Annotated in this window: 475 protein-coding genes, 28 tRNA genes, 3 pseudogenes and 1 other annotated feature (2 of these 507 cut by a window edge); of the genes and pseudogenes, 383 read left to right on the top strand and 123 right to left on the bottom strand. The window is 51.4% G+C overall.

All coding sequences use genetic code 11. The features are described from left to right. The 3 genes from NLML1_RS04315 to NLML1_RS04305 all read left to right on the top strand — a co-directional run. Positions 1-468, top strand: partial view of a sugar phosphate isomerase/epimerase family protein gene (locus NLML1_RS04315; protein WP_285441551.1) — the 3' portion only. The gene continues 351 nt to the left of window position 1, outside the view; only the last 468 of its 819 coding nucleotides appear in the window; the start codon falls outside the window, past its left edge; the stop codon is at positions 466-468. Between the two features lie 49 nt (positions 469-517). Beyond that, complete coding sequence (locus NLML1_RS04310) at positions 518-1,477, top strand: glycosyltransferase family protein (protein ID WP_285441550.1); 960 nt, start codon at positions 518-520, stop codon at positions 1,475-1,477. A 78-nt stretch (positions 1,478-1,555) separates the two neighbouring features. Beyond that, positions 1,556-2,599 (top strand): mannose-1-phosphate guanylyltransferase, encoded by a 1,044-nt coding sequence (locus NLML1_RS04305; protein WP_285441549.1) that lies wholly within the window; start codon positions 1,556-1,558, stop codon positions 2,597-2,599. Between the two features lie 77 nt (positions 2,600-2,676). On the opposite strand, the gene NLML1_RS04300 is transcribed toward NLML1_RS04305, so the two are convergent. The 4 genes from NLML1_RS04300 to NLML1_RS04285 are packed head-to-tail and all read right to left on the bottom strand — an operon-like array spanning position 2,677 to position 7,807. Then, positions 2,677-3,783 (bottom strand): glycosyltransferase family 4 protein, encoded by a 1,107-nt coding sequence (locus tag NLML1_RS04300; RefSeq protein ID WP_285441548.1) that lies wholly within the window; start codon positions 3,781-3,783, stop codon positions 2,677-2,679. Further along, entirely contained in the window at positions 3,767-4,912 is a 1,146-nt protein-coding gene (locus NLML1_RS04295; RefSeq protein ID WP_285441547.1) for a glycosyltransferase, read from the bottom strand. Before NLML1_RS04295 ends, NLML1_RS04300 begins: the two co-directional genes overlap by 17 nt. After that, the gene (locus NLML1_RS04290) at positions 4,912-6,336 is read right to left on the bottom strand and encodes an exopolysaccharide biosynthesis polyprenyl glycosylphosphotransferase (RefSeq protein WP_285441546.1); all 1,425 of its coding nucleotides are present in this window, start codon (positions 6,334-6,336) and stop codon (positions 4,912-4,914) included. Before NLML1_RS04290 ends, NLML1_RS04295 begins: the two co-directional genes overlap by 1 nt. After that, a complete protein-coding gene (locus NLML1_RS04285) occupies positions 6,320-7,807 on the bottom strand; it encodes an O-antigen ligase family protein (RefSeq protein WP_285441545.1) in 1,488 nt (495 codons plus the stop codon). Before NLML1_RS04285 ends, NLML1_RS04290 begins: the two co-directional genes overlap by 17 nt. Positions 7,808-7,852: 45 nt before the next feature. Between NLML1_RS04285 and NLML1_RS04280 the strand changes: the two genes are divergently transcribed. From NLML1_RS04280 to NLML1_RS04180, 21 genes are all read left to right on the top strand, one after another. Further along, entirely contained in the window at positions 7,853-8,185 is a 333-nt protein-coding gene (locus NLML1_RS04280) for a LexA family protein (protein ID WP_285441544.1), read from the top strand. 41 nt (positions 8,186-8,226) lie between these two features. Beyond that, a tRNA-Asn gene (locus NLML1_RS04275) sits at positions 8,227-8,301 on the top strand. A gap of 106 nt (positions 8,302-8,407) precedes the next feature. Next, a complete protein-coding gene (locus NLML1_RS04270; protein WP_285441543.1) occupies positions 8,408-8,548 on the top strand; it encodes a hypothetical protein in 141 nt (46 codons plus the stop codon). 251 nt (positions 8,549-8,799) lie between these two features. After that, the gene (locus NLML1_RS04265; protein WP_285441542.1) at positions 8,800-9,174 is read left to right on the top strand and encodes an ASCH domain-containing protein; all 375 of its coding nucleotides are present in this window, start codon (positions 8,800-8,802) and stop codon (positions 9,172-9,174) included. A 150-nt stretch (positions 9,175-9,324) separates the two neighbouring features. Then, on the top strand, positions 9,325-10,293 hold the full coding sequence (locus tag NLML1_RS04260) for a S66 family peptidase (protein ID WP_285441541.1): 969 nt from the start codon (positions 9,325-9,327) through the stop codon (positions 10,291-10,293). Positions 10,294-10,368: 75 nt separating this feature from the next. Further along, positions 10,369-11,043, top strand: a complete 675-nt coding sequence (locus NLML1_RS04255; RefSeq protein WP_285441540.1) for a response regulator transcription factor — start codon at positions 10,369-10,371, stop codon at positions 11,041-11,043. After that, positions 11,040-12,008: a sensor histidine kinase gene (locus NLML1_RS04250; protein WP_285441539.1), complete on the top strand. Its 969-nt coding sequence runs from the start codon at positions 11,040-11,042 to the stop codon at positions 12,006-12,008. The genes NLML1_RS04255 and NLML1_RS04250 overlap by 4 nt, the downstream gene beginning before the upstream one ends. A gap of 120 nt (positions 12,009-12,128) precedes the next feature. Next, on the top strand, positions 12,129-13,034 hold the full coding sequence (locus NLML1_RS04245) for an ABC transporter ATP-binding protein (protein ID WP_285441538.1): 906 nt from the start codon (positions 12,129-12,131) through the stop codon (positions 13,032-13,034). Further along, positions 13,031-13,810, top strand: a complete 780-nt coding sequence (locus NLML1_RS04240; protein ID WP_285441537.1) for an ABC transporter permease — start codon at positions 13,031-13,033, stop codon at positions 13,808-13,810. The genes NLML1_RS04245 and NLML1_RS04240 overlap by 4 nt, the downstream gene beginning before the upstream one ends. Positions 13,811-13,852: 42 nt before the next feature. Then, positions 13,853-14,392, top strand: a complete 540-nt coding sequence (locus NLML1_RS04235) for a kinase (RefSeq protein ID WP_285441536.1) — start codon at positions 13,853-13,855, stop codon at positions 14,390-14,392. A gap of 158 nt (positions 14,393-14,550) precedes the next feature. Continuing rightward, complete coding sequence (locus NLML1_RS04230; protein WP_285441535.1) at positions 14,551-16,686, top strand: ribonucleoside triphosphate reductase; 2,136 nt, start codon at positions 14,551-14,553, stop codon at positions 16,684-16,686. Further along, positions 16,634-17,377, top strand: a complete 744-nt coding sequence (locus NLML1_RS04225; protein WP_285441534.1) for an anaerobic ribonucleoside-triphosphate reductase activating protein — start codon at positions 16,634-16,636, stop codon at positions 17,375-17,377. Before NLML1_RS04230 ends, NLML1_RS04225 begins: the two co-directional genes overlap by 53 nt. Continuing rightward, on the top strand, positions 17,362-18,024 hold the full coding sequence (locus tag NLML1_RS04220) for a ferredoxin--NADP reductase (RefSeq protein WP_285441533.1): 663 nt from the start codon (positions 17,362-17,364) through the stop codon (positions 18,022-18,024). The genes NLML1_RS04225 and NLML1_RS04220 overlap by 16 nt, the downstream gene beginning before the upstream one ends. Beyond that, on the top strand, positions 18,021-20,441 hold the full coding sequence (locus NLML1_RS04215) for a Rad2 family DNA repair protein (RefSeq protein WP_285441532.1): 2,421 nt from the start codon (positions 18,021-18,023) through the stop codon (positions 20,439-20,441). Before NLML1_RS04220 ends, NLML1_RS04215 begins: the two co-directional genes overlap by 4 nt. A gap of 48 nt (positions 20,442-20,489) precedes the next feature. Further along, a complete protein-coding gene (locus tag NLML1_RS04210; protein WP_285441531.1) occupies positions 20,490-22,595 on the top strand; it encodes a DUF262 domain-containing protein in 2,106 nt (701 codons plus the stop codon). Positions 22,596-22,651: 56 nt separating this feature from the next. Then, positions 22,652-23,305: a RadC family protein gene (gene radC, locus NLML1_RS04205; RefSeq protein ID WP_285441530.1), complete on the top strand. Its 654-nt coding sequence runs from the start codon at positions 22,652-22,654 to the stop codon at positions 23,303-23,305. Between the two features lie 30 nt (positions 23,306-23,335). Continuing rightward, positions 23,336-24,829: a class I SAM-dependent DNA methyltransferase gene (locus tag NLML1_RS04200; RefSeq protein WP_285441529.1), complete on the top strand. Its 1,494-nt coding sequence runs from the start codon at positions 23,336-23,338 to the stop codon at positions 24,827-24,829. Next, positions 24,822-26,879 (top strand): ATP-binding protein, encoded by a 2,058-nt coding sequence (locus tag NLML1_RS04195; RefSeq protein ID WP_285441528.1) that lies wholly within the window; start codon positions 24,822-24,824, stop codon positions 26,877-26,879. The genes NLML1_RS04200 and NLML1_RS04195 overlap by 8 nt, the downstream gene beginning before the upstream one ends. Continuing rightward, positions 26,876-28,042, top strand: coding sequence for a restriction endonuclease subunit S (locus NLML1_RS04190; protein ID WP_285441527.1), 1,167 nt, complete (start codon positions 26,876-26,878; stop codon positions 28,040-28,042). Before NLML1_RS04195 ends, NLML1_RS04190 begins: the two co-directional genes overlap by 4 nt. Beyond that, positions 28,039-29,640 (top strand): TIGR04141 family sporadically distributed protein, encoded by a 1,602-nt coding sequence (locus tag NLML1_RS04185; RefSeq protein ID WP_285441526.1) that lies wholly within the window; start codon positions 28,039-28,041, stop codon positions 29,638-29,640. Before NLML1_RS04190 ends, NLML1_RS04185 begins: the two co-directional genes overlap by 4 nt. A 4-nt stretch (positions 29,641-29,644) precedes the next feature. Further along, a complete protein-coding gene (locus NLML1_RS04180) occupies positions 29,645-32,779 on the top strand; it encodes a type I restriction endonuclease subunit R (RefSeq protein ID WP_285441525.1) in 3,135 nt (1,044 codons plus the stop codon). A 1-nt stretch (position 32,780) separates the two neighbouring features. On the opposite strand, the gene NLML1_RS04175 is transcribed toward NLML1_RS04180, so the two are convergent. After that, positions 32,781-33,377 (bottom strand): helix-turn-helix domain-containing protein, encoded by a 597-nt coding sequence (locus tag NLML1_RS04175; RefSeq protein ID WP_285441524.1) that lies wholly within the window; start codon positions 33,375-33,377, stop codon positions 32,781-32,783. A gap of 157 nt (positions 33,378-33,534) precedes the next feature. On the opposite strand from NLML1_RS04175, the gene NLML1_RS04170 reads away from it, so the two are divergent. After that, complete coding sequence (locus tag NLML1_RS04170) at positions 33,535-33,759, top strand: DUF167 domain-containing protein (RefSeq protein WP_285441523.1); 225 nt, start codon at positions 33,535-33,537, stop codon at positions 33,757-33,759. Positions 33,760-33,801: 42 nt separating this feature from the next. On the opposite strand, the gene NLML1_RS04165 is transcribed toward NLML1_RS04170, so the two are convergent. The 3 genes from NLML1_RS04165 to NLML1_RS04155 are packed head-to-tail and all read right to left on the bottom strand — an operon-like array spanning position 33,802 to position 36,637. Further along, positions 33,802-35,316: a polysaccharide deacetylase family protein gene (locus NLML1_RS04165; protein ID WP_285441522.1), complete on the bottom strand. Its 1,515-nt coding sequence runs from the start codon at positions 35,314-35,316 to the stop codon at positions 33,802-33,804. Continuing rightward, entirely contained in the window at positions 35,316-36,032 is a 717-nt protein-coding gene (locus NLML1_RS04160; protein WP_285441521.1) for a DsbA family protein, read from the bottom strand. The genes NLML1_RS04165 and NLML1_RS04160 overlap by 1 nt, the downstream gene beginning before the upstream one ends. Further along, on the bottom strand, positions 36,029-36,637 hold the full coding sequence (locus NLML1_RS04155) for a hypothetical protein (protein WP_285441520.1): 609 nt from the start codon (positions 36,635-36,637) through the stop codon (positions 36,029-36,031). The genes NLML1_RS04160 and NLML1_RS04155 overlap by 4 nt, the downstream gene beginning before the upstream one ends. Before the next feature lie 201 nt (positions 36,638-36,838). On the opposite strand from NLML1_RS04155, the gene NLML1_RS04150 reads away from it, so the two are divergent. Genes NLML1_RS04150 through NLML1_RS04140 form a run of 3 tightly spaced genes read left to right on the top strand, consistent with a single transcriptional unit; the run spans position 36,839 to position 40,312 of the window. After that, positions 36,839-37,381, top strand: coding sequence for a PadR family transcriptional regulator (locus NLML1_RS04150; protein WP_285441519.1), 543 nt, complete (start codon positions 36,839-36,841; stop codon positions 37,379-37,381). Next, positions 37,362-38,090 (top strand): ABC transporter ATP-binding protein, encoded by a 729-nt coding sequence (locus NLML1_RS04145; RefSeq protein ID WP_171278032.1) that lies wholly within the window; start codon positions 37,362-37,364, stop codon positions 38,088-38,090. The genes NLML1_RS04150 and NLML1_RS04145 overlap by 20 nt, the downstream gene beginning before the upstream one ends. Beyond that, positions 38,087-40,312, top strand: a complete 2,226-nt coding sequence (locus NLML1_RS04140) for an FtsX-like permease family protein (protein WP_285441518.1) — start codon at positions 38,087-38,089, stop codon at positions 40,310-40,312. The genes NLML1_RS04145 and NLML1_RS04140 overlap by 4 nt, the downstream gene beginning before the upstream one ends. Positions 40,313-40,456: 144 nt before the next feature. Here NLML1_RS04140 and NLML1_RS04135 read toward each other — a convergent pair whose 3' ends face one another. Beyond that, on the bottom strand, positions 40,457-42,592 hold the full coding sequence (locus tag NLML1_RS04135) for an ATP-dependent Clp protease ATP-binding subunit (RefSeq protein WP_285441517.1): 2,136 nt from the start codon (positions 42,590-42,592) through the stop codon (positions 40,457-40,459). A 165-nt stretch (positions 42,593-42,757) separates the two neighbouring features. On the opposite strand from NLML1_RS04135, the gene NLML1_RS04130 reads away from it, so the two are divergent. Then, on the top strand, positions 42,758-43,240 hold the full coding sequence (locus NLML1_RS04130; protein WP_162323712.1) for an ASCH domain-containing protein: 483 nt from the start codon (positions 42,758-42,760) through the stop codon (positions 43,238-43,240). On the opposite strand, the gene NLML1_RS04125 is transcribed toward NLML1_RS04130, so the two are convergent. Next, the gene (locus NLML1_RS04125; RefSeq protein ID WP_285441516.1) at positions 43,179-43,952 is read right to left on the bottom strand and encodes a hypothetical protein; all 774 of its coding nucleotides are present in this window, start codon (positions 43,950-43,952) and stop codon (positions 43,179-43,181) included. The two genes, NLML1_RS04130 and NLML1_RS04125, sit on opposite strands and share 62 nt — an antisense overlap. Positions 43,953-43,969: 17 nt before the next feature. Here NLML1_RS04125 and galE point away from each other — a divergent pair, with 17 nt between their 5' ends. Continuing rightward, on the top strand, positions 43,970-44,983 hold the full coding sequence (gene galE / locus NLML1_RS04120; protein ID WP_285441515.1) for a UDP-glucose 4-epimerase GalE: 1,014 nt from the start codon (positions 43,970-43,972) through the stop codon (positions 44,981-44,983). A 68-nt stretch (positions 44,984-45,051) separates the two neighbouring features. Here galE and NLML1_RS04115 read toward each other — a convergent pair whose 3' ends face one another. Further along, positions 45,052-46,572: an LTA synthase family protein gene (locus tag NLML1_RS04115; RefSeq protein WP_285441514.1), complete on the bottom strand. Its 1,521-nt coding sequence runs from the start codon at positions 46,570-46,572 to the stop codon at positions 45,052-45,054. 84 nt (positions 46,573-46,656) lie between these two features. Here NLML1_RS04115 and NLML1_RS04110 point away from each other — a divergent pair, with 84 nt between their 5' ends. The 6 genes from NLML1_RS04110 to NLML1_RS04085 all read left to right on the top strand — a co-directional run bounded on the left by NLML1_RS04110 (position 46,657) and on the right by NLML1_RS04085 (position 50,393). Next, entirely contained in the window at positions 46,657-47,481 is an 825-nt protein-coding gene (locus NLML1_RS04110; protein ID WP_285441513.1) for a basic amino acid ABC transporter substrate-binding protein, read from the top strand. Beyond that, positions 47,478-48,140, top strand: coding sequence for an amino acid ABC transporter permease (locus NLML1_RS04105; protein ID WP_285441512.1), 663 nt, complete (start codon positions 47,478-47,480; stop codon positions 48,138-48,140). The genes NLML1_RS04110 and NLML1_RS04105 overlap by 4 nt, the downstream gene beginning before the upstream one ends. Beyond that, entirely contained in the window at positions 48,127-48,906 is a 780-nt protein-coding gene (locus NLML1_RS04100) for an amino acid ABC transporter ATP-binding protein (protein WP_285441511.1), read from the top strand. Before NLML1_RS04105 ends, NLML1_RS04100 begins: the two co-directional genes overlap by 14 nt. Positions 48,907-48,919: 13 nt before the next feature. Further along, complete coding sequence (locus NLML1_RS04095) at positions 48,920-49,531, top strand: hypothetical protein (protein WP_285441510.1); 612 nt, start codon at positions 48,920-48,922, stop codon at positions 49,529-49,531. 48 nt (positions 49,532-49,579) lie between these two features. Then, positions 49,580-49,906 carry a hypothetical protein gene (locus NLML1_RS04090; RefSeq protein WP_285441509.1) on the top strand — a complete coding sequence of 109 codons (327 nt, stop codon included), beginning with the start codon at positions 49,580-49,582 and terminating at the stop codon, positions 49,904-49,906. Between the two features lie 130 nt (positions 49,907-50,036). Beyond that, a complete protein-coding gene (locus NLML1_RS04085) occupies positions 50,037-50,393 on the top strand; it encodes a hypothetical protein (RefSeq protein WP_285441508.1) in 357 nt (118 codons plus the stop codon). 58 nt (positions 50,394-50,451) lie between these two features. On the opposite strand, the gene NLML1_RS04080 is transcribed toward NLML1_RS04085, so the two are convergent. The 4 genes from NLML1_RS04080 to NLML1_RS04065 form a co-directional block, all read right to left on the bottom strand. Further along, positions 50,452-50,919 (bottom strand): NUDIX domain-containing protein, encoded by a 468-nt coding sequence (locus tag NLML1_RS04080; protein ID WP_285441507.1) that lies wholly within the window; start codon positions 50,917-50,919, stop codon positions 50,452-50,454. Positions 50,920-50,986: 67 nt separating this feature from the next. Beyond that, positions 50,987-51,063 (bottom strand) — tRNA-Pro (locus NLML1_RS04075). A gap of 91 nt (positions 51,064-51,154) precedes the next feature. Beyond that, positions 51,155-51,616, bottom strand: a complete 462-nt coding sequence (locus tag NLML1_RS04070; RefSeq protein WP_285441506.1) for a YbhB/YbcL family Raf kinase inhibitor-like protein — start codon at positions 51,614-51,616, stop codon at positions 51,155-51,157. 38 nt (positions 51,617-51,654) lie between these two features. Beyond that, on the bottom strand, positions 51,655-52,392 hold the full coding sequence (locus NLML1_RS04065) for a hypothetical protein (protein ID WP_285441505.1): 738 nt from the start codon (positions 52,390-52,392) through the stop codon (positions 51,655-51,657). 89 nt (positions 52,393-52,481) lie between these two features. Here NLML1_RS04065 and NLML1_RS04060 point away from each other — a divergent pair, with 89 nt between their 5' ends. From NLML1_RS04060 to NLML1_RS04025, 8 genes are all read left to right on the top strand, one after another. Then, positions 52,482-53,099, top strand: a complete 618-nt coding sequence (locus NLML1_RS04060) for a TylF/MycF/NovP-related O-methyltransferase (RefSeq protein ID WP_285441504.1) — start codon at positions 52,482-52,484, stop codon at positions 53,097-53,099. A gap of 45 nt (positions 53,100-53,144) precedes the next feature. After that, positions 53,145-54,173, top strand: a complete 1,029-nt coding sequence (locus NLML1_RS04055; protein ID WP_285441503.1) for a VanZ family protein — start codon at positions 53,145-53,147, stop codon at positions 54,171-54,173. Positions 54,174-54,260: 87 nt separating this feature from the next. Continuing rightward, positions 54,261-55,496, top strand: a complete 1,236-nt coding sequence (arcA, locus tag NLML1_RS04050) for an arginine deiminase (protein ID WP_285441502.1) — start codon at positions 54,261-54,263, stop codon at positions 55,494-55,496. After that, positions 55,497-56,486 (top strand): ornithine carbamoyltransferase, encoded by a 990-nt coding sequence (argF, locus tag NLML1_RS04045; RefSeq protein WP_162454501.1) that lies wholly within the window; start codon positions 55,497-55,499, stop codon positions 56,484-56,486. 34 nt (positions 56,487-56,520) lie between these two features. Then, positions 56,521-58,074 carry a YfcC family protein gene (locus NLML1_RS04040; RefSeq protein ID WP_285441501.1) on the top strand — a complete coding sequence of 518 codons (1,554 nt, stop codon included), beginning with the start codon at positions 56,521-56,523 and terminating at the stop codon, positions 58,072-58,074. Then, positions 58,074-59,027, top strand: coding sequence for a carbamate kinase (arcC, locus tag NLML1_RS04035; protein ID WP_285441500.1), 954 nt, complete (start codon positions 58,074-58,076; stop codon positions 59,025-59,027). Before NLML1_RS04040 ends, arcC begins: the two co-directional genes overlap by 1 nt. Before the next feature lie 126 nt (positions 59,028-59,153). After that, positions 59,154-60,062 carry a magnesium transporter CorA family protein gene (locus NLML1_RS04030; protein ID WP_162454498.1) on the top strand — a complete coding sequence of 303 codons (909 nt, stop codon included), beginning with the start codon at positions 59,154-59,156 and terminating at the stop codon, positions 60,060-60,062. 60 nt (positions 60,063-60,122) lie between these two features. After that, positions 60,123-60,695: a hypothetical protein gene (locus NLML1_RS04025; protein ID WP_285441499.1), complete on the top strand. Its 573-nt coding sequence runs from the start codon at positions 60,123-60,125 to the stop codon at positions 60,693-60,695. Positions 60,696-60,744: 49 nt separating this feature from the next. On the opposite strand, the gene NLML1_RS04020 is transcribed toward NLML1_RS04025, so the two are convergent. Next, positions 60,745-61,401, bottom strand: coding sequence for a CHAP domain-containing protein (locus NLML1_RS04020; protein ID WP_285441498.1), 657 nt, complete (start codon positions 61,399-61,401; stop codon positions 60,745-60,747). Between the two features lie 156 nt (positions 61,402-61,557). On the opposite strand from NLML1_RS04020, the gene NLML1_RS04015 reads away from it, so the two are divergent. Together NLML1_RS04015 and NLML1_RS04010 are read left to right on the top strand one after the other, a co-directional pair. Then, positions 61,558-62,322 (top strand): ABC transporter ATP-binding protein, encoded by a 765-nt coding sequence (locus NLML1_RS04015; protein ID WP_285441497.1) that lies wholly within the window; start codon positions 61,558-61,560, stop codon positions 62,320-62,322. Between the two features lies 1 nt (position 62,323). Continuing rightward, the gene (locus NLML1_RS04010; protein WP_285441496.1) at positions 62,324-63,442 is read left to right on the top strand and encodes an ABC transporter permease; all 1,119 of its coding nucleotides are present in this window, start codon (positions 62,324-62,326) and stop codon (positions 63,440-63,442) included. 36 nt (positions 63,443-63,478) lie between these two features. On the opposite strand, the gene NLML1_RS04005 is transcribed toward NLML1_RS04010, so the two are convergent. Continuing rightward, the gene (locus NLML1_RS04005; RefSeq protein WP_285441495.1) at positions 63,479-64,003 is read right to left on the bottom strand and encodes a hypothetical protein; all 525 of its coding nucleotides are present in this window, start codon (positions 64,001-64,003) and stop codon (positions 63,479-63,481) included. 58 nt (positions 64,004-64,061) lie between these two features. On the opposite strand from NLML1_RS04005, the gene lysS reads away from it, so the two are divergent. The 3 genes from lysS to NLML1_RS03990 all read left to right on the top strand — a co-directional run bounded on the left by lysS (position 64,062) and on the right by NLML1_RS03990 (position 68,378). Further along, positions 64,062-65,588: a lysine--tRNA ligase gene (gene lysS, locus NLML1_RS04000; RefSeq protein WP_285441494.1), complete on the top strand. Its 1,527-nt coding sequence runs from the start codon at positions 64,062-64,064 to the stop codon at positions 65,586-65,588. A 179-nt stretch (positions 65,589-65,767) separates the two neighbouring features. Beyond that, positions 65,768-67,420 carry an MDR family MFS transporter gene (locus NLML1_RS03995; protein ID WP_285441493.1) on the top strand — a complete coding sequence of 551 codons (1,653 nt, stop codon included), beginning with the start codon at positions 65,768-65,770 and terminating at the stop codon, positions 67,418-67,420. A 37-nt stretch (positions 67,421-67,457) separates the two neighbouring features. Continuing rightward, positions 67,458-68,378 carry a magnesium transporter CorA family protein gene (locus NLML1_RS03990; RefSeq protein WP_285441492.1) on the top strand — a complete coding sequence of 307 codons (921 nt, stop codon included), beginning with the start codon at positions 67,458-67,460 and terminating at the stop codon, positions 68,376-68,378. Positions 68,379-68,741: 363 nt separating this feature from the next. Here NLML1_RS03990 and NLML1_RS03985 read toward each other — a convergent pair whose 3' ends face one another. After that, positions 68,742-69,443 (bottom strand): DsbA family protein, encoded by a 702-nt coding sequence (locus NLML1_RS03985; RefSeq protein WP_285441491.1) that lies wholly within the window; start codon positions 69,441-69,443, stop codon positions 68,742-68,744. Between the two features lie 55 nt (positions 69,444-69,498). On the opposite strand from NLML1_RS03985, the gene NLML1_RS03980 reads away from it, so the two are divergent. Further along, a complete protein-coding gene (locus tag NLML1_RS03980) occupies positions 69,499-70,524 on the top strand; it encodes a CBS domain-containing protein (protein WP_171279579.1) in 1,026 nt (341 codons plus the stop codon). 27 nt (positions 70,525-70,551) lie between these two features. Further along, a complete protein-coding gene (locus tag NLML1_RS03975) occupies positions 70,552-71,409 on the top strand; it encodes a PH domain-containing protein (protein WP_285441490.1) in 858 nt (285 codons plus the stop codon). Between the two features lie 16 nt (positions 71,410-71,425). Here the strand turns inward: NLML1_RS03975 and NLML1_RS03970 are convergent, their stop codons facing one another. Next, positions 71,426-71,818 (bottom strand): type II secretion system protein, encoded by a 393-nt coding sequence (locus tag NLML1_RS03970; protein WP_285441489.1) that lies wholly within the window; start codon positions 71,816-71,818, stop codon positions 71,426-71,428. 165 nt (positions 71,819-71,983) lie between these two features. Here NLML1_RS03970 and recA point away from each other — a divergent pair, with 165 nt between their 5' ends. Genes recA through NLML1_RS03955 form a run of 3 tightly spaced genes read left to right on the top strand, consistent with a single transcriptional unit; the run spans position 71,984 to position 74,205 of the window. Beyond that, complete coding sequence (recA, locus tag NLML1_RS03965) at positions 71,984-72,976, top strand: recombinase RecA (RefSeq protein WP_404979374.1); 993 nt, start codon at positions 71,984-71,986, stop codon at positions 72,974-72,976. Continuing rightward, positions 72,976-73,500 (top strand): 2'-5' RNA ligase family protein, encoded by a 525-nt coding sequence (locus NLML1_RS03960; RefSeq protein WP_285441487.1) that lies wholly within the window; start codon positions 72,976-72,978, stop codon positions 73,498-73,500. Before recA ends, NLML1_RS03960 begins: the two co-directional genes overlap by 1 nt. Before the next feature lie 45 nt (positions 73,501-73,545). Further along, complete coding sequence (locus NLML1_RS03955) at positions 73,546-74,205, top strand: regulatory protein RecX (RefSeq protein WP_285441486.1); 660 nt, start codon at positions 73,546-73,548, stop codon at positions 74,203-74,205. 15 nt (positions 74,206-74,220) lie between these two features. On the opposite strand, the gene NLML1_RS03950 is transcribed toward NLML1_RS03955, so the two are convergent. Further along, complete coding sequence (locus tag NLML1_RS03950; protein WP_285441485.1) at positions 74,221-75,486, bottom strand: Mur ligase domain-containing protein; 1,266 nt, start codon at positions 75,484-75,486, stop codon at positions 74,221-74,223. An 81-nt stretch (positions 75,487-75,567) separates the two neighbouring features. Here NLML1_RS03950 and NLML1_RS03945 point away from each other — a divergent pair, with 81 nt between their 5' ends. The 5 genes from NLML1_RS03945 (at position 75,568) to NLML1_RS03925 (ending at position 77,785) form a co-directional block, all read left to right on the top strand. Further along, entirely contained in the window at positions 75,568-76,230 is a 663-nt protein-coding gene (locus NLML1_RS03945) for a hypothetical protein (protein ID WP_285441484.1), read from the top strand. Between the two features lie 63 nt (positions 76,231-76,293). Continuing rightward, complete coding sequence (locus NLML1_RS03940; RefSeq protein WP_138077665.1) at positions 76,294-76,500, top strand: hypothetical protein; 207 nt, start codon at positions 76,294-76,296, stop codon at positions 76,498-76,500. A gap of 152 nt (positions 76,501-76,652) precedes the next feature. Continuing rightward, positions 76,653-77,018 carry a hypothetical protein gene (locus NLML1_RS03935; protein WP_285441483.1) on the top strand — a complete coding sequence of 122 codons (366 nt, stop codon included), beginning with the start codon at positions 76,653-76,655 and terminating at the stop codon, positions 77,016-77,018. Between the two features lie 66 nt (positions 77,019-77,084). Next, positions 77,085-77,160: transfer RNA gene (locus NLML1_RS03930), tRNA-Ile, on the top strand. Positions 77,161-77,314: 154 nt separating this feature from the next. Continuing rightward, on the top strand, positions 77,315-77,785 hold the full coding sequence (locus tag NLML1_RS03925) for a hypothetical protein (RefSeq protein WP_285441482.1): 471 nt from the start codon (positions 77,315-77,317) through the stop codon (positions 77,783-77,785). A 1-nt stretch (position 77,786) separates the two neighbouring features. On the opposite strand, the gene NLML1_RS03920 is transcribed toward NLML1_RS03925, so the two are convergent. After that, the gene (locus NLML1_RS03920) at positions 77,787-78,029 is read right to left on the bottom strand and encodes a hypothetical protein (RefSeq protein ID WP_285441481.1); all 243 of its coding nucleotides are present in this window, start codon (positions 78,027-78,029) and stop codon (positions 77,787-77,789) included. A 588-nt stretch (positions 78,030-78,617) separates the two neighbouring features. Here NLML1_RS03920 and NLML1_RS03915 point away from each other — a divergent pair. The 3 genes from NLML1_RS03915 to NLML1_RS03905 all read left to right on the top strand — a co-directional run bounded on the left by NLML1_RS03915 (position 78,618) and on the right by NLML1_RS03905 (position 79,701). Next, positions 78,618-79,058 (top strand): hypothetical protein, encoded by a 441-nt coding sequence (locus tag NLML1_RS03915; protein ID WP_171278779.1) that lies wholly within the window; start codon positions 78,618-78,620, stop codon positions 79,056-79,058. A gap of 28 nt (positions 79,059-79,086) precedes the next feature. Beyond that, a tRNA-Met gene (locus NLML1_RS03910) sits at positions 79,087-79,163 on the top strand. Positions 79,164-79,293: 130 nt separating this feature from the next. Then, entirely contained in the window at positions 79,294-79,701 is a 408-nt protein-coding gene (locus tag NLML1_RS03905) for a hypothetical protein (protein ID WP_285441480.1), read from the top strand. A 40-nt stretch (positions 79,702-79,741) separates the two neighbouring features. Here the strand turns inward: NLML1_RS03905 and NLML1_RS03900 are convergent, their stop codons facing one another. From NLML1_RS03900 to NLML1_RS03890, 3 genes are read right to left on the bottom strand one after another with little or no spacing between them, the layout of a single operon-like run. Next, positions 79,742-81,121, bottom strand: a complete 1,380-nt coding sequence (locus tag NLML1_RS03900) for a dihydrolipoyl dehydrogenase family protein (protein WP_285441479.1) — start codon at positions 81,119-81,121, stop codon at positions 79,742-79,744. 7 nt (positions 81,122-81,128) lie between these two features. Then, on the bottom strand, positions 81,129-81,428 hold the full coding sequence (locus NLML1_RS03895) for a hypothetical protein (protein WP_285441478.1): 300 nt from the start codon (positions 81,426-81,428) through the stop codon (positions 81,129-81,131). After that, the gene (locus tag NLML1_RS03890; protein ID WP_285441477.1) at positions 81,428-82,159 is read right to left on the bottom strand and encodes a hypothetical protein; all 732 of its coding nucleotides are present in this window, start codon (positions 82,157-82,159) and stop codon (positions 81,428-81,430) included. Before NLML1_RS03890 ends, NLML1_RS03895 begins: the two co-directional genes overlap by 1 nt. 164 nt (positions 82,160-82,323) lie before the next feature. On the opposite strand from NLML1_RS03890, the gene NLML1_RS03885 reads away from it, so the two are divergent. The 3 genes from NLML1_RS03885 to NLML1_RS03875 all read left to right on the top strand — a co-directional run bounded on the left by NLML1_RS03885 (position 82,324) and on the right by NLML1_RS03875 (position 83,137). Further along, positions 82,324-82,482 (top strand): hypothetical protein, encoded by a 159-nt coding sequence (locus NLML1_RS03885; protein WP_162420973.1) that lies wholly within the window; start codon positions 82,324-82,326, stop codon positions 82,480-82,482. A 117-nt stretch (positions 82,483-82,599) separates the two neighbouring features. Continuing rightward, a tRNA-Met gene (locus tag NLML1_RS03880) sits at positions 82,600-82,676 on the top strand. A 140-nt stretch (positions 82,677-82,816) separates the two neighbouring features. Beyond that, on the top strand, positions 82,817-83,137 hold the full coding sequence (locus NLML1_RS03875) for a hypothetical protein (protein ID WP_285441476.1): 321 nt from the start codon (positions 82,817-82,819) through the stop codon (positions 83,135-83,137). Positions 83,138-83,142: 5 nt separating this feature from the next. Here the strand turns inward: NLML1_RS03875 and NLML1_RS03870 are convergent, their stop codons facing one another. Then, the gene (locus NLML1_RS03870) at positions 83,143-83,649 is read right to left on the bottom strand and encodes a GDSL-type esterase/lipase family protein (protein ID WP_285441475.1); all 507 of its coding nucleotides are present in this window, start codon (positions 83,647-83,649) and stop codon (positions 83,143-83,145) included. Further along, a complete protein-coding gene (locus NLML1_RS03865; protein WP_285441474.1) occupies positions 83,612-83,788 on the bottom strand; it encodes an SGNH/GDSL hydrolase family protein in 177 nt (58 codons plus the stop codon). The genes NLML1_RS03870 and NLML1_RS03865 overlap by 38 nt, the downstream gene beginning before the upstream one ends. A 48-nt stretch (positions 83,789-83,836) precedes the next feature. On the opposite strand from NLML1_RS03865, the gene tilS reads away from it, so the two are divergent. The 22 genes from tilS to dnaK all read left to right on the top strand — a co-directional run bounded on the left by tilS (position 83,837) and on the right by dnaK (position 106,435). Next, complete coding sequence (tilS, locus tag NLML1_RS03860; RefSeq protein ID WP_285441473.1) at positions 83,837-84,682, top strand: tRNA lysidine(34) synthetase TilS; 846 nt, start codon at positions 83,837-83,839, stop codon at positions 84,680-84,682. A 27-nt stretch (positions 84,683-84,709) separates the two neighbouring features. Further along, positions 84,710-86,578 carry an ATP-dependent zinc metalloprotease FtsH gene (gene ftsH / locus NLML1_RS03855; RefSeq protein ID WP_285441472.1) on the top strand — a complete coding sequence of 623 codons (1,869 nt, stop codon included), beginning with the start codon at positions 84,710-84,712 and terminating at the stop codon, positions 86,576-86,578. Positions 86,579-86,584: 6 nt separating this feature from the next. Continuing rightward, a complete protein-coding gene (gene murJ, locus NLML1_RS03850) occupies positions 86,585-88,246 on the top strand; it encodes a murein biosynthesis integral membrane protein MurJ (RefSeq protein ID WP_285441471.1) in 1,662 nt (553 codons plus the stop codon). Next, positions 88,246-89,235, top strand: coding sequence for a GTP-binding protein (locus tag NLML1_RS03845; protein WP_285441470.1), 990 nt, complete (start codon positions 88,246-88,248; stop codon positions 89,233-89,235). Before murJ ends, NLML1_RS03845 begins: the two co-directional genes overlap by 1 nt. After that, a complete protein-coding gene (locus NLML1_RS03840) occupies positions 89,217-89,897 on the top strand; it encodes a YdcF family protein (RefSeq protein ID WP_285441469.1) in 681 nt (226 codons plus the stop codon). Before NLML1_RS03845 ends, NLML1_RS03840 begins: the two co-directional genes overlap by 19 nt. Positions 89,898-89,944: 47 nt before the next feature. Beyond that, positions 89,945-90,085, top strand: coding sequence for a hypothetical protein (locus tag NLML1_RS03835; protein ID WP_285441468.1), 141 nt, complete (start codon positions 89,945-89,947; stop codon positions 90,083-90,085). Positions 90,086-90,089: 4 nt separating this feature from the next. Then, a complete protein-coding gene (locus tag NLML1_RS03830; RefSeq protein ID WP_285441467.1) occupies positions 90,090-90,737 on the top strand; it encodes a hypothetical protein in 648 nt (215 codons plus the stop codon). 238 nt (positions 90,738-90,975) lie between these two features. Further along, entirely contained in the window at positions 90,976-91,848 is an 873-nt protein-coding gene (locus NLML1_RS03825; RefSeq protein WP_285441466.1) for a hypothetical protein, read from the top strand. Between the two features lie 536 nt (positions 91,849-92,384). Continuing rightward, on the top strand, positions 92,385-93,374 hold the full coding sequence (locus NLML1_RS03820) for an Acg family FMN-binding oxidoreductase (RefSeq protein ID WP_285441465.1): 990 nt from the start codon (positions 92,385-92,387) through the stop codon (positions 93,372-93,374). 178 nt (positions 93,375-93,552) lie between these two features. Continuing rightward, entirely contained in the window at positions 93,553-95,256 is a 1,704-nt protein-coding gene (locus NLML1_RS03815; RefSeq protein ID WP_285441464.1) for a helix-turn-helix domain-containing protein, read from the top strand. 46 nt (positions 95,257-95,302) lie between these two features. After that, positions 95,303-96,079 (top strand): hypothetical protein, encoded by a 777-nt coding sequence (locus NLML1_RS03810; RefSeq protein ID WP_285441463.1) that lies wholly within the window; start codon positions 95,303-95,305, stop codon positions 96,077-96,079. Between the two features lie 33 nt (positions 96,080-96,112). Beyond that, positions 96,113-97,717: a hypothetical protein gene (locus tag NLML1_RS03805; protein WP_285441462.1), complete on the top strand. Its 1,605-nt coding sequence runs from the start codon at positions 96,113-96,115 to the stop codon at positions 97,715-97,717. 50 nt (positions 97,718-97,767) lie between these two features. Beyond that, positions 97,768-98,730, top strand: coding sequence for an elongation factor 4 family protein (locus NLML1_RS03800; RefSeq protein WP_285441461.1), 963 nt, complete (start codon positions 97,768-97,770; stop codon positions 98,728-98,730). An 87-nt stretch (positions 98,731-98,817) separates the two neighbouring features. After that, positions 98,818-99,333, top strand: coding sequence for a ParB N-terminal domain-containing protein (locus tag NLML1_RS03795; RefSeq protein ID WP_285441460.1), 516 nt, complete (start codon positions 98,818-98,820; stop codon positions 99,331-99,333). Next, entirely contained in the window at positions 99,320-99,787 is a 468-nt protein-coding gene (locus NLML1_RS03790; protein ID WP_285441459.1) for a 5' nucleotidase, NT5C type, read from the top strand. The genes NLML1_RS03795 and NLML1_RS03790 overlap by 14 nt, the downstream gene beginning before the upstream one ends. Positions 99,788-99,930: 143 nt before the next feature. After that, a complete protein-coding gene (locus NLML1_RS03785) occupies positions 99,931-100,803 on the top strand; it encodes a hypothetical protein (RefSeq protein WP_285441458.1) in 873 nt (290 codons plus the stop codon). 52 nt (positions 100,804-100,855) lie between these two features. Next, the gene (locus NLML1_RS03780) at positions 100,856-101,575 is read left to right on the top strand and encodes a guanylate kinase (protein ID WP_162454458.1); all 720 of its coding nucleotides are present in this window, start codon (positions 100,856-100,858) and stop codon (positions 101,573-101,575) included. Beyond that, positions 101,576-102,976, top strand: a complete 1,401-nt coding sequence (locus NLML1_RS03775) for an LssY C-terminal domain-containing protein (RefSeq protein ID WP_285441457.1) — start codon at positions 101,576-101,578, stop codon at positions 102,974-102,976. It abuts the gene before it with no gap. 43 nt (positions 102,977-103,019) lie between these two features. Beyond that, positions 103,020-103,730, top strand: coding sequence for a hypothetical protein (locus NLML1_RS03770; protein WP_285441456.1), 711 nt, complete (start codon positions 103,020-103,022; stop codon positions 103,728-103,730). Further along, positions 103,730-103,879, top strand: a complete 150-nt coding sequence (locus NLML1_RS03765) for a hypothetical protein (protein ID WP_162454456.1) — start codon at positions 103,730-103,732, stop codon at positions 103,877-103,879. Before NLML1_RS03770 ends, NLML1_RS03765 begins: the two co-directional genes overlap by 1 nt. Beyond that, positions 103,876-104,400 carry a nucleotide exchange factor GrpE gene (locus NLML1_RS03760; RefSeq protein WP_285441455.1) on the top strand — a complete coding sequence of 175 codons (525 nt, stop codon included), beginning with the start codon at positions 103,876-103,878 and terminating at the stop codon, positions 104,398-104,400. Before NLML1_RS03765 ends, NLML1_RS03760 begins: the two co-directional genes overlap by 4 nt. Positions 104,401-104,542: 142 nt before the next feature. Then, positions 104,543-106,435 (top strand): molecular chaperone DnaK, encoded by a 1,893-nt coding sequence (gene dnaK / locus NLML1_RS03755; RefSeq protein ID WP_285441454.1) that lies wholly within the window; start codon positions 104,543-104,545, stop codon positions 106,433-106,435. Positions 106,436-106,480: 45 nt separating this feature from the next. Here dnaK and NLML1_RS03750 read toward each other — a convergent pair whose 3' ends face one another. Both NLML1_RS03750 and NLML1_RS03745 read right to left on the bottom strand, forming a co-directional pair. Then, positions 106,481-107,227, bottom strand: coding sequence for a hypothetical protein (locus NLML1_RS03750; protein ID WP_285441453.1), 747 nt, complete (start codon positions 107,225-107,227; stop codon positions 106,481-106,483). A gap of 92 nt (positions 107,228-107,319) precedes the next feature. After that, positions 107,320-107,862, bottom strand: a complete 543-nt coding sequence (locus NLML1_RS03745) for a class IV adenylate cyclase (protein WP_285441452.1) — start codon at positions 107,860-107,862, stop codon at positions 107,320-107,322. A gap of 82 nt (positions 107,863-107,944) precedes the next feature. Here NLML1_RS03745 and dnaJ point away from each other — a divergent pair, with 82 nt between their 5' ends. The 13 genes from dnaJ (at position 107,945) to NLML1_RS03680 (ending at position 118,418) form a co-directional block, all read left to right on the top strand. Beyond that, positions 107,945-109,060 carry a molecular chaperone DnaJ gene (gene dnaJ / locus NLML1_RS03740; RefSeq protein WP_285441451.1) on the top strand — a complete coding sequence of 372 codons (1,116 nt, stop codon included), beginning with the start codon at positions 107,945-107,947 and terminating at the stop codon, positions 109,058-109,060. Positions 109,061-109,101: 41 nt separating this feature from the next. After that, positions 109,102-110,604 carry a tyrosine/phenylalanine carboxypeptidase domain-containing protein gene (locus NLML1_RS03735; RefSeq protein WP_285441450.1) on the top strand — a complete coding sequence of 501 codons (1,503 nt, stop codon included), beginning with the start codon at positions 109,102-109,104 and terminating at the stop codon, positions 110,602-110,604. Positions 110,605-110,773: 169 nt separating this feature from the next. Continuing rightward, a complete protein-coding gene (locus NLML1_RS03730; RefSeq protein WP_285441449.1) occupies positions 110,774-111,061 on the top strand; it encodes a hypothetical protein in 288 nt (95 codons plus the stop codon). Between the two features lie 11 nt (positions 111,062-111,072). After that, positions 111,073-111,297, top strand: a complete 225-nt coding sequence (locus tag NLML1_RS03725; RefSeq protein WP_285441448.1) for a hypothetical protein — start codon at positions 111,073-111,075, stop codon at positions 111,295-111,297. A 340-nt stretch (positions 111,298-111,637) separates the two neighbouring features. Continuing rightward, positions 111,638-112,144 (top strand): putative ATP-dependent zinc protease, encoded by a 507-nt coding sequence (locus NLML1_RS03720; protein WP_285441447.1) that lies wholly within the window; start codon positions 111,638-111,640, stop codon positions 112,142-112,144. A gap of 2 nt (positions 112,145-112,146) precedes the next feature. Next, positions 112,147-113,064, top strand: coding sequence for a RimK family alpha-L-glutamate ligase (locus NLML1_RS03715; RefSeq protein ID WP_285441446.1), 918 nt, complete (start codon positions 112,147-112,149; stop codon positions 113,062-113,064). Between the two features lie 24 nt (positions 113,065-113,088). Continuing rightward, positions 113,089-113,577, top strand: a complete 489-nt coding sequence (locus tag NLML1_RS03710; protein ID WP_171279539.1) for a DUF192 domain-containing protein — start codon at positions 113,089-113,091, stop codon at positions 113,575-113,577. A gap of 5 nt (positions 113,578-113,582) precedes the next feature. Next, on the top strand, positions 113,583-114,065 hold the full coding sequence (locus NLML1_RS03705) for a hypothetical protein (RefSeq protein WP_285441445.1): 483 nt from the start codon (positions 113,583-113,585) through the stop codon (positions 114,063-114,065). Between the two features lie 69 nt (positions 114,066-114,134). Then, positions 114,135-114,211: transfer RNA gene (locus NLML1_RS03700), tRNA-Lys, on the top strand. A 98-nt stretch (positions 114,212-114,309) separates the two neighbouring features. Beyond that, on the top strand, positions 114,310-115,764 hold the full coding sequence (locus NLML1_RS03695; protein WP_285441444.1) for a ComEC/Rec2 family competence protein: 1,455 nt from the start codon (positions 114,310-114,312) through the stop codon (positions 115,762-115,764). Between the two features lie 160 nt (positions 115,765-115,924). Then, positions 115,925-116,728: a hypothetical protein gene (locus tag NLML1_RS03690; RefSeq protein ID WP_285441443.1), complete on the top strand. Its 804-nt coding sequence runs from the start codon at positions 115,925-115,927 to the stop codon at positions 116,726-116,728. Between the two features lie 34 nt (positions 116,729-116,762). Further along, the gene (locus tag NLML1_RS03685; protein ID WP_285441442.1) at positions 116,763-117,644 is read left to right on the top strand and encodes a hypothetical protein; all 882 of its coding nucleotides are present in this window, start codon (positions 116,763-116,765) and stop codon (positions 117,642-117,644) included. Between the two features lie 57 nt (positions 117,645-117,701). Further along, positions 117,702-118,418: a YebC/PmpR family DNA-binding transcriptional regulator gene (locus tag NLML1_RS03680; protein ID WP_285441441.1), complete on the top strand. Its 717-nt coding sequence runs from the start codon at positions 117,702-117,704 to the stop codon at positions 118,416-118,418. Between the two features lie 172 nt (positions 118,419-118,590). On the opposite strand, the gene NLML1_RS03675 is transcribed toward NLML1_RS03680, so the two are convergent. Beyond that, entirely contained in the window at positions 118,591-118,902 is a 312-nt protein-coding gene (locus tag NLML1_RS03675; protein ID WP_285441440.1) for a hypothetical protein, read from the bottom strand. Between NLML1_RS03675 and NLML1_RS03670 the strand changes: the two genes are divergently transcribed. The 4 genes from NLML1_RS03670 (at position 118,895) to ruvA (ending at position 123,996) form a co-directional block, all read left to right on the top strand. After that, entirely contained in the window at positions 118,895-120,430 is a 1,536-nt protein-coding gene (locus NLML1_RS03670) for a lamin tail domain-containing protein (RefSeq protein WP_285441439.1), read from the top strand. The two genes, NLML1_RS03675 and NLML1_RS03670, sit on opposite strands and share 8 nt — an antisense overlap. 74 nt (positions 120,431-120,504) lie before the next feature. After that, the gene (gene ruvC, locus NLML1_RS03665; RefSeq protein ID WP_285441438.1) at positions 120,505-120,987 is read left to right on the top strand and encodes a crossover junction endodeoxyribonuclease RuvC; all 483 of its coding nucleotides are present in this window, start codon (positions 120,505-120,507) and stop codon (positions 120,985-120,987) included. Between the two features lie 7 nt (positions 120,988-120,994). Next, a complete protein-coding gene (locus tag NLML1_RS03660; protein ID WP_285441437.1) occupies positions 120,995-123,421 on the top strand; it encodes a transglycosylase domain-containing protein in 2,427 nt (808 codons plus the stop codon). Then, positions 123,418-123,996, top strand: a complete 579-nt coding sequence (gene ruvA, locus NLML1_RS03655; RefSeq protein ID WP_285441436.1) for a Holliday junction branch migration protein RuvA — start codon at positions 123,418-123,420, stop codon at positions 123,994-123,996. The genes NLML1_RS03660 and ruvA overlap by 4 nt, the downstream gene beginning before the upstream one ends. A gap of 130 nt (positions 123,997-124,126) precedes the next feature. Here ruvA and NLML1_RS03650 read toward each other — a convergent pair whose 3' ends face one another. Then, complete coding sequence (locus NLML1_RS03650; RefSeq protein WP_285441435.1) at positions 124,127-125,368, bottom strand: hypothetical protein; 1,242 nt, start codon at positions 125,366-125,368, stop codon at positions 124,127-124,129. Positions 125,369-125,563: 195 nt separating this feature from the next. On the opposite strand from NLML1_RS03650, the gene NLML1_RS03645 reads away from it, so the two are divergent. From NLML1_RS03645 to aspS, 3 genes are read left to right on the top strand one after another with little or no spacing between them, the layout of a single operon-like run. Next, the gene (locus NLML1_RS03645; RefSeq protein WP_285441434.1) at positions 125,564-125,731 is read left to right on the top strand and encodes a hypothetical protein; all 168 of its coding nucleotides are present in this window, start codon (positions 125,564-125,566) and stop codon (positions 125,729-125,731) included. A gap of 31 nt (positions 125,732-125,762) precedes the next feature. After that, positions 125,763-126,764 carry a Holliday junction branch migration DNA helicase RuvB gene (ruvB, locus tag NLML1_RS03640; protein WP_285441433.1) on the top strand — a complete coding sequence of 334 codons (1,002 nt, stop codon included), beginning with the start codon at positions 125,763-125,765 and terminating at the stop codon, positions 126,762-126,764. An 8-nt stretch (positions 126,765-126,772) separates the two neighbouring features. After that, positions 126,773-128,551, top strand: a complete 1,779-nt coding sequence (aspS, locus tag NLML1_RS03635; protein WP_285441432.1) for an aspartate--tRNA ligase — start codon at positions 126,773-126,775, stop codon at positions 128,549-128,551. A gap of 29 nt (positions 128,552-128,580) precedes the next feature. Here aspS and NLML1_RS03630 read toward each other — a convergent pair whose 3' ends face one another. Further along, entirely contained in the window at positions 128,581-128,949 is a 369-nt protein-coding gene (locus NLML1_RS03630; protein ID WP_162454435.1) for a MerR family transcriptional regulator, read from the bottom strand. A gap of 64 nt (positions 128,950-129,013) precedes the next feature. Here NLML1_RS03630 and NLML1_RS03625 point away from each other — a divergent pair, with 64 nt between their 5' ends. Further along, positions 129,014-129,844, top strand: coding sequence for an oxidoreductase (locus NLML1_RS03625; protein WP_285441431.1), 831 nt, complete (start codon positions 129,014-129,016; stop codon positions 129,842-129,844). Positions 129,845-129,973: 129 nt separating this feature from the next. Here NLML1_RS03625 and NLML1_RS03620 read toward each other — a convergent pair whose 3' ends face one another. Beyond that, the gene (locus NLML1_RS03620) at positions 129,974-130,507 is read right to left on the bottom strand and encodes a VIT1/CCC1 transporter family protein (RefSeq protein ID WP_285441430.1); all 534 of its coding nucleotides are present in this window, start codon (positions 130,505-130,507) and stop codon (positions 129,974-129,976) included. Positions 130,508-130,549: 42 nt separating this feature from the next. Continuing rightward, entirely contained in the window at positions 130,550-131,416 is an 867-nt protein-coding gene (locus NLML1_RS03615; RefSeq protein WP_285441429.1) for a poly(ethylene terephthalate) hydrolase family protein, read from the bottom strand. A 248-nt stretch (positions 131,417-131,664) separates the two neighbouring features. Between NLML1_RS03615 and NLML1_RS03610 the strand changes: the two genes are divergently transcribed. The 5 genes from NLML1_RS03610 to NLML1_RS03590 all read left to right on the top strand — a co-directional run bounded on the left by NLML1_RS03610 (position 131,665) and on the right by NLML1_RS03590 (position 134,070). Then, positions 131,665-132,435 carry an HhH-GPD family protein gene (locus tag NLML1_RS03610; RefSeq protein ID WP_285441428.1) on the top strand — a complete coding sequence of 257 codons (771 nt, stop codon included), beginning with the start codon at positions 131,665-131,667 and terminating at the stop codon, positions 132,433-132,435. A 94-nt stretch (positions 132,436-132,529) separates the two neighbouring features. After that, a complete protein-coding gene (locus tag NLML1_RS03605) occupies positions 132,530-132,751 on the top strand; it encodes a hypothetical protein (RefSeq protein WP_138077563.1) in 222 nt (73 codons plus the stop codon). Positions 132,752-132,799: 48 nt separating this feature from the next. Then, positions 132,800-133,075 (top strand): YtxH domain-containing protein, encoded by a 276-nt coding sequence (locus NLML1_RS03600; RefSeq protein WP_285441427.1) that lies wholly within the window; start codon positions 132,800-132,802, stop codon positions 133,073-133,075. A gap of 43 nt (positions 133,076-133,118) precedes the next feature. Next, positions 133,119-133,661 (top strand): hypothetical protein, encoded by a 543-nt coding sequence (locus NLML1_RS03595; RefSeq protein ID WP_285441426.1) that lies wholly within the window; start codon positions 133,119-133,121, stop codon positions 133,659-133,661. Continuing rightward, complete coding sequence (locus NLML1_RS03590; RefSeq protein ID WP_285441425.1) at positions 133,654-134,070, top strand: hypothetical protein; 417 nt, start codon at positions 133,654-133,656, stop codon at positions 134,068-134,070. The genes NLML1_RS03595 and NLML1_RS03590 overlap by 8 nt, the downstream gene beginning before the upstream one ends. Positions 134,071-134,144: 74 nt before the next feature. Here the strand turns inward: NLML1_RS03590 and NLML1_RS03585 are convergent, their stop codons facing one another. Continuing rightward, a complete protein-coding gene (locus NLML1_RS03585; protein ID WP_285441424.1) occupies positions 134,145-135,047 on the bottom strand; it encodes a mechanosensitive ion channel family protein in 903 nt (300 codons plus the stop codon). Positions 135,048-135,068: 21 nt separating this feature from the next. Between NLML1_RS03585 and trmB the strand changes: the two genes are divergently transcribed. Then, entirely contained in the window at positions 135,069-135,737 is a 669-nt protein-coding gene (gene trmB, locus NLML1_RS03580; RefSeq protein ID WP_285441423.1) for a tRNA (guanosine(46)-N7)-methyltransferase TrmB, read from the top strand. Here trmB and NLML1_RS03575 read toward each other — a convergent pair. Further along, positions 135,721-137,046, bottom strand: coding sequence for an HD domain-containing protein (locus NLML1_RS03575; protein ID WP_285441422.1), 1,326 nt, complete (start codon positions 137,044-137,046; stop codon positions 135,721-135,723). The two genes, trmB and NLML1_RS03575, sit on opposite strands and share 17 nt — an antisense overlap. 91 nt (positions 137,047-137,137) lie before the next feature. Here NLML1_RS03575 and NLML1_RS03570 point away from each other — a divergent pair, with 91 nt between their 5' ends. From NLML1_RS03570 to NLML1_RS03495, 16 genes are all read left to right on the top strand, one after another. Beyond that, positions 137,138-137,812 carry an NUDIX hydrolase gene (locus tag NLML1_RS03570; protein WP_285441421.1) on the top strand — a complete coding sequence of 225 codons (675 nt, stop codon included), beginning with the start codon at positions 137,138-137,140 and terminating at the stop codon, positions 137,810-137,812. Between the two features lie 19 nt (positions 137,813-137,831). Then, complete coding sequence (locus NLML1_RS03565) at positions 137,832-138,173, top strand: nucleoside triphosphate pyrophosphohydrolase family protein (RefSeq protein ID WP_285441420.1); 342 nt, start codon at positions 137,832-137,834, stop codon at positions 138,171-138,173. A gap of 55 nt (positions 138,174-138,228) precedes the next feature. Next, positions 138,229-140,010 (top strand): GspE/PulE family protein, encoded by a 1,782-nt coding sequence (locus tag NLML1_RS03560; RefSeq protein WP_285441419.1) that lies wholly within the window; start codon positions 138,229-138,231, stop codon positions 140,008-140,010. Next, on the top strand, positions 140,011-141,237 hold the full coding sequence (locus tag NLML1_RS03555; protein ID WP_285441418.1) for a type II secretion system F family protein: 1,227 nt from the start codon (positions 140,011-140,013) through the stop codon (positions 141,235-141,237). A gap of 60 nt (positions 141,238-141,297) precedes the next feature. Next, entirely contained in the window at positions 141,298-142,347 is a 1,050-nt protein-coding gene (gene pilM, locus NLML1_RS03550) for a pilus assembly protein PilM (protein ID WP_138077537.1), read from the top strand. After that, complete coding sequence (locus NLML1_RS03545) at positions 142,340-142,900, top strand: PilN domain-containing protein (protein ID WP_162323594.1); 561 nt, start codon at positions 142,340-142,342, stop codon at positions 142,898-142,900. Before pilM ends, NLML1_RS03545 begins: the two co-directional genes overlap by 8 nt. Continuing rightward, positions 142,897-143,526 (top strand): hypothetical protein, encoded by a 630-nt coding sequence (locus NLML1_RS03540; protein ID WP_171277940.1) that lies wholly within the window; start codon positions 142,897-142,899, stop codon positions 143,524-143,526. The genes NLML1_RS03545 and NLML1_RS03540 overlap by 4 nt, the downstream gene beginning before the upstream one ends. Then, on the top strand, positions 143,523-143,810 hold the full coding sequence (locus tag NLML1_RS03535; protein WP_138077531.1) for a hypothetical protein: 288 nt from the start codon (positions 143,523-143,525) through the stop codon (positions 143,808-143,810). Before NLML1_RS03540 ends, NLML1_RS03535 begins: the two co-directional genes overlap by 4 nt. Before the next feature lie 27 nt (positions 143,811-143,837). After that, on the top strand, positions 143,838-144,422 hold the full coding sequence (locus tag NLML1_RS03530) for a PRC-barrel domain-containing protein (RefSeq protein ID WP_285441417.1): 585 nt from the start codon (positions 143,838-143,840) through the stop codon (positions 144,420-144,422). Continuing rightward, complete coding sequence (gene tsaE / locus NLML1_RS03525; protein WP_285441416.1) at positions 144,419-144,895, top strand: tRNA (adenosine(37)-N6)-threonylcarbamoyltransferase complex ATPase subunit type 1 TsaE; 477 nt, start codon at positions 144,419-144,421, stop codon at positions 144,893-144,895. Before NLML1_RS03530 ends, tsaE begins: the two co-directional genes overlap by 4 nt. After that, positions 144,892-145,266, top strand: a complete 375-nt coding sequence (locus NLML1_RS03520; RefSeq protein WP_285441415.1) for a tRNA threonylcarbamoyladenosine biosynthesis protein TsaB — start codon at positions 144,892-144,894, stop codon at positions 145,264-145,266. Before tsaE ends, NLML1_RS03520 begins: the two co-directional genes overlap by 4 nt. Before the next feature lie 155 nt (positions 145,267-145,421). Beyond that, the gene (gene rny / locus NLML1_RS03515) at positions 145,422-146,912 is read left to right on the top strand and encodes a ribonuclease Y (RefSeq protein WP_285441414.1); all 1,491 of its coding nucleotides are present in this window, start codon (positions 145,422-145,424) and stop codon (positions 146,910-146,912) included. Continuing rightward, a complete protein-coding gene (locus NLML1_RS03510) occupies positions 146,912-147,436 on the top strand; it encodes an NUDIX domain-containing protein (protein ID WP_285441413.1) in 525 nt (174 codons plus the stop codon). Before rny ends, NLML1_RS03510 begins: the two co-directional genes overlap by 1 nt. Before the next feature lie 20 nt (positions 147,437-147,456). Next, on the top strand, positions 147,457-148,095 hold the full coding sequence (locus tag NLML1_RS03505) for a 2,3-bisphosphoglycerate-dependent phosphoglycerate mutase (protein ID WP_285441412.1): 639 nt from the start codon (positions 147,457-147,459) through the stop codon (positions 148,093-148,095). 3 nt (positions 148,096-148,098) lie between these two features. Next, complete coding sequence (locus tag NLML1_RS03500) at positions 148,099-148,335, top strand: NUDIX domain-containing protein (protein ID WP_285441411.1); 237 nt, start codon at positions 148,099-148,101, stop codon at positions 148,333-148,335. 27 nt (positions 148,336-148,362) lie between these two features. After that, positions 148,363-148,632, top strand: coding sequence for an NUDIX hydrolase (locus NLML1_RS03495; RefSeq protein ID WP_285441410.1), 270 nt, complete (start codon positions 148,363-148,365; stop codon positions 148,630-148,632). On the opposite strand, the gene NLML1_RS03490 is transcribed toward NLML1_RS03495, so the two are convergent. Both NLML1_RS03490 and NLML1_RS03485 read right to left on the bottom strand, forming a co-directional pair. After that, the gene (locus NLML1_RS03490) at positions 148,571-149,185 is read right to left on the bottom strand and encodes a hypothetical protein (RefSeq protein ID WP_285441409.1); all 615 of its coding nucleotides are present in this window, start codon (positions 149,183-149,185) and stop codon (positions 148,571-148,573) included. The two genes, NLML1_RS03495 and NLML1_RS03490, sit on opposite strands and share 62 nt — an antisense overlap. A 50-nt stretch (positions 149,186-149,235) precedes the next feature. Then, on the bottom strand, positions 149,236-149,472 hold the full coding sequence (locus tag NLML1_RS03485; RefSeq protein ID WP_285441912.1) for a CPBP family glutamic-type intramembrane protease: 237 nt from the start codon (positions 149,470-149,472) through the stop codon (positions 149,236-149,238). Between the two features lie 326 nt (positions 149,473-149,798). Between NLML1_RS03485 and NLML1_RS03480 the strand changes: the two genes are divergently transcribed. Further along, positions 149,799-149,875, top strand: a tRNA-Pro gene (locus NLML1_RS03480). Positions 149,876-150,171: 296 nt separating this feature from the next. Then, on the top strand, positions 150,172-150,528 hold the full coding sequence (locus NLML1_RS03475; protein WP_285441408.1) for a hypothetical protein: 357 nt from the start codon (positions 150,172-150,174) through the stop codon (positions 150,526-150,528). 1,400 nt (positions 150,529-151,928) lie between these two features. On the opposite strand, the gene NLML1_RS03470 is transcribed toward NLML1_RS03475, so the two are convergent. Then, complete coding sequence (locus NLML1_RS03470; RefSeq protein WP_285441407.1) at positions 151,929-152,573, bottom strand: hypothetical protein; 645 nt, start codon at positions 152,571-152,573, stop codon at positions 151,929-151,931. 147 nt (positions 152,574-152,720) lie between these two features. Between NLML1_RS03470 and NLML1_RS03465 the strand changes: the two genes are divergently transcribed. After that, entirely contained in the window at positions 152,721-153,110 is a 390-nt protein-coding gene (locus tag NLML1_RS03465; protein ID WP_285441406.1) for a hypothetical protein, read from the top strand. 12 nt (positions 153,111-153,122) lie between these two features. On the opposite strand, the gene NLML1_RS03460 is transcribed toward NLML1_RS03465, so the two are convergent. Further along, on the bottom strand, positions 153,123-153,842 hold the full coding sequence (locus NLML1_RS03460) for a type 1 glutamine amidotransferase (RefSeq protein WP_285441405.1): 720 nt from the start codon (positions 153,840-153,842) through the stop codon (positions 153,123-153,125). Then, positions 153,839-155,104, bottom strand: a complete 1,266-nt coding sequence (locus NLML1_RS03455; protein WP_285441404.1) for a Mur ligase family protein — start codon at positions 155,102-155,104, stop codon at positions 153,839-153,841. The genes NLML1_RS03460 and NLML1_RS03455 overlap by 4 nt, the downstream gene beginning before the upstream one ends. 44 nt (positions 155,105-155,148) lie before the next feature. Here NLML1_RS03455 and NLML1_RS03450 point away from each other — a divergent pair, with 44 nt between their 5' ends. The 3 genes from NLML1_RS03450 to NLML1_RS03440 are packed head-to-tail and all read left to right on the top strand — an operon-like array spanning position 155,149 to position 159,420. Beyond that, entirely contained in the window at positions 155,149-155,529 is a 381-nt protein-coding gene (locus NLML1_RS03450) for a hypothetical protein (RefSeq protein ID WP_285441403.1), read from the top strand. Continuing rightward, positions 155,505-157,994 carry an AAA family ATPase gene (locus NLML1_RS03445; protein ID WP_285441402.1) on the top strand — a complete coding sequence of 830 codons (2,490 nt, stop codon included), beginning with the start codon at positions 155,505-155,507 and terminating at the stop codon, positions 157,992-157,994. The genes NLML1_RS03450 and NLML1_RS03445 overlap by 25 nt, the downstream gene beginning before the upstream one ends. A 37-nt stretch (positions 157,995-158,031) precedes the next feature. Next, positions 158,032-159,420 (top strand): hypothetical protein, encoded by a 1,389-nt coding sequence (locus NLML1_RS03440; protein ID WP_285441401.1) that lies wholly within the window; start codon positions 158,032-158,034, stop codon positions 159,418-159,420. Positions 159,421-159,425: 5 nt separating this feature from the next. Here NLML1_RS03440 and NLML1_RS03435 read toward each other — a convergent pair. Then, positions 159,426-159,502: transfer RNA gene (locus tag NLML1_RS03435), tRNA-Arg, on the bottom strand. Positions 159,503-159,552: 50 nt separating this feature from the next. Continuing rightward, positions 159,553-159,629: transfer RNA gene (locus NLML1_RS03430), tRNA-Arg, on the bottom strand. A gap of 47 nt (positions 159,630-159,676) precedes the next feature. Between NLML1_RS03430 and murB the strand changes: the two genes are divergently transcribed. From murB to NLML1_RS03405, 5 genes are all read left to right on the top strand, one after another. After that, positions 159,677-160,705, top strand: coding sequence for a UDP-N-acetylmuramate dehydrogenase (gene murB / locus NLML1_RS03425; protein WP_285441400.1), 1,029 nt, complete (start codon positions 159,677-159,679; stop codon positions 160,703-160,705). A gap of 47 nt (positions 160,706-160,752) precedes the next feature. Then, positions 160,753-161,340: a type II secretion system protein gene (locus tag NLML1_RS03420; RefSeq protein WP_285441399.1), complete on the top strand. Its 588-nt coding sequence runs from the start codon at positions 160,753-160,755 to the stop codon at positions 161,338-161,340. Next, positions 161,310-161,723: a type IV pilus modification PilV family protein gene (locus NLML1_RS03415; protein ID WP_162323576.1), complete on the top strand. Its 414-nt coding sequence runs from the start codon at positions 161,310-161,312 to the stop codon at positions 161,721-161,723. Before NLML1_RS03420 ends, NLML1_RS03415 begins: the two co-directional genes overlap by 31 nt. Continuing rightward, positions 161,701-162,366, top strand: coding sequence for a PulJ/GspJ family protein (locus NLML1_RS03410; RefSeq protein WP_285441398.1), 666 nt, complete (start codon positions 161,701-161,703; stop codon positions 162,364-162,366). Before NLML1_RS03415 ends, NLML1_RS03410 begins: the two co-directional genes overlap by 23 nt. 175 nt (positions 162,367-162,541) lie before the next feature. Then, a complete protein-coding gene (locus NLML1_RS03405) occupies positions 162,542-162,967 on the top strand; it encodes a type IV pilin protein (RefSeq protein WP_138077486.1) in 426 nt (141 codons plus the stop codon). 89 nt (positions 162,968-163,056) lie between these two features. Here NLML1_RS03405 and NLML1_RS03400 read toward each other — a convergent pair whose 3' ends face one another. Both NLML1_RS03400 and NLML1_RS03395 read right to left on the bottom strand, forming a co-directional pair. Further along, the gene (locus NLML1_RS03400) at positions 163,057-163,479 is read right to left on the bottom strand and encodes a type II secretion system protein (RefSeq protein WP_285441397.1); all 423 of its coding nucleotides are present in this window, start codon (positions 163,477-163,479) and stop codon (positions 163,057-163,059) included. A gap of 29 nt (positions 163,480-163,508) precedes the next feature. Further along, positions 163,509-164,780 carry a serine hydroxymethyltransferase gene (locus NLML1_RS03395; RefSeq protein WP_285441396.1) on the bottom strand — a complete coding sequence of 424 codons (1,272 nt, stop codon included), beginning with the start codon at positions 164,778-164,780 and terminating at the stop codon, positions 163,509-163,511. 67 nt (positions 164,781-164,847) lie between these two features. Between NLML1_RS03395 and NLML1_RS03390 the strand changes: the two genes are divergently transcribed. After that, positions 164,848-166,371, top strand: coding sequence for a helix-turn-helix domain-containing protein (locus tag NLML1_RS03390; protein ID WP_285441395.1), 1,524 nt, complete (start codon positions 164,848-164,850; stop codon positions 166,369-166,371). A 24-nt stretch (positions 166,372-166,395) separates the two neighbouring features. Here NLML1_RS03390 and NLML1_RS03385 read toward each other — a convergent pair whose 3' ends face one another. Then, the gene (locus NLML1_RS03385; RefSeq protein ID WP_285441394.1) at positions 166,396-168,165 is read right to left on the bottom strand and encodes a glycogen/starch/alpha-glucan phosphorylase; all 1,770 of its coding nucleotides are present in this window, start codon (positions 168,163-168,165) and stop codon (positions 166,396-166,398) included. Positions 168,166-168,199: 34 nt separating this feature from the next. Further along, positions 168,200-168,274 (bottom strand) — tRNA-Gly (locus NLML1_RS03380). 43 nt (positions 168,275-168,317) lie between these two features. Between NLML1_RS03380 and NLML1_RS03375 the strand changes: the two genes are divergently transcribed. Together NLML1_RS03375 and NLML1_RS03370 are read left to right on the top strand one after the other, a co-directional pair. Then, positions 168,318-168,394, top strand: a tRNA-Arg gene (locus NLML1_RS03375). Between the two features lie 22 nt (positions 168,395-168,416). Further along, positions 168,417-168,836: a hypothetical protein gene (locus tag NLML1_RS03370; protein WP_285441393.1), complete on the top strand. Its 420-nt coding sequence runs from the start codon at positions 168,417-168,419 to the stop codon at positions 168,834-168,836. A gap of 58 nt (positions 168,837-168,894) precedes the next feature. On the opposite strand, the gene NLML1_RS03365 is transcribed toward NLML1_RS03370, so the two are convergent. Then, positions 168,895-168,971: transfer RNA gene (locus tag NLML1_RS03365), tRNA-Lys, on the bottom strand. A 73-nt stretch (positions 168,972-169,044) separates the two neighbouring features. Continuing rightward, a tRNA-His gene (locus NLML1_RS03360) sits at positions 169,045-169,121 on the bottom strand. Positions 169,122-169,201: 80 nt separating this feature from the next. Between NLML1_RS03360 and NLML1_RS03355 the strand changes: the two genes are divergently transcribed. Beyond that, positions 169,202-170,011 (top strand): bifunctional 5,10-methylenetetrahydrofolate dehydrogenase/5,10-methenyltetrahydrofolate cyclohydrolase, encoded by an 810-nt coding sequence (locus NLML1_RS03355; protein ID WP_285441392.1) that lies wholly within the window; start codon positions 169,202-169,204, stop codon positions 170,009-170,011. A gap of 4 nt (positions 170,012-170,015) precedes the next feature. On the opposite strand, the gene NLML1_RS03350 is transcribed toward NLML1_RS03355, so the two are convergent. Continuing rightward, a complete protein-coding gene (locus tag NLML1_RS03350; RefSeq protein ID WP_162323568.1) occupies positions 170,016-170,387 on the bottom strand; it encodes a response regulator transcription factor in 372 nt (123 codons plus the stop codon). A 58-nt stretch (positions 170,388-170,445) separates the two neighbouring features. On the opposite strand from NLML1_RS03350, the gene NLML1_RS03345 reads away from it, so the two are divergent. Together NLML1_RS03345 and NLML1_RS03340 are read left to right on the top strand one after the other, a co-directional pair. Beyond that, a complete protein-coding gene (locus NLML1_RS03345; protein WP_285441391.1) occupies positions 170,446-171,600 on the top strand; it encodes a class I SAM-dependent methyltransferase in 1,155 nt (384 codons plus the stop codon). Positions 171,601-171,613: 13 nt separating this feature from the next. Further along, the gene (locus NLML1_RS03340) at positions 171,614-173,785 is read left to right on the top strand and encodes a sensor histidine kinase (RefSeq protein ID WP_285441390.1); all 2,172 of its coding nucleotides are present in this window, start codon (positions 171,614-171,616) and stop codon (positions 173,783-173,785) included. Positions 173,786-173,795: 10 nt separating this feature from the next. On the opposite strand, the gene NLML1_RS03335 is transcribed toward NLML1_RS03340, so the two are convergent. Then, positions 173,796-174,011 (bottom strand): hypothetical protein, encoded by a 216-nt coding sequence (locus NLML1_RS03335; protein WP_138077468.1) that lies wholly within the window; start codon positions 174,009-174,011, stop codon positions 173,796-173,798. Between the two features lie 66 nt (positions 174,012-174,077). Beyond that, entirely contained in the window at positions 174,078-175,325 is a 1,248-nt protein-coding gene (locus NLML1_RS03330; protein WP_285441389.1) for an LPXTG cell wall anchor domain-containing protein, read from the bottom strand. Positions 175,326-175,448: 123 nt separating this feature from the next. On the opposite strand from NLML1_RS03330, the gene NLML1_RS03325 reads away from it, so the two are divergent. The 11 genes and pseudogenes from NLML1_RS03325 to NLML1_RS03270 all read left to right on the top strand — a co-directional run bounded on the left by NLML1_RS03325 (position 175,449) and on the right by NLML1_RS03270 (position 184,981). After that, positions 175,449-175,523: transfer RNA gene (locus NLML1_RS03325), tRNA-Glu, on the top strand. Positions 175,524-175,669: 146 nt separating this feature from the next. Then, positions 175,670-176,467 carry a hypothetical protein gene (locus tag NLML1_RS03320; RefSeq protein ID WP_285441388.1) on the top strand — a complete coding sequence of 266 codons (798 nt, stop codon included), beginning with the start codon at positions 175,670-175,672 and terminating at the stop codon, positions 176,465-176,467. 402 nt (positions 176,468-176,869) lie between these two features. Continuing rightward, entirely contained in the window at positions 176,870-177,823 is a 954-nt protein-coding gene (locus NLML1_RS03315; protein WP_285441387.1) for a CHAP domain-containing protein, read from the top strand. A 64-nt stretch (positions 177,824-177,887) separates the two neighbouring features. After that, the gene (gene obgE / locus NLML1_RS03310) at positions 177,888-179,207 is read left to right on the top strand and encodes a GTPase ObgE (protein ID WP_285441386.1); all 1,320 of its coding nucleotides are present in this window, start codon (positions 177,888-177,890) and stop codon (positions 179,205-179,207) included. An 18-nt stretch (positions 179,208-179,225) separates the two neighbouring features. After that, complete coding sequence (gene sbcB, locus NLML1_RS03305) at positions 179,226-180,641, top strand: exodeoxyribonuclease I (protein WP_285441385.1); 1,416 nt, start codon at positions 179,226-179,228, stop codon at positions 180,639-180,641. A gap of 1 nt (position 180,642) precedes the next feature. Beyond that, complete coding sequence (locus NLML1_RS03300; RefSeq protein ID WP_285441384.1) at positions 180,643-181,587, top strand: ketopantoate reductase family protein; 945 nt, start codon at positions 180,643-180,645, stop codon at positions 181,585-181,587. 49 nt (positions 181,588-181,636) lie between these two features. Further along, a pseudogene (locus NLML1_RS03295) lies at positions 181,637-182,179 on the top strand (PadR family transcriptional regulator). Next, positions 182,160-182,877, top strand: a pseudogene (locus NLML1_RS04455) (ABC transporter ATP-binding protein). Before NLML1_RS03295 ends, NLML1_RS04455 begins: the two co-directional pseudogenes overlap by 20 nt. Next, positions 182,877-183,458: a hypothetical protein gene (locus NLML1_RS03280; protein ID WP_285441380.1), complete on the top strand. Its 582-nt coding sequence runs from the start codon at positions 182,877-182,879 to the stop codon at positions 183,456-183,458. The pseudogene NLML1_RS04455 and the gene NLML1_RS03280 overlap by 1 nt, the downstream one beginning before the upstream one ends. A 4-nt stretch (positions 183,459-183,462) precedes the next feature. Further along, on the top strand, positions 183,463-183,696 hold the full coding sequence (locus tag NLML1_RS03275; RefSeq protein WP_285441379.1) for an FtsX-like permease family protein: 234 nt from the start codon (positions 183,463-183,465) through the stop codon (positions 183,694-183,696). After that, the gene (locus tag NLML1_RS03270) at positions 183,668-184,981 is read left to right on the top strand and encodes an FtsX-like permease family protein (RefSeq protein WP_285441378.1); all 1,314 of its coding nucleotides are present in this window, start codon (positions 183,668-183,670) and stop codon (positions 184,979-184,981) included. Before NLML1_RS03275 ends, NLML1_RS03270 begins: the two co-directional genes overlap by 29 nt. A 58-nt stretch (positions 184,982-185,039) precedes the next feature. On the opposite strand, the gene NLML1_RS03265 is transcribed toward NLML1_RS03270, so the two are convergent. Then, complete coding sequence (locus tag NLML1_RS03265) at positions 185,040-185,459, bottom strand: hypothetical protein (RefSeq protein ID WP_285441377.1); 420 nt, start codon at positions 185,457-185,459, stop codon at positions 185,040-185,042. Between the two features lie 147 nt (positions 185,460-185,606). On the opposite strand from NLML1_RS03265, the gene uvrA reads away from it, so the two are divergent. Then, the gene (uvrA, locus tag NLML1_RS03260; RefSeq protein WP_285441376.1) at positions 185,607-188,441 is read left to right on the top strand and encodes an excinuclease ABC subunit UvrA; all 2,835 of its coding nucleotides are present in this window, start codon (positions 185,607-185,609) and stop codon (positions 188,439-188,441) included. A gap of 42 nt (positions 188,442-188,483) precedes the next feature. Here the strand turns inward: uvrA and NLML1_RS03255 are convergent, their stop codons facing one another. After that, positions 188,484-189,140 (bottom strand): DedA family protein, encoded by a 657-nt coding sequence (locus tag NLML1_RS03255; RefSeq protein WP_285441375.1) that lies wholly within the window; start codon positions 189,138-189,140, stop codon positions 188,484-188,486. A 41-nt stretch (positions 189,141-189,181) separates the two neighbouring features. Beyond that, positions 189,182-190,945 carry an ABC transporter ATP-binding protein gene (locus tag NLML1_RS03250; protein ID WP_285441374.1) on the bottom strand — a complete coding sequence of 588 codons (1,764 nt, stop codon included), beginning with the start codon at positions 190,943-190,945 and terminating at the stop codon, positions 189,182-189,184. 209 nt (positions 190,946-191,154) lie between these two features. On the opposite strand from NLML1_RS03250, the gene def reads away from it, so the two are divergent. The 4 genes from def (at position 191,155) to NLML1_RS03230 (ending at position 193,730) form a co-directional block, all read left to right on the top strand. Next, on the top strand, positions 191,155-191,733 hold the full coding sequence (def, locus tag NLML1_RS03245; protein ID WP_285441373.1) for a peptide deformylase: 579 nt from the start codon (positions 191,155-191,157) through the stop codon (positions 191,731-191,733). A gap of 132 nt (positions 191,734-191,865) precedes the next feature. Continuing rightward, a complete protein-coding gene (locus NLML1_RS03240; protein ID WP_171272116.1) occupies positions 191,866-192,576 on the top strand; it encodes an NUDIX hydrolase in 711 nt (236 codons plus the stop codon). Then, positions 192,563-192,979, top strand: coding sequence for a TIR domain-containing protein (locus NLML1_RS03235; protein ID WP_285441372.1), 417 nt, complete (start codon positions 192,563-192,565; stop codon positions 192,977-192,979). The genes NLML1_RS03240 and NLML1_RS03235 overlap by 14 nt, the downstream gene beginning before the upstream one ends. Positions 192,980-193,106: 127 nt before the next feature. Next, on the top strand, positions 193,107-193,730 hold the full coding sequence (locus tag NLML1_RS03230) for an HD domain-containing protein (RefSeq protein WP_285441371.1): 624 nt from the start codon (positions 193,107-193,109) through the stop codon (positions 193,728-193,730). Here NLML1_RS03230 and NLML1_RS03225 read toward each other — a convergent pair. Then, a complete protein-coding gene (locus tag NLML1_RS03225) occupies positions 193,711-194,163 on the bottom strand; it encodes a hypothetical protein (RefSeq protein ID WP_285441370.1) in 453 nt (150 codons plus the stop codon). The genes NLML1_RS03230 and NLML1_RS03225 overlap by 20 nt on opposite strands. 80 nt (positions 194,164-194,243) lie before the next feature. Between NLML1_RS03225 and NLML1_RS03220 the strand changes: the two genes are divergently transcribed. After that, positions 194,244-194,822 carry a uracil-DNA glycosylase family protein gene (locus NLML1_RS03220; protein WP_162323550.1) on the top strand — a complete coding sequence of 193 codons (579 nt, stop codon included), beginning with the start codon at positions 194,244-194,246 and terminating at the stop codon, positions 194,820-194,822. Positions 194,823-194,864: 42 nt separating this feature from the next. Here NLML1_RS03220 and NLML1_RS03215 read toward each other — a convergent pair whose 3' ends face one another. Further along, positions 194,865-196,829, bottom strand: a complete 1,965-nt coding sequence (locus NLML1_RS03215) for an alpha amylase C-terminal domain-containing protein (protein WP_285441369.1) — start codon at positions 196,827-196,829, stop codon at positions 194,865-194,867. 39 nt (positions 196,830-196,868) lie between these two features. Here NLML1_RS03215 and tgt point away from each other — a divergent pair, with 39 nt between their 5' ends. Beyond that, positions 196,869-198,071 carry a tRNA guanosine(34) transglycosylase Tgt gene (gene tgt / locus NLML1_RS03210; protein WP_285441368.1) on the top strand — a complete coding sequence of 401 codons (1,203 nt, stop codon included), beginning with the start codon at positions 196,869-196,871 and terminating at the stop codon, positions 198,069-198,071. Positions 198,072-198,081: 10 nt separating this feature from the next. Here tgt and glmS read toward each other — a convergent pair whose 3' ends face one another. Both glmS and NLML1_RS03200 read right to left on the bottom strand, forming a co-directional pair. Beyond that, positions 198,082-199,908 carry a glutamine--fructose-6-phosphate transaminase (isomerizing) gene (glmS, locus tag NLML1_RS03205; protein ID WP_285441367.1) on the bottom strand — a complete coding sequence of 609 codons (1,827 nt, stop codon included), beginning with the start codon at positions 199,906-199,908 and terminating at the stop codon, positions 198,082-198,084. Between the two features lie 135 nt (positions 199,909-200,043). Continuing rightward, on the bottom strand, positions 200,044-200,562 hold the full coding sequence (locus tag NLML1_RS03200) for a hypothetical protein (protein WP_285441366.1): 519 nt from the start codon (positions 200,560-200,562) through the stop codon (positions 200,044-200,046). 123 nt (positions 200,563-200,685) lie between these two features. On the opposite strand from NLML1_RS03200, the gene tuf reads away from it, so the two are divergent. The 6 genes from tuf to NLML1_RS03170 all read left to right on the top strand — a co-directional run bounded on the left by tuf (position 200,686) and on the right by NLML1_RS03170 (position 205,475). Beyond that, positions 200,686-201,870 carry an elongation factor Tu gene (tuf, locus tag NLML1_RS03195; protein ID WP_162323545.1) on the top strand — a complete coding sequence of 395 codons (1,185 nt, stop codon included), beginning with the start codon at positions 200,686-200,688 and terminating at the stop codon, positions 201,868-201,870. 133 nt (positions 201,871-202,003) lie between these two features. Continuing rightward, the gene (locus NLML1_RS03190; RefSeq protein WP_285441365.1) at positions 202,004-202,930 is read left to right on the top strand and encodes an L-lactate dehydrogenase; all 927 of its coding nucleotides are present in this window, start codon (positions 202,004-202,006) and stop codon (positions 202,928-202,930) included. Between the two features lie 42 nt (positions 202,931-202,972). Continuing rightward, positions 202,973-203,587, top strand: a complete 615-nt coding sequence (locus NLML1_RS03185; RefSeq protein WP_285441364.1) for a hypothetical protein — start codon at positions 202,973-202,975, stop codon at positions 203,585-203,587. A gap of 118 nt (positions 203,588-203,705) precedes the next feature. Then, entirely contained in the window at positions 203,706-204,023 is a 318-nt protein-coding gene (rpsJ, locus tag NLML1_RS03180; protein WP_138077373.1) for a 30S ribosomal protein S10, read from the top strand. Between the two features lie 130 nt (positions 204,024-204,153). Continuing rightward, on the top strand, positions 204,154-205,050 hold the full coding sequence (locus tag NLML1_RS03175; protein ID WP_285441363.1) for an FG-GAP repeat domain-containing protein: 897 nt from the start codon (positions 204,154-204,156) through the stop codon (positions 205,048-205,050). Between the two features lie 92 nt (positions 205,051-205,142). Beyond that, positions 205,143-205,475, top strand: coding sequence for a hypothetical protein (locus NLML1_RS03170; RefSeq protein WP_162420841.1), 333 nt, complete (start codon positions 205,143-205,145; stop codon positions 205,473-205,475). Here the strand turns inward: NLML1_RS03170 and NLML1_RS03165 are convergent. After that, on the bottom strand, positions 205,472-206,005 hold the full coding sequence (locus NLML1_RS03165; RefSeq protein WP_285441362.1) for a TrmH family RNA methyltransferase: 534 nt from the start codon (positions 206,003-206,005) through the stop codon (positions 205,472-205,474). The two genes, NLML1_RS03170 and NLML1_RS03165, sit on opposite strands and share 4 nt — an antisense overlap. A gap of 52 nt (positions 206,006-206,057) precedes the next feature. Here NLML1_RS03165 and NLML1_RS03160 point away from each other — a divergent pair, with 52 nt between their 5' ends. Further along, positions 206,058-207,680, top strand: a complete 1,623-nt coding sequence (locus tag NLML1_RS03160; protein WP_285441361.1) for a GspE/PulE family protein — start codon at positions 206,058-206,060, stop codon at positions 207,678-207,680. Between the two features lie 74 nt (positions 207,681-207,754). On the opposite strand, the gene NLML1_RS03155 is transcribed toward NLML1_RS03160, so the two are convergent. Beyond that, on the bottom strand, positions 207,755-208,888 hold the full coding sequence (locus tag NLML1_RS03155) for an NAD(P)-dependent malic enzyme (RefSeq protein ID WP_285441360.1): 1,134 nt from the start codon (positions 208,886-208,888) through the stop codon (positions 207,755-207,757). A gap of 176 nt (positions 208,889-209,064) precedes the next feature. Between NLML1_RS03155 and rplS the strand changes: the two genes are divergently transcribed. From rplS to NLML1_RS03140, 3 genes are all read left to right on the top strand, one after another. Continuing rightward, entirely contained in the window at positions 209,065-209,586 is a 522-nt protein-coding gene (rplS, locus tag NLML1_RS04450; RefSeq protein WP_162323537.1) for a 50S ribosomal protein L19, read from the top strand. Positions 209,587-209,651: 65 nt separating this feature from the next. Beyond that, positions 209,652-210,149: a hypothetical protein gene (locus NLML1_RS03145; protein WP_285441359.1), complete on the top strand. Its 498-nt coding sequence runs from the start codon at positions 209,652-209,654 to the stop codon at positions 210,147-210,149. After that, positions 210,133-211,260, top strand: a complete 1,128-nt coding sequence (locus NLML1_RS03140; protein WP_285441358.1) for a ribonuclease HII — start codon at positions 210,133-210,135, stop codon at positions 211,258-211,260. Before NLML1_RS03145 ends, NLML1_RS03140 begins: the two co-directional genes overlap by 17 nt. A gap of 23 nt (positions 211,261-211,283) precedes the next feature. Here the strand turns inward: NLML1_RS03140 and NLML1_RS03135 are convergent, their stop codons facing one another. Together NLML1_RS03135 and NLML1_RS03130 are read right to left on the bottom strand one after the other, a co-directional pair. Continuing rightward, a complete protein-coding gene (locus NLML1_RS03135; RefSeq protein WP_285441357.1) occupies positions 211,284-211,799 on the bottom strand; it encodes a hypothetical protein in 516 nt (171 codons plus the stop codon). A 130-nt stretch (positions 211,800-211,929) separates the two neighbouring features. After that, positions 211,930-214,446: a M1 family metallopeptidase gene (locus NLML1_RS03130; protein ID WP_285441356.1), complete on the bottom strand. Its 2,517-nt coding sequence runs from the start codon at positions 214,444-214,446 to the stop codon at positions 211,930-211,932. 20 nt (positions 214,447-214,466) lie between these two features. Here NLML1_RS03130 and NLML1_RS03125 point away from each other — a divergent pair, with 20 nt between their 5' ends. From NLML1_RS03125 to NLML1_RS03090, 8 genes are all read left to right on the top strand, one after another. Further along, positions 214,467-215,156 (top strand): HNH endonuclease family protein, encoded by a 690-nt coding sequence (locus tag NLML1_RS03125; protein ID WP_285441355.1) that lies wholly within the window; start codon positions 214,467-214,469, stop codon positions 215,154-215,156. A gap of 63 nt (positions 215,157-215,219) precedes the next feature. Then, positions 215,220-215,672 carry an RpiB/LacA/LacB family sugar-phosphate isomerase gene (locus NLML1_RS03120; RefSeq protein ID WP_285441354.1) on the top strand — a complete coding sequence of 151 codons (453 nt, stop codon included), beginning with the start codon at positions 215,220-215,222 and terminating at the stop codon, positions 215,670-215,672. Then, the gene (locus NLML1_RS03115; protein WP_285441353.1) at positions 215,669-216,319 is read left to right on the top strand and encodes a ribulose-phosphate 3-epimerase; all 651 of its coding nucleotides are present in this window, start codon (positions 215,669-215,671) and stop codon (positions 216,317-216,319) included. The genes NLML1_RS03120 and NLML1_RS03115 overlap by 4 nt, the downstream gene beginning before the upstream one ends. A gap of 6 nt (positions 216,320-216,325) precedes the next feature. Further along, a complete protein-coding gene (locus NLML1_RS03110; RefSeq protein ID WP_285441352.1) occupies positions 216,326-217,186 on the top strand; it encodes a transketolase in 861 nt (286 codons plus the stop codon). Then, a complete protein-coding gene (locus NLML1_RS03105) occupies positions 217,183-218,145 on the top strand; it encodes a transketolase family protein (protein ID WP_285441351.1) in 963 nt (320 codons plus the stop codon). Before NLML1_RS03110 ends, NLML1_RS03105 begins: the two co-directional genes overlap by 4 nt. A gap of 263 nt (positions 218,146-218,408) precedes the next feature. Beyond that, a complete protein-coding gene (locus tag NLML1_RS03100; RefSeq protein WP_285441350.1) occupies positions 218,409-219,320 on the top strand; it encodes a class II fructose-bisphosphate aldolase in 912 nt (303 codons plus the stop codon). Then, positions 219,320-220,282, top strand: a complete 963-nt coding sequence (locus tag NLML1_RS03095; RefSeq protein ID WP_285441349.1) for a carbohydrate kinase family protein — start codon at positions 219,320-219,322, stop codon at positions 220,280-220,282. Before NLML1_RS03100 ends, NLML1_RS03095 begins: the two co-directional genes overlap by 1 nt. Further along, a complete protein-coding gene (locus tag NLML1_RS03090; RefSeq protein WP_285441348.1) occupies positions 220,282-220,923 on the top strand; it encodes a hypothetical protein in 642 nt (213 codons plus the stop codon). Before NLML1_RS03095 ends, NLML1_RS03090 begins: the two co-directional genes overlap by 1 nt. 17 nt (positions 220,924-220,940) lie before the next feature. On the opposite strand, the gene NLML1_RS03085 is transcribed toward NLML1_RS03090, so the two are convergent. Continuing rightward, positions 220,941-221,627: an LOG family protein gene (locus NLML1_RS03085; protein WP_285441347.1), complete on the bottom strand. Its 687-nt coding sequence runs from the start codon at positions 221,625-221,627 to the stop codon at positions 220,941-220,943. An 87-nt stretch (positions 221,628-221,714) separates the two neighbouring features. On the opposite strand from NLML1_RS03085, the gene uvrB reads away from it, so the two are divergent. Genes uvrB through NLML1_RS03030 form a run of 11 tightly spaced genes read left to right on the top strand, consistent with a single transcriptional unit; the run spans position 221,715 to position 235,644 of the window. Continuing rightward, positions 221,715-223,685 carry an excinuclease ABC subunit UvrB gene (gene uvrB / locus NLML1_RS03080; protein ID WP_285441346.1) on the top strand — a complete coding sequence of 657 codons (1,971 nt, stop codon included), beginning with the start codon at positions 221,715-221,717 and terminating at the stop codon, positions 223,683-223,685. Between the two features lie 31 nt (positions 223,686-223,716). Then, positions 223,717-224,562 carry a hypothetical protein gene (locus NLML1_RS03075; RefSeq protein ID WP_285441345.1) on the top strand — a complete coding sequence of 282 codons (846 nt, stop codon included), beginning with the start codon at positions 223,717-223,719 and terminating at the stop codon, positions 224,560-224,562. Continuing rightward, positions 224,555-226,402, top strand: coding sequence for a hypothetical protein (locus NLML1_RS03070; RefSeq protein ID WP_285441344.1), 1,848 nt, complete (start codon positions 224,555-224,557; stop codon positions 226,400-226,402). The genes NLML1_RS03075 and NLML1_RS03070 overlap by 8 nt, the downstream gene beginning before the upstream one ends. Positions 226,403-226,434: 32 nt before the next feature. Further along, the gene (gene gatC, locus NLML1_RS03065; protein ID WP_285441343.1) at positions 226,435-226,722 is read left to right on the top strand and encodes an Asp-tRNA(Asn)/Glu-tRNA(Gln) amidotransferase subunit GatC; all 288 of its coding nucleotides are present in this window, start codon (positions 226,435-226,437) and stop codon (positions 226,720-226,722) included. After that, positions 226,722-228,092, top strand: a complete 1,371-nt coding sequence (gene gatA, locus NLML1_RS03060) for an Asp-tRNA(Asn)/Glu-tRNA(Gln) amidotransferase subunit GatA (protein ID WP_285441342.1) — start codon at positions 226,722-226,724, stop codon at positions 228,090-228,092. Before gatC ends, gatA begins: the two co-directional genes overlap by 1 nt. Then, positions 228,092-228,511, top strand: a complete 420-nt coding sequence (locus tag NLML1_RS03055) for a hypothetical protein (RefSeq protein ID WP_138077328.1) — start codon at positions 228,092-228,094, stop codon at positions 228,509-228,511. The genes gatA and NLML1_RS03055 overlap by 1 nt, the downstream gene beginning before the upstream one ends. Further along, positions 228,508-230,013: an Asp-tRNA(Asn)/Glu-tRNA(Gln) amidotransferase subunit GatB gene (gene gatB, locus NLML1_RS03050; protein ID WP_285441341.1), complete on the top strand. Its 1,506-nt coding sequence runs from the start codon at positions 228,508-228,510 to the stop codon at positions 230,011-230,013. Before NLML1_RS03055 ends, gatB begins: the two co-directional genes overlap by 4 nt. Continuing rightward, positions 230,010-230,582, top strand: a complete 573-nt coding sequence (locus tag NLML1_RS03045; RefSeq protein ID WP_171272086.1) for an NUDIX hydrolase — start codon at positions 230,010-230,012, stop codon at positions 230,580-230,582. The genes gatB and NLML1_RS03045 overlap by 4 nt, the downstream gene beginning before the upstream one ends. Further along, positions 230,579-231,487 carry a UTP--glucose-1-phosphate uridylyltransferase gene (locus tag NLML1_RS03040; protein ID WP_171277874.1) on the top strand — a complete coding sequence of 303 codons (909 nt, stop codon included), beginning with the start codon at positions 230,579-230,581 and terminating at the stop codon, positions 231,485-231,487. The genes NLML1_RS03045 and NLML1_RS03040 overlap by 4 nt, the downstream gene beginning before the upstream one ends. Beyond that, positions 231,477-231,818 carry a DUF5665 domain-containing protein gene (locus tag NLML1_RS03035; protein ID WP_285441340.1) on the top strand — a complete coding sequence of 114 codons (342 nt, stop codon included), beginning with the start codon at positions 231,477-231,479 and terminating at the stop codon, positions 231,816-231,818. Before NLML1_RS03040 ends, NLML1_RS03035 begins: the two co-directional genes overlap by 11 nt. 58 nt (positions 231,819-231,876) lie before the next feature. Next, on the top strand, positions 231,877-235,644 hold the full coding sequence (locus NLML1_RS03030) for a DNA polymerase III subunit alpha (RefSeq protein WP_285441339.1): 3,768 nt from the start codon (positions 231,877-231,879) through the stop codon (positions 235,642-235,644). Positions 235,645-235,659: 15 nt separating this feature from the next. Here NLML1_RS03030 and NLML1_RS03025 read toward each other — a convergent pair whose 3' ends face one another. After that, the gene (locus NLML1_RS03025) at positions 235,660-237,078 is read right to left on the bottom strand and encodes a threonine/serine exporter family protein (RefSeq protein WP_285441338.1); all 1,419 of its coding nucleotides are present in this window, start codon (positions 237,076-237,078) and stop codon (positions 235,660-235,662) included. Positions 237,079-237,156: 78 nt separating this feature from the next. Here NLML1_RS03025 and NLML1_RS03020 point away from each other — a divergent pair, with 78 nt between their 5' ends. The 11 genes from NLML1_RS03020 (at position 237,157) to NLML1_RS02970 (ending at position 244,180) form a co-directional block, all read left to right on the top strand. Beyond that, a complete protein-coding gene (locus NLML1_RS03020; protein ID WP_285441337.1) occupies positions 237,157-237,894 on the top strand; it encodes an HD domain-containing protein in 738 nt (245 codons plus the stop codon). A gap of 18 nt (positions 237,895-237,912) precedes the next feature. Then, a complete protein-coding gene (locus tag NLML1_RS03015; protein WP_285441336.1) occupies positions 237,913-238,716 on the top strand; it encodes a hypothetical protein in 804 nt (267 codons plus the stop codon). A gap of 21 nt (positions 238,717-238,737) precedes the next feature. Beyond that, positions 238,738-240,321 (top strand): helix-hairpin-helix domain-containing protein, encoded by a 1,584-nt coding sequence (locus NLML1_RS03010; RefSeq protein WP_285441335.1) that lies wholly within the window; start codon positions 238,738-238,740, stop codon positions 240,319-240,321. A gap of 2 nt (positions 240,322-240,323) precedes the next feature. Beyond that, positions 240,324-240,692: a prepilin-type N-terminal cleavage/methylation domain-containing protein gene (locus tag NLML1_RS03005; RefSeq protein ID WP_285441334.1), complete on the top strand. Its 369-nt coding sequence runs from the start codon at positions 240,324-240,326 to the stop codon at positions 240,690-240,692. 25 nt (positions 240,693-240,717) lie between these two features. Continuing rightward, positions 240,718-241,089, top strand: a complete 372-nt coding sequence (locus NLML1_RS03000) for a phage holin family protein (protein WP_285441333.1) — start codon at positions 240,718-240,720, stop codon at positions 241,087-241,089. Between the two features lie 9 nt (positions 241,090-241,098). Next, entirely contained in the window at positions 241,099-241,335 is a 237-nt protein-coding gene (gene secG / locus NLML1_RS02995; protein ID WP_138077303.1) for a preprotein translocase subunit SecG, read from the top strand. 9 nt (positions 241,336-241,344) lie between these two features. Continuing rightward, a complete protein-coding gene (locus NLML1_RS02990) occupies positions 241,345-243,138 on the top strand; it encodes a peptide ABC transporter substrate-binding protein (RefSeq protein ID WP_285441332.1) in 1,794 nt (597 codons plus the stop codon). A 24-nt stretch (positions 243,139-243,162) separates the two neighbouring features. Then, a tRNA-Leu gene (locus NLML1_RS02985) sits at positions 243,163-243,250 on the top strand. A 13-nt stretch (positions 243,251-243,263) separates the two neighbouring features. Further along, positions 243,264-243,337: transfer RNA gene (locus tag NLML1_RS02980), tRNA-Cys, on the top strand. 115 nt (positions 243,338-243,452) lie between these two features. After that, the gene (locus tag NLML1_RS02975; RefSeq protein WP_285441331.1) at positions 243,453-243,827 is read left to right on the top strand and encodes a hypothetical protein; all 375 of its coding nucleotides are present in this window, start codon (positions 243,453-243,455) and stop codon (positions 243,825-243,827) included. 267 nt (positions 243,828-244,094) lie between these two features. Next, positions 244,095-244,180, top strand: a tRNA-Leu gene (locus NLML1_RS02970). 72 nt (positions 244,181-244,252) lie between these two features. On the opposite strand, the gene NLML1_RS02965 is transcribed toward NLML1_RS02970, so the two are convergent. Genes NLML1_RS02965 through NLML1_RS02955 form a run of 3 tightly spaced genes read right to left on the bottom strand, consistent with a single transcriptional unit; the run spans position 244,253 to position 245,936 of the window. After that, positions 244,253-245,002 carry an ABC transporter permease gene (locus NLML1_RS02965; protein ID WP_285441330.1) on the bottom strand — a complete coding sequence of 250 codons (750 nt, stop codon included), beginning with the start codon at positions 245,000-245,002 and terminating at the stop codon, positions 244,253-244,255. After that, on the bottom strand, positions 244,999-245,724 hold the full coding sequence (locus tag NLML1_RS02960; RefSeq protein ID WP_285441329.1) for an ABC transporter ATP-binding protein: 726 nt from the start codon (positions 245,722-245,724) through the stop codon (positions 244,999-245,001). The genes NLML1_RS02965 and NLML1_RS02960 overlap by 4 nt, the downstream gene beginning before the upstream one ends. Beyond that, positions 245,721-245,936, bottom strand: a complete 216-nt coding sequence (locus NLML1_RS02955) for an AbrB/MazE/SpoVT family DNA-binding domain-containing protein (RefSeq protein WP_162323505.1) — start codon at positions 245,934-245,936, stop codon at positions 245,721-245,723. The genes NLML1_RS02960 and NLML1_RS02955 overlap by 4 nt, the downstream gene beginning before the upstream one ends. A gap of 158 nt (positions 245,937-246,094) precedes the next feature. Between NLML1_RS02955 and NLML1_RS02950 the strand changes: the two genes are divergently transcribed. The 7 genes from NLML1_RS02950 (at position 246,095) to NLML1_RS02920 (ending at position 252,562) form a co-directional block, all read left to right on the top strand. After that, positions 246,095-246,664, top strand: a complete 570-nt coding sequence (locus NLML1_RS02950) for a LemA family protein (protein ID WP_285441328.1) — start codon at positions 246,095-246,097, stop codon at positions 246,662-246,664. Positions 246,665-246,735: 71 nt separating this feature from the next. Next, entirely contained in the window at positions 246,736-247,611 is an 876-nt protein-coding gene (locus NLML1_RS02945; protein ID WP_285441327.1) for a M48 family metalloprotease, read from the top strand. A gap of 2 nt (positions 247,612-247,613) precedes the next feature. After that, complete coding sequence (locus NLML1_RS02940; protein ID WP_285441326.1) at positions 247,614-248,729, top strand: hypothetical protein; 1,116 nt, start codon at positions 247,614-247,616, stop codon at positions 248,727-248,729. Continuing rightward, positions 248,710-250,743, top strand: coding sequence for an NAD-dependent DNA ligase LigA (ligA, locus tag NLML1_RS02935; protein WP_285441325.1), 2,034 nt, complete (start codon positions 248,710-248,712; stop codon positions 250,741-250,743). The genes NLML1_RS02940 and ligA overlap by 20 nt, the downstream gene beginning before the upstream one ends. A gap of 12 nt (positions 250,744-250,755) precedes the next feature. Continuing rightward, positions 250,756-251,412 carry a DUF1653 domain-containing protein gene (locus NLML1_RS02930; RefSeq protein ID WP_285441324.1) on the top strand — a complete coding sequence of 219 codons (657 nt, stop codon included), beginning with the start codon at positions 250,756-250,758 and terminating at the stop codon, positions 251,410-251,412. Between the two features lie 5 nt (positions 251,413-251,417). Then, a complete protein-coding gene (locus tag NLML1_RS02925; protein ID WP_285441323.1) occupies positions 251,418-251,972 on the top strand; it encodes a non-canonical purine NTP pyrophosphatase in 555 nt (184 codons plus the stop codon). 20 nt (positions 251,973-251,992) lie between these two features. Further along, on the top strand, positions 251,993-252,562 hold the full coding sequence (locus NLML1_RS02920) for a non-canonical purine NTP pyrophosphatase (protein ID WP_285441322.1): 570 nt from the start codon (positions 251,993-251,995) through the stop codon (positions 252,560-252,562). 12 nt (positions 252,563-252,574) lie between these two features. Here NLML1_RS02920 and NLML1_RS02915 read toward each other — a convergent pair whose 3' ends face one another. Next, positions 252,575-253,417, bottom strand: coding sequence for a phosphate acyltransferase (locus NLML1_RS02915; protein ID WP_285441321.1), 843 nt, complete (start codon positions 253,415-253,417; stop codon positions 252,575-252,577). A gap of 20 nt (positions 253,418-253,437) precedes the next feature. Between NLML1_RS02915 and NLML1_RS02910 the strand changes: the two genes are divergently transcribed. The 4 genes from NLML1_RS02910 to leuS all read left to right on the top strand — a co-directional run bounded on the left by NLML1_RS02910 (position 253,438) and on the right by leuS (position 259,162). Beyond that, positions 253,438-253,875, top strand: coding sequence for a GNAT family N-acetyltransferase (locus tag NLML1_RS02910; protein WP_285441320.1), 438 nt, complete (start codon positions 253,438-253,440; stop codon positions 253,873-253,875). 192 nt (positions 253,876-254,067) lie between these two features. Next, positions 254,068-255,369 (top strand): Mur ligase family protein, encoded by a 1,302-nt coding sequence (locus tag NLML1_RS02905; protein ID WP_285441319.1) that lies wholly within the window; start codon positions 254,068-254,070, stop codon positions 255,367-255,369. A 30-nt stretch (positions 255,370-255,399) separates the two neighbouring features. Continuing rightward, a complete protein-coding gene (locus NLML1_RS02900) occupies positions 255,400-256,629 on the top strand; it encodes a hypothetical protein (RefSeq protein ID WP_285441318.1) in 1,230 nt (409 codons plus the stop codon). Positions 256,630-256,642: 13 nt separating this feature from the next. Beyond that, complete coding sequence (gene leuS / locus NLML1_RS02895) at positions 256,643-259,162, top strand: leucine--tRNA ligase (RefSeq protein ID WP_285441317.1); 2,520 nt, start codon at positions 256,643-256,645, stop codon at positions 259,160-259,162. Positions 259,163-259,176: 14 nt separating this feature from the next. On the opposite strand, the gene NLML1_RS02890 is transcribed toward leuS, so the two are convergent. After that, positions 259,177-259,632 (bottom strand): hypothetical protein, encoded by a 456-nt coding sequence (locus tag NLML1_RS02890; protein WP_285441316.1) that lies wholly within the window; start codon positions 259,630-259,632, stop codon positions 259,177-259,179. Positions 259,633-259,803: 171 nt separating this feature from the next. Here NLML1_RS02890 and NLML1_RS02885 point away from each other — a divergent pair, with 171 nt between their 5' ends. The 7 genes from NLML1_RS02885 to tpiA are packed head-to-tail and all read left to right on the top strand — an operon-like array spanning position 259,804 to position 265,131. After that, positions 259,804-259,953 (top strand): hypothetical protein, encoded by a 150-nt coding sequence (locus tag NLML1_RS02885; protein WP_162323492.1) that lies wholly within the window; start codon positions 259,804-259,806, stop codon positions 259,951-259,953. Positions 259,954-259,980: 27 nt separating this feature from the next. Continuing rightward, positions 259,981-260,436: a transcription antitermination factor NusB gene (gene nusB, locus NLML1_RS02880; RefSeq protein ID WP_285441315.1), complete on the top strand. Its 456-nt coding sequence runs from the start codon at positions 259,981-259,983 to the stop codon at positions 260,434-260,436. Further along, a complete protein-coding gene (locus tag NLML1_RS02875; protein ID WP_162323490.1) occupies positions 260,417-260,914 on the top strand; it encodes an NUDIX domain-containing protein in 498 nt (165 codons plus the stop codon). Before nusB ends, NLML1_RS02875 begins: the two co-directional genes overlap by 20 nt. Positions 260,915-260,923: 9 nt before the next feature. After that, positions 260,924-261,631: a ribonuclease III gene (gene rnc / locus NLML1_RS02870; RefSeq protein ID WP_285441314.1), complete on the top strand. Its 708-nt coding sequence runs from the start codon at positions 260,924-260,926 to the stop codon at positions 261,629-261,631. Positions 261,632-261,677: 46 nt separating this feature from the next. Next, positions 261,678-263,102, top strand: coding sequence for a pyruvate kinase (gene pyk / locus NLML1_RS02865; RefSeq protein ID WP_285441313.1), 1,425 nt, complete (start codon positions 261,678-261,680; stop codon positions 263,100-263,102). A 12-nt stretch (positions 263,103-263,114) separates the two neighbouring features. Beyond that, entirely contained in the window at positions 263,115-264,350 is a 1,236-nt protein-coding gene (locus NLML1_RS02860; protein WP_285441312.1) for a phosphoglycerate kinase, read from the top strand. Between the two features lie 19 nt (positions 264,351-264,369). Then, the gene (tpiA, locus tag NLML1_RS02855) at positions 264,370-265,131 is read left to right on the top strand and encodes a triose-phosphate isomerase (protein ID WP_285441311.1); all 762 of its coding nucleotides are present in this window, start codon (positions 264,370-264,372) and stop codon (positions 265,129-265,131) included. 247 nt (positions 265,132-265,378) lie between these two features. On the opposite strand, the gene NLML1_RS02850 is transcribed toward tpiA, so the two are convergent. Beyond that, positions 265,379-266,053: a hypothetical protein gene (locus tag NLML1_RS02850; protein WP_285441310.1), complete on the bottom strand. Its 675-nt coding sequence runs from the start codon at positions 266,051-266,053 to the stop codon at positions 265,379-265,381. A gap of 70 nt (positions 266,054-266,123) precedes the next feature. Here NLML1_RS02850 and NLML1_RS02845 point away from each other — a divergent pair, with 70 nt between their 5' ends. Genes NLML1_RS02845 through NLML1_RS02785 form a run of 13 tightly spaced genes read left to right on the top strand, consistent with a single transcriptional unit; the run spans position 266,124 to position 279,545 of the window. Further along, entirely contained in the window at positions 266,124-267,275 is a 1,152-nt protein-coding gene (locus NLML1_RS02845; RefSeq protein ID WP_285441309.1) for a hypothetical protein, read from the top strand. Beyond that, positions 267,275-269,374 carry an ATP-dependent helicase gene (locus NLML1_RS02840; protein ID WP_285441308.1) on the top strand — a complete coding sequence of 700 codons (2,100 nt, stop codon included), beginning with the start codon at positions 267,275-267,277 and terminating at the stop codon, positions 269,372-269,374. Before NLML1_RS02845 ends, NLML1_RS02840 begins: the two co-directional genes overlap by 1 nt. Positions 269,375-269,416: 42 nt before the next feature. Continuing rightward, positions 269,417-270,616 (top strand): resuscitation-promoting factor, encoded by a 1,200-nt coding sequence (locus NLML1_RS02835; RefSeq protein WP_285441307.1) that lies wholly within the window; start codon positions 269,417-269,419, stop codon positions 270,614-270,616. 57 nt (positions 270,617-270,673) lie between these two features. Continuing rightward, on the top strand, positions 270,674-271,732 hold the full coding sequence (locus NLML1_RS02830) for a resuscitation-promoting factor (RefSeq protein WP_285441306.1): 1,059 nt from the start codon (positions 270,674-270,676) through the stop codon (positions 271,730-271,732). Continuing rightward, on the top strand, positions 271,733-272,518 hold the full coding sequence (gene rsmA / locus NLML1_RS02825; RefSeq protein WP_285441305.1) for a 16S rRNA (adenine(1518)-N(6)/adenine(1519)-N(6))-dimethyltransferase RsmA: 786 nt from the start codon (positions 271,733-271,735) through the stop codon (positions 272,516-272,518). Further along, on the top strand, positions 272,518-273,258 hold the full coding sequence (locus NLML1_RS02820; protein WP_285441304.1) for a purine nucleoside phosphorylase YfiH/LACC1 family protein: 741 nt from the start codon (positions 272,518-272,520) through the stop codon (positions 273,256-273,258). Before rsmA ends, NLML1_RS02820 begins: the two co-directional genes overlap by 1 nt. 57 nt (positions 273,259-273,315) lie before the next feature. Further along, the gene (locus NLML1_RS02815) at positions 273,316-274,827 is read left to right on the top strand and encodes a methionine--tRNA ligase (RefSeq protein ID WP_285441303.1); all 1,512 of its coding nucleotides are present in this window, start codon (positions 273,316-273,318) and stop codon (positions 274,825-274,827) included. Between the two features lie 2 nt (positions 274,828-274,829). Then, entirely contained in the window at positions 274,830-275,648 is an 819-nt protein-coding gene (locus tag NLML1_RS02810; protein WP_285441302.1) for a TatD family hydrolase, read from the top strand. A 13-nt stretch (positions 275,649-275,661) separates the two neighbouring features. Next, positions 275,662-276,024: a hypothetical protein gene (locus NLML1_RS02805; RefSeq protein ID WP_285441301.1), complete on the top strand. Its 363-nt coding sequence runs from the start codon at positions 275,662-275,664 to the stop codon at positions 276,022-276,024. Positions 276,025-276,037: 13 nt separating this feature from the next. Further along, complete coding sequence (locus NLML1_RS02800; protein ID WP_285441300.1) at positions 276,038-276,541, top strand: hypothetical protein; 504 nt, start codon at positions 276,038-276,040, stop codon at positions 276,539-276,541. 33 nt (positions 276,542-276,574) lie between these two features. Beyond that, on the top strand, positions 276,575-277,729 hold the full coding sequence (locus NLML1_RS02795) for a cysteine desulfurase family protein (protein WP_285441299.1): 1,155 nt from the start codon (positions 276,575-276,577) through the stop codon (positions 277,727-277,729). After that, the gene (locus tag NLML1_RS02790; RefSeq protein ID WP_162454586.1) at positions 277,726-278,322 is read left to right on the top strand and encodes a YdcF family protein; all 597 of its coding nucleotides are present in this window, start codon (positions 277,726-277,728) and stop codon (positions 278,320-278,322) included. The genes NLML1_RS02795 and NLML1_RS02790 overlap by 4 nt, the downstream gene beginning before the upstream one ends. Then, positions 278,322-279,545, top strand: a complete 1,224-nt coding sequence (locus NLML1_RS02785) for an MnmA/TRMU family protein (protein WP_353961982.1) — start codon at positions 278,322-278,324, stop codon at positions 279,543-279,545. The genes NLML1_RS02790 and NLML1_RS02785 overlap by 1 nt, the downstream gene beginning before the upstream one ends. A 158-nt stretch (positions 279,546-279,703) precedes the next feature. Here NLML1_RS02785 and NLML1_RS02780 read toward each other — a convergent pair whose 3' ends face one another. After that, positions 279,704-280,417 (bottom strand): hypothetical protein, encoded by a 714-nt coding sequence (locus NLML1_RS02780; RefSeq protein ID WP_285441297.1) that lies wholly within the window; start codon positions 280,415-280,417, stop codon positions 279,704-279,706. A gap of 137 nt (positions 280,418-280,554) precedes the next feature. Here NLML1_RS02780 and rpsP point away from each other — a divergent pair, with 137 nt between their 5' ends. The 3 genes from rpsP (at position 280,555) to NLML1_RS02765 (ending at position 284,513) form a co-directional block, all read left to right on the top strand. Beyond that, positions 280,555-280,917 carry a 30S ribosomal protein S16 gene (gene rpsP, locus NLML1_RS02775; RefSeq protein ID WP_138077224.1) on the top strand — a complete coding sequence of 121 codons (363 nt, stop codon included), beginning with the start codon at positions 280,555-280,557 and terminating at the stop codon, positions 280,915-280,917. Between the two features lie 128 nt (positions 280,918-281,045). After that, the gene (locus NLML1_RS02770; RefSeq protein WP_285441296.1) at positions 281,046-282,566 is read left to right on the top strand and encodes a BspA family leucine-rich repeat surface protein; all 1,521 of its coding nucleotides are present in this window, start codon (positions 281,046-281,048) and stop codon (positions 282,564-282,566) included. A gap of 42 nt (positions 282,567-282,608) precedes the next feature. After that, entirely contained in the window at positions 282,609-284,513 is a 1,905-nt protein-coding gene (locus tag NLML1_RS02765) for an alanine--tRNA ligase (protein WP_285441295.1), read from the top strand. 42 nt (positions 284,514-284,555) lie between these two features. Here the strand turns inward: NLML1_RS02765 and NLML1_RS02760 are convergent, their stop codons facing one another. After that, entirely contained in the window at positions 284,556-285,398 is an 843-nt protein-coding gene (locus tag NLML1_RS02760; protein WP_285441294.1) for a hypothetical protein, read from the bottom strand. 78 nt (positions 285,399-285,476) lie between these two features. Between NLML1_RS02760 and NLML1_RS02755 the strand changes: the two genes are divergently transcribed. The 6 genes from NLML1_RS02755 to trmD all read left to right on the top strand — a co-directional run bounded on the left by NLML1_RS02755 (position 285,477) and on the right by trmD (position 291,094). Further along, entirely contained in the window at positions 285,477-286,739 is a 1,263-nt protein-coding gene (locus NLML1_RS02755) for a cell division FtsA domain-containing protein (RefSeq protein ID WP_162323469.1), read from the top strand. Further along, complete coding sequence (locus NLML1_RS02750; protein WP_285441293.1) at positions 286,740-288,353, top strand: baseplate J/gp47 family protein; 1,614 nt, start codon at positions 286,740-286,742, stop codon at positions 288,351-288,353. Beyond that, positions 288,343-288,747 (top strand): Holliday junction resolvase RuvX, encoded by a 405-nt coding sequence (gene ruvX / locus NLML1_RS02745; RefSeq protein WP_285441292.1) that lies wholly within the window; start codon positions 288,343-288,345, stop codon positions 288,745-288,747. The genes NLML1_RS02750 and ruvX overlap by 11 nt, the downstream gene beginning before the upstream one ends. 5 nt (positions 288,748-288,752) lie before the next feature. Next, positions 288,753-289,832: an endolytic transglycosylase MltG gene (gene mltG / locus NLML1_RS02740; RefSeq protein ID WP_285441291.1), complete on the top strand. Its 1,080-nt coding sequence runs from the start codon at positions 288,753-288,755 to the stop codon at positions 289,830-289,832. Between the two features lie 61 nt (positions 289,833-289,893). Continuing rightward, positions 289,894-290,286 (top strand): KH domain-containing protein, encoded by a 393-nt coding sequence (locus NLML1_RS02735; RefSeq protein ID WP_285441290.1) that lies wholly within the window; start codon positions 289,894-289,896, stop codon positions 290,284-290,286. Positions 290,287-290,434: 148 nt separating this feature from the next. Next, complete coding sequence (gene trmD / locus NLML1_RS02730; RefSeq protein ID WP_285441289.1) at positions 290,435-291,094, top strand: tRNA (guanosine(37)-N1)-methyltransferase TrmD; 660 nt, start codon at positions 290,435-290,437, stop codon at positions 291,092-291,094. Here the strand turns inward: trmD and NLML1_RS02725 are convergent. After that, positions 291,091-292,215 carry a hypothetical protein gene (locus NLML1_RS02725; RefSeq protein ID WP_285441288.1) on the bottom strand — a complete coding sequence of 375 codons (1,125 nt, stop codon included), beginning with the start codon at positions 292,213-292,215 and terminating at the stop codon, positions 291,091-291,093. The genes trmD and NLML1_RS02725 overlap by 4 nt on opposite strands. Positions 292,216-292,462: 247 nt before the next feature. Here NLML1_RS02725 and NLML1_RS02720 point away from each other — a divergent pair, with 247 nt between their 5' ends. After that, positions 292,463-292,963, top strand: coding sequence for a hypothetical protein (locus tag NLML1_RS02720; RefSeq protein WP_162323463.1), 501 nt, complete (start codon positions 292,463-292,465; stop codon positions 292,961-292,963). A gap of 21 nt (positions 292,964-292,984) precedes the next feature. Here the strand turns inward: NLML1_RS02720 and NLML1_RS02715 are convergent. Next, a tRNA-Gln gene (locus NLML1_RS02715) sits at positions 292,985-293,059 on the bottom strand. Between the two features lie 4 nt (positions 293,060-293,063). Here NLML1_RS02715 and NLML1_RS02710 point away from each other — a divergent pair. The 3 genes from NLML1_RS02710 to NLML1_RS02700 are packed head-to-tail and all read left to right on the top strand — an operon-like array spanning position 293,064 to position 295,264. Continuing rightward, on the top strand, positions 293,064-293,639 hold the full coding sequence (locus NLML1_RS02710; protein ID WP_285441287.1) for a phosphatase PAP2 family protein: 576 nt from the start codon (positions 293,064-293,066) through the stop codon (positions 293,637-293,639). A 41-nt stretch (positions 293,640-293,680) separates the two neighbouring features. After that, positions 293,681-294,175: a hypothetical protein gene (locus NLML1_RS02705; protein WP_285441286.1), complete on the top strand. Its 495-nt coding sequence runs from the start codon at positions 293,681-293,683 to the stop codon at positions 294,173-294,175. Positions 294,176-294,193: 18 nt separating this feature from the next. Next, positions 294,194-295,264, top strand: a complete 1,071-nt coding sequence (locus NLML1_RS02700; protein WP_285441285.1) for a DNA recombination protein RmuC — start codon at positions 294,194-294,196, stop codon at positions 295,262-295,264. 54 nt (positions 295,265-295,318) lie between these two features. On the opposite strand, the gene NLML1_RS02695 is transcribed toward NLML1_RS02700, so the two are convergent. Continuing rightward, entirely contained in the window at positions 295,319-296,314 is a 996-nt protein-coding gene (locus tag NLML1_RS02695; protein WP_162323459.1) for an aquaporin, read from the bottom strand. A 56-nt stretch (positions 296,315-296,370) separates the two neighbouring features. Here NLML1_RS02695 and NLML1_RS02690 point away from each other — a divergent pair, with 56 nt between their 5' ends. The 4 genes from NLML1_RS02690 to NLML1_RS02675 all read left to right on the top strand — a co-directional run bounded on the left by NLML1_RS02690 (position 296,371) and on the right by NLML1_RS02675 (position 299,070). Beyond that, positions 296,371-296,607: a hypothetical protein gene (locus NLML1_RS02690; protein WP_162323458.1), complete on the top strand. Its 237-nt coding sequence runs from the start codon at positions 296,371-296,373 to the stop codon at positions 296,605-296,607. A gap of 1 nt (position 296,608) precedes the next feature. Then, positions 296,609-297,652: a phenylalanine--tRNA ligase subunit alpha gene (gene pheS, locus NLML1_RS02685; RefSeq protein WP_285441284.1), complete on the top strand. Its 1,044-nt coding sequence runs from the start codon at positions 296,609-296,611 to the stop codon at positions 297,650-297,652. Between the two features lie 31 nt (positions 297,653-297,683). After that, the gene (locus NLML1_RS02680; RefSeq protein WP_285441283.1) at positions 297,684-298,610 is read left to right on the top strand and encodes a hypothetical protein; all 927 of its coding nucleotides are present in this window, start codon (positions 297,684-297,686) and stop codon (positions 298,608-298,610) included. 64 nt (positions 298,611-298,674) lie between these two features. Then, the gene (locus NLML1_RS02675) at positions 298,675-299,070 is read left to right on the top strand and encodes a hypothetical protein (protein WP_285441282.1); all 396 of its coding nucleotides are present in this window, start codon (positions 298,675-298,677) and stop codon (positions 299,068-299,070) included. Here NLML1_RS02675 and cyaB read toward each other — a convergent pair whose 3' ends face one another. Then, a complete protein-coding gene (gene cyaB / locus NLML1_RS02670) occupies positions 299,071-299,634 on the bottom strand; it encodes a class IV adenylate cyclase (RefSeq protein WP_285441281.1) in 564 nt (187 codons plus the stop codon). A 347-nt stretch (positions 299,635-299,981) separates the two neighbouring features. Between cyaB and NLML1_RS02665 the strand changes: the two genes are divergently transcribed. Then, positions 299,982-300,104 carry a hypothetical protein gene (locus tag NLML1_RS02665; RefSeq protein ID WP_285441280.1) on the top strand — a complete coding sequence of 41 codons (123 nt, stop codon included), beginning with the start codon at positions 299,982-299,984 and terminating at the stop codon, positions 300,102-300,104. A 418-nt stretch (positions 300,105-300,522) separates the two neighbouring features. On the opposite strand, the gene NLML1_RS02660 is transcribed toward NLML1_RS02665, so the two are convergent. Beyond that, on the bottom strand, positions 300,523-300,738 hold the full coding sequence (locus NLML1_RS02660; protein ID WP_162454273.1) for a hypothetical protein: 216 nt from the start codon (positions 300,736-300,738) through the stop codon (positions 300,523-300,525). A gap of 306 nt (positions 300,739-301,044) precedes the next feature. Between NLML1_RS02660 and NLML1_RS02655 the strand changes: the two genes are divergently transcribed. Genes NLML1_RS02655 through NLML1_RS02625 form a run of 7 tightly spaced genes read left to right on the top strand, consistent with a single transcriptional unit; the run spans position 301,045 to position 308,515 of the window. After that, positions 301,045-301,500 (top strand): HIT family protein, encoded by a 456-nt coding sequence (locus NLML1_RS02655; protein WP_171272016.1) that lies wholly within the window; start codon positions 301,045-301,047, stop codon positions 301,498-301,500. A 22-nt stretch (positions 301,501-301,522) separates the two neighbouring features. Further along, positions 301,523-302,029, top strand: coding sequence for a DNA-processing protein DprA (locus tag NLML1_RS02650; protein WP_285441279.1), 507 nt, complete (start codon positions 301,523-301,525; stop codon positions 302,027-302,029). Between the two features lie 18 nt (positions 302,030-302,047). Next, complete coding sequence (gene pheT / locus NLML1_RS02645) at positions 302,048-304,546, top strand: phenylalanine--tRNA ligase subunit beta (protein WP_285441278.1); 2,499 nt, start codon at positions 302,048-302,050, stop codon at positions 304,544-304,546. After that, entirely contained in the window at positions 304,546-306,345 is a 1,800-nt protein-coding gene (locus tag NLML1_RS02640) for an ABC transporter ATP-binding protein (RefSeq protein WP_285441277.1), read from the top strand. Before pheT ends, NLML1_RS02640 begins: the two co-directional genes overlap by 1 nt. A gap of 30 nt (positions 306,346-306,375) precedes the next feature. Continuing rightward, entirely contained in the window at positions 306,376-307,053 is a 678-nt protein-coding gene (locus NLML1_RS02635) for an FKBP-type peptidyl-prolyl cis-trans isomerase (protein WP_285441276.1), read from the top strand. Then, a complete protein-coding gene (locus tag NLML1_RS02630; RefSeq protein WP_285441275.1) occupies positions 307,046-307,978 on the top strand; it encodes an NAD(P)/FAD-dependent oxidoreductase in 933 nt (310 codons plus the stop codon). The genes NLML1_RS02635 and NLML1_RS02630 overlap by 8 nt, the downstream gene beginning before the upstream one ends. Before the next feature lie 3 nt (positions 307,979-307,981). Then, positions 307,982-308,515: an inorganic diphosphatase gene (locus NLML1_RS02625; protein WP_285441274.1), complete on the top strand. Its 534-nt coding sequence runs from the start codon at positions 307,982-307,984 to the stop codon at positions 308,513-308,515. Positions 308,516-308,781: 266 nt separating this feature from the next. Here the strand turns inward: NLML1_RS02625 and NLML1_RS02620 are convergent, their stop codons facing one another. After that, entirely contained in the window at positions 308,782-310,305 is a 1,524-nt protein-coding gene (locus NLML1_RS02620) for a RelA/SpoT family protein (RefSeq protein ID WP_285441273.1), read from the bottom strand. Positions 310,306-310,371: 66 nt separating this feature from the next. On the opposite strand from NLML1_RS02620, the gene gap reads away from it, so the two are divergent. Beyond that, entirely contained in the window at positions 310,372-311,400 is a 1,029-nt protein-coding gene (gene gap / locus NLML1_RS02615) for a type I glyceraldehyde-3-phosphate dehydrogenase (RefSeq protein WP_285441272.1), read from the top strand. A 71-nt stretch (positions 311,401-311,471) separates the two neighbouring features. Here gap and NLML1_RS02610 read toward each other — a convergent pair whose 3' ends face one another. Next, positions 311,472-311,804, bottom strand: coding sequence for a hypothetical protein (locus NLML1_RS02610; protein WP_285441271.1), 333 nt, complete (start codon positions 311,802-311,804; stop codon positions 311,472-311,474). A gap of 372 nt (positions 311,805-312,176) precedes the next feature. Between NLML1_RS02610 and nusA the strand changes: the two genes are divergently transcribed. From nusA to NLML1_RS02585, 5 genes are read left to right on the top strand one after another with little or no spacing between them, the layout of a single operon-like run. Beyond that, positions 312,177-313,298, top strand: a complete 1,122-nt coding sequence (nusA, locus tag NLML1_RS02605; protein WP_285441270.1) for a transcription termination factor NusA — start codon at positions 312,177-312,179, stop codon at positions 313,296-313,298. A gap of 40 nt (positions 313,299-313,338) precedes the next feature. Continuing rightward, complete coding sequence (locus tag NLML1_RS02600) at positions 313,339-315,807, top strand: ATP-dependent Clp protease ATP-binding subunit (protein WP_285441269.1); 2,469 nt, start codon at positions 313,339-313,341, stop codon at positions 315,805-315,807. Beyond that, complete coding sequence (locus tag NLML1_RS02595) at positions 315,791-316,768, top strand: hypothetical protein (protein ID WP_285441268.1); 978 nt, start codon at positions 315,791-315,793, stop codon at positions 316,766-316,768. The genes NLML1_RS02600 and NLML1_RS02595 overlap by 17 nt, the downstream gene beginning before the upstream one ends. Then, the gene (gene radA, locus NLML1_RS02590; RefSeq protein WP_285441267.1) at positions 316,768-318,117 is read left to right on the top strand and encodes a DNA repair protein RadA; all 1,350 of its coding nucleotides are present in this window, start codon (positions 316,768-316,770) and stop codon (positions 318,115-318,117) included. The genes NLML1_RS02595 and radA overlap by 1 nt, the downstream gene beginning before the upstream one ends. Before the next feature lie 25 nt (positions 318,118-318,142). Next, a complete protein-coding gene (locus NLML1_RS02585; protein ID WP_285441266.1) occupies positions 318,143-319,048 on the top strand; it encodes a PIN/TRAM domain-containing protein in 906 nt (301 codons plus the stop codon). A gap of 77 nt (positions 319,049-319,125) precedes the next feature. Here NLML1_RS02585 and NLML1_RS02580 read toward each other — a convergent pair whose 3' ends face one another. After that, positions 319,126-321,834 carry a transglycosylase domain-containing protein gene (locus NLML1_RS02580; RefSeq protein ID WP_285441265.1) on the bottom strand — a complete coding sequence of 903 codons (2,709 nt, stop codon included), beginning with the start codon at positions 321,832-321,834 and terminating at the stop codon, positions 319,126-319,128. Positions 321,835-321,907: 73 nt separating this feature from the next. Here NLML1_RS02580 and tyrS point away from each other — a divergent pair, with 73 nt between their 5' ends. From tyrS to NLML1_RS04465, 7 genes are all read left to right on the top strand, one after another. Next, a complete protein-coding gene (gene tyrS / locus NLML1_RS02575) occupies positions 321,908-323,137 on the top strand; it encodes a tyrosine--tRNA ligase (RefSeq protein ID WP_285441264.1) in 1,230 nt (409 codons plus the stop codon). Beyond that, positions 323,137-323,892, top strand: coding sequence for an HAD-IIB family hydrolase (locus NLML1_RS02570; protein WP_162454259.1), 756 nt, complete (start codon positions 323,137-323,139; stop codon positions 323,890-323,892). The genes tyrS and NLML1_RS02570 overlap by 1 nt, the downstream gene beginning before the upstream one ends. Further along, complete coding sequence (recG, locus tag NLML1_RS02565; protein WP_285441263.1) at positions 323,893-325,935, top strand: ATP-dependent DNA helicase RecG; 2,043 nt, start codon at positions 323,893-323,895, stop codon at positions 325,933-325,935. A 10-nt stretch (positions 325,936-325,945) separates the two neighbouring features. Next, positions 325,946-326,764 (top strand): hypothetical protein, encoded by an 819-nt coding sequence (locus NLML1_RS02560; RefSeq protein ID WP_285441262.1) that lies wholly within the window; start codon positions 325,946-325,948, stop codon positions 326,762-326,764. Then, positions 326,754-327,302, top strand: a complete 549-nt coding sequence (gene rsmD / locus NLML1_RS02555; protein ID WP_285441261.1) for a 16S rRNA (guanine(966)-N(2))-methyltransferase RsmD — start codon at positions 326,754-326,756, stop codon at positions 327,300-327,302. Before NLML1_RS02560 ends, rsmD begins: the two co-directional genes overlap by 11 nt. A 355-nt stretch (positions 327,303-327,657) precedes the next feature. Then, positions 327,658-328,134, top strand: a complete 477-nt coding sequence (locus NLML1_RS02550) for a DUF3761 domain-containing protein (RefSeq protein WP_285441260.1) — start codon at positions 327,658-327,660, stop codon at positions 328,132-328,134. Next, positions 328,127-328,477: an excalibur calcium-binding domain-containing protein gene (locus NLML1_RS04465; protein WP_404979369.1), complete on the top strand. Its 351-nt coding sequence runs from the start codon at positions 328,127-328,129 to the stop codon at positions 328,475-328,477. Before NLML1_RS02550 ends, NLML1_RS04465 begins: the two co-directional genes overlap by 8 nt. Before the next feature lie 111 nt (positions 328,478-328,588). Here the strand turns inward: NLML1_RS04465 and NLML1_RS02545 are convergent, their stop codons facing one another. The 4 genes from NLML1_RS02545 to NLML1_RS02530 form a co-directional block, all read right to left on the bottom strand. Next, positions 328,589-330,196, bottom strand: a complete 1,608-nt coding sequence (locus tag NLML1_RS02545) for an alpha-amylase family glycosyl hydrolase (protein WP_285441259.1) — start codon at positions 330,194-330,196, stop codon at positions 328,589-328,591. Positions 330,197-330,320: 124 nt separating this feature from the next. Further along, positions 330,321-330,396, bottom strand: a tRNA-Gly gene (locus NLML1_RS02540). 49 nt (positions 330,397-330,445) lie between these two features. Continuing rightward, a tRNA-Phe gene (locus NLML1_RS02535) sits at positions 330,446-330,521 on the bottom strand. Between the two features lie 49 nt (positions 330,522-330,570). Continuing rightward, a complete protein-coding gene (locus tag NLML1_RS02530) occupies positions 330,571-331,749 on the bottom strand; it encodes a glycoside hydrolase family 16 protein (RefSeq protein ID WP_285441258.1) in 1,179 nt (392 codons plus the stop codon). Positions 331,750-331,859: 110 nt separating this feature from the next. Here NLML1_RS02530 and NLML1_RS02525 point away from each other — a divergent pair. Further along, positions 331,860-331,934 (top strand) — tRNA-Gly (locus NLML1_RS02525). Between the two features lie 79 nt (positions 331,935-332,013). Beyond that, positions 332,014-333,216 (top strand): alpha/beta hydrolase family protein, encoded by a 1,203-nt coding sequence (locus tag NLML1_RS02520; RefSeq protein WP_285441257.1) that lies wholly within the window; start codon positions 332,014-332,016, stop codon positions 333,214-333,216. 62 nt (positions 333,217-333,278) lie between these two features. On the opposite strand, the gene NLML1_RS02515 is transcribed toward NLML1_RS02520, so the two are convergent. From NLML1_RS02515 to NLML1_RS02500, 4 genes are all read right to left on the bottom strand, one after another. Then, a complete protein-coding gene (locus NLML1_RS02515) occupies positions 333,279-333,542 on the bottom strand; it encodes a DUF4342 domain-containing protein (RefSeq protein WP_285441256.1) in 264 nt (87 codons plus the stop codon). Positions 333,543-333,769: 227 nt separating this feature from the next. Next, positions 333,770-334,612, bottom strand: a complete 843-nt coding sequence (locus tag NLML1_RS02510) for an alpha/beta fold hydrolase (protein ID WP_285441255.1) — start codon at positions 334,610-334,612, stop codon at positions 333,770-333,772. 24 nt (positions 334,613-334,636) lie between these two features. Further along, positions 334,637-335,380: a slipin family protein gene (locus NLML1_RS02505; RefSeq protein ID WP_285441254.1), complete on the bottom strand. Its 744-nt coding sequence runs from the start codon at positions 335,378-335,380 to the stop codon at positions 334,637-334,639. A gap of 24 nt (positions 335,381-335,404) precedes the next feature. Then, complete coding sequence (locus tag NLML1_RS02500; protein WP_285441253.1) at positions 335,405-336,439, bottom strand: D-alanine--D-alanine ligase family protein; 1,035 nt, start codon at positions 336,437-336,439, stop codon at positions 335,405-335,407. A gap of 188 nt (positions 336,440-336,627) precedes the next feature. Between NLML1_RS02500 and NLML1_RS02495 the strand changes: the two genes are divergently transcribed. Further along, positions 336,628-337,344, top strand: a complete 717-nt coding sequence (locus NLML1_RS02495) for a hypothetical protein (protein WP_285441252.1) — start codon at positions 336,628-336,630, stop codon at positions 337,342-337,344. Continuing rightward, entirely contained in the window at positions 337,344-338,519 is a 1,176-nt protein-coding gene (locus NLML1_RS02490) for a replication-associated recombination protein A (RefSeq protein WP_285441251.1), read from the top strand. Before NLML1_RS02495 ends, NLML1_RS02490 begins: the two co-directional genes overlap by 1 nt. A gap of 1 nt (position 338,520) precedes the next feature. Here the strand turns inward: NLML1_RS02490 and treF are convergent, their stop codons facing one another. The 3 genes from treF to NLML1_RS02475 all read right to left on the bottom strand — a co-directional run bounded on the left by treF (position 338,521) and on the right by NLML1_RS02475 (position 342,427). Next, positions 338,521-340,119 carry an alpha,alpha-trehalase TreF gene (treF, locus tag NLML1_RS02485; RefSeq protein ID WP_285441250.1) on the bottom strand — a complete coding sequence of 533 codons (1,599 nt, stop codon included), beginning with the start codon at positions 340,117-340,119 and terminating at the stop codon, positions 338,521-338,523. Positions 340,120-340,210: 91 nt separating this feature from the next. Further along, positions 340,211-342,034, bottom strand: coding sequence for a translational GTPase TypA (gene typA / locus NLML1_RS02480; RefSeq protein ID WP_285441249.1), 1,824 nt, complete (start codon positions 342,032-342,034; stop codon positions 340,211-340,213). Positions 342,035-342,187: 153 nt separating this feature from the next. Beyond that, entirely contained in the window at positions 342,188-342,427 is a 240-nt protein-coding gene (locus NLML1_RS02475; protein WP_285441248.1) for a hypothetical protein, read from the bottom strand. Between the two features lie 216 nt (positions 342,428-342,643). Here NLML1_RS02475 and NLML1_RS02470 point away from each other — a divergent pair, with 216 nt between their 5' ends. Then, positions 342,644-343,195, top strand: coding sequence for a hypothetical protein (locus NLML1_RS02470; protein ID WP_171278561.1), 552 nt, complete (start codon positions 342,644-342,646; stop codon positions 343,193-343,195). Positions 343,196-343,227: 32 nt separating this feature from the next. Here NLML1_RS02470 and orn read toward each other — a convergent pair whose 3' ends face one another. The 5 genes from orn to NLML1_RS02445 form a co-directional block, all read right to left on the bottom strand. Further along, complete coding sequence (gene orn / locus NLML1_RS02465) at positions 343,228-343,806, bottom strand: oligoribonuclease (RefSeq protein WP_285441247.1); 579 nt, start codon at positions 343,804-343,806, stop codon at positions 343,228-343,230. 139 nt (positions 343,807-343,945) lie between these two features. Beyond that, positions 343,946-344,386 (bottom strand): hypothetical protein, encoded by a 441-nt coding sequence (locus NLML1_RS02460; RefSeq protein ID WP_285441246.1) that lies wholly within the window; start codon positions 344,384-344,386, stop codon positions 343,946-343,948. 797 nt (positions 344,387-345,183) lie between these two features. Beyond that, positions 345,184-345,726 (bottom strand): hypothetical protein, encoded by a 543-nt coding sequence (locus NLML1_RS02455; protein ID WP_285441245.1) that lies wholly within the window; start codon positions 345,724-345,726, stop codon positions 345,184-345,186. Positions 345,727-345,738: 12 nt separating this feature from the next. Next, positions 345,739-345,815 (bottom strand) — tRNA-Val (locus NLML1_RS02450). Between the two features lie 14 nt (positions 345,816-345,829). Further along, a tRNA-Leu gene (locus tag NLML1_RS02445) sits at positions 345,830-345,914 on the bottom strand. 139 nt (positions 345,915-346,053) lie between these two features. Here NLML1_RS02445 and NLML1_RS02440 point away from each other — a divergent pair. The 8 genes from NLML1_RS02440 (at position 346,054) to NLML1_RS02405 (ending at position 354,932) form a co-directional block, all read left to right on the top strand. Continuing rightward, positions 346,054-347,658 carry an FAD-binding oxidoreductase gene (locus NLML1_RS02440; protein ID WP_285441244.1) on the top strand — a complete coding sequence of 535 codons (1,605 nt, stop codon included), beginning with the start codon at positions 346,054-346,056 and terminating at the stop codon, positions 347,656-347,658. 60 nt (positions 347,659-347,718) lie between these two features. Next, positions 347,719-347,805 (top strand) — tRNA-Leu (locus NLML1_RS02435). Between the two features lie 709 nt (positions 347,806-348,514). Continuing rightward, complete coding sequence (locus tag NLML1_RS02430) at positions 348,515-349,042, top strand: TrmH family RNA methyltransferase (RefSeq protein WP_285441243.1); 528 nt, start codon at positions 348,515-348,517, stop codon at positions 349,040-349,042. A gap of 59 nt (positions 349,043-349,101) precedes the next feature. After that, a complete protein-coding gene (hisS, locus tag NLML1_RS02425) occupies positions 349,102-350,439 on the top strand; it encodes a histidine--tRNA ligase (protein ID WP_285441242.1) in 1,338 nt (445 codons plus the stop codon). 26 nt (positions 350,440-350,465) lie between these two features. Next, positions 350,466-351,752: a trigger factor gene (tig, locus tag NLML1_RS02420; RefSeq protein ID WP_285441241.1), complete on the top strand. Its 1,287-nt coding sequence runs from the start codon at positions 350,466-350,468 to the stop codon at positions 351,750-351,752. A 98-nt stretch (positions 351,753-351,850) separates the two neighbouring features. Further along, positions 351,851-353,221, top strand: coding sequence for a twin-arginine translocation signal domain-containing protein (locus NLML1_RS02415; protein WP_285441240.1), 1,371 nt, complete (start codon positions 351,851-351,853; stop codon positions 353,219-353,221). Between the two features lie 51 nt (positions 353,222-353,272). Next, the gene (locus tag NLML1_RS02410) at positions 353,273-353,872 is read left to right on the top strand and encodes an ATP-dependent Clp protease proteolytic subunit (protein ID WP_162420711.1); all 600 of its coding nucleotides are present in this window, start codon (positions 353,273-353,275) and stop codon (positions 353,870-353,872) included. A gap of 121 nt (positions 353,873-353,993) precedes the next feature. Further along, on the top strand, positions 353,994-354,932 hold the full coding sequence (locus tag NLML1_RS02405; protein ID WP_285441239.1) for a thymidylate synthase: 939 nt from the start codon (positions 353,994-353,996) through the stop codon (positions 354,930-354,932). A 60-nt stretch (positions 354,933-354,992) separates the two neighbouring features. Here the strand turns inward: NLML1_RS02405 and NLML1_RS02400 are convergent, their stop codons facing one another. Continuing rightward, positions 354,993-355,490 (bottom strand): dihydrofolate reductase, encoded by a 498-nt coding sequence (locus tag NLML1_RS02400; RefSeq protein WP_285441238.1) that lies wholly within the window; start codon positions 355,488-355,490, stop codon positions 354,993-354,995. Between the two features lie 114 nt (positions 355,491-355,604). Between NLML1_RS02400 and dcd the strand changes: the two genes are divergently transcribed. The 11 genes from dcd (at position 355,605) to fusA (ending at position 369,993) form a co-directional block, all read left to right on the top strand. Continuing rightward, positions 355,605-356,324 carry a dCTP deaminase gene (gene dcd / locus NLML1_RS02395; RefSeq protein ID WP_285441237.1) on the top strand — a complete coding sequence of 240 codons (720 nt, stop codon included), beginning with the start codon at positions 355,605-355,607 and terminating at the stop codon, positions 356,322-356,324. Then, positions 356,321-356,968, top strand: a complete 648-nt coding sequence (tmk, locus tag NLML1_RS02390; RefSeq protein ID WP_285441236.1) for a dTMP kinase — start codon at positions 356,321-356,323, stop codon at positions 356,966-356,968. The genes dcd and tmk overlap by 4 nt, the downstream gene beginning before the upstream one ends. Positions 356,969-356,992: 24 nt before the next feature. Further along, positions 356,993-357,655, top strand: coding sequence for a hypothetical protein (locus tag NLML1_RS02385; RefSeq protein WP_285441235.1), 663 nt, complete (start codon positions 356,993-356,995; stop codon positions 357,653-357,655). A 189-nt stretch (positions 357,656-357,844) separates the two neighbouring features. Further along, entirely contained in the window at positions 357,845-361,198 is a 3,354-nt protein-coding gene (gene rpoB / locus NLML1_RS02380; protein WP_285441234.1) for a DNA-directed RNA polymerase subunit beta, read from the top strand. A 1-nt stretch (position 361,199) separates the two neighbouring features. Further along, entirely contained in the window at positions 361,200-365,048 is a 3,849-nt protein-coding gene (gene rpoC / locus NLML1_RS02375) for a DNA-directed RNA polymerase subunit beta' (RefSeq protein WP_285441233.1), read from the top strand. A gap of 216 nt (positions 365,049-365,264) precedes the next feature. Next, the gene (locus NLML1_RS02370) at positions 365,265-365,393 is read left to right on the top strand and encodes a hypothetical protein (protein WP_285441232.1); all 129 of its coding nucleotides are present in this window, start codon (positions 365,265-365,267) and stop codon (positions 365,391-365,393) included. Further along, positions 365,347-365,760 carry a 30S ribosomal protein S12 gene (gene rpsL / locus NLML1_RS02365; RefSeq protein ID WP_039327447.1) on the top strand — a complete coding sequence of 138 codons (414 nt, stop codon included), beginning with the start codon at positions 365,347-365,349 and terminating at the stop codon, positions 365,758-365,760. The genes NLML1_RS02370 and rpsL overlap by 47 nt, the downstream gene beginning before the upstream one ends. Before the next feature lie 2 nt (positions 365,761-365,762). Then, positions 365,763-366,242: a 30S ribosomal protein S7 gene (gene rpsG / locus NLML1_RS02360; RefSeq protein ID WP_285441231.1), complete on the top strand. Its 480-nt coding sequence runs from the start codon at positions 365,763-365,765 to the stop codon at positions 366,240-366,242. 80 nt (positions 366,243-366,322) lie between these two features. Further along, positions 366,323-366,817 (top strand): YajQ family cyclic di-GMP-binding protein, encoded by a 495-nt coding sequence (locus NLML1_RS02355; protein ID WP_285441230.1) that lies wholly within the window; start codon positions 366,323-366,325, stop codon positions 366,815-366,817. Positions 366,818-366,870: 53 nt separating this feature from the next. Continuing rightward, positions 366,871-367,782 (top strand): hypothetical protein, encoded by a 912-nt coding sequence (locus tag NLML1_RS02350; protein ID WP_285441229.1) that lies wholly within the window; start codon positions 366,871-366,873, stop codon positions 367,780-367,782. A 123-nt stretch (positions 367,783-367,905) separates the two neighbouring features. Further along, entirely contained in the window at positions 367,906-369,993 is a 2,088-nt protein-coding gene (gene fusA, locus NLML1_RS02345) for an elongation factor G (RefSeq protein ID WP_285441228.1), read from the top strand. A gap of 77 nt (positions 369,994-370,070) precedes the next feature. Here fusA and NLML1_RS02340 read toward each other — a convergent pair whose 3' ends face one another. Then, positions 370,071-370,316 carry a hypothetical protein gene (locus NLML1_RS02340; protein WP_285441227.1) on the bottom strand — a complete coding sequence of 82 codons (246 nt, stop codon included), beginning with the start codon at positions 370,314-370,316 and terminating at the stop codon, positions 370,071-370,073. A 272-nt stretch (positions 370,317-370,588) separates the two neighbouring features. Between NLML1_RS02340 and rplC the strand changes: the two genes are divergently transcribed. Genes rplC through rpsH form a run of 15 tightly spaced genes read left to right on the top strand, consistent with a single transcriptional unit; the run spans position 370,589 to position 377,212 of the window. After that, a complete protein-coding gene (rplC, locus tag NLML1_RS02335) occupies positions 370,589-371,203 on the top strand; it encodes a 50S ribosomal protein L3 (RefSeq protein WP_285441226.1) in 615 nt (204 codons plus the stop codon). Further along, complete coding sequence (gene rplD, locus NLML1_RS02330; protein WP_285441225.1) at positions 371,203-371,802, top strand: 50S ribosomal protein L4; 600 nt, start codon at positions 371,203-371,205, stop codon at positions 371,800-371,802. The genes rplC and rplD overlap by 1 nt, the downstream gene beginning before the upstream one ends. 1 nt (position 371,803) lies before the next feature. Beyond that, complete coding sequence (locus tag NLML1_RS02325; RefSeq protein ID WP_138078981.1) at positions 371,804-372,124, top strand: 50S ribosomal protein L23; 321 nt, start codon at positions 371,804-371,806, stop codon at positions 372,122-372,124. Continuing rightward, complete coding sequence (gene rplB, locus NLML1_RS02320; RefSeq protein ID WP_285441224.1) at positions 372,124-372,963, top strand: 50S ribosomal protein L2; 840 nt, start codon at positions 372,124-372,126, stop codon at positions 372,961-372,963. The genes NLML1_RS02325 and rplB overlap by 1 nt, the downstream gene beginning before the upstream one ends. Positions 372,964-372,969: 6 nt before the next feature. Continuing rightward, on the top strand, positions 372,970-373,236 hold the full coding sequence (gene rpsS, locus NLML1_RS02315) for a 30S ribosomal protein S19 (RefSeq protein ID WP_138076977.1): 267 nt from the start codon (positions 372,970-372,972) through the stop codon (positions 373,234-373,236). 2 nt (positions 373,237-373,238) lie between these two features. After that, a complete protein-coding gene (gene rplV, locus NLML1_RS02310; protein ID WP_285441223.1) occupies positions 373,239-373,685 on the top strand; it encodes a 50S ribosomal protein L22 in 447 nt (148 codons plus the stop codon). Further along, positions 373,686-374,321 carry a 30S ribosomal protein S3 gene (gene rpsC, locus NLML1_RS02305; protein WP_162323343.1) on the top strand — a complete coding sequence of 212 codons (636 nt, stop codon included), beginning with the start codon at positions 373,686-373,688 and terminating at the stop codon, positions 374,319-374,321. It begins immediately after the preceding gene. Further along, a complete protein-coding gene (gene rplP / locus NLML1_RS02300; RefSeq protein ID WP_138076972.1) occupies positions 374,322-374,735 on the top strand; it encodes a 50S ribosomal protein L16 in 414 nt (137 codons plus the stop codon). Then, positions 374,735-374,941, top strand: a complete 207-nt coding sequence (gene rpmC, locus NLML1_RS02295) for a 50S ribosomal protein L29 (protein ID WP_285441222.1) — start codon at positions 374,735-374,737, stop codon at positions 374,939-374,941. Before rplP ends, rpmC begins: the two co-directional genes overlap by 1 nt. Next, positions 374,941-375,252 carry a 30S ribosomal protein S17 gene (rpsQ, locus tag NLML1_RS02290; RefSeq protein ID WP_138076967.1) on the top strand — a complete coding sequence of 104 codons (312 nt, stop codon included), beginning with the start codon at positions 374,941-374,943 and terminating at the stop codon, positions 375,250-375,252. The genes rpmC and rpsQ overlap by 1 nt, the downstream gene beginning before the upstream one ends. Then, positions 375,249-375,617, top strand: a complete 369-nt coding sequence (rplN, locus tag NLML1_RS02285; protein ID WP_138078968.1) for a 50S ribosomal protein L14 — start codon at positions 375,249-375,251, stop codon at positions 375,615-375,617. The genes rpsQ and rplN overlap by 4 nt, the downstream gene beginning before the upstream one ends. Beyond that, on the top strand, positions 375,617-375,937 hold the full coding sequence (rplX, locus tag NLML1_RS02280; protein WP_039327403.1) for a 50S ribosomal protein L24: 321 nt from the start codon (positions 375,617-375,619) through the stop codon (positions 375,935-375,937). Before rplN ends, rplX begins: the two co-directional genes overlap by 1 nt. Continuing rightward, positions 375,937-376,521 carry a 50S ribosomal protein L5 gene (gene rplE, locus NLML1_RS02275; protein WP_162323338.1) on the top strand — a complete coding sequence of 195 codons (585 nt, stop codon included), beginning with the start codon at positions 375,937-375,939 and terminating at the stop codon, positions 376,519-376,521. Before rplX ends, rplE begins: the two co-directional genes overlap by 1 nt. Beyond that, a complete protein-coding gene (gene rpsN, locus NLML1_RS02270; RefSeq protein WP_039327398.1) occupies positions 376,521-376,790 on the top strand; it encodes a 30S ribosomal protein S14 in 270 nt (89 codons plus the stop codon). The genes rplE and rpsN overlap by 1 nt, the downstream gene beginning before the upstream one ends. A 26-nt stretch (positions 376,791-376,816) precedes the next feature. Continuing rightward, entirely contained in the window at positions 376,817-377,212 is a 396-nt protein-coding gene (rpsH, locus tag NLML1_RS02265; protein WP_285441221.1) for a 30S ribosomal protein S8, read from the top strand. Positions 377,213-377,300: 88 nt separating this feature from the next. Here rpsH and NLML1_RS02260 read toward each other — a convergent pair whose 3' ends face one another. Further along, positions 377,301-377,756, bottom strand: a complete 456-nt coding sequence (locus tag NLML1_RS02260) for a hypothetical protein (RefSeq protein ID WP_285441220.1) — start codon at positions 377,754-377,756, stop codon at positions 377,301-377,303. Positions 377,757-377,893: 137 nt separating this feature from the next. Between NLML1_RS02260 and NLML1_RS02255 the strand changes: the two genes are divergently transcribed. The 3 genes from NLML1_RS02255 (at position 377,894) to NLML1_RS02245 (ending at position 379,644) form a co-directional block, all read left to right on the top strand. Continuing rightward, entirely contained in the window at positions 377,894-378,391 is a 498-nt protein-coding gene (locus NLML1_RS02255; protein WP_285441219.1) for a hypothetical protein, read from the top strand. Further along, a complete protein-coding gene (locus NLML1_RS02250) occupies positions 378,381-378,989 on the top strand; it encodes a hypothetical protein (protein WP_285441218.1) in 609 nt (202 codons plus the stop codon). Before NLML1_RS02255 ends, NLML1_RS02250 begins: the two co-directional genes overlap by 11 nt. Before the next feature lie 106 nt (positions 378,990-379,095). Continuing rightward, a complete protein-coding gene (locus NLML1_RS02245) occupies positions 379,096-379,644 on the top strand; it encodes a hypothetical protein (protein WP_285441217.1) in 549 nt (182 codons plus the stop codon). Here the strand turns inward: NLML1_RS02245 and NLML1_RS02240 are convergent. Then, positions 379,616-380,155, bottom strand: a complete 540-nt coding sequence (locus NLML1_RS02240; protein WP_285441216.1) for a hypothetical protein — start codon at positions 380,153-380,155, stop codon at positions 379,616-379,618. The genes NLML1_RS02245 and NLML1_RS02240 overlap by 29 nt on opposite strands. A 202-nt stretch (positions 380,156-380,357) precedes the next feature. Between NLML1_RS02240 and NLML1_RS02235 the strand changes: the two genes are divergently transcribed. The 6 genes from NLML1_RS02235 to rplO all read left to right on the top strand — a co-directional run bounded on the left by NLML1_RS02235 (position 380,358) and on the right by rplO (position 383,131). Continuing rightward, the gene (locus NLML1_RS02235; protein WP_285441215.1) at positions 380,358-380,849 is read left to right on the top strand and encodes a hypothetical protein; all 492 of its coding nucleotides are present in this window, start codon (positions 380,358-380,360) and stop codon (positions 380,847-380,849) included. A gap of 113 nt (positions 380,850-380,962) precedes the next feature. Further along, positions 380,963-381,496, top strand: coding sequence for a 50S ribosomal protein L6 (gene rplF / locus NLML1_RS02230; protein ID WP_285441911.1), 534 nt, complete (start codon positions 380,963-380,965; stop codon positions 381,494-381,496). A gap of 2 nt (positions 381,497-381,498) precedes the next feature. After that, positions 381,499-381,849, top strand: a complete 351-nt coding sequence (gene rplR / locus NLML1_RS02225; RefSeq protein ID WP_285441214.1) for a 50S ribosomal protein L18 — start codon at positions 381,499-381,501, stop codon at positions 381,847-381,849. A 1-nt stretch (position 381,850) separates the two neighbouring features. Continuing rightward, positions 381,851-382,069 (top strand): hypothetical protein, encoded by a 219-nt coding sequence (locus NLML1_RS02220; RefSeq protein ID WP_285441213.1) that lies wholly within the window; start codon positions 381,851-381,853, stop codon positions 382,067-382,069. 1 nt (position 382,070) lies between these two features. Beyond that, positions 382,071-382,658, top strand: a complete 588-nt coding sequence (gene rpsE, locus NLML1_RS02215; RefSeq protein WP_285441212.1) for a 30S ribosomal protein S5 — start codon at positions 382,071-382,073, stop codon at positions 382,656-382,658. Continuing rightward, positions 382,658-383,131, top strand: coding sequence for a 50S ribosomal protein L15 (rplO, locus tag NLML1_RS02210; RefSeq protein WP_285441211.1), 474 nt, complete (start codon positions 382,658-382,660; stop codon positions 383,129-383,131). Before rpsE ends, rplO begins: the two co-directional genes overlap by 1 nt. A gap of 69 nt (positions 383,132-383,200) precedes the next feature. Here the strand turns inward: rplO and NLML1_RS02205 are convergent, their stop codons facing one another. Continuing rightward, positions 383,201-383,908: a hypothetical protein gene (locus NLML1_RS02205; RefSeq protein ID WP_285441210.1), complete on the bottom strand. Its 708-nt coding sequence runs from the start codon at positions 383,906-383,908 to the stop codon at positions 383,201-383,203. A 138-nt stretch (positions 383,909-384,046) separates the two neighbouring features. Between NLML1_RS02205 and secY the strand changes: the two genes are divergently transcribed. From secY to rpmG, 27 genes are all read left to right on the top strand, one after another. Beyond that, a complete protein-coding gene (gene secY / locus NLML1_RS02200) occupies positions 384,047-385,510 on the top strand; it encodes a preprotein translocase subunit SecY (RefSeq protein ID WP_285441209.1) in 1,464 nt (487 codons plus the stop codon). A gap of 38 nt (positions 385,511-385,548) precedes the next feature. Further along, positions 385,549-385,815 (top strand): translation initiation factor IF-1, encoded by a 267-nt coding sequence (gene infA, locus NLML1_RS02195; RefSeq protein ID WP_138076943.1) that lies wholly within the window; start codon positions 385,549-385,551, stop codon positions 385,813-385,815. 51 nt (positions 385,816-385,866) lie between these two features. Beyond that, positions 385,867-385,995 carry a 50S ribosomal protein L36 gene (gene rpmJ / locus NLML1_RS02190; protein ID WP_138076941.1) on the top strand — a complete coding sequence of 43 codons (129 nt, stop codon included), beginning with the start codon at positions 385,867-385,869 and terminating at the stop codon, positions 385,993-385,995. Positions 385,996-385,997: 2 nt separating this feature from the next. Further along, the gene (gene rpsM, locus NLML1_RS02185; protein ID WP_039327369.1) at positions 385,998-386,384 is read left to right on the top strand and encodes a 30S ribosomal protein S13; all 387 of its coding nucleotides are present in this window, start codon (positions 385,998-386,000) and stop codon (positions 386,382-386,384) included. A gap of 15 nt (positions 386,385-386,399) precedes the next feature. Next, positions 386,400-386,789, top strand: a complete 390-nt coding sequence (gene rpsK / locus NLML1_RS02180; RefSeq protein WP_138078946.1) for a 30S ribosomal protein S11 — start codon at positions 386,400-386,402, stop codon at positions 386,787-386,789. 2 nt (positions 386,790-386,791) lie between these two features. Next, positions 386,792-387,412: a 30S ribosomal protein S4 gene (gene rpsD / locus NLML1_RS02175; RefSeq protein ID WP_162323327.1), complete on the top strand. Its 621-nt coding sequence runs from the start codon at positions 386,792-386,794 to the stop codon at positions 387,410-387,412. 21 nt (positions 387,413-387,433) lie between these two features. After that, positions 387,434-388,351: a DNA-directed RNA polymerase subunit alpha gene (locus NLML1_RS02170; RefSeq protein ID WP_285441208.1), complete on the top strand. Its 918-nt coding sequence runs from the start codon at positions 387,434-387,436 to the stop codon at positions 388,349-388,351. A gap of 2 nt (positions 388,352-388,353) precedes the next feature. Continuing rightward, complete coding sequence (rplQ, locus tag NLML1_RS02165; protein ID WP_039327356.1) at positions 388,354-388,740, top strand: 50S ribosomal protein L17; 387 nt, start codon at positions 388,354-388,356, stop codon at positions 388,738-388,740. A 1-nt stretch (position 388,741) separates the two neighbouring features. Further along, positions 388,742-389,173 carry a 50S ribosomal protein L13 gene (gene rplM / locus NLML1_RS02160; protein WP_162420676.1) on the top strand — a complete coding sequence of 144 codons (432 nt, stop codon included), beginning with the start codon at positions 388,742-388,744 and terminating at the stop codon, positions 389,171-389,173. Position 389,174: 1 nt separating this feature from the next. Further along, positions 389,175-389,573: a 30S ribosomal protein S9 gene (gene rpsI, locus NLML1_RS02155; protein WP_039327349.1), complete on the top strand. Its 399-nt coding sequence runs from the start codon at positions 389,175-389,177 to the stop codon at positions 389,571-389,573. Positions 389,574-389,646: 73 nt separating this feature from the next. Then, a complete protein-coding gene (locus NLML1_RS02150) occupies positions 389,647-390,525 on the top strand; it encodes an alpha/beta fold hydrolase (RefSeq protein WP_285441906.1) in 879 nt (292 codons plus the stop codon). 214 nt (positions 390,526-390,739) lie between these two features. Beyond that, a complete protein-coding gene (locus tag NLML1_RS02145) occupies positions 390,740-391,510 on the top strand; it encodes a DNA glycosylase family protein (RefSeq protein ID WP_285441905.1) in 771 nt (256 codons plus the stop codon). Further along, entirely contained in the window at positions 391,507-392,982 is a 1,476-nt protein-coding gene (locus tag NLML1_RS02140) for a B12-binding domain-containing radical SAM protein (RefSeq protein ID WP_285441904.1), read from the top strand. The genes NLML1_RS02145 and NLML1_RS02140 overlap by 4 nt, the downstream gene beginning before the upstream one ends. A 245-nt stretch (positions 392,983-393,227) precedes the next feature. Further along, a complete protein-coding gene (trpS, locus tag NLML1_RS02135; RefSeq protein ID WP_285441903.1) occupies positions 393,228-394,388 on the top strand; it encodes a tryptophan--tRNA ligase in 1,161 nt (386 codons plus the stop codon). A gap of 93 nt (positions 394,389-394,481) precedes the next feature. Beyond that, complete coding sequence (locus NLML1_RS02130) at positions 394,482-395,663, top strand: RluA family pseudouridine synthase (protein ID WP_285441902.1); 1,182 nt, start codon at positions 394,482-394,484, stop codon at positions 395,661-395,663. Beyond that, positions 395,656-396,486, top strand: coding sequence for a DNA polymerase III subunit delta' (locus NLML1_RS02125; RefSeq protein WP_285441901.1), 831 nt, complete (start codon positions 395,656-395,658; stop codon positions 396,484-396,486). Before NLML1_RS02130 ends, NLML1_RS02125 begins: the two co-directional genes overlap by 8 nt. Before the next feature lie 9 nt (positions 396,487-396,495). Next, entirely contained in the window at positions 396,496-397,191 is a 696-nt protein-coding gene (locus NLML1_RS02120) for a tetratricopeptide repeat protein (RefSeq protein ID WP_285441900.1), read from the top strand. A 42-nt stretch (positions 397,192-397,233) separates the two neighbouring features. Beyond that, a tRNA-Thr gene (locus NLML1_RS02115) sits at positions 397,234-397,310 on the top strand. 63 nt (positions 397,311-397,373) lie between these two features. After that, positions 397,374-397,458: transfer RNA gene (locus NLML1_RS02110), tRNA-Tyr, on the top strand. Positions 397,459-397,547: 89 nt separating this feature from the next. Continuing rightward, the gene (locus NLML1_RS02105; RefSeq protein ID WP_285441899.1) at positions 397,548-397,931 is read left to right on the top strand and encodes a VOC family protein; all 384 of its coding nucleotides are present in this window, start codon (positions 397,548-397,550) and stop codon (positions 397,929-397,931) included. Between the two features lie 51 nt (positions 397,932-397,982). Beyond that, positions 397,983-398,282, top strand: a complete 300-nt coding sequence (locus NLML1_RS02100) for a hypothetical protein (protein WP_162323315.1) — start codon at positions 397,983-397,985, stop codon at positions 398,280-398,282. Positions 398,283-398,318: 36 nt separating this feature from the next. Beyond that, positions 398,319-398,894 (top strand): hypothetical protein, encoded by a 576-nt coding sequence (locus NLML1_RS02095; RefSeq protein ID WP_285441898.1) that lies wholly within the window; start codon positions 398,319-398,321, stop codon positions 398,892-398,894. 85 nt (positions 398,895-398,979) lie between these two features. Continuing rightward, positions 398,980-399,055: transfer RNA gene (locus tag NLML1_RS02090), tRNA-Thr, on the top strand. 29 nt (positions 399,056-399,084) lie between these two features. After that, a complete protein-coding gene (locus NLML1_RS02085) occupies positions 399,085-399,603 on the top strand; it encodes an NUDIX domain-containing protein (RefSeq protein WP_285441897.1) in 519 nt (172 codons plus the stop codon). Positions 399,604-399,617: 14 nt separating this feature from the next. Next, positions 399,618-400,316 carry a DNA alkylation repair protein gene (locus tag NLML1_RS02080; protein WP_285441896.1) on the top strand — a complete coding sequence of 233 codons (699 nt, stop codon included), beginning with the start codon at positions 399,618-399,620 and terminating at the stop codon, positions 400,314-400,316. Next, positions 400,313-400,984, top strand: a complete 672-nt coding sequence (locus NLML1_RS02075; protein ID WP_285441895.1) for an NAD(P)H-dependent oxidoreductase — start codon at positions 400,313-400,315, stop codon at positions 400,982-400,984. The genes NLML1_RS02080 and NLML1_RS02075 overlap by 4 nt, the downstream gene beginning before the upstream one ends. Positions 400,985-401,085: 101 nt before the next feature. Further along, entirely contained in the window at positions 401,086-401,304 is a 219-nt protein-coding gene (gene rpmG / locus NLML1_RS02070) for a 50S ribosomal protein L33 (RefSeq protein ID WP_162323310.1), read from the top strand. 97 nt (positions 401,305-401,401) lie between these two features. On the opposite strand, the gene NLML1_RS02065 is transcribed toward rpmG, so the two are convergent. From NLML1_RS02065 to NLML1_RS02050, 4 genes are all read right to left on the bottom strand, one after another. Beyond that, entirely contained in the window at positions 401,402-403,123 is a 1,722-nt protein-coding gene (locus tag NLML1_RS02065) for a glycoside hydrolase family 15 protein (RefSeq protein ID WP_285441894.1), read from the bottom strand. After that, positions 403,123-404,334 carry a glycoside hydrolase family 57 protein gene (locus NLML1_RS02060; RefSeq protein WP_285441893.1) on the bottom strand — a complete coding sequence of 404 codons (1,212 nt, stop codon included), beginning with the start codon at positions 404,332-404,334 and terminating at the stop codon, positions 403,123-403,125. Before NLML1_RS02060 ends, NLML1_RS02065 begins: the two co-directional genes overlap by 1 nt. Further along, positions 404,331-405,542 carry a glycosyltransferase family 4 protein gene (locus NLML1_RS02055; RefSeq protein WP_285441892.1) on the bottom strand — a complete coding sequence of 404 codons (1,212 nt, stop codon included), beginning with the start codon at positions 405,540-405,542 and terminating at the stop codon, positions 404,331-404,333. Before NLML1_RS02055 ends, NLML1_RS02060 begins: the two co-directional genes overlap by 4 nt. A gap of 162 nt (positions 405,543-405,704) precedes the next feature. Beyond that, positions 405,705-405,779: transfer RNA gene (locus NLML1_RS02050), tRNA-Trp, on the bottom strand. Between the two features lie 145 nt (positions 405,780-405,924). On the opposite strand from NLML1_RS02050, the gene NLML1_RS02045 reads away from it, so the two are divergent. The 6 genes from NLML1_RS02045 to nusG all read left to right on the top strand — a co-directional run bounded on the left by NLML1_RS02045 (position 405,925) and on the right by nusG (position 411,040). Beyond that, a complete protein-coding gene (locus tag NLML1_RS02045; protein WP_285441891.1) occupies positions 405,925-407,460 on the top strand; it encodes a DUF11 domain-containing protein in 1,536 nt (511 codons plus the stop codon). A 95-nt stretch (positions 407,461-407,555) separates the two neighbouring features. Then, positions 407,556-408,149, top strand: coding sequence for a P-loop nucleotide/nucleoside kinase family protein (locus NLML1_RS02040; protein ID WP_285441890.1), 594 nt, complete (start codon positions 407,556-407,558; stop codon positions 408,147-408,149). Positions 408,150-408,158: 9 nt separating this feature from the next. Continuing rightward, a complete protein-coding gene (locus tag NLML1_RS02035; RefSeq protein ID WP_285441889.1) occupies positions 408,159-408,857 on the top strand; it encodes a M48 family metallopeptidase in 699 nt (232 codons plus the stop codon). Positions 408,858-408,877: 20 nt separating this feature from the next. Next, positions 408,878-410,011, top strand: a complete 1,134-nt coding sequence (locus tag NLML1_RS02030) for a sensor histidine kinase (protein ID WP_285441888.1) — start codon at positions 408,878-408,880, stop codon at positions 410,009-410,011. A gap of 84 nt (positions 410,012-410,095) precedes the next feature. Beyond that, a complete protein-coding gene (gene secE, locus NLML1_RS02025; RefSeq protein WP_285441887.1) occupies positions 410,096-410,482 on the top strand; it encodes a preprotein translocase subunit SecE in 387 nt (128 codons plus the stop codon). A 12-nt stretch (positions 410,483-410,494) separates the two neighbouring features. Next, positions 410,495-411,040: a transcription termination/antitermination protein NusG gene (gene nusG, locus NLML1_RS02020; RefSeq protein ID WP_285441886.1), complete on the top strand. Its 546-nt coding sequence runs from the start codon at positions 410,495-410,497 to the stop codon at positions 411,038-411,040. 39 nt (positions 411,041-411,079) lie between these two features. Here nusG and NLML1_RS02015 read toward each other — a convergent pair whose 3' ends face one another. Beyond that, positions 411,080-411,649 (bottom strand): hypothetical protein, encoded by a 570-nt coding sequence (locus NLML1_RS02015; RefSeq protein ID WP_285441885.1) that lies wholly within the window; start codon positions 411,647-411,649, stop codon positions 411,080-411,082. 65 nt (positions 411,650-411,714) lie between these two features. On the opposite strand from NLML1_RS02015, the gene rplK reads away from it, so the two are divergent. Together rplK and NLML1_RS02005 are read left to right on the top strand one after the other, a co-directional pair. Continuing rightward, the gene (rplK, locus tag NLML1_RS02010) at positions 411,715-412,140 is read left to right on the top strand and encodes a 50S ribosomal protein L11 (RefSeq protein WP_285441884.1); all 426 of its coding nucleotides are present in this window, start codon (positions 411,715-411,717) and stop codon (positions 412,138-412,140) included. A 66-nt stretch (positions 412,141-412,206) separates the two neighbouring features. Then, positions 412,207-412,767 (top strand): L-threonylcarbamoyladenylate synthase, encoded by a 561-nt coding sequence (locus NLML1_RS02005; RefSeq protein WP_285441883.1) that lies wholly within the window; start codon positions 412,207-412,209, stop codon positions 412,765-412,767. Between the two features lie 51 nt (positions 412,768-412,818). Here NLML1_RS02005 and eno read toward each other — a convergent pair whose 3' ends face one another. Both eno and NLML1_RS01995 read right to left on the bottom strand, forming a co-directional pair. Then, positions 412,819-414,108, bottom strand: coding sequence for a phosphopyruvate hydratase (gene eno, locus NLML1_RS02000; protein WP_285441882.1), 1,290 nt, complete (start codon positions 414,106-414,108; stop codon positions 412,819-412,821). 42 nt (positions 414,109-414,150) lie between these two features. Then, positions 414,151-414,516, bottom strand: a complete 366-nt coding sequence (locus NLML1_RS01995) for a hypothetical protein (protein ID WP_285441881.1) — start codon at positions 414,514-414,516, stop codon at positions 414,151-414,153. 83 nt (positions 414,517-414,599) lie between these two features. Here NLML1_RS01995 and NLML1_RS01990 point away from each other — a divergent pair, with 83 nt between their 5' ends. The 17 genes and pseudogenes from NLML1_RS01990 to NLML1_RS01910 all read left to right on the top strand — a co-directional run bounded on the left by NLML1_RS01990 (position 414,600) and on the right by NLML1_RS01910 (position 430,751). Continuing rightward, on the top strand, positions 414,600-415,448 hold the full coding sequence (locus tag NLML1_RS01990) for a hypothetical protein (protein WP_285441880.1): 849 nt from the start codon (positions 414,600-414,602) through the stop codon (positions 415,446-415,448). Between the two features lie 449 nt (positions 415,449-415,897). Continuing rightward, on the top strand, positions 415,898-416,584 hold the full coding sequence (gene rplA / locus NLML1_RS01985) for a 50S ribosomal protein L1 (RefSeq protein ID WP_285441910.1): 687 nt from the start codon (positions 415,898-415,900) through the stop codon (positions 416,582-416,584). A gap of 83 nt (positions 416,585-416,667) precedes the next feature. Next, complete coding sequence (locus NLML1_RS01980) at positions 416,668-416,979, top strand: WhiB family transcriptional regulator (protein WP_285441879.1); 312 nt, start codon at positions 416,668-416,670, stop codon at positions 416,977-416,979. 42 nt (positions 416,980-417,021) lie between these two features. Then, positions 417,022-417,159 (top strand) — a sequence feature (ribosomal protein L10 leader region). Between the two features lie 93 nt (positions 417,160-417,252). Beyond that, positions 417,253-417,777: a 50S ribosomal protein L10 gene (gene rplJ, locus NLML1_RS01975; RefSeq protein WP_285441878.1), complete on the top strand. Its 525-nt coding sequence runs from the start codon at positions 417,253-417,255 to the stop codon at positions 417,775-417,777. A gap of 153 nt (positions 417,778-417,930) precedes the next feature. Continuing rightward, on the top strand, positions 417,931-418,308 hold the full coding sequence (rplL, locus tag NLML1_RS01970) for a 50S ribosomal protein L7/L12 (protein WP_285441877.1): 378 nt from the start codon (positions 417,931-417,933) through the stop codon (positions 418,306-418,308). Positions 418,309-418,544: 236 nt separating this feature from the next. Continuing rightward, positions 418,545-419,060 (top strand): hypothetical protein, encoded by a 516-nt coding sequence (locus tag NLML1_RS01965; RefSeq protein WP_285441876.1) that lies wholly within the window; start codon positions 418,545-418,547, stop codon positions 419,058-419,060. A gap of 63 nt (positions 419,061-419,123) precedes the next feature. Then, complete coding sequence (locus NLML1_RS01960) at positions 419,124-419,996, top strand: DUF2797 domain-containing protein (RefSeq protein WP_285441875.1); 873 nt, start codon at positions 419,124-419,126, stop codon at positions 419,994-419,996. Between the two features lie 82 nt (positions 419,997-420,078). Then, a complete protein-coding gene (gene dnaX / locus NLML1_RS01955) occupies positions 420,079-421,614 on the top strand; it encodes a DNA polymerase III subunit gamma/tau (protein WP_285441874.1) in 1,536 nt (511 codons plus the stop codon). Further along, positions 421,611-422,969, top strand: a complete 1,359-nt coding sequence (dnaB, locus tag NLML1_RS01950; RefSeq protein ID WP_285441873.1) for a replicative DNA helicase — start codon at positions 421,611-421,613, stop codon at positions 422,967-422,969. The genes dnaX and dnaB overlap by 4 nt, the downstream gene beginning before the upstream one ends. A gap of 22 nt (positions 422,970-422,991) precedes the next feature. Beyond that, positions 422,992-424,452 carry a glycosyltransferase family 39 protein gene (locus NLML1_RS01945; protein WP_285441872.1) on the top strand — a complete coding sequence of 487 codons (1,461 nt, stop codon included), beginning with the start codon at positions 422,992-422,994 and terminating at the stop codon, positions 424,450-424,452. A 31-nt stretch (positions 424,453-424,483) separates the two neighbouring features. Beyond that, positions 424,484-424,783: pseudogene (locus NLML1_RS01940) on the top strand (YbaB/EbfC family nucleoid-associated protein); the annotation flags it as partial. Next, entirely contained in the window at positions 424,783-425,400 is a 618-nt protein-coding gene (gene recR / locus NLML1_RS01935; RefSeq protein WP_285441871.1) for a recombination mediator RecR, read from the top strand. The pseudogene NLML1_RS01940 and the gene recR, both read left to right, overlap by 1 nt. Positions 425,401-425,437: 37 nt before the next feature. Beyond that, positions 425,438-426,319, top strand: a complete 882-nt coding sequence (locus NLML1_RS01930) for an ABC transporter ATP-binding protein (RefSeq protein ID WP_285441870.1) — start codon at positions 425,438-425,440, stop codon at positions 426,317-426,319. Then, positions 426,312-428,288, top strand: coding sequence for an ABC transporter permease (locus NLML1_RS01925; protein ID WP_285441869.1), 1,977 nt, complete (start codon positions 426,312-426,314; stop codon positions 428,286-428,288). The genes NLML1_RS01930 and NLML1_RS01925 overlap by 8 nt, the downstream gene beginning before the upstream one ends. A gap of 42 nt (positions 428,289-428,330) precedes the next feature. Next, positions 428,331-429,317: a DHH family phosphoesterase gene (locus NLML1_RS01920; RefSeq protein WP_285441868.1), complete on the top strand. Its 987-nt coding sequence runs from the start codon at positions 428,331-428,333 to the stop codon at positions 429,315-429,317. Positions 429,318-429,536: 219 nt separating this feature from the next. After that, on the top strand, positions 429,537-429,770 hold the full coding sequence (locus NLML1_RS01915; protein WP_138076846.1) for a hypothetical protein: 234 nt from the start codon (positions 429,537-429,539) through the stop codon (positions 429,768-429,770). 69 nt (positions 429,771-429,839) lie between these two features. Then, a complete protein-coding gene (locus NLML1_RS01910) occupies positions 429,840-430,751 on the top strand; it encodes a hypothetical protein (RefSeq protein WP_285441867.1) in 912 nt (303 codons plus the stop codon). 634 nt (positions 430,752-431,385) lie between these two features. Here NLML1_RS01910 and NLML1_RS01905 read toward each other — a convergent pair. Together NLML1_RS01905 and NLML1_RS01900 are read right to left on the bottom strand one after the other, a co-directional pair. Further along, positions 431,386-433,833, bottom strand: a complete 2,448-nt coding sequence (locus tag NLML1_RS01905) for an HAD-IC family P-type ATPase (RefSeq protein WP_285441866.1) — start codon at positions 433,831-433,833, stop codon at positions 431,386-431,388. Beyond that, on the bottom strand, positions 433,833-434,309 hold the full coding sequence (locus NLML1_RS01900) for a hypothetical protein (protein ID WP_285441865.1): 477 nt from the start codon (positions 434,307-434,309) through the stop codon (positions 433,833-433,835). Before NLML1_RS01900 ends, NLML1_RS01905 begins: the two co-directional genes overlap by 1 nt. Positions 434,310-434,364: 55 nt before the next feature. Between NLML1_RS01900 and NLML1_RS01895 the strand changes: the two genes are divergently transcribed. From NLML1_RS01895 to NLML1_RS01885, 3 genes are all read left to right on the top strand, one after another. Beyond that, positions 434,365-437,856, top strand: coding sequence for an ATP-dependent helicase (locus tag NLML1_RS01895; protein ID WP_285441864.1), 3,492 nt, complete (start codon positions 434,365-434,367; stop codon positions 437,854-437,856). Positions 437,857-438,868: 1,012 nt separating this feature from the next. Beyond that, positions 438,869-439,789 (top strand): Fic family protein, encoded by a 921-nt coding sequence (locus NLML1_RS01890; RefSeq protein WP_285441863.1) that lies wholly within the window; start codon positions 438,869-438,871, stop codon positions 439,787-439,789. A gap of 2 nt (positions 439,790-439,791) precedes the next feature. Next, complete coding sequence (locus tag NLML1_RS01885; RefSeq protein WP_285441862.1) at positions 439,792-440,883, top strand: tRNA dihydrouridine synthase; 1,092 nt, start codon at positions 439,792-439,794, stop codon at positions 440,881-440,883. A 75-nt stretch (positions 440,884-440,958) separates the two neighbouring features. Here NLML1_RS01885 and atpC read toward each other — a convergent pair whose 3' ends face one another. The 11 genes from atpC to NLML1_RS01830 are packed head-to-tail and all read right to left on the bottom strand — an operon-like array spanning position 440,959 to position 448,584. Next, positions 440,959-441,384 carry an ATP synthase F1 subunit epsilon gene (atpC, locus tag NLML1_RS01880; RefSeq protein WP_162323279.1) on the bottom strand — a complete coding sequence of 142 codons (426 nt, stop codon included), beginning with the start codon at positions 441,382-441,384 and terminating at the stop codon, positions 440,959-440,961. Between the two features lie 4 nt (positions 441,385-441,388). Further along, positions 441,389-442,807 carry a F0F1 ATP synthase subunit beta gene (gene atpD / locus NLML1_RS01875; protein WP_285441861.1) on the bottom strand — a complete coding sequence of 473 codons (1,419 nt, stop codon included), beginning with the start codon at positions 442,805-442,807 and terminating at the stop codon, positions 441,389-441,391. 51 nt (positions 442,808-442,858) lie between these two features. Beyond that, positions 442,859-443,305: an NUDIX hydrolase gene (locus NLML1_RS01870; RefSeq protein ID WP_285441860.1), complete on the bottom strand. Its 447-nt coding sequence runs from the start codon at positions 443,303-443,305 to the stop codon at positions 442,859-442,861. After that, the gene (locus NLML1_RS01865) at positions 443,298-443,855 is read right to left on the bottom strand and encodes a histidine phosphatase family protein (protein ID WP_285441859.1); all 558 of its coding nucleotides are present in this window, start codon (positions 443,853-443,855) and stop codon (positions 443,298-443,300) included. The genes NLML1_RS01870 and NLML1_RS01865 overlap by 8 nt, the downstream gene beginning before the upstream one ends. Then, on the bottom strand, positions 443,852-444,733 hold the full coding sequence (gene atpG / locus NLML1_RS01860; protein WP_285441858.1) for an ATP synthase F1 subunit gamma: 882 nt from the start codon (positions 444,731-444,733) through the stop codon (positions 443,852-443,854). The genes NLML1_RS01865 and atpG overlap by 4 nt, the downstream gene beginning before the upstream one ends. Before the next feature lie 3 nt (positions 444,734-444,736). Continuing rightward, complete coding sequence (gene atpA, locus NLML1_RS01855; protein WP_285441857.1) at positions 444,737-446,263, bottom strand: F0F1 ATP synthase subunit alpha; 1,527 nt, start codon at positions 446,261-446,263, stop codon at positions 444,737-444,739. Between the two features lie 8 nt (positions 446,264-446,271). Next, the gene (locus NLML1_RS01850; protein ID WP_285441856.1) at positions 446,272-446,670 is read right to left on the bottom strand and encodes a F0F1 ATP synthase subunit delta; all 399 of its coding nucleotides are present in this window, start codon (positions 446,668-446,670) and stop codon (positions 446,272-446,274) included. 2 nt (positions 446,671-446,672) lie between these two features. Beyond that, positions 446,673-447,221, bottom strand: coding sequence for a F0F1 ATP synthase subunit B (gene atpF / locus NLML1_RS01845; protein WP_285441855.1), 549 nt, complete (start codon positions 447,219-447,221; stop codon positions 446,673-446,675). Positions 447,222-447,236: 15 nt separating this feature from the next. After that, complete coding sequence (locus NLML1_RS01840; RefSeq protein ID WP_138076804.1) at positions 447,237-447,449, bottom strand: ATP synthase F0 subunit C; 213 nt, start codon at positions 447,447-447,449, stop codon at positions 447,237-447,239. A 32-nt stretch (positions 447,450-447,481) separates the two neighbouring features. Next, positions 447,482-448,315: a F0F1 ATP synthase subunit A gene (locus NLML1_RS01835; RefSeq protein ID WP_285441854.1), complete on the bottom strand. Its 834-nt coding sequence runs from the start codon at positions 448,313-448,315 to the stop codon at positions 447,482-447,484. Then, a complete protein-coding gene (locus NLML1_RS01830; protein WP_285441853.1) occupies positions 448,312-448,584 on the bottom strand; it encodes an AtpZ/AtpI family protein in 273 nt (90 codons plus the stop codon). The genes NLML1_RS01835 and NLML1_RS01830 overlap by 4 nt, the downstream gene beginning before the upstream one ends. A 39-nt stretch (positions 448,585-448,623) precedes the next feature. Between NLML1_RS01830 and NLML1_RS01825 the strand changes: the two genes are divergently transcribed. After that, positions 448,624-448,860 carry a hypothetical protein gene (locus NLML1_RS01825; RefSeq protein ID WP_285441852.1) on the top strand — a complete coding sequence of 79 codons (237 nt, stop codon included), beginning with the start codon at positions 448,624-448,626 and terminating at the stop codon, positions 448,858-448,860. Positions 448,861-448,922: 62 nt separating this feature from the next. Beyond that, positions 448,923-449,210: a glutaredoxin family protein gene (locus NLML1_RS01820; RefSeq protein WP_285441851.1), complete on the top strand. Its 288-nt coding sequence runs from the start codon at positions 448,923-448,925 to the stop codon at positions 449,208-449,210. Between the two features lie 75 nt (positions 449,211-449,285). Here the strand turns inward: NLML1_RS01820 and NLML1_RS01815 are convergent, their stop codons facing one another. Continuing rightward, positions 449,286-451,220: an ATP-binding cassette domain-containing protein gene (locus tag NLML1_RS01815; RefSeq protein ID WP_285441850.1), complete on the bottom strand. Its 1,935-nt coding sequence runs from the start codon at positions 451,218-451,220 to the stop codon at positions 449,286-449,288. Positions 451,221-451,291: 71 nt separating this feature from the next. Between NLML1_RS01815 and NLML1_RS01810 the strand changes: the two genes are divergently transcribed. The 4 genes from NLML1_RS01810 (at position 451,292) to smpB (ending at position 453,350) form a co-directional block, all read left to right on the top strand. Then, positions 451,292-451,849 carry a hypothetical protein gene (locus NLML1_RS01810; RefSeq protein ID WP_285441849.1) on the top strand — a complete coding sequence of 186 codons (558 nt, stop codon included), beginning with the start codon at positions 451,292-451,294 and terminating at the stop codon, positions 451,847-451,849. Between the two features lie 44 nt (positions 451,850-451,893). Beyond that, on the top strand, positions 451,894-452,343 hold the full coding sequence (locus NLML1_RS01805) for a hypothetical protein (RefSeq protein WP_285441848.1): 450 nt from the start codon (positions 451,894-451,896) through the stop codon (positions 452,341-452,343). 17 nt (positions 452,344-452,360) lie between these two features. Continuing rightward, a complete protein-coding gene (locus tag NLML1_RS01800) occupies positions 452,361-452,771 on the top strand; it encodes a hypothetical protein (protein WP_285441847.1) in 411 nt (136 codons plus the stop codon). Between the two features lie 99 nt (positions 452,772-452,870). After that, positions 452,871-453,350, top strand: a complete 480-nt coding sequence (smpB, locus tag NLML1_RS01795; protein ID WP_285441846.1) for an SsrA-binding protein SmpB — start codon at positions 452,871-452,873, stop codon at positions 453,348-453,350. Here the strand turns inward: smpB and NLML1_RS01790 are convergent. After that, positions 453,298-454,407: the 3' portion of a glycosyltransferase gene (locus NLML1_RS01790; RefSeq protein ID WP_285441845.1), read on the bottom strand. It continues 213 nt past the right edge of the window; the window shows 1,110 of its 1,323 coding nt (coding positions 214-1,323); its start codon lies off the right edge, out of view; it ends in the stop codon at positions 453,298-453,300. The genes smpB and NLML1_RS01790 overlap by 53 nt on opposite strands.

The raw sequence follows: 454,407 nt of genomic DNA, 5'->3' as shown, positions 1-454,407 counted from the left end.
GGTGCGATGTCAGTAGAAGAGGCGGACAGCATCGCAAGCCGCTTCTTTGCCGAGCTTGGTGATGTTGCCAAGCAGCATAATACCATGCTCTGTATCGAACCAAACGCCCCCCAATACAATTGTGACTACGTGACAACGGCGGATGAAGGTGCGCGGCTTGTTCGTACGATTAACTCGGAGGGGATCGGTCTGCATCTTGATACGGCGTGTATGGCGTTAGCTGGCGATGATATTGGCGAATCGATACGAAACAATGGCGATATCTTGAAGCATTTTCACGTTAGCGCTCCGATGCTTGATCGAGTTTATGATCGAGACGATGTTGATTATCGTGCTGCAGCTGATGCCTTGAAATATATTGGCTATGAGGGCGTGGTGTCAATCGAAATGCGCCCGGGCGAACAGGGTGAGAACGTGAAGCGTGTAGCAGACGCGGTATCGTTCGTACAGAGCGTTTTTGAAGGGTAGAGACCAGATTTGTTATTGACAAATTAAACTTTTGTGTTAAAATGAGAGCATGAGTCCAAGGAATAGCCCTCCTATAGAGGGAGCACCGGCTGTCGGAGTGACGGCGACGTTTTATCCTGATACTGACGATGTTCGCCTTGAGGCTGCGCTTAATACTGCAGAGGAGTGGTCCGAACAAGAATTGCCACTTGTCGTGATTGATGGGTCGCCAGATGATAAAGTCGCAGGTGCCTTCCGCGCGCGCGGGGCTTTTGTACGATCTGCTCGTCGGTTGGGAATTGCCAGTCAGCGACGGGAAGGTGCAAAATTTGTCATAGATCAAGGTGGAAATAAAATTATCACTCTCGAGCCAGAGAAGTCAATGGCACATCTTGCACTCAAGATTGCTGAGATGTTGAAGAAGTGTTCAGTTGTCGTTATCGGACGGACGGAGGCTTCGAAAGAATCAATGCCGCCATTCCAGCGGCGTACCGAAAAATTGATCGGCTGGTTATTTGAGTATATACTAGGGATGCCGGCGGATGCACTCGCTGGTCCACGGGGCTACAATCGTCAAGGGATGCAGCACCTATTAGATTATCCTTCAGATGCACCGGGAATGAACAACTGGCTATATATGTACTATACTGTTCTGGCGGCAATGGCTAATGGAGAGCGTGTCGGTGAAATTAAGGTCGACCTGATATATCCAAAGTCAATGGTTGAGCAGGAAACGGATAATCTTGATTTTGACCGAAAGCGCTACGAACAAGCTGAAATGCAGGCCCACATATTACTAGGAAGGGAGTCTGAGGCTCCTCAGGACTATGCAGCCGAGCTACAGCGCATCAAATTGCTGAACGAGCTTGATGATAAGAAGGCTGCTCTGCGCGATATGATACTAAAAGAACTTACATTAATGCCAAAAGATCCAACGATCGAGCGGATACAGGAGTTCTTTGATAGAGTAGAAGCTATAGCAATGTTATTTGGTTACAAGGTTGGTGTTGACGCTGACGGGTCTCGCTAGTGGCCCATTGTGATATGGGTGCGAGATCCTCTAAAGAATAGGTGGCGTTTGCACTCCTAACCCGGTATACTATATAGTATGATAGCTGTAATTATTGCTGGTGGTTCAGGCACTCGCCTCTGGCCACTCTCAACCTCCACTCAACCAAAACAACTTTTGGCGTTAACTAGTGAGCGCACTATGGTCCAACAAGCCTATGACCGGGCCAGAAAGCTCGGTGATACCATTTATGTGGTGACCGAGGCCAGCCACGCCGGGGCGCTACGGGCGCAGCTGCCGGAGCTGCCGGACGAGGCCTTTTTGATCGAGCCGGGACGGCGGGGGACGGCGCACTGTATCGTGTTGGCCCTGGATTATATCAATCGCCACCATGACCGGACTGAGCCGATTGCCTTTATTCATTCCGATCATAATGTACGTGACGTCCAGGGGTTTGCCCACTCGTTTGCTACAGCAGCGCGCATTTCTCGCGAGCGTGGTTGTATTACGCTTATTGGCATTGAGCCGACCTTCCCGTCAACTGGCTTTGGTTATATTCAGCGCGATGGGGTGATTGATGCTCAAGCGGGCGTCTATAATGTCGAGTCATTCAAGGAAAAGCCCAATTACGAGACAGCGAAGCGGTATGTTGAGTCGGGAAATTATTTGTGGAATTGTGGCTACTTTGTTGGCTCGGTCGAGGTGTTTATGCGTGAAATGCAGCAGAGCGCTCCAGATTTGTGGTCGAACTATCAGACGCTGGCGTCAATTGCTGACTTTGGTAGCGAGGCCTACAATCACGCGTACCTGGCGCTAGATAATCAAGTCATCGACATCGCCCTGATCGAAAAAGCTCATCAGCTGGCTATGGTATCGGCTAGCTTTGACTGGATGGACATCGGTAATTTTAAGGATCTACACGACGCGGTCGCCAAGGATGAGTCGGGTAATTACGCATACGGTGACAACATTCATGCCATTGACGTCGCTAGTACCTATATTCGCAACGAGCAGCCGGATAAGCCAGTAGCAGTCATCGGCCTTGATAATGTGGTGGTGGTCAACACACCAGACGGTGTGTTGGTGGCACGGCGGGATGTGGCCGCCAAGTGTGGCGACATCGCGAAGAAATTGCAAAAATAGCCCAGTAGCCGAGCCGCAGTCTAAAAAGTTATGGTTGCAGACGTAAGTGCCTCGTGTGAATGAGCCAGGATTGTCCTCTATGAGTTGGTGCTCTGGCGGCCGTACTGCTCATATACCGCCAACGTCTGCTCGGCCATTCGCTGCCACGAGAAAGTTTTGACGTGCTGCTTACCCTTCTTGATGAGCTCGTGGCGTCGTTTCTCGTCAGTCAAAATCTCATCAATTGCCCGCGCCATGTCCTCGACATTATATGGGTCGAAATAATGCGCCGCCTCGCCATGTGTTTCTGGTAGGCAAGTGGCGGTGCTTGAGGCGACCGGTGCGCCGTGTAGCATGGCTTCGAGACCCGGCAGGCCAAAGCCCTCGCTCAGCGACGGGAAGCAATACACAGCCGTATGCTCGTACATCCAGCGCAGTTGCTCGTCCGACACAAAACCGGTGAAGATGACATTTGTCATACCGCGTTCAGTAACATACGCTTCATGGCGAGCGTAGTTACCGTCCTTTTTTCCAGCCAACGCCAGCGTCAGCTCGGGGTGTTTTTGTTGCAATAATTCAAATGCGTCAATTAGTCGCCGCAAATTTTTATGCGGCGTCGGCCGGCCAACATACATGATGAACTTTTTGCCAACCAGCTCCTTGACCGGATCATTACCCTTTGGTAGCTCGTCAGCGGATTCAAGTGTCACGGTAATCTTGTCTGGACTGACCCCGGTAAAGTCCACCAAGTCACGCTTGACGAATTCAGAGATGGTGATAATATGAGCTGACTTTCTAGCAACTTTTTTGTTGACCCATTTATAAATTTGCTGCTTCACCCAAAAGACTACCGGGTTTTTGTCAGGGTTGTTGAACCGAACGGTGGTGAGGTCTTGCATGGTGGTGACGACTGGGCTGGCGTGATACCACACGGGCTGCTGAACCATTGCAAAATGGACGAGATCTGGGCGCAGCTCCTCCAGCTGTTTCTTAAAACCCCGCTGCTCGGCGAATGAAAACTCAGCAAATGGACAGGCGACTTTCTGAAAGCGCGGGTTATCGGCCTGCCAGCTATCCATGTCTTTTGGCTTGAGCAAGATAATATAGTCATTCCTGTTATCAATTTTTTGTAAATAGTGAATCAGCCGTTCGACGTAACGGCCGGTGCTCGTCCGCAATGTACGAGCATCAATGGCGATGCGCATGAGCACCCCTCCTTTCGTTGGTTATAATTTTCTTTATAGCGAGTGTAAAGGCATGTTCGGCAAATGGTTTAGCGGAAGCGGCGATGGCCCGCGGCGAGACCTGTTGACCAGGCAGTGTCTGTAGCGTTGCTACCAAGCTCTCAACTGTTTGTTCAGCAAAAAACCAGCCGTTCTTACCGGGGTTGATATAATCCAGCGCGCCACCGGCCTGGTACGCTACCACCGGTAGTCCGGCGGCCAAGGCTTCGACTGGTGCGACGCCAAAATCTTCGTGGGCGGTAAAGATAAATAAGTCGGCTTGTTGAATGGCGGCAGCCCGGGCCTCGTCACTGACGTAGCCAAGAAAGCGCGTCGAGTCACCCGCCAGCTTCTCCAGCCGCTCGCGATCAGGCCCATCGCCCATGATGTCCAGTGGCCAACCAAGCTGCTGACAGGCCTGAATTACCAAGTCCAGCCGCTTCATCGGCACCAGTCGCCCCCACACCAGGCAGCGCGGCCGGGTGGGTAGTGTGACGGAGCGTGGCCTGGTTTTTGCGAGCGCCATAAAGCTGGTTGTTTGTACCGGCGGAAAGACGACGATACTGTCTCGGTCATAGAATTGCTTGATATCAGCTTGAATGGCGGTGGAATTAGCCAAGAAAACATCAACCCGCTGCGCCGCCTGATAATCACGTCGCCGGAGGGGCCGGACTAGCAGCCGCAAGCCCAGTCGCGCCAGCCACCGCGGTCGAAAGCTCGGTCGACGCAGGTATTCCTGGTAGTGCCGCCAATAAAAATGCGTCGGCGTATGACAATAACAGATATGTCGTTGATCGGGGCGGGTGGTTCGGATAAACTTGGCCTCGCCGTTACCAGAGCTGGAAATGATAATATCAAATTGCCCGAGATCCAGCCGCGCAAACCACCGCTGCCTGAGTACCGGCAGCAGTCGCCTGAGCTGAGCGAATGGCCAATGCTGCAAATACCCGGTCACCACCTTGTTATCAAGCTTCTCTCGCCACGTTCTCGAGCAGTACGAGGTATAAATCGGGGCCTCAGGATAGAGCTGGTGGAGCGCCAAAACAACCTGCTCGGCGCCGCCGCCATACAACCAGTCATGAACGATCGCAATGGTCGGCTGGGTGCGCATCACGGCTCCTTCTTAAAGATGACCAGGCAGGTCTTGAGGAGGATGGTGATATCCAGCCACAAACTCCAGTTTTGTACATAATAAAGATCCAGTCGCCGCCGCTCTTCAAAGCCGATACTGCGCCGCCCCGACACAACCGCTAGGCCAGTCAGGCCAGACTTGACCGTCAGTAGCGTGTGCTTTTTCTCGTAATTGCTCAGCTCGTGCGGCACCAGCGCCCGCGGCCCAACGAGGCTAATATCGCCCTTGATAACGTTAAATAACTGCGGCAGCTCGTCGAGACTAAACCGGCGAATGAAACGACCGACCGGTGTGACGCGAAAGTCGTGGTTGAGCCGATCACCGTTTTGCCGATATTCGTCGATCAGCTCCGGTTTACCAATCATCGCGAACACCTCCTCGTCAGTTTTGCCGTCAAACTTGGCGTAGTGTGAACGAAATTTATACACCTTGAACGGGCGATTAAACTGGGTCAAGCGTCGCCGCTGCCGCCCATGCATCAGCACGGGGCCGCGCGGGTCGCCGAGCTTAACGGCGATTGCTACCAGCAGCATAATCGGCGAGGTAATGATAATACCAATGGTCGCACCGATGAGATCCATCAACCGTTTGACCACGCGTCCGTAGCCGGTAGCTAGCGGCGTTGGGTGAATGTACGCTAGCGGCACGGAATTGATAATCTCCACCGTATGGCGCGCCGTCATCAGGCCGTCGAGGGCTGGCGCTTGATAAAAATCAAGATAGTGCTGCTCCGCCAAGTTATAGTGCGCTTCGCTGCGAGCAGTGTCGGTCTGAATAATGGCGTCAATTTTATCGCGAGTCAAGGCCGATGCCAATGTCGAACGCCGCAAACCCTTGAGTCGCGGCGGGATAAGCTCATCTTTGGACACAATAGCACTGAGATGAAAGCCAGTTGACGGATAGGCGCTGATAAACTCTGCCAGCGTTCGCGTCGATTCGGCATTGCCGACCAGCGCCACACGCTTGATGCCGATGTTTTTGCGCAGCAGATGCAGCCGCACGATATTGGCAGCGCTACGCAGGATGAGCAAGATGACAAAGCTGATGATCAGCGCATAAATCACCACCATCTTGGCCGGAAAGAGCGGTGTGTTGCTAAAGAAGCTAAAGGAAATCATCATCATGATGCCGCAAACCGCCGCCATGCCCAGTCGCCAAAATTCACGCAGCGGATGAATGTAGTGCTCACGGTCGTATAGCCCAAAAAACGAGAACAAGACAACCCACAGCGGCAGCATCAGCACAATCGACGTGATAAACTCCAGCGCCCCAATTTGCACATGGAAGGGTCGCGTGTCGAGTGATACGCGCATGATGTATGCCGCCGTGAACGCACCAACTAGCGCCAGTACGTCCAGCCCGATCAACACCAATTTGAAGTAAAAATCAGAGTTCTTCTTCATGACCTTTGGGGTGATTATACAAGAAAATACCAATCCATGCAAGGCAGTGCACCGAGTTGATCAAGCTGCCAAAAAACCAAAAGTGGATGGCGATAGCCGTCGTTAATAGTAAGGCAAATTGCCCCCACGGTTTTAGTAGCCATCGGCCACTGCGCCATAGCGTGACGGCAAGCAGTGCTAGAAGCGGTATCATACCGACAACGCCAATATTACTCAGCAGCAAAACGTAGAAAATATACACCGTGTGATCGGTCGATACCGGTTGATGCAGCTGGTGTTGGATAAAGCTGCCGAGATTGCCAAGGCCAGTCCCAAAGAGTATGGTGCGTGGACTTACTGCCCAGGCTCGGAGCGCCAGTCGAGCGGCGTTGAGTCGGTCATTAGCCGAAGCGGCGACGAAACCCGATGGCTGGAAATTGGCTGATGGTGCGAGCGGGTTTGGCTGGGTGGCGGGCGGTGCCTCTGGTGCTGTAGTCTCGCTGGTTGGCGGTACCTGCGGTGAGGGCGTGCTGCCCGGCGTTGGGATGGTATTTTTTTGCGGTAATTTAATGCGGCCGAGCGACAACTGGTCAAGCATGCTCACTGCAGTATTATAGGCAATATGCGGTGTGTTGTGATAGCGAACCACCGCTGATACCAGCAGTAGAGTGCATCCAACCACAAACCCGGCCGTGATGATGCCGAGCTGACGCCACGTATCACGACGAATAGGCTCCACGGTGTCAATAGAACGAGACCCGCTTCTACACCGCTGCCACCAGCGGACGATACCATACACGATACCCGCACCAATTATCGCGATAAACGCGCCGCGCGAAAACGTGAGGCTGATTGCCACGCTGCTACCAAAAACGCTCCAGCCAGCCAGCCGCCGTCGCTCTCGCCAGCACAGTCCAACGAACAGGGCTGGCAGTAAGCTGCTTGCTAAAAATTGCGGCTCAGCAGCAAACAGATTAATCCTGACAAAGCCAAACACGCCAGCATGACAGCCCGAGCAGAGCGTACCAAACGCCGTTGGCTCAACGTGAGCAAAGATGAGCTGCAGCACCGCTAACACACCAAACACGATGCCGCTCCACAAGCCAATTGTCATGAGGCGCCGCCGATTGCCCGCTGATAGTGACCGGTACATCAGAGCAGCACATACCGCGGCCACCAGCAGCAATAAAAGCGATGCCGTATATAATGCGGTACGCGCTCGGACATAAGATAATAACAGCCCAACGATACTGGTGACAGCCAGCATACCAATGCTCAGCCACCACCATCGCCCCCGAGGCCACAGTCGCTGGCGCACCATTATGCCAAGACCGCAGCCAACCACGCCGATCACCGCCACTTGATATAGTCCAATGCGGAATGATGGAAAATCGAGCATTGCCAGGCTGATGCTCGGCTGCAAGGACAGTGCGCCGCCAAACAGTACGGCGGCCAGCAGCCACACACGTATCGTCGATGATATTCGCTTCACCTCTTTAGTATAGCGCAAATAACTCGGGCAGGTTATACTAAAGGCATGCAGCCAACAAAAAAGCAAAAAATACTGCTAGATTTCATCGATGGCTTTATCAAGGGTAATGGCTATAGCCCGACGCTGCGGGAAATTATGCAGGCACTGGGGTATAAGTCGGTCTCAACGGTGGCGAAGCATGTCGATAACCTGGTGGCGGCCGGGATGTTAGATAAGCGCGACGGCGAGGTGCGGTCACTGGCGCTGTGCCAGTCGGAAAAAGAGGCGTGGTGGCAAAATTTGGCAAAGGAGATTAAGCAGCGGGAAGCGATGGATGATGAGAAATCGCGCCTGGAGACAGAGATCTTGAAAAAAGCCCTGGAAATCGTCCGCCGGTAACTTTACAACTGATTGAAAACTCGCTATAATACGACACGTATTCCGGGGTAGCTCAGCGGTAGAGCGGTTGGCTGTTAACCAATAGGCCGCGGGTTCGAACCCCGCCCCCGGAGCCAAGAAAAGACACTTCTACGGAGGTGTTTTTTCTTTGTTCCTTGAAATACGATTCGGTACCATACGAAATTCCACATCAGACTGATGCTGGTGGCGGCTAATTTTGCCATGCTCAAACCAAAAGTGCTGGTTATTCCGAACAGTTGGACGAGTAGCCATATGACGACTGGTTGTAAAATCCACAGGCCAGTGACGGTGATGCAGATGAACTGGACGATTGGCTGGCGGACTTGCGGCATAAGGGATTGATGGCAGTCGACCAAGCTTATGGCGATGCTTGGGTGCGACTGATGGCTCGCGGCAAACGGCTGGTGTAGCGAATTTGGCCAGAGGCGCAGGCGATAGCCGTTTAAGGTTTGCCTAACCTAAAGATTTTATTGTAGTTTGGTAGGCATGCCTAGCAGAAACACGTTTATAGGCTGTGCTATAATTTTACTATGACACCGCTGCTGGCTAGGGGTTAAGAAAAACTATAAAAAAGATACAACACTGTAGGAATTATGAAAATCTGGTACTCAGGACGAGAATCAAAATTACTCGACGATATTATCGCCGGGCGGAAGACGGTTGAAGGTCGGTTGAATCGTGGAAAGTTTGCCGAGTACCGAGTCGGCGATAAGATTCGCCTGCGCCGCGATGTTCGCGATGCCGAAGGAATACTACACGACGGCGAACCAGATCAAGCACGCGTGGAGATTATCGCCATCCGCCACTACAATTCCTTTTTAGAAATGGTGCAGGTCGAGGGTTACCACCGTGTTATTCCGCACGCCACCAGTGCCGAAGCTGCCGCTGCCGAATACAACAAATATTATTCTGCTGCTGACCAAAAACATTATGGTGTGCTAGCAGTGGAAGTTCGCTCATTGCTTTAATCTTTCAGTATGGCTATGATATGCTGAAACTATGATGAATTTACTCTCAATCCATCATCATCTCCACATGTAAGCAGGAGGTGTTTTATTGCTGTTTTATGCCTCCTGCGGGAGGTTTTTTGATTAATTAATTTTTAGGAAAGGAAATATATGATACCAGATAAATTACAGCCAGGCGATGAAGTGAGGGTAATTGCACCAGCGCGCTCAGCGAGCGATATTGACGAAAGAGTTTTAGATCGGGCGAAAGTAGCCCTAGAATCACTTGGGCTAAAGGTTACGTTTAGCAAAAATGCTTTTTCTCGAAATCAGCGAGGTTGTCCGACGGACGATGAGAAGGTTGAAGATTTACACGCAGCATTTATGGACGAAAACGTGAAGTGTATTCTGGCGGCTATCGGCGGATTTAATTCCAACCAGCTGCTTGGTAAAATTGACTGGCAAATTATTAAAGACAATCCGAAGCTCTTTGGTGGCTTTTCTGATATTACCGTCCTCAATCATGCGATTTTGGCAAAAACTGGGCTGGTGACTTATGCGATGCCAAATTTCTATTGTTTTGGTTTGCTACCAGAGGCTAATTATTCGTTGGAGTATTTTCGGCGGTGTTTGTTTGCGGATAATCCGGCAGAATTTATCGTTCAGCAATCGGAAATATTTTACGATTTTCCGTGGAATTATGACGAAGCTTCGCCGCGCCAAGCTTTGGAAAATAATGGGCCGCGAGTCGTGCAGAGCGGGTCGGCTGAAGGGGTGATGATTGGCGGTAATCTTTGTAGCCTGAACTTGTTGAACGGTACGGAATATTTTCCGAAAATTGAAGACGATAGCTATGATTCAATTCCTGAAACGCTTGAGCGTCACGTGCAGGCATTGATGCAGCAGTCATTTTTTCGTCAGATAAAAGCAATTTTGGTTGGGCGTTTTCAGGGCGAATCTCGGGCGATTGACGACATGATTAGCGACATCATTCTTTCAAAGAATATCGATTCAAAAATTCCAGTGGTGGTCAATCTTGATTTTGGTCACACCGACCCGAAGTTCACGTATCCTGTCGGCGGTAAATGTAAGGTTGTAGCGGGAGATGGTACTAGAATTGTCATTCATTGCGACGACTAAGCGACTTTTGAGCGAGGAGCTTTAAGCAATTTTTCAGATGTCTGTGTTAAAGTTGAAAAAGAGGACAATTAGTTAATGAGAATTTTACTAGTAGAAGACGACGTAGCCATTGCCCGGTCGCTGAAAGAAGGCTTGGAAGATGAAGCCTATGCGGTTGATGTGGCGCATGATGGCGATGAGGGGTATCGGACGGCGACGGCGGATGAGTACGATGTGATTATTCTTGACGTGATGCTGCCGGAAATGAATGGCTATGAGGTCTGTCGGGCGCTACGCAAAGACGGTAATCAGACGCCGATTTTGATGTTGACAGCGCGTGATGCCGAGCGGGATATTGTCGAAGGCTTGGATATGGGCGCTGATGATTATTTGGCGAAGCCGTTTAGCTTTGAGGTGCTATTGGCGCGTCTTCGAGCGTTGTTGCGCCGTCCGAACGAGAGGCTGGAAGAAGTCTTGCGGGTTGGTGATTTGACGCTTGATCCGAGTCTGAAAAAAGTAATGCGGGCGAATCAGGAAATTAACTTGACCGCCAAAGAGTACGGCGTCTTGGAATATCTGATGCGCAACGCTGGCAAGGTTTTGTCCAAAGAGCAAATCATCTCGCACGTGTGGGATTTTGATGCCGATGTCTTGCCGAACAATGTTGAATTATTCATCATGTTTTTGCGCCGAAAAATCGACAAACCATTTGACTCAAAATTGATTCACACTGTCCCCGGCTTTGGCTATAAACTGGAGGATAAGTCATGAAACAGCAGCGCGTTAGGCGTCTAGCGCTGAGCTACTTGGCGGTGATTATGACGCTGTCGCTAGCCTTTAGTGTGATTATTTATGCCATCACTTCTGTGCAATTAAATCGTCCATTGCCACCGAGCGAACACGCTCAGCAGCCACCAGAGCTCGTCGAACGTCAGTTTAGTCGCCGCCTGGAGCAGCGCAACCGCGAAACCCGTGGGTCGGTCGTTATGTCATTGATAGTACTGAACGGCGTGATGTTGTTGATTGGGTATTGGTTGAGTTTGCTGTTGGCGCGGCGAACCTTGACGCCGATTGAGCGGGCAATGCGGGCCCAGGTGCAATTTGTGTCGGATGCTAGTCACGAGCTGCGGACGCCACTGACGGCGCTAATGACCACCAACGAAGTGGCGCTACGCAAAAAAACGCTGGATGAGAAAAAGGCGAGAGCGGTATTTCAGCGCAATATTGACGAGGTTGAAAAATTGTGTGAGCTGACGGACAATTTGTTGCAACTTACCCAGGTCGATAATCAGCAGATTGAAAAACAGGCGGTCGATATGGCGAAACTTGTCCGCGACACGGTTGATCGCTATCAGCCGGTGGCTGACAAAAAACAAGTAGTGCTAGATATGCAAGTGCCGTCAGTAACGCACACGGTCGCAGTCGCGGCGGCGGCGCAAATTTTGGGTACGCTGATCGATAACGCCATCAAATATTCACCGCCAGGCAGTACGGTAGTCATTCGGCTGGACGGGCAAACGCTGTCAGTCGTTGACCAAGGTATTGGCATCGCCAAACAAGACCAGGCGAAAATTTTTGACAGATTTTATCGTAGTGATGAGGCGCGCACGCGTGGGCACAGTTCGGGCTATGGACTCGGACTGGCTATCGCTAAGGCGGTGGCTGACAAAAACGGCTATCAATTGAGCGTTAAAAGCGAACCAGGTCAGGGCTCTACTTTCAGTTTGCATTTCTGAGAGTTGGCTAGCTGAGACTACTTACAATTAAAGAAAGTTACGTTTTGGTTTGGTGGCGTAAACCCCTACCATGTTATATACTTAAACCATAGCAAGTAATGACTATAAAAAGGAGTCGTTATGAGTGATACTTCACCGCTGATATTACACGGGCTGACCAAGTGCTTTGGTCATAAACTGGCAGTCAACAATGTATCGCTGGAGCTACGCGAAGGCGAGGTGTTTGGTTTTCTTGGGCCGAATGGTGCGGGTAAAAGTACAACGATTCGGTCGGTGATGGATTTTTTGAGGCCGACGGACGGCTGGGTAGAGTTGTTGGGCGGGAAGAGTGTTGAGGAGCGAACAGCCCTTCATGATCAGGTTGGTTATCTGGCGGGCGACATCGCCCTGTATGAAACTATGACTGGCCGGAAATTGCTGAAATTTTTGGCGCGGACGGGTCGGAAGGTTGATTGGCGCTATGTTGATGAGTTGACTGAGCGTTTTGAGGCGGCGCTGGATCGACCGATTCGCCAGCTTTCCAAGGGTAATCGTCAGAAAATTGGTCTGATTCAAGCCTTTATGCACCGCCCGAAATTGCTAATTTTGGATGAGCCAACCAGCGGGCTGGATCCGCTGATGAAGCAGGTATTTTATGACTTGGTGCGCGAAGCTTCCGAGCAAGGCGCCACAGTGTTCGTCAGCAGTCACGACCTGGCTGAAGTGCAAAAAATTTGCCACCGTGCTGGCTTTATTCGCGATGGAAAATTGATTGCCATTGAAAATATTGCGACCATGAAACACCTGTCAACGCACCGCTACATTGTGACCTTTGCCAAAAAACCGTCCCTAGCGGCAGCCAGAAAACTACCGTCCATCACCGACGTTCAACACCGTGGCGACGAATATGAGTTCACCGTCAAGGGCGACGCGACGGAGTTTGTCTCGTTCATCGCCGAATACCAACCAAAACTATTGCGTGAATCAGAGTTAGAACTAGAGGAGTTATTTATGCGGTATTATGAAGGCGAGGAGGCAAAGCGATGATGTGGCAGACGGTGCGGCAAAATTACAAGTTGCCGCTGTTTTTGGGTATTGGTGTTAGTGTTGTGGCGGTGTTGTTTTCGGCGCTGTTCAATAAATTTAGCGATCAATTAAGTCCGTTTGTCAGCATGATGCCGGCTGGCATGAAAGCGGTGGTTGGCGATTTGGCGATTGGCACCACGCCAGAAGGCTGGCTGAGCATTGAGCTATTTCCGCTAGTGGCGATGGTCGGCGTGGTGATTACAGCGATTATTTTAGGCGCTGGGGTAATTGGCCGAGAAGAAGATTCGGGCACGCTGGAGTTACTGCTTGCTAGTCGACGGACTCGCGTGACGATTGTACTGCAAAAATATGCGGCGATGGCAGGATTGTTGGTGATTCCTCCAGTGTTATTGTGTATGACGATTGCGCTCATCGGTCCGTTGTTCGACTTTCACCCAAACCTCACGCACGTTGTCGGGGCTTGTGTGAGTTTGTGGTTTTTGGGGCTTAGTTTTGGTAGCCTCGCCTTTGTCACTCAGGCAGTGACAGGTAGGCGCGGGCTGGCTGTCGGTGTTGGTAGTCTAATTTTTCTAGGAATGTATGCCCTGTCAATTACCGCCAAGCTGATCGAAAGTTGGAAAGACTACGATGTCTGGTCGCTGATCCATTATTACAATATTCCGGGTACTTTGATGGACGGGTTGGACTTGGGGAAATTGGTCGTTTTGGTTTGTGTGAGCTTGGTGGCACTCGGCGTGGCGCTGATCGGATTTTGTCGGCGAGACACGGGGGTGTAATACGGAGACTGTCGTTATAATCTATGATTTGTTGGAGCGTACGTGACAGCCTCTCATCCACTAATCATTCTCCGTGGTAATTCTGGTTGCGGTAAAACCAGTACGGCGCGCTTGCTCCAGCGTCAGCTAGGCTACGGCACGATGTTGGTATCGCAGGATGTGGTGCGGCGGGAGATGCTTCGCGTGAAAGACAGTGAAAGCAACCCGGCGATTCAGCTGATTTATGATCTATGTATGTACGGCAATAACGTTGGTTATACGGTGATTCTGGAAGGTATTTTGAGCAATAAAAAATACGGCGCGATGCTGCGTCGGCTGCTGGATGATTTTCAGGGCGAAAAACTGATTTATTATTTTGACATATCATTTGAGGAAACGGTGCGCCGCCACGCCACTAAGCCAAACGCTCATGAATTTGGCGAATCGGAGATGCGCCAGTGGTGGAAAGATCAGGACGTTTTGGGTGTGCCAGGCGAGCGGCGAATTGGCGAACGGCTGACTCAGGCAGAGATTATTGATATGATTCACTGCGACATTTTGGCGTTATCAGAGGAAACAAATACTTCCGCCTCTCATATGTAAATAATACAATGTATTTTCGTTGACAAACGCTATATATCGCGTGTATATTCTATATTAAGCACTAGATATGGTGTTTTAGAAAATAAATAACGTTTTTTGCAACACGAGCCCCTCGGGGAGGTTGGGGCTGGTTTGTTGTTGCCAGAATAAGGAGGGGTATGTATAAATCAATCAAAAAACGCGACGGTCGCACAGTCAAATTTGACCGTAAAAAAATTGAAAAGGCCATCGAGAAGGCGGGCCTGGAGACCGGCGAGTTTGACGCCAAACAGGCCGTCAAACTGACCGACAAGGTGCTAGCGGTACTAGAAACCCGCAACCAAAAACGCTTGCCGGGCGTCGAGGATATCCAGGACATTGTCGAGGATACCTTGATTGATTCTAAGTTTAAGAAAACTGCCAAGGCTTACATCATCTACCGTGACCAGCACAAAAAATTGCGTGAAATTACGTCCAATGCGCACGTCGATTTGATCGATAAATACGTCAATAATCTAGACTGGAAAGTCAAAGAAAATTCCAACATGGGCTATAGTTTGCAGGGCCTGAATAACTACGTTTCGGCGGAAATTACCAAGACCTACTGGCTGGATAAGATTTATTCGCCGAAAATCGGCCGGGCGCACAAAGAGGGTGATTTGCATATTCACGACCTCAATTTACTGAGTGTCTACTGTGTCGGTTGGGATCTGATGGATTTACTGCGCCAAGGTTTCACTGGCGTTAAAAACAAAGTTGCTTCCAAGCCGGCCAAGCATTTCCGTTCAGCTCTTGGGCAAGTGGTCAATTTTTTCTACACCCTGCAGGGCGAGGCGGCTGGTGCCCAGGCGTTCTCCGATTTTGACACACTCTTAGCGCCGTTCATTCGCGCTGACAAGCTGAGCTATGACGAGGTTAAGCAAGCGCTGCAAGAATTCGTCTTTAACGTTAACGTGCCAACGCGGGTTGGTTTCCAGACGCCGTTTACCAACATCACGCTTGATCTGGAATGCCCGAAGCATATGGCCGGCAATCCGGTGATCATCGGCGGCGAGATGCAGGACACCAACTACGGCGATTATCAAGAAGAGATGAACATGCTTAATAAGGCGCTGCTGGAGGTGCTGTCTGAGGGCGACGCCAACGGCCGGGTCTTTACCTTCCCGATTCCGACGGTCAATATTACTAAAGATTTCAACTGGGATAATCCGGTCATTGAAAATCTTTGGGAAGCTAGCGCCAAATACGGCATTCCGTATTTCTCGAATTTCATCAATTCCGACATGGATCCAGAGGATGCGCGCTCAATGTGTTGTCGCTTGCGCATCGATAATCGCCAGCTGGAGTATCGCGGCGGCGGGTTGTTTGGCTCGAATCCGATGACCGGCTCAATTGGTGTGGTGACGATCAACTTGCCGCGATTAGCGCTGAAATCGAAGAACGAGAAAGAGTTTTTCAAGGGCTTGGGCGAGCTGATGGATATGGCGCGCGACAGCCTGGAGACCAAACGCAAGGTGCTGGAGCAGCTGACTGATTCGGACATCAGTCTGTATCCGTACACCAAGTTTTATCTGCGCGATATTAAAAAGCGCTTCAACGAGTACTGGAAAAATCACTTCTCGACCATCGGTTTGATCGGTACCAATGAAGCAGCGTTGAATTTGCTGGGCGTTGACATTGGCACTGAAAAGGGTAAGGCGTTTGCCGAGAAAACGCTTGATTTCATGCGTGACCGCTTGGTGGAATATCAGAAAGAAACGGGCAATAATTACAACCTGGAGGCGACGCCAGCTGAAGGCACGACCTACCGCTTGGCGCAGCTCGACAAGGCCAGCTTCCCTGACCGAGCGCACTTTGCCAATGGCTTGGGCGCGGCAGTTAAGCATCCGTTCTACACCAACTCCAGCCACTTGCCGGTCAATTACACCGACGACTTGTTTGAGTTGATGGATTTGCAGGATAATTTGCAGACTAAATACACGGGCGGCACGGTGATTCACTTCTTCCTCGGTGAGCGCATGGACGATCCGCAGACGCTGAAGAAACTGGTCAAAACGATTTGTGAAAATTACAAATTGCCGTACTTTACCTTTACGCCAAGCTTCTCGATTTGCACCAATCACGGCTATATCGTCGGCGAGCATCCAGAGTGTCCGAATTGCGGCGAAGCGACTGAGGTTTACTCGCGGGTAGTTGGTTTCTTGCGTCCGGTTGCTCAGTGGAACAATGGCAAACAAGCTGAATTTGACATGAGGGAGCATTATGACGATGCCGCCGAACACCAGCGAGCTTGCGCCGTCGCTGTCCCAGCTTAAGGTGGCGATTGGCGGGATTCAGAAGCTGTCGCTGGTGGACTATCCGGGGCACGTGGCGGCAGCGCTGTTTCTCTCTGGCTGTAATATGCGCTGCGGCTACTGTCACAACCCTGAGTTGGTATTGCCTGAGCGGTTAGCGCCCAGCATCCCGGTTGAGGAGGCGATGATTTTCTTGAAATCGCGTGTTGGTCGGCTAGACGGCGTGGTGATTTCTGGCGGCGAGCCGACGGTCAATGAGGATTTGCCGGTGCTGTGCCGGATGATCAAGAATCTTGGTTTTGATGTCAAGCTGGATACTAATGGCACGCATCCGGATATAGTACGCGGCATGGTCGAGGAGGGGACGATTGACTTTATCGCTATGGACGTCAAGGGGCCGCTAGAAAAATACGTGGAGATTGCAGCGCGGCCGATTGATCTGGAGGCTATCAAAGACAATGTTCGGCTGATGATTGATTCGGGAATTGGCCATGAATTTCGGACGACGATCGTCCGCGAGCAGCTGGAGGTGGCGGATTTTGAAAAGATTGGCGAGTTGGTCAAAGGCGCTAAACGCTTTGCCTTGCAGCATTTTCGCACTGGCACGACGATTAGCCCGAAGTTTGCCGGGTTTCACACCTTTACCGACGAGGAGTTCAGGGCCGCCCAAAACATAATGGAAAGGTATGTCGAGGAATGCGTGATTCACTAACTGTAGAAATTGTGCGGGTGCGCCAGGAAAATCCTGAGGTGACGACACTGTATTTCGTGCGGCCGTTTGACTTTATGGCGGGGCAATATATCACGGTGTTTATCGAGGGCAGCCAGGTGCGCGAAGGCAAGGCCTATAGTATTTCTTCGCGTCCGCATGAGGAACTGATGTCAATTACCGTCAAAAATGTTGGCGGTGAATTCTCCAGCTATTTGTGTTCGCGCCGCGTTAGCGATACGCTGCACATTAGCCGAGCGTACGGCGATTTCAATCCGCAAACTGAGCGGCCGTTGGTTGGCATCGCGGCGGGGTGCGGGCTGAGTCCGATTTGGAGCATTTTGGCGGATGCCAAGCAGCCGACCTTTCTCTATTTGAGTCAAAAATCGCCAGAATATATGGTGTTCTCGGAGGAGCTGTCAGCCTCATCCATTCAGGTCAACAAGTTTAGTACTCGCCAGCAGGTTGAGGAAACAGACTGCTGGCATAACGGGCGGTTTGAGGTGGCGAAGATTGTGAGCGAAGTGCCGAGTAATGCGCACTTTCTGGTTTGTGGCAGCTTGCCATTTGTACGCGATGTTTGGCAAAAACTAACCGCCGCTGGCGTCGACGAATCACATATTTCAACGGAGACATTTTTTGAGCAATGAGCAGGGTGGCGACGGCTGAATTGGGATTGGCGTCGACAGCCGTTGCTGACAACAACGGCGGTGGTTTTGATGTATTTTTGTCGTTGAGGAGCGGCGCTGGCGGTGAGGATTTTTCGTCTGGCATTGATGATATTGGTGAAGAAGTAAATATTGGTACAGACGAAGCAGCTGGTAAGCTTGACTTGGTAGCGGTGGCTGGCGGCAAAGAAAAGCTTGACACCGCGATGAGCGATGCGAGCAGCCAAGGTAATTCAAAAGTGCTGACGCCGGTTGACGCATTATCGCTTGCCGGCAAAAGCGAGATTAACTCGTCGGAAAACCAGATGAGTGATGAGCGAAGGGCAGCAATATGTCAAGGTGTGGCGAGCGCAGCTTGTGCTAGTTGCGCAGCACGCGACGACTGTCCGATTTTACGTATGCGCAATTTTGCTAATGAAAATTTGCAGCCAGCGCCAGAACGCGAATCATATTTAAGAGATTTGCTGAGTGACGACGATGACGGTATTGTCGTGGCGGGTTACGCTAATCCTGATAGCGGGGCGGATTCAACAAATGCAGATATCACTGAAACAAGTGACGATAAGACGGATAAACTAATTGAGCAGGTTGCGCCGCCGAATCAAGGTGATGAAATCCCGACTAGTGAAACAACAGAATCTCCAGACGAACCTGCGGATATTAAGGAGGCGGAACAATTGTTTTTGGAATCAGCAATTGTTATGGAAGATGCCGCTGATGATGTTGATGAGATTAGAGAAGCCCAGCCAGAAATTGTTAGCGAAGTGTCCGTCAATACATCTGGCGAGGAGTATTTTACCGAACCAACAGAGGAAAATCGTCCGTCAATAGAAATAAAACAGCAAACTCCTGCTATTATCTCTGACGCAGTAGATAAAGAAAGTGAGCAGCCAGCATTCGAATCTTCAGACATACCGACGCAAACGCAAACGAAAACTGTGTCGTCATCGCCGGGGGCAAGCGAGGATACTCAAACCGCTAACGAGAATAATACTTTGCCAAAAAATGAAACTGCTAACTTCTTGTCTGGCGAAGGTAAACCCGTCGATAGTGTTGTGGAAAATACATATGATGGCGATGAAACTACTGCGCCATCAAGTGTAAAAACACCATCAATTGAACGCCAAAAAGAAAAAGTTTTTGTTATAACAGGGTCAAAATCAGCCAATTTTGAGCCGAGCCGAGCAGCAGAAAATGATGAAAGTGCTACGCCAGTTTCCGAGCAGCAACACCTGGCAGCGCGATTTGACGCAGTAAGGGCGGATGAATCTGCGACCACGGGGCCAATTGATAATTCTGGTACGAAAGCATCAACAGACGCTCAACCTAGCGAGATTAGTATAGATGCGGCGCCGGATTATAATAATTTTGTCGAATCGACCGATGGCGTTGATGTCGAACAGCCCAAGCATGTAATTCCAACCGCATCTAATGTGTCGCCATATCAGGAGCAAGAGGACGCCGTTAATGTGTCGGCGGAATACGAAACAAACGAGACATCTACTGAAAAGATGGTTAATGCGGCCGCATCAATTCCAGCGAAAGAGCAGCCTGATCAGCCGGTGATTGTGTCATTATCAGCTCAAGATATCGTTGAATATGGCGAGGACAACGAAGCTTGGGCTGAGGAGGATATGGTGTTTTTTGTCGAACAACAAGCGCCGTCATCAGTAGAGTTGAACGTATCTTCGGCTGAAATGGTGACGATTGCGCTATCAATGGAGGCAACTACGGTGCGTGAAGAAGTCGATGATTTGAAACCCTCTGTGGACGACGAGATTAGTGTTGATATGGATTCCGCGGGGCAATTGGACAATTCTAAGGCGGTATCAGTTCCTGAAGTCACCAATGATTATGAGCCAGTAGAGCAGATAGTTATTCCTATCTCGCCAGCTGTTGAGCTAATACCTGATGTTGAGCTGGATGAGCCAGTAGTGGAAATTTTAGAGGAGCGCATCATGCCTCGCGAGGAGCGTGACAATATAGTTATGAAAGCATCGGAAAAAAGCGATTTGTTGTGTCTGGATGCTGAAGTTGAAACTATAACTATGGATACTAGTGGCATAGAGTCAGTCGTCGATTTGTCTGAAGCGCAAGCAGAACTTGCTGCTGCTGAAGTGTCTGAGGCGGTAGAATCTGAAGTGGACGAACAGAATGATTTGGCGGTTGACAGTTACGGTTATAATAGCGAAATGAGTGCCGTGAGTGACAATGTTTTGGTCGTAAAAAGCCGCCCATCTCCTGGCCTATGGCCGGACGACAGCCAGCTCAATCCGGAGGAAGAATTCACGACAACAACTCAATCAAGTGCAGACGACAGCTCATTAGTATCGCGGCTGGTTGGCATGTTTGTAGTGGCGATGTGCGTGGTGCGCGGCCGACAGTCAGTGAAAGTTTAGTAAACACATCGCCTAAAGAAGCAGCAATGAAGTAGTATAATTAGATATATGAAAGCGCTGCAAACTAACATTAAATTATTCTTATATACGCCAAACAAATTCTTTGAGATACCTAATTTTCAACGCCCTTATTCTTGGACAGCCGATAATGTCCAAATGTTTTTAGACGACCTTGAAGAGGTGAAGCGTGGAGATAAAAAGCATTATTTCGGCAGTATCGTGTATATCAACGACGGCGACCGAAGTATCATTATCGACGGTCAGCAGCGTGCAACGACAGTTTTGCTGATGATCACTGCAATTTACCATTTAGCGTTAGAGTCACCTGAAAAGCTTAGACTGGTAGCCGAGCAAATCAAGGACGAATATTTATATAACAGATATGCAAAACAATATGATTCGGAGGAAAATCGGATTAAGCTTCGGGCAGTGACCACCGACAATAAAATATTTGAGAAAATATTTAGCCAGGCAGAACTGACAGAATATGAGAAGAAAAGTAATTTGTATAAATCCTACCTCCAATTCTACGACTACTTTAGAAATCGTGATCATTTAGAACAATATATTGATACGCTTGATAACTTCGAGATTGTCACGATTATTCTAGACAAAGACGATGATAATCCGCAAAAAGTCTTTGAGAGTATCAATTCAACCGGCAAACCGTTGACAGATGGCGACAAAATCCGAAACTTCTCGTTAATGTTGCGCACCTCCGAAAAACAAGATTATGTTTTGACTAACTATTGGCAGTATATTGAAACATACCTAACCGATCCGCAGCGTGATGATATTACCGACTTCTTCCGCGTCTATTTGATTGCCAAGAACCAATCGGTCGTGAATACCGATAAAGTATACCCGGAATTCAAAAGAGTATTCGCTAAAAGTATTTCTAATGACCAGTCATACGAATCACTTGACGAATTTTACGGCGAGATTTTGAGAATATTAAAATACTATCGCTTTCTAAAGTTTGGCATAGACGAAAATAATGAATTTACAAAACTTAGTTCGGTGGCATTTACAATGCGTTATCTGAGGATTGAAGCGTTCTTCCCGTATGCCGTATCAGTCATGAAATATTGGCAAGCTGGATATTTGTCAGATGATGAAATTACCGAGGTATTTGATGTGCTACGTGTCTACTTTTCACGACGTATAGTCGTTAACTTATCGGCAACAGGCTTAGACAGCTATTTTGCCGGATTGCACAGAAGCATATTGTCAATTGTTGAACAGGACAATGCTGCATATCTCGAAGTACTGAAATACACCGTACTTTCGAAAAACGGGCGGATCCGATTGCCCCGAAATAATGAAATAGAGATGGCAATAAAGGCGAACTTCACCTACAATCAGCGCTCTTCCAATGTCATGTATCTGTTAACTGCGGTTGACGATGAGTCTAAGGACGTGTCGTTGCTAAGGCAGATTTACAACAAAGAGCTACATTTAACGATTGAGCACATTATGCCGCAGACTATAACCAAAGCTTGGCGGAGTGAGCTCGGCGAACGTGCCGATGAGATTCATGGCATCTATTTGCATGGACTAGCAAATTTAACGCTAACCGGTTATAACTCCGAATACTCAAATAAGAGTTTCCAGGAGAAATGTAATATGCCGAATGGGTTTGCCGATAGTCCGCTTAAGATTAATAGGACTGTTGCTAAATATAGTACCTGGAATGAGAAGACTATACTGGAACGTCAGCAGTGGTGGATTGATAGAATAATTAGTATTTGGCCGTTACCAACAAGTACATTTGAACCGCCGGTACTCGACACAAAAGTTAATATCTTCGACGATATTGATTTTACAGGAGCAGTGGTAAAAATATTCTATATCGGTGACGATTCGTATCCGGTAACGAGCTGGTCGCAAATTCTTGGCGTCTATTGCGAGTATCTGTACGACGAGAACCCTGATTTTACTGATCAGATTATGAACAGCGAAAAGACGAAAAATTGGATCAGTAATGATTCTAAAAGATTTTTTAATTCCGTAAAGATTCACGACACAGGGCTTGTGGTTGACGTAGCAACAAATACGAATCAAAAAATACGGCTCATGCACGAACTAGCGGAGATGTTTAATGTTGATAAAATCTCTATCAATGTTGAATTAACAAAGCCGATTGAACAGTAGGTATGCGTGCGGCTTGGCAACTTTAGTTTAGTTAGGGTGCTTGCTATACTGTCTATATGAGGATCTCTGACCGTCATCCGCTGGACCGGCCGCGTGAAAAGTTGGCGCGTTACGGTACGGCGCGACTGAGTGATTTGGAGCTGTTGATGGCGATTATCGGCAGCGGTAATGCTCGGGCCGATGTCGGTAAAATTGCGCGCGAAGTGCTGAAAATCGTACGTCAAAAAGGCGGCGATATTTCGTATGATGATCTACGTAGCGTGGTTGGATTGGGTGAAGCGAAAATCCCAGTTATTCTGGCGAGTTTGGAGCTGGCGCGGCGGTATTTGCTGGATAGTGACCAGCCAATTATTGACAGCCCAGAAAAAGCGGTTGAGTTGCTGTCTGACATTCGCGACAAAAAGCAGGAATATTTTGTCTGCTTGACGCTGGATGGCGCGAATCGTTTGATTACTAAACGGGTAGTGACCATTGGTACGCTGACCGCCAGCCTGGTACACCCGCGCGAGGTTTTCGCCGACGCCATTGCCGACCGTGCGGCCAGCATCATCGTGGCGCATAATCATCCGAGCGGGAGCTTGGAGGCGAGTCAGGCTGATAAAGATGTCACGAACAGGCTGGCGGAAGCGGGGAAACTACTTGGCATTACGCTTAATGATCATATTATTGTCACGAAAACTAGCTACAAGGGCCTGATACATTCACAGTAAACGACCCCCGAATCTGATATAATTACACGTATGAATATGAGGGATCTTGAAAGGCAGCTATGGGCTACGGCGGATAAATTACGGGGCAACATCAGCTCGTCGGATTATAAATATGTCGTGTTGGGGCTGATTTTTCTAAAATATGTTTCAGATGCGTTTTCGGTGCGATATCAGGCAGCGATTGATGAGAATTATGATCCTGAGGACCGGGATTGGTATTTGGCGGAGAATGTTTTTTGGATTCCCAAGGAGGCTCGTTGGGAGCACCTGGTGGCGAGTGCCAAGCAGCCAGAAATTGGCGTACTAGTTGACAGCGCCATGGAGGCAATTGAACGCGACAATCCAAGTTTGAAGGGTGTTTTGCCGAAAAATTATGCTCGTGAAGCTCTAGATAAGCGTCGCTTGGGTGAACTCATCGATTTATTTACAAATATCAAATTTGATACTGCCAGTTCCAAAGATTTGCTTGGTCAAGTCTACGAATACTTTATGGGTATGTTTGCTGATAGTGAGGGTAAGCATGGCGGTGAATTCTACACGCCGCGCTCCATCGTTAAGCTGCTGGTAGAAATGCTTGAGCCATACAGCGGGCGTGTGTATGACCCGTGTTGCGGTAGCGGCGGTATGTTCGTCTGGAGTGAGAAGTTTGTCGAGGAGCACGCAGGCCGCGTTAGCGATATCGCGGTGTATGGCCAGGAACTGAACGAAACGACTTGGCGACTCGCTAAAATGAATATGGCAATTCGGGGAATTGACGCGAATATCAAACGCGGCGACACCCTGGTGGATGACCAGCTTCTCGACCTGAAAGCTGATTATATCTTGGCCAATCCGCCGTTTAACATTAGCGATTGGGGTCAAGAACACTTGCAGGCTGACCCGCGCTGGAAATATGGTCTACCGCCAAAGGGTAATGCTAACTTTGCCTGGATTCAACACATGATTTACCATTTGAGCCCGCGCGGTACGGCAGGCTTTGTGTTGGCAAATGGGAGCATGAGTAGCCAAACCGGTGGCGAAGGTGATATTCGCAAGCAATTAATACTCAATAATATGGTTGACACTATCGTCACATTGCCGAGTCAGTTGTTTTTTAATGTCGCTATACCATGCTGTCTGTGGTTTGTGTCGCGCAACCGGGCGAACCGCCACGGCAAAGTGCTGTTCATCGATGGGCGTAATTTGGGCAAGATGGTCACCCGTCGTAACCGTGAACTAACCGCAGAAGACATTGCTCGGGTGGCGAAGACATATCATGATTATAAAACCGCCAGTGCGGATTACACTGACCAGCCGGGTTTCTGTAAAGTCGCTAATCTAGAAGAAATCAAGCAGCATGAATATGTGTTGACACCCGGTCGTTACGTTGGTGTTGAAGAGGCCGAGGAAGACGATGAGCCGTTTGCCGAGAAATTTGCTAGGTTGACAGCCGAGCTTGAAGGGCAGTTTGCGAGGAGCCGCGAGCTAGAAAAATCTATCTCTATAAACCTAAAAAGAATAAAAGAATCATATAAAAATGACTAACAGTACAGTATTAAAAGATAGTCTAGCAGAAGCAATTGTTTCGGACGAGATTCAGCTTGGTGGAGACGGAGTTAAATCTATATTAAGTGCTTATTCGCCACAGGAATCAATCGCCGAATATATTTGGAATGGATTTGACGCAGGTGCAACTAGTATAGACATTAGCTACGAAGAAAATGAGTTAGGATCGTTAAGAAGTATTACTATAGCAGATAATGGAAGTGGAATACCTCAGGGTTTATTGTCTGTGAAGTTTAAGCCTTTTCATGAATCGGAAAAGGCGCTAAATAAGACAGACTCCAGGCATCATTCTTTGGTGCATGGCAAAAATGGAGTGGGTCGACTTACTTTTTTTACGTTTGCAAATATTGCACGATGGACAACGGTATATGAAAAAAGCAGTAAGCTTTATAAATATGATATAGAAATCAAGTCTGATGATTTGCATAGTTATACGGGTGCTCATTCGCCTGTTTCTGAAATACCATATGAGCAGGGGACGTCAACAAAGGTTACATTTGAGGGGATACGCGAGCTGTCTTCGGGTAACATTGAGACTACCGTAAAACAATACCTGTTACAGGAATTCTGTTGGTTTTTAGGATTGTTCAAAGATAAGATGTTCTCTATATCTATTAATGGTAGCCCTATTGACTATAGAGAAATGATAGCTGATGAAAGGGATGAGAAGATTATTCACGATGCAACATCAACTCGCTTTGATGTTAAGTATATTCAGTGGAAGAAAAAACTAAATAAAGAATTCTCGCGATATTATCTAATAGATTCAACTGGCAAGGAGAACTATAAATCTACAACCCTACTGAACAATAAAGGCGATAAATTTTATCACAGTGTATATATAAAAAGTGATTATTTTGACATGTTCTCATACGAGGATAAAATCAGTCATGACCAAAGCCCTCTACAAAATAAAGAGCAAAAGTTTAATAGTAAGCAAGACGAAGAATTTAAATATGTCATTTCCGAGATGAATGAATACCTGCGTCGTATGCGTAGTCCTCATCTCCAAAAGATGGCAGATGATCTCGTTGATCGGTATGAAAAAGATAATGTCATCCCTGAGGTCAATAATAGCTGGGAAATTCCCCGCAATAACGAACTAAAAGCTCTTATAAAAGGTATTTATCAGATCCAGCCAAAAATATTTGGTGAAAGTGCTTCAAATATAGAGCAGAAAAAGACTTTTGTACACCTTCTGAACGCACTTCTGGACTCGAACCAGCGTGATCAAGTGTACACTATAATTGATGCTGTTGTGCGGCTTGACGCTCAAGAGCAGAAGCAATTAGCGGATCTATTAAAGGTGAATAAATTAGATGCCATAATTCAAACCATTAAGATGATCCAAGATCGTTATGTTACAATTGATGCTCTAAAAGCGATAGTTTTTAGTAACGACTTCAATTCTCGCGAGGTTGATCATGTACAAAGAGTTTTGGATCATAATTTTTGGGTTTTTGGAGAGGAATATAACCTTGTTTCCAGTACTGAAGTTAAGTTTGAAAAAGCATTGTCAGAATATCTATATATATTGCATGGTGGCAAAAAACAAAGCGTGAGTATGGAATCACCAGATAAAAATAAGGAGATGGACTTATTCTTGTGTAGACAAAGTCTTGAGAATAACCGAATCAATAATTTAGTAATAGAGCTTAAGAGACCTTCTGTTTTGCTTGGAGAGGACGAAGTGTCTCAAATTAAGAGATATCAGCGAACAATATTCTCAGATCCTCGATTTAATGGTGATAATACTTACTGGGATTTTATGCTTATTGGTAATAGATATGATACATCAGGCTATATAGAGGGTGAAATCGACACCAATAAAGGGCATGGGGAAAAAGAAAAAGGGTTAATATTTTCAAAGGATAATTGTAAAATCTACGTCAGAAAGTGGAGTGATATATTTGCAGACGTTGAGTGTAGGCATAACTTTCTTGAAGATAAATTAAAAACTGAACGCGACAGACTCGCGTCTGATTATGCGAACGCGGACGAGGCTACCGAAAGGGCAATAAAAAAATGACAAAAATGATCCTACTTGGTGAGGTTGCAGAGATTATCAAAGGTATTTCATATAGAAGTGCCGATTATTCTAATTCAGAAAATGGAATTGCTTTTGTTAACCTAAAGTCTGTTGCTAGGGGCGGGGGATATAATGCTGATGGCATAAAATATTACGCAGGACAAATAAAGCCATCGCAATATGTTGAGCCTGGCGACATCCTGATAGCAAACACAGATCTTACCCAGAATCGTGAAATCATTGGTAGTCCTATAATTATGCCGAATATAGGCAGAAGTGCTTGTTTTTCGTTGGATCTGTCAAAAATAATAGCGACAGATACAGAAGTCGTCGATCCTAGGTACCTTTTTTATTATCTAAAGTCTCCAATTGCTCGAGAGTATATGCTAGCACATAGTAATGGAAGTACGGTAATGCACTTATCGGTCAAAGCGGTGCCTAATATGGAACTTAATCTGCCGCCACTCTACCAACAAAAGAAAATTGCCGATATCCTCAGCAGCCTTGATGAAAAAATCGAGCTCAACCGCCGCATGAACGAAACCCTCGAGCAGCTCGGCCAAACCCTATTTCGCCATTATTTTGTTGATAATCCTGAGGCGAGGAGCTGGGATAAAAAACCACTTGATGAAATAGCTAATTTCTTGAATGGTTTAGCTATGCAAAAATATCCAAAAATCAATGGACAACCAACTCTTCCTGTAATAAAAATTCGAGAGATGTCCAGTGGAATAACGGACTCTACTGATATCGCCAGTGCTAATATTCCGGAAGAGTATATCATACGCGATGGTGATTTGTTGTTCTCGTGGTCTGGTACGTTGATGGTTAGGTTTTGGAGTGGTGGAGATGGTGCGCTTAATCAACACCTGTTTAAAGTCACCTCAGATAAATATCCTGAATGGCTATATTACTATTGGACAAAATATCACCTAGATCAGTTTATATTAATTGCTAAATCAAAAGCTACAACTATGGGTCATATTCAACGAAAGCATCTAAAACAGGCTGAGGTTATAGTGCCGCCAAATATTGAAGAGATGACATCAGAATTTACGTCAGTAATTGACCAAATAAAAACTAATTTATTTGAGACTAATTCTCTCGTGAATATTCGTGACGCACTTTTACTAAAACTAATTTCTGGAGAGATTGAAGTATGACAGCAGAACTAAAAACGAACAAACTATCAGTATATCTTATAAAGGACGGAATTGAAGATATAGCAGACATCTTTGACGATCCGTCGTCAATTAAAAATATATCTATCGATGACGATGCTACGCTTTACTATAGTAATTCTAGGCCTAAGCCACCCAGTTGGCTTTATGACTTTTTTGGCAGGGAGATTGCTGATAATCTGGATTTTGATCTTTATACGGCATACGTTAGTGCTGTTTTAATTGTAAATGTAAAAATTCAAACAGCACAATATCGTAAGTTTGCGGTAGCATTTGGATTGGGAGGTTGGCAGTTGTTAAAGCCGGGTTGCTATGAAGAGAGGTTTGGTCTAATGACCACATTAAACTTAATAAAAGCTGACTCTATTCGCAGTATTGACAAGAGTAGTGTGGGGTTATTTCCAAAACAGGCCCGAGAGCAGGTTATTGTTGCTAGTGAGGCAGCAGATTTTGGTATAGATATAGAGCAGGATTTAGTACGCGCAGTTACTGGAAAATGCTTAAATCAAGACTACGGGTCAATAATAACGGGTAAAGATTCTCTTCATATATCAGCTAGAGTTAATATATCTAACCTTAACGATAAACTTCGTGCTTATTTTCTTGCTTCAAAGCTCAGTGTCTATAAAGATAATTTCGATTGGATTGATCAAGTAGCCGAAGTAAAAGACCCTATAAAAGTTAGCTCTTTAAATGATATTTTAATTAGTAAGCTAAACTCTGAAGAGCATGGCACTGTATGGCTAGCGATCCCTGAAATTATTGATTGGAGTGATGTCAAAGGGTTTTTATTTATTGGAGATGTGAATTCTTTTGGCGATGATTTAGATCTAGATAATCTACTTGATAGTTTGCATAGTCGTGGCAAAGAAGTTGACCTTGATACTCTAAAAAAGCAGAAAATTGCCGCACTCAACGATAGTAATAACCAGGAGTTTAGGAGATGGTCAGCTTGGTCTTGCGTCTATGCTGAGGTAAGGGATGAGCATAACGGGATTTATATACTTAATAATTCAAAGTGGTATTGTGTTGAAACAAACTTTGCTAAACTTATTAATCAAGAATATTTATCAATAGTGGAGGAAGAGGAAATTTTGCCGCCCTTTGCAATAGAGGATTCTTCTGAAAATTCGTACAACGAAAGAGTAGCACGTATTAATGGGTTGACGCTTATGGATGCAAAAAATATACCGTATGGAGGTGGACATAGTAAGATAGAGTTTTGTGATCTATTTGATTACAATAGTTCTCGTTTATACCATGTAAAAAAGTACGGCGGATCGTCTGTTTTAAGTCATTTATTCAATCAAGGGCTTGTGTCTGCGCAGCTCATGCTTAGTGATGAAAATTTCAGGAAATCAGTAAATGATATACTACCGCCTTCGGAGCAATTTGTCCCCGTAGGGCAGAAGCCAGACGCACGGAAATATGAGGTAATATTTAGTATTATTAGTGAATCATCTAACAAGCTAAACATACCTTTCTTTAGTAAGGTCGCCCTTAAGAACGTTAAGAGAAGTCTCGAGCTTTATGGCATTGGCAAGGTAAGGTTGATAAAAATCCAGAAAAGTAAAGGATAGAAATATGACTGAATCCCAAATCGAACAATACGCGCTTGATATCCTGGCTGATCTCGGCTGGCAGATTCTGCATGGACCGGACATTGGTCCTGATGGTGCTGTGGCTGAGCGTGAGCTGCGGCAGGTGGTGTTGCTGGAGCGGCTGCGAAGTGCTTTGGCGCGGCTCAATCCGCACATTCCAGAACCGGCCTTGAATGAAGCGATGCGGCGTTTGACGCAGATTAGTAAACCAAGCTTGATCGAGAATAATCACGATTTTCATCAATTGCTGGTAGCAGGCGTGCCGGTGCAATATCGCATGCCAAGTGGCGAAGTGAAACATGATATCGTGCGGGTGGTTGATTTTACCTCGCCAAAAAACAATGATTTTGCGGCGGTCAATCAGCTGACGGTTCTGCAGGGCGACTATAATCGCCGGCCGGATATTGTGCTGTTTGTGAATGGCTTGCCACTGGTGGTGATTGAACTAAAAAATGCGGCCGATACGAAGGCGGATTTGATAGCGGCGTATCAGCAAATCCAGACGTACAAGCGTGAGATTAGTGACCTATTTCGGTTTAATGAGCTGTGTGTCACCAGTGATGGACTAGAGGCAGAAATGGGCACGATCACCAGCCCGCTGGAACGAATGATGCCGTGGAAGACGATTGATGGCGAGAAAGAAGTTGGCAATGTGCCGATGTTGGAGGTGTTGCTGCGCGGTGCGTGTACGCCTGAGCGCTTGCTGGATATAGTGCAGAATTTTATCGTATTTGAGCGAGGTGATGGCGATAAATTAATCAAAAAAGTTGCCGCTTATCATCAATATTGGGTGGTGAATAAGGCACTTGATCGGACGCTGGCAGCTAGTAGTGAACGCGGTGACCAACGGGCTGGCGTGGTTTGGCATACGCAAGGGTCGGGCAAGAGCTTGAGTATGGTGTTTTATACTGGCAAGCTGATGAAGTCGCGCGATTTGCATAACCCAACCATCGTGGTGGTGACGGATCGTAATGATCTTGATGGTCAATTATTCGGTACGTTTAGCGCCTGTCGCGAGCTATTAGGAGAAGATCCGAAACAAGCTGATTCACGCAGTGAACTTAGGAAACTGTTGCAGCGCGAAGCGGGCGGAATTATCTTTACGACAATCCAAAAATTCTCGCCTGAGGATGAGGAGGACAGTCTGCCAGTCCTGACTGATCGACGCAATGTCATCGTGATGGCAGATGAGGCGCATCGTAGCCAATACGGTTTGAAGGCGCATGTTCGAGCCAGTGACGCCCAGCTGGTGTATGGTTATGCCAAGTATATGCGCGACGCTTTGCCGGGTGCGAGTTATATTGGCTTTACGGGTACGCCGATTGAAACGGATGATAAGTCAACGCCGGCGGTGTTTGGCGACTATATCGATATTTATGATGTCGAGCAGGCGGTGAAAGATGGTGCAACGGTGCCGATTTATTACGAGAGTCGGCTGGTTGATTTGAATATGGACGAGGCAACGCGACAGTGGCTGGATAAGGAAGTTGATGATTTGCTGGAGGGCGAAGAATTGAGCCGTCAGGATGCACTGAAGGCCGAGTATGCACAAAAAGAAGCTATCGTCGGTAATAGCGAGCGGCTGAATACTATCGCCTTGGATATCATTGAGCACTTTGAGGCTCGGCAAAGTGTGCTGAGCGGTAAAGGTATGATCGTGACGATGAGTCGCGGTATTGCGGCTGATTTGTATGAAAAAATTGTGGCGTATCGGCCGGATTGGCACAGTAATGATGACGCACGTGGTGTGATAAAGGTGATTATTACCGGTAGTGCCAGCGACCCTGACTATTTGCAGCCGCATATTCGTAATAAACAACGGGTAAAGGCGATCGAAAAGCGTATCAAAGATCCAAATGATCCGCTTGAATTGGTGATTGTGTGCGACATGTGGCTGACGGGATTTGATGTGCCGAATATGCACACCATGTACCTGGATAAACCGTTGAAGGGCCATAATTTGATGCAGGCAATTGCACGAGTCAACCGAGTGTTTCCGGGTAAAACTGGTGGTTTGGTGGTTGACTATCTGGGTGTGGCAGGGGCGCTGCGCGATGCTATCTCTGACTATACGCAAAGCGGTGGGCAGGGCGCACCACAGCTTGATATTACTGAGGCGGTGGCGCAGATGCAGATGCGCTATGAAGTGGTGCGCGATTTATTTGGTAGCTTTGATTATCAGCGATATTTTACCGCACCGACCGACCAACAGCTGCAAATTATTTTGGATGCAGAGGAATATATTTTAGGGTTGGAAGACGGTGCGAAGCGGTTGAAGCAGCACGTTTTGGAACTGAGTAAAGCCTTTGCACTGGTTATGCCGAGACCTGAGGCATTGAAAATTCGCGAGGAAGTGGCGCTGTTTCAGGCGGTGAAAGCTCGGCTGGAGAAAGTGTCCAGCTCGGTGGTGGTGACTGATGCCGAGTATCGCAGTGCGCTGAAACAAATTGTTGATAAAGCAATTGCGCCAGTTGGTGTGGTTGATGTGTTTGAGGCGGCGGGATTAGAAAAGCCGGAACTGTCAATTTTGAGCGATGAGTTCCTGGCAGAAATTCGTAACATGGAGCGCAAGAATTTGGCAGTGGAAGCTCTGCAAAAGCTGCTCGCTGATGAAATTAAACTACGATTTTCGAGAAATTATGCCAAGGATACGAAGTTCTCTGACTTGCTCAATCAAGCCGTGACGCGCTATAGAAACGGGACGATTGAGGCGGCGCAGGTGATCGAAGAGTTGATCAACATTGGACAGAAAATTCGCCAGACTGTCGAGAACGGAACGGTTGATGGTCTAAGCGAGGATGAGATTATATTTTACGATGCGCTGGTTGAAAATGGTAGTGCTCGTGAGGTGCTGGGTGACGCGCAACTTCGTGATATCGCAAAAGTATTGTTAGAGCAGGTGCGTCGTGATGCCACGATTGACTGGGCCGAGCGCAGGAATGTTCAGGCAAAACTGAAAGTTAACGTTAAGAAAACTTTGGCAAAATATGGCTATCCGCCAGATCAACAGGCATTGGCAACTGACATGGTATTAGAACAGGCCAAGCGCTATGGCAATGAGTGGAGTCAAAAACGCGCGGCGTATGACGCTGGCGGCGGAGCGAGCTTGCTCGATTAATTTATGGTTTTACAATAAACCCGCTTCGTCGATAGATAAAATCATCAACAGACAGCTGTTGACGCGGGAACGGTTTGGTTAACTCACGACGTTCAACGTATGTCTTTGTAACTTCGACGATCCATGAGCGACCAGATTTTTCAACCAGATAATAGCGTCTATCGCCTTTAAGTTGTCCAATGGCCTCGCCGGAAAAAGCCACATCAAGCGTTCCAGCTCCTACGAAAAAGTCGATGATTTTTTGCCACCACGTTAGTCGTCGGTAACGATTTAGCGATTCAATGTGGTCGGCGTCGGCAAATTTGTCTGCAACTGCCAGGTCGGATGCTGAATATCCTTTCATATCTGTCGGGTAGGCATCAAGATCAAGTGGTTCGCGTATGGCCGAAGCCAGTCCTGCTCGCGTGTAGTCAAGCAGCTCGTCTACGCTAGTGTTAAATAATTTTGCTAGTGCTTGCATATTGTCTATATCTGGAAAGCCCGCACCTCGTTCCCACTTAGCAACCGCTTGTCGTGTAACGTTGAGTCGATCGGCTAGTTGTTCTTGTGACCAACCAGTTTGTTGACGTAATTGTTTAAGCTTTTTGGCAAAAATCATTTGGCGCCCTTTCGTTTATTTTCTAACAGCATAGCGTAATTTTAGTGTCTTGGCGAGCAACTTTACGTTGCCTATTTGCAATACGTAAGGCTCGGCTTAAGGGGGTATAATAGGTTTAAAGGAAAGGTGATATGACAAAGCCGGTAAGATATTAACCATGAAAATCTCCGTCCACCTCAAGCCCAACTCTCGTCACCGCAAAGAAGTCGTGGTTGGTGATGATGGTTCGCTGACTATTTACACTAAGGCTCCAGCCATTGAAGGGCGAGCGAACGCGGCGGCGGTGAAGCTGCTGGCAAAGCATTTTAGCGTGGCGTCGTCAAAGGTAAAATTGATGCGCGGCGCGGCTTCGAAATATAAGGTGTTTGAGATAGATAAATAGAATAGTCGCCGCAATGAGTAGCCGCAACATCCAGCTACGATTCTACGGATATCCAGCCCCTGGCGCCATATTGCCGAGTAGTCCCTGCACGGTCACAAACGAATACCCCTGCTGCTTCAGTGAGCTGAGGATACACGGCACGGCATTAACGGAGGTTTGGTGAATGTCGTGCATCAAGATGATGGCTCCGGGGCGAGCGCCAGCGACGGCGCGCGAGCAGACAATGTCGCTGTTGCGGTCAGCCCAGTCACGGGTGTCGACCGACCACAAGATTGATGACATACCGCGTGCACGAATCTGTTCCAGGACAATGCCATTGACGGCGCCATAAGGCGGGCGCAAGATGCTCGGCTTGACGCCAGTGGCTTGTCTGATGGCCTCGTTGGTACGGTCAATTTCGCCGGCAATTTGGTCAATCGGCAGCTTTGGTAGCTCTGGGTGCGACCACGAATGATTACCCAGTTGATGGCCGTGCGCATGCATGCGCCGCAATACGTCGGCTTGCGCGGAAACTTTGCTGCCGATCAAGAAAAATGTCGCTTTAGCGCCATGCTGATCCAAAATATCCAATAGCTGCGCGGTGTACGGGCCTGGACCATCATCGAATGTCAGGGCAATCACTTTACCTCCAGAATTCGCGGCTGTCGGTGCGGCAGGCGCTGGCTTTGGCTCGGGCGGCTTGGGGATGTTAGCCAGCTTCCGGGCTGTCGGATTTTGCAGATATTTGGCAACGGCGGCGATCGGCACTTTGATCGTCATTTCGCCGTAGGCTGACGGTAAGAGCGACGCCTGTCCAATTGGCCAAGCCAAGGTGTTACCATCATCAGTGATGGTAAAGTTCGATAACGCCTTCTTGGTGATCATCTCATCAAGATTCGCTTCTGGTTGCTGGCGCTGCTTGATGGTTTGCGCGACGTCGTGCCGGGCAGCTGTCACGATTGCCTTGATGGCTTCCTCCGATTTCTCGGTCAAATTATCCAAGCCAATCACCTCGCCAGACTTCTTGTCAAACGTCCAAAAATGCGTCAGCGACACCGGATGCGCGCCGTGCATATCTTGTTTAATATTGACAATGATCGACAGAGCGGTCGAATTATTATGCGTAACTTGATAACTAATCGTCTCTGTCATTGGTCGGTCGAATGTCGGAGCGTTAGTGGCGGTGTGGCGGAAATCACCGTCAGCACGGTCGATTACTCGGGCGATGAGTTTGTTGATTTTGGAATTGCTGGTGATTGGATATTCAATTGAGACCTTTTCGCGTTTGGTGTCGCGCGTTACGAACTTGGAGCGGATGCCAGCATAGCGTGAATCGGTGAAATAGTACTTTTCATCTTCCAGAACGGTTGGGCGCTGGACGGGTGGTTGTATGGATTGGAGATAAAATAACGCCGCCATGGCGACTACCGCCAGCAAGAGTAGGATGGCGAATAAAACACTGCTCAGCCTGGATATACTGTAGGATGCCGTGTTGGTTTTTGCCTCACGACGAGGCTGAGTTAACGGTCGTTCTTTTGATGATTTTTGAGATTTCGTTTGCGTTTTTTTGGCAGACATTAGTTCACTCCACCAGCTTTCAAAATCGCCTTCAGCCCATTTTCACCACCAGCAAATCCACTGGCGACATAATCATTAATCACCATGTATGGCAGACCACTCACGCCAAGCGACAGAGCTTTTTGGGTGCTGTCATCAATCTCTTTTTGGTGAGGTTTTTTGGTCATACAATCAGTAAATGTTGCCTCATCCATGCCAATATTTTTAGCAGAAGCCAGGAAGTAGCCTAACGGCAGTGGTGGAATTTTTTGCGGTACGGCAACGTTTTTCACACCAATTCCTTTGTCAAAATAATCACGTTTGATGCGTGGCACGATGTCGTGTGTATATTGCCAATATTTGTCTTGGTCAGCGGCGCAAAAAGCAGCGTGAGCGCCAGTTTCTGTGTTGTCGGTAACTTCTTTGAGCAGCGTCACCACGCGGTGTTCGTAGCGAACTTTGCCTGATTTGAGATACTCATTTTTGAAGAAATCAGCGTTGGTGGCCGCTTCAACTTCGGCACAGAATGAGCAGAAATAATCAGTATAGTCAACGAATACGTGCTTGGCCTCAGTAGAGCCTTGCGACATCTTTTCGTTCCACGGCTTGCCGTCACCAATGTGGCGATTTGGCGGGCGATTGACAATACCATAAATAAATAGTGCTACAATTCCCGTGATCATAATCCCCAAGATGACCCAAATGAGTGCTATGCCGGCTGTTTTTTGTCGATTCATATGTCCCCCTGTTTTGCTAATTCGGTATACATAAAGGCGATTTGTCCAGACTTGTAGAGTGAAAAGAGGCTTAATAGCAGGGCTAGGATCAGCACGAGGGTGCTGGCGACAGTGGCGGCAGTGGCTGCGGCGGCGCCTGAGAAGAGAACGGCAACGAGCGGCAGAATGAGTGATGTGCCACAGGGCACGCAACCCAAACCGATAGCAGCAGCCACAGAGGCCAAGCCGCTAAGCCCGACTTGTCGAGTGACAGACTGTTCACTACGCTTATTTTTCTTGGCAGTGAAAATGACGACGGTAATTGACAGTCCTTGGAGGAGTGACAGCACAAGGAGCAACGCGCCGTTTAGCGAGCTGAAGCCCTGTTTGAATATATCAATAAACATGGTTCCCAAAAGGGCGGCCTTGTCCAGTATTGGCAGTCGTGACATCATCAGCGGGCCATAAAAATTGGTGTTGATGGCAAAGAAAATAATGAGTGCAAAGAGCAAAGATAAGGCAAGTGCCAGTAGTGCGTACTGTGGTAAACTGAGTATTTTACCAATTCCTAACACAGCTGATTTGATAGATCGCTGATTATTATACACTCGGCAAAATTGAACCATGCATCCATTATACGTCAAAATTGCATAATAGTATGCATTCTGGTGAAGTCTACCCGCGTTCGGGCGGTGGTCTACGGAATGAGGTATCTGTGATGGGGTGGATAATATGGCAAGAGAACGAATAGTTAGCTGTCAGCATAAACTATACACTGAGTGAATAAAACTATTGCAATAACTAAATATCGGGTGTATAGTAAGAGTATGAACGTTCAATATACCCTGTTAGGTTTTTTGGCAGAAGAGTCAAATTACGGCTATGAGTTAAAGAAAAAATATGACGGCTATTTTGGTAAGGATAAACCAATTTTAGCTGGTCAGATATATTCAACGTTGGCACGACTTAAGCGCGACAATAAGGTCAAGGAGATTGCTGATACCGGCGAATCGGGCGGACCAGACAGGGTTCGGTATGAAATTACTGATGAAGGTAAGCAAGAGTTGCAAGCCTGGCTGGAATCGCCAGAAGCGCCGTCGCCACAACTACAAGCGACGATGTATGTCAAAGCAGTGCTGGCTATTCTGAAGGATGGCGATGCGTCACCGTATTTGGACAACCAACGACAGGCGCATGTCCAGCGGATGCGCGAGCTGACAGTGCAGCGACGTGATAGCAACTTGTCAGACATGCTGCTGATCGACCACGCGCTGTATCATTTGGAGGCGGATTTACGCTGGATTGAATTAACTATTTCGCGGTTAACGCGGCTAAAGGAGGAAATTTTGCATGAGCAAACCAATAATTAGCGCTAAAAATATTACAAAGTCGTTCGGGCAAACGCAGGCGCTGCGCGGTGTTAGCTTGGATGTCGAGGCGGGCGAAGTACTGGCGATTATGGGTCCGTCGGGTTCTGGTAAGTCAACACTGCTACACAGCTTGGCAGCGATTACCAAAGTTGATGGCGGCGAGATCGACTTCGACGGCCAGCGGATTGATAAGATGGGTGACGATAAGCGCAGTCTGCTAAGGCGCACCAGCTTTGGTTTTGTCTTTCAGTTTGGACAGCTAGTGCCGGAGCTAACGGCGCTGGACAATGTAGCGTTGCCATTGCTGCTCAACGGCGTCAAGCGAAACGAGGCCTATCAAAAGGCGAAATCATGGCTGAATAAGGTTGAGTTGGCGAGTAAAGCCGACAGTATGCTTGGCGAGTTGTCGGGCGGACAAATGCAGCGGGTGGCGATCGCCCGGGCCATGGTGATTGAGCCGAAAGTGTTGTTTGCTGATGAGCCAACTGGTTCATTAGATAGCCTGAACTCAGAAAAGGTCATGGAGTTATTCATTAAAACTGCCAAAGAGCACGGCACGACAGTCATTATGGTGACGCACGAGCCGACGATTGCCGCCTACGCTGATCGGGAGATTATCGTCCGTGATGGGCAGATTTCTGGCGCCGAGGCGGCGGTAAATCCAATGCGGGTGAGGCTTAATAAAACTAATGCGAGGATTATCCGATGAGCGTTAGTTGGATGTTATTACAAAAGTCTGGCCGCCAGTCGTTCGCGCGTCTGGGTCTAACCACGGCGGCGGTGGCGCTGGGGATCGTGCTGGTGTGCTGCTTTACGGCTGGTATCAACGGGATAAAGGGGCGCACTAGTGGGCTAGCAATTAATACGGCGGCGTATCAGGCGGCTCGCGGTGCGGCTGAACAAAAACCGATTGAGGGTATTGAACCGCTGAAAATTGGCGGTACCTGGCGTGGTGATGCGTCGAAATGGCGCGGTCAGTCTATCCAGTCTTATTCAATGTACGGCACGGCTAAATCGCCGCAATTTGCCAAGCTAAAAACGCCGCGTCCTGGTGAATACTACTTATCAAAAGCGTTGGCCGATGCGGTTGCTCAGCATCCAGAGGACAATATCTTGGCACGTTTTGGTAAAAATACCAAATACCTTGGCGTAATTCCTAGCGAATATGTTGCCAGCCCGGATGCACTGATGATGGTACGTGGCGCGAGCGCCGAGGAAGTGGCCGAGAGCGATGCTTTTACCAAATCTCAGGGGCAGCCGTCATACTTTGCTGATGTCTATCGGACGGATACCAATGGATTGAAGTCGAACGCTGTATTTGATCCGGTAGCGATCATTGTATTTGGTGTCGGCGGGACGATTTTGCTGTTTCCGATTGTCATTTTCGTGTCAGTGGCGACGCAGCTGGGCGCAGCGCAACGTGAGAAACGCTATGCTGCTTTGCGGCTGATCGGCGCAACTAAGCGGCAGGTGGGACGGGTGTTGATGTTGGAATCGCTACTGGCGTCGGTGGTTGGCGTGATTATCGGGCTGGGCGCGTTTTGGCTGCTGCAAGCGCCTCTGCAGGATTTCAAGATGGACGGCATGCGGTTTAATCCTGGCGATTTGGCGTTAACCGGCATGCAATACGCGCTGATTATTGGTTTGACGCTGGGACTAACGATGTTTGTCAACTGGCGGCGGATGCGCCGGGCGCAGATTTCGCCGCTGGGTGTGTCGCGTTCGGTTGAAAAGGTGAAGAAATTGCGCGCTTGGCGGGCGCTGGTGCCGGCACTTGGTATCGCGTTCTTTGCATGGCTGTCGTCGAAGCCAGGGCGGGATTGGCTGGCGGCTAATAAAGAATCAGCTCTGCCGTCGGTACTATTGATGGCGGCGCTGCTGCTGGTGATGTTCGGCTTGATTCTGGCTGGCGGCTGGCTAACCAATAAGCTGTCGCTGTTGGCAGCTCGCTGGGCTAGTAACGCTTCAATGCTGATCGCTGGTAAGCGTACGGCGGTGCATTCGCGGACAATTTTCCGCAGCGTCAGCGGCGTGGTATTGGCGCTGTTTGCGGGCAGCTTTTATTTGACGGCGACCAGCGGTATCGAAGGCTTAAACGCTCAAGCTATCAAAGATAACGGCTTTTCGCAGCTAAAGCGCGGCACGGCAATTGTCATCGGCCGGTCGCTGCCAGGCGATATGGCGGAGCAGCTGCAGCAAAAATCGTACATCACGTCGGTGGCGACGATCTATCCGCGTGAGGATGGCGATGCAATTCGCTGCCAGGATTTGGCGAAGTATACCGAGCACGCTTGCCCGAATAATGCCCGGCCCGACCAATTCGCGCTGTTGAATTTTGATGCGCCAGTAGTCAAAAACGTGTCGCTAGTTAACGATAAGGTCGATACGAACGGCGCCAAAGAATATTTGGTGACATTGAAGTCAGACAATGACATCGAGAAATTGCGCACCTTGGTGACGGCGAAAGCTAGTCAGTACGATTTGACCTATGCGGTGAGCGGCACTGACTCTAAAAAGCCGCACATCAATCCGACGATTCGCGAGTTTGCCGACTTAGCCTATGTCGGTATCGGCGTGACGCTGTTCGTGGCGGTGGCAAGCTTGATCGTCTCGACGATTGGCGGGCTGATGGAACGTCGCCGCTCGCTATACACCTTGCGGCTCGGCGGTATGCGTCTCGCCCAGCTGAAGCGGTTGGTGATGGTTGAGTCGGCGGCGCCGCTGCTGATCACCTCGATTCTGTCGTGTAGCCTTGGCGTATGGACGGGGGCGGTGTTTACTAGCACATTCTCGACGACGCTGAAGCCGGTGTTAACACCAACGTACTTTGCCATCGTTGGTATCGGTCTGGCGGCGGCCATCATCGGTATTTACCTGATTCTGCCGATGGTTGATAAGCTGACGCGGGCAGAGGCTAATCAAACCGAGTAGCGTGTCTGTCTCAGCCCGAGAGCGATCTAACGAAAAGTGTTCCAGTTGATGGCTGGGGCACTTTTCATGTTATGAGCACAACCTTGAATGGCCTAAACCATACGGAAGCAGGTATCCGTGATTTATAAGAATGAAGGAATTATATTATTGAAACGTCACGCGGTCGTTGACGACACTGACCGTCACCGCCATGCCATCATGAATTCGCCCGTCAATTAGCTCTAGCGCCAGCGGATCAAGCACCCGTTTTTGTACCAAGCGTTTCAGCGGCCGAGCGCCAAAGGCCGGGTCGTAACCGTCGCGCGACAGCATGTCGCGGACGCTATCGTCAAACTCCAGCGTGATGTCGCGGCTGTCTTTGACTTGGCGAGCGACTTTGGTCAAATGAACATCGACAATTGCCCGCATCGCTTCTGGTCGAATGCGGTCAAAAATCACAATGTCATCAATTCTGTTGAGGAATTCCGGACGGAAGTGCTGCCTGAGCACCTCAAGCATTTGATTATCCAGTGCCGACAAATCGTCGCCAGAAAAGTCCATAATTGCTTGCGAGCCGACATTACTGGTCATGATGATGACCGTGTTCGAAAAATCGACTGTTCGCCCCTGGCCATCGGTCAGGCGGCCATCATCCAGCACCTGGAGGAGTACGTTAAAGACGTCGGCATGAGCCTTCTCGATTTCATCAAACAATACCACGCTGTAGGGGCGGCGGCGGACCGCTTCGGTGAGTTGGCCGCCTTGGTCATAGCCAACATAACCTGGCGGCGAGCCAATCAGGCGGGCCACGGAGTGGCGCTCCATGTACTCGCTCATATCGATGCGGATCATGGCGTGTTCGTCGTCAAATAATTCGCGGCACAGGCTGCGGGCTACCTCTGTTTTACCCACACCGGTGGGGCCGAGGAAGAGGAAGGAGCCGATTGGCCGGTTGGTATCACTGAGGCCGGCGCGCGAGCGGCGAATGGCGCTGGCCACGGCGGCGATGGCTTTGTCTTGACCAATCACTTGCGTGCTAATATGCTCCTCTAGTTTAGTCAATTTGCTGGATTCGGTCTCAATCAGCCGCTCCACCGGAATGCCCGTCCAGCGCGCCACCACGCTGGCGATGTCATCAGGTGTGACTTCTTCGCGCAGCAAGCGGTCAGCCGGCGGAATAGCCGCCAGTTCTTGGCGAGCGGCAGCCAGCTTTTTCTCCAACTCTGGTAGGTCGCCGTATTTGATGCGGCTGGCGGTGGCGAGATCCGCGTCGCGTTCGGCGATTTCCAGTTGTGAGCGCAGACTATCCATTTTTTCAGTAGCGGTATTGACGGTCTGGAGAATGTCTTTTTCGTGCTGCCATTTACTGTCAATCACCTCGGCTTGAGCCCGAAGGTCGGTGATTTGCTGATTGATTTCTTCTTTGCGGATCTTGGCGTGGTCAGATTTGTCTTTTTTCAGCGCGGCTTCTTCAATTTCCAGCTGCAAGCGGCGGTTATTCAGCCGATCGAGAGCAATCGGCACACTCTCCAGCTGCATCTTCAGGGCGCTGGTCGCTTCATCCAGGAGGTCAACGGCCTTATCAGGTAAAAAGCGATCAGGTAGATAGCGGGTGGACAGCCGCGCCGCCGCCACGATGGCATCGTCAGAAATTTTGACGCCGTGATGGACTTCGTACTTTTCCTTCAGTCCGCGCAAAATCGCCACCGTGTCATCAAAACTCGGCTCGCCGACATAGACTGGTTGAAAGCGCCGCTCTAGGGCTGCGTCTTTTTCGACATGCTGGCGATATTCCGCCAACGTCGTCGCACCAATCATATGGAGTTTACCGCGCGCCAGGGCGGGTTTGAGCATATTGCCGGCGTCCATGCTACCTTCGGTTTTGCCGGCACCGACCATGGTGTGAATTTCATCAACGAACAAAATAATTTCGCCGGCGGCTTCTTCAACTTCTTTCAAAATTGCTTTGAGGCGCTCTTCAAATTGGCCGCGAAAACTAGCGCCGGCTAACAAGCTAGAAATTTCCAAGGAAATCAGTCGCTTGTCCTTGAGTGACGCCGGTACGTCGCCTTTGACAATGCGCTGCGCGAGGGCCTCGACGATAGCGGTTTTACCGACGCCCGGCTCGCCGATCAGCACCGGGTTATTCTTGGTGCGCCGGCTGAGGATTTGCATAGTGCGGCGAATTTCCTCATCGCGCCCGATGACCGGGTCGAGCTTGCCTTCGCGTGCTAGCGCCGTGATATCGGTGCCGAATTTCTCCAGCGGCTGCTGTAATTCTTCTTGCATAGTTGGTGGCATAGGTCCTCCTTTGATTTTTTGGGCTTTTCTAAGTCCGTATTTATGTGCGCCGCGGCGAGAGACAGAGCGGGGATAATTGATATGATTATCATAGCAAATTAGCACTCTCAGTGCAAGAGTGCTAACTTAGTTTACTGATTGCTGAACTTGTCCTATACTGTCGGTATGAGTCGTTATATTTTGATGTCGATTCAAACCCGTTATGCCGAGAAAATTTTTCGTGGTGAGAAGCGATGGGAATTTCGTAAATCCTTGCCGCGCCACAGCAAAGATGATGAGCTAACCGTAGTCGTTTATTCGTCGGGGGGTGACCGGGCGGTTATCGGCGAATTTCGGGTTGGACGTGTCATGCGCTGCCCACTGGATGAGTTGATGCGGCTCACTGGGTATGATACGGATGAGCAAGCCGTGCAGTGGTTTTCGCGCTATTATGCGGGGCGGAAACAGTGTGGCGCGTTAGAGATACTGGCGTCGGTGCGCTACGACCAGCCAATTTCTTTATCACAGTTACGTCAGGTTCTGCCAGCATTTCGTCCGCCGCAAAACTTCAGGTATATTTGGCCTGATAGCGACCTAGCAGCACAGCTTAGTGAAATGAGCGCGATATGCCCAGATATTCTTTCCAAACTTTCAAAACCTCGTCACTAAATTCCGGCAAGAGCTGCTTCTCACTAATCAATTCTTTTATAAACTCATAATATTTTTGCTCTTTAGCGTGAATATCGCCAGAAAAGAACAGACCTAAGATTTCATCGTTATGTTTCTTGTCTAATTCCTTATATTTATCTGTCGATAACCGACCTGTTATTTGCGACTGGGCTAACTGCTCGATAAACCCGCGGTAGCATTTATATGCCGACCAATGTTCCTGGCGATACTGATACTTAACATAGCGCAACGAGCCCATTAACACATCCAGATAATTGTGCTGCTCATCTGATTCTGTCCATATTTTGCCGGATTCTTTGGCGGGCTGGTCTGTGTGGTTGTTTTGGAAAATTAATGTTGAATTTGGAAATAATTTAGTTTTATCAGGTAATAAAAAGCCGATGTCAATTTTATGAAACAAGCTCATGCCGCTTAGGAAAAATGAACGGGCAACTTCGTGATCACTCTGAGAAATAGTGTAGGCTGCAATGATGCCAAATTGGTCGTTAAGGATTTTGCGCGTATATGCCTCGGCAACTACTGGATAATCGGTTATGGCTGTAAGGTCAATGTCGGAAAATTGGTCATCATCAAATACAGCTCGCGAACCGAAAACATACAGCTCGTTAATGTATGGATTATGGTTCAGTGCTGCGAGTAGGTCTGGCGGGATGGTTACAGTGTGCATCTGATATAATAATACTAGAATCATAGCGAAAGGGGTACTTCATGAACATTCTCGTTACTGGCGGTGCTGGCTATATCGGCAGCCACACTATCATTGAACTGCTGGCGTCGGGTCACGGCGTAGTGGTGGTTGATAACTTATCAAATTCATCCGCCGAGAGTTTGCGGCGGGTTGAGGAGATTACCGGCCAGTCGGTGCCGTTTTATGAGTTTGACTTACGTGATCGGACGCGGCTGGCGGAGTTATTTAAGTCTGAGGCAATTGACGCAGCGATTCATTTTGCGGGCTTGAAAGCTGTCGGCGAGTCGGTGGAAAAGGCGCTGCTCTATTATCAGAACAATTTGGAGAGCACCTTGACGCTGCTGGATGTCATGCAGGAATTTGATGTGAAAAAGCTGGTCTTTTCTAGCTCGGCAACAGTGTACGGCGACCCGGCGCGGCTGCCGATTACCGAGGATATGCCGCTGTCGGCGACTAATCCGTACGGCCAAACCAAGCTGATGATCGAGCACATCCTCCGCGATGTGGCGGCAACCAGGCAGGGCTGGCAATTCACTTCACTGCGTTATTTCAATCCCGTTGGCGCCCATCCGAGCGGCCGCATTGGCGAAGATCCGTCGGGCATTCCGAATAATTTGCTGCCATTCGTATCGCAAGTGGCGGTCGGTAAGCGCGACCATTTGAGTGTGTTTGGCGATGATTATGACACGCCGGATGGCACGGGTGTGCGCGATTATATTCACGTGGTTGATCTAGCGCGGGCGCACGTGGCAGCGTTGGAACATTTGGGCGATCCGGATGAATATAAAGTGTATAACATCGGTACTGGCCGCGGTACGTCGGTGTTGGAGTTGGTGAAAGCGTTTGAAAAAGCGTCGGGCCAGGACGTTCCGTATCAAATCACGCCGCGCCGGCCTGGCGACATCGCCGCGTGCTATGCTGATCCGGGATTGGCAGAGGCAGAACTGGGCTGGCGGGCAGAATTGACGATTGAGGACGCTTGCCGCGATGCCTGGAATTGGCAGAGCGATAATCCGAACGGCTACGGCGCATAAAGGTGCTTGAATACGTATCTCAATCCGACGGGGCAACTCGTCGGATTTTTATATGGGCGAGACATGTATTATGAACTACTCAAGATCCGTCGCTCATAGTAGGTCGAGCGTTTGGCAAGTTCTGCATTGAGCTGGTCAATGCCGCCAAATTCTTCAACCAGCGTTTGACGATTCGAGAATAAATTAGTGCCTAGTCCCATACGGTCGCCATCCACTGTCACGCCCAGCGCCGCTAGGGTCGATGGATACATATCAAAGGTGGCGAATTGGCGGTTGGTGGCGCGAGCTGGCTGAACGGCGGGGTTGATGAAGGCATTATAAATGGTTCGTTGGTAGGGAGCGCCCGCAATCTTTTCTTCGTAATAGGGCGTCTGCATACCGAGGTGATCGCCGCTAATGATGATCGTAGTGTTGGCGTAAAATGGCTGTTGCTTAACCCAGTCAACGAAGGTGGCAATTTGTTTGGAAGCGCAGGAGTGGACGTTATCATACTTTGCTTCAAACTGCTGTTTGCAGATATCTTTGTCCATCCAGCCATCGGTGAAGTGCGTGTCAACGGTCAGCATTTGCAGGTTAAATGGCTTGTCGGACTTGCTGAGACGAGTGGCCTCGTCGCGGGCAAATTGAAAGAGCTTTTTGTCTTCGTAGCCCCACCATACCTTGTAATCCTGTGGGACTAAACCATGTTTTTGGGCGTAGGTAAGATCAATAATGTGATAATCGCCGTGTTGCTCCAGTAATTTATCGCGGCCGCCGAAGGCTTTGTTTGAGCCCATGAGGAATGATTGGTTGTAGCCAGCCTTTTCAAGCACCTGCCCGAGGGTATAAGCGCCCGGCAAGAATTTATTAAAATCACCCATACCGTTGCGGTCGCGGTCACCGAACACCCCGCCGTCTTTGAGTGGCACGCCAGCGGATTGAGCGGTCATGCCGGCTACCGTCCAGGTGGTGCCGTGTGCAGGCAGGGCGCCGCCGAGGCCTGAGGCTCGGTGTGAAAAAGAGGTATTAGTCAGTGCTAATTTTTCTAACTCCGGAATGACTGATTTGTCGCTCATGCCGCCATTGGCTTTGGCGGCGGGCGTATTTTCCAGCGACTCGACGTAGATATAAATTAAGTTGCGTTTGGTACTAGGAAACATCAATTTGACGCCGCGCGGATCGACATAATGCTGATCATAGATCTTTGACGACTGAGCGAGGGCGATGATATAGGCGGGGATGCTAAAACTTTGAATTAACAGCGCCAGGCTGATCATGAATAGGCCGCCTGCGTAATACGCTTGGTGGCGTAAGCGGAGCGGTTGTTTTTTCCAACGTAGTTTGAGGATGATTGGCAGTAGCAAAATGATGAGCAGCCCAATGACGTAGGGGATATTTTCCCAGACGGCTGAGGTAAAGCTGCTAGACTGCCCACCCGCCAGGCCGTTCTTGAAATAAAATAAAATCTCGTCAATCTTGGCGTCACGAAATTGCACAATTTTATAACGGCTAGCGACAAAGAAAACAGCGCTACATAGTAATAGCAAGACGATAGCCACGCGAATGATAATGCGGTTGTTGGCGCCGCGGCCAGACGGAGAGGTGCTCATAATGATATTATACAACGTTTGTCTGGGTACGTGGGCTGTTTGGGGGCTTATCATTTCTTTTCAAAGCGCGTATACTAAATAAGCATGAACAGAACGAAAGCGCATCATCGGGGGTTTGGTGTTAGTTGGTGGATAGGCCTGGGACTGTTTGTGGCGTTGATTGGCTTTATGGCGTTTGACATTTTGCAGCGCGAAGGCGGGTTTGGCAAGAGTGATGACGTATTGGTGATGGGTACCAATGCCGGGTTCAAGCCGTTTGAGTACAAGCAGGGTAATGAAGTTGTTGGGTTTGATGTTGATTTGGCGAAGGAAATTGCCCGCAGTATGAACAAGAAGCTAAAGATTGAAGACATGTCGTTTGACGGATTGCTGCCAGCATTGGAATCAGGGCAAATTGATATGGCGGTGGCTGGTATGTCGGTGACACCGGAGCGCGCCAAAAATGCGCTGTTTTCCGAGCCGTATTATTCCGCCTCGCAGCGGATCATTGTCAAAAAAGGTAGCCCCATTCGCAATAGGTATCAGCTGACGGGCAAGAAGATTGGTGTGCAGTTGGGTACGACGGGTGATACGCTGGCCAGGAAGATTGTCGGCGCTAAGGTGTCGCAATTTCCAACAGCACCAAGTGTATTGACGGAGTTAAATGCTGGCGGTGTCGAGGCAGTGATTTTGGATGATGCGCCGGCTGCCCAGTACACGACTGGTTTTCCAGACCTGGAGATTTTGCCAGGTGAATTATCAATCGAGCATTATGCAATTGCCATCAAAAATAATAACCATGACTTGCTAAAAAAAGTTAACCGAGTGTTGGCGGAGATGAAAAAAGACGGTCGGTACGACAATCTCGTCCGCAAACATTTTGGGCCGAGGGCACTTGAGTCGATGAAGAAAAAGGAGCTTGAATCGTGAATTTCCTGGAAGTGATTTTCGGCGATGGCCGGTGGCTGTATTTGTGGCACGGCCTAGAGGTGACCTTGGTGCTAACAGTTCTATCATTGCTCCTCGGTACAATCATTGGCCTCGTGGTAGCGCTGCTTCGTACCTCGACGATCAAACCGCTCAACTGGATTGGCAAGATTTATGTCGACATCATTCGGGGCACACCGCTTCTGGTCCAGCTGTTAATCATGTATTATGTCGTCTTTGGTTCATACCAGTTTATGCCAAAAATTGTGGTGGCGGCGATTGCCTTTGGTATCAACAGCGGCGCATACATCGGTGAGATTATCCGTGGTGGCATCGAAAGCGTTGACAAGGGGCAAATGGAAGCGGCTCGTTCGCTCGGTTTTAGCCGGTGGCAGGCTATGCGTTTGGTGATTTTGCCACAAGCGCTTAAAAATTCATTGCCAGCGCTGATCAGCGAATTTATCGCTCTGTTGAAAGAGACCTCAGTCGTCGGTTGGATTGGGCTGAATGACATCATGCGTGGCGCTGACAATATTCGGTTTCAAACGGCCACGGCATTTCAGTCATTGTTTGCTGCAGCGGTGATGTACTTGGCGTTGACCGCCATATTTACCCGTGTGATGACCCGAGTGGAGAGGAGACTAAAAGATGGCAGTGAATAAGGTGAATGAAGTGGCGCAACCGAGCATTGAGCACCCAGCAATTATCACGGTGGCTAACCTCAAAAAACAGTTTGGTAGTAACCGCGTGCTCAGGGATATTGATGTTGAAATTTATGAAGGCGAAGTGGTGGTGGTCGTTGGCTCAAGTGGCTCTGGTAAATCAACGTTTTTGCGCTGCTTGAATTTACTGGAGACGCCGACCGGCGGGCGCATTGTCATCGACGGCGTGGAAACGACAGCGCCAAAAGTCGATCTGAACGCTTTGCGCCAAAAAGTTGGCATGGTGTTTCAATCGTTCAATCTGTTCCCAAACTTGAGTGTGCTGGATAACATCAAACTAGCGCCGCGGAAACTGCGCAAACTGTCTGATCGGGCGGCGACGCGCCTGGCAAAGAAATTGCTGGCGGACGTGGGGCTGGCGGACAAAGCCAACGCCTTTCCTTCGCAGCTCTCAGGCGGGCAAAAGCAGCGCGTGGCTATCGCGAGAGCCCTCGCTATGGAGCCGGACATCATGTTGTTTGACGAGCCAACCTCAGCGCTTGATCCAGAGATGATTGGCGAAGTGTTGGACGTGATCCGTGAGGTTGCCGCCAAAGGTATGACCATGGTCATCGTCACGCATGAAATGAAGTTTGCGCGCGAAGTAGCCACCCGGATGATTTTCCTGGACAAGGGCGAGATTATCGAAAATGGTCCGCCGGAGCAGGTGATGGATCATCCGGTGACTGAGCGGGCACGGAAGTTTTTTGGCGTCAAGGATAAATAACAAGGAGGCCCAGATGAAACATGCCAAGCTAGCCAAACGCCAGAACAAATGGCTGTTTTTGACCATCGGTTTTGTTGGTATCATTGCCATCGTTATATGCGGCTGGTATATCTGGTCACGCTCGCACGTACCAGTGTCACCGCAGCCATCAGACGCTGCTCGCTTTAAGGCTGCGTATTCCCGCGTGGCCGATGACAATCGCTTCGTCTTTGCTTCGGCTGGTGAGGTTTTGGAGAAGTTTGAATCAGGTAGTGGCTTGATTTTCCTTGGCTTTCAGCAGTGCCCGTGGTGTCAGCAGTTGGCGCCAATTGTTGACGACGCCGCCAAGGCCGAAGGGTTGGACAAGATTTACTATCTCGATATTCGCCATGCCCGCGAAACCAATGACGCTACCTACAAAAAATTGGTTGAAACATTGAAGCCGCATCTCCGTACTGATGAGAACGGCCAACCGCGAGTGTATGTTCCTGATGTGACGGCGCTAAAGGACGGCCATATTGTTGGTCATTTCCTTCAGGAAACTACTGCTGATGGCGAAAAGGCCACAGCTGATACGTACTGGACACGTGAGCGCCGCACCCGAGCGGTCGAGCAGCTGAGGAAAATGATTCGGGCCATGCGGTAGTACGATATAGCTATTTTCAAAATAATAATTTTATGTTATAACACAAATATGGATACCGAGCGTGGAGCAGCATGTCGCCTTTTGGTTGAGACAACTAGAAGGCCGTTTTTGCCTGACATGTCAGAGCAAGTTGATCATATGTCCAGGGAGTTTTATCCAGAGCTTGATTTAGACAATAAACCATTGTTGTATGTTACACCGAACTTTCCCCCTGTCACTACAGCTGAGCCACACAGAGATTTATCACGTGAAGGCTCGTCTCGCAACGGAGCATTTACTGTAGATGTGAAAACAGTTAGTGGCTCCAAGGAAGATAACAGGGAAGCCCAGTGGTTCCAAGGACCGTTCGGCATGGATCATGACTCGATTCGATGAAAAAGCGGTCAACTTTGAGGGTCTTGCATGGCGTGAAATGAGCTCAGAGAATATCAAACAGCATTTAATGGATGCTCTTTTGGCATTATCTGCGTTGCATAAAATACATATTGCTCACAAGGATGCTTTTATGCGTAATCTTGTCCGGCTGTCGGGTTCTGACGGTGATAATTCTGCGACTCGCTATATTGACTTTGAATATGCGAGGAGTTTTCGTGATTATGTTGGGCAAGTTGATCACGGTGAGGATATTCTTCGTGCGCAAGGATATATCAATAGATCAGTTCAAGGTGACCTCCGGTCGTTACTTATTGATGCCATATCAGTTTTGGCGAATCAGCTCAACCAGTCTCCGGCCGATAGGTGGAAGCTATTAGAAAAATGTCTGGGCAGTTACCGAGAGGTGGTGTCTGCGAGTGAAAATTCACCCGCACTTAAGGGGGCGGCCGTTCATGCAATAACCACCCTACAGCGTGACTATATGTAGCAAATTATCCAAAAACTGACTATAGCAAAATCTTTGGTAAATAGTCTTGGTAGGATTGTTACAATTCGCTCATCATCTGAACATCAGTCGATTCATTAACCAGCCAGTTTAGGTCAACCTCTGTTAGGTAGCTCGGCAAAATCCGCGTAGTTTTTGGATCGACAAAGCCGCACTCCGCTACTTCCTCAACGCCGTGCGATGTTTGCTCCAGGTCAATGTGCTGGTAATCACGCCAGTTGGTGATGGCAAAGAAAAACTCGAGCTGCTCAGTAACGCCGTGTTTAGACGAGGGGTTGGTGTCGGTAAATTGTTGGATGAATAATAGCTTGCCAATGGTTGGCTTGACGCCAGTTTCCTCAATCATCTCGCGCGTTAGGCCATCCAGCAGACTCTCGCCAAGCTCCAAACCGCCGCCCGGTGCACACCAAAACTCTCGCCCCGTGCCGTTATTTGCGGTTAATTTCTGGCAAAAAATCTCGCCCTGATCGCTGATAATAATTCCGCGTACGTTAACTCGTCGCTGCATATAACCTCCTTTGCTTTTGTGATCGCCAGAGGTTCTAGGTGGTGAACATGCGCTTCAAATAATTTCATGGTCGGGGTGACTGGATTTGAACCAGCGACCTCACCGTCCCGAACGGTGCGCGCTACCGAGCTGCGCCACACCCCGACGCTGGAGATAGTATACTAAAAAATGACTCGAGAGGAAAGATGGCGACTGGAAATTTCACAGATGCTGACTTATTAGCCGGTGGGCTCGGTTAGCCCCGTCGAAGAATATCAAACACGCCGAATTTTCCCGTCAGCACAGCTTGGCTAATGATGTGCGGCGTGAGGGCAGCGATGAGCCCTTTTGGTTTGGTGTCGCTTGGTAAATCCAGTGTTGTGTCTAGCGCATACACGTAAAATTGATAGCGGTGCGTGCCAAACGGCGGCTGCGGTCCGCCCCAGCCAGGCCGACCCCAACTAGTAATCCCCTCGACGATGCCCGCGGGCAGTGACTCGCTAGAAATTTCAGCGGTTTTGCCCGGCAAATTCCAAACCGTCCAATGGTAAAATCCATCGCGCCCAGGCGCGTCAGGGTCGTGGCAAATGATCGCCAGACTTTTGGCGTCTGCCGGCACGTCGCTGATCTCGAGCGGCGGGCGTTGATTGCCGCCGAGCTTGGCGTAAACTTTTGGTATTTTAGCGTTTTCGGCGAAGGCTGGGCTGGTGATGTTCATGGTGTAATTTTAGCACGACGCGTAACCGGTCGAGAAGCTTATTCAGGTATATCTATTCTTGTTGCTTTCGGTACATATAGATCAAAATCTATACCAGTTTTCTGAATGATTTCATAGTAAGATGATATTGCTGGGTTGTAAGGTAACTCAATAACCCTTCCGTCATTAAACAGTTCTCCTTGACGGTAGATATTATGAACAAACGGCACATTTGGCTTTACTTTTCTCAGGCGATATAGTGCCGATTTATGGATTATTTTGTCATTTTTGACCACGTTAGGCTGCGTATGCCATTGACCCATAATACAAAGTGTCGGCAAGGAATCATCGATGCTACGAATATTTTCAACTAGTTGTTCTTCTCGCTCCTGCGGGCTTGGTAATATGACGGCGTCCTTGTCTAAAATGTCAAAGAATGTATCAATAAGAACTAACTCCTTAAGCTGGCCTTGCTGTAATAGAATTGCTATCGTTTTGATCATTTCAATGGATAAAATACTAGACTCAAAAAGATCTTCATCAACTAAGGAAAAATCATAAACCTTGGCCTTTACTGAATTGATGAAGTTTAGCACTGTGGGGCTAGCTTCGATAGCTAACCTTTGAGTGCCGAGTTTTCTAACTAGGGTATATACAATGTCGGCATTTTCTTTTATGCCGTGAATTTCTCCATATACAATCAAATTAGAATTTTGCAGGGCAAGCTGTACGAGGTCTAACTGTCTTATGTCTATTTGTTTTGGTAAAAAGGTTGTGATAGTTTTGTGGTTGTTCATATTGAAAAGTTATGCTTAGGATTATAAAGGCATAATAATCTAGTGGTAATCATTTGTCGATAATTCATATACTAACTATAATAAACAATATGAATAAAACCGACCGACTCCTCGCCAAATATCCCATCATTTCCGACCAAGTTGACGCCAAAGAGCTCGGCGTCTTGCTACGAGAATTGGAAAAGGTGCTGCAAAGCGGCGCGACTGGTAACATCGTCGAGTTTGGCTGTTATGTCGGCACGACGAGTTTGTTCATTCGGCGGCTGCTGGACGCCTATGATTTTACTGGTGAATTTCATGTTTACGATTCGTTTATGGGCTTGCCAGAAAAAACCCAAGCCGACGCCAGTGCTGCAGGTGAGCAGTTCAAGGCGGGTGAACTCTTGGCGCCGCGTAAAACCTTCGTCCAGAATTTCAAAAAGGCAGGACTAAAACTGCCGATCATTCACAAGGGTTGGTTTGCTGATTTTACCTCTGAGGACGTGCCAGAAAGCATCATCTTTGCCTTTTTTGACGGTGATTTTTATGAGTCAATTGCCGATTCGTTTCGTGTGTGTGACGGCAAATTTCAGGAAACGGTAACCATCATTGTTGATGATTACGCTAATGAAGCCTTGCCAGGCGCCGCACGGGCGGTTGATGAATGGCTGAAGTACCATCTGGCTCGGCTGATAGTCGAGGCATCCTTGGCGATCATTCGAGAATGAGGCATATTTGACGATAGCTAATTTTTCCTGCATAATAGTAAGAGCATGACAGCGTTTTTTACTACATTCTCCTCGTCATTTCAGCTGGCGATATCATTCTGGCCATTTGCTGCACTGCTCTTGACATTTCCGCTGCTCGTTGTACAGTATATGCGATTACGACGGCTAGTAGTCGGCAGGATGGTCATGGTGTATCTGGTTGTATTGTATGCACTGGGACTCGTGGCGTTTACGCTCTATCCGATGCCAGATAATCCAGCATGGTTCTGTGCGCATCATGCAGTCTCACCACAACTACATCCGCTCGCATCAATTATGGACATACAGGCTGAAGGGTTGCGGGCTGTTCTACAGGTAGTGATGAATATAGTCTTTTTTATGCCGTTCGGTATGTTTTTACGAGTGATGTACCCTGTACGCTGGTACATGGTTGTACTATTAGGACTCGTTCTATCACTAACGATTGAAGTGACCCAGCTAACGGGTGCGTTTGGCTTGTATCCATGTAGTTATAGGCTGTTTGATGTTGATGACTTGTTGCTCAATACCGGAGGCGCTTTGGTCGGCTATTGGTGTGGTCGGTTGCTGCCAGATCTGCGTAATGTAAAGCATGGCGAGACCGTGACAACACAGCCGGGCCTAGTGCGGCGATTAGTGGCGTTTATACTTGATGTGGTTGTGGTGCTTGTAGTGAGGACGTGTATCGGTATTATATTGTATATCACGATGCCGGGTTTAGCGGGAAATACTGTTGCGGGACTGTCATATGGTATTCTCGCTGGTGGTGAGTTAGTAGTCCAGCTGATCATGCCGCTCATGACGGGTGGGCAAACGATTGGCGGCTGGATGACGGGAATATCATTGGATGATCGTGAACGTTCTTGGCCTCATCGATTGACAATGTATCTGCTGCGATTGGGGTATATTGGCTTGTTCATGTATGGCATTATGCTGGGGCCTAGAGCCGGCATGCCTGTTGTCATTGGCTGGCTTGGGGTGACATTAGTTAGCTGGTGGCGATACCGGCGTTTGCCGTATACGATTATTGATGCAGTTTGGCCTTGTAGGCGGTAATTCACGCGGCTCGCTAAGCGACACTTGTGTTCTCGGGCGTATATGCTATATTGTTAGTATAACCATAAACAAAAAGGGGATGGGGGTATGGATCCATTACATATTACATCAGAAATTGGCCGACTCAAGGCGGTGCTGTTGCATCGTCCGGGCGAAGAATTAGAAAACTTAACACCAGACTACTTGACTGATCTGCTGTTTGACGACATTCCGTATTTGCAGGTCGCCCAAAAGGAGCATGATGCGTTTGCTGGGGTGCTGCGTGATCACGGTGTCGAGGTGTTGTATCTCGATCAGCTGGTGACCGAAGCGCTATATACTGATCAACTACGTGAGCAGTTTGTTGATGAAATGTTGGCAAATTCGAAGCAAGGGTCACGCCGCGTCACCAGGGTATTGCGCCAGTTCCTGCTGGACCTGCCAACGAACGCGATGGTGCGTAAAATTATGGCTGGTGTGCGCAAGGACGAGATCACGCTGCCGCCAGACCAGCACCAGCAGCTGCACAATATGATCGAGAAAAATCACTATCCATTCTATCTCGATCCGATGCCAAACCTGTACTTTACGCGTGACCCGGCTGCAACCATTGGTCATGGTCTGACGATCAACAAGATGCACTGGCCGGCGCGTCGTCGTGAGTCGCTATTCATGCGCTACATCATTGATCATCATCCACGGTTTGCTGGTAAGAATGTGCCGGTGTGGTATGATCGCCATGAAAAATTCTCGATCGAAGGTGGCGATGAGCTAGTGTTGAGCAGTGAAGTGATGGCCATCGGTGTATCGGAGCGCACCACGGCTGAGGCGATTGAAAAGATGGCAACCAAGCTGTTTGCTGGCTCTGGCTTTAAGAAAGTCGTTGCTATGGAGATTCCGAAGTCGCACGCTTTCATGCACCTGGACACGGTGTTTACGATGATTGATCGGGACAAGTTTACCATTCATCCAGAAATCCGCGATCGTGGCGGCAAGATGAATTGTTTCGTATTGGAAAAGGTTGAGGGTCAGCCGTTCCCGCGCATTACGCACGAGACGGATCTTGAACATGTCTTGCGAGTAGCCTTGGGCCTACCGAGCGTTACCCTGATCGAATGTGGCGGCGGCGATCCGATCGCAGCAGCCCGCGAGCAGTGGAACGACGGCTCGAACACCTTGGCAATTGCGCCGGGCGTAGTGGTGACCTATGACCGCAACTACGTCACTAACCAAAAATTGCGCGAGCACGGCGTTGAAGTTATAGAAGTCAGCGGTGCTGAGCTTGGCCGCGGCCGCGGCGGTCCGCGCTGTATGAGTATGCCGCTGGTACGGGAGGATGTATAAATGGCACAAAGTTTGAAGGGGCGATCATTCCTAACACTGGGTGATTTTACCGCGGGTGACATTCGGTTGCTACTAACGACGGCGAATGAATATAAGCGGATGAAGTACGCTGGTACGCCGCATCGGATTCATGAGGGCAAGAATATTGCGCTACTATTTGAGAAAACCTCGACGCGGACGCGCTGTGCCTTTACGGTGGCAGCCAACGACCTCGGTATTGCGCCGGAATATCTCGGTAAAGACGATATTCAGCTTGGCAAGAAAGAGACGGTCGAAGACACCGCCAAGGTGCTGGGCCGGATGTTTGATGGCATTGAGTTTCGCGGTTTTGCGCACAAAACGGTAGAAGATTTGGCGAAGCACGCCGGCGTGCCGGTGTGGAACGGATTGACTGATAAGTTCCATCCAACGCAGATTCTAGCCGACTTTATGACTATTGAGGAGCACCTTGGTCGGCTGCACGGTGTCAAGCTGGTGTTTGTCGGCGATGGCCGCAACAATATGGCCAATAGTTTACTGCTCGGCTCGGCCATCATGGGGCTGGATTTTCGGATTTTAGCGCCGCGTGAATTGTTCCCTGAGGAGGGCCTCGTCCATCACGCACATGAGCTGGCGCACCAGAATCACGGGCGGATTACTATCACTGATAATTTTGAGGAAGCCCTGCGCGGCGCCGATGTCATTTACACCGACGTTTGGGTGTCGATGGGCGAAGAGGATAAGTTCGCTGAGCGCATCAATCAGCTGCGTCACTTCCAGGTTAATCGTGACATGCTGAACCTCACCGGCAATCCTGAGGTCAAGTTCATGCACTGCCTGCCGGCCTTTCATGATGCATTGACCACGACCGGTCAGCACATCAGGGACGACTTCGGACTGGAGTCAATGGAGGTGACGGATGGCGTCTTCCGCTCACCAAATTCGATTGTCTTTGACCAGGCGGAAAATCGTATGCATACCATCAAGGCGGTTATCGCTTTGACGCTGTAGATGTCGTAATACAGGAGTAAAGGAGGCTCCGGACATGGTAGAAAAAATGAAAAAAATTAAGAAAAAGCTGCGCTCGCCCTCAGCCTTTACCGTGCTGTTTGTGGTGATTGCCTTGATGGCAGTCCTGACGTGGATTATCCCGTCTGGTGTGTACAACACAAAACCAGATCCAAATGATGCGGAAAAGACAGTGCGCATCGCTGGTACGTATAAACAGACTGATAAAGTCACTACTAAAAAAGCCGATGACGGCACCGAGACAACCACCGACTCCCGCCAAGGTTTGTGGGATGCAGCACTTGCGCCGATCAAGGGCATGAGTGAGAAGCTCGACGTCATCGTCTTTGTGTTGATCCTCGGCGGCTTTCTCGGGGTGACGATGAAAACTGGTGCGCTGGATGCGACGCTCGGTGCCATGCTGCGCAAGATGAAGGGCAAGGAGAAATGGCTTATCCCGATTCTCATGACGTTCTTCGCTATCGGTGGTACCACCTACGGTATGCAGGAAGAGGCGGTGGCCTTTTATGCGCTGGTGGTGCCGATCATGATGGCGGCTGGCTACAACGCTATGACCGCGGTGATGGTGATCGTGCTCGGTGGTGGTGTTGGTGTGCTTGGCTCGACCTTGAATCCATTTTCGACTGGTATTGCTGCCAAGTCGGCTGACGTGCCGCTCGGTAATGTGTTGGGTCTCCAATCAATAATTTTACTGCTCTGTTTGGTCGCGGCTATCGTGTTCACTATGCGATATGCCTCAAAGGTAAAAGCTGGTAAGTATAAAGATGATGTTCGGTATAAGCCAGCCACCACCGCACTTGATATGAGCAACGTGCCAGAGTTTACCGGTCCGCGTAAAGCAGTGATGGCGGTCTTTGGCGTCACCTTCCTATTGATGATCATCTCGCTTATCCCGTGGGGCAACTGGGGGATCACGCTGTTCGCTGATATCCATAAATGGTTTGCAGGGCTACCGGTCGTTGGTGCTATCTTGGGTCTTGATCATGTCTTGCCATTTGGTGAGTGGTACTTCAACGAAATCTCGACCCTGTTTCTGTTGTCAACCTTAGTTATCGCAGCGATTTATTATCGCCAATTCAAAAAAGAGGAAGTCTTCGTTGTTGACACCTTCCTGAAAGGTACAGCCGATCTACTGAGTGTGGCACTGATCATCGCAGTAGCAGCTGGTGTTGGCGTGGTGATGCAGAATGGTGCGATCCAAGACACGATCATTAGCTGGGGTGAATCTGCACTGAAGGGTGCGGGCAGTTTGGTTGGCGTTCTGGCCTACATTTTCTACTTGCCGATGAGCTTTATCATTCCGTCGTCATCAGGTCTAGCGGCAGCGACTATGCCAGTTATCGCGCCGGTGGCTGACCTAGTCGGCTCCAGCAAGGAGATCATCGTTGTCGCATTTGCAACAGCATCGGGTCTGTTGAATATGATGGCGCCAACCATTGCTTCGTTGATGGGCGGTCTGGCCCTAGCCGGCGTGTCGTACCGTGCATGGTTGAAGCGCTCAATGCCAATCATGGTGGTCTTTGCGATCATTAGCCTCGTAGCTATCATGGTATACGGAGCCATCGCCTAATGAATCAGCAGCGAACCATTGTCGTCGCGCTGGGAGGTAACGCCCTGCAAAAGCAGGGCGAGGCCTCGTCCCAAGCACAGCAGCGAGTGGCTGACGAGACAATCGCCCAGCTCCTGCCGCTGATTCAAGCTGGCCACCGCGTAGCCATTGTTCACGGCAATGGCCCGCAGGTCGGCAACATCGTCCTTCACGAGGAAGCGATTAACACCGAGGCGGTGCCGAGCTTACCGCTGGAGGATTCTGGTGCGATGAGCCAGGGCCTTATTGGTTTTTGGCTGCAGCAAGCGATCCACGATGCGCTGGCGACTCGCGGTGTACATGACAAGTATGCAGTGAGCATCGTTACCCAGACGGTGGTTGATCAAGCTGATCCGGCATTTCAACATCCGACCAAGCCAATTGGACCATTCTATTCAGAAGAAGAGGCCAAGAAGGTACAGGTCGAGCGTGGTTATACCGTGCGCGAGGACTCGGGCCGCGGCTGGCGGCGCGTCGTGCCATCACCAAAGCCTCAGGAAATTGTCGAGGCTCCCGTCATCAAGGCGCTGGTTGACGCCGGCGTGCTGGTGGTCTCGACTGGCGGCGGCGGCATCCCGGTACTGCGTGATGCATCGGGTCAATTGAGTGGCGTGGCGGCAGTGATCGACAAAGATTTTGGGGCGGCTAAGCTAGCGGATATGCTCGAGGCCGATACGCTGCTAATCCTGACGTCGGTTGATGCAGCTAAGGTCAATTTTGGTCAGCCGACAGAGCAGTCGCTTGGCGAAGTATCAGCCGAGGAGCTGCAGCAGCACATTGATGCTGGGCAGTTTGCGGCCGGCTCAATGCTACCGAAGACCCAAGCGGCACTGAGTTTTGTGGCTGGCGCTTCGGGCCGTACAGCGATCATTACCTCGCTGGAAAAAACTGCTGATGCTATCAACGGTACCGCTGGTACGCGCATCAAGAGTTAGCTTTCATACTAACACTCAAAACCACCAGCCGGATCGCTTGACTGGTGGTTTTTTGATGACGACCCTCATAGGCTTAGTGCCGTCTAATAGGTGCCAAAAACGTCTCAAATAGGCTATACTGAATACATGATAGAATATCTTCATTCAACAGGTGAGGCAATTGCGCCGATTCAGACACTGCGTAGCGGTAGTTGGCTGCGCTGTGAGCGACCGACCGAAGAGGAGGTGTCCGAGCTGCTGACGTTGGGGATGGACGAGGATATGATTAGTGACGCGCTTGACCCACACGAGGTGCCGCGTATTGAGTTTGATGATGAGTGGACGTACTTGATCGCCCGGCTGCCGGATACGGATGATGATTTTAATGATTTTACCACGCCAATTTTGTTCGGCATTCACAAAGAGTATGTGGTGACATTGTCGCGCGATAGCTTGGGTCGGCTGTGGCAGCCGTTTATCGATAAGACACGAGTGCGGACATCGCGGCGGATTGAACTGGTGGTGGCGATGATTGAGGCGGTATCAAGTCAGTACCAGCGGCGGGTGGCGACCATCAATCGTCAGATGCGGGCGGCGACTGACGATATTCACACCTTGCGGGCGCGTGATATCGTCACCCTGACCGAGTATGAGCGCAAGTTAAATGACTACCTGGATGCCTTGCTGCCGATGAACTGGGCAATTGAGCGGTTGATCGCCAATCGCAGCTTGCGACTCAAGGACGACGACAAGGATGACGTCGAAGATATTTCCATCGACCTCGAGCAGGTGATTAGCCGGTGTAAATCGCTGCTGCGAACCATCACCAATGTGCGTGATAGCTACCGGGCGGTGATGGATACCCGACTGAATGAGACGATTCGGTTGCTGACGGTGATCACGGTGGCGCTGACTATCCCGACGATGGTGGCCGGGCTGTATGGCATGAATGTGCCCTTGCCGGCCGCGGAGAGTCCGGTGACCTTTTGGGTGGTTATCGGCGGCAGTGCGCTGGCAGCGCTGGCGATTGGCTATTATTTTTTGAAGCGGCGCTAACGCTCCCTCGGGCGGGGTAGCGCTTGTGCTTATCATTATTTTCGGGTATAATAAAGCGACATGGACATCAAGAAACTGATTCACTTTTTTAAGGATAAATTAGCGCAGCTACCGGCTATGCGCGAGCTGCATGATCCTGAGAATTCGCGGTTCGTTGCCTGGTGGAGTGAGGTGATGGCGACCGGTGAGGAAATGGGCGATGCCTATATGCACCGAGTGATGCGGATTGAGTTCTTGCCGGCGATCGTTTCCGAGGGTGGGGATAATTCAGAGGAATTTGCTCAGGCCTATCAGCGCGGCATGGACGAGGCGGAGGCCTTGATGCGAGCAACCATTGAAGGCCTCGAAAACCTCCAACGCAAAGCCGAAGCCGCCAAGCGCAGTCCCAAGCATGCGCACGAAGTGGTCTCGCCCTACGTTGCTCTCAGCGACGATCAGGTCAAGCAAGTCACTCAGGCGATGCGCCTCGATCGGTATGATGGCCAGACGCAGCGGACGGTCAAGCGCCTCCTCGAGGAGCTCAAAAATGGTGGCACAAACAAGGATGCTATCGTTGACGCCGTAACGTGGCTGGCTGAGCAGCAGCCCGATACATTGGTGGCGTTTTTGCTAGCGGCAAGTCACGCGGCGTAATGCGGCGACTCGGTTAGGCGTGGGCGATCCCGCATCAGACGGGCCAGGCTTATTCTGCCAGTACGCCATATCCCAGCAGTCCATCGTAGCGCTTATCGCGGTTGACGAACACGCGGATGCGGTTCGCCTCATTGCCGCCGACGGTGGTCAAAACGCCGTCGTCATCCTTTAAGACGATGTTAGTGTGATCACCAAACACCGGCGAGCCACGATAAATTGCCACGTCGCCAGGACGCGGTTGATAGCCGGAATTAGCAGGCTTGAAGCGACCATTCGCCTCGTAATATTCACGCAAGGTAAACGTTCCCGGAATGCGCCAGCCGCCAGTGTGCGGATTCTTTAATGGCGCGCCCGCCTGCTGCATGATCCAGCTCACAAAATCGGCGCACCAGGCTTCACGGACGCCTTGGCTGAACTTGGTGCCAGCGGATTGTGCTTCGAACTCGGTTTTGGCGAGGCTGATAATTTTTTGCCGGGTCGGATGTAAATTTGTGGTATCAAGCTGCGGGAACGTCACCTCGCCGCGCGATGAATCAATGCTGCCAGCGGCTGCTAGCGAATGAAGTTTATGAGTAATTTTTGGCCAATACAGTGCACCGAGACTGATACAAACAGCCATTAGCGGTACTAGTACCAACGCGAACACGTACCGTTTCTTGAGGCGACTGTGCGGCCGCGTGATAGAGAGGTGGGGCTTCTTTGGCATGTGGTTAGTATAACGGCATCGTGTCGGTTTGGCTAGCCCTCTCGGGTTGCATACCCCACGCAGAGTGCTATAATAACTAACTAAAGATAGGCTGGCAGGGAGTCGTTCTATCACTAAGGTATGCAGTGCTGAAACAGAGCGCGGAAAGGAGTTTGTATGGCTCAACCCGAACCAATCATAACAGTTGACCAACTCGTCAAGACGTACGATGGCAAGAATGTCGTCGACAGCGTGTCGTTTGAGGTCAAGAAAGGCGAGATCTTCGGCATCCTCGGCCCGAATGGCGCTGGTAAGACGACGACGCTAGAAATGCTCGAGGCACTGAGGACGATTGATGGCGGCACGGCGACCATCGACGGGATTAACGTTGCCAAGCAGCCGAAGCACATTAAAAACATCATCGGCATTCAGCTGCAGTCGACAATGTTTTACGACAAGCTAACCTTGCGCGAACAACTGAAAATGTTTGCCAGTTTGTACGGACAAACGGTCGACGCTGACGCGCTGCTGGCCAAGGTGCAATTGACCGACAAAGCCAAAAGCTACGTCGAGCAACTCTCGGGCGGGCAAAAGCAGCGCTTCGCTATCGCTTCGACGCTGGTCAATAACCCGACGGTGTTGTTCCTCGACGAGCCGACGACTGGGCTGGATCCGCAGGCGCGCCGCAATCTCTGGGATTTGATCAAAGAGATTCGCGACGAAGGTATTACCATCGTGCTGACAACGCATTATATGGACGAGGCCGAGCTGCTGTGCGACCGCTTGGCGATTATGGACAATGGCAAGATTATCACCATTGATACGCCGCACAATCTGATCCAGCAACTATTGGCGCGCGGTTTCAAGAAAAAGCAAGTTGTCGAGCAGGCCAATTTGGAGGATGTATTTATTGATTTAACAGGAAAGGCGATTCGGGAGTAGTATGAAAAAATATTGGACTGGTGTATTTGGGCAAGTGCGCGCCCAGCAAAAACGTTTCATCCGCGATAAAATGTCGCTGTTCTTTACTTTCTTGTTTCCGTTGCTATTCTTGTTTATATTTGGCTCAATCTTTAAGGATCAATCAACCAGCTTTAATGTGGCGATTATCAATAATTCACAAACAGAATTTGCGAAAAATTTTGTCGATAGCGCCAAGGGAAACGCTAAAGATTCGGTTCTCAAGATCAAAGATGTCAAGGATATGGACGATGCCCGTGAGAAGCTCAAGCGCTCGGAGCTGAACGGCATCATTGAACTACCGAGTGGTTTTGGTGAAGTAAAGGGAGAGGGCAATAATGCCAAGCCAGCCGGTACGATCAATGTGCTGTACGGCAAGGGATCGGAGCAAACTGGTAGTGCGCTGACCGCAGTGATGGGTCAGGTTGCTGATGAGATCAATAAGCACCTGGGCCAGCCGGAAGCACCAATTAAAGCCGCCGGTAAAGCAGTTGGCGATGAGCAGTTGAAGTCGTTTGACTATACCTTTACAGGACTACTCGCCTTTAGCTTGATGAGCATGGGTATTTTCGGTTTGGCTAATCAAATGCCAGCTGAAAAGCAGCGCGGCTCTTACCGCCGACTGCGTGCGGCGCCGTTTACCTCGGGTCAGCTGATTATTTCTATGGCAATTCATTATGTCATCATCTCGCTGTTGAGCCTCGTCATGATGGTGATTGTCGGTACATTCGTATTCCAATTTAATATGCGTGGCGATTGGGGGCTCTTCGTCCTTATGGCGGTGCTGGCGGCCTTTATGATGGTGGGCCTAGGTCTATTAATTGGTGGCTGGGCAAAGAATGAAAACCAGTCGGCACCGTTAACCAACCTCGTGTCCTTCCCGATGATGTTCTTGTCTGGTGCATTTTTCCCGCTCTACATGTTCCCAGAATGGTTACGCGGTGCTTCTCAGTTCATCCCGATGACCCCGATTACGGAAGGATTTCGCTTGATCATGACTGAGCACGCCAGTTTGATCGAGGTCCTACCGCAACTTGGTGCCGTAACTGCGTGGATTCTCGTTGTTTACATTGCGGCGATCAAGCTATTTCGGTGGGAATAATCGAGTTAGGTAGTTTGAGGGTGGATGGTAGGATAGCTACCGCTCCTGCTCTTGTCCTGTTAATCCAGACTTAATTCTATGTGCTGCTAGCCACGCATCGAGTTCGGTGTAAAACTTCTCAGGATTACAACCAAAGAATTGATGTCGCAATCGCGACGAAATACGCTCATGTAGGGAATGTGGTTGGTAGATTCGCAGATGCTTGAGCGGTGCCATGGTTATCGTACTCGAAATTCCATCCCATTGAGCTATTGGTAAAATTGATACGAGTTTGTTATCAATTGATGGATCAATATTACAGACTGATCCATCAATAAATACACGAAGCATAATGTGTCGCTCGTTTCGACATTGACGTAGTTTAAGAATACGATCAGGTATTGGTAAATCCTGCCAATTAAATACGCCAATCAACAACTGGCTTGCTATGTCAACTTTTTGTAATTCTCGCTGTAAATACACGCATTTTTGGTAGCAGGACCACATCCCACTATTACCACTTGTTCCGTATGGCAAGTCGCGGATCTTCTCGAATAAGATAATTGCTTTTTGAATATTCATAAGGCGAATGGTTGGGCTAATGCGCAGAGTAATATTTTCATGGTGTATAATAACACATATGAAGTGGCTTGATGATATCGTAGATCAGTTTCGAAGTGTAGATAAAGAAGTACTCGTTTCCTCGGGTGCATCGCCGTCGGGCGTGTATCATGTGGGGCATTTGCGTGAAATTGTTATCGCTGATGCCGTAGTGCGGGCACTGAAGCGGGCAGGCATCCGGGCGCGCCACGTTCACGTTTCGGATAACCTGGACGCCTTTCGTAAAGTGCCGGTTAATCTGCCGGCCAGTTACGAGCAGTACCTCGGCATGCCGCTCTGCACGGTGCCATCACCAGATGATCGGTATGATTCGTGGGGAGATTTTTGCCTGAAGCCATTTTTAGAGAGCGCTGATAAAATTGGCGTCACCATGGACGTGGTCTATGCCAGCGATAAATATCGGAGCGGGTTTTTTGTGCCGGCCATTGAGCGCTCGTTGAGCCGCATTGACAAGGCCAAATCGGCCATCCAGGAAGTGTCGGGTCGGCAGCTGGATGATCAGTGGTCGCCAATCCAAATCATGGAGCATGGTCGGCTGAAAAATCGTCGGTTCATCAGCATGGATAGTGATGCTAAAACGATTACCTATCGTAGTCATGATGACTCGGAGCGCACGGTTCGGTACGATGACGGGCAGGTAAAGCTGGACTGGCGGTTGGACTGGCCGGGGCGGTGGTGGTTGCTCGGGGTTGATGTTGAGCCGTTTGGCCGTGATCACGCCACGAAGGGCGGCTCGTATGATACCGGCAAGCGGATTGCTCGCGAGGTTTATGACATTGAGGCGCCAGTACCGGTGCCGTATGATTTTATCAATCGCACCGGTGATACCAAAAAGATGAGCGCCAGCAAAGGCACCGGCGTGAACGCGCATGATGTCGTCGATATGTTGCCACCTGAGGTGGTGCGCTATTTCATGCTCCGGTATTCGCCGGCCAAGCGTCTGTATTTTGATGAGACCGATAGCCTGGTGCGGCTGGTTGACGACTTCGCGGCGATGAAGCAGCATCCGCAAAATGAGCTCGATGAACGGCTATTATTCTTGTGCACTGACGGGCTGAGTCATCCAGCGGTCAGCTCAATTCCATTCTCGCATCTGGTCATTTCATACCAAGCGGCGTTGTGCGACACGGTAAAAACAGTAGAGATTTTGCGGCGCAGTCCAGAATACGCCCGCATCGTCGATGAGGAAGAGGCAGTGATTATCACGGAACTAGGCTATGTCAGTCGGTGGCTGGAACAGTGGGCGCCCGAGTCATTGAAGTTTCGCCTAGCGGATGAGATACATCCCGATGAGTTTTCGCCAGAACAAAAAGAATACCTGCGGCGATTAGCTGACGATATCGCCGGGGCGCCGGCTGAGGCTGATGGTAATTGGTTTCATCAAGCAATTTACACCTACAAGGAAAGCGGTTTGCTGCCGCCGCGGGAACTATTCACCACCATCTACCGTGTGCTCATTGGCAAAGATTCCGGCCCGCGTGCTGGCTGGTTCTTGTCGATCCTGCCAAGAGACTGGCTGGTTGAGCGGCTGCGACTGGTTAAGTAAGAATTTTAGCGAGGCCGGGTTGGGGCGGATTCTGTCCGCCTGGTATTTCTTGACACCCGCCGCCCGTCCGGTGTAAAATACTACACTTGGGTGCGGGATGTAAATCGTACTAAGTAGTTGAGTTGGAGAGCTCTTACACTTTATGGGCTGCTGATACTTGAATAGCGTGAAAGGTAACAATGCTACACGAATTATCAATCAGAAATAAATTAATTGTCATGAGCGCGGTGATGAGCGCGCTGTTTTTGGTGGCGCTGGATCAGACGATTGTCTCGACGGCACTGGCGGCGATTGTCAAGGAGTTTAATAGCTTCTCATCGCTCGGCTTCATTGTGACCGCCTATATGTTGACCACCACAGTGACCGTACCGCTGGCTGGTAAGTTGAGCGACATGTATGGCCGCAAGCCGCTACTGCTCGCCGGAGTGAGTATCTTTACCATCGGCTCGCTACTGAGCGGCCTGGCGCCGACAGTCGAGTGGCTGATTGCGTGGCGGGCGCTGCAGGGCATCGGCGGCGGTATCATCACTGCGAACGCCTTTACCATTGTTGGCGACCTCTTTCCGCCAAAGGAACGTAGTAAATGGCAAGGACTGTTTGGTGCAGTCTTTGGGATGAGTTCAGTAGCCGGGCCGTTAATCGGTGGTTGGCTGACAGATGGTGTGTCGCTATTTGGCATGGTCAGTGATTGGCGCTGGACGTTCTTGATCAATGTGCCGATCGGGGTGATCGCTACCATACTCATCATTCGCTACTGCCCGCAGATCAAGCACGACCGCATGCACAAGCCCGATTACCTCGGTGCGCTGTTTATCACCATCGCTCTGGCGACGCTGGTGCTGGCGGTAGACAATACAGAGATGATCTTTAAGGGACTAATCGAGCGCGGTGTCAGCCTAGTGCTGATTCAGGGCGTGCTGCTGACGATATCAGTACTGGCGGCGCTGGGCTTTATTGTGATTGAGCGGCGAGCCAAACAGCCGATTCTGCCACTACGGTTCTTTGCCAATCGGACATATCGTTTGATCATGGCGGCGGCTGGCTTGTTTGGCGCGGCCTTTATGGGGGCAATTTTGTATCTAACACAGTTCAATCAGCAGGTGTTTGGCGCCACTGCCTCGCAGGCTGGGCTGATGCTGCTACCGATGGTAGCAGGCAGTATAACAAGCTCGATAACTATCGGTCGGCTGGTTGCTAAAACCGGTGCATATAAACGCTGGATAGTGGCCGGTTTTGGGCTAACGGCGGTCGGTGTCGCCGTGCTAACAATTCTACAGCCAGAATCGCCATATTGGCACGAAGCTGTCGTGGCGGTATTTGTTGGGCTTGGATTCGGCGCGGCGATGCCGATCTTGACCTTGGCGGTGCAGAATGAGTTTACGCAAAAAGACCTCGGTGCGGCGACCTCCAGTGTGCAGCTATTTCGTGGGCTGGGCTCGACAATTGGTGCGGCAGTGTTATCGGGCGTACTGACCGCTGGCATCCTAGCGCATGTTGGCGATCCGCATCAGCTGCCATATATTCAGAGTTTACAGCGCTCACCGGCTGCGCAGCAGATGCTGTCCGGTGAGCTGAACGCTGACGTACTGCTGCGGCTGAATGCCCAAAAAGAGACAATCGCCAAGGCGGCAGCTCAAGGGCTTAAGCGGCTACCAGCACCGGCCCAGGCCCAGGCAAAACAGCAGTTCAACCAGCAGCAGGATGAATTTACTAAAGTCATCCTCCATGCGTTTACCGATGGGCTGCATCAGGTATTCCTGATCAGTTCGGGGCTGATGGTTGTTGCGATGATTGCGGTAATGCCGGTCAGGGAAAAGCGACTGCGCGGCTAATTGCCAGAGAGGTGTTTTCTGGGGTATAATCTTTCTCATGACGGTGGGCTACTTTGAGCGGCGATGTATGGGTGATTCGTTGGGGCGAACGCATCAGTTTCATCGTGGCGTGTGGGCGCATGTCAGCGGCACGCTATGTCCAAGCGAACTCGCCGAGCAGTTTGGTCTCGATGAAAATATCGTCCGTGACGCGGCCGATCTGCGCGAGCTGCCGCGGATGGAATATAGTGGCGGTATTGAGTATGTTTTTGTACGGCTGCCGCTGGTTCGGGATGATACGGTCAAGACTGCGCCGCTACTGGCTGCGGTATCAAAAACCCAGTTTGTAACGATTAATCCTGCCAATAATTTCTCGCCGCAAGCCGCCGAGCCATTCCTCACGACCACGACCGACAAGCCTGGTGCGCTCCTCGCAGCAACTATCGCCTGTGCGGTGGCTGCGTATGAGCAGCAGATCCATGACCTCGCTAGTAATATCGCTGCCGCTAGGCACCGGCTGTCGCGCCACGAGGTGAAAAACGCTGACTTCATCGAGTTTGTGGCCATCGAAGATAGCCTCAATGAATTTCATTCGAGCCTCGAGGGCTTAGCGAGCGTGCTCGGCCAATTAGCGCTTAATCGCCGCGGTCTATTCACAGTGCGCGACCTTGAGGCGCTGGGTGATCTGGTGCTGCACGTCAAGCAATTACTGGTCATGGTTGCCGCCAACAGCCAGACCATCACCAGCATCCAGAACGCCTATTCAACCATTGCCAATAATGTCCTCAACCAGCGGATGAAAGTCTTGACCGCCATCACCATTCTCCTAGCGATCCCGAATGTGTTTTATGGTATGTATGGCATGAATATTACCTTGCCGTTTCAGGGCGAGGCGTGGGCCTATCCGGTGATTACCGGGTTTACGGTGCTGCTCATCGGCATTGTATATATCTTCGCCAAGCGGCTGCGCTTGTTTTGAGGCTGGTATCAGGGGTCAGATCAGGGGTAGACCTGGCTTGACGTTCGTATCAGTCTTTGTTATGATGGCTGATGTGTCTCGCGCCGAAGCATGTCGCTGCTTATCATAAAGTGGGCAATAAAGGTCGAAGCGCGTGAGGCTGCACTAGTACAAAGGAGTACGAAACACATGCCAATAGCAATCAATGTTGTGTCGACCAGTCGGCGCAAAAAGGTCGCAGTGGATGTGGTGCCTGCCAAATGGCAAACATACATAGCACAATAAGTGCGCCTGTCCTACAAAGGGACGGCATAAAAATCACCCCACAGGCACCGGGGTGATTTTTGCATTGGGTTTGTTTCGGTCAGTGGTTTTGGCTTGAGGTTAGCTTTTTGCTTTATCAACTGCGACGCCGGCTTTTTTCAGGGCGTCTTTGACGGCGTTTTCGATAGAGCTAGCGTCACCGAGGTTAAGCTTGTTGCCATTGATGAAAAAGGTTGGTGTGCCATCAATTTGTAACTGTCGCCCGACCGCCACGTCAAAGTCAATTTTCTTCGTGACAGCACCGGAGGCTAGGTCAGCATTGAATTTATCGACATTCAGGCCCAGCTGCTTGGCGTAGCCACTGAAGACGTCGGTGCGTTCTTTGGCGCGGGCATTACTCCATGCGCCTTGGTTGGTGTAGAGTAGATCGTGCATTTCCCAGAACTTACCCTGCAGCCCAGCTGCCTCGGCGACCGCCGCCGCCGCTCGGGCGTTTGGATGGAGCGACGGGATTGGATAATTACGAAAGACCAGCGCGACGTGATCCTTGTATTTCTCGGCTACGCGCTTGGCTTCTGGTGCGGCAGTGCGGCAGCCCGGGCACTGGTAGTCACCGTATTCAATCATCACAACTTTGCCATTAGTGTTGCCGATAGTGTGCTCACCGATGTCGCCAGTGCGTGCTTCGGCCGGCATAACGCGCAGGGCGGCGTCGCGCGAGATATCACTGACATTCAAGCGATTCTGTGTTGACAGATAAATCATACCGCCGACGACAGCCGCGACAACGATTGCAAAGATAGCCCAGGTTTTTCCGTTCATACTTCCTCCAAATTAACTCTGGCTATTATAGCATAAAAAGTATACAATGAACAGCATGAGCGATATTTTGCTAGGAATCCTGTATGTGGTGGTGCTGATATTGCTCGTAATGGTCATGGGCGTCCATCCGCAGGCCTCGTCACACAGTAAGTTCGAGCTGCAGCGGCGAGCACGTCGTGGTGATCAGGATGCGCAGCATCTGTTAAAGCGGCATGCGCTGATGCGGGATATTTTCTCATTGCAGCGGGTGATCGCAGCGGTGCTGCTGGTGACACTCAGTGTCATCGGTGTGGAGTTGTTTCATTGGCTACTGGGTATTATTATCTCGCTAGTGATCGCATTGGAGATAGGAGCAGTGGCGCGGATTTCATTATGGCAGCAATATTCTCAGCGGCTTTACGAGCGGTATGAGGGGCGAATTTTGGTGCTGATCGAGAAGTTTCCGACGTTATTTGCGATGATTCGCTCGGTGGCGCCAATGCCCAATGACGGCTATGATATTGAGTCGAAAGAAGAGCTCGTCACTATGGTCGAGCAGGCAGGTGAGGCGCTCAGTCGGGATGAGAAAAAGATGGTCATCGGCGTGCTGTCGTTTGATACGGTGCCGGTCAAGGAAGTGATGACGCCGCGTAGCGTGATTGATACGGTGGATCAGGACGAGGTATTGGGCCCACTGGTGCTGGACGCGCTGCACAAGACTGGGCATAGCCGCTTTCCGGTGACCAAGGGCGATATTGATCATGTGGTAGGGGTGCTATACATTCAGGATTTATTGACAATTAACCGTTCGTCGACGAGCAAGCGGGCACGAACCGTCATGGAGAAAAAGGTGTATTATATCCGCGAGGATCAGACATTGCAGCACGCGCTGGCGGCGTTTTTGCGAGTGCGGCATCACTTGTTCATCGTGGTGAATGAGTTTCGCGAGACGGTTGGTATCGTCAGCCTGGAGGATGTGATTGAGCGGATGCTGGGGCATAAGATCATTGACGAGTTTGATGCGCACGAGGATCTGCGGCGGGTGGCGCAGCGTAATCCACGCCATAACAATCGGACAAAACATGCCCGTGACGTCGCATAATCCGGCCGATATGCTATACTAGAACTAATGAATCCGAACCAGACTAACCCTGAGCCTGACTATACCCAGCCGGTTGCTTATGATTCTGACGGTCGGCCGTTGTATCATCATCCGCCGGCTGCCGCGACACCGCCACCGGTGACGACCGCGCCACCGATTGAGCCACAGCCAACCTCGCACGTTACCATCCAGCCAGAGATGATCGAGGGGCAAAACTTCAATCCACAGATTCGTGCCCAATACGCTAACGAACCAAATGTTGTTCATGCGGCGCGGCCGCTTGAGCCGATCGTTCCCGCAGTCAGCCCAGAGACTAAGGCGCGCCACGACCAGTCCGTTCGTGACTATCCGCAGCTCAATCTCAGCGAGGGCGAGTATGTCATCCTCGACATCAAGCGCCACCCGATCGGCATGGTTATCCCGACGGCCATCACCCTCCTGTTGGTCGTGGTGCTACTGGTATTTGCGGCCTCGTTCTCGTCGCTCACCGCTAATATTCCGCTGTTTCCGGCGGTGAATCCGGGGGCAGTGCTGGGTATTGCGCTGCTGCTCGTTGCCTTGGTGGTGCTTGGCGGCGCGATCACCCTGTGGGTGTATTTACAGAATCATTTTTTCATGACGAATGAAAGCGTCATCCAGGAAATCCAACAGAGCCTCTTCGTTCGGCACGAGCAGACAGTTAGCCTCGGTAGTATCGAGGACGCTAGCTTTTTCCAGGCTGGCATCGCCCAGACGATCTTTAACTACGGCACCATTCGCCTCAGTACTGAGGGTGAGGAGACGACTTATATTTTTCATTACGTGGCCAACCCCAAGCACCAGGTTGCCATCCTCAACAACGCCATTGAGGCCTTCAAAAACGGCCGGCCAGTCTGTTACGATTAGTTTGGCTACAATTTAGTTATTTGTGGCGGCTGTCTTTGACGAAATCTGCCTCGCCATCAAGCATGGCCCTGAGCGAATATGATTTGCATTTACCGCTTTGGCAATTAGTCGGCTCGTAGCGATAGGCGCTGCCATTATCGCCCAGCTTTTTACCACTCGGATCTGTGAGTAGCTCCTTATCCATGGTCGGTAGTGTCTCGTCGGTAATTTTTTCCGGATAGGAGCCGTGCTGCTTGTAATAGGCTTCTTCGAGGCTGTAATGCATGGCGTTAATGGCGGTTTTTTTCCGGTCGTTTTGATGCTCGCGTTGAATCGTCACCAGCTGGGTGAAGGCCACCGCTGTGGCTACGCCGAGAAATATAATTGCTACCAGCACCTCAATCACCGTAAAGCCTGCTTGTCGTTTCATGTTGTCCATTATAGCAAAGTTTCACTGCTCGTGGTAGGCGCTTGATTTATGGTATACTATACAGCATAAGATAACGGAGGGAGAGGTATGGCTAGCACAGCGAAAACCGATGACAAACATCAAACAGACGCCGCAACTGGCACAGCTCAGGCGCCAGAGAAAAAGATTGATGATGGGAAATTGAAAGCGCTGGGTCTGGCAATGGATCAGATCACCAAGCAGTTTGGTGACGGGTCAATCATGAAGCTCGGCGAGGCGCACAAAGTTGATGTTGAAGTGATCCCATCGGGTTCGCTGAGCCTCGATTTGGCGCTGGGTGGCGGTTACCCGAAGGGGCGCATCATTGAGATTTACGGTCCGGAGAGTTCGGGTAAGACAACTTTGACATTGCACGCCATCGCCGAAATCCAAAAGCAGGGCGGTACGGCAGCGTTCATCGATGCTGAGCACGCGCTCGACCCGGCCTACGCCAAGCGCCTAGGCGTGGATACCGAAAATCTGTTGGTATCGCAGCCAGACAACGGTGAGCAGGCGCTGGAAATTACTGAAACCTTGGTACGCTCAAACGCGGTGGATCTGATTGTGGTTGACTCGGTGGCGGCGCTGACGCCGCAAGCGGAAATTGACGGTGATATGGGTGATTCGCACATGGGGTTGCAGGCACGGCTGATGAGCCAGGCGCTGCGTAAATTGACTGGTATCATCAACAAATCGAAAGCCACGGTGATTTTCATTAACCAAATTCGCATGAAAATTGGTGTGATGTTTGGTAATCCTGAGACCACGACGGGCGGTAACGCGCTGAAGTTTTACGCTTCGCAGCGGGTGGATATTCGCCGGATTGGGCAGATCAAGGTTGGTGACGATATCCTCGGTAACCGCACCAAGATCAAGGTGGTGAAAAATAAGATTGCGCCGCCATTTCGCATCGCTGAGTTTGACATTATGTATAACGAAGGCATTAGTAAAACTGGTGATATTCTGGATTTGGCAGCCACGCACGGCATTGTTGAAAAATCTGGCGCCTTTTACAAATATAACGGCGAGACCATTGGTCAAGGCCGTGATAAAACTAAGTTGTATCTGAAAGAACATCCTGAGGTTCTGGCGGAAGTTGACCAGAAGGTTCGGGAGAAAGTAAAAGAAGGAGAAAACTAATGCGCGCAGCAGAAACCGCATATCCAGTCGAAAAACATATGGCATCAGTCAGCCTCGTCTTTGATGATAAGCAGAATGCGTATCTTCGAGAGCTGTCAGAAAAAATGAATCTTGACTTTGGTGAGTTTATCCCACACGTGACACTGATTAACGTGACCGAGCAGGACATGCCACGCCTCAAGTCGGCCGCTGTGGCACTACCTGTCCTCGATAAGTTGGTGCTTGACGGTGTTAATTTCTTACCAGACGAGGCTGGTAACTGTGTTTGGGTTGAGCTACGCACGCAGAAAAATGCCTGGATGGCTGAGGCGCGTCAGCAATTGCTCGCAGCGCTGGATGGTATTCACCCAGGGCTGGATGTTGATGGGTTCCGCCCGCACATCACGCTTGGTTGCGTCGAGGCCGGTACGCTGGACGACGTTAATATGAGCGCTATTCCAGGGCAACTACCGGTCATCACCGAGCCGCGTGCTGCTGCTTGCTACAACGGCGTGCATGGTAAGGTTGTCGAAGTAGTCGAGTAGCCTCTGCTAGTAGTTAGCCTAGCGGCTTCGCGGTATAATAGCTTCATGAAAATCACTGACATCTCTCTCCAAACTCGCGATAACAACCGCGTTAACGTGAGTGTTGATGGCAAATACCGCTTTAGCCTCGATGTCTTTCAGGTGGGCGAGCTCGGACTGAAGGTCGGGCGCGAATATACCGACGACGAATTGACAGCGCTAGAGGACGAGAGCCAGTTTGGTAAGTTGTACGCCCGGGCTATGGAGTATTGCTTGATGCGGCCGCGCTCGGTTAAAGAGCTGCGCGATTATCTGTGGCGTAAAACCAGGCCGACTAAGAAACGCTCGCCAAAGACTGGCAAAATTACTGAGCGTCCGGGTGTGAAGCCGGAAATTACCGAGCGGGTGCTGGCGCGGCTGATCGAGAAACAGTACCTCGACGATGAGAAGTTTGCCCGCTTTTGGTTGGAACATCGATTTATGCAAAAGGGCACTAGTGTTAGGCGGCTAAAATTAGAGTTAGCGCAAAAGGGGATTGACCGCGAGACGATAGAGCAACTAATCAGCGAAAATATCCGCTCTGATGACGAGGAACTGCAAAAAATTATCGCTAAAAAACGCCACAAATACGCTGGCGATCAGCAGAAATTTATGGCTTATCTAGCCCGTCAAGGATTTTCGTATGACGATATCCGGGTGGCGCTTGGTGGCAAGTCTGACGAATAGGCTGGCTACTTGTGATCAAGCGCTGCGGCCTAACTGCTCGCGCAGCCATCCGTCGATTGTTCCGGCACCCATACCGAGTACCAGCGCACCGCGTGCTCGCTGCTGCTCAATTACCTGCCACAGCACCTCATCCAACTGCGCGATATGCACCTTGTCCGTCGTGAATTGGCGCGTTAATTCCTCCGGCGTGAGCACCGGCAGGCTTGGGTCTTCGCGGGTCAAGTACGTCGGCAGCCAATATATCTCGCTGGCATGTGCAAAAATCTCATCAGTGTAGCGTTCACGAACCTCGTGCTGGCGAATATTTTGGTGCGGCTGGTAGACGAGCACCACGCGGTCATTTAGTTCATGAGCCAGCTGCAACGTGGCGGCAATCTCCGACGGATGGTGGCCATAGTCGGTGTAGAGATTGTCGGCCAGTTTTTCAAAGCGCCGGCCGGTGCCCGGAAAGGCATTGAGCGCCGCGATAATCGCCTCAGCCTCAATCTTAAGGGCAGCCGCCTCTCGCACCAGCATTACCGCCCGTGCTGCCAGCGTGCCGTTACGCCGGTTGTGTTCGCCAGCCAGCGTCATTTGTGGATCAGTCTGTTCAAGTACCGTTACATTGGCTGGAGTAAATACCTCCGCATCCTCTCGCCACGTGATCACCTGCGTCGACTGCTCGCCAAATTGCCGAAACGCCGCTCGGTAATCATCTGGCGTCGGAAAGGTGTCGGGATGGTCATAATCAACTGAGGTGATGAGGCTTAGCCACGGCGAAAAGTGGAGGAAATTGCGGTCAAATTCATCGCATTCATACACCAAAAACTGACTGGCCGGATCAAACCGACCGCTTGGGCCAAAACTAAGCGTCGAGCCAACCAGGTAGCTCACCGGCACGCCGAGTTGCTGCAACGTCCACACCAGCATGCCAGTCGTCGTCGTCTTGCCGTGCGTACCGGTGACGGCGATGAGCTTGAGCTGCTTGTCAGCGATAATCTGAGCGAGGAGCTCATCACGCTTGCTGGTGCGAATCCCCAGCTGCCTGGCCAGTGCCAACTCTGGATGATCCGCTGGCAGGGCCGCCGTATAGACAAACCAGTCAAAGGGCTCCCGCTGATGTTCGCTACGTAAAAACTCGCCTGACTGATCAAACGACACCGTGATGCCGGCTCGCCTGAGCGCCTCCGTCATCAAGCCGGCCGCTCGGTCAGAGCCACAGACCTCGTGCCCAGCGCTGATGGCCATTTCTGCTAGTGGCCCGATCGCCACGCCACCAATTCCCGAAAAATAAATTCTCATAGCGTCATTATACCACTGACGCCATCCCCGTGTCGCATTCACCCAGCATCTTTGGTATAATGGACTTGAGAAAGGTGGGGAATGGCAGATAAGCGAGGCACGCGTCGGGCGATCCGGCGGCTAGAAGAAATCAAGACATGGCAGCTGGTCATTTTGCTAGTGATGGCGTCGTTTATCAGTGCGACATTCCTCAGGCTAAATAATATCGGCATGATCGAGCGCCGTGACGCCGTCATCAATGCTGACAAGGAGGGCGACGAGGGCACGCTGGAGCGGCGGGTGTATGACTTGCAGCGCTATGTGGTCGCGCACATGAACGCCGATCCGGGACGCATCGCGCTGGAGCACTCATACAAGCGGGCCTACGAGGCGGCCTGGAAAGAATTTGAGTCAAAGTCAGCCTCTCGTTCCAGCAACGACACGGTCGCCAAAGTTCGCCAAGTATGCGACGCTCGAGCACAGGCTGGTGGTTGGGGGCGATTTTATGCTACGGCCGACCCGCGCTACGTCAGCTGCATCAATGATGAATGGGCGAAGTACCCGGCCGCCTCGTCGCTTGACCTCAAATTTACGCCGCCATCCACTGCGCCGTATTATCAGACATTTGTACCGCCGCTCTGGTCATCGGACTTGGCGGGCTGGTCATTGGTGGTAACAGGGGTAATTATGCTGATTATCATTGCTCGGCTGGTGGCGTTAGCGGTATTGAAACTGCTGCTTCGGTATCGTCAAAAACCGCTTTAGGCTTGACAGGGGTTAACAGAGGCGCTAATCTAGAATAGTATAGTACTAACAGGAGGTATACGAATGGCTTATAAGCACACAAACTCAAAAGGCATTACATACTACTTGCATAAAACCGAAGTCACGCTGCGCGGTGGCAAAACGCAGACAATTTATTTTTTCGCCAAGGTTGAAAAGAACGCCAAGGGCGAGCCATGCGACTTGCCAGATGACCGGATCGTTACCGAAAACCCACGCAATGGCTTTTTGACGATCAAAAAGAAGAAATAAGCACTTGCATTATACACCTGGTTACCGGTACAATAGTATCAAACAAACAGGTGCCTCAAAGACTCTCGCTCATGCGGGAGTCTTTTTGTGGTGAAGCATTGAGGCACTGAGATAGTATTGCTTTTATAGGCAAAATGTGATATTTACTAATTATGAGTGAACTATCGCAGACTGGTGAGCGGGGCCGTGAATTGACCGCGGAGGAGTGGGAGAAGGTTGATGAACTTGTCGATAAAATGGGCTGGCCATATTATAAAGCGCGATTGGCACTTGGGCTTGAACCGCCGGCTGATCAGAACGCCCATGCGGTTGATGAGCGACTATCTGATCAGAATATCCCCGCGGATAAGAAACCGCAACCACAACCTCGGCGCCGTTATTTTGCAGCGTTTGATACACGTACGCAACAAGCCCATGAAGCATCAGGACAGGGTCCGTTAACCGAGGAACAAAAACAGACAAATAGGGACGGAATTGCAATGGCGCGCGCTGCCCTCGGGAAGGCACGAGCAGCTTGACGGTCGGTAGTGGGGGAATTGACGGCACTTCTCACTTGGCTGTTTTTACGGTATAATATCGCTCATGGGGGTGTAGCTCAGCGGTTAGAGCAGCGGGCTCATAACCTGTTGGTCGCTGGTTCGATCCCAGCCACCCCCACCAAAAGTGTCATGTTAGAACCTCCGGCCATTGGTCGGAGGTTTTTGGTTTTGTCAGGGGTCGTGACGCCACCCCTTCAAGCGCAACCACTTCCGGAAGTATCTTGGTAAAAGCATCTATGTGAGTTAAAATCGTCTCTAGGAGAATACATAAGTCGATGCACTTGAGAACAAACTTGCAGTGGGCGGAACGCCCGTTTGGTGAGCCAGAGCGCCCGTTTAGTCGAGAACGAAGTCTCGTGGCTGCGCTCGATGTTGAGTGGACAAAGAATTTCCGGGTTCGGGGAGCATCAAAACCGTTTTGCTACTCATGGGCCATCATTGACCTTGCACATGTTGATTCGTTGGAGGATCAGAGCCTACTTGAATTTGGGTTCAAGTCAGTCTATCTGGAATCGGAAGACGAGGTGCCGCGGCTTCTGGAGATGATCGAGTCAGATATCGCTTCCTCGCGGACATTGTCCGGCGTGACCTTTGCGGGCCACCAACTCTGTGCCGATTTGTCAGTACTGAAACGATCGTCGCCAATTGCAATGGGATGTCGGTGGCTGCGAGGCACTGCTATTGTCCGTCATGGAGGGTGGGGAGACATTGGTCTGGTTGACTGTCCCTACCGGACTTACGCCTAGTCTACTTGCGTCGAGGGGTAATGATGTAGGCAGCAATCATTGCTTGATCAAGGAGGTTTGTTGAGGCGGCTCTTGCAAGCGCTAGCGCTAGCGCATGTGGTGTTCCGCGCATCTCTGCAAGGATTTCTCGTCTTCTTTCCTCAACCACGCGCTTGACCCCTGGCGGCACTGGATCACCACGCAAGTTGTCAGGGATCGGGGGTAGTTCCTGTAACATTTCTTCGACAGTGGGAGCTTCTGTCATCTCAAAGCCATCCTCTTCTGGGCTTTTCATTAGTTTACTAACTAATGTTAAGCAGGTTGCGCATGCTCTTTTTCTGAGGATGCTCCTGCCTGAAGCTGCCGGCTCTTCATTCCTTGGTTCCTCCTAATTTTTAACCATTCATGCTACAATCAAGTATTATGACGGAGCATTTATATCCAGATCAGTCATCAGTACAAGAACAGCAGGTGGCGCCAGCAGACGGAGAGGTTGAGACAGTGGCATGCGAGTGGTGTGGGTGGTCTCTGTGCAATAGACAGCTCGGGAAGAGAGCCTTGAAAATGGACGCAGAGGAGGCGCCTAAAGTGCCAAAACGACGGTTTGAGACACCCGAGGAAATGCTACGCGATTTCTCTCGAAGAAACCCTGAAAGGGCGGCTCAGATTCGAAATAAATTCTCTCCCGCATGGGATCTTGGCGAACGGGAGCGTATTGGCGATGACTGGAATTTACCCACTATCGACGATAGGCTATGGGAAACATATCGTAAAAATCGTCTGAACGACCACTCATCTTGACTAACCCCACCCAACCCCTCATAATATAGCCATAACTTCTGATAAAACCAACATGAACATGCTGAAACTCAAACGATTTTGGTACCACGTGCGTCACGATTATTTGACGCTGAATAATGTTGTGGTTGCGGCGGCGGCGCTGATCGCGCTGAGTTGGGCGTGGGGGTCGATCGAGTCGATGCAGCGCAATTATGAACTGCAACAGATGGTCGATCAAAAAAAGTACCAGCTGACGGTCGAGAAATTGCGTACCGAGCTGCTAGCATACGAGTCAAAATATTATGAAAGTGACGAATACCTCGATCTCGCAGTGCGCCAGCGCCTGGGCCGTGGCTCGCCTGGCGAAAAGCTGCTGATCGTGCCGTCAACCGACGCGGCCAAGCAGCAACCGACTGCCCATAATACGCCGCAAAAGCAACCGACCAGTAACTTCCAGCAGTGGATTAATTTCCTCTTTGGTGCGCGGCGAACGAGTCAGAACTTGCAAAAATAATTCGTGTTTGCTAAGATGGACAATGTGCCGCGGGGTAGAGCAGCCTGGTAGCTCGTTTGGCTCATAACCAAAAGGTCGTAGGTTCAAATCCTACCCCCGCAACCATGTTTATTGATTTTTCGGCCTCATGAGTTGAGGTCGTTTTTGTTTTTGATACATGTGAAGTCGTGGTGTAAATTGGCTGCGGTAGCCTACGTCTAGCCTTTTTGATCTGGCCGTGTTATATTAGGGCATTATGACAGAGCACTTTAATCCAGCGTCTCAACCTACCGATAAGTTGCCAGTAGACCACCAGTCGGAGGATAAGACGAATAGAGAGATGGGCTCAAAAGAAAACACACGAGATGCAGTATGTAGGGGGGGCGGTCAGTGGTGCACGTGTGCAAAGGAGCTTGAGGAACTAGCAAGAGAGGCGGTCGAACAGCACACCCCGCCCGATATGCGGGATGACTCGCTGCTAGACCTGAAACAACCGTTAGCAATTCCGCCAGAAACAAGGTTTTGGTCACAAGATACTCCCGAAAAGAAACTGCGAGATGGCATGCGCGGTAAGGACGGCGAATTTATGGTTGCCAGAATGCACTGGATACTTAGCGGTCTCCATGATGCGCTTGAGGCACGTCGTAATGATGGCGAGCGGTAGCCATCAGAAGTTTCATGGAAACGTAAAATCTCGGGAGCGCCTAATCAGCTGCCAATTTCCCCGCCGCAATGCGCACGGCCTCTGACCAGGCAACGAAGCAGTTTGGTGTGCTCATCAGTTGTTTGGCGGTCAGGCCGTGGCGGATGGCGAGGCTGAGGCCGGTCATCAAGTCGCTAGCGCCCGGTGCAACGATGGTGGCGCCGAGCAGGACGCCTTTTTTGTCGCTGATCAATTTGACGAACCCACTGCGTCGGTCGGTGATGTTGCTGCGAGCGGTCAAGGTCAGTGGCGCAAGGGCAATACTTACTTTCAAATCGCGGCGCAGACAGTCGTCCTCGTCCAGTCCCGTCCGGGCTATCTGCGGGTCGGTGAAAGCGATCGTCAAGCGCGGCGTATCGTCAAGTGCAATAAAATTACGGTGTAACAGGTTGTGTGCAGCGGTGCGGCTATGGCTGAGGATGGTGTGTGTCTGCGCCTGAAGGTCGACGACACTACCGGCCGCAAAGATGTGTCGCGCCGAAGTTTGCATCGCTTCGCTGACTTGAATGCCATGTTCGGTATATGCCACGCCCGCATTTTCTAGGCCAATGTCGGTCGTCGGTAGGCGGTCGTCGGCGATGAGGATTTCATCAACACGCACTGAATGCTGCTGGCCGCCACGAGCGTAGGTGACGCGCTTTGCGATGCCGTCTTTCTGGACAGCGACCAGCTTTGTCTGAGTGAGGATGTTCATGCCACGTTGTGCCTTGGCATCAGCGGCGATCAGCTCGCCAACTTCTTGGTCAAACTCAGGCAAGATACGCCCAGCGGTCTCAGCGACATATACCTTGCTGCCAAAGGTCGAGAACAAATACGCCAGCTCCATCGCTGTCGTGCCAGAGCCGACAACGAACAGTGTTTTGGGCGGGCGTTTGAGCGAGAGGATGGTTTGCGGCGTGTGATGGGCCACTTCGTCGAGGCCCGGGATGTGATCATCGCGCCAGGTTGAGCCGCTAGCGATCAGGAATTTGCGCGCTGATAAGTGGCGGCGATTGACGGTGATCTCGTTGGGACTGAGAAAGTGGGCGCTGCCGGTAAAGACGCTGATGCCTTGTTTTTCGTAGTAACTGCGGTTGCCGCCGGTGCCGGTGCGCTTGATGGCGGTGTCTTTCCAGGCGAGCAGCGACGGATAATTATAGCCAACTGTGCTGGTGCGCAGGCCGAACTTGGCCGCTGTTTTGGCCTCGTGATAGACGTCAGCGGTATAGAGTAGGGCGCCAGTCGGAATGTCGCCCCAGTTTGGGGATTCGCCGCCAAAGGTACCGCGCTCAATGATGGCGACTTTCTTGCCAGCGCGCGCCAAGACAGTTGCGGCTGGTGAACCGCCAGCGCCGCTGCCGATAACAATTACATCATAGTCAAAAGTTGGTTTTTGTGCCATGTGCCCCCTACATGATCGTCTTATGGTGTTGATAAACAAATGCTGCGTCGGTGTGTAGTTTCTGCAGTAGCTGCGCCGCGCGGTGTCGGATGTCGTTTGTGGTAATTTCTGGTCGGGTCTCGCACCAACTCATCACGCCGAGGGTGACTGACTTGGCGATGTCATCGGCTTGGCCTTCGGGTGTGCGGATACTCAGGCAGGTCGCCATGATAGAGTGGTGGAGTTTTGTCGGATCAAACTCTTCGCTCGGTCGTTTACCACGCTTGACAACATCGATAGCTGGTCGGTTTGCATGCTTGCTTGACATTAAAAACCCCCGTAGCTGACGATGCCGAGCACTCGATCAACGAACAAAAAGCCACCCAAGATAATCAAGCTGCCGCCGGCTGCGAATTGCAAGAAACGTTTATGCGCCATCCGCCACTGTTGCAGATGGGCGAGGGAATGGCCGCTGCCGACCAACACTAAGACGACGACCAGTGATAGCAGTGATATGACGACGTAAAGGGCAATGGCGATGAGCCGCCACTCGGTTGATGGTAGTAGGATCGTCGCCAGCCCCGCCGCCGCCATTGGCCCGATGATGAACAGTAATTCGGCCACTACGCTCGCCATCCCGAGGCTAAAGGCCTCGGCGCTGTGACGCGTCGCTTTTGAGCGCTTTGATAGGTAGGTCGCGAAGCTGCGCGGCAGCCACAAGGCTGTGCCCTCACCCCGCCGGTAGTACACCGCCCAAGTCGCCACGCCCAGCCCAATCATCAGTCCGCAGATGATGGCCGCGATGAGTTGCTCGACCTGAGCAGCGTGATGAATGACCAGCGACAGATAGTAGACGATCGCTGATACCAAGAGCACGGTCAATACGAACACTCCACACACAAACCCATTCATCAGTCGCAACACTTTCCGGCGGGCGGTTTGCTTGCCGAGGGAATGGCCACTGAGCAAGGTCAAGACGCTGACGCTGAGCTGAAAACTAGCGTGGATCAGTGCCGAGAAGGCGACGATGGCGAGTGATGAAATGATAGCCGGGGTCATGTTTGTGTAAAATCCTCTCCCTCCAGTTTATCACAAGCGGTTTGCCGAGGGAAGACGATAGGTGATGTCGAGCGAGTGATTGTGTGAGCTGTCATACTATTGCACTTATGTCAAATCTGTGCTATAGTAAAGCCACGGTTTAACAAACACAGAAAGGCGACAATATGGATATCACTGAGCACGAGCTTGGGCAATTTTTAGACGCGGTCAATAACGACCAGCTGCGGACATGGCAGCGCCGGCGGACGTGCGAGGAGCTACGTTCGTTGGTGATGCGGCGACTGGAACTGCTGGACGAAGAAGGCGTGGAGCTGGTGGCCTAGTCGCCGGGGGCGAAACTTGCCTGGCCTTATTTGATGAGCAGTTGAGGCCCCGCCTGATGAGTAGGTTCTCGAGGCGGTTGAGATTTTGCGCCTCGTTTGGTACAATTGGTGACGTGTGGCACCGTAGCTCAGCTGGTTAGAGCGCAGGACTCATAAGCCTGAGGTCGGTGGTTCGGGTCCACCCGGTGCTACCAGAACTGTTTTTTATCCGCGGTCTGTATGGGCCGCGGTATTTTAATGTAGTGTGTGAGGAACATATTACCCTCCTTGTTGCAAGAGTTGACGATAGGATGATATACTTGTGAAAATAATATTGAGGAGGATACAGATAGCTATGAGCGAGATACCACTAACTACACCAAGGAAGGAATTACCGCCTCAGGGACGTGAGGAATGGGATGCTCTACGAGAGGTTAGAGTTTCGCCGGAAGAGGCTAAAATTATTAGCAAAGTGGCAGAGTATATTCTACGTCGTGCCAGTGATGCCGGTATGGAAAAAGCTGATTTTTTCAAAAACCCAGCCTTTAAGGGGTTAACAGAGAAACAAATTTCCTCAGCACTGGAGACTGCGGCGACACCTATTTTTGAGGTTGGTGATCGAGTTTATTGGTTGGGGCCCAGCGAAATCGAAGACATCAAACTAACTGACGTTTGAGTATTCTATGCTATTTCGTGTATCATCTGGGCGATTGCTCGGGCAAATCGCTCGTGACCTGCTGCTGTCCAGTGCAACCCGTCTACACCGGCCTCGGCATATGTGTTGGCGTCGAAAAACGCAACACCATGCTTGGCGGCATAAGTTCGGATTTTTTCAGGCAGTGCAGTTAGTGTCGCCACGGCTGTATCATCAAAGTGCCACGCCGATCGCGGTACGATTGCCTCGTTGAACAGCCCAGTAGGGTCTGGAATGAGCGGCGCAACCAGCAGCGGTGTGACGTCTGATTCGTGACAATACGTGACGTAGCGCGCCAGTGCCGTCACGATCGCCTCAACTGGTCGCTGGTGGCAAATCTGGGCATCGTTTGTTCCCAGCATGATGATGGCGATGTCGGGCTGATGACTGGCCAGGCACGGCGGAAAGTACATCCAGCCATTTCTCGACGGCTTGGCTGGGTTAGGATGATCAAGGTCAGTCCGGCCGACCGCCCAGCCCCTCCTCAATGACATAATATTGGCGTGTCTCATCCGCTAGCAGCGCCCCCAGTCGCCGTGGCCAGCGCACTGACTCGTCATATCGCGCGTTCGTATCGGGCCGCTGCCCAAAGGTGTTGGAATCACCAAAGCAGAGGATGGTTGTCTTGTGCATAGTGATTATTGTATCACGTAACTTTGCGCTGTGTGTCATAATATCCTCATGAGGCGACTGATTGCGGTATCGGGTGGAGTGGACAGTGTGGTGCTCCTCGACAGTGTAGTACGGCATGGGCAGGATGAGATAGCAGTGGCTCACTTTGATCATGGAATTCGGGCAGAATCGGCGGCTGATGCGCGGTTTGTGGCGGGGCTGGCGCGCCGGTATAAGGTGCCATATGTTACGAGGCGTGAGGAGTTAGGCGCGACAGCCAGTGAGGATACGGCACGTCAGCGGCGGTATCAATTTCTCTTTGACGCGGCGGCACGGTGGGGTGGACGGGTGACGACGGCCCATCACCAGGATGACGTGATTGAGACGATAGCGCTCAATCTGCAGCGTGGTACGCGCTGGCGGGGTTTGGCGGTGATGGGTGATCAGCGGATCGAGCGGCCGCTATTGGAATGGACGAAGCACGACATATATGACTACGCGCTGCGCCACCGGCTGGAATGGGTAGAGGACGCGACGAATCAATCAGACGCTTATCTACGTAATCAGCTGCGCCGACAGCTGCAAGCGAAATTGACCGACGAGCAGCGCGCAATACTTGGTCAGTTATGGCGCCAGCAGTGGCAGCTACACCGAGCAATTGACCGAGAGACATTGCGGCTGTCACCACGCCTCAGTAGTCGTTATTTTTGGACGCATATTCCGATTGAGCCAGCGTGTGAGCTACTCCACCGAGAGGTGCAGCGACTGACTGGTGTGTCGCTGCTCTCAGCACAGCTGGATCGACTGCTGATCGCCATCAAAACTGGCCGCGCAGGAACGGTGTGGCAGCCGGCCGGCGGTGTGCGGGTGAAATTATCCGTAGAAAGTGTTACAATAAAACGAGTGACTCGCTAGGACGAAAGAGAAAGGATTATGTGACGTATGGCAGGAAAGACGCCAAAGAATACTAAGAAAGGGGTCGGGCAGGTTGCTCGACTGGGGTTGTTTTGGGCAATCATTGTGTTTCTTGGGCTGGCAGTGTACGCGGCGCTGTCACCAAATAGCAATTTGAAGAATGTGGCGTTGACTGACGTAGTGCGCCGGGCAAATGCTGGAGAAATTGCCAAGATCGATATCCAGGGCAACGATCTGAAAATTACCCCCAAAGGCCAAAAACAGCCGACCGAGAAATCAGTCAAGGAATCCGGTAGTACGATTTATGAGCAAGGTTTGAACAAAGACGCCAAGGTTGAGATCAATGTTCTGCCGCCATCGCAAACCGGTGAGGTGCTGTGGAGTCTGACGGTGACGATCGTGCCGGTGGTGATCATCGTGATATTCTTCATGTTCATGATGCGCCAGGCGCAGGGGCAGAATAATCAAGCGATGGGCTTTGGTAAGTCAAAGGCACGGCTGTATGGCGAGGATAAAGAGAAAATTGTGTTTGAGGATATTGCTGGCAATGATAACGCCAAGCAGGATTTGCAAGAGGTTGTCGATTTCCTGAAGCACCCGAAAAAATACAAGGAGCTGGGTGCTAAGATTCCGAAGGGCGTCTTGCTAGTCGGTAATCCGGGTACCGGTAAAACTATGCTGGCACGGGCAGTGGCTGGTGAGGCAGGCGTGCCGTTCTTCTCGATTTCTGGTTCGGAGTTTGTGGAGATGTTCGTCGGCGTTGGGGCCAGCCGGGTGCGCGATCTCTTTTCTAAAGCTAAGAAAAATGCGCCGTGCATCATCTTTATCGACGAGATTGACGCGGTGGGCCGCAAGCGCGGCTCGGGTATGGGTGGCGGACACGATGAGCGCGAGCAGACCTTGAACCAGATTCTAGTGGAGATGGATGGCTTTGACGGCGACACTAATGTGATCGTGCTAGCGGCGACCAACCGAGCGGACGTGCTGGACCCAGCATTGCTGCGGCCGGGTCGGTTTGATCGGCGAGTGACAATTACCCTGCCGGAGCGCAAAGACCGCGAGGCGATTCTGAAAGTTCATTTCAAGAAAAAGCCAACCGACGAGACAGTTGACCTCGATAAATTGGCCGCCAAGACAGCTGGCTCATCGGGGGCGGATCTCGCTAATATCGCCAATGAAGCAGCAATTATCGCTGCACGCCGTAACAAGAAGAAAATTACCAACGAGGAGTTGACCGAGGCGTTCGAGCGGGTGGCTATCGGCCCAGAGCGCAAAGCCAAGGTGATGAACGACCATGAGAAGGAATTGACGGCGTATCATGAAGCTGGCCACGCCATCGTCGGTCATGTCTTGCCGGACTCCGACCCAGTTCACAAAGTGACGATCATTCCGCGCGGCGGCACCGGCGGTGTCACCTGGTTCTTGCCGCCAGAGGATAAGAGCTACACTAATGTTTATGAGTTCAAGGATATCTTGGCTCGGGCCATGGGCGGCCGAATTGCCGAGCAAATTATTTACGGTGATGATGGTATCACCACCGGTGCTGGCTCAGACCTGCGTAAAGCCACCGAGATTGCCCGTGATATGATCATCGAGCAGGGTATGGGTAAGGGCCTACGCGACCAAGTATTTCACGAAGACAACGGCGGGCTGATGTTTGATAAGATGACTCGCGAGCGGCCGTACTCGGATGAGACTGCTAAACTGATCGATCAGGAAGTGTCGCAGCTGATCACCGAGGCCAAACAACGGGCAATGCTGGTGCTCAAAGCCAATCGTCCGTTCCTCGATAAATTGGCTGAGGCGCTGCTCAAAGATGAGACATTAGAAGAAGCGGCGGTGGACGAGATTCTTTCGGGGACGAAACTGCCAAAGGAAGCAAAACTGCACGCATAAATTGGTATGGGGCGCGTTCGTAATGTTGTCAACAAGATCAATCAGCGGCTGACAGTCAAGTTAGCCGCCACGATTTTAGCGAGCTCGATGTTGCTGTCAAGCTTGCTGGGGCTGCTGCGCGATCGCTTTTTGAATGCGGCGTATTTTCCCAACGAGAAGGCTCACTTGGCTGGCTATCCAGTCGGGCTGGACGCCTATACGGCGGCGTTCATGGTGCCGGATTTCATGTTTGCGATTTTGGTGTCGGGGGCGCTGAGCGTTACCTTCATACCGGTATTTAACGAGCGCTGGATCAAGGGCAACAAGCAATCAGCCTGGCAAATTAGTTCGAGCATGATCAATCTCATGGCGCTGGTGACGCTGGTGACGAGCGTTCTAATCATCATTTTTGCTGATCCGCTGATGAAATATCTGATCGCGCCGGGGCTAAGCGAGGCTGGTCACGCATTGGCGGTCAGTATGATGCGAGTGATCGCGGTAAATCCGCTGATCTTTGCGGTGGCAGCGGTGATTGCTAGCATCCAGCAAGCGGTCGGTCGCTTCACCTTCTATGCGCTGGCGCCGATGCTGTACAATGTCGGGATTATCATCGGTACGTTGTGGTTCACCAACGGCATCAACCTGTTCGGCTGGCAAATTTTTGACGGCGGCATTATGGGCGTGGCGCTTGGCGTGGTGCTCGGATCGGTGCTGCAGCTCATCGTCAGTGCGGTCGGGCTAATCGGACTCGGTTTTGATTATGATTTCAAGATTTATTGGCGCAATCGCGGCTTTCGTAAAGTTTTGTCGCTGCTGCCGGCGCGCTCGATTGATCAGGGAATGGATTATGTGGTCAGCCTAGCCGAAGTTAACTTGGCGTCGCGGATGGGTGATGGTATTATTCGTCGTTATAATCAAGCATTGACACTACACATGATGCCGATCAACCTCATCGGCGTTGCTATTTCCAACGCTGCCTTTCCGCAGCTAACTGAACGCCTCGCCTCGGAGCGTCCGGATCTATTTCGTAGAGATCTGCGGTCATTCCTCAGGACGGTGATTTGGATGATTATCCCGATTTGTGTGGTGACGTTTTTCGCGCGTGGCTACGTGGTGCACTTTATCAATAATAACGGCGATCCGGTTATGGCGAACATTCTCGGTTGTCTGGTAATGGCAATTTTATTCAGGACGGTGTATCACATGGTGGCGCGCGGATTTTATGCACAGCAGGATACCAAGACACCGATGTATGTGTCGATTTTTGCGATTGTGTTGAATGTGGCGCTGGCCGTGATACTTGGCTACTATGCGAAGCTTGGCCCGTATGGCCTGGCATGGGCGCAGTCAATTGTCGCCTTTGTTGAGGTGGTGATTTTGTGCGTCATTTTAGGTCGGCGCATGCCACAGCTGTTTGACGCGACGTTTGTCAAAGCGGTCGCCAAGATGGCGTTAGCCGCGGTGCCACTAGCAGTGGCGTGCTACGTCAGCGTGTTAGTAATTCCGTTCCGGGCCTCAGACGATAGCTTTTTGGGGGCGCTGCCCAAGTTTGGGGCGATTACGATTTTCAATTTTGTCGTGTATGGCGCGCTGTCCAAGTGGCTAAAGTTGCCAGAGATCGACCCGGTCTTGGCGCGAATGAAACGTCTGCTGTTTTCGCGATTTGATATGAGTAAGTTGAGGCGCTGATGAAACCGCTGACCAGTATTCGTAATTTTTGCATCATTGCCCACATCGACCACGGCAAGTCGACGCTGGCGGATAGGATGATGGAGATGACGGGGACGGTGGAGAAGCGCGAGATGAAGTCGCAGCTGCTGGATAGTATGGATTTGGAACGTGAGAAGGGGATTACGATTAAGCTCGCGCCGGTGCGGATGAAGTATCACTACCGCCAGCCAGCGGCAATCACTTCCTCTCAATCGAATGTCGCAGGCAACGCCAGCGACAGGGCTATCGATTCATCGGAAGGATTGCCACTAGCTGGGTCTTACGACCTTAACCTCATCGACACACCTGGCCATGTCGATTTTAGCTATGAGGTGTCGCGTAGTTTGCAGGCCTGCGAAGGGGCGGTATTGGTGGTTGACGCTAGCCAGGGTATTCAGGCGCAGACGCTGGCGAATGTGTACTTGGCGATGGAGCAGGATTTGATAATTATCCCAGCGCTGAACAAAGTTGATTTGCCGGCTGCCGATGTGCCACGGGTGTCCAAGCAGGTGATTAATCTGCTGGGCTGCGATGAAAGCGAGATTATTCATATTTCCGCCAAAACCGGGCAGAATGTCGATCAAGTTTTGGCGGCGATCGTTGAGCGAATCCCGGCGCCGACTTCGCCACTGGCGGTCGAGCATCCTGATGTTGCGTTGGCTGATCTCCCAACTCGGGCGCTAATTTTTGATAGTTATTATGATGATTATCGCGGCGTGATTTTGTACGTGCGGCTGGTGGATGGTCAGATCAAAAAGGGTGAAGCGATTCATATGATGGCGACCAGTGCGAATGGGTTGGCATTGGAGGTTGGCCATCTCAGTCCCGGTATGATCCCCGACCCGTCGCTGGACACTGGCGAAATTGGCTACATCGTCACCAACCTGAAAACCACCCGTGAAGCGCGGGTGGGCGATACGGTGACGTTGAAGAAACCAAGAGCGTATACATGCCGCGTAGCCAGCTAACCCTCACCGATCAAGACTGGCATCACCTCCAGGTATTGTGGGAGTATCTTTGCGTTGAGAGTCGGCTGCCGGCGCGGGCGGATGCTATCGTGATCGGCGGTGCGGGAGCTATGATCGATAGTGCCGAGCGAGCGGCCGAGTTATATCATGCGGGCATTAGCTCATGGATTGTGGTGTCGGGATTTGCTAATCCCTATCATGGGGCGACAGAAACCGAAGCGACACTGCTGGGGCGACGACTCCAACGTTTGGCGGTGCCGAAATCGGCAATCCTGTTTGAACACCAAGCCGCTAATACCGGCGAAAATATCACTCGTTCGGCTCAGTTGCTGGCGGGGGCGGCGATTCAGGCTGAGGATATCATTTTAATCCATAAACCGTATATGACGCGTCGATTTTTGGCAACCGCCGAGGCTCAGTGGCCGCACCCGCGGCCGCGACTGTATGTGACTAGTCAGCCGACAACAGTAGAGGCATATTATCAGTTATATGAGGTAACCTATGGCAGTGCCGCCATGATGTTGACGTTGATGCTAGGCGATTATGAGCGAATAAAGAGCTATCCCGATAAGGGATTTTCAACGCCGCAGCCACCATCCACCTCGGCGGACACGGCTTGGCGGGCGCTCGTAGCGCGCGGTTTTTTGCCGAAGGCGCAGTGAGTTAAGAGTGAGTTGTCATTATTTATAAAATAAAATACTATAGCATTATGTATGGAGCAATTGGGGTGACTGAATATTCCGGAAAGGAAACACCGCTACCCGGCTACATCGTCACCAACCTAAAAACCACCCGTGAAGCGCGGGTGGGCGATACGGTGACGCTAAAGAAATATATGACGAAGGAGTGAGAGGGTGGTAAAACAAAGTAGTCGGCATATTTCGTATATCGGTAATATTATATGGCTGATGAGCTTTGGTTTGCTTGCCACGGCTTGCATTAGTATCGCAGTGTCACTGCCGATACCCTCAGCAAACGCTCCAGGTGTGCTAGCGTGGGTGCAGCAACATCAGGTCGTCTTGCAGGCGGCAGGTGAAATGCTAGCATGTGGAGCGTCGATATTGTTAGCTGTCGTCGTGGTTTTGTACTCTAAACTGAGGGGGCGATATCCTGTTGGCATGGGTATCGTGCTTGCTCTAGGTATCGTTGTGGCAATTGGTGCATTTCATGCGATGATGGCGCTCGGACGCCTCGTTTATCCGGTGAATGGATTGCCGATTACTCCAGAAATAAGTGTATTATCTGCGAGTCAACTGTTCGCAGGACTGCACTGGATGGCACTGGCGTTGGCTGCATTTGTTACTGCGGCAGGGATCATTACGAAATCTTGGATAGTTATATTAACGAGCGTGTGTGTTGCATTTCTAAAGATGGTCGGTACATACTATGCAGGTGAAGTCTCGGTACCGCTGACGGTGGTGTCGGAGGTGGTATTGTTTGGCTGGTCTATTGTGATGGTGGTGTGGCAGTTGAGTAAATTAGTGATAAGGAGTAAGCCATGAATCCACAAACAATTGGCCTAACTGAATTGCAAAAGCACCCCGCGGATACGTGTTGCGAAAAGGGCTGGGATAAAGTTTGGTCAATGTGGTCAGGTGGCCCATTTGACAAAAAGTAAGTGCTATACCATAATTAAGTTTACTATGATGCTAGCAGGTTTTTGTATGGGCTTTCTCAGTTTTAAGATCCAGAAGGATTGGCGGCGTGTCATCTAGCGAGGCGCTTGTTCTACCAGAAAGAATGGCGCAATATGTTGATGCCGGTCGATTGCGCGATAATTTTCATAACCATCCGGAGAGTCAGAGAGATTTATCAGAGGGTGAGCAGTTAGCTGTTCGGGAGATACGAGCACGTCTTGAGCGATTGCCACTTTTGCACTATACTAACTCAGGTGATTTCCCTGGGCGGTTCATGGAGATGGGGATACTGTCGAGCAGTCAGTTATCAGGCCGTAGAACTAATACATACAGGCTTGATTGCCACTTTGGTCTTGACCAGTTCGTATTTTCGAGCCTTTATCCGAGCAATGCCTGTTACTATGGCGCAAAAATGGTATTTATAGATCCACGGCTAAAAACAATCGACACCATGCTCGTCACGCCTCGTGACTTAAACGATACGGTGCCTACTGCCAAAACCGACCCAAATAACCTCAGTAAAGAAGATTGTAGAAAAATTGACGAGTATTTCGACTCGATGATGTTTGGGGCGGATTGGCTCGATATTCTTGCTCGTCAAGCGCTGGATTCATTTGTAGAGGAGATGCGGACATCTAGAGATAAGGGGGGAGAGGGTGTCGAAATGGCTCTTCTGCCACTAGGTTTTGATTTTTGCTATGGGGAGTGGAAGCATTATGGAGCAATTGATCCAGGAAATATTGTTGATACATATGATTGCTCTTTTCCTATATTGGAATATCCATGTGCCAACGATGATGTCATAAGCATGGCATGGCTACCGCATGGTTTTGTGTTCAGCAAGTACCGTCTACTAGATAAGAGCGCTGTGCCCAGCACGTGGCATGGTGTGCTTTCAAACTACGATATTGAAGGCGTAGACGTTAAGGATCTGCGTCAGTTTTGGAGGCATATTGGCGAGCTGGCGCTCTCATAAGTAATTTGTCGGTGAACCGTGATAATGTAAGCTATGGCGTGGCCTGATCGCTGAAAGAGAGTTGTAAAGCTTGCGGCCAACTAAGCTTTGCTTGACAATAATAGCTTATTTTTGTGTAGTCGGTGCTGTCGTATAATATCAGAAAGAAGGGATATGAAAAAGGCAGGATTATTTATGGTAGGTATCGTGATGGCTATTGTGCTGTCTTTTGGATGACAATGGTGAAGTCAAGTACGACACACGCAAATCCAGCAAACTATAGCAGAATATACAGGTCACGGGGCCGGTGTAAGATAGCCAGGACAAAGATGAACCGGTATACGGCGGTGATCCTTGGCTTTTCTCCCCTCGTCGTTGCTAGCTTCGGACGGGGGGTTTTTGTTTCCCCCGGTGCTGATAAGGTTTTCAAAGCGCTGAGCCTTGGCAGTGCGGATAGTAGAGAGTATCTTGGTCATAGGGGCTTTTATTTGACACCATTTTTTTGGTAAGTATACTGGGTTCAACAGTAACAATATGAGAGGGTATTTGAGAAGATTATGACGAAGAAAACAGGAAACATTATATCATTAGACGATTTTAAGTTTCTAGTTAAGCAGGCAGTCAAAGCACCGTCAGGGCACAATATTCAGCCTTGGAAATTCCGTCGCGACGGGTCAGTGGTGGAAATTCATCCTGATTTTGACAGGAAGCTACCAGTAGTCGACCCTGACAACAGGGAGCTATTCGTGAGTCTGGGCTGTGCGGCTGAGAACCTCTGCTTGGCAGCGCAAACTAAGGGCTATAAATCTACCGTTTCGGTTGGTGATACGGGAGATATCGCAGTTACACTCACGGAAGGAGCGGACGTCAAGTCCAGTCCACTGTTTGAGCAGATAGATTTACGGCAGACCAATCGTAGTATTTATACTGGCGAGGAAATCGCGCTAGATGCGCTAAAGAGACTGCAGGCGATTCGCGGTGAAGATGGAGTGTCGGTTCATTACTATGCGCGTCAAACTAAACAGTTTAATGATATTGAACAATACGTTCTTCGGGGGAATACGCATCAAATGCAAAATGAGGCGTTTAAGGCTGAATTGAAAAGCTGGATGCGATTTAACAAAAAACATCAAGATCAAACACTTGATGGGCTGAGCTATGCCGTGTTTGGTGCGCCTAATGTGCCGCGCTGGATGGCTGAGCCAATCATGGCGATGGCTATCAATGCTAAGACGCAGAATAAGGCTGATCGCGAAAAGATAGCATCGGCTTCTCATCTGGTTCTTTTTACGACAAGAGAAAATAGTCGGCGCGAATGGGTGAACTTGGGTCGGACGCTGCAGCGTTTCTTGCTGACTGCCACGGAGCTTGGGATCGCTCATGCCTATCTAAATCAGCCGAACGAGCAGCCAGAAATTGCCGCAGAAATGGCAAAAACTCTTGATCTTGATGGGGAATATCCAACTATTTTGCTGCGCATTGGCTATGGCAAGCAGCAGGCCTATTCCAAACGTCGACCTGTTGAGGACGTTATTATAGAGGATTGAGTGCCCTCACTGACCCGATAATCCACCAATGAGAACTAAATTTTCAATTTGATAAAGACATCAGTGTGTTGTTATGGGGTTTAGTAAAGAATATGTGACCGGATTAAGGCGATTAGTTGTAATTGAGAGGAAGAGCTCATCATTTACAATAATAGTATAAAATGCTATAATATTGCACATGGAGCGACTCGGTAGTATTGATCATGGCAAGGACTTTGCAAGCAGCGTAGAGGAAATTATTAATCAACCGTTGACGGTTGAAAATGTCGATACCTACGCTGAGGATGCCTTGGATAAATTGATCCAGCTGGTTGATGAGATGGTGCAGGCATACAAGCACCAGCTGACGATTTGGCTAGACAGTTCTGCTGAAAGTGAGAATGCGGCGTTTGCTTACTACGGTGTGGAGGAAATCGGCGGGCTGCTCGACCATATTGCCGACAAAGCGGAGCAGCTCATGGCTATTGATACGGCTATTGGCCAGATTGAATCGACTGGCAATGTCTTTGTGCCACCCGATGATAGGTCCGGACCTGACGCCGGTATGTCCGAGACGCCCCACCGTGAGTGGATTACTCGCCAACCACGGCTGAAAATACTGCTGTTCATATTGGCAAATGAATTTGGTATTGAGCCGAGCGGCGAAGCATTACAGATTCGTCGTGGGGAAGTGGGGACAGTGATGATGCGCCAGGAGCCATACCATGAGGTAACTATCCCACCACTCGAGCGGACGGTACTGATTTGTGACGCCTACGGCAACGGTACCTTTGTATTTGATACAACGCGGCTGCCAGAAGAAGAGCGTGCAAAGCTGACTGCATATACGAAAACACAGCTTATGGAGGTGATGGCACAGTATCCGGGCTGTGGTGCGATGGTGCGTTGTGATGATTACTTTGTTCCACACTTAGTGGGGGCATTAGCAGATGATCTGCGGCAACCAGTTGAGATGGGTAGGCAACGTCAAGGTAATTATTTGAGCCCTCGTCGAATGATTGAGGCAATGGGGGGCCTGACGATCAATGGGCTAGCAGATAAGCTCGGTGTGAAGTATCGTGTCATTGCGACCATTGCCACCCGGTTGGAGCGGGATGGCTGCTTGGGGGAGGTAGCCAAGCGGGATTGGTGTGGTAAGCAGAAACCAGTTTTTACTAGAGAGCAGGCCGAATTGATAGAAGAAGTACTTAAGCAAAAAGGTATGTTTAATCTACCGCCACCAGAAGGGTATCTGACGCTCAAAGCTCTCGCCAATGTTCTGGGTGTAAGTGATATGACGATAGCAAAGATAGCGAGGAGTCTTAAAGAAGACGGTATCCTGTCCGAGGGTTCATGGCATCGTTCTCCTCAGGTTCGTGAGTTTTTTAGTCCAGAGCAGCAAGCGGTGATCATAGAAAAAGCACATGACAGGGGATTGTTTGCGCCTCCACCCCCGGAGGGATGTATTATGGTAAGTGCAGCAATGAAGCGCTTTGGGGTGTGTCGAAAGACAATTAAAAATGCCATGCACTCATTGGGCTTGCAACCTTCAATCTATAGGTTTTCTTGTCAAAAGGGTCGGGTAAAAATTTGTGAAGGCCTTTCGCGGGAGCAAGTAGAGGCTATAAGTGACTATTTCTTGAAAAGAGGCTATATGCGCCCAGCTCCCGAAGGCTATCTAGCAACGTCAGACCTTATGAACGCTTTGCACTGTGGATCACCAGCGTTTCAGAAGGCGATTAAGGTTTTGAATGAGGTTGATCCTGACTTCGGGGAACCACTGGCATGTCGTGGCAGAAGGGCGAATGGTGTGAATAGCTCAATAGGTTACTTTTACAGCCCCGAGCAACAGGCGAAGATTGCTGAGACGCTTAAGAAAATTCGCCAGGGTGCGGCCCGCTGACATAGTATATTGACAAATAATTAAGAAAGTAGTAAAATGCCAGTCAATGATGATTGATAAATATCGGGAGACACCTGACAGACCCACTCTTGATCCGACCCTAGAAGGTGAGCTTCGCAAAGACTATATTTCCGCTGACAAGATGGGTCAGGTTGTAGCGAAACTTCGAGAAGAAGCACCCGACGCGTTCGATGTAGCCGGACAAATGGCGGAAGCTCTCCGTATATCTTTGAATGAGTACGAAGATCCAAAGGAGGGCTGGAAGTCTCAGGAACGAAGTGACAGAATATTTGCAGTTTTTGACGTCATGACTGAGCATGCTACTCCAGAGGAGTTGGAGCAACTACTCGCAAGTGATATCTTTACTAGGCTAGGTAGTGAATGGCGGGATGGCAACCTGGAGATACTAGTCAAGAGGTATAGCCGCCTGGGGGATGTATACGGTTCAAAAAATCCGGCTGACGATACATATAAGCTGAGGTTGCTAACTCGGTATATCCTAGGTAAAACAACAGACTCAGAGGAGGAAGAATCGCCACTGCCGCCTCAGCAAAGTACCACCAAACCTAACTGGTATACTGGTCCGGACAGATATCCGTATCGTTCATATATTATGTCGATACCGGTGGCCGAAAGTAAGATCGTCAACAGTTTGCCTAGTGAAGAAGAGTTATGTCAGTCATCATCTTCATCACCTCGTTGGAGTGAACGATTCGGTCTCGATGGAGCTTGGTACAGTCATCATGATGGGCGGACTAGGCGGGTCGATAACTTTTGCGCTGCACAGCTTGGGCGTCTAGGTGAATGGAAAGCAGCACTGTAGGCCGGCAGATATCCTGACTGGTTTTCGTCCTATGTGATCGATGCTTGTCCAGAACTAGGAGGGTTTAATCCGCAGACCAAAACATTTGATGTTCGCGAAATTGGCAGCAAGAGACTTTTGCCAGAGGTAAATCCTGCGGCGCTTGAGGCGGTATATGAAATTTTGCGGGAATATAGTCCCGATGAACTGGAGGCAGCTAAGTTTGGTGAGCTGTATGGCAGGGAAGTAGCGATCCGAACAGGCCTAGGGCAAGAGCGACGTCGAGAGACTCAAGGGAAGTGGTATGAAATAATTTGTAAGTATAAGGATTCTTCCACGCCCCAAAAAGGTACAGCCGAGGAGGTGCAGGCGTTACTTGAGGGTCAATGTACCGGCTGGTTCCCCGGTGGCTCAGACTCCATTTATGACTTTTTGTATAAGGTTGCACTATCAAGTTACGACTCCTTTGGCCATAGAAATATCACTAAGATGCTTGTATTCACAACCGGTAGATACAATATTCCTCGTATCATGATGTGTCTGGGTGAAGGTGGTGATATAAAAATGATTTTGGGGATTGACGGCGATGACTGTCGAGTTGAGCCATGTATGACAGGTGTACTGCATGAGAGAATCGGTGAATTATCTAAGGGTCAGGATAAATTGGAGACCATACATACAATCGAAAATATTGACGAGATTTGTGCCAAGCAGCAAAAGGGGGAGGATCTGTCTCTGAGGGACATCATGATGCTGTGGTTTGGGGCTGATAGTAGTGTTGGCGAAAGCTATTTTTGGAAAAACGGTGGTATCGCCACTCTGCAATCTGTGCGGGGTGAGCGTAATTTTGTGGAAGACGTGAAAACTATAGTCGATCAAAGGGGTTTGGCTATCGACAAACTAGGTGAACTGATTCTTGATCGCTATATTGATCAGGCGGAGAAGCTTAAAGCATTTTTCTATGATAGGGGTGTATTCTTTACACGAGACAAACGCTATCAAAAGCATTATGGCATAGATCGACTAGATATTTATCGTAACCTCTACGGATATGGTGCTGATAGTAGCTGCATGGATGTCATCAATGGTTTGATAAAAGACGGGAAGGGTGTCGAACTATTCCGTGAATATAAGCGTTTTGCGGAGCCTTTAGTCAAGGAGATGGGCGGTGAGTTTGATGATATGTTTGGAGATGGTAGGCTGGTTGCCGGTGATTCTATGGAGAAAGAAGAATTGTACTGGGGTGTCGAAGCAGATTTTAGTAAGTTGGCGGAAGAGGCGAGGGCGAAGAAGTGTCTACCAGGATTTATTGAGTTTATAAGCCTAGTTAAACCGCCGCTAGGAGAGTTTGATATAAATGAGTTCGTGAGCGACTTGCTGTCTACAGAAGATACTAACATTAAGATTATGCGTCAGCTAGTTGGTCAGTTTAACAACCTAAAACATGTAGGCTTAACAAGCTACAGCGACCAGCTTATCATCTGGCGACTGTGTGAGCTATACGAGCAAATTGAACACTATCAGGACGAGCGTTTGGCAGATGTCTTGTCGAAGCGACATGACGATGAATTTTGGCACGGTATGCCAGGTAGCTTGGGCGAATATGTTAGAGCTATACGGGCAGGAATAATCAGGCCTCCACATGGACCAGTCCGTTGATGCGATCAGTTGAGCAGCTAAACGCTCAACTGATATAATGGTAGGCAGTTATGACTGAAAAAATTACCGTCCAACCGTTGCCTGGCTACAAAGAAGTCAAGCCCTTCGTCTACGCGGGCTTCTTTCCGGTGAGCAATGAAGATTATAATGACCTGAAAGAGGCTATTGAAAAACTAAGTCTCAGCGATTCGGCACTGCAGTTTGAGCCGGAAAATTCGCCAGTGCTAGGCTATGGTGTGCGGATTGGTTTTTTGGGATTGCTTCATATGGACATTATTCGCGAGCGGCTGGAGCGTGAGTATAATCTGGATCTCATCGTCACCAATCCGAGTACGGATTATCAAGTTAGCCTGACTAATGGCGAGGAGCTGGATATCAAATCAGCTAGTGAACTACCCGACCCAGCGCAGATCAAAGAAATTCGCGAGCCGTGGATTGACGGCGAAATTGTGGTGCCGCAGGATTACATTGGTGCAGTGATTCAGCTGATTGTCGCCAAGCGCGGCCGGCAGAAAAATCTCAGCTATATCGATGAGCGGGCGCTGATTTCTTTTACGGCGCCGCTGGCAAATCTGCTGACGGATTTTTATGATCAATTGAAGTCGGTAACTAGCGGCTACGGTTCGTTTAATTATGAGCTGGCGGGCTACCAGCCGGAAGACCTGGTGCGGGTGGATTTTTATGTAGCGGGTGAGATGGTTGATGCGCTGAGCGTGATGTGCCATCGTTCGGAGGCGCCAGGCTTGGGCCGTGAGATCGTCAAAAAACTCAAAGACGTGGTACCGCGCCAGAGCTTTGAGGTGGCACTGCAGGCGGCAATTGGTGGCAGGTTCATTGCCCGCGAAAACATCGGCGCCTACCGCAAAGACGTCACCGGCTATTTGTATGGCGGTGATGTCAGCCGCAAAAAGAAGCTCCTCGCCAAACAGGCTCGCGGCAAAAAACGCATGAAGCGCTTTGGCAAGGTTGATATTCCGAGTGAGGCGTTTACAATAATGTTGAGGAGAGAATAGTGAGGGTAAAAGGATTTAAGTCGCAAGAATGGCTAATTGATAACCTGCATCAGGCTTCGACGTTGGCTGATAAGAATGAGCGCCCTTATGCTGATAAGCAATATTTCAGTTGAGGAAGTTAAAATTAGTGGTCTCAGACCAACCCAATATTACGCAATCGGATCGGGGGTAGAGAATCAATGGTGGTTGCGTAGAGTAACTCTTGAAGCCGGTGAAGACACACTGCGGATGGAGAAAGGGGGAATCATCATAGATGAGAAAAAAGGGGGTGGAGTGATGCTTCCGCCTATCGTTGAAGAATATGAGCATGAGGGCCTACTGCTTGTTGATGGGATGCATCGGACAACATTGGCGAGCTGTTTAGGCATGAAGACCATCCTGGCTGTAGTAGTGAGAGACATTAATCCTAAATTTGCCGTTCTACAGCGTCAATTGCCAAACGAATGGAGCGAAGTGGTCATGTTTCCAACACTTGAAGCTTTAAAGCGTGCTCGCCAGAATGGTTTTGTTCATCGCAGAAAAGGCTATGCACCGAAGAAGAAAAATATAGCATATCGTGATTTTTCATCTTTCACTGGCAGAGGTAAAGATGAACGAAAATAAGAAACCAATTATCTATCTCGATATGGACGGCGTGCTGGTGGACTTTACATCGGCCTTGACGAAGGTTCCGTCTGAGATGCTTGAGAAATTTGCGGGTGAATATGACAATATTCCGGGTGTTTTTGCATTGATGGATCCGATGCCAGGCGCCCTCGAGGCGGTTGATAAGCTGAAGGAAAAGTATGATCTATACATCCTCTCGTCATCGCCATGGGAAAATCCGACGGCGTTGGGTGATAAACTAGCGTGGGTGAAGAAGTATTTTGGCGGTGATGGTCAGGAAAATATTTTCTTTCGCAAAGTTATCTTTTCGTCAGTCAAACAGCTGAGCCGCGGTGATATCTTGATCGATGATCGGACGGCCAGGGGTGCCGCTGAGTTTGTTGGCCGGCACATCCATTTCGGTACTCCGCAGTTTCCGGACTGGCAATCGGTGCTGGATGAGTTGCTCTAGTGGCTGAGCGGTTGGCTGCTTGAAATCACTGAGCATAACCAGTATAATGGTGACAGAATCAATCAGAGGAAGGAGAGTCATATCGACCAGCTGACCGTAATCATTTTCGGTATCGACATCTCCCAGGGGATGGGGTGGCGCTGATGAAGTTGATGAAGCTATTCAAGAAAGCTCGGCTCGGTAACCGTCGTAAGGGCGAGGTGTCAGATGTTGACGCGGAAGCATCAGTGTCGCGTCAGCGCCCGGTGGCTACTTCAGTACCCGCCGCATCTCCCACATCACCCGCGCCACGTTCTCCTCACTCCGCTCCGGCTCGGCGTCATAGTATTCAGCGGCAAACTGTAGCCGCGCAGCCAGCTCGTCCTTCGGCTGCGTCTCGCGTTGTACCGCCGCAACCTTCTACTCATTTACCTCGCTCGCGTTCTACCGCTCCTCAAAAGACTCCCGCTCTCAATCCACCGGCTAAACCTCACCCTAAAAAACCAGCAGTCTTTCATGACATTATGCCGCCGCGTGGTGTCCAGCGCTCGCGAAGTGCATCATTTACCAAGCTGTCCGTCAAGCCCCAGCCGCCGAAGTACGCCCTCTCACCATCACGCGCTTCACTGATCAAGCCCACTGCTTCGGCGCCGGCCCCGGCCAAGCGCCCGCTCAACAAACTTTCTTCCGTCAAGGCTCAGCCAGTCAAGCCGCTCTCATCACATCCGCCGCACCCGCCGCTGACGAAGCCACCGTTTTCATCTCAGCCTTCGAGCCCGACTCGCCCGCTCAATCCTGCAGCGGCCGCACCTCGTGCTAATGCACCACGCACCGACACGCAATCGACTGTCAAGCGCCCACTATCCCAGCCGCACCAACTGCCAACCCAGCCAAAATTACCGCCGCAGCCAAAGGAGCTGACCCACCCGCAAGTCACTGCTCATTCCCGCGCTCACATCGCTGTGCCGTCTCGCCGCCATCCTCAGCTAGCGCATCGTCCGCCGCATATTCGGGCGATGGATATGGTACATAGATAAGAAGTCGCAGCTGCTCCCGGAAGCTTAGTCAATAATCTGGTATAATACTCATATGTCAGATCTTGAACGTGTCATCAGGGAGTACCAGCCGACCGAAGCGGCCGTAGCGCTGGTGCGAGATACTAAAATTGCACTGCTAACCGGTATTTCCGGCGCGGGCAAGGATACGATTAAAAGGCGGTTATTGCGATCGCCGTCATTTCGTGATATCGTGTCGCACACCACGCGGGAGCCGCGGGCAAATAACGGTCAGCCAGAGCGCGACGGCATCGATTATCATTTTATTGATCAAGCAACCGCACTGACCATGCTCGAACGCCATCAGTTTATTGAGGCCAAGTTCGTTCACGGCAAGGTGTATGGCACCTCGACAGCCGAGCTGCAATTGGCGCACGATCATCAGCAAACGGCGATCACTGATATTGACGTACAGGGCGTGGCTGAGTATGAGCAATTGGCGCCGGGCTGTATCGCTATCTTTATCGTACCGCCGGATTATCCGACATGGCTGGAGCGATTGAAGCAGCGGTACGTAACGGAAGCAGAGTTTCAAGCGGCCTGGCCGAAACGCCGCCAGTCGGCCATCGCTGAGCTCAGTCATGCGCTGGAAGTGCCGTATTACCACGTGATTATCAATGATGATTTGACCCGAGCAGTGCGGGTTTGCGGCGAGATTATTGAGCGCGGTGACGTGTTTAATCGGCGTGATGACGAGGCGCGGTTGATAGCGCGGGATCTCCTTGATTATTTGATGGGTGAGGACACGGTCTAGATGGCGACGAAGAAGTCGTCGTTTTCGCTCAGGCGACCATTTTGGTCGCTGTCAGGGTTGCTTGACCAGATCTTTTTCTTATTAGCCGGTGCGGCGTCGTTCTGGCTGGCGTGGCTGGTGTGGCGTGAGGGCTGGCATTCGGGTGGCTGGTGGATGGTTGGGCTGTTTGTGGTAGTGTGGCTGATTACGGCTTACTTGGCACTGCCGCGGCTGCATCGTATCCTGAGCAGCTTGTATGTGCCGAATTATTTCATCGGGCGAACGCGGACGGCGGACGGGCTGCTCGGTGATCCTGTCAATCTGGCTTTGCGCGGCTCGGAGGCGCAGGTCCATCAAGCGATGACCGCGGCTGGCTGGACGTTAGCGGAGGAAATAACCGTGCGTTCATCGTGGCGGATGATGGTGGCAATATTGACGCGGCGTAGTTATCCGCAAGCGCCGGTTTCGTCACTATTTCTATTTGGGCGGCGGCAAGATTTTGCCTACCAGCAGGAGGTTGACGGTAATCCCGGCAAGCGCCATCACGTGCGTTTCTGGCGTTGCCCACAGGGCTGGCTGCTGCCGGGCGGTCATCAGGTGGATTGGCTGGCGGCGGGAACATACGACAAGAGTGTCGGTCTTAGCTTGTTTACCCTACAAATCACCCATAAGGTTGATGAGAATACTGACATCGAGCGGGACTATATTGTCCAGTCGGCGCTCAAGGCACGCGCTTCAATCGAGGTGACTACCTTGAAAGATTTTTCCACCGGGTATCATTCGCGCAACGGCGGCGGCGATACCATTCAGACCGATGGCGATCTGCCGGTACTTGAGGTCGAGCGAGTGCGCGCCAACAAGTCCTTGATAGAGGAGCGCGACGAGGTGATTCTCGATGCTACTTCGCACGAGGTGATGCCAGTGGCGCACGATACATTGATACAACAATTTTGGAGTCGGCGGCCGCCACAGATCGCGTTTGGCGTGGTGGCGATGTTTGCGGCGCTGGCGGTCAGTATCATCAATACCGTTGTTGAATTACTTGCGATTGACCAATTTCATAGCCAGACGGTGGCTGAACTGATGGTGGACGGTCAGGTGAATGACGCGGCGGTGATTGCTAATTGGCTGATTGGTTCGTCAATTGTCCTCGGCGCAGTGTGGGTGATCACGACTATCGTGCTGGTGAGTCGGACATTTAGCGGTAGCAATCGATTGCGGCTGGTATTGATGATGATATCCGGGCTGGCAGTTATCGCTAATTCATTCACCTTGACCATCGGCAAGATAACCTGGTCGACAGCCAGTACGCTGCTGTTCATCGGACTGAATATTGTAGCGGTGCTAATGTTTTCGTCAGACGCCGCCCGGCGATTTACGCGGGCGCGTAGCCAGGCCAGGCGCGCGGCAAGGTCGCATTAGCACTCGCTTGCGATGAGTGCTAGATTCATGCTACAATGAGCCTATGACCGAACGTCAACAAGCGATTTTAGCCGCCATTATTGAGCAATATGCCGAGATTGCGGCGCCGGTTGGCAGCGTGACGCTAGCCAAATTGTTTGGCGTATCCAGCGCCACCATTCGCAGCGAAATGGCCAAGCTCGAGGAGATGGGTTTTATCGAGGCGCCGCACACCAGCGCTGGGCGCATTCCTACCGATAAGGGCTATCGATTGTACGTCAATGGCATCACCGACGCGCAGATGACCGAGCTGCCGAGCGGTATCGATCGCAGTGCGAGAGCGATCGAAGCGCATGTCAATTCGCACGTTGATACGTCCGACCGAGCAATTCGTAGCGCCGTTGACAGCTTGGTGGAGTTGACGGGTAACTTTGGTTTTGCGTCGTTTGGTACGCACTTGTATATGAATGGCATGACGCAGCTGTTTTCTCAGCCAGAGTTTGTCGAGGGCGGACACGTGCAGGCGATTGCCGGGTTGATTGATAATATCGAGCCGTGGCTGCATGAAGCAGCGCCGAACCAGCCGCTGAATGTGTTTATTGGCAGTGAAAACCCGATTGGTAAAAGTAGTGGCGCTACGCTGATTATTAGTAAATTCCGCTCGCAGTTTAGTGATGATAGCTATATCGGTGTCATCGGCCCGACGCGGCAAAATTACCGCCGAACGATGGAGCTGGTTAGGCGAACCGGTGCGATGTTAGAGGAGGTATTGTAATGGCTGAATGGATTGGCGGACTACTGAGCGGCTTGCCAACGTGGCTAGTAGTGATTATTTTGATTATTATTTTCATGGCTATGGTAGTGTCTTTTCCCTGTACGTATGGCGACGAGCCGTTTTGGCCGTTTAGAAGGAGGAAAAAATGACGAAGAGTAAGGCTAAAAAAACTGAAGATTTGGAGCAGCAGTTGGGCGAGTTGACGTTGGATTTGCAGCGGACGCGGGCGGATTTTGAGAACTACCGCAAGCGTGTCGAGGCGGAAAAACAGTCAGCGCATCAAATGGGTCAGGCTAAGTCAGTGATGAAATTGTTACCAGTGATTGACACGATTGAGCGAGCGATTGCCAATGTGCCGGAGGAACTAGCGGATAACGCCTGGGCGAAAGGTGTGGCTGGCCTGAATAAACAGCTTGATAAGCAACTGAAAGAAATCGGCCTCGAGCAAATCGACGCTAAACCCGGCACAGTATTTAATCCTGAACTACACCAAGCTATTCAATTTGACGAATCAGCAGAAGGCGACAAAGAAGTGATTGCTGAGGAACTACGTGCTGGCTATACACTAGACGGCGTAGTAATTCGCGACGCGATGGTTAAAGTGACGCGCCAGTCATCGGAATCACCGCAGACGAATGTCAGGGTAAACACTGACACATCAGAGAAATAACTGGTTGTCACAAAATAAATTAGCACTCTTGACACGGGAGTGCTAATTATTTATACTGAAATAGTTGGCACTCGTTAATAAAGAGTGCTAAAATGGATATAAGCAAAAACCAGATGTGATCAAAACAAGAAAGGGGAATCATATGGGTAAAATTATCGGAATCGACCTCGGTACAACCAACAGCGCCTTTGCGTACATGCTGGCGGGTAAGCCGGAAGTCATCGCTAACGCCGAAGGTAATCGTACGACGCCATCAGTGGTAGCGATTAATAAAAAGGGCGAACGCTTGGTTGGGCAAGTAGCGCAGCGTCAGCGTGTGACTAATCCAAAGAACACAATTTATGGTGTCAAGCGCTTTATTGGCCGTAAGTTTGATGACAAAGAAGTCCAAAAAGACCGTGGCCTCATGCCGTTTAAGATCGTCAAGAAAGGTGCGGGTGTGGCCGTGGAAATGGGTGGCAAGGAATACACGCCAGAAGAAGTTTCAGCCATGATCCTCGGCAAAATTAAGGCCGATGCCGAAGCCTTCCTGGGCGAAAAAGTCACCGAAGCAGTTATCACTGTGCCAGCCTACTTTGACGATTCGCAGCGTCAAGCCACCAAAGACGCCGGTAAAATTGCTGGCCTGGAAGTTAAGCGCATCATCAATGAGCCGACGGCCGCTGCTCTGGCGTACGGCCTGGAGAAGGGTAAAAATGACGAAACCATCGTGGTGTTTGACCTTGGTGGTGGTACCTTTGACGTTTCCATCCTGGAGCTCGGCGACGGTGTGTTTGAAGTGAAAGCCACGAATGGTGACACCCACCTGGGTGGTGAAGACTTTGACAATGTCATCGTTAATTACTTCCTGGATGACTTTAAGTCTAAAGAAGGCATCGACCTACGTAAAGACAATGCAGCCATGCAGCGTCTAAAGGACGAAGCCGAAAAGGCTAAGAAGGAGCTATCAACAGTCACTGAATACGAAGTTAATATTCCGTTTATTACCGCTGACGCTGACGGGCCAAAGCACTTTGAATTGAGTCTAACGCGGGCGAAGTTGGAAGATTTGGTGAAAGATCTGTTGGCGCGTCTTGACGGTCCAGTTGAAAAAGCACTCAAAGACGCTAAATTGTCAAAATCTGACATCCAAAATGTTGTTATGGTTGGCGGTATGACCCGGATGCCAGCAGTGGTCGAGCGGGTGAAGAAGCTGTTCGGCAAAGATCCAATGCAAGGTGTTAACCCAGACGAAGTGGTGGCTGTCGGTGCAGCTATTCAGGGCGGCGTGTTGGCAGGCGACGTCAAGGATGTGCTGCTGCTGGACGTGACGCCGTTAAGCCTTGGTATTGAGACAATGGGCGGTGTGTCGACCAAGCTGATCGAGCGTAACACCACTGTACCAACCAGCAAGAGCGAAGTGTTCTCGACGGCTGCTGACAATCAGCCGCAAGTGGAGATTCACGTCTTGCAGGGTGAGCGCGAATTCGCCAATGACAACAAGAGCTTGGGTCGATTTGTGCTTGATGGTATCGCACCAGCGCCACGCGGCGTGCCGCAGATTGAAGTGACGTTTAACATTGATGCTAACGGTATCCTTAATGTTACCGCCAAAGATAAAGGCACTGGCAAGGAACAATCAATTACCATCCAAAACTCTGGCAACATGAGCAAGGAAGATATCGAAAAAGCCCAGAAAGAAGCTGAGCTGCACGCTGACGAGGATAAGAAAAAGCGCGAAACGGTTGACGCCAAGAACCAGCTGGAAAACGCTATCTACCAGGCCAAGAAAATGCCGGATGAGTTTAAGGACAAGATCTCTGACGACGATAAAAAGGCGATTGACGAGGCGGTCAAAGAAGCAGAAAATCACAAAGATGCTGACGACAAGGATGAACTAGAAGCGGCAGCCAAAGCACTGCAGGACGCTATCATGCCAATTGGCGCCAAAATGTATCAGCAAGCTGCTGAGGACAACAAGGCTGGCGAGTCGAAGGACGACAAAAAGTCTGACAAAGACGAGCCAGTCGAGGGCGAGGTGGTTGACGAGAAATAACAGAGTCTGATGTAGGCTAATATAATACCCCAAGTCTCCGGGGTATTATATTTTTCGCTGGACGACACAGTTGAGTGGTGGAATTTTGGTAGTCGGCGGCGTACGATCAACTACGACAAGATCTCGGACAAGGTGAGCGGTAAAAAGTTGATTAATCGCATAGATCATTGCATCTGTATAGCGCTTCTCATCTGGCGGCGGTTGGTAGTTAGGATGGCTAAAACCAGGCGTTGCCCAACAGGCGCTAACCTGCACATGACGAGTATCTTCACGCAGAAGAGATGGTGCTACGACCATGTCGGCGCAGATTAATGATTGAGTTGAATATGGCTGCTGGAGTGTCTGAGTGGTTAGGGCGGGCCGAAAATTACCCTCTTCACTGAGTGTAAGAAGCCATTTTCGCGACTTTGTTTCACATTGGCCATTGGTGATCTTCACGAGAGTGTTATACGGCAATTCCGTATCACCACAAAAACTGGGTGTGCCGACCATGAAGTCGGCATTGGGTAGATCGTGTGAAATCTCACATAGCTGCAAAATCCTCTCGCCAATTTCTTGTCGAAATCTTGCCACTTTCTCAAATGGTATATCAGTAATGGTTATCAATTCTGGACTAATGACTTGTCCTGAAACTTTGCTTGGCAAATTTTCGATATGATCTAGATAATCTTCCCATGTCTGAGCTGATACACCCGTCACTAGCTCGTCGTCTGAGTTAGTGAAATTAAACACCCCATTCTGGCGATACCAGGTGATTTCAAGATTGGGACGAGGTATTGTGCGGAAGAGCATAGTAACTTAAATATAACAATAATATATAGTATGTCAAATCACAACTATACTAAATACAGACTGGGCTAAAGAAAGGTCAGTGTAGAAGGGTCCTATGTCGCTTGAATATCGTTACCATGCTCCAACAAGTCACTATACGAGCCAACGACTAAATCTATAGCCCTGATACCAAGTTCACGCATGTAGTATGAGCATTGTTGCTCCAGTTCCTTGGCGTTTCGTTTGCCGTCGGTATCAATAGCTTCAATTTCGACAAAATTCCCGAGATCCTTAACGGTGTCGATATGAAACTTGATATTGTCGATGAAGTAAATCTCGCGCTGCTTATCGACGATGACACGCACACCAAGCGCCGCTGTTAGCACCTCACCAATAGTTGAGTCCGGTGCCACGGGTGATAAGTTGATAGTCGATTGCTTCGGCCCATCGGTATCGGCCCGCTGATAAAAGATCAGGTTATTTTCGATCGGCCCCTGGCGCAATTTCAGGCGCCCCTCGGGTACATCAAAATACGTGTCAATTTGATGCTCCGTCTCCTTAAAGTCCGCGCCATGCTCACGCAGATGGTGGCGCACCGCCTCTTGATCGGCACACCGAGCCTTGATTTCTGAATTGATAATTGCTGTCTGTTTCATAGCACCTCTTCTATGCTCAGTATAGCACGGTTAAGGCTAGCACTCTTGCATGTCGAGTGCTAAAAGCGTATAATGAACACATATGAGCAAGCGCGATTATTATGAAGTGTTAGGCGTGTCGAAAACTGCTTCTGAGGATGAGATTAAGAAGGCTTTTCGTAAAGCAGCGGTCAAGTACCATCCCGACAAAGAGGGCGGCGATGAAGCTAAATTCAAAGAGGTCAACGAGGCGTATGAAGTCCTAAAAGACAAACAAAAGCGCCAGCGCTACGACCAGTTTGGTCATGCTGGTGTCGGCGGCGCAGCAGGTGGTGGCTTTGGCGGCAATCCGTTCGAAGGATTTGGCGGTTTTGGCGGGCAAAACGTGCAGTTTGACTTTGGTGGTGATGGCGGTATGTTTGGCGATATTTTCAGTCAATTTTTCGGTGGCGGCGCGACTGGTTCACGGGGTGGTGCGCGACGCGGTCGTGACGTTGAAACTAATGTAACTCTGAGTTTTGAAGAGGCGGTGTTTGGCACAGAAAAGAACTTGAACATAACCCTAGACGCTGAGTGTGAACATTGTCATGGCGATGGCGTCGAGCCGGGCCATAGCTTAAAAACCTGTGAGGACTGCAAGGGTTCTGGTCAGCAGACTCGCGTCATGAACTCGATTTTTGGACAAATTCAGCAAGCAGTCACCTGTCCGACCTGTCACGGCCGCGGCAAGATTCCAGAGCAAAACTGTTCAGTCTGTGGCGGTAAGGGTACGACTCGCCAGCGCCAGGAGATCACGGTCAAGATCCCAGCTGGTATTGATGATGGCGCGACGATCCGCCTGCATGGTCGTGGCGAAGCTGTTCAAGGCGGCCCGCGCGGCGACCTATACGTTCACATTCGTGTCAAGGCGCATAAGAAGTTCACTCGTGAAGGCGACATTATCCTGTCAGAAGAGCATATCTCGATGGTTGATGCAGCGCTGGGAACGGAAATTGATGTGGAAACCGTGGATGGCACCGTGCGGATGAAAATCCCAGCCGGCACCCAGTCGGGGACTGATTTTAAGTTATCAGACCACGGCGTGCCGCACTTGAGAAATGACGAACGCGGCCCGCACATCGTCGGCGTCATCGTCGATACGCCAACCAAACTGAGTAAGAAGCAGCGAGAACTACTGGAACAGTTTGATGGTGCGAGGAGGCGCGGACTGTTTTCGTAATACGTACTTGCTTTTTTGCATAAATATGCTATCATGAAAAAATGAGTATAGTGCTCGAAATGGTACCGCGCCAACCGCGAACGATTGAAGAGATTATTAATCCTCACAATCTTCCTGAAGCCGGGTTTCAGTCGTATACAGAACTTGTTAATAATGCGCTCGATCAGCGAGAGGACTTTATCGCTGGGAAGTTTCGTAATCCTCGCTTTGAACACCGGCGTCTTCGCGATATGTCGGCACTAGATAAGGGTGTTATAGCACTTGGTCGAGCTCGTGAAGAGGCGACTGATCGTGAGCCTGACTCAGTATCCCGTGAGGCGATTGGTTCGTCGCTTGCGTTTCGCATGGCGGAAATGGAATATGTGAAGTTGCTCGGTCAGCTAGAGTTTTTACATCATGAAGGGGGAAATCAAGAAGAGTTGAGTGAGGTGCAGGAGCAAGCTCGACAGCTTGGTCATGAATTATACGGTCAGCCGCAGCCAGAGATTCGTGATGCGGCGCTTAATGAGCTGTGGAATATACTAGACGGCAAAGCCTATCACCCGACCGCACAGGTTTTGTACGATGAGTTAGCGAATGGCTTTAACTGGCAGGACCAGGTAATACCGGCGATGCTCCGTGCTGAAGATGATGAAGCACGACTTCCTCGCTTTGAGGATAATCAGGCATTGGAGTGGGCTGGTGAGCAGATTATTGAGCACAATGCTGATATTCAGGCGCTGGTGCAGGAGTTATGGGGCCAGAAAGTCAAAGAATGTGGTGAAGAATATGTATGCGGTCCAGCTGATATCGTCGAAGCGTTTCAAGCAGTGATCAATCTGCGCGACCCTGATCATACCAGCGGCGTAACGGTGAAGCTAGTAGAAAATAAGACTGCGCTATCTTGGGAATCTCCAGAGATGGCAGTGGTAGTTGGTGGGAAGCGAGCGCCGATCAAGACAAGTGATGAGCTGTTTCGTAAGGTACTACACGAATTTGGAGTACATGGGCAGCGTTCAATCAATGGACTGAAGACAAAGCTATCGGTCCTCGGGATGGGTTTGTTCACTGATACTCCACGACCAGATTACCTGACCTTTGAAGAGGGGCTGGCGACGACGGTTGAGGAAATGATTGGTGATACTGTGCCGAAATGGACAGCTGCAAAACTTGGCCACTACATTAATATCTCGCTGGCGGAGCAGGGTGCAGATTTTCGCACGGTGTTCGAGACAGCGTGGCGATATCGTCTACTTGGGAAGTTAAAGGATAATCAAGAGGTGACGCAGGAGATGATAGATAAAGAGCAGCGAATGGCATATGGGTCCTGTGTAAGGATCTTCCGTGGCACGCAGCCTGATATGGCGGACCGCCAGCCTGGGGTAGCGCCACTAACCTTTAATAAAGACCTCGCTTATCTTGAGGGGCGTGTTCTGGCAATGCGACATTTGGAGAGTCTATACGCTAATCAGGACGTTGATGGAGTTACTCGTCTCTTTGCTGGTAAGTATGATCCAACCAACCCCAGGCAGCAAGAGTTGATGATGAGGGCGCTTGCAGCGTAGGTACAAGAAGGGTATTCTTATACAAGATAATAGAGGTACTATCACTGTATGACAAATCAACTACAAGGGACATCACTTGCAATCTATAATGAACTAAAGAAGCGCAGTATCCCGGTAGCCGGCTATAAATCCGGGGGCGTCGTGTATTACGTTTCGTTACGCAGGTCGCATGCGATTTATAATGGGCAGCTCACCAGATGTGTCTAATGGTACTGGCCGATCAATTTCTGATAACAAAGAGCTGACTGATAAGCTTTTGGTGCAATCGGGTGAATTTGAGCAATGGCCAGTGCCTTCAGTGATAGTGGGTGATATAGCTGTTGCCGAGCAGTTTTTAGAGGAGCAGGGTGTGGTAGTGGTGAAGCCCATTGATGCCACACATGGGGATGAGGTGACGACAAATATCCGCCGTATAGATGAATTGCAAGGGCAGTCAAGCGAGCACAACAATATGTAAGGAAGGGAGGTGTGCTGCTGCAGCGTCACATTGAGGGAAATGATTATCGGCTTATTGTGATAGACGGTGAGGTGGTTGCAGCAATTCAGCGCTGTCCCGCAGAAGTCTGGGGCGATGGGGTGCATACAACTCGTGAGCTGATTGACCTGGATAATATGACAAATCCTCGTTGCGGTCAGCTACCTCATGAAAAGTCCATGAATCTAATTGACCCAGAGGCCGTGCGGGCTTTTTGAGCGATGTTGAGTTGCGATGTATTCCATCCGATGGGACACGAGTACAAGTAACTGGTGTAGCGAATATTTCTAGTGGTGGCTATGCGCTAGAGTGCCTCAATAAAGTACCGAATGAAGTGAAGCAGATGGCTGTGCGAGTTACTGAATACTTCGGCCTGTTTATCTGCGGTGTTGACATTATAGCTCCCGATAATTTCCGAGGGTTGAAATAAATGCATCCTCGGGCCTTATGCCGTACTATGATCCACTTGTCGGCATGCCTGCTAATGTTCCGGCTGTCTACAAACGAGCAGCTTCGTAGCTTGACTGATGTAGGTTTTTAGATTATAGTATATGGTGCATGGCAGCACAAAAAACCATCATTGGTCGAAATGTGAAGGTGGACTTTGGTCGGCGGGCGGTTAATGTGCCGGCTAAGGTTGACACCGGTGCGGACGGCTCATCAGTGTGGGCGAGCAATATTCGTGTTGATAAAGACGGTGTCTTGAAGTTCTCGCTATTTGGTAAAGGCTCACCGTATTATAACGGCAAGGTGTTTCGGCGTACCGATTATTCGGTAGCGATGGTTAAGAGCGCCTCTGGCCATGAAATTATAAAATATCGGACACATTTTACCATTATATTGGCTGGCAAGAAGATTAAAGCGTTATTTAGCCTGTCTGATAGGGCTGTGCATAATTTTCCAGTGCTAATTGGACGACGGACATTAAGCGGTAAGTTTTTGGTTGACGTAAGTATGAATGAAGTAAGGAACCAGAAGAAATCACAGACTATAAGGCTAAATAAAGAACTAGCTAAAAATCCTCACAAGTTTTATAAAAAATACCATAAACCAAAGGATACGTAGTTATGAATATTGCGATTCTATCTAACGGTAACATCAACTACTCCACCCTTCGCCTCAAGGAAGAAGCTGAAAAGCGTGGTCATCGAGTTAAAGTTATCAAGTATAAAAATTGTTATGTGTCAATTGATGAGCGGCATCCAAAGGTTATTTATCGCGGCAGGGAAATCGGTAACTTTGACGTGTTCATCCCGCGAATTGCTAGCTATATGACGCGCTACGGGACGGCAGTGCTGCGGCAATTGGAAATGGCGAATCCGCAAGCATTTTTTATGAATCGGTCTATCGCCATCAGTCGTTCGCGCGATAAACTACGATCGGTGCAGCTGCTGGCCCGGGCTGGGGTGTCGATCCCAAAGACGGTGTTCTCGCGCAATGAAACGGATATCGATGTACTGCTGGATGAGATTGGCGGTACGCCGGCGATTATTAAGCTGGCGCGCGGCACCCACGGCAATGGCGTGGTACTGGCGGAGACAATTAAAGCCGCTAAGTCGGTTATGCAAGCGTTTTACCTCAGTGATTCTGACGGCACAAACGTGCTACTACAGGAATTTATCAAGGAGTCGGCTGGCACCGATATTCGGGCATTTGTGGTCGGTAGTCAAGTGGTAGCTAGCATGAAACGACAGAGTTTAGATGATGACTTTCGCAGTAACTTACATAAGGGCGGCGAGGGAACCGCCATTAAATTAACGCCTGATGAGCGAAAGATGTGCATCAAAGCTGCCAAAGCCATGGGTTTGGTAGTGGCCGGCGTCGACTTCATGCGCTCGAACCGTGGGGCGCTGGTATTAGAAGTGAATGCCAGTCCAGGATTTGGCATCGAAAAAGTCACGGGCCGCAATGTGGCTGGTCGAATCATCGACTATATTGATCGCAACGCCAAGCGCGGTAACAAAAAAGATAAAGTCGGCGCCTGAAGCTAAACTTGCTATAATGGGAGTATGAATGCGAAGTCGGCGTCGATAGTGCAGCGGATCATCGTTTGGGTGATCGTGCTCGGCGTGTTGGCCGGGATCGGCTACGGCGTATGGGCGGTGACGCGCCAGATGAATAAAACGTACACGACGGTTGACATTGGCAAGGGTACGTTTCGAGTAGAGGTCGCTGATACGGACGAGACGCGGGCGCGAGGCTTGGGCGGTCGGCAGGAGCTGGGCAAGAGCGAGGGGATGTTGTTTGTGGCCGAGAAAGACGGTGATATACCAATGTGGATGAAGGATATGCGTGTCCCGATTGATATCATTTGGCTGGATGCCAAGAAAAAGGTCGTGCATGTCAAGCGTGATGTCTGGCCCGATAATGAGCCGCACGAAGTGTATCACACACCAGTGCCGGCGCGGTACGTGTTGGAGCTGCCGGCAGGTAGTGCCAAGGAACACAGCATCAAACCGGGCGTCACCGCGCGGTTTACGACGGAGGGGAAGCGATGAGTGTAATGTTGTTATTTGGTGGCGTGGCCGTGGTGGTGACGGCCTTGGCTTTTGTGTTAAATCGGCGATTTGGCGTGTTGGCGCTGGCGCTGGCGGCTGGTGCATTGCTGGCGGAGTTATGGGCGGAGTGGCTGGCCGGGGTGATCGGCGGGCTGGGCGTCAGTAACGTAGCAGGGCTACCGAATGGTGTCGTGGCGACGATTATCCTGACGGTGGGGCCGCTGGTACTATTATTAATCACTGGGCCAAAGGGACATGGCAAGTTGCTACGGCTAATCTCAGCAATATTGATCGGCGTCTTAGCAGCGGCGGTGCTGGTGCGGCCGCTGGGCAAGTTTATGACCTTGGACGCGGAGGCGATGAAGACGTACAAATTGCTAAGCGACTGGTGGTACTACGCGGCGACCGTTGGGCTGGTGGCCGGTCTGGTTGACATGAGTGTGCCGCTCAAGGTCAAGGCACCTGCTGCCAAGAAAACAAAGCGTTGAAAACGCCGTCCTTCTGTGATAAAATGTGAAAAGTCGCGTTCTCGCTTTGTTGCGCTGCGCGTCATGTGCGGGCCCATAGCTCAGCTGGTTAGAGCACCTGCCTTTTAAGCAGGGTGTCCCGGGTTCAAGCCCCGGTGGGCCCTCCAAGTGGAGTACAATCCTAGTTCATGAACTAGGATTTTTTATTGTATCCATTTCAGGTGATTTGATGTAAGTCTGGCCGCACTTCGCGTATACTAACTATATGAAGTCTCTCGGCCTCACCCAGCGTTTGCATGTGTCGTGGCTGTTGGCGGCGGCTGGTGTCGGCATCGTTATCGGTGTTATCAGCGTGATGCGAGCGCCGTACGGGCTGTTTGCTGGTTGGATGTGGTTGGGGGCGGGAATGGTATTGGCCCTAGCGTCGCTCGTTGGGGCGCGGCGCTGGCTGGTCGTAGTAGCTCTAGTCGGTGGGGTGCTGGTTGGGCTGTGGCGAGGTAGTGTGGGGCAGATTGGCCTGGAGCACTATCAAACGCTGATCGGTCAAATGGTACGGCTGAGCGGGCGGGTGCTGGAAGATCCTGATGTTGATAAAAAGGGGCAGACAGTGCTGCGCCTGGGTGATATCATGAGTAATGATCGGCGGCTGCCTGGCAGTGTCTGGGTGGTGACGAGGCATAACCAGGCGATTAAACGCAGCGACGTGGTCACGGTTCGGGGCGCGCTGACCGATGGGTTTGGGGCGTTTGCGGCGCGGATGTCACGGGCAGCGGTTGAACGAGTGACGCGCGAGCAACCGGGTGACGTGGCGGTGGGCGTCCGTGACTGGTTTGCGGAGCGGGTGCGGCGGTACGTGCCGGAGTCGGAGGCGGCACTGGGCCTCGGGTTCTTGATGGGCTTGCGGCGGGCATTGCCGCTGGAATTGATGACGGCGCTGCAGGTCGCAGGTTTGACGCACGTCATCGTAGCAAGTGGCTATAACTTAACAATTTTAGTGCGGCTGGCGCGGCGACTGTTCGTTCGGGTGTCGAAATATCTGGCGGCGCTGAGCGCTGGTGTGATGATCATTGGCTTTATGGCGATGACCGGCCTCAGTCCGAGCATGTCGCGGGCCGGGCTGGTGGCGGGCCTGAGCCTAGCCGCGTGGTATTATGGCCGGACGATTCATCCGCTAGTGCTGCTGCCGGTCGCTGCGGCGATGACGCTACTTATCAATCCACAGTTTGGCTGGAACGACCTCGGCTGGCAATTGAGCTTTGCGGCGTTTAGCGGGGTGATTATCCTGGCGCCGCTGCTGCAGCGATACTTTTTTGGTGCGAAGCCGCCCGGGGTGATCCGGCAGATTATCGGCGAGACGGTGTCGGCCCAGATCATGACGTGGCCGCTCTTGGTGGCGTCGTTTGGCGTGATCAGTAACGTGGCACTGATCGCGAATATACTCATTTTGCCATTGGTGCCGCTAGCGATGCTACTGACCTTTGTGGTTGGTGTGTGCGCGGATGTGCCGGTGGTGGCTGGGCTCGTCGCTGCGCCGACGACGTGGCTACTCCAGTATATAGTCGGCATCGCCACGTGGCTGGCGGGGCTGGACTGGGCGCAGCTGGAGGTGAACTTGAGCTGGCTGTGGGCGGTCGTGGTCTACCTCGTCATTATCGGGGCAATGTGGTGGATGCGGCGACAGACCGGGCTGCGACTGCGTGAGAGTAATGTGGTTGAGTAGCGTGGACGATTGTGGTAGGCTATCCCGCTCATGCTTGAGGAAACCTGATGGATGTACTACTATGGGTTCATTCAGCTAATCACTCGGGGTGAGTGAGCACGGGTTTGGCCCTCGGGCGGCTGGTGAGGCAACTATACATTACTTAGTTCGGAGGAGTGAAATGAATGAAAAGTGTATGCGAGGTATTCTGGAAGGCATGCAGGCTGATGTTGCACGTATTGACGCGAAGGGCGAAGCTTTTCAGCGGGAGTGTGAAAAGGATAAAGAGCGTCGGATAGAGATGGGGAATGAAGCACTACGAAGTGCGGTGACGGGCTACCTGCTTCCTAAGCATGAGCAGTTTGAACTTGCTGTAGAAAAGATAGATATGGAGATCCTTAACGTAATTAGTGCATTATCAGCGCTAGACTATGAGAAAGACAAGACCATTAGGCAGATGGACCAAGAGAGGGAGAAACTAGGTGTTGATTTGTCATTTTTGAGATTTGCGCGAGGTATCGCCGAATCCGCAAATCGTGAACGGAGTGATCTAATAAAAGATCTAACACAGGGCATAGGAGGAGATGATTTGGCTTGGTATAATGATCCTGAGAGTGGTCGTTCAACATATTATTCAGTGCTAACAATTGATGAGAGTTTGCGCGACAAAGAGGAGGGGGGTTTTCCGGACCGCTATGGCTGCAGCACAATAGTTCCTATACTCTATCTTGGTAAAGATTTCAAAGAGCTTAAAAGCGAAAGGCCCGGAAAGTGGAAGGAAGACGAGGATCGTAGTAAGACTAAAGAAAGGATCGCCTGTAAGCTAGCAGAATTCACTGAGAAGGGTTTGATACCACCAGTTTCTATTAGGCTATACCCGGACTCACCATTCGATATTGACTTTACCTATTGTTTTGGGTGGCCTTTTGGCAAGCTTAGGCCAAATCGCTGTTTCATCATAGCCGTAGAGGCTGAATGCTTCTGATGTCATACGGTTCAATAATTTTGGGAGGAGAGCAGTGAGTATAGATAGAATAGATGGAAATAGCGGCGATCAAGGTCCAATGGATTTATGGGAGAGGCTAGCGGCCGTATCGAATAATTATGGTGAGCAACGGTCTAGCGGGGTTGAGGGCTATAGTGATGCACAAGACGATGAGACGCAGGAGCTGGGCGGGCCAATGACACCTCGGCAGCTAAACGCAATATGTGATGAAATTACCAAGGTACGTAATGAGTACCTGGAAGAAGTCACTAGGCAGCGCGCTGAGAATAAGGCCCCGACAGACGGAGAGGACCTGCACACTAAGGAAGCAGTACAGACTGCTCAAGCCGCAATTGAAGAAAAGTACTTAGAGAGGATGCGAGAGGTAATAGTGCCTCTTGTTGAATCCGATAAGCTTAGCGATGCAATTATGTATCAGTTTATCGGTGACTTGAATATGCGGCGAGGACAGGCTGGGTTGAACTCCTATGAGATAAGCGTATCGGATCTTGTGGTGGGGATTGCTGAGGATAATTCTCGGCGTCGAAAAAAGGTTTTACGGAAGGTTATGGATCTCGAGCACGATGATTCCGATATCTGGGTGTCAAAGTTAGATGAATCACTTCCCAAGGCATATTTAGTAGGTTCTGATGTGACTTTGCCAGAGGACGCCCACTGTCCTGCCATACAAGTCCCATTGGGTATTTTGCAGCAGAATAACGACAACGCGGCCGTGGGATATGTCGCAGGGATGCTGGGTTTGTATGTCCATGAGGGGATCATCTCCTCTCAATATGGGTTGCGCATTAAGGACGAAAAAGCCTTCAATGATACACCCGTTAAAGGGGTATATATAGAATCAGATTGCGGCGGCTTTACCTTTCCAGAAAACACCACTGATCGGCTCGACAGTTAACCCCTCGCCCGTTTTCTGCTATACTAAAAGAAACGAATTTTCTGGAGGTATGGACACATGGCAGGACATAGTAAATGGGCGACGACGCACCGGCAGAAGGCGATTGTTGATGCGAAGCGTGGTGCGATTTTCACGAAATTGGGTAATCAAATTGCGATCGCGGCGCGTGGCGGTACCGATCCGACATTGAATGCAAGTTTGGCAATGGCCATTGAAAAAGCCAAGGCCGCCAACATGCCGAGCGCTAATATCCAGCGGGCGATTGACCGCGTGGCGGATAAGAGCGCGGCGGCGCTAGAGGAAATTACCTATGAAGGCTACGGTCCGGGCGGTGTCGGTATCATCATCGAAACAGCGACCGACAATCGTAATCGCACGTTGCCGGAAGTAAAAACCGCATTGGTGAAGAACGGCGGACGCATCGCTGACGCTGGTAGCGTGGCGTTTCAGTTTACTCGTAAGGGCGTGATCACCGTGGCGGGTACGGGCGAGGAATTGCTCCTCCAGATTTTGGATGCTGGCGCTGAGGATGCGGTCGAGGAAGACGGCGAGATCATTGTTTACACGGAGCTGAAAGATTTGGCGAGCGTTAGAAATCAGTTGGTTGAGCAGGGTTTGAGTGTGAAAGACGCCGAGCTGCGCTACATTGCTAATACGCCAGTTGAGATCGCTGATACGGAAACCGCGCAGAAATTGATGAAGGTGGTTGATGCGCTGGACGACTTGGACGACGTGGTGAATGTGCATACCAATGCCGATATCACTGCGGAGTGACCTGCGTTTAGGCCATGTATTGACGGTATATCGAGCGCCCCTAGCGGCGCTCTTTTGCGTTTGGGAGGAATTTCTTTTACAATATAATCAGCCAACATAAGCCAAGCAGGGAGTTCACAATGAAGGTTTTGACCCGCCTACTACTTATGTCAACGATAATTGCGCTGGTGTTTCAGCCGGTGGTGGCGTTTGCGAGCGACTCCCCACCAGAGGCCGCACCTCCTGCTAGCGGCTCGACACCGGTTGCGCCAACCCACACGCCCGCGCCGCGCCCAGCCAATCCAGCACCCAGCCCGACCAGGCCATCAGTCCCAGCAGTGGCTACACCGGACACGACTTCTGGCAGTACGTCTGCATCTACGTCTACGCCTGCTCCGTCGATGCCACCCAGAGATCCATCGACACCCACACCAGTTAAGCCAACGCCTTCCGAACCTCCTGCGCCACCAGCTGCGGCTCGTACATCGGCTAAACTCTTGATCACTAAAATTGGCCTCGATACAGCGCGCGGCGCGTACGTCGAACTCTACAATCCGTCGCCAGGGCCAGTCAATATCGCTGGCTGGACGCTGCAGTATGTTAACCAAAAGGGGCATGTGACAGTGCTTAAAACAATATCGACTGACCTAATGGTGCCGGCGGGCGGGGCGTTGGTGGTCGGTGATAGCCGGCTACCTGCCGAGCAGGCCGACCTGCGGTTTGATAGCCAGAAAGTACTGGCAAAAACCGGCGGCTCTGTCAAGTTGGTGATGAGTGATGGGCGGGTGTCGGATCTGGTCGGCTGGGGCACGGCATCAGAGCGCGAAGGCAGTCCGATTACGCTGGGCGGCAAGCTACACGCCTGGCGCTGCCAAACAAATGGCGTGGTGACTGATACGGATAATAACGTCAGCGATTTTTCGGTCGGTGAGGCGCCGCGTCTACGTGAACTGCCAGCGTGCAGTGAGCCTGACGAGCCGCGTCCGCCAGTTGATCCGACGCCACCGAGCAATCGCTGCAGCGGCTTGAAATTACATGAGATCGCGACCAACGTTGACGCGCCGTTTATCGAGATTATTAACGCCGGGACCAGCGACCTCGACCTCACGGGCTGCACCATTCTCGTGAAGGGTCAGGGCAAGCATAAGGATACGACCCATATATTCAGAAGTATTGAGCTGGCAGCCGGGGCGCTGCATGTCGTTCGGCTGGCAGAGACAAATCTCAAACTGACAAAAACCGGTGGCGGCGAGGTGTACGCGCTGGATGCTAGTGGCAATGAGATCGACCAGACGTCATTTACTGGCCTGGCCAAGGACTCGTCGTGGAGCCTGCTTGACGGGGAATGGAAGGTGACATTTTCACCGACGCCGGCTCGGCCTAATGAATTCAAGCAGTGGCCAGATTGCAAGGCGGGCTATGTGCGTCACGAGCTCACGGGTCGCTGCGTCAAGGAGCCGGTGGAGCCAGTGCCGACGCCGTGCCGTCCGGGGCAGTACCGTTCACCAACAACGGGCCGCTGCCGTAATATCGTACGCGAGCCGGAACTCGCGCCGTGTAAGCCCGGTCAGTATCGTTCACTAGAAACCGGTCGGTGTCGCAACATCGGCAAGCTCAAAACCCAAACGCCGTGTCGTGAAGGGTACTATCGGAGCGAGATAACCGGTCGGTGTCGGTCGATTGCAGCCACAGCCGCCAAAACCCTGAAGCCATGTCCCGATGGTAAGTTTCGTAATCCCGCTACCGGACGCTGTAAGAAAATTGCCGCTGATAGTGACGTGTTGAAGGAGTGTGCCGAAGGCTTTGAGCGCAATCCAAAGACAAAGCGCTGCCGCAAGGTCGCGCTGGCTACTGCACCAAAAACTGGCTTTGCACCGGAGCAGGTCAAGCAGGTGACAGGCGCGATGTGGGGCTGGTGGGTGCTCGGCGGCGTCAGTCTGCTGGCGGTTGGCTACGCTGGCTGGCAGTGGCGCTGGGAAATTGGCCGGGCTGCTACGCGGCTAAAACACGCCATCACGCGCGGCAAGCGATAACTCGGCGAAGTAGCTCGTCGAGGCAGCCGCTTGATTAATTATTACTGTCACCGGCCGGGTGCTATAATAAACGCATGAGAATTATTGGCATTGATCCGGGGACTGGTATCTTGGGCTTTGGTGTGATTGATGCGAAGCAGGGCGGCTACCGGCTGGTAACGGCCGGCGTGATCAAGACGCCCGCCCACACGCCGCTAGACGAGCGGCTGGCGGAGATTTTTGATGGCCTGACAGAGATTATCGCTGAGACTAAACCTGAGGTGATGTCGATTGAAAAATTGTTCTTTGCCCGCAATGTCACCACCGCTATTTCTGTGGCTCATGCTCGTGGTGTGGCGATGCTGACTGGACACAAGGCAGGCCTCGTGATCAGTGAATACACGCCGCTTCAGATCAAACAGACACTGACTGGCTATGGCAAGGCCGACAAAAAGCAGATTCAGGAAATGGTGCGCCTCAACTTAGGTCTCAGCCAGGTGCCCAAGCCAGATGACTGCGCCGATGCACTCGCGGCGGCCATCACCCATGCAGCGACGACGCGCCTTGGCGTGGTATAATTGATACATGGTGCAATTAGGCAAGGGAAAACGAGCTCCGATAAAGAAGCAACCACCGCACATGGGTCGGTATGCCAATCTCGGTCAAGTCAAGGCGAAATCTGGTAAATTACCGCGTCAACACAAACACTTTTTGTGGTTTTGGCGACTGAGTCGGCCGAAAAAAATTATGGTGTGCCTGCTACCAATTCTATTGTTCTTGATCATTGTGCCGATTGCTAGCTATTTTTATTATGCGCGCGATATCGGTGATCAGGAGCGGCTGATGAACCGCAATAATACCGGTATCGTGCTGACTGACGCCAAGGATAAGGTGATTTATAGCGTTGGTAATGCCGAGCGGCGGAACTTGGTGCAGCTCAAAGACATCTCTGAGAGTATGAAAAAGGCGCTGATCGCCAGTGAGGATAAAGATTTTTATAAGCACAGCGGCTTTAATATCTTTAGTATTTTCCGAGCGGCGATTACGCGGCACGGTGGCGGGTCGACCTTGACGCAGCAGTTGGTCAAGAATAACTTGCTCAGCAATGAGCATAGCTTTATGCGCAAATACCAAGAGCTATTTATGGCCATCGCCATTGAACAGAATTATAGTAAAGAGCAGATCTTGATGATGTACCTCAACTCAGTGTACTTTGGCGAAAATGCCTTTGGTATCGAGGAAGCGGCCAAGGTGTATTTCAATAAGTCGCCGAAGGATTTGACACTGGCCGAGAGCAGTATGCTAGTTGGTGTACTGCCGGCGCCAAGCCGCTATTCACCGATCAGCGGCAATGCTGAATATGCCAAGCAGCGCCAAAAGACGGTGCTCGGTCGGATGCAGACAGAAGGCTTCATCACCGAGGAGCAGAAGCAGCAGGCGGAAGCCACACAGCTAGCATATACTGGTGGCGGCGCGGCTCACACGAATTCCGCAGCGCCGCATTTTGCCGAGATGGTCATCAAACAGCTCAGCGACAAATATGGCTACGAAAAAGTCATGCGCTCGGGCTACCGCGTCAAGACCTCGCTGAATCTCGACACCCAACAGCTCCTCCAAGAGAATATCGCCAAACAAATGAAGCAGATCAATCGCCTCGGTGGCACCAACGCCAGCGGTATCGTCATTGATCCAAAAACCGGCGAGGTGCGGGCACTGGTCGGCAGCGCTGATTATAATAACGCCGAGTGGGGCAAGGTCAATATGGTGACCACGCCGCGTCAGCCCGGCTCGAGCTTCAAGCCGCTGTATTATGCGCAGGCGATGGCTGATGGCGCCATCACGCCGGCGACAGTTTTTGATGATAAATTGACTGACTTTAATGGCTACGTACCGTACAATGCTACCCGCCGCTGGAACGGCAAGGTGACGACGCGCAAGTCGCTCAGCTGGTCACTAAATATCCCAAGCGTTCTGATCATGCAAAAGTATGGCATTAATCGTTCCATCCAAGCGGCTAAGAAACTCGGCATTAGCACCCTTGATGAAAACAAAAATTACGGATTGTCACTGGCGCTTGGTTCGGCCGAGGTGCGCCTGAGCGAAATGACCAACGCCTACGCGGCCTTTGCCAATGGCGGCACGCAGTACGAATCGCTGAATCTCATCACCGAAGTCAAGGATAAGTTCAACAAAAACGCTTCGTGGAAAACAGCCAATACGCGTCAAGCCATTAGCCAGGGCGGCGCCTATCTCATCTCTAGCATTCTGTCGGATAATGCCGCGCGGGCAGGGATATTTGGCAGCAGCCTGACGGTGAGTGGCAAGACGGTCGCTGTCAAGACGGGTACCACCAATGATAACCGCGATGCCTGGACGATTGGCTATACGCCGCAATATGCGGTCGGCGTGTGGGTTGGTAATAATGACAATAAAGTCATGAACAGCGGTGGATCGGATGTGGCGGCGCCAATTTGGCGGGCGACGATGACCAAGCTGCTGGCGGGCACGAAAACTGGTTTTGACGTACCAAACGGCGTTGTCCAGCGAAGTGTCTGTAGTAGTAATGGCGGCCTCGCTGATGATTCCAGTCCCGGTGCTTACAAAGAATACTTCCTCTCGAGCGCCATCCCAACCGAGAAATGTGACCAAACTAAGTCAAAGATCGAGGTATGTAACCTCGCGACCAAGCAAATAGAGTCAATTTTTGAAGATCAGTTTGATGCCGCTAAATATTCCAAGAACGCTGCTGATTGTCGGCAGACGTCCACTACTAAGCAGATCACCGTCTGTGATCTAGCTACTAGGCGTCTCATCACCATCAGCGAAGACAAATTTGATGCGACGAAGCATTCGCGAAAGACTGCGTCGTGTGGCAGTACTGGCGATGACGACCAAAATCCAGGCGGCGGCAATGGCAGTGGCGGCGGTAGCGGCGGCGGTTCAGGCGGTGGCAGCGGCGGCACTTCGCCCGGCCCGACCAATCCTCCGGGCGGCGGAGACAGACGACCGTGATCGCCCATCTCTCTGGTATGATCGCTGAGAAGTTTGGCGCGGGCAGCATCGTGATTGACGTTCACGGCGTCGGCTATGAAGTTAGCGTATCGGCTGGTGATTTCGAGGCGGTGACGCTGGATCAAGACGCTAAGTTTTACACCTATCATCATGTGCGCGAGCAGGCGGAAGAATTGTTTGGTTTCTCGAGCCTGGCGGCAAAGAAGCTGTTTGAAATGCTAATCACCGTTCAGGGGGTTGGTCCAAAGGCCGCGTTAGCAATTCTCAGCCTCGGTGATGCGGAGCAGGTGCGTAATGCCATTGCCAACGCCGATAGCGCCTTCGTGCAAAAAGCTGCTGGCGTCGGTAAAAAAACTGCCGAACGAGTGGTGGTTGATTTGAGTGATAAGGTTGGTTTGCCGACGCAGTATGGTCGAGTAGAAACTATAGTCCAGACCGAACTGAACACCTCTGACGAAGCACTGGAGGCGTTGATGGCGTTGGGCTACACCTTGGCTGATGCTACCAAGGCGCTTGAGAATGTTGATGTTAATCTGCCGACGGCGCAACGAGTGACCGAGGCGCTGAAGAAATGAGTAGCGGTAGCTTTTGATACAGTCATTGACAATAAATGCAGCTAGTTATGCTGCAGCAGAGCAGCAGCGAGTGGTCTGTTTGCTATCTATCGAAGGGCTGTACGCGAAGTTCCGTCTTCCCGTCGACTAATCACGCTGCGACACTCACTCCAGTAGCACTGTCGTTATATAGATAGTTCCACCGCTCTTTTTCTAGGATGTTTTTTGTTGATGGAGAATAATATAATTTGTCATATTTTGGTGCATCTATCTCTATCAGGCTACCGTCTTTATTGACGGCGATAATAGTTGTACCAAAGCCTGGCGCGCTATCAATGAGTGAATAGTATATGTGGTCAATTCCGATAACAATGTGGGTAACTGATTCGCAGCCCTTAATTTGGTGAATTGGATGGTCGGCTGGTAGCGGTATGCGGACACCAGAAATGTTGTGTGGCTCTGGGGATACTGTGAGGCTAATGGGATCATCTGGTAGCGTCGCAGGGTCAATATCGCGAATCGGGAATTTTTCTGGATCAAGCCTATTTCTTTCTACGAAATTGAGGACATGAGAGCAGGTATTTTTCTCAGTACACCAAGAATCAATACCATAATGGTAGCCTGTAACGGTCTCTTGTCCACTCGCTGGATCAATGTCGCCATTTTGTAGTTTAGGAAATTGACCATACCCATTAGTTATATCTTCTATAATATCGTAATCCTCTGGCTTGACATTACGCCACTCCGAGCTTGGGGTTGAATCTGAGTCTGGATATCTGACACTCAGTCTTCTCGTGTGATCAAGTCCAAAAGTATGCGCAGCTTCATGCATAATGACACCAGCCTCAATAGTGTGTGGACTTGTCGTGGTGATAATAAGCTTGCTGTAATGGTAGGCATAGGCGGACCACGGTTGACCTTCGCACGCGTGAGGCGGCAAAATAACGTAACTAACCGCGTTGTCAAGATAGGGAGCATTTTTGACAACTTCCCGTATTTCTTTGCCAGAAAAGCACGGATTACCCGTCTTCGGGTCGATCGGCGCACTGGGCATCACCATTGTTACTGGCTCAAGGACGTTACTCTCGGGAACGCTCATGGTCGTGGCTAGGGTTCCAATAGCCTTCTTGAGCTGTTCCTGTGAACGTTGACCCACGTCAGTAACGTGCTCGGTCGTTGTTAAGGGATCGGTGATAATAACTGGCCGGAAATCGGGCAGAGTGAAGGGCCGATGAGGTTCAGCCTGTTGTGCTGTTGCTGTTTCAGTCGGTGTCGCTGCGGCGGTTGCTGATGGATGACTATCTGGACTGCCGGTGGGCATAATCTTCCAGCCTGTACCAATACTCAGGGCTGTACCCATTGCCCAGCCGACAACGCATACTCCCACTCTCATCCACATTGGTGGCTTGGATGTATTTGGGCGATCTATTGTCTCCTCAGTCTCAAACTGGGGTGTAGCTTCTGCGCACCGCCTGTTCATAATGGTACCAATTCTACAATATAATTTATAATTATGCAATAATATGGTACGGATTGTGAATAGACACTTCTCGTTAGGTGGTATAATTAAAGCTGGCCGGCAACACATGTGCACTGGCATGTGTACCCGCGCTATCTCGGCGGTGTTACCTTTGCTGGTGAGGAGTTTCCTGATCCAAAGTGGCCGCGGCATTTAGAGGACGCGGTGCATATGGTGAGTGATGAGACCTTTCGCGAAATTATGCAGGCACTACGTAGTCGGCTTACAAGAGATTAGTTCGCTCCGGCTTGGATGATATAATGAATGTATGGCAATTGAGAGAATAGTTGATACTAGTTCGCACGGTGATGATGCGGAAGAGCAGCGGATTGAAGTTAGCTTGCGCCCGCAGAGTTTTAGTGAATATGTTGGCCAGGAGCGATTGAAGCGTAATTTACTCTTGGCAATTGAGGCAGCGAAGAAGCGCGGTGAGCCACTGGATCATGTGCTGCTGTACGGCCCGCCGGGACTGGGCAAGACCACCATGGCGACGGTGATCGCCAATGAGATGGGGACGAATTTGCGCATCACCAGCGGCCCGGCCATTGAAAAAGCTGGCGATTTGGCATCGATTTTGACCAATTTGGCGGACGGCGATATTTTATTCATTGATGAGATTCATCGGCTGGGTCGGGCTGTGGAAGAGATTTTATATTCGGCCATGGAAGATTTCAAGCTGGACATCGTTATCGGCAAAGGTCCGGCAGCTCGGTCGATTCGACTGGACTTACCGCGGTTTACGGTGATTGGCGCGACGACGCGGACGGGTAGTTTGGCGGCGCCGCTGCGCGATCGATTTGGACATATTTACCGCTTGGAGTTTTATGAGCCAGAAGATATCGCTAAAATCGTAACGCGGAGTGCGGCCATCCTGGAGTCGTCGATTCGGCATGAAGCAGCGAACTTATTGTCGACGCGGGCCCGCCTGACGCCGCGCATTGCTAACCGCCTGCTCAAACGCGTACGCGACTACGCCGACGTCAATGGCGATGGCATAATTGATGTGAAAACGACAACGAGTGCCCTGGAGATGCTGGAAGTGGATGAGCTGGGGCTGGACCCGGCTGATCGTAATCTACTGCAATCAATCCTGGAAAATTATGGTGATAATCCAGTGGGACTGACGACTATTGCCGCGCTGACAGGTGACGAAGCGACGACGATTGAGGATTTTTATGAGCCGTATTTACTACAAATTGGCTTCATCGAACGCACACCGCGCGGCCGCCGGGTAACGCCAAAGGCGAAAAAACACATCAATATGCTATAATAACAGATATGAAAAAGAGAGTTTTGGCGATACATACCCCTGATAATGTTGGGGAAATAATTACCGTGGCTGGCTGGGTACACTCTCGGCGCGATCACGGCGGGCTGATTTTTATTGACCTGCGCGACCACACCGGGTTGGTGCAACTGGTGATTAATCCTGATAGGGCAGAGGCCTTTCGTTTGGCGGAAAGCTTGCGTGATGAGTTTGTGATTCGTGCCAGCGGCGTGGTGACGGAGCGCGGCGAAGGTTTGAAGAATCCAAATATCGCCAGTGGTGATGTGGAAATCGTGGTGGAGAATTTGGAGATTCTCAACCGTGCTGAAACCTTGCCAATCCAGCCGTTTGCCGAAGAAAATCAGGCAGGTGAGGACTTGCGTTTCAAATATCGTTACCTCGACCTGCGCCGCCCAACGATGCAACAGATGCTGAAAAAACGTGCTGAAATGTACCGCCGGATGCATCAGTATATGGATGACCGCGACTTCATCGAGATTCAGACGCCGATTTTGGCAAATTCCAGCCCCGAGGGTGCGCGTGATTTCCTGATCCCGAGCCGTTTGCAGGAAAATAAGTTTTACGCTCTGCCGCAAGCACCCCAGCAGTTCAAGCAGCTACTGATGGTTGGCGGCGTGCCGCGGTATTATCAGTTGGCGGCGTGCTTCCGCGATGAAGACCCGCGAGCCGACCGACTGTACGGCGAATTTTATCAGCTGGATCTGGAGATGAGCTTTGTTGAGGACGGCGAGGAAGTTCGCCGTGAGGTCGAACCGCTGATGCAGCAGCTGGCGACCGAGTTTGCGGGCAAGAAATTGCTGGATTTGAGCGACTTGTCTGTCGGTGATGGCAGTCCAATTCCGCGCATTTCCTACCGCGACGCCATGGAGACGTATGGCTCGGACAAGCCTGATTTGCGTTTTGGCATGGAGCTGGTTGAGCTGACTGATGTGTTTGCCAGCACCGAATTTGGCGTGTTCAAGAACGCTGAGTGCATCAAGGCGATTTGCGTCAAGAACGGCGCCAGTCTCAGCCGCAAGCAAATCGACCAATTCACCGACATCGCCAAAAGTGAAGGGGCAGGCGGCTTAGCCTACATCACCTACCAAGATGGCGAGGCAAAATCACCAATTGCTAAGTTCTTGAGCGAAACAGAGCTCATGGCAATTCAGCAACAAACTGGTGCAGTTGATGGCGACGCAGTTTTCTTCGGTGCCGACACTCGCCCAGTCGTCAACGCTGTGCTTGGTCGCCTGCGAAACGAATTTGCCGCCCATTTCAACCTGAAAGACCCGAGCGTGGTGGCGTTTGCCTGGATCATCGATTTTCCATTCTATGAGTGGGATGATCACGGCAAGAAGCTTGATTTTGGACACAATCCATTTGGTATGCCAAAGGGCGGATTACAAGCGCTGGAGTCAGCGACGACTGACGCTGACAAGCTCGCCATCGTTGCTGACCAATTCGACATGGTGATGAACGGCTATGAAATCTGCTCCGGCGGCGTGCGCAACCACAACCCAGCAGTGCTGTACAAAGTATTTGACCTGCTTGGCTTTAGCGAAAGCTACGTTGAGGAGAAATTTGGCGCCATGCTAAATGCCTTCAAATACGGCGCACCGCCACACGCCGGCTGTGCCTTTGGTGTTGACCGCATCCTCATGGAACTCATTGACGAAACTAATGTTCGCGAAACCCTGGCCTTTCCAAAGAACGGCTCGGGCGTTGATGTGATGATGGACTCGCCGTCAATGGTTGATTCAGCACAATTGCGAGAATTAGGGCTGTAGAATCTACTCAAAAGTAGCTAGCAGAGTGCTCAATTACGGCAATGTAGCTGGGGGCGTAGCTGTGTTATCTTACTTTTTAATATCGCTTCTATTGCATCAAGTTCAGACTTTTTCTTTCGTACCATCGCAATCTTTTTGCGCAATATATCGATAGCTGTATCCGGTGTAATCTGTCCGTCATTCCATTCCTTGATGTATTGCTTAATCTCCATCAGTGTAAATCCCGCCGACTTGGCGAGGCGTATTTCCGTGAGGTATTCGAGCGCACTCTCGTCGTAGTCTGAATAACTGCGGCTTCCAGCGGGACGTTGTGTTACCGGTAAAATACCGATTTTTGTATAGTAACGAATGGTGTCGATAGAAACACCAGATTTCTCGGAAAGTTGATGAATTAGCATGGTAAACCTCCCTCGTTATGGCCTATTGACTATGGAGTATACTCCATAGATTATACTACTATTTATGAGTAGAAAAAAGTATAATTCAAATCATAAAGTAGTGTTAATTACTGGAGCGTCCAGCGGTATCGGAAGAGCGACCGCTGAGCTGCTTTTGCAGAAAGGTTACATAGTGTACGGACTTGCTCGAAACAGTGAGGCGCTTCAAAAAATTAAAGGCCTTCGGCTAATACCGGGTGATATGAAAGATGAAAAATCACTTGAGTCTGCGGCAAAAAAGATTTGTGATGAGCAGGGAAGAATAGATGTACTTATTAATAATGCCGGCTATGGATTACTGGGGGCGGTAGAGGATATTCCAATTGAACAGGCCCGCAGGCAGTTTGAGGTGAATGTATTCGGGCTGGCTAGACTGACGCAGCTTGTGCTGCCTAGTATGAGAGAAGCGGGCTCGGGCTTGATTATTAATATGTCATCGGTTGGAGGCAGAGTGTATTTTCCGCTCGGTGCCTGGTATCATGCTTCAAAGCACGCTATTGAGGGGTTTTCCGATAGCTTGCGGCTAGAGCTGCAGGAATACAACATCAAGCTTGTGGTAATTGAGCCTGGCTTGATCGCTACAAATTTCTACAAATTAGCTGAAGAGCCGCTTACTCGTTATTCGTCAAACGGTGCCTATAGCGGTATGGCAAAGGCAATATCGCACAACCTATCTCAGTCATACAGGACTATGTCACCGCCTAGCGTGGTCGCGCACAAAGTGGCGACAATTATCGAGAGTAAGCACCCACGACGTCGGTATCTTGTTGGTAAATTAGCGAGAGTTCTCTTCTACACACGGTACCTCTTGGGCGACGGCGTCTTTGAACAAATAGCTAAAAAACAGACGAGGTAAGTGAAGCTACTTGCTCGCTGGGGTCTAGGTTTGATGTAGCGATATTGATGTACGTAGCATCTACACGACGATGGTTTTAGCTTATTGGGCAGGATAGTAATGCTGGCAAGATAGGGGCCTACAGGAAGGCTATAACCGAACACCCAGCCATGCCGCCAATATATCGCCGGCAAAGTACGCCAGTCCAGCGGCGACTGCGCCGAGGAGCAGGGTGATGGCGGCTTCTCGCCATGATGATTGATTACCGACTTTACCTTTAATGAAGCCAATCGTCAGGAAAGCAACTGCTGTTAGTACGGAGCTGACATAAAATAGGCTGGTGTTTGGCGTTTTTAAGCTGGTGACCACGTCGACCAGGTAGGGTAATACCGGCACGCTACCCACGGCGACAAAGGCCAAAAATGTAACTGTGCCAATGATCTTAGGGGAGGCTCGTTTTTGGGTGTCGCGGGCCGACTCTTCATGTTCGGCGCTGGCTGCGAGGTAAGCGCTGGAGCCCATTGAAAATCCATCAGCAATGAGGTTTGCAATGCCTAAAATGAGGATAACCGCGCTGGAAATACCGGCTCCGGCTGAAGCCGCCACTACGGCAAAGGTCGTGACTGTGCCGTCAACTGCACCATACACAAATTCTGAAATGTATCGTCTAAAAAATATTTTCATAGCCATACCAGTGTACCATACATGGTGCGATAAACAGAATAATTATTCAATATTGCGTACCTGGACATCCTGCCAGTCGCTGTTATGGCGTAGTTCTGCGTCGGCACCAGCAAAGACCATCTTCGCCTTGGCATCATCTGCCAGTGTCCATAGGAACCAGGCGGTCATATATGCATCACCGTATTCTAGCACATCTTTATGACCAACTGACTTACGCCGTGCAATGACTCCTGGCTTGCCCCCTTGTAATGCATCAAAATTATGCTTCAAGTCATCGAGCGGACTGATGGCAATACTATCGCTAGCGCCAGTTCCTGCCATCATGAACACCGCTGTATTGAGGCGTGAGACGTCATAGGTCCATTGATTATTATTAGCAGTGCCACGACTCACGGCGCTAGCGGTGTAAAGCGAAGAATACTTATTGCTATTACTATACTTAGTAGCGGCATTGATCGCTCCTGCGCCACCTTGCGAATGTCCAGCGATCCCAATTTTATTAGTGTTGATTAGCCCGCGCACTGGACTCTCGTGGGTTGTATTGTACTGCAGAGCAGCATCAAGCATAGCTGCGGTCGATGCACCAGTACCAGCCCAGCCGTCCTCATTGCCGATTACAACGAAGCCCCAGCTGGCGAGGTGCTCAAGAATTGGTGTGTAGGTGCTAGCTGGTGTTGCCGTGCCATTTACCACTACAATCAGTGGAAAAGTCTGGTTAGCACTCTGGCGCTCAGGGTAATAGAGACGATAGGCCTTAGAACCATCGGTATTATTTTGAATGTAGTGCGCTACTTTGTAGGGTCCGGTCTTGGTGTAATATTGTTCGAGGTTGCCACTAGGGCTAAGCTTATCAGCATAGCCAGTCGCTACACCATCATCTCCGGTAATACTTTGATTGAGATATTGCATGACTAACAGTAGAATCCCAAGGCAGATAATAAGAATGATAGTGATAATTCCGAAAACCTTGAATATTTTTCTCACAATTGCCCTTTCGCTAGGTAAATTATTATAAACAAGACTTATTATACATCAAGTGTATAGTCACAGCAAACTAGCTATACACTTGGTGTATGTAAGGATAGCAATTCAATCAGGCTGTCGTTCGGACCGATTATGCAATGATAACTAGTTCGAAATTAGGTATACTGGGGAGAATGAATGATAAAGACTCTCGCTTTCAGGCGCTGATCCACCAAAAAGGCCGCGAACTGTACCGGCCGATGCCGTGGCGTGATCAGCCGACCTTGTACTATGTGCTGGTGAGTGAGCTAATGCTGCAGCAAACCCAGGTCGCTCGCGTCTTGACGAAGTTCGGAGAGTTTACTGCGAAATTTCCAGATATTGAGTCACTGGCAGCGGCCGAGCTGACCGAGGTGCTCCGCGCGTGGCAGGGGCTGGGCTATAACCGCCGCGCTCAGTATCTTCACCGGGCGTCACAAGCCATTGTCGCTGGTGCCCCGGTGGCCACGCTAGATGACCTCGTTGAGTTACCAGGCATCGGCATCAATACCGCTGGCGCCATCATGAACTATGCTTATCAAGTGCCAACACCGTTCATTGAGACCAATATTCGTACCGTCTATCTCAATCATTTCTTTGCGGGCCAGACGGCAGTTGCGGATCGCGACATATTGACTGTTGTTGAGCAGACGATGGACCAGGCAAATCCGCGTCAGTGGTTTTGGGCGCTGATGGACTATGGTAGTGAGCTCAAATCTCAGGGAAAGGGCAAATTATCCGCCAGTCGCCACTACACCAAACAATCACAATTCACCGGTAGCCTCCGCCAGATGCGGGGCGAGATTTTGCGTCGATATATTGGCGGGCAGCCGCTCGCTGAAATTACCGCTGAGTTGCAGGACGATCCACGATTTGCGGCGGCACTGGATGGTCTGCGACGGGACGGTCTCATTGCTGTAAAGTGACAGAATAGAGCGCTAAGCTATTGACATTTCAAACTGCCTATGCTATCATAGCCACAGTCAATACGACAAACATAAACAGTAACAAAGGAAGGGTATGGAAGACATGCAAACAGTTATTATACTGATGACCGTAGTGATCATTATTCACTCGGTGACGATTATTGTCTTGTTCGGTGTAATAATTTCACTGCTGACGAAGCTCAAGCGCCTCGTCAACCAGGCTGAAGCGGCGGTGTCTAACATCGCTCAAGCAACTGAGTGGCTGTCTCCAGTAAAGTTATTTACTGAAGTCGTGCAACTCTTTCGCAAAAAATAATTATCTGTTCCATATATCAATTTAATAAAAACAAACAAGGAGATATATATGAAAAAAGTATTAACAGTTCTCGGCGCCGCAGCGGCTGGTTTCGTGGCTGGTATTTTGACCGCACCAAAAAGCGGCAAGGAAACTCGCGCTGACATCAAGAAAAAAGCTGGTGAGCTAAAAACTGCCACTGTCAAAACTGCCAAAAAAGCCCAGGCTGCCGCCAAAGATAGCGCTGAAGCAGCCAAGGTCGGCGCTCAAAAAGTTGGCGATGTCGTTACTGGAACCGCTCGTACGGTCAAGGCCGACACCGAGAAACATTTCAAGAAGTCGTAGTAGCAGTTTGACCTAAACGCAAAAACGCGAGATAATAAAAAAGATGAAACATCTTCGTAGTCTCGCGTTTTTTGTGTGCGGTATTAGCCTGGCCGGCGTAATGATACGGTCGGGTATTGCTATGGCACAGACTGCGCCGAGTTCGCCGCCGCTCCATCTGATCCGCAGCCAGTGTCAGTCTATTCGTTCGACATTACAGCGGATTCAGCATAACGACGCCTTGCTGCGGGTTAACGCCGGCCAAGCATACAACACAATCTCGACTAATCTCATCGCCAAACTAAATAGCCGTTTGGCATTGGCGCAGGTTGACAGCTCGCGAATGGTGATGATCGCTCGCGACTACGAAGAGGCGCGCAAGGCGTTTGCTCAGCAATACAATGAGTATGAGTCCAATTTGGCGGCACTAGTCAAGACGGATTGTAGCGACAAGCCGGGCGAGTTTTATGCGCAGCTGATCAAGACGCGCGATGCACGTCGGCAGGTCAGCGAATCGGTGACGACGATGAGTAAACTGGCGGCGGATTACCGCGTGGCGGTGGAGCAGCTCAAAGTGAAACTATCAAGCGGAGGTAGTCGTGGATAAGCTCAAGCAACTCAGTCGCCGGTTGGTCGAGCTGACTATGCAACATAAATTACCGACGATGGTAATTAGCGTAATTGTGGTGTCGATCGTGCTCGTTGGTATCTCGATGCACTTATACTATTCGTCAGATGCTTTCAGAGTGGATTTAAGCCGACCGGATTATGTACCGTATCGGGCGCAGATTGATAACTCCAACGATCGTAATCGGGATATGTTTGAGGCGCAGGGCGAGGTGACAGGTAGGGTATTGAATGATTTCCTGCAAAAATACAAACAAGAAGAAAAAAAGGCCGACGGTGCGCGGGCATTTGCTAGCAATGTGTTGAGTGATGATCAGCTGGGTGTCAATGGTGGCGGCAATGGCGCCGGCGGCGCGACAACACAAGGTCAGGACGGCTCGTTAGAGTAATTCTTATTGCTAGCGGGAGGTTGGTCACATCACCTTATCATAGTTTTGTGGTTCGTTAATGGCTCGGTTCGCGATTAATTTTTATGCGTTATCGCTGTTGGGATGACAGCTAGCTCAATCTCTTGTTTTTCAAATTCTTTGAGGAGCCGGCGGCGCATCTCTGAGGTAACCGCCCATTGATCTGATGGCTGAACTTTTCCAGCAACGATCAATTCAACTGATCGACCAGTGATATCGCCGACGGAAACAAATTTTGGTGGCTCAATAATTTTCTTATCCCAAGATTTTTCCTTGCTGAGTTGTTGGCCGGTCTCGTTGATGATATCAGCGGCGCGGCTAATGTCGCTGCTTGGATCAAGCTGCAAGGTAAAGCGCGACATGCTATATCCCATCGTTTTATTAATAACATGCTGGATGGTGCCGTTTGGTAGGTAGTGTACATTACCATCAGCATCGCGGAGTACCGTTGATCGGGTGCCGACGCGCTCAACAGTACCGCTCGCTCCCATGACGTCAACCACGTCGCCGACTCGATATTGATTTTCAGCGATGATAAAAATGCCAGCCAGAAAATCTTTGACAAGTGACTGCGCACCGAATCCGAGCGCCACGCCGATGATACCGGCGCTAGCAAACAGCGGTGACAAGTCGAAGTAGAATAATTTACTGGCGACCATAGCGGCGATATAGGCAATAATGGTGATGCGCCAAAAACTACGAATCAGCTGCGTCAGCGTATTTTCGCGCTTTTCGATATCTTTGCGGTGCCATGAGCGGTGCTTGGCGGTGGAGTGGATCGCGTAGCGAATTGCCCAAGTAATGAAGATGCGGCCAAGATAATAAACGATAACCGCGCCGATGACGACACTGACCGTTTCAACCATCCGCTCGCTTACCAGCCAGCCTAGCCCATGCTCGGTCATCCATTCGTCAACGCGCGACGAATTTAACAGTTGTTTGATAAGCGTATCCGTCATGAGTTTAGTATAATGAAAAGTATGAGTTTTGTCGATCCAAATCAATTTGTCATCACCCGGCGGCGCAAGAAGTATAAATTCGCACTATTTAACAATTCGCCACTTTGTTTTGAGTATGATGAGTGGATGCCGCGGTCGATTGACGTGCTGGAGGTCGGTGCTGGAACGGGACTGTTTAGTGTCGAGCTGGCGGCGCGACATCCCGAGCAGCAGTTTCTGGCGGTCGATGTCAAGGCCGATCGACTGCAAAAAGGGGCACGTGCGGCCGAGCAGCGTGGCCTCAGGAATATCTGGTTTGTGCGGGCGCGAGCAGACCAGCTGGGTGAGTTATGTGAGGCTGGATCACTCAGTCAGTTGTGGGTCACTTTCCCCGATCCATTTCCACGCCAGCGCTCCAGCGGCAGGCGTTTGACGCACCCGCATTTTTTAACGCAGTACGCAAAGTTGCTTGATGAGGGCGGTGAGCTACTGCTCAAGCATGATGATCACAACTTTTTCTGCTGGAGCTTGGAGCAGCTGGTGGTGGCTGGCTGGCAGCTTCGGGGGCTAACGTTTGATCTGCACGAATCGGAGCGATTTGACGAGGAGAGCGATGCCCGGATCATGACAACCTACGAACAGCGCTGGGTTGGCGAGGGGAAAGCGATTGGGTTTGTGGGAGCAGGGAAATCTATTAACCGAGCTTCATGAAACCATGCTGCATTGAGGCGAGGGAACGGTTTTTATATCGCTTGTCTTCGCTGACATCATCACCAAACCACTTTGGTGGCGTGAAGGCATCCGCACGAACCGATGCCTCCGTTTCGCGACCGCTGAATTCAATCTCTGCCGTGACTAGTCCTGATAAATGTCCCGCATACACATCAAGCTCAATCGTGTGCTGGTTATTGTTACTGTCAGTGAAGGGTATGTAGTATCTAGTTTTTTCAACGCGATTGCCTTCGGTCTGTGGCCAGAGTGCCTTGAACATCTCGCCAGTTATCTTAATGTTTTGCTCGCCGCGGACAACTGTACCGGCAGTCTTGACAGTTAGCTCAAACCGCTCACCATCACCGAAGCTACGAATACGTGTTTCGGATCCATCACCACTAACTGCTAAATATCCTTGCTTAAGATCAGCATGAGGATAGTTCTCTAGACCATCAGGAAGATTATCTGGGTCGATGAGCCACTTTCTTTCAACTTCTTTCAGTTGGTTTGGTCGTTCCGGTATATGAGTTTCTTTTTGTCTTTGACGTTCTTGCTCATACTTATTTTCAAAAAGATAGGCAAGGACGGCGTAGAGTTGTTCAAGCTCAGGGAATTCGTTATGGAACACGTCTCGCCATTTAATGGCTAGCTTATCATGGGAGCTACGAAGCTCGTCAATACTTGCGACGCCGAAGTCTTCTTCGACAACTCGAGTACCCTGACCGGTGATGTCAACGACAGCCGGAAGAAGTTTGTCAACGAGGCGGACAAAACGAGCCTCTGGTGTATCCTGCCTCTCATATGACGCTAACGCTTCGGCTTCAAGTAGCGGTAGTTCCTTTAGTAATTTTTTCAAGGCTATCTGTTCGCGACGTTCTTTCTCGGCTTGTTCATCTGGTGACAGGTTAAATGTTGCGACATCACCGACCTCAATCTCTATCATGTCGTGAACAAGGCTGTAGTGGCGGATACGATCTATATCAAGATTAGGGTAGAGTATTCGTGCTAGATTTGGAGCTAATGTCGCCAGTAGAAAACTGTGTTCTACATCTGTTTCACGATCTCCGTTTTTTCGTCGAGGTATGCGGTCAACGCCTGAAAAGTTATCCACCAAGCAAGAGGATTCAATTGCCAGACTTGACATTTTCAGCAGCAGTGACCATCGCTCCCTATCATATAGAAGTGTGTCGAGAGCCTGACTATTTGATGACTCTATTGATGGATATTTTTCTTGGCGTAGTGCCTCTAGCAATTCCACAGGTTTGATATTATCCACCCTAGCTTGAGCTTGTATTACTTCGCTAGCCATATTTCCTCCTTGATAATAATAGGCATTATAGCACTCATTAATTGTATTTACTTGCCAAGCATAATTCTAGCAAGTATAATTTGACTCAACTATGATTGACCAATTTATCCCCGAACATCACATCCAGAAGCATATCCTTGGCGTGTTAATGCATATGAAATATGCGCGATTTCGGGATATGCGGCCGCCAAAAGTCGATACTAATCTCTATACCTACCACTTAAATCTATTGAAGAAGCGGGGATTTGTCATCAAGACGGATGATGGATACTGTCTGGGGCGGGAAGGGCTATCGTATGTCGATAGAGTTAGTATTAAATCACTCAAAATTCGTACCCAGCCGAAAATTATTACCATGATTGTCATCCAGAATGCTAATGGCGATGTGCTACTCCAGCGACGCACTAAGCAGCCACATATCGACACCTGGACGCTGCCATATGGCAAGCTACACATTGATGACGAGTCGGTCTTGGCCGCTGCTCAGCGGGAGGCACGCGAGAAATTGGCGGTGGATAAGCTACCGCTGACACACGCAGGTGATTGCTATATTCGCGTCCTGATTGAGGGGGAGATATTATCATCGACACTGGCGCACGTATTTTATGGTGAGACCGATGAAGTTGTGGCGGGCGAAGAACTCGTGTGGGCTCGTCCGCATCGATTGGCGGATTATGACTTAGCACCAGCGGTTGAACAAATCGTGGCGCGGACGTTCTTTCACGACCCGTTCTTTTTTGAGGAATTTGTGGCAGAATTAAAGTAAGTAATTGAAAGGAGAAACTATGACAATTGATGAGTATGCCAAGAAGGCTATCGCGACACTGATCGGTACGCATGAATACGGGGACGTTGACGCGCGACTGATGGCACAAGTGCTTGGACTGGTTGGTGAGTCGGGCGAAGTGGCTGAAAAGTTCAAAAAGCTGGTTCGCGACAAGCAGGGCATATTGACAGACGATGACCGCACAGAGATTCTCAAAGAATTAGGCGACGTGTTGTGGTATGTTAATGCAGTGGCGCATCTGCTCGGTTCTAGCCTCGAGGAAGTTGCCCAGATGAACAACCAAAAGCTCGCCAGCCGCCAAGCCCGCCAGCAGCTGCACGGGCAGGGCGATAATCGCTAATATTTCTCATTGAACTCCCATACGATATGCGCTATACTCAAGCATAAGGGTAATTATGCGCATTTCTGACAGTAGTATTGAGAAGATTTTGCGCCAGGGTGAGGTAATTTCTGAGTCACAGCTGGCCGAGTTAAAGATGGAGGCGGAACGTACGCACCATTCGTTGCAGACGATTATCTTGGAGCACAAAATCCTGAGCGAGGTACAGCTCGGGCAAAAGATTGGCGAATATATCAATGTGCCGTTTGTGACCATCGAGCCAAAGGATATCCCTGATGACGTTCTCAAGCGTATCCCCGAGCACATTGCCCGTCAGTACAATGTCGTATTGTTTGCAGCTGATGATAATGGCGTCCTGAGTTTGGCGATGGAAGACCCGGATGATGTACAGGCGCTGAACTTCATCCAGAAAGAGATTGGTTACAACATCAAGGTGTTCCTGGCGACAAAAAACAACATTCTTGACTGCCTGGAGAATTATCGCGGTAACATTACCGATGAGCTGGATGAAGTGGTGTCAATCCAGAGTGGTGCTGAATCAGATTCACAAAACGTCTCTGAAGAGGAAATTTCTGAGAATTCGCCGATCGCCCAGACGGTTAACTTGCTGCTGGAATATGCCATCAAGTCGGGTGCTTCAGACATCCACATCGAGCCGCGCGAGGATTTCGTCCAAGTTCGTTACCGAATTGATGGTGTGCTCAAAGAAGTGAATAAATTACCACGCAATGTTCAGGGTGCGCTGGTTAGTCGTATCAAAATCCTGTCAAATTTGAAAATCGACGAACGCCGCGTGCCGCAAGACGGTCGCTTCAAGATCAAGGTCTCGGGTAAGCAATACGCGCTGCGTGTGTCGACGCTGCCGATCGCTGATGGTGAGAAAATCGTCATGCGTATTTTGGACGAGTCCAATCAGGCGGTTGCCCTCGATAGCCTCGGCTATTGGGGGTTGTCGCTGAGTACGCTTAAAGACGCCATGGCGCAACCAAACGGTATGATCTTGGTGACCGGGCCAACTGGTTCAGGAAAGTCGACCAGTTTGTTTAGTGTGCTATCAGAACTTAATACGCCGGATGTAAATATCTCAACCATCGAAGATCCGGTTGAATACAAGATCCCCGGGGTCAACCAAACCCAGACTAACTCGAAAGCTGGCATGACCTTTGCTTCGGGACTACGCGCGCTGCTGCGTCAAGACCCGAACATCATCATGGTTGGTGAGATTCGCGACGGCGAGACCGCCAACCTCGGTGTGCAGGCGGCGCTGACTGGACACTTGGTGTTCTCGACGCTCCACACCAACAACGCAGCCACCTGTTTGCCGCGTCTATTGGACATGGGAATTGAGCCATTCTTGATCGCCTCGACGGTCAAGGCGGTGATCGGCCAGCGCTTGGTGCGGCGATTGTGTATGCATTGTCGTCAGCAATATGTGCCGGATGCCGGGGAGCTCGCCTATATCGTTCAGATGTTTAACCTCAAGCAGGGCTCGATGCAGCGACTGCATGCATTGGAGCAGCAGGCGGCGGCTGACAAGATTGGCGGCAATACACCGCTCGGTTCGACCGACGTGACGATTCAATATTTGTGGCGACCAAATCCTGAGGGCTGTGATGAGTGCGGTCATAATGGCTTCAAGGGGCGCGTTGGTATTTACGAAGTCCTCGGTATTTCGATTCCGATCCAAAAGATGATCACCGCTAATGCTACTAGTAATGAGATCCAGCAGCAGGCGATCAACGAAGGAATGGTAACGATGCAGACGGATGGTTTCGTCAAGTCGCTGCGTGGCGTGACAACGCTAGAGGAAGTTTTGAGAGCAACAAGGGAGCAATAAATGACAAAATTTAAATATATCGCAACTAAAAATAACAATCAGCCGATCAACGGCGAGCTAGAAGCCAGCAGTCGCGCCAGTGCTATCCAGCTCATTCAAGCTCAGGGCATGAAGTTGGTCGATCTCAAGGAAGCTGGCGATGAAAAGAAAGGGTTTCGTTTTGGGGGTGGCAAAAAATCAGTACCGACCGAGGAGCTAGTTAGCTTTACCAGGCAGCTGAGCACCATGGTGTCTGCCGGTGTGCCAATTCTCAGGTCACTCAACTCAATGGCGCAGCACGCCGAGAGTCCGCATTTTCGCGAGGTTTTGAATGCAGTATCTAAGGAGATTGAAGGCGGTACCTCGTTCGCTGATGCGCTGAGCAAGCATCCTGAGGCGTTTAGTGATGTGTATGTCAACATGGTGCGCGCCGGTGAAGCGGGCGGTATTCTTGATGATATTTTGAAGCGCCTGGCCCTGCAGCAGGAAAAGAACTCATCAATGAAAAAGAAGATTAAGAGTGCTATGACCTATCCGATGGTGCTGATCGTCATCACTATCGGGGCGTTCTTTGGTTTGATGATTTTTGTCCTGCCGATGATTGGCAAGACGATTAAGGATCTGGCGGGCGAGGACGCGGAGCTGCCAGCCCTGACGCAGATACTGATGAGTATCAGCCAGTTTATGGTAAGTTTTTGGTATATTATTTTCCCGCTATTATTTGGCGGTGTGTATGCGCTGCTTCGCTACATCAAGTCGCCAAAAGGTAAAGTCAAGTTCCATCATTTTGTCCTGAAAGCACCGATCGTCAGTAAGATTATTCGCAAGGTGGCGGTGGCGCGGTTTACCCGTACCTTCTCGGCGCTGATCGGTGCGGGTGTGTCGGTACTCGAGGCGCTGGAAGTAACGGCCCGGGCAGTCGGTAACACGGTGTATCAAGATTCATTGCTTGATGCTGCCAAGCGCATTAAGAATGGCGAGGTCTTGTCGCGGATTATCAATGAGCGCGAAGATCTCTATCCACCAATCGTTGGCCAGATGCTGGCGGTCGGTGAAGAGACGGGCCAGACGGATAAGGTGCTGGTCAAGGTGGCGGATTTTTATGAGGAAGAGGTCGATGCAGCGATTAGCGGTTTGAGTTCGACGATTGAGCCGGTGATGATCGTCTTTATGGGTGGTATGGTCGGCTTGATCGCGGCGGCGGTGATGATGCCGATTACTGGATTAGCAAATCAAATTAAGGGGTAGTTGGTTTTTCAAAATGCTTATGCTATACTTAACAAAAAGAAGAGATGTGGGCAAACGATAGTGGCAAATATTTTCTACAAGTCAAAGCCGATCATCGGGCTTGATATTAACAAGGCCGGCGTTCGGGTAATGTCAGTCGATATGGCACGGATGACGGTGCATGGATACGGCGCGATTGAGCTGGATCCGGCGAAGGACGAGAGCGATGACCGGGCAGAGTATCTCTGCGGCAAGATCAATCAAATGTTTGAAAAGAATATTGTCGGACGGCTCGGCAGTAACCGCGTGGTACTGGGATTGCCGACGACCAAGACATACGCGCGCACCTTTGCGCTGCCGATCAAGCAGGAGAATAAGATTGAGGAGGCGGTGAATCTCGAGGTCGAGCAGTATGTGCCGATGCCGCTCGATTCGCTTTATGTTGATCATCAGATTATCAAGCGCGGCAAAGAAAATTTATCGGTCTTGATGTGCGCGGTGCCGCAAAAGATTGTTGACGAGCAGCTGGCAATTGTTGAATCGTGCGGTATTGAGGTGGCGATGATTGAGCCGAGTATCAATGCGGTGGCACGACTGCTTGAGCGAACTAAAGAAGGGTCGCTGCCGACAGTTATCGTTGACATCGGCCCAGCGACGACCGATATCGCTATTCTTGATGCGGCAATTCGCGTGACCGGTGGTCTAAACATTGGTGGCAATACATTGACGCTTGACATTGCGAAAAAATTGAACGTACCACTCGAGACGGCGCACCAATTCAAGGTGCTTAATGGCCTCAACACTGGCCCGCGCCAAGAAAAAATTACCGAGGCACTAAAGCCGAGTCTGCAGCGGATCATCGGTGAAATCCAGAAAGTTATTCGCTACTACACCGATCGCTTCCCGGATGAATCCCGCCTTGAACAGGTGTTGATCGTTGGTAGCGGTAGTAGTGTGCCAGGGCTTGGTGAGTACTTTACGGGCGAGCTGACCCTGCCAGCACGAGTGGCTAGTCCGTGGCAGTCGCTGAACTTTAATAATTTAGCACCGCCGGCCAAACAGCTACGACCGCGGTTTATGACAGCAGCTGGCTTATCACTGGTGCGAGCGGAGGAGATTTGGCATGATTAATCTATTACCGCCGAAAGTTAAACGTGAGATTGTCGCCGGCCGGTCAAATGTGATATTGTGGCGCTACTGCGTGGTGTCGTTAATCCTCGGCTTCTTACTCATCGTGGCGACAGTAGGTATTTATTTGATCATGGAGCATGCAAAAACGACTGCTCAGCAGACGATTGAGACGGGTAACCGTCGGGCGCTGCAGTATCAAAAAGTCCAGCAGGATTATGACTCGTTTAGTGCAAACCTCAAGATTGCTAAAGCAATCCTTGATAAAGACGTGCGATATTCAAAGGTGGCACTCAAGATTGCCCAGGCGATGCCATCGGGAACAATTTTGCAAACGTTGACGCTGGATAGCAAGAAGCTCGGCACGCCGATGACTATCAACGCACGCGGCAAAACGTATGGCGATGCACTGCGGCTGAAGGACAGTTTTCAGCAGTCAAACCTCTTTAAGGATGTTAATCTCGCCTCGGCGGTGGCCGAAAAAGAAAACAAGGACGGTTACCCAATCAATATTACAATTAATGTGACGATGGTGCCGGAGGTCGCGAAGCAATGAGTGAGAGAAAACGAGAAAAAATGACACCGGCGGTGACCATGCGGATCGTCTTTGCGCTGTCGCTAGTACTGATCTTGGTCGGCATGGGAGGGATCGTTTATTTCGGCTACACCATGCTGCAGGGTACCGCTGAGGAAGTCTCTAAGATTCAGACTGAGGCAAAAGCGGTTGACGCTAAGGTGCAAAATCTAGCGCGGCTGGAAAAGGAGATGGAGAAATATAAGGATAGTGTTGCCAAGGCTCGGCAGCTAGTAGCAGAAACTCAGCAATATCAATATCAGAATCAGATCATCAATGACCTCACTACTTACGCCAATCAATCAGGCGTTGGCATTGCTGGGTTCACCTTCACATCAGGCTCGGCTGGAGCCAAGTCAAACTCGGGTTCATCAGGCACCTCGGGTACGAATAACAGCTCCGGTTCAAACAGCGCTGCCGGGCCAAAAAGCATGAAAGTGTCGGTTCGCCTCAACGAAAAAACAGATTACATGGCGCTGCTTCGATTTATGCATTTGATTGAGCAGAACTTGACGCGGATGCAGATCGCTAGTGTCAGCATGTCCAAGGCTGAGGGGGTAGGCCAAGTGAGTACGCAAACCCTGGATGTGGAGGTATATGTTCGATGAAAAATTCACCTGATATTTCACAAATTGGTACACTGGTGTCGCGGTTTTTCCATCGCTACCACGTTATCCTTTATACATTGACGGTGGTGGTTGGTGTGTCGGTGGCAATTTTCCTGCTCTACAGTCTACTCGCCTCGTCGAATCCAAAAGAAGATACCATCCAACAACAGACGACGCGATTTGACCAGAAGACGATTGACCAGATCAACAGTTTCCGTACGCGCGATACCGCCAACGCCAATTTTAGTCTGCCGGCGGGGCGGACGAACCTGTTTGCCGAATAGCGTGGATATCGCTATAATGTGAGAAGTATGCTAATTTCTGCTGAACGATTTGATAACGCACCGGTGATGAGCCTACAGACTGGCTCGGAGCTGGCACGGACATCGCGGGCGGTGATTGACCCGCGCAATTTATCAATCGTGGCGTATGAGCTAGAAGGGCCGACGCTTGATCAGTCACCGAGTTTACTGCGGATCGCCGATGTGCGGGAAATTGGGCCGCTGGGTCTGATCATTGATTCGGCGGACGAGCTGATTATGCCGAGCGACGTCCTGAAGATCAAGGAAGTGTATGAGTTTCAGTTCGCACTAGTTGGTAAGCGGGTCATTGATGAAAAAAATCATAAGGTTGGCAAGGTCATCGGCTACACGTTGGAGGCCGGTAATTTTGTCATTCAGCAGCTCCGGGTGCGGCGACCACTACTCAAGAGTTTTGGCGATACTGAACTGCTGATTCATCGTTCGCAGATCGTTCGTGTGACTGACGAACATATCGTTGTCAAGACGCCAGAGATCCGCCACAAGGAGCCGGTTGTGCAGCCACAGCCAACGTTCGAAAATCCATTCCGAAAGGCGCATCCTGCGGCCGAAGCTGACGGCAGCGACAGCAAATGAGCCAGATTATTACCAGTATCACAGCGATGCAGCAGCTGGGTCAGGTGATTGGGCGCAGCCTGAAGGGTGGTGAGGTGATTGAGCTGGTCGGGGACATCGGCGCTGGCAAGACAACGCTAACGAAAGGTGTTGCCGAGGGGCTCGACATTACTGAACCGGTGCAAAGCCCAACATTTACTATTTCCCGCGTGTACCAGTCGCCGGGCGGCTTGACGCTGGCTCACTATGATTTTTATCGATTGGGTGAGGCGGGTATCATGGCGGAAGAAATTCATGAGGTAACCATGCAACCACAGACCGTAACAGTGGTTGAGTGGGCGGGTGCCGTCGAGCAGGTATTGCCAGCTGATCGACTGACAGCGAGGATTCTAGCAATTGACGAACAGTCGCGGCGTGTCACGTTGAGTGCTGGCGGGCCGACGAGCCGGGCACTCCTCGCGGCAATCAGTGCGGCGGACGAGGAGTTAGCGTGATTATTCTGCTCGATACATCGACGATGACGTGCCGTTTAACGATTGTTCAGGGTGATACCTGGCGAGAGGTGGCTTGGGAAGCGGGTCGTGGTTTAGCCCGAGGGCTGCTACGATTTTTGGACGAGCAGACCGGCGGCATTCACCACATCAGTGGTATCGGCATCATGCGTGGGCCGGGTAGCTTTACGGGACTGAGGATTGGCTGTGCGGTGGCAAACACGTTGGCGGAGGGACTCGGCATTCCGATCGTTGGCAGTAGTGGCGATCACTGGCGAGATGACTGCCTGGAGCGGCTGAAGCGCGCCGAAAACGACACGATTATTCTCCCCGAATATGGCGGCGCGGCTCACATCACGGCTCCGCGCAAATAGTGGTATTTTCATCCGCAATATCGTACAATAAAAGTAGGACGGCTTTAGATTAGTGGCTCGGGCCGTTTTATTGCATCAGTTGAATATGGCCAGTCGTTGATACATTTCTCGGGGTGTATACCCGGGGCGACTGGTCAGAAAAGAAAGGAAATCATATGGTAGGAATAGTTATTGGCGGCTTGGTTGGCGCGGCACTTGGCGTGGGCGGTTTTTACGCCTATCAGCGAACACGGCAAGCTAATGGCAAGTCGCAAATTGAGCGTGACATCGCCGAGGCAAAGAGTAAGGCGAGCGACATTGTCCTGAAAGCTAAGGACGAAGCCTTAAAAATCGAAAATGAGCGCCGCCGCGAGTGGCAAAAGACCGAGAATCGGTTGGCGGATCGCGAGCAGACGCTGGATCGGAAATTGGACGAACTAGACAAGCGGGCGGAGAAGCTGCGCGCACACGAAGATGAGGTTGATAATCTCAAGGAAGAGATTCGCACTATTCGCACGCGTCAGCAGGAGAAGCTCGAGAAGATTGCGGGCCTAAAGAAAAAGGATGCTGCCGACAAGCTCATGCAAATGACAGAGCGCGATATCAAGAACGATCTGGTCGGATTGGTGTCAAAATTACAACACGAGGCTATGGATGATGCCGAAGAGCGGGCGCAGATGATCTTGCTCACGGCGATGGAGCGGATGAGCAGCGAGGTGACGGCTGAGCGAACAGTCACGGCCGTCAAGCTGACTGATGATGAGATGAAAGGTCGAATCATCGGCAAAGAAGGTCGCAACATTCAGGCGTTGCAGCGCGAGACTGGTGTCGATATTTTGGTGGATGATACGCCGGGTATGATCGTGCTGTCGAGTTTTGATCCAATTCGCCGGCAGGTGGCTCGATTGAGCCTCGAGATGTTGATGAAAGATGGCCGTATCCACCCGGCCCGCATTGAAGAAGTTGTCGCCAAGGCGAAAAAACAGATCGATAAAGAAGTCAAGCAGGCCGGCGAGGACGCCATGCGCGAGACGGGCGTCGTCGGCATCCCGAAGGAAATGCAGCGACTGCTCGGTGAGCTGAAATTCCGGACGAGTTACGGGCAGAACGTATTGAAGCATTCGACTGAGATGGCCCAGATGGCTGGGGTGATCGCTGAGGAAATTGGCGCTGATGTGCGCATCACAAAAATCGCGACATTGCTGCATGACGTCGGTAAGGCGGTAACGCATAAGATCGAGGGTAAGCATCACCACATCGGTGCCGAGCTAGCGCGCAAATACGGCATGGACGAGCGGATCGTTCACGCCATCGAAGCGCATCATGATGATATCGAGGCGACGACGCCGGAGGCATTGATCGTACGAGTGTGCGACGCCGCCAGTGCTGCTCGGCCAGGAGCACGCAATATTTCAGCCGAGAATTTTGCTGAGCGGATGCGCGACCTAGAGAACGTAGCAACCAGCTTTAATGGTGTTGATAAAGCCTATGCAATTTCTGCGGGGCGCGAAGTGCGGGTGATTGTCCGGTCAGAGGATATTGATGATCTGAGCGCATTCAAACTGTCGCGCGATATCGCTACTAAAATTGAATCAACCATGCAGTACCCAGGCACTATCAAGGTTAATGTAATCCGTGAAACACGGGCGATCGAGTACGCAAAATAATGAGAAGTGGTTGGTTGCCGCATGAGGAGTGGCTAAAGACGCAGGACACTCGGATCGCCAGTGCTGCGCTGCTGATTGAAAATCCGGCGGGTGAGCTGCTCACAGTCAAGGCGTATTACAAGACGCACTGGAGTCTGCCCGGTGGTATGGTTGACGCTGGCGAAACGCCGCTACAGGCAGCACTTCGCGAAGCCCAGGAAGAGGTCGGGTTAGTCGTCACCGAGGAGGAAGTTTCGTTTTTTGCGGTAGCGTCACGCTCCAGCGACAAAGGACTGGCGCATCAGTATATCTTTCGGGCCGTGCTGGATGATGAGCGACTTGGGCAGATCGTCTTGCAACAGTCGGAAATTGACGCCTATCAGTTCCTGAGCCGCGACGCAGTGCTGGCAAGCAATGAAGGATTCGCGTGGTCAATACCACATTGGGCTCATCATCGGCCAGGCGGCTATGTCGAAACGCGAATCGTTGACGGCGATGACGAACGTCAAGAGGCGGTTACGCAATTCGTGGGATTTGGTTCGTAGGAAAAATAAACGGAGGAGGAATGATGGGAATATTAGTTATCAGTCGACACGGTGAAAGTGAATGGAATCTGCTCGGCAAGTGGACGGGCTGGACGGACGTGGGGCTCACGGAAAAAGGGCGGGCCGACACAGTGCGGCTGGGTGCGCTACTCAAAGACATCAGGTTTGATGAGGCGTATACGTCGGCACTCAAGCGGACGCACCAAACGCTGGATGCGCTGCTTGAGGGGCGCGGCATGGGCAGTCTGCCGACGACGCAAGCAGCCGAGCTGAATGAGCGTGATTATGGTGATCTGACTGGTAAAAATAAGTGGGAAGTCAAGGCGGAGATTGGCGAGGAAGCCTTCAACGGTATCCGGCGCGGCTGGGATTATCCAGTGCCGGGTGGTGAAACGCTCAAGGATGTTCATGCGCGGGTCGTGCCGTATTTTGAGCGGGAGATTTTACCAAAATTACAGGCCGGTGAGAACATTCTATTAGTGGCGCATGGTAATTCTATCCGCGCGCTGATGAAACATCTCGACCACGTGCCAGAAGCAGACATGGCCCATGTGGAAATGCCGTTTGGTCAGCTACTGGTTTACACCTTTGAGCCGACGTCTGATCTACCGACGAATAAAGACGTATTGTCGGTGGAGATTGAGGCGGTGAACGCGTAATTTATGTTCAAGGCTTGGCAAAAGGAAACGATTGAAGTTAAGTCGCTCGCCCAGCCTTATTTGGTCAAGCGGGATATTGATTATTTTGAATATCAATTGCCAATTTCTGTTAAGGCTGTCATCTCTCTTAACGGTCAGATTCCACTCTTGCGAAATGAGCGTGACGAATGGGAGCTGCCGGGAGGAAAATTAGATCTCGGGGAAAGTCCAACAGCGTGCGTACAACGTGAAGTTCATTAAGAACTGAACATTGATATATCAGTTGGGATGAATGTTCACAATTGGGTGTACACAATTTTTCCGTATCGTCACGTTTTTGTGGTTACATATTTTGCGAAAGCGGTCGAGGGCGCAACGCCGCACTTTAGTCATGAACATAAAGAGTTGGCACTTGTCTCTCCGGATGAGGTCAATAAGCTCAACATGCCCGAGGGATACAAGGTTGCCATTCGTCAGGTTTTGGAGCTTGGTTTGTTCAAGCAAAAATACTATCTGCACTCCAGCGCGCATGAGGTACGTAGCGGTCTGTGTGAATGAGCTTGTCGAGGCGATCTCGCTCTTCGAGAACGAAGGTGCATACTTTTAGTAAATCTTGATACTTTTCTTCTAGCAAATCATATTCACTTTTTGATATTTTCTTGGTGGTGCGCTCTTCGTAGGCCAAAGTCATCGCCTTGATGTTTCCAAGCTGCTCGATTAAATGAAAATACAAATCACTCCAAGCATCTCTTCGCTCCTCCATCTCTTCGCGAGTTGTTTCCGATTGCTTTAGCCCTGGAAGCAATTCCGCCGGAAAAGGGTAACGATAAAGCGAGTCATCAAGGTTGATGTACGGGTACTGAACATTCTCTTCTGACGAATCTGAATATTGCCCAGTCGCATTATCAGCTGAATGCTTAACCCTCCCGAGCAGAGCGCGCTTCACCGCCTCAGGGGAAAGCTCAGGTATTTGCTCACGCTTTTCCTTCTTGCGCCCAAGCAGGCTACCCATTGTCCGTGCCGCCCATCGTACTAGTCGTAGTGCTTGATTCTGCTGTGCTTCGCACTCTGGCTGTGGTTCTTTTGTTTCTGGTCTTGATCCTTGTTCCATCCCTCTCATCTTGTTTACCATTAAACAAAATGGGGGGTAACTTGTCAATGTTAATCAATAATCCCCAGGGCAATCGTCATCACACCAAGCACCACGTGACTTATCGTTACACCGATGAGGTTTGATGAGCGCTGGTACGCTCGGTACCAGACAAGGCCAACAATGCTCATGATAACAACGGTGAGTACGTCGCCGTAGATGATATGTACATAACCAAAAAGGGCGGCTGCTACGCCAAGCTCCAGCACTCGGTGTAGCCGTAGTTCTTGTAGTATACGGCTGAGGATGCCGCGGAATACCGATGTCGCTATGCGTATGGCCGAGAATTCGCATCACTATGTACATTGCTACTACACCGAAGACGAGTGCCACGAACTTCATATTCCAAGGAATAACACCGATGCAAATGAGAATGGGCAGCGTGAGATACACACAAACAATGGTATAGAGATATATCATTTGTCGGTGGTGAATTGTATGGGTGATGTGCTTAGTACCAGGCATAAGTATGAGAGAGTGTCTTCTATATATTAACTGAAATCACTAATTATTGCTGTATTTAATGTGTAAAGTGTGGTAGAATGGAGCGGAGTGAGTAACGAGATTAGCTTCTCGGGGTGTGGCGCAGTTGGCTAGCGCGCGCGGTTTGGGACCGTGAGGTCGAAGGTTCGAGTCCTTTCACCCCGACCACACTCATCTTGTTCGAACACGCGCCCTCGGGGTTCCGCTCCGGGGGCGTTTTTGTCGATGTAGCAGGGGTGAGATAAATCGTCTTAATGAAATCCTTAAAGACAGGATTCTTGCTAAAGGAGAGGGCGTGTCGCCCCTTTGTCATCAGATTTCTGAGGGGACGAAGTCCAGTGTTCGGAGTGACCAGGGGTGAAGTGAGCGGAGAGAGGGAGCGGGGGTGGGTGAAACGGATCCGGAAACTACCCCCTTGTTTGCTAGTAACAGCCATGATTTAATAGATATAAGGAGGATATTACATGGACGAAATATTAGCGAAGATTAATACATTGACAGAGCAGATAGACAAACGCTTTGAAGCTATGGACAAGCGCCTGAACGATCTCGAGAAAGGCCAGGCCGCTATCCGCGAAGACATCAAGAACAGCGACGACGTCTTCCAGCTGTTTGAACTGAAGACTGATCATAATTTCAAGAAGGTCATGGCCACCCAAAGTGATCTCAAGGCCGAACTGGCTTCGCTACGCACCCGCTTATTCCTCGAGGAAGGCTCTCGCGAGCACGCTGACACAGTTGGCTGGGACACCCAGGACAAGAAATGGCGAGCGCTGGACAAGCGGCTGCATGTGGTTGAGGCTCATCTGGGGCTTGAGTAGGTAGAGTTTAGGGACTCTGTGAGGCCTAGTTCATAGGCAGTGTGTCAGCCAGCTAAACCCCCCAGCCAGGGTATGTTTGAGGGTGACCGCGGGTAAGTCTCAGCATTGAATCCGAAGATCGGTTCCAGCGAGTACCCAAGAAGAGAAAGCACTCAGCAAGAGAGTATGTGTCCAGTCTTATCTACCGCTTAGTCCACCCGTCCTTTATATCAATGACATGCTTACTAGGAGGCCTTCCTACTCCAAACTCCACTCGCGCTGCGGGCTCCACATAAACGTCCATACGGACACTGTCGGGCTTGGTTTTCTCATGCACAAGACTCGAAGAGTCACCAACTCTGAAGGTATTTTCATACTTAACCGCCCCCCAAATGATACGGATAGTATGTTGTTTCCCTTCATTTGCTGAAGTTGGAATAATATTGATCCATACTCTACCAGTATACTCTTTATCATGTGTATAGTAGTGGGGATTTTTTAGTTCATCGACGATCGGGGGCAGCGAAGTCTCGGGAGGGTTCGAGCTAGGAGTATCAGTTGTCCCACCTAGTGAAGTAGTTGTCTCGGTTTCGCGTGGCTGTAAAGTTGTCGCCGAGGGCTCAACAGTCGCCGGAGAGCTAGTTGGCGTTCCGCCCCCTTCTTTGCCGGGGGATAACGGCGAAGGAACTGCGACGGGTCCCTGACATTTATCAGGTTTATCCAATCCGGACCAGCATCGAATCTCTGGCACAACAAAGGTTGCGGGTATGCCAATAGCGGCTACAACTACGCCTAGCACAGCGGCCACTGTGCTAATTTTCATATGCCGCGCAGTATCCATCATTTACCACCTTTTCGTATAGACTTTTTGCAAAAATAGTGTATAATAACAATCAGGAACATCTTCTCGCGTCGGGCTACTGGCTGCTTACAGATCAGGCCATCAGTAGCCCGACACAAGAGTGTCGAGTATCACACCAGAGATTGGGGCTACTCATGTTCCTCCGCGTAATCTACTTCTTTTCTCTTCTCGCACTCCTGGTTGGAGTCTACGTCGGACTCCTCCTGTCAGATTTCGGTCGTGGGGAGTGCCTTGCCATCGGCTGCATAAGTGCCATGATTTTTCTAGTGGGTAACTGGGTAGTCATCTTCGGCACTAGCACCAGAGATAGGAAGTGATTCCTCGCCCCGGACTAAGTCCGGGGCTTATTCACAAGCAGCACGTCGACCGGTAAAACCTTTACTAAAGCACACTTGAGAATGACCATGTATAATCACAACTATCTTCCTGCCCCCTCCTTGAGGTGTCAGCCAGCAACAAATCTGCTGCTGCATACAACATGTGTTTAGCAGAACCTACGCTGGCACCAGCTTCCATCATGTGTCCACCATAGGTTTGACGTCACTTCGATAAATATACCTCACACCCCAACCCCCATCTCCCGGAAGTTCCGCCTGAGTGCGGTGCGTGAGACGCCCAGCTGCTCCGACACCTGACGCATCGACATGCCACGCTCGTACAGATGCTTGGCCTGAGTGACGACCGCGATTGGCAGAGATTTGGCACGAATCTGCACCCCTTGCTCACGCAGCAGCTTGAGCATGCCGTTCTTCGACACACCATGCTCAGCACCAAGCTCCGCCGCCGTCGCCCCCGTCTGGTAGCGTTCCACAACCTGGGCAATGGTCTCAGGCGAAAGCCGACGCCGCACCCGACGGGAATCCGAAGCGCCGTCTCGCCGCCCGGACATGACACAGCAAGGATATTCATCCATAGCAGCTGTTACCGGCGTGGACGTCACAGCAACATCATTTGGTACGCGCACAGCATCACGCTCCGCCTCATGGGGCGCCAGCTGAGCCACCTCCTCGATCATCAGGGCAGCGTTAGCCGATGCGTTCGTTGGCAGCTGTTCCGCTACTTCGATCATCGCTGCGATACCAGCTGGCCCGTCCGTCGGCAACGACCCCATCACCTCAGCCAACCGCTGCAGCTCCGGCAGGGTCGGCTGGATAAGGAACGAGGACTCATTCAAGGGGCAGGGGACGTAGCCGACCACACTCATCTTGTTCGAACACGCGCCCTCGGAGCTCCGCTCCGGGGGCGTTTTCAGTCTGTTGTGGTTATAATACACGCCCGTTCCTGTAATCTTACGCTACTAACCAGCTTCTGGTATAATCAAAACAGTGACTATAATGGAAGGAGCGTAAGAATGAGTGGAGGTCATGAGCAGATTTCTAAAAACCCCAATTTTAAGCGACTTGTCCCGATGGATGAATCACGCGCTGAACTCACTGAATTAGGCACCTCTGAAGAAGAGCAAGATAAGCGGCTGGGCCGTGAGGCAGCAGAGAAAGTTTTAGGCAAGGTTGCAGTTGGGGGGTCAAAAAATACCGTATGTAAACACAGAGAGCGCCAAGTGGCTGTTCGAGAAATATTACAGACTAACGATGGAAGCATGTGTTGGTCAGATCTTATAGGCGTAATGACTAAGCCTCCCTACAGCTTTTTTGAAGGAGAAGCTGTTATGGCACTCCTTGATGACCCTAAGGGTTTTAAGGTTGATTATTTTAATAACACCGTCTCCATTAGCGACCGCTAGGCCGCACTGAGCTTACCGTCCTCGCTCCATCGCCACTCGTTGTGCATGTTCTGCGGTGCGGTCGATGGGTAGCGTGCTGAGCTTATCGGTATAGCCTTTTCGTGCGAGCGCCACGGTGATCAAAAAATCAGCGAGCCGTGGATTCTTTGGCAAGATCGGTCCGTGCAGGTACGTCGCCACGATGTTGTGCAGCCTCGCGCCCTCAACTTGGCCAGTCTCATCATTACCAGCGCCCCGCACCACGCGCCCGAGCGGCAACACTCCGTCGTCGAGCAGTGTCTGGCCGCTATGATTTTCATAACCGACGATCTGTCCGAATTCCTCGCTCTCGAGCGTGATGTTGCCGATCAGTCGCTCTGCCTTGGCGTATGTCTCTAGCGGTAAAATCCCCGCACCACGAATCACGTGCCCATCATGTGTGGTGAACGCCCGGCCAAATAATTGATACATACCACAGATCATCAACATCGGCACGCCGCTCTCCGCTAAGCGCCGTAGCTCATCCGCTCGCGCCAGCAAATCGTCCTGGATAATTTCTTGCCCGGCATCCTGGCCACCACCGCCGATAAATATATCTCCCGCCATAAAATCAGTCGTATCGCCCGGATTATGATCGATAATACGGACCGTAAAGCCGCGCCATTCCAGCCGCTTTTTCAGCGCCAGCGTATTGCCCCAGTCGCCATATAGGTTCATATCGCGCGGATACAATTGAATAATCGTGATCGTCATCGGATGGCCTCCACATCGGTTTTGATTGCTAATAATTTGCGCAGTCGCATCATCGCCGTGTAGGTACAGTAAATATGTTTTGGTTTGCGTGGATGATGGGCTAGTAATTTCTCCAACGCCGCCGCTAAATCTGGCTCGATTATTTCTGGCGTAATATCATCATACCCTAGCCGCAGTGCCATGTCATGGGCGCGTACGCCGCTGACCACCGCCACCTGCTCGAGGCGTGAAACATCCACGTCCCACAGCCAGCTAACGTCGCGTCCGTCGGCGTAGTTGTCGTTGATGGCAATCATCGTATCCGCCGTCCCGTCGGCAAATGACAGCAGGCTGAGCCGAAAGCCGCTCGGATTTTTCACGAGAATCAGCTCAATCGGTGTGCCGTCAATCACGATGGTCTCGCCTCGACCGAATGCCGGCGCTACGTCCGACAGGGCGCCTAGTAACGTCGTCAGCTCGGCTTTCTCTCCTGTAATTTGCCGGACCAAACTCAGCGCCGCCGCTGCATTGAGCAAGTTATACACGCCATTCAGTCGCATCGGCACCGCGTGCTTGGCATTGTCAATGTGAAAGGTCGCCGTTTGCTTATCGATGTCCATGAGCAGTACGTCAGCCGGAGCTGTCTGGTTGGCCTGAGCATGGCCAGTCTTGAGCGCATCGTCAGTCGGCATCAGCTCGAGCAGCTGGTCGGTTGTGCCAAAAAACGCTACGTCCGCTGCCGTATTTTGGTGCAGGCGATAGATGCGCGGGTCGTCGCGGTTGAGCACCACGGTATCAGTGGTTGCCTGGGCGATTTTTGCCAAGAAACCAGCTGCCGTGTCGATCTCGCCAAACCGATCCAGCTGATCGCGCATGACATTGAGCAGCAGGCTGTAGCGTGGCGGTACTAATTGAACAAACTTGACTGCCCAGGCCTCGTCAAGCTCCAGCACCGCGATGTCGGCATCCAGCCGCCCGCGCATATCGACCTCGCCGAGCAGTGCTGCTGCCACGCCGCGCGAGAAATTACTGCCCGTGCGATTGGTGAAAACCTTGAGGCCGGCCGCCTCGAGCAGTTCAACGACAATCTTAGTAGTGGTGGTTTTGCCGTTGGTGCCGCTGATAACCACCACACCGTGCGGTATTTGCGCCAGAGTGCGAGTGATAAAACCCGGGTCGATCTTTTCAATCACGAGCCCCGGGAGTGCCGAGCCGCCGCCGCGTAGGCGAGCGGCTTGTTTGACGGTTTTGCCGATGAGTGTACTGAGAATCTGTCGTGACATATTTGGTATTATACCGCGCCCAAGCAGTGTGCTACAATAGAACTATGTTTTTGGTGGGTATTTTCCAGTGGTGGTATGGCGCAGGCTGGCGGCGGCATATGCAGCGCGTTGGTCTCGGTGTGCTGCGGACGGCCGATTTTTTCTCAATCGGTTTGTTGGTGCGGACGCTGTTCGATCCATTTCGCCAAATTTCCGCAGGGCAAGTTCGTGCTCAGGCGCCGCTTGCTGTCAAGATGCAGGCCTTTTTCGACCGGCTGTTCTCGCGGGCAGTTGGTGCGGTGGTGCGGCTTCTGGTGCTGTTTGCGGGGCTGGTAGTTATCAGCCTGCGGGCGGTGTGGGCGGTCGGCAGTATCGTTGTCTGGGCGCTACTACCCTTGACGCCGGTGGTGGGAATTATCTTGTGGCAGATGGGGGTTTTGGCGTGAACGAGGTGCGGCCAGAGTTTCGCTATCACAGCCTGCGGGCGCAAAAGGCGCGGTTCACGGCGCGGTTTGGTACGGTTTGGCATGTGTTGGTGGTGCTCGTCGCTGTTGCATTGGGTCTGGGCGGCGTTTGGCTATTGATCAAGCACGGGCCGATTGGCTGGTTGATGATTGGTCTGGTGGGGCCGCTAGCGATGCTCAGCGTGTGGTGGCAGGGCGATCTCAAGACGATGGCGGTGAGTCCGCGAGCGGAGACGATTGATGATGTGATGGCAGCGGATGTGCTGGGCCGCCTGAGTCAGCGACCGACGCCAAAAGAGATCGCGCTGGCGGTTGGTCAGTCGCGGGCCGGGCAATTCCTCGGAGTGCGGCTGGGCCTCACGCCGAACTTTTTAACAAATATTGCCTCAGATAATCCAAATGATACAGCAGCTTTGTGGCAGTCAGCACTGCGAATTTGGCGTGACACCAATAGTCCAAAAGTAACGGGTGCGGTGTTAGCAGCAGCGATTGTTGAGCAATTTCCGAATCATGACGCTCTGCTAGCAAATCTAAAAATTGATTTTCGTGATGTGCTGGGTGGCATTATGTGGTATGAGCGCCTCAAGTCGTTGATCGAGCAGTTCAAGCAAAAGCCGCTTCACACCGGTGGTATCGCTCGTGATTGGTCGTTTGGCTATACGCCGCTCTTGAGCCGGTTTGCCCAGAACCTCAGCCTGCAGGTATCGGGCGGGACGATGATCGCGCAGCTAGACGCTCATCAGGCAGCGCTGGAGCAGCTAATGACAATTTTTGGCTCGAACGGCCGACAGAATGCAGTGCTGGTCGGGCTCGATGGGGCTGGCAAAAGTACGGTCGTGGCGGCGTTTGCCGAGATGCTCATCGATGGGCACAAAACCGTGCCGTCATCACTGCTCTATCGGCAGATTTTCCTCTTGGACGCCTCGTCGTTGATCTCGGCGGCAGCCGGTCGGGGCGAGCTGGAAGGACTGGTGACGCAGATTCTCAACGAAGCATTTTTATCAAAGAATGTGATTCTGTGCCTCGATAATGCCCAGCTGTTTTTCGAGGAGGGTGTCGGTTCGGTTGATCTGAGTAATTTGCTACTGCCGATTCTGGAGGCGGGCAGGCTGCGGATTATCCTCACCATGGATAGTCAGCGCTACTTGCAGATTTCTCAGCGCAATGCCCAGCTGGCGACGGCGCTCAATACCATCGTTATCGAGCCGTCATCACCTGAGGAGACGGTGCGGATTATGCGCGATCAGCTGCTTGGTCTTGAACATCGCCATAAAGTGACCTACATGTATCAAGCCATCGCCGAAGCCTACCGTGTCGGCGAGCGCTACGTCCAAGACGTGGCGATGCCAGGTCGGGCGCTCAAGGTGCTGGAGGCGGCAGCCCACTATGCGTCGTCCGGTCTGGTGACGGCCCAGTCGGTTGATGACGCGGTCGAAAAAACCATGGGCATCAAGATCGCGACCGCCTCGACTGACGATGAACGAGAGAAGCTTTTGAACCTCGAAGACCTGATCCATCAACGGATGATCAATCAAACGCGTGCCGTTAGCGTCATCTCTGATGCGATTCGGCGAGCGCGCGCCGGTGTGCGCAATCCTGATCGGCCGATTGGTACGTTTCTGTTCCTTGGCCCAACTGGTGTCGGTAAAACTGAGCTGTCCAAAGCGCTGGCGGATATCTACTTTGGTGGCGAGGGCAACCTCATCCGGCTGGATCTCAACGAGTTTGTCCGGGCCGAGGACGTGGCGCGGCTGATCGCTGATGGGGCGAATGATCCGATGAGTCTGACCGCCCAGGTGCAGAAGCGACCATTCTCGGTGGTACTGCTTGATGAAATTGAAAAGGCTCATCCACAGGTGCTCACGACGCTTTTGCAGTTACTGGACGAGGGAATTTTACGCGACGAGAAAAACCGCGACATTAGTTTTCGTGACGCCATCGTCATCGCCACGTCAAATGCTGGTGCTGAGAGAATTCGCGAATACATCGAGCGTGGCTACCAACTGGAGCAGTTTGAACAAACATTTATCAACGAGCTGATTAATACCAATCTATTTCGTCCGGAATTCTTGAACCGCTTTGATGAAATCGTGCTATTTCGTCCCTTGGGTAAAGAAGAGCTGCTACAGGTCGTTGATCTCATTTTGGCTGGTATCAATCGAACGCTGGCGCCACAAAAAATCCAAGTCACTGTCGAAGAGGCGGGTAAAAAATTACTGGTCGATGCTGGCTACGACCCGCGCCTCGGTGCTCGTCCGATGCGCCGCGTGGTGCAGCGAGCCGTCGAGAATACCGTCGCTAAACAATTGTTGGCTGGCACCGTCGCGCCGGGCTCAACGACGATTATCACGGCGGAGCAGATACGAGCGGTGGTCGGCGAGGCGGCTAATGGTAGCAGTATGGTGTCCCCAGGCCCGGGCGCGCCACCGATGTCGCTTGAACAGTAGGGTTGCAAGTATATTTGTATTATTGTATAATAGCTACGTGGCTAAGAGTAGTATGGAGTTTCCCGGTCGTGGAAATGAGATTAAAAAGCAGTCACCTCATTCAATTGAGGGGCTTGTGGAGGGTGGTTTTATTGATGAAAGTGGGCAACTAACCCAGCGGACACGTCGTGCCATACCGCGAGGGAGCGTGGAGATATTAACACCTATTAAGGTGCTAGAGGATGGAGAATTGGTTGACCCGAAGCTTTCAAGAGAGGTGCAGGACTCCTGTTTTGTTATCGCGGACGGGGTAATTGTAGGGGGGTGTTTTCTTGATCTCCCCGGGTCTGAGAGGGTTGAATATAACGGCCGCATCTCCAGCCAGGGCTTTGTTACCATATGCCAAGATCCTATGCTCGTGAATATCGTCGAGCAACTTGAAGATATAGCTCGGGAAGATCGACATACTAGGCTAACACTACGGGATATGGGTACTCTCGGACTTGGCGGCTTTGTCGCTGGTGGAGGTATGTCATGGCTAGGTTCTGGCGAGCCATTTCTGACGACAGCTGGGACTGTTGTGGGTGGTGCGGTTGGGTCGATTGGCTTTCGACTGACTGAAAGAAAATGGCTTGAGGGGCAGGTAGAACAACTTAGTCGGGTAATACATGAATGCCCCGACAACATTACCATTAACCTCGACCTTATTGACAAGGCGCGAGCGAGCAAGCCGTCACCGGTGGTATCTAGTCTGCAGTGGTTTTGGGAGACGAGCAGAGTCGACCCTAACTTTAGATTTGATGCACAGATAATAACTATCAATGATATTATTCGGTTTATATTTAGAGATCCGCGATATAACTCGGACGCCCTTATGTTTGCCAAGAAGTGCCAAGAGTGCCAACAAGAGTATGACGCAATACAGCGTGAGCGAGCCGCACTGGAAGTTCGTACTAGCATGGGCATAAAAACTAACGATGGTCAATTGGACGCGCGTGAGAGTCATACTGATGAATATTTGGCGGACTGTTTCTTGCAGCTGTTCGATGGTGTGAAAGAGACACACGACCGACTAGAGCGGGAAGAACAGCAACGACAATCGCGGCGCGAGTTTGATGCCACGATAGAGCGCCTCACGACCGTTACCGAAGAAGAAATTAAGTGTCAATCAGCGAAAGTATTTCATGATGAGTTGATGCGGTCTCTGAGCGGAGAAACGCTGATAGGTTTTAGTGGAGGCGAACAAGGCGTCTATACACCAGCAATAATATGGGCAATGGACTTCATCCATAAATTACCGCGGATGATAACCTCTAGCCTATCGGTATATGAGGCATATGATCATTTTCAAGGTAAAATCAAAGTCATGACAGACGGCAAGTTGACATTGCCAACAACTGAGGAATTCCAACAAAAATACCCCGTTATCGACCAGGGTATCGTCTAGTATAGTGGTACCCCGCACAGGAATCGAACCTGCAACCTTTGGTACCGGAAACCAACGCTCTATCCAGTTGAGCTAACGGGGCATACTAACGCGCTGATAGGAAAAGGTCCGGTAGGAATAGCGCGGAGTTCATGGTACACCCGGCAAGATTCGAACTTGCGACCCCTTGGTTCGAAGCCAAGTACTCTAATCCGCTGAGCTACGGGTGCACACGAGGGTATTATACCACGCACCGTGCCTAAATAGAAATGATATAATGGATCACATGGAGATACGAACAGAGATTCCGTTGCAACAATATACGACGATGCGCCTCGGCGGCACAGCACGCTTTATGGCATCGGCGACGTCGGTGAATGAGGTTAGAGAGCTATATAACAGTGCCAAGGTGCAGGGTATCCCAATTTTTGTCTTGGGTGGCGGTAGTAATGTCATCGCTCGCGATGAAGGGTTTGAGGGGGCGGTGTTGCTCAATCGGATCAAGGGATTTGCAGTGCTGACTGATGATGGCCAGACAGCAACGATCAAGGTTGGTGCGGGTGAAATATGGGACGAGGTGGTTAAGCGTACGGTGGCCATGGGCCTGAGCGGCATTGAGGCGATGTCGGCCATCCCTGGTACAGCCGGCGCTGCGCCGGTGCAAAATGTCGGGGCGTATGGCCAGGAAGTTGCTGATGTGCTCACTGAGCTAGAGGCGTACGATTCGCTGGCTGACCGGGTGGTGACCTTAGACGCAGCGGAGTGCGGGTTTTCGTATCGGCATAGTATTTTTCGCGGTGAAGCGAGCGGCCGCTACTGCATTCTCTCGATTATCATCAAGCTCCATCACGCAGCGCCAAAACCGCCGTTCTATGCCGGCTTACAGCGGTATTTGACCGACATGAACATCACGACCTTTACGCCGCAGGTGATCCGCGACGCGGTGATGGCAATTCGGTTTGATAAGTTACCTGATCCGACTGAGCGGCCTAATGCTGGTTCATTCTTCAAGAACGCACTGATTGAATCATGGCAGCTAAGCGAACTTCGTGAACAGTATCCAGATGTCCCATGCTATGACATGCCGGATGGCCGACACAAGGTGCCGACGGGCTGGCTGATTGAACAGGCTGGACTCAAGGGGGCACTGCTACACGGTATGCGGGTGCACGACAAGAACGCACTGGTACTGATCAATGAGTCGGCGACTAGCTATCACGATCTGGCGGCGGCACGTGACGCCATTATCCAGGCAGTCTACGATAAGTTCCACATCCAGATCCAGCAAGAACCGTTAGAAATTTGAGTGCCAAAACGCTTGCGCTTATGCATATTTCCGAGTATGATGGGGGTATGAAGGGACGGGGGTTTACGCTAGTCGAGCTGATCATTGCTATTGCCGTCATGGCGATTTTGCTGGTGCTCGCGACATTGAGTTTTCGTAATTATCAGGCGGCGGCACGCGATAAGGAGCGTGAGGCTGATGTGCTGGCCTTGCAGAACTACCTCGAGAGCGTCTATCCGCGGGAAATTCGTGACAGCGCCGGTAACGTCATCAAGCCTGCCGGCGGCTACCCAGCGTACGTTTCCGGGGCTAGCGGCGCTGGCAAGATGACTGCGGCGCAGTTTGCGGCGGCGTTTGACGAACTGGGTGGTGCCGCCAAGACTGGTCCACTGGATCGAGAACGCCTCATTTCGGCGATTAACGGTACATTCGGTGTCAATCCGATCGCTAACGTGGGTCAGCTGCTTGCCAAAAAAGATGATTACGAAAACACCAAGATCACTAACTATCCAAATGGTGCGTACATCTACGTTGCCGGCGCTAAGGATGGTGTATGTGATGAGGCGGGCGCGGCTTGTCGGCGCTATACGATTTTTTATCATTTAGAAACAAAGGAGCCGGGTAAATGGCAAGTACTCAACAGCAAACGTCTCTAAAGCATGCGGGCGGTTTCACCGTTGTCGAACTGATGATCACCTTGATTATTGCCGGGATCTTTTTAATGAGTGGCTACCAGCTGTACGGGGCGGTATTGGCACGTAATACCGAGGCTCGCCGCACCTCAGAAGCTGCCAATCTCGGCTACGGCATCCTACGTGAACGTGGCTTGTATAAAACAGTATCTGAGGTTTGTGGCAGCGGTGCGGTCAAGACTGAACACGTGACACCACCGACCACGCCAACATTGCCGGATCCAGTACGTGCTCGAGTCGAATATTGTAAAGTGCCAAACAGCATCGCGGTCATTCGTGTTGCGGTAATTATTACTTATGGAACGCCAGCGCAGGAGGTGGTGCATGCGACGTACATTTCGGGCTAATTCTAACCGACGGCAGCACAGCCAGGGCTTTACGCTGATCGAGATCTTGGCGATTGCGCCAGTCATTATTTTGGTGCTGGCGGGTATTATTGGCCTAATCATCAATCTCACTGGCTCGTCAATGGTCACCAGTGCCAAGTCACAACTACAGAGTGATGTGCTAACGGCACTTGATCGAATTGAGGCGGATGTGCGGCTCAGTACCACGCTTGAGGGAACAACGTCCTCGTATGTGCGTATACATAGTCTCGCTACCAGCGAAAACCCCTATAGTTCGACGCGGCGCCTGATCCAAAAAAGTGATTGCGGCGTGGCGTGGGGGGCGGTTGCTATCGCTGATGCCAAGACCTATACCACTGAGTATTTCCAGAGTGGCTCGGAACTCAAGCGCAAGACGATGTACGATGGCTCATGTCCGAGCGCCACCGACCGTATCTGGCAGTTGGACGGGGCAGTCGAAACGATCATCGATACCAGTACGGTGCTTAATTTCAATGTTTGCAAGATCAACGACGGTACACTTAAAGTCAGTCTCGGGGTAACCAAGACGGTTGCGGGTCAGAATATCGAATATTCCAGTCAGCGCTTCGTCAAGTCAATCAATGTTCCTGTAAACGGCACTGCCGGCGCCTCGTGTCCATAGTGGGTTCGGGCAGGTTTCGAGATTAAGCGCTCTGGGCGAGATACACCACCCCCTGTTTTCGCAGGCTATAGGGGCCGAATCAGGGAATTATTCATAAAATGCTTGCGCTTTTATAATCGCTTTGCTACAATCAAGTTACAATAATAACTAACTAAAAATAGGGGGCAAATCAGAAATGATTTCTTCAAACAAAACTAAAGGTTTCACATTGGTTGAGCTCTTGATCGTTATCGTGGTCATCGCTATCTTGGCTGCTATTTCGATTGTGGCGTACAATGGTGTGACAAATAAGGCTCGGGATGATGAGCGTGCAACCGATGCGCGTAACATTATTAACGCAGCAGCTGCATATAATTCTGAAAAGGATAAGTGGCCAACGGATACCGAAATCAAGGGATTTGATACGATTAAGCTATCAAAGAATGCGAAGGATAATATAGGCAACACTGCCCCAGGTCCAAACGATAAGGGCAAGTACAAATACGAACTTTGTCAGGACTCAAACAATAACAACACCGGTGCTAAAGTTACCTACTGGAAAGATATTATCGAAGGAAGTGCTCAGCACGAGCAGGTGATTACTACTGGTAGCAACTGCTAGTAAGCTTACTGTAGTATTATTACACTAAAGCCCCGGAATTACCGGGGCTTTTTATACGAGCAGCATAACAGTTTGTTTGTCTCTTTGTTTTAACAACCGCTACCGCTACTGACTATCTTCTCGTGAGCTTCGTGTCCATCAATAGCTTCTTTCCAGTAGGTAACTTTTGCTCCGGTAACGTTTGGAGCAGTTCCGCACAACTCGTATAGATACTTGCTTTTATCGGTTGGACTTGGTGCGGTAGTTCCGAGGCGACTTTTTACCTGGTCAGGTAACCTAATCGTATTAAATGACCCCAGCTCTGCTATTGTCGGCCAGTGGCCTTTTTCTGAGTTGTACACGGCGGCAGCATTGATGATGTCGCGTGCGCTGGCTAACCTCTCGCTATCCCGAGCTTTGTTGGATACACCATTGTACGCTGCTATCGAAATAGCAGCCAAGATAGCGATGACCACGATAACGATCAAGAGCTCAACCAATGTGAAACCTTTAGTTTTGTTTGAAGAAACCATTTCTGATTTGCCCCCCAAGTTATTTAGTATTAGTTATATGGTAGCGGAAAACGCGCCGCAAGACTAGTAGTTTGCTGCTTAATTTTTGCGTATTCTGCCGGGTCCTCTGCGGTTATCGCTGTGATAATCCACTTGGCAATCTGTTTGACTTCCGCCTCCGTCATGCCGCGTGTTGTTACCGCTGGCGTGCCGAGGCGCAGGCCGCTTGGACGGAATGGCGGCAGGGTATCGTTCGGGATGGCGTTGGCGTTGGCGGTGATGCCGCTGGCCTCTAGCCGCTCCTGAGCAATTTTACCATCAATGCCGAAGCTGCCATAGATATCTGCCAACACTAGATGGTTGCTGGTGCCACCTGTTACCAATTTCAGGCCGCCGCGCTTTAATTCATCTGCCAGAACGGCTGCATTCTTTACGATTTGCTGGGCGTATTCCGTGAACTCTGGGCGTAGCGCCTCGCCAAAGGCGACTGCTTTGGCAGCGATGGTGTGCATGTGCGGGCCACCTTGAGTGCCAGGGAAGACCGCCCGGTCAATCAGTGTTGGCAAGTTTTCCAAAGTTTTTTCTGGTCGCTTCAAAGGATTGCCGACCACACCTTTTGACAAAATCAAGCCGCCACGCGGACCGCGCAAGGTTTTGTGTGTGGTAGTGGTGATAATATGAAAGCCGTAGTCAAACGGATTTTTAGCCACGCCACCAACGATTAATCCAGCGATGTGGCTCATATCCGCCATCAACATAGCGCCAACTTCGTTGCCAATCTCGGCAAACTTGGCGTAATCCAGCTCGCGCGGATAGGCCGAGAAGCCGGCCAAAATAATCTTTGGCCGATGTTTTAGCGCCAAGCGGCGAATTTCTTCATAGTCAATTTCACCAGTCTCGACATCCTTGATGCCGTAGCGAATAAAAGTATACTCGCGGGCCGAGCGAGTCACCGGTGCACCATGTGTTAAGTGGCCGCCGTGTGCCAAATCCATCGCCAAAATGGTATCGCCCGGCTCGCACCACGCATAATACACCGCCTCATTCGCCTGGGCGCCGGAGTGCGGCTGGACATTGGCGTGATCAGCGCCGAATAGCTTTTTAGCGCGGTCAATCGCCAGTTGCTCAATTTGGTCGGTATTGTCCTGCCCGCCATAGTAGCGCCGGCCTGGATAGCCCTCAGAATATTTGTTGGTAAAGATGCTACCCAGCGCTTTGAGTACACTAGTTGAAACGTAATTTTCGCTTGGGATCAGCTCAATCCCCCGTTGTTGTCGTTTTATTTCTGCCGCAATTAAATCGGCGACCTGTGTATCTTGCATAACACTCCCTCCTTTTCCTTTATTATAGCACTTTACATCATATATCATGTGTGATATATTGTGCATTATGAGCATGAATAACTATCTCCAAAAAATCGGCGTTATTATCAATGAAAATCGTAATCGTAAAGGCCTCACACAGACGCAACTAGCTGAGGCCATTGGTACATCACAAAGTGCCATCAATCGTATCGAGAACGGCGGTCAGAATATTAGTGTCGAGATGCTAATGAGGATTAGTGATGTGCTCAACTGTAACATCGTTACGCTCAATCACTCAGGCAAGATGAACTTTCGGGTGCATGGCGGTAAAAAACTTTCTGGTGATATATCGGTCAAAACGAGCAAGAATGCGGCCGTGGGGCTGCTCTGTGCCAGCTTGCTCAACAAGGGAAAAACGACGCTGCGTCATGTGGCGCGTATCGAGGAGGTTAACCGGATCCTTGAGGTGCTCAACTCGATTGGCGTTAAAACCCGTTGGCTGCGAAAGAACGACCTGGAGATTATACCACCGGCGCGGCTGAGGCTGGAGGATATGGATATCGCTGCTGCCAAGCGCACGCGTACTGTGATCATGTTCCTTGGCCCGCTGCTTCATCAATATCATGATTTTCAGTTGCCATTTGCCGGTGGCTGTAATCTCGGTAAGCGCACGGTGGAGCCACATCTGTCGGGCCTGAAGCATTTTGGGATGCGGGTGGACGCTGAGAGCGAATATTATCATGCGCGCGTCGAGCCGACGACTGGTGATCGGATAATTTTGTTGACTGAACGCGGCGACACGGTGACGGAAAACGTTATCATGGCGGCGGCGCTGTCACCAGACACCACCATCATCCGCAACGCCAGCCCAAACTACATGGTGCAGGATGTATGTTTCTTCTTGCAGAAATTGGGTGTGACCATCGAAGGAATTGGTACAACGACGTTGAAAATCACGGGCCGGTCGCATATCAATACAGCAGTTGATTATTATCCGTCTGAAGACCCGATCGAGGCGATGAGCTTTATCGCGGCGGCCGTGGTGACTGATTCAGAAATCACGGTGCGCCGGGCGCCAATTGAGTTTCTGGAAATTGAGCTAGCAACCTTGGCTGAAATGGGTTTGCAATATGAGTTAAGTGAGGAATACGCAGCCAACAATGGTCGTACTCGCCTGGTGGATATTACGCTGAAACACTCTAGGTTGATTGCACCAAAAGACAAGATTCACGCGCTGCCGTTTCCGGGGATTAATATGGATAATCTGCCGTTCTTGGGGCTGATTGCGACCGTCGCTAAAGGCCGGACATTGGTGCACGATTGGAGTTACGAGAACCGAGCGATTTATTTCACCGAGCTGAGTAAATTGAATGCGCAGATTGAACTGGTTGATCCGCACCGGGTGTATATCACCGGTCCAACAAGGTGGAAGCCCGCTGATGTCGTGGCACCGCCGGCGCTGCGGCCGTCGGTTGTGGTACTACTCGCCATGTTAGCGGCGCCGGGCGTGTCAATCTTGCGCGATGTGTATTCAATCAATCGCGGCTACGAGGAACTAGCGCAGCGGCTCAATTCACTGGGTGCAGAAATTGAAGTTATTACCGAGTAGTTACAGAGTGTTCTGCTATTGGCTCTATTTGGTTGTATGACGGGCGGGAAACAGAAACTTGAGATAATCTTTGAGCATCCGTGCACCCGATATAATCGGTAGATAGGCTATGAGCTGGCGATGAATGTGCTGCGTCAGCAAATCGTCACTGGCGACGATTTGTGCCGCCCGCCGCATATTAGCGTAGAGCGAGGTGGTCTCGTCCTCTGGACTTACACCGCTTACCTCGAGGCAGGCAATTGGTTTAATGTCGGCAACGCCGCCGTCGCTGGTAGAGATGAGTAGTTTGAGATTGGCAATGTCTTTTTCCCATGATGTGCCGCAGGCCTCGAGGCCAATGATCGGCACGTTGATAGCAACATCTGAGCCAATCGCCAGTGCTCGCCCCAGGGTCTCGTCGTAATCTTGAATGTAGTGGACACGCTCACGCAGGACAGGGTCGCTATCGACGAGTTTGAGGATGGTCAGGAGCTGCTGATACATGTCATGATCGCCCTGATGGACCTTGCCAGCAAGAATATAGTGAGCGTTGCTATCGAGCAAAATCTGCTTGAGCACTTCCGGACGCTCAAATGCCAGGTGTGGTCGCTTGTAATTGGCGAATCGCCGTTTGAAGTCGAACACCAGAGCGTCTTCGGGCAGGTGAACTGGGTTGTTGTATTGGTCCTTGCGCTTTATAAGGACTCGGTTTAGCTCCAGCCGGCCTACGCGTTTGAGCGAGCGAATGGTGTTGGCGGGTAGCGTGGCGATTGCTTCTTGATACTGCTCTGTTGGCAAGCCAAATTTATCAAGGATGGTATGCTCACGATAAGTCTGCAGGATCTCCGGCAGCACCCATGTTTCCAGGTCAATGCCGTTGGTGATGGCGTGGAATTTGACTTTGTCGTTGTTGCGGTCGCGGAAATTTGCCACTCGTGCGTGCAGTTTACTGACGCCATTTTTAGCTTCGGTTAGCTCAATTGCCAGCAAGTTTGGCCGCAAGCGGTCATCCTGAAATTGCTCCATCAGCCAGCAGCGCACGGCGTTGCTTTTGAGGTTTGGCAGTACCAATTTTTCAAATTGCGAGCGGTGGAATTCTGGTTCAGCTGCCTGGAGTAGGGTGTGGTTGGTGTAGAGTGTGTGTTTGCGTACGTAAACGATTGCTTCGTACAAGTTCATGCCATTGGCGCATAGTTCATCCAGTCGAGCCAACGCCGCAAAAATTGTTGCGGTTTCGTTGAGCTGGATGACAGCTGGTTTGATGCCGAGCAGTTTCAAGGCTTTATAGCCGCCAAATCCAAGGGCCACCTCTTGGTACAGCCGGTGATCGCCCGAGCCTTCACCTTCGTACAACTGCCCAAAGTTTGGCTCTGAGATGGTAACAAATTGCGTCGAGCCAAGTGTCTTGCGAAAGATGCTGAGGCTAGCATCAGGAAAGCCGGCGGAGCTAACCGAAACCTCATCAATATAATGAAAGCCATACTCCTGGGGTGAGACCTTCTCAACGTATTCAGTCTGTGCGAGGTCGGTAATTTTTTGGTGTGACTCACTGCGGTAAAACGGTGTCACTACCACAAATGGTACCTCTAGCTTTTCGGCCACCCGCCGCGTGTCTGCCGCCAATACGCCCAAGCCGCCACCGCCTTTGATGCCGTTGGCTTTGTCATAAATTTCCATTGTCCAGTAAACGTATGGCCGCGACTCAGACAGTTGATGTGTTAGGCTGCTGCGCTCAATCACGTCATAAAATTCGGATGCGTCTTCGATGTCCTGTGGCTGGTATGGTGATGTGTTTGTGTATGAATATGGATCCATGATGCCCTTTTTGCGGATTGAAATTATCTGACATTGGTGCGGGTGGGGAGAATCGAACTCCCATCTCAAGTTTGGAAAACTTGCATACTAGCCGCTGTACTACACCCGCGAGCTTGCACTATTGTACCAGAAAGATGCTATAATGTGAACATGCCCTGATAGCTCAGCTGGATAGAGCAGAGGACTTCTAAGCCTAAGGTCGTAGGTTCGAATCCTACTCGGGGCGCCAGGAATGATCGAAGGAGGGTCATATGGATGCTAGTGGTAAACCGCGAATGTCGCGTCGGTTGGTTCAGCGGTTAATGGCGCATCGGCCACGGACGCAGCCAGCGTTTGGTAATACCGGTCGAAGTCGTCGAGTGAGCGACCGTAACTGTGATCGTCAGCGGATCGGGAATTATCAGTCATCAGCGCTGGGTGCGCGCGGCTATGTACCATCAGCAAGCACCGACGAGACGGCGGAAGACTATGATACGACTAGCGACGTTCCGCTCTCTAATCGCACCTTTGTGGGCAATCCGCTGCGCCAAGCAGAGCCGTCGTCGCCATCACAAAATGTCCCAGGCGGCGCACCGCTGGGCGGTCCAACCGGTGGTAATAATACCACTCGCTCACAACCATCACCTCGATTTCAAGAGCCGCCTTCGCGTGGCCATGATCCATTTTTATAAACAGTATGATTTACCAGGCATACTAAAACCCCAGGCAAACTGGGGTTTAATCATTCCTTGGAGGGCCAGGAGGGGCTCGAACCCTCGACACCCTGCTTAAGAGGCAGGTGCTCTAACCAGCTGAGCTACTGGCCCAATCAGTCCGGATTATAGCATAATGAGCGGTAAAGGTAAACATAACGCCGCACCTTTTGCTACGGACAATGCTTGGGGCGAATGATGGGGCTCGAACCCACGGCCTCCGGAGCCACAATCCAGCGCTCTAACCAACTGAGCTACATCCGCCAAGCTTCCCGATTATACCACAGGCGGCTACCATCCTCAAGGCGCTCGACGCGCCCATGCTGATTTGCTACAATCAAACAATGAAATCTCTCAATGGTGCAGAACTCGCGTCGTTTATTAAGCAACGTCAGGCCAAGCAAGTGCGCATGCTCCGTCAAGCGCACCACATTCAGCCGCGCCTCGCCATCGTCACCGATTCGGACAATCCAGTCATCGCCACCTACATGCGCCTCAAGCAGCGCTACGGTGCGGATATTTTGATTGAGGTAGAAATTTGTCGGGTGGCGACTCGTCAGCTGGCGGAGACAATCACGGCGCTAAACCAACGCGATGATGTCCAGGGAATTATCGTCCAGCTGCCGCTCGCCGAGCCAGAGCAGACCGATCAAATTGTGCGGCTGGTGGCACCGGAAAAAGACGTCGATGGCCTTAATTCTGAGCGAACGCTGTTTGACCCGGCGACACCGATGGCCATCAATTGGCTGTTAGCGGGCTATAGTGTGGAGCTGGCTGGTAAAAGGTTGGCTATTGTCGGGCGTGGGCGGCTAGTTGGCGCGCCGCTGGAGCGGATGTGGCGAGCATCGGGACTGGACGTAACGGTATTTAGTCGGGGTGATGATTTATCGCGACTACACGAATATGACGTCATCGTCACGGCAACCGGCGTGGCAGGGCTGATTCAGCCAAATATGATCCGGCCTGGTGCGGTGGTGGTTGACGCAGGAACCGCCTCGGAGGATGGCAAGATTGTTGGTGACGTGGCACCGGCGAATCGGACGCGCACCGACATTCACTTGACGCCAGAAAAAGGCGGCGTCGGCCCGCTGACGGTGAGCGCGTTGTTTGATAATGTAATTACGGCGTGTCTGCGCCGGGTCAATATCCGGTAGAAACTCACGGCTTTGTAATGACTGATTTGACCTGGGCGACAACTTGGCGCGGGGTGAGATTGGCCTTGACGATGTAGCCTTGGATACCGAGTGAACGCATCTCGCGCGGAGCTTCTTCTTCGCCGAGGTTGGTCAGCACGATAACCGGTATGGTCTTGCCCCACGCGTGTGAGCGAATACGCCGCAAGGCTTCGGCCCCATCCATCTCTGGCATCTGGATATCAAGCAAAATGACATCTGGACGAAACGATTCGACAAGCGCCACGCCAATCGTACCATTACTCGCTAGCCGCACGTCAAACCCGTCCGCCTCGAACTTCATTCGGTACATCTGACTGATTGTCGCGTCATCTTCGATGATAGCAATTTTAACCATAATTGTATTATAGCAGGCAGTGGTGTATTGTAAAACTAGCATTACAAAGGTGGGCAAAGTGACAATAAAGCAGCGTGAAAGCATAACTATTCAGCCAGATCGTTATGGCTGGGTCGAGGTGTCAGAACGCGGGGCGGAACTTAAGATGGATCAGTGGCGGATTCATCCAGTGCCAACGTGTGACCGATACCAGACGTCATCACACGAGAGGATAACAGCGGAGCTGGAAGCATTGGCTGATATGGGCTTTAATGGTGAGACTGATTTAACGGCGGCAATTAAACGCCAGCGAATAGCGATTGATTATACAAATTTAGCGACATGTGAATTGATCGCTCGGGTTCCTGGCGTTGAGAATTGGCTGGAACTGATACCGACGGCGTCAGCACTGGCCTTGTTGTATGATCCGAACACCAAGCAATTAGCGAATGGCAAGCCGGTCTCGCCAGTGGTGCGCGACTGGGCCTGTAATATTTTGGATGCGCACGGTATTCGCAGTCGCGGTGAAATTGTTCAGGATATTCTTGCCAGGCACGTTATTGATCAAGTGTCTCTGGGCGCCGCAGAGCAGCAATGGGTTAGCTTAGCTTGCGGCGCTGCTCAGCCAGTTTGTCATGCGCTCCGGCACATCAAAGAGAGCGGCAACCCTACGCCGCGCGTCACACTGGTTGATCTTGACCGGTCGGCGCTCAAGGCCGCGCAAACGTATGCCCAGACAATGGAAGTCAGGCAGTTTACCAACGTTCGCTGTATGAATATTCTGCGCCCTCAGGGTGTAGTCTCGCCTGCGGTAGATGCACAAACCAACGTGGCAGCTCGAGCACTGCGGCGACGGGTTGGCCTTGAGAGTGCCGCATATGATGCAGTCGATGCCGTTGGAATTTTGGAATATGTGCCCGAGGTGATTTCAGATGAAAGTCCGACGGCGCTGCAGGTTAATGCCGCAACTTTTCTAGCTCATGCTGCTCAACTGGTGAAACCTGGCGGGCTGCTGCTAGTCGGCAATATGCGTGATACGCATCCGCAGCTGGGCTTTACGCTCAATGTCGTGCAGTGGCCGCATATCCAGCCTCGGTCAATCGAAACAATGCAGCGGATCGCGGGGGCAGCGGGTCTGGGTGATTGGCGGGTCGATGTATATTGTCCTGATGATGGTGTCTATGCACTGTATGCTATGCGTAGACCAAAGGTTGGTGGTACACTAGAAATATGACGAGGGAGTGGGCATGGAGATAGCGGGGCTGATCATTGCCGGGGTAATGTCGCTGGTGTTTGGCCTCATGGTCGTGGCTCATCAACCACGCCAGCTGGCAACCCGGTTCTTTTTTGTGCTGACGGTTGGCATTGCGCTGTGGGCATTGGGTATCGCGGCGTTTTTAGCGACTAATGTGCTGGCGGCGGCACTGATATACCTGAGGATATATTACATCGGAGCAGCACTGATCGCGGCAGCCATGATCTCAGTGGCAACTCACATTGGTGCACGACGATCAGCGAAATACGTGCCAGTTACTGCTTGGGTACTATTTAGCATCGTCGCTTTGATGATTATCGTGCGAGTTGATTGGCTGATAGCGCAGGTGGTCTTGAATGATCATACGGTCGTGATTCATCCGATCGGCTATTTCGTCTATATGGTGTATTTCATACTGCTGTTTTTGGCGGCACTTATCATCCTCGCGCATCAGGCTCGTCGCCGCAGTGCGCTCTTGGTGCGCTCTCAGCTACGACTCATTTCCTATGCCTATGGCATTGCTGGCAGCGTAGGTATGATATTTAATTTACTGCTGCCGGCTGTTGGTCGCTATGACCTCATCTGGATTGGGCCGCTGAGCACCTTTATTTTTATACCGCTGGCGTATCTGACAATTGTCAAGCACCGTCTCTTTGGTTTGAAAGATGCGGCGGTGCGAACAATTGCGTACGCCATGCTGCTAAGCTTATTAACAATCGTATACTACACAGCGACCTATAGTATCTCGGCGATTGTCAGTGCGTTCAGCGGTCATGATATCGGCGGGATGCCAGGATTCTGGGGTGTGCTAGCGGCATTATTGTTAGGGTTTTTGTTTCAACCGACCAAGCAGTTTTTTGATCGCCTGACTGACAAGCTATTTTATCGACAGGGCTATACCATTGAAAGCTTTATCAACGAGATTGGGCAAATTTTGCTACATACGATGGGGCTGCGACTACTGACGACTCGGTTAGCGGTGTGCCTAACACGGCTTATCAAGGCGCGTCAGGTTATTTTTGCCGTGTATGATAATGGTCGCTTTCGGATATTTGGCTCACGTGGACACACTCGTCCGCCGCAGGTGGATCTAGCGGAGCTGGTAATGCAAGACCAGCTTGAGCAGCTCGATGACGTGGCGGTTGTCGAATCGCTGCCAGAGCAGTTACGGCGGACGATGAAACTACAAAAGCTGGCTATCGTCATGACATTGTCGCTACAGGAGGATATCGTTGGTTTTGTGCTGATCGGCGAAAGTCAGAAAAATAACTATGTCGAGCGCGATCTCTCGATGCTTCGGGCGGTGCGCGGTGAGCTGGCGATTGCCATTAAAAATGCTCAGTCGATGGAGGAGGTGAATGAGCTGAATGCCGAGCTGCAGCAGCGTGTCGAGGCGGCGACGCAGGAACTGCGGATGAGTAACCAGCAGCTACAGCGACTAGACGAGGCGAAGAATGAATTTATTTCTATGGCGTCGCATCAGCTGCGGACGCCACTAACCAGTATCAAGGGCTATCTCGACATGCTGCTCCAGGGTGATCTCGGCCCAGTTCGTCCGACCCAGAAGGCTGTTCTACGCGAGGCTTTTTCCTCGAGTGAGCGCATGGTACAACTGATCAATGACTTTCTCAGTATCTCTCGCTTACAGACCGGGACATTCACTATGAATCGTCAGCTGGCTAACCTCGGTGATATTGTACAAAGTGAAATGGCTCTGCTGAAGATCGTGGCCAAGCAGCATAACATCACTCTTTCGGTGCATATTGACGATGATGTTCCGACGTTGCCGATTGATGCCGAAAAACTCCGCCAAGTCATCATGAACATGATTGATAACGCGATCTTTTATTCTAAAGAACGAACGACGGTCAAGGTGTCGCTCTGTTGCGATACGCGGGAAGTGGTGTTTACGGTCGAAGACCAAGGCATCGGCGTGCCAAAAGCTGAGCAGTCTGGCGTGTTTGGTAAATTCTTTCGCGCCTCAAATGCTCGCAAGCGTCGTCCTGACGGCACGGGCGTTGGCTTGTTTTTGGCGCGTAAAGTCGTGCTGGAGCACGGCGGGGCGATGATTTTTGCCTCAAAAGAAAACAAGGGCAGCACGTTTGGTTTTCGTCTGCCACTTGATAGGACGGCCGCGAACAAGAAAAAGGTGACAAGTCGCTGAGAAATATTGATTATCGGAACAGACTAATAATACCCGTGATAATCACGATAACGATGATGACTATTACTACGCCGATGCCGACACCACGCAGTAATTTTTTGCGTTCATATAGCCACTGACCGGCCGACGAGCGGCTGACCGCCTGGATGCGCGTGACACTGGGTCGAGTTGTTGCGGCGTCAACGCCAGAGTATTTCTTAGAGCGCTTTTTCTTCTGTTTTGCCATAATACTATTGTACCATGAAATACCCCTCGGGGTGCGAGGGGTATCCAAGTCAACCAGATTTATGATTTACACATGACGTCGACTGATGAGGTAGGCGACTCCAGCAGTGAGCAGGGCGCCAAGACCCAGTCCACCAACGAGCGTGTCAGTGGCGTTACCGGTCCGCGGTAGTTCGCCAACGGTCGTCGGTGCGGCAGGTGGGTTAGTGGTTTGTGTGCCGCCCGAGGCTGAAGGTGACTGCTGATTGTTGTTGGCTGATGGCTGCTTCGATTGGTCTGGCGTTTTTGGTTCAGGCACCGGTGTAGTTGGCCGAGTCGGAGTTGCCGGTTGGGTCGGTGTCGGCTGTTTCGGATCGGTCGGTGCTGGTCTTGGTTGTGGCGTTGGCTGTGGTTTTGGCTGTGGAGCTGGGGTCTGCGGCTTGGCCACCTCTATAGTAGCACCACTACAGTTGTTATGGCCCTCGAGCGAAATTTGATCACTCTTGATGCAGGTTGTACTAGTCAGTGTGCCCGCGACATATTGCTTGACAATAGCGTCGACAGTAAATGTTTTCGATTCATTTGGCTTGAGTTCACTAATCAGTGTCTGCCAGGTATTATTTTGAATTGTACCAGCGGATGCCTTTAGGTAGGCTACCCCTTGTGGTGCGGTATTGGTAACATACGTGTCATGTATAGTGGCGGTCCCTGTGTTGGTAACGGTTACTCGGTAGGTAAAGGTCTTGTTGACGGTGACTTTTTTGTGCTGCGCGCCATCAACAGTAGTTCTGACGGCAAACCCCAGTGTAATTTTTGGTGGTTTATCTGGGATTGGTTCAGGTTTCGGATCAACTGGTTTCGGAATTGGCGTTGGCTTTGGTTTTGGATCCGGTGTTTCGCCAGGGACTGTGGCCTGCTTAGCGCAGGCATCGCTGGTCACCATTTCTTCTTTACCATTCACATCAACGACAATAAAGGCTTTGACCGTGTATGTGCCCGGTGTGAAGCCCTTGAATTCGTTACCAGTTTGATACACCTCTTTACCCTTAGCATCGTAGACCTTGTAGATCGTCGTTTTATATGTCGCACCATCACGGGCAGCGTACTTGACTGAAAACTTGAAATTAGTAGCTGAAAACTGATCAATACTGAGCGCATTACAACGATAAACTGGCGTAGGTTTCGTATTCGTCGGTGTTTGCGTATTGGTATTAGTCGAATGATTGGAATCTAGTGCCCATAATGTGGTTGGCACTACTGTCGCTACCGCAACCATCGCTAGAACTGCATAGTGGCGCAGTGACAATGAGCGGAATAGTGATGACAAATTTCGCATAACTTCCTCCTTTATCCTCGTAACTCTACGTAGAATACACCAAAATGATGAAAAAGTCAATTTTCGCATGACTGGATAGCTAGACATAATATTATCAATCTGCTACAATACGATCTGTTTAATGGCCTCATCGTCTAACGGTTAGGACACCAGGTTTTCATCCTGGCAATCGGAGTTCGATTCTCCGTGAGGTCACCAATACTTATAAGGATAGTTATCCCGTTTGAATTTGCAGTAGCTCGCTCAGTTTTGATAGCGAGCTATTTTTGTTGACGTCAAAACGTAAAAATACTCTGGTATAATAGACAGTAGGATACTTCAAAAAGAAAGGGGAAAATCCTCGAATGACAAAGACGACGGCCATAAAGAATGAACCCAAGAAACAAGCTGCATCTTCACCAGAGCGTAACATTCGATGTGAGGCGGTCATTATTATCGAGGCGGCAATACTTGTTTGTTCAGCAGGGGTGTTCATAGGTCAGCTGCCGCTATTCTTTCGAAACCTTCAGGATATGCCGTTAGTACTGACTGTCATTGGCGTAGCTATCGCATCACTCCTCGTTCAAGGTCTCATTGTCTTGAAGCAGTCCCGTCGAACTGACCAGTACCGACAACGAATCGCTGCGCTCGCTATGACTGTGGTGTATCCGGTGGTGCAATTTATTGTGTTAGCACAATTTTATGTCTTTCAGGTTGGCCCATTTAGCTCAGCGCTTCGAGAAGCTACCCGTGCGATATTTAGTGCTACACTGGCCTTTAATAACTCGCTCCCGGCTATCTTGTTTATGGTGGCGTGTACGACTATTGGTTCACTGTGGCTATGGAAGATTATCATAACACCTGAGGGGGTATCATATTGGCAGCCACGTCCAGCCGACCAGCTATCTGAGGCGGAGAAAATTAAGCAGGAGCGGGGCCTGCGTTATCGCAAGATTGGCGTGACCTTGATGGTGCGAGTGCCGTTCGCACTCATATGTGCGTTCATGTTTGTCATAACACTTTTGTATATTACTCCCGCAACCATTCTCTTTGTGATGCTGATGGCGATGTCTGCGGTGGTGCCATATGCAGTCATTTTGAGCTTTGTTGTTGGGCTGGTGTATATGCTAAAGGGTGAGGTGTATTACAGGGTAAAGCATTGACAAATTATGAGAGGATCGCGTATAATGGAAATAAGCTTGCGTTCATACAGGGCACACGCCTCGTAAGCGCGCGGGCCTACCAGAACGGTCGCACGGATGCGGAAAACTAATCGTTTAGCAATATCAACTAATTATTAGGTCGACAATGCATCCTGTTCTTGTGCGAGAAGAAAGACTCAGTACGGTAGTCAGCGTTGATGGAAACATTGACACGGGAGAAGCGTTATTCGTAACCAAGCATCTGCCCATCAGGGCAAAAAACTCAAGCTAAGCGCAATATCGGCGTATGGCGGAATCTTTCTATTAGTTATTTCATTTCTGGCACTAAGTTATCAGACAGGTGGCGTCGCTAGTCAGCAGGGCTCAGTCTCGGCCTCTCAGCCAGTCGCACCGTCTACTGGTGTGACACATGAGACAAATAAGGTTTCAGTAGATCAACTGGCGGCTGCTAATGCGGTAGCCGATCTGGCTGAGACGGTCAATCTGCCAACTGCCGGTGATTTACGTGAAGCGACGGCAACGCTGTCAATCAAAAAAGAGTTGGCTCAGGGTGATACGGAGGTTATTTCTAAGCCACAGATTATCCAGCCTGAGAAATCAGCTCAGCGCGGCATCAAGACTTATGTCACTAAGCAGGGCGATACAATTGACTCGATTGCTAAGAAGTTTAATGTGACGGCCCAGACGGTGCGCTGGGCGAACAATACGACATCTGATGCGGTTGAAGCTGGCAAAACATTGATTATCCCGATGGTTGACGGCGTGGTCTACACTGTTAAGGACGGCGACACCGTCGAAAAATTGGCAGAAAAGTATAAAGCAAATCCTGAACGAGTGGCATTGTATAACGACTTGGCAAATGGGGCGGCACTAGCCAAAGATACACGAATTGTTCTGCCGGGTGGCGTATTGCCAGAAAATGAGCAGCCAGGTTACGTGGCGTCCCGCTCTGGCCGTCGGGGCTATGCAGGGCGGACAACGGGCGGCGCAGTCAGTGGTATCAGCTATGGTTACGCTCGAGCATCAGTTGGCAACCGATACGCTCTTGGCAACTGTACATGGTACGTGTACGAGCGGCGGGCAGCACTTGGTCGACCAATTGGTAGCTTCTGGGGCAACGCGACGTCGTGGGCAGCAAGTGCTCGGGCAGCCGGTTTTGTCGTTAATCATACGCCGGCACCAGGGGCAATCTTCCAGACAACATGGGGCGGTGGTGGTCTTGGTCACGTCGGTATGGTCGAGCGGGTTGAAGGTGGCACGATCTACGTTAGCGATATGAATTACGCTGGGTATAACGTCGTGACGCATCGAACGATCCCGATGTCTGAGGTTGGTCGATATAACTTTATTCACTAGGATGCTCTAAGGCAATAAAGCGCCTCCGCTATCTCTCGGGGGTGCTTTTTGATATACTAAAATTATGTTTGTAGATACAGCGAAAGTATTAGTGCGAGCTGGCAAGGGTGGTAACGGCGCAGTCAGTTTTCGGCATGAGAAGTATGTTGACAAAGGCGGTCCTGATGGCGGTGATGGTGGACGTGGTGGTGATGTGGTGTTTTTGGCGACCAAAGACCTTAATACACTGCTGAATTTTCGCCACAGGCCAGAACTAAAAGCAGAGAATGGCGGTGACGGCAGTAAGCGTAATAAGCGTGGCAAAAGTGGCTCGCCGCTGGTTATCAAAGTACCAATGGGTACATTGGTCAAGCGCGACGGCAAGGTAGTTGCAGATTTGACGGCAGACCAGCAACAAGCAGTTGTTGCCCGGGGCGGTGATGGCGGCTTTGGTAACGCGCACTTTACGTCCAGTACGCGCCAAGCACCAAAGATGGCTGAGCTTGGCGAGGCGGGTGAAGAATTTGAGGCTGAGCTGGAATTGAAATTATTGGCCGACGTTGGCTTGGTTGGTTTCCCTAATGCTGGTAAATCGACATTCTTGAGCGTGGTTTCTAATGCTCGGCCGGAAATTGCCAATTATGAATTTACGACCTTGACGCCAAATTTGGGCGTAGCGGATGTTGATGATGGTTCAGTGTTGATTGCTGACATCCCGGGGTTGATTGAAGGCGCTTCGGAAGGTAAGGGTTTGGGCGATCAGTTCCTGCGCCACGTTGAGCGGACAGCCGTGTTGCTTCACATGATTGATGCGTATAGTGACGACCCGGCGGAAAAATACCAGACTATTCGCCGTGAGCTGGAAAAATATTCTGAAGAATTGGCAACGCGTCCAGAGATTATTGCCCTGACGAAGTGTGAAGGGCTGGACGATGAGATTATTGCCATGCAATCAACGGCACTACAAAATGTAGCCAATGGTTCGCCAGTGCTGGCGATTTCGTCGCAGACACATGCTGGCGTGACGGAGCTGCTACGCCTACTGCGTCGGGAAGTTACGAAATATCGAGCACGGGAAGCTGAGTTGACTGAAGAAGAAGGTGATGATCTGCCGGTAATTACCCTGGATGCGCAAGCAGCATCTGATGCTTGGACGGTAGAGCAGGTGGTTGGTGCGGAGCCTGAAAATGTAGACCATGAAGAGATGATTAGTTTCATCATCCGCGGCGCTAAAATTGAAAAGTTTGCTCGCCGCACTAACTTTGATCAATTTGAATCGGTCAATCGCCTGCGTGACATCATGCGAAAAATGGGCATCACTCACGAGTTAATTCGTCAGGGTGCAGTCGGCGAGACTGTGGTACAGATTGGCGAATCGATGCCGTTTACGCTGGTTGAGCAATAGGTTTGCTATACTATAATCATGGCACAAACATTTTTCTTCTATGACCTCGAGACGAGTGGATTAAATCCGCGGCAAGACCGCATCATGCAGTTTGCTGGGCAGCGAACAGATATGAATCTCGAGCCGATTGGTGAGCCGTATAACCTGCTGGTGACGCTGAATGATGACACGTTGCCGAGTCCTGATGCACTAATGGTGACTGGCATCACACCGCAAAAAACGGTTGAAGAAGGTTACACCGAGGCGCAGTTTGCCCGGATGTTGAGCGAGGAGATTTTTACGCCGGACACCATCGCGGTTGGCTTCAATAATATTCGGTTTGACGACGAATTTATTCGTCATTTGTTGTGGCGTAATTTTCATGATCCGTACGAGTGGAGCTGGAAAGACGGTCGCTCGCGTTGGGATTTGCTGGATGTAGTTCGGCTGACTAGGGCACTGAGGCCGGAGGGAATCGAGTGGCCGCTTGATGACAAGGGTGAGCCAAGCAACCGCCTGGAATTGATCACTAGCGCCAACGGTATTGCGCATGAGAATGCTCACGACGCTCTAGCGGACGTGACAGCGCTGATTGCCGTGACGAAATTGATTAAGCAAAAGCAGCCACAGCTGTATGATTACTTGCTAAAAATGCGTGACAAAAAAGCAGTCCAACAGCTGGTCAACGTGGATGACAAAAAACCGTTTGTTTACGCTAGCGGGCGTTACGACAAAGAGTTCGCCAAAACCACGGTGGCCTTTCCACTGACGACCAGTCGAAACGGCGGTGTGGTCGTCTATGACTTGCGGTATGATCCGATACCGTTTGTTGGGCTGAGTGCGGAGGAATTAACAAAGAAAATCTTTGCGTCGTGGGAGGAGCGGCAGGCTGAGGATTTCGTCAAATTGCCAGTCAAAGAGTTGCAGTACAATCGCTGTCCGGCGGTGGCACCGCTGGGTGTGCTGGAGCAGGGCGATGGCTGGCAGAAAATTTCGCTTAGCACAGAAATTGTCCAACAGCATCAAAATATTTTGCTGAATCACCCAGATTTTGCCGAAAAATTGCGCAGTATTTTTGAAAATAAACCAGCCTTCAAAAAGATGCCCGATCCAGAAGCACAACTGTACGATGGCTTTTTGCATGACCGCGATCGTATCCGTGTCGAAGCGGTGCGCAATGCTGATGAGCGTGAACTAGCTGATTTTCATCCAGAATTCCAGGACGAGCGGCTGGCGTCACTACTGCTGCACTACAAAGCGCGCAACTTTCCGCGCTCGCTCAGCGAAGATGATTTAGTGCAATGGGAAGCATGGCGGGCTCAGCATCTGCAGGCGCAGCTACCGCAGTTTATGGCGTCTCTACAGCGGTTGGCGCCGACAGCGACTGACGAGCAGCAGTTTATCTTGCAGGAATTACAGCTATGGGCGGAGGCGATACTGCCCACTGAGGACTAAGATGCGGTACTTAATTTATGGTGCGGGAACAATCGGTCTGACGTATGCACATTTATTAGCGGTACACCATGATGTGGATGTGCTCGTATTGCCTGAGCGGTATGAAGAGGTGTCGCAAGGCGTGCCACTTGCTATAAAGGATTTGCGTCAGCGTGACAATACGTATCAGTCGACGGTATTTTACCCACAGTGTGTCACATCGCCAGTAGGTTATTACGACGTTATATTAGTAACGGTTAATCGCTGTCAACTTCAATCGGTACTGCCGATACTAGCAAAGTATCAGCCGAAGGCTAGGTGGATTGGATTTATGCAAAATAATTGGAATCTGGCCAGTGAGGTTGATCAATATATATCGCCTGATGATTATTTTATTGCCTTCCCTTCCAGTATTGGCGGTGGGCGAGATAATAATGGCGTGAAGGTTATTATATTTCCAACACCGACGCGGGTTGGTGGTGCAAGGGCGGGAGCAAAGTTATTCATGCAGCACTTAAAAGAAGCTGGGGTAGCGAGCAGCTATGATGCTCGTCTGCTTGATTGGATGAAAGTTCATTATCTCCAGCAATCAGCAACTGCTGGCGCCATAGCTAGTAGTGGCAGTTTTTCGGCATTAACGCATGATCCAGGGGCGATTCGTCAGCTAATTATGGCACTTCGTGACGGTATATCTCTATGTCGTCACCAAGGTGTTGCGGTGTGGCGAGTTTTCCCTTTCAATGTACTATCAATGATGCCGCTAAGGGTAGCTACTGCAATAATGCGGCATGCACTTCAACAGCCCGATGTAGTCGATATGGTAACGGGTCATATGAAGCACGGATTTAACGAATGGCTAGCTGGGTATGATGAAGTATTGGCTGACGGCAGGCGGTTAGGGGTTTTGATGCCGGCATGGCAGGCATATAATCCGGCTGTTCAGCGCTATAAGACAACTATACACTAAGTTTATAATAACTCTTGCGATAGCTAGTCACGTGGTGTATAGTAAGAGTATGAATGCACAGTACACACTTCTTGGGTTTTTAGCGTAAGGATCAAACTATGGATATGAGTTAAAGAAGGAGTACGATGACTACTTTGGTAAAGATAAGCCAATTCTAGCCGGGTAGGTATATTCAATATTGGCGCGGTTAAAACGTGATGGCAAGGTTAAAGAAATTGTCGATACTGGCACCTCAGGTGGTCCAGATAGAGTTCGTTATGCTATCACTAAAAAAGGACATTATGAGCTACAAGAATGGTTGGAGACTCCCGAAGCGCCATCACCCCAACTACAGGCAACGATGTATATTAAGTCGGTACTCGCCATTCTCAAGGAGGGAGACGCCGCACCATACCTTGATAATCAGCGCACCGCACATATCCAACGCATGCGTGAGTTAACCACTCAGCGGCGTGATAGCGACTTGTCAAATATGCTACTGATTGATCATGCGTTGTTTCATTTGGAGGCAGATTTACGATGGATTGAACTAACTATCTCACGCTTAACAAAGTTAAAGGAGGAATTATTACATGGGCAAGCCAATTATTAGTGCGAGGAATATCAAGAAATCATTTGGACAGGCGCAAGCGCTGCGTGGTGTATCGCTTGATGTTATGGCCGGCGAGGTGCTAGCAATTATGGGGCCAAGTGGCTCGGGCAAATCAACATTATTGCACAGTCTAGCAGCGGTTATCGGTGTTGATAGTGGCGAGATTCATTTTGATGGTCACCGTATTGATGCAATGAATGATGATAAACGTAGTATCTTGCGGCGGACTCGCTTTGGTTTCGTTTTTCAGTTTGGACAGCTCGTGCCAGAATTGACCAGTCTCGATAATGTAGCCCTGCCTCTGCTGCTCAATGGTGCTAAGCGACAGGAGGCTTACAAGCAAGCTGGAGCACTGGCTCAAAGCGGTCGGACTCAGCGACAAGGCTGGCAGCATGCTTGGTGAATTATCGGGTGGTCAGATGCAACGTGTAGCGATTGCTCGTGCTATGGTGACCAATCCAACCGTACTGTTTGCCGACGAGCCAACCGGATCGTTGGATAGCCTTAACTCGGAGAAGATTATGGAGTTATTTATTGCAACCGCTAAAGAGCATGGAACAACGGTTATCATGGTGACCCATGAACCGACGATTGCTGCGTATGCAGACCGTGAGATCATTGTTCGTGATGGTCAAATTGCAAGCGCTGGACATGTACAATCAGTGAGCTCTGATGCTCATAGCAGGAGGGTTATATAATGAGCATTAGTTGGATGCTTCTTCGTAAATCTGGTCGCCAATCAATGGCCCGCCTCGTGCTGACATCGGCAGCTATCGCACTTGGTATAGTGTTGGTTTGTTATTTTGTAGCCGGTGTAAACGGTCTACTGAAACGGACCGACCGTACGATTATTAATACGGCTATACTTCAAGCAAAGAATGCTGCACCGCAGCAGCGACAACGAGACACCACCGTCAAGCCGCTAAAGGCGTCAAACGTACAGCTAGGTAATTTGACGAAATGGCGCGATAAAAAAATTGATGTACTGTCACTCTATGGCGTAGAAGGGTCGGTCCAGTTTGCTCAATTACCAACACCAGCATCTGGTGAATATTATATGTCAAAAGCTCTGGCCGAGAGGGTCGCCCAGCATCCCGAGGATAAGATTATTGATAGATTTGGCAAGCATACAAAGTATCTTGGTACGATCCCTGATGCGTACCTACAAAGTCCAGACGCACTGATGCTTATTCGAGGGGTGAGTACTGAGGAAGTTGTCGCCACGGATAAGGTTGCTCAGTCTCGTGGGCAATCATCATACTTTACCGATATATACTAAACTGATGCAACGGCTGGTCATCGCCAAACAATTAGGTGGCGTACAGCGTGAGAAACGCTATGCGGCATTGCGGTTGATTGGCGCCACAAAAAAGCAAGTGACACGAGTGATTCTCCTCGAGTCACTTATAGCTTCAATTGTCGGAGTTGTTATTGGTCTCGTAGCGTTTTGGCTGTTTCAGGCACCGCTACAGAATTTTGAGATGGGTGATGGGTGGTGCACGATTCTGGCCGGCTGATTTGCAGCTAAACTGGCTACAGTATCTGTTAATCATTGCATTGACACTGGCGTTAACTATTGGTGTGAGCTGGCGGCGGATGCGGCGAGCACAGATTTCACCACTTGGCGTAGCCCGGACGCAAGAAAAAGTAAAGAAGTTGCGTATTTGGCGAGTACTACCACTAGCAATAGGTCTTGGTATCTTTGCCTGGGCCTGGACTCCTGCGGGACATCAGTGGCTTCATGGGCAAGCGGATAGTTCATTAGGAGCAATGATGGTGCTCGCGGCGGGAGTGATGCTTGTTATGTTTGGCCTGGTATTGGCCGGTGGCTGGCTGACGAATTGTATCGCACGATGGTGCGCTCGGTGGGCGCGTAGCGGTCTGGTGCTGATCGCAAGTAAGCGTATCGCGGTACATTCGCGAGCTGTATTCCGCAGTGTCAGTGGTGTCGTCTTGGCACTATTTGCAGGGAGTTTTTATCTGACGGCAGTTAGTGGCATTGAAATGCTGAGTGCATCATCAGTTAATAATAATGGCTACTCACAGCGTAAGGGTAACTCTGCGATAATTATTGGTGATTCACTACCGCAGTCAATGCAGCAAACTCTTAATAGGCAGCAATATATTGTAAATAGTGCAGCAATATATCCTCTCGAAAAAGGCCATGCTATGCGGTGTAGCGATCTAGCATCATACACTGAGCATACGTGCCCAAGCGGTGCTCGTCCGGATCAATTTGCACTCATCAATTTTGATGCGCCAGTTACGCAGTCGGTGACATTGATGGATACTGTTGAAACAAAGGGCAACGTTAATTATCTCGTGACTCTACAAAATGCAGTTGATGTTGATCAATTGCGAGGCCTAGTTGGTGAGCGACTACAATCAGCCAATCCAATGTGGGTCGTTGGTGGTGCTGATTCTAAGCGGCCAGCCATTAATCCAGTCATCAAAAACTTCGCCGATCTTGCCTATGTTGGTATGGGTGTGACATTGTTTGTCGCCGTAGCAAGTTTAATTGTATCGACGATTGGTGGACTCTTGGAGCGACGGAGATCACTGTTTACGTTACGGCTCGGTGGGATGAAGCTCAGTCAGCTAAAGCGCCTCGTTGGCTTTGAATCGCTAGTGCCGTTAGTGAGTGTCTCCCTACTCTCGTGTGCTATCGGTGTGTGGACAGGATTGGTATTTATCAGCATCCTTCCAACCTCCCTAAAGCCAGTTATTACACCATTATATTGCTTGATTGTTGGTGCTGGATTAGCGATGGCCATTATCGTATCTATATCATATTGCCAATGATCAAGAAGCTGACGTCACCAGAAGCAAATCAGACTGAGTAAGCGGGGCGGGGATGTCTTTAGTTTGTTGCAACGGCCAATCGTGCTGTAGATTGGTCGTCAACCTTGGGAGTGGCATCAGCTTGTGCTAGATGACGTTGCGTCATTACGAGCCACGCTGCAACCATAGCTAGACTGACGTGCTGTGCTGTTGCGTGACGAGAATTTGCTACTAGACGGAGTTGTCGATTAATGCGACGCTGATCAAACTCTCCGATAACCTCGATACTACGCCAAAATGCAGTACTAATCGATTTTGCCCAGATAATACATACCGGCACAATGATCATCCAGAAGCCCATCATCACAGCTGCCGGCAGAATGATACCAGTGAATGGAAGTCTACCGATAACCATGAATGAAAACCACTCTTCGCGGGTCAGGTAAAATAAGGTTGCGACGGCAACGGCAATTCCACAGATGGTCACAAACCTCTTCATGTGTTTTACTATAACAGCTGATTATCATATTTGCAATCATAAGCTTAATATGTTTTTATGAATATATTTATAGTGTGGCGACAGGGGAAATTATCTCGCCTGCTGCAACTGGAAAAATGGATGTCTATTCGGTATAATAGACCAGATATGCCAGAGGTAATTCGCGTCAAGGGCGCCCGTGAACATAATCTGAAAAATATTGACGTGGAGATCCCGCGCGATAAATTAGTGGTGATCACTGGTCTCAGTGGTAGTGGTAAGTCGTCGCTAGCGTTTGATACGATTTACGCCGAGGGGCAGCGTCGCTATGTCGAGAGTCTGTCGAGTTATGCGCGGCAATTTTTGGGCATTATGGATAAGCCGGATGTTGATAGTATCGAGGGCCTGAGTCCGGCGATTTCAATTGACCAGAAATCAACCAGCCGTAACCCGCGTTCAACCGTGGCGACGGTGACCGAGATTTATGATTATTTGCGCCTCTTGTTCGCGCGGATTGGCACGCCGCATTGTCCGGCCCTCAAGCCAGACGGCACACGCTGCCATAAGCCAGTGTCACGCCGCACAGCCGAGGCGATTATCCAGGAGATTATCAAGCAATATGATGGCAAGCGATTGTTGCTACTCGCGCCAATTGTTAAAAATAAGAAGGGCGAGTTTGCACACATTCCAGAGCAGTATCAACGGTTAGGTTACGCCCGGGTGCGTGTGGATGGGGTGGTGTATGCGCTGGATGAGTTTCCGCAATTACAGAAAAGTTACAAGCATAGCATTGAGCTGGTGGTTGATCGCCTAGTGGTGAACAATGACCTAACTAGCCGGTTGAGCCAGAGCGTCGAGCAGGCGCTGGAGCTTGGCCAGGGTGTGGTTGAGGTGCTGGATGCTGATACGGATGAACTGAAGACGTTCTCGCAGCGATATGCCTGTGTTGATCATCCGGATGAGGAGATCCCAGAGCTTGAGCCGCGTCTGTTTAGTTTTAATGCACCGCAAGGGGCCTGTCCGAGTTGTACTGGACTTGGCAGTCGCTTGGAGGTTGATCCTCATTTAGTACTGAACGAGAATCTGACGATTGCCGAGGGGGCAATTCGGCCATACAACCGGATCAATGTCGATAATTTTTACATGCGCAAGATTTCGGCGGTAGCTGAGGCGCATGGTTTCAGTATTCGGACGCCAGTTGGGCAGTTGTCTGATGAGGCGCGCCAGAAAGTACTCTACGGCACGGGCGATCAGAAATATCCAGTGCAGCTTGGCAATGGGCGGCATTATGATACAACCTATGAAGGGGTGATTCCCAATTTGGAGCGGCGCTGGAAAGAAACCGATAGCGAATTTATGCGCAAGGACATTGAGCGGTTTATGCGCCAGCGGGATTGTTATGTTTGCGGCGGCGCGCGGCTGAAGCCGGTTGTCCTAGCAGTAACGGTGCAGGGTCTGAATATCATGGATATTTGCGACCTTGGCGTTGATGATGCGCTTGACTTGTTCACTCACAAGTTAACATTGAATGAGCAGCAGGCGATGATCGCCCGGCTTATTTTGAAAGAGATTACCGCCCGCCTCGGGTTTATGAGTAATGTCGGGCTGAATTACTTGGAGTTAGGGCGCGCCGCCAATACACTGAGCGGCGGCGAGGCGCAGCGAATTCGGCTGGCAACGCAGATTGGCAGCGGTTTGCAGGGTGTGCTGTATGTGCTGGATGAGCCATCAATTGGCCTACATCAGCGCGATAATGATCGGCTGATTGCCACGCTTAAGCACCTGCGTGACCTTGGTAATACGGTGCTGGTCGTCGAGCATGACGAGGATACGATTCGCCAGAGCGACTTTTTGATTGACATGGGGCCGGGTGCTGGTGTTCATGGCGGCACGGTGGTGGCGCTGGGTGCGCCAAATGAGGTGGCTAAATGCACGGATAGTATAACCGGGCAGTATCTGTCGGGTGTAGAAAAAATTGCCGTACCAAAACACCGCCGCCAGATTGATGCGAGCCGTCAACTAATCGTCCGCGGCGCTCGTGAGAATAATTTGAAACAAATTGATGTGGCATTTCCGTTGGGTCTGATGACGGTGGTGTCGGGTGTCTCAGGCAGCGGTAAGTCGACGCTAGTTAATGATATTGTCGCCAAGGAATTAGCGGCACGACTCAACCGGGCTAGTGACGTACCTGGCGCACACGATAAAATTGAGGGAATAAAGCAGTTGGATAAGGCTATCGTCATCGATCAGTCACCAATTGGCCGCACACCGCGCTCTAATCCAGCGACCTACACTGGTATTTTTACGCCAATTCGCGAGCTGTTTGCTAGTACGCCTGAGGCTAATGTCCGCGGTTATAAAGCTGGTCGGTTCAGTTTTAATGTCAAGGGCGGTCGCTGCGAAAATTGTCAAGGCGACGGTATGATCAAGATTGAAATGCATTTCTTGCCGGATGTCTACGTCCAGTGCGACGAATGCCACGGTAAGCGTTACAATCGTGAGGCACTGGAAATTAAGTATAAAAATAAGACCATTGCTGATGTACTCGATATGACGGTCGAGCAGGCGGCGAATTTCTTTGATAGCGTGCCTAATATCGCTCGGAAATTACAGACACTGGTCGAGGTTGGTCTTGGCTATATCAAGCTCGGTCAGCCAGCAACCACCTTTTCGGGCGGCGAGGCGCAGCGTATCAAGCTGGCAACGGAGCTTTCAAAGCGTTCGACGGGCAAGACGATGTATATTTTAGACGAGCCGACAACTGGGCTACATTCTGCCGATGTTAAGCGGCTGCTGGGAATTTTGCAGCAGCTGGTTGACGGCGGTAACAGCATGATTATTATTGAGCACAATCTGGATGTGATTAAATCGGCCGACTGGATTATCGATATGGGGCCTGAGGGTGGTCTCGGCGGCGGTACGGTGGTAGCGAGCGGCACGCCAGAAGAAGTCGCCAACGTGCCAGAATCATTTACCGGTACGTATCTGAAAAGTTTGCTGTAGTTGGACGTATAGCTACTAACGAGCAGGCTTCATCATGAATGCTTATTGCTTTTTGCGGCGAGTCTTGCCGAGTAGGACTAATACTTGTTGGCGCAACGCCGCGCGAGTATGCTCCTGCTTGAGGGCGTGAATGATCATTGGCAGCACTGACAAGAAGATGATAATTAGTGCAGCGACCTCAATATTAATACCAGCGTCGGTGAGCGCCTTGCCAGCAAAGAATCCGAGGTAGGTGAAAAGCGTGGCCCAAATAACGCCGCCAATGATATTAAAGACGATAAAGGTTCGGTAGTGCATCTTGCTAGCGCCAGCCACGATTGGTGCAAATGTGCGCACGATCGGTATAAACCGCGCCAGCACCACAGTAAGTGAGCCATGCTTTTCGTAAAACTTTTCGGCCTGCACGAGATATTTCTTCTTAAAGAAGCGAGAGTTTTTGCGTTCAAATAATTTACGGCCAACTTTATGTCCAAATGCGTAGCCAACGCTATCGCCAAGGATAGCCATGAACGAGAGTAGTAGTGCAAAGAAATGAATATCAATTGGCAGAATATGTTGCTGTACCATATAGCCAGCCGTAAACAGCAGGCTGTCACCCGGGAAAATGAAACCAAAGAGTAGGCCTGATTCGGCAAAGACAACCAGCAAAATCGCGACAACACCAAAATGAACAATAAAATCAATAAACGCGTGCATCATATCATTATGCATTATAGCATACTACTTAGAGACTGTGCTGGTTAGGCGTCAATAAAGCCGCCAGATTGATGCTGCCACAGTTTCGCGTAGTGGCCGCCGTGCTTAAGGAGCTGGTCATGCGATCCATCCTCGATTATCTTGCCATTATGCATCACGATGATTCGATCAAGCTTTGCAATCGTTGAAAGTCGATGAGCGATGACGATTGAGGTACGGTTTTGCATCAGTGTCTTGAGTGATTTTTGGATCAGAACTTCTGACTCAGAATCAAGCGCCGAGGTCGCCTCGTCGAGGACCAAGATCGGTGCATCTTTCACGATGGCTCGAGCGATAGCGATGCGCTGGCGCTGTCCACCCGACAACTTGATGCCGCGCTCACCAACCAGTGTGTTAAATCCATCCTGCAGCTTGATGATAAAATCATAGGCCCCCGCCTTTTTGGCTGCCTGTTCAATCTCAGCGTCGGTGGCATTAGCCTTGCCGTAGGCAATGTTCTCGCGCACCGAACGGTGAAAGAGTAGCGGCTCTTGTGGCACGTAAGCGATCTGCGAACGAAGACTGGCCTGGGTGACCTCGGCAATGTTCTGCTCGTCAATCATGATTGTGCCCGAGTCGATGTCGGCAAATCTCAGCAGTAATTTCGTCAGAGTCGTCTTGCCCGAACCACTAGAGCCAACCAGCCCGACCTTTTCGCCTGGCGTAATATGCAGTGAAAAGTTGCGAAATAGCATCGCCCCCTTGCCTTCGTCATGCGTAAAGGTCACGGCATCAAAATCAATGACACCGCGATCAACATGAAGCTTTTTATCACTCTTATCAACAAGTGATGTTGGTGTGTGTAATATCTCAACCATCTCATGGGCGTCGCCAATGATCCGGTTATAATTGCGCATAATGCTATTCATATTCCACAGCTCACGGGCGACGCTGCCAGTATAGGTGATGATTAAGTACACTGCTGCGACCGAAACGATATTATGCTGTGCTGCATAAATAGCGAACACGATGGCACCGATTCGGATGCTGGTGTTTATCGTTGAGTAAACACTGCTGACAGTGAGAAATCCTCGCATAGTGGCTAGGCTAGCCTTGCGCCATGCATGATTCGTTTTATCAAATCGCTGCTGCTCGATTTTTTCAGCGCCGGATGACTTGACAGCAAGTACATTTGACACCATGTCAGCGAGGTTGCCGCTCACCTTGTTGCTGGCCTCTGCTTCACGCTGGCTTAATTTGGCCATTGGGCGTGACCCAAAGAAGACGGCTATACCGAAGACAATCGAGAATATGAACAGAAACAGTGCATATTGCCAGAGGAGCATTGCTAGAATGACAATTGATCCGGTGAGTGAGATGACCAGCGGCAGCACTGCCCACACTAGCTCATCCCAAAACCGCTCAACACAGCTACTGAGCTTGCTGTTTTTGCTGACGAGCGAGCCACCAAATTTATTGGAGTGAAAAAACATGGTCTCGCCAGCTAGCTTGGCGAATACCTTGTTTGCGATATCGCGCTGCATAGCAGTTTCGAGTGTCCACATCAAATATAGTACTATCCGCCACCCAATAATCTCTGACCATAGCTGACTTATGCCATAGAAAATTACCAATGTCCACACAGAGTCAGTCTGCAGCTGACCATGTTGAATCATATCCAGGAGCTGTGCGATAATCAGTGGCCCGACAATTGTGCCTACCGCTAAGGTTAGTGTCGCTGTGATGAGAGCAAGGTTGCGCCGCCATTTGTATGGACGTGATGCTCGCCATAGTAATTGTAATGTTGTTTTTGCGTGTTGTTGTCGCAAGGTAGAACTCCTTATAATTTATATTTTAATACAAAGATAAGTCATCTACAGTCCACTATGGTGTATGGTGGACTTGGGTGACCAAGACTCACGGTAATGATGTATCTCATTGTATAACAGAGGTGGGTTGGCTGTCAACTGATGGAAGAACCGTCAATGTTGTGACGGTCTTACCATTTATTACCCAATAAATATGGTATAATAAAAACATGAAACGCGAAATTGTAAATTTTTTTACTGAAGGTGGCCGTAAAATACTAACGCAAGAAGCAATACCGGTCGAACATGAGGACGTAGGGAGCGATCATGTGCAACAGACCATAACAGATATGCTCGAGACGCTGCGTTCACAGGGTCCCGGAGGCGTAGGTATCGCCGCTAATCAAATTGGGAGCGATCTCGCAATCTTTATCATTGATGTGCGGCCGCCTGAGGATGCAAAAGTCGAGCCATTTCGGCTCGTGGCAATTAACCCCAAGATCGTTGAATACAGCGGTGAACCTGTGAAGAGCTTGAATCCAGAGGGCTGCCTGAGCGGAGTGACGGGTGATTCTGAAACGACATTTACCACGCGTTACCCTGAGGTTACGTTGCGCTGGACAGATGAGCAGGGCGAGACGCATGAACAGGCCTTTGATGGTATGTATGCTTGGGTTATCCAGCACGAAACAGATCATTTGAACGGTATCTTTTTTACAGACAGAATAGAAAGTGGGCCGCAGACAGAGAAGGCTGCTCTGGCTGAACTGGCGATCCGCAGAGCGTCAACTAACAGTACTCAGGAATGACGTAGCTATTGAGATTATCTAATCTCTGATTCTATGAGAGAAGCGTGACACGTCTACGCCTCTACACTAGGGAAGTCGACTTCCCTAGTTTTTCTAATCCGATCGCGCTACACTAAAGCCAAAGGAGGCGATATGAGTTTTGAAGCAAAGATCCATGAGGCACAGACGAAAATTTTGCGGGAATTGTTATTTTTGCCAGCGGCCAATTTCGCAACACTACAAAAAGCAAGCGGTCTGGAAAGCGATCATATTAAATTTCACATCAAACGGCTCGTTGAGCTAGGTTATGTGCAGAAAGTCGACGGCGGGTACTGCCTCTCGGTCAAGGGTAAGGAGTACGCGAATAAGCTTGATACTGATGCCGGTGTTATTGAGCGGCAGCCAAAGGTGGCAGTTATGCTCGTTATCGAGCGTGAGCATGCTGGAGAAAAACAGTATTTGTTGCAGCAGCGGCTCAAGCACCCCTACTATGGGTTTTGGGGTGCGCCTACTGGCAAAGTGCGGTGGGCCGAGTCAATCGTCAATGCGGCCTCGCGTGAATTGACGGAGGAGACGGGCTTACGGGGTGAATTTGTTCATCGCGGGGTGTACCATGAATGTGTGCGCCATGCGCAAACAGGTGAAATTATCGAAGATAAGATCTTTCACCTGATGTTTTGCAAGGTATTTTCAGGCAAATTGGCCGTACAGTTTGAGGGCGGCAGAAATGCCTGGCGTACGCTCGACGAGATGCGTGATGAGCCAAAAAAGTACAAGAGTTTTTTGCGAGAAATCACGGCGTGTATCAACGGGTGCGGCGAGTTGACTGAAATAATATATGAATATGGTAATGCGGAGTTCTAAACCACGGGCAGTACGTGCGGTATTGTGCGGGTCTTACAGGCGCGATATTGACGGGTTACAGCGAGCTTACGACGAGCTAGCCGCAACCGGCTGTCAGGTATTGTCACCGCGACGAGTGGACTTTATGGACGGTGAATTTGTTGTTGATGCTGCAGAAGTTGGCCTGTCGCCTCGAGAGATAGAAAACTGGCATTTACGGGCTATTGAGCAGTCTGATTTTATTTTACTGCATGCCCCCAAAGGCTATGTTGGCATAAGTGCTGCGATGGAGATCGGTTATGCTCTCGCATTAAAGAAACCAATCTTTTCACGAACAGCACCGGTTGATATTATGCTGCGTGAACTAGTTTACGTTGTTCCGAGCGTGTATGATGCATTATGCATCTTGGGATTTCGGAGCTAATAAATAGATTTACGTCCATAACTTGCATGGGGGTGTATAATAAAGTCTATGAACAAATCAATGACAATAGTAAGGCAGGAAGTCTGCCGACTGCTTGGCGGCGATACGTCAGGCCATAGCGACGAATGTGGCACGGCTAGCAGAGCGATTCGCGAATGAGCATAAAGAAGCGGCTTCAATGGACGAAGTGCTGCTGACGGCATGGCTACACGACGTTGATGATTATAAATTAGTTGGCAAAAAGCAAGCGGATGAACTCAATAATGCCACGTCAATTATGACGAAGGCTGGTGTTGCGGCTGATTTGCAGGATGCGGTGCGTTATAATATTGCTCGGATTGGCTATAGTCGTTATCTACATGGTGTGCGGCCAGAACGTTTGGCTGGTCAGCTGGTATCTGACGCTGATATGTGTGATGCGATTGGGGCATGCGGTATCGAGCGGGCACTTATTTATGCGGTGAATCACGGTAGTTGTCGGATATTTGATCCAACTGTTTGGCCTGATGTGAACATTGATGCATATCGATATAACGCCAACGGCGGCACGCATGATGGCGATAGCTTCATTAATTATTTCTTTGAAAAGTTATTGAAGCTACCAAAGATTATGATGACCGACTCAGGCCGAGACGAAGCGTTAATTCGCCAGCAAATTATGGTTACTTTTCTTCGTGCCTATTTTCGAGAAAAGAATGTGCCGGAGTGGAGTGATTTTCTGGAAGAATATCTTACTTCAATGGATGAGTAGAGGTATATTGCTCTTCCCAGATCGTTATAGCCTGCCAAATTGTTTCGTTGATTGCGCTACACAGCTCAGCTACCGTGGCGATATCCGATGAAAACTCACCGTCTACTTGCTCGGCCGATGCTGCGTGTAATTCGTCAGCCAGTTTATCAAACAGCAGCATACGTTGTTGAGTGTAGGTAACGAGCGGCTTGATATCAAGAGCGATATGCTGCCGTCGTGAACTGTCTGTTTGATAGGAGATCATATCAAGTGTTTCTAGGTAGCGTAGTCCACCGGTAATGGCCGCCTTGCTGAAGCCAGTTTGCTCGTGGAGGCTTGTGTGGCTATGGTGATACGGTGGGGCGATCAGGAGGCAATGTATGATCGTTGCTGAGGCCGGTGGGATGCCGAGCGAGATCAAGGTAGCTATGATATTTTTTGAGTTTATATCCATGTGAACAATATATCACATAATATTGATGAAGGATAGCCTGTAGCATGAACAGTATAGAATGGTTGTGATATACTAACGTAATGACTAGGCCGTTGCTGTATGATGAAATCGATCAAGATAGTATGAATGCTTCGTTTCATGCTCGTGGTTGGCCGCCAGTCTATACCGCTTCGCCCTGCTCACGTATCGTGCTGGTTGGTCAGGCGCCGGGACGAATAGCGCAGGAAACACGCACGCCATGGAATGATGCCAGTGGTCGCACATTGCGTCAGTGGCTGGGGGTTACCGATGAACAATTTTATGATCCTAGTTTGTTTGCTCTAATGCCAATGGATTTTTATTATCCAGGTAAGGCTGCGCATGGTGATTTACCGCCGCGACCGGAGTTTGCCAAAAAGTGGCATCCACGGCTGCTAGCACAGATGCCGGATGTGAGGCTGACGATTTTAGTCGGTGCTCATGCTCAGCAATACTATCTCAACAAACAGGCGAAGCGCAACCTGACCGAAACAGTCGCGCATTATATGGAGTATCTGCCTCATTATTTTCCACTTGTCCATCCATCACCGCTTAACTTCCGCTGGCGGGCGCGCAATCCATGGTTCGAAATGAACGTCATTCCGATTCTGTCTAAGATGGTCAAAGAATTAGCACAGTAGTCAAGATCATGGTAGGGTATTCATACTAACATAGCTTCGCGGTCAATCTTTTTGTAGCACGAGGCCACTTCGTGTCGGTATGTATACACGTATAATATGCTCGCTATCATGTGGCGTCGTAAAGTAGCGGCCGTTAGGCTTAACCCGGCCCTGCCCGCCAAATTGCTTGTCGTCGCTGTTCAAAATTACACTGTATGACCCAGCCGCCGCTGGTATACCATAATCCGTCCACGACTGGCTGGGCGAAAAGTTCATAATAAACAGCAGATCGCCGCGTATGAAACTAACCACATGGTCGTGTTGACGAATGGTGAGGTAGTGAATGCCCGAGTCGTCAACGGTTTTGATGAGCTTCATCAGGCTGGCGTCAAATTCGCCCAGCCATTGGTATTTGAGAAAACCATTGTCGCGTAAACTCCATTGTCTGCGAGCATGCTTGAATGACCAATGATTACCCTGGCGTGGAAAGTCGATCCACTCAGGATGCCCAAATTCATTACCCATGAAGTTGAGGTAGCCGCCGCCGTGCAGTCCGGCTGTCAGCAGTCGAATTAGTTTATGTAGGGCTATGCCACGCTCCACCGTCAGGTCAGGGTCGGCTTTGTCCATGTGCCAATACATTTCTTTGTCGATCAGCCGAAAAATTAGCGTCTTGTCGCCAACCAAGGCTTGATCATGACTCTCGGCGTAGGTGATGACTTTTTCCTCTGGGCGGTGTGAACTCAGCATGTGAGCCAATTCACCTAAGTCCCAATCTTCGTCGCGCTTTTCCTTCAACGTCTTGATCCAGAGATCGGGCGCACCCATCGCTAATCGATAATCAAAGCCCAAGCCGCCGTGTTCTGTCGGCGCCGCCAAGCCCGGTAGCCCGCTCATTTCCTCAGCAATGGTCATGGTATCGGGGCGAACGGCGTGAATGACGTCATTGGCCAGTTTGAGATAGACCAGCGCATCCTTATCAACGTCGTCGCCAAAATAATCATCATAGCTCGTGAAACTTTTGCCTAAGCCATGGTCGTGATATAACATGCTGGTCACGCCATCAAACCGGAAACCGTCAACATGGTACTCATCCAGCCACCAGTGGCAATTGCTGGCGAGAAAGTGCAGTACTTCCGGCTTGCCATAATCAAACAGCCGCGAATCCCAGGCGGGATGGTGGTGAGCTTTGAAATATTGCGTCGGGCTGCCCGCAAAATTACCGAGGCCTTCGACTTCATTTTTAGCAGCATGAGCATGAACGATATCAATGATGACGCGCAGCCCCAGTCCGTGTGCCGCGTCAACTAACCGCTTGAAATCATCGGGCGTGCCAAACCGCGAACTGACCGCGAAAAAGTTGCTAACGTGATAGCCGAAACTGCCGTAGTACGGGTGTTCGGCGATGGCCATCAGTTGGATGGTATTATAGCCAGATTGTTTGATGCGCGGTAGGACGTCGGTGGTAAACTCGTTGAAACTGGCGACCTTTTCCTCCTCACTGCTCATGCCGACATGCGCCTCATAAATTAGCGGTACGTTTGGCGCAGGTGGAATATTATGCTGCCACTGATACGGCTCATCAGGCTGCCACACTACGGCCGAAAAATCCACCGAATCATTGTCTTGGACGACGTAGGTGGCGTATGATGGTAAGCGCCAGCCGTCGCCGCCCGGCCAATATACGCGCAGCTTGTATTTTTGACCGTGGTGTAGCGCATGTTTTGGCAGATCAACGCTCCACTCGCCATGCACACCTGGCTGCAGGGCAAACTCCTCGCGCTCCTGCCAATCAGAAAAATCGCCCACCAAAACCAGCCGCGTAGCATTCGGTGCCCATTCGCGAAACGTCCAGCCCGCCGCCGTCTGGTGCAGGCCAAAATGATGAAACCCTAGCGCAAACTCCGCCGGCGATTTGCCGTCCAACACTCTCCGCAGCGTCGATGAAACATAAGCCCCACGTGACTTGATGATAGGTTCATGCGGCGCCAGCCACGGATCAAGGTCAACCAGCGTTTTCTTGCTCATGCTTCTAGTGTAGCGGAAAAAACTGATATAATCTATCAAATGAAACCGTTTTCTTTTGAGATCACCTCTAGGCTTGGCGACACGCTGGCGCGCACTGGCATTATTCACACGCCGCACGGGGATATCACAACACCGGCGTTTATCGTGGTTGGAACTAAGGCTAATGTCAAGGCGATGGTGCCAGAAATGGTGGCGGATGTCAGCGCGCAGGCAGTGCTGGCAAATGCCTATCATCTATATTTGCAGCCGGGTCATAAACTTATCGAGAAGGCTGGCTATTTGGGCAAGTTTATGCACTGGGATGGGCCGACATTCACTGATAGTGGCGGCTTTCAGGTGTTGAGTCTGGGCTCGGGCTTTAAGAAAGTACTGGCGATGAGTACTGATGTCGATGAGGAAATTGCCATCGCTAAAAAATCGTCGCGCCACGCTTGGGTGGACGAAAACGGCGTAATGTTCAAATCGCACCTCGACGGCTCGTACCATAAATTTACGCCGGAATTATCTATGCAGATTCAGGCGGGCATTGGTGCGGATATTACTTTCGCCTTTGACGAACTGACCTCGCTGATTGATCCGTATGAATATCAAGTGGAAGCCTTGGCGCGAACGCATGCCTGGGCGGAGCGCAGTTTAGCTGAGGTGAAACGTCTGCGTGAATCTCGTCCCGACAAGCCATATCAAGCATTGTTTGGCGTGCTGCAGGGTGCGAATTATGAAGATTTACGCAAGCAAACGGCTGCGTTTTTAGGTGCGATGGATTTTGACGGCTATGGTATCGGCGGTGCGCTGGAAAAGGAAACTATGGCCCAGACGATTCAGTGGGTCAATCAAATCTTGCCCGAGAACAAGCCGCGGCATTTACTCGGCATTTCTGAGCCGGACGACATCTTTGCGGCAATTGAGCAGGGAATCGACACCTTTGACTGTGTCAGCCCAACGCGCGTGGCCAGAAACGGTGCCGCCTATACGCCATTTGGCCGGGCTAATGTCCGCGGGAGAAAATACCGCGAACTGTTTGAGCCAATTATGGAAGATTGCGACTGCTATACTTGCCGCCACTACACCGCCGCCTATCTCTGTCATCTGCTACACGCCCGCGAATCTCTGGCTGGCACGCTATTATCAATCCATAACGAGCGATTTATCGTTAAACTGGTTGATGATATCCGCGCCAGCCTAGAGGATGGGACATTTTACGAGTTTCGTGAAGAGTTTTTGGCGACGTACTATCGCCGCTAATGCGAGAGCATTATTCGACCGTCACGCTCTTGGCCAGATTGCGTGGCTGATCGACGTCATGACCGCGCTTGACGGCCACGTGATAGGCTAGGAGTTGCGACACGACATTGAACAGAAGTGGCGTGAGGTGCGATAGCTTTGTCGAGATGCGGATCACCGTTTCGCCCGGCACCTTTTTCGTCGTGTCGGTGATGACAATGGCGTGAGCACCGCGAGTATTCATCTCGATCAAGTTGCTCTGGGATTTTTCGTATAACCAATTGTCTTGGATATAGCAGACTTCAAAGAAATGGTCATCAATCAGGGCGATCGGACCGTGTTTCAGCTCACCGGCGGCATACGCTTCGGCATGGATGTAGCTTACCTCTTTGAGCTTCAGCGCGCCCTCCATGGCAATCGGATACAGCGTATCGCGGCCGATGTAGAGTGCGTGATTGTAATCAGCATACGCCCTAGCGATGGAAGGTATCTCGGCACCTTGTTTATCAAGGACTTTTTGGATCTCACTTGGTAGTATCGCTAATTCTTGCACAAATTCATCAATAAATTGTGGGTTGGTACCCTTGGCATTGGCGAGCATAATACCAAAGATCGTCAGAGCAGCAACCTGTGAGGTAAAGGCCTTGGTACTGGCGACGCTAATCTCGGCACCGACGTGCAAGTACACGCCGCCATCAACTGCTCGGGCGATCGTACTGCCGACGGCGTTGACGACGCCGAGGCATTTAACACCACGTCGCTTCAATTCATTCAGGCAGGCAAGGGTATCAGCCGTCTCACCACTCTGGCTAACGATCATAGCGACCGAGTGTTCGGGCACGTTGAATGCGCGGTAGCGCAGCTCACTGGCGATCTCGACACTGATGGTTACGTCATCAGTTAGCTGCTCGATAAAGTAGCTGGCCTGCACACCAGCAAAGTAGGCAGTGCCGCAGCCAACGATGATGATGTGCTTGACGTGGCGCAGTTCATCATCGCTCATGTTGAGACCGCCCAGGCGCGCATATTTTTGGTCGGGTAGGACGCGGCCGGCTAGTGTCGCTGCAAGGCTGGTTGGCTGTTCGTAAATTTCTTTGGCGAGGAAATGGTCAAAGCCCTGCTTCTGAATCGCCTGCATATCCATGTCGAGCATCTCGATCTTGACGTCAAGCTTTTGCGATTCGATTGTCTGTAACTCTAGCCCGCTACGAGTACAGCGACCAATTTCACCATCATGCAAATACACCACTTGATTGGTGTAGCCAACCAGCGCTGAAGCGTCACTGGCGATATATGTTTCGCCGTCTCCGACGCCAATGATCAACGGGCTACCTTGGCGAGCCACGATAATTTCTTCGGGGTTCGTGGTGTCAAGTACCGCAATGCCATACGCACCAACTACCATCTTCAATGCGCCGGTGACTGCTGTCAGTAAATCCGGTGAGTCACGCCGCAGATAGTCAATCAAGGCCGCCAATACCTCGCTATCGGTATCGCTCTTAAACTCGTACTCATGACCGGAAAGCATCGTTTTAAGGTCTTGGTAGTTCTCAATGATGCCGTTATGTACCAGATAAATCTCACCAACGTGGTGTGGATGGGCGTTGCGCTTACTTGGTTCACCATGTGTTGCCCAGCGGGTGTGTCCGATGCCGACCGTATCGCTCGTCTTATGTTGTCCGACGAGCTCTTCCAGTGCCGCCACCTTGCCTTTGGTGCGCAGCAGGGTTGGTGTGGCGGAGTCCGATAGGGTGACAATTCCGGCACTGTCATAGCCGCGGTACTCAAGCCGCTTAAGCTCAGCAACGAGGATATTCTGCGCCTCGCGTTCACCGATATAGCCAACAATTCCACACATAGATTATTTCTCCTTTAGTATTAACTGATACACGCTTCTCAGTATAAGACATCTTAGAAAAATAACCAACAGAAAGTAATAATTACAACAATTTACTACTGTAAGAAAGTGTTGTATATAATACAATAACTACTATTACCACTCAAAATGGATGCAGCATTTAGCAAGTATACTCGTCGCAATGTAGTGTCCACTAGCAGCGATTAACAAAACTGAAACCGGTAATGACAGAAGTGCATGAAAAGGAGCGATACCAAGTTGGTGGCAGCACCCGAGTATGACACCAACGAGCGCGAGGTAAATAATAACAAACTTTGTACCGCTAACGCTCAGCCTATCGAGAATACGCTTAACATAGAAAAATGTGACACCGTAGCAGATTGCGATGAGGATAAAGAGAAAGAATAACAGAAAAATAGCAGACTGTCCGCTCGTTTTGATGAATAAGGTAGTGAGCTTGATAAGCACCCAAGCTATAGAGAGGGTCATTGTCAGGATAAGAGCAATGCCCAACGAAGGTAGCTTTGGTAAGTTGGTTTGACGGCGACGATCATATTCGGCATTTAGTTCCCGACGCTCGTCATATGATAATCGTTTTGGATATACACTAGTGCGGGTTGCTTCAGGTGTTGCTTTCTTAGAAAAGATACTCATGCTCATAGTATAAACCCTATTTACAACAGTTTGCAAACCAGTTATAATTAGCCCATACGCCGTGGAGCCTTTTTCGGGGGCTTATCGCGTGAAAATATTATTAAAAAAGGAGAACTTCTACAAATGGCAGATGCATTTGACCGAAGCAAGCCGCACGTTAACGTGGGTACAATGGGCCACGTTGACCACGGTAAGACGACACTGACCGCCGCAATTACGGCAGTGCTCGCAAAGCGCCTTCCAAGCGCAGTCAACAAACCAATTGCGTACGACCAGATCGATAACGCACCAGAAGAGCGCCAGCGTGGTATTACTATCGCCAGCTCACACCAAGAATACGAGTCACCGAACCGTCACTACGCGCACGTTGATATGCCAGGCCACGCTGACTACGTCAAGAACATGATCACCGGTGCTGCCCAGGTTGATGGCGCGATCCTCGTGATTGCTGCAACCGACGGTCCGATGCCGCAAACCCGCGAGCACGTGCTGCTGGCAAAGCAGGTTGGCGTGCCAAAGATCGTTGTCTTCCTCAACAAGATGGACATGGCTGACGCAGATATGGTCGAGCTGATCGAAGAAGAAGTTCGTGAGCTGCTTGCCAAGAACGGCTTTGACGAGAATGCTCCAATTATCAAGGGTTCGGCTCTTAAGGCATTGGAGGGCGATGAGAAGTACGAAGACGCCATCATGGAGCTGGTTGATGCTATGGATAGCTATATCCCAGAGCCACCACGCGACATGGACAAGCCATTCATTATGCCAATTGAGGACGTCTTCTCGATCAAGGGTCGCGGTACTGTGGCAACTGGTCGTATCGAGCAGGGTGTTGTTAAGCTGAACGACGAGGTTGAAATCGTTGGTATCCGCCCAACTCAGAAATCAGTAGTCACTGGTATTGAGGCGTTTAAGAAGTCTCTGGATCAGGGTCAAGCAGGTGACAATGCCGGCGTTTTGCTACGCGGTATTGAGCGCAGCGATATTGAGCGCGGTCAGGTTTTGGCTAAGCCAGGTACGATTACACCACACACCGAGTTTGAAGCTGAGGTGTACATCCTGAAGAAGGAAGAAGGCGGTCGCCACACTCCATTCTCCAAGGGTTACAAGCCACAGTTCTACTTCCGCACCACTGACGTGACGGGTGAAGTTGAGCTGCCAGCTGACAAAGAAATGGTCATGCCAGGCGACACCGTAACCTTCAAGGTTAAGTTGCTCGCCCCAATCGCTATGGAGCAAGGTTTGAACTTTGCCATCCGCGAAGGTGGCCGTACCGTTGGTGCTGGTGTGGTGACAAAGATTAACAAATAGTCTTTACACTGCAACCCAAAAATCCCCCGGTTTCCGGGGGATTTTTAATGATATATTACTATGAGTATCTTGACAAAACAACAAGATAGCGTTACAGTAGAGAAGTTATCGCAATAAAAATTAGGAGACAAACATGAATAAACAGAAGTTGGTGATCGTCGGTGCGGGTGGCATGGTCGGTGCGACGGCGGCGTACGCCTGTGCACTGCGGAGTGTAGTTGAGGAAATTGTGTTGATCGACCGCAACCCTGACTTGGCGTGGGGGCAGGCGGCTGATATCAATGACGCAATGGGAATTGATCGGTGTGTTGTGGTGCGGCCAGGCAGTTATGACGATATCAAGACTGATGATATCGTGGTTATCACCGCTGGTGCGCCGCAGCAGCCGGGGCAGACACGATTGGAGTTGCTTGGCGTGAACGCTGAGATTATGTGTGGGACTATTAGGAATATTATGAAAAGTGGTGCTCATCCATATATCATTGTAGTGTCGAATCCGGTCGATGCATTAACGTATGTGGCGCTGAAGGAATCGGGCTTGCCAAAGAGTCGGGTGTTTGGTACCGGAACGACGCTCGATACGTCGCGGCTTAAGTCGTATATCGCGGATCAGCTAGATGTACATAGTCGAGAGGTTGACGCCTATATTTTAGGGGAGCATGGTGATTCATCATTTGCGACAATTGAATCAGCGCAAGTCGGTGAGGTACCGCTTGCTGATTATCCGGGATTTAAGCCAGCGATGGTCGACGGTATTGAGGAGAAAATTCGTCAGCGGGCATACCGGGTGATCGAGACCAAGCGGTCGACGTATTATGCAATTGGTTTCGTTATTTCCAAGATTGTCTCGGCACTACGCTCATCGTCGCGTTCAGTATATCCAGTTTGCTCACTGGTTGAGGGCGAGTATGGACTGCACGATGTAGTGCTTGGCCTACCGTCAACGATTTGTGCAGATGGTGTAAAAATCTTGACAGGGTATCCGCTTAATGAGCGCGAGCAGGCGGCGCTACGTCATTCGGCCGAGGTGGTAACGGAGGCAATTCGTAGTTTAGAGTAATGCTTGACGGAATAAATATTATATGTTACAGTATAGATTACTATGGAAGAGTTGTCGCACAAAAAAGCGCAAAAATTAAGAGTCGAAACACTTGGTGAGTATATCAATCCGCTAGCAGGTGATATTTACGAGACCGCCTTGAATTTGTTTCCGGCTCGGACACTAGAGGAGATGCAAATTGTTATTGATGAGAACAGTGGTGACTTCAGAGGTGGTGAGGGTGAAGTATGGGATGGTGAGAAAATTCCAATGATTGTCATCGGCACGAGGGAGACGCTGTCTAGTCCGAATCTTATAGCACGGATGTCGTCTCGATTGGGTGTGCCACGTGAGCGACTTGAGGATGCAGAAATAGGTCGTCAAATCGTCGGGTTGATAGCGTTTTGTCATGAGTTAGGGCACGTAATCCAGCTTGACAAAAAGGTAATGCAGGTTTTTGGTGAGATAGATAATACCATCGTACCTCTACCAGTGGACTATACTAGTGAACAATACCAAGAATATGTCCGGTCTGACCACGAAGCTAATGCCGATTATATTGCAGCCTGTATTTTGGCGGCGAGCCAGTTAGGTGAAGCTATGGGTTATCGGCCACCGATTGAAGATGTCGCGCAGTGGCGTCAGTGGGTGGCAGCAAATCCGGTAGTTCTTGACTAGCCATACTTCAGGTATTGTGATATAATCGCCAAACAGTATTAATTTACTCCGAGAACTCGGCCATCCGCGAGGCGCGGACGTGAGCAGAGGTTACGGAGTCGCACATAAAGGAGGAGCTATGGCTCAAGACACTGGTATTAAGATTCGTATTCGCCTGAAAGCGTACGACCATAAAGTCATCGACCAGTCAGCAAAACAAATTATCGATACGGCAATTCGCACCGGCGCGAGCGTAGCTGGCCCTGTGCCGCTGCCGACTCGTCGCAGCACCTACACGGTGGTAAAGAGCCCGCACGTCTACAAAATGGGCGGCGAGAGTTACGAGATGCGCACCCATAAGCGCCTTATTGACATTACCAATGCCACACCAAAAACGATTGATAGCCTACAGAATCTGAGCTTACCGGCTGGTGTTGACGCTGAGATTCGGATGTAATTGGCCTAATCCTACAGTAGAATTTACCACGATCCCGCTTGATAATCACAAGCGGGATTGCTTTTATGTAGAAAACGTAGTACGGTAGGAGTGTACTAAATAAATACCGTCTATGACGGTGGAGGGACGTATGGGAATACTAAAGAAAACGGTAACGGCGCTTGGGCTGTCGGCGACGGTGTTTGGCTTGGTGCTGAGTGGCGCACCAGTTGCGAATGCTACCGAGGGTGTTGTCTTCAGTGACGCAGTTGGCTTGAGCAAAGATGGCTCGTTGTGGCTGTATCAGAACAATGCTATCCCGGGTTGGCCATTTAGTGGCGGTTCGACAAAGATCGGGCAGGGCTTTAATAAATACACAAACATTACATTTGCTGACATGGATGGTGATGGTCGTCCGGATATCGTTGCCTATTCAAAGAATCAAAAGGCCCAAGTGTTCCGCAATAATGGCTCCACGACGACACCATTTGCTGACAAGCCAGTCGCCAGCGATATCGACTATCAGGGTGATGCAGTGTTCGCCAAGCTGCACGGTAAAGACAGCCCGGCCTCACATGTTTATGTTGATAACAACGGTAACCTGATGGCAGGCAAAGTTTATCTACGCTACAAGAAGCTTGAAGGAGTGTATGATTTCGTGTCAGATGAAGCCCGTCAAATCGGTCACGGTTGGAATAATGCTCGATCGATCGTTGCCGGTGATTTGAACGGTGATGGTTATGATGATATCGTCGCAGTACGGCAGGACGGTACGATGTGGGCATATCTCAATCGTGGGCGGAACAACAAGACGGCAATGTTTGAGAGCGGTCGTCAAATCGGTCATGGCTGGAACGGGTTTGATACCATTATGCTCGGTGATATGAATACTGATGGCCTGGCGGATATCGTCGGCCGGACGAAAGACGGACGGTTGCTGCAATATACGAATAGCGGCAACATGAATTGGCCGTTTAGTAGTGGTTCAGCAGAAGTCGGTCACGGCTGGAATGGATTTAAGTCGGTCCACCTGACGAATATGTGGTAATTTATTTCTCGTAACCTAAACTTAGGGCAGCCTCGCTTTCATGCGGGGCTGCTTTGCTATGGTATGCATGGTATGATATGATAAAAAAGCTTATGGCAAAACAAAAATCACGAACGTACGCTCGTAATCGCTCAAAGGCAAGTAGCATCACCAACCGCAAAGGACGGGAGCGGCTGTATGAAAATGACAGCACTTTTTTCGTAAAGCTGGTGGTATGTGTCGTGCTGGCGGCATTGTGGCTGCGGCTGAAGCAGCCGATTGAGCTGGGCGTGGTAGTAATCCAGGCGTTGCCGGTTGGACTGATTGTCGGGCTGCTTTTAGTGGTGTCGGTTGAGAAATATCAATTTAATCGCAAGATTTGGTACGTGACGCTGATTTTAATGGCAATTGTGACATCATTTACGCCCGTAGGGATTATGATCTAGCCCGGGGTTATATTTAGCGAAAAACAGAGGCCGTAGAGTGCGATACCGGCCGCAACTGAGACATTAAATGACTCTTTAGCACCCTGCATGGGGATTTCGACAATGTGATCGCACCGCGCTAGAATGTCCGGCTCAATGCCATAGACCTCCTCGCCGAGGAGTAGGGCAAAGCGGGTTGGTGGCCGGAACGTATTGAGCTCTGTGCTCGACGCTGACTGCTCTAGGGCAATCACAGGTAAGCGTTCCCTGCTGGCATTCTCCGCCAACCACTGGTGAATATCAACTACGTAGCTAAAGGGCAGCATTGTTTCTGCGCCTAGCGCAGTCTTGTGAATCTGGGCGGTCAACCTTTCGGTAATGTGCGGCAGCCTTGGATCGATAGACCGGGGATCGGCTAATCGTAAATCGGGGTACGGTGTATAGCCGCTAAAGATAATTTGCCTGACGCCAAAGCCTTCGGCTGTTCTCATAATTGCACCGACATTGTACGTCGAGCGAATGTTGTGCAGGAGGAGGGTAATTTCTGGCATGATATCATTATAGCACTCGCCCAAGGATAAGCTTTTTGCTATAATAAAATTGATGGATGAAGATCGAATTCAACAACAACGTCGCGATCAAGATGAAGACGCAACCCGGAAACGAGCGGCGATTTTAGGCCTACAATATCTGGATGCTCGCGAGTTTGAGCAAACAATTCCGCTGATTCGTGATATTTTGACGATTGAAGAGATGTATAACGGACACGTTGTGCCACTGGCGATAAACCCTGACGAGCAGTCATATCGATTTGGCATTACGTCACAGACACCACAATCATTAGTAGCGACGATGACTAATAACTACCGCGAGCAGGGTATTATTGCTAAGTTCTTCCTGATATCGGCCTCGGGCTTTCGGTCGTTAATGCTGCGATTTGATCCGCCGAAAAAAGTGATTTATGATAATATCGAAATCGCCAAAGAGGGCGATAGTGACACACTCCAGCAGGTCAGCCAGACATTGGCGACCGTCGGTACAAACGACGTGTTTAACTATTTGATCGATCAGGCGGATCGGCTGAATGCGTCGGATATTCATATTGAGAATCAGCGCGACACCATTCGGGTGCGGATGCGCGTTGATGGTGCACTGCACTCGGTGGCGGAGCTGGGCCGTGATCGGTATCGAGTTATCATGGCGGCGCTGGCTTCGCGAGCAAATATTTCGACGGCGTCCAATGAGCCGCAGTCGGGGCACATGCAGCAAGAAATCCATCGTGACGGTATATCACACCTCCTTAACCTCCGTGTCGAAGCAGTGCCAACCATGTATGGTCAAGACGTAGTGCTGCGCTTATTTAATTTTGACACCTCGATGTTGAACCTAGACTTGCTCAGTATCGGTGCGGCTGAGCGGGCGCAAATTGATGAGATCATTTCCCATCCGCGTGGTCTGGTGCTGTTAGTTGGGCCAACTGGCTCGGGTAAGTCAACGACTTTGTACAGCATTCTCAATGCGCTCAATACACCGGATCGTAAAGTGATTACACTGGAAGACCCAGTAGAAAATACCATTCCCGGCATTACGCAGATCCCGATTGATACGACGGCTGGCCAGCGGTTTGATGATGGGCTGCGCAGTGTGCTGCGCCTCGACCCGGACGTGGTGATGGTTGGCGAGATTCGTGATCAGGAAACTGCCAAGACGGCAATTCAGGCGTCGATTACCGGACATCTGGTGCTGTCAAGCTTTCATGCTAACTCGACGTCAGCGGCATTTAGTCGAATTATTGATATGATCGGGCAGAATCCAATCTTTAGTTCAGCGGTGCGCCTATTGATCGCTCAGCGGCTGGTGCGGCGCCTGCATGATGAGAGCAAGGAAGAATATGAGCCAGATGAGGCGACGCGCAATTGGGTAAAAGAGGTTATGCAGGATCTGCCACCACATGTTGATTGTCCTGATCTTGATACGTTCAAGCTGTGGCGACCCGTGGCGACCGACGAGGTGCCGTTTGGCTATAAGGGGCGTATCCCGGTGATGGAGCAGCTGGTAGTAACCGAAGAAATTCAGAAATTCCTGCGAGGTGATATCGCCGACGTTCACACTGAAGCAATTGAGGCTGCAGCCAAGAAACATGGTATGGTGACATTATTGCAGGCGGGCGTGCTGGCGGCTTTGCGCGGCGAGACGACACTTGAGGAAGTTAATCGAGTTATCTAGTGGACATCAAAAAGCCACGCTAAGGCCATCACTCCGACGGTTTCCATTATGATTGTTAGCATATGCGAATAGGGTTATGTGATAACACGAGCGACGGTTGACGGCACTCGCTCGTCAAACGGCGAAGGAATGACTTCATCGGCCGTTGGGTTTTCAACCAGCCCAGCCAAGGCTTCAGCAGCAGCCAGTTTGTGTTGGTCGGTAATTTTTTGCACGCCGTGATCGAGCGCCCCGCGGAAGATGCCTGGGAAGGCCAAGGAATTATTAATTTGGTTTGGAAAATCGCTGCGGCCAGTAGCGATGACTGCTACGCCCGCCTCTCGGGCGACGTCTGGCATGATTTCTGGTACCGGGTTTGCCAGGGCAAAGATGATTGGATCCTCGGCCATTTTCTGTACCAATTCAGGTGTGAGTAGCCCAGCGCGCGACACACCAATAAACACGTCAGCATCGGTGATGGCGTCGTCAATTGAGCCGGTTTGTGAAGCGTCGACGTATTCTAACAGTGCAGTTTTTTCCGCATTCAAATCAGTGCGAGACGCACCAACAATGCCGCGGCTATCTACTGCCATGATGTTCCTCGCGCCGTATAAGTGCAATAATTTGATGATGGCCGTACCGGCTGCGCCCGCGCCAATGACTACAAATTTACAGTCTGCCAAATTTCGTCTCGTCAATTTCGCGGCATTGATCAGCCCCGCCAATACCACTATCGCTGTACCATGTTGGTCGTCATGAAACACGGGGATGTCCAGTTCAGCTTTCAGGCGCTCTTCAATCTCAAAACATTTTGGTGCGGCGATGTCTTCTAGGTTAATCGCCCCAAAGCTCGGTGCGATTGCCTTGATCGTGGCAATAATTTCTTCTGGTTGGTGAACGTCCAGTACAACCGGCACAGCGTCGACATTAGCGAAATGCTTGAACAGCAGCGCCTTGCCTTCCATCACCGGCATGGCGGCTTTCGGTCCCAAATCGCCCAAGCCTAAAATCGCTGAGCCGTCAGAAATCACGCCGACTAGATTATTCGTCCAGGTGTACTTTGGTAAATCCGCTGGGTTTTCGGCAATTGCCTGACTGACCGCACCCACGCCCGGGCTGTAATAGGCGCTTAATTTGTCACGGTCCAGTTTCTCCTGGTCGCGCAAGCTGGTAGTAATTTTACCCTTATATTTCTTGTGTAATTCAAGTGCTAGTGTATTGTAATCCATGCGGTCAATTATAGCGCAGTTTGGTGAAGTTTTCAGGAGTTGCTATCTTTGGGTAATTGTGCTAGAATTGATAACTAATTGTATCGGTGACATTAAATATCGAGTCTTTCAGTGTGGAGCTATAGGGATACAACTATATGGCCAGCTGTTAAGATCCCGAAACAGAGGAAAACAGTATGAGTTTTGAACTAATCAACAAAGTCAATCAAGCACAGAAAAAGCAAGCAGTTGTTGATGTCCGCAGTGGTGACACCGTGCGTGTGTACCAGAAAATTAAGGAAGGCAACAAAGAGCGTATCCAGATGTTTGAAGGTGTGGTTATTCGCACCGACAACAAACAGTCACACACCTCACGCATCACCGTTCGTAAAATTGCCTCAGGCGTTGGCGTGGAAAAATCATTCTTGCTGCACAGCCCGCTGATCGAGAAAGTGGAAATTGTCCGCCGCGCTAAGGTTCGCCGCAAGTTCCTCAGCTTCCTACGTAAGCGTTCTGGTAAATCAGCTCGCTTGACTGCCAAAAACTTTGACCGCGTAGCTGTCAACAACGTGCACGACGCCAAGGCTGAAGCAGAAGCTGAACGCTTGAAAGAGGAGGCCGCACAGGCTGCCGCTGCCAAGCAAGCCGAAAAAGACGCTGCTCAGGCAGAACTTGACGCCAAGGCTGCCGAGGTCGCAGCTCGCCACAAAGAAGCGTAATTAGTTTTGAGACACATAGGCCGCTCTCTCTGGGGGGGGCGGTTTTCTCATGGTATAATGCCAATATGTCGATCTTTCACTATATCTCTGTGTTTGTTCCGGTGACTTTGGCATTTGCGGTGCCGTACGTGTTGCGCCGCCATGGCTTCATCGACGAAAAGAAGTATCGCTGGTTGTTATACCTTGCCTGTGTGTTGTTCTTCATCTCGTGGTATTTGCCGTCGCCGCTCATTGAGGGGCGAGACACCAGTTTTACGACGCATTTCGTGGGCGGCGGGTTGTTTACGGGACTAGTGTGGGTATATTTGGTGCTGGCGACACGCTGGCGGGCGCACTGGTTGGTGATGGCGTTCTCGGTGTTTGCGTTGGTGTCGGCGCTGGGCTGTATCAATGAACTGGCGGAATTATTGATGGTTAAGGTAGGGCTGGCGCGTATCACGCTGGACGATACCAATTGGGATATCTTGGCGAACACATTGGGCACGGCGGCGGTGTGGCTTGGTTGGGTGGTCGTAAGATTAGCGGCAAAAAAGGGCCAGCACGCGCATGATTCTCGGCATTGATGAAGTTGGACGCGGGCCATGGGCGGGGCCGCTGGTGGTCGGTGCGGTGATTTTGGGCAGTGCCGAGATTGAGGGTTTGGATGATAGTAAAAAGTTGACTAAAAAACGCCGCGAGACGCTGGACGAGGTAATTCGTGAGCAGGCGGCTGCCTGGGCGCTAGGCTGGGTGAGTGCCAGTGAATTGGACGACGTTGGCATGAGCCAGGCATTACGGCTGGCGACGCGGCGGGCGGTGAAGCAAATTCAGTCGCAGTGTAAAGCGAATAATGTGGCGTTTGATGAAATTATCATTGACGGGACGGTTAATTTTTTGGCGGATACGGCACTGGAGCGATACGTGACGGTGATAGCCAAGGCCGATGGTTTGATCCCCGGCGTGTCGGCGGCGTCGATTATCGCCAAAGTAGCGCGTGACCAGTTTATGGCTGAGCAAGACGTGGTCTATCCGGGGTACGGCTTTGCGTCAAATGCTGGCTATGGCGTGGCCAAGCACCGCGTGGCGATTGAGCGGCTGGGTGTGACACCGCTGCATCGGTTGAGCTTTGCGCCGCTACAAAAGTATGTGGGTAGCATGAAGTCACAGAATCTGCACCAGAAAAAGTCAAGTGCTCTACCGAATGAGTCGCCTGTCGGATATCCTCAGAAAATAATTCGGGACCCACGTAAAGTTGCCCAAATTTTTTCCGAGGATATCACTCCAGTCGATTTTGTAGGTACTGAGGATGTTACCCAAGTCGACGCACTAAATGCTACTCCAGAGGCAGAAAAATTAGCAACAACTCGCCAAATTGGAGATAAGGGCGAGCAAACCGCTGCGGATTGGCTGGCGGCGGACGGACATGAGATTATTGCCCGTAACTGGCGGACGCGGTACTGCGAGATCGACATCGTCAGCATAAAAGACGATGTGCTGTATTTCACCGAAGTCAAATATCGCAAGAATTCCAGATATGGTGATGGCTTGGCGGCGATTACCAACAAAAAACAGCGACAAATGCGCTTTGCAGCTGAGCTATTTATGATAAAACATCCGCAACACGAGGGGCGTGATATGCGGATGTTAGCTATAGCTGTTGACAGGGATTACAACACCGAATGCCTAGTGGTGTAGGGTATAAATTTGGCGATGTGTCGTTAGTTAGGGTCTCGGTTGATTACTGCACTTTCGATAGAACAGTCTTCTATGGTGGCTTCAAATATATTGTTACCGGCTGGCGTGTCGATAACGCGTGTTTTGAAGCCTGTGTCGCCTCGTGAGCAAAGGGCGGTTATCTCAAGAGTATGTGGAAATAGCTCACCCCTTGGCGTAGGATTACTGCTTGGTTCATTTATACCAGTAACTATGACATTGCCGCCGCCGGGGCAACCAACAGTAACTACTCCGAGCCTTGGCTCTCTAGTTATATTATATTCGTAAGTTTCAGCACTCTCAATCTGCGGTACTGCTAACGAATCGTGGCCGCAAGCCACGGAGACAGTCTTGTGTTCGGTAGTTTTCTCCCCTGAGCAGCCTACGACTCCAAATGCGGCTGTGCCAGCCATTAAAGCCCAAGCCACGGCCTTTTGCCCCAGCCTACGCGCGGTGTCAGCTATTTGGTGTAGTGTATCTCTCCGGTCTCCCTGGCTACCAATAGTGTTGTGATTTCCCATAGAATCTCCTTAAATTGAGTTAATTTATTACCTCAAACACGTGCCAACTCCACTCAGTGTGACTAAATGTTTATCCGTGATTATACCACTTGATATTACATAAGTCAATAGTAAAAGCGTATAACTCACATTACTTATTAAGCGCATCAATAACCGCGGCCTGATCCCGCTCAATCAGTGCTACTCTGCCAGCGATTTCGCGGATGCCCAGATCAATGGTGCGGGTCAGGGCTGGTTCGGCGCGCAGCGGCGTGGTAAATTCGGTGAAATCGTTTAACTCATCGCGGGTCAACAGAGCGCTGGCGGCGTAGCGGATAAAAGTATCGTAGCTTTTATCGCCGCCAAAGGTATCTTTCACCCACGACCAATTTTCTTTCAGCCAATTCCAAGCAATTTGCCGGTTTTCCCGCGTACGGATCAGATAAATAAACCAGCGGCTGGCATCTTGTGGACGTATGATAGTAGTATCCTTGATCGCTGTTAAAATTTGCTCGGTAGTTGCTGGATTCTTCGTCGAGGTCAAGCTTAGTGCGATATCAACCTGCAGGTCGGCTGACGGCGTATTCTGATATATCGTAAAAAGCTTGTCAATCATTTCTGGCGTCTCAAACTGTCTGACATTGGCGTTGATGATCAGCGGGCGAATCTCAGCTGGTAAATCATCTGGGTCGGTTTCGTCAAAGCGTCGTTTGACCTCCGTGAGCGCTACTGAATCCTCACCATATAACATCAAACCCAGCGCTGCCGTGCGCCGCTCGCGATCATCATCAGACTCGCCGCTCCGTTCATCCCAGCCAAGTTCCATGAAGGTATCGTGGGCAAATTCAGCAGAAATCTGCTTTAGCCGAGCACGTCCTGCTTCGTTATCGTCAACAAATTTCCGTAATTCCGCCAGCGCACCGGCCGCCATACTAAAAACCTTCTCATTGGTCTCGTGCTGAAAAACGCGTGCCAGCGGTAGCAGCGCCGCCGAACTTTCTCGTCCAGCCCGTGTTAGCAGCGTCATGTCTTGCAGTAAGCAAATTTTATCTAATGTCGGTAATTCTGCCGCCTTTTCGATCAATCGGTCTCGCATTACTGAGTCGTAATGCGTTACGAAATGTCCGTTCAGTCCGCAGTTCAGTCGAACGTCGCTGTTTATCGTAAATGTTTTCTCGCGCTCGGTCAGAATATCATCAAGCGGCTGATTGGCGAACAGCGGAATCGGCCACAGGACGTCGGACGGCTGATGATCACCGATGAAAAAGCGTTCCTGGCGCAGGGTGGCGGTAGGTTGTCTATCAGAACTATCTTGCTCGACCTGTACAATCGGCAAACCTGGCTGCGAAATCCAAGTGTTCATCAAGTCAACAATCGGCTGTTCGCTGGCGGTTTCTAGCTCCTGCCATAAATCATTACCAACAGTGTTTTGGTAAGCAAATTTTTCAAAATATGACTTCAGCCCTGCGCGAAACGCCTCCTCGCCGATTAGCCGCCGTACCATCACCAGCAGACGCCCGCCCTTGGCATAGACAATTGCTGGGTCAAACAAAGTGCTGATCTCATCCGGGTGATTAACATCGGCCTGTACTGGCTGCACACCATCCAGGCTATCGCGCCGCAGTGCCGCGGTGACCTCGCTCGTCGCAAAATCCTCCCACATCCGCCACTCAGGGTGTAGTGCGTCGACCGCCACATACTCCATCATGTTGGCGAAGCTTTCGTTTAGCCACAGGTCGTTCCACCACTGCATAGTCACCAAATTACCAAACCATTGGTGGCTGAGTTCGTGGGCGATGACGGTGGCGATAAAGCGTTTGGATGATTCCGGCGTTAATCTCGGGTCAGCCAGCAGGCAACTTTCGCGGTAGGTGATGAGTCCCCAGTTTTCCATGGCGCCCGACGAGAAATCTGGCAGCGCCACATGGTCGGACTTTGGCAGCGGGTATGGCACGCCGAAATACTCATTATAAAAATCAATTGAGCGAGTGGCGATGTCCAGCGCGAAATCTAGCGTGTCCTCGCCCTGGGCTGGCGTGGCCCAAACATTGACTTCGACGCCAGATTTAGTGCGGGCAGTTTTCTTGTGGAGCTCGCCGACGACAAAGGCCAGGAGGTAACTGCTCATACGCGGCGTAGTGGTAAAGGTGGTTGTCAGCGCGCCGTCCTTTTCAGATGATTCAGTGACGGGCATATTGCCAAGGACGGTTAGCCCTGGAGTGGTTACGAGCGTTACATCATAGGTGGCTTTGGCGGCTGGCTCGTCAACGCACGGGAAAACTTCGCGGGCGTGGTGCGATTCAAATTGGGTGGCAAACAGTTGCTTTTTCACGCCATTGTGGGTGAAATAACACGGATACAGCCCGTGCATAGCGTCGGTGATGGTGCCGGAAAACTCAATGTGAACGACATGTTGGCCGCTGGAAAACTCTGGATTTAACAGGCGCAGCTCATCAAGTTCACCAAGAGAAAACTCAGCCGGCTGGTTGTCAATTGTAACTGAATGAATAGTTAATTCTTTAGAATGCAGCGAAATTGACTCGCCAGTTGACTCGCCAGAAATAATCACTGTGCCAGAAAACGCTTTTTCTTCGGCGCGTGTTAGGTCGAGGGTTAATGCGTAATGATGTGGTATAAAGGTGTCGAGTAAGCGTGGAACTGTTTTCATACTTTCATTATAATATAGATATGGTGACGAGGAAAATTAGACAGCGGCAGATAATGGTACTGCTTGTCATGGCGGCGGTGGGTGCAGTAGTGTGGGCGGTGCAACTGCAGCAGCCGCGGGTTACACCGACTTCGCCGTCTATGCAGCAGCAATTGTTTGGTGACTCAAACGCCCAGGCGGAGTTAGCTAAACTAGAGGTTAAAGGTCGCGCACCCAAAACAGGCTATAGCCGCAAACAATTTAGTGATGGTTGGGGTAAAATGAGCGGCTGTTCGGTGCGCGAAGTGATTTTGGCGCGGGATCTAACGGAAACAAAAATTGATGATAGATGTCGCGTGTTGGCCGGGACGCTACGTGACCCGTATACCGGCCGGATGATCAAGTTTCAGCGCGGGCCAGAGACCTCGTCGAAAGTACAAATTGATCACGTGGTGGCGTTAAGTGATGCGTGGCAGAAAGGTGCACAGCAATTACCCCGTGAGGAACGAGAAAAATTGGCAAACGACCCGCTAAATCTGTTGGCCGCTGATGGTCCGGCCAACCAAGCCAAAGGCGATGGTGATGCCGCGACCTGGCTACCTCCCAATAAACCGTTTCGCTGCCAGTACATTGAACGGCAGGTAGCCATCAAGCGTAAATATCGTCTGTGGGTAACAAATGCAGAAAAAGAGGCGATGGGCAAGGTGTTGGCCGGCTGCGGCTCGACGTGATGAGTTGAGCTTCCAAGGACTTGATTGGTTGCAAATATCGCCCAAACCGCTTATACTAAACCCATGAAGATTTATCTTGGTTCAGATCATCGCGGGTTTGCATTGAAAGAAAAAGTATTTGCGTATTTGGCGAAGAATGGCTACGTAGTCGAGGATGTTGGTGGTCGTGAGCTCAATCCCGATGACGACTTTCCGCAGTTTGCGGCAGCGGCAGCGCTGCGAGTGATTGGTGATGGCGAGGATGAGCCACGGGCAATTTTAATTTGCGGCGGCGGTCAGGGTATGTGTATGGCGGCGAATCGTTTTAAGGGGATCCGCGCCAGTGTTATTTGGGATGCACATGAAGCGAGGATGACGCGGCGTGACAATAATTCGAATGTACTGTGTCTGCCGGCTAGGGTCCTCGAGGACGACGAAGCTGCCTGGAAGGGTATTGTTGAAACGTGGCTCAATACTGCATACGCGGATGCTCCGCGGTATAATCGGCGCAATGCGCAACTGGATGAAATCGTATGAGTAGTGTTATCGCCCCGGCAATTTTGGCAGAAAATGCCCAGCAATACAAAGAGCAAGTTGATAGAATTACTGGCTTTGCTGAGCGGGTGCATATCGATTTGACTGATGGTGAATTTGCGCCAACCGTTACGGTTGGTATTCCAGAGTTATGGGCACCAGAAGGTTGGACGATTGATATTCATGCCATGGTGAACAAACTGGATGAGTATGTGCCGAAGTTGATCACGCTGAGGCCGCACTTGATTATTATTCATGCCGAGGCCGAAGGCGACGTGTTGGGGGCGCTCAAAGAAATTAAGCGCTCGGGTATTATGGCTGGGCTAGCACTACTGAGGCCAACAGTGCCGCAAACCGTCGAAGAGCTTATCAAAGAGGCAGAGCATGTCCTGATTTTCAGCGGTGAGCTAGGTAAGTTTGGCGGAACAGCCAGCCTGATGCAGCTGGAAAAAATTCGGCTCGTCAAGATGATTAATCCGAATGTTGAAATTGGTTGGGATGGTGGTGTGATGGTTGACAATGCTTATAGCCTTGTTCAGGGCGGCGTGAACGTCCTGAACGTTGGCGGGACAATCCAAAAAGCAACTGATCCACCAGCAATGTTCGCTAAACTCCAGCAGGAAATTAGCAAGACGGGTGTGCTCGGGTAGTTTGCTATGAGCGAACTTACGATTGGCCGGCTGGAAGAGAAGGCGCGAGAACTACGACAGTTGGTTATTCGTCAAGTAGCAGCTGCCGGCAGCGGTCATGTGGCGGGACCGCTGGGGTTTGCTGATGTGATGGCGGTGCTGTATTTTCGGATGCTTAGATTGCGGCCAGAAGAGCCGGATTGGCCTGATCGCGATCTGTTCGTCATGAGTAACGGCCATTATGCGCCGCTGCTATACGCAGCGATGGCGATGCGCGGATTTTTATCGGAATCAGAGTTAATGAGTTTGCGGCAGTTTGGCTCGCGGCTACAAGGGCATCCGGAGCGGGTAAAATTACCAGGGCTAGAGACGACCAGCGGGCCGCTAGGCTGCGGTCTCAGCCAGGCTGTCGGTATGGCGTATCATTTGCAGTATTTGCAGAATTCGGAGCGCCTTGTATATTGTAGTTTAGGTGACGGTGAACTTAACGAAGGCAATATTTGGGAGGCGGCGATGTTTGCAGCCAAGTATAAATTAGGCCGGCTAATCAGTATTGTTGATCGTAATACTATTCAAATTGGCGGCGATACAGAAAAAGTCATGCCGCTGAATGATTTGGGTGAGAAATGGCGCGGTTTCGGCTGGCAGGTGCAGGAAATTGACGGGCATGATATGGCGCAAATTATCGCGGCGGTTGAATCGGCGCAGGCAGTACGCGAGCAGCCGAGTATTATCATCGCGCATACGATACCCGGGCGCAGCGTTGATTTTATGGAGGGTGATTATCGGTGGCACGGCAAGGCGCCGAATGCTGAGCAAGCCGCTGCGGCGCTGACACAATTGGGTTTACTGGCTAAGAAACAGCCGGAAGAAGGGATGGGCGTATGAGCATGTTGCGGGATGATTGGCGCGCGGGAAATACCGCGTCGATGCGGCTTAGTTTTGGCCATGGGTTAGTTCACACAGCAATGAACAATAGTCAAGTTGTGGCGCTAAGCGCTGACTTGGCAGAAAGTGTTGGCTTTGGCGAATTTGCTGAGCGAATCGGTGCGCCGCGGTTCATTGAGGTTGGTGTGGCAGAGCAAAATCTGGTGACAGTAGCGTCGGGGCTAGCAGCCATGGGTAATATCCCGTTTGCGGCTAGCTACGCGGCGTTCAGTCCGGGGCGTAATTGGGAACAAATTCGGACGACGATTTGCCTGAATAACCAGCCGGTCAAGCTGGTCGGTTCACATGCCGGGCTGAATGTCGGTGCGGACGGCGCGACGCACCAAATGCTGGAGGACATCGCGCTGATGCGGAGTCTGCCAAACATGGTGGCCTTGGCACCAGGTGATGCCTACGAGGCCGAAATGATGGCAGCGGCGATGGCGGCTGATCCGCGGCCAAATTATGTGCGATTGCCGCGAGCTGACATGCCGCTGTTTTTGGATGGTGAGGTGGCCATTGGCCGAGCGTCCGTACTGCGGCAGGGTAAAGATGTAGCGTTACTAGGTACTGGCACGATGACGTATCAACTCCTCATGGCGGCAGAACAATTGGCGTACGCCGGCGTTCAGGCAGAAGTCGTGCATTTTAACACTATTAAGCCGCTGGACGAAGCAGCGGTCATCGCCGCCGCCCAAAAATGCGGCCGTGTGGTGACGGCAGAAGAAGGGCAAATTGCCGGCGGATTTGGTAGCACGGTGGCGGAAGTGCTTAGTGAAAAATTGCCAGTCAAAATAAAGCGTATCGGCGTCCGCGACCAGTTCGGCGAAAGCGGCTCGGTAGTTGAATTATGGCAAAAGCATGGACTAGATGTCGAAGCAGTTGTCCGACACGTAAAAGATGACCTGTCATTTATTTAGGCTTGCGCAGACGTCAGGGAATTTCTCAAGCGTCCACAGAGCTATACAGGAAATTGTCACGAGTGTCGCGATCTCCTATGATGCTGCATAAGTAAAAATACCAAGCTCCCTCATCAGGATTGACCCCATGATGAGCCAAAAAATCAAGGCCAGCATTTTGACGAAAACTGTACAAAAATAAATCGTAAAACCCCTTCGCCTCTTTTCATTTTCCGTCACCGCTGCTATAATAACCATAAGTAGCATAAGGGATAAAAGGGTATATGGGACTGACAATTTCTGACATTCGGCGTAATACCACGCATGCGCGCCATCTGATGCAGCGGACACGGGCGCAGCACTTTGCGGTCGGGGCGTTTAATATTGATAATCAAGAAACGCTGATCGCGGTGGCACGGGCGGCGCAGAAGCTCCAGTCGCCAGTGCTGGTGGAAGTATCAGACGCCGAGGTCAAGGCCATGGGTCTGGAGAATGTGCGCGATTTGGTGGATAATTATAAGGCAGAATACGGCATTGAGATGTATCTTAATTTGGATCACGGGCCAACGGTCGAGGGTTGCAAGCGGGCGATTGACGCGGGCTATGAGTTTGTGCATATAGACATCTCCCAGGCAAATCACGATGCTTCGGATGAGGAAATCATTGCCAAAACCCGTGAGGTTGTCGAGTATGCCAAGTTCACCGGCGCGTTGGTGGAGTCGGAGCCGCACTATTTTTGGGGTTCGTCAAACGTCCATACCGAGGCGATTGACTATGAAGAAATTAAGAAAACCTTTTCCACGCCAGAAGGCGCGCGTGATTTCGTAGAGGCGACGGGAATTGACACTTTTGCGGCGGCGATTGGTAATTTGCATGGGTTGTATCCGGTGCCGAAAGTCCTGGATTTGGAATTATTAGGGCGCATCCGCGAAGCACTTCATTGCCAGATTTCGCTTCACGGCGGGTCGGGCACACCACTGCATTATTTTGAGGAGGCGGCAAAAATTGGTGTTTCTAAAATTAACATTAATTCCGACATGCGCTACGCTTTCCGCACGACGCTGGAAAGGATCTTGCGCGAAAACCCGAATGAATACGCCATCGTCAAACTAATGCCACCAGTGTACATGGCCGTTCAGGAGGTGGTTGAGACGAAAATTCAGGCCTTCGGTTCAGCCGGAAAGGCGGTGGTGTAATGGCAAGAATTATTACTGTTGGTGCTGGTGTGCAGGATGTTTTTTTAAGCCAGTCAGACGCCTTGGCTCCGGTGTGCGACAGTCCAGAACGTTGTTTTGCTAAGTTAGAACTTGGTGCCAAGGCCGACGTCAACCAGATCCATTTTTCGACAGGTGGGGGTGCGACGAATGCCGCGGTAACCTTTGCCAGGCAGGGCCACGAAGTGATGTTTTTGGGCGTTGTCGGCCGTGATCCGGCTGGCCAAGCAGTGCTGGATGATCTGGACGCCGAGAATGTTGATACGCGATATGTTCGATTTTCCCAAAAATACAATACGGGCTACTCGGTATTGTTATTGGCGCCAAATGGTGAACGGACAATTTTGACGTATCGCGGCGCATCAACGCATTATCACGCGGCTGATTTTACCGTGGCGGATATTGAGGCTGATTGGCTATATGTGTCGACGCTGGCGGGTCAGATGACGGTCTTGGATAAGGTATTTCGTGAGGCGCGAGCAGCTGGTATGAAAATTTGCTTTAATCCAGGCAAGCGAGAGCTAGCACAGCGTGATAAGCTAATGGGACTGCTGGATGATGTGGAGGTATTGGCACTGAATAAAGAAGAGATGCAACAGTTAGTGCCGGGTGATGATCTGGAACAGCTGGTGCGGCGAGCAAAAGAGCTTGTGCCGGTGGTGTTGCTAACAGACGGTGTGAATGGCTCGATGGTATCTGATGGCGTAACGATTGTCAGAGCGGCGATGTATGAGGATGTGCCAGCAATTGATCGGACTGGTGCAGGTGATGCATTTGCCAGTGGCTTTTTGAGTCAGTGGGCTCATGGCGCCCAGCTGAAGGACGCAGTAGTATTTGCCAGCGCAAATTCAAGCTCGGTCGTCAATCATATCGGTGCTAAAACCGGTATCTTACATCAAGGCGCACGACTACATGCCATGCCACTAAGCGAAAAGGAGTTTTAATGTCAAGAAACTTAACAAAATTATTGGGTGATTCAGTGCGGACACGAGTTGCCGTGAGCGAGCTCAGACGAATGGCCGGCGATGATAGCGATGTGAGGTTGATTACTGAGATTTTAGCTCGGGCTCATTCAATTATCCGTGCGCTTGGGCTTGATCCGGCGGACACGACGGGCAGAGAAGTGTATCAGGCGCTAATGGCTGCTGCGCCGCGGATTGATCAGACAGCCTGGGCGAGAGCTAGCGACTGGGTGATGATGGATTTTGATGGACAGATCATCTCATTTCATCCGGTGGATATCGTCGAAAATTATCATCATCAATTACCATACGGTCAGCATCGTATCGAATCTGGTAAGCGCGGGCTTGGCTATGAAATAACCCGTCGTTTTTCAGCTCATCCACGTACCCATACGCCGACTGTTGAGCGCGTCGTCTGCGAGGGCGGGATTTGCTATGTTGCCTCGGCCGTCAGTGAGCCAGTCAAGTCCGCGTCGCCGTTCCAGTTACCGGTAGCTGACGCTAAACCAAAACGCCGCAAGTCAGCTGCCGTGCCTGTAAAATCTAAAAAATCTGCTAGCAAAAAACCTCATAAAAAGTCCCAGCAAAACGCAAATACTCCGAAGAAATCCCAAAAAGTCTGAATTGACACGATAGGTGATCAGCAATAGGCCTTATTTGCTTGTACCAGCTCAATGATCTCATCGACGCTGTCGGTGATAGTATAAATATCCAGGTCTTTCTCAATGATAGCTCCTTCGGCCAACATATGGTTGCGGAAAAAGGCATCCAAATCGCTCCAAAATGCCGTGTCGAACAAAATCACCGGTGCACGGTTAGCTTTTTCAGTCTGGATCAGCGTCAATATTTCCGCCAGCTCGTCCAACGTACCGAAGCCGCCCGGGAAGTAAATATAGGCGTTGGCAAACATAGTCATGACGATCTTCCGCGGCGCAAAGTGCTGAAACTCGAATACCTCGGTGGCATATTTATTGACTTCCTGCTCGTGCGGCAGCCGGATGTTGAAGGCGATCGACTCGCCGCCAGCAGCCCGCGCTCCCTCTTGGACGGCTTTATTGGCGCCTTCATTGGCAGCCCCCATAATGCCGTGTCCGCCGCCGGAAACGATGGCGTAGCCAAGTTTAGCTAGCCGTTCAGCTGTTTCTTTCGCGGCATGGTAATAGACACTATTCGGATCGGTGCGCGCCGAACCAAAGATAGTTACTGTTTTCTGATATTTCCGGAGAATTTCGTAGCCGCTCTGGATTTCATCTTCCATCTTACCGAGGCGGAACATCGCAGCCTGCAGCTGCACATCGCGCGGAATACATGTATGTTGTGGAGTCATTGAAGTGCCCTTTTTGTTTTATCGCTAATAACTGGTTAACTATATCATGAAAAGTCGGTGTTTGTCAACGATGCTACAATAGGAAGCATGAGCCAGTTCAATCTCGTCTCTAACTATCAGCCGACCGGCGACCAGCCAACAGCGATTGCTCAGTTGGTGGACGGTTTGGAGCGGGGCGAGCGCGAGCAGACGTTGCTGGGCGTGACGGGTTCGGGTAAGACGTTTACTATGGCGAATATTATCGCTCGAGCCAATGTGCCGACACTGGTGTTAGCTCACAATAAGACGTTGGCAGCGCAGCTGTTTTCTGAGTTTAAGGAGTTTTTTCCGGATAATGAGGTGCATTATTTTGTCAGCTATTTTGATTATTATCAGCCGGAGGCCTACATTGCCAGTAGCGACACCTATATTGAGAAAGATTCGAAAATTAATGATGAAATCGATCGGCTGCGGCATGCGGCGACCTCGGCGTTGTTGACACGGCGCGACGTGATCATCGTGGCCAGTGTGTCCTGTATTTATGGCATTGGTTCGCCAGAGACGTATGCTGACATGGCGATTCAATTGACGGTCGGTGAGCGGCGAGTCCAGGATAAGTTTATTCGCTTACTAACTGACATTCAGTATAAACGTAATGACATTGATTTTGCACGCGGCACTTTCAGGGTGCGCGGCGACGTGGTAGATATTTTCCCGGCTGGGCAGGACACGGCGGTGCGAGTGGAGTTTTTTGGCGATGAGGTTGAGAGACTCACGCGAATTGATCCGCTGACTGGCGAGATTTTGGATCAGCCAGCTAGTCTGACGATTTTCCCATCCAGCCACTATTCGACGCCACGCGAACGAATTGAAAAGGCTATCATCGGTATCGAAAAAGAGTTTGACGAGCGGCTCAAATGGCTTGAGTCACACGATAAGTTACTCGAGGCGCAGCGCCTAGCTCAGCGCACCAAATATGACCTAGAAATGCTCAAAGAGACTGGCTTTGTTAAAGGCATTGAGAATTATTCGCGCTATCTGACTGACCGCGAGCCGGGCGAGCAGCCAGCGACCTTGATTGATTATTTTCCCGATGACTGGCTGCTGCTGGTCGATGAGTCGCACATGACCTTGCCGCAAGTGCGCGGTATGTATAACGGCGACCGGGCTCGCAAGGAAGTGTTGGTGGAGCACGGTTTTCGTTTGCCGAGTGCGTTGGATAACCGTCCGCTGAGGTTTGATGAATTTGATCAGCATATTCACCAGGCGATTTATGTGTCGGCTACGCCGGGCGACTATGAGATTGCCCATTCGCCAAAGCCGGCTGAGCAGTTGATTCGGCCGACCGGGTTGCTTGATCCGCCAATTGAGGTGCGGCCGACTGATGGACAGGTTGATGATTTGATGGAGGAGATTCGCCAGACTGTTGCTAGCGGACACCGCGTACTGGTAACCACCTTGACCAAGCGTATGGCCGAGGATCTGAGCACTTATTTGACTGACAATGGAGTGAAAACGGCGTATCTACACAGTGAAATTGACACGCTGGAGCGCGGCGATATCTTGAAAGATCTGCGGTTGGGGACGTATGATGTCTTGGTTGGTATTAATCTGCTGCGCGAGGGGCTGGATCTGCCAGAAGTCAGTCTGGTGGCGATTATGGACGCCGATAAAGAAGGGTTCCTCCGTAGTGAACAGGCGCTGATTCAGACGATTGGCCGGGCGGCGCGGCACGTGGACGGGCGGGTACTGATGTACGGCGACAATGTGACTGACAGCATGCGGCGAGCGATTGACGAGACGAATCGTCGGCGTACTATACAGCAGCAATATAACGAAGAGCATGGCATCACGCCGCAAACCATCCAGAAGAAGATTGACGATGGCCTGCGCTCCATCATCCCGCAAAAAGAATCGGACAAAAAGCCACAGCTTGATTTGAAGAAAATTCCAAAGGATGAATATCCAACGCTGATCAAGGAGTTGACCGGTCAAATGGAGCTGTATAGTGCCAATCTAGAATTTGAAAAAGCTGCCCAGCTGCGTGATTTGATTGCAGAAATTCGCCAGACCATGTAGAATGAGGTTAGCATAAGCGGAGGTAATAATTATGACACAAAAGAAAACAGCATCAACACCAGAGATGGTGCAGCCGGTACAGGACGCAGGCGCTCCACCAGTCCCACAATATGCTCCACAACCGACAGCGTACTATCCCCAGGCTGCTACCGATCCGGGTCGCGGTAAGGCAAAATGGCTGACATTTGAGTATTTACTAGCAATGGTATCGACGGTCGTATCGGCGGTGTTGTTTGCACAAGTACTGGGGTCGTTGTTTACTGCTTGGGCAAAGGTTAATGGTGCAACGACAACGACGATAACTTCGATTGGCGGTTGGCTGGCCGATATATTATCGATAAACATGGTAACGCCGGGAACGGGTATAGTGATGGCGGGTGTATTGGCAACACTGTTTGCAATCGTTGCGCTCATCACATTTGGTCGCGTCTCACGGGCTATTCCAGATCGTGACAGCTACACCAGTAGTATGGCGTATAAAGTAGTAACATATGGTGCATTTGGTGCATTGATAATTCCAGCAATAGTGCTTGTAGCAAAAATAATAACAGTTCTCATTAGTTCACTGCTGTTTATCGGTGCGGGCAGTGCCGATAGGGTGTATGGTGCGCTATATCTCGCCGAGTTTGTGCCATATCTCCTGGCACTAGGGGTAATCGGCGTGACATTGTGGATGCTCAGGGGGATTATTTCTGGCCGTAACACATCTAAGACAATGTCTCTGATTTTGCTGGGTGCAACCGGAGCAGTGCTGGTCGCCGGGGCGATTACGGCAGCCGTCCAAGTACACGATACCGGGTCGACATACACTAGAACCAATGTGCAGCGCAACATTCGTTCGACAATGTGCGATAAGTACGGAGTTGGATGTGACTAACAAAGCGTCTGGGTGGGATAAGGACGGTGGGTTCGTCTTGCCGACCGTCCTTGTAGCGAGCATTATGCTGCTACTGATTTTGTTGGCTGGTCTCCAGCTGGCGTCGGCAGCAGCTAATGCCTTGATGGAGCAGTACTATAATCAGCTGGCACGTGAAGCGGCTGAGGCCGGCGTGGTGCGGATGAATGAATGTATCAGTCGTGGCCATGACAGTGCCATTGCCTCGGGTGTGCGTCCAGGTACTGATTGCCGCGGCAACGGTACAGCGATTGACGTATTTCGTAATGACAAATTACGTTCGTATTTTATTGGTGAATACACCTCAACAACTAATCCGCGGCGTGCTGATGTCAAGGGCTACCTTGAGTTGATCCGAAAATCTGATGGCCGCCCGTATAAGACCTATATTTACAATTCACGCCAGCAAGCTATCCCGGAAGTTGATTTTAAGGGGACGCGCGCCAGTAAGCGCTGGTGGTGTATCGGCGGGTCAGTCTGCCTTGATTTTGGTGTGGGCGGGTCAAATAAACCGACGCCACACCCTCATCCAACACACTCAAGTGGCCCATCCCATGAGGGTCTAACGACAATTTCCGATCGCAACGGTAACTTAAAATTCTACTCTGACGGGCTTCGTATCTGGAATTCAGCGCGAAATATTATGCAGGTTGATAGCTCGGCTCCCGATGGCAATCCAACATGTGACGATGGTCAAACGGCATACTATAGTGAATCACCACAGGGATTGTGTGGCTCGCGTACTGGTACGCAGGCAGTGGTTGCCTTTCCAATCAACAAAGAGGAATCTAAGTATCTCGTAGTATCAAACTCGGCAAATGGTCGTGAGCGGGCAAAATTCGGTACGTTATACTACCACGTTGTTGATTTTACCAATGATCCACTCGGACGAGTGACGAAAAAGAACATGTCCATTGGCATGGCGGGCAGTTTTTCGCGCAACTATTCTGGCGAGGCGATGAATGCCGTGCCGAATAATGCGGGAAATGGTGCGGTGGTGTATACCTATCGGCCGGGTTCGCCGAATCAAGTCTATGCCTTCAATATTTTCTCGACTGACAACGGAGCAACTATTCAGACGCCAAATGCAGCAGTGTATAATGTGCCGTCTGGTCCGGCTCAGCCGTGTATCGTGCAACCAAATCCATCAAGTCCTTCGCGAACGGGATTCGGTTCAATTAACTTTAACAACGAGGCCACCAAAATGCTGGTGTTTATGGGGGGTAGTGTCTGTCCAAATCGTAATGGTAACGCTGGAGTATTACACGTATTTGATATATCTGGAGCTGATACTAATATGACACCAATAGCTCATTGGTCGGTCGGTGTATATAATAATGATCCACTTGATAACAGCCTAGGGTACGCTGCTGATTTTTCATCCAACGGCGACCATGTCTATGTATCGAAAATATATACCGGTGAACTGTTCCGGTATGACATTACTAGTCGCAATAGTAGTGCTATCAAAACAAGTGAGCGGTTTATCGGGTTTACCGGCTGCGAGCATTTCAGGGATTGTGTAATATCTGATTCGCTCCCTAACTCATCAACCCCAAATCACCCTGACTGGAAAGGCCTTGGTGGTGATGGCGGTGGACAAGTTTTGCGCGGCCCAGATGGTCGAGTGTACGTAGCGGATCGTGGGGCCAACAAGATTAGCTACATCGAACGACCAGACGCACCAAATGCGGCAACCGATGCGGCAACGGCGGCGGCTATCGGCTGGAACCGCGGTGGGTTATCACTTGGTTCAGGAATGAGTATGTACGGTCTGCCGCAGATGGTGACGCTCCATTCGCCGCGACTGCTGAGTTATTAGATTTTCCTCGAGACAGTGCTATAATAGACTGCATGACAACTATTTCTACCAGTGACATTCAGCACTTGGCAAGTTTGAGTAGTCTGGCATTAGCCGATGATGAAGTTGATGGACTGCGCCAAGATTTGGAAAATATAATTGGCTACATTAAGCAGCTCGGCGAGCTTGATACGGCGGGCGTGGAGCCAACTTACCAAGTGACGGGTCTGGAAAACGTCTGGCGCGAAGATGAGGTTCAGTCAGGGGTTTCCAGAGAAGTACTGCTTAACTTGGCGCCTGAAAAACAGAATAGTCAAGTGAAAGTGCCGCAGGTATTGTAATGAGTCGGATTAGTGATTTTACCGGAAAAAGCGCGGTCGAAAATGTTAAAGAAGCGTTGAGGCACGCGCGCGACGTTGAAGAATATCATGCGCTGCTGAGTTTGACAGAAGAGCGGGCGCTGGAGCGTGCCGAACTGGTGGATAAGGGTGAGATTTCTGGGCGGCTGGCTGGCGTGCCGTTTGTGGTGAAAGATAATTTCTTGACTTTTGGGGCGCCGACGACTGCCGCGGCGAAAATGCTGGAGAACTTTGAGGCGCCGCTGCAAGCCACAGCGGTTGAGAGGCTGGAGGCCGAGGGCGCGATCTGCATCGGCAAGGCGAACTTGGATGCCTTTGCTCACGGCGGTTCGACGGAAAATTCAGCCTTTGGTCCGACCAAAAACGCTACGGATAAAACTCGGGTAGCCGGCGGTTCTTCGGGCGGTTCGGCGGTCGTGACGGCGCTTGACGTGGTGCCGTTTGCGCTAGGTACAGATACTGGCGGTTCAATTCGTCAGCCGGCCAGCTTTAACGGCGTGGTCGGTGTCAAGCCAACCTACGGTGCAGTCAGTCGCTACGGCGTAGTAGCTATGGCCTCGAGCACCGACACCATTGGTTGTTTCACCACGAATGCTGATGATGCTAATTTGGTGATGGAAATTATGGCGGGCCGCGACGGCAAGGATATGACGACGCTGCCGGACTTTTGGCAGAACCAGCCAGGCTTTAGAAAGAAAAAGATTGGTTTGGTTAAGCAATGTATGACTGACGATGTGGACGCGGCGGTGCGCCAGAAAACGCTTGACTATGCTGAAAAACTGAAGCAGCTGGGTTATGGAATTGAAGAAGTAGATCTAGATATGATGCAATATTCGCTGGCGATGTACTATATCATCGTGCCGGCGGAACTGTCGTCAAATCTGGCACGCTATGATGGTGTGCGTTATGGTCACCGAGCGGCCGAGGTGAAAACGCTGGCGGAATTGTACGGCCGCAGCCGTAACGAAGGTTTTATGACGGAGAACAAGCGGCGGATTATGATCGGTAGTTTCGTGTTGTCGAGCGGTTTCTTTGACGCTTACTACATGCAGGCGCAAAAAGCGCGCACGCTGCTCATTAACGAGTTCAAAAAGTTGTTCACTGAGTACGACGCGCTGTTAATGCCGACGGCGCCGACACCAGCATTCAAACTTGGTGAGAACACTGGTGATCCGATCAAGATGTATCTGTCTGACATCATGACCGTGCCGGCTAGTCTAGCTGGACTGCCGGCAATTTCTGTGCCGGCTGGAAGTAACGGCGAGGGCTTGCCGATTGGCGTACAGCTGATTGGTGATTATCAGTCAGACGGCAACTTACTGAAGTTGGCGGCGGAAGTGGAGGTCATCTGATGGATGGATTGTTGATCGCGCTAGTGGTGGCGGCGCTGGTGATCGGTGGCCTATTGATGCTATTCATTCAGTTGACGTCAAAACAAACGGAGAAGCTCGACCGGGAACTATACCGAAAAGTCTGGCAGGCGGTGCAGCGGGTGGCTGATACAAACAACCCCGACAGTCTGCAAATGGCGATTATCAAAGCTGACAAGTTGCTCGACCGGGCGATGCGCGAATACGGCGTTAGCGGTACGACGATGGGTGAGCGGCTCAAGGCACGGCATGGTCTGTGGACGAATGAGGACGCGGTTTGGTCGGCGCATAAGCTGCGTAATCAAATTGCCCACGAAAGTCGGGTCACCATCACCACCCAGACATTCAAGCGGGCAATGGCCGCCTTTGAACAAGCATTAAAAGATTTGGGAGCGTTATGATGAGTGTATATGATGAGTACGAAATGACCATTGGCATTGAGTGCCACGTCCAGCTGGCGACCAAAACCAAGCTGTTTAGTCCGGCTGATAACGACGCTCGCGACGCTGAGCCAAACGAAAAAACGCACGAGATTGATTTTGGCTTGCCTGGCATGCTGCCAGTGCTGAATAAGCACGCCGTCGAGTTGGCGGTGCGTGCTGGTAAAGCCCTAAACGCGCCGATTGCTCGCGTCAGTCGGTTTGATCGCAAACATTATTTTTACCCTGACCTGCCAAAGGGCTATCAGACCTCGCAGATGTACCAGCCAATCATCTTGGCTGGCTATGTCGATGCGCCGCTAGAAGACGGTTCGCTCAAACGAGTGCGGATTCATCATGCGCACATGGAAGAAGATGCTGGCAAGTTGACGCACCACGACGGCTATTCATTGGTCGACCTCAACCGCGCTGGTACACCGCTGATTGAAATCGTTTCTGAGCCGGATATGCATTCTGCTGAGGAGGCTAAGGCATACGCTTCGGAGCTGCACAAATTGATGGTCTATGCAGGTGTGACGCACGGTGATTTGTATCACGGCAATATGCGCTTTGATGTCAACATCTCGGTGGCTAAAAGGGGCGCGACTGAGCTCGGCAAGCGCGCGGAAGTTAAAAACCTCAACTCGTTCCGCAGCGTCGAGCGTGCCGCTGAATACGAATTCAAACGTCAAGCTGACCTACTGGAGCGTGGTGAACCAGTAGTACAGGAAACCCGCGGTTGGAGTGACGACCAGCAAATCACTACCTCACAGCGCTCGAAAGAAGACGCGCAGGATTATCGCTACATGCCCGATCCGGACATTCCGCCGATTGTTTTGACTGACGAGGAAATCACCGGCATGCAGGAACATATGCCGCTGATGCCGGGCGAGTGCCGAGAGCGGTGGGCTGATCTGGGGCTGGATCATTCGGTGATTACGACGATCCTCGGCCATCAGCCGCTCGCGATATTGCTTGATGCTATCAAGACGCTGACGGTGCATAATGAGCAAGCTGTTCTCGATGAGTTGGGAGTTGACAAGATAAAATATCAGCGGCTGGTCAAGCGGATCTTTAACTGGTTTGCTTCGACGCCGGAGGGGTTGATTGATATGGATCTCATCGGGGAGGGTTATGTTGGGCCGCGTCGGTTGACAGAGTTGTCACTACTCGTCGAGGATAACGAGGTGAGTTCAACTGGCGGCAAAGAGATTTTCCTTAGTTTGTTTGATCGACAATATCTCAAACAGGGGCCGCGCGAGATTGCCGAGAGTAAGAATTTACTGCAGGTGTCTGACGAGAGGGTCATCACAGTCATCGTTGACGAAGTATTACATGACCCAGCCTCGGCGGCATCCATCGCTGACATTCGCTCGGGCAAAGACAAAGCTATCGGCTACCTCGTTGGTCAAGTCATGAAGCGCTCTAAGGGCCAGGCCAACCCAAGCCTCGCCCAGAAGCTAATCCGAGAGCGACTGCAATGAAAACATTCACGCGTATTCAACCAACCACCACGCAAACAGTCGGCGAGGCGTTCAAGCGCTCGGCCGTCATCAAGCGATATCAAACAGAGGATGGTGAACAGCATGAGTTTACGACCTTCTTTTCTGAGGAGTTAGTGTCAGTATTAGTGGTGGCAGTGACGACGGATAACAAGATCGCTATGACCTATCAGTTTCGCGCTGGCCCGGAAAAATGGCTCTATGATTTCCCCGGTGGCGAAGGCGAGCCGGGCGAGGAGGTAGAGGCAGTCGCGCGGCGTGAATTAATGGAGGAGACGGGCTGCACGCCAGGGCGCTTTGAATATGTTGGTGAATGCTATGAGGGCCCGTACATTAATATCAAGATCGCAGTGTACTTGGCGACTGACTGCGTGTACAATGGGGATGCAATCCATCTTGATGAAGCTGAAAGTAGCCAGGGCGCTGAACTACGGTTTGTTTCAGCGACAGAGTTGTTTGCCATCGCTCGGGCGGGTGATTTATGTGTAACAGGGCCATTCGCGCTTTTGTTTGATTATTTAGATAACCTACGACAGGAGGAACTATCATGAAAAAACCAACCAAGGCTATCATCGCTGCCGCCGGCTTCGGTACGCGGTTCTTGCCGCAAACCAAGGCTATGCCAAAAGAAATGATGCCGCTGATCGACAAGCCGATTATCCAATACGTCGTCGAGGAATTGGTCGAGGCCGGTATCAAAGATATCATTATCATCGGCAGTGCTAACAAACGAGCAATTGAGGATCATTTCGACAGGCCGAACGAGGAACTGCTGATTAATTTGCGGGCGGGCGGCGCCAAGAAACAGCCGCTGATTGACATCGTGAATAATTTGTCGGAAATGGCAAACTTTGTTTACATTCGCCAGAAAGGCCCGTACGGTAACGCCACGCCATTGACTTGCGCCGCACATTTGATCAATGGTGATGAGCCGGTTATCTATACGTTTGCGGATGACTTTATCGCTGCTAGTCCCAGCCGGTTTCGCCAAATGATCGCGGCGGCGCAAAAATTAGACGGCGCGGTGCTATCGTGCAAGAAGATTGTTGATGACGCTGAATTTGATCGCTACGGTGTGGTTAACGGCGAGCAGGTTGCCGACGGTGTAATTAAGATGACGAATATCGTTGAAAAGCCGGGCAAAGCCAATGCCCCGTCCGATCTCGCGAGTGTCAGTAGCTATTTGCTGCCGGGCGAGTTCTTTACTTATCTCGAGAAAGCCAAACATGCGTTTGATGGTCACGGCGAATTTACGGTGCAGCCGATTATGCAGAGCATGATTGATGACGGCCATAGTTTTTATGGCGTGGAAATTACCAATGGCAGGTACTATGACACTGGCGACAAGCTAGAGTATCTCAAGACAGTGATTGATTTTGGCATGCGTGATCCGAAGCTTGGTGCGAGCCTTCGTGAATACCTAGTCAAGCGGCTTGAGGAAAATAGTGCCAGCTAAATCGTCAAAAGAACGTGGCCATAAGGATGCTAAGGCCGCCGACCCACGCCCATCGGTAGCTCGCCGCGCCATTGATCGCATCAAGCGTGACAATGAAAACGGCGCCCGGCAGGCAATGATCGAAGATCTGTTTTTTGATTTTCATCGATCGCGCCGGCAGGTTTATTGGATGAACTTTTGGCGCGGCTTTTTCTTTGGTATGGGTAGCCTGGTGGGTGTGACGGTGTTGATCATGGTGTCGGCTTGGCTGCTGGGGCGGTTTGCCGACGTCTTTCCAGCGCTGGCGGATTTTCTCAACCAGCTGATTGATACCATGCAGCGGCGGCGCTAGCATGTTATACTGGGTGGAGAAAGAGGAGGTGGCGCCCACAAGGGAGGCGCAATGAATAATGGCTACCAAACATACGACAGCTTCAGCTCAAGCCGCGGCCGCGTTGCAGCCGTCTGATTACGTACACCTACACAATCACACCCACCATTCGCTTCTGGATGGGCTGACTAAAATTCCTGACATGGTGGCGCGGGTGAAGGAGCTGGGTATGGAGGCTTGTGCTATTACTGACCACGGCACGATGTCGGGCGCGATTGAGTTTTATAAAGCGGCCAAGAATGTTGGCATCAAGCCAATCATCGGCATCGAAACCTACGTAGCAGCCCGCACTCGTCATGACCGCGACCCCGCTAAGGACAAGGCGCGTTATCACCTGACGCTGCTGGCCATGAACCACAAGGGCTATCAAAACCTGATGCAGCTCAGCACTGTCGCCAACCTCGAAGGTGTCTATTACAAGCCGCGCATTGACCACGAACTATTGGAACAATACAACGAAGGTATCATCTGTATGTCTGGCTGTATCGGTGGTGAGCTGGGCGAGAATTTGCGTAATGATGATTATGAAAAGGCCAAGGAAATCGCTGGCTGGTACAAGTCAGTGTTTGGCGACCGGTACTACATGGAGCTCCAAGACCATGGTCACCCGGAAGCGCGCAGTCACTGGCCGGAGCAGAAAAAGGTCAATGATTATATTGAGCGCATCAGCGAGGAATTGGACATTCCCTGTGTGGTGACCAGCGACGGCCATTATCTCAATCACGAAGACCAAGAGGCACATGAGATTTTGTTGTGCGTCGGTACCGGTGCGTATTTGAGTGATGAAAAGCGGATGAGCTTGAAAGATTTTGAGCTGCACTTGACGACGCCAGAAGACATCATCTCGCGGTGGCAAACAACTAACCCGCAGGCAATTGCCAATACCAAAGCCATCGCCGATCGGTGCGACGTAGAAATCAAACTGGGTGATATTCTCATCCCGAAATTTCCAACGCCAAACGGTGAATCCGAAAAAGAATATCTGGATCATCTGGTGTATAGCGGCATGGCAGCACGGTATGCTGGTATGAAGTTGGAGGATGCAAAGAAGCTGCCAAATGATCAGCTGCGAGCCAAGTTATCAGAGGCGCAGCTAGAGCGACTAGATATGGAGTTTGGTGTGCTCGACAAGATGGGCTATAACGGCTATTTTTTGATCGTCCAGGATTTTATCAACTGGGGAAAATCTCAAGGAATTATTTTTGGGCCAGGGCGTGGTTCAGCGGCTGGCTCCATCATCGCCTATGCTCTAAACATCACCGACCTTGACCCACTACACTACGACCTGCTGTTTGAGCGATTTCTCAACCCCGACCGTATTTCCATGCCCGACATCGATATCGATATTCAAGATACGCGCCGCGGCGAAGTTATCGAATATTGTGCCAAGAAATATGGCTCAGAACGAGTGGCTAACATCTGTACCTTTGGTACCATGGCAGCGCGCGCTTCGGTGCGTGACGTGGCGCGGGTATTGCAAGTTCCATACGGCGAGTCTGACCGGCTGGCCAAGCTCATTCCGCCACCCGTCCAGGGTCGTCATGTACCCATCAAAAAGTCGCTCGAGGAAGACCCTGACCTCAAGAAAGAATATGAAAGTAACCCGACCGCCAAAACCGTCTATGACTTTGCCTCGCGGCTGGAAGGAACGATTCGTTCGCACGGCGTGCATGCCGCCGGCGTGGTGATTGCGCCGGATGATTTGGTGAAATACGTACCGCTGGAGATGGCGCAAAAGGGTGTGGTGGCAACGCAGTATCCGATGGGCCCGGTCGAAGAGCTGGGGCTATTGAAGATGGACTTTTTGGGCTTGTCTAACCTGTCCATCATTAACAACGCCCTGCGTATTATTCGTAAAGTCTACAAAACGGATATTGATTTATCAACGCTGCCGCTGGATGATGAAGAAACCTACAAATTATTCCAGCGCGGCGACACCACTGGCGTGTTCCAGTTGGAATCGGCTGGCATGAAGCGGTACCTGCGCGAGCTCAAACCAAGTGTCTTTGAAGACATCATCGCCATGGTGGCCTTGTACCGCCCGGGGCCGATGCAGTTTATCGACTCATTCATCAAGCGTAAACACGGCGAAGAAGAAATCACCTACTTGCACCCCGGTATGGAAAACTCGCTGAAAAACACCTACGGCATTTTGGTCTATCAGGAGCAATTTATGCAGATTTCCAAAGAGTGGTGCGGCTTTACCGGTGGACAGGCGGATACCCTGCGCAAGGCGGTGGGTAAAAAGAAAATCGACTTAATGAAAAAGGTCAAGCCAGAGTTTGTCGAAGGCGCGGTCAAGGTTGGTGGCGCGACCAAGGAAATCGCTGAGCAATTCTGGGACGCACTGGAAGAATTTGCTAACTACTGTTTCAATAAGTCGCACGCGGCGTGTTATGGCCTGATCGCCTACTGGACGGCGTATCTCAAGGCGCATTATCCTGACGCCTTCATGGCGGCGCTGATGACCAGTGACCAGGATGATACTGAGCGCCTGGCCATCGAGATGACCGAGTGTAAGCACATGGGCATTGAAGTGCTCAACCCGGATGTTAATGAGTCATTCGTCGAGTTCGCGGTGGTGCCTAGTGAAAAGAAGATTCGTTTCGGCATGGCGGCGGTCAAGGGCGTCGGTGTTGGCGCGGTGGAAGAAATTATTCGTGCTCGCGAGGCTGATGGCCCGTTCAAGTCGGTCGAAGATTTTGCCAAGCGAGTGTCGACCAGCAAGTTTAACCGCAAGGCCTGGGAGTCGCTGATCAAAACTGGTGCCTTTGATAGCTTTGGTGATCGGTCTGATTTATTATTTAATCTTGATACCATTGTCGCCTTTGCTCAAAAAACTCAGAAAGAGGCCGCGTCGGGGCAGACTGACCTGTTTGGTATGCTGGGTGATGAGTCGGCTGATGTTCAGCCAACGATGCAGCTACAGCCGGCGCCGGCCAAACACACCAACAAAGAGCGGCTGATGTGGGAGCGCGAGCTGATGGGGCTGTATATTTCGGCGCACCCGCTCGATGCGTATGAAACATATCTCAGCGAGCAGGCGCAGCCATTAACGCAGTTAGTGCCAGAATACGACGGTCGCCTGATGACGATCGGCGGTATTATCACGACCGTGCGCACCATCGTTACCAAGTCAGGCAGCAAGATGGCATTCGTTGGGATCGAAGATAAATTTGGCGAGGGCGAAGTTATCGTTTTCCCAAATTTGTATGAGCAAGTCGGTGCCAAGCTCGTCCAGGACGCCGTCATTCGGGTGACCGGCAAAAACTCAGCCCGTGATCGGGACGGTAATTTGGGCTCAGAGAGCAAGATGATTGCTGATGAAATTGAACTGATTTCTGACGATGACCTCCGGCAGTATCAGTCGACTGGCCGTAAAATGGAAGCGCCAAAGATGAGTAGCAAGGTCAAGCAAGAGCGGCGTACGGCATTTCGAACTCAAACGACTCAGCGAGCAGGCGCAGCCCGAGTATCGACAGCGAAAGGGACGAACATGAAGTCAACACCGGCCGACACGACAAACACGCCACCGCGTCCAGCAGTCACGCACGCCGTGCCCGAGACAGAAAAGCTATTTCTTCATATCAAAAACCCGAGCGACCATGATAAACTAGTAGCACTCAAGTCGCTCTGCTCCGCATACGCTGGCGTGACTGATGTAGTGCTAGTGCTGGGTGAGGCTAATAAATCCGCCATGCGCATGCCGTTTCGTGTTGAGGCTGGCGATCAGCTCATGAGTCAGCTGCGTCAGACACTGGGCGACGAGTGCGTAGTCTTGAAATAAGAGTATTCCCCGGGCTTATTGAATGTTAAGCTCTCGTCGTCGCAGGAGCTTATTATACCAGCGAATCATACCGCGTCGTACTGGTCGGCCGATCATATTACCAAGCGATGCACCGATGGCGATGGCCACGCCGATCATGATAGCTCGTGCGAGGACGGCCAGTGACAGTAAAAATTCAGGGTCGGTCGGTGGATTCTCTATCACACCCATCAAGCCGTTATAGAGCGACAAACCCGGCACCAGCGGTACGATACCAGCAGCGATAATGGCCACTGAAGGAAAGCGCCACAGCCGGGATGCCAGCACCGCTGTCAATCCGACTACTGTTGCTGCGGCGCCGCTGGCGATGACAACTCCGAGTGACCCAATTAGCGTACTTGACACCCACCATCCCAACACGCCAACACCGCCGGCAATCAGCATTCCGAACAAACGCGCGTGATTGCCGGCCGCGAAACCAGCAGCAATAATCAGCGCTCCCAAGTATTGCGCCCGTATGTCTGCCGCTAGCCCCAGCCGATCCGGCGTCGTTGGAAAGCTAATCCCAAATCGCTGAATAATATATAGCCCGGTCATTACACCGACAACAATACCCATCGTCGCCATAGTTACCCGCAGCAGTCGGGCATTTGCTGTCACGTAATATTCGTCAATCGCATCCTGAAAGGCGCCAACGATCATCAACCCCGCCACCAATAGCACGATACCGCTGATCACCAGCATTGTCGTATCAACCTGCCAGCCCAGCCAGCCATTCAGCCACTGGGCAGCGCCCGCCGCCAGGGTGATTAGGAGCGCGGTAATGATTTGGAGATAAAATGTCGCGAGGCCCCATTTGTCCAGAATCCTCATCGTCGCCGTCGCCACAAAGCCCATCACAAACGCCAGTCCGCTCATCAGGATCGAGCCGTTAAATAAAATCACCACGCCCATTGACACGCTACCGCCTGCTAGGCAGACGATCCAGCGCGAGTGCTCTCGTGGGCCTGCTAATAATTCCTCAGTGCGTTTTTCAGCTTCGGCCAGTGGTAGATGATGGTCACGGATTGTGAGGGCGAGGTTTTGCAATGCTTGAATTGTCTGGTAATTAACGTATTTTAAGGTAATCGTCCGCACTAAGGTGAGCGGTTCACGTTCGGTGCCGCGATCTTGAGATATGGTAATGAGCGTTGAGCTGATATCAATGTGGACCCGTCGTCTGCAGTACGTGCCGGTGATCCCCAACGCCATATGCACGACGTCCCGAGCAGCCACCCCCATCGCCAGTAGTTCCTCGGCGATTGTCATCGTCATCCGCAGCGCTCGCATATTTGGCGTCAGGCTCTCGTCGATTTTATCTAATTGCCAAATGGGTTCTGGCGTTGGTAATCGTGGAATTCGTCCCAGTGATCGCTTGATAAATTCAGGTACTTTTCTTTTCACAGCTGTTTTCACATCACTACTATAGCGCCTCTTGGCTAAAATGAAAATAGTTTAGTGGGTCGAGACCTGCATGGGTGATACAATAAACTCATGAACGAACGGCAGATAGCTCAACTTGAGACAATAAAAAATAAAGTGCGTGATATATTAGGCGGCGATCCATCAGGCCATGCTGATGATCACGTTGAGCGAGTGGCGCTGCTGGCGGAACGTTTTGCGAGCGAATGTAATGAGCCGGTAGACCTGTACGAAGTGCTGTTGACGGCTTGGTTGCATGACGTTGATGATTACAAATTAGTCGGCAAAGCGCAGGCAGAGAAATTGACGAACGCGGTCAATAGTATGGCGGAGGCGGGAGTGGCCGCTGATCTACGTCAGGCGGTATTAGAAAATATTGCGGCGATTGGGTATAGTAAACGACTGAACGGCAAAAAGCCGCAGCGGCTGGCGGGACAGCTGGTGTCTGACGCTGACATGTGCGATGCTATTGGTGCGGTTGGGATTGAGCGAGGATTGATGTATGCCTGCCATCACGGCGGGCGGATTTTTGACCCCGCGGTTTGGCCAAATATTGATTTAGCGGCGCACGAATACGACGTTAGCGGCAACACACATGATACCGACGGCTTTATTAATCACTTTTTTGAAAAGCTGCTGAAACTGAAAGACTTGATGCTAACGGAGCCGGGGCGAATAGAGGCGAGGGAGCGTCAGCACGTTATGGTTGATTTCCTTCGTGCCTATTTCCGCGAGAAGAATGTGCCGGAGTGGAGTGAGTTTTTGGAAGGGTATTTACTTGATATAACTAAGGCAAATGATTTACAATAGGCGGACAAGGACTATAGTATGAGTGAAGTTTCAGAAAATATATACTCGCTGCTGGTAAGACGCAGCATTCATGACAGAATGAAAGATCGCGAAGTTCCGTATAATGTTGTCGGTGGGCTAGGTCTACATGCAGTTACCAACGCTGCCAAAATTGATTGGGATAATCATGTCGTTTGTCTGCCTAATGACGTGCATTTACCGCGTCTACGTGATAACGGTACGGTGCGAGACCTTGACACATTAGTGCAAAGCACAGATAAGGTCGTTGTGAAAGGTTGCCAGCGGAAAATTACCGATGCTGTCGGTGATAAGATGGTAATTTCAACCTTTGGGCTTAATCCATACGAAAAAAATCGTCGTGGTATATTTGACTTCGTTGGTGATCGTTATATTGATGATGAAGGTCGTCTATACTGGCGCCTTGGCGGTATCGAGACGGAAATTCCTTCATCTAGCCTTGATCAGTGGCTTGTCAAGAGAGATGGCGAGACAGTATGCGCTATCCTTAATCCAATTGCTCAATTAGGGGCGTACGGATGTCGTTCAATTACCGGCTGGCGTCCAAAAGACAAAGAAAAAGTCGAGGAATTAATCAATATTATAATGCCAAACCGCAAAATTGCAGATATTCCGCAAGATTATCGCGACCAGTATTATACATTTAGAGAACAATCGAGAAAAGTTGCCGAAGCTAGACAAAAGTTAGGCTGGTTTGGGCTAAAGGCTGGATTGCTATCATTTCTTGAGCGTCAAGAGTGGGCAGTGCGGCTTGCTCAAGGCGAGCTGGACGGCGTGCTCAGCGGTTTTGTCGGCAAGACATGATCGCTTGATATAATGGTAGCTGTGAATCAACGACTGCAGCAAAAACTTAAAACCCTGCCGCGCACTCCCGGTGTCTATTTTCATAAGTCTGCTAGCGGCGAGATTATTTATGTGGGCAAGGCGGCGGTGCTGAAAAACCGCGTGCGCCAGTACTTTCAGGATTCGCGCGGGCGGGACAATAAAACCATGGCGTTAGTGGCGGAAATTGCTGATACCGATTGGATTGAGACCGAGAGTGAGGTTGATGCGCTGTTTCTGGAAAGCGAGATGGTCAAACGCTATATGCCGCGCTACAACGTGCTGCTGCGTGACGATAAATCGCAGATGTATGTGCGCATCGACATGAAAAGCGAGTGGCCGACTGTCAGTTTTACGCGCAATCCAGCTGATGATGGGGCAGAATATGTTGGCCCGTTTTACAATGGCTTTGCTTTGAAAAAAGCCTTGCGATATTTGCGGCGAGTGTTTCCGTATTTGACCAGGCAGCGCCGGCCGGGGCAGTCGAAATTGGATGAAGATTTGGGCTTGAGTCCGCGGCTGAGTGATGGGTCAGCCGCCTACAAAGCCACTTTACGCAAGCTCATCAGCTACATCAAGGGCAATCGTAAAGCCATCGCCGCCGAGCTGGAACGCGACATGAAAACGGCAGCTGGGCTGCATGATTTTGAGCGGGCGGCCGACCTTCGCAATAAACTACGCGCCATGCAGGAATTGCAGCGGCGGGTTTGTTTCGGCGACAAAGAGTTTTTGGATATTTCGAAGGACAAGGCACTGGCTGATTTGGCGAAATTGTTGGGCCTAAAAGATATCCCGGTGCGCATCGAGGGATATGACATTTCGCATATGAGTGGCCAGCAGGTTGTCGCCAGTCTGGTGGTATTTACCAATGGCGTCAGCGACCGGGCGGAGTACCGCAAGTTCAAAGTCAGCGAGAAAAATGATGACACCAGCAATATGTATGAGACGATTTTTCGCCGGCTGAGCGAGCGTCATCTGAAAAGCTGGGGTCGTCCCGATTTACTACTTATTGACGGCGGAAAAGGTCAGCTAGCGGCGGCCATCAGAGCGCGTGATGAGCGTGGCGTCACTGTGCCGATTGTCAGCATCGCCAAGCGTGAGGAAGAGTTGCTGGTACATAAAACTGGTTCACAGATTGATATAGCGTTCATTGAGCAAATTAGGTCGCAGTCACGGACGGATATTATGATTCACGAAGACGGTGAGGTTTATGTGCTGGATTTACACCCAGGCCAGCGTAACGCCAGTTCGCACTCAAAAAACTTACGGGCTAGCATGGAGCAAGCTCGTAGCGAACACCCGACGGCGGACGAGAATACCCTTGCGACAACTGATATAATCAAACTGTTCCAGCGCATCCGCGACGAGTCGCACCGCTTTGCGGTGAGCTACCACACCGCACTCAAGCGCCAGCAGCAAACGAAAAATCAGCTGGAGGAAATTCCTGGTGTGGGACCAAAAACCCGCGCCAAATTGCTGAAAAAATTTGGCAGTATCAACCACATACGGAACGCCTCGTTGACTGATCTCGAAAAAATTATAGGTAAAGAGCTAGCGAGAAAGATTATACTTATGCTATCATCATAAGTATGAGTCGCAAGTATGGATTTACCGTCATAGAAATACTAATTGTCGTTGTGGTTATCGGCATCTTGGCGGGCATCGGTCTCGTCAGCTATAACGGGTGGCGCAAAGAGACGGTACGTAAAGCCATAACGTCAGATCTACAGAACGCGCTATCAGCGGCGGAGCAGGAGAAAAACTTCAAAGGGTCATACCCAGCGACGTTGCCGCAGTCGTTCAAAAGTGGCTCGCCAGACATCGTAATCACTGTACGAACAATCCCGCCGTCTGGCTCGACGCCGGCCGCAATCTGCGTTGAGGGGACGAGTAGTCGCCAGCAACTCCAGATGCACATCAAGAGCACTGAGCGCAAGGTAGTCGACGGCGCCTGTTAGCGTTATGATATAATGAAATGTAGTCATGAGACGACAATTTGCAATATTTTTTGTTAGGTGGGTACTTAATTCTGTTGGTATCTGGGTGGCGGTGCGGCTTCTCGGGACGAGTGAGCCAGTGGTCGAGACGACGGCAACGTTTGTCCTCGCTGGCCTCATCTTTTCGATCATCAACTCTATCTTAAAACCAATCGTTGTCATTTTGTCGCTACCGGCGATCTTACTGACGCTCGGCTTATTTACGCTGGTGGTGAATGGCATCATGGTTTACATATCATTGGCACTGGCGCCGGGATTATCCATGAGTTTTGGCTCGTCAATTCTTGCCGGAATCATACTCAGTCTGGTAAACTATATAGTAAGTAGCGCCTTCGTTATCAAGCCGGCGCCAGAATAAGGAGAAAGCATGTCACTTGATACTATTTTGCCGTATGTCACATTAGGATCAGCCATTTTGATGATCATTGCCATATTGTTGCAGCAGCGTGGCGCGAGCCTAGGCGCAGGATTTGGCTCGTCGGGCGAGCTGTTCACCACGCGGCGAGGTTTTGACAAGAACTTGTTTGATGTGACTATCGTGTTTGCTGTTGTGTTCGTACTGTCGATCTTGGCGAGTTTGGTGCTGCCGAGTCTGAAGGGCTAGGAGCGCGCCTTGGACACAAAAAAATCATCTTGGAAAAAATTTCTGCGACTGGACTTCGCAACAAAAGATCTTGATGGGCAAGCACAAAAACTGACTAAAACGACCTTGCGTCACACGCATATGTTTATCTCTTCGCGCCTCGAACATTTGGCTGGAGTTAAGCGGCATGTCCTGGGGTGGATCTTTCTGGTTATTCTATTGATTACCATCAGCATGGTGCAGTGGCTGTCATTTCGTGAATTATATGCTCATAACGCACCAGCCAGGGGTGGGTCGTATTCAGAGGGCGTGCTGGGCCCATTAGAGACACTGAACCCAATCTTTGCTCGTAGTAGTGCCGAAAAATCAGCGGCTCGGCTGATGTTTGCGAGCCTCTATAATTATGATGCGACTGGTCATATCAAGGGTGATCTTGCTGAGTCGGTCACAGTCAATGAGGCCGAGACTGAGTATACGGTCAAATTGCGCCGTAATCTCAAGTGGTCAGACGGAGCGCCGCTGGATGCTCGCGACGTGGTGTTTACTGTTAATCTACTCAAGGATGCACGGACACAATCGTCAATTACCGGCTGGCAGTCGATCAACGTCAAGCAGGTTGACGAGCGAACGGTGCAATTTATCCTGCCGGCCCCATACGCACCATTCATGCACGCCCTCACCTTTCCGGTTTTGCCTCAGCACAGCCTCAGTGAAGTTAATCCGGCCGAGCTACGTGAGCATGGTTATGGCAAGTCGCCCGTAACCTCTGGGCCGTTTGCTATGCGGATTCTACAGAATGCCAATGCTGATGGGTCGAAAAAAGTGCTTCACCTCGTGGCTAACTCGCAGTATCATCATGGCGCGCCAAAGCTGGATCGCTTTCAGCTGTATGTATATCCGACGCGGGACGAGATAACCAAAGGTCTCAAGACGAGTGAAATTATGGCGACACCGGAGTTGTCATATATGGCTCAGTCAGACCAGATCCGTCACATGTATGCCTCGCGGTCGTACGCTATTAACGATGGCGTTTATGCATTATTTAATACCCAGAGCGAAGTGGTGAGTTCGCGCAAAGTTCGACAAGCACTGGTCCAGTCGATTAATACCCAAGCGCTACGCGAGAAGTTTGCTTTCGCCAAGAAGCCACTACACGGCCCAATTTTTGACGACCAAGTAGACGGGCAACTGGCCGGTCGTTTGCCGTATGACACAGAAGCAGCAAAAAAGTTACTGGACGAAGAGGGGTGGAAGGTAGTCGGTAATCAGCGTAAAAAGGGTGAGCAGGTTTTGCAGCTATCGTTCGTGACGCTCAAAGGCTCTGATTTTGAAACTATTGCGCGTGAACTCGTAAAAGTCTGGCAGGAAACGCTGCATATCACCGTTGACTTGCGGGTGGTTGATCCAAATGATGCCTCGCAGAACGTTTTGCAGTCCGTCCTGCGGCCGCGCGGCTTTGATGTGCTATTGTATGAGTTAGTGCTGGGCGGTGACGCCGATGTCTTTGCCTACTGGCATTCGTCACAGGCCAATCAAGGTGGTCTCAATTTTGCTAACTATAACAGCGCGGTGGCCGATGATGCCCTCGCGGCTGGTCGCACCAAACAAAGCGCCAAGCAACGGGTTAGCAAATACCAAGCGTTTACCAAGCATTGGCAGTCCGATGTGCCGGCCCTCGCACTATATCAAGTGCAACTGGATTACATTCACTTGCGTTCCGTGTCGGCGCTTGATAAGTCAATGCGGTTGGTATATCCCACCGATCGGTTTGCCGACGTGATCTACTGGACAGTTCGCCGCGAATCCGTTTACAAAACACCGTAATCAGGTATAATGGTAAGTGGTCATGCGGGCGTGGCGGAATTGGTAGACGCGCTAGCTTGAGGGGCTAGTGAGCATTATGCTCGTGGAAGTTCAAGTCTTCTCGCTCGCACCAAATGTAACAGAGCGGCGCGTTGGCGGAGCGGTTACGCAGAGGTCTGCAAAACCTTTTAGACGAGTTCGACTCTCGTACGTGCCTCCAGGATTGTCGATAAAAGCTCTCTTGGAGAGCTATAATTATAAATAAAAATATTGAGTGAAATAAAGTTGAATTTGTAACTGAATTTTTGTATTTTGCGAAGGGAGAATATTGAGTTATGTTTTCAATATCAGGTGCAGTATTATTTGGAATTATAGCAACTATGACCGTTCTTGTTGCTTGCGGCTTGCCTTTGGGCGAATTTACCATGGGTGGACAACATAAAATCTTACCTAAGAAATTTAGAGTTATGGCAGTCATTTCGGTGGTTATCCAAATTTTTGCAATGATAATTATTTTGCAAGCCGGGGGTTTTATTTCCTTATGGTTGCCTTTTACGGTTACCAAATATATTTGTTTCTTCTTCGCCGCTTACCTAACTTTGAATACGATTATGAACATGATTTCAAAAAGTAAGAAAGAAAAATATGTTATGACTCCGATCTCACTTATAGCCGGAATATGTTTTTGGATAACGGCATTTAAGATGTAGTATGTAAAATGAGGATAATCTACAAACAGTTTATCTAATTGAATAGAATAATTTTTGAAACAGTAAATCGAGTTTGGCATGTCGGTCAACAAGATCAGCATCATTCATGTTTAGGTCAACCATTTACGCCATGTTGGTGTGTAGAGCAGTCACTCATACCGAATGGGGTCATTTTTGAGTGTCTCAAGATATTGCACATAACTATTGAACGTATTGCCGCCGTGGATGTGTACAATTTGCCGCATAAATATAGTATACTACGGATAGGCGCGAGTGGCGGAATTGGTAGACGCGAGGGACTTAAAATCCCTTGACCAAAAGTCGTGCGGGTTCGATTCCCGCCTCGCGCACCATAATCGTTACAAAAGCCGCCGGTAAGAGGCGGCTTTCGCGATGGATAGTTGAGTTCTAGTGTGCCAGGTAAATCAGGTGTTTCGCCCGGTCATCTTTCGCCGAAAGATATAGATAGCGAGTGTAAAGATAACGGTGGTATAACACAAAACAATCAGTAGATGTGGTGTGATGACTTGCCAATTCCCCTCAATGCTGCCTTTAATGGCGGCAACACTGTGGTAAAATGGCAGTGCTTCCGCAACCATTTTAAAGCCACCGCCGATGAGATCGACCGGGACAAATACGCCCGACAGCCAGCCAGCGACATTGGTTAGCAGGGCGCCACATATACCGCCAACTGCTCGCTCGTTGATGAGACTGCCGAAGAATAACCCACATCCAACAAATAGAAGCGACGTTACCGTTGTAATAACGATTGCCCCAATAATATGCACTGAAAAGTCGAGCCCGATAAAGCAGGCGATAACGAGGGTAATCACTGCCTGCATGGTAGCAATGATAATCATCGGAATTGTGTATCCAATGATAAAATCTCGGGCTGTCATAGGCGAGGTAAACAGACGCATCAGGAATGATGAAGTTCGGTCTTTTGCTAGGAGCATACCTGAGAATAGTGCTAGGAATGCCGTACCGAACATTGCGATACCTGGTGCCAAATTTTTGATGGCAAACATAGTATTATTGGCTTCGGCGGGAATGCTGACATTTATAATAGAGAGTAGTCCAAGCAAAACGAGTGGAAAGACTAATCCAAAGAATAGATTGATCGGATCGCGTACAACTTCTTTTGTACAGCGTTTAGCAAATAGTAAAGCTCTCATCGAATATCTCCTACAAGTGCGACAAACGCATCCTCAAGGGTGCGTGTATTAGTTTGTTTTTGTAGTTCTGCCACTGTACCGATTGCCACGAGCTTGCCGCGCGCCATAACGCCGACACGATCAGACAATGCTTCAATTTCCTCGAGATAGTGAGTTGTCAACAGCGTCGTCACTGTACCTTTGAGCAACTGGATCGCCTCCCATAACTCACGGCGCGAAAAAATATCAAGACCTAGCGTTGGTTCGTCAATGAATAATATTTTTGGATTTGAGATGAGCGCCATGGCGATCGACAGGCGTCGCTGCATGCCGCCAGATAAATGCTTAGCTTTTTTACGTTCGACAGTTTCGAGCTTGAATTGGCTTGCCATACGCGAGGCGCTCTCACTGGCGTTATGAGCAGATTGTCCGTAGAGTCCAGCGATCAGTTCGAGATTCTCGCGGACTGATAAATTACCAGCTACAGCAGTTTCTTGCGGTGAAACGTTGATCATCTGTTTGACTGCCTGAGGTTTTTCGGTAATACTATTGCCGAGTAAAATAGCATCACCTTGTGTTGGTTGGCTTAAGCAAGATAACATTTTAATCAATGTCGTCTTACCCGCACCATTGACACCAAGTAGTGAAAATAACTCACCCTTTTCAATTGATAGATTAAGGCTGTCGACTGCGACAAAGTCACCGTAGCGTTTTGTTAAGTTGGTCGCAGTGATTGCATTCATGATTTTATCTCCGTATCATTGAGTACGGCGGTGATTGTATCAATGACTTTATTCTTAGTCGGAATAGCAATTCCTTGCTGCTTGTCGCCGAGCATGATAAGTGTATCGCCAGGCTTGATATTAAAAATATCTCGTGCCTCTTTGGGTATCACAATTTGCCCGCGTTCGCCAACCTTGACTGTCCAAGCATGTCTACTCTTTGGTTTTGTCATATAATTCCTTTCTTTCATATAAATATGATTTATATGAATAAGTATACGACTATGATGAGCTGCGTGTCAACAATGAGTTGGCATGATTTTGCCACTATACGACTCGTGTGTATGGTATAATTATGTGTATAAGGTACTAACCATAAGGAGAATAGAACATGGATGCAGTAATAATAACCTTAATTATCGTTGGTGTCGTTATCGTTCTGATCGTGGCGTTTTTGATCGGTACGTACAACGGACTGGTGATGCTGCGTAATCGCGTCGAGGAAGCATGGAGTGATATCACTGTCCAGCTCAAACGCCGGACTGACTTGATTCCAAACCTGGTTAACTCAGTCAAGGGCTACGCCACGCACGAGAAAGAAGTATTTGAAAAGGTTACTGAAGCTCGTTCAGCCATTATGGACGCTAAAGGTGTGAAGGATACTGCCGAAGCAGAGAACATGCTCGAAGGTGCGTTGAAGAGCCTGTTCGCGGTAGCCGAGGCTTATCCAGACTTAAAGGCTAACCAAAACTTCATGCAGCTACAGCAAGAGCTGGTTGATACGGAGGATAAGATCCAGGCATCGCGTCGCTTTTATAATGGCGGTGTTCGTGATCTGAACACAAGGATTCAAAGGTTCCCAGCTAACATGGTTGCCGGCATGTTCGGCTTCCAGGCCAAGGAGTTCTTTGAGGTTGCTGATCGAGCAAGTGTTGAGAATCCAGTCGAGGTGAAATTCTAAGGCAGGATAATCTTTGCCTGAACTAAGCCGCTCGCCTATTTTCGGCGGGCGGTTTTTGGTATAATAACTACATGTATAGTGCAATTTCTCATAATAAGCGAAACACCGTACTGATCATGGCAGTGTTTGTGGCGATTATCAGCGTAATCGGTGTACTGGTCGGTATGTATCTACGGAACTATTCATTGTCGTTGATCATTGTCGGTTGTGCGCTGCTTTATGCGTGGTTACAATATTATATCGCTGGTAAATTGGCCATGGCGATGAGCGGTGCGCAGCAGATTGAAAAGAAGGATGCGCCGGAGCTGTGGCGGGTAGTAGAAAACCTCGCGATTGCTTCCGGCATGCCGATGCCAAAGGTCTACATTATTGACGATCCAGCGCCAAACGCGTTTGCGACGGGCCGCGATCCAAAGCACGCTATCGTCGGTGCGACTACTGGGCTGTTGGAAATTATGGACAAGCGCGAGCTCGAGGCGGTGATGGCGCACGAGATGAGTCATGTGCGCAACTACGATATTCGCGTTAGTATGATTGCCTTTGGGTTGGTGAGTGCCATTGGGTTGCTTGCTGATATCGCACTCCGGATGATGATTTATGGCGATGATGATGACGGGGATACCAGTCCGGTTGTCTACGTCGTGGGTATTATAGTGGTAATCTTGGCGCCGATTTTAGCAACGATTACGCAACTGGCAGTCAGCCGCCAGCGCGAGTATCTCGCGGACGCCTCGGGTGCATTATTGACTCGTGACTCGGAGGGGCTGGCGATGGCGTTGGAGAAGTTGCAGAGTTATGGTCGGCCAATGCGCAAGCAGAGCACCTCAACAGCGAACTTGTTTATGAATAATCCGCTGCGTCCTGGTTTTTTCTCAAAGTTATTTAGCACCCATCCGCCACTAGAAGATCGAATCGCACGTCTGCGAAGTAATGCAACGAAGATGTAATCATGACGAAGCCAACTAAAAAACAACACACTACACGGCGCAAACGAGCAGCTGCAAAGGCGGATAGTCACTCTGCGACAAAGAAGAATGTGTCGTTGAAAAAGAAAATTGACAGGACCTGGCAGCGGCTGATGCAGCGTCGTCAAGCTTTTCTCCGCCGTCGGCCGCACCGCAGTTTTCGAGTGACCAAGCGGCGTGACTATCGTCGTTCGCTCAAGTTGCCGGGCTACTTTGCACTAACGAACCAAGCATGGCAGCTGATGCGACAACACTGGCGAATCTTCGTCGGACTGGCGGCGATATATGCGGTATTGGGCGTATTGTTATCGGGGTTAATGTCACAAGATACGTACCAGCAACTCAAAGATACAATTAATGAAGCGAACCAAGAAGGAGCCCTGGGTGCTGTGATGCCGACACTGGCGCTATTTGCCGGCGTGGTTACCAATCAGCTTGGCGGTTCGACGGGTAGTGTGGGATCATCCCAGCAGCTAGTTGGTGCGTTAATTGGGCTATATATATGGCTGACGACAATCTGGCTGATTCGTGGCGTGACCGCTGATAAGCGCCTAAAGATTCGTGATGGGCTGTATAACGCGGGTGCACCAGTCATTGCCCTGGCGGTTCTGGTGTTTATTGCGCTCATTCAATTATTACCAGCGGCGATAGCGGTGATCATCTACGGAGCGGCGGATACGTCAGGCATGTTACAACAGACGGTGGTGCTGATGTTGGCGGCCGGTGCCACCATATTAATCGTTACCTTGTCGATATACTGGCTAACGAGTACGTTGTTTGCTATGGTGATCGTCACGCTACCGGGAATGTATCCACTAGAAGCAGCGCGACTGGCTTCGGACGTTGTACTAGGACGGCGGATGCGAATCTTGCTGCGATTGATGTGGCTGCTGGTGGTGCTCGCCGTGGTTTGGGCGGCGGTGCTTATTCCGGTCATTACGATTGATGGTGCACTCAAAACGGTGATACCGGCGTTGAACTGGCTGCCGCTGGTGCCGCTCGTGGCGTTGATGTTGGTGGCGTTCTCGATTGTTGCCTCGGCGTGCTATATTTATCTATTCTACCGAAAGGTCGTCGCCGATGACAGCGCGCCAGCTTGATCGGCAGGCGGCCGAGCAACGAATTGTCAAACTGCGAGATCTGATCAATGATTATCGCTATCATTATCACGTGCTTGATGAATCGATCATGAGCGAGGTGGCGGCTGATAGCCTGAAACATGAATTGTCGCAGCTAGAAGAGCAGTTTCCTGAACTCATCACGCCAGACAGCCCAACCCAGCGAGTGGCAGGAAAAGCGCTCAGTAAATTTACCAAGGTCCAGCATCAAACGCGGATGATTTCACTGCAGGACGTGTTTGACCGAGAAGAAGTTGCGGCGTGGATAGAGCGTATGCACAAAGTGCGTAGCGACATCACTGAAGAATTTTTGTGTGATATCAAGATGGATGGCCTGGCCTGTGCGCTGATTTATGAAGACGGTGTGCTGACGCGGGCCGTGACGCGCGGCGACGGATTGGTTGGTGAAGATGTGACCATGAATGTGCGGACGATTCAGAATGTGCCGCTGACACTGCGCGCCAACCAGCGATTTGCTCATTTTTTGCGCGGTCGAACGGAGATTCGTGGTGAAATCGTGATGCACAAAGAGGACTTTGCAGCCTTAAATCAGCGTCGGCGAGCGGCCGGTCAGCCAGAATTTGCTAATCCGCGTAATCTAGCAGCAGGAACGATTCGTCAGCTTGACCCAAAACTGGTGGCTGAGCGTCCGCTCAATTTTGTTGGCTATGACATCATTCGTGACAACCTTGAGGACACGCCAACAATTGCCTTTGGCTACCAGATGATGAATGAGCTGGGCATCACCACCAGTCGGCAGACGCAAATCGTCTATGGTCTGGACGAGGTGATGAGTTATATTAACCACCTTGATGAAGTGCGTCAATCGCTCCAGTTTAACACCGACGGAGCAGTCATCAAGCTCAATGACCGGCGGCAGTTTGCCGAGCTGGGCATTGTTGGCAAGACACCACGAGCGGCAGTAGCGTATAAATTTGCCGCCGAAGAAGCTACGACCATCGTCCGTGATATTGTCATTTCCATCGGTCGAACCGGTGCGGCCACGCCAGTAGCGGTGTTTGACCCAGTGGTAGTGGCCGGTACGACGGTGCAGCACGCCAGTCTGCATAATGCTGATGAAATTGCCCGGCTGGATGTGCGCCGCGGTGATACGGTGGTGATTTTCAAGGCCGGCGACATCATCCCGCAGGTGCAAACTGTGCTAAAAGAATTGCGGCCGGCAGACGCTAAACCAATTGATTATCCGGCAGAGCTGGCGCGCCAATATCCAGAACTAGCATTTGTGCGGCCGGCAGGCGAGGCGGTGTACCGCGTTAAAGGTTTGAGTGGTCCGCTGATTTTGAAGCGAGCCTTGGCGCACTTTGCGTCTAAAGGCGCGCTGGACATCGACACATTGGGCGAGAAAAATGTCGAGGCGCTGGTAGAAGCTGGGCTGGTTAATGATTTGGCAGATATCTACCGTCTGACGAAAGACGATTTGCTGCAGTTAGAGCGTTTCGCTGATATTTCCGCGCAAAAGCTCATTGATGCCATTGCTGCCAAGAAACAGCCAGCCTTGGAGCGATTCTTATTTGGGCTTGGTATTCGGCATGTTGGCGCGCAGACGGCGATTGATCTCGCTAATAAGTTTGAGAGTATCGAAAAGTTACTGATGGCGACCATTGATGAGCTGCGCGAAGTAGACGGAGTGGGTGAGATTGTCGCCGAGTCAATCGTGGCATGGTTTGCTGATGAAGATAATGTGACGCTGCTCGAAAAATTTGCTGACTTGGGTGTGGCGCCGCAGTTTAGTCAAAAATCCGACCGACTAGCTGGTCAAAGTTTTGTCATCACCGGCACGCTGCAGTCAATGGGCCGTGACGCCGCTGCTGAAAAAATCCGCAATCTCGGCGGTACCTTCCAAACTTCAGTCGGCAAAGACACCACCTACCTGGTTGCCGGCGGTAAAGTTGGCGCCAGCAAGCTAAAAAAAGCTGAGCAATATGGTACCAAAATTATCGACGAGCAGGAACTGATGCGTATGCTACAAGAATAAAGGGGAATATATATGATCCGATTTTACTTACAAAAACTAGTTCGCGACAAAGTCGTGAAAAAGTGTCTGGATGACGAAGAAGTTTTACATACGGAGTACCGCGAACTAAACAAGCAAGAATTTCGCCGCGAGTTGCTCCGCAAAGTTCACGAGGAGGCAGACGAAATTCCACTGGGCGATAATCAACGCGACGAATCGCTCAAAGAGCTGGCTGATTTGCAGGAAGTCGTTGACGCGCTGCGCCAAGATTTTGGCTTTTCTACAGAGCAAGTTCAAGAGGAAATGGCGCGTAAAAAACAGGATAAAGGCGGCTTTGACAAGCGGCATTACATTAAATATCATGATCTGGCGGATGATAGTAAATGGGTGGAGATCTTCCGCGCTCAGCCAGAGAAGTATCGCGAAGAAACGGCGGATAGTAAAGAGCAGAGTCGTTGCGCGAAAATAAGCAAGGGTGTGTACAAGCATAGCAAATCAGGCAAGCTATACGAGGTGATCGGCCTAGCCTTAGAAACTGAGACGGAAGAACTCCTGGTGATTTACCGGCCTCTCTATGAGAATGAATATGAATTATTTGCACGCCCTGCCAGTATGTTTACGGAAACAGTAGTGCTGGACGGGAAATCTGTGCCGCGATTCGAGAAAATAAACTCCAAAGCTCAGGTGTAAGTGTGATGAAGACGATTACGTTTATCACAGGCAATCAACACAAAGCAGATTATTTATCGCGCATGCTGGGTTTACCGCTGAAGCATCGGGCGGTTGATTTAACGGAAATTCAATCGACTAGCTTGGAAGAGATTGTTGAGCATAAGGTACGTCAGGCGTATGCAGTTGCTAAGCGTCCAGTTTTGGTTGAGGATGTGGCGCTTGAGTTTACGGCGCTCAGTGGACTGCCAGGTCCGTTTATCAAGTTTTTTGTCGAGGCGCCGAACGGTTTAGAGAACCTCTGTCGGATGCTTGATGGCTTTGATGATCGATCGGCAGCAGCGGCGTGTGTGTTTGGCTACTACGATGGTGAGCAGGTCAAGTTGTTCCGCGCTGAACTTGGTGGCGTCATCGCCAAGCATCCTGCAGGCAATGGTGGTTTTGGCTGGGATAAAATATTTTGCCCAGATGGCTACGGCGGCAGAACTCGCGCTGAACTTTATGCTGACGAATATGTAGTCACGTACCCCACAATTAAACCAATTGACGCCGTCCGCCAATTTCTCGCTACACTGGAATAAGAGGTGCTATAACAAACCCCATGACAAAACATATCAATCTCGTTACCGGTAACCCACGTAAAATCGAGGAGGCAACTGCTACACTGAGCCAATACGACATAGCGGTGGAGATTATTAATCTCGATATTGATGAGATCCAGCACCGTGATCCATTGAAAATTACTGAGGCTAAGGTTCGGACAGCGTACGAGAAGGTTGGCAAGCCGGTTGTTGTTAATGATAGTAATTGGGAAGTGCCCGCGCTCGGCGGCTTTCCCGGTGGTTACATGAAGGATGTTGCGCACTGGTTGGCGCCCGAGGATTTTTTGGCACTGCTCCGCGACAAGGACGATTGGCAAATTGTCCTCCATGATATTGTCGTCTATTACGACGGGCATACTCTACAGACGTTTATCTTTGATCAGCCGGGGAAGTTTGTCAGCCCGCCGCGCGGTGAGAGCGGCGCGTCGGTCAACAAGATTATTACGATGGATGGCAGTAACGGCCTGACGATATCCGAGGTGTTTGATCGGCGCGATCAAGGCTTGGCGGTTGAGACTGATACGCTGCAGCAATGGCATCAATTTGCGCAGTGGTATATCATGCAGTAGTGTCGCTCGTTGCTATAAGTGCGCTTGCGCCATACTAGCAGTAACGAGTGTGGCGCCGATCACATCATCAACGCTAGAGCCGCGCGATAGGTCGCTGATTGGCCGAGCAAAACCCTGCAAGATCGGCCCGTACGCATGACCGCCAGCCAGATGTTCGGCTAACTTATAGGCGATATTACCAGAATCAAGATCAGGAAACACAAGGATATTAGCCATGCCAGCAACCGGACTGCTTGGTGATTTTTTCTGGCCGATAGCGGGGACGATCGCCGCGTCTAATTGCAGTTCGCCATCAATGAGTATATCGGGTCGCTCTGTTTTGACGAGCCGTAGTGCCTGGGTGACGAGCTCGACGCTGTCGCCGCCAGCGCTGCCTTTCGTTGAGTATGACAGCATAGCCACGCGTGGCTCCCAGCCAAGCGACGCTGCACTATCCGCCGAGGTCATAGCAATTGCCGCCAGCTGTTCGGCATTTGGCTGAATGTTCATGCCGCAGTCAGCAAAGAATAACAAGCCGTGTTCGCCACCCTGAAACTGTGGGACGTCTATCACGAAAAAGCTGGATGCATATCGAACATCGGGCGCCAGTCCAACAATTTTCAGTCCAGCCCGCAGCACGTCTTTCGTTGGATGATCAATTCCAGCCACCATAACGTCAGCCTCGCCGCTCGTTAGCATCGTTGCACCGCGATTGATAGCGTTCTCTTCCCCATCGAGCAGCACCGGCTGCACCGCACCGCTCTCCTCTAGTGCCCGCGCCGCCTGCTGGATGATGTGGTTATTACCTTCAGGAAATACCACGCGTGGCGGACGTAAGGCTAAGGTTTTTGCTAAGTCTCGTATGTGCTGATTCATAGGTATAGTATAATGGAAGCATGGACGAATTGACAATTGAACGAGCATCCCATATCACTGAAGCTGATGTGGCAGACATTACTAACCTCATCGCGGCACTCACCAGCAAGCCACACCCGGCTGATACCGAGCTGTTACAGCAGATTATCGACTCGCCGAGTCATGCGTTGCTGTTGGCACGGTTATCAGGCAAAGTCGTTGGCATGGCAACGGTGGCGTTATTACTGGGGCCGGCTGCTGGGCGCAAGATCTACCTCGACGATTTCGTTGCTGATCCGACTATCCAGGGTAAGGGCGTCGGCTCTCAACTCTGGGACGCTATCATCGACTGGGGCCGCGAGCAGGGCGCTTTGAAATTAGAATTCACATCGCGCCCAGAACGTGAAGCAGCGCAGCGATTCTACTTGAAAAAAGGTGCGGTCGTACGTGGCACTAATGCCTTCGCCAAACAATTGTAGGTAAATATTGATCAAACCCCTTGTGCTTTTTAACAGAAAAGCGCATAATATCGTCAGAGCTGGTACGCATAGGGGCGTTTCCTATGCTGCCATCCAAAACAAACACATGAAATTGCCCCGGGTGGGCGCGTAACAGCTCTTTTTTATTCGTCAAGTGGCGCGTTTGATAGCGCTTATGGTATGATAAAGGAGATGTTCAAGAAGTCGTTTGAGAAAAAAATGATACGTTATGTCCGGCAATTTTTTGCCGACCATGCTGATGTCAAGTTGATCGCAGTGACCGGGAGCGCTGGCAAGACGAGTGCCAAAACGGCGATCGCCACTGTGCTATCGCAGCAATTTGCTGTCGCCATGCACGCTGCTGAGCCAATGTCGCACTTGCAAACCCTTCTACAGATTATGGGTGTGCGCTATCCTGAGAATCGTCCGGAGGAGAAGTGGGGATTTTGGCACCGCCGCAAGATGATGCGAGCTGTCAAAAAGCGTGCTCGCGCTGAGCATCCTGAAGCTCATGTCATCGTCCAAGAATTCAGCCCGATGCAGCCTGGTTTTAACGTGTGGTTTCAGCAGGTTATTTTGCCGGACATGGCCGTTGTGACGTCGGTAACCTCTGGCCGCATGCGGGTTGAACATACCGTCGAAGAGGTGGCTGGCGAGATGCTAACATTGGCGAATAATGCTCGCTTTGCGGCCATTAACCGCGATGATATTGACGGTCGATTTGCTGCGTTTTTGACAAATCCCCAGATGACGACATATGGCACTAGCGAGGTCGCTGAGTATTATTTTGAGCAGCATGATTTCTCGCTGGAGCACGGTTATGTCGGCAAGATTATCGGCCCGGAATACCCTGATGGCATCGCGGTGACGCTGCCGCTGCTTGGTGAACATAATCTGCGGCCAGCCGTCGTGGCGATGCTCGCTGGGGTGCGGATGGGTATGACGAAAGAATTGATTGAAAAGGGCTTGAGCCAGTTAGGCCCGCTGCCGGGTCGGATGCAAGTGCTTCGCGGTGCGGATCAGACGATTTTGATTGACGATAGCTATAGCTCATCACCACTGACGGCATTGTCAGCACTACAAACGCTGTACAGTCTTGAGGTGCCGCAGCGTATCGTGGTGTTTGGTAACATGAATGGGCTACGCAAGGATACGCAGGCCGGTCATGCCAAGCTCGGCGCTCAGTGTTCACCAGACGAGCTGGATTGGGTAGTGACCGTCGGTGAGATGGCTAATCAATACCTAGCGCCAGTAGCACGTCGTCGCGGCTGTCAGGTCAAGGAGTGTCGTGATGCGCTGATGGCCGGCGGATTTGTGCGCGAAAAACTTCATGCGGGCGGCGTGGCTCTCTTCAAAGGTTCAAGTGGCGGTGTTTGGCTCGAGGAAGCGATTAAAATTAACCTACACAGCACTGAGGATGAGAAAAAATTGGTGCGCCAGTCACCTGATTGGATTAAGCGAAAAAATGAATTTTTCTCGCGCTTTCGCGGATAGTGATACAATGAAAGTATAACGAGGAGGAATATGGACGACAAGGGTACGAATAGCAAGAAAACACCAGCGGATAAAGCCGCTGCGTCAACACCGCCGGCATCGTCGTCCTTGCGCCCGCCGATCATGAATTCGGTTATGCCGCCAAAAAAGAAAACTGGCCTCATCATCGGTATTGTTACCGGCTCGGTCGTATTGCTGCTGGCTATTGCTGCGGTACTGTTGTACTTTTTCTGGTGGCAAGACCCGCAGAGGATGGTGACTGATGCAGTGGTTAATTCATTCCAGACCAAAAAGGTGGTTTCCTCGGGCAAGTTTGTCATGAATCTCGGCAATGGTAATCGGGTTGATGTTAAACTCAAAGCCGCCACCGACGCACCAAAGTCAAAAACTGAAGCTACGATAAAGTTAGCTATTAACGGCATGGAGATCCAGCAAGACGTCATCCTCACAATGGCGGCTGACGGCAAAGGCACGATTTATATTAAGAGCGAACATCTAAAAGATATCGTGCGCCAGATGATAGAGACGATCATCAAGGCTCGAAGCCGGGGAGTACTACCAGGTACGCGGTCGACGATGATACGCGACCAGATCCTCAAACAGCTTGATGAGAAACTTAACAAGATTGAAGGCAAGTGGCTTAAGGTGTCATTTGATGAGCTTGGCGCGTCATATGCGGATAAAGATACATGTTCCCAAGAAATCTTTGATTTGATCAATGGTGACCAGCAGGTGCGTAGCGAACTGATCAACGCGTATCGCAAAAACAGCTTTGTGACGGTCAAAAAGGACGCTAAGGTCGAGCCGCGTGATGGTGCGCCTGGCTTTGAAATTGATCTAGCTTCGGATGGTAAAATGTCAGACAAACTACGCGCATTTGTCGATTCTCTGGGGGATACGAAACTTGGCAAGAAAATTAAAGAGTGCTATGGCGACAAAGTATTCAATACAGCAAATAAAACTACGTCATCAAAGAAATTGCCTACTATACGCATCTGGGTCAATCCGTGGTCGCATCAACTGAAAGCGATTGAGATTAAGACACACAGTTCAGATGACGACAAGGATCGGAATATCACTATGGATATGACATTTGATTACAGCAAGTCAGAACAGATTGACATACCATCAAATGCCGATAATCTTAAGTCGGTGCTTCAGGATTTTGCCGGCTCATCGCCAATACCGCCGCCGTTTGCTAGGGGTGGTGTGTCTGTAGACGAGAATGACGAAGACACGAACGTTAGCGTCGAGAGATGATATACTAAGGAGTATGAAACGCTACAATCCGACGGAAATTGAGAAAAAATGGCAAGATAAGTGGGAGGCTGATGGTACCTATGTCACTGACCTTGGTGATACGACGCGCCCTAAGTACTATAGTCTCAGCATGCTTCCTGGTATTACTGGCGCGGGTATTCACATCGGTCACGGTCGGACGTTTCAGTTTGCCGACATCAAGGCGCGCTTGAAGCGTCAGCAAGGCTACAATGTATATCATCCAATTGGCTGGGATAGCTTTGGCCTCCCGGTAGAAAATTATGCCATCAAGGTCGGTAAAACGCCGCGGGTGGCGCACGATGAAGCTAAAGCGCATTTCATTGCTCAACTGAAGCGACTCGGCTTTAGTTATGATTGGTCAAAGGAGATTTCTACCGCTGACCCCGAGTATTACAAGTGGACCCAGTGGATTTTTACGCAGCTATACAAGCACGATTTGGCATACCAAAAAGAGCAGCCGCAGTGGTGGTGCGATACCGACAATACGGTGCTAGCTAACGAGCAAGTTGAGGGCGGCAAATGTTGGCGCTGCGGTAACCCCGTCACCAAGCGCAACCTCAAACAGTGGTTCTTCCGTATCACCGCCTATGCTGATGAGATTTTGGAGGCGACTGATGACCTAGACTGGACGGACATGGTCAAAACCATGCAGAAAAATTGGATCGGCCGGTCGGTTGGTGCGGAGGTTGAGTTTGCGGTTGAAGGCCGCGACGACGTCATAACTGTTTTCACTACGCGCCCCGACACGCTGTTTGGCGCGACGTATGTGGCGCTGGCGCCAGAACATCCATTAGTGTCTCAGCTGGTTAATGCCGACACGCGCCAAGCAGTTGAGGCTTATGTGATGGCGGCGCAGCAGAAATCTGACGTTGAACGCCAGGAAAATAAAGATAAAACCGGCGTATTTACTGGTAGTTATGCTATCAATCCAGTCAACGGCCAGAAAGTACCAATTTGGGTAGCAGACTATATCCTCGGTGGTTACGGCACTGGCGCGATTATGGCGGTGCCGGCGCATGATGAGCGCGATTTGGAGTTTGCCGAAAAATTTGATTTGCCAGTAGTGCAAGTGATTGAAAAGCCAGAAAACTCGGCGGATGCTGGCTGCTACACGGGCGAAGGCGAATTGATTAACTCGGGCGATTTTGACGGCCTGCGCAGCGAAGAGGCTCGCGAACAGGTGGTAGCCTGGCTGGAGCAACAGGGCTTGGGCCGGAGTAAGACTACCTATAAAATGCGCGATTGGTTGATTTCTCGCCAGCGGTACTGGGGTGCGCCGATTCCGATGGTTCATGTTGATGGTTATGAGCCAATTGCCGTGGCGGATGAGTGCTTGCCGGTGATTTTGCCAGAAGTCGAGAACTTCAAGCCGACGGGCGGTAACACCTCGGTCCTAGCGCAAGTTGATGATTGGGTGCGCGTGTGGGTTGATGTTGAGACGGGTAAAACGGTGCCGATCACCGAGCCAAAACCAGCGGGCGATAATTGGTATGAAGGGCGGCGCGAAACTGACACACTGGACGGCTATGCCTGTTCCAGCTGGTATTTCCTGCGCTATCTTGACCCGCACAATGACGCCGAGGCGTGGGATCCAATGCGCATTAACCACTGGATGCCGGTGGACTATTACAATGGTGCCGATCATGCGGTAGCACACCTGCTGTATAGTCGTTTTTGGATGCGATTTTTCTATAAGCTTGGTTTGGTGCCGACGCCGGAGCCGTTCAAGCGGATGATGTACAACGCTTACATCATGGCGCCAGATGGCCAAAAAATGTCCAAATCTAAGGGCAATGTTATCGATCCAATGGAAATCATGGACAGCGGTTATGGCGCTGATGCGCTGCGCGTCTATGAGATGTTTATCGCGCCGTACGATATGGATGCGCCGTGGGATCCGCGCGGAGTGCCGGGGACGTATCGGTTCTTAAACCGAGTGTGGAATTTAGTGCAGGAGTTTGTGGTTGCGGACACATCACCATCCACTAACCCTTCCTTGAGCGACCCATCGTCATCGACTGATTCTTCTGAATTATTGCGCCTCACTCACCTCACTATCAAGAAAGTCACCCGCGATATTGAGGATGAAAAGTTCAACACGGCAGTGGCGGCGATGATGGAGATGGTGAACGGCCTGTATAAAATCAAAGAAAAGCATGGCGTTCAAGCGTCAGAAATATGGCGGTTTACCCTGGAGAGTCTGCTGCAAATTCTCGCACCATTTGCGCCGCATATCACTGAGGAATTGTGGCAGGAGTTGGGCCATAGTGACACTATTCATGTCAATCACTGGCCAAAGTGGGATGAGAAATATCTGGTGAGCGATGTGATGACCATCATCGTTCAAGTCAATGGTAAGCTTCGATCACGGCTGGAGCTGCCGGCTGACGCTGATAAAGAGACGATTGAGCAACGAGCGCTGGATGACGAGAAGGTTCGCGCCTATCTCGACGCCCGGACACCGAAAAAGGTGATTTATGTGCCGGGGAAGTTGGTGAATATTGTTGTCTAGATGTATTAATACTGCTAAGTACTAAGTAGGGAAGCTTCTTGGCTGTTAATACATACGAGGTTGTCTTTGTTGTTGGAATCTAGCCCTATTCCGGGCATGGCTTGGCCAGCAGTGCTTTCGGTTATGCAAATCCACGGTCCACTATTCGGGTTGTCATTACGCCAGACGCCATCAGTCACAGCGACTTCTAGTTTCCCCGTTGACGTAAAAGTTGCTAAAAGGTTATCATCGGTAACTCCGCCGGTATCGCGTATTTGGGCGCCGCCTTCCACGATAAGGGTTGCGGTATCGGCAACATGATCCATTGATTCCTTCTCGGCATTACCTAAGTGCTGAGTGGTAAGGTTACACCCAAATGTAACCATTGTCACGCCTACGGCCGCAGCGCCCACTTTAGCTAATGTGCCGCGCCCCTGCTCTGGTGTTTTTGGAGTTGTCTCAGCGATCCAGTTGTGTAATAAATTGCTCATCGTAAAATATCCTTGCTTAGTGGTTGGGTAGGATGTCTTTAATAATATCATAAACACTTAATAAAGTCAATAACTCACTATCACCACCTTGCATCCCCTTGAGAAATCTATCAAAAACCGGTATAATGAAGCCCAAGTGTTACGATAAACTGAAATAAAGGAGATTTTTCTATGGCACAACCAAAAAAGCAGAGCAGCCCGCGCAAGACCGGTCTGCGTCGCAGCCACTTGGTACTGAAATTAGCACGCCGCGTCAACGGGACGTCACCGGTGAAAGTCAAGACGACCAAACGTGAGACTGGTAATAAGAGTACAAAATAAACTAACACGAACAGGAACGTTTTTGTCATGGCTTCAAACCGTCATTTGGGACGAATCGTCGCGTTGCAGACCTTATACGAGATTGAGTTTCGCCAGGAAGTAGGCGACAGCGGGATTAATGTCGCCGATATCTTGACGCGCAATCTTGAGAAATACAAATCGTCAGTCGATGATGTTGAGTTTGTGCGGGGTCTGATCAATGGCGTCACCACGCATAAAGCAGAGCTTGATGATAAACTTCGTCCGCTGGCGCCAGAATGGCCGATTGAGCAGATATCGCGAATTGACCGGACGGTATTGCGGCTCGGGCTGTATGAATTATTGTTTTCTCGGGCAGCAGTGCCACCAAAAGTGGCTATCAACGAGGCAGTGGAACTGGCAAAAACGTTTGGTTCGGATAACTCAGGGAAATTTGTGAACGGTGTGCTCGGCACGGCGTATCGCTCCCTTCAAGAGGATGCCGATGAAGACAAGCAGCTTTGATCATATTAAGAAATATTTTGGCGGTCGCAAAAAACCGTCGATCCAAGAAATAGTTCGCGAGCCAACCGCCGGTGGTGTGGTGTTTCGACGCAATAAAAAAGGTGATGTTGAGTTTCTACTCTACCAAGACGCGCGGGATCGCTGGACAATTCCCAAGGGCCACGTTGAGCCGGGTGAGACGGCACAGGCCGCCGCCAAGCGTGAGGTTGGTGAGGAGGCTGGCCTCAAGAATATCGAGGTATGTGGCTGGCTGGGTAAGATTAATTTTCGCTATCGCCGGCTTGATAAGTTAGTGCTGATTTCGCAGCAAGTGTACCTGATGAAGGCGCTTGATCCGGACGAAAAACTGCAAAAAGAAGACTGGATGAATGGCCTGGCGTGGTTTACCTTTCATGAGGCGCTGGATGAGATCGAGTATGAGGATATTGGCAAGCTGATTCTGCTCGCTATGAAACGAATCAGGCAGGAGAATCTATAGATGAGCGGGATGAATACGGCGCCGTATCAGGAGTTTGCGCGTGAGAAGTTGGGGTTTGAGTTTAATAATTTGGATCTGTTGATTACGGCTTTGACGCATCGTAGCTACGTTAATGAACACAGAAAATCAGTCCACGAGCATAACGAGCGGTTGGAATTCCTCGGTGATGCGGTGTTGGAGCTAGCAGTCACGGAATATTTGTTTACGAATTTTTCTGAGCCAGAAGGTATTTTGACAGCGTGGCGGGCGGCGTTGGTGCGCACGGAAAGTATCGGTGCGGCGGGCGATACTTTGGGTTACGGGCCGCTGATTCGCATGTCAAAGGGTGAGAAAAATGGTTCGGATCGGGCACACTTGCAGATTTTGGCCAACGCGTTTGAGGCAGTCATTGGCGCGATTTACCTGGAGCGCGGCTTTGATGATGCGCGCGATTTTATTCATAAACATATCATCGTTAAGTTGGACGGAATTTTGGAATCAGGCAGCTGGCGCGATCCGAAGTCGTATTTGCAGGAAATTTCTCAGCGTGTTGATGGTCAGACGCCGGTGTATAAAGTTTTGAGTGAGGAAGGGCCAGATCATGATAAGGTATTTACGCTTGGGGTATTCATTGGTGAAACGCTGATGGGGCGCGGCGTGGGTCCGTCCAAGCAGGTGGCTCAACAGCAAGCCGCCCGCCAAGCAATCGCTCGATATCGGGCAGCGAATTCTGAATAGTGATTATATCTTTTCTCAGCGCCTAACCGGTGTTATAATCAAAAGGATGAGTAACACAATTTTTAAACGTACCAAGATCCTAGCGACTGTCGGTCCGGCAACGATGAGTCAGGATAAAATTAGTCAACTTATGCAGGCCGGTGTCAATGGCTTTCGTCTGAATTTCAGCCACGGTAGTTATGATGAGCGGCGTGAGCAAATTAACTGGATTCGCACGGCCAGTCATGAGCAGGGTAAACCAGTTGCCATTCTCCAAGACCTTCAAGGTCCAAAAATCCGCCTCGGTGTTCTCAAAGACAACATGCTGACGGTGCGGGCTGGTGATATGCTGACGCTTGATTCGTCGATTGCAGAACACGATGGAAGCTTTAATCTACCTGTCCAATATAACCTCGCTGAAAAAATGAAAGTTGGCGAGCCGCTATATATGTTTGATGGCAAGATCAAGTCGATCGTTCGTGAAATTGCTGGTCCAACGGCCATCAAGGTTGAGGTGCAGAATGACGGATTTTTGATGAGTCGTAAAGGGTTGAATCTGCCAGATACCGATTTTGGTGGTGATATCTTGACGCCAAAAGATATCGCCGATATCGAGTGGGCGGCTGGTCAAGATTTTGATTATGTGGCGCTTAGTTTTGTACAGACAGAGGACGATATTATTGATCTGCGCTCGCGACTGACGGCGCTGGGCTCGGATGCGTATATCATTGCCAAAGTCGAGACCAAGTCAGCGATCTCTGATGAGCATCTGGAGGAGATCGTCAAGGCGAGTGACGGCATTATGGTGGCGCGTGGCGACTTGGCGGTTGAGGCCGGGGCGGAGATCGTACCAGTTATCCAGCGCCGTATCATCGCTCTTTGCCGCAAGCACTCTAAACTCAGCATCGTCGCGACGCAGATGATGGGCAGCATGGTTGACAATCCTGAGCCATCTCGCGCTGAGGTAAGTGATGTCGCTAATGCGGTCATCCAGGGTGCTGATACGGTGATGTTGTCGGATGAGACAGCCAATGGTAAGTATCCAATTGAAACAGTGCAGGCGATGCGCCGAACGATTATGTACACCCAGGAGCACAGTGATGTCATGGCAGTTGAGTCGGGTGAAAAGCGTCGCAAGCATGATGCGCTGCTCAGCTACACGGCGGCGCGGTTAGCTACTGAACTTAAAGCGCGAGCAATCATTGCTGAGACCAGCACCGGTGTAACCGCGGTGAATGTCGGTGCCTTTCGGCCGAATATGCCGATCATTAGCGTCACCGATAGCCAAAAAACGGCCCAGAAATTAGCGTTAAGCTACGCTACGCGCTCATACGTTCGCCCAAGTGGTCTGGGTTCGGCGAATAAGTTAGCAGAGGAATTGAAGGCCGAAGGTTACTTTGGCGAGGATCCAGTGACCCTGGTATTGGTTAGCGGCCATCAGCCGGGCCGGCCGGGCAAGACTGACAATATCCAGATCCGGACAATGGAATAGGACGAGACAAGGGTGGGCAGATTTTTCAAGCAAACAATTCATGACGTTAATCTCCGCGGACTAACCGTCCTGGTGCGGGTTGATTATAATGTGCCCTTGAGCGCGACTGGCGGGATTGCCAGTGACTTACGAATTCGCGCTAGTTTGCCGACCCTGCGCTATTTACTAGAGCAACGTTGCAAGATTGTTTTGATGAGTCACCTCGGGCGGCCAAAGGGGGCCGATCCGACGTATAGTCTGCGTCCAGTGGCACGCCGACTGGCTGAGCTGCTCGGGCGGTCGGTGCAGTTTGTTGATAGTTGCGTCGGTGATCAGCTTCGTCAAGCAGTGCGGCATATGGCGGCCGGTGACGTGCTGATGCTAGAAAACCTGCGGTTTTATGACGAGGAGTCGCGTGATGATATGGTGTTTGCCAGGGCAATTGCTCGGGCGGTGCGGCCGGATTATTTTGTGCAGGATGGTTTTGCGGTGGTACATCGAGCTCACGCCAGTACGCATGCGATTACACTATACGTGCCGGGACTGGCCGGTGACCTATTGGTGCACGAATATACTGCGCTAACCGCAGCGATGTCGCGTCCAGCGCGGCCACTAGTGGCGATTATTGGCGGTGTGAAAATTGCTGATAAGATTGCGCTGATTGAGCGGCTGATTGATAAAGCTGACACAATTTTGATTGGTGGGGCGATGGCCAATACCTTCCTCGCCTACCGCGGCCACAGGATGGGTCACAGCACAGTTGAGCCGGATCAAGAGCAAGTGCTCGCGGCCATCTACCACCGTGCTGCCGGGAAGGTTGGTGATGAACAGGTCGATCAGTTCTTGCGGCTACCTAGCGACGTAGCGGTGGCGTTGTCACCAGAAGCATCGGGTGATCGTCATGAAGTGTCGGTTGATGGGATCGGTGAGCATGAGATGGCGCTAGATATTGGTGCTCAGACGATGGCACAATTTGCCTCAGTGATTGCCTCGGCCAAAACAGTCATTTGGAATGGGCCGCTGGGGTACTCGACTAACCCGTTGTTTGCTCGAGGGTCGGCTCGGATCGCTGAAGCCATCGTACAAAACCACGGCGTCACCTCAATCATTGGCGGCGGCGATACGGCAGAGTTTGTCCTTAGGTGGGATGGGCATGACGGCAAGCAATTTTCGCATATTTCTACCGGTGGCGGGGCTAGCCTCGAGCTGATGAGCGGCAAAAAATTACCAGGTGTGGAAAGTTTACTAGACGCACACGGACTAAAATGATACACTAAACATAAGCATTATGACGCGAAAAACACTCATTATCGGCAACTGGAAGATGAACCTCACTATGCATGAGGCCAGTTTGTATTTACATAAGCTCATGGAGCAGCTGCCGGTGCGTCGTGACGTCGAGGTGGTGGTGGCGCCAACAATGTTGACCTTGCAGAGTTTGAGCTTGCAAATCAAGCGTCGGATCGTCAAGCTCGCCGCCCAGAATTGTTACTGGCGCGACCACGGTCCATACACCGGCGAGGTGCCGGCGTCGCATCTACATGGTATGGTTGACTATGTCATCATTGGTCACTCCGAGCGGCGACATATATTTATGGAGAGCGACAAGGATATTCGTTTCAAGGTACAGGCAGCACTGCGTAATCGACTTCAGCCGATTCTCTGCATTGGTGAAACGGCGCACGAGCGGACGCTAGGCGAAACGCGCGAGGTACTCCAGGATCAGATTGTAAATGGCCTGGCAAATATCACAGCCGAGGAGATAGACCATGTGGTGATCGCCTACGAGCCAGTATGGGCGATTGGTAGTGGTGAGTATGCGCAGCCGAGTGACCTTGCCAAGGTGCTCAAGGTGATTCGCCAGCAAATCACGCATTTATTTGGTAAAGAAGCAGCTGAGGCGGTACGCGTGGTGTATGGCGGCAGTGTCTCGGTTGATAATGCTAGTGATTATCTCGCAGTGGCGGGACTTGATGGACTGCTGATCGGCGGGGCAAGTCTGGACGCATATCAATTTACGGAGATAGTAAAGAAGGCGCATAAAGAATAGGGGGGCTTATGTCAGACATTGATTTTGACGAACTTGATCGGGCGGTGACGTCACTGATGCAGAAACGGGCAGAGAAAGAAGCGGCTCAGCAGGCGGCCGGTGTTGATACGGACGTGGCGACGTCGACGGCACCCGCGGCTAGTACTGCTGAAAATACGGTGAAGGCGTCGTCGCCTGAATCTGTTCAATCTAGCACCCCCGCTTCTCAGCCTGAACCAGCGACACCTCCGGTCGCGCCGCTAAGCCCTCAACCCAAGCCAGTTGCGCCGCAACCTGCGGTGTCATTATCAACGCCACCGAGCGCGCCAGTGGCTACCGCACCGCAGCCGATTGAGAAGTCTGAACCAACATCAACGCCGCCGTCGCCACTTACGTCACCGTCTTCGTCGGTAGCACCAGCAGCCCCTGCTCCGTCAGCCCCACCGTCGCCTGCCACCACGCCATCAACGCCGATTCCGCCATTGACCATCAAGCCGCTAACGCCTCCGTTGCCGACCACTGCACCGACAGCGACGCCAGCACCGCTGTCGACGCCCGTGTCTGCGCCTGCATCTCCAACTTCAGCCATGGCAACCGTACCCGCATCCGAGTCAACAAGTACCGATACGAGCAAGCCACCAGCCCCGGCCAAGACAACACAATCATCAGCCTCATCAAACACTCCAAGTGCGCCGCCAGCGGCTGCAGCAACACCGGCGCCGACTGCTGTCCCGATTTCTGTTACAAAGCCAGCGCCAAAGCCTGTCTCGAAGCTGACGCTCGAGCCGATACCGTCGTTCAAGACAACCTCGTCGCCTGTCCCGCCGTCGCCTACTTCGATACCAGAACCGCCGACCCGGTCAACAACCCCGGAGTCTAGTGATGACGAGCCACACAGTGAGTCACAGGGCGAGCCGCCGACCTCACTACAAGAATCATCCACCAGGGAGACGGCTTCACCGTCGACGGAAGCCAATGGATTTCCGCACGCCGCCTCAGAGACTAAACCAGCCGTGGTATTTCCAGATATCAAAACACCAGCTAAAAAGGCGGATGACCAGGCTGCCTCAGACGCACCGCAGGATAAAGTGACCGATACGTCAGCAGCGAAACCAACTGATGATTCTTTAGATACAAAACATGATGACGAGCCGGCCGTTGCTCCATCACCAGCTATTTCGCGTCGACCGTCTGGTCGCTTTATGGACGTTGTGCATCCGTCGTCTGTCATGCGTGGACACGGTATTCATCAGCCGCGCACTGGCGTGACGCTGCAGCCGACTGGCTCGTATCTCTCCGGTCGGACTGGTAATGACGGCCAGCGGGGCGTTAACATGACTGAACATGCTGAGGACGCGTCAAGTGACATGATGGCGGATGATAACACTGCTCGCTCATCGGCAGCTGATCGCGAGATTAAGCGTCGACCACCACGCCTCGTTCTGCAGCCCGATCCATCGCATGTGGCCGAAGGTCTGACGTCAGACAATGTGTCGCTCAATACCAAGGACGTACCTGATTATGAATCGATGGCCAGTGAGGCTGAGGCCAGTACTGACAGTGCCTTTATCGAGGAAGGCTTACTGGCAGAGGACGCTCCGGCTAAGGCAGCTGATAGTGAAGGGTTAACCATGGATGAGCTGATGGCTGATGATGATCATCTGGTGACGGATGCGGAAGCCGGAGACGAAGTAGCAGAACACTATGATGAGGTGGCTGATACTGACATCACCGCTGATCGTACGAGCCTCGAAGCAACTATTGATGAAATTGAGGCCGGCGAGGTCGGGGAGCAGCTCGACGCAGATGCTTCCTCGGTAGACGTTTCGTCCAAGCAGTCCGTCGCTGATACATCAGAACTAGACAGTGAACTCATGGCGATCGAGTCGATGGACGAGAGTGACGCTGAGATAGCTGATGATGAGACGCCACGTCGACCGCACACTCCGGGCGATATTCCTCAGCAATACACCGCTGGTGACGAGATCGCACCAGATCCAGAGCCGATGTTTGATGCGGCAGCCAGCCAGCCAGCCACCGGGGAGGCGCTCCAGCCTGATAAGAAAAAATCCGGCATCGGGACGATTCTATTGATCATTCTTTTTGCCCTTATCGGCGTTGGCGGCGGTGCAGCGGCGTACTTTTTCCTGCTATACTATAAGTAATGGACATCCTATCTGAACTCAACCCCGAACAGCGGCGAGCCGTCCAGCATGATGGCGGGCCGCTGCTTATTTTAGCGGGAGCGGGGAGTGGTAAGACAAAAACCTTAACGCATCGCATCGCCTATCTGATTAGCCAGCGAGGGATTTTTCCCAGCCGCATCTTAGCGGTGACCTTCACCAACAAGGCTGCTCGAGAGATGCGTCAGCGCTTGGCTGATATGCTGGGCGAAGACGCCTCGGATCGACGCTTCATGCCGTGGATGGGGACATTTCATAGTATGTGTGTGCGGCTACTGAGGATAGACGGGATGTCAATTGGCCTTAACCGTAATTTTATTATTTATGATGAAGATGATCGGCTGGGTCTGATCAAGCAGTTGATGAGATCGCGTGGGCTGACGGATCACGACATCAAGCCGCGCCACATCGCTGCGGCAATTTCTGCGGCAAAAAATGACATGCTTTCACCCGATGAGTATATGCTGCAGGCGGTTGGCCCCGTCAAACAGCAAATGGCCGAATTATTTGCTGCGTACGAGGCCGCTATGCACCGGGCTGGGGCGCTCGATTTTGATGATTTATTGCTTAAGGCGGTGGAGCTACTGCGCTCCTCGCCTGACATCCGCCACAAATGGCAGCAGCAATTTCGCCACATTCTCGTCGATGAGTATCAGGATACCAATGTGGTGCAGTACGCGTTGATCAAGTTACTGGTTGGCCCAAAGCACAACCTCTGTGTGGTCGGTGATGATGCGCAATCAATTTATAGTTTTCGCGGCGCGGATTATACCAATATTCTTCATTTTGAGCGTGACTTTCCGGGCGCGGCAGTGATTAAACTAGAGCAAAATTACCGTTCAACGGGCGCGATTTTAACGGTGGCAAATAACTTAATCCAACATAACACCCAGCGCACCGACAAGAGCCTGTGGACAGAAGCAGTTGGCGGGATGACACCGCAATTATGGCGACTGTACAGCGAGGCCGAGGAGGCACAGGCAGTGGCTGACGAAATTCATCGCCAGGCCAGGATGGGCCGAGCCTATAGCGACATAGCGGTACTGTACCGCACCAACGCCCAGAGCTACGCCATAGAGCGCGCACTGCGTCAACGGCACATCCCCTACAAGATTGTGGGTGGTCTGCGGTTTCTGGATCGAGCAGTCGTCAAGGATGTGCTGGCTTATCTCAGGTTGCTATATCAACCCAGTGACCGCGTTAGCTTCGCGCGGATCGTTAACCTGCCAAAGCGTGGCATCGGCGCGGTGAGTGTGGCGAAATTTCTCGACTGGAATGATCAGTCGGGCCGGAATATTATTGAGGGGCTGGTGGCGGTTGATGAGGCCTCGGGGTTGAGCGCTCGCGCCAAGCAGCCACTGCGGGCGTTTGGTCAATTGCTGCAAAAATTACAACAATTACTTGACAGTGCGCCGGCTGAGGTGATTGAACAAATTATTGAGCAGACCGGCTACGGCGAGGCAGTGAATGACGGCAGTGTGCAGGCCGAAGAGCGGCTGGAGAACCTCGGTGTTTTGGTGGCTGAGGCGCGCGCCTATGCTGATGTATCGACATTCCTCGAAGACATGGCGCTGATGTCATCAAGTGATAGCCAAGCAGACCAGCAGGTCACCTTGATGACGCTACACGCTGCGAAGGGTCTGGAGTTTCCGGTGGTGTTTATGACTGGCTTGGAGGAAGGAATCTTGCCGCACGCACGGGTATTTGACAGCGGTAAAGCGGATGACGTTGAGGAGGAGCGCCGCCTCTGTTATGTGGGGATTACGCGGGCCCGAGAGGCGCTGTTTGTGACTTGTGCTAGTTCACGGACACAGTTCGGTCAGATCGGCTATAATCTGCCGTCGCGATTTCTCGATGAGATGGGGCTGATGAGCGGCGGTCTGGATGTACCTGCCGCGCCGCCAGCTGGTGATGTGTTTTATACTGATGACATAGGTCTCGAGGTTGGTGAGCGGGTGCGAAGCCCACAATTTGGTGCGGGTGAGGTGGTGGATGTTGACGGGATGGCGGTGACGGTGCAATTTGCTGATGGTAATACGAAAAAGCTTAATGTAGAATTCGCCAGATTAGAGAAAATTTGATATAATGCATAGCAGTTTGTGGTATTGTCCACGAGCGAGATTATGGAAAAGAGTTTATCTATTCGCTACCACTCAAAGAAGATTTTTCTATTGATCGGTTTGCTGGTGCTTGGAGTGACATTGATCCAGCTGGCGGATGCTGCACTGGCGCAGGGTACCGAGCGTCCATCACGGAGCGACGGCCAGCGTCTGATGAGTGTCTATGATAAGGGAGTCGAGAAAACGATTATCACTCGGGCAAAAACGGTGCGCGAGGCACTGAAGGCGGCGCGGATTGAGGTTGACGAGCGGCGAGATGTAGTAGAGCCGGCACTTAATGAAGAGCTGGTCGCTAGTTCATATAACGTTAATATTTTTCGGGCTCGGCCGGTAACGGTAGTCGATGGCCAGGCGCGTATTCGGCTAACTACGGCGGAGCAAACCCCGGCGGCGATTGCCAAAGCGGCGGGGATCAAACTCTATAGCGAGGACATCGTCGATATTCATGCCGCCGAAAACGTGGTTGCTAGCGGCACGAATGCAGTCTTGACCATCAAGCGGGCCACGCCACTGCAGCTCAATCTCTACGGGTCACTGGCTGAAGTACGCACCCACGCGAAAACCGTCGGCGCGCTACTCAAGGAAAAGCGTGTCCAGCTGGCCAGCAACGACACCGTATCACTGCCGCTCGAGGCGCCGATTACCAGTGGTATGCGGCTGGATGTTTGGCGTAACGGTAAGCAGACAATTACCACTGATGAAGATGTCGCTTTTCCGGTCGAGACAGTGCGGGATGCCAATCGCGAGACGGGTCACAAGGAGGTGAAAGAGGCCGGCGAAAAGGGCCGGCGAACCGTGACCTATGAGATTGAGGTGCAAAATGGCAAGGAGGTGAGCCGTCGGGAGATTGCTAGCCAAGTAATAAAACAGCCTAAAAAACAAGTTGAAATCATCGGCACAAAGAATGCCGCCATGCCGTATACTGGTGGTGGTAATAAAGATCAATGGTTATCTTCGTCAAATATCCCGCGTGACCAATGGGGTTATGCCGAGTGGCTGGTGCAGAAAGAGAGCGGTTGGAATCCCAATGCTCGCAACCAGAGCGGTGCCTGCGGTCTCGCACAAGCGTTGCCATGTAGTAAAGTACCAGGAAATCCGCTCAACCCAGTCGATTCGCTAAATTGGATGCATGGTTACGTCATGGGGCGATATGGTTCATGGGAAAAAGCGGTGGCGCACAGCAAGGCCAGAGGGTGGTACTAGTAATTATTAGATAAATATGTTATAATACGTCCGTTAATTAGGTACTAGAGCAGAATGATGAAATGGTGGAAATGGCACATAGAGAAAGGCTGGCGGCCGGTTGTTCTGCTGGGCTGCTTCATGGCTTTCGTGGCCGGTGCGGTTGGCTTGCTGGTATCGCAGTCTGTCCAGGCACAAGATAACCATGCCCAGTCGTCAGCGGAGCGGCTGGTAACGATTCGTGACCGTGGCCACGAACAGACGATCATGACCAGAGCGCGTACGGTACGCCAAGCATTGCAGCTGGCGCGGGTAACGGTTGATGAGCGGCGTGACGTTGTTAAGCCAGACATTGATATGGAGCTGACAGGAACAACATTTACGGTGACAATTTTTCGGGCTCGGCCGGTAATGGTCATTGATGGTTCGCGGCGCTCACATATTACCACAGCGGAGCAGACGCCGCAGCGAATCGCCAAAGCGGCGGGAATCACGCTATATGTCGAGGATAGGGTTGAATTTATGACGAGCGATAATATGTTGCTGGATGGGACAAACGTGCTGATGAACATTACCCGCGCGCCGCTGCGAACAGTGACCGAGGAGGTTGACATTGACTTTCCTGTGGAGCAGATCAAGGATGCGAATCAACCGATTGGTTTCAAGGAAATTAAGCAGCTGGGCGAAAAGGGTATTCGTACCGTGACCTACCAGGTCCAGGCAGAGCGCGGTGTTGAGATCAGTCGTAAGGAAATAAGTAGCCGTATCAGCAAACAGCCCAAAAAGCAAATCGAAGTGATCGGCACCAAGCCCAAAAATCCACTGACGAAGTCAAAGGGTGCGCATATCTTTACTGATTCACGCGGCGTGGCGCACCGCGAAACTTACTATGACCTGCCGATGAATGTTGTCATTAATGCGTGCGGCGGCGGTGGCTACACAGTACGGGCGGACGGTGCCAAGGTGGATAAAGATGGCTATATTTTAGTAGCGGCAAATTATGGTAACTATCCGCGCTGTTCGGTGGTGGAAACCAGCATGGGGCCTGGCAAAGTGTATGATACTGGCGGTTTTGCGGCTCGGCATCCACATGGATTTGACCTGGCGACTGATTGGACAAACGGAGATGGTCGCTAGATGGCGTCAACTCGTGGGCCGAAAAAAGAATTAGGTCAGCATTGGCTGCGTGACCCGGAGATTTTGGCGGAGATCGCCGAGGCGGCGGAACTTGGCAAGAGTGATGTGGTGTTGGAAATTGGGCCGGGGCTTGGTACGTTGACCAGCCGGTTGTTGGCGCGAGCCGGGCGCGTGGTGGCGGTAGAATTTGACGTGGATTTGGCGCGCAAATTGCCGGGGCAGTTTCCTGGTAAAAACCTGGAAGTAATCAATGAAGATATTTTGCAGTTTGATTTGAATCAGCTGCCGAAGGGCTATAAAGTAGTTGCCAATGTGCCATACTATATCACCAGTAAAATTGTTGAAAAGTTGATGACGGCGGAAAATAAACCACGTTTGGCGGTGCTACTGGTACAAAAAGAAGTCGCTGAGCGTATCGCGGCGGAGCCTGGTGAAATGAGTATTTTGGCGGTTAGCGCGCAGCTATTTGCTGAGGCAGAACTCGATATTGAAGTACCGCGGCAATTTTTCACGCCGCCGCCAAAAGTTGATTCACAGGTAGTAGTACTTAAGACTCGCGATGAACCGCTAGTTGCCGCTGAAGACCAAAAAGATTTTTTCCGTGTCGTCAAAGCTGGTTTTTCGGCTAAGCGTAAAAAATTGCGTTCTAGTCTGAGCGGCGGACTGGGCGTCAGTAAAGCTAGCGCCGAGCAGTTACTAAAAAAGGCTAACATTTCACCTGATGCTCGTGCCGAAGATTTAGCGATTGCGGACTGGCAGCGGCTACTGAAAGAGTGGCGGGCATAATGATTGCGGCAGATCAGCCTACTTGTTTTCCTTCTGACCTGTTGGTCGCGGTTTCGTCGAAAGATGATGGCACTATGCTCAACCGTATTCGCGGTCGCCACGTAGCTGAGATAGTGAATAATCGGCGGCGGTTTTGCGATCAAATTGGCATTAATTACGACGACGTTGTCTATCACGTGATTTCATATGACCAAGGACAAACGTTTGATACCATTGCTGATGTTACTGAAGCTGACACGACTCGACATAACAGTGAGGGGATTTTTACTGATGCGCTCTATACCGAAGCGGTTGGTGTCGGTTTATTCTTGCCAGTGGCGGACTGTATCGCCACCGTCATTTATGATCCAAAGCGTCGGGCGCTGATGTTGGTGCATTTGGGTCGGCATTCGACGGTTGCGCAGTTGATGACAAGGGCAATTCAGTATTTTGCCAGGCGCGACAGCCAGGCAAAAGATTTACAAATTTGGATGTCGCCAAGCATCACGCAGAAAAATTATTGTATGGATTATTTTGATCATACAAATGATACGAATTGGCAAAATTTCTGCCGTCAAACAGCTGACGGGATTTATCTGGACATGCAAGGTTTTAATCGTTCGCTAGCCATCCAGGCTGGCGTGCCTGGCGATAACATTTTCATTTCGCCAATTGATACGGCGGACAATCCAAATTATTTTTCGCACTCATCGGGCGATACGGCGGGGCGAATTGCAGTGGTAGCAATGATGCGTGGATGAGCCCTCGGCGAACGCATATCGGTGAAAATTGTTCCAGATAATGATACAATGAGTAGCATGACTAAACAACACGCCTACATCACTACTGCTATTCCTTATGTCAACGGTTTGCCACACATTGGGCACGCCATGGACTACATGTTGGCGGACGTGTGGGCGCGGTATCAGCGACAAAATGGCCGCGAGGTGCGTTTCCAGACGGGCGTGGATGAACACGGCAATAAAATTGCTGCCAAAGCTGCCAGTCAAAACCAAACACCGCAGGCCTATGTTGACCAAATGCACGGCAATTTCCAAAACATGATCGCTGAGCTGAATATTTCAGCGACGGATTTTATCCGCACGACTGATCCGCATCATGTTGGCGCGGTGCAATACATTTGGCGAAAACTTGCTGCGGCTGGCTACATCTACAAAAGCACATACGAGGGCTGGTACTGCCAAGGTTGTGAGGCATTCGTCACCGACAAGGAAGCAGCTGAAAATAATGGCATTTGTCCTGATCATCAGTCACCATATCAGCGGTTGAGTGAGGAAAATTATTATTTTAAGACCAGTGCATTTTCGGAGAACATTCGCCAGTCCATTGAGTCGGGCAAAATGAAAATTGTGCCAGAATTTCGTAAAAAAGAGTTTTTGGAATTGATGAAAGATGGCCTGAAAGACGTGTCAATTTCGCGCCCGCGAAAGAATTTGAGCTGGGGTGTGCCAGTGCCGGGCGATGATACGCAGGTGATGTACGTTTGGTTGGATGCGCTGAGTAATTACATCACAGTTATCGGCTATCCTGATCGCCCAGAGGAATGGCAGGCGTTTTGGCCAGCAAATGTGCAGGTGATTGGCAAGGATATCCTTCGCTTCCACGCTGGGATTTGGCCGGCGATGTTAATGGCGCTGGATTTACCACTGCCGAAAGTGCTGTTGGTACATGGATTTATCAACGTTGGCGGCGCCAAGATGAGTAAGAGCCTCGGTAATGGTGTCGGTCCAGCTGATATCATCCCGCACTATGGCGTTGAAGCCTTTCGCTATTATTTCCTGCGTCACGTGCCAACTCAGGATGACGGCGACTTTACGTGGGAGAAATTTGAAGCGGCCTATAACGGCGAATTGGGTAATGATCTCGGTAATTTGGTGCAGCGGGTGGCCAAGATGGTGCAGTCGTATCAGGCAGGCGTCATCGGCGATGCGCCGCAGGCCGAACACGACATGGGCCCATACCGCCACTTCATGGAGAGCTTTGCTTTCAACCAAGCCATGGATGAAATTTGGCAAATTATCCGTGCGCTAAATCAGTACATTGAGCGTGTCCAGCCGTGGCAGGTTGCCAAAAAGCGCGCTAAGGACCCAGAAGCGGAAGCACATTTGGGCGAGATTTTGGCGTATGCTTGTGGTACGTTGCTGCAAGTGTCTGACATGCTGCGCCCATTTATGCCGCAAACTGCCGAGAAAATTCACGACATGTTCGCCAGCGGCGTTGTGCCATCGCGGCTGACCCCACTGTTTCCGCGTAAATACCTGCACACAGCCGATCCGCGCGCGCCAAAAGTAGAAACCCAAGGAAAATAGTCATGACTCCGGCGACAAACAATAATGCGGCAATAGATTTACGCTTGATCGATTCGCACTGTCATCTGCATGACACCGAGTTTTTCAATGACAATCGCGAGGAGCTATACCAGCAGTCAATCGCAGCGGGCATTGGCATGATTTGTGTTGGCACTGACGAGCGCAGCAGCCAACAGGCAGTGGAATTTGCTGCGAATCACGACTATACTTGGGCGGCAGTTGGCGTTCATCCGCATGACAGTAAAGATGGCTGGGGCGACGTTGAGCGGCTACTGAAAGCCAAGACGGAGAATTCACCAATTGTAGCGATTGGCGAGATTGGCCTTGATTATTATTACAATCACAGCCCGCGCGATGTGCAGATTCAGGCACTGGAGGCGCAGCTGCAGTTGGCTGTGGATTATAGCCTGCCGGTTAGTTTTCATGTTCGTGATGGTGCGCCTGACCAGCCGTCGGTGTGGGATGATTTTTGGCCAATTTTTGATAATTTTCATGGCCTGCGCGGCGTGCTGCACAGTTTTACTGATACGCGCCTCAATTTGGAGAAGGGGTTTGCCCGCGGACTCTACGTTGGTTTGAATGGCATTAGCACGTTCACTAAAGACCAAACGCAGCGAGAATTGTTCGCCTCCATACTGCTGGAGCGGTTATTATTAGAAACCGACGCGCCGTTCTTGACACCAAAGCCATTTCGTGGTAAGCTGAATAAGCCAGAATATGTGGAGTTGGTGGCACAGTATTGGGCGGCGGAGCGCAAGCTAGTGCTTCGTGACCTTGAAAAGGCAGCGACCGATAACACGGTAACACTTTTTGGCTTGTAACAGTGGAGAGATAATGAATCAGCAGCCAAGACCAATCACAGAAATGATGTCGATTCAAAAGGCGCGGGCCGAAGCGCTGGATTTGGCGACGCAAGCACACCCAGAGCGATCACAGCGAGTGGCGCCGCGTCTGTCCGCAGCAGCGGTGCGCGGTAGTGCCGAGGTGGTGGCTGGTGCGGCCGAGCCGGCGAAGGTATCGCTAGCGGAACGGCGCAAGCTAGAAGAATTAGTTGAAGAATGTTTGCGAACTGTTGAAGCAATTGGTGGGCGCATTGCGGCGTATCGAGTGGGTTATAATGCAGCTACAGCAAGAACACTCGGCGCGTCTGACACCATGCCAAAGGATCATAGAAATAATTATAGACGAGCAGCCTAAAAGGAGGTGATTTATGCCAACGATTCTCAAAAAAGCCCTTGGTCTCGTCTTGGCGGATAACACGCGTCTTTCACGCTCGTCTCAATCGGCAAAGCCGGTCCACACTGCCTCAGCGCCAAAGGTTCCGAAATCGACGCGCTCGCTGCTGCGACTTACTCGTAAAGACCGGCCGCTGAAAAAATTAACTGAGCGTGAGCTGATTCAGCTGGAGAGTGAAATTGGTGCAACGATTTTTGGTGACAAGCCTGATCACGTCGTCCGACGGACGTTCTTTAACCTCGATAAAACGACGTGGATTTGGCACGAAGAGGTGATGAGCAAGGATGGCAAGCGCCACGAGCTGACGACGCGCTACGAGGTGCAGCCGAAGGGTATCTTGAAAATCCAGCCTAACTATCAGTATAACTATCTCGAAGGCCAGGAGCTACAAAATTTTGTACTGGCGGTCAATGAGTATCATGAACGGGTAGCGCGCCAGCTATATAATCGCGATCCGAAAACTGGGCAGTTGGTGTAGCCGCCATCAGGGCCGCTTGGTATAATAGTATGTGTGGAATCCTCTATGATATATCTTGATCACGCTGCTGCTACGCCAATGGATCCGTTGGTGATTGAAGCAATGCAGCCGTATTTTTCCGAGAAGTTTTTCAATCCATCCAGTCCATATGCACCGGCGGTCACCGTCAAGCGTGATTACCGCGAGGCAAAGTCGCGCATCGCCCGGGTACTGGGTGTGGCTGCGGATGAATTAGTGATGACAGCTGGCGCCACGGAGTCTATTAATTTGGCATTTACCGTGGCGGGTGGCGTGAGTTTAGTTTCGACGATTGAGCATAGCTCGGTTATCAATTCTGCAAAAGCGCGCTCTGACGTTCGGCTTATCCCACCGATGAACAATGGACGCATCGATCCGCAGGCTGTTAAAAAACTGCTGACGCCAGACGTTAGTTTTATGAGCATCGCGCTGGCGAATCATGAGCTGGGGTATATCCAGCCCGTTGAAGAGATCGCGGAAGTTGTGAGGCTCGAGCGCGTCAGGCGCCAAGAAAATGGCGAATCAACGCCGCTCATTTTTCATACCGACGCCTCGCAGACCGCAGCGCTGATGGATGTGAAAATTAAACGGCTGGGTGTTGATTTGTTGACGCTATCAGCGGCAAAAGTTTATGGGCCGAAGCAGGTTGGTTTGCTATGGATGCGGCCGGGCGTCAAGCTACAGCCGAACATTGTCGGCGGCGGGCAGGAGGCGGGTCTGCGCAGCGGCACGGAAAATGTGGCTGGCGTGGTCGGTTTTGCGACGGCGCTGGAACTAGCCGCCAAGCGTCGCAGCGGTGAAGTAAAACGGCTGCGAGGACTGCGTGATACGTTAGCAAAAAAACTATTAGCGGCTTTCCCTGACATGATTATTTCTTCTGATCAGAAAAAATCGCTAGTTAATTTCCTCAATATTTCATTTCCTGGTGTTGACGCCGAACGATTGGTGTTTTTATTGGAAGCGCGCGGCGTGCTGGCGGCGACGGGTAGTGCCTGTGCGGCTAATTCGGGGACGCGATCACATGTTTTGGCGGCGATTGGGCTAAGTGATGCGGCGATTGATGGTAGTCTGCGGCTGACGTTGGGGCGGTTGAACGATGAGACTAATGTGTGTCAGGCGGCAGAGTTAATCATTGGGGCGGTGCGGCGCGAGAAGGCGAGGATGCAGTGATTCATCGGTTAATCGGCTTGGTATTAATTGCGATCGCAGTCATTGTCGGCCTGAGCTATTATTTGTCGCCGGATGACTTGAAAGATTGTCCACGCCCGGGCTCGGGGCAATGTCAAAAAGCGGGCGCCATCATTGTCATCAGCGGCGGTGACACGGAAGCGCGCACGGCTGAGGCAGTCAAATTATATCAAGCTGGCTGGGCGCCGACTATTATCTTATCCGGTGCTGCAGCCGATAAATCCGGCCCGTCTAACGCCGCCGCCATGAGAAAACAAGCCGAAGCGGCGGGTGTGTCAGCTGCGGCCTTGGTGATGGATGAACGTTCAGAAACCACTAAGCAGAATGCCCAAGAAGTGGCAAACATCATAGCGCAGCGTGGCATCAAGCGTGTCATTCTGGTCACCAGCGGCTATCACATGCGGCGGGCACTGGCCGAGTTTTCAGCACAACTGCCGAACGTTGAACTGCGGGCGCATCCGGCGGCGCAGGATAAGCATTGGAGTGCATGGTGGTGGCTGACACCGTGGGGCTGGTGGCTGGCGGTCGGCGAATTGCTGCGGATCGGTTTATTTGCGCTGGGAGTGTCGCGCTGATGGCTCGGGTATTCGTCGGTATGTCAGGCGGCGTTGATTCGTCGGTAGCGGCAGCGCTATTGGTCGAGCAAGGTAACGACGTCACTGGCGTCTATATGAAAAATTGGTCAGAGGATTTGCCGGGTATGCACTGTCCATGGGCGGAAGATGTGGCTGATGCCAAGCGCGTGGCAGTGGGGCTGGGAATTGATTTTCAAGTGTTTGATTTTCAGAAAGAGTACAAGCAAAATGTCGTTGACTATATGATCCGCGAATACCAAGCGGGTCGGACGCCAAACCCTGATGTAATGTGTAATCAAGAGGTGAAGTTTAAGTTATTTTTGGAAGCGTCGTTGGCAGCGGGTGCGGAGTATATTGCGACGGGGCATTATGCACGAGCTGAACATGTAGTAGACGGTGCAGTGTTGGGTAGTTCTGGCGCGGTTGCCTCACGCCATGGTGTTCACGTTGATCCGTCACTGTCGCCTGCGGAACTCACTGCGTTCAGACAGTCCTCGGCGATTCAGGACGAATCAACGTTCACGCCTGGGTTCGTCAAAGCGCCATCATTACCCAACGCTGCTCGCTTACTTCGGGCGCACGACGACAATAAAGACCAAACCTATTTTTTGTACCGTGTGACGTCCGAGGCGCTGGCGAAAACTATGTTCCCGCTCGGCGATTTTACCAAGGTTGAGGTGCGCGAGATGGCCAAAGAGCGGGGTTTGTGGACGGCCAGTAAAAAAGAATCGATGGGGATTTGCTTTGTTGGGCAAGTGGGAATTCGTGAGTTTTTGTCAGAATATGTTGAGACTAGACCAGGCGATATCATTGATCAGCCAACGGGCGCGATTGTTGGCCGGCACGGCGGGGCGATATTTTACACTTTGGGGCAGCGGCACGGCTTGAATGTTGGTGGCGGCTTGCCGTACTATGTCGTCGGCAAAGATATGGCCAAGAATGAAGTTTACGTGTCCCGCTCAATTGATGATGATAATTTGTGGCGGAAAGGATTGACACTGGCTGACGTTCACTGGATTAACCAGCCGCCAAAAGACGGCACCTACCACATCCGAGTGCGACACCGAGCGCCATTGATCAAGGCGGAAGTTACACGTGTGAATAATAATGATGGCGAGAAAATAACGATTGCCCTGTCTGAACCGCAGCGCGCCGTCGCCCCAGGTCAGTCAGCCGTAATATATGACGGCGAGGAATGTTTGGGTGGCGGGATTATTTGCTAAGTCATTTAATAGATTACTGTTGCTATCGCTCCGTCTCTGGATTGATCATGATGGCAATTAATACCGGGTGCCTCAAGATGGCGTTCCTCTTTTTCTGCTCTGTTGGCTACGGCTTTTGTTGGGTAAATTATACACTTTGCGTCAAGAATGATAAAAAGTTAATTAGCGATTACTTGAAGTTTCTGTGATAGATTCATGCGCTTACGAAAATCGTAGCCCTGCGCTTCAAAACGCATCAACTGCTGGTAGTCGAATATGTTGTCTAACATATAGACGACTAGTTTTGAATAATCCTCTCTAAGCTCATCTTTATTAACCGAGTCATCATTAATTGTCATACCCTGTAAATCGTAGAAGAATAAGCGCATTGATCCATCGGGCAAAGCGGCAAACGATATGCTGTCTCGTGACAGGACGATTCCCGATTGTGTGAGCGTGGCGATATCGGCGCCAAAACCAGTGATATAGGAAGAAATATCTGAAAAATGTTCAATATGAGAAAGTGGACCGTGTGTATATGTCTGTGTTCCATCCTTGCCGTCAAAGACCTTAAAAGGAAGGTCAGAAAATGGCGTCATGCTTAGTACTGGTAATTCCCGACCGTTTATAGTAGTAACCATTATTTCGTATTCTGGAATGGTGAGAAGTCCTAATTCAGACAGTAGTTTCGCGTTTTCGGGTTCTTGTAATACACTGTTCCATTTCTCTGCCTGTGTATCGGGATCGTCAATACTATTCGGTATCGCCAGCGCCCTTCTTTTTCCATTAATGATTGCGTCAAATACTGTTTTTGAGCCGCCTTCGCCAAGCAGACCCGAAATAATAAAATCTGTATCATCGATTTCTCTTGGTTGGATATGTTCATGTGGCATATTTGGATATTACAACAGATAGACATAAAAAGTCAATAGCAGACTCAAGACAGAATTGACGTACATAGCGAAATAGTGTACACTCTCTAGGAGTAATACATTAATCAAAGAGTTGTAAGAAAAGGAAGAAATCACACATGCTAGCAATTCGTTTGCAACGGTTGGGTCGCAAGGGTTATCCGGTGTACCGCCTGGCAGTACAAGAGGCGCAGCGCCATCCATCAAGCGGTCGCGTGGTCGCGTATGTCGGCAGCTACAATCCACACACTAAAGCAGCAAATATTCAGGCTGAATTAGCACAGAAATATTTGGACAATGGTGCCCAGCCAACACCGCGTGTTGTTAAGTTATTGAAAGAAGCTGGCGTCGCCTTGCCAAAGTGGGTTAAAGAGCCAGCTGCTGATAGGCACAAAGCCATCCGCAATCCAGAGAAGCTTCGTAAAAACCAGCCAAAAGAAGAGCCAGTTCAGTCAGATACTGATGAGTCAGGCGCTGAATAATACGACGTAATAAACTGAGACATTTCCCGTCCGCGATGAGGGCGGGATTTTCTTGACAATGGAGGGCTTAGTCACGTATTATTTGAGGTAATAGTACAACGAAGTAACTTGAATATGATAGGGGGTTTATGAAATATTTACGACGACGTATGCGCGCACTGCCGATACTAACGGCGGGAGTTATCATGCTCGGTGTTAGTGGCCTGACGCTACTTGCGATGACGCAGCCAGCGAAAGCTGATCCAATTAACAATACTGATTTTGTCATGACGATTGACACCACGAAACCAGGCGTATCAAACACCGATCAATTTACTATACCGGTGACAGGCGGGGGATATAATTATACGGTCGACTGTAACAATGACGGTATTCCTGACGCTGTGGGTGTGACCGGTAGCCATACCTGTACATACAGCGACGAGGGTCGTCACACAATTCGTATCGGCGGTACATTCCCGCAGATTTATGTGAATAATGCCGGTGATCGTTTGAAAATCATGTCAGTTGACCAGTGGGGAACGGGTGCGTGGCGCAGCATGGACTCGGCGTTTCGGGGCGCTGAGAATATGGACGTCAAGGCGACTGACGTGCCAAATCTCACGAACGTAACGAGCTTACAGAGCATGTTCGACACGGCTCACTCGCTCAAGGGTGAGGGTGCCAACTGGCAATGGAATACATCAAATGTGACGACAACCGCTAATATGTTCCATGGCGCCGGACAGTTTAACCAAAACATCGGTTCGTGGAACATGGGAAATGTGACGAGCGCTGGCCATATGTTTGCGTATGCAGGGGCGTTCAATAACGGCGGCAGTTCGTCAATTGCCAGCTGGAATACTGCAAAACTTGAATACGCTGATAGTATGTTCGAGTGGGCAAATTCGTTCAATCAGCCGATCGGGCTGTGGAATATGACGAAGGCACATGCTATGGTGCGGATGTTGGCCAATGCGCGGGCATTCAACCAGTCGCTGGCTGGCTGGCAATTGACTTCGCTACAAGATGTTACGGGGAATCCGTATGCTGGCGGGGCGAATATGCTTGATAATACGGCGCTATCGGTGCAAAATTACGACGCAACACTGACTGCCTGGAATAACGCAGTACTCAAGTCACCAGTGACGCTGGGTGCGGCTAGCCTGAAATATTGTACGGCGGAGGCGGCGCATGCAGTGCTGCAAAAGACAGTGGCCGACGGTGGTCATGGCTGGACGATCAATGGTGATGCCAAGCAGTGCCCGACCTACACGCTGACGTTTGATACCGGCTCAGGCTCACCGGTACCATCTCAAACGGTCGCCTACACTGCCAAAGCGGTGCGGCCAGCTGATCCGACGCGGGCTGGCTATACTTTTGCTGGGTGGTACGCTGATCCAACTTATCTGATGCAGTGGGACTTTAACGTCCATACGATGCCAAATTCTAACTTCACGCTATACGCTAAGTGGAACGCTGTGCCAACGGCGCCAGGCAATCCAGGTGCTCCTAGCCAGCCGGGTCAACCAGGGCAGCCGGGCGCTTCGCAGGGTCAGTCGGGTAGTCAGCTAGCCGATACCGGTACGAGTTTGCTGGTAGCGATCGGGGCTGGGGTTGCTGCTGTTGTCGGCGGTGCAGTGCTGATGATGCGGAAAAAACGCTCATAAAGATCCAGAGTGTCTGAGGCGACTTGTGCTATAATTGCTCCTATGAACGCTCAAGAAATTCGCCTCAAATACCTCAACTTTTACCGCAAACAGGCTCATGCAGTCATCAAGCGCGCGCCGCTGATTCTAACCGACGATCCGACAACGCTATTTACCGGTGCGGGCATGCAGCCGATGATCCCATATTTGCTGGGCGAGCCGCATCCTGAAGGCAAGCGGATCGCTGATTCGCAGACGTGCTTGCGAGCACAAGATATTGATGATATCGGCGACAACCGCCACACGACGTTTTTTGAAATGCTCGGTAACTGGAGTTTGGGCGATTATTTCAAACAAGAGCAGATCAATTGGATGTGGACGTTCTTGACCGAAGAAATTGGGCTTGACCCGCAGCGGCTATACGTGACATGTTTCATTGGTGCGCCGGAATATAATATCGCCAGGGATACTGAAGCGGCCGAGTTATGGCAGCAGAAGTTTGTCGAAAAAGGCATCGAGGCTGGACTAGCCGATATTGGTAGCGAGGAGCAGGGCGCAGCGCGCGGTATTCATCCGGGTGAGCGGATTTTCTTTTATGATAGCAGCAAGAACTGGTGGAGTCGTAATGGTGGGCCGGAAACTACGCCGATTGGTGATCCGTGTGGGCCGGATAGCGAGATGTTTTATGAGTTTGACTTTATCGAGCATGATCCGAAGTTTGGCGAGCATTGTCATCCGAACTGCGATTGTGGTCGTTTTATGGAGATTGGCAACAATGTCTTTATGGCCTACAAAAAGGTGGCGGACGGTGTGTTTGAGCCACTAGAAAAGCCAAACATTGATCATGGCTCAGGCCTGGAGCGAATTGCGGCGGCCGTGAATAATGACCCTGATGTTTTCAAGATTAGCTTGCTATGGCCAATCATCGAGAAATTGCAGGATTTGAGCGGCAAACAGTACGCTTCACATACCGAAAGTATGCGGGTGATCGCTGATCATCTGCGGGCTGCTACCTTTATGGCGGTCGATGGCTGCGTGCCGAGCAATAAGGAGCAGGGTTATGTGATGCGCCGCTTACTGCGCCGGGCGATTCGCTATAGTTTCGATCTGGGAATTGAGCAGAATTTCCTCGAGGAAATCGTGCCGGTGATTGCTGATTTGTATGAAGCAGATTTCCCAGAGGTTAAGGAAAACCGCGAGAGTATCATCGCTGTGCTGGTCAAGGAAGAAAAAGCCTTCCGCCAAACGCTGCGCAAAGGCTTAAAGCAGATGCAGCATTATATCGACGATGGCTTAACTGGCGAAGAGCTATTTACGCTATATGATACGTTTGGCTTTCCGGTGGAGCTGAGTACCGAGGAGGCCTATAAACAAGGCATCAAGCTTTCTGATAATTGGCGCGCTGAATTTGATGCGCGAATGGCTGAGCAGCGCCAACGCTCCAAGACAGCACGCAAGGGGCAATTTAGCGGCGGCCTGGAGGGTCACGATCCGATTCATTTGAAATATCATACGGCGACGCACTTGTTGGGAGCAGCGCTACGCAAAGTCCTCGATGCACCGGATTTGCAACAGCACGGCAGCAATATCACTGCTGAGCGCCTACGCTTTGATTTCAATCACGATAAATTGACGCCAGAGGAAAAACAGGCAGTAGAAGATCAAGTCAATGCTTGGATCGACGCTGATTTACCAGTCAGCTTTGCCGTCTATCCGACTGACGAGGCGCTGAATATGGGCGCAATCGGCGCCTTTGGCGAGCGCTACGGTGATGAAGTGAAAGTTTATTCTATCGGCGAGGGCGATAATGTCGTTAGTTTCGAAGTTTGCGGCGGCCCACACGTCGAACACACTGGCGTCTTGGCTGAGGGCGGTAAGCGCTTCACCATCACTAAAGAAGAGGCGAGTGCTGCTGGGATTCGGCGGATTAAGGCTGTTCTTAGTGAGGGCGCTGCAGACGCTTCTTGATTGTAGTTTTGTATAGAGGTAGGATATCGTGGGCTAAAGGCGTTATCTATCAAGCTGCTCCAATATAGCAAACGGGTCGTTGTCTGTACGAATTGTCTCGTTGAGCCGTTTGCAGGCTTGAACTGCGCGATCAGTTATTGTGTCTGGATTAGTCTGGAGAAGGTGTCCGTGCGTCGTTGATGGACTAATTATTGTCTGGGCATCAACTACACCGGTATACGGGTTTACGACAACGGTGAGGGTATCTTTGATTGCTTGCTGTCCGACTTCCCGTAGAATTTTACTATTGCGCAGTACATATCGCTCTTTGGTGCGTGGTTTTGAGGTGGATTTTGACCGCGTCTTTTTATATATAGCATCAATCGCGACCACATCGGTCATTCCAAGCCCAACAGCTGGTTCAAAAAATTCACTACAAAAACGAGTAAGACGATCTTTCTCTATCATGGGGATTTCATCAAGCAACTGCCACATGGTGTTGTCACTAACCTTACGTGTGGGGTTTGTATAGTATTCGCTTGTGCGGATGGAGTCGACTCCGCCAAGGGCGGCCACGATATCTTCATTACTAAGGAGGCCTGTCCAGGTTGGTGTATGCTTTGGCCGAACGAGCCGTCTTCCGAATTGACCTTCCCGTAGCTCAAGGTCAGCGGCAAAGGCTAGGCCGCTGGCGATAAGTTCTCTCAGAGCAGCTAGGTGCAGTATCGTATCCTTTTCGCGATATGTGCCTGTGATGTGTACAGCACTGGGTGTACAGGTATTGTTAACAGTATCAGCATGTAATCCGATAATTTCACGTTTTAAGGTATCACGCTGCTCGGCGGACAGTTTGCGTGACGCAGTGTATGATAAAGTGTCACCATCATGACGGAATGCAGAATACATAATATGTATTATACAACTAAATAATATTTTGTCAAAACTAGCCAATCCACACCCAAATGGTATATAATCATAAAGACTATGGTGTTAGATAGGCTTTTCAAGAAGACAGACAAAGATGAACACCAGTACCTGGTCGGTCTCGACATTGGTACGGAGTATATTAAGGCGCTGATCGCCGAGATCAAGGATGATGATATCGAGATCATCGGAGTTGGTCGGGCGCAGCAGAATCTGGGCGACATGCACCAAGGCGCGATCGCTGATATCGCTGGTGTGGTGACCAATTGCGAGGCGGCACTGACCGAGGCTGAGGATAAGGCCGGTGTTCAGGCCAAGCGGGTGATCATCGGTATTGCCGGTGAGCTGGTCAAGGGCGTGACCAACACCATTCGCTATCGCCGGCCGCAGCCCGATAAACCACTGGATGTTGCCGAGATGGAATTCATCATTGAGAAGGTGCAGGAACGAGCACAGGGCAAGGCGCAGGCGCAGATTGCGCTGGAAACTGGCAACGAGGACGTCGAGGTAAAGCTGGTTAATTCAGCACTGGTCAGCATTCATATTGATGGCTACAAGGTGTCAAACCCGATCGGTTTTCAGGGGCGGGACGTCGCGGTACAGATTTATACGGCATTTGCACCAATGGTGCATATCGGAGCGCTGGAAAAGGTGGCCGACGAGTTAGCGCTGGAGCTAATCGCCGTGGCGGCCGAGCCGTTTGCAGTCAGCCGAAGTGTGCTCGGTACAGATGCGAATTCTAATTTTACGGCGATCTTGATCGACTGCGGTGGTGGCACGACTGACATTGCGGTCGTCAATGACGGCGGCGTTGAGGGCACCAAGATGTTCGGCATCGGTGGGCGGAGCTTTACGCGGATGATTGCGACGGACCTTGATCTGGGTTATAAAGAGGCGGAAAAGTTGAAGGTAAATACTGATAATGGTTACATCAAACCAACCCTCAAGCGCAAACTTGACGAGGCAATTGATAAAACACTTGAGGTATGGCTGTCGGGTGTTGAGCTGGCACTCGGTGATTTTGACAGCGTCGATCATTTGCCGAACCGAATTTTGCTGTGTGGCGGTGGCGCGAGCTTGCAGCAGCTGGTTGATGCACTCGCCAATCAGCCATGGTACAAGGAACTGCCGTTTACGAAAAAGCCAACCATTCAGCATATCAAGCCCTCCGATGTCATCGGTATCACTGATACGACCGGTGATATCACGGATCACACATTTATCACGGTGATGGGCCTGCTGCGGGTTGGGTATGATACAATGGTAAGTAATCAAGACGCTCATGGCTTGATGGATAAAGTTAACCGATTACTTAAAATATAGATGAATAAAGATGTTATTTACATTGACGTCGAAGATGATATCACTGCCATTGTTGGCAAGATAAAGGCGTCGAAGGAACGGATTATCGCACTGGTGCCGCCCAAGCGAGTTGGTGTGTTGCGTAGTGCGGTTAATATGCGGCTTATCGCTCGGACGGCCGCGTCGGTTAATAAGCGAGTCGTACTGATTACTGGTGATACGATTCTGTCTGGTCTCGCGGCGGCAGCCAAAATTCCGGTGGCCAAGACGCTCCAGAGCAAGCCAGAAATGGCCGAGGTGCCGGTACTGAAGGTGGACGACGAAAATGACGTCATCGACGGGCGCGAGCTACCGGTTGGCGAGCTAGAAAAGAGCGCGCAACCTGTTGATGAAACGGATAAAGCGATTGATTCAGCCATCGCTGATTCATCCAAAAAGCAAGACGACGAGACCTCAAAACCGGCGGATAACGCCAACAAGAACAAGACAGCGCCAAAAGTCCCGAACTTTAATCTATTTCGTAAAAAGTTTCTGCTGATCGGCGGCGGTGCGCTGCTACTCATCGGGTTTTTGATATGGGCAATTTGGTTTGCGCCGCACGCGCGAGTAATTATCACGGCCAAGACAACAACCGTGACGGTAAATAAGAAAGTAACGCTCAAGACTGATGGGGCGACTGACCCGGCCGCTGACATGATCAAGGCCCGCCGACAGGAGCAAAAAGTAGAGCTGTCCGTTGAGTTTTCGGCGACCGGAAGGAAGAAAGTTGGTGAGCGTGCCAAGGGTAAGTTGCGTATCGCAACTGACTCGATCAGCCTGCTCGATAAGACTGTTCCGGCCGGTACCTCGATTCGTACAAGCGGCGGGATGACCTTTACGACCGATAGCGCGGTGACGTTTAGTCGCTCCAATGCCTCGGGCTCAACGGTCATGGTGACGGCTGCCAATATCGGGGCGGAATATAACGGTGAAAGTGGTTCGGTATCGGGAATGCCATCAGGAGTTAACGCGACACTTGTTGGCGAGACCTCGGGCGGTAGTAGTCGTGAGGTGACGGTGGTTAGCAGCGACGATGTTAAGCGTGCCGGCGATTTATTGAACGAAAAAAAGGCCGACTCTCTTCGCACCAAGGTCGAGCAGTCATTCGGCGGATCAACTGTTGCTATCAAAGAAAGCTACCAAGAACAGCGTAGTGCGCCAACTCCAAGTGTCGCCGTTGATAGTGAAGCGACTGGTGCAGTGACGCTTAAAACAGTGGTAACCGCCTCGATGGTTGGTATCGAAAAATCAGAGCTAAGCACCTACCTCAAGGCGACCGCCAACAAGGAACTAGAGGGCAAGCAGTCGCAAAAAATCTATAAAGATGGTGTTGATAGCGCAAAGTTTGCACAGTTCAGCGGTCAGGGCGGTAACTTTATTACTCACATCACTGCCAATGCCGTTGTCGGCCCGACCATTGATGAGGAAAAGGTCAAGGAGCAATCACGCGGTAAAAGCTATGGCGACATTCAGTCGGCGCTCGAAGCCATCAAGGGTATTGAAAATGTTGATGTGAAATTCTCTCCGTTCTGGGTGCGCACCGTACCAAATGATACCAAACGAATAAGCATCGAATTTAAGCTCAATGAAAGCTAAAAACTTTCTAGCGCTAGATGTGGGCGAGAAGCGGATTGGTTTAGCTATGGCCGATTCACAGGTGCGGATCGCGGTACCGTTTGGCTGGGTGGCTAATGACGAGCGGGCCATGAAGGAGCTGGCAGAGATCATGTTGCGGCACGATATCTCGCTGGTAGTGGTCGGCTATCCGCGCAATCAGTCTGGTGAGCCAACACAACAAACAGAGTTCGTGGTCGATTTTGTTAGGCGGTTGGGTCAGCTGGACATTGATGCCGAGATCGCTTATCAGGATGAGTCGCTAACCAGCGTTCAGGCCGAACAGCGCCTAGCTGGCAAGATCAAAGATAAAGGCGACATCGATGCCGAGGCAGCGAGTATTATTTTGCAAGATTATTTGGAGGTGCACGGATGAAGAAAATGAAGATCAAAAAACGGCGGTTGTGGCTCATTATCGTATCGGCAGTTGTCGCGGTGGCGGGTGTGGTGATACTTGGCAGCGTCATTTGGTACAAACAAATGCTTCGTCCGGTCAACGCCGGGGCGCGGCAAAAAATTAGTGTCGAAATCGCCAGTGGCGACACGGCACAGGTTATCGCCAAAAAACTTGAAGATAAAAAAATTATTCGCAGCGCCTTTGCCATGACGATTTACCTCAAGTTAAATAACGTTACCGGCACCTTCAACAAGGGCGTGTACAGCTTTACACAAGATCAAGATGTGGCGTCGGTGCTTAAGCATTTACTCGGTGGCAAACCGGATCGGCGTTCGGTACTATTTTATCCAGGGGCAACACTACGCGACAAGACCTCGACTCCCGCTACTCAAAAGACCGCTGTAGCCAGCGCCCTCAAGCGCGCTGGCTACAGCGATGAGCAAATTACAGCCGCCTTCGCCGCTACGTATACCGGTGCGGTCATGAAAAGCAAGCCAGCGACCGCCGATCTCGAGGGCTATATCTATGGCGATACGTACTTCTTGCCGTCAGACGCCACCGCCCAGCAGGCCTTGCAGCGGGCCATCAGCGAGCTAGACCGGGTGGTGGCTGAGAATAATCTCGAGAAAAAATTTGCGGCGCGAGGGCTGTCGCTGTATCAGGGCTTGACGCTGGCTTCGATTGTTCAGCGCGAGTCAATTGGCTGCCCGGGTAAAGCGACCTGTGAGGATATGCGGCGGATTGCCAGCGTGTTTTATAACCGTCTGAAAAAGGATATGCCACTCGGGTCAGACGTGACCTATCATTATGCCGCCGATAAGGCTGGCGTCGCTCGCTCGCACACGCTTAATTCACCGTACAATACGCGCATTCACAAGGGGCTGCCGCCTGGGCCAATCGCTTCGCCTGGTCTCGCGGCACTGAATGCTGCGGCCGATCCAGCCCAGGAGGATTACCTTTATTTCTTGAGCGGCGACGACAACATAACTTATTTTGCGAAGACCGAGGCTGAGCACAAAGCGAACATTACCGCCCACTGCGCCAAAAAGTGCCAATTGCCATAGTTGCCCTCGGCAAATCGCCTATGCTATACTAGGAGTACAGTTAATTCCAAGGAGGGGCAGTATGTCAACGATAGATCAGCAATTTGTAGAATACGTAGTAAAGGCGCTGGTTGGGCATCCAGAAGATGTCGTCGTCGAGCGTTTGATTGACGAAAAAGGGGTGTTACTCACGCTGACGGTCAACCCAGAGGATCTCGGTCGGGTCATCGGTAAGCGTGGCGGTACAGCGCAAAGTCTGCGGACGCTGCTCAGGGCATTGGGGACGAAAAATGATGCGCGCTACAACCTGAAAATTGTCAATAATGACGGCTTTACAGGTGCTAAACAAGCTACGACTACCGCTTCGGATAATGATTCTGTGGACAACTCAACAGATGAAACTGTGGAAAATAGCTCTTCTTATACAGAAAATGCTCGAAAAGAGCTTGCAGAACTGGACGACCTTGATATATAATCATAACTAGTTCAAGCACAGACAATATGCGAGAACAGCTCTATGCGAGCAATGGGTAACCATTGAGAGCCTTATTTGTGCTAAAAAACCGCCTGGCTAGAGGGCGGTTTTTTGGTGGTTTCTATGTGGGCGCGGTATAATAAAAGGTATGCGAAAATTTCAAGTCATTACCCTGTTTCCCGAAATGTTCTCTGGAGTGTTTGAAAATTCAATGATGTGGAAGGCGCAAAAAGACGGTATTGTTTCGCTCGAGACGGTGAACTTGCGTGAATTTGGTCTGGGGCCGCGTCGGCAGGTGGATGATACGCCGTATGGCGGTGGCGATGGCATGCTACTGATGATCAAGCCACTGTGGCGGGCGGTGGAGTTCGCCAGGTCGCGTGACGAGAGTGCAAAGGTTGTCCTAATGAGTCCACGTGGTCGGCGCTGGCGGCAGGCGATGGCGCGTGTGGTGGCGGATGAGGGCCGGGGGCTTATCATTATCTGCGGGCGATATGAGGGTGTTGACGAGCGCATTATGGAATTGGTTGATGAGCAGTGGAGTATCGGTGATTTTGTGCTGACTGGCGGCGAGCTGCCGGCGATGACCATTATTGATTCGATCGTGCGGCTGCTGCCAGGTGTGCTGGGCGGTGAAACGTCAGCGGAGATTGAGAGTTTCTCAGACGGCGAAACACTAGAGTATCCACAGTACACTCGGCCAGAGGTATTTAATGGCTTGCGAGTACCGGAAGTCTTACTGAGTGGGCATCACGGCAAAATCGCTGAGTGGCGCAAACAGCAGTCGCAAAAAGCAACTGTTGATTAGGCGGATAGCAGCGACTCTTGTTCGTAGCCATTGACAGCAGGAGTCGCTAATGCCTTGGCTTTTGCGACGAACTCCTCGAGTTCAGCTAGCTGTTCGGGCGGCATATTTCTTGGATCGTCTCGACAGGCATGCCGCATGGCCGATACGGCTGTCTTACCGAGGCGGGTCTCTGATGTCTTTCGCTGAGCTCCAGAGCTGGTTTCTGCTATAAGGTCAAAGCTGGGCTGGGCATTGATAATTCGTAGTTCTAGGTCTCTAATCTGCTGTTCAATATAGTGATTGCGCTTCTTGGCGCCAAGGAGGTCTTCAACAATGGTATTCGCCACGATATGAAGGTGATTCTCGACATAGGTCTCACAGTCTTCCCCGTCCATGGTTTGCCCGAGCGAGAGCAACTTCTTATACAGCTCACCTCGTTTGCGCATTAGCGGCTCGAGTTTGACGAGAGTCGAGTAGGGGAGGATATCACCATGAGTGGTAGCGAGTTTTTGGATACTTTCCGGTAAGCGTTGAAACCGTAGCGCAGTACTAATAATGCCTTCACTAATCCCGGTCATCATAGACAGTCGCCTGTAGGTTGGTTGTGCCCCTTCTTTGTCTCGGAGGTAGATATATAGTTGCTCAATATATTTGGCAGTTTCAGTAGGTGACACTTTCTCGTGCGTATTCTCGCGCACTTGGGCAACGAGTGCCTCCTCGAAGGTAATGCCACGGCGAAGATTGACATTTACTAGGGTGCATTCCGGCGCAATGCCATGTTGGCTCAGTAGCTGCTCGATAGCGCGTTTACGACGATGCCCAGAGATTAGGATGACGTAGTTACCATCATCATCCGGTGTGAGATTATCGATTGACTGAGATCCTTTATGAAACGCAGCGTGTTCCTTGAGGTATTGCTCCGCCTCCTCTGGTGTGAGGCAGGCGGCTAGGAGAGGATTGTACATATCGAACCAAGTATTACCGTCTTCCTCGTGAACAATTGAAGTCGCTAGCTCAGTGATTGCCCCTGGATCATATGTTTTACGAATCTGCTCAATTTCATTAATGGCAGGTAATGGTACGGGTGCGGTATTTTTTGGACCAAACTCAACAAACCCTCTCGACTCACGATATTCTTTCATATTGTTACTATAGCACGTATACGCTATATATAGCGTTGTGATTTATCCAACAACGGAAAATACCGCTACATACTCGTAACGGTATTTTGTTGTGGTGGATGTCGTAGAGCGAAAGAAACGTCAGTAGTGTTTGTTTTTGTATCGTTCGCTTGTTGTTACTGTACGTGTTTTTAGTAAAAAAAGCAAGCGTTTTGGTAAATAATACAACAAGCTTGAGCTTTTTAAGGCGGGTCGGTATACTGTATCTATGAAGAAAACAGTGACCAAGCAGCCAATGTCAGTTGTGCAGATCGTGCGGCGAATTATTGCTGGATACATTCTCGTCATCGTCTTGAGCCAGCTATTCTCGTTTGATAAGTTTCCATCAATGCTCGCTGGACTGCCGGGCATGCTGGCGGCAGTGTGCGCTATCGTTCTCGTTGTCACAGAGGTTGGGGCGCTACCATTTCTACTCGCCATGGATATATCGGCTAGACTGAGAAAAGTAAGTGCCGTGATGGGCGTCGTGGCGCTACTGCTGTTGACGCTGCTAGAAAGCATGGCGTTCTGTCACGGAGTATCAATGATATTTGGGGCGACGTTTGACCTACCGGGCGGTAGCTGGTCGCTCCTGTTTCTGGCCGGCGTGTGGATTTTGGCAATATGGGCAAGTGGTTTCGGCCAGGGTGCGATGACCACGGTAAAATCTCAAGAAACATCAACTGACCATCAGGCTCATACCAAACCAAAGCGTAAGAAAAAAGATTGACAAAACGTCAATCCTTTTTCTTGGCTGGGGATGAGGGATTCGAACCCCCGAATGCCGGGACCAGAACCCGGTGCCTTACCACTTGGCGAATCCCCAACGCGTGTCTGATTATACTACGGATGGTAAAGCGGCGCAAGCCAGCGGGTCGAGCGCAGGGTTTGACGCCGACGCCCAGCAGGGTATAATGGGGCTTATGGATATTTCATGGATGGTGAAAATTGTTGCCGACGGGCTGGTGATCCCGGTGGTGTTGATCGGGATGTATACGCTCATCCGACACGTACCGCGAGATCGGCGCCATCAAGTGTATACACGAGTGCTAATGGCGGGGCTGACGGCGTTCGTCGCAGCAAAAATTATCGGGTTGCTATATCAGCCATCAGGCCTCCGTCCGTTTGAACTGGCGGGCGTGAGTGCTGGCGCCTCGTTTTTGGATAATCCGGGCTTCCCGTCTGATCACGCCCTGTTCACGATGGCCATCACGCTGGCGGTGTGGTTCGGCGCGAAGTGTCGAGGGTGGGCCGTGGCCTGTTTAGTGATGACGCTACTGGTTGGTATAGGGCGGGTGGTGGCATTGGTGCATACGCCGCTTGATGTGGCCGGGGGGCTCATTATCGCTTGGGTGGGCATATTCTGGTACATGCCGTTGCGACAGGCGTCACGCACTGCAAAATAGGGTTGCGGTTTTATCAAATTATTGGTATAGTTGTATCTATTGTGAAGTGGTTTGAGAAAGTTTTTCACGAGGAAGAATCAGATTATATGTTTCCCGTGACGCCGGCGGTGTTCTGGCGAGTTGTCATCAGCGGTATGGTTGGCGGTGTCGTGACATGGCTGATTGCCCTGGCGCTTGATCGCTTTATCCTAAAGCAGATTATTTGTGGCCCGACGGCCGACCCATCAATGTGTACGAACAGTGCGCAAATTGGTGCCTACGTTGCGCTGGTATTGGTCAGCGTTATGCTCGTACCGATTATCGCCCTCAATCGAGTCAGGCGGCCGCTGCTCGTGGTACTCGCTGCGGTTGGCGCACTGTGGGGTGTCGGCGTCTCGACTGCTGAGGTATGGTGGTTGTCGCTGATGATAACAACTGTGGCGTTTGGCTTCGTATACGCAACCGCGATGTGGCTGAACCGGACCCGCGGCAACGTGGCGGCGATTATCGTTTTGGCTATATTCGTCCTGTTGGCGCGAGTTGTCTTGTCTCTGTAATCCCTGTACACTAAGAGTATGGAAATCATTATCATTATTCTCTTAGGTATTATCGTTATGGGGTTAGGTGCGACATTGTTTGTGCTGCAGTCGAAGTTAAGCGAGCTGAAACAGCAATCATCAGTCGAGCTCATCAAAACTGACGTGGTGGAGCTGGGGCGAACTATCGCCAAACTGAATGAATCAGTCAGCGACAAATTAGAGCGCAGCAATGCTCAAGTGCAAACTTCGGTGCAAAAGCAGCTATCGGAAAGTGCCAAATTGGTGGCTGACGTAACACAGCGGCTGGCCAAGTTGGATGAGACGAACAAACGGGTGGTCGACGTGGCGACTGACCTAAAGACCCTGCAAAATGTCTTGCAAAATCCGAAGCAGCGTGGTGTGTTCGGCGAATTCTACCTGGAAAGCGTGTTGGATAATGTACTGCCTGCCAAGCAGTTCCAGATGCAATACCGCTTCAAGGATGGCGAGACTGTTGATGCAGTTATTTTTCTAGACAAGGGGCAGATGTTGCCGGTGGATAGTAAGTTTAGCTTGGAAAATTACAACCGGATGATTAACGCCGAGACCAAGGCTGAGCGCGAGCTGTGGCTGAATAAGGTGAAGGCAGACCTCAAGGGGCGCATTGACGAAACCAGCAAATATATCCGCCCGCGTGAGCATACTATGGACTTTGCCTTTATGTTCATCCCGAGTGAGTCGCTGTATTATGACTTACTCATTAACAATGTCGGGGCGGGCGGTTCGAGTCGCGATTTGATCGAATATGCCTTTCGTGACAAGCGCGTGATTATCGTCAGTCCGACCAGCTTTTTAGCGTATTTGCAGACGGTGCTGCAGGGCCTGAGGAGTTTACAAATTGAAGAGCAGGCCAAAGATATTCAGGTACGCGTCGGCCAGCTGGGCGTGCACATCAAAAAGTTTGATGAGCTGATGACCAAGATGGGCAAGAGCCTCAGTACGACTGTCGGGCATTATAATAATTCGTACAAAGAGCTGGGCAAGATTGATAAAGACGTGGTGCGGATTACTGGCGGCGACCACCAAACACAGCCAGAGTTAATCGACCGACCGGCGCAGGAAGACTAACGCAAAAAATATCCCGCCAAAAGAGGCGGGATATCGTTATGGTAGAACTATGATTTACTCTTCTTCCTTATTGCGGTAGTTGATGAGCAAGAACAAGTTACCGCCGAGTGCTGCACCAACGAGCGTCGCAGCGATTACCTCAAGGCTGAGGCGGGTATACAGCTTCTCTGTTTTTTGTGCTGGTGCCGAAGCATTTTGTAGCTGTGAGTTAGTCTTTTCCGTAACCGCTAGAGCAACTGCTGGGTTCAGTGTTGCACCGCTGATATACACTTCGCGTGGGTAGGTGCGCTGATCCTTTAGCTGCTGAGTTTGCCGAGTCGCATTTGCTTGCTCTTCTTGGTACTTTTGAACAGCAGCATTTTGGGCGAGTGGTAGCAATGCACCGCTAACCACCAAGCCAAGTGTCAATGACATACCAATGACCACGGCTTTACTGGTATTCTTGAGATCAGTGCGCGATAGGGCTGCGCTGATGCCAAACATAAAGACCGCCATACCGACGAGCTCGACGGCAAAGATCGCCCACGAGAAAGTGGTGAATTGGTCAAAGTTAATGACGAAGCTGCCTGATGAAATTGCTCCCATCAAGACAACGGCAGCCATTGCGCCAAGGAATTGTGCTGCCCAGTAGAACGGCACGAGTATAGCTCGAAGCTTGCGCATCGTCCAGAGACCGAACGTCACGGCTGGGTTAATGTGCGCGCCAGAGATTGCACCAATACCGAGTACTAGTACTACCAGTGCGAGGCCGACATAAAACGGCGTCATCATATATGCCGAGAATAAGGCGACTAATGTCAAAATAAATGTGCCGGCAACTTCAGCCAATACGATGTTGACAAGGTTGCGTGGTAGTTTGCTGTCTAGTTTTTTACGCGGCGAGCTAGTCCTGACAGGCTTAACGGCAGTCGATTTGACCTCTGGTTTTTTCGCCTCAGTTTTGCTGGTGACGCGCGTTACGGTTGTTTTCGATGTAGCAGCTGCAGCAGTCGTCTTCTTTGGACTGGATTTTGCAGTCGCGGCCTTTTTAGTAGTCTTCTTCGTGGCCATAGTCCCTCCTTACTGTACTATTACTATCATTATAACATATCTGGTATAATCGACATATGGGATTATTTGTAAATCAACAAGATCGGCGCAGTGAACTACAAGAACGCATTGCGGCGGAGCTGCGCGAGAAGGCCAAAGCGTCGGGTCTGCAGGAAAAAGCCAGTCTAGACGGCGTAGAGGATGTAAAATATTTGGAAGATACGAAGCAGACGACGACGCTGGCGCCAGCTTGGATTATAATTGTGATCATGGCAGCCGTGGTTGTTGGGATGTTTCTAATGCAGGGGCGATGACATGGAAAAATTGGATGAAGTTCGAGCACTATTATTATCGCGCGTAGCCGAGGCGGCTGAACCGCGCAGCGTGTTGCGGAGCGCGGAGCTGCGGGAACTATACGGCGTTATCGCGACGCTACCGAGTGAAGAGCGCGGGGCGTTTGGTAAGAAAGTCAATGAGTTGAAGCAGGAATTGGAGCGGGTGATCGCGGCTCGTGAAGCTGAATTATCGAAAGTTGATTTACCGCCAATTGACGTGACAGCGCCGATGGATGTCAATGCGCCGCAACCCGATTTGCTGCCGAGTGAGCGCGGCACGATTCACCCGCTGAGCGCCGAGATTGAGCGGATTTCTGACATTTTTAATCGCATGGGTTTCGTGACGGAAGAATCGCGCGAGATTGACGATCAATTCCATATGTTCGAGAGTCTGAATTTCCCGAAAGGTCACCCAGCGCGCGATGATTATGACACGTTCATGACTGAGGAGACTGACGCTAATGGCGACCGCTTGATTGCGCCGGCGCACACCTCGACCATGCAAAACCGCGTGCTGAAAAAATATCATGGTAATTTAGAAAACGGCGAGGCGATCGCCGCCATCGTGCCCGACCGGGTGTTTCGTAACGAAGATTTGGACGCGCGGCACGAGCACACGTTCTACCAAGTTGAAGGTGTGTATGTCGCCAAGGGTGTCAATGTCGGCAACCTCATCGCGACGTTGCAAGAGTTTTTGCAGGAATATTACGGCAAGCAATTGGATGTGCGCGTCAATCCATTTTATTTTCCGTTCACCGAACCGAGCTTTGAATTTGCGCTGAGCTGTCCGTTTTGCGAAGGCAAAAATCCGGACTGTAAAGTCTGTTCGGGCGAAGGCTGGATTGAGCTATTAGGCTGCGGCATGATTCACCCGAATGTGCTGAAAGCTGCTAACATCGATCCGAATGAATACACCGGCTTTGCCTTTGGCTGCGGCATCGACCGCTTGGTGATGATGAAATACGGCATCGAGGACGTGCGGCATTTTGAGAGCGGTAAGTTGGACTTTTTGGAGCAGTTTTAATTCAGTCAATTAGTCCATTTGGAGATATGTGATGATTAAGCGCAACGTCTTTCTCTACAACATCACCAATCGCGACGATGAGGGGTACGGCAGCTATCCGTTTGAGGATGTTCTTCGTGATCTGATGAACCTCGAAGAAGACGATAGGAATTGGCAGTACAATCCGAATGATGATGAGTCTTTCATGCGGCTTTTGCAGTTTGATAAGCTACATAAAACCAGCGAACTATCCAAATGCTATGCTGGCATCATCGCCGTGTATGGGTCAAATGTGATTACTATAGGCAAGGACGATGATGATCTCGTCAAGCGCTATCCGCTGCCTGATGGGCAGCTGCCGGTGCAAGTGGTGCATTTTCTGTACTATGCTGATAAGGGAATTATGGCATTAGAATACAACCGAAACGTCGCCACAAACGTAAAGATTTTAGCGTATATTAATAATCAAGTAGTAAAACTTTCGCTTTCTGAAAAGGCAGCATTTATCGGGACGGTGATTTGTCATCCAGACGCCATCGAGTTAATCAGGCGGGCGCATCGTATAAAATCCGCGAAGATATTTGTTCCTCGCGAAGCCATAGAACACAATAATAAAATTAGCCAACTAGCGAAGAGTTTATTCTCCGCACCTTTGATCGATAATCGTACTGATACACTTGGTACTATCGTCATTGATTTTCGGCCGAGTAGAGGTAAGTTTCTGTCTCCTGGCGCGTACATTGATCACTATATGAAGGAGTTTCCGGGTGTCGAAAAGCAGGTTTACGAAGTTGAGATTGAAGAGGGCATGGAAGTGACGTCGGTTAACATTATGCAGCCGCAGTTCAAGAATACAATTGAACTGCCAGACAGCAGCATCGAAGATCGAGAAGAATATGACAACCAGGTTTTTGGTAAAATCCACGAGGTGTATCAAGCAGCCACCAATGTCATAACGGGAGCCAACAATGTGGACTAGGCGATGGAGTTCTATTGGACTAGTACTGATTATACTGGTGTTATTCTTCGGGGTGTCCTTGGGTATGCAAGAAATCGTAAAGGTAGTGAAGCCTGATATCATGAAAGTGAACCCGTGGGATGTGTTCGAGGGTATAATAACCATCCCATCATATATCGTTATAGTGTTACTAGTGTTGTTGCCATCAGGGGCTCGATATAATCTGAGGCTATCAGTATTTCAGCGCTCCAGCTACGTGCGTGAAATTGTCATCTCCGGACTCTTGATCATTCTCGTGATGGCCGTAGTGGGGTTTGTGGCGTACGACCCGACAGACAGCCCGGCTCGCAATCCTTGGAATGATTTTAATTGGGGTAATTATCTGAGTGTTATTTTTTGGGGAGTTATCATGTTTTTGTATAATGTACTGCTGCGGTTGGGCGGTGGGGCGAGGCGTGGATTTGATAAAAACGTAGCTTGATTATCCCATACAAATATCCCGATAAGGCCGCGTGACAACTTCTGTCGAGTCAAGGCCGAGTTTGGTTTCAATGTCACTAATCATCGCTAGAGCACTAGTCTCATCGTCTGACAAAACCTCAACTTCCACGAACGTGCCGGCGTTTTTAATTTCATCAATAGCTACTGTTGCTTTTGGAAAGTTTGGTGATTGGAACGATCGCCGGTATTTGTTGACCTCGACCAGTTTTACCATGCCAAGGTTAGCAAACAGTTGTTTGGCAGCCGTTGCGCTCTCGGGCTGAATTGGCAGGTTTGTCTCGGGCTTAATAATCACATTATTTTTCGTATGTGTCGCAGCCGTCGTTGCAGGCTTATATGTCACCTCAGCAAAACCATCGCGCTGGCGAATTCGCAGACATTCAACCGTCTGCATAAAGTCGACATCAGGACGAGAATAATACGTATCAATTTCGTGGAGATTGCTCTGTAGTTCAAAACCAAGGTCTTGCAATCGCTTGAGTAATTCGTTTGCGTCACCAGTTAATTGACGTTTGCGTTCGATTTCTAATAGTTTTTTGGTCATTTGGTGGCCTTTCTGGCGTTTATCTAGTATTGTATTTAGCCTATTAATTATATTATACAGTTACCTATCTATAGTCTCTACATCTTGCCGTATCAAAAAACTCTTGCACTCCATCGTCCACCTGGCGATTCACAAAGTGTGATCGTGCTGCCAACTTGCCGCTACCATAAATAAATTGTGTTTCCTCGTCGTATTTCATACCGCGAAAGGCACAGCCCCCTGCCTCAATAATAGCTTTGACGCCGCGAAAATCTACGCTCTGAACTGATGAATTCTTAAAACAGACTGGTTGCCTGTAAATATGCTTTGCGTAATCCAGGTTGCAATTCTCAAACACGAAAAATCCCATGACAAACTGGCCAAAATCAACGAATGAGCAAGTATTTGAAGACTATCATTCTGAAATCATGAGTAGCTGGGCGACAGCTTCCGCTGATGAAGATGGTTTGGTCTATGTTCCTGAAAAATGAAAAAGCATTAAGCTTACGGTGTTAGCTTATATAAGCAATAGTTGAAGTCTCCGTCGAAGAATATAAAATTATCTGGTTGACTATACAACGAGAAGCAAGAGTCTACAATTTTACCAGATCCATCTTCTACGCCAACTATCGGAGAAGCTTCACTTGAGCGGCTCATTGGGTCATACAACACAGACCGCGTCTTAAAAAGACATACTTCACCAGCAAAGCATCTATCTTCAGTCACGATGTAAAAGAAGTCATATGACCCCATAGGCAGATTAGTAAATTCAAAATGACCACGTGAGGCGCACTCATGAAGCTTGCCGGTAAATTTCTCAATAATAGTATGATGATTATCCATAATCAATGACATATTATAAAGGAAAAGTGGCTTTTTGTACGGAAGCCACAAACCGCTTAGTAGGAATCAGCCGTGGTGGTCGCGGTAGTCGTTGATGACCTCGCCGTCGACGCGCATATACTCGACACCACCGTCCTCATTCACGACGATGTGGTCGTGCGGCCGTGCGCCGGGCATGCCACCGGGGAAGATGTTGGTAGTACCGTCATCGTTCTTGTCCCAGTACATGACCTCTCCACCGATGCGGCCCATACCACCCTCGTACTGGCTGTTAGTTCCCATAATAACTCCTCTTGGAGTCAGGCGAGATAATTATCTCGCGAAGTGGAGCGTCTCAAGCCCAATGGCTTTGGGCGAAACGCCGACCCTTGCGGATGCAAAGGCTGATATATATATCAAATAATAGAACAAAACGTCAATGGATTTTGTCAAAATTATGGCATAAAATAATAGATTACCTCTGCAGCAATAGTTTAACCATAGGACTAAACCTAGTGGGAAGTTGTGAGTATAACACGGGATGTAGCCTTACGTTGTATTTTGCTTTAGCTTAAAATTATTTGCTATAATTATTTGAAAGGAGTAACTATGAACCATACAATTTTCGACGACATTGTATCAGGCACCGTAAAATCATGGAAGGTTTGGGAGGACGAGCAGTTCCTGGCGTTTCTCACGCCGTTTCCAAATACCCCGGGGGTGACAGTGGTCATTCCAAAGCATAATCCGGGTGATTATATTTTTGCGATTGACGAGACGCTATATCTCGAGTTTATGCGAGCAGTGCGTCAAGTGGCGCGGCTACTAGAACGAGCGTTTAATACGCCGCGGGTAGCGCTGGTGTTCGAGGGAACGGGCGTAGCGCATGTGCACGCCAAACTGTATCCGCTACATGGTGATTTGGCGGGGCGGACTGACGTCTGGGCGGAGAATGCAGAGTTCCACGAGAGCTATCGCGGCTGGCTGACGACGACCGAGGGGCCAAAGATGGATGAGGCGGAGCTTGACCGGATTCAGGCGCAGATCATTGCCGCTCAAGGGTGATATCTAGTCAACGGGGCAAACTATGAAGTGGCTCGGAGTTGTCGGTACGCGCGAAGTGAATGACACGATTCGCCGTGACATTGAGCAGTGTGTTGGACAAAAGATTACTGAAGGCGGCGGGATTGTGACGGGCGGCGCTACTGGTGTTGATCACGAAGCGGCTCGGCTGGCGTATGAGCATGGTTTGGAGGCGGCACGGTTTCGGATATTTTTGCCAGTGGAGCTGGAACTATATTGCCAAGCGTTATATGACCGAGCAGCTGTCGGTAAATGTCGCCAAGATGATGCGGTCGCGACGGTCGCTCTTTTGCGAGACATCACCGAACATCGACCTGGAGTGCTGAGCGATACCACCGAATTTACCGAAGTCAACGCCGAGTCGTTTCATGCGCGTAATTGCCAGATTGTTGCTCTGGCAGATGAATTAGTGGCATTTCGGGTCAACGATAGCCCTGGCACGACGTTTACAATTGATCAAGCCAGGGAAAAAGGTATTCCCATCAAGGTGTTTGACTACACTGTTGATTAGAATGGTATACTGATATATATGAAAGTCAGCCTAAATCTTATCAAACAATTGATTAATTTTGAATTGCCTCCCGTAGATGAATTAGTGGCGCGGGTCAATCAGCAGCTTGGTGGCGTTGAGGAAGTGATCGACCTGAAAGCCAAATATGGCAGCGCGCGAATCGTCCGGGTGGTTGAATGTGCTAAGCATCCTGATGCTGATCGGCTGAGTGTGACTAAGATTGATGACGGTGGCGCAGTGGCGGATGTGCCGCGCGATGAGGGCGGTCTGGTACAAGTGGTTTGCGGCGCGCCAAATGTGCATGCGGATATGTGGGCGATTTGGCTGCCGCCGAAAAGTACGGTGCCAGCGAGTTTTGATGACGACAAGCCGTTTGTGCTGGACGCGCGGCCACTACGCGGCGTGCTGAGTCAGGGCATGTTGGCGGCGGCGGATGAGCTGGCAATTGGTACTGATCACGAGGGAATTATTGAAATTCATGAACACGACGTACCGGCGGGTGTTGAGCTAACCGCGGGAGCTGGTTTCGCTGAAACGTTTGGTTTGGATGACTATGTGCTGGACATTGAAAATAAGATGTTTACGCACCGGCCGGACTGCTTCGGGCAGCTCGGTGTGGCGCGCGAGATTGCCGGGATTTTTCATCAGCAATTTACCAGTCCCGAGTGGTACAATGTGATTCAAGAATTTGCTGGTGGCGACGGTCTCGAGCTCGAGATATTCAATGAGGTGACTGAAGTAGTGCCGGTGTTTTCAGCGGTAGCTATCAAAAATATCGAGGTGCGGCCGAGTCCGCTATGGCTGCAGTGTCAGCTGGTGGCGATGGGCAGTAAACCAATTAACAATATTGTTGACGCGACAAATTACATGATGCTACTGACGGCACAGCCGACCCATGCCTATGATTATGATAAATTACGCGGGTCTACACTTGGGGCGCGGCTGGCTCGTGCTGGTGAGAAAGTTAGCTTGCTGAATGGCAAGGAGTATGAGCTGACAGCGGATGACATTGTCATTGCTGATGGCGAGGGTGTGATAGGTCTAGCGGGAATTATGGGTGGTGTTGACACTGAGGTTTCGGATAGCACGAAAAACATCGTTTTGGAATGCGCTAATTTTGACATGTACGCACTGCGCCGTACGGCTATGCGTCACGGTATTTTCACCGATGCACTCACGCGGTTCAACAAGGGGCAATCGCCGCTCCAAAATGCTGCCGTGCTGAAACAGCTGATGAGCATGGTGGGTGGTGTGCAGGCCAGCGAAGTGTTTGACGCTAGCTCATCTAATGAATGTATTATGCCGGATGCTATTCACCGTGTTGACTCGCAAGGTGTTTCGAATGAGTTTGTTAACGAACGACTGGGCACTAACTTTTCTAACGATGAAATTGCTGATATCTTGCGCCGTACTGAGTTTATGGTTGAAGTTGATGAGAGTGGCTGCGAGATTTACAGCCCGTTTTGGCGCACCGATATTGAGCTGCCTGAGGATATCGTCGAGGAGGTTGGGCGGCTGTATGGTTTCGATAAACTGCCGCGTCAATTGCCGCGTCGTAGTATTAAACCCGCGCCAAAAAATGTGCGCCGCGAATTGAAAAACGCCGTTCGCCGTAGTCTATCGCGTGCTGGTGCCAATGAAGTCTTGACCTACAGCTTCGTTCATGAACGCATCCTGAAAAACGCCGAGCAGGACGTCACTCAGGCATATAAATTATCAAACGCCCTCAGTCCTGATTTGCAGTACTACCGCTTGACGGTGCTGCCGAGTTTGCTCGACAAGGTTCACGCCAACATCAAGGCCGGGCATGATGAGTTCGCTCTGTTTGAAATGGGTAAGGGTCACGGCAAAATGCATGGCCTAGGCGAAGATGGTTTGCCAGAAGCCAGTCAGTTCACCGACATCGTCTACGCCGCCAAAAAGCCGGCAGCAGGCGCGCCATTTTACAAAATTCGTCGCTTGGTTGAACAGCTAGTGCATGATCTTGGCACCAAGTTGGTATTCAAGCCAATTGAAGAGGAGCTCACTTTCCCAGTCGCGGCACCGTTTGACCAATCACGCAGTGCACTGGTCGAGACAACCGATGGAATGTTCATTGGCATAGTCGGCGAATTGAAGCAGTCAGTCATCAAGAGCTTCAAATTACCAACGTACGTGGCGGCAGCGAGCTTGGACATGGCCGGCCTGGAGACCGTTTACGCCAAGCGTGACAGTCATTATCAGCCGCTCAGCCGCTATCCATCAACCAGCCGCGACATTTCGCTCAAACTACCGACCACCATCAGATATCAGCAACTGTTGCAGACACTGGATGAGGCCGTGCGGGACGTTGGTATGGAGGTGCGAATTGAGCCACTCACCATTTATCAATCTGAGCATGAAGCGGCGCAGAAAACGATGACGTGGCGGCTGACGTTTACTTCACTTGCACGGACATTGGTGGATAATGATATCACGCCGGTGATGCAGCGGATTGAACAGACAACTAAAGACAGATGGGGAGCTGAAACAGTCTGATGAAGCCGCTAATCCACATGCTTCGATATGCGCGCGGTATGGGCAGATACTACGTTGGGGTTAGTATTAGCTCGGTTGTCGTGGCACTAACCGGCATTGCAGTACCATTCGTCATTTCGCGGGCGACCAACTTGATGGTTGAAGTGGTTGAGGGCGGCAAGGTAGGAATTGAGCAGGCGATTTTCTTGGCGCTGGTGCTGCTGGCGCTTGACGTGACGAATACGATGGTGCGAAACCTTGGCGGTTACTGGGGCGACGTGATGGCCACGCGGCTCAAACAGCAGCTGTCGACGCGGTACTACCATCACTTGCTTGGCTTGCCGCAAAGTTATTTTGACGGTGAGCTGACCGGCACAATTATCAATCGCCTCAACCGGGCGATTACCGAAACGACGAACTTCCTGAACATGTTTGCCAACAACTTTTTCCAAATGCTGCTCACGACAGGTATTACCATCGGTATCGTTCTGGTGTACAGTCTGGAGCTGGCGGTAATGGTGGTCATCATGTACCCGCTATTTATGTGGCTGACGGCGCTGACCAGCAAGAAATGGCAGGCCTTTCAGAACCGTAAAAATCATGAGACGGATATGGCCAGCGGCCGGTTCGCCGAAGTCATTGCTCAGATCAAAGTCGTCAAAAGCTACGTCCGTGAGTCGCTCGAATATCGTCATTTTGCCAAGCGTTACCGCAAAACAATCGCCATCACACGCAAGCAATCGCGCTATTGGCACAGCATGGACATCGTGCGCGGCGTGGTGTTGTCGGTCATTTTCTTTATGATTTTTGCCTACATTTTTGTGCAGACGACCGAGCGGCGTTTTTCGATCGGCGATATGGTGCTGTTGATCACGCTGATTAATAATTTGCGGATGCCGCTGTTTAACATGAGTTTCATCGTTGATAATTTCCAGAAAGCTCTGGCTGGGAGTCGGGATTTTGTTGGTGTGATGACGCTACGCCCAGCAATTGAAGATGTGCCTCACGCGCCGGAATTAGTCGTGAGCCGCGGGGCAGTCGAGTTTCGCAACGTCTCGTTTCGCTACGCCTCTGCTCCGCAAAAACCAGTGTTGACCGACATCTCGTTCACGCTTCGTCCCGGTGAGCATGTTGCTCTCGTCAGCGAGTCGGGTGGCGGCAAGACTACCTTGACGAATTTACTGATGCGCCTATATCAGCCAGATAGTGGCGAGATTACCATTGACGATATGGCCATTGACGCGGTGCAGCAAAAGAGTTTGCGCCGTCATATCGCCACGGTATTTCAGGAGCCAGCGCTCTTTTCTGGCACAATTCGTGAAAATATCGCTTATGGCGCCGACGAGCCGACGGATGAGCAGGTAATCGCCGCTGCCAAGGCCGCCAATGCGCACGACTTTATCAGCGGGCTTGACAAAGGGTATGACACGCAAATTGGCGAGCGTGGCCTCAAACTGTCTGGCGGTCAAAAGCAGCGCATCGCCATTGCGCGGGCGGTGCTCAAGGATGCGCCGATTCTCATTCTCGACGAGGCAACAAGCAACCTTGACAGTAAGAGCGAGCATCTAGTGCAGCAGGCGCTGGAGCGGCTGATGAAGGGGCGAACGACGCTGATTATCGCTCACCGGCTGAGTACCATCGCCACGGTAGATCGGATCGTGACGCTAAAACATGGCCGGGTCGACGAGATCGGTACGCCGAAACAGCTGGCGAAATCGGGTGGCATTTATGCTGATTTGCTCAAACTACAGCGGACAGCCGGCGTGGGGGTTGATGATGAGCTGGCACGTTATGACATTGCGGTTGAGGGGAAACATTGATATAATTTCAAGGTAAGATAAAGGAGGATTATGGCGACGACGAGGGGACAGCGACTCGGTATATGGATCATCACGGGGACATTAGCGATTGGGACAATTGGCGGGTTCATCGCCATGATGGTGCAGCCAAGCAATGATGCCAAAGACCAGGCCGAGCTAAAGCAGGCGCAAGAAGATTATAAAAAAGCAACCACGGAGTGGCAAAAGAAAGTTGATGCTCAGACGGCGGAATTGAACAAAAAATATTACGCTAAATTTGCTGAGTTTAGCTCGCGAGTTGGTGCGTTTGAGGCTGGTGACGTTAAAGAGCTCGGCAAAGAAGACTTGGTGGAGGGCGGCGGCGCAGAAGTTAAGGGTGATACCAAATTTGCGGCTTATTACATTGGCTGGAATGCCAAGGGCGAGATTTTTGATCAGTCGATTAATGGCGGTAAGTTGAAAGCACCATTTGCGGTGGACGGCCCGGCGAATACGTCGGTGATTCAGGGCTGGAAAGAGGGGCTGATTGGTATGAAAATTGGTGGTGTGCGTGAATTGACAATTCCAGCTGACAAAGCCTACGGCGACAGGGGTCAGGGTGATAAAATTCCTGCTAATTCGCCACTCAAATTTGTGGTAATGGCTATCGAAAAACCGGCGGAGATTCCACGGCCGGAGATGCCAGAAGTTATCAAGCGATATTATAGGTCAAGGGGGTTGAATGTCTAAAGAGATTATCATTGTCGGTGCCGGTCCAAGCGCACTCACTGCAGCAATTTACCTATCGCGCGAAGACGTGCCGACAACACTATACGAACGCGGCGTAGTTGGCGGTATGGCGGCCATCACTGATCAAATCGATAATTATCCAGGGTTTGCCGAGGGTGTGACCGGTATGAAATTGGCGTCCGAACTGCAGCAGCAGGCCGAGCGATTCGGTGCGGAGATCGAGTACGGCGACGTGACGGCCCTGAAGCAAGTTGACGGCGAATTGGAATTGACGGTCGATGGTCAGCCGATGCGCGCCAAAGCAGTGCTGCTGGCGACCGGCTCAAATCACCGCAAGCTGGGCGTGCCGGGCGAAGACGAATTGTATGGCCGCGGCGTGCATTACTGCGCGACGTGCGACGGCGCATTTTACCGCGACAAGCGCTTAATCGTCGTTGGCGGCGGCAACTCGGCGGTGCAGGAAGCGATCTTTTTGACCCGCTACGTCAGTCACATTGACCTATTGGTACGCAGTAAATTACGCGCCAGCGATGTCCTGCAAAAGGAACTGCAAAACTACGTTGACGCAGGCAAAATAACCGTCCATCTTGGTGCGACGACTGATGAAATTATCGTCAAAGACGACAAGTTCTACGGCGTCACATCAACCCAGAGCGGCGAGCAAAAAGAATTTACCGCAGACGGCTTATTCGTTTTCATCGGCTTGATTCCAAACACACAGTTTTTGGCAGACTCAGGTGTTGAACTGGACTTAGGCGGACACATCGTTACTGACGAGCATTTACATACCAACATCCCTGGTGTCTTTGCCTCGGGCGATGTCCGTTCGGGCGCAACCATGCAAATCGCTTCGGCGGTCGGCGAGGGCGCGGTCGCGGCGTTGCAGATTCGTGAATATTTACAAGAAAAAGCCAGAGAGGAGTAGATCATGGCGGATTTTAACCAAGTAGTAACCCCGGGAAACTATCAGGACGGCGAAATCACCGTTGTCGTAGAGATTCCGGCTGGGTCAAATCATAAAATTGAATGGGATCGGAAGGTCGGCGTCATGCGGCTAGATCGGGTTGATCCGGCGATCTTTGCCAAGCCGACTAATTATGGTTTCATTCCGCAGACGCTGGATGAGGACGGCGATGAGTTGGACGTGCTGTTGGTGACGGATACGCCACTGACGACCGGGTTGGTGGTCGAGGCGCGGATCCTTGGCGTGATGAAGTTTGTCGATGACGATGAGGTTGATGATAAGATTATCGCGGTGCCAAGCGACGATCGCCATAATGGTAACGCCATTCAGTCGTTGGAGGATCTGCCAGTACAGCTGATTAAGCAAATTGAATTCCACTTCAATCACTATAAGGATCTGAAGAAGCCAGGCTCGACCATTGTCAAGGAGTTTGCTGGCGTTGATGCCGCCAAGCAGGTTGTGGCGGCGGCGATTGAGCGCTGGAACGAGCAGGCGTAATACTGTCGTGTAAAGCAGGGTGGTATTACGTCTCACCTAAGACTCGATCCGTGTTTGTCACGCAGTGCAACCGTCAGTCTCTCCGACAAGTCGGTGGTTCTGCGGACGGCGCCCGCCGCCAGAGCACACTCTTCGCTCAAATCTCCGCTGGAGATTTCTCGCGAGCGTTCGGCTGAAACGTCCGCTGTTCGCGAACGTTTCACAGTCTCTGACAGAGGAGGTGTCGTGTTTGCCGCAGCCTCTGGGATGAGGTGTGAGTGTTTTGCCTACCGTCGAAACAACGACGAAACGCCGTCGGTCAATCCAGTCAGATGCCCGAGTACGCCACCACTCCTTGATAGCTGCATGCGCAGTTTGGTTTTGGCGTGCGGCGTGATGACCATGTCGCGCCAGGCTGGTTTGGGCTTGGCTGATTTGCTGGTCAAGACTTCAACAACATCGCCATGCTGCAATTCATAAGTGAACGGCTTCATAACGCCATTGACCTTAAAGCCGCTGGCGTGCGCTGCGATGTCGGAGTGAATGCGATAGGCGTAATCCAGCGGGAAGGCGCCGCGCGGTAAGTCATAAATATCACCTTTGGGCGAATAGACGAAGATGCGATCTTCAAACAACTTCATGCGGAATTTTTCTGAATCAAATGATTTACCCTCGCGTGCTCGGGCCGCCGTTTCCTGTAGGTCACGAATCCATGCCAAATCCGTCGGCAGCGCGGCGATTCGCCCCTGGCGGTAGGCATCGGACATCTTTTGTTCGTTATAATGAAAGCTGGCCGCCAAACCGCGCTCGGCGTATTCATGCATGTCTTGGGTACGAATTTGGAATTCGACAATTTGTCCGGTCGGCGTTTGCACTGTTGTGTGCAGACTTTGGTAGCCGTTTGGTTTAGGGTTGGCAACGTAATCTTTGATGCGCTCATAGAATGGCTGGTACATCTCGTGCAGCACGCCCAGTACCAGATAGCCGGTCGCTAAATCATCAACAATGATGCGTAGGGCAATCAGATCGTAAATCTTATCAATATTGCCAACGCGGTCGAGCTTCTTGAACAGGCTATACACGCTTTTGACCCGGCCATCCATATCGAACCGTAGGCCTTCGCTCTGCAGGCGCGCCGTAACGTCGCGGCGGACTTTGGCGAGTTTGCGCTGGCTTTTTTTCAGGCGGCTGTCCATCAGACTCTTGGTGCGCTGAAAATCCTTGGGCATCAAGAATCGGAAACTAAGCTCTTCTAATTGTACGCGGACGCGCCCCATATTCAGCCGATCCGCCAACGGCGCAAACACCTCAATTGTTTCGCGGGCGATTTTCTTCTGCTTGTCGCGCGGCATATATTGAAGCGTGCGCATATTATGTAGCCGATCCGCCAGCTTGATAATAATCACTCGAATGTCCTCGCCGACCGCGATCATCAGCTTGGCGAGGTTGTCCTTGGTGTGCGGCAAGTAGCTATCAAGGCTGCGCATGCCAGCGCGCGCCTGCGACACCTTGGTTACGCCGTCAACCAGAAAAGCAATGTCGCGGCCAAACAAACTTTCTAGTTCATCCAGCGTCGCATCGGTATCCTCGACGGTATCATGCAGCACGCCAGCGATCACCGTGTCAATATCCATACCCCATTCCACCAAAATCCCAGCCACCGCCAGCGGGTGCGTGATGTAGGGTTCGCCGCTTTTGCGCTTTTGGCCGGCATGCTTTTTGGTGGCGTAGTCAATAGCGCTATCTAACACTAGTACCGGTACTTCATCGTACTGCGGCGCCGCTAGATGTAGTAATTCCTCGTGCGTCATAGTTTCATTATACAACTTTGTAGTATAATTAGTAAAAAGCTAATGCTACTTGGGAGGAATAATTATATGGCGATAACGAAAATAGCGATTAATGGTTTCGGGCGGATCGGGCGCAGCGCCTTTAAGATTGCCTGGGAGCGCAGCGATTTGGAGATTGTGGCGATCAACGATTTGACGGACACCAAGACGCTGGCGTACCTATTAAAACACGATAGCAATTACGGGGAATATGGCCGCCAAGTTGACTTTACAGAAAACGAGTTGGTCGTTGACGGAAAACATGTCAAAGTGCTGGCGGAAAAAGATCCGGCAAACTTGCCGTGGGGCGAGATGAATATTGACGTGGTGATCGAATCAACTGGATTCTTTACCGATAAAGACGGCGCGGGCAAGCACTTGACTGCGGGCGCCAAGCGCGTGGTCATCAGCGGGCCGACCAAATCCGATGGCGTTGACACCATCGTGCTCGGCACTAATGACAGCAAGATCAAGGATGCCACACCGATCATCTCTAATGCCAGCTGTACCACCAATAGCTTGGGCGCGGTGATGGCAATTCTGGACGCAGAATTTGGCGTGGAAAAATCAATGCTGACAACGGTGCATAGCTATACTGCCAGCCAACGCCTACAGGATGCGCCGGCCAAGGACCTTCGCGAGGGTCGCAACGCGGCCGAAAACATCGTGCCGACAACGACCGGTGCAGCCATCGCCGTGACCAAAACCCTGCCACAGCTAACTGGCAAGTTTGACGGCCTCAGTGTACGCGTACCGACGCCGGTGGTGTCGCTCAGTGACGTGACGGCCTTGCTGCGGCGCGACGTGACGGTCGAGCAGGTGAATGAGGCGTTCAAGAAAGCCGCCGCTGATAGTTTCTATCAAGGGATTTTGGGTGTCAGTGAGGAGCCGCTGGTCAGTCGCGACTTTATCGGTAATTCGCATTCTGGCATCGTTGATCTGCCACTGACCAAGGTCGTTGGTGGTAATATGGTGAAAATCATGGTCTGGTACGATAACGAGTGGGGGTACTCTAATCGCCTGGTCGAGCTAGTAGCGGACGTCGGCCACTACCTCCAGCAGCCAGTCATATCATAAGTTCTATATACAAGTTCAGTGATGTGAGTGGGGCGGGAGATACAAAGAATGTATCAATCCCGCCCCGCACCTCAGCAGTGCCCTCCTTTCCGTCGTCGGGGAAGGTGGATGTAGTCATCCACCAGAAAGACGATAGCTAGTATCCATAGTACCGCGGTGGCTCCGAGCCCCGCATGGCCCATCCATTCAGGCAGGCTGGCCAGTGGCTTGTATAGCCACAGAAGGCCCGAATCTTTGCGGAGGTATGGGGTCGTTACTCTGGCCACCCAAAAAAGGGCAGTCAATCCAAAAACGGTGAACATGATACCGCTCGTCATGATGAATTCATCACTCTTTGAAGCTACGCTAGTCACAGCCCCGAGTACAATAGACGCAATAATGATGATAGTCAGCCCTCCCAGCATGACCCATTCCTTTCTACTTTTTGAGGTGCGGCCGTTCCGCGCCTCAAGCCACCGCAGGTATCCGACCTACAGTAGCGAAGCGCAGTTGACAGATTTAATTAAAAATTGTCAAAAGGCTGATATATGTATATCACTATTAGTAGAAAATGTCAATGCTTTTTGTCAAGATTGTGGATGGCCATGAGTCACTACCTCTGTTAGAGATGCATACCCGTTCGCAGGCTGACATGGGCGAATGGGGCGGCTGAACTTGACGCCGCCTGGCTGGATATGCTACACTACTGACATATCCGGCCAATCAGGTCGGAGTTTTTCGTCTCTTGGGCGTTTGATGTGAAACGTAGTATAATAATATAGCGTAAAGGAGCTAGTATGGAAGATTTGAATATCAAGCAATTGACGTTGGCGGTGCGGACGATTGCCGAGGAAAAGAACCTGCCAGAAGAAACCGTTTTAGAGGTGATTGAGCAGGCTATCGCGGCAGCGTGGCGGCGTGATAACGGGACGCGCGAGCAATTGGTGCGCGCCAGCCTAAACATCAATAGTGGCACGGCTGTGGTGTCGGTCGTCAAAACCGTGGTTGAAGAAGTCGAAAATGACGTCAATCAAATGAGCTTGGAGGAAGCCAAGACGATTGACCCGGCGGCTGAGTTAGGCAGCGAAGTGACGGTCGAGACCCACAACGTGACGACGTTTGGCCGGGTGGCCGCCCAGACCGCCAAGCAAGTGATTTTGCAGCGGTTGCGTGAAGCAGAGCGCGAAGTGGTGCTGGCAGAATTTGAGGATAAAATTGGCACGGTGGTGACTGGTACAATTCAGCGGGTTGAGCCGCGCGTGGTGCGGATCGAGCTGGGCAAGGCCGTCGGCATCATGCCGCAGTCCGAGCAAATTCCTGGCGAGTACTACGGTGTTGGTCGCCGCGTCAAAGTGTATATCAAGGACATTGAGCGCGAAGGTCGCGGTCCGCAGTTGATTTTGAGCCGCGGCAATGAAGAATTTGTGCGCTTCTTGTTCAGCCAGGAAGTGCCAGAGATGGAAACGGGCGCCGTGGAGATCAAAGCGATTGCTCGCGAGGCGGGCCGCCGTACCAAATTGGCGGTGGCATCAGCACTGCCAGGTGTTGATCCAGTCGGTACGTTTGTCGGTGGTCACGGTACGCGTGTTCAGGCGGTGATGAACGAAATCGGCGAGCAGGAAAAAATTGATATCATTCCGTTTGAAGAAGATGCGGCTGGCTTCATCGCCAATGCCATGAGCCCAGCGGAAGTGCTGAGTATGACGGTTAATGAAGACGAAAAGCGAGCAACGGTCTACGTCGGCGAGGATCAGCAGTCAGTGGCCATCGGCCGGGCCGGGCAGAATGTTCGCTTGGCAAGTCGGCTGACTGGTTATGAGCTGGACATTGAGGCGAAGGCGACTACTAAACCTGAAGCAAAACCTCGTAAGAACATTGAGGACAGCTTGATGAGCGCGGTTGAGGAGGCGGCGGAATAGGCTGTTTTCTGATAATCGCCGAAAACGAAAGGAGGGCGATATGCCGGAAGATTTTTCTGAGTTGGAATCTCGGCTGACTGATACCGCCAAGGCCAGCTTAGAACGCGCTGGGCTGTTGGCGCATAATAGCGGCAGTCCGTATGTCGGCACTGAGCATGTGCTGCTCGGCGTGCTGGCGCAAAATTCGTCGCTGGGTGCGAAAATTTTGGCGGAAAATGGCGTAACCTTGGATCGGGCGGAGCTAGCGCTGGGCTTAACGGCGCAGTCGTTCGTGGTGGTGGTTGTTCACAAAGGCATGAACGCCGAAGTGCTGGAGACGATACGGGCTGCCTGGCAGCTGGCGACGGAGTTTGGGCAGGAGCGCATCGGTACCGAGCACATCGTCTATAGCATGCTGTTGCAGCACAAGGCTCGGGCGACGAAGCTACTCAGTGATATGAATGTGGATCTGGAGGAGCTGCGCGGTACATTGGAGGACGTGTTTGATCGGCAGCAGCTGGAGGCCATGCAGGACGAGTCGAAGGAAGGTGCGGCGCCGCATGCTCGTCGGTCGGCTGATCTCAAGATCCTTGATCAGTATGGAGTTGACATGACCGAGCGAGCGCGGAGCGGACTGCTCGATCCAGTGGTCGGTCGGGAAGCCGAGATGGAGCGGCTGATCACGGTGCTTGGGCGGCGCGGTAAAAACAATCCAGCGCTGATCGGCGAGCCGGGCGTCGGTAAAACTGCGGTAGTCGAAGGGTTGGCGCAGCGTATCGTAGAGGGGGCGGTGCCAGATTTTTTGGTGGGCAAGCGGCTGATTCAGCTTGACCTGACAGCCATGGTCGCTGGTACAAAGTTTCGCGGTCAGTTTGAGGAGCGCTTACAAAAAGTTGTGGCCGCAGCGCGTAATCATCAGGAGATTATGTTGTTCATTGATGAGCTGCATTTGCTGGTCGGGGCTGGCTCGGCCGAAGGGTCGATGGATGCGGCGAATGTCCTAAAGCCAGCATTGGCGCGCGGCGAAGTGCGGGTGATCGGTGCAACGACATTTGATGAATACCGCAAGCACATCGAAAAAGACGCGGCCCTCAGCCGGCGATTTCAGGCGGTAACGGTGGCGGAGCCGGATGAGCAGGCAGCGGTGGCCATGGTGCGGGCGCTAGCCGGCCGGCTGGCGACGCATCATCGACTGCGGATTTCTGATGAGATGATCGAGCTGAGTATAGCCCTCAGTCAGCGCTACGTGACGGAGCGTCATTTACCGGACAAGGCGATTGACGTACTGGATGAGGCGGCGGCGCTCGTCAGTACGCGGCGGCCGGCTAAACTGACCAAGCAACAACAATTAGCGCGGCGGATCAAACAGCTGGCAGGCAAGCTCGATGCGGCGGTCGAGGCTGAGCAATATCAGCGTGCGGCTGAACTAAAGATTCGCATCAAACAACTGGAGCAGCAGGCCAAGCAGCTACCGGCTGATGATCCAGTATTGCTGGAGCTAACCGAGGATGATGTACGGCGAGCGGTCGCGGCGATGGCTGGTGTGCCGGCGGAAAAAGTGACGGTAAATGAGCGCAAAGACTTGGCGGCGCTGGAACAGCGGCTGGGCCGGTCGGTGCTTGGTCAAGAGAAGGCCGTGGCGACACTGGCGCGAACCATTCGCCGGGCGCGGGCCGGGCTGAGTCGGCGGTCGGGACCGCTTGGGTCGTTCATTTTTCTCGGGCCGACTGGCGTGGGCAAGACGGAGCTGGCGCGCGTATTGGCACGGGAAGTGTTTGGCGGCGACAATAGTTTGATCAAGATTGACATGAGTGAGTTCTCGGAGCGACATACGGCCAGCCAGTTGATTGGCGCGCCGGCTGGTTATGTCGGCTATGATGAGGGCGGCAAATTGACCGACAAGGTTCGCCGGCAGCCGTACAGCGTGGTGCTGTTTGACGAGATTGAAAAGGCGCATCCAGACGTACTGAACTTGCTACTGCAGATTTTAGAAGACGGTAAGCTCAGCGATTCGCACGGTCGGTCGGTGAGTTTTCGCCAGACGATCGTGATCTTGACCAGCAATGTCGGCGCTGAGGCGATGGTGCGTGATGGTGAGCTGGGCTTTGGCTGGCATGGTGAGCATATTTCACGGGCGGACGATATGAATGAGCGGAATGCTCGGGCGGCGCGTCGTGAGCTAGAGGAGCTACTGCGGCCAGAACTAATTGGGCGGTTTGATGCGGTGGTGCACTTCAAGGGCTTGACCCGGCCGGTGGTGGGTAAGATTTTTGATAATCTGGTGAGTGAGCTCAAGTCAGCAGTACGGGCGCAGCAAATGACGCTGGTGATTACGCCAAGCGCTAAACGTTGTATTATAGACAACGGTTTTGATGAGCAGCGCGGCGCGCGGGTGCTTCGGCAGACGATTCAGACGATGTTGGCTGATCCACTGAGCGACGCCTTGTTGTCTCGTCAGGCCCGTCCCGGCGCGGTCTTGGTAGCAACTGCGAAAAATCGTGAGGTGGTGATCAATGTTCAGGCTGCGTAATTTCCTCGGCGTCGTGGTGTTCGTGGGGCTGGTGGCCGGCGGTAGCTGGCTGGTACTCAATCGCCAGCTAGTACTGGATCATATCAGGGTCTGGCAGTATCAGCCCAGCCAGGACATAGCGACGCTGGCAGATCGGGCGACGATGACCGACAAGGCTAAATTTAGCTTTTATCTGGCGCAGCCGCGACTAGAAAACGCTACGCAGTTTAACCACGATTGCCGTCGTGTCGAACAGGCTAGCCCGATCGTCGGCTGTTACGCCCACGCCAAAGAGACCATTCACATTTATAATGTGCAGAACGCGGAGCTAGACGGCATCAAAGAGGTGACGGCGGCTCATGAAATGCTGCACGTGGCGTGGTCGCGCTATTCGGCGGAGCAGCGTCGGCAGCTGGGCGAGCTGCTGGAGGCGGCTTATGCCAAGGTCAAGACCAAAAAGCTGGAGGAGCGGATGGCGTACTATGAGCGTGCTCAGCCGGGTACGCGCGCCAATGAGCTGCATTCAATTTTGGGTACAGAGTTTGCTGATCTCGGGTCGGAGCTGGAGGCGCACTATGCCGAGTATTTTAGTAATCGAGCGGCGCTACTAAAACTGCACGCTCAGTATAATGAAAAGTTTACTAGCGCCGAGGCCGAGGCCGACGCGCTGGCGGCCAGTCTCGCCAAGCGAAAGCGCGAAATTGAGCAGCTGACGACGTCGTACAGTGCACGCGTTAGTGCCTATAATCAAGACGTAGCGGCATTTAATCAGCAGGCGACGACGGGTGGTTTTCAGACGCAAGCCGAGTTTCAGGCTGAGCGAACCCGGCTGAGCCAGCGCGGTCTGGTGCTTCGTCGTGAACAGCAGACCATCCAGGGCAAAGTCGATGCCTATAACACTGATGTTGAAAAATTAAATGCGTTGGGGCGCAAGATTGATCAGCTCAATCAAAGCCTTGATAGCCAAAAGGCGGTCAAATAATGGCGCGAGCAAAGTCACAATTTATCTGCCAGCAGTGCGGCGCCAGTTATCCGAAGTGGGTTGGTAAGTGTGACAATTGTGGCGAGTGGAATTCACTGGTTGAGCAACTACCGGTTGACACCGGCGCGTCGGCGGTAGCTCGCAGCAGCGGTAAAGGTAAGGCGCTCACCACGCTCAAGCTCAGCGAAACGGCCACCGAGGCCAAGCAAGCACGGCTGGCAACCGGCATCGCCGACCTTGACGCGGTGCTCGGCGGCGGCTTTTTGCCAGGCGGCGTGGTGCTGGTGGCGGGGCAGCCGGGGATTGGTAAAAGTACCCTGTTAGCACAAGTCGCGGCCTTTATTGCTCGGCAGCAACCGGTACTATATGTCAGTGGCGAGGAGTCGGTGTCGCAGGTCAAATTGCGGGCTGAGCGGTTGGGTGCGGTTGATTCAGAGAGCCTGCGGCTGGCGTCTAGTAACAGCGCCGAGGACATCGCCGCCTCCATTCAGACTGGCCAGTACAATCTGGTGATCGTCGATTCCATACAAACATTGTCGCTGGCAGAAATTGCCTCAGCGCCAGGTTCGGTCAGCCAAATCACTAATTCATCCAACGTCATCATTCGCGCCGCCAAGGCCTCGAACACCGCGGTAATTTTGGTCGGTCACGTCACCAAGGAAGGCTCGATTGCTGGGCCGAAAGTCCTGGAACATTTGGTTGACGTGGTGCTGAATTTTGAGGGCGATCGCTACGGAGGCTTCCGGGTAGTGCGAGCGCAGAAAAATCGCTATGGCTCGACCAATGAGGCGGCAATTTTTGAAATGCATGAGGATGGCTTACGGATTGTGGCTAATCCATCGGCTAGCTTACTGGCGGAGCGGCAAAACCTCGACGGCTCCATCGTCCTAGCCACCATGGAAGGGGCGCGGCCGCTACTGGTGGAAATTCAGGCGCTGGTCAATCCGACGAACTTTGGCTATCCCAAGCGCGCGGCCAGTGGCTTTGATCTCAACCGCTTGAACTTGTTGGTGGCGGTGCTGGAAAAGCGCACCAAGCTCAATCTCTCCGACAAAGATATTTACATCAATGTGGTTGGCGGCTTGAAACTGAGCGATCCAGCGGCGGACTTGGCAGTCGCCATGGCCATCGCCTCAGCCTCAGCTGGCCGCAAGCTTAGTGATGAAGCGGTGGTGTTTGGCGAAGTCGGTTTGGGCGGCGAAGTGCGCTCCGCTCAAGGCTGGCACGCCCGTGTCAAAGAGGCTAAAAAGCTTGGTTTTACCTATGCCATCGCGCCAAAAACCCACAAAGACGCATTTGTGCGCGGCGTCGGCGATCTACGCCAGGCACTGATTGACTATTTACAATAACATTATTAGATAAAAGGAAATTATTATGGAAAAAACAATTGAACTTATCATCATTATCATGCTGCTGGCCATCATGGCGGAGATATATCTATTAGTCAAGCCGCGGCGGCACACAGGCAGCGGCACGCAGCTGCCGATTCTGGTTGATACCTCGGTACTGATGGACGGCCGGGTGGTTGATTTGGCAAAGACCGGGTTCCTATTGGGGCAGATTATTGTGCCGCGCAGTGTGCTAATAGAACTGCAGCTGTTGGCTGACGGCGCTGATCACGCCAAGCGCGAACGTGCCCGCTTTGGTATGGATGCCATGAAGGAACTAAAAGATGTGTTGGGCGGCTCATTTACGCTGCTTGACGATGCGACGCGCATCCCTGAGGGTGTTGATAACCGCCTGTTGCAACTCGCCAAGGAAATGAATGCTGCCATTTTGACGCTGGATTACAACCTGAACAAGGTGGCGCAAGTCGAAGGCATTCAGATTCTCAATATCAATGAGCTGGCCAAGAGCTTGCGGATGAGCTATCTGCCTGGTGATGAGCTGGTGCTTGAATTGACACAAAAAGGTCAGGATTCTCATCAGGCCGTCGGCTACTTGCATGACGGCACCATGGTGGTGGTTGAGCAAGCCAAAAAGTTCCTGGGTCAGAAGAAGCGCATTGAAATTATTCGTAGCCTACAGACCGATGCTGGCAAGATGATGTTTGCGAAAGTTTGCGCTGAGCCAAAAGAAGCAAAAGAAGCGGCGCAACAGTCACCAGCTCAAGCTGCCCCCAAACAACCCAAGCAGCGCTCCACCGGTCGTCGGCCGCAAACCAGCAAGGCAGCGAAACCTGATGCCCCACGCGCCGCAGCTCAAAGTCACCGTTCGGCTCGCTCCAAGACCCAGTCGCAGCGCGAGGCTGACTTGATCCGGATGGTTAACGAGCAATAGTCGCTAAGACTAAGAAGAAGTAAAAACCAGACTGAAGCGGTCTGGTTTTTATGTGTCACAAGGGGAAAGAGGGCGGATTAGTCGGAGCTTGAGCTGCTGCCTACCGAGAAGCTACCGCTGTCTGATGCAGTATAGTAGCCTTCGTCGCGGGCGATTGCCTGAATGGTGTGCCGACCTGGGCTACTGACCCTGATATCGACCGAAACACTGCCGCCACTACCGGAGATCGACTCGCTTTTGACGCTGCGACCATCAACGAGGATGTCAATTGAGGTGAGCGGGAATGTGCCGTTGGTGGCGCGGGCGGTGATGGTGCGGCTGGAGCCAGAGCCAGAAAGCGATAGGCTAACACTTGGCTTAGCGTCGTCACATTTGTGCTTATCGTCCTCAGCGTTGGCGTCGTAACCTTCAGGCGCTGAGTATGATGGTTTCTTGGTGAGAGGGTCGATGGTCTTGGTGACCTCAATTTCCTCAATGGCGTCAGCTGGCGTACAATTTGTCGCCTTTTTCTTGGAGACACGGTCAAACTTAATCTTTTCAGTAGTCTCGCCCTGTTTTTTATTCCACCACGATGGATAGAGCTCTTTGCCTTGCTGCTGGATACCATTTGGCCGCTTGAACCAATCATTTGGCTTCCATTTGCCCTGTTTGGCATAGACTTCGTTGTGAGCAAATGACATGACGTTACGCACCACCGGCATACCAAAGGCCGAGTTCGGGGTGTTGATGGTGCTGGTGTCGGAATTACCGAGCCACATACCCATGGCTAGTGCCGGACTATAATTGACGATCCAGACATCCTTGGCGTGGCCGTTTTTGTCGGTAGTACCGGTCTTGGCGGCGGTTCTAACGCCGGGTACATTCATCGCGCCATAACCGTGCAGGTCGCGCGCCGCGTCCGCGTCACCCAAGATGTCATTGATGATGTAGGCGACTTGCGGGTCGGTTGCCTGTTTGCTCTCGTCTTTCCATTTCTTTAACGTATCGCCCTGGCTGTTGGTTACCTCGAGGACGTTGGTGCTTGGCTTGGCGACGCCCATGCGAGCAAAGGTGCCGTAAGCATTCACCAATTCGGTCTGCTTCGTACCGCAGGCGCCAATGGCTGCTGACAGTCCGTAGCCGCCGGCCGCTTCTTCTTGCTGGCAATAATTGGTATTACCCATGTTGTGAATATAGTCAACAGTTGGTTTTGGCGAGCCGTTGCCTGCGATATACATCGCCTTGACTGCTGGGATATTACGGGAAAGCGCTAGCGAGCGGCGAATAGAAATACTTCCCATAAATCGTCGATCCCAGTTGTTCAGCTTGGCGCCATAAATCTTGTCAATGTTCTCGTCGCTGAGGATTGAGCCCGAACCATAATTTTGCTGATTACTGCCGCGATTCTCAAACAGTTTGGCGTAGTCGAAAGCCTTGATAGTTGAACCCGGCTGGATAAAGGCGGTAGCGGCATTATCCTGCCCAAAGCCAGCATAATTGAAATCACGACTACCAACGAGGGCGACAATCTGTCCAGTCTGTACATCTTCAACGGTTGCTGCACCGTTACTGATGCTCACGCGGCCCGGGCGACCTGAGTCGAAGAAAGCTTTCATCTCTGTCTCGAGTTTTTCTTGAATCTTCCAGTCCAGTGTCGTCTTGACGGTTAGTCCACCGCGGCCAACGACTGCCTTACCAAGTTCACGCTCCAGTTGATTGCGCACCATGAGCACGAAGTGCGGTGCCTTGAGGCCAGCTAGCTGTTCGGTTTCGGGCTTGATCTTGTCAAGAATTGGATACTGCTTGGCCTCTTTGGTCTGTGCTTCGGTGATATAGCCTTGTTCCAGCATGTAGTCTAGTGTTGTATGCTGGCGTGACAGGAGCATCTTGCGCCCAGTGATGTTGTACGGATTAAATGTACTCGGGTTTTGCGGAATTGAAGCCAGCAGGGCTGCTTCAGCCAAGGTGAGATCCTTGGCGGATTTACCAAAGTATGTCTGAGCGGCCGACTCTGCGCCGTTACGCCGACCGCCATATGGCGCTTGGTTGAGGTAGAGCGCGAGAATCTGATCCTTGTTGTACATGCGTTCAACTTCAATTGCCAGGATAATTTCCTTGATTTTGCGTGGAATACCGCTGAGGCCGCGTTTGTCGGCATCCTCGGCAAAGAAAACTTGCTTGACGAGCTGTTGTGTCAACGTCGAGCCACCCTGAACTTGTCGACCTGATGCTGTACTAAACATAGCGCGGGTCAGGCCACTGATACTGATACCGTGATGCTTATAGAAATCACGATCCTCAATGGCAATGGTCGCTTTCTTGAGGTAATCACTAATCTTGTCGGCCTCGACCACCAGCTTATAATTATCGGTACCCTTATCTTCCCACAGGAGCTCGCCATTGCGGTCATAATACTTGGTGACCGTTGTCTGGACACGCTTGGCGAGTTCGCCCGGGCGGATCTTGTCGAGATCTTTGCGGAAGTAGGCAAACAGGCCGCCGATCAGGATAATCATTGCAACAATGGCGACACCGAGAATTTTTAGCGCCATCAAGCCGCCGCGCTTGGAGAACCAATAGCGAAAGACGCGCTTAGGGTGGAGGCGGTAAAAGAACCGCTTGACGGGGTGCTTTGGTAAACTCGCCAGATACTCTGCTTTTTCGCGGGAGCGCTTATCCTTCTTGAGCCGACGCTTATTCGCCAAGTTTGCATAGACACTCAGCCGTTTTGCCGGCTTTGGATGCGGACGTGACGGCGCTGATTTTGCGCTGGCGTCCGACTGCTTATCTGAGGGTTTCTTGTTCACACTATCATTATATCACGCCTATGTTTCGCTTCAATCATAAAATTGCTATACTATTATCCAGAAAAGGAGGAATATGCAATTATCAGAGGAGCTAAAGTGGCGCGGGTTTTGGAATCAAGCGACATTCACCGATGATGAGCGTATTGATTCGGGAAATTTTACGCTCTATTTGGGGACAGACCCGTCGGCGGACAGTTTGCATGTCGGGCATCTGGCGGTCTACATGATGGTGCGGCATTTTTTGGAGCGCGGTCACAAGGTGTTTCTGTTGGTTGGTGGCGGTACTGGCATGATTGGTGATATGCGCGACACCGAGGAGCGGAGCCTGCTGTCATATGCGGAAATTGAGCACAACAAGCGAGCATTGAAGGCGCAGGTGTCACAAATTTTTGCGGGACGCGATTTTACCTTGGTGGACAATGCGGACTGGCTGGGCAATCTAGAACTGATTCCGTTTCTCCGCGACATTGGTAAGAATTTCAACATGGCAGAGTTAACGACGCGGGAGTTTTTTAAGGCGCGTATCGCTAATGGCAAAGGTTTAAGTTTTGCAGAGTTTACTTATACCTTGCTGCAGGGCTATGATTTCTGGCACTTGTTCAAGCATCATGGTGTTAATTTGCAAATTGGCGGTTCCGACCAATGGGGTAATTTGCTCTCAGGTGTGGAATTGATCCGCAAAAAAGAAAATGCCGAAGTCTACGCCATGACCGCGCCACTACTCATCAACAAATCAACTGGGCGCAAGTTTGGCAAGTCCGAAGGTGGTGCCGTGTGGCTGGACGAAACTAAAACCAGCGTGTACAAATTCTATCAATTCTGGCTGAACGTTGACGACGAAAGCGCCATTGAGTACATGAAGATTTTCACCATGCTTGATCGCGATACCATTGAAGCTATCGCCGAAAACCACACAGTTAACCCGGGTGCGCGCTCGGCGCAAAAAGTCTTGGCGCGCGAAGTCACCGACATCGTTCACGGCGTCAATCGGCGCGAATCAGTGGAGCGGGTGACTGAAGTGCTGTTTGGCGGCGGCGATTTTTGGCAATTATCAGACGATGACTTGGACGCTTTGGCTCAAGAAATTCCGCGCGTTGATGTCGGCGTCGGCGTGATTGAAGCGTTGGTGGTGTCTGGTGCGGTCAGTTCCAACGGTGAGGCCAGGCGCCTGCTCAAATCTGGTGCCATTAGCCTCAACGGCGAAAAACTGGCTAATGACCGAGCCATCAACAATCAATCTTTGTTGAAAAAAGGTAAAAATACGTTTATTCTAGTTGCAGAAAATATGGAAGGAGAGGAATAATGAAAAAAATTATCGGGTTTGATTTGGATGACACGCTAGCTATTACCAAGTCACCAATTAGCGATCGTATGGCAGATATCCTTGGTCGGTTGCTTGAAAACTATGAGATGTGTGTCATCACGGGCGGCACATTCCACCAGATTAAAAAGCAAGTGATTGATCGACTTGATGTTCGGCCTGAGCTACTCCAAAAATTCCATGCAATGCCGACATGCGGTACGAGGTATTATCGATTTGACGCTGCTGATGGTGAGTGGAAGGTTCAGTACGCGAACGATCTGTCTGATGAGCAAAAAACTCAGATAACTGCGGTACTGGAAGAGGTTGCCAGGGAGATGGGTATTTGGTGTGATAATCCTGCGGGTGAGATTATCGAGGATCGCCACAGCCAGATTACCATGTCGGCGCTGGGACAACAGGCAACTCCAGAGGATAAATATGCCTGGGCAGAAAAGTATAAAGATGTCCGTCCGGTATATCGTGACAAGGTGGCGGCGAAACTGCCAAATCTCGAAGTTAGGATTGGTGGTACGACCAGTACTGACATTACGCTGCCAGGAATTGATAAAGCCTATGGCATTGGTAAGCTGCTCGAGCTGAACGGCTGGTCAAAGGAAGAGGCACTATTCTTTGGTGACAAGCTACAGGAAGGCGGTAATGATTTTCCAGTTAAGCAAATGGGCGTTGACTCGATTGAGGTGAAGGGCTGGGAAGACACCGCCTACGCGCTGGAAGGCATCAACGCCGTTTCCTAGATGAAACTAACCACCCCCCTCGCACACATCAAAGGCGTCGGCCCCAAAACCGCCCAGGCGCTGTCGGCGGCGGGTCTGGAGACGGTGGCGGACGCCTTGGATTTTTTGCCGCGGGCGTATGATGATTATTCGGCGGCAGTCAACATCGCTGATCTACAGCCGGGTAAGGTGACAGTGCGGGCGCGCTGCGAGTCGATTTCCACGCGGATTGTGCGCCGAGGCCTGAGGATTACCACGGCGGTGCTGGCGGATGATTCTGGCAAGGTCAAGGCCGTTTGGTTCAATCAGTCGTACCGCGAATCGCAGCTGAGATCTGATGCTGAGTTCGTGTTTTCCGGCCAGTTTGGTATGCAATATAACAGCTATCAGATCAGCAATCCATCCGTCGAACTCGCTAAACAAACAAATTCGTCCGACGCCCAGCATACGTCGGGCATTCATCCGGTCTACAAATCCATCAAAAACCTTCGCCCGAAAACCGTGCAGGATTTGCTGAAAAACCTGCGACCGATCATGGAGTTTTTGCCCGAGACGTTGCCGGAGTACATTGTCCAGCGGCAATCATTAGTCAGTCGCGCTGAAGCTGTCAGGTCCCTCCACGCACCAAACAATCATCAAGAAATTACCCGCGGCCGTGAGCGCTTGGCCTTTGAAGAATTGTTTGAAATGATCTTGGCGGCGCAGTTAAATAAGCAGGAGCAAACCAAATTGACTGGCTGGCGCATCCCGTTCAATCAGCTGGTCGTCAAGCAATTTGTTGAGCAGCTGCCATTTCCCCTGACCAACGCGCAGCGCCGCGCTGCCTGGCAGATTTTGCAAGATTTGGAGTCGGAGCATCCGATGAACCGCTTGTTGCAGGGTGATGTTGGCTCAGGCAAAACGGTGGTCGCTGGGCTGGTGGCTGCGGAGGTGGCGCAGGCTGGTTTCCAGACGGCTATCATGGCGCCGACGGAGATTTTGGCAACTCAGCACGCCAAAACGCTGGATGAGTTGTTATCGCCGTTTGGTGTGTCGGTGGCACTGCTGACGGGACACGTCAAGGGTACAGCGCGGCGGCAACTGCTGGATAATTTAGCAAATGGTGACATTGACGTGGTGGTTGGTACGCACGCGCTGATTCAGGAAAAAGTGGCGTATCACAAGCTGGGGTTTGTGGTGATTGACGAGCAGCATCGGTTCGGCGTCAAGCAGCGGCAGGCATTATTACAAAAGGCAGACTACATGCCGCATCTACTCAGCATGACCGCCACGCCGATTCCGCGGAGCTTGGCGTTGACGCTATATGGCGAGTTGGACATCTCGATTTTGGACGAGCTGCCAGCTGGGCGCCAGCCGATTGCAACGAAAATTTGGTCGCCAGCTTCAGCGCCAAAACTCTACGAAACTATCGACCACGAACTAGCTCAGGGTCGCCAAGCCTACGTCATTTGCCCATTGATCGACGATAATCCCGACAATGACAAAAAGTCGGTCGAGGCGGAATATCACAAATTAGCAAAAACGATGTTTCGTCATCGCCGCGTCGGATTGCTGCACGGTAAACTGCCGCCGGAGGAAAAAGCGGCGGTCATGCAGCAGTTTGCCGACGGCGAGCTGGACATGCTGGTGAGCACCACGGTGGTGGAAGTCGGTGTTGATGTACCGAACGCCACGGTCATGCTCATCGAAAATGCTGACAACTTTGGGCTCAGCCAGCTCCATCAGCTGCGCGGGCGGGTTGGGCGCGGCCAGCACCAGAGTTTTTGTCATCTGATGCTGTCGGGTCACGACAAGCCGAGCCAGCGCCTCAAGGAAATTGAGAAATCCCAAGATGGCTTTTACTTGGCGGAAGTTGACCTGAAATTGCGCGGTCCTGGTGAGATTTACGGACGAGCGCAACATGGTGCGCTGAACTTGAAAATTGCCTCGCTGAGCGACACGCCGCTGATTGCCCGTGCGCAAATGGAGGCCGAGCGCTTTGTCAAAGAGGGGCAGGATTTGCTACAATATAACCATCTGGCGCGTGCCGTCAGTCGCTATCAGCGATTAACCACGCTAAATTAGTGAGATAAGTATGTATTCAGGAACCACATTTCACACCAAGTCAGGCAATCTGATGGGTGTTCATCAAAAAATTGATCGGGTCGCGCGGCGACATATCGTGCAGCTATTGCCGTCGTGGTGCAACTTTCCGTCAAGCAGGCAGATTTTGCATTTCGAGGGTAATAATGGCCCCGATGGTATCAAGCGGAAAAGTCCGGCCGTTGATGAGCCGTGGCACTTCATTGACCCGCACAATCCAAATGACGTAGCACTCCTCGAGATGATTGATCAACACATCACCAATCTCGCAGCGGCGCTCAGTGCTGACAACTGTGAGCGAGCGGCGTTTGAGGCAGCATGGATGGCGCATGCGATCACCGATGGCTTGACGCCGCCACACCATTTTCCGCTGGAGGAGAAATTGGCTCAGCTGCGCGGTGAGGGTATGGAGACCCGTAATTCGCTGATCAAAAAGAGCCTAATACCGGGCGAAACGGTGCTCAAAACCCTGCGCAATAACTGGGAGTTTTGGGGCGCAAAGGGTGTGATGACTATGCATCTGGCGTTCGAGGCGGGTGTTGCTAGTGTGGTGGCATACCAACGGTTTGCCGCCGGCCTGCCGCAGCAGCGCGACATTGAGGAGGTACGCCAGGCGGGCTTTCGGGTGTTTTATCTCGGCTGCGTTCATGAGGTGGCGGATATGGCTATGTATGAAAAGTTCGCCAAGACAGGCTGGACGACGGAGCTGGCGCGGCAGACTAATCGTCAACTGATGCCGCTGATCATTCGTGCGGTGGTACTGGGCTGGCTGAGCGCAGTGTGGCTGGCTGAGGAGCAGCGTGCGCGTTAAGCTCATCGCTGGCGAATTTGGTGGGCGGTTTATCCAGGCGCCGCCAGGCTCGACGACGCATCCCATGGGCGAGCGAGTCCGTTCGGCGATGTTCAACTCGCTAGGTGAAATGGTTCGCGGCGCGCGGGTTTTGGACGCCTTTGCGGGCTCTGGCGCTATTGGTTTGGAGGCACTCAGCCGCGGCGCCGAGTCGGTGGTTTTTGTGGAGCGAGACCGCGTCGCCCAGCGTGTGATTGCTGAAAACATAGGCAGTTTAGGTATCAGCGAAAACGCTATTGTAATAAAAACAACGGTAGCAAATTGGCTGGAAAGCATGAGCGTAACAGAGAAGTTTGATATCATTTTTGCCGATCCGCCATACTACAACCCGCAGTTTTCCACAGTCTCACGACTGATGGGACTTCTCAAACCAGGTGGACATATGGTATTATCACACTCAGGAATAGGTGAGGTGCCAATTCAGAACGGAATTGTTGTGGTGGACAATCGTAGTTATGGGGGTGCGCACCTCACCAAGTTCCTACGGTTGAAATGTTGACTAAACGTCCTGATAGTTGTCAGGACGTTTTTTGATGTATAGAAAAACCCGCCGAAGTAGATAGCCGGCGGGTTTTTCTGTTTGAAGAGGTTAGCAATATGACATTGATGACCTCTTGTAGACAGAATAACTACACTGGTCACAAAGATGACAATAACCTCCAAGCGCATATTTTAGTGAGAATATATTAGTGTAAGAATGGTCCATAATACTGAGCGTACACTACTAAAATAATAATTGACCAAATAGATAGCGGGAATGTACCCGTTTTTAATAGTAATTTCACAATTTGGAGATTTGGGGCTTGTGGTGTATGCTAAAGGTACTTTAGTAATAAATAGGAGTCTTTACTAGGATGGGAACAAAACCACAGGCCGTTAAAGGCGTCATCGGCGCCATTATTGGTGTTGCTGCATTGGCTGGCATTGCTGGAGCAGTAAACAATAATCAGCAACAACAGCATGCAGCACCGGCACCAGTAATCCAACCTGTAACCTATTCAGACTGTAAAACGGAAGAAATACCGTTTGAAACACAGTATGAAGGCGACACGGGTCAATACGGCTATACAGAAACAGTAAAACAGCAAGGTGTTGCCGGAAGTAAAAAGATTTGCAAACCAAGCAGATCGGGATATGAGGATAAGGTAGAGGTTATAACTCAGCCAACAGCTCATATCGTTGTTCGTACGCCAAAGCCAGCACCACAGCCAGTTCGGCAACAAGCAACCCATAGGGTCGGAGCGATCTGTCGTGATGGTTGGCGGTCATACGCTACTGGAAGAGGAGCTTGCTCGCACCATGGTGGTGTAGGCGAGTGGTTGTATGAGTGAACGTATGCAAGATAGGACTACTGGTGTACTTATCGCTATTCTGATAGCGGGAGCAGTAGCACTTGTAGCGTATGCGTACAATCATCATTATGGTGATTCCAGTAGTAAGAAACCAGACCATAGTCAAAGTAGGATTAGTAGTCCTTCGGGCACTACTAATCCTAGTAATAGATATTACGATCTTGGCGATACAGATGAAAGCGAAGATGATGTATATTATGCTAATTGCTCTGAAGCTCGTGCGGATGGTGCAGAGTCAATACGGGAAGGTGAACCTGGCTATCGGGAAGAGCTTGACCGAGATGGCGATGGCATAGCATGTGAGCCGTGGCATGGTAGGTGATTGACAAATTGCCTCTGCCTCTACAGATTGCAAGTATGAAAGACTTTATAGGCCATTACCTCTGCCGTGATTGTCAAGTAGGATCTCTGCGTACATGTAAGATGCGCTGTCTTATGGTCTAGAATTTAGCCACTTACCCTTATGAAGTAGCAGTATTCCGCAATGACTAGGAATTGTGAGCTGCCCGTTTTTTCTGATAATAGAGCGGTGAGGGTGGGTTGAGGCGATGATCTCGGTATGTTCTGGGATAAAAAAATGTTGTGGTGCATCAGCGAAGTTAATATAAATATAAGCCCGCTCGCTGCCTAGCTCTCGTTTGATACCGAGGACAAATCCATTACCGGTGTTAATCACTTCGAGCGTGCCGTGCTGCAATACTGGCATACTCAGCCGCAGGTGAAGCAGCCGTCGGTGTAGATGTAGGAGTGAGTCAGGGTGCATGGCCTGCGTCAGGACGTTGGTTCTTATCGCGTTGGCGTGAACAGGCAGCCATGGCTGTACGCTTGAGAATCCAGCAAACTGCGTATCGTCCCATTGCATCGGCGTGCGCTCCAGGTCGCGGCTGTCGATAGTGGAATTGACGGGACTGAAATTGTCCTGAATATCATCAGCAGTCAGCTCGCCATTGGTCATACCAATTTCATCACCATAGTACATCACGCTAATGCCCGGCGTGAGCAGATTGAGAAAATGTAAGGCTCGCGCTCGCTCCGTCCCGAGCCGCGAGGCAACGCGCGGCTGATCGTGGTTGCCGACGCAGAAAAACGGATTGGCTGAATCTGCCGCCCGCAGATAATTCTCGATTTTCTGCCCGGTATGTTCTGCGTGCCACTCGTCCTGGCGGTACTCCATGAAAAACGCCGACGCTTTTGGATGGGCGGTCAGCACTTGGCGGTACTGCTGGTAAATATCGCCCAGCTTTTCATCCGGATAAAATTCAAACACCATCTGCTTATCATCATATTCATCGCAAACTGACGCCAGCTCACGCAGATATTCTTGAAAATGCGGCCCCATTTTACAGTGGTCGTGAATGAACGCGCCATAGGCTTCAGGGTCACCGTGAAAATCAGGATTTGGCGAATCATCACCGAACTCTGGATCTTTCGAAATGCCCCAAATCGCGTCAACCCGCATGCCGTCCACGCCCATATCAAACCAAAATCGCACCACGTTTTTTATCTCGTTCCGAACCGCAGGATTATCCCAATTCAAATCCGGCTGCGTTTTCAGGAACGAATGGAGATAAAATTGACCGGTCTGCTCATCGAACTCCCATGAACTGCCGCCCGATAAACTTCGCCAATTGTTTGGCTCATTGCCGTCCCGCCCGTCGCGCCAGACATAATAATCACGCCTAGGGTTGTCGCGCGATGACCGTGCTTCCTGAAACCACGGATGCTGGTCGGACGTGTGGCAGGGAACGAGGTCGATCATGACTTTGATGTCGAGAATATGAGCTCTTTCCAACAGCGCTCGAAAGTCATCCAGCCCGCCGAACGTCGGATCGATTTTCCGATAGTCAGCGATATCGTAGCCAAAATCAGTCATCGGCGAGACGAAAAACGGCGAAATCCAAATCGCGTCAACCCCCAGCCACGCCAAATAATCCAGCTTTTCGGTAATGCCATTCAAATCGCCAATTCCGTCACCGTTCGTATCCCGGAAACTACGCGGATAAATCTGATACAGAGAGGCGACATTGTGCCAAGTTCTCATAGTTTAAGTATAAGCGAGATGGGGGATTTGGGCAAATGCAACGGTATAGGAGTCAGGGGTTCACTCTTCGTAGTATCATAAAAAGTCGCCCGACCGGGCGACCAAATCTCAGAAGGTTCCATTGTGGTGCGGGTAAGGAGACTCTAACTCCTGGCCTCTTCCATGGCAAGGAAGCGCTCTAACAACTGAGCTATACCCGCATGTGGTTCACGATTTATTGTAACAAAGCCGTGAATAAAACGCAATGTTTGGTGGCTCCTCCCAGACTCGAACTGGGGACACAAGGCTCTTCAGGCCTCTGCTCTACCAACTGAGCTAAAGAGCCACAAACTTGCTATTTCATTGTACTAAAGTTACCGTTATCTGGCAAGTCACTATTTCCGCACGTAGTGTGCCACATAATCAACTTCGATATCAGCTACGGCTGGCGTGAGTGGATTAGGTACACCGCCGTCAACGGTCTCGGTATGCTTATTAATGCCGTTCGGGTTCATCGCTCCAGCTTGCACGCCGAGGAACATCTGTTTGTCGGTCACGTTCGGGTGCTTGATGCGACCCCATTCTTTACCATCCAACGTAAAGATTATATGATCCTTCTCGACGATAACGCCGTACGTGTGCCAGCCGCTCATGTCGTGATTATCAAGGAATGCTTGCTTTTGCTTGTTATCTGGATCCCAGTGGTACGTTGCCTCAATACGAGGACCATTGACGCGCCCCTCAGCGAAATCAATCTCTGGTGGCCAGCCTTCGTCCTTTGGCCAGAGAAGGAATGCATAACCAACGCCTTTGGCTTTCGGGAACTTAGCGCGAACTTCCCAGCGGCCGCGTGAGGCGGTGAATACATCACCTGAGCCGGCGCCGCCAGTGCTCCACTGGCCGTTCTCGTACTGAGTGCGAATTACCAGTTTGCCGTCTTGAGTGAACGAATTACGCTGCGACATCACGCCCATGCAGCCGTGGCCAACCGCTGGATCACCCCAGCCGTACTGTACCCACTTAGTTTGTTTGATCGATGAATCAAAGCCTTCAAAGTAATCAATCTGCCAACCATCAATTGCTGCCTGATTCTGGTCGTGGTTTGCATGGTTTGCTGAGTCACCGGACTTGACCGGTTGCGGTTGGCTCGGAGAGCTGGAATTTTTATTACCTGAATTATTGTTTGATGAGTTGTTGCGTGGTGACTGATTGGCTCGCTGAGTCGAGCCCTGAGAGCCACGTTGGCGTTCAGGTTGCTGTTTTGCTGCTTGGGCTTGGTCGTGATTGTGACGCATGGTCTGCGTTACCCAATTATGTCCGGCTGGCGTTGGTTTATTGTCGGTGTTTTGGTTAGATTTGCTTGGTTGCTGATTATCGCTCGTAGAGTTGGTGTCGGCGAGGGAGCGATTGTCAGTATTTGGCGAGTCGGCCGGCGATGTAGTTCGATCGGCATATTTTGTTGCTTGGGGCGGGGAATTATTCACCTGCGACAAGAAGTGCAGTGCGCCAAGCGACAAGCCGCCGATGACGATAAGAGTTGCTATGCTAGTTGTAACCAGTTTTCGCTTCGTCATGTATCTATTATAGCGCACTAAAATTATATGTCAAACTTTTAGCGTAAGCGTCAAGAAAATGCTGCAATACTCTAGTAGTTTGGCGGAGAATCAGGTATAATATTCTCGTCGCGGGTGTCGTATAACGGCTATTATGTGACCTTCCCAAGGTTGAGACGGGAGTTCGACTCTCCCCATCCGCACCACGTCGATGAAGGATTGTTTGCCTGATCACGATACTGTATAAAATTATTCGTTTCAAAAAACGTCCAAAGGAGTTATATCATGCAAAAAAACGAAAAGATCCTCAAACGGCAATCGACTAAAATCTTCTTTGACAATGACGATACCGATTTCTTTTTCAACTGGATGCTCGGCGTGGCGGAACTGTTCGGTATGTCGCATGGAGAGTTGTTTTATCTGGCGCATAAGATCGGGCGTGACGGGAAACCGAGTAAGTGGCGAGCCTGTTTTACGGACCATGCCGATTATCTCGTTCGCTTGGCAAAGGCAGCCACCGGTGAACAAATGGCCGCCGACTGCTATTTTGGTGCAACCTATGCCTATCGGGCAGTACTGCAGTTCATTGATCCGTTTTCTCCGGAATATCCGAAGCTTGTTTGCGCTATGGAAAACGCTTTTGCCGGTGCGGTCAGGGCGATAAATATACCGATCAAACCCGTGCGCGTTCCGTATCAAACTGGCTATTTACCCGGCTATTATCTTTACTGCGACAATAACCGCCCAACCGTGGTCATGGTCGGCGGCGGTGATACGTACCGGGAGGATTTGTTCTATTTTGCCGGCTGGCCGGGGTGGCAGCGGAACTATAATGTACTGATGGTCGATTTACCCGGTCAAGGCTCTAATCCCGCCAGAGGTCTCACTTTTACCGTCGACGCCGGCGAGCCGATTGCCGCGTGCCTTGACTGGCTGCAAACCGAAAATCCCGACGCGCGTCACATTGCGCTATACGGCGTTAGCGGCGGCGGGTATTTTACTGCTCAAGCGGCCGCAAAAGACGCGAGGATTAGCGCATGGATTGCCAGCACGCCTATTTTTGACGTGGCAGAACTGTTCCGCCGTGAGTTCGGCGCAGCGCTCAAAGCGCCCGGCTGGCTGATGAATCTCGCCTTAAAATTAGCGGGGAACATCAATGAAGCCGCCGATATCAATTTGAAAAAATACGCTTGGCAGTTCGGCACGAGCGACTTCCGCTCGGCGATCGATGAAGTTTTCGAACAGGCAAAGGTTGTCGACCACCAAGCTATTACTTGTCCGTCGCTGTTTCTCATGGGGGAAGGCGAAGGTGCTGAACTCCAGCGGCAAACGCGATGTCTCTACGATGAATTTATCCGGCGCGAACTTGATACGACGCTGCATGAGTTCGATTCGCAAAGCGGCGCCGACGCTCATTGTCAGCTGAATAATTTACGTTTGGCGCATAGCGTAGTCTTTGATTGGCTGGACAGTCGGCTGGTTGATTGACAAGGTTTTCGGACTGAAGGGTTGCGCTGCGGAGCCCAGTAGGTTATTTATAAAAATTGGCGCTAATCCCATCGCTCCACCGCGATCGTGCACCGTGTCATCAACACCACCGCTGCGCCGAGAGCCGCGAGGGTTGGCAGCAGCAGTACGCCAACGACGCCGGCAGTGACGGGGAATTCCATGATGCTTTCGCCTTTTTCGTTTTTGATGATGACGCGGCGGACGTTACCTTCTTTGATGAGTTGTTTGACCTTCTCGACAACTTGATCGCCGTTAACGCTAAATTCTTCGGTATAGTTTTGTAATATATGACACTGCCAAGCCATTATTTTCAAGTAGCGATAGCCACTTTGAATACATAGTCTGCTGATCGTGTATATCTATCGTACCACCTCACCACCTCTGCAACATCTCAACAGGCGTCCGCAGCTGTATGCCTAAGTGTATCCTTTCGTTGCTCGACCAGCCCCCGAAATGTCGCGACCGCCTCGTGCAACGAAGAAGCCAGGCAATCACTGAACTTGGCAGAATAATGATTTAAGCGGCGCCCTTATCACTTTGAAGCGAGAAACTCATCGAGCGTATTTTCGACTTCCATCCACCTAGGGCTCAACCACATCACGTGCGATTCGGTATTATTGATGGAAAGCACGGCGTGCTTGATCTGCTTCGCGGTGTGAAGCGGATGGTCTAGCGGAACCGAACCATCATACTTACTATGCAGTATAAGCGTCGGTTGTGTGATAGTTTCGGGATTACCCTTCATCAAACGCCGACTAATGTCATTCATGAACCCACTGCCAGAGCGAAATTGCATAAACATCGACGCGATTGCATCGATAGACGACGGCGGGTAGCTAGCAAGCACGTCACGCGCGTCCAATGTCGTGAGTTGTTGAAACAAATAACTGACTATTTTTCGCGACCATCTGCGGAGCAGCCAGCGCATCACTGCCCACGTTACATGTTCGAGCACAGGATTAAACGCGATACGGGCTGCCATACGAGTACTTTGACTAGGCCATTTCTTGAAACTCACCGCGCTCATCAGGACGAGTTTATCAACGCTGTCGGGGTGAAGCTCGGCGAACCGCATCGCCGCTCTGCCGCCAGCCGATATGCCGACCAGGATGACACGCTCAATCCCGAGCTGCTCTAGCAACTCGTTTGTCGCCTGTTCGAACTCGCCATAGGTTTTGCTAAGCGCCGTATCTGTCCCACCATAGCCGGGTCGGCTGACGCTGAGGATTGAATAGCCGCGACTAACGAAGTAATCCTCACCCGTACGCATGGCGGCAGTCGTGTGACCACCGTTCAAAACGAGAACCGTTAACGAGCCGTGCATGTCATATCGATATTCGATCGTACCGCGGGACGTTTGAAGCAGCTCCATCATGTGCAATCAACCGTGCGAGGCGTGCTATTTCTTACCGCCGCGGATCGCGTCAATCAGTTCAATTGGGAAGAGCATCATCGTTTTTTGTGACGGCTCGGTGGAGATACGTTCCAGCGTGTTCAGGGTACGCAGGTTAATGGCGCCTTGGGTTTTTACCAGGATCTCGGCGGCTTGTGCCAGTGTCTCGGCGGCAGCCTTTTCGCCGTCGGCGTTAATGATGTTGGCGCGGCGCTCGCGCTCGGCTTCGGCCTGTTTGGCCATAGCGCGCTTCATGTCGCCAGGCAGTTCGATATTCTGAATCTTGACATTCTCAACATCGATACCCCATTTGTCGGTCTCGGCATCAACAATTTCCTTGATTTGCTGTGAAATCTCCTCGCGCTTGGCCAAGAGATCGTCCATATCAACGTTACCAGTGACGTCGCGCAGGGCAGCCTGGGCAAATTGGCTGGTGGCGTAAATGTAGTTGGTCGTCTCCAGCACCGCTTTTGGCGCGTTAATCACACGGAAGTAGACCACCGCGTCAACACCGACGGTGACGTTGTCCTTGGTGATGACTTCTTGTTTCGGCACGTCAATCGGCGTCGAACGCACGTCGACCATCATCATCGTCTGAAAAATCGGTATCACCACCCTTAGGCCCGGTTCGCGCACGCCAGTAAACTTACCCAGCGTCAGTACTACACCGCGCTGGTATTGGTTAACTACCTTAATGCCGCTCAGTACAAACATCAGTACGATGACTAAAATTACTGCTACTATTTCCATATTGACCTCCTGTTTATAAGGAAATTATACGCCACGTATAGAGCGGCTGGCAAGCGCCTCCTGGATCAGCTCATCAACCAGCGCCTGTGGGCTGAGGCCCGAAGCTTCCCAGAGCTTTGGATACATACTGATGTTGGTGAAGCCGGGGATGCTGTTAATTTCGTTGAGAAAAATCTGGCCCATTGGATCAAGGAAAAAGTCAACTCGCGCCATGCCGTGTCCACCAGTCGCGTGGTAAGCGGCCAGCGCGAGGCGCTGCAGTTCTGTCGCCACCGACTCGTCAACTTCCGCGGGGATAATGACGCGCGAAGTGCTAGCGGTGCTGTACTTATCGTCGTAGCTATAAAACTCTTCGCCAGGAAGAATCTCACCAGGCATACTGACGCGGGCGGACGTGCCGCGGCCGAGGACAGCCAGCTCAAGCTCGCGGGCGGTAATCGCTTGTTCTATCAATACGGTGTCGTCGTGGCGAAAGGCTTCATCAAGCGCGGCGGTGAATGCTTCGGCCGAGTGGACTTTGCTGACACCGACGGACGAGCCGGCGCGGGATGGCTTGATGAAAACAGGCGCACCAAGCTCATCAGCTATCTCGGCAAAGGTCGGTCGCGGCGCATCATTCGCTAGCGTTCGCCACGGTACAACCGGAACGTGAGCGCCGAGCGCCAGCCGCTTGGTCATGTCTTTGTCCATGGTGACAGCCGCCGAAAGGAGACTCGGGCCGACATAGGGAATATGAAGTAGCTGCGCCAGGCCCTGCACACTGCCGTCCTCGCCGTTTTTGCCATGAAGCACCGGAATTATCACATCAATCGGCAGCGGGTCAACACCGTCGATGAGCAGTGAGCGCTGGCCGAGTTGCGGTGCTAAGTGTGGGCTTGACTGATTGCGTGCCTCGATCGTCTCGACGAGCCGCCACTGACCAGCACGGTCGATGTAGCATAGTTTGATGTCGTAGCGTGCTGTGTCCAGCGCCGCTAGCACATTAGTGGCGGAATTGATCGAGACCTCGTGCTCGGATGACTCGCCGCCAAATATGAGGAGAACGCGTAATCTATCCATTACCCTAGTATAGCGCATCACACCTTGGCGGGGCGAATTTATGGCGTGATATAATAAAAATGATGATGGCGGATAACGGGAATAAGAGGCTCAATAGATCGCTGACGCCTGAGGTCATTGGCGGTAGTGACTCGGTAGCTGAGTGTGCTAGGTGTGGGGTCGTCGGTAATATTGGTACGATTGCCGGTATGTTAACGACCTTGTCAGGTGAAGTGTGGCACAACGTGTTATCAGAAGCTGGTCGGCAGATGACATTTTTTGGTGGTATAGCGGTAGCGGTGGGTGGCTTGGGGCAGATATCTCGGGCTATTCGATTGCAAGAGTATAGTGAATGTGAAGCTAATCTTCTCCAGGGGGCGATTAAGAATCTGCCGCAGCTGGCTGGTAATGCTAAGGATGGTGGTGCACAGCTGTACGATCTGCTTGCAATGCTTGATCAAAAGAAACTAGCATACGAGATGGCGGTTAAGACTGGTCGTACATCAGCCGTACCGCTGACCACTGATGAGGCGGAACGTCACGCGGCACTTGTGCGACTGACTAGTCACTGCTCTGGCGGCGCTGGTCTGGTCAATGGAGCAGCGGCGCAGGTTCTACACTGGGCTGGCTGCGTGTTGCCGCCGGAAATGACGGCGCCTGGGCGGCGCTGGTCTGGTCGCAAGGCTGGTCAAGCGGAGGCAGATAGCATGCATCAAACGACGCTGGATATGTTGGAGCAGTATGTGCCGCTGGATGGGATGACGTGGCGAGAGTACGTGGCGTCACCGGAGTTTGCGGCAGTCTGCGGAAGCGCTCAGCAGATTGATCGAGGGTTACGTCTGCAGGCAAAACCGCTCGGGCGGCGGCCGGCTGATTGTTTCTCGCACTTTTCGCAGTATCGGCCGCGAGAGGATAATTGGTGGTAATGGATGCGCGACAACCCCTGGCGGAGCAGATGCGGCCGCAAACCCTGGATGAAGTAATCGGGCAGAGTCATTTACTGGGCGAGGGTGAGTTGCTGCGCCAAATTGCCCGGCGCGGCGAACCGGTCAGCTTGATTTTGTGGGGGCCGCCAGGCACGGGCAAGACGACATTGGCGCGGATTATCGCTCGTGAGGTTAATGCGGAGTTCGTCGAGTTGTCGGCGGTGACTAGTGGCAAGAAAGATGTCGAACAGGTCATTGAGCACGCCAGGCAGAATTGGAACTTGGGCCTCAGGACGATTCTATTTGTTGATGAAATTCATCGCTTCAACAAGGCACAACAAGACGCGTTTTTGCCGCATGTCGAGAGCGGGCTGATCACCTTGATTGGGGCGACCACCGAGAATCCAAGCTTCGAGGTGATCACGCCGCTGCTCAGTCGGACGCGGGTGCTGGTGCTCCAGCAGCTGACCAAAGATGAAATTGTATTGGTACTGAAGCGGGCGCTCAAGGTTTTGAAACAAACCAAGCGGGTATCACCCAAAGCGCTGGACTATCTGGCGGAATTAGCGGACGGCGACGCGCGGGTGGCACTGGGTAATTTGGAATTGGCACTGAGTTTTGGCGGTAAAGTCACGCCCGAGGTGGTCAAAGCAGCGGCCCAGCGACGGCTACCGGGCTATGACAAAAAGGGCGATGCGCATTATGACGTCATCTCGGCGTTTATCAAGTCACTGCGTGGTAGTGATGCGACAGCTGCGGCGTATTATTTGGCGCGGATGATTAACGCTGGCGAAGATCCGAAGTTTATCGCGCGGCGGATGGTGGTTTTTGCGTCGGAGGATATCGGATTAGCGGGCAACGGCGCGCTGAGTCTGGCGGTCGCTACCTTTGAGGCAGTCGAGCGCGTCGGGCTCCCGGAAGCTAAATATAATTTATTTCACTGCGCCATCGCTCTGGCGCGCAGCCAGAAATCGCGCGAAATTACTGATCTGATGAATGACGCCTTTTCTCTGGCGCACAAGTACCCAAACTCACCGGTGCCACTCCACCTTCGTAACGCCCCAACCAAGCTGATGAAAGAGCTAGGCTACAATAAAGATTACCAATGGCAGGCTGGCTTCCAGCACGAAAAGGGATTTCTACCAGAAGATATTCCGCGTCCGCCGAAACGTTAGATTATCTCGGGCAGCGCTCATCAAATCGATCATACAGCGCCGCGTACACGCCATTGGTCCAACCAAAGCCGTCTTGCAACGGATATTCACCACCGCCGCCAATGCGCGATTCGCTATCAACGTCATATTTTTCGATCATCTTGCCCCGATCAGCAAAGACGCGTTCGGTCGAAGCCAGCCAGCGCCTTCTAATTTCCTCCGCCAGCTCATCCAGCCCGTACCGCTTCAAGCCGCAAACCGCCACCCACTGTAGCGGCGCCCAGCCATTCGGCGCGTCCCATTGCTGGCCGTTATCAACCAGCGTCGTCCGCAGACCGCCGTCACGCAAGAACTCGCGTTCTAATTTCTCGGCCACGTGCTTGGCTTGTTTTTTGGTGGCGATACCACTGTAGAGCGGGAAGACGCCGGCCAGTGTGGCATGGTTCGTCTGGTGACCGGTGCGGAAATTATAATCATAGAAAAAGCCGTTGGCTTCATTCCAACAGTGCTGGCGGATACTCTCGGCGCGGCGCTCGGCCAGGCGGATGAAGCGTTTCTTCAGCGGCGCCTGACGCAGTACGCTGTAACAATGGGCGATCGTCATCTCCAGTTCATATAGCAAACAGTTCAGGTCAACCGGCACGAGATCGGTTGTCATAATTGTTTCAATGTCATGCGGATCATCAAACCAGCGTGAGCTAAAGTCCCAGCCACTCTCAGCCCCGGCCCGCAGGTCGAGGTAGACCTTGGCCTTGTTGGCGGAGCGGCTATTCCTGGCGGTTTCGATATCTTCGCGGCGACTTTCTGGACGCGGCGTGGCCTTGTCGTCGTAGTAGCGATTAAGCACCTGACCATCAGGCATAGCGACGACGCGGTTGGTGGCTATAAAGTCGATACTCGAAAGCTTGCGTTGGCCCTTCATCCAGAATTTGTATTCGGCCAGCAGCGAGGGAAAGTACTCGAGGTAGGTCAGACTCGGGGCGCGCCGGCCGGGTTTGCTGGCGAGGAGCTTGACCATCGCTGCAAAAAACGGCGGCTGGCTGCGACTGAGAAAGTACGTCCGATTGGCAGTCGGGATGAAACCAAAACGCTGAATCATGTACACATAATTTTTCATCATGCCGTCGATCAACTTCCACTTGCCGTCCACTGCCAGGCCCAGCATGATAAAATACGTATCCCAGTAAAATTGCTCGGCAAACCGACCACCCGGTACCACGTAGTCGTGCGGCAGGGCAATCAGCGAACCTTTCGACTTGTGGGCATGACGGATGAGCAGCGGCCAGAGATTGGTGACATGCTGCCTGGCAGAATCCGCCTGGACAAAGCTCACCTTTTTGACCGGCGATTCAAATTCATAAAAATGTAACTTCACAAATTCATCCAGCCGAAAGTTCGGATCACGTCGGGCCAGGCGATACTCCTGGAGGATGCGGGTGGCTCGCTTTCGCGGCACGAGATCGACAAATGTTTTGCCATCGGCAAACACGCGGTGCGACTGCACTTCATGAAACAACTGCCCGAGCTTTTCGTCGGGGTCTTTGCGGTCGATTGGCGTAATGCGCTGGGCGGTGCGGGCTAGTGTGCGCTTGATAATTGTTGTGGTTTTTTTGGGAAGCATATGGTTAAGTATAGCGTGTTACCGTGGGATAATCTATAGTAACTTAAGTTTCTTATGTATTTTATCAATCGGGAGTTTGTCGGGGCGGGGTCTACCGCTTGGCGGCGCGCTTTCGCTCATTGGCATCAAGGTAGCGTTTACGCAGGCGCAAGGACTTTGGCGTCACTTCCAGCAGCTCGTCGTCCTCGATGAAGTCGATGCATTGCTCCAGGCTAAACTGCGTAAATGGCGTTAGCTGCACCGTGCCATCGGACGATTTGGAGCGTATGTTGGTGAGGTGCTTAGCCTTGCAGACGTTAATTTCGATGTCTTCTTGGCGGTTATAAATACCGACGATCATGCCGGCGTAGACTTCCGTGCCCGGCCCGACCAAGAGTTCGCCGCGTGCCTCGGCCGCCTGCAGAGCGTACGGCGTGGTCGTGCCAGCTTCAAAGGCGATGAGTACGCCGCTGCGCGTCTTTGGCAATTTGCCGCCCAGCGGTTGATAGCCATGCGGCAAGGAGTTCATAATCACCGTGCCTTTGGTGGCAGTTAGTAGCACGTTTCGCAGGCCGATTAATGCCCTGGTCGGCAGCACATAGGTGATGCGAGTAGCGCCGCTGGTGGTGGTTTCCTGCGACTTCATTTCAGCGTGGCGCGCACCCAGTTCTTGACTAATCGCACCGATGAATTCACTGCTAATTTCGATTTGTAATTCTTCAATTGGCTCTTTTTCGACGCCGTCCTCGGTGATGGTGACCACTTGCGGACGGCCAACCTCAAACTCAAAGCCTTCGCGCCGCATGGTCTCGATCAAGACGCTGAGGTGCAGCTCGCCGCGGCCAGATACCGTAAAGCCGATGCCGTTTTCTTCGACGCGCAATGCCACGTTGGTTTCTAGTTCCCGTCGCAGCCGGTCGCCAATTTGCCGCGAGGTGGTAAATTCGCCCTCGCGCCCTTTCATCGGGCTGGTGTTTGGGCCGAGGTACATGCTCAGCGTTGGTGCTTCAATGGCAATCGCCGGCAAGGCTTCGGGCTGCTCTTTGTCAGCAATCGTATCGCCGATGTGCGCTTCACTCACGCCAACCAGCGCCACGATATCGCCAGCAAATGCCTCGTCAAGCTCTTCGCGGTTCAGCCCGCGGTAACCAAAAACTTTCTCGATTCGCGCTGAACCCGACACTTCGCCGTGCTTTATCAAGCTAACCTGGAGGCCGCGCTTGACCGACCCGCGAGCGATCCGCCCGATGGCATATTTTCCCTGGAAGGTGTCGTACTGCAGGCTGGTCACCAGCATCTGAAAACCGCCGTCAGCCGTGACGCTCGGCGCCGGGATATCGTTGATAATTGCTTCAAAAATTGGTGTGAGATCGGCGTCTTCGCTCGGGTCAGCAGGGATCTCCCGCCACGCCTTGCCATCGCGCCCAACGGCATAATAAATCGGATAGTGTAGCTGGCTATCATCAGTCGCTAGTTCCAGAAATAGATCGCTCAGCTCATCTTCAACCTCAGCGATTCGCCGGGCAGGTTTGTCAATTTTATTGATCACCACCACCGGCCTCAAGCCCAGTTCTAGCGCCTTGCTCAACACGAACTTCGTCTGTGGCATCGGCCCTTCCTGTGCATCAACGATCAGCAAGACACCGTCCGCCATCTGCAGTGTCCGCTCGACCTCGCCTGAAAAGTCCGCGTGTCCCGGCGTGTCGATGATATTGATTTTATAATCACCGTAAAAAATCGAGGTCTGTTTGGCGGTGATGGTGATACCGCGTTCGTGCTCCTGATCGCCCGAATCCATGATCAGTTCTTGGCTCATCTCGGCCTGGTTGTCGCGGAATGTGCGCGACTGTTTGAGCAGCCCATCAACCATGGTCGTCTTGCCGTGATCGACGTGGGCAATAATGGCAATATTTCGAATCTTGCTAGCGTCCTTCATAAAAATATGGTCTGATATTACCGCAGACCTTCCTCAATACTAATTATAGCATAATTTGTGTAGTTGCCACTGACAGCCAGGCTAGAACACATATAATTGAGCGTGTAGCTATTAAAACTTAAGGGGATGGGATAAACGATAACGAAGTATACTCTACTCGGATTTTTGCGTTGAGTATCGATATCCTAGTAAAATTGTCTCGCGATCAACGCCCTCACGAAAAGCGACTTCACCCAAAGCGCGAGGAATGCTCGGATCTTTCTCAAGCTCCTCCTCTATTAATTTTGCGAGCCTACTCATTTCAGCAGGACGATCCACGGGCTCAATGTCCTCAATTGACTTTAGTGTATGGATATCAAACAAAGCCCCTACTTTTGGACTACCTTCTTTCACATCACCTCCTCCTCGATTAATTACACAACCATTATGCAACACTCGAGTATATAAAACAATCCTTTCTTTGTGAGGGCAGAGTGTTTTGTATCTTTTAGTATAACACAATACAAATTATCTACCGCACCGCATAAAGTACTCCTTTTCTGTTGGGGTGGGGCAAGGGTCCATTAACCTAAAACATCGTTATGGTGTTAATATATATTAAGGGGAAATATGAAATTAAGCATCTCGATAATCAAAAATTGTCACAATAAACTTGACATAAAAGCTATAAATAATAAATCCAACTACCTCATATCAACATCTATCTATTGGCTCTCAAAGGATGTAATATTTCTAAGAGATGATATTTCTGGTTACAGCAATATAGGTGAGGTTGATCGTATTGAGGGACGATTTTGTATAGCGGACTTTACGAGTGGTAGCGGTAATGTTGTAATTCACGTATATATAGTTTATCCATCTAACCGTACAGTTCCTCTTCTCGTTGGAATCTTGGGTGGTCATGAAAGTAAAATAATGTTTGAGCTACCATTAGCTAATGATGATCAGGCTTTTACCAGAGCCAGAAATAATGGATTTGAAGTGAATATTCCTCAATTTACGGGTGATTATTTTGAACCAGATATAATCGACATGACATACCAGGATGGCAATAGAAGATCAATGGATAGACGTGGAGAAGTATCGTACGAGAAACTGATAGGCAAAGATCTTGGGCTGTTTGTTTTTATTGATTATGCTGCTGGAGCTGAAAACATATAAACTCTCATATCTCCTCGAAATATGGAAGTTATTTAGTTTAGTGATATCTTGGGCACAAACCGCTCTTTGTACTTCCCAGCTAGCAGGATTGCCTCCCTCACATCGCCGAGCGCACGATGATTGTGGCGGCTGGTTCGTCGATATCGCCCCTGGCTCGTCCAAGCATCGGCCATTTCCTCGAGGCAGCGCACGTCAAGTTGCCGAAATCCCAAGCGCTCGTACAGCGCAGGCATGCGCCTCGCGAGGATCTCGCGGTCACATTGCAGATAATAGCCGCAGTGAATTAAAACAGCGTCATTTGCGGTTTGCTGTAGCCAATTGAGCGCTTGCTTTTCGAGCGCGGCCTCGTTATATGTTGACGCGGAGACATCGTTCAGTAGGCCGTTTCGTGTGTGCATATCAACAACTGATTCGGGCATAGAGTGTTTGGAGAAGTCATCGGGCTTACAGGTCAAAGAAAACGGCTCGCCAATTTGCTCCAGCTGGCGATTGGTGATAATCGCCGCGACTTCGAGTATCCGCGCCGTATCAACATCGGTCGTCGTATACTCCAAATCCATCCAGACAAACAGGCCGGGTGGAAGCGGGTCGTATTCGGTGTTGGTGTTCATGGTAATAGTATAACACTGGATTACGTTTGTGGTGGAGGTGGAGGAGTCTCTAGGGCTGTTGTCATGTGACAGACAGGTATACTCAAGTGGCAGTAACCTCTTAAGCAGCCCCTATTAACCACCATGATGGTCTATTTAATCATTCGGTTTCTGATAGGATAGCATTGACAGTCTCAAAAAACCTTCGACTCACATCGTGTCGATCTACCTCGGGTTCATGTCGAATAACGCGAATCATGTCTGCACCAAGCTCTGGACCAAACCGGGCCAGCAGAGCACCCTCTGGGTCTGATCGTTGAAGTCTGATATTTCTGGCCTTTCCCTTATAGGAGATTTTCATGCAGACATCATGATCTGGCGTTGCATCAAAGACCGTTACTTTCATGTCACCCGCTGAGTATACTGCTTTAATAGGGGGCTTTCGACCAGGTGAGTCGCGCTTTGCCGTTTCTAAATCCTGCACTACCACTTCACGCCACTCCCTTGGAGTTCCATCCGTACCCGCCTCACCCTGCGACTGCTGATCTTCCAGCCACTCTTGCTCCGGTGATTGTGGCAATGGACGCCGTTGTTTCTCCATACTGCTTTTTAATATAGCATAGGTATTCAAAAATTAGTAGGATGAGCTGGATTTGACCTACTCCGCAGAGATGATATCATATGACTATGCGGGGGATGCTCCCCGGGAGTATGTAATTTCGAATACCCTGATTGATAAGACGGTTATATCGTAAGGAGGTCGTATGAAAATATCACAAATGGAGAATAATCACGTGACGGTGTGTCTTAACCCTCAGCCAAATAAGCCCTACGAAAGGCTTGTGGTTCTTCAGAAGTCAGATCGGTCGCGATCCATGGATGAGGGTAATGTGCTCGACCCAGAACCAGCTTCAATAGAAGTAGGGAAACGGCATCTCTTGGATCTGCTAAGGCGTCAGGTTCAAGACTTGGTATATTCCCCGGGATCCATCAGCGCAAAGCAGACCGTACTGGGGGTGCTTGTCCACGGCATACCGATGACTCTTCTTGAGATTGCCTCATTAGCAAAAGGGGATATCCCCGAGATTCGACGTGACCTCAGCGTTCTGAGGCAATTGGGGTTTGTCGAAGTAGACAGAAATTCGAAGGGCGAACTGCTCTATCAGATAAGCCGACCCACGGAGAGCGCACGTGCTGAATGGACTCGGGTATCTATGGCGAAGCTCGCACTGGGCCGATCACGAGTATAGTTAATAAAATTCAATGCGCGAAATGTACGCGACTATGGTCTGATGCTAACGCAGACCTTCCTCTTAAATATAAAATTTTACCATGAGTGGGAGAAAATAAAAAGAGCAGGGGGATTGTATTTAATAGCTAGTTTTGACCATAGGACCTTTAATAGATGGTCACAGACTGTTCATTAAGCTGATCTTCGGAAAAATGCATTAATCTGGTCTTGTCGTCGGTCCTATGTAAAATATCTGGATTTTCCATCACTATACCTAGGGCTTGAATTGCCATCTTAATGTGTATCGGGTCTATGCTCAGTCTTTGATGAGCTAATTCTGGTACTCTTTTGTTTCTTGTTTCAGCTATTAGCAGGGTGGGGCAATCAGGTATATTGTCGGATGGGGGTATACATATTCCATAGGCGGGCTCTACTCGCGTGAAATAGTTTGGAGCTACATTGTCTCGGCTAGAGTCTTGCATAATGCTCACTCCCCAGCCCTCACGCTCTGATATTAGACCAATGTTTTTCTTGAGATAGTCACAATATACATCCGTGTGATGGTTTTTAGGAGACACTATTATGTGTCCTATTGGCTCTCCGTCGGGCGATAGCTTTCGTGAAAATATAACTAAACCAGACGGATGAGGTTCGGTTTCCATTTCTATGTTAAGACGGGTCGATGTAACGTAAAAAGATTCCATATTCATATCGATATTAAATGGTGGGAAATACAGGGCTCGAACCTGTGACCTCACGAATGTGAATCGTGCGCTCTAGCCAACTGAGCTAATCTCCCATAAAATAAAACCTTGGTGCGGATGAAAGGACTTGAACCTTCACGCCGTGAGGCACATGCTCCTAAGGCATGCGTGTCTACCAATTCCACCACATCCGCATAGCTAACTGTCAAAGACGCGCACGGTACTTTCAGGCGCATCTACCCCTCAATTATACACAATCCGTCGCCCTCAAGCAATACACTTTACGCCCCACCTCGACCATGCTATCATGAAATTAACAGAAAAAGGGGGACTATGAATAAGGTTGCGACGTATTTGAATGAACATCTGACGGGTGAAGTGGTGACACATGACGGTGCTTTGGCGGATGCGCAGCGGGACGGGAGCGTGCTGGCGCGGCAGCCGGAGTTGATCGCACGAGTGGCGGACACGAGTGATGTGCGCAAGATCTTGCGGTTTTGTTCGCAGCTGGCGGAGAAGGGTCACGTCTTGCCGGTGTATGCGCGCGGATGCGGCACGGATAGTACGGGTGCGGCGATCGGGCGTGGCATCGCCATCGACATGGCGGCACACATGCATAATGTCGTCGGAATTGATGCTAAGCAGCAGTTGATCCACCTCCAGTCGGGTATTTCTCATAGAGCAGCGCAAGCGGTGCTGTCAACGCACAAGGGTTTGGGTCTGCCGGAAATTTCGTTGACTGGGGAGGACGGCACGATTGGCGGTGCGATTAGTACTGAGGCGGCTGGCATACTGTCCTCGGCGTACGGTCTATTGAGTCAGTCAATTCACCAGATGGAAGTTGTCCTATCAAGCGGCGATATCGTGCAAACTGGTCGGCTATCCAAGCGTGAACTGAGCAAGAAGAAAGGCTTGGCGACGTTTGAGGGCGAATTGTACCGGCAGCTGGATAATTTGATAACCGATAATGAAGCGCTGATCGCTCGGATTGATGCCAGTGCGCCAGAGATGACTGGCTTTTCGAGTATCGCCCGGGTGCGGCAGCGCGACGGCTCGTTTGACCTTACGCCGCTGTTTGTCGGCGCTCAAGGCAGCCTCGGTATCATCGGCGAGCTAATCATGAAAGCTGACTTCATCCATCCAGAATTGACCGTGGTGAGCGCCGCGTATAGTTCAATGAATGCAGCGCAGGCGGCGGTCGACACGGCCCTGCAAGCGGGCGCCTCGACGGTCGAGCTGATCGACGGGCGGCTCTTTTCGCGGGCGGCAGCCCAGGGCAAAAAACTAGCGTGGGCGCCGAAAGAATGCTATCGCGGTGGCGTGGTGGTGGCGCTCTTTCATGCGTTTTCGGACCGCGCGCGCAACAAGGCTGCCAAAAAGTTACTGCGCGCACTTCGCGGTGGTACAGCCGTGCAGGTCGAGCTACGCGACATGGAAATGAAAGAGGCGTTTACGCTACATTCAGTGCTGACCTTGGCAGAGCATCCCGCCGATGAGCACGGTGTCGTGCCGCAGGTATTCTCTGGGATGTGGCTGCCGGGTGTGCAGCTGGACGGCTTTATCAAGTCGATGCGTGCGCTCGAGAAAGAATACGGCGTGGCCATGCCGCTATTTATCGACGCGACGACTGGCATGATCAATAGCTATCCGGTGTTCTCGAGCAAAAAGGTCAGTGATCGCCAACGTATCCTCAAACTCTGCTCGGACATGGTGCGAATCGTGACTAGCCACGAAGGGTCGTTCGCGGGGTTTGGCGGCGAGGGTCGGCTCAAGGCGGCATTTGTCCAACCAACACTGACGCCCGAGGAGCGTGATCTGTATATAAAAATTAAGCACATCTTTGATCCAAAAGGCATCCTCGCGCCAGGCATCAAGACTGCCGTGCCGATGAAGCAACTGGCAGAAGAATTAAATGCTTGGTGTCGGCTGGCGGGCTGAAACGGCTGGGCAAACTCCTTGCGGATGGGCAGCTGGTCGTGTATAATACTCGGTAGTCACGCGGATGTGGCGGAATTGGTAGACGCGCTAGCTTCAGGTGCTAGTGTACGCAAGTACGTGAAGGTTCAAGTCCTTTCATCCGCACCAGGAATTGACGACTACGCTACAAGAAAATCACCCTGGGCTGGGTGATTTTTATTAACGTAAAATTCATATTTCAAAGAAAGGGTTGACAGGCAACCGTAAGTAAAACAGATACTTATCAACCCCGTAGTTAGCTGTGTCAATACTTACCTTGAAGGTACTTGATACGATTGATTTCCTGGACGGTTCGTTCTCGTGCCAGGCTGAGGGCCTGAATGGCCCAGTCAGCGTCGGAATATATCTGGCATATATCCCTACATTGAGGGCTATTAATAAATTTAAGACCCAGCAGGGAGTTTAGCGAGTCAAAGCTGGCCTTTGCCTCTGCCCTAATCTCCAAATGATAGTCCAGGGACTTATCGATTTCGTCGAGACGAGCTTGGCACTCATCACGCCGACGCCTAAGCCTACGGGCTTTGGAGAGGAGGATAATGCTACGGATGATATTCATGCCCTTGTCTTTCTCCTCGCCCTCTGGGTGATAAAGTACTGTTTTTAGTACAAGGCGAGGTTTTACTCCTCTTTGCATATTTTCTATAAAAAGCAATAAAATCTCACCTCGTATTTGATTGCCTGTCAATGAACACTTTCGGACAAGGATTCACTCAACTCGTCAACAAAAGCTGATATATATATCACTTATATGAAAAAATGTCAATGATTTTTGTCAAGTTTTTCTGTTTTTTCATCCCTATTTGCTACAATAACAGAGATGCAAGACACACGAAATGTAGCTGACAAATTCAAAGGTCGCAGCGAGGCGGAGATCATAAGAGAGCTGGACGCCAAGGACCACGGCTTGGTGATTGCTCTGGAGAACACCGAGCGGGATTTTAACATGGGGACGATCGTCAGGAGTGCTAATGCGTTTGGGGTGCGGCAGATTTACGTCATCGGTCGGCGGCAATGGAACAAGCGCGGCGCCATGATGACGGATAAATATTTGCATGTGCAGTATGTCAGTTCGACGGCGGAGTTTGTCGAGCTAATGCGGTCTGAAAACAGAGAAATTATTGCGATTGATAATATCCCTGGCAGTATCAATATGTCGGAGACGGCCTTGCCAAAGTGTGCGGTACTGGTGTTTGGTCAGGAAGGACCGGGAATCTCCGAGGAGATGGCGCAGGCGGCAGACAAAATTGTGGCAATTGAACAGTTTGGCTCGACCCGCTCCATCAATGTCGGCGCGGCAGCCACCGTGGCGATGTATTGCTGGTTGCAGCAGCATGTGCTCGGTTGACCCCCACATGCCGGGTGTTGTTGAAAAATTCGCCCCACTATGCCACAATAAAAGCAACCATGAGCAATTTATCGACCCAAAGTTATAAGGGCGCGCGCGATTATTTCCCGGAGGACAAGCGCCTGCAAAACTATATTTTCAAGGTGTGGCACGCCACGGCGCAGAGTTTTGGGTACGAGGAGTACGGCGCACCCTTGCTCGAGCCGCTGGATATTTACACCGCCAAATCGGGGCAGGAATTAGCGGGCGAGCAGACTTACTTGTTCACTGATCGTGGTGGTCGTCAGGTGGCAATTCGCCCAGAGATGACGCCGTCGATTTCTCGCATGGTGGCCAGTCGGCGCCAGGAACTGGCCATGCCGGCCCGGCTGTATTCTATCGCTAATTTCATGCGCTACGAACGGCCGCAGCGCGGGCGGGAACGCGAGTTTTGGCAATTGAACGCCGACCTGTTTGGTGCGGAGGGGCCGTGGGCGGATGCGGAGATTATCGAGTTTGGCTACCGTAGCATCATGAACTTTGGCGCGCGCGAAGATATGTTTACGGTGCGGGTGAATAATCGCCAGCTGATCAATCAGTTGATGAGTGGGTTTCTCGGCCTTGATGTGATCGGCGCCCAGATGATGACGCGGCTGCTTGATCGCAAGAATAAGATTTCGCCGGAAGCTTTCCGCGAGCAAGCCATCGAGATTTTTGGCTCAGAAGAAGCCAAGGCGGGCCTGCCAAAATTAGCCCAACTAATCAGCATGCGTAGTGTTGATGATCTACCAGAGGAGCTGGCAGATAGCCCGAGTGTCCAGCAGCTTCGCCAGGTGATGACCCTGCTGCGTCAGAAGGGCATCGGTAATGCGATGTTCGACGTGACGCTGATGCGCGGGCTGGATTATTATACCGGTACGGTGTTTGAGTTTTTTGATAATTCGCCGGAGAACAATCGAGCGCTATTCGGCGGCGGGCGCTATGATGGGCTGATCGGACTATTTGGTGTTGAGCCGGTCGCTACGGTCGGCGTGGGGCTCGGTGCGACGACGATGCAGCAGTTCCTTGAGGTGCACGAGTTGCTACCAAAACTAACGACGCACACCGATGTGTACATCATCGCGGTGGACGCGGCATCGCTAGGTGGTGCAGATGCTTTGGCGCGGACGCTGCGGAGCGAGGGGGTGCGGGCCGAGTTAGATTTCAGCGGGCGCAAGTTAGACAAGCAGCTGAAAACCGCGCTCAAAAAGAACATCCCATTCGTGGCGTTTGTCGGTGAAGAAGAGATCGCTTCGGGTGTCTACACGATCAAAAACCTCATCGAGTCAACCGAACAAAAAGTCAGTCTCGAGCGAATGATCAGCGTGGTCAAAGATCGGCGCTACGACGGTGATGACGACGCGGCGTTTGAGATTTAGCGTTACCCCTGTTATAATAGGTAGTCATGAAGACGACTGTAAAGAAACTATCAGATACCAAGGTTTGTTTGACAATTACGCTGGGGGCGGACGAGCTGAATGCGGCTGAGCAGGTGGCGCTGACCAAGATGGCGCGCGACCTCAAGGTGCCGGGATTTCGTAAGGGTAAGGTGCCGGTCAGCGTGGCTGCCAAGCACGTCAATCCAATGGCGCTCCAGGAGCAGGTGCTAGACAACGCGCTGTCCAAGGCGGTCGCCGAGGCCTTTATGAACGAGAAGCTGCAGGCGCTAGAGCGGCCGAGCGTTGAGGTCAAGAAATTTGTCCCCAATCAAGAAGTCGAGTTCACCGCCGAGGCGACCGTTGTGCCGCCGGTCAAATTAGGTGATTACAAAAAGCTCAAGGCCAAGCCTCAGGCCGTCAAGGTTGATGCCAAGGACGTCGACGAAATCATCGAGCGAATGCAGCAGAATTTTGTCGATAAAGCCGAGGTCAAGCGTGCGGCTCAAGAAGGTGATGAGGCGATCATCGACTTTGTCGGCAAGAAAGACGGCGTGGCGTTTGACGGCGGTTCGGCCAAGGACTTTGCCCTGAAGCTGGGTGGCGGTCAGTTTATCCCCGGCTTTGAAGAGGGTGTGGTTGGCCACAAGGCCGGCGAGACATTTGATCTTGACCTCGAATTTCCAAAGGATTACCATGCTGAAAATCTGGCCGGCGCCAAGGTGATGTTTAGTGTGACGCTGCACAAAGTAAATGAGCTGAAGTTACCGGAACTCAATGATGAATTTGCCGCCAAGTGTGGCCCATTCACCGATGTCAAAGAGCTCAAGGCCGACATCAAGCGCGAGATTACCACGCAAAAAGAGCGCGAGGCCAAGGAAAAGCTCAAGGATGAGCTGGTGGCAGAACTAGCGGATAGCTCCAAGGTGGCGCTGCCAGAGCTGTTGATCGACGATCAGCTGCAGTCAATTGAACAAGATCTGATGCAAAATTTGTCATATCGTGGCCTGACAATGGACTCGTATCTAAAGACGCAAGGTTTCAAAGATAAAGCCGATTGGCAGAAAAAAGAGGCTCGCCCGGCGGCTGAAAAGCGGGTCAAGGCTGGCTTGGTGCTGGCTGAGCTATCAAAGGAGCTGGGTGTGGAGGTTAGCCGTGAGGAGCTTGATAGGCAAATTTCCACCTTCAAGCAGCAATACGGTAAGGACGCCAAGCTGGCCGCGCGATTTGATGATCCAAACGTCCACCGTGACATCGCCAATCGGATGATCACCGACAAGACGATCGACAAGCTGGTTGAGCTGAATAGTAAATAGCGACGACATAGCAATAAAATAATCTGAAGCAGGGGATGGCAAAAGGGCCGCCCCTGTTTTATTGACAAACCTACAATTAGCTGGTATAATGGCAAAATATGTGTGAATCCTCAAAGTCTGAGCGTCCAGAGTTGGAGTCTGGGCATTTCCAAGAGACAGACGGGAGCGGCAAGAAGGTTAGCCGTCGCAGTTTTTTGGGAGGTATGGCGCTTGGTGCTGGATGCTTGGGCGCTGGAACTCTTATCGGTGAGGCTATAAAAAATCTAGGATCAGAACAAGGTCAAAATATACCGATACAGCGCAATAATGAGCGAAAAGCTCCGCCGCTGGGCTCGCTAAGTGTTGTCGTCGTGCAATTATTGCCAGAAAACGCCGAGCCGCATCAAGGCATTGAAAAAATTAGTTCTGGGGTACGAGATGCTCTTGGGCGTATCGCGCTAACGACTAGCCATCTATACCTTAATGTGCGGTTCACCCGGGATGGTCACTCGCCTGATACAACACGAATAACTGAGGATGGTAAACAACCTGCCTATGGTCAGCGTCTGCTTCAAGCGATTGGTCAGGCCCATGCTCGTAAAACGAGAAGTAATATGGCTATAGTTATCGTCGATTCTGCTGATACAGACAAGGACTACTACGCTGGTCTAACCGTGTATGATGACAAACAGCCTCCAGTCGCACTTGTGCGTGACTTGGGTGGCGTGTCCATTGGTACGATTGCACACGAATTAGGACATATGCTCGCTCCAGAGGGCGGCGAGCGCGGTCTTGGTCATGCCTGGGCCCTGCAGCCATGGGGTGACGAGAAGGAAAAAGATTGGCGCCATAGTCTCCACGTTGCTCCTATTCAGGAGATTATCGCCGCGGGGTATAGTCTGGAGAAAGATGACAGCGGAAAACCAAACCCCTATGCTTCACGATATAGCGTCATGGGAAATAGTGCATTATTTGATTCCATGGTAGATCCAACGATACCGATGTTCTCTTCCCCTGAGCTTGCCTTTCTCGATCCAACGCTGTCAATTCGCCATATCACAATGCCGTCGATGGGCACAGGCCAGATACCCATTAGCTACGGCGGGCCTGACCGAGCCGGTATTACTATAGACATCCCAGAGGATCATATACTACGCCAAATAGCTCCGAATGCAGATACACTTTTCATTGGCCCAATAGTCCGCTCAAAACAGTGGAGTAACCCTATTGACCGGATGGGTGTCTTTGCGACATGGTCAGGAGGGCGTGATAGCGCCATATTAAATCCAAGTATATGGGATGAGAGTATTAAATATGGCGAGAATAGCTTTGAACACGTTGCGTATATTGATGAACAGCTCGGTATATTGGTCGCCGCTGGACAGCAATCGGGCCAGGTCTACGTCCGCTTAGTGCCGCTCCATACAGAGGAGGCTCAGGAGCTAATACGTGCGGGGCAAGAGCGGTTGATAAAAAGTCTCAATATATAGATTAACGGGCCATCCTTTACAGTAGCAAGCTCGGCTTATATAATGTTGTGTATGCAGAAAACAACATCGTATCTCATCCCCACCGTCATCGAAAAGTCAGCCGACGGCGAGCGGGCGTTTGATATTTATTCGCGGCTGCTCAATGAGCGGATTATTTTCCTCGGCGAGGAGGTTAACGAACATACCGCTAACAGCGTGGTGGCGCAGCTGCTACATCTGGCGTACGTTGACCCGCAGGCGGACATCTCGCTCTATATCAATAGCCCGGGCGGCAGCGTGTATGATGGCATGGCGATCTACGATACCATGAATTTTATCAAGCCGGACGTGGCGACCTATGGTATTGGCTTGCAGGCCAGCATGGGTGCGTTTCTGCTCAGCTCGGGTGCCAAAGGCAAGCGGTTTTGTCTGCCACACGCCAAGGTGATGATCCATCAGCCGTCAAGCGGCACGCGCGGCAAGGTGACCGACATGGAAATTGACCTAAAGGAAACGCTGGAAGTGAAGGAGATGCTTGCCAAAATCATGGCCAAAAACACCGGCCAGAAGCTCTCTAAGGTCAAGGCCGACATGGAACGCGACTACTGGATGAGCCCTCAGGAGGCGGTGCAGTATGGGCTGGTGGATAAGGTGCTGAGCAAGCTGGCGTAGGCCGCAAGAAGTCTCGTGCTCGCGAGCCGTAAATACATTGAACACGGCCGTGACGTTGTTAAAACTACCTTGTGGTTACGATGGAATCTTGCCATAATTAAGGAGAGGCAAGGAGGGAAGTATGAGGCAATATTTAGACGCCCTGCGGCATGTCCGTGATAATGGCGTGAAAAAAGGCGATCGCACCGGCACGGGCATGACGGAAGTGTTTGGCGTGCAAACGCGGTATGATTTGGCGAACAGGTTTCCGGCTATGACTACCAAGAAGTTATATTTCAATAGTGTGGCACATGAACTGCTGTGGTTTCTTAAAGGCACTGGTAACATTGAATACTTGGCACAAAATGGCGTGCATATCTGGGACGAGTGGCCGTATAAGAATTATCTGGAAAAAACTGGCCAGGATATTCCAGAAATTAATGGCGAGGAGTGGCGTGCTGGCATGAAAGAGTTTATCGGTAAAATCGCGACCGATCACGCCTTTGCCGAGGAATGGGGTGATTTGGGGCCAGTCTACGGTGTGCAGTGGCGGAAATGGCCTGATGGTAAAGGTGGGGCGATTGATCAAATCCAAAACGCCATCGACATGATAAAACATAATCCGACGTCGCGACGTAATATTGTTAGTGCTTGGAATGTGGCGGAAATTGATGATATCGCTCGAGCTGGTGGACTGCCGCCATGCCACACTATGTTCCAGTTCAATGTTCGCCCGGGTGAAAATGGCGAGAAAGATAAGCTGGATTTAGCACTGACCCAGCGTTCGGCGGACATGTTTCTCGGCGTGCCGTTTAATATCGCCAGCTACTCCCTGCTGCTGTCGATGATAGCCCAGGTGACAGATAAACAACCAGGTGAATTTGTCCATATCTTGAATAGTGCGCATATTTATAATAATCACCGCACGCAGGTTGACGAGCAACTGTCGCGCCAGCCGCTGCCGCTACCGAAACTGTGGCTGAATCCTGACATTAAGAACATTGACAATTTCACCATTGACGATATTCGCCTGGAAGGTTACGAACATCATCCACCGATCAAGGCGCCGATTGCGGTGTAGTGTGTTCGGACAATTTGTTGGCGCACTAAATTATCCAAAGGTGTTCGGAGTTGATCCCAGCTAAATTATTCTACGATACGTCACAAAATCAAAGTCGTACTTGTTCTCGGTGTCCGCGGGATGATGGACGCGGCTCACTTCCTGCCAGGCGGTCATGTCAAGCTCTGGAAAAAAGGTGTCGGCGTCTGGGAATGACGCGTCGACCTCGGTGGCGTAAATAGTGTCAATCTCTGGTGTGTTCAGCGCCTCGCCATACACCCGCGCCCCACCGATGATGAAGGTTTTGTAACGAGCTAGTGCCAGGGCACTTTCCAGGTTTACCGCAGTCAGCACGCCCTTAACACCCGTTGGCCGCGAGGAAATGACAATGTTTTCACGCTCTGGTAACGGACGGCAACCGATCGACTCGAAGGTTTTTCGGCCCATGATGACGTCGCTACCTTTGGTCAGCCGCTTGAAATGTGCCAGATCCGCCGGTAAGCTCCGCCTCCACGGCAAATCACCACCCTGACCGATGGCGCGGTTGGTATCATAGGCAACGATGATGGCTTTCTCCATACCCCCCAGTCTAGCATGATGTAAAATTTACGAAAAGCTTGCCCGAGCGGGTAAATATTGTCATAATAGAATCACTCGGGGGAGTGAGGTAAGATAAACAAGAGGAGGCGCGGCATGAGCGTGTATTCAAACCGGGAAATTTTGGCAGCGATCGAGGAAGGAACGATCGTCTGTACGCCGTTTGATCCGGACAATGTGTCAGAAGCTAGCCTGGACTTTACGCTGGGGCATTATTTTTATAAACAGGAATTTGACGATCAGTCAAGTGTTTATAATCCATTTGACGAAGCGGAAGTGGCGCGGTATTTCAAGGGGCCGCTGATGGCGATACCGCACGCCGAGTGGTGCGAACATAACGGCTTTAGGCGGTTTCGTAATATTCCGGATGAGCATCCGATCATTGTGCTGCGTCCTGGTGAACGGATCTTGGCGCACACCCACGAGTTCGTGGGCATTCGGGCGCACGGCGGCGCGGCTGAGGTGAAAAGCCGCAGCTCGTGGGGTCGTAACGGCGTGGCGGTGTGTTTTGATGCGGGCTGGATCGATCCGGGCTATATCAATCGGATTACGCTCGAGATTTACAATTTGAACAAGCACGAAAGCGTGGTACTGCCAGTTGGCGAGCGCATCGGGCAATTAATTTTTCACCAGACTGGGCCGGTGGATGGCGGTTACGCTGACGGGCGTGGCGGTATCAGCGGCAAGTACCAGCACACCGACGACCTCACCGAGCTTATCCGTAGTTGGCGGCCGGAAACGATGCTGCCGCGGGCGTTCAAGGATCGGCGTCATGCTCCGGCGATTATTAACGGCCTAGGCGAGGGTATCAAATGAGCCGTCCCGGTCGATACATCGTCATCGAAGGCAACGACGGTACGGGCAAGTCAACCCAAGTAGCCATGCTGGCGGATTATTTCCGGGCGCGTGGCCGCGTCGTGTGCGTGGTCGAAGAGCCAGGCAGCGACGATCCAGAAAAGTCGACGCCGGTAGCCAATGAACTGAGGCGTATTGTCAAAAATGGCAATCTGGTGCGCTCTAGCGAAATTAATGTAGCGTTGTTCTCAGCGGCGCGGCGCGAGTTGTGGCGCGAAAAGATTCAGCCAGCCCTACAGCGCGGCGAGATCGTTCTGAGTGCGCGTAATTACATCTCAACACTGGCTTATCAGGGCTATGGCGACGGGCTAGATGCGGAGGAGATTATGCGGATGACAAAGCTATTTACCGACGAGCGATACCTGCAGCCGGATGCGATGGTGGTCTTGACGCTCAGCGACACCCAGCGCCAGCAGCGCATCGCGGAGCGCGGGCACATCGCTCAGCCTGATACATTTGAGTCACGTGAGCAGTCGTTCCAGGACAGGGTTAACCACGCCTATGAAGCCATCGCTGCCGAGCGAAATATCCCAGTATTGTCAGCTGCCGGAGCCCCAGAGGAAGTGCACGCGCGGATCCTTGACAGCATTGCTCGATATTTGTAGTATATTTCATAAATAGGAGAGGATATGATTGAGACAGTTCGATTAAGTGGTGGTGATATTACTGATTCATTGTGTGATGATCTGCGCTGCTTGTGGGTTGAGTCTCTCGTACATGTGAAGCCAGATATCAGCGCTTCCGAGATAAGACGATTGTATCAATCTGAACAGTTTACGCCCGAAGTACTTCGGAGGCAAGCCGATCTTGTCGAGGGTGGTATTTATGTTGCGCTCGCAGATGCATCAATCAAGGCGGCAGTAAGTGTAGGTCGAACCGATGCCTTAGGCTTGGCCTCAGATATTCCGGATGTACAGGATAATAATCTGATATATCTCGAGCGGTATGGGGCTAGAAATATGAAACGCTGGGATCTGTTTCGGGGACTGGTAAATGCGGTACTTAATCATGAGACTGGGCCAAATAATCGGCCAACATATCTTGGTATGTATATTGACGAGCGGGCTCTACTACTACCGGGTCACGTCAAAGATATTAATCCGCAAAATCACCAAGTTAGCCGTATTGTCAAACGTGACTCGGTTGGCGGTGTCGCTGGTAATTATCGACTACATACGGCGCAACTTCAAACCGATGGAAGCTGGGAATGGTTAGCGACGATCACTGACGGTGAGCGTGCGGCTAGATTACTGGGTGAAGTGTGCCTTCGTTTAGAACTAGCCGCTGCTTAACGATAGTCAATTTTTCAATTATTTTTCTCTTGCAATTCGTCGTCCTATGCGTCATAATGTGTCACAGTGAAGTAGTGTAGTTTTAGCGAGGGGCGAGCTTGATGGGCGGGCAAACCTCGGGCTCGTGCTGAGACTAAGAGATCTTCCGGCCGTGATCACCAATTATAATCAATGCGAGGAGTAACGCCTGTGGCTCAACAGACCACTCGTGGCGCGCGCGTCTTTTTCACTGGGACAGACAGTGCGATCGCCATGCCAAATCTCATCGCTCACCAAGAGGACTCGTGGCGCTGGTTCGTCGAGGATGGTTTGAGCGAAATCTTTTCAGAAATTAACCCAATTGACGACTACACTGGTCAGAAGTTGGCGCTGCGGTTCGGCAGTTATCATTTTGACGAGCCAAAGACCACTGATCAGTTCGCCAAGGAAAACAATTTGACGTTTGAAGCGCCGCTGCATGCAACTGTTGAACTCACCAACAAAGTGACGGGTGAAGTCAAAGAGCAGGAAATCTACCTCGGCGATTATCCATGGATGACCGAGCGCGGTACCTTTATCATCAACGGTACCGAGCGCGTGGTGGTTAGCCAGTTGATCCGCTCGGCTGGTGTGTTCTTTACGGCTGATACCGTGGCTGGCCGCAATTACTACGGTGCCAAGATGATCCCAGGCCGCGGCGCATGGCTGGAATTTGAAACGGCGACTAATGGCACGATTTATGTCAAGATTGACCGTCGTCGCAAATTGCCGGTGACGACTTTGCTGCGGGCTTTGGGCCATCCAAAAACATCAGAAATTCGTGAATTATTTGCTGACATTGACACGGGCGAGACCAGCTACATTCAGGAAACGCTTGAAAAAGATACCGCGCGTGGCGCTAATGAAGCGCTGATCGAAGTCTATCGTCGCCTGCGGCCGGGCGATCTGGCGACAGTTGATAATGCGCGCCAGATGATCGAGCGAATGTTCTTTGATTTCAAGCGCTTTGATTATTCTCGGGTCGGCCGGTACAAGATGGACCAGCGCCTGGGCCTCGACGTTGCCAACACTGCTGAAAACCGTATTTTCCAGATGAGCGACCTGGTGGCCATCATCCGCGAGATCATTCGCCTCAACAATACCCAAGAGCCAGCTGATGATATTGATGCGCTGAGTAATCGCCGCGTCAAGCTGGTCGGCGAGCTGATTGCCCGTCAGTTCCGCGTCGGTATGCTCAGGATGCAGCGCAACGCCATGGACCGGATGAGCGTGGCTGATATGGAGAACATTACGCCGAGCCAGTTGATCAATGCGCGGCCGGTGGTGGCAGCAGTGCGCGAGTTCTTTACCAGTTCGCAGCTGAGTCAGCTCCTTGATGAGGTCAATCCACTGTCCGAACTCAGCCATAAGCGCCGATTGAGTTCGATGGGCCCCGGTGGTTTGAGCCGCGAGCGCGCTGGTTTTGACGTTCGCGACGCTCACCCAACGCACTATGGTCGTATCTGTTCGGTGGAAACACCAGAAGGTGCCAACGTTGGCTTGGTGCTAAACCTCGCGACCTACGCGCGGGTGAATGAATATGGCTTTATCGAGACGCCGTACCTGCGCGTCACCGATGGTCGGGTGACGGATGAAGTGGTCTATCTGGATGCTGCCCAGGAAGCCAGCGAAGTCATCGCCGACGCCGGAGCACGCTTGAATGACGACAAGTCGTTCACCGACAGCCGTGTCAGCGCCCGTAAATTCCTCCAGCCAGGTCAGGTTGACGTCGAAGAAGTTACCTTTATGGACGCTGCTCACAAGCAGATCCTCGGCTCGACGGCGGCGCTGGTGCCGTTTATCGAAAAAACCCGTGTTGACCGCGCCTTGACCGGCTCAAACATGCAGCGTCAAGCAGTGCCGCTGCTCACGCCAGAGCCAGCGGTTGTCGGTACCGGTATCGAGCAGGCGGTGGCCGAGAATAGCGGCCACTTGATCCAGGCCGAGGCTGATGGCGAAGTGGTGCGGGCTGATGCTGATGAAATTCATGTCAAGTATGCTGATGGCGTCAAGGTCTACGCACTGCGACACTTCGTCAAGAACAATGACGATCGCTGCTACAACCAAAAGGTTCGGGTAGCCCGTGGCGATAGGGTCAAGCAGGGCGACATCCTCGTCGAGGGTGCGTCGATTGCCGAGGGCGAGATCGCGCTGGGACGAAACCTGACGGTGGCCTTTATGCCGTGGGGCGGTTACAACATGGAGGACGCGATTATCCTCAGCCGCCGCTTGGTGGAGGACGACCGCCTGACCAGTATCAACATCAAGGATTATAACGTTGAGGTTCGCGAGACCAAGCTCGGCCCAGAGATCGTCACCCGCGACATTCCGAATGTGTCAGAAGACAGTCTGCGCCACCTCGACGAAAACGGTATCGTGCAAATCGGTTCTGAGGTCAAGGCTGGTGACGTCTTGGTTGGTAAGATTACGCCGAAAGGTGAGCAGGAACTCAGCTCTGAGGAGCGCCTGCTACGCGCTATCTTTGGTGAAAAAGCCAAGGATGTCCGCGACACCTCGCAGCGGATGAATAATGCTGGCGGCGGCAAGGTCGTCGGTGTCAAGATCTTTAGCCGCGAGAATGGCCACGAGCTCAAGGCTGGCGTGTTGATGCAAATCCAGATCTTTGTGGCGCAGATGCGCAAGATCGGTGTCGGTGACAAGATGGCCGGCCGCTTCGGTAACAAGGGTGTGGTTGCGCGGGTACTGCCAGTCGAGGATATGCCATTCATGGAGGACGGTACGCCAGTTGACGTGATCTTGAACCCACTGGGTGTGCCAAGCCGCATGAACCTCGGTCAGCTGTTTGAGACGCACCTCGGTATGGCGGCACGAGCACTAGGCTACCGTGTGGCGACGCCGTCGTTTGATGGTGTGCCGTCAGCCACGATTTCTGATGAATTAGAAAAAGCAGGACTGGCGCGCGATGGTAAGAGCCAACTGTTCGATGGCCGCACCGGTGAAGCCTTTGAGGAGCGCACCACAGTCGGCGTCATGCACATGATTAAGCTACACCACATGGTCTCTGATAAGATCCACGCCCGCTCAACTGGTCCATACACCATGGTTACTCAGCAGCCGCTCGGTGGTAAAGCGCAGAACGGTGGTCAGCGCTTCGGTGAGATGGAGGTCTGGGCACTGGAAGCCTACGGCGCTGCGGCAACCTTGCAGGAAATGCTAACCATCAAGTCTGACGACGTCTATGGCCGGGCTAAGGCCTACGAGTCGATCATCAAGGACGAGCCAATCGTCGGGCCGAAACTGCCAGAATCCTTCAACGTGCTCGTCAAGGAGCTGCAGGGATTGGGCCTTCGGGTTGATCTGCTTGATGAGGGTGGCGTGGTTGACGCTGAGCATGTCATTGCTTCAAGTGGCCCAGCCGACAAGACCGTACCACAAACTGTCAGCGACGACGATGATGGCGATGATCAAGTTTACCTAGACGAATCAGACGACATCGGCGACATCGAGGCCGGTATGAGCGTACAAGATATTGACGAAGTAGAAGAAATAAAGGAGGAGGCGTAAGATGGCGCAATATTCATTTAACGCGACCGGAATTAGCGATTTTGATGCGGTGCGCCTAGCGGTGGCCAGCGCCGAGGACATCCTGAAGTGGAGTCACGGCGAGGTTCTCAAGCCAGAGACGATCAACTATCGCACCCAAAAGCCAGAGCGCGACGGCTTGTTCTGCGAGCGAATCTTTGGTCCGGTCAAGGACATCAATCCACACGACTCAAAGCTAAAAGGTGTTCGTTCACGCGAAGCTGCGGTTGATAAGAATGGTGAACTCGTCACCAAGTCAATCGTCCGCCGCGAGCGCATGGGCCACATTCAATTGGCCGCACCAGTAGCGCACATTTGGTTTATGCGCGGCACGCCGAGCGCCATGAGCTTGCTACTGGGGATGACGGTGCGTAATATCGAGCGGATCGCTTACTTTGCAACCTATGTCATTCTCAAGGTTGACGAGGCCACGCGCGACCAGTATCTGGCGGATCTGGAGGCCGAGACTGAGGCCGGTCGGATGGCGATCAAGATGCGTTACGAGCAGCTCGCCGAGGCTGACGGTGCTGATATCAAGCAGCTGGCGAAGGAACAGAGCCGCGAGGTTGACGAGCTTAACGACAAGTACACGACGAAGAAAACGCAGCTTGAGGGCCTCGTCAAGGGCGCGCTGATCTCGGAGACGGATTATCGTAACTTGCCAGAAGAGTACGACGAGCTGATCGAGGTCGGCATGGGTGCCAGTGCGCTCAAGGCATTGCTGGATGAAATTGATCTGTCAGAACTGATCGCCCAGCTGAGCGAGGAAGCCGAACACGCCAAGGGTCAGCGCGAGAAGAAACTGCTCAAGCGCCTGAAGATGCTCGAGAGCATGCAGGCTGCTGGCATCAAGCCATCTAGCCTCTGCCTGACGGTACTGCCAGTCATCCCACCAGACTTACGTCCAATGGTCGCCCTCAGTGGTGGTCGGTTTGCCACCTCTGACCTGAACGACTTGTATCGCCGCATCATCAACCGCAACAATCGCCTGAAGAAGCTGGTCGAGCTCAATGCGCCAGAAGTGATTCAGCGCAATGAACGACGCATGCTGCAAGAGGCTGTCGATGCCCTGATCGACAACGCAGCAGCGCGCGGTGGTCGGGCAGTCAGCTCGACTGGCAGCCGTCGTCGCCTCAAGTCAATTAGCGATATGCTCAAAGGCAAGCAAGGCCGCTTCCGCCAGAACCTGCTCGGTAAGCGCGTCGATTACTCTGGTCGCTCGGTCATCGTCGTTGGTCCAAAATTAAAGATCAATCAGTGCGGCCTGCCAAAACAAATGGCGCTTGAACTATTCAAGCCGTTTGTCATCAGCTGGCTGATCAAGGGCGAATTTGCCCACAACATTCGCTCGGCGACTCGCTTGATCGAGTCGGGTGAAGCGGTTGTGTGGGATGCGCTGGACGAGGCGATCAAGGGCAAGTACGTGTTGCTCAACCGCGCGCCGAGCTTGCACCGCCTGTCAATTCAGTCCTTCCAGCCAGTCCTCGTCGAAGGTAAAGCAATTCAGCTGCACCCGCTAGTCTGTGCCGGCTTTAACGCTGACTTTGACGGTGACCAGATGGCTGTCCACCTGCCGCTTTCCAAGGAAGCGCAGGCCGAGGCACGCGAGCTGATGAGCGCTACTAACAACCTATTGAAGCCTGCCGACGGTGCGCCAGTGCTGCACATCTCGCAGGACATCGTGCTCGGTAACTACTACCTGACGTATGACAAGCCGCAGGCACAGACTGACCACATCAAGGCGTTCAGCTCGGTCTACGAGGCAGAACTGGCGTACGACAAGGGCGATATTCAACTGCAAACGCCAATTCGCATCTATGCCAAGGGTAAATTGCGCCAGACAACCTTGGGCCGAGTCTTCTTTAACGAGATTTTGCCAGAGGACTTCCCATATGACAACAACGTTCAGACGAAGAAGCAGCTGAAGAAAGTATTGGCGCAGATCTTCAACAAGTATGGCGCCGAGGAAACTGCCAAGATTGCCGACCGCATGAAGGGTCAGGCCTTCCGCTTTGCCACAACTGCGGCCGTGTCAACCGGTATGACCGACTACGTGCACTTTGACGAAATCGCTGAGTTCGTGGCCGAGGGCGACGCCAAGGCGGCCTTGATTTCCGAGCAATTCGACCAAGGTTTGATCACCGAGGACGAGCGCTACAACTTGACGGTGAATGCCTGGCGGAATGTGGACAATAAGATTACAGCCTTCCTCCAGGATCAGCTGGCACACATGGACACCAGTATCTCGATGATGGTCAACTCTGGTGCTCGTGGTGACATCTCGAACGTCAAGCTCGCCAGTGCCATGATCGGTATCCAGGTTGACGCGGCTAACCGCGAGATCGAGCTGCCAATCCGTAGCTCATACACCGGTGGTCTGTCCAGCCTTGAGGCCTTCGTGGCGACACGTGGTGCGCGTAAGGGTCTGATCGACACCGCGCTGAAGACCGCTGACTCAGGTTACCTGACTCGTCGTTTGGTCGACGTGGCACAGGACGTCTTTACCGTTGAGGACGCCGAGGGCGACGACGAAGGTTACGCAATCTACCGTTCAGAAACCGAGGAAACGATGATCGACTTCTCGAACCGCTTGGCTGGTCGGTATGCTGCCGAGACGATTCCGGGTCACGTCAACAAGGACGAATTGATCACTCGTGAAATCGCTGACTCAATTGATGACGATGAAAGCGTCCAGAGCGTCAAAATTCAATCAGTCTTGTCAACCAACAACCTTAACGGCATTCCGCAGCGCAGCTACGGCGTTGACATGTCAACTGGTAAACTGGTCGGTAATCATCAGCCAGTCGGTGTCATCGCTGCTCAATCAGTCGGTGAGCCAGGTACTCAGTTGACCTTGCGCACCTTCCACAACTCCGGTGTAGCCGGTGGTGACATCACTCAGGGTCTGCCGCGTGTTGAAGAATTGTTCGAGGCGCGCACACCAAAGGGCCAGGCGTTTGTTACGGAAATTGCCGGGTTAGTTGACGTTTGGGAAGATGGCAAGAAGTACATCGTCCAAGTTACTCCAGAATCAGGCAAGGTTGAGCGCTTGCCGCTGGACGGTCGAACCATCATGGTCAAGGCCGGTTCAAGCGTCAAGGCTGGCGACGTGCTGGCAACTGGCGAAGGCGACACCCGCCCACTCATCGCGCCATTTGATGGTGTGGTTGAGGCAGCAGAAGACACCTTGGTGATCGCTGCTGAAGCTGGCGCACCGGCTCGCTACGAGATTCCTGGCAACATGCAATTGGTCGTCAAGGCTAACGACGTTGTCGAGGCTGGTGATCGCTTGACGGCTGGTTCATTGAACCTACACGACTTGATGCGCCTGAAGGGCGTCGAGGCGACTCAGCGCTACATCATCAACGAAGTGCTGCGCATTTACGCCGCTCAGGGTCAAGACGTGGCCGACAAGCACCTGGAGATCATCGTTCGCCAGATGTTCAGCCGCGTCCAGATCGAAGATGCTGGCGACAGCGACTTTGTGACGGGCGATATCGTCTCTAAGGCTGCAGTGGTGAACACCAACAAGCAACTAGCCGCTGAGGGCAAAAACCTCATCAGCTATACCCAATTGCTGCTCGGTATCACCAAGGTGTCCATCTGGAGCGATTCGTGGCTATCTGCTGCGTCCTTCCAGGACACCACTCGCGTGCTGATCAACGCTGCTGTCTCAGGCCGCGCTGACCACTTGCATGGCCTCAAGGAAAACGTCATCATCGGCCGCAAGATCCCAGTGGGAACGGGCGCTGTCGAAGAGACGGAAACCGACGAGCCAAGTGAGGACGAGTTCGCAGACAACCAGGAAGAGGAATTAGCTGTAGCCGTATAAGCCAACCAGCTTCTTTTCTCAGAAACCGCTCCGATGGATACGGGGCGGTTTTTCTATAGCAATTGCACGCAGTCTATGCTATAATCTCCCCAGAGTTTCCTCTTTTCGGGGCGCGCGGTGGTTTGAATGTGTACAGGCTGCACGCTCGGCAGAAAAGGTATAGACACGGGGCGGAGTTGCTGAATCCAAGCCGTAGGCGCTAAGAGAAGCTGGTTTTTGCGTGTGAAATCGCGCGCCAGCCCGCTAGAGCCACTAGGCGAAATCGCCATCATTAGTAAATCAACCAAGGAGAAATTGGATGCCAACAATCAACCAATTGGTGCGCAAACCGCGCCAAACGGCTAAGAAAAAGTCCAAGTCGCCAGCACTGGGTCGCATTCACAACGCCCTGAAAACGCGTTACTACGACCAGAATGCACCGCTCAAGCGTGGTGTGTGTGTGCGTGTGACGACCAAGACACCAAAGAAACCAAACTCAGCGCTGCGTAAAGTTGCCCGTGTGAAGCTGAACAACGGCTACGAAGTTTGGGCCTACATCGGTGGTGAAGGCCACAACTTGCAGGAGCACGCTGTGGTCTTGATCCGCGGTGGTCGTGTGCCTGATCTTCCGGGTGTGCGTTACCACATCGTCCGTGGTGCGTTGGACCTCCAGGGTGTCAACAACCGCAAGCGGGGCCGTTCGAAGTACGGTACCAAGAAAGGGGATAAGTAATCATGCCTCGTAAAGTTACCAAGAAACTACAACGCCAATTGCAACCTGACCGCCGCTACCAAAGCGTGCTGGTGCAGCGTTTGATTAACAAGTCAATGCTCGACGGCAAAAAATTGGCGGCTGAGCGTGCCGTGTATGCCGCTCTAGAAGCAGCCGCAAAGAAGTTGGATTCTGAAGACCCCCTTGCTGTCTTTGAGCGAGCTCTCAAGAATGTCAGCCCAAACTTTGAGGTGAAGAGCCGCCGTGTCGGTGGTGCGAACTACCAGATTCCGTTCCCAGTTCAGGGACACCGGCAGCTACACTACGCGTTTAGCTGGCTAGTACAATCAGCTCGTGCTCGTAGTGGGATGCCATATTCACAGCGTTTGGCGCTAGAGATTGTTGACGCCTACAACGAAGCTGGTGCTGCCTTCAAGAAGAAGGAAGATACCCACAAGATGGCTGAGGCTAACCGTGCCTTTGCCCACTTTGCTCGCGGCTAATTGCCAAGGAAATGCGAACTCAGAAATCGCTCTGAAAAACGGGCGATTTTTGTTATAATGAGGAAAACGAGGAGGGGTAAATGGCAAGTTTTTCATTTGATATTGTGTCAGAAATTGACAAAGCCGAGCTGAATAATGTTTTCATGCAGGCGGAAAAAGAGATCCAAGGGCGGTACGATTTTAAGGGGACGAGCGCTAGGATTGACTGGCTGGATGATAAAAAAGGATTCAAGTTCACTGGTGATAACGACTGGCAGGTTGATGCGGTGCTGGACATTGTGCGCAAGAAACTGGCGGCTCGGGGTCAGTCGAGCAAAGTCCTCGATCTCACCAAAGAAAAGGTCACCTCAAACCTCAAAACCACCTGGGAAATTCCTTTCAAGCAAGGCCTCGACCAGCCGACCGCCAAGCGCATTGCTGCCGACATTCGCGCTGCGGCGCCCAAAGCCAAGCCGCAAATCCAAGGCGACCTCGTCCGTGTTACCTCTGCCTCGAAAGATGAATTACAGAAAGTCATTAGCCTGATGCGTGAAAATGATTATGACACGCCGCTGCAGTGCGTGAATTATCGCTAAGAGCTTTATGGTTATGGTTGCGTCAGTCGGCTTTTACGCCGTATGATTAAGAGATGACGACTGAGTCTACCCCATCTGCCACCCCGCTGCCCGAGAACCTTGCGTTACTTGATAAGGCTGTTTTCAATCAGCAAGTCGCCACTGTCCTCCGCCTGGCTCGAGAACGAATGGCCGACGTTCGAAAGCTCAATCCTCATCAGTATCTAGAAGCCACTGTGCGGATTAACCAAGAACTATTTGCCGGGCTTATCGGTCAGCTGATGGCGGTAAGCGGATGGGTGCAACAACATACCAAAAACGGAGAAGAATACGTATATATTGAAGATCATAAACTCCAGTGCGCCGGTTGCCTGATTGTCGCGAACAAGTCTGATCCAGAAATCGCACTTGGTGGTCTTGGCGTAACACCAGAGGGCACCACGGCCCAGTATGTCGTTCCGCTGGATGTCCTTATCCAGTTTCCGCAGCTGATGGATATTGAACAGGCCAAGGCTATTTTACAGCTGTACACGCCTGAAGTCCTTGATTATTTGAATAATATACGACTAGTTGATCCAAACAATAACTGTATCGACTCAGCTCGGATGATCAGGGAGCTAGCAGATGTTCCGATTGATGAAATTCCTTTTGGGCGATTGTCAAATAGAGACCTCAATCGAGTGATTAAGGCGATAAACATTCACTGCAAGGTACTGGCTTCACTTGATCCGTATATGCCATACGATATTATGTATAAGGGCCTCGCGCTTCATAATAGGGAATGGGTTGAATTGAATACGGCGGGTGCGATGTATGTGCAATCTGTCTCCGTGGAAACCCTCGCCACCACGAGAGTCTGTGATTCTCTAGTGATGATGGTGCGTGCAACGCTCCTTGGTCGGTCTGATGCTCAAAACAAAGATTATTTACTCATGGCCAAGGGTATACAACAAATCCAATCAGGTCGTAGCCAAATTCCGCGCTAAGACAGGGCTCATTCACAAAACGCCAATCGTCTGCTATAATACAGCTCAAGCGTAGTTTTTTGGTGCGTCAAAATAGCTCCGGAGAATCTCGAACAATAACTATTTTTAACAAAGGAAAGACAAATGGCAGCAAACGTTCCATTACAAAACTTTAGAAATATTGGTATCATTGCTCACATTGACGCCGGTAAAACGACGACCACTGAGGGCATCTTGTACCGCACTGGCTTGACGCATAAGATTGGTGTAGTTAAGGGTGACGGCGACGGTGCGACCACCGACTGGATGGCGCAGGAAAAGGAGCGGGGCATTACCATTACCTCGGCGGCGGTGACCTGCTTCTGGAAAGACCATAAGATTAACATTATCGACACGCCAGGGCACATCGACTTTACTGCTGAGGTGGAGCGTTCGCTACGCGTGCTCGACGGCGCAGTGACCGTGTTTGACGGCAAGATGGGTGTTGAGGCGCAGTCTGAGACCGTCTGGCGCCAGGCTAACAAATACGGCGTGCCGCGCATTTGCTTCGTTAACAAGATCAACCAGACCGGCGGCGACTTCTGGAAATCTTTGGAATCAATTCACAATCGCTTGAGCAAACAAGCCTTTCCAATTCACATCCCAATTGGTTTTGAAAAGACGATTAACGGCGTGGTCGACCTCGTCGACATGAAAGCCTACACCTACGATGATTACACCGACCACGAGTTGAAAGTTGGCGAAATCCCGGCTGATATGCTGGAGAAGGCGAAGAATGCTCGCGCCCTGCTGGTGGAAAATGCCGTTGAGGCTGATGATGAATTGATGATGAAGTTCCTCGACCAGGGTGAGGAAGCGATTACTATCGACGAACTGAAAATGGCGCTGCGTAAGCGAGTGCTGGCTGGTGACTTCTTCTTAGTCACTGGTGGTGACGGCCGTGGTGTCATCGTGGAGAAGCTGCTTGACCTGATGGTTGACTACTTGCCAAGCCCGCTGGATGTTGACGAAATTTGGGGTAAAAATCCAAAGACCGGCGACGAAGTGAGCCGCAAACCAGACGAAAAAGAGCCGATGAGCGCTCTCGCGTTCAAGATCGCTACTGACCCATTTGTTGGTAAGTTAATCTTTATCCGCGTCTATTCTGGCGTGCTGAATTCGGGCAGCTACGTCTTGAACACCACCACTGGCGATAAGGAGCGTATCGGCCGTATCGTGCGCATGCATGCTGACAAGCGCGAGGAGATTGACAAGATTGGTGCTGGTGACATCGCGGCGGTGGTTGGCCTGAAGAACACCGGTACCGGTAACACCTTGACTGATCCAGCGCACCCAATTGCCCTGGAAAGTATTGAGTTCCCAGAGCCACCAGTATCCATCGCCGTTGAGCCAAAATCAAAGGCTGACCAAGAGAAGATGGCATTGGCCTTGCAGCGTTTGGCTGAGGAAGACCCAACCTTCCGCATTCACACTGATGAAGAAACTGGTCAGACGATTATGTCCGGCATGGGTGAGTTGCACCTGGATATCTTGATCGACCGTATGAAGCGCGAGTTCAAGGTTGAAGCGAATATCGGTGAACCGCAAGTGGCCTTCCGCGAGTCAATCAAGGGCCGCGCCGAAGTCCAGGGTAAGCACGCCAAGCAGTCTGGTGGTCGCGGTCAATATGGTGACGTTTGGGTACGCTTTGAGCCGAATGAGGCCGGCAAGGGCTTTGAATTCATCGACGAGATTAAGGGTGGCGTGGTTCCTCAGGAATATCGCCCGGCTGTCATGAAGGGTATCAAGGAAACCTTGGAAGGTGGTGTCATTGCTGGCTATCCAGTGGTTGATGTCAAGGCGACGCTGTACGATGGTTCATACCACGATGTCGACTCCTCAGAACTAGCCTTCTCGTTGGCAGGTTCGTTGGCAGCCCGCGAAGGCATCAAGCAAGCCACCCCAATTCTGCTCGAGCCGGTCATGAAGGTTGAAGTAACCACTCCAGAAGAGTTCATGGGCGACATCATCGGTGACCTGAACTCACGCCGCGGCCGCATTGACGCCATGGAAGATCTGATGGGCGGCGCCAAATTGGTCAAGGCCTTCGTGCCGCTAGCAAATATGTTTGGCTACACCTCGGACATCCGCTCGATGTCGCAGGGCCGCGCAGCCAGCACCATGGAGCTAGCGCAGTACGAGGAAGTACCGCCAAACGTGGCGCAGGAGATTATTGAGAAGCGCAACGCCTAGCGTGTAGTGATAAAACGATACTAAAATACCGCTCCTGTTGTGGAGCGGTATTTAGGCGGGCGACTACAAGACGCCCTCTAGTCCTTGGTGATCTGCTCTTGGTGCTCAAGCTTATTCCAATGAGCTATGATGGCGGTAGCTGCTGCTTGGCGGAGCGGGCTATCTTCACCTTTTTCACTTTCAGAGCCAAAGCTTTTTTCTGGATCAAGCTCGCCTGTCTCTATACCTTTTTCAATTACTGATCCAAGCCACTCTTGGAACTCTGCTTGATTGGTTTTAGCGCCGTCGGTGTTATAACGTACCATGTCTGGTGTCGCAGTCACTTCTCTTATTCCTTTCTGTTACTTACTCAAACTGCCAAATTGTAGCAGGTAATCAACGCCATGTCAATAGTCTAGACCAACATCCTACTACTGTTGACGTCACAGACCAACGTGTGTTACAATCACAGAGTAATTTCTATTACGCGTAATATCAACTGTTCTCCTTGATGAATGAGCAGGTCTGGCTATGGTTGAAGCGTTTGTCATGAACGCCTCACTCGGAACCCAGAAACCGCACGTCATCAGGAGTATTTAAGTGGGAGTGAGGAAAAGTGAAAACACTTCTCGGTACCAAACTTGGTATGACCCAGCTCTTGGCTGAAGACGGCAAAGCCATTCCGGTGACGCTGATCCAAGCCGGCCCTGTCACCGTGACTCAGGTGAAGACTGTCGAAACCGACGGTTACAATGCGGTACAGGTCGCTTATGGAGAGGGTAAGAACCTGAGCAAGGCCGTGGCTGGACACGTGAAGCCAGCCCAAGTGACCCCGAAGCACATTCGGGAATTCCGCGTCGACGAGATCCCTGAGGGAATCAAAGTTGGCGATGAAATCAACGTTTCCGCGTTCGAAGTCGGCGATTCTGTCGATGCGACCGGAACCAGCAAAGGTAAAGGTTTCGCTGGAACCATTAAACGCCACAACTTTAAGCGTCACCGCAAGACGCACGGTGGTAAGGGTAATACTCGTAAGCCAGGTTCAATTGGCTCGATGTATCCACAAAAAGTGTTCAAGGGTAAGACGATGGCTGGCCACATGGGTCACGAGCGTGTTACGGTCAAGAACCTGGAAGTGGCATATGTTGATCCAGAGACCAATCTGATCGGGGTAAAGGGCGCTGTCCCTGGGCCACGAAAAGGGCTGATCATTTTAGGAGGTAACAAGTAATGGCTGAATCAACCAAACTTCCTAAAGACATTTTTGCTGTTGACGTGCCAAACCACGAACTGTTGAAATTGGCATATGACAGCTACCTGGCAAACGCCCGCCTAGCAAGCGCAACCACCAAGCAGCGTGGTGAAGTTTCCGGTGGTGGTAAAAAGCCATGGAAGCAAAAGGGAACTGGTCGAGCGCGTTTCGGCTCAAGCCGTAACCCAATCTGGCGCGGCGGTGGTGTGGTCTTTGGCCCACGCGGCAACGAAAACTACACCAAAAAATTGTCTAAAACCGCCAAGAAAGTGGCAATTCGCCAAGCCTTGACGGTAGCAAATGAAGCGAAGAAGATCGTCGTCAAAGATATCAAGACGACGGGCAAAACCAAGGAAGTCGCAACCTTCTTGGCTGATAACAAGCTTGAGCGCCGCGTGCTGATCGTCGTGGACGAAAAGACACCAGAATTGATGCGCGCAAGCAACAACATTCAGAACGTATTGGTGATCCGCGCGAGCTACCTCAGCGTTTACCACATCCTGAATGCGGATACTATTGTCATGACCCCGAAAGCTCTGCCAGTAATCACTGAGTGGCTGAGTAAGGAGGAAGCGTAATATGAAACAGATGACAATTATCCCACGCATTAGCGAGAAAGCATATGCACAGAGCGCCAACGGCGTGTACGTGTTCCGCGTTCCGCTGAACCTAAATAAAAACGAGATCAAAGCAGCAGTTGAAGCGCAATTTGACGTTACTGTCCTGAAGGTAAAGACCTTGGTCCAAGACGGCAAAGCTGTGCGTTTCTCACGAGGCAAGAACCGCTATCCTGGCACGACTACGCGCAAGGATTGGAAGAAGGCTTACGTGACGCTGAAAGATGGCGATAAGCTCGATGTGTTTGACGCAGTAGAGCAGCAGATGGAGGAGACCAAGTAATGCCAGTGAAAGCTTACAATCCAACCACTCCTGCTCGTCGCGGCATGACGAGTCAGGATTTGTCGGACATCACGACAAAGAAACCGCTCAAAAGTCTGACCAAAGCCAAAAAGCAAAATGCTGGCCGTAACAACCAAGGCCGCATCACCGTGCGCCATCGCGGTGGTGGCGTTCGTCGTCACTACCGTTTGGTGAACCACAATTTGCCAGCCGGCTTGACTTTGACGATTGAAGAAATTGAGTACGATCCAAACCGCTCAGCGCGCATCGCTCGGGTGAAAGATCAGTACAATCTGTACCACTACGTATTGGCCGACACCTCGATGGTTAAGGGCAAGACAATTCAGACTGGTGAGGAAGCGCCAATTGAGGCCTCAAACCGCCTGCCGCTGTCTGCTATCCCTGTTGGTACGATGATTTATGCTATTGAACTGACTGCCGGCAAAGGTGCGCAAATGGTTCGCGCTGCTGGTGCCAAAGCTCAGTTGATGGCCAAAGAAGGCAATTACGCAACCATCAAATTGCCATCTGGCGAAGTTCGCAAAGTTCGCCTGGAAGCTACCGCTGCCATCGGTACAGTCGGTAACGTCCAGCACCAGAATGTCAAGATCGGTTCAGCTGGTCGCCGCCGCCGCAAGGGTATTCGCCCAACGGTTCGCGGTGTCGTCATGAACGCCGCAGATCACCCACATGGTGGTGGTGACGGTGGTCGCCACGGTACTGGTAAAGCACCACGTACGCCATGGGGTCAGTTGACGCTGGGCTATCGAACTCGCCGCCGCAAAGGCTCAAATAAATTAATCGTACGCACGCGTCACGACGCGAAGAGGAAGAGGTAAATCACGATGAGTCGTTCATTAAAGAAAGGTCCATTCGTCGATGTGAAGCTTGCGAAAAAAGTCGCTGCTCTCAGCCTTGACGATCGAACCGTTATCAAAACGTGGGCGCGCGCTTCGACTATCACCCCAGAAATGGTCGGTCGAACGATTGCTGTCTACAACGGTAAGATGCACGTGCCTGTGCTGATTACCGAAAACATGGTTGGCCACAAACTCGGTGAGTTTAGTCCAACTCGTAAGTTCCGTAAGCACGGCGGAAAGGATAAGAAGTAATCATGGCTGATACTACGTATACTGTTCGCGCTTACGCCAAAGGTGTTGACCAAACACCACGCAAGGTCAGCCTGGTAGCTGCGCTGATACGCGGCCGCACCGTCGCCGATGCATTGGTTATCTTGGAGCACGTGCCAAAACGCGCTGCTTTGCCGGTCAAAAAGGCAATCGACAGTGCCAAGGCAAACGCCATCAACAACCACGGTTTGGACGCTAAAAGCTTGGTAATTACCACCTTGAGCGTTACCACTGGTACACGTCTACGCCGCTTTAAGCCAGCGTCAAAGGGTCGTGCCTTGCCGTTCCAGAAAAAGACGTCAAACATCTTGGTTGAAGTAACTGGTACTGAGAAGCCAAAGAAAGCGCCTGCAAAAAAACCAGAGACCAAACCTGCCAAGCCTGCAGCGAAAAAAGCCGCCGAAACCACGGCAAAAAAGGAGGAGAAGTAAATGGGTCAAAAAGTGAATCCAATCAACTTCCGCCTACAAGTTCACAAGAACTGGAGCTCTCGTTGGTTTACGGCCAATAAGAAAGAGTTTGCGGAGGCAATTCGCCAGGATCACGAAATCCGCGAATTGATTGAGAAGAAATTTGCCTCACGCCCAACCATCAATCGCATTGAGATTGAGCGGAGTGCCAACTTGATCACGGTAACTATTCACACAGCGAAAGCTGGTGTGGTGATCGGCCGTGGCGGTGCTGGCGTGAATGAATTGAAAAAGCAAGTTGAGAAGATTGTCGGGTCACCTGTTCGCATCAACATCGAAGAAGTGCGCCGACCGGAACTAGCAGCTAAATTAGTGGCAGAAAACATCGCTCGGCAGCTAGAGCGCCGCATCAACTTCCGCCGCGCAACCAAAATGACCGCGCAAAACACCATGAGTGCCGGCGCCAAAGGTATCCGCATCGAGGTGGCTGGTCGTTTGAACGGTGCTGAAATGGCACGCCGCGAAAAGGTGATTGAGGGCTCAGTGCCGCTCCATACCCTGCGTGCTGATATTGACTTCCACTGTGCTCGCGCCCAGACACCAGCTGGTATCATCGGCGTGAAGGTGTGGATTTATAAGGGAGAAAGGAGTCGCTAAATGCTGTTACCAAAGAAAACCAAGCACCGCAAAGTGCGCATCGGTAAAAACCGCGGTCAAGCAACCCGTGGCAATTACATCGCGTTCGGCGACTTTGCGCTGCAATCGCAATCAAACGAGCGCATCAACTCCCGCCAAATCGAGTCTGCTCGTCAGGCAATGACCCGCTACATCAAGCGTGGCGGTAAGATTTGGATCCGGATTTTCCCGCACACCCCAGTTACTCGCAAGCCACTTGGTTTGAAGATGGGTGGTGGTAAAGGTAATCCAGAGTTCTTTGTTGCCAAGGTAAAGGCCGGCACGGTGATGTTTGAAATGCAGGGCGTTTCTGAGGAAGTAGCCCGCGAAGCAATGCGCCTGGCGAGCCACAAACTACCAGTCAAATGTAAGTTCATCAAACGGGAGGACGCATAATGGCTGAAACAAAGAAACCTACAAAAGCAGCAGTTGTAAAGACGATTGATGATTTGAAGAAGGAAGTCGCCGAAAAGCGACATGACCTGCTTCAAGCAAAACGTTCTCACGCTGCTGGCGAATTAGTTAATCCAAAAGCGCTGTGTTCACTCCGCAAGGATATCGCACGCCTGCTGACACAACTTAACGAAAAGGAGAGCAAGTAATGGCCCGACGAACACTGATTGGCGTCGTAACGAGTGCCAAGCGCGACAAGACCATCACCGTGACGGTCACCAGCCGCGAAACGCATCCGCTCTACGGCAAACAGTACACCGTGACTCGCAAGTACACTGCTCATGATGAGACCAATCAAGCAGGCGAAGGCGACAAGGTGCAAATCGAAGAGACCCGCCCAATTTCCAAGACCAAGAGCTTTACGCTGGTCAAGGTGATTGAAAAGTCTCGCGGTTCTATTAAACTAAAGGCTGAAGTTTCTGGTGAAGCTGAGGAAGAGGCTAAGGAGGACGACAAATGATCCAACAAGAATCTCGTCTCAAAGTAGCTGACAACTCGGGTGCCAAAGAAGTATTGTGCATCCGCGTCCTCGGTGGTACCCGCCGCCGCTACGCTCGCGTTGGTGACGTGATCGTCTGTTCAGTCAAGGACGCCAGCCCAACCGGCAACGTCAAAAAGAAATCTGTCGTCAAAGCTGTGGTAGTTCGCACCCGCGACCAAATCCACCGCAAAGACGGCTCAACCATTTGCTTTGACGACAACGCCGTGGTGATTATCAACGATGACAAGCAGCCAAAGGCTACCCGTGTCTTCGGCCCAGTGCCACGCGAACTTCGCGACATGGGCTACATGAAGATCATCAGCTTGGCTCCGGAGGTACTCTAATGGCTCGTATTCACAAAGATGACACCGTAAAAATTATTGCTGGCAAGAACAAGGGTACGACTGGTAAAGTCCTGAAAGTTAACACCAAAGATCAGACTGTTTTGGTCGAAGGTGTTGGCGTCGGACACCGCCACGTCAAACCAAGCCAGTACAATCCAAAAGGCGGCAAGAAAGATATCCACGTACCGATGGACATCAGCAAAGTCGCGCTGGTTGTTGACGAAAAGTCAGGCAAAACCAGCCGGGTTGGTTTAGTAAAGAACGCTGACGGCGGCAAAACTCGCGTCGCTCGCCAAGCAAAAAATAAGGAGATTAAATAATGGCAGAGAAGAAAACCGTCGTGCCAGCTCCTCGCTTGAAAGCCTTGTACCAGGAGAAATACCTGAAGGAACTGCAAGCCGAACTAGATCTAAAGAACGTGCACCAAGTGCCAGCTTTGGAAAAGATCATCGTGAGCGTTGGCACCGGCAAAAAGAAAGATGACAAGCGTCACTTTGAAATTGTCAAAAACACCGTTGCAAAGATCACCGGTCAGGCGCCAGTTGCCCGCCAGGCAAAGAAGTCAATCGCTGGTTTTAGTATCCGTAAGGGCATGGGTGCGCCAATTGGTGTTAGCGTAACCCTACGTGGTGCTCGGATGTATGAGTTCATGGATCGCTTGATTAACGTAGCCCTACCTCGCGTCCGCGACTTCCACGGCGTTGGCCTGAAATTTGACAAGGGTGGTAACTACAACCTGGGCATCATCGAACAGTCAATTTTCCCGGAACTGACGTTTGAGGAAACGCAGATTTTGCACGGGTTGCAGGTAACATTTGTCATCAAGAACGGCAACAAAGAAGCATCAAAAGCCTTGCTAGAGAAATTTGGCATGCCGTTTGAGAAGAAAGGAGGCGTCAGGTAATGGCTAAGAAATCAATGGTCGCTCGCGACAAAAAGCGTCTGAAGATGATCGCAAAATACGCTGCGAAGCGCGCTGAGCTCAAAGAACTTGGCGATCTCGACGGACTGCAGAAATTGCCTCGCAACTCGAGCCCAACCAGGCACAAGAACCGCGACAGCATTTCCGGCCGTCCACGCGGCTACATGCGCCAGTTCGGCCTGAGCCGCATCAATTTCCGCGAAAAAGCGGCCAAGGGTGAAATCCCAGGCATAACAAAGAGTAGTTGGTAAGAAGGAAAGGAGATTCGACAATGTCTATGCAAACTACAGACCCAATCGCCGACCTTCTGACGCGCATTCGCAATGCGAAACTGGTTGGCAAGACGGAAGTTCGTGTTCCGTCCAGCAAGATGAAAAAAGTCATCGCTGAGCAATTAGTCAAAAACGGCTACCTTGCAGATGTTAAACTAGAGGGCGCCAAGCCTCGCGGTGTGCTGGTGGTGACCATCAACGAAGAAGGTACTAACAGCACTATCAATGAGATCACCCGCGTATCAAAGCCAGGTCGTCGTGTCTACGTCGGCGCTAGCGAAATTCCAAAGGTGAAAAGCGGCCGCGGTCTAGTACTCATCTCAACTTCAAAAGGCGTCATGACTGGCGCCGAAGCAGCCAAGGCTAAACTTGGCGGTGAGTTGTTGCTGAAGGTGTACTAAATCTGACACTACTAGCAAAAGAGAAGCGCTCGGGGAAAATGATCTCCGGGCGCTTTTAGTTGTCTATCAAATATATCGGCACAACAAGCTAAGACCCCAGCAGTGTAGACAGCAGGGCAACTAAAAATATACAGGCGATTAGCGCGACTGGCATCATGCGCTTCAGGGTGGCCAAGTCTTTTCGCCTCGTGGCAAAGTATGTAGCAAACATCAATGCACACAGAGGACTTAACGGTGTAGCGAGCAAACACAGAATGAAAATAATAGTATCAAATGATGAACCATTATAAATACCGAAAAAACCATTAAGCGGCACTCCCTTATCGATCACACCAGCAACAGCCGCTGGCGGTAATGCGAAGATACCGGCGGTAATTGCTGTCGTCTGCCACCACGCCAAACGATCAACAAGCCGAGCTATGCGCCGTCGCTTTGCGGTGCCGTCTTGTGGTTTCGTTACTTCGTCTCGAGATTGCGGCACTTCACTCTGTGGCGGTGTAGCGCCCTGAGGTGTTGACGGCGTTTCAATAGAATCCTTATCCATGATGATATTAGTATAGCACACGGTGGACAGCTCTTATGCCTCGGATGTGAATAGACCAATTGTCTCGTGGTAACAGGCCAGGTTAGGAGAATGTTTTGCTTGCTAGTAAAGTACTTTTATGGTATAATGCCAAAATAATGACAGAGAAGGTATACGACACAGGGGAGTACACTCCTAAGAGTTCATCATCAATTGATGTATTACTTGATGAGGTGAATAGGGAGAGGATGATACGGCAGGAGATAGATGATATTGCTCGTGAGATATGTGAGATTGACGATAGTATTGCTAGGCTAAAAACAATACACTGCGGACTAAAGTCTACTCATGAGATGGACGGCATTGGCCAGATGATAGATAGACTAACTGCAAAACGTGCTGGGCTAGTACAAAAACAAAAAGCAGGGCAGTTGAAGCTTCAGCAGACCAGGGATACCGGTCAGAAGAGGCTAGAGCGTAGGGTCGGAAAAAGGTTAGAGCGGGAGATTCGTGATATATATAAACAGGGTCACCAATATAGCGGAGATACACTTGTTGAGGTTGCTGCGGCCGGTCTCGCAGCGCATGTTTACGACGTAATAATATTGGACAATCCAGATAATCAACCACAAGAAAGGAATAACCATGACTCATAAATCCCCAGAATCCACTATCAGCGGAAAAATTGGTAACGTTTTGCGCCGACCGCTAGCTAGCTTTATGGGCGTAGTGGCGTTGTTTGCCTCTGGTTGCGGTCTGTCAGGATTGGACGCCAAGCCAGCCCCAGCGACTGTTACCGTGACCACGACGAACAGGCATCCGCAAACGACCGAGACGCCACGGGCGACGCAAACCGTACGCGTCACTGAAACCGTGACGCCGTCCCCGTCAGAACCAACCTCGCGTCCGACAAAGACTACACCTAAAGAGGGGGACATCGTTACTATTGACGGGCAATTTACCTGCGCCAACGACGAGGAGTTTGTCGGTGCGTGGGTAGAACGAGCGAATGAGGAAACACTAAAATCTGATTGGGTGAAAACTACTCCAACTAGCAACCGGTCAGTCGTTGATATTAAAAATCTACCTGTTGTCATAGGCGACAAGATTAAATTCTCTGTCGGCTGTGGTGGAACGAAGAAGGATTGGGGTACAGCAAGCTATTCTGGCTTTACAAAATTTACCGGCAAGGATCTTGATATCACCTGCTACCCTAACAGTAACAACGGCTGGTGCGAGGTGAAAGAGAAGTAGTCTCTCGGCTAAACGCTCCGTTGCCTTGACACATACCCTCCTCGCAAACTACGATATCCTTATGAAAAATCATAAGGACGTGTTCACGGACTAACGGTAGCTAAAAATGATTCCGTTTCTGAAGCTTCCCGCTACCTCTAAAACCGACGTCATCACACTGCGAGACGTGTTGTATAACGATATATTGCGGCTGTTTGTGTTTGGCGTCGTGTTATTGACGGTGTTTTATGGCGTAGGTACGCTGGTGGCGGCCGCAGGCAATAATAAATATCCGATTGAATATTACACACAGCTGTTTTTTGACTACACACCGGTGGTGCGATTGATCATTCCGTTGGGATTTTGTATAGCGGTAATGGGATTGAAACGGGATGAGCGGTGGTGGTCGTGTTTGGCGGCGGCGGAGTTCATGTTTGTTGTTAACTTTAGTAATCAAACATATCATTTTGAGCTTAGTGGGATGCTGTCGCTCATTTCTGCCGTTTTATTAACGATTTGTGCGTGGCGTTTGTGGGATTATTATGAGCTGCGGCGGGTGTATCATTATGATGCGCCGCAGCTGACGCGGCCGGCACTGGGGGCGTACATCACGCTAGCGATAGCGTCCTTGCTCATGCTGATACCGCTCAATTGGACGTCGTGGTTTTGGTGGTGAGTTGCGGCCTACTGGGCTTGGTTGTCGGTGCCGGTGCGACCGTCATCCTTCCGTTCGTTATCTCGGTAATCACGCCGATGGCTCGATTATCCTTATTACCAATCGGCGCGAATGTTGCCCGCGTGCCCACCGGTGGCAGGCGCAGCGGATTCATGGCGTTGATAGGCACAGTAATCGTCTCGCCATATTCCTTGAGCCGCCAAAAACTGTCCGCCTCGATCTCGATAATAGTTACCGCGCCACTGGTCAATAGGCCGTCATTATCTAGTCGCGCATATGTCTCGAGCGCCTCCAAGCGATCCTTCTGCGGCGTGTCTTTGTGAGCGCGCTGCCAGATGTAGAAAAGTGTGGACGCGATGAGCAGCGCAAAATTGAGTAGATATACAACATAAGCTAGCATCGGCCCAAAAACCGCAGTCATCGTTCCATTGCGCGCCAAAATATATAGTAGCACCGTGGATGCGGAAAAGACGACAAAGCTTATTTTTGCGATGAGGCATTTTGAGATCATAAGCATATGTTAGCATACTTACGATGGTCTCAGGATACATGTCTATAGGTAAGTAAACTATCAAAATAATTTGCGGTTAGTCAGTAGGGTTGATGCTTAGTGCCTGACCGACCGGTTGCTTGCTATTCTGTTACAATGATGAATACGAAGCGGTATGACGCTTGAGTAAACACTATATTATGGATATAAGGAATGAAATGATATGACTATAGAAAGAGAAAGTGCAAAGAATATAAAGGAAAACATAGAATATATAAATAGCTTAGAGAATGCTATTAATTATACATTCAATGATGATGACAGATCGATTATTCGTTTCATGATACTTTGGACTGCATATAATCGTAGTTACAATATGTATTCGGAAAAACATCTAGAGCCAGATAGATTCAAAGAATATTTCAAAAGCATAGCGGGAGAATATGTGAGTACGAACAGAGAGTGTATAATCAGGGATTTCAAGAGTACAAAGCCCGAAGAGAGATTAAGTGTTAAAAATATGAAAAATGAAAAGAAAAAGTATCTTAGGAATGAAGAAGATTTAGATTTAGAAAATCTTGCGGATATTATATATACTATACGCTGTAACCTATTCCATGGCGATAAGAGATTATCGGAGCTAAGCGAGAAAAAGATAGTTGGTTGGGCATACGAACTCCTACTGAATATCGCAAAAGAACGTTACGGTATATAATTAACGCGATTTATGTAGCACACGGTCGGTGAGAGTCTGCCTTGCATTTTACCCCTAATCCATGCTAAAATACCAGGGTTAATATCAAATCACATGAAAGGTGAGTAATGAGTCTGAGTCGAATCGGAAAACTGCCGGTGATTATTCCGGCCGGTGTGACAATCACGGTTGACTCTGGTGACGTGGTCGTAAAAGGCCCGAAAGGTGAATTGACACAATTCATCACGCCAGCGGTTGAGGTGAAAGTCGAAGACGGACACGTCACGGTTCATCCGAAGGATGAGTCTAAAACTGCTCGCGCCCAGCACGGTCTGATACGCGCGCTGATCAACAATATGGTAATCGGCGTTACCAAGGGCTACGAGAAGCGTCTCGAGGTCAATGGTGTCGGTTTCCGCGTCAGCTCCAGCAACAACGAGCTGGAAATGGCGCTCGGGTTTTCACACCCAGTCAAATACAAAGCCCCAGAGGGCATCACCGTTACCAACGAAAAGATGACCATCATCGTCAGCGGTATCAATAAACAGCAAGTCGGCCAAGTCGCTGCGGAAATCCGCGCACTGAAGAAGCCTGAACCATACAAGGGTAAGGGTATCAAGTACGCTGACGAGCAGATTTTGCGCAAAGCAGGAAAGACAGGTAAGTAATCATGGCTGAAAACAAGAAATTACTCAACCGCGCTCTTCGCAAAAACCGCGTTCGCGCCAAAGTTTCAGGCACTGCAGAGCACCCACGCCTGACAGTCACCATCAGCAACATGCACGTTAGTGCTCAGCTGATCGACGACGTCGCTGGTAAGACATTAGCTGCCGCAACCACCGTTGGCACCAAAGCAAAAGGTACGATGAGCGAAAAATGTGCCACCATTGGTACTGAAATTGCCAAGAAAGCAAAGAAAAGTAAAATTAGCGCAGTAGTCTTTGATCGCAACGGCCGCCAGTACGCTGGTCGCTTGAAAGCATTGGCTGATGCTGCGCGCCAAGAAGGATTGGAGTTCTAGTATGGTAAAGGATGTACCAAAAGAAACTGAGCGTCGTTATTACACTGGCCCGCGCAAGGGGGACCCAGAGAACTTTAAAGGCCTCTGCATATCTCCAAGTGAGGTCGTCGAACGTGAGATTGATGGTCTCTTGCACACCATGGCTGCAGCGGCGATTGATCCTAGAAGTGCTTTGCATGAGTTGAAGGTTAGAATTGAAGAAGGAGAGAAAGAGGATTAGTATGGCAGACACTGCAAATACTACCCCACGCGCAGAAGGCCGTCGGCCTCGCAGTCCGCGTGGTGGTCGCCGCGATGACCGGCGAAATGTGCGCGATGACGCACCAAAAGAGTTTGAAGAATTGGTAATCAACATTGACCGCGTGTCCCGCGTGGTGAAAGGTGGCCGCCGCTTCCGCTTTAAGGCGTTGGTGGTTGTCGGCAACCGCAAAGACAAGGTCGGTGTTGGTGTGGCTAAGGGTGCCGACGTACAAGCTGCTGTCGCTAAGGCGACCTCAGTTGCTAAGAAGCATTTGATCACTTTGCCACTGAGCGGCGAAACCATTCCACACGACAGCGAAGTCAAGTTCTCGGGTGCCCGCGTGCTGATCAAGCCAGCCGCTCCTGGTACTGGTATCATCGCTGGTGGTGTGGTGCGACAGATCATCGGTGTGACTGGTGTTCGTAACCTATTGACCAAGTCACTTGGTTCAACCAACAAGGTGAACATCGCTTACGCAACCATTGAAGCCTTGAAATCACTGGTTCCACGCGAAGAGTGGCTGGGCGTTCAGCCAGTCAAAAAAGCTGCTAAAAAGGAGGCTAAGTAATGAAATACAACGATCTCCAAGTTTCAGCAAACAAGAATAAAAAGCGTGTTGGCCGCGGTATCGCCGCTGGCCAGGGTAAAACCGCTGGCCGTGGTACTAAGGGTCAGAACGCCCGCACTGGTAAAAAGCTTCGCGCCATGTTCCAGGGCGGCCAGCGTCCACTGGCTCAGGCTGTGCCAAAAGCTCGCGGTTTCAAGAGTCTGCGCACACCAGCTCAGGTAGTCTACCTCGACCACTTGAATGTATTTGACGGTAAAACCGTTGACAACGCACTGCTATTTACCGAAGGCTACATCGCGACGCCGTTCCACACGGTCAAGGTGATCGCCCGCGGTGAATTGAAAGCCAAGGTTGACTTGAAGGTGCAAGCTGCTTCCGCTTCAGTCGTCGAAGCGATTGAAAAAGCTGGCGGCTCATTTGAGAAAGTCGCTACGCCCTTGCGTAAAAGCATGAAAGAAGCCGAAGAAAAATAATCTTCCTTTAGTAACTAGAAAATCCCCTTCGTAAAAGAAGGGGATTTTCTTTTATCTTGGTGAGTCGGATTACTTTTCGCTACATTTCTGCGGTGCAACGAAATAAATCGTTACACGCCCGTCGGCCGTATCGTCGCTATTGTCATGATCGGCGACCGTTGGCTCAGAAACAGTAATCTTACGCTCTGGAATTCCATTAGATACCAAATCGTGCTTAATCTTATCGGCACGCTCCAAAGCCAGCTTCGACTTCTCGCTCGTCTCATTGGGGACCAGTTCAATCGAAAATTGCTTGTCAGTATTAAATTTGTAAAGCATTCCTAGCTTAGCCATTTCAACGTTGGAAGTTCCACGTTGGTACTGCGTTGAATCTGGCTTAAAGAGAATGCTACGAAAGTTAAATTTGCCGTTCTCTAACACAAAATAGCCATCCTTTACGTGCGTATAGCCAGATCTTCGAAAATCTGCAGACGTTAGGCATTTTGTGGCCTTCGTAGTTGAGCCTTGCCAATTGTCTCCATCCTCCTCATTATCATTATTCTTCTTATCAGGCTTGGTTGCTCGCTGACGTGAAGTTGTTGTATCAGCTGAAGAAGTGGAGCTATTCGACACAATAATAATTGTTACGATGACCCCGACTATCACCAACACGCCGACAATCGCCAGTGTAATCCATAGCCATAACTTACTTTTCTTTGGCGGACGATGTGGCGGTAATTCTGGGTTTAGCTGCGGCATTGACGATGGAGTTACTGGAGTTTCGGGCTGCTGTTGCATATGACACCTCAATCTTGCGTTATGTTAATTATTTCAATTATAGCGCATGTGCTTTATGTTTTTAGTATGGAAATATTGGCCGCGGTCATGTATAATTAACAGAGTTAAGAATTGTTAGTGACTATGAGGGGCTAAAACATGAATTGGAGAATAATTTTCCGGTCGCTGAAAAATAAAGATATGCAGAAACGCCTGGCCATTGTGGTGGGGATTATTGTGGTGTATCGAATGCTGGCGCATATTCCGGTGCCGCTGGCGAATCCGACACAGATGAAGACGGCACTGGCAGCGGCGCTGGGGCAGACTGACCTCGGCGGGTTCTTGAACTTGCTCTCGGGCGGCGCGCTAGCGAGCTTTTCACTCGTACTGGTTGGACTCAGCCCATTCATTACCGCCAGCATCATCACCCAGCTGCTCACCAAGGCCATCCCAAAGCTTGAAGAGCTACATAAGGACGGCGAATCAGGCAGGCGCAAGATCCAGCAGTGGACGCGGCGGCTGACTATTCCGCTGGCCATCGTCCAGTCGATCGCCTTTATCTTCCTCTTGCGCCAGACGGTGCTGGCTGGTGGTACGACCACGCTGAGCGATCCGACGATGCTCGAGTGGACAGTTGGCGTGACGGCAATGACAGCCGGATCAGTCCTGCTCATGTGGCTGGGTGAATTGATCACCGAGCAAGGTATCGGTAATGGTATCTCTATCTTGATTTTCGCTGGTATCATCAGCCAGATTCCGCAGATGCTTGGTTCGCTCATTTCGTCGCTCGGCAACACTTCGGCTGGTGGCCTGAATGTCTTTAACTGGTTTACCTTGCCAGTGAATCCAACCGTCTTTTGGCTGGTGGTGATCATGGCTATCGCCTCACTCATCGTTCTCTACTTCCTGGTGAAAATTAACGAAGCCCAGCGCGTCATCACCATCAACTACGCCAAGCGCGTTCATGGCAACTCCAGCTACGGCGGCATCAAGAGCATCCTGCCGGTCAAGCTGATCGCCGCCGGCGTCATCCCGGTCATCTTTGCCGTTGCCTTCCTCAGCTTACCGCAATTCATCGGCCAAGTCATGAAGGCCTCGGGCAATCCAGATCTGCAAAACACCGCCAACACCCTGATCACGTGGTTCCAGGCACCCAACCCAGGCTCCTTTACCGGCAGTACGTGGGAGGCATTCATTTATCCGACGCTGTATTTCCTCCTGGTCATTGCCTTTACCTATTTCTACACCGGGATCGTCTTTAACGCCAACGAAATCGCCGAGAATCTGCAAAAGCAGGGCGGCTTCATCGAGGGTATTCGGCCGGGCGAGCAAACCGAGAAATATCTGATGCGCACCGTCAATCGCTTGATCTTGTTCGGTTCAATCGTCCTCGGTATCATCGCCATCTTGCCGTTTGTCGCTGAATATTTAATGTATCACCTAGCGGCAATCCGCGGCTCACGCTTGTCGATCGGCGGTACCGGGCTGCTCATCGTGGTCTCAGTCGGCCTGGAGTCACTACGCCAGCTCAACTCGCGCGCTCTGATGGTTACCTATGACGACTTTGACCCAGACGAACTGACCAAGAAAAAGTCGAAAAAACGACGCTCGTCCCTCTTGTAATCGCCGAGACGATACGGTATAATTGACAACTGTAACTTATGGCGAGTCAAAAGGAAGTCATCAAGATGATTGGTAAGGTGGTGGAAGCACTGCCTAATACTCAATTTCGGGTGGAACTGGAGAATGGCCATAGTATCATCGCGCACATTTCGGGACGGATGCGCAAGAATTACATCCGCCTGGTGCCTGGTGATAGGGTGGAAGTCGAGATGACTCCTTACGATCTCACAAAGGGTCGCATCGTCTTTCGCCTCAAGGAGGAGCGACCAGCGCACGTGGCGAGAAACACGCGGCGCTCGTCATAATACTAACGATAATCTCGGGTTTACTCGGGAAGGGAGATTTCAGAGCACTTTATGAAAGTTCGTGCAAGTGTCAAGAAGATCGACAAAGATCCCAAGAAAGGTGACAAGCTAGTCCGCCGCAAAGGCCGCCTGTACGTCATCAACAAAAGAAAACCTAAGAACAAGCAAAGGCAGGGTTAAGCATGGCTCGAATTGCTGGGGTAGTTATCCCAACAGAGAAGCAGGTGCAAATTGCGCTCACCTATATTTATGGGATTGGGCCGAAGCACGCTTCGAGCATCCTTGCGGCGGCTAAGATTGAGCCGACCACTCGGGTGAAAGATCTCACCGAGGCTGAAGAAAACAAGATTCGCGAAATTATCGACAGCGAATACACCGTCGAAGGTGATCTCCAGCGCTTGGTAACTAACAACATTAAGCGCTTGAAGGATATCAACGCCTATCGCGGTCTTCGCCACAAAGCAGGACTGCCGACACGCGGACAGCGGACTCGTACGAATGCACGAACTCGCAAGGGTCGCGCCATCGCCGTGGGCGGTACACAACCAAAAGCAGCAAGTAAGACCTAAAGAAAGGACTAAGAAATGGCAGACGCAAAATCTACCAAGAAGAAGCAGCGCCGATCAGTCCCAGCTGGTCAGCTGCATATTCAAGCAACATTTAACAACACCATTGTTACCTTTTCTGACAAGAAGGGTAACGTATTGACCGCTTCATCAGCTGGGGCATGCGGCTTCCGCGGCAGCAAAAAAGGTACTGCCTATGCTTCACAGGTTGCTGCTGAAAAAGCTGCTGAAGCTGCGAAGACTCAATATGGTTTGAAATCAGTTGACGTTTTCGTCAAAGGTGTCGGCTTGGGCCGTGATGCCGCTATTCGCGCGGTTGGCGCGTTCGACATCTCAGTAGAAAGCATTAAGGACGTAACTGGCGTGCCTCACGGCGGCGTTCGTCCACGAAAGGCACGGAGGGCATAATTATGGCACGAGATAATTCACCGATTGTCAAGCAAAGCCGCCGCGAAGGTTATGCGCTTCATCCAAAAGCACATAAAGTTTTGGCGCGAAAATCTGGCATTCCAGGCCAGCACGCGCACGGCCGCCAAAGTAAGCCAAGCCTGTACGCTACACAGCTGCGCGAAAAGCAAAAAGTTCGCCGCCTGTACGGTTTGGTGGAAAAGCAATTTGCTCGGCTGATGAACGAGGCAACTCGCGCTCAGGAAGGCTTGGCGGGTGAGAACCTGTTGAAATTGTTGGAACGCCGCCTGGACAATGTCGTTTATCGTTCTGGGTTCGCTGTTAGCCGCCGCGCTGCTCGCCAGTTGGTCAGCCACGGCCACTTTGAATTAAATGGCCGCCGCGTCGATATCCCATCGATTCGTGTCAAGGCTGGTGACGTCATCACCGTTCGCCCAAAGAGCACCAAATCTGAGTACTTTACGCACATTGACGACGTGATCAACAATTCAATCCAAGGCCCACTGAGCTGGCTAAAGAGTGACAGCAAGAAGCTAAAGATTGAAGTGACTGGACTGCCGAAGCGCGAGGAAGCAGAAGCTGACATCAACGAGCAATTAATTGTTGAGTATTACTCACGATAAAAGAAGGGTTAGGGAAGAATTATGGCAAAAGCAATTTACAATCCAGCACTCGCGAGCGTTGATGACACCTCTGCGACCAGTGCGACCTTTCTGATCGAGCCGATGCACGCTGGCTATGGCAATACACTGGGTAACTCAATGCGCCGCGTACTACTCTCGAGCATTCGCGGTGGCGCGATCGTTGCCTTTCGTATCGAGGGTGCGACACACGAGTTCACCACTGTCGAGGGCGTCAAAGAAGATGTCGTCGACATCATGCTGAACCTAAAGGGTGTGCGACTCCGCGTTCACACTGACGAGCCAGTTGAGCTGCGTCTGGAAAAAACTGGTGGTGTTATCACCGCTGGCGACATCCAAGCAAACGGCGAAGTAGAAGTTGTTAACCCAGACCACATCATCGCTACCATCGATGATCCGAACAAGACCGTCATTATGGACTTGGTGGCAGAAGCTGGCCGTGGCTATCAGACGATTGAAGAGTCGAGTGCCAATCGGTTGCACTCCGACATGATCGCGCTCGACGCTATCTTTACACCGGTGCTGCGCGTTCGCTACAAGGTTGACTCGACACGCGTTGGCGACGAGACCAACCTCGAGAAGCTCGCCCTGACGGTGGAGACCGACGGCACATTGACACCGCGCGAAGCCTTTGAGGAAGCAGCGGCTATCCTCGTCAGCCAATATAGCGCGCTGGCAGGCTCGACTGTGGTAACTGGTGCGCCAGCGCTGGGTAACGACGAGGCAGATGATTCGGAACTTGACATGTCAATTGAAGAATTAAACCTCAGCGCCCGCACGACAAACGCGCTGATTAACAATGAAATCCGCACCATTCGCGACCTGGTGACGTTGACCGAGCAAGATTTGCGAGAATTGAAAGGCTTTGGCTCAAAGGCGCTGGATGAAGTACGTGACAAGATGGCGGAGTTGGAGTTTTAACTATGCATAGACACGGATATCAAGGGCGCAAGTTCGGCCGTGAGCGTGATCAACGACGAGCCTTGCTGAGGGGCCTGGCAACCAGCCTGGTCGAGCACGGCAAAATCGAGACCACCTTGCCGAAAGCCAAAGAGCTGAAGCGCCACATTGAAAAAATCATCACCAAGGCGAAGAAGGGCGATCTAGCCAGCCGCCGCCAGGTGATCGCAGCACTCAGCACTCGCGCTGCTGCCTACAAACTAGTTGATGAAATTGCCCCACAGCTGAGCGGTCGCACCAGCGGACATGTTCGCGTTGAGCGCACCCGCCTACGTGTTGGCGACGGCGCGCAAATGGCAATCATCGAGTTTGTCGACGACATCAAACCAATGCCAAAGAAGGAGAAATAAGATGAAGACTTATTCACAAAAACCATCTGAAGTTTCTCGCCGCTGGGTATTGTTTGACGCGAGCGAATTACCACTCGGTCGTTTGGCAACTGAAATTGCCAAGCACTTGACTGGTAAATACAAGCCAACTTACACGCCGCATGTTGACGGCGGCGACTACGTCGTGGTTATCAACGCTGCAAACACCGTCGTTACTGGCTACAAGGAAACTGACAAGTACTACTACCGTCACAGTGGTTTTCCAGGCGGCATCAAGGAAACGCAGTTCAAAGAAATGCGCGAACGCCACCCAGAACGAATTATTGAAGAAGCTGTTAAAGGCATGTTGCCAAAGAACAAATTGCAAGCAGAGCGCCTCAAGCGCCTGCGCGTATTTGCCGGCAGCGAGCATGCTCACACAGCACAAACCCCAGAGAAAGTTGAGGTAAAGTAATATGGCTACTGATACCTATTTCTACGGCTTGGGACGACGCAAAAGCGCTTCAGCAAGTGTTCGCTTGCTTCCTGGCAAAGGTACCATCACCATCAACGGCAAAGCAGCCGCTGAGTACTTGGATGGCAACAAAACCTTGCTCGCCGAAGTAACTGATCCACTAGCTGTCGTCAGCAAGCAAAAGGAATACGATGTTACCATCTTGGTCAAAGGTGGTGGTCTCGCTGGTCAAGTTGACGCCATCAAGCTTGGCATCGCCAAAGCATTGACGGCTGCTCACGCTGACTTGCGTCCAGTCCTAAAGAAGGCTGAGCTGCTCAAGCGCGACCCACGCGAGAAAGAGCGCAAGAAATACGGTCTGCGTTCTGCCCGCAAGCGCGAACAATTCTCCAAGCGTTAAAACAGAGGAGAAACCGATTCTCGAAAATACTCCGTCATGTACAGGCGGGGTATTTTCATAGTATACTAATACAATGTTTGATCGATTAATCCATCGCTGGCTGCGTGTCCCGTATACCTTAAATGTGCATTATTTTTGTCGCCCAGAAAACCCAGAATCTACCATTCTACTTATCCATGGGCTGGGCACATCGTGGCGCACCTGGAAACCGCTGGAGCAATATTTACCAAAAAGTGCTCGCGTCATTGCCATAGACATGCTAGGATTTGGCAATTCACCAAAACCCGACTGGAAATCATACAACGCCCACGATCAGGCCACCAGCATCGCCGCTACGCTACGTCACGAATCAATAACTCGCCTGGATGTCGTCATTGGCCACTCTATGGGGTCGCTAGCTGCCGTAGAACTCGCTAAAAAATATCCAAAATTAGCTCAGTCGCTAATCCTATGCAGCCCACCAATATATCACCCTAAGATTGATGAGAAAATCCATCATCCAGAAAAAATATTACGCGCCCTATACAGCCTTATCAACAAGCATCCGAGGAGCTCAAAGCGTCTATTGCAGTTCGCTGACCGACATAATATATGGCCCGACGCGGGATTTAAGGCTGATAAAATTACTGCTAAATCCTTCCTGACCGCTCTAAATACTGCAATAATCAATCAAACCACGATGGCTGATATATCACAATTGAAACTCCCGATCACTATTCTGTCGGGCAAACTTGATCCGCTAATTGTCGAGCGGAATTTGAAGAAACTAGCCAAAGAGCATGAGAATATCGTCCATCGCTCGATGACCATGCAGAGGCACGAAATAACGGATAAATACGCTGAGCGTTTGTCCGGACTAATCAAGCAGCATCTGTCTGGCGATTATCTTACCACCAGGTCACCTCGCCGCACCACTGTTCGTACCCATACGAAAAAAAATCATGAACGTTGATAAAACCCGCCTTGAAGCCAGTGACGGAATAAACCTCGTTCACAAAATTCTGATCGTCTGCTATAATACACCGCGAGGCGGTTCTTTGGTCTGTAAAGTAACCCCGAAAACATTGAACGATAACCGTTTGAACCGCAACCAACAATACTTACTACACCAGACCAGTGCAGGAGATCACTGAAAAATGCAATAAAATAAATTATCAAATCTCAACATGAAAGACAATAGCAAATACTATCTAGCCGACCACTACTCATGGGTAAAGACAGAAACTGGAACGTTTGCGTGTGCACATAAAACCGCTGATGGATTAGTGTACTCCGTTCTATCTCAAGATCAGCATACCTTGCTAGAGGGTAACGCACCCTACACGGAATTTAAAAAGAATGACAAGCTTGTAGATAGCCCTTCTGCGGCGCATATCTATCGTATGCAGTGCCCAAATTTATGGGACTGCATTGGCACCAATATTATTCGCCAAGTGATACGAGCTAATCAAGCAAAAAATATGTATCGCACTTTTTCAAAATCTATAGGGGAAAAGGTTAGTCTGACCGGCAACGTACACTATTATCTATTTCCTAGTCTGCAGCGGGTTTTGGAAGTCTCTGACAGTGCGTATCAGCGGATGGGAATGAGTTTCAAGAAAGACGCACTTAGAAATGCAGCACGATTTATCTTAGAACACGCCGATAGACTGGAGAAGATTCAAGCGCCGGATCTATTGGACGAGCTTATGAAAATACGTAGAATCGGAAGCTGGACTGCACGGGCAACTGTTGCAGATTATACAAACGAACTTGCAACATATCCCTATGGTGATGCAGCAATACGCCTCTACGCAAGGGAGGCCTTGCCTCGCCACGAGTGGCCCAAGGAAGAGGCAGCGTTTATCCAGGAGCTGCACAAAGTGGCAGGAGCAGAGAATATGAGCAGTTCAATTGCTACGCTGATAATGATTCATGAAACGAGAAGAGACCAATGACACGTGAGTTTGTGGCGGGAGCTCGACCAGAGGAGGATCTTGACCTGCTGCTCGTCAACACCCCTTTGAGAGATTATCAGGAGCGACCAAGGACTAACAACTACACGCTGCCCGTGTTGGGCATGGGCTATATCGCAACTTTGGCGGCGGTAGAGGGTTTCAATGTTGGTGTTTTAGACGCCGAGTCGGAAGGGCTGGCTTATGAGCAGACGAAAGAGATTATTAACAGACTAAAGCCTCGCTGGGCTGGCTTTGGTCTGCTTGCCCCCACCTATGAAGCAAGCGCTAATATTTGTAATAGCCTAAATTCTGATATCAATATTCTGCTAGGAGGTCATCAGGCAAAGGCAGTGGCTAGAGAAATCCTGATAGATCCTAGGATGCGTAATTGTAAAGCACTTGTCATAGGAGAGGGTGAGACGCGAACGGTTGAGCTTTTACGAAATATAGACAATAGAACACGACTCCCCGGGGTAATGTGGCTTGCAGATAATCGAAACATTATGATGGGTGAGGCAAAAGGGGACAGTGAATATTATACTGCGCCAGATATAGATACGTTACCGCTGCTAGATAGGAAATTCCTGCCACAAGACCCATACACAGACGAGAGCGGTGTAGTGCATGCAAATATTGTTTCCGCAAGAGGGTGTCCGTACAATTGCTCATTTTGCGGAGGCGCAGCCTCTGTTAACCCAGATATCAAGATTAGATCAAGAAGTCCAGAGAGCGTGGTGTATGAGATGAACATGCTTAATAAAAAATATGGCGTGACAAGCTTTCGTTTTGTGGATGATTTATTTTTGGGCAATCGCCGCATGATAGCTGATATGACCAGCGCATTCGCTGCTGCAAATATCGGCGAGTGGGCTCAATGGAGCGGTACGGGAAGAATAAATGTATTTGATCGACTTAGCAATAATCAGATAAATCTTATGCACGAGAGTGGCTTGAAAGAAATTGCTTTTGGAATAGAGTCGGGGAATGAGCATGTACTAAAGAGGATTGACAAGCGAATAGATACCGAGATGACGAGGCGCGTTGTCTCTAAACTCTTGGAGCGCGGCATTGATGTCAAGGGTTATTTTATTCTTGGGCATGTAGATGAAACTGAGGACGAGATAAGGGACACTCTCAGTCTTATCCATGAGTTATGGAGCTTCGCCGATAGCCTCAAGGGCAACTTCAGGGCCTCGACATTTGAATTCCGTCCATATCCGGGTACTATTGATTGGAAGCGGCTTCTTTGTAAGGGGTTTACACCTGAGGAGTTGAGCAACTACACAGCTATCGACTTGACAGATAGGGGTACAAGATCATCCATGCTAGATCGTGATGAGTTCAATTTCTCAACAAATTTACAAATTGCCTCGGCACCGATTGAGTTCATTAGAGAGAGCCTAATAAGTATCACTGACATGCAACATAAACGGAACCTGAGTCAAGAGAATAATACATCAGAAGCTACTTAATCTCTCGCCTTTCTCCGTCGGCCATACCGCAATAATAAATATTTGCACATTTCGCCCGCCAGCGCTATAATCACCCCATGACTATAAACCAGCAATTCATCAGCACCGCCTGGCAAAGCACGCGTGTTCGCCGCGGCTTGTTGAATTGTTCGTAAAATTCTTCTGAAAATACCAACCATGAATAGAGGCCGCGCGCGGTCTTTTTTATATCATCTAACAACCAAAGGAGTGTTATAATGAATACAATGAAACCATCCAAACCCGTCATTCTCACCGGCGTACGCGCCAACAACGATATTCACATTGGCAATTATTTTGGTGCCATTTTGCCGATTGTCGATATGGCAAAGCACCGTTCGGCCGATTATGATATCAATCTGTTCATCCCCGATCTTCACAGCTTCACCACGCCGATTGATCATAGTAAGTTGTACGACAGTATCCTCAACAACGCCCGGATTTATACGGCTGCCGGACTGCCGCTGGACAACCAGGCGATTCATCTGTACCGTCAAAGCCGCGTCCCAGCCCACAGCGAGCTGGCGTGGATCTTGGATTGCTTTACCGGGTTTGGCGAGATGAGCCGGATGACGCAGTTTAAGGATAAGGGTGGTAAGGTAGACATTCGCAGTGTCGCCGAGAGAATCAAAAAAGCTCTTGATGCGCAAAAAAACGATGATAACATTTCGGGAAGAATGGAACTTATGCAGCTATACAACGAGCTGGCTTTTGAAAAAGAAGTCTCCGTCGGTCTCTTCAACTATCCAGTCCTGATGGCTGCCGACATCTTGCTCTACGGCGCCACTTATGTGCCGGTTGGCGACGACCAGACGCAGCACTTAGAATTTACGCGCGACATCGCCGAGCGGATGAACCGTAAATTTGGCGAATTGTTCACCGTGCCCAAGCCAGTGGCTGAGCAACACCGATTCTTCGGTAAAGACCAAGGTCTGCGCATCAAGGACTTGGCGAACCCGACCAAAAAAATGAGCAAATCCGACGACAGCGGCAAAGGTGTCATCTTCCTCGGCGACGACCCGCAGATAGCGCACAAAAAAATCATGAGCGCCACTACCGACTCACTAGGCAGGGTACAGTACGACCACGACAACCAGCCGGGCATTTCCAATCTGCTGGAGATTTTGACGCTGGTGCGCCAAGACGCTGGACGAGACGTCAGCTTGAAGCAGACCATCAGCCAGTACGCCGGCATGGAACGCTACGGCGACTTCAAACGAATCGTGGCTGACGAAGTGTCCGAATTCTTAGCGAATTTCCAGGCGCGTCTGGCGGCAGTTGATGAGCAGGCAATCGAAAGTAAGCTGGAATCCAGCGAGCGCGACATGAACGTCGTCGCTAACGAAACCTTGCACCGCGTCCAAACGGCCGTGGGGCTACGGAGATAGTATGGTGATAGCAAGTTGCCTCACTGAGCCAGGAACACTGCCAAATCAAGCGCCGCAAATGTCTAGCCGCCCAAACCGCAGAGGACGCGCCGCGTGAAAATCTCGCCGCGCACCGTCCTCAAGATCGCCAGGCTATATCACCTGGCGGACGACAACACGCCCGTCAAAGCATTACGCCATCTAAAAATCCAGACGGACGAATCACACATCGTGGCGGAGTTTATCTTGAATAAGCAACATTTCGCCGTGCTTTACGGTTCGATCATCGACGAAGAATCAATTGACGAATTGTGGACTGACAAACCGGCCAACGCTGAGATGTTGCCAAACCCGCTTGATCCGATCTGCATTGAGACGCCATTTCAAGGCAAGTTCGTCACCATGCTCCACATCATGCCGACCAAGCAACGCCTGGACGTCCACCTATCCACGTCATTTGACCCGTTAATTTCGCGCAGTCTCTGGCAAAAATACATCAAAGCCGGCTACATCTCAGTCAATCACCGCGTAGTGACGACGCCGAAATTTGAGGTTGACGAGGCCGACGAAATCGCTGTCAAATTACCGGAGCAGGAGCAGGCCAGTGCAGAGCTGCCGGTTCTATACGAAGACGATGACGTGATGGTGGTCAATAAGCCAAGCGGGCTCCTGACTCACGCCAAAGGTGGACTATCGACCGAGTCGACGGTGGCAGAGATTATTCGCCCCAAGACTTCGTTTGCCTCGGACACCGACCGGCCGGGCATCGTACATCGGCTTGACCGCGACACCTCAGGCGTGCTGATTATCGCTAAAACTGCTGACGCTGCGACCCACTTACAGCGACAATTCGCCCAGCGCACCGCCAAAAAAACCTACCTCGCAGTGACCGACGGCGTACCGAAATTAGCCGCCGCAAAGATTGACCTACCGATTGGTCGCAACCCAGCCGCGCCCAGCACCTTCCGCGTCGACCCGAACGGTAAGCCCGCTCAGACAACCTACCGCGTACTGGCGGCGACTGACGCCCAAGCGCTGATTGAACTGAAGCCCACCACTGGCCGCACCCATCAACTCCGCGTCCATATGGCGCACCTAAACACACCAATTCTCGGCGACCGCGTCTACGGCAAGCCAAACGCCAGCCGTCTGATGCTCCACGCCCATCAGTTAGAAATCACGCTACCGTCAGGTGAACGAAAGACGTTTGAGGCGGCTATCCCAGAGGAGTTTCGACAATTATTCCCAAAAATTGCCGCAGCCCCGAATGAGCCCGGCGAGGCCACTCATGACTAGCACCCGCTCGCCGCGCACACCAGTGGTGGCGCATCGCGACCGCGCTACACTACGCCAACTTGCTGAGCGACTGCCACAGGCGGTGATCATCAACGCCGAGCGTGGGCTGGACGGCACGGGCGCCGCTGAATACCTAGCAACACTTACGCCATCGGAGGTGCTCCGGCTGCAGCCACTGGAGGCAAAAACCACAATTACGACTGAGCAGATTCGCACCATGATTACCATGCTGCGCACGCACGCCACGGTTCGCCGCGTTATCGTTATCGATCCAGCCGACCAGATGAGCGAGGCAGCACAGAATGCACTTCTCAAATCCCTAGAGGAGCCAAACGCCAACACACATTTTTTGCTCGTGACCGAGAACGAACAGCAGCTGCTGGCCACCATTCGTTCGCGCTGTCAAGTGCTAACCTTGCACCGCACTTCGCAGGCGCAGGACGAAACGCTACTTGACGCCACCTCGCTCACCGCCAGCGAGCGTCGCCAAATCCTGTTCCTAGCCGCCGGTCGGCCGCTGCTTATCCGCCAATTAGCACGCACGCCGAAACTACTGTCCGAATATCAAGCCATCGCCGCTGACGCCAAATGCATCCTCGCCGCACCAGGCTCGTATGAAGCACTGCGCACGCTGCCGCCCTATTTCACCAATCGCACCAAAGCCCTCCAGCTGATCGACATCCTGCTCACCATGGTAGCATTTCAGATGAAAACTCAGCCGAGCCCCGCACACCAACCCCTCCTTGATTGGATCATCACCGCCGAAACGCGGCTGAGGCATAATGGCAATGTGCGACTGGCGCTGATCAATATTGTGGTATAATGGATGCATATGTCTGGATTATTAGTTATCCTGCTAGTTATGGTGTGGGCAGTTTGGTATCAGCCGTCAGTCGGCGAAGCGCAAAACTTACCAGTTAAATTGTCGGAGAAACTCGACAAGCTCTGGGCTATCGCTCAAGAGTCGCTGCGCGAAAACAAGTATCTACGCGCCGAAAAGGCACTCCTAACCATCCTGCGCGTCGATGAGAAAAATGCCACGGCTTACAACCGCCTGGGGATTTTATACGCCAAGCAGCGTGCCTACAAGGACGCCATCGAGTGCTTTGAAATCGCCCAGAGCCTCGAGCCGAGCGCTTCGAGCCTGCACAATGTCGGCCTCATTTACTACGAGACACAAGATTATGTCAAGGCAGCGCTGGCGTTTGAGCAGGCGCTTGATATGGAGGCCAGTCACGCCGCCCGGCACATCGCCTACGCCAAGGTTCAGGAGAAATTAGGTAATACGAAGAAAATGCTGGCGGCGCTGGAGAAGGCCGCTGAGCTCGAACCGACGCCGCACACATTGAACACGCTTGCCCAAGCCTACGACAGTGCCAAGCAGCCCGAACAAGCCGCCAAACTTCGCGAGCGCGCCACGGCCATGCTCACACCCGACAAGCCAGCCGCCGCCCCGCGCCGTTCGCAGCACCCAGCCCACCCTCAGCAGCCACGCCAGCCGCGGCAACCACGAAAAGTAATTATGTAGACCTTGTCTTGGGCTGCAAAACTTGCTACAATCATTCAAGATGCCGATTTAGCTCAGCTGGTTAGAGCAGCTGTTTTGTAAACAGCAGGTCCTGGGTTCGAATCCCTGAATCGGCTCCATTTGCATCGCCCTCGCACCAAGCATGTAAAAACGTGCGGGCGCCGCGATGTAGCAAGTTCCATGCCGGAATCGTGTAGTGGCAATCACAGGAGACTGTAAATCTCCCGCCGTCAGGCTTCGTAGGTTCGAGTCCTACTTCCGGCACCAAATCGTTATTTCACCCAAGGAGCGTCCACTGGCGCTCTTTTTAAGTTGAATCATGTGAGCAATATAGGTCTTTTTGATATAATGAAATTATGGCAAAGAAAAGGGTAACGCCAGAGGGAAGAAAAACGCCTATCGGTAGGGTTGAATACGTTATTATAAATGCAACAGATAGTGAAAGATCGGCAAAGTTCTGGAGCACCGTGACTGGCAGAGAGCCTGGCGATGTCTCACCGCCATACACTGATCTACCGTCAACTGGTGATGAAGGTGAGGTAACGATTAGTATCCAACAGGTTCCCGATCAAGAATCTCTCGGGATGCATATCGATATTGTTGTCGATGATATTGACGAGGCTATTCAACAAATAATCGACCTCGGTGGAAAGCTCGTAGAAGAAAAGTCGGAAGGCAACTGGCGCTGGGTAGTTGTGCAAGACCCCGATGGAAATAGGTTTTGCCTAGTGACTAACTAGCGACTATAGGTAACGTTGACTTTACTCATAAACAATGCTATAATTTCGAGCATGTTAGAGCTTATCAAGCGAGGGCTGATCACCTGGAACGAGCAGAAAAATCAGCGCCTCAAGTTACAGCAGGCCTACGTCGCCCTAGCCATCATCAGCTTAACGATCGGCGGCGGGCTAATCCTGATCAGTAATTCAGCTGCACATCTGGCCGCCTCAATCGCCGGTATCGTCGGCGTGGTCTTCTTGGTCAATAGCGTCGCCTGGACGGTACTGGACGCCATCATTGCACCGCGCTTGCCACGGCCAGCCAAGCCAACCCGAGCGCGCACCACAAAATCTACCCGTACTTCACGCTGAGTTGCTCGCCGCCGCCCGACATGCTATTATCAAATCATGAAACGATTTCCATTTGCCAAAACACTCAAAGCACTCTATAAACCATTACCACGCATGTCCAAGCAATCGCGCCAAGCGGTCGCCGACAACCTCTGGATTGTCGCCGCACTGCTGGCAGTGGTGGCTGCCTTGTCGCTAACCTCAGCCCTGTCATTACTGTCACAAGCTGATCATATCTCCCTCTTTGGCGTCGCCATATTTGTACCAAATATCGCCATCATCCGCTTGCAGCAGATCATCACGCTGATCTTTGCGATCACCGAAATTGTCCTCTTCGGACTGGCCATCTCACCGCTACGACGCAAGCAAACCCGAGGCTGGCTCTTTACTACCGCTGGCATTGTCGTTACGTTCCTTGCCACCGTTGTCACCTTTATTCTCAGCTTCTTCACTCATTACTACGACGTTGCGAGCGGAGTTGTCGCCATCGCCCTGGTCGCCGCTATGGGCTACGTGCTTAGCGAAATCGAATCTGAGCTTGACTCAGCCAAAGCAGATAAGCCAACAACCCCTAAAGCTACTGATACACCAGACCAGGCTAAAACGGAAGCCAAGGCAAAGGCTAAGAAATAGTCTCGACTCGCCATCATCTTTGCACGACCATGCGAGTATGATACAATAACAACTGTTACTGCGCCGTTTTTAGACGTAGTAATATGCCGCGATAGCTCAGTTGGTAGAGCGCATCCATGGTAAGGATGAGGTCTCGGGTTCAAGCCCCGATCGTGGCTCCATTTTGATTTTTAGATTATTTGTACTAAACATGGATAAGCAATCGTCTGCCGCCTACATGCAACACATTCGCGACCTTACGGCTAATTATCCACGCTTTGAAGATGGACGAGTTAACTATACTGATGAACGTGTGTGTTTTGTGTTAAATTGTGTCGTTGCCTCGGGCGATCAGGTCTTACTGACTAAACGTAGCAGTGAAGTTATCGCCTATCCGGAGCTGATTAACGGCATATCCGGTTTTATCGACAACCCCAATCTTAGTATCAAAGACATCGCGTATGGTGAACTAGCCGAAGAGATCGGCATTTCAAGGCAACATATTATCAATATGAAGCTCAGCCAGCCATTTGTACAGATTGACCAGCAACTAGATCGTGAATGGCACGTTGTTGCTATCCTCGTTGAACTGGCAAGTACCGTTACGCCCCGGCTTAATTGGGAAAATAAATCCGCTGCCTGGTTTAATCTCAAAGAAGTTCCCAAGATGAAGCTCATGCCGGGTTTCGCCGAAACGGTGGAAGCAGCGTTAGCAATGCGCCACTTATAGGTTATAATAAACATATGCTTCACAACCTCACGCGCCAACTCGAAACGCTTGCTCAAGGCAATGAAACCTACGCCGCCTTTAATAAGCGCATCGTCAATACCAAGATGCCGGTCATCGGTGTGCGTGTGCCGGATTTACGGCGATTGGCGAGGGAATTAGCGCCTAACATAAGCGCAGCGGACATTAGCAGATTACTAACAGCCAAGAACAAGTCATTTGACTACGTGCTGCTATGCGGGCTGCTGATCACGCACGCTCGGCTCGATGAGCAGACGGCGATTGATTTGACTAAACAATATTTGCCACTCGTTGATTCGTGGGCGCACATTGATGTGTTCATCGAAAAAAAGCGGCGCTTTGCCGGCGAACTGTGGTGGGATTTTGCACTAGAATGCCTACAAGGCGAAGCTGAATTTACAGTGCGCTACGGCGTAATTTCTTTGATGACTAATTTCCTGGATAAAGCACGCATCGATCGGGTTTTCGCGGCGCTGCGAAACGTCAGGCACGATGGCTATTATGTCAAGATGGGGCTGGCTTGGCTGTATGCAACGGCGGCGGTGAACTTTTTTGAGCTGACGTTGGCTGAACTAGAAAGCGGACACATCGACGCTTGGACGCGCAACAAAGCCTATCAAAAAATGCGCGAATCACGGCGATTCACACCCGAAGAGCAACGTATCATTAGGCAACAAAAAGGAGGACGCCAATGACCAGCAAACCAACCATTTCAGCAGCGGAAATTACCAAAGCGCTGGATTTTCGCCATGCCTGCAAGAAATTTGATGCTAATAAAAAGATCTCTGACCAAGATATGGAGCTGATCCTTGAGGCAATTCGCCTCACGCCAACCTCGTACGGTTTTGAGCAATTCGACGTCATCGTCGCCCAAGATCAGCAGCTACGCCAGGGTCTGAAAAAATGCGCACCGATTAATAAGCCGCGCTTTGATGCCAGTCATTTCCTGATTTTTACCGCCAAGACGGCCGACGCGCTTAGCGACCACATCGATCACATACTCCGTGATGTAAAGCGCATGAATCTGGTCGAGCGCGCCGCCTACAAGACCTTCTGGAAGCAGTGGGCGAAGAACGATTTTAAGCTAATGGACACGCCTGACGGGCTGCACCAGTGGTCAGCGCACCAGGCGTACATCGCCCTCGGCTTTGCCATGCTGGTGGCAGCGGAGCGGGGGATTGACTCGTGTCCGATTGAGGGATTTTCGATTGATCAGGCGACAGAGGTACTGACAACCCACCAGCTCATCGACCCAGCCAAAGACCTGCCGGTTCTCATGCTGGCGCTCGGGTACGCCAGTCGTAGCGACCAGCCGCACCTGCGCAGCCGCCGGCCACTTGATGAGATGGTGCGTTGGTATTAGCCCGAGGGCAAGAGCAATTTTCCTTAACAAGCGCCCTAGCGTTTCGGGATTATCTGTGCTATAATCGGTCAAGATTGTAAATAAACGTAACGAGTAAAGAGATGGCAAAGAAGAATACGAAGCGAAAGTTGATTGGTTTGGTCAGTAATTTGAGCGGTCACCGCACGTACTACACCACGGTCAATACCCAAAACCGCACCACTAAAGGGCAGGGCAAGTTGACGCTCCGAAAATACGACCCAGTGGCCCGCCAGCACGCAACCTACACTGAGACCAAGAAAAACCTTGGTCGCAACGAAGTCAAGCCACGCAAGGGCTAATGACATCAAGCGAGAATCACCCCCCTAGGATAGGGGTGATTTTTTATTTGCGACAAACGACCAAATCAGTAGGCCGGTGTAATTCCCATGCGCTAATCTACCGCTGCGCCACGATCATATCAAGCAGGGTATTGACATATTCAGCCGAAGCTACCACCGACGACGCGTTATGCTCACTTACCGCGCCAGTTTTGGTAATGCACCGCTCGCGGATCAAGTCAACGATTCGCTCTGCTCGCACCATCTCTCCTGTCTCGATATAGTATTGCGCCAGCCACAAACTAGCAACCACGCTACTATCTGAATCCTCCACCCGTCGCTTGAACAGACCATCAACTGCCGCCAGTGTTTGTGTCGCCTCGTCAACCAGCTGCTTGGTTCGCTCGGCCTCGCCCTCAACACCGAACATATAGGCGGCATACACCGCATCCATCGTCACCTCGTCAGCACCACGTCCCGCTAGCTGCGCGCTGATATCATCAGCGCAGGTTCGCCACTGCACCGCATTGGCTGGGTCGTCGTGCTGCTGCGCGAGTTCGCTCGCTTGCTCCAGCGCCGCGCGCGACAACTGCCAAACGAACGCCGCGTTGTCGTCCGCCGCTGGATTATCCCAATTATCCGTCACAAACGTCGCTACCTTGGCGGCCACCGACTGATATAGCTGCCGCGAGCGCTCCATGCCAACTCGTGACGTGGCAAATTGACAGAAGATAAATAGCACCGCCGCCGCGTCCCTCAAGCGCATTGGCGGCCGATCTTGACGCCACGCGGTATCAGTCGCCACCGGCTCGCCATCCGTATAATACGCTGGCGCGAAGTAACCATCGGTCTCAAATATCCGCCAGCAAGCTTCGAAGAACATCGCCGCCTCATTGCCATACCCCAGCCGAATCAGCGGCCACAGCGCGAACGCTGCGTCGTGCAGACGACAACTGCCCGCCGAGTCATCAGTCAGTACCAGCCCGGATTCATCCACGTGGGCTCGCAGTGTCAGCAGGGAATTAACGAAAGTCTGGCGGTGGGCTGGCGGCAATTTCTGCGCTGCGCGAAAACCGGGACTCAGCCACTTGTGCCAAAAATCCGTTGTTCGTGCCAAGCTCCGCACCAGGCCGACACTGCGCGTCTTTTCGTGCAGCCCCAGCGCTTCCTTGATCGACGTCCCGGCCGTGAGCCAGTAAGTGCAGCGATCCGACGCTAGCGCCGCCAGCCGCAGCGAGCAGCCCAGCACCGAGTCGGTCATGCCATACTCATGCGGACAGCCCGCCAGTTCGCCATCCTCCGCGTCACACCACGATCCATCGAGCCCAGCGCCAAATCGCCCGACCGTCCACCGATCAAAATCACGCCCAGCAAATGTCCGTAGGCCAGCGGCAAACGCCCGCTGCCCACGATAATGTAGCAGCGCCCGCGAAGCCTCGACATACTGCGCACTGTCAATCGCTTGACCATCATCGTATAGCCGGAACGCCTGATGCAAAAACAACCTCACCTGGCGCGTCTCAGTCCGCAGATTGACCACGTGAATATTACGACCAAATACATTGACCTTGCTATCGACAAAATCATCGCACTCCAGCACCAACCCCAGCCGCTCATGCTTCAGCACCGTGTGCGCCACCAGCGCTCCCTGTGGCAGCCGCATCGTCAGCCGCCAGGATCCATCATCAATCCACGAAAACTCACCGTCCACCCATACACCGAGACGATGCACGGCTTGATGGTTCTGGACTTCGCGGCCAACGTGCGGGAACGACAGGGAGCTTACTCGACCAAATTGATCAAGCTCAACCGCCAACCTGCCATTTGCGAGAAGCACCATCAAAACCTCTCGTACCGATGCGCGCTCAGCCGCCAGCGCACATCGCGAATTGCGTTAACATAATAGAGGAAGGCCTCGTACGGCGAGTCATACGGGCTGAAATAAGCATGGACGTCGCCGTCAGTAAACCACTTGGTGCACATATAGTAGAAATGATCAGACGACTGCAGTCGCCGCCAGTCAGCGATCAGCTGCTCATCACCACTCCTCAGTACGTCGGCCTCCAACTCGTACAGATACCGCAGCGCCTCCTTCTGTAAATCATTGCCATTCCACGCTGTCAAATCGCGCTCGCTATCCGCCCAGGTCACCGTCTCTGGCATGCTGATCTCACCAACCGGCTGATGCGCCGCCAGCGCTTCCGACACCGTATAAAATGTATTACCACTAACCCCAAGCCATGAGGCAACAAACTGATCAAAAAAGCTAAAAATACCGCTATCCGACCACTGGTGCTCGCCAAAGGTTTCATAATCCATGAACAAATTGACCAGCGGCGCCTCGGCTGTCGCCTCCATCAGCCACGTCCGATATTTTTCTGCCGTCAGCGGCCAGCCCGCCCACGACCGATTGCTAAACCGAAAGGCGATATCGTCACTCAGGCGATAATTCTTGAGCAGCAGCCCAATCCTATCCGTGCCAACCGGCCGATACACATAATTCGGACTGCGCCAATCCAGCACCTCATCCCAACCCTCGGCCAGCACGCCACTAAAGCCAGCGTTCTCCGCCCACTTGGCGAGGTCATCGTTATACGCCAGTTCGGTATTTGCGAGCACCGTGGTCTCGACGCCAAACAGCTGGCGCAGCTTCTGGCGGTGGCGGCGGATCTGCTCCTCGAACTCTGAGCGCGAATAAAAGAACGCCAGGCTGTGATGATATGGGCTTGATACCAATTCGACCTTGCCAGTGGCAACCAGTCGCTTAAAGCTCTCAATCACCGCTGGGTTAAAGCACTCCGCTTGTTCAAGGAATACACCGCTGATGCTCAGCGACAGCTTGAAATCATGATGCCGCCTGAGCAGTTCTTCTAGCAGGGCATTCATCCGCAGATATGACTTCTCGGCAACTTTGTGAAAAATTAACTCGTTGTTTTGGGCTGGATCATTGGTCTCGAAATAATCGTGCCGCGCCGCCACGTCAAAAATATTGTATCGTCGCACCCGCCACGGCTGATGCACGTGGAGATAGAGGGTGATGCCTCGGCTCATGCCCACCTCCTTTCGGCCGACGCTTGATACAGCGCGACACACCGTTCCGCAGCATCCCGCCACGACAGCCGAGTATATTCATCCTTGACATTACGCTTTAGTGCCGACTGAAGGCCCGGCGAGCGCGCAATATTGACGATCTCATCCGCCAGCTTATCAACATCCCAGTAGTCAAACCGCATGATGTTATGAAGTACCTCGCCAACACCCGACTGCTTACTGATGAGCAGCGCCGTATCATGATGCGCCGCCTCCAGCGCCGTCAGCCCAAACGGCTCTGATACCGAACTCATGATAAATATATCAATCAAATAGTAGGCATCGCGCCACTGCTTACCACGAACAAAACCAGTGAAAATCACCCGGTCGCTCACACCCAGTCGCGCGGCTAAGGCCACCAATTCATCCCGCTGCTCGCCGTCGCCCGATAGCAAAAAGGCGATCTTGTCGTAGCGCTCTAACGCTCTAGCTGCCGCCCGCACAAAGTAGGTCAGCCCTTTCTGTACCGTCAGCCGTGTCAACGCACCGACGATGGTATAGCCATCAGTCTTGAGATCCTCGAGGTATTTGTATGTTGTCGTATCATACTCATGCGGTGGCAGATCAGCCAGGTCAATCGCATTATATACTACCTCAATTTTATCCGGTGGAATGTGATAATTCTTGACAATCATATCCTTGGTAATACGGCTAACCGCAATAATTCGATCCGCCATCATCAGACCCTGCTGTTCAATCTCATGCACCAACGGATTACCCGAATGTTCGCCCGAGCGGTCAAACTCAGTGGCATGCACGTGAACAATCAGCGGTGCACCCGACACTTCCTTAGCGATCACGCCAGCCTCCATCGTCAACCAGTCATGAGCGTGGATGGCATCTGGTGGACGTGACTGAGCAAACTGCCTGACAAACGTACCATAGCGACGCTGCAGTCGGCGCATCGGTTCAAGTCCGTGCTCATCGCTATCCTCAGTATCTGGCGTGACACCATGATCGTACGCCCCAAGGTCATGATAGCCCGGCGGCAGCGGCGAGGCCGCATGAATGTTCATATGGGTAATATTCGGATGCTCGGCCGTGTAGGGCACAACAAAATCAATAGCAATACCATGCGCTGCCAGCGCCTTTGACATCTGGTAACACGCCACACCGAGGCCGCCACAATTGTGCGGAGGAAGCTCCCACCCTAGCATCAAAATTCTCATCTTATTTACAGTATAGACTGCCGCTTATGCTTTTTCAAGCGCATCTGATGATTTTTTCACAATCAAGGCGCTATTTTCACAAGAGACGAATTGATATGCGCCGTCAATTCTACAGCAAGCCATTAAAAAACGACTTTCATCAAGTCGTCACGCCATAAATTGTGGCAGGGGCAGTAGGAGTCGAACCTACCTCTGCGGTTTTGGAGACCGCCATTCTAGCCGATGAACTATGCCCCTATCGTCCCGCTAACGGGTTAGCTCATCTATTATAACAGAAAAAAATATTCTGCAAACTAACCATTTTGAAAAAATATGATATAAGTTATTGACAAAATAATGCTTGTGTGATAATATTGGAGAAACAACCAGTGAGGAGGATGTTATGAAATTAAGTACAAAGCTTAAGATCGTGGCGCTGTCGCTGGTCGCTGCTTTCGGAGCAGGACTAGTCTACTACGCCAACGCAGAAACAATTGACAATACCCGCGACTGTGACAAGTACGCCGTGGTGTATTGTGGTACCATGTCGGTACAAGAGATGCGCGAACGATATTTCAACAAAGGCGTATCAACAATTTATGGCGCGTTCGGTATTTCCTACGAGATGCTGAGCGGCAACTACGCTAATGGCGCAGTCTACCGTAACGGCGAGGTTCGCCTCGATAACGGCACCGTTGTCGCCACTAACGCTCGGACAGCCATCCGCAACATCAGCGGCGGCACACCGATCTCAGGCACCAACGCTAAGGTCGTCCCAGCCAGCCGCATGGGTAGCGCACAGCAGGCATTTATCCGACTTGATGAGCAGGGCCGCTTTAAGTTCGCCATCATGACACCGTGCGGTAACCCAGTTGTCGCCACCAACGTTGTTGTGCCACCAAAACCGAAACCACAGCCAGTGGCTACTTGTAAAGCACTTGACCAGCCAGTCATTAATCGTCAGACTAACACGGTCGCCCTGAAGGCTCACGCAACAGTCGAGAATGGCGCAACTGTCAAGTCATACACCTTTAGCATCACCGATGCTTCAGGCAAGGAAGTCTTCTCACGCAGTAACACTACTTCAGCGCTGACCAGCGAGACTAGCGCCACCATCAAGGAAGCGGGCACTTACACCGCTCGCGTCAAGGTCACAACCAGCCTTGGTGATCGCACCAGCAACGACTGTGTCAAGCAGTTCACCATCCAGCCAGAAACGCCAAAGGCTAACCCTGGCATCAAAATCGAGAAAAAGGTTGATGGCATCAAGCACAAGACCGTCCAAGTCGGCAACGAATTCCCATACCAGGTAACCGTCACTAACACCGGTAACGTTGACCTAAAGAACGCTGTTGTCACCGACAATGCGCCACAAGGTGTTACCTTCCTGAAAGCATCTGAGGGCACACTCCAGAACAATACCTGGAAAGCAACAATTGCTGAACTCAAGCAGGGCGCATCAAAGACCTTTACCATCACGGCAACCATCAAAGAACAAGTTACTGGCAAGGTCGTCAACACCGCCTGCGTTGATACCCCAGAGATTCCTGGCGACAAAGACGGCTGTGACAACGCAACCGTCGATGTACCAGAAAAAGTCGAGGCCTGCAACGTTCAAACTGGCGTCATCGAAAAAGTCGAAAAGGGCAAAGAGAACACGCCACCATACACCACTGATCTGAGCAAGTGTGAAAAGATCAAGGTCTGTGACGTCACTACCAAGACAATCCGCGAAGTTACCAAGAAAGAAGCTGAAGACACTAAGCGGTTCGTCGGTATCGACAGCGAAGAGTGTAATCCAAAGCCAACCACCCCAACTCCACCAACACCAACCGCACTGCCACGAACTGGTATGACCGACATGGTACTCGGTGGTCTGGGCCTCGGTGCACTGGTTACCTCAGCTCTAGCATACGTCGCTAGCCGACGCCAACTATAAGAGACTGACCGCTCCGAGAATCTAATTCTGAAGCGCGAGGTTTCAGGCGAGAATCCCCCTTGGATAAGGGGGATTTTTTGTGTATACTAACATATATGAAACCTTTGCAACTTTCTTCTCCTCACATCATTGCCATGGTGGGCGTGCCGGGGGCGGGCAAGTCGCAATTCGCGGCTGAGTTTTCTGAGATGTTTCATGCGCCGCATTTGGATTCTGGTATCTTAGCGGCATTATCTGATGATGAGGCGGCTGTTAATTACGCGAGCGGTGCACTACTCAAGGAACTGATGAAGACTCATCAAACCATCGTATTTGAAGGGGCAACGGAGAAGCGAGCCTGGCGGGTTGAGCTCGCCAAGACGGCCCGCGCTGCTGGTTATAAGATTCTCTTTGTCTGGGTACAGACCGACCTAGCGACCGCCAAGATGCGCTGGCTCAAGGCCAACGATAACGACGAGGCAACATTCGACGCTAAGATCAAACAATTCTCATCGCCGCACCCCAGCGAGCCATGCGTCGTCATCAGTGGTCGTCACACTTATAACACCCAAGCGCGCACCTTGCTCAAGCGCCTGGCCGACGTTCGCCCGAATACTACAGCTGCTCCGACCCAGCCGCAAGCCGCCCAGGCTGATACTCCCAAGCGCCATCCGCAACGTCCGGTACTCAGCCGCGTTCGCGTTAGCTAGGAGCTATACATGCCAACGATTACTGACGCTGAGTTTGGCGAAATCACGGTGAGGCGCTCGCACTTGGCGCGTCAGGTATCACTAAAGGTCGCGCCAAACGGGCAGCTGCGGATTAGCCTGCCGGCGTATACACCGCTGCTCGCAGCAAAAATGCTTATCAAGTCATCCCGGCCGCGTATTCGCGAGCTCCTGGCTGAGCATCAACAAGGTCACTACTACACGCAGGATCAATCAATCGGTAAAAGCCACCACCTGATTATCGAGACCCAGTCCGCGCTCGCCGAACCCACCATCAAGCGCTCCGGCACCCGCATCCTCGTCAAGCTGCCATCCGGCACCGACATTACTACTCCAGCCATCCAGCAGCGCATTCGCGAAGTCGTCATCACAGCGCTACGCAAGGAAGCCAGAAGTTACCTGCCACGGCGGCTGAAATTCCTGGCTGAGGAACATGGCTTTTCCTATCAAACCATCAAGCTGACGCACGCCTCGAGCCGCTGGGGTAGCTGCTCGTCGCGCGGCACGATTAGCCTGAACATCGCGCTGATGAACCTGCCGTTTGAGTTGCTTGATTATGTGCTGATTCACGAGCTGGCTCACACCCGCCAGATGAATCACTCCGACGCCTTTTGGCGAGAGGTTGCAGCCATCGACCCAGCTTACAAAACGCACCGAGCGGCACTGAAAAACCATACACCGCACGTGTAGCATGTGCTATACTAAATCATATGAAACAAGGGATGGGCAGGTGGCGCACGAGGCGCAGTCAGCAGCAGCATGCACACGAGAACATGGATGCCGCGCCAGAACATAGCCAGATGATGACGTTGGTAAACAGCTTGACCGATGCGGTACTAAGCACTGATGCTCACGGTGTCATTACGATTTATAATGCGGCGATGATCGGCCTGCTGGACACCAACGCCACACTCCATGGCCACCACATTAACGAGATATTTCAATTGCAGACGCTCGGTAGAACGCCAATCAATGTATTTGAAGAACTGAGCAAATCGCCGTCAATCCGCACCCGTGACGATCTGATCATGCCGCTCAGCGATGGCGATCATTTGCGACTGGAGGCGACCTTTGCGCCGATTTTAGGCGGCAGCTCCAGCACTGACGGTTACGTGCTGATTCTGCGCGACGTCACCAAGATAAAAAGCCTCGAAGAGGAGCGTGATGAGTTTATCAGTGTCGTTAGCCACGAACTGCGCACACCGGTAGCCATTGCCGAGGGGGCGCTCGATAACGCTCGACTGCTCGCCGAGAAAGGCTACACCCAAAAGGTACATGAAGCATTAGTGGCGGCGCACGATCAAGTGATGTTCCTCGCTAAAATGATCAATGACCTTGGCACCTTATCGCGCGCTGAACGTGGGGCGGCGGACGAGACGGAGACGATTAATTTGATGGAGCTGGCTAGCACGTTACACAGTGAGTTTGCACCGCGAGCGGCCGAGAAGGGGTTGCGGTTTGACCTCGACGTGAGTGCGCAGATTGGCGTGATCAAGGTTTCGCGGCTGTACTTGACCGAGCTATTACAAAACTTTATCATCAACGCCATCAAATACACGCCTCATGGCGGGGTGACGCTGCGGATGCACCGGCGTAACGGCGTCGTACAATTTGCGGTAATCGATACCGGGATAGGCATCGGCAAGACTGACCAAAAAAAGATTTTCCAGCGATTTTACCGGGCCGAGGATTATCGAACCCGCGAGACCAGCGGCACCGGACTGGGACTGTACGTTGCGGGCAAATTGGCGCACAAACTCGGCTGCACTATCTCTGTCAAAAGCCGGCTCAATCACGGTTCAACCTTTAGCTTTGAGCTGGCCGACCCGCCCACGTCCACATGAGACCGCCCTTGCAATCACGGCCCGAACACGCTACAATAGACTTGACAGTCTGCTAAGAAGCAGACTTTTAAATTGGGAGAAACTATGGCACAAAAAAACGCAGCAGGATCAAAGACGAAGGTTCGCCGCATCACCGCGAAAGATGACGGGGCGAAGCAGTCGTCACCACATACATCAAAAGCAACCACAACCACCAAAAAAACTGCCAATAACACCACTAAAAAAGTAGCGGCAGCAGCCACTACCTCTCCAAAACAGCCAAAAACTACGGCCAAAAAATCCGCCAAGAAGTCAGGCGACGTTGGCTACTTCAAGGGCGCATGGCAGGAGCTCAAATTGGTGCGCTGGCCAACTCGCTCAGCAACCTGGAGCATGACGGCGGCGGTGCTGGTGTTTACATTGATCTTTGTGGTGCTGATCTTGCTGCTTGACGCCGCATTTAACTGGGGTTTTAATCAAATTTTGAAATAGGAAAGGGAAATTATGTCATCAAATCGCTACGATTCAACCCGCTCGTGGTACGCCATTCATACGTACTCGGGCTACGAGGAAAAGGTTGCTGAATCCATCCGCCAGCGCATCAACGGCGTCGACATGGCCGACAAAATCTTTGACGTCATGGTGCCGAAAGAAAAGCAAATTCAGATCAAAAACGGCAAACGCAAGGTTGTCGATGCCAAGATCTTTCAGGGCTATGTGTTGGTCGAAATGAAGCTGACCGACGAGACCTGGTACATTGTCCGCAACACGCCGGGCGTGACTGGCTTTGTTGGTGCTGACACCACGCCAACACCGGTGTCGGATAAAGAAATTACCAAGATCAAAAAGCGCATGGGCGTCGAAGAGCCAAAGCATCAGATCGATTTCTCAGTCAGCGAAGTGGTCTCCATCATTGACGGGCCATTCAAGGGCTTTGACGGGTCAATCGCAGAAATTGACGCCGTCAAGGGCAAGATCAAGGTCATGGTCAGTATGTTTGGCCGCGATACACCAGTCGAACTGGACGCGCTGCAGGCCAAGAAAGTCTAGCTGCCTGATCATCTAGCCGTGCGGCGATACACCACCAAGCTACCAAACATCTTTGGCTTCAACTACCTCGCTACTTTTGGCGAGGTAGTGTTGCACAGCAAAGAGTACCAGCGCCACCGTAATTACCCCGAGTAGCACCGCCGCGATCGGCCACTGCCTAGCATCATACATCGCCATGATGAGAACTGGCACTGTCCCGATGCCACACGCCAATATCTTGCCAAACAACAGGGTCACCAGCGTCACTCGACTATGGCACAACCGAATACTGCGCTTCAACAGATACGAGCCGCAGCGCCCCAGCCAATACGGTAGCATTATCACCACACCCAAAACCGCCACTGTCATCACCGACATCAACATCAGCTGCACAACTTGCAACATAAATGGTACCGCTCGAGGCGTCGTATCGCTCGGTGTGGCGGGCGGGGTGGGCGTCGACTGAGCTACCTCTGGCGATACACCGAGTTGCATGAGCAAGCCACTGCGCGCCAGCCACAACAACCCAGCGCCGACGATAACCGCATAGGTGAAGATCAACAGGCTGTAAGCGAGCGCCCCAAACATATTGACGAGGCGACGAACCGGCTTGATGCTGCGAGCGTTCATGCTTGTATTCTAACACAATTTTCGTTATAATACAGTGGTTACGCACGGAAAAATAAGAGGAAACTATGGCAAAGAAAGTTATCGGTAATCTAAAATTACGCATCCCTGCCGGACGAGCAACCGCCGGGCCACCAGTTGGTTCGACCCTTGGTCAGTGGGGACTAAACATGATGGATTTCATCAATCCATTCAACGACGCCACCAAAGATATGATGGGCAAGGATGTTATCGTCCACATTCAGGTGTTTGAAGATCGTACTTTTACGTGGAAGAGTCTGGGCCAGCCAGTCGATGATATGATCCGCGAGAAAGCCGGCATTCAAAAGGGTTCAGGCAAGCCGCACGCCGAGAAGGTCGGCACCATCACTCGCGCTCAGCTTCAGGAAATTGCCGAAGCAAAAATGGATCAGCTAAACGCCATCGACATCGAAGGCGCGATGAAGATCGTTGCTGGCTCCGCTCGCTCAATGGGCATAGAAGTCGCCGACTAATTTATACCTATTCATCCAAAATTGCTCCCTGCCGTGGGAGCAATTTTATTGTGGTATAATCATTTGGTGATCACCAAAAACTTACTTGATACCACCGTTATCGAGGCGCTACGAGCTGACAAACTCGTCGTGGCACCGACTGACACCATTTATGGTCTGCTCGCTCGAGCTGATAGCCCGAGGGCAGTTGATGAGCTGTACCGCGTACGCCAGCGTGACCGCACCAAATCCTGCATCATCCTGCTTAGTAGCGCCGACAACATTCCCGAACTCACTACCAAGCAGCGGTATATCTATGACCAGCTACGCCATGAACGGCCGACCACTATTGCTGCCAGGGTCAGCCCCGACTTTATGCCGCACCTAGTACGTACTGACGCGACCTTGGCATTTCGCGTTGCACCACCAGACACAGCATTGTCTGAGCTGATTCAGCTGGTCGGCCCACTGCTCGCACCAAGCGCTAACCCCGGCGAGCAACTACCGGCCACCACAGTCAATGAGGCAACCGCGTATTTTGGCGATGAGGTGGCTGTCTACGTTGACGGCGGGGAAATTAAGGGGGTAATGCCTTCACGGATCATCAAATTTACTGATGAGGGGCAGCTGGTTGCCTTGCGGCAATAATTTCCACTACAGCCAACCAGGCGCCCGACGTCTTGTCTCGTAACCTATGAACTACGACTGCTTGAACGGCCGCACCAGCTCTAGCTCTGGTCGCATCTCGGCGATGCGCATCAGCTCGTTGTACTTGGCGATACGCTCTGAACGCGACATCGAGCCAGTCTTGATCTGACCGGTACCGAGCCCGACCGCCAGATGGGCAATTGTCACGTCCTCGGTCTCACCCGAGCGGTGACTCATCACCGTATTCCAGCCGGCCTTTTTCGCCATCATCACCGCCTGAATCGTCTCGCTCAGCGTACCGATTTGATTTGGCTTGATTAAAATCGCGTTACCAGCCTTTTCAGCGATCGCCCGGTCCAGCCGCATTACATTCGTCACCAACAAATCATCACCGACCAGCTGCGTCGTCGAGCCAAGCTCCGTCGTCAGCGTCTGCCAATCGTGCCAGGCTTCCTCGTCCAGTCCATCCTCGATCGACACCACCGGATACTCAGCCCGCAGCTGCTTGTACATCTTGATCATACCATTCACGTCGAGCGTGCGATGCTCCGTCTCCAGCCGATACTGACCATTGCCCTCGTGAAATTCGCTCGAAGCCACGTCAAGAGCAAAGGCAAAGTCCTGCTCCAACTTGTAGCCGGCTTGCTGAATCGCCCGTGCTAGCAGCTTGACCGGTTCCATATTGCCGCCGCGCACATGTGGCGCGTAGCCGCCTTCATCGCCAACAGTCGTCGGGTAGCCCTCGGCCTTGAGCACCTTCGCCAGCGCATGAAACACCTCGGCGCTCATCCGCATCGCATCCTCAAACGTCGATGCGCCGACTGGGATGATCATGTATTCCTGAATATCCGTCGCACCAAGCGCGTGCTGCCCGCCGTTCATCACATTGATCATCGGCATCGGCAGGCTCATCGTACCGGCATTCGCCAGCTGATTGACATAGACGAAAAGCTCAATACCCTTAGACTCAGCCGCGGCCTTGGCAACCGCTAGGCTGACCGCCAGGATCGCGTTCGCCCCAAGCCGCCCCTTATTTAGCGTGCCGTCCAACTGTCGCATCCGCTCGTCAACCCGATGTTGCGCAAACGGATCCATGCCGCGCAGCGCCCGCGCGATCTCAACATTGACATGCTCGACTGCCTTGAGCACACCCTTGCCACCATACGCCAAGTCGCCGTCGCGCAGCTCGACCGCCTCGTGCGAACCAGTGCTGGCGCCCGACGGCACTGCCGCCCGCCCGAATGAGCCATCGCTCAGCCGAACATCGGCCTCCACCGTCGGATTACCCCGAGAATCTAAAATTTGTCGTGCGTGAATGTCTGTGATTGTGATATTGTTCATACTCGCTATTGTAGCAGAGATAAAAGAGCAGGGGCAAGCGGGTTACAACCTTCGCCTCACTCGTACTAAACAACCCGTCTTTGTCGGAAATTGAGCTGTTGTCGGACCGGGACACTTCTCGGCAAACTGCAATACGCGATCTCCAGACTCATCGATCTCATCAAAACAGCCCGCTACCTGACTACGTAGATCTTTATTAAGCTCTCCTACGACCTCAGGATCCAGATCTGCAACATCAACCTGCACGCCGTCACCTCGAAAAAGTTGAATATTTGGATTATTGCTCAACCCCTTCAGGGCTAAATCTGCAGCCTCCTTGGCAGCCTGCCGTCTATTCTCTACATTCTCGCAAGCTGGCCCAGCAATCGGACAGTCCTTGCATCTACCTAAAAATTCCGCCTTATTCATAGTTACATAATTGTACCGCTACATTGCAAGTATGTCAAATTACTTGCAGAATAACGTGTTCCCATCTATACTTGTGGTTAATTATGGGAGAAAGACGTCATCATTCACCAATAGCCGACGGGCTGTCTATACTGAGTAGCCCAAACTTTCAGCGAGGGGTTGATGAGGCTAATCATGCACTCGCCGCCAAAACAGAAGTAACGAAGAGAGGAGAGCACCTCCCACCGGATAGGGATCCCGAAAACATAATCAAGCGGCACATCACCCCACACTTTCCAGACGACTACATCGGCTCGCCGGTCACGATCACAAATGTTACTGAAAGCGATGGACTGGCTGTTTGTCAACTGAAAGGAAAACTCCTGTCACTAGAGGCTAAAGGATGTATGGTTAATAAGCGTTCGCGAATACTAGCAGCGCTGGCCATTCGCTCCCAGGGAGATACGCATCACTTTCCACTCTCCCAAGAGACAATCAGCAATATTCTCCAATTTGATGTTCATCTGCCGACTAACTTACTAACGAATTATTTTTCGGCTCAAGCGACAAATCCTGAGATACACGAGACAATACTCGACATAGAAAATGCTGCCAAATATGCCGCCTTGCCTGCTGATCGTGCTGCAATAATTACTTGGGGTACCCAAAAATTAACACAGCAACTAGGCGAAGATTTCTGTAGGGGCGGATTATTTTCCGGTGAAGGGTCTACATTTACAAGTGAGGGGATTAGACTTCCGTATAGTAAATTTAACGACATGAGATCCACCGGCTTTAGTGTAATCACCGACCACACTAATGACGAGCCAGCTCCACGGGTTGCCCTTTCGCTGGAAGATGGCGATAGTACTATTCATGTCATCCCAGACCGTCGTTTCCTCTCGAAGTTAATGCGCCATGACAGTGGCGACACAGATACTTTCGCAGCATAAACCCTAGTTGCTTTACTGCATTATTTCAGGTATAATTCCACTATCATCAAATCAATGCTGGGAGGCGGGCTTGCCTAAAATCGCGAGCCGCCGCTTGTACCACAGAAAGGATTAGTATGGCCAAGAAAGCCGAGCTGCTGGAAAAAGCAGCAGAACTACAATTAGCAGTCAGCGACAAGAACACCATCGCTGAGGTTGAGGCGGCAATTGCCGAGGCTGAAGCAGGCACGCCTGAGAGCAGTAAGCCGCACGATACCAAAGATAAAGACGTTATCGCCGAGCGCGAAGCTGTCGTCGCCAAGGCTGGCAAGCGCAGCCAAAAAGCCCTCGACGAAGCCGAAGCTAAGGCCGAAAAGGAAGCCCGCAAAGAAGCCGGCGACACCACGCCGCAGTCTGACGACGCCGAAGTGCATGTCAAGAAAGGCCCGAAGCCGATCACGCGTCCGCGCCTGGAGCGCCGCGGCAAGAAATACCAGGAAGCTGCCAAGAAGATTGAGAAAAATAAATTGTACAGCCTTGATGAAGCGTTGAAACTGGCGACTGAGACCAGCCCGGTCAAATTCGACGCCAGCGTTGAAATTCACGTTCGCCTGGGCGTTGATCCGCGCCAAGCCGACCAGAACGTCCGCTCGACCGTAGCGCTGCCGCACGGCACGGGTAAAGACGTTCGCGTGGCAGTTTTCGCGCCAGAAACCGAACATGCCGCTGCCAAGAAAGCCGGCGCTGATATCATCGGTGACGAGGAGTTCCTAAAGCAGCTGGATAAGGAAGAATTGAACTTTGATATCTTAGTCGCCACTCCGCAATATATGCCAAAGCTTGGCAAGTACGCCCGGCTGCTCGGCCCGCGCGGTTTGATGCCAAATCCAAAGTCCGGCACCGTCGCTACCGACGTCGTCAAAGCCGTGTCTGAAGCCAAAGCCGGCAAGGTTGAGTACCGCGTCGACAAGCAGGCCATCGTCCACTTATCAATTGGCAAGGTTTCGTTTGGCGCTGATAAACTGGCGGAAAACACCCGCGCCTTCCTCGCCAGCCTGAATGCCCAAAAGCCATCCAGCCTCAAGGGTATTTATGTCAAATCTATCGCCATTGCCACCACTATGGGGCCGAGCGTAAAGGCTGAAACTTCGCTGTAAGGTTGGCCTATTAATATAAACGCGCTTCATGCCCGAGGCGCGTTTTATATTGCAATAACCGTGTAGTATGATATAATAATTCAATGCGTGAATTATTACCAAATACTGAGACTGAGACTCAGCCTGAAGCTGCCATCGCTAACTGGCGTAATAAGGCGAACTGTCGCGATAGTGACCCAGACATGTTTTTTCCAGAATCTAAAGACAGGCGATATGCTGAAGAAGCTCTCAAAGTTTGCCGTGGCTGCAAGGTTAAGGAGGACTGTCTTGATCACGCGATTGAGAACGATGAAAAGTATGGTATCTGGGGCGGCATGACACCGGAAGCAAGGAAGAAACTATCTCGACGCAGCACAAATACACAAACTCGCCATCGTATACATAAAAGTTCATAAATTAACCCATAATCATCTTGCATCCCGTTGTCATTTCTGCTACAATTCTAATGAACATTACCAAAGACAGCGCGCGACCGAAGGGAACTGAGGTATAAAAATGCCGCCGAGGGATGAAACGAACAGTTTTATTTGACGTCTTTGGTAGTGCGAGAATCAAAGACGTTTTTGTTTGCTCGGCTAATGCCCAGATAAACGAGAACCAGATTCTCCATTACCGCACGTTAACAAATCGGTCGAATCATACAAGAACCAATCAAAGAAAGGATTTTTATGGCAATTTCACGCGATAAAAAACAAACTTTGGTTGCTGAACTAACCGAGCTTCTGAAAGACGCCAAAGGTACGGCATTTGCGCGGTACCAGGGGATGAGCGTGGCTGAACTACAAGAGTTGCGCAAGGCTGCCCGCGAGGCAAACGTGGTCATCAAGGTGGTCAAAAACCGTTTGGTACGCGTAGCGCTGCAGGGCGTTGACACCTACAAAGAAGCTGACACTGACCTACTGGTTGGCCAGCTGGTTTACGCCATGAGCGCCGACGACGAGGTCATGCCGGCAAAAGTTTTGGACACGTTTGCAAAGACGCATCCAGCACTGCAGTTGGCCGGTGGCTTCTCAGGCGAAGGCTTGAGCATCAACGAAGCTGACATCAAGGCGCTGGCGAGCCTGCCAAGCAAAGACCAGCTCATCGCCGAAGTGGTGGCGCAACTGTTCTCACCAGTCCACGACACCGTGGGCGCGCTGGGCGGCAATTTGCACGGCTTACTAGACGGCATCGAAGCCAAAGCTGCGGCTTAAGTTTAGCAATCAATTATTTATCTGAGTTCATAAAATCTTCAACGCCTCCTCTTTTCGCGCCGGGCGCTCACGCGCTCGGGCTGCAATCGCTGCACGGAGACTTATGAAGATTTTACAAACTCAGAAATTAATTAATAATCTAAGGAGAATACCATGGCTGATATTAAAAAATTGGCTGAAGAACTGACCAAGTTGACAGTTCTAGAAGTTAACGAATTGAAAAATCACTTGAAAGAAGAATACGGCATCGAGCCAGCTGCTGCAGCAGTGGCTGTTGCTGGTCCAGCTGCTGGTGGCGAGGCTGCCGCAGAAGATGAGAAAACTGAGTTCACCGTCACCCTAAAGGACGCAGGTGCTCAAAAAGTTGCTGTTATCAAGGCAGTCAAGGAAATCACCGGCTTGGGCCTCGGTGAGTCAAAGGCCATCGTCGACGGCGCTCCAGCACCAGTCAAGGAAAAGGTGTCAAAGGACGAAGCCGAAGCTGCCAAGAAGACGCTCGAGGACGCCGGCGCTAGCGTTGAGTTAAGCTAATTTTTGCGTGAAACGACCGATTGTTTTCGTAGAGAAATGCCGCCCGGAGTTTATACCACGGGCGGTGTTTTATTGGCAAGGGTAAAAATTACCACAGTTTTGCCTGACTATCTGTTGTCCTTGTGGAAAGACGAGCCGTTGGCCGATGCGAATCGACTGACGGGGCTTGCACACTCACATAATTAGTGCTATATTACACTCACGTACTATCAAAATAGACAAGGAATGCGAGCCATATGTCTGATTTACCGGAAAAGCAAGTGAAGCGCCTCAGGACGCTCATCCAAGAAGCAGAAACTAACTTAGCAGCAGCCAAGGAGCTGCTGATCAGCATCGTTGGTGACGATGGACAAGTCGTCACGCCGAAAACCTCGTCGGACGATGTTGCCGGCAAGATAATCGAGGGTGTGTTTGATGGTCAAATGATGATGGGGCCTGATGGCAAGAATTATCCAATCCCGGCGAACTACGCCTCAAAGTCCAAGCTCGTCGAGGGCGACATCTTGAAATTAACCATCACCGAAGACGGCAGCTTTATCTACAAACAAATCGGCCCGGTCTCGCGCAAACAAGTCATCGGTACGCTCGTCCAACACGACGGCGTTTACTACGTCGAAGCCAATGGCCGTGAATATCGCATCCTGCTCGCCAGCGTCACCTTCTTCCGCATCGAAGTCGGCGACCAAGTCACCATCATCATCCCTGATGACAATCCGGACGCCACCTGGGCAGCTGTCGAAGCGCCACTATAGACCGTTTTTGACATTTGAAGCCGTCCCGGGCGGTTACCGGGCGGCTTTTGATATAATGGTGCTATGTCTGGGGAGTTTTTGCTAAGCTACGCCAGCTTTGATACCGAAAACCGGCCATTTCTGGAATGGCAGATTGACGGCAAGACTGAGCGTGGTGATGTTTTGGGACAGGAGCTGTCACTGGCGTTTGATTTTTCGACCAAATATTGTACCGGCTGGGTGGATTTTGAAAATCATTGCAACCAGGTTTGTCCTGACGGTGCCACGGTTGATGAGAAATATGAAAATTGCTTGAAATGTCGTAACAGAACTGGCTTTAATCCTGCGTTTTATCACACCGATTCGGTGTCGGCACAACAAGAAAAAATCAATCAGCAGCCGCACTTCGTCTATCTGGCATATTTCGCGCCGGGAGTTATTAAAGTTGGTATCTCGCAGGAAAAGCGCGGTATCCGACGACTGTTGGAACAGGGAGCGCGGCTGGGGTTGAAACTAGAGACGTTTTCTTCGGCCTTGATTGCTCGGCAGTATGAGGCAAAAGTTGCCAGTCTAAGTGGCATCATGGAAACAGTAGCCGCCAGCAAAAAGCCGGGGCTGATCAGGCGGACGCTTGATGCTGTGGCGGCGGAGCAGGCCTTGACTGACACACTGATGCGCATTCACCACCAGTTGGGGCTGGATTTCCCAAACCGAGAATTCATCACATGTGAAGATTATTTTCACACGGATGGCCGCGATCTTAGTAGTGTGATTGACATGACAGGGAACAATACCATGGCCGGCACGGTCGTCAGTATCATCGGCCCGATCCTCATCACCGACTACGACGGGCAGCTACTGGCATACAACGTGAAAAAATTCATCGGCTACCAGGCGCAGGTAGTTGACGGCGCCATTGACATCGAACTACCCAGCACACAGCTGGCGCTGTTTTAATGCGTGTTCGCGAGGCGAGTCGTCTTTAGATCAACCGCCAAACGGCTTACTAATCCCGCACTTTGCGCTATAATACATAAGTATGAGTCAGGCACTGTACCGCAAATATCGCAGTCGCAGCTTGGACGAGGTGTTGGGGCAAGATCACGTGACCAACATTTTGCGCCGAGCGCTGGAGCAGGGGAAAATCGCCCATGCGTATTTGCTGACGGGTCCGCGCGGCGTGGGAAAAACCAGCGTAGCACGCATTTTGGCGCATGAGATCAATCAGTTACCGTACGACGAGGAAGCCTCGCACCTGGATATCATTGAGATTGATGCCGCCAGCAACAACGGCGTCGACGACATCCGCGCCCTGCGCGAAAAAGCCCAGGTCGCACCGGTTTCTGCACCGAAAAAAATTTACATCATCGACGAAGTCCACATGCTGTCCAAACCTGCGTTCAACGCACTGCTAAAAACGCTGGAGGAGCCACCAGCACACGTAGTCTTCATCCTCGCCACCACCGACGCCGACAAGCTGCCCGCCACCATTCTCAGCCGCGTCCAGCAATTTTTCTTTCGCCCCATTCCAGCGGACATCATGGCGCGTCAGCTGATGGCTATTGCCGAGAAAGAGGGCTTTACCATCGAGGCAGACGCTGCTCGGCTGATCGCTGAGCGCTCGCGCGGCGGGTTTCGCGACGGCATCAGTATGCTTGATCAATTGTCAGCATTAGCGGACGCTAATAAGCCGCTGAGTGCGTCGGACGTTGCTCAGCACCTGGGGCTGAGCGCCACGGAGACACTGGAAAATTTACTGGAGCTGTATCAACAGCGCGATGCTTCTGGGGCGTTGAATGTGCTTGGTGAGCTGGAGAAAGCCGGCACCGATCCGGTCGTCCTGTCCCGTCAATTACTATCATTGCTGCGCGCGCGATTGCATCAGCGGCCGGAGTTAATTACATTAGTCAAGCAGCTAATCGAGGTCGACCGCCATCCACATCCGGACTTGAAATTATTGACAATCTTTATGGACAATGGAGAACAGCCGGCTAATACATCGCCCGAGCCATCGCCGTTGATCGCCAGTCCCAAAACTACAGCCAAACCGCCGGTCACCATTTCCAAATCGCCGATAGATAAGCCAGAGCCACCGGCAGCTACTTCAGAAGCGCCAGCCCCAGCCGCTCAGCCAGCAGAAAATTCACCAAAAACCATCCCGAAACAGGAGCAAACTAATGGCTCTGCAGATAAAACGGCAGCAGACGCCGCCCCGGCAGGCAGTCAACCGGCACCAGACAGCTCGCCAGATTCCACCGCCACAGACATCGACTGGGATAAGATTATCGCTCTGGCCAAAGAACAGTCGTTTGCTATTGCAACATTGTTGCAAAAGTGCAGTTGGCAACGAGACGGCAACACCTTGACCCTGTACGTCGGTAATGCCTTTAATAAAAAGAAGTTGGATGATGCGAAAAATCGTCCGCTTATTGCGACAATTGTGCAACAAGTCACCGGCACTGAACTAGATATTGCGACAATCGGACAAAAAGCCCCGCCCAAAGACGCCGAACTTGCAAAAATTGCCGAGCTAATGGGCGGCGGCGAAGAAGTTAACCTGGAGGAATTATCATGAGCGAAAAAAACCAAACTGAGACTATGGCGGGCAAACTGCCGCCGCAAAACCTGGACGCTGAAAAAAGCCTGCTCGGCGCAATTCTCATCGACGAGGAAGTCCTGGCCGACGCCTCGGAAATCGTCAAACCGAACGACTTTTATGATAAAAACCACGGGCTGATTTTCGCTGGCATGATGCGGCTGTTTGAGAAGCACAAGCCGGTTGACCTCTTGACCTTGACTGATGAGCTGAAGCGCAAGGACGAGTTGGAACTCATCGGCGGCTCGGCGTATTTGACGGAGCTCACCAACTACGTGCCAACAGCAGCGCACGCGGCGGCATACGCCGAAATGGTGGCGCAAACAGCGGTGCGGCGGCGCCTGATCAAGGCCAGTAGCGGCATCACCGAGCTTGGCTACGATGAATCGACGACGACCCAGGAATTATTAGAAAAAGCCGAGGCCGAACTATTCAGCGTCTCCGACCAGTCATTGAAACAGGATTTGGTCAGCCTGGAAAGTATCTTGACCGATAGTTTTGATCGTATCGAGGAGCTTCACCGCAACAAGGGCAGCCTGCGCGGCATGCGGACCGGCTACCGCGATCTGGACACCATGACGGCGGGGCTGCAAAAGTCGGATTTGATTATCCTGGCCGCCCGTCCAGCCATGGGTAAAACCACGCTGGTGACTAACCTAGCCTACAATGTAGCGACGATCGAGAAAAAGCCGGTGCTGTTTTTCAGCCTCGAGATGAGTAAGGAGCAGTTGACCGACCGTATGCTGGCTGATGCGGCCGGCGTTGATAGCTGGAATATTCGCACCGGTAACTTGAGCGGCGATGATTTTGAGAAATTATCCGAAGCCATGGGCGAGATGGCAGAGGCGCCGATTTACATTGACGACACGCCGGGCCTCAGCATTCTGGAGATGCGCACCAAGGCTCGTCGGCTGGCGCACGAAGGCGAAATTGGCCTGATTATCGTCGACTACCTGCAGCTGATGCAGGCCACCAACAATCACAACGGCAACCGCGTCCAGGAAGTGTCGGAAATCTCCCGCGGCCTGAAGTTAATCGCCCGCGAACTCAACGTGCCGTTAATTGCCCTCAGTCAGCTGAGCCGTTCGGTCGAGTCGCGGACGCCGCCAATTCCACAGCTGGCCGACCTGCGCGAGTCCGGCTCCATCGAGCAGGACGCCGACATCGTCAGCTTTATTTACCGCCCAGGCTACTACGAACCGGATAATCCAGAGGTGCAAAACATCACCGACCTGATCATCGCCAAGCACCGTAACGGCCCAGTCGGCAAGATTCAACTCTACTTCCATCCGGAGCGCCTGCGTTTTATGAGCTTGGATCGCAAGCATGACTAGAATTGTGCTATAATCAATACCAATGAAAAAGCACAAACTCGCCGACTCGGCTGTCTATCGCTGGCGCTATTGGCTGGGCTACATGGCGCTGATTGTGCTATTCTGTGCGGCCATCACCGCCGCTAGTTTGTATGCCCCGGGCGGCGTGACCGAGGCAGAGATCGAGGCGCTTGGCACCACGAATGCTATCTCGCCGAGCCATCTCGGCTCGCTCGCTCAAACCAACTTGCCATTCCACCTCTTGCAGCGTGGACTGTTCAGCTTATTTGGCGTCACCATCTATACCATCAAGCTGCCATCGCTCATCCTGTCGTTCGTCGCTGCTGTCGCCGTGTTTTTCCTGCTACGGCGCTGGTTTAAGCCCAATGTCACCATTCTGTCGCTCGTCATTATGACGGTCACCGGCCAGCTGATCTTCTTTGCTCAAAGCTTCACGCCGCACATCCTCTACATCACCTATGCCGCGCTCATCCTCCTCTTCGCCAGCCTAATCGTCCAGCGCGCTAAGGGCTCATCCCTGTGGCGGCTGCTACTGGCAGCGACGGTCGGCCTGAGCCTGTTTACGCCGTATTTTTGGTATATTCATCTGACGCTGCTACTGGTAGCGCTGATCCACCCGCATACACGCTACGCACTACTCGCCAAACGCAATCGCTTCAAATGGCTGCCAGCGATCATCGTTCTCGCGCTCACGAGCGCGCCGGCAATTTTCCTCGCCGCGACGCATCATGATCTACTCAAATCACTGGTCGGTATTCACAGCCTCAGCTGGGCGCTGGTCGATAATTTGCGGTTGCTGCTGTATCATTATTTCTGGGTTAAGCCGACCGTTATCGGTGGTCAGATCGCACCAGTGCTCGACTTTTCGGCGCTGTTTCTGATCATGCTTGGTCTGTTCAAAACCATCCAGCACCACCACACCGCGCGTTCGTACATGATCGGCGTCTGGCTGCTACTAAGTTTACCGCTGCTGGTACTGCAGCCATCAATGACCAGCATTATTATCTTGCCACTATTTATCCTGCTGGCGGTTGGCGTCGAGGCGCTGCTCAATCAATGGTATTCGCTGTTCCCGCGCAATCCTTATGCCCGCATCACCGGCTTATTGATGCTGATGGCGCTCATCGGCGTGATGGTGCTCTCGGGTCTCGACCGCTTTACCAATGGGTATCGCCATTTCTCGGGCGCCGTACATGAATTTAGCACCGACTTGCCACTGCTCCAAAAAGCCATCGCCGGCCGGCAAAACGTCGTTCTCGTCGCTAACCCGCACGAGGCACCACTCTACGAAACCGTCGCCCGCTATAGCAAGCACAAACTTGCCGTCAATCAACCGGCCGCGGAGGGTACTACGCTCGTCATCACCCGCGCTGAACAAATGGCGCACCCCAACACTGACGGCTGGACACTCGAGCGTATCGTCACCAATAGCCACGCCGAGCAGGCTGACCGCTTTTACCTCTACAAATCAGCGAAAAAATAGCGTATAATGAAAAAGTAAATTCAAGGAGGAATTAATAATTATGGCGTTTGACCAAGTCAAGATGTTGCAGCAACTGCGCAAGGCCCAGAAACAGCTCGGCAAAGAAATCATTGAAGTAGAGGCCGGCGACGGTGCAGTGATCGTCCAGATCACCGGCGAGCTGAAAATTAAGTCGATCAAGATTAATCCAAAGATGGTTGACCTCGATAATATCGAGCAGCTGGAGCACTGGATCCAAATCGCAATTCGCGACGGTCTAGCCAAAGCGCAGGAAGTTGCTGCCGAGACGATGAAACCGCTGATGGGCGGGCTAGGCAACTTGCCGTTCTAATGAAACCGACGATTTTGCCGGCGGCGCTGACGACGCTAATTGATGAGTTTGGCGGGCTGCCCGGTGTCGGGCCGCGAACCGCCGAGCGCTATGCGTATGCCGTACTTCGGCGTGACGCCAGGCGAGCTGAGCAGCTAGCGCGGGCGCTGGACCGGCTGCATACACGCGTCAAAACCTGTCCGGTCACGTTCGCGCTGATTGATCACGATCAAGAGGTGTCGCCGCTATACCAAGACGAGTCGCGCAATCGCCGCTTGATTTGCGTGGTTGAAGAGCCACTGGATATCGTGGCGCTGGAGCGGACGGGGCAGTATAGCGGCACCTATCACGTGCTGGGCGGCGCGATTTCGCCAATTGATGGCATCGGCCCGGAGCAGCTGCACATCCCTGAGCTCATCGAGCGAATCAAGCATGATAACGCCGAGGAATTAATCATCGCCACCAACGCGTCGGTCGAAGGCGAGTCAACCGCGCTCTTTTTGCAGTGCTACCTCCAGGAGGCCGGCCTCACCATCACCATCTCGCGCCTGGCCCGCGGCATCCCCGTCGGCGTCGACCTTGAATACGCCGACCAAATTACGCTGACGCATGCGCTGGAAGGACGACGAACGCTGTAGCTTGCTAAGGCCATCCTGCTTTTGCTACAATACAACCATGAAACCAGAGGTGGGGAAGGTGCGCGCTGAGGATATCGCGGCATTTTTAGCGAAGTTTGACGACGTCGAGGAAGCAATTGACGCAATCCGCGGCTTTGCTCAGCCGGCTGTTTCGGCCGGCTTAGTTGACTTACCTCCAGCCGCCAAATCTAGCCCAGCCACCAAGGTTATGACACCGCCCGCTGCCGCGCCAGAACGCTCCAGCCGCTACCATATCGCCGTAACCGACCTCGCCAAATCTTACCGCGTCGGCCGCCAGACCATTCCAGCGCTCGGCGGCGTTAGCCTTGATATTTTCGCTGGCGAATTCGTGGCCATCACTGGCGCTAGCGGCTCGGGCAAAAGTACTTTATTGCAGCTCATCGGCGGACTCGACAAGCCGTCCACCGGTCAAATCCTCATCAACGACCAGCCGCTCAGCCGCTTGTCTGACCGGCAACTGTCGCGGTTCCGATCGCGCGAAATCGGCTTTGTCTTTCAATCATTTTATCTGCAGCCATTCCTAACCCTGTCTGCCAATCTGGAAATTCCCGCCATGTTTGCCCGCATTAAGCCCAAGCAGCGCCGCGCCCGCGCCCAGGAACTCGCCGAATTGGTCGGACTAGCAGACCGGATGCACCATTTGCCGCGCGAACTTTCTGGCGGTCAAATTCAGCGCGCTGCCATCGCCCGCGCCTTATTCAATCGCCCGAATATTTTACTCGCCGACGAACCGACAGGCAATCTGGACAGCGCCAATTCCGACCGTATCATTGATCTATTTCACCAAATCCGCCGCGAACTCGGCACCACAGTCGTTATCGTTACGCATAATCCAGACATCGCCGCAGCAGCCGATCGTGAAATCCGCCTGAAGGACGGGAGAATAGCCGATGCTTAGAATCACCGATTCGCTGCGGCTGGCTGGCACCAAACTCCGAGTGCGGCGTATTCGCTTATCTATCACCGTGGTCGTGTCTGGGCTGCTTTTCGCGGCGCTGCTGGCGGGACTGACTATGCTAATGGGCGCCCAGCGGAGCGTCGAGGAATTTGATCGAGGCAGCCTGAATAACCGCTATTTGGTGGCGCAAACCGCCATTCGGCCAAATACTATTGAATTTACCTCAAATCTAACTGCTCGCGCCGAAGCCGAACGTACGCAAATGATCAAGGACAAGCAGGCGCTGGCCGCCCGCCTCGGCCTGCCATACGACCCCAAATCCGAACCGCCAATCATGCAGTCGTTTCCTGATAGCCAGCCGTACCCGAACGACCAGAGCGTCATCGTCCAGCGGCTTATTCGCCAGGAGACCGCCAAATTGCCGCGCCTCACAGCGGACGCGCAGTGGCAATTTGCCCGCACCCGCGGCGCCGTGCGACAGTTTAGTATTCAGTCAATCGCCGCCAATGGCATGCTGAATTATATGGAGCGGGGACTCGAATCGTTTGACGACAAGCGCCAGCAAAACAACCAGCCGACACCGCTGGAAGAATTTAAACAGCAATTCGGCAGTATAACCACCATCGACCAATCGCTGCTGGGCGGGTATTTGCTCACTGGCGCCAATACCAAACCCAGCGAGATTCCGCTGATCATCCGTTACCAGGACGCTGAAGTGCTGCTCGGCCTCAAGCCGCTGGATAAAAATGCCGGCAATGACATGCAGCTAGCACGGCTCAAAGAATTGCGCCAAAAAGCCAGGCAGTTGACATTCAGCGCCTGTTATCGCAACCCGACTTCGCGAGCGTTACTGCAAACCGCCAAACAGCAAATCCAAGCTGCCGCCAATCAAGCTAAGAAACCATCCGCCGATTATGTCAAACCAGACCGCGAATACGCCATGCCGTCCGCTGATTCCTGCGCTGCGCCGGCCGTCGTTAAGGATAATCGTTCAGCCGAAGCCAAGCGCACCGAAGCTAACCAGCGCCAATTTGATCAGACTTTCGGCTCAGCCCAGCCCGAACCTGCCCAGGCTAAATTTACTTTCCGCGTCGTCGGCCTGATGCCGGACGGTATTGAAGCCGCCCAAAGCGACATCGGCAGCTTCTTACAGCAATTTTTAAGCGCCCGCCTGTCATACACCTGGATCATGCCGCGCGGCCCGATGACCACCTCAGCGCAAACAGCGCTTGAATCAACTATTCAAACCGCCAACAATGATCAAGGCGGCGCCAACAGGGAAGAGACGCTAGCTATCTATGAATTCAGCGACCCCAATAAAGCTCGCAGCTACCTGGCAGCCGCTTCTTGCGGCGAAGGGAATTCTGGCGGCACGGAAATAACCGATTTATCCGCCCAGCCCGAACCCGCCGCTGAAGCTTCCAAAACCCAAAAATCTAATAAGTCAATCTGCCTGCCGCACTACGTAGTATTCGCGTCGCCCACCGGCAGCAACTCGCTCGTCAATTACGACGCCATGGAACGCCTCAGGCCAATCATCATGTGGACGTTCATCGGCGTGACGGTCATCGCCGCCTTTATCTTGCTGATTATCATCTCCCGCACCATCGCCGACAGCCGCAAAGAATCCGCAGTTTTTCGAGCGCTCGGAGCAACGCGGCTTGATATTAGCCAAATTTATTTCGTCTACACCATGATCGTGGCGCTGCTTACCGCGCTGTTTAGTATCGCCGCCGGACTAATCGTCGTATATATTGCCGACAATTTACTGGCTGGTCAAATCACCGCGACGCTGCGCATCGCCATGACGCCGAAAGATTTGGCGACAACCTTCCATTTTTGGACGATTGACTGGACGATCATCGGCGCGGTCGCCCTCAGTATCATCGCTGCTGCCGTGCTGGCGTGCCTGATACCGCTCATCCGCAACACCCGCCGCAACCCGATCAAAGACATGCGCGACGAGTAGCCCCGTCACCCCATCGAAACTCCCGTCTGCTATAATAAGACTATGTTTGATACCGCCCAGCAACTCATCCAATCTGCCAACAACATCGTCATCATCCAAGCCGAAAATCCTGACGGTGACAGTCTGGGTTCTAGCTTGGCGCTGGAGGAAGTGCTGAGTGATTTGGGTAAGACCGTGACGTTGTATTGCCCAGTCGATATCCCCAAATATCTGCGCTACATCCGCGGCTGGGACCGGGTGGTTGGCGATTTTCCGACCCGCGCCGACCTAGCTATCATCGTGGATACCAGCGCCGACGTACTACTCAGCAAGGTCTTAGAAACGCCGGGGGTGCGGCATTTTTTGGAAACGCACCCAGTTTTGGTCATCGACCACCACACCGCCGAGTCAACGCTGAGCTTTGAACACACTATGCTCTCTGACACGGTGGTGGCTACCGGGGAATTATTGTACCAATTGTTCACGCACGCTGGCTGGACCATCAACCAGCAAGCCGCCGAAAACCTCCTCATCGCCATCATGTCTGACAGTCTGGGTCTCACCACGCCAAACACCACTGCGGCGACCTTTCACGTGGCGGGCGAGTTGACCAAACTCGGCGCGTCCAATGCCGAAATCGAAGAGCGGCGGCGCGAATTTATGAAGAAATCACCGGAGATTTTGGCATACAAAGGCAAGCTAATTGAGCGCATCGAATATTTACTGGACGGACAATTGGCGCTGGTACACGTGCCATTTGAGGAAATTCAACAGTACAGCGACGCCTACAACCCCGGCGCGCTGATCGGCGACGAGCTGCGGTTGGTCGAGGGCGTGGCGCTCAGCTGCGTTATCAAAACTTATCCCGACGGCAAGCTAACTGCCCGCCTGCGCGGCAACCTACCGATCGCCGATACCGTAGCCGGCTACTTCGGCGGCGGCGGCCATCCGTACGCGGCTGGTTTTCGCGTATACGAGGAGTATGACGAGGCCGTGCGGGAGTTGGTGACGGCGACGGATAAGGCTTTGCGAGAAGTGGAGCAGGACTAAAACTTATACGGTTACTATATAACACGCCGCGATCGTAACGGGGGTGATAGAAATATTACACCACATTATTGACAAAAACCCTTGACGTTTTGTTCTCGTATTGATATATATCAGCCTTTCGTGCAATTTCGCACTGGGTTCGCATTTGACTCGTGCCATGTGTCAAATGTGCCGTTTGCGAGAAGGTCCATTCTCGCCCGACTCCAAAAGGAGTTTACTATGGCAACTGGACGTCCCCAAAAGGGATTGAACAGCAACAGGAACCACCACGACAGCTTCGGCCAGAGCGGCCAGCAGCGATTCGGTGGATCCCCGGGAAGCCTGCCGAAGGTGACCTTCAGCGGGCTCCCCACCTCCAAGTCGTCGACCCCGAAGGCCGACGCTCCTAGGTCGCTGACCAACCGTAGCGACTCAGGAACCTCGAACGACAAGGCTCCGTTCAAGAGCTTCTGAGTTCGAGAAGACTCCGCCCTGGCAGTGCAATCTGTTGGGGCGGAGTACTCACCCTGCTACAATAAACCCATGATCCACAAACTATATTCCGCTTACAACTTGCCAGCCGATCACGATGTTTGCCATTTGTTTGAGCATTTGGTTATTCGGCGGTTCTTACGAGCGGCAGAAAAATCTGGTAATGAGCGCGCCTTTATTGGCGAATTACATGGCACAACATCCGAATCGAGCGTCTTTTTTGACGTCGCGTTCTTTACTCGCGAATCAATTACGTTATTTGAAAAAGTCATCGCCGATGTAAAGCCGTTTGACTTATCCATGATTAACGAATCCGTCGCCCACATTGAAGCGGAAATGAGATCAAACGTTGTCATTTGGGATGAAAAAGAATTACGCAAACAACTGGCGCGCTGTCAAAAAGCTTTCGCCAGCCGCCGCTCCGCTAGACCTGACAAAATTACCGAACCAGTCAAAAGCCCGCCGCTAGAGGTTGATGATCAGCCAGATAATTTCATAGACATCACGCTGACGATTGAGGCTCCCGATGCCAGCAAGCAGGCAACCGCCGCCTTTTTCTGTATGTATCCGATACTGCTCGACCTGGTGCGCAGCGCGTGCTTTGACAGAGCGCCAGTCTATCCGTCCAGCCATAGCGAATTCACCGCCTACCATGACGGCAATTCGGTCAGCCAAACCTACACCGTTAAAAAATCTTTCGATTGGCAAAGCGCGGGCAAAGCAGCACAAAGCTATTTACGAACATTTGACATTACACCGCATGCCAGCCGCCTGAATGACCTCGCCAAAGCTTTCAAAACTGACCCGTTCTACAACCCCGCACCAATTTATTTTTACCAGAAAACCGCCGCGCCGCTGACAAAGCATGAGCTAGCGAAGGCCATCACCGCTGCAAATTTGCGGACGATTTTGAGAGCGATAACGGTGACCATCTCCGCTACGAAAGATCTGGGCGAGTCATGATTAGCGACCCGGCATAGCGCGGGGAGAGCGGAACAGCCACTCACAGAAAACACCGGCTACTATTTTCTATAAAAAGTTATCTATGATCATAACAGGGGTGAGAGAAGATATTATATCACATTTTTGACAAAATCCATTGACATTTTATTCTATTAGTGATATATATATCAGCTTTTGCTCAAAGTTTTCCTTAGGGCGGAAGTCGCCCTTTAGCTTTGAGCTTTTTCTAAGAAAGGTAGAAAGTATGCCCAAGAGTAAACTCATCGTGTTTGCGATCATCTCCGTTATTGGTGTTGTGGGGGGCAGTTGGATGCTCAGCGATGGTGCATGTTCTGGCCTCGATGAGTGCACCGGAATCCGAAATTGCGCTAAGAGCGAAAGCTGCTCAGCCGCGTTCTTCTCTGCGGTTATGGGAGCCGGGGGGATTATTATTACGGTGCATGATGTGATAACAAGACACATGAAGAGGTGAGGGCAAAGGGCTGCCCACCGAAAATGGCTCACCGACTGGGCTCAAACTGGTTGAGATGCATTACTTGCATTTCCTGGGTTGAGATATATCCAGTTCTGGTTTGAGCTCGTTCGGTGGGCTATTTTCATTGGAGATAATCAGGGATTGGAACTACTCGCCCGCTCATTCTGGGCGGTTCGTCTTCGTCCGCTCGTCGGCCGCCTCTACCATATCAGCAAACTTCCGACCAGCGCGGCGAGCCAGCCACCACTGGGCCAGGGCGACGGGGATGACCACAGCGATGCCCGGCCAGAGCAGGGCAACATTTGGCATGGTAAAGTCAAAGAACTGCCTGAGCGGCTCAATACCAAAACTCACCAAGGTAACGAACAGCACGCCCGCCATATACAGCGTCCGCGCCAGGTGCGCCCGCCTATCGAGGACCACACCGAGCATCGGCCCGACCAAAAACACCAGATAAATCCCAAAGAATGTGGCTGTCAGGACCGTCATCGTCGCTGCCTCGGCCGCCTGATGTGGATGCAGCGTCACGCCCGACCAGTAAGTAAACGCCACCGTCAGGCCCGTCAGCAGCGCGATCGGCGCCACCGCCTGCAGAGTGTCACGCCAGAAATGCGCCGGATTGACCCGATGACGCGGCCGCGGCGGAAACAGCGTCCACATAATCGTCGGCATGGTCACCAGGAAAATATTGAGAAAGGTGATGTGCCGCGGCGCGTACGGATAATTCAGCCCGACCAGCATGGTACTCAGTAGCAGCACCACGCCGTAAATAATCTTGTGAAAGAACAGGGTAGCGATGACTTCGATCGCTTGCATAATTCGATTACCCAGCTTCATGCCAATCGGCAGGGACGTAAACGAATTATTGAGTAAAATAATGTCCGCCACCCGCCGCGATGCCGGAGCACCCGCGTACATCGCCACACCGAGGTCAGATTTTTTCAACGCCAGCGCGTCGTTGACGCCGTCGCCGACCATGCCGGTGAACTTGCCGGACTGCTTGAAATGAGCGATCAGCCGCTCCTTTTGCTCTGGCAGCACGCGGGCAAAAATTGTGTGCTCGTCGGCAGCCTTATTGAAAGCTTTGTCGCTGAGACCTGCCAATACCGAGCCGAGGATGGCCTTGTCCGGATTAGCGATACCCGCCTCGCGCGCGATATGCTGCACGGTACGCGGATTGTCGCCGGAAATCACCCGGATGACCACGCCTTGCTGCTGGAGGAACTTGACCGTGTCAATCACGCCGTCGCGCAGGGAATTACGTAAAATCACCGCGCCAATCGCCCGCCCAGAACTGTCTGGCAAATCCTTCAATTTAGTCGTTTCATCATCAAATTCCGCCAGCATCAGCACCCTGAGGCCGCTGTCCGCCCACTCATCCAGCTGGCGTTGCAACATGGTGTCAACCGGCGCCAATTTAGCCACAAACTCTGGCGCTCCCATCATCAACGTCCGCACCGTGCCGTCGACCTTCGCCCGAACGCCCGCCATCTTGCGCGCCGAGGAAAAGGCCATCACCTCGATGATGTCTGCGTGCTTGGACGGCGTGAGTTCCGCGAGAATTGCTTGCCCAGTGATATTGCCGCCGCTGGTTTCATGAGCGATAAGGGCTGCCAGCTCGGCAACGTCCGAAGCAGCTTCAGATAGTTTTATCTCCGAAAATCTACGCGCTGGGCTGCCCGCGGTCGCTTGGGCTGCGGATTTTTCCGAGGTATCCGTAATCGAATTTGCCGGCATCATCTCATCAAACGCCACCACCCGCTCCAGCGTCACCTCGTCGCTGGTCAGCGTACCAGTCTTGTCCACCGCCAATAAATTAAGCAGCGCCATCGCCTCGATCGCCGCCAATTTCTGCGGCAACACCTTGGCCTGCGCCAGCCGCAGCGAGCCGAACGCCAGCAGCAGGGAACTGGCCAGCAGCAGCCCCTCCGGCACCACCGTTACCGCCGCCGAAGTAATGGTCTTTAGGATAATCACCACGTTATCACCCGACAAATAATACACGGTAAAAATCAGCGCTGCTAAGATAATTGCACCATATGTCAAGAAGGTAATCGCCCGCCAAATTGCCACCTGCAGCGGCGTCAGCTCCGGTTTGTAGCGCTTGAGGACTTGGCTGATGGCACCAGCCTTCGTTTGGTCGCCAACCGCCGTGACCCGCGCCGTACCTTCACCCGCCAGCACCGTGGTTGCCGCCAGCACCGTGTCGCCAGCCGCTTTCTCGACCGCCGCCGACTCGCCAGTGAGCATACTTTCATTCAGCTCCAGGCCCTTCGACGCTGTCACTGCCGCGTCCGCCGGCAGCTCATCACCAGCCCTAAGGATAATCTCATCACCCACCACCAGCGAATCATACGGCACCTCCACCGCCTGGCCGTCGCGCAGCACCCGCGCCCTGGGTGCACTCATCAGCTCCAGCCGGTGCAGCACCCGCTTGGCGCGAATTTCCTGCACGATGCCGATCAGCGAGTTGACCACGATCACCACCGAAATAAACCAAGCATCGCGGTACTCGCGCACATAAATCAGCGCCCCGGCCAGCAGGAAAATCGCCAGTACAATTGGCGATAGTAAATTTCTCTTGATAATGTCTAGATAATCTCGCATTATATTGCCTCGCTCCTTTTGTAATGTAATCGCGCCCCGACGCGATACCCACCGCGCGCGTCCGGGTCAAATTGGTATATTTCGCCACGCTTGACCTCTGATATGACGACCAGGGCTGGATTATACGGCACCAGCGTCCGATAATATATCAAGTCATCCGGCGAAGTCACCTTCATCCCCGGAAAAACCGCCTGAAACTTCTCGGTTGCCACGTCGTCAAAGTAGTTCGGCTGGTGCTTTGGCGGCACGAACCGCTCTGGCCGCAAGCCCATTCGCCGCACCAATCGCTTGACATCGCCTAGCGTCATGATGGCCCGCGCTGTAATGTAAGCCAACAATTCACCCGTCCTATCAAGCACCACCGTCGCCTGCGCCGTGCGGCTAACATCGCTCATCGGCAGCACGACCGACTGGATTTTGACCGTCAGTCCAAACTGATCATCAATCAATGCTGCAAGCGCCCGTTCATCGTGCATACCTACTATTTTACCATTGTTACCAGCGCCTGTGCCAGCGTGCTACAATTGACTCATGGATTTTGACACTCGCTACGCCACGCTGAACGCCAATCAGCGCCAAGCGGTCGATTATATTCACGGTTCGCTCCTAGTGATCGCCGGGCCAGGCACGGGCAAGACCGAGCTGCTGAGCATGCGCACCGCCCAGATTTTGCGCCAGACCGACACGCTGCCGGATAGTATTTTATGCCTGACCTTTACCGAGAGCGGCGCCGCCAACATGCGCCAGCGCCTGCGCCAGATCATCGGCGAGGATGCGTATAAAATTGCCATTCACACCTTTCACAGCTTCGGCACGGAGATTATCAATCAGCACAGGGAATATTTTTTTCACGGTGCTGACGCTCAACCAGCGGATGAACTGACGCAGCACCAAATTGTCGCGGGGATTCTAGAGAGGCTTGATTGGCGTAATCCGCTGAGCGTTAAAAACAACGGTGAATTCGTCTACACCAGCGAGCTGATCCGAGTCATTTCCGAGTTCAAGCAGAGCGGCCTCACGCCAGCGGAACTGCGGGCGATTACGGCGGATAATCAGCGCGTCATCGCCGACATTGCCTCCGACATTCAGCAGGTATTTGCGGCCAAAATTTCTAAAAAAACCATCGAATTATTTGCGCCGCTGGCGGAGAAGATTGCCAAGAGGGTCGGCGAGAGAGGTGCTACGGAACTTTCTGAAAATACGGCCAGCTCGACACCACATCACGCCAATTTACCGTCCTCCATCACCCCGTACGCTCAAGTTCTGGCACTCAGCATCGCCCACGCAGCCCAAGAGGCAATTGATGCCAACTCCACCAAACCGCTAACCGCCTGGAAAAACAAATGGTGCGAAAAGAACGCCGCCGGCGAGTTCGTCCTGAAGGATTTTACCGCCAGCGAGAAATTATCCGCCGCCATTGACGTCTACGAAGCATATGGCAACGTGCTAGCCGAGAGATCGCTGTTTGACTACGACGACATGATTTTGTCGGTCATTCAAGCCTGCGAGTCCCACCCAGAACTGCGCGCCAACCTCCAGGAGCAATTTCAGTTCATCATGGTCGACGAATTTCAGGACACCAATCTGGCGCAGCTGCGGCTGCTGTTCGACCTGACCGGCGATGAGGACAATCCCAACATCATGGCGGTCGGCGACGACGACCAGGCGATTTTCAGTTTTCAGGGCGCGGATGTTGGCAATATCCAGCGCTTCCGCCAGCACTATCACGACCCGAAAATCATCGTGCTGACGGACAATTACCGCTCGGCGGCTGACATCTTGACGGCGGCGCGCGGAGTGATTACCCAGGGGACGGATCGCTTAGAAAACACCATTGACGGCTTGTCAAAACAATTGACCGCACACGCGTCTGGTAACGGCGCGCGGGTTGAAATCCAGGAATTTGCCTCGGTGAGCGAGGAGCGGGCAGGGGTGGCCCGGCACATTGCCGAGCTGATCAAATGCGGCGAAAACCCAGCGCACATCACCGTCATCGCCCGCCATCACAAGGAGCTGATCGAGCTGCTGCCGTATCTGTACCGGGAGAATCTGACCGTTAATTATGAGCGCCACGACGACATCCTGGAGCAAGACATCATTCAAGCGCTGGACAAGCTAGCGCGGGTCGTCATGGCGATTCATCAGAATAATCTTGACGTCGCCAACAGCTTACTACCAGAGGTCATCGCCCATCCGGCGTTTGGCTTTTCGGCGCTGGATATCTGGCGGCTCAGCCTCCATGCCTATAACAATTGGCAGCTGTGGCTGGAGAGTATGCTGGCGAACAGCACCTTTCAGCCGTTCGGCGAGTGGCTGCTAGAGCGAGCGAAGGACGTGCCAAATTTGCCGCTGGAGGAGCAGTTGGATAGGTTGTTGGGGCTGGAGATGGATGCTGGAATTACTCCAATCGACTCCTCTTTACGCGCCGGGCGTCAGAGGACGCTCGGGCTGCAATCGCTGTACGGAGTCGATCAGAGCAATTCCAGCAGTGCTTGCTCCGACAAGAGTTCTTTGCCACCAACCAACGAGGACGCTCGGGCTGCAATCGCCGTACGGAGCTTTGAGGAAAGTTCCTCGCCCACCTCTCTTGCCGCCCACTACTTCTCGCCCGAAGCCCTTGCCGAACACCCCGACGCCTACCTGACCACGCTCGAGAGCCTACGCACGCTGCGCCAAAAATTACGCGACCGCATCACCGACGCGGCCCCGACATTGGCGGACTTCCTGGAATTCATCGACCTGCACCGCTCGACCAAAACCCGCCTGACGCACATCCGCCCCCAGGCCAGCGCCCTCGGCGGCGCTATCAACCTAATGACCGCCCACAAATCCAAGGGCCTAGAATTCCCACACGTTTTCGTCATCGGGGCAATCGACAGCGCGTGGGGCGAGAAAGTCCGCTCGCGCTCACGGCTAATTCGCTATCCCGCCAACCTCCAGCTCCAGCCCGCCGGCGCCAGCTACGACGAGCGGCTGCGGCTATTCTTTGTGGCGATGACCCGCGCCAAAACCACCCTGACCATGACCTATTCCCAGACCAACGACGCCGGCAGCGACACCATGATCGCCAGCTTCCTGACCGACCACGCACCGACGATTATCCCCGCTGCCGACACGCCCGCGGCGCAAATTACCGTGGCGCAAACCGACTGGAGCACGCGGCTGAGTGCGCCGATTACCACAGATCTCAAGGATGTGCTGGCGCCGACCTTAGAAACCTACAAACTTTCCGTCACTCATCTCAATAATTTCCTCGACGTCTCGCGCGGCGGACCACAGAACTTTTTGTTGAACAATCTCCTGCGCTTTCCGTCCGCTAAGAGTCCCGCCGCCAGCTACGGCACCGCCATCCACGCCAGTCTCCAGCAGCTGCACAATCTGCTGCGCGCCGACCACCGCCTGCCGCCCACCGAGCGCATTCTCCAATATTTCCGCACATCGCTTGAGGCCCAGCACCTACCTCCCGACGATTTCGCGCTATATCTAGACAAGGGTACGGCAGCGCTGACGGCGTTTCTGGACGCCAAATCGTCCGATTTTCATGACACGGAGCTCGCGGAACTCGATTTCGCTCACCAAGGCGTCGTCGTTGGCGGCGCGCGCCTGACCGGCAAGCTGGACGTCGCCGACATTGATAAGCATAATAAAACCATCTTCGTGACCGATTATAAGACCGGCAAGCCGTCACACTCCTGGAGGGGCACATCTGATTACGAAAAAATCAAGCTCCACAAATACCGCCAGCAGCTGATGTTTTATCAACTCCTGGTCACGTCGTCGCGTGATTATAGCAATTTCACCTTCACCGGCGCCCGCCTGCAGTTCGTCGAGCCGGACATGAAAACCGGCGACATCCTCAGCTTGGAAGACACGTTCTCTGAGGAAGAACTGACTGAATTCGCCCGGCTGATCAATGTCGTCTGGCGGAAAATCACCACGCTGAGTCTACCGGATATCTCTGGGTATTCAGCAGATTATAAGGGGATGATGCAGTTTGAGGATGATTTGTTGACAAAGGAATGATAATCCCTCCGCGGGGCATAGCGAGAATAAGGACACGACATTTCCGCCCAGATTCACTCCCGCCAGAGCCTTATGCTGTATTGAAATAGATCACCGAGGTTATTGACTCTTTGAGTTATGTATGATATAAACGTATTTGACTCTTCATTGAAGAGTTGTTGTAGTGAGTGCGCTCAGGCGACCATCACTCTGCATCCGCAGAGTAGCGTCTGGTGGAAAGCACTTCACTCGCTGCAACCCACAACACCTCAAAGGAGGTGAGGGAGCATGCCATGGGTAAATACCATGCCTTGTCCAACGTGCCGGGGGACCGGGGCATGTCAGGTGTGTAAACCGCGACATACCTGCAAGCGGTGCAGTAACACAAAAAACTGCACCACATGCAATGGTACCGGTAAGGTAATTAAAAAATAACCCACTGGCGGGGTCACTAAAAGGCCCTGGGAGTGATCCCCCACCGAGATCCGTCAAGTCTCGGAAAAACAGATCATAGGGTGTGTCACGGTAGAGGGGCAAGGTCTTAAAAACCGATGCGCCTCGCGGGTTCGACTCCCGCCACATCCACTGAGGGACATACATTGCTCAATAGCGCGCGATGTATGGCAGACAAGCTAGTGCCCCAACGGGCCAGTCTGCAGCGAAAACAGCATCGTTTTCGCCCCTCGCTCTTCCCGGAAGGGCCCCGGGAAGAGCCCCAAGGAGGCTATCTATAGATAGCCTCCACCCCGCCACCAGGTGTATCCGGATGCATCTGGTCGGCGGGGCCCTAAGCCCCGGACTCGCGAGTTCACTCGTAGCAGTTTTTCTCAGCGATGAGATCAACTCCGAGCAGAACCGCTTGAGTCCACCACCCCGCGTCAACGATGACGCGGGGATTTCACCTTTTTGGGGGTGATTGTCGGGCAGGGGTAGCCACTCGTACACCCCAAAGACTCTCGCCACCATACCATCAGACTCCTAGCAAACATCGTGCTATTTGACAAACATCATGATGTTTTGGTAATATCACGACATGAATGCTGCGCAATTACTCCAAGAAATTCTGGTGCGGACAGGCCTTACCCAAGAACAACTGGCGCGTCGCCTAGATGTGCCGGTGCGTACGCTCAACGCCTGGGTACACCAACATATGTCGCCGCGTGCCAAAAACCTGGCGAATATTCAGCTATTACATCAAGAGATGCTCGGGCGGGACACCATCGACGAGGCGAAGCGCCTCGCTACTGAACGTGCCGCCCAGGCCAGCCGCATGACGATCCGGACACTCCTGGCGAATCAAGAATTACTTGACATCCTGACGCTCCACTTGACCTACCACACGAACACGATCGAGGGTAGCACAATGACCCTAGCGGACGTCGCAGAGGTGCTGAACGATGATAATCGCGTCCTCGCCAACAAGACAGCGCGCGAACAGATAGAGGCCCGTAACCACCGTACTGCGCTCTACTTTCTGCTGGATGCCTTACACAAAGAAGGGACGCATTTTACGTGGAGCGAAGAGCTGATCTTGCAAACGCACGTCCGGCTGATGAACACGCTGGTGTCTGACGCCGGACTCTACCGCCGGCACGGTGTGCGCATCATGGGTAGTCGCGTCACAACAGTAAACCATCTGCGCATTACTGAAGCGATGTCCGAGTGTGTTGACGAAATGAACAAATTACCCAAAACAGAGCCGATAGAATGGCTAGCCCGTACTCATGCGACATTTGAAAAAATCCATCCGTTTAGCGATGGCAACGGTCGCACCGGGCGACTCTTGCTCTTTGTCCAGGCCCTACAACTGGGGTTGGTGCCACCCCTCGTCGCCAAAGAGCGCAAGCGAGCGTACTATACCTATCTGGAGCGAGCGCAGGTTCGCGGCGAGCTGGAGGCGCTGCGTCTATTTATCGCGGAAAGTATATTGTTTAGCAAAGGACTGGTGACGTGAACATGACCTTTTGGGACAATCTACCACAGCCATTTTTCATTTTGGCACCCATGGAGGCCGTCACCGACGTCGTCTTTCGCCATGTCGTGAAAAGGGCGGGCGCCCCCGATGTGTTTTTCACCGAATTTGCCAATGCCACCGGCTGGGTGCACGCCGGCGACAAAGCCATCGCTGGGCGGTTGGTCAAAACCGACGACGAGCATCCGCTGGTCGCCCAAATCTGGGGCGGCGAACCAGGGGATATGGAGCAATTTGCTGGCTATTGTGCCAGGCTCGGCTTTGACGGCATCGACATCAACATGGGCTGTCCCGCCAAATCCGCCATCAAATCTGGTGGCGCAGCGCTCATCCGCCGACCTGACGTAGCAGTTGCTGCCATCGCCGCCGCCAAAACTGCCAGGTTGCCCGTCAGTGTCAAAACCAGGCTGGGCTACACCCATGTCGATGAATGGCGCGAATGGCTCGCGACTATTTTGCGACAAGATATTGTCAATCTAACCATCCACCTGCGCACCAAGAAAGAAATGAGCAAAGTCCCGGCGCACTACGAACTCATCGACGACATCATCAAACTACGTGACGAAATCGCCCCACGAACGTTACTAACCATCAACGGCGACATCCGCAACCGCGCTCAAGGCAAAGAGCTCGCCCGTCAGCACCCCGGCATCAACGGCATTATGATTGGGCGGGGAATTTTCAGCGATCCGTTTTGTTTTCGGAAAGGCGGAGTGTCTTCGGAGATCGAGGATAAGCGGGTGATAGTCGGCGGGGCAGCACCCACTTCTGAACAAATCTCTGATTTTTCAGAAGAAGGGGCGGACCGACTAGCAGGACCCGCGTTTAGCGACCTACGTGCCGTCGGAGACGGCGACGACGGGAGCGACAATACTAAATCAGAGCTTATATATCTACTACATTACCACCTCGACCTCTTTGACCACTACCAGCCAACCCTCGGCCGCCCCTTTGAAACCCTAAAACGCTTCTTCAAAATCTACATCCGCGACTTCGACGGCGCCAAGGAACTGCGCGAGCAATTGATGCACACCACCAGCACCGACGAAGTCCGCCAATTACTGGATGATCAATAAAACTGAGCGCCCATAACCGACCGCAAGACACATCGTAATCAAACGTGCGCCTAAAATGACACTGTAAACAATCTACTACCGTCGTCGCTTGCGCCGATGCAAGTCCGCCACCTTCAACCGCACCATATGCCGGTCGATGAGCTGTTTGGCTTTCTCGCGCTCGACTTGGTCGCCGGCCTCGTCGCGGGCTTTGATGGCGCGCTCCAGGGCCGCCTGAGTCTCCGCCTCGATGATGTCGTCGCCATGGTCGGCCTCGTCCACCAGGATTTGCACCGATGAATAATCGATTTTCACCACGCCGCCGGAGATTGCGAAATATTCCAATTGATTGTCGGGGTCTTCTTGACGCCGGCGCACGGTGATCACGCCGTCCCTCGCCACCGTCACCAGCGGTTCGTGGCTCGGCAGCACCGAAATCTCACCGTCAATCGTCGGAATAGTTACCGAGTAGACCATCTCATCCAGCTTGACACCACCGAGCGTTACCAGCTTTAGATCCATCAGGCTAGTCCTTCTTTGCTTCTGGTTGCTTTGCACGTTCGGTGTCGCGAGCTACTTGGTCGCTCAAAGTGCCTTGCACCATGTAGAACCAGCTTTCTGGTTTGTCGTCGTATTTACCAGCCAGAATGTCGGCAGCGTCGCGAACGGTGTCTTCCAATTTGACGTACACGCCTGGGTTGCCAGTAAACTTCTCAGCCACGTGGAATGGCTGCGCCAGGAAGCGCTGGATGCGGCGAGCCCGAGCAACGATTTGCTTCTGGTCGTCTGACAATTCTTCCATACCGAGGATAGCGATGATATCCTGCAGTTCTTTGTACTGCTGCAGCACCCGCTGGACTTCGCGCGCCACGCGGTAATGCTCCTCGCCAACAATTTCTGGGTCGAGCGAATTAGAGCTTGAATCCAACACGTCAACGGCCGGGTAGATACCAATTTCTGTCAAAGCACGGTTCATCACGATGGTCGCATCCAGGTGGGCGAAGGTCGTCGCCGGCGCTGGGTCGGTCAAGTCGTCGGCTGGCACATACACCGCCTGAACAGAGGTAATCGAACCCTTTTTAGTTGAAGTGATGCGCTCCTGCAGGGCACCCATTTCTTGCTGCAAGTTCGGCTGATAGCCCACCGCACTTGGCAAACGACCAAGCAACGCCGACACCTCAGCACCAGCCTGCGTGTAGCGGTAGATATTGTCGATAAACAGCAGCACGTCTTTACCTTCGTCACGAAAGGCTTCGGCCATCGCCAGACCCGACAATGCCACGCGCAAACGTGCTCCAGGCGGCTCGTTCATCTGACCAAACACCAGCGACGTTTTGTCCAGCACGCCGGCTTCTTCCATTTCGTAGTACAAGTCATTTCCTTCGCGAGTACGCTCACCAACACCAGCAAACACCGAGTTACCAGAGTGGAACTTAGCGATATTGTTGATCAGCTCGGTGATCAGGACAGTTTTACCAACACCAGCACCGGCGAACAGACCAGCTTTACCACCTTTGGCTAGCGGGGCGATGAGGTCGACAACCTTAATTCCAGTTTCCAAAATCTCCGTCTTGTTCGATTGCTCGCTCAAATCCGGAGCGGGGCGGTGAATTGGTGCGGTTTTACCCTTTGGTTGTGGCTTTTCGTCAATCGCTTCACCAACCACGTTGAACATGCGCCCTTGAGTCTCGGCGCCCACTGGCACAGAAATCGGCGCACCAGTCGCCACCACTTCCGCACCGCGAGCCAAGCCGTCAGTCGACGACAGCGCGATCGTCCGCACGGTGTGCTCGTCCAGGTGCTGCGCTACCTCCAACACCAGCGTCTCTTTGCCGTTCTTGACATGCAGCGCGTCGTAAATTGCCGGCAGCTTAACATCGCGCGGAAACTCCACATCGACCACCACGCCAACGATTTGAATAATTTTTCCTAGTGTTTTACTCATCAATTTTTCCTCCGCACTTCCTTTGTATTAATCTCACTTTTCATATCGCGTCTACGCCTCCTGATAATCCATAATTATATCCAAAGAATAACTCTTATCCGACAGCGCTCGACGAGCTGGTTCTATCATATCATCAGGAAAACGCAAATTCAGTTTTTCTAAAGCCTCTAACGTCACGAAGTCAACCTGCTGGATTCCTTCTTCGCGCGGGGCAGGATAATCATCGGCAATGTGTCCCAGAAAAAACACAACCAGCGACATGCCAGAATCAGTATTTTTCAACAGCACCGACAGGACACCGTCAATTGCAACTGTATAGCCAGATTCTTCCTTCGCTTCTCGTACCGCCGCCTCCACCAAGCCTTCGCCCGGCTCGACATGTCCCGCCGGAAAATTCCACGTGCCTAATTGCCCGTAGTTATTTTTCCCCTCCTGAACAACCAATAGCTTACCGTCTTTTACGACAACAGTACTGACGAATAGGGTTGCGTTATTCATTTGACTCTCCTTGTTTTGCAATCTCAACAATTTCGCCATTACCGAGCCCTGGCATCTCGACAAACTTTTCCGGTGAAACATGATGTATATGCGTTTGTAGCGCTCGGTATACGCCGTTATGCGAGACGACTAAAATATCCTCGGAAAGACCCGCCAGCTCATCGTAAGCCTCAGCTACGCGCTTACAAAAATCCTGCCGTGTTTCGACGCCCGCCGCCGGGTCGTCCTCGAGGTGATACCACGTGCCGTGCTTCATTCCGGCAGCTTTGCCAATCCCGCGCTCACGCCAGCGTTGATCAATCTCAACTGGCAAACCGCCGAGAGCCTCGTGGCTGATAATCTCTGCTGTCTGGCGTGCCCGCTGCAGCGGGGAACTGACAATGGTATCAATATGTAGCTCGCTAGCTTTGATGCGCTTCGTGACCTCTCGCGCCACCGCCTGCGCATCGCATAGGCCTTTCTCGGTCAACGGAGAATCATCTTCTGCGCCAGCCACCAGGCCATTGACATTAGCCAAGCTCTCGCCGTGGCGTACGAAATACACGCTCATTGTTCCATCGCCTCCACGCCGCCGGAAATTTCTGCCAGCTCCTGAGTGATCGCACCTTGGCGGGCTTTGTTCATCGCCAAGGTTAGATCGTCCACCAGATCAGACGCGTTGTCAGTCGCATTCTTCATGGCCATCATCCGCATGGAGTGCTCTGAAGCACGAGCGTCCAGCAGCGCCTGAAACAGCCGCGCACCCGTCAGACGATAGACCACCGCATCCAACACTTCTGGAATGCTCGGCTCGTACTTAGCGTCAGAAATTGTGTTCGACACTTCACTCGGGTCGATCAAGGCTTTGGTGCCCGCCGGTAGCAAGCGCGACAGCTCCGCCGTCTGCACCATGCTATTGACAAACTGCGTATACACCAGCGTCACCGCGTCAACCTCGCCATTCTCAAACATGCTAATGGCGGTGTTTAAAATCGTGTGAAAAGTTAACCCGGACGGCTGATCCGGCAAGTCCTCGTATGTACCGATGATCTTCGTATCCTTCAGTCGCGAGGCAAATTGCGAAGCCCGCCGGCCGATGGTCAAAGTCAAATTCTCAATGCCACGCTCATCGTCGCGCTTCAGCAGCTCCAGATATTTTTTCAGAACATTGGTGTTATATGCACCGGCCAGCCCCTTGTCACTGGCGATGACGATGATCAAGCGCTTGGTAATTTTGCGGCGCTTAAACAGCGGGTGATTGTCGGTCGCACCTTGGCTGGCCAGGTAGCTCAGCAGCTCCTCCGCCGCTACGGTATAGGGAGCCGACGCCTTGTCCGCCTCTTGGGCGCGGCGCATTTTGCTGGCGGCTACGAGCTGCATCGCCTTGGTGATTTGCTTGGTTGAATCCACCGAGCGAATGCGATTTTTCAGCGCACGAGTACTCGGCATGGATTACTCCTCGAACCCTTTCGCTGCTACCTGCGTTGCCTCGTCGATGATGTGCAACTGCTCGTCAGTCGGCTTGGCGCCCTTGTTCAGTTCGCGCATGGCGTCCTTGGCGTTGTTCCAGAGATACGTTAGCAGGCCGGCCTGTGCTTCCTTAATTTTAGTGACCGGCACACTATCAAAGGCGCCGCTCGTCACCGCATGGATGCTGACAAATTGCTCCCAGACGCTCATCGGCTGATATTGCGGCTGTTTCAAAAGTTCAGTCAAGCGCTGGCCGCGGTCGATTTGCGCCTTGGTCGCATCATCCAGATCCGAGCCAAATTGCGCAAACGACGCCAGCTCACGGAACTGTGAAAGACCGAGCTTCAAGTTACCGCCGACCGATTTGACAGCCTTAGTCTGAGCAGCACCACCAACACGGGAGACCGATAGACCAGCAGAAATCGCTGGGCGAATACCCTGGTAGAACAAGTCAGTTTCCAGGAAAATCTGACCGTCGGTGATGGAAATCACGTTGGTCGGGATGTACGCCGAGATGTCACCGGCCTGCGTCTCGATGATCGGCAGGGCAGTCAGTGAACCGGCGCCCAATTCGTCTGACAACTTAGCTGAACGCTCCAGCAGGCGAGAGTGTAGGTAGAACACATCACCAGGGTACGCCTCGCGTCCCGGTGGACGGCGCAGCAGCAATGACATCTGGCGGTAGGCCACGGCGTGCTTAGTCAAATCGTCATAAATCATCAGTGCATGGCCGCCGTTGTCGCGGAAATATTCACCCATGGCCGTACCAGCATATGGTGCCAGGTAGAGCAGGGAAGCCGCGTCCGACGGGCTGGTCGCCACCACGATAGTTTGCTCCATCACGCCTTCTTCTTTCAGGCGGTCAACCAACCGTGCAATCTTTGATAATTTCTGTCCAATCGCCACGTAAACGTTGACCACGCCGGTCTTTTGCCGTGCCTGGTTGATCATAGTGTCGATGGCAATCGCCGTCTTTCCGGTCTGGCGGTCACCGATGATCAGCTCGCGCTGCCCGCGGCCGATCGGGAACATGGCGTCAATTGACATGATACCGGTCATCAGCGGCTCGTGCACCGACTTACGACCCATCACGCCGATGGCTGGGCGCTCAATCAGCCCACGTTGTTTGGTCTTGATAGCCGGTCCACCATCCAGCGGCCGGCCTAGCGGGTCAACTACGCGACCGAGTAATTCCTCGCCAACCGGCACGTCCAGCACCGCGCCCTTGCGGCGGACGCTGGCGCCAGCCTTGACTTTTTCTTCGCCGCCGAGGATCACCGCACCGATTTCATCTTCCATCAAATTCAGCGCAAAGGCTTCCACTGTGCCGCCATCAGTCTCAATTTCTAGCACTTCGCTATAGCCAGCTTTACTGAGGCCGTGCACCCACGCCACGCCGTCGCCGACGCGGATGACCACACCAGCGTCCTCTAGTCCCTCCGTCGCCTCCAGCTGCGCGATTTTTTCCCGCAGGCTTTTGGCTAGTTCTGTCACATCAATCTTGCTCATTTTTCCTCCTAGATTTTCTTCGCCCGCAAGTCGTTTAGTTTCTTGGCAATTGTCGCGTCCAGTGTTGCGGTTGGCGTCCGTAATTTGAAGCCACCGATGAGCGCCTGGTCAATTGATTCACGCAGCAGCACGGTAATATTCCGATCGCCAGTATTTGCTTTAGACGACAATAGATTTTTAATCTCATCCTTTGTCGCCGCATCCAGCGCCCGCGCGCTTTCCACCGTCGCTACAACCGTACCGCGTTCAGCCAATTCCGCCTCAATATCCTGTACCAATAGATCAATCTCTCGCTCGCGCCGCTCATGCACGATCAGCGCCGCCAGTTCATCAATCACCGTCACGTCGCCCTTGAGCAGCCGCTCGGCCGCGTGTCGTGCCAACTTTCGCCGAAGCGTCCGCGCCATGACTAGGCAACCTCCTTGACCGCAGTCGCGATCAGCTTGGCGTCTGTCTTAGCATCAACCTTTTCGTGCAAAACCTTGCCAGTCGCCTCGGCCACCAATTCCAGCGTTTCATTGTGCAGCGCTTTCTTGGCCTGCTCAACTTCCTTAGCAATTTCCGCCTGTGCCGCACTGACGATGGTCTCAGACTTGGCAGTCGCCTTGGCTGCAGCTTGCTCAACGACCGAAGCCGCTTCCTCGCGCGCCGCCGCCACGATATCACTGGCCTCCGCCCGAGCTTTTCGCATCAGCTCGTTGGTCATTTTTTCAGCCTTATCAGCGTTGTCACGCGCCGACTGCGCTGCCTTTTCGGCTGTGCGCATGTCCTTTTCGCGCTTGTCGAGCATCGCTGCCAGCGGTGGATACACCCACTTGCGGAGAATCACCAGCAAGATCAAGAACGCCACCGTTTGTAAAATCAGCAGCCTCCAGTCAATACCCAGCGAACTGAACAAGTCAGCCTTTTCGGCCGTGTGCGCTTCGGCACTCGCAAATTGTGTCAATATAGTCTCCACAATTTACCCCTCAAATTACATAACTTTGCCGACGATAGCCGCCACGAAACCGATAATCGCTAGGGCGTCGATGAACGAAATACCGAGGATCATCATGGTGCGTAGATCGTTAATTTTCTCTGGATTGCGGCCAGCCGCGTTCATCGCTGCCGCGCCGACGATACCAGCGCCGATCGCTGCCAGCGCAGCCGGGATGGCGTAGGTGAGTGCAAATGCTAATTCTTTCATATAATTTCTCCTTTATTTAATACTTTACTTTTCTAATCATTCGCCGCCGCGAGTTTCGTCGTATCAGCAGGTGAATGAGCATGATCAGTCGGCTCGTGCGTGTCGTGGTGAGCCAGCCCCAGCGAAATAAATACCGTTGACAGCATAAAGAAAATGTACGCCTGAATACCACCGATGAACAGCTCGAACAGATAAAACGGCTGGAGCACCGCCGGCGAGATATATTGCGTCAAAAAGGCGATCATGATCAGCAGCACTTCGCCAGCCAACACATTGCCAAACAACCGGAAACTCAGCCCCAACAGGCGCGAAAACTCCGCCACCAACTCCAAAATACCGACAAACGCCATGATCGGATCGCGCAGCGGATTAACAAAGTAGCGACCCATATTACCCCTAAAGCCAAGGTATTTGAAGGCGTACACTTGTGCGGCGATAATGGTCACGATAGCCAGGCCAAACGTCATATTCAGGTCGGCCACACCACCGCGAAACAGCGGCGTACCATGACTACCCACGGTGATCGGCCCGACAATCGGTAGCAGTCCCAGCCAATACTGCGCCACCACGAAAAAGAATATGGTGATACACAGCGGCGCTACTCGACGCGCCCATGTCTGGTCCGGGATGACTTGGCAAACCGTATTGTACAGCCCATCAAATGTCCAATGTACCAGCCGCGTCGCAAAATTATGCTTTTTCTTGCCCAGCACCGCTGCCCGCGTCCGAAACATCAGCCACACCAAAACGACCAGCCCGAGCGCGCCAAGCATGTGCGAATTGGTGATCGACACGCCCATGATATTCGCTACTTCGTCAGCCTTGACTGAAATGTGTGGACCGGCATTGGCAAATAATTGTATCATATATTTTTACGCTCCTTTTTTCGTTTCACACGCCCCAGCTGCTTATTCACCAGTAGATACGCGCCCACAAAACCAAGTACCACGCCAGCAAACATCAGCCACGGCTTCAAACCAAACACGCCATCCAGCCATACGCCTAGTAGCGTACAACCGATGCTCGGCACAAACATTCGCCACGTTGTGTCGCCGATCGTCCCGAGAATAACCCGAGCCGCCGCCACTTCCGTCGCTGTCGTCACGCCATTCTCAACATCTGGTCTCTCAGCCATTACTCTGTCACTATAGCAACATGCTATACTCTTGACAAGATGCCACGGCGAAATTACCCGAAAAACCAACCAAAATCAGCCCGAACGTTCGTCAAGCCGACGCTGACAACTGCCGATCACGACGCCTGCCGGCGCAAGCGCCGCTTCGCCACCGAGCAAATCGCCAGGCGAGCGGCTGATACGCAGGAGCTAATGTCACCAAAACTGGAGTTAGACGTGTACTATTGCCGAGGGTGTGACGGCTGGCACTTAACGAGTCGGGTGTCCCGAGACTAGATGGCATTGCCGAGGCACCGATGCTTATGCTACAATAGAGAAAAGCCATAAGGAGGGAAGTTATGAGCGAAGATAACACGGCCAATCACCAAGACGCTAAAGTCACCGTCTACAGCACCAGCTGGTGCGCATTCTGCCACACGGAGATGGAATGGTTGAAAAAACTCGGCATCGATTTTGTCGCCAAGGACATTGAGGCTGATCCGAGCACTAAGGAAGAATTGCTCAGTAAAAACGGCGGCAATTTCCAGGGCGTGCCAGTAACCGATGTTTGCGGCGAGGTCATCCTCGGCTTCGACCGGCCGAAACTACAGGATGCGCTGAAGAAGAATGGTTTGATGAGCGAATAACTATCGCTAATTGACATATTAAAAACCTGCTACTTGAGGGCTCTACTAGTAGCAGGTTTTTCATTAGCACACCCCTTATGCCGCGCCGATTTGCACCACCTCACCGCCAATTTCTTGGCGGAAATAATTGTCGTGGCTGACGTACAGGATGGCGCCAGAATATTTCGCCAGCGCCGTCTCTAACTCCTCGATGCTCGGCAGATCAAGGTGGTTGGTCGGCTCATCCAAAATCAATAGTTGCGGGTCATTCGCCAGCATGGCAATGATCTGAAAGCGGGCTTTTTGACCGCCCGACAGGCGCGCCAGTGGCGTCATCCGATCGGCTTCGGTGAACAGATAATCGGCTAGTAGTTGGCGAATCTTAGTCTCAGAAATCGGTAGGTCACGGCTCAGATACAATTTCTCAATCGCCGCCTCCAGCGGATCCGCCAAATACCGCTCGTCAATCTCTTGCTCATACACGCCCACCCGTACCTGCGGGTCGAGGAAGAGGTTGCCGGAGTAGAGGACGGGGGCGGCAGGTGCGACACCTCCTACGCCAGAGACTGTGAAACGTTCGCGAGTAGCGGACGTTTCAGCCGAACGCTCGCGAAAAATCTCCGGTGGAGATTTGAGCGAAGAGTGTGCTCTGGCGGAGGACGGTGGAGCGGCTGCTGCGGTTCGTTTTCCAGCCGTCTCCTCCAAAGCACACTCCAGTGCTAGAGGTGTCGCAGTCAGCGCGTTGGGTGCGAGCGGTATCTCAGAAAAAATCTGGGCTGGCTTTAGCGGGTCCCGGATTGTTTTATGAGATGCCCGAGCAACCACACCACCGCTTGCCAGCAACATCCGAATCAGCGTCGTCTTACCAGCGCCATTGCGACCGCGCAACTCCACCGCCTCACCCTCGCGCAAATCAATATTAACGCCCTCAAACAATATCCGCTCGCCAACACCAACCGCCGCGTCCTCAACCCGCACCAGCACGTGCTGGCTACGACTAGCCGCGTCCTTCATCGATAGCCGAATATTGCGCGCCTTGAACTTGCCGTAGCGCTCAGCTGACTTATAATCAAGCTGTCCAGCCGATTCCTTGTCGATCCAAAACGTCGGCTTGTCCATCTCTGATAATTCCGCCAGCTCGGCCCGCGCTTCATTCTCCAGCCGCTTGAACTTTTGGATGGTGCCGGGATTTCGCGACTTTTCCTTTAGCCGCTGATAATCCAGCACTTTTTGTTTGAGGTTGGTCATCCGCTTTTCAATGTGCTCAAAATTATTCATGCCCGCCGCCGTCGCCTGAGCGTTCTGTTTGAGGTAAGCGTCATAATTACCGCGGTAACTGACCGCTTGGCCGTCTTTAAGTTCGACGATTCGATCTACCCGACCCAGCACATCGCGGTCGTGGGTGATGATCAGCATGGCCTGGCGCGGCTGCGAACTCATCCAGTCGATAAACTGCTGCTTCGCTACATAATCCATGTGATTAGTCGGCTCATCAATCAGCGCCAAATGCGCCCCCGCATGCATAATCTTGACGATCTCCACCAGTCGCTTCTGACCACCCGACAGAGAACCAAGCGGCCGCTCGCCGCACCCATTCAGCTGGAAATTATCAAGCTCCCTCTCAATCTTCTCCTCAATCTGGTAAAACCCTTTCTGGTCAAATCGCTCCAGCGCCTGGGTATACCCCTCAATTTTACGCATATTATCGCCCATAGTCTCAGGGTATTCATCAATGATTTTCTTTAGGGCCGCATATTCTGGCAGCCCCGCCAAAATGTAACTCAGCACCGTCTGGTCGCCCAAGCCATGATGCTCCTGCGCCGTTGACGCCACGGTGATGCCGCGGCGAAAAATCACCTCGCCGGTGTAGTCAGTGTCAGCGCCCGCCAAAACCCCAAACAACGTCGACTTGCCGACGCCATTGCGGCCGACCACGCCAACCTTCTCGCCATCATCCACACTAAACTTAACGTCGCGCATCAACGTCTTGTCGCCAAAACTTTTTTCGGTGATGTGGATGTCGGCTATCATGCTTGGGATATTGTAGCATACTATGATGCTAATCATTGACTTTTATGTAATTACATCGTATTATTTAACACATGCCAAGAACAGAAGTAGACCACGGCAAGGCCAGAATTATACCATTCAAGACCATTGCCGGAGATCGCGCTATACCGCCACACCACGATGAAGCCAGCACAGCTACCACTGAAGGTGTAATCATACCACTGACAGAAGCCCGCATTCAACGATCAGAAGGCGATAACCTCCCCAGTTACCAGCGCCTCAACGAAAAATTCCGCGCCGCCATCGCCCGGCTCGAAAACCTCGACGAGGCTATCGATATTTGTGATATTCTCGAGAATATCGCGAACGTAGCGCACATACTCGAGAAGCACCCAGAGTTTAAGCCAGACCTTTCTGTGTGGCGACTCGTTAATACAATCAAGGGATCTGCCAACCAATCGGTTATCATGAATCATATTCATAATTATCCTTCATTAGTACGATTACTCGGCTGGGCCATCAGGGGCGAATGCCACCATCCAGCAGTCGGGGAACTCGGCCGCAATGTCCTAGCTCTCGTATGTCAGTGTCAGCATAATGCCAAATGGGACTTCACAACCGGTGAAGTGCACGGGCTAGAAAAGCAATAGCCGGGTATTGTATTTATAGTTAAACAATGTTATAATATGAGACCATGAGTATAGAGACGACACCGCAAGCGCTACCAGAAGAGCAAATAGACAAAAGATACTACACAGCCAGTGGTGAGGACATTACCCATATCGCTGCACCAGCTGAAAAGTTTGTCAAAAAGTTTTGTCCAGCCGAATTGGAGACTAACAATAATGAGTCACCCCTTTCATCGCGCACCCAAGCAGCCATGCTACACATAATCGGAACGGCACTGTATGACAATAATATGCGTGGGTATAATTTCCCGTGGAATACTTCAGATAGCGATGTTCATGACAATCACAACACGGCTGAAGAGATGGTAAATGAGCGCAACAACTACCAAGAGGCCATCAAAGATATACCAGAAGAAGAACTGCAAGCGATTAAAGAGCTTAGGGGATGCTTGGTGCAATTCTCAGTGATGGACTCGCGCCAAACGCAGCGAAATACCACGTCTTGGCCGGACTAGAATACAAAGTGAAGACAATGGATACATCACATAAGCTCAATTGGCTTAGCCAGAAAATTTTAGCCCCCGAAAGGGAAATTCCACGTCCCGTTGACGCGGAGACTGTCATTGAAATTACCCAAAAAATCCTCAACAGCAAACTAGCTGAGCTGCGGGGTAATACAAAAGAGAGGCGTCGTTTAGAGGAAGAGGCGTCAGTAGACATGGCAGGGATTCAAACTCTCTTTGACTTAGACAAGTCAAGGCTGCTTGATCAACTATACAAAGAAATCCTGACCCGTATTGATATCATATATAGCGATGATGAATTAGAGATGTCACAAAAGCAAGTAGCCCTAGAGGAGCTTGCAGCCGTCATAGACGAAATGCGAGAGGATATGATGAATGCAGATGAAGAAGAAATTACTACGCTAGTGAGGCTTGATTAGACAGGTATCCCGCTTCGGTACGTTCCAGATAAAGAGTACAACCCGGACAAACCAATCATCTTCTAGCTAAGGCTCCAGCCTACATGCTACAATGATCACGTGACCAAGCCCACCAAGACCAAAAAGTCATCCACTCACGCCGTCGTGAATCGCCGAGCGCGATTTGACTATGAATTGGGCGAGGAGGTTGTGGCCGGGCTGGTGCTGACGGGCATAGAAGTGCGCGCCGCCAGGGAAGGGCACGTACAGCTGAAGGGAGCGTTCGTTAGCATGCGAAATGGTGAATTATGGCTGAATAACGCGAGCTTTTCGCTGCGGCTGAACGTTCGCGGCCAGGCAAATACTCGCAGTGTCGACACCTCGGCGCGGAAATTATTAGTCAGCAAACGCCAATTAGCGCGCTTTTCTGAGGCAAAAAAGCAGGGCATGACCATCGTGCCGACCAAATTATTAACCAGCGGCAAGTTCATTAAAGTAGTCATCGCTCTGGCCAGAGGTAAAAAAACCTACGACAAGCGCGAGACCATCAAGCGGCGCGATCAAGATCGCGAGACGCGGCGGCAGCTTTCTGGGCGATAACCCGGCGATATAATTTCTCTAATTTGCGGACCTGACGGCGCTCGGTGAACGTGGCCGCTAATTTTTTGCTCTCAGCGCCAAACCTCGCTCGACGAGCTGGCGAACGGAGCAGTGTAATGATAGCATCTGCCATACTCTTGGGCCGATTTTTCACGAACATACCGTTCACACCGTCACGCACCACCTCGGATACTTGCGTGTCAATGATGATAATTGGCTTACGGGCGTGCGCCGCTTCGTGTAGTACCCAGCCCTGGGTATCCTTGAGCGACGGGAAGCAAAACACATCCAGTGCCTGATACGCTACGCCTAATTCCTCACGCGGCAGAGCGCCGGTAAAGATGATCCGATCAGCGTACTTACTCTCGGCTGCCATCTCCTCGAGTCTTTTGCGATACTCGAAATCGCCAACGAACAGTAATTTGGATTTGGGGCGAGCCTTGGCGACGTACTTGTCAAAGGCCTTGATCAAAATTGGTAAGTTTTTCTCTTCGCCCAGCCGCCCGATGAAACCAAACACTTCATCAGACGCCCGGAGACCCCACCCTGCCCGAAAGGCCTTGAGCTGAGCCGCCGACGGCCGCGGCAGGGCATTGACACCATTTGGCAGCAATGTCAAATCATACAGATGATCGTCATCCTGCCAGCCGCTGAGCTGAGCGACGCTTTTGCGACTGAGGGCGATGACGGCGTCGGCTTTGCTGTAGAGAATAGTGATGACGCACTCGATGATGGCCCGGTTCCATTTGGTGATACCACGCGGCCGATATAGCTTGACCAGTTCAAATAAATCACGGCCCCTTAGCTTAATCGACAGTGGTAGCACCACGCCGGCCAGTGTCAAAATCCCCGGCAGCACCGCCGGATAATGCTCGGCAAATTCGTACATATCGGTGCAGTGCTGGATGACGAGGGGGATCTGCTGCTTGTGCGCCGCACTGACGCCAACCAGCCCGATTTGCGACGGCGTAAAGATATGCACGATGTCGAGCTCCAGCTCTTTGATACGGCGCTGCACCACCGGCGGGAAGAACACCGACGTATCGTAATCATCAAA

It is taken from the genome of Candidatus Nanosynbacter lyticus, assembly GCF_030253515.1.
Taxonomy (GTDB): Bacteria; Patescibacteriota; Saccharimonadia; order Saccharimonadales; family Saccharimonadaceae; genus Nanosynbacter; species Nanosynbacter lyticus_A.
The sequence above is the reverse complement of the archived record's forward strand: the minus strand, read 5'-3'. Positions and strand labels throughout refer to the sequence as shown.

Coding starts and splice junctions, on each gene's coding strand:
- NLML1_RS04310 (WP_285441550.1), top strand. CDS start 518: ATGAGTCCAAGGAATAGCCCTCCTATAGAGGGAGCACCGGCTGTCGGA.
- NLML1_RS04305 (WP_285441549.1), top strand. CDS start 1,556: ATGATAGCTGTAATTATTGCTGGTGGTTCAGGCACTCGCCTCTGGCCA.
- NLML1_RS04300 (WP_285441548.1), bottom strand. CDS start 3,783: ATGCGCATCGCCATTGATGCTCGTACATTGCGGACGAGCACCGGCCGT.
- NLML1_RS04295 (WP_285441547.1), bottom strand. CDS start 4,912: ATGCGCACCCAGCCGACCATTGCGATCGTTCATGACTGGTTGTATGGC.
- NLML1_RS04290 (WP_285441546.1), bottom strand. CDS start 6,336: ATGAAGAAGAACTCTGATTTTTACTTCAAATTGGTGTTGATCGGGCTG.
- NLML1_RS04280 (WP_285441544.1), top strand. CDS start 7,853: ATGCAGCCAACAAAAAAGCAAAAAATACTGCTAGATTTCATCGATGGC.
- NLML1_RS04270 (WP_285441543.1), top strand. CDS start 8,408: ATGCTCAAACCAAAAGTGCTGGTTATTCCGAACAGTTGGACGAGTAGC.
- NLML1_RS04265 (WP_285441542.1), top strand. CDS start 8,800: ATGAAAATCTGGTACTCAGGACGAGAATCAAAATTACTCGACGATATT.
- NLML1_RS04260 (WP_285441541.1), top strand. CDS start 9,325: ATGATACCAGATAAATTACAGCCAGGCGATGAAGTGAGGGTAATTGCA.
- NLML1_RS04255 (WP_285441540.1), top strand. CDS start 10,369: ATGAGAATTTTACTAGTAGAAGACGACGTAGCCATTGCCCGGTCGCTG.
- NLML1_RS04250 (WP_285441539.1), top strand. CDS start 11,040: ATGAAACAGCAGCGCGTTAGGCGTCTAGCGCTGAGCTACTTGGCGGTG.
- NLML1_RS04245 (WP_285441538.1), top strand. CDS start 12,129: ATGAGTGATACTTCACCGCTGATATTACACGGGCTGACCAAGTGCTTT.
- NLML1_RS04240 (WP_285441537.1), top strand. CDS start 13,031: ATGATGTGGCAGACGGTGCGGCAAAATTACAAGTTGCCGCTGTTTTTG.
- NLML1_RS04230 (WP_285441535.1), top strand. CDS start 14,551: ATGTATAAATCAATCAAAAAACGCGACGGTCGCACAGTCAAATTTGAC.
- NLML1_RS04225 (WP_285441534.1), top strand. CDS start 16,634: ATGACGATGCCGCCGAACACCAGCGAGCTTGCGCCGTCGCTGTCCCAG.
- NLML1_RS04220 (WP_285441533.1), top strand. CDS start 17,362: ATGCGTGATTCACTAACTGTAGAAATTGTGCGGGTGCGCCAGGAAAAT.
- NLML1_RS04215 (WP_285441532.1), top strand. CDS start 18,021: ATGAGCAGGGTGGCGACGGCTGAATTGGGATTGGCGTCGACAGCCGTT.
- NLML1_RS04210 (WP_285441531.1), top strand. CDS start 20,490: ATGAAAGCGCTGCAAACTAACATTAAATTATTCTTATATACGCCAAAC.
- radC (WP_285441530.1), top strand. CDS start 22,652: ATGAGGATCTCTGACCGTCATCCGCTGGACCGGCCGCGTGAAAAGTTG.
- NLML1_RS04200 (WP_285441529.1), top strand. CDS start 23,336: ATGAATATGAGGGATCTTGAAAGGCAGCTATGGGCTACGGCGGATAAA.
- NLML1_RS04195 (WP_285441528.1), top strand. CDS start 24,822: ATGACTAACAGTACAGTATTAAAAGATAGTCTAGCAGAAGCAATTGTT.
- NLML1_RS04190 (WP_285441527.1), top strand. CDS start 26,876: ATGACAAAAATGATCCTACTTGGTGAGGTTGCAGAGATTATCAAAGGT.
- NLML1_RS04185 (WP_285441526.1), top strand. CDS start 28,039: ATGACAGCAGAACTAAAAACGAACAAACTATCAGTATATCTTATAAAG.
- NLML1_RS04180 (WP_285441525.1), top strand. CDS start 29,645: ATGACTGAATCCCAAATCGAACAATACGCGCTTGATATCCTGGCTGAT.
- NLML1_RS04175 (WP_285441524.1), bottom strand. CDS start 33,377: ATGATTTTTGCCAAAAAGCTTAAACAATTACGTCAACAAACTGGTTGG.
- NLML1_RS04170 (WP_285441523.1), top strand. CDS start 33,535: ATGAAAATCTCCGTCCACCTCAAGCCCAACTCTCGTCACCGCAAAGAA.
- NLML1_RS04165 (WP_285441522.1), bottom strand. CDS start 35,316: ATGTCTGCCAAAAAAACGCAAACGAAATCTCAAAAATCATCAAAAGAA.
- NLML1_RS04160 (WP_285441521.1), bottom strand. CDS start 36,032: ATGAATCGACAAAAAACAGCCGGCATAGCACTCATTTGGGTCATCTTG.
- NLML1_RS04155 (WP_285441520.1), bottom strand. CDS start 36,637: ATGGTTCAATTTTGCCGAGTGTATAATAATCAGCGATCTATCAAATCA.
- NLML1_RS04150 (WP_285441519.1), top strand. CDS start 36,839: ATGAACGTTCAATATACCCTGTTAGGTTTTTTGGCAGAAGAGTCAAAT.
- NLML1_RS04145 (WP_171278032.1), top strand. CDS start 37,362: ATGAGCAAACCAATAATTAGCGCTAAAAATATTACAAAGTCGTTCGGG.
- NLML1_RS04140 (WP_285441518.1), top strand. CDS start 38,087: ATGAGCGTTAGTTGGATGTTATTACAAAAGTCTGGCCGCCAGTCGTTC.
- NLML1_RS04135 (WP_285441517.1), bottom strand. CDS start 42,592: ATGCCACCAACTATGCAAGAAGAATTACAGCAGCCGCTGGAGAAATTC.
- NLML1_RS04130 (WP_162323712.1), top strand. CDS start 42,758: ATGAGTCGTTATATTTTGATGTCGATTCAAACCCGTTATGCCGAGAAA.
- NLML1_RS04125 (WP_285441516.1), bottom strand. CDS start 43,952: ATGATTCTAGTATTATTATATCAGATGCACACTGTAACCATCCCGCCA.
- galE (WP_285441515.1), top strand. CDS start 43,970: ATGAACATTCTCGTTACTGGCGGTGCTGGCTATATCGGCAGCCACACT.
- NLML1_RS04115 (WP_285441514.1), bottom strand. CDS start 46,572: ATGAGCACCTCTCCGTCTGGCCGCGGCGCCAACAACCGCATTATCATT.
- NLML1_RS04110 (WP_285441513.1), top strand. CDS start 46,657: ATGAACAGAACGAAAGCGCATCATCGGGGGTTTGGTGTTAGTTGGTGG.
- NLML1_RS04100 (WP_285441511.1), top strand. CDS start 48,127: ATGGCAGTGAATAAGGTGAATGAAGTGGCGCAACCGAGCATTGAGCAC.
- NLML1_RS04095 (WP_285441510.1), top strand. CDS start 48,920: ATGAAACATGCCAAGCTAGCCAAACGCCAGAACAAATGGCTGTTTTTG.
- NLML1_RS04090 (WP_285441509.1), top strand. CDS start 49,580: ATGGATACCGAGCGTGGAGCAGCATGTCGCCTTTTGGTTGAGACAACT.
- NLML1_RS04085 (WP_285441508.1), top strand. CDS start 50,037: ATGCGTAATCTTGTCCGGCTGTCGGGTTCTGACGGTGATAATTCTGCG.
- NLML1_RS04080 (WP_285441507.1), bottom strand. CDS start 50,919: ATGCAGCGACGAGTTAACGTACGCGGAATTATTATCAGCGATCAGGGC.
- NLML1_RS04070 (WP_285441506.1), bottom strand. CDS start 51,616: ATGAACATCACCAGCCCAGCCTTCGCCGAAAACGCTAAAATACCAAAA.
- NLML1_RS04065 (WP_285441505.1), bottom strand. CDS start 52,392: ATGAACAACCACAAAACTATCACAACCTTTTTACCAAAACAAATAGAC.
- NLML1_RS04060 (WP_285441504.1), top strand. CDS start 52,482: ATGAATAAAACCGACCGACTCCTCGCCAAATATCCCATCATTTCCGAC.
- NLML1_RS04055 (WP_285441503.1), top strand. CDS start 53,145: ATGACAGCGTTTTTTACTACATTCTCCTCGTCATTTCAGCTGGCGATA.
- arcA (WP_285441502.1), top strand. CDS start 54,261: ATGGATCCATTACATATTACATCAGAAATTGGCCGACTCAAGGCGGTG.
- argF (WP_162454501.1), top strand. CDS start 55,497: ATGGCACAAAGTTTGAAGGGGCGATCATTCCTAACACTGGGTGATTTT.
- NLML1_RS04040 (WP_285441501.1), top strand. CDS start 56,521: ATGGTAGAAAAAATGAAAAAAATTAAGAAAAAGCTGCGCTCGCCCTCA.
- arcC (WP_285441500.1), top strand. CDS start 58,074: ATGAATCAGCAGCGAACCATTGTCGTCGCGCTGGGAGGTAACGCCCTG.
- NLML1_RS04030 (WP_162454498.1), top strand. CDS start 59,154: ATGATAGAATATCTTCATTCAACAGGTGAGGCAATTGCGCCGATTCAG.
- NLML1_RS04025 (WP_285441499.1), top strand. CDS start 60,123: ATGGACATCAAGAAACTGATTCACTTTTTTAAGGATAAATTAGCGCAG.
- NLML1_RS04020 (WP_285441498.1), bottom strand. CDS start 61,401: ATGCCAAAGAAGCCCCACCTCTCTATCACGCGGCCGCACAGTCGCCTC.
- NLML1_RS04015 (WP_285441497.1), top strand. CDS start 61,558: ATGGCTCAACCCGAACCAATCATAACAGTTGACCAACTCGTCAAGACG.
- NLML1_RS04010 (WP_285441496.1), top strand. CDS start 62,324: ATGAAAAAATATTGGACTGGTGTATTTGGGCAAGTGCGCGCCCAGCAA.
- NLML1_RS04005 (WP_285441495.1), bottom strand. CDS start 64,003: ATGAATATTCAAAAAGCAATTATCTTATTCGAGAAGATCCGCGACTTG.
- lysS (WP_285441494.1), top strand. CDS start 64,062: ATGAAGTGGCTTGATGATATCGTAGATCAGTTTCGAAGTGTAGATAAA.
- NLML1_RS03995 (WP_285441493.1), top strand. CDS start 65,768: ATGCTACACGAATTATCAATCAGAAATAAATTAATTGTCATGAGCGCG.
- NLML1_RS03990 (WP_285441492.1), top strand. CDS start 67,458: ATGACGGTGGGCTACTTTGAGCGGCGATGTATGGGTGATTCGTTGGGG.
- NLML1_RS03985 (WP_285441491.1), bottom strand. CDS start 69,443: ATGAACGGAAAAACCTGGGCTATCTTTGCAATCGTTGTCGCGGCTGTC.
- NLML1_RS03980 (WP_171279579.1), top strand. CDS start 69,499: ATGAGCGATATTTTGCTAGGAATCCTGTATGTGGTGGTGCTGATATTG.
- NLML1_RS03975 (WP_285441490.1), top strand. CDS start 70,552: ATGAATCCGAACCAGACTAACCCTGAGCCTGACTATACCCAGCCGGTT.
- NLML1_RS03970 (WP_285441489.1), bottom strand. CDS start 71,818: ATGAAACGACAAGCAGGCTTTACGGTGATTGAGGTGCTGGTAGCAATT.
- NLML1_RS03960 (WP_285441487.1), top strand. CDS start 72,976: ATGCGCGCAGCAGAAACCGCATATCCAGTCGAAAAACATATGGCATCA.
- NLML1_RS03955 (WP_285441486.1), top strand. CDS start 73,546: ATGAAAATCACTGACATCTCTCTCCAAACTCGCGATAACAACCGCGTT.
- NLML1_RS03950 (WP_285441485.1), bottom strand. CDS start 75,486: ATGAGAATTTATTTTTCGGGAATTGGTGGCGTGGCGATCGGGCCACTA.
- NLML1_RS03945 (WP_285441484.1), top strand. CDS start 75,568: ATGGCAGATAAGCGAGGCACGCGTCGGGCGATCCGGCGGCTAGAAGAA.
- NLML1_RS03940 (WP_138077665.1), top strand. CDS start 76,294: ATGGCTTATAAGCACACAAACTCAAAAGGCATTACATACTACTTGCAT.
- NLML1_RS03935 (WP_285441483.1), top strand. CDS start 76,653: ATGAGTGAACTATCGCAGACTGGTGAGCGGGGCCGTGAATTGACCGCG.
- NLML1_RS03925 (WP_285441482.1), top strand. CDS start 77,315: ATGCACTTGAGAACAAACTTGCAGTGGGCGGAACGCCCGTTTGGTGAG.
- NLML1_RS03920 (WP_285441481.1), bottom strand. CDS start 78,029: ATGACAGAAGCTCCCACTGTCGAAGAAATGTTACAGGAACTACCCCCG.
- NLML1_RS03915 (WP_171278779.1), top strand. CDS start 78,618: ATGAACATGCTGAAACTCAAACGATTTTGGTACCACGTGCGTCACGAT.
- NLML1_RS03905 (WP_285441480.1), top strand. CDS start 79,294: ATGACAGAGCACTTTAATCCAGCGTCTCAACCTACCGATAAGTTGCCA.
- NLML1_RS03900 (WP_285441479.1), bottom strand. CDS start 81,121: ATGGCACAAAAACCAACTTTTGACTATGATGTAATTGTTATCGGCAGC.
- NLML1_RS03895 (WP_285441478.1), bottom strand. CDS start 81,428: ATGTCAAGCAAGCATGCAAACCGACCAGCTATCGATGTTGTCAAGCGT.
- NLML1_RS03890 (WP_285441477.1), bottom strand. CDS start 82,159: ATGACCCCGGCTATCATTTCATCACTCGCCATCGTCGCCTTCTCGGCA.
- NLML1_RS03885 (WP_162420973.1), top strand. CDS start 82,324: ATGGATATCACTGAGCACGAGCTTGGGCAATTTTTAGACGCGGTCAAT.
- NLML1_RS03875 (WP_285441476.1), top strand. CDS start 82,817: ATGAGCGAGATACCACTAACTACACCAAGGAAGGAATTACCGCCTCAG.
- NLML1_RS03870 (WP_285441475.1), bottom strand. CDS start 83,649: ATGTCATTGAGGAGGGGCTGGGCGGTCGGCCGGACTGACCTTGATCAT.
- NLML1_RS03865 (WP_285441474.1), bottom strand. CDS start 83,788: ATGCACAAGACAACCATCCTCTGCTTTGGTGATTCCAACACCTTTGGG.
- tilS (WP_285441473.1), top strand. CDS start 83,837: ATGAGGCGACTGATTGCGGTATCGGGTGGAGTGGACAGTGTGGTGCTC.
- ftsH (WP_285441472.1), top strand. CDS start 84,710: ATGGCAGGAAAGACGCCAAAGAATACTAAGAAAGGGGTCGGGCAGGTT.
- murJ (WP_285441471.1), top strand. CDS start 86,585: ATGGGGCGCGTTCGTAATGTTGTCAACAAGATCAATCAGCGGCTGACA.
- NLML1_RS03845 (WP_285441470.1), top strand. CDS start 88,246: ATGAAACCGCTGACCAGTATTCGTAATTTTTGCATCATTGCCCACATC.
- NLML1_RS03840 (WP_285441469.1), top strand. CDS start 89,217: ATGCCGCGTAGCCAGCTAACCCTCACCGATCAAGACTGGCATCACCTC.
- NLML1_RS03835 (WP_285441468.1), top strand. CDS start 89,945: ATGTATGGAGCAATTGGGGTGACTGAATATTCCGGAAAGGAAACACCG.
- NLML1_RS03825 (WP_285441466.1), top strand. CDS start 90,976: ATGGCGCAATATGTTGATGCCGGTCGATTGCGCGATAATTTTCATAAC.
- NLML1_RS03820 (WP_285441465.1), top strand. CDS start 92,385: ATGACGAAGAAAACAGGAAACATTATATCATTAGACGATTTTAAGTTT.
- NLML1_RS03815 (WP_285441464.1), top strand. CDS start 93,553: ATGGAGCGACTCGGTAGTATTGATCATGGCAAGGACTTTGCAAGCAGC.
- NLML1_RS03810 (WP_285441463.1), top strand. CDS start 95,303: ATGATGATTGATAAATATCGGGAGACACCTGACAGACCCACTCTTGAT.
- NLML1_RS03800 (WP_285441461.1), top strand. CDS start 97,768: ATGACTGAAAAAATTACCGTCCAACCGTTGCCTGGCTACAAAGAAGTC.
- NLML1_RS03795 (WP_285441460.1), top strand. CDS start 98,818: ATGCTGATAAGCAATATTTCAGTTGAGGAAGTTAAAATTAGTGGTCTC.
- NLML1_RS03790 (WP_285441459.1), top strand. CDS start 99,320: ATGAACGAAAATAAGAAACCAATTATCTATCTCGATATGGACGGCGTG.
- NLML1_RS03785 (WP_285441458.1), top strand. CDS start 99,931: ATGAAGTTGATGAAGCTATTCAAGAAAGCTCGGCTCGGTAACCGTCGT.
- NLML1_RS03780 (WP_162454458.1), top strand. CDS start 100,856: ATGTCAGATCTTGAACGTGTCATCAGGGAGTACCAGCCGACCGAAGCG.
- NLML1_RS03775 (WP_285441457.1), top strand. CDS start 101,576: ATGGCGACGAAGAAGTCGTCGTTTTCGCTCAGGCGACCATTTTGGTCG.
- NLML1_RS03770 (WP_285441456.1), top strand. CDS start 103,020: ATGACCGAACGTCAACAAGCGATTTTAGCCGCCATTATTGAGCAATAT.
- NLML1_RS03765 (WP_162454456.1), top strand. CDS start 103,730: ATGGCTGAATGGATTGGCGGACTACTGAGCGGCTTGCCAACGTGGCTA.
- NLML1_RS03760 (WP_285441455.1), top strand. CDS start 103,876: ATGACGAAGAGTAAGGCTAAAAAAACTGAAGATTTGGAGCAGCAGTTG.
- dnaK (WP_285441454.1), top strand. CDS start 104,543: ATGGGTAAAATTATCGGAATCGACCTCGGTACAACCAACAGCGCCTTT.
- NLML1_RS03750 (WP_285441453.1), bottom strand. CDS start 107,227: ATGCTCTTCCGCACAATACCTCGTCCCAATCTTGAAATCACCTGGTAT.
- NLML1_RS03745 (WP_285441452.1), bottom strand. CDS start 107,862: ATGAAACAGACAGCAATTATCAATTCAGAAATCAAGGCTCGGTGTGCC.
- dnaJ (WP_285441451.1), top strand. CDS start 107,945: ATGAGCAAGCGCGATTATTATGAAGTGTTAGGCGTGTCGAAAACTGCT.
- NLML1_RS03735 (WP_285441450.1), top strand. CDS start 109,102: ATGAGTATAGTGCTCGAAATGGTACCGCGCCAACCGCGAACGATTGAA.
- NLML1_RS03730 (WP_285441449.1), top strand. CDS start 110,774: ATGCGATTTATAATGGGCAGCTCACCAGATGTGTCTAATGGTACTGGC.
- NLML1_RS03720 (WP_285441447.1), top strand. CDS start 111,638: ATGGCAGCACAAAAAACCATCATTGGTCGAAATGTGAAGGTGGACTTT.
- NLML1_RS03715 (WP_285441446.1), top strand. CDS start 112,147: ATGAATATTGCGATTCTATCTAACGGTAACATCAACTACTCCACCCTT.
- NLML1_RS03710 (WP_171279539.1), top strand. CDS start 113,089: ATGAATGCGAAGTCGGCGTCGATAGTGCAGCGGATCATCGTTTGGGTG.
- NLML1_RS03705 (WP_285441445.1), top strand. CDS start 113,583: ATGTTGTTATTTGGTGGCGTGGCCGTGGTGGTGACGGCCTTGGCTTTT.
- NLML1_RS03695 (WP_285441444.1), top strand. CDS start 114,310: ATGAAGTCTCTCGGCCTCACCCAGCGTTTGCATGTGTCGTGGCTGTTG.
- NLML1_RS03690 (WP_285441443.1), top strand. CDS start 115,925: ATGAATGAAAAGTGTATGCGAGGTATTCTGGAAGGCATGCAGGCTGAT.
- NLML1_RS03680 (WP_285441441.1), top strand. CDS start 117,702: ATGGCAGGACATAGTAAATGGGCGACGACGCACCGGCAGAAGGCGATT.
- ruvC (WP_285441438.1), top strand. CDS start 120,505: ATGAGAATTATTGGCATTGATCCGGGGACTGGTATCTTGGGCTTTGGT.
- NLML1_RS03660 (WP_285441437.1), top strand. CDS start 120,995: ATGGTGCAATTAGGCAAGGGAAAACGAGCTCCGATAAAGAAGCAACCA.
- NLML1_RS03650 (WP_285441435.1), bottom strand. CDS start 125,368: ATGAGAGTGGGAGTATGCGTTGTCGGCTGGGCAATGGGTACAGCCCTG.
- ruvB (WP_285441433.1), top strand. CDS start 125,763: ATGGCAATTGAGAGAATAGTTGATACTAGTTCGCACGGTGATGATGCG.
- aspS (WP_285441432.1), top strand. CDS start 126,773: ATGAAAAAGAGAGTTTTGGCGATACATACCCCTGATAATGTTGGGGAA.
- NLML1_RS03630 (WP_162454435.1), bottom strand. CDS start 128,949: ATGCTAATTCATCAACTTTCCGAGAAATCTGGTGTTTCTATCGACACC.
- NLML1_RS03625 (WP_285441431.1), top strand. CDS start 129,014: ATGAGTAGAAAAAAGTATAATTCAAATCATAAAGTAGTGTTAATTACT.
- NLML1_RS03620 (WP_285441430.1), bottom strand. CDS start 130,507: ATGAAAATATTTTTTAGACGATACATTTCAGAATTTGTGTATGGTGCA.
- NLML1_RS03615 (WP_285441429.1), bottom strand. CDS start 131,416: ATGCAATATCTCAATCAAAGTATTACCGGAGATGATGGTGTAGCGACT.
- NLML1_RS03610 (WP_285441428.1), top strand. CDS start 131,665: ATGAATGATAAAGACTCTCGCTTTCAGGCGCTGATCCACCAAAAAGGC.
- NLML1_RS03605 (WP_138077563.1), top strand. CDS start 132,530: ATGGAAGACATGCAAACAGTTATTATACTGATGACCGTAGTGATCATT.
- NLML1_RS03600 (WP_285441427.1), top strand. CDS start 132,800: ATGAAAAAAGTATTAACAGTTCTCGGCGCCGCAGCGGCTGGTTTCGTG.
- NLML1_RS03595 (WP_285441426.1), top strand. CDS start 133,119: ATGAAACATCTTCGTAGTCTCGCGTTTTTTGTGTGCGGTATTAGCCTG.
- NLML1_RS03585 (WP_285441424.1), bottom strand. CDS start 135,047: ATGACGGATACGCTTATCAAACAACTGTTAAATTCGTCGCGCGTTGAC.
- trmB (WP_285441423.1), top strand. CDS start 135,069: ATGAGTTTTGTCGATCCAAATCAATTTGTCATCACCCGGCGGCGCAAG.
- NLML1_RS03575 (WP_285441422.1), bottom strand. CDS start 137,046: ATGGCTAGCGAAGTAATACAAGCTCAAGCTAGGGTGGATAATATCAAA.
- NLML1_RS03570 (WP_285441421.1), top strand. CDS start 137,138: ATGATTGACCAATTTATCCCCGAACATCACATCCAGAAGCATATCCTT.
- NLML1_RS03565 (WP_285441420.1), top strand. CDS start 137,832: ATGACAATTGATGAGTATGCCAAGAAGGCTATCGCGACACTGATCGGT.
- NLML1_RS03560 (WP_285441419.1), top strand. CDS start 138,229: ATGCGCATTTCTGACAGTAGTATTGAGAAGATTTTGCGCCAGGGTGAG.
- NLML1_RS03555 (WP_285441418.1), top strand. CDS start 140,011: ATGACAAAATTTAAATATATCGCAACTAAAAATAACAATCAGCCGATC.
- NLML1_RS03545 (WP_162323594.1), top strand. CDS start 142,340: ATGATTAATCTATTACCGCCGAAAGTTAAACGTGAGATTGTCGCCGGC.
- NLML1_RS03540 (WP_171277940.1), top strand. CDS start 142,897: ATGAGTGAGAGAAAACGAGAAAAAATGACACCGGCGGTGACCATGCGG.
- NLML1_RS03535 (WP_138077531.1), top strand. CDS start 143,523: ATGAAAAATTCACCTGATATTTCACAAATTGGTACACTGGTGTCGCGG.
- NLML1_RS03530 (WP_285441417.1), top strand. CDS start 143,838: ATGCTAATTTCTGCTGAACGATTTGATAACGCACCGGTGATGAGCCTA.
- tsaE (WP_285441416.1), top strand. CDS start 144,419: ATGAGCCAGATTATTACCAGTATCACAGCGATGCAGCAGCTGGGTCAG.
- rny (WP_285441414.1), top strand. CDS start 145,422: ATGGTAGGAATAGTTATTGGCGGCTTGGTTGGCGCGGCACTTGGCGTG.
- NLML1_RS03510 (WP_285441413.1), top strand. CDS start 146,912: ATGAGAAGTGGTTGGTTGCCGCATGAGGAGTGGCTAAAGACGCAGGAC.
- NLML1_RS03505 (WP_285441412.1), top strand. CDS start 147,457: ATGATGGGAATATTAGTTATCAGTCGACACGGTGAAAGTGAATGGAAT.
- NLML1_RS03500 (WP_285441411.1), top strand. CDS start 148,099: ATGTTCAAGGCTTGGCAAAAGGAAACGATTGAAGTTAAGTCGCTCGCC.
- NLML1_RS03495 (WP_285441410.1), top strand. CDS start 148,363: ATGAATGTTCACAATTGGGTGTACACAATTTTTCCGTATCGTCACGTT.
- NLML1_RS03490 (WP_285441409.1), bottom strand. CDS start 149,185: ATGGAACAAGGATCAAGACCAGAAACAAAAGAACCACAGCCAGAGTGC.
- NLML1_RS03475 (WP_285441408.1), top strand. CDS start 150,172: ATGGACGAAATATTAGCGAAGATTAATACATTGACAGAGCAGATAGAC.
- NLML1_RS03470 (WP_285441407.1), bottom strand. CDS start 152,573: ATGAGTGTGGTCGGCTACGTCCCCTGCCCCTTGAATGAGTCCTCGTTC.
- NLML1_RS03465 (WP_285441406.1), top strand. CDS start 152,721: ATGAGTGGAGGTCATGAGCAGATTTCTAAAAACCCCAATTTTAAGCGA.
- NLML1_RS03460 (WP_285441405.1), bottom strand. CDS start 153,842: ATGACGATCACGATTATTCAATTGTATCCGCGCGATATGAACCTATAT.
- NLML1_RS03455 (WP_285441404.1), bottom strand. CDS start 155,104: ATGTCACGACAGATTCTCAGTACACTCATCGGCAAAACCGTCAAACAA.
- NLML1_RS03450 (WP_285441403.1), top strand. CDS start 155,149: ATGTTTTTGGTGGGTATTTTCCAGTGGTGGTATGGCGCAGGCTGGCGG.
- murB (WP_285441400.1), top strand. CDS start 159,677: ATGGATCACATGGAGATACGAACAGAGATTCCGTTGCAACAATATACG.
- NLML1_RS03420 (WP_285441399.1), top strand. CDS start 160,753: ATGAAGGGACGGGGGTTTACGCTAGTCGAGCTGATCATTGCTATTGCC.
- NLML1_RS03415 (WP_162323576.1), top strand. CDS start 161,310: ATGGCAAGTACTCAACAGCAAACGTCTCTAAAGCATGCGGGCGGTTTC.
- NLML1_RS03410 (WP_285441398.1), top strand. CDS start 161,701: ATGCGACGTACATTTCGGGCTAATTCTAACCGACGGCAGCACAGCCAG.
- NLML1_RS03405 (WP_138077486.1), top strand. CDS start 162,542: ATGATTTCTTCAAACAAAACTAAAGGTTTCACATTGGTTGAGCTCTTG.
- NLML1_RS03400 (WP_285441397.1), bottom strand. CDS start 163,479: ATGGTTTCTTCAAACAAAACTAAAGGTTTCACATTGGTTGAGCTCTTG.
- NLML1_RS03395 (WP_285441396.1), bottom strand. CDS start 164,780: ATGCAAGATACACAGGTCGCCGATTTAATTGCGGCAGAAATAAAACGA.
- NLML1_RS03390 (WP_285441395.1), top strand. CDS start 164,848: ATGAGCATGAATAACTATCTCCAAAAAATCGGCGTTATTATCAATGAA.
- NLML1_RS03385 (WP_285441394.1), bottom strand. CDS start 168,165: ATGGATCCATATTCATACACAAACACATCACCATACCAGCCACAGGAC.
- NLML1_RS03370 (WP_285441393.1), top strand. CDS start 168,417: ATGGATGCTAGTGGTAAACCGCGAATGTCGCGTCGGTTGGTTCAGCGG.
- NLML1_RS03355 (WP_285441392.1), top strand. CDS start 169,202: ATGAAATCTCTCAATGGTGCAGAACTCGCGTCGTTTATTAAGCAACGT.
- NLML1_RS03350 (WP_162323568.1), bottom strand. CDS start 170,387: ATGGTTAAAATTGCTATCATCGAAGATGACGCGACAATCAGTCAGATG.
- NLML1_RS03340 (WP_285441390.1), top strand. CDS start 171,614: ATGGAGATAGCGGGGCTGATCATTGCCGGGGTAATGTCGCTGGTGTTT.
- NLML1_RS03335 (WP_138077468.1), bottom strand. CDS start 174,011: ATGGCAAAACAGAAGAAAAAGCGCTCTAAGAAATACTCTGGCGTTGAC.
- NLML1_RS03330 (WP_285441389.1), bottom strand. CDS start 175,325: ATGCGAAATTTGTCATCACTATTCCGCTCATTGTCACTGCGCCACTAT.
- NLML1_RS03320 (WP_285441388.1), top strand. CDS start 175,670: ATGACAAAGACGACGGCCATAAAGAATGAACCCAAGAAACAAGCTGCA.
- obgE (WP_285441386.1), top strand. CDS start 177,888: ATGTTTGTAGATACAGCGAAAGTATTAGTGCGAGCTGGCAAGGGTGGT.
- sbcB (WP_285441385.1), top strand. CDS start 179,226: ATGGCACAAACATTTTTCTTCTATGACCTCGAGACGAGTGGATTAAAT.
- NLML1_RS03300 (WP_285441384.1), top strand. CDS start 180,643: ATGCGGTACTTAATTTATGGTGCGGGAACAATCGGTCTGACGTATGCA.
- NLML1_RS03280 (WP_285441380.1), top strand. CDS start 182,877: ATGAGCATTAGTTGGATGCTTCTTCGTAAATCTGGTCGCCAATCAATG.
- NLML1_RS03275 (WP_285441379.1), top strand. CDS start 183,463: ATGCAACGGCTGGTCATCGCCAAACAATTAGGTGGCGTACAGCGTGAG.
- NLML1_RS03270 (WP_285441378.1), top strand. CDS start 183,668: ATGGGTGGTGCACGATTCTGGCCGGCTGATTTGCAGCTAAACTGGCTA.
- NLML1_RS03265 (WP_285441377.1), bottom strand. CDS start 185,459: ATGAAGAGGTTTGTGACCATCTGTGGAATTGCCGTTGCCGTCGCAACC.
- uvrA (WP_285441376.1), top strand. CDS start 185,607: ATGCCAGAGGTAATTCGCGTCAAGGGCGCCCGTGAACATAATCTGAAA.
- NLML1_RS03255 (WP_285441375.1), bottom strand. CDS start 189,140: ATGATGCACGCGTTTATTGATTTTATTGTTCATTTTGGTGTTGTCGCG.
- def (WP_285441373.1), top strand. CDS start 191,155: ATGAAACGCGAAATTGTAAATTTTTTTACTGAAGGTGGCCGTAAAATA.
- NLML1_RS03240 (WP_171272116.1), top strand. CDS start 191,866: ATGAGTTTTGAAGCAAAGATCCATGAGGCACAGACGAAAATTTTGCGG.
- NLML1_RS03235 (WP_285441372.1), top strand. CDS start 192,563: ATGCGGAGTTCTAAACCACGGGCAGTACGTGCGGTATTGTGCGGGTCT.
- NLML1_RS03225 (WP_285441370.1), bottom strand. CDS start 194,163: ATGGATATAAACTCAAAAAATATCATAGCTACCTTGATCTCGCTCGGC.
- NLML1_RS03220 (WP_162323550.1), top strand. CDS start 194,244: ATGACTAGGCCGTTGCTGTATGATGAAATCGATCAAGATAGTATGAAT.
- NLML1_RS03215 (WP_285441369.1), bottom strand. CDS start 196,829: ATGAGCAAGAAAACGCTGGTTGACCTTGATCCGTGGCTGGCGCCGCAT.
- tgt (WP_285441368.1), top strand. CDS start 196,869: ATGAAACCGTTTTCTTTTGAGATCACCTCTAGGCTTGGCGACACGCTG.
- glmS (WP_285441367.1), bottom strand. CDS start 199,908: ATGTGTGGAATTGTTGGCTATATCGGTGAACGCGAGGCGCAGAATATC.
- NLML1_RS03200 (WP_285441366.1), bottom strand. CDS start 200,562: ATGAGTATCTTTTCTAAGAAAGCAACACCTGAAGCAACCCGCACTAGT.
- tuf (WP_162323545.1), top strand. CDS start 200,686: ATGGCAGATGCATTTGACCGAAGCAAGCCGCACGTTAACGTGGGTACA.
- NLML1_RS03190 (WP_285441365.1), top strand. CDS start 202,004: ATGAATAAACAGAAGTTGGTGATCGTCGGTGCGGGTGGCATGGTCGGT.
- NLML1_RS03185 (WP_285441364.1), top strand. CDS start 202,973: ATGGAAGAGTTGTCGCACAAAAAAGCGCAAAAATTAAGAGTCGAAACA.
- rpsJ (WP_138077373.1), top strand. CDS start 203,706: ATGGCTCAAGACACTGGTATTAAGATTCGTATTCGCCTGAAAGCGTAC.
- NLML1_RS03175 (WP_285441363.1), top strand. CDS start 204,154: ATGGGAATACTAAAGAAAACGGTAACGGCGCTTGGGCTGTCGGCGACG.
- NLML1_RS03170 (WP_162420841.1), top strand. CDS start 205,143: ATGGCAAAACAAAAATCACGAACGTACGCTCGTAATCGCTCAAAGGCA.
- NLML1_RS03165 (WP_285441362.1), bottom strand. CDS start 206,005: ATGCCAGAAATTACCCTCCTCCTGCACAACATTCGCTCGACGTACAAT.
- NLML1_RS03160 (WP_285441361.1), top strand. CDS start 206,058: ATGGATGAAGATCGAATTCAACAACAACGTCGCGATCAAGATGAAGAC.
- NLML1_RS03155 (WP_285441360.1), bottom strand. CDS start 208,888: ATGGATTACAATACACTAGCACTTGAATTACACAAGAAATATAAGGGT.
- rplS (WP_162323537.1), top strand. CDS start 209,065: ATGAGTTTTGAACTAATCAACAAAGTCAATCAAGCACAGAAAAAGCAA.
- NLML1_RS03145 (WP_285441359.1), top strand. CDS start 209,652: ATGTCGATCTTTCACTATATCTCTGTGTTTGTTCCGGTGACTTTGGCA.
- NLML1_RS03140 (WP_285441358.1), top strand. CDS start 210,133: ATGATTCTCGGCATTGATGAAGTTGGACGCGGGCCATGGGCGGGGCCG.
- NLML1_RS03135 (WP_285441357.1), bottom strand. CDS start 211,799: ATGGGAAATCACAACACTATTGGTAGCCAGGGAGACCGGAGAGATACA.
- NLML1_RS03130 (WP_285441356.1), bottom strand. CDS start 214,446: ATGAAAACAGTTCCACGCTTACTCGACACCTTTATACCACATCATTAC.
- NLML1_RS03125 (WP_285441355.1), top strand. CDS start 214,467: ATGGTGACGAGGAAAATTAGACAGCGGCAGATAATGGTACTGCTTGTC.
- NLML1_RS03120 (WP_285441354.1), top strand. CDS start 215,220: ATGAAGATTTATCTTGGTTCAGATCATCGCGGGTTTGCATTGAAAGAA.
- NLML1_RS03115 (WP_285441353.1), top strand. CDS start 215,669: ATGAGTAGTGTTATCGCCCCGGCAATTTTGGCAGAAAATGCCCAGCAA.
- NLML1_RS03110 (WP_285441352.1), top strand. CDS start 216,326: ATGAGCGAACTTACGATTGGCCGGCTGGAAGAGAAGGCGCGAGAACTA.
- NLML1_RS03105 (WP_285441351.1), top strand. CDS start 217,183: ATGAGCATGTTGCGGGATGATTGGCGCGCGGGAAATACCGCGTCGATG.
- NLML1_RS03100 (WP_285441350.1), top strand. CDS start 218,409: ATGGGACTGACAATTTCTGACATTCGGCGTAATACCACGCATGCGCGC.
- NLML1_RS03095 (WP_285441349.1), top strand. CDS start 219,320: ATGGCAAGAATTATTACTGTTGGTGCTGGTGTGCAGGATGTTTTTTTA.
- NLML1_RS03090 (WP_285441348.1), top strand. CDS start 220,282: ATGTCAAGAAACTTAACAAAATTATTGGGTGATTCAGTGCGGACACGA.
- NLML1_RS03085 (WP_285441347.1), bottom strand. CDS start 221,627: ATGACTCCACAACATACATGTATTCCGCGCGATGTGCAGCTGCAGGCT.
- uvrB (WP_285441346.1), top strand. CDS start 221,715: ATGAGCCAGTTCAATCTCGTCTCTAACTATCAGCCGACCGGCGACCAG.
- NLML1_RS03075 (WP_285441345.1), top strand. CDS start 223,717: ATGACACAAAAGAAAACAGCATCAACACCAGAGATGGTGCAGCCGGTA.
- gatC (WP_285441343.1), top strand. CDS start 226,435: ATGACAACTATTTCTACCAGTGACATTCAGCACTTGGCAAGTTTGAGT.
- gatA (WP_285441342.1), top strand. CDS start 226,722: ATGAGTCGGATTAGTGATTTTACCGGAAAAAGCGCGGTCGAAAATGTT.
- NLML1_RS03055 (WP_138077328.1), top strand. CDS start 228,092: ATGGATGGATTGTTGATCGCGCTAGTGGTGGCGGCGCTGGTGATCGGT.
- gatB (WP_285441341.1), top strand. CDS start 228,508: ATGATGAGTGTATATGATGAGTACGAAATGACCATTGGCATTGAGTGC.
- NLML1_RS03045 (WP_171272086.1), top strand. CDS start 230,010: ATGAAAACATTCACGCGTATTCAACCAACCACCACGCAAACAGTCGGC.
- NLML1_RS03040 (WP_171277874.1), top strand. CDS start 230,579: ATGAAAAAACCAACCAAGGCTATCATCGCTGCCGCCGGCTTCGGTACG.
- NLML1_RS03030 (WP_285441339.1), top strand. CDS start 231,877: ATGGCTACCAAACATACGACAGCTTCAGCTCAAGCCGCGGCCGCGTTG.
- NLML1_RS03020 (WP_285441337.1), top strand. CDS start 237,157: ATGAACGAACGGCAGATAGCTCAACTTGAGACAATAAAAAATAAAGTG.
- NLML1_RS03015 (WP_285441336.1), top strand. CDS start 237,913: ATGAGTGAAGTTTCAGAAAATATATACTCGCTGCTGGTAAGACGCAGC.
- NLML1_RS03005 (WP_285441334.1), top strand. CDS start 240,324: ATGAGTCGCAAGTATGGATTTACCGTCATAGAAATACTAATTGTCGTT.
- NLML1_RS03000 (WP_285441333.1), top strand. CDS start 240,718: ATGAGACGACAATTTGCAATATTTTTTGTTAGGTGGGTACTTAATTCT.
- secG (WP_138077303.1), top strand. CDS start 241,099: ATGTCACTTGATACTATTTTGCCGTATGTCACATTAGGATCAGCCATT.
- NLML1_RS02975 (WP_285441331.1), top strand. CDS start 243,453: ATGTTTTCAATATCAGGTGCAGTATTATTTGGAATTATAGCAACTATG.
- NLML1_RS02965 (WP_285441330.1), bottom strand. CDS start 245,002: ATGAGAGCTTTACTATTTGCTAAACGCTGTACAAAAGAAGTTGTACGC.
- NLML1_RS02960 (WP_285441329.1), bottom strand. CDS start 245,724: ATGAATGCAATCACTGCGACCAACTTAACAAAACGCTACGGTGACTTT.
- NLML1_RS02955 (WP_162323505.1), bottom strand. CDS start 245,936: ATGACAAAACCAAAGAGTAGACATGCTTGGACAGTCAAGGTTGGCGAA.
- NLML1_RS02950 (WP_285441328.1), top strand. CDS start 246,095: ATGGATGCAGTAATAATAACCTTAATTATCGTTGGTGTCGTTATCGTT.
- NLML1_RS02945 (WP_285441327.1), top strand. CDS start 246,736: ATGTATAGTGCAATTTCTCATAATAAGCGAAACACCGTACTGATCATG.
- NLML1_RS02940 (WP_285441326.1), top strand. CDS start 247,614: ATGACGAAGCCAACTAAAAAACAACACACTACACGGCGCAAACGAGCA.
- ligA (WP_285441325.1), top strand. CDS start 248,710: ATGACAGCGCGCCAGCTTGATCGGCAGGCGGCCGAGCAACGAATTGTC.
- NLML1_RS02930 (WP_285441324.1), top strand. CDS start 250,756: ATGATCCGATTTTACTTACAAAAACTAGTTCGCGACAAAGTCGTGAAA.
- NLML1_RS02925 (WP_285441323.1), top strand. CDS start 251,418: ATGAAGACGATTACGTTTATCACAGGCAATCAACACAAAGCAGATTAT.
- NLML1_RS02920 (WP_285441322.1), top strand. CDS start 251,993: ATGACAAAACATATCAATCTCGTTACCGGTAACCCACGTAAAATCGAG.
- NLML1_RS02915 (WP_285441321.1), bottom strand. CDS start 253,417: ATGAATCAGCACATACGAGACTTAGCAAAAACCTTAGCCTTACGTCCG.
- NLML1_RS02910 (WP_285441320.1), top strand. CDS start 253,438: ATGGACGAATTGACAATTGAACGAGCATCCCATATCACTGAAGCTGAT.
- NLML1_RS02905 (WP_285441319.1), top strand. CDS start 254,068: ATGTTCAAGAAGTCGTTTGAGAAAAAAATGATACGTTATGTCCGGCAA.
- NLML1_RS02900 (WP_285441318.1), top strand. CDS start 255,400: ATGGACGACAAGGGTACGAATAGCAAGAAAACACCAGCGGATAAAGCC.
- leuS (WP_285441317.1), top strand. CDS start 256,643: ATGAAACGCTACAATCCGACGGAAATTGAGAAAAAATGGCAAGATAAG.
- NLML1_RS02890 (WP_285441316.1), bottom strand. CDS start 259,632: ATGAGCAATTTATTACACAACTGGATCGCTGAGACAACTCCAAAAACA.
- NLML1_RS02885 (WP_162323492.1), top strand. CDS start 259,804: ATGGCACAACCAAAAAAGCAGAGCAGCCCGCGCAAGACCGGTCTGCGT.
- nusB (WP_285441315.1), top strand. CDS start 259,981: ATGGCTTCAAACCGTCATTTGGGACGAATCGTCGCGTTGCAGACCTTA.
- NLML1_RS02875 (WP_162323490.1), top strand. CDS start 260,417: ATGAAGACAAGCAGCTTTGATCATATTAAGAAATATTTTGGCGGTCGC.
- rnc (WP_285441314.1), top strand. CDS start 260,924: ATGAATACGGCGCCGTATCAGGAGTTTGCGCGTGAGAAGTTGGGGTTT.
- pyk (WP_285441313.1), top strand. CDS start 261,678: ATGAGTAACACAATTTTTAAACGTACCAAGATCCTAGCGACTGTCGGT.
- tpiA (WP_285441311.1), top strand. CDS start 264,370: ATGACGCGAAAAACACTCATTATCGGCAACTGGAAGATGAACCTCACT.
- NLML1_RS02840 (WP_285441308.1), top strand. CDS start 267,275: ATGGACATCCTATCTGAACTCAACCCCGAACAGCGGCGAGCCGTCCAG.
- NLML1_RS02835 (WP_285441307.1), top strand. CDS start 269,417: ATGGAAAAGAGTTTATCTATTCGCTACCACTCAAAGAAGATTTTTCTA.
- NLML1_RS02830 (WP_285441306.1), top strand. CDS start 270,674: ATGAAATGGTGGAAATGGCACATAGAGAAAGGCTGGCGGCCGGTTGTT.
- rsmA (WP_285441305.1), top strand. CDS start 271,733: ATGGCGTCAACTCGTGGGCCGAAAAAAGAATTAGGTCAGCATTGGCTG.
- NLML1_RS02820 (WP_285441304.1), top strand. CDS start 272,518: ATGATTGCGGCAGATCAGCCTACTTGTTTTCCTTCTGACCTGTTGGTC.
- NLML1_RS02815 (WP_285441303.1), top strand. CDS start 273,316: ATGACTAAACAACACGCCTACATCACTACTGCTATTCCTTATGTCAAC.
- NLML1_RS02810 (WP_285441302.1), top strand. CDS start 274,830: ATGACTCCGGCGACAAACAATAATGCGGCAATAGATTTACGCTTGATC.
- NLML1_RS02805 (WP_285441301.1), top strand. CDS start 275,662: ATGAATCAGCAGCCAAGACCAATCACAGAAATGATGTCGATTCAAAAG.
- NLML1_RS02800 (WP_285441300.1), top strand. CDS start 276,038: ATGCCAACGATTCTCAAAAAAGCCCTTGGTCTCGTCTTGGCGGATAAC.
- NLML1_RS02785 (WP_353961982.1), top strand. CDS start 278,322: ATGGCTCGGGTATTCGTCGGTATGTCAGGCGGCGTTGATTCGTCGGTA.
- NLML1_RS02780 (WP_285441297.1), bottom strand. CDS start 280,417: ATGCCACATGAACATATCCAACCAAGAGAAATCGATGATACAGATTTT.
- rpsP (WP_138077224.1), top strand. CDS start 280,555: ATGCTAGCAATTCGTTTGCAACGGTTGGGTCGCAAGGGTTATCCGGTG.
- NLML1_RS02770 (WP_285441296.1), top strand. CDS start 281,046: ATGAAATATTTACGACGACGTATGCGCGCACTGCCGATACTAACGGCG.
- NLML1_RS02765 (WP_285441295.1), top strand. CDS start 282,609: ATGAACGCTCAAGAAATTCGCCTCAAATACCTCAACTTTTACCGCAAA.
- NLML1_RS02760 (WP_285441294.1), bottom strand. CDS start 285,398: ATGTATTCTGCATTCCGTCATGATGGTGACACTTTATCATACACTGCG.
- NLML1_RS02755 (WP_162323469.1), top strand. CDS start 285,477: ATGGTGTTAGATAGGCTTTTCAAGAAGACAGACAAAGATGAACACCAG.
- NLML1_RS02750 (WP_285441293.1), top strand. CDS start 286,740: ATGAATAAAGATGTTATTTACATTGACGTCGAAGATGATATCACTGCC.
- ruvX (WP_285441292.1), top strand. CDS start 288,343: ATGAAAGCTAAAAACTTTCTAGCGCTAGATGTGGGCGAGAAGCGGATT.
- mltG (WP_285441291.1), top strand. CDS start 288,753: ATGAAGATCAAAAAACGGCGGTTGTGGCTCATTATCGTATCGGCAGTT.
- NLML1_RS02735 (WP_285441290.1), top strand. CDS start 289,894: ATGTCAACGATAGATCAGCAATTTGTAGAATACGTAGTAAAGGCGCTG.
- trmD (WP_285441289.1), top strand. CDS start 290,435: ATGCGAAAATTTCAAGTCATTACCCTGTTTCCCGAAATGTTCTCTGGA.
- NLML1_RS02725 (WP_285441288.1), bottom strand. CDS start 292,215: ATGAAAGAATATCGTGAGTCGAGAGGGTTTGTTGAGTTTGGTCCAAAA.
- NLML1_RS02720 (WP_162323463.1), top strand. CDS start 292,463: ATGAAGAAAACAGTGACCAAGCAGCCAATGTCAGTTGTGCAGATCGTG.
- NLML1_RS02700 (WP_285441285.1), top strand. CDS start 294,194: ATGGAAATCATTATCATTATTCTCTTAGGTATTATCGTTATGGGGTTA.
- NLML1_RS02695 (WP_162323459.1), bottom strand. CDS start 296,314: ATGGCCACGAAGAAGACTACTAAAAAGGCCGCGACTGCAAAATCCAGT.
- NLML1_RS02690 (WP_162323458.1), top strand. CDS start 296,371: ATGGGATTATTTGTAAATCAACAAGATCGGCGCAGTGAACTACAAGAA.
- pheS (WP_285441284.1), top strand. CDS start 296,609: ATGGAAAAATTGGATGAAGTTCGAGCACTATTATTATCGCGCGTAGCC.
- NLML1_RS02680 (WP_285441283.1), top strand. CDS start 297,684: ATGATTAAGCGCAACGTCTTTCTCTACAACATCACCAATCGCGACGAT.
- NLML1_RS02675 (WP_285441282.1), top strand. CDS start 298,675: ATGCAAGAAATCGTAAAGGTAGTGAAGCCTGATATCATGAAAGTGAAC.
- cyaB (WP_285441281.1), bottom strand. CDS start 299,634: ATGACCAAAAAACTATTAGAAATCGAACGCAAACGTCAATTAACTGGT.
- NLML1_RS02665 (WP_285441280.1), top strand. CDS start 299,982: ATGACAAACTGGCCAAAATCAACGAATGAGCAAGTATTTGAAGACTAT.
- NLML1_RS02660 (WP_162454273.1), bottom strand. CDS start 300,738: ATGGGAACTAACAGCCAGTACGAGGGTGGTATGGGCCGCATCGGTGGA.
- NLML1_RS02655 (WP_171272016.1), top strand. CDS start 301,045: ATGAACCATACAATTTTCGACGACATTGTATCAGGCACCGTAAAATCA.
- NLML1_RS02650 (WP_285441279.1), top strand. CDS start 301,523: ATGAAGTGGCTCGGAGTTGTCGGTACGCGCGAAGTGAATGACACGATT.
- pheT (WP_285441278.1), top strand. CDS start 302,048: ATGAAAGTCAGCCTAAATCTTATCAAACAATTGATTAATTTTGAATTG.
- NLML1_RS02640 (WP_285441277.1), top strand. CDS start 304,546: ATGAAGCCGCTAATCCACATGCTTCGATATGCGCGCGGTATGGGCAGA.
- NLML1_RS02635 (WP_285441276.1), top strand. CDS start 306,376: ATGGCGACGACGAGGGGACAGCGACTCGGTATATGGATCATCACGGGG.
- NLML1_RS02630 (WP_285441275.1), top strand. CDS start 307,046: ATGTCTAAAGAGATTATCATTGTCGGTGCCGGTCCAAGCGCACTCACT.
- NLML1_RS02625 (WP_285441274.1), top strand. CDS start 307,982: ATGGCGGATTTTAACCAAGTAGTAACCCCGGGAAACTATCAGGACGGC.
- NLML1_RS02620 (WP_285441273.1), bottom strand. CDS start 310,305: ATGACGCACGAGGAATTACTACATCTAGCGGCGCCGCAGTACGATGAA.
- gap (WP_285441272.1), top strand. CDS start 310,372: ATGGCGATAACGAAAATAGCGATTAATGGTTTCGGGCGGATCGGGCGC.
- NLML1_RS02610 (WP_285441271.1), bottom strand. CDS start 311,804: ATGCTGGGAGGGCTGACTATCATCATTATTGCGTCTATTGTACTCGGG.
- nusA (WP_285441270.1), top strand. CDS start 312,177: ATGGAAGATTTGAATATCAAGCAATTGACGTTGGCGGTGCGGACGATT.
- NLML1_RS02600 (WP_285441269.1), top strand. CDS start 313,339: ATGCCGGAAGATTTTTCTGAGTTGGAATCTCGGCTGACTGATACCGCC.
- NLML1_RS02595 (WP_285441268.1), top strand. CDS start 315,791: ATGTTCAGGCTGCGTAATTTCCTCGGCGTCGTGGTGTTCGTGGGGCTG.
- radA (WP_285441267.1), top strand. CDS start 316,768: ATGGCGCGAGCAAAGTCACAATTTATCTGCCAGCAGTGCGGCGCCAGT.
- NLML1_RS02585 (WP_285441266.1), top strand. CDS start 318,143: ATGGAAAAAACAATTGAACTTATCATCATTATCATGCTGCTGGCCATC.
- tyrS (WP_285441264.1), top strand. CDS start 321,908: ATGCAATTATCAGAGGAGCTAAAGTGGCGCGGGTTTTGGAATCAAGCG.
- NLML1_RS02570 (WP_162454259.1), top strand. CDS start 323,137: ATGAAAAAAATTATCGGGTTTGATTTGGATGACACGCTAGCTATTACC.
- recG (WP_285441263.1), top strand. CDS start 323,893: ATGAAACTAACCACCCCCCTCGCACACATCAAAGGCGTCGGCCCCAAA.
- NLML1_RS02560 (WP_285441262.1), top strand. CDS start 325,946: ATGTATTCAGGAACCACATTTCACACCAAGTCAGGCAATCTGATGGGT.
- NLML1_RS02550 (WP_285441260.1), top strand. CDS start 327,658: ATGGGAACAAAACCACAGGCCGTTAAAGGCGTCATCGGCGCCATTATT.
- NLML1_RS04465 (WP_404979369.1), top strand. CDS start 328,127: ATGAGTGAACGTATGCAAGATAGGACTACTGGTGTACTTATCGCTATT.
- NLML1_RS02545 (WP_285441259.1), bottom strand. CDS start 330,196: ATGAGAACTTGGCACAATGTCGCCTCTCTGTATCAGATTTATCCGCGT.
- NLML1_RS02530 (WP_285441258.1), bottom strand. CDS start 331,749: ATGACGAAGCGAAAACTGGTTACAACTAGCATAGCAACTCTTATCGTC.
- NLML1_RS02520 (WP_285441257.1), top strand. CDS start 332,014: ATGCAAAAAAACGAAAAGATCCTCAAACGGCAATCGACTAAAATCTTC.
- NLML1_RS02515 (WP_285441256.1), bottom strand. CDS start 333,542: ATGGCTTGGCAGTGTCATATATTACAAAACTATACCGAAGAATTTAGC.
- NLML1_RS02510 (WP_285441255.1), bottom strand. CDS start 334,612: ATGATGGAGCTGCTTCAAACGTCCCGCGGTACGATCGAATATCGATAT.
- NLML1_RS02505 (WP_285441254.1), bottom strand. CDS start 335,380: ATGGAAATAGTAGCAGTAATTTTAGTCATCGTACTGATGTTTGTACTG.
- NLML1_RS02500 (WP_285441253.1), bottom strand. CDS start 336,439: ATGGATAGATTACGCGTTCTCCTCATATTTGGCGGCGAGTCATCCGAG.
- NLML1_RS02495 (WP_285441252.1), top strand. CDS start 336,628: ATGTTAACGACCTTGTCAGGTGAAGTGTGGCACAACGTGTTATCAGAA.
- NLML1_RS02490 (WP_285441251.1), top strand. CDS start 337,344: ATGGATGCGCGACAACCCCTGGCGGAGCAGATGCGGCCGCAAACCCTG.
- treF (WP_285441250.1), bottom strand. CDS start 340,119: ATGCTTCCCAAAAAAACCACAACAATTATCAAGCGCACACTAGCCCGC.
- typA (WP_285441249.1), bottom strand. CDS start 342,034: ATGAAGGACGCTAGCAAGATTCGAAATATTGCCATTATTGCCCACGTC.
- NLML1_RS02470 (WP_171278561.1), top strand. CDS start 342,644: ATGAAATTAAGCATCTCGATAATCAAAAATTGTCACAATAAACTTGAC.
- orn (WP_285441247.1), bottom strand. CDS start 343,806: ATGAACACCAACACCGAATACGACCCGCTTCCACCCGGCCTGTTTGTC.
- NLML1_RS02460 (WP_285441246.1), bottom strand. CDS start 344,386: ATGGAGAAACAACGGCGTCCATTGCCACAATCACCGGAGCAAGAGTGG.
- NLML1_RS02455 (WP_285441245.1), bottom strand. CDS start 345,726: ATGAATATGGAATCTTTTTACGTTACATCGACCCGTCTTAACATAGAA.
- NLML1_RS02440 (WP_285441244.1), top strand. CDS start 346,054: ATGAATAAGGTTGCGACGTATTTGAATGAACATCTGACGGGTGAAGTG.
- NLML1_RS02430 (WP_285441243.1), top strand. CDS start 348,515: ATGCAAGACACACGAAATGTAGCTGACAAATTCAAAGGTCGCAGCGAG.
- hisS (WP_285441242.1), top strand. CDS start 349,102: ATGAGCAATTTATCGACCCAAAGTTATAAGGGCGCGCGCGATTATTTC.
- tig (WP_285441241.1), top strand. CDS start 350,466: ATGAAGACGACTGTAAAGAAACTATCAGATACCAAGGTTTGTTTGACA.
- NLML1_RS02415 (WP_285441240.1), top strand. CDS start 351,851: ATGTGTGAATCCTCAAAGTCTGAGCGTCCAGAGTTGGAGTCTGGGCAT.
- NLML1_RS02410 (WP_162420711.1), top strand. CDS start 353,273: ATGCAGAAAACAACATCGTATCTCATCCCCACCGTCATCGAAAAGTCA.
- NLML1_RS02405 (WP_285441239.1), top strand. CDS start 353,994: ATGAGGCAATATTTAGACGCCCTGCGGCATGTCCGTGATAATGGCGTG.
- NLML1_RS02400 (WP_285441238.1), bottom strand. CDS start 355,490: ATGGAGAAAGCCATCATCGTTGCCTATGATACCAACCGCGCCATCGGT.
- dcd (WP_285441237.1), top strand. CDS start 355,605: ATGAGCGTGTATTCAAACCGGGAAATTTTGGCAGCGATCGAGGAAGGA.
- tmk (WP_285441236.1), top strand. CDS start 356,321: ATGAGCCGTCCCGGTCGATACATCGTCATCGAAGGCAACGACGGTACG.
- NLML1_RS02385 (WP_285441235.1), top strand. CDS start 356,993: ATGATTGAGACAGTTCGATTAAGTGGTGGTGATATTACTGATTCATTG.
- rpoC (WP_285441233.1), top strand. CDS start 361,200: ATGGCGCAATATTCATTTAACGCGACCGGAATTAGCGATTTTGATGCG.
- rpsL (WP_039327447.1), top strand. CDS start 365,347: ATGCCAACAATCAACCAATTGGTGCGCAAACCGCGCCAAACGGCTAAG.
- rpsG (WP_285441231.1), top strand. CDS start 365,763: ATGCCTCGTAAAGTTACCAAGAAACTACAACGCCAATTGCAACCTGAC.
- NLML1_RS02355 (WP_285441230.1), top strand. CDS start 366,323: ATGGCAAGTTTTTCATTTGATATTGTGTCAGAAATTGACAAAGCCGAG.
- NLML1_RS02350 (WP_285441229.1), top strand. CDS start 366,871: ATGACGACTGAGTCTACCCCATCTGCCACCCCGCTGCCCGAGAACCTT.
- fusA (WP_285441228.1), top strand. CDS start 367,906: ATGGCAGCAAACGTTCCATTACAAAACTTTAGAAATATTGGTATCATT.
- rplD (WP_285441225.1), top strand. CDS start 371,203: ATGGCTGAATCAACCAAACTTCCTAAAGACATTTTTGCTGTTGACGTG.
- NLML1_RS02325 (WP_138078981.1), top strand. CDS start 371,804: ATGAAACAGATGACAATTATCCCACGCATTAGCGAGAAAGCATATGCA.
- rplB (WP_285441224.1), top strand. CDS start 372,124: ATGCCAGTGAAAGCTTACAATCCAACCACTCCTGCTCGTCGCGGCATG.
- rpsS (WP_138076977.1), top strand. CDS start 372,970: ATGAGTCGTTCATTAAAGAAAGGTCCATTCGTCGATGTGAAGCTTGCG.
- rplV (WP_285441223.1), top strand. CDS start 373,239: ATGGCTGATACTACGTATACTGTTCGCGCTTACGCCAAAGGTGTTGAC.
- rpsC (WP_162323343.1), top strand. CDS start 373,686: ATGGGTCAAAAAGTGAATCCAATCAACTTCCGCCTACAAGTTCACAAG.
- rplP (WP_138076972.1), top strand. CDS start 374,322: ATGCTGTTACCAAAGAAAACCAAGCACCGCAAAGTGCGCATCGGTAAA.
- rpmC (WP_285441222.1), top strand. CDS start 374,735: ATGGCTGAAACAAAGAAACCTACAAAAGCAGCAGTTGTAAAGACGATT.
- rpsQ (WP_138076967.1), top strand. CDS start 374,941: ATGGCCCGACGAACACTGATTGGCGTCGTAACGAGTGCCAAGCGCGAC.
- rplN (WP_138078968.1), top strand. CDS start 375,249: ATGATCCAACAAGAATCTCGTCTCAAAGTAGCTGACAACTCGGGTGCC.
- rplX (WP_039327403.1), top strand. CDS start 375,617: ATGGCTCGTATTCACAAAGATGACACCGTAAAAATTATTGCTGGCAAG.
- rplE (WP_162323338.1), top strand. CDS start 375,937: ATGGCAGAGAAGAAAACCGTCGTGCCAGCTCCTCGCTTGAAAGCCTTG.
- rpsN (WP_039327398.1), top strand. CDS start 376,521: ATGGCTAAGAAATCAATGGTCGCTCGCGACAAAAAGCGTCTGAAGATG.
- rpsH (WP_285441221.1), top strand. CDS start 376,817: ATGCAAACTACAGACCCAATCGCCGACCTTCTGACGCGCATTCGCAAT.
- NLML1_RS02260 (WP_285441220.1), bottom strand. CDS start 377,756: ATGGATAAGGATTCTATTGAAACGCCGTCAACACCTCAGGGCGCTACA.
- NLML1_RS02255 (WP_285441219.1), top strand. CDS start 377,894: ATGACAGAGAAGGTATACGACACAGGGGAGTACACTCCTAAGAGTTCA.
- NLML1_RS02250 (WP_285441218.1), top strand. CDS start 378,381: ATGACTCATAAATCCCCAGAATCCACTATCAGCGGAAAAATTGGTAAC.
- NLML1_RS02245 (WP_285441217.1), top strand. CDS start 379,096: ATGATTCCGTTTCTGAAGCTTCCCGCTACCTCTAAAACCGACGTCATC.
- NLML1_RS02240 (WP_285441216.1), bottom strand. CDS start 380,155: ATGATCTCAAAATGCCTCATCGCAAAAATAAGCTTTGTCGTCTTTTCC.
- NLML1_RS02235 (WP_285441215.1), top strand. CDS start 380,358: ATGACTATAGAAAGAGAAAGTGCAAAGAATATAAAGGAAAACATAGAA.
- rplR (WP_285441214.1), top strand. CDS start 381,499: ATGGCTGAAAACAAGAAATTACTCAACCGCGCTCTTCGCAAAAACCGC.
- NLML1_RS02220 (WP_285441213.1), top strand. CDS start 381,851: ATGGTAAAGGATGTACCAAAAGAAACTGAGCGTCGTTATTACACTGGC.
- rpsE (WP_285441212.1), top strand. CDS start 382,071: ATGGCAGACACTGCAAATACTACCCCACGCGCAGAAGGCCGTCGGCCT.
- rplO (WP_285441211.1), top strand. CDS start 382,658: ATGAAATACAACGATCTCCAAGTTTCAGCAAACAAGAATAAAAAGCGT.
- NLML1_RS02205 (WP_285441210.1), bottom strand. CDS start 383,908: ATGCAACAGCAGCCCGAAACTCCAGTAACTCCATCGTCAATGCCGCAG.
- secY (WP_285441209.1), top strand. CDS start 384,047: ATGAATTGGAGAATAATTTTCCGGTCGCTGAAAAATAAAGATATGCAG.
- infA (WP_138076943.1), top strand. CDS start 385,549: ATGGCGAGTCAAAAGGAAGTCATCAAGATGATTGGTAAGGTGGTGGAA.
- rpmJ (WP_138076941.1), top strand. CDS start 385,867: ATGAAAGTTCGTGCAAGTGTCAAGAAGATCGACAAAGATCCCAAGAAA.
- rpsM (WP_039327369.1), top strand. CDS start 385,998: ATGGCTCGAATTGCTGGGGTAGTTATCCCAACAGAGAAGCAGGTGCAA.
- rpsK (WP_138078946.1), top strand. CDS start 386,400: ATGGCAGACGCAAAATCTACCAAGAAGAAGCAGCGCCGATCAGTCCCA.
- rpsD (WP_162323327.1), top strand. CDS start 386,792: ATGGCACGAGATAATTCACCGATTGTCAAGCAAAGCCGCCGCGAAGGT.
- NLML1_RS02170 (WP_285441208.1), top strand. CDS start 387,434: ATGGCAAAAGCAATTTACAATCCAGCACTCGCGAGCGTTGATGACACC.
- rplQ (WP_039327356.1), top strand. CDS start 388,354: ATGCATAGACACGGATATCAAGGGCGCAAGTTCGGCCGTGAGCGTGAT.
- rplM (WP_162420676.1), top strand. CDS start 388,742: ATGAAGACTTATTCACAAAAACCATCTGAAGTTTCTCGCCGCTGGGTA.
- rpsI (WP_039327349.1), top strand. CDS start 389,175: ATGGCTACTGATACCTATTTCTACGGCTTGGGACGACGCAAAAGCGCT.
- NLML1_RS02150 (WP_285441906.1), top strand. CDS start 389,647: ATGTTTGATCGATTAATCCATCGCTGGCTGCGTGTCCCGTATACCTTA.
- NLML1_RS02145 (WP_285441905.1), top strand. CDS start 390,740: ATGAAAGACAATAGCAAATACTATCTAGCCGACCACTACTCATGGGTA.
- NLML1_RS02140 (WP_285441904.1), top strand. CDS start 391,507: ATGACACGTGAGTTTGTGGCGGGAGCTCGACCAGAGGAGGATCTTGAC.
- trpS (WP_285441903.1), top strand. CDS start 393,228: ATGAAACCATCCAAACCCGTCATTCTCACCGGCGTACGCGCCAACAAC.
- NLML1_RS02125 (WP_285441901.1), top strand. CDS start 395,656: ATGACTAGCACCCGCTCGCCGCGCACACCAGTGGTGGCGCATCGCGAC.
- NLML1_RS02120 (WP_285441900.1), top strand. CDS start 396,496: ATGTCTGGATTATTAGTTATCCTGCTAGTTATGGTGTGGGCAGTTTGG.
- NLML1_RS02105 (WP_285441899.1), top strand. CDS start 397,548: ATGGCAAAGAAAAGGGTAACGCCAGAGGGAAGAAAAACGCCTATCGGT.
- NLML1_RS02100 (WP_162323315.1), top strand. CDS start 397,983: ATGTTAGAGCTTATCAAGCGAGGGCTGATCACCTGGAACGAGCAGAAA.
- NLML1_RS02095 (WP_285441898.1), top strand. CDS start 398,319: ATGAAACGATTTCCATTTGCCAAAACACTCAAAGCACTCTATAAACCA.
- NLML1_RS02085 (WP_285441897.1), top strand. CDS start 399,085: ATGGATAAGCAATCGTCTGCCGCCTACATGCAACACATTCGCGACCTT.
- NLML1_RS02080 (WP_285441896.1), top strand. CDS start 399,618: ATGCTTCACAACCTCACGCGCCAACTCGAAACGCTTGCTCAAGGCAAT.
- NLML1_RS02075 (WP_285441895.1), top strand. CDS start 400,313: ATGACCAGCAAACCAACCATTTCAGCAGCGGAAATTACCAAAGCGCTG.
- rpmG (WP_162323310.1), top strand. CDS start 401,086: ATGGCAAAGAAGAATACGAAGCGAAAGTTGATTGGTTTGGTCAGTAAT.
- NLML1_RS02065 (WP_285441894.1), bottom strand. CDS start 403,123: ATGGTGCTTCTCGCAAATGGCAGGTTGGCGGTTGAGCTTGATCAATTT.
- NLML1_RS02060 (WP_285441893.1), bottom strand. CDS start 404,334: ATGAGCCGAGGCATCACCCTCTATCTCCACGTGCATCAGCCGTGGCGG.
- NLML1_RS02055 (WP_285441892.1), bottom strand. CDS start 405,542: ATGAGAATTTTGATGCTAGGGTGGGAGCTTCCTCCGCACAATTGTGGC.
- NLML1_RS02045 (WP_285441891.1), top strand. CDS start 405,925: ATGAAATTAAGTACAAAGCTTAAGATCGTGGCGCTGTCGCTGGTCGCT.
- NLML1_RS02040 (WP_285441890.1), top strand. CDS start 407,556: ATGAAACCTTTGCAACTTTCTTCTCCTCACATCATTGCCATGGTGGGC.
- NLML1_RS02035 (WP_285441889.1), top strand. CDS start 408,159: ATGCCAACGATTACTGACGCTGAGTTTGGCGAAATCACGGTGAGGCGC.
- NLML1_RS02030 (WP_285441888.1), top strand. CDS start 408,878: ATGAAACAAGGGATGGGCAGGTGGCGCACGAGGCGCAGTCAGCAGCAG.
- secE (WP_285441887.1), top strand. CDS start 410,096: ATGGCACAAAAAAACGCAGCAGGATCAAAGACGAAGGTTCGCCGCATC.
- nusG (WP_285441886.1), top strand. CDS start 410,495: ATGTCATCAAATCGCTACGATTCAACCCGCTCGTGGTACGCCATTCAT.
- NLML1_RS02015 (WP_285441885.1), bottom strand. CDS start 411,649: ATGAACGCTCGCAGCATCAAGCCGGTTCGTCGCCTCGTCAATATGTTT.
- rplK (WP_285441884.1), top strand. CDS start 411,715: ATGGCAAAGAAAGTTATCGGTAATCTAAAATTACGCATCCCTGCCGGA.
- eno (WP_285441882.1), bottom strand. CDS start 414,108: ATGAACAATATCACAATCACAGACATTCACGCACGACAAATTTTAGAT.
- NLML1_RS01995 (WP_285441881.1), bottom strand. CDS start 414,516: ATGAATAAGGCGGAATTTTTAGGTAGATGCAAGGACTGTCCGATTGCT.
- NLML1_RS01990 (WP_285441880.1), top strand. CDS start 414,600: ATGGGAGAAAGACGTCATCATTCACCAATAGCCGACGGGCTGTCTATA.
- NLML1_RS01980 (WP_285441879.1), top strand. CDS start 416,668: ATGCGTGAATTATTACCAAATACTGAGACTGAGACTCAGCCTGAAGCT.
- rplJ (WP_285441878.1), top strand. CDS start 417,253: ATGGCAATTTCACGCGATAAAAAACAAACTTTGGTTGCTGAACTAACC.
- rplL (WP_285441877.1), top strand. CDS start 417,931: ATGGCTGATATTAAAAAATTGGCTGAAGAACTGACCAAGTTGACAGTT.
- NLML1_RS01965 (WP_285441876.1), top strand. CDS start 418,545: ATGTCTGATTTACCGGAAAAGCAAGTGAAGCGCCTCAGGACGCTCATC.
- NLML1_RS01960 (WP_285441875.1), top strand. CDS start 419,124: ATGTCTGGGGAGTTTTTGCTAAGCTACGCCAGCTTTGATACCGAAAAC.
- dnaX (WP_285441874.1), top strand. CDS start 420,079: ATGAGTCAGGCACTGTACCGCAAATATCGCAGTCGCAGCTTGGACGAG.
- dnaB (WP_285441873.1), top strand. CDS start 421,611: ATGAGCGAAAAAAACCAAACTGAGACTATGGCGGGCAAACTGCCGCCG.
- NLML1_RS01945 (WP_285441872.1), top strand. CDS start 422,992: ATGAAAAAGCACAAACTCGCCGACTCGGCTGTCTATCGCTGGCGCTAT.
- recR (WP_285441871.1), top strand. CDS start 424,783: ATGAAACCGACGATTTTGCCGGCGGCGCTGACGACGCTAATTGATGAG.
- NLML1_RS01930 (WP_285441870.1), top strand. CDS start 425,438: ATGAAACCAGAGGTGGGGAAGGTGCGCGCTGAGGATATCGCGGCATTT.
- NLML1_RS01925 (WP_285441869.1), top strand. CDS start 426,312: ATGCTTAGAATCACCGATTCGCTGCGGCTGGCTGGCACCAAACTCCGA.
- NLML1_RS01920 (WP_285441868.1), top strand. CDS start 428,331: ATGTTTGATACCGCCCAGCAACTCATCCAATCTGCCAACAACATCGTC.
- NLML1_RS01915 (WP_138076846.1), top strand. CDS start 429,537: ATGGCAACTGGACGTCCCCAAAAGGGATTGAACAGCAACAGGAACCAC.
- NLML1_RS01910 (WP_285441867.1), top strand. CDS start 429,840: ATGATCCACAAACTATATTCCGCTTACAACTTGCCAGCCGATCACGAT.
- NLML1_RS01905 (WP_285441866.1), bottom strand. CDS start 433,833: ATGCGAGATTATCTAGACATTATCAAGAGAAATTTACTATCGCCAATT.
- NLML1_RS01900 (WP_285441865.1), bottom strand. CDS start 434,309: ATGCACGATGAACGGGCGCTTGCAGCATTGATTGATGATCAGTTTGGA.
- NLML1_RS01895 (WP_285441864.1), top strand. CDS start 434,365: ATGGATTTTGACACTCGCTACGCCACGCTGAACGCCAATCAGCGCCAA.
- NLML1_RS01890 (WP_285441863.1), top strand. CDS start 438,869: ATGAATGCTGCGCAATTACTCCAAGAAATTCTGGTGCGGACAGGCCTT.
- NLML1_RS01885 (WP_285441862.1), top strand. CDS start 439,792: ATGACCTTTTGGGACAATCTACCACAGCCATTTTTCATTTTGGCACCC.
- atpC (WP_162323279.1), bottom strand. CDS start 441,384: ATGGATCTAAAGCTGGTAACGCTCGGTGGTGTCAAGCTGGATGAGATG.
- atpD (WP_285441861.1), bottom strand. CDS start 442,807: ATGAGTAAAACACTAGGAAAAATTATTCAAATCGTTGGCGTGGTGGTC.
- NLML1_RS01870 (WP_285441860.1), bottom strand. CDS start 443,305: ATGAATAACGCAACCCTATTCGTCAGTACTGTTGTCGTAAAAGACGGT.
- NLML1_RS01865 (WP_285441859.1), bottom strand. CDS start 443,855: ATGAGCGTGTATTTCGTACGCCACGGCGAGAGCTTGGCTAATGTCAAT.
- atpG (WP_285441858.1), bottom strand. CDS start 444,733: ATGCCGAGTACTCGTGCGCTGAAAAATCGCATTCGCTCGGTGGATTCA.
- atpA (WP_285441857.1), bottom strand. CDS start 446,263: ATGAGCAAGATTGATGTGACAGAACTAGCCAAAAGCCTGCGGGAAAAA.
- NLML1_RS01850 (WP_285441856.1), bottom strand. CDS start 446,670: ATGGCGCGGACGCTTCGGCGAAAGTTGGCACGACACGCGGCCGAGCGG.
- NLML1_RS01840 (WP_138076804.1), bottom strand. CDS start 447,449: ATGAAAGAATTAGCATTTGCACTCACCTACGCCATCCCGGCTGCGCTG.
- NLML1_RS01835 (WP_285441854.1), bottom strand. CDS start 448,315: ATGATACAATTATTTGCCAATGCCGGTCCACACATTTCAGTCAAGGCT.
- NLML1_RS01830 (WP_285441853.1), bottom strand. CDS start 448,584: ATGGCTGAGAGACCAGATGTTGAGAATGGCGTGACGACAGCGACGGAA.
- NLML1_RS01825 (WP_285441852.1), top strand. CDS start 448,624: ATGCCACGGCGAAATTACCCGAAAAACCAACCAAAATCAGCCCGAACG.
- NLML1_RS01820 (WP_285441851.1), top strand. CDS start 448,923: ATGAGCGAAGATAACACGGCCAATCACCAAGACGCTAAAGTCACCGTC.
- NLML1_RS01815 (WP_285441850.1), bottom strand. CDS start 451,220: ATGATAGCCGACATCCACATCACCGAAAAAAGTTTTGGCGACAAGACG.
- NLML1_RS01810 (WP_285441849.1), top strand. CDS start 451,292: ATGCCAAGAACAGAAGTAGACCACGGCAAGGCCAGAATTATACCATTC.
- NLML1_RS01805 (WP_285441848.1), top strand. CDS start 451,894: ATGAGTATAGAGACGACACCGCAAGCGCTACCAGAAGAGCAAATAGAC.
- NLML1_RS01800 (WP_285441847.1), top strand. CDS start 452,361: ATGGATACATCACATAAGCTCAATTGGCTTAGCCAGAAAATTTTAGCC.